Below are 461,373 nucleotides of genomic sequence, written 5' to 3'. Positions count from 1 at the left end.
GGCAGCCCCTGTTTCCCAGAGTGCATTCGCACTCAAACTCGCCAAATTAGAGGCTGATTTGCGCTTTTCGACGACAGAGTGAAAAGCGACCAGCCTCGTTGTCGCGCAGCAGGTCCGCCGCCGCGACGCTGAATTTTAAATCGCGGCGCAGACTATCGCCGCGCCCGGTTCCAGGCAACGGCGCTAAACGTCAAAAAGGAAAAAACTTAGTCCCCGGTTTTACGAAGCCCGGATTCAACCCTGTGCCTTATGAGACTCTTCGAAAGCGGCTTTTTGCTCTGCCGACGCCTCGGTCTGATATTTCTCTTTCCACTCTGAATAAGGCATCCCGTATACGATCTCGCGCGCCGAATCGTAGTCGAGTTCCAGCCCCCGGTCCTCGGCAGCGGCGCGGTACCACTTGGACAGGCAGTTCCGGCAGAATCCACCCAGATTCATCAGATCAATGTTCTGAACGTCGGTTCTCTCGCGCAGATGGGAAACCAGCCGGCGGAAAGCCGCCGCTTCGAGTTCTGTTTGTGTTTTTTCATCTATCGACATGGTTCTTCAGCTCCCATCCACCTCTGGATACGCAGGTTGTTACGCGAGTCTGTCTGGATCGTCCGTCGAAGAGGTACAGACCGATCCCGGCAATCTCTTATTTATAGTACATGAGGTTCAGTCCCCGGCGGTTAAAGCCCGTTCACTGTCTCCTCGATCAGAAAATCCACAACCTGACGCAAGGCTTCGGGTCGCTCTGCGCCCTTTTCCAGTGCGTCATTGAAAATGGCGACTTGGCGGTGAGCCGAGGTTCCACGCGCCACGATCTGACGTGCATGGGTCACCTCTTCCCAGCAATCGAGCGCAACGGCATGCTCTTCAATCAGGCCAAGAATTTCCTCGAGCAGGTCGGCATAGGGAAAGATCTCGCCCTTGCCGAAATCGATCAAGCCTTCGTCCAACCCATAGCGCTGTGCCCGCCAGCGGTTTTCCTGGATGAGCATATTGGCATATCGCCGCCAGCGCTGATTGTTGCGTTTCAGAGTATAGAGCATTCGCAACAAACTGACGTAGATCGCCGCAACGGTCACACTGTCGGCAATGGCCGTACAGGCATCGGCGATGCGCATTTCCAGCGTGGGAAAACGTGCCGATGGCCGCACGTCCCACCAAAGCTTGCTGCCGTCCTCAATCACGCCCGCTCCCACCAAGGCCTGCAGGTGGCGCTGATACTCGTCGAAACTGTCGAAGGTCTCGGGCAACCCGGTGCGCGGCAGCTCATTGAACACGGATAGACGATAGGACTTCAGACCGGTGTCTTCACCTTTCCAGAAGGGTGAAGAGGTGGTCAGAGCCAGCAGATGCGGCAAGAAATAGGCAATCTGGCCGGTCAGGTCATTGCGCAAATCATCATCGTCGAGACCAACATGCACATGCATCCCACAGATCAACAGCCGGCGCACGACGCCCTGCATATCGCGGGCGAGCACGTCATAACGTTCGCGTGGCGTATGCTTTTGAGCCCCCCAGGCGGCAAAGGGATGGGTCGATGCGGCGATCGGTGCGAGGCCGTATTCGTTGGCGACTTCTGAAATATTGCGGCGCAGGAACGCAAGCTCTTCAGCCGCATCCTTAATATTGTTGCACTTGCTTGTACCGACTTCGATCTGGGACTGCAGAAACTCCCGGCTGACCCGCTGATCCAGCCGACGTTCGCATTCATCCATCAGGCCATCAGGCGCTTCGACGACAAGATCACGCGTTTCTCGATCGACGAGCAGATATTCTTCCTCGATCCCGATGGTAAAGCTAGGTTCCACGCTTTTCATATCACTGCACTCTCTATTTAGAGTTTCGGCTTTTCTATGAATCTGGGTTCGTTAGCGCTCTAACTCTTTATAAAGCTCTGGGCTTTTCAGAGCTTCCTTCAACACCCGCCCAAGCAAACCGGCCCACTCCCGCGCACCGTGATGCGTATCTATCAAATCCTGCCGGATCTCGATCAATGCATTGGCGACGCCCTGTGCATCGCCATGCACTTCGGTCGTGTAACCAAAACCCTCTCGGCCGGAATAGGGTTCATTGTCACCCACGGTTATCCCCGCCGCCCGCAGCCGATCGATCAATGGCTGAGCCAAACGCGGATCATAGCTCCATAAAATACCGAGTTTCCATGGTCGTTCCACACCTTCCATCACAGGCGTGAAGCTATGGATCGAGAGTAGAACCGGGTTCATCCCGCATGTTTTGCGGCGTTCGGCCAGCGTATCTGCAATGGCGTTCTGATAAGGATGGAAAAAACTATCGAGGCGAGCCGTCCGGTCGGCGGACAAAAGCCTTTTGTTGCCCGGCACCGCAATACCATCGCTTTCCTCCGGAATCGAAGCCGTACTATCGGGCTTTCGATTGGGGTCGACCACCAAACGCGAAAAGTGACTGATCACGGCAGGTGCATCAAGCAGACGCGCCAGATGCCGAGTGACCTCAGCGGCACCGATATCCCAGGCGATGTGACGGGCCAATTCGATTTCATCCAGGCCCAGGCTATCCAAAGCCCTCGGAATGAACCGGCTGGCGTGATCGCACACCAAGACCACGGGCGCGGTCCCGTGCGAATTTACGAACTCGACCGGAGCAGGTTCGTCACCTGCCAGCAATCCGGCCTCCGGTCCCTCCCTTTGCATTTGACAGTCCATCACGCTTTGCGAAACCCTCGAGAGCCATACATCTCGCCATCCGAAGCGCCGCTCTCCACCAGCACTCTTCAGATCCTTGTAATTCTCTCAAACCTCAGCGGCCAGAGTTGCGAGAATTCAACGCCACCTTGTCCGAAACAGATTGATTTGACGGAGAAGGAACACAGATTACAAGCTAATCCGATGGGGGTGGTGCCGTCGAGCCCTGCTTGACCTTTTAGGTAACTCCACTCATAAACATGCCTCGGTCCACCAGATTATTGATACCGGGCCCTCGGCGGCAATACAGGAAGTAAGTCCGTGCAAAATACAGATCAGAGCAGCCAACCGGATTACGACGCGCGGTTTCAAGAGATACCGCGCGAGCGGGTCGCGGACAGGGTTGCCCAAGAGCTGATGAAGCTGATCGCGACAGGTAAACTCTTGCCCGGCGAGCGGCTTCCCGGTGAACGGCAGCTGGCCGAGATGATGAACGTCAGCCGCGTTTCTGTGCGCGCCGCGCTCCAGCAACTTAAGGGTAAGGGCTTCGTCACCGCCGTACAGGGCGGCGGCACCCGGGTGATTGCGGCAACCGACGATCAAGATTCTGCACTTGCGGTTCTGGTTCGCGAGAATCGCAAAAACCTTCGGGATTTTGCGCAGATTCGCGTTGCGATCGAAGCCTGGGCCGCACGGCAGGCCGCCGAAAATGCCACAGACGAACAGGTCACAGAAATCAAGCATGCACTTGACGTTATGACCGACCCGGACCGGCCCGAGGAGTTCAAAGCCGAAGACGACGTCGCCTTTCATATGGCGGTCGCCAAGGCGGCCGACAGTGTCATCTATATGCACCTGATGAGCGGCATGGGAGACATCCTGCGGGAAAACCTCGATTACCATCGCTACAAACTGCTGGCGACGCGCGCCGACGACAGACTGTTCCTGCAGCAGCATCGCAAGATCTACGAAGCCATCCGTGACAAGAACGGCGAACTTGCGGCACAAGCCATGACGGCGCATGTGAAAAGAGCTTTGGCCGCCTATGCTGAATCGGAAGAAGCCGAAGAAGCCTTCCTGGAAAATTGAAGCCTTCGAAGTTCCGACAAACCACCGCCGATAGTGATCCCTGCGTCCGGAAACCACGCGGTGTTCAAAACGACTCAGTGAGGGTTTCACCCTTCGTATGGGAAAATTTGCCCAGAATCACGGCGCAATAATCTATATTTAACTTTAGTATTTGCGAAATAAAGTTATTCTCCCCGACATGAGACGTCAGAGAAAAGCCAAGATTCTTGCGACGCTTGGACCAAGCAGTTCAAGCCCCGAGATGATCCGTGCCCTGTTCGAGGCAGGCGCGGATGTTTTCCGTTTAAATTTCAGTCATGGTTCGCACGAAGACCATCGGCGCAACGTAAAAATCATCCGCGATCTGGAGCAGGACACCGACCGACCGATCGGGATTCTGATGGACCTGCAGGGGCCCAAACTGCGGGTCGGCAAAATGACCGGCGGCACCGCCACGCTGGAAAAAGGTGCACAGTTCCGTCTGGATCTCGTCGACGAACCTGGTGATTCCAAGCGCGCTCCTCTTCCCCATCCCGAGGTTTTTGCCGCTCTTGAGCCGGACACGGATCTGTTGCTGGATGACGGCAAGCTGAGGCTGCGCGTCACGGCCTGCGGCAAAGATTTTGCGGAAACGATCGTGGAGACCGGCGGTCCTCTTTCGGATCGCAAGGGCGTCAATGTGCCGGGCGTCATCCTGCCGATATCCCCGCTCACGGAAAAAGACCGCAAGGATCTGCGCTTCGGACTGGATCTTGGTGTGGACTATGTCGGCCTGTCATTCGTCCAGCGCCCGGAAGATGTCGCCGAAGCACGCCGTTTGATCGCCGGGCGCGCAGCGATCATGTCAAAGATCGAAAAACCGGCTGCCGTTGCGGCCCTGTCGGAACTGGTTGAGCTGTCTGACGCGATTATGGTGGCCCGTGGCGACCTGGGCGTTGAAATGCCGCCCGAGGAAGTGCCCAGCCGTCAAAAACAGATCATCCAGACCTGCCGGCTCGCCGGCAAGCCGGTGGTGGTCGCAACGCAGATGCTCGATTCAATGGTGCACGCCCCAGCACCCACGCGCGCCGAAGCCTCCGACGTGGCGACCGCGGTTTATGACGGCGCAGACGCCGTCATGCTTTCGGCTGAATCTGCAGCCGGCGATTACCCGCTGGAAGCCGTGGGAATGATGGCACGGATTATCGAGCGCACCGAAGCTGACCCGTCCTATAAAAAGGTGATCCACGCCCTGACTCCGGAACCCGAGGCAACCGCCCCGGATGCAATCTCGGTCGCGGCCGCCCAGGTCGCCAACACCATCTCGGCGGCCGCAATCGTCAGCTACACGACATCGGGCTCGACGGCTAAACGTGCGGCCCGGGAACGGCCCGATGTGCCGATCCTGGTTTTGACCGAGAATGTTCATACCGCCCGGCGGCTGGCCGTTACCTGGGGAGCACACTGCGTTCACACCTCTGATGTGCACAGCTTTCAGGAAATGGTCGAAAAGGCCTGCCGGATTGCCGTGAACGAGGAATTCGCAGTCACCGGGAACAAGCTGGTGATCACCGCCGGCGTTCCCTTTGGGACACCGGGCGCAACCAACGTTCTGCGCATTGCCTGGGTCGGGTAAAAACGGCCGGTCAGCGATCATGATTGCAGTTGTCGGCACCTTCAGGTAATTGACCTCTCGTCACACTCGGCCGTTAACGGCCAAATTTCGCGAGGGCTAGAGCAATTACGCAAGCACCAGCGGTTACGGTTATCGTTACGACCTATAACTGGCCTGAAGCGCTCTCGATGGTGCTCGAATCACTGCGCTTGCAAAGCAGTGGTGATTTCGAGATCGTTATCGCAGACGATGGATCCAGACAGGAAACACGCGATGTCATCGACCGCTTTCGGGAGAAAAGCGGTCTGACCGTCAAGCATTTCTGGCAGGAAGACAAAGGCTACCGCCCGAGCCGAAGCCGGAATGGAGCCGCGGATCTTGCCGAAGGCAAGTACCTGGTCTTCATTGACGGTGATTGCTGCCTTTTCCCCGACTTCGTCACGAGTCATCAAGAGCTGGCTGAAGAGGGGTGGTTTGTTGCTGGGAGGCGTTGCTACATCCGGCAAAGCATGACGGGGCATATCTTTCGCAAATCCCTGCAAATTTACCGCTGGCCGAAAACCCTCTGGTTCCTCCTCGCATTGACGGCGCGAAGCAACCGGCCCTTCCAATTCCTTCGCCTGCCGTTTTCCGATCAGAAACGGAAACGGCGTCCGGAGGCGTGGGAAAAGGTTCAAACCTGCAACCTGGGAGTCTGGCGCAAGGACTTCATCGCGGCAGATGGCTTCGATATCAGCTATCACGGACACGGTCTGGAAGACTCCGACTTCGTCCTGCGCCTGATCCGCTCGGGCGTACACCGCAAGGACGGCGATCACACTTCACCGGTGCTGCATCTCTTCCACAGCCGCAGGGATTCAACGACACCGGACGGCGTGCATCCAAACGCTCTTCGCTTTGACGCTCTGGTGGAGAGCGACCGGCATCTGCCTGTCAGCGGCTATGCCGACACCGTTGCCAATCGCGAACAAGCCGGTGGCTCCGCACAACAAGCTTAAGCACCAGCGCCCTGCAGGCCCTCGTTCTACGCCAATACGGACGCCCGGCGCCGTGCGATCAGCCAGGACTGCGCGGAGTAGATGGCGAGTGCCGTCCAGATACAGCTGAAGGTGACGAGATGCGCCCAGGTGAAGGCTTCGCCGAACACCAGCACGGCCAGAAAAAACTGGCAGGTCGGCGCCAGATATTGAAACAGCCCGACGGTCGAGTAGTTCAGCCGGCGCGCGCCGCAGGTGAACCAGATGAGCGGGATGGCGGTCACGAGACCCGCCGCGATCAACAACAGGTCGGTCCGGAGGTCGATCGCGCCGATCGCCCCCTGCCCGTTGATCGCCTGATAGGCCAGATAACCCAACGCGATCGGCAGGACCATTGACGTTTCGACAAAGAGGCCGTCGACAGATTCGACCTTGATGGTCTTTCTGATCAAACCGTAAATGCCGAAGGTCGACGCGAGCAGCAGTGACACCCACGGCATCGTGCCCACTTGAACCGCCAGATTCAGAACGCCAACGGCGGCCAGCCCGACAGCAACAATCTGCCACTTCGTCAGGCGCTCGCGCAGGAAGAGCGTGCCGAGCAAAACGTTCACCAGGGGATTGATGTAATAGCCCAGGCTGGATTCCAAGACCCGGTCCGTCGTAATCGCCCAAATGAAGAAAAACCAGTTTACCGAGACGACGAGCGTGCTGAGCATCAGCATGTAGAGCGTCCGCGGCTCGCAGAGTGCCTGCCGCAGCGCCGCCCAGCGCCGGCTGACCGTCAGCAGCAGAAACAGGAAAATCACGGACCAGAGCACACGATGGGCCAGAACCTCGAAGATCGGAATCTCGTCGACAGCCTTGAAATAAAGCGGACTGATGCCCCACAGAAAAAAGGCACCAAGGGCATAGGCGGCACCCGAACGCGTTTCCTTTGGCATCAACTCTCCCGAAAAGCCGCGATCAATGCGGCAGGCTGTGGACGGCGGCGATCTTATCGCGCGGCCCGCCAAGCGCATAGCTTCGCCGCCGCATAGCAGCCATGTCCTTGAGGTCAGGCCGTTCCAGTGACCTGGCCTTCGGATCTACCCGTTGCATTGATTTAAAGCCGACCGGCCGCCGACGTCAGATGGCGCGGTCTTTGAGGCGCTTTCGGAGCACTTCGGCGTTCTGGCGCGCGGCCGGCAGGTAAGGATTGATAATGAGTGCGTCTTCGAAGGCTTTCAGCGCAAGCGCGTCGTTTTCCAATTCGACGTAAACCAATCCTCGGCCGGCGAGCGCACCGAAATGCCGGGGTTCCAGGGCCAGGGTCTGCGCGATGTCCGCCAGAGACCGATCGAATTCACCCATGAGATAAAACAGCGTCGCCCGCTTGTTCCAGCCTTCGGCGAATTCAGGCGCGATCGTCACGATCTGATCGAAGGACCGCAAAGCCCGCCGATAGTCCCGGCGCCCCATGGAATCCACGCCATCGCGCATCAGCAGGTCAATGGCATCGTCCCCCGACTGCACCCAGATGTTCCAGATGACGAATTCGACGCCCTTTGCATCGCTGAACGACTCGACGTTCTTCAGCTTCGTAAAAAGGTCGTCGAGGCGTGAATCGTTCTGATCGGCCAGCACAGGGCCGCCCAATAAAACCATTAGGGGAAGAAATATTCGAAGAATCGCTATTGCCGATAATGTTTTCACGCTGCTAATTATGACTGACATGGCGGGGAAGCCAAAGCTTTACACGATATTCAGCGATCACAAATGCATGAGGGCCGGGGCAAATGAGCGTCAGCGAATACTTTTCGAAGGACTACGGGCAGGCGCGAAAGCGCTTTATCGACGCCAGTAAACAGGCTGGCGCCGCCATGAGTTCCTACCAATGTCCCAGCGCCGGGCCTGACGGAGAGGTCCTGACCACCGACGTTGCCTGGCATGGCGAACCCGACGCCGAACGGGTTCTGGTGACGATCTCGGCAACACACGGTGCGGAGGGCTTCTGCGGATCCGGCGTCCAGATCGGCTGGCTCGACAGCGGCCTCTATCAGGAACGGCCCGATGGCATCGCCTTGCTGCAAATTCACGCGATCAACCCCCATGGCTTCGCCTGGCTGCGGCGGGTGACGGAAGACAACATCGACCTCAATCGCAATTTCGTCGACCACAGCGGCCCTTATCCGGAGAATTCAGCCTACGACGAGCTGGCGGAGGTCATTTGTCCGACCAGCTGGGACGATGCAACAATCGCCGACACCCACAAGACCCTGCGCGCCTATGCGGACAGTCATGGCGAAAAGGCCCTGCAGTCTGCGATCTCCGGCGGCCAGTACAGCCATGCCGATGGACTGTTCTTCGGCGGCAATAGTGTTGCCTGGTCTCAGAACATCCTTATGGAAGTCCTAAGCGGCAAGCTGTCGGGCGCCAAACAGGTCGCCGTCATCGACTACCACACCGGGCTGGGGCCACGCGGGCATGGCGAGAGAATCTGTTGTCACAGTCCTGAAAGCAATGATCTGAAGCGTGCGATGGACTGGTACGACGAGGACGTCACGTCGCCTTTACTCGGCACTTCATCGTCCGTCGAACTCCATGGGGTCAATGTCTTCGGTATGGAAAAATGCCTACCGGGCGCCGATCTCACTGTCGTTGCGTTGGAGTACGGCACGCAGTCTTCGCCAGAGGTCAACCTCGCGCTCAGAGCAGACAACTGGCTGCACCTCCACGGCGATCCGATGTCGAAAAAAGGTCGTGAAATCAAGCAGCAGATCCGTGACGCTTTTTATCAGGACGCCGACGACTGGAAGTCTGCGATCTGGGCGCGCGCCGTGGAGACCCAGAAAATGGCATTCCGCGGACTGAGCGAAGGCTGAAGGTTCGGACCCAAAGCTGACGGCTGCTCCGGGTTCACCTGCCTGAAGTCCGATTGCGATCTACTGAAGCCGTGTCTCGTGCTGCTCAAGCGCTTTGGGCAGGGGACCGCCCGTCGCCCAGTCCAGCAACTGCACCGTATGAACGATCGGAATGTCCGTCCCGCCACCGATGTGGGAGATGCAGCCAAGGTTGCCGGCAGCAATAACGTCGGGTTTGCTGCGCTCGATGTTCGCCACCTTGCGCGCCCGAAGCTTGCCCGAGATCTCCGGCTGCATGACGTTATAGGTGCCGGCCCAGCCGCAACAAAGGTGAGATTCGCCGATTGCAGTGACTTCAAAACCCGCAGCCTTCAGCAAAGACTTCGGTTGCTCAACGACCTTCTGACCATGTTGCATGGAACAGGCGGCATGGTAGGCGACCTTCGCTTTTGGTTGTCGTGCCGGAGCCTCCAGGCCCAAATCAAGCATCACTTCGGAGACGTCTTTCGCAAGCGCTGCAATCCTGGTTGCAGCCTCGCTCCACTCGGGGTCGTCCCGCAACATGAAACCATAGTCCTTGACCGTGGTGCCGCAGCCTGACGCGTTAATCACAATCGCATCCAGGCCATCGCCTTCCACTTCCCGCATCCAGGCCTCGACGTTCGCGCGCGCCGCGACGAGGGCCTGGGCTTCACGGCCCATATGCAGGGTCAGAGAACCGCAACAACCGGCGCCTTTCGCAACCACGACCTCGACACCGTGACGCGTCAGCAGACGAATGGTTGCTTCGTTGATTTGTGGATCCAGCACCGGTTGCGCACAGCCGGAAAGCAGAGCGACACGCGCGCGCCGCGTGCCTTCGGCCTGAAACACCTGCGGCTGATCGACGGCACTGCGCGGATGGATAGTCTTCGGGGCAGCCTCAACCAGACCTTTGAGGCGGCCGGGCAACAAACCGGCAAAAGGCCGTGCCATCAGCGCACCGATCAAGCTGAGCCGGAAGAGTGTCGGCGAGGGAAGCGTGACCGCCAGCATGGAACGCAACAGCCGCTCCCCCAGGGGCCTGCGGAATGTCTCCTCGACATGCTTGCGGGCGTGATCAACGAGATGCATGTAATGCACCCCTGACGGACAGGTGGTCATACAGGACAAGCAGGAGAGGCAGCGGTCGATGTGCTTGGCGACCTTAGCCGATGCCGGTCGATCGTTTTCCAGCATGTCCTTGATCAGATAGATCCGTCCGCGCGGTGAATCCAATTCGTCTCCCAACAGCGTGTAGGTCGGACAGGTCGCAGTGCAAAAGCCGCAATGCACGCAGTTGCGCAGGATCTTTTCCGACTCGGCGACGCCTGAGTCGGCCAATTGAGCCAAAGAGAAGTTGGTTTGCACTTAGCGTTCCGCTTCTTTATCGCATTTGAGGCTGATTCACGCTCTTGACTGTTTCCATCAAAAACGTTTGAGACCTAACAGCCCTCAACCTCTTTAAAGCCGAAGGTGGGTTGTTACACCAAGGAGCATGCCTACCCCCGGATTTAGACACCGGCGTACATCCGGCCGGGATTCATAATGCCGTGAGGATCGAAACTGTGCTTCACGCGACTGCTGAGGGCGGCGATTCCCAGATCCAGGGGCTGGAAAACCGGAATCCGGCCACGCAGTTCAGCCGTCGCCTTAATCAAGGTCGCGTGCCCGCCGAAATCTGCCATCGATTCGCGAACCGCGTGCTGCTGTGCATCTTCGCCTTCGGGCAATGAGACCCAGATCAGGCCTCCGCTCCAATCGAAGTAGTACCGCAGTGCTTCTGTCGCCTCTCCCAGCTTCAGCTTGAGCGCCGCGACATAGTCGGCGCCGCGTGCCGGTGGCACGGAAACACGCCATACCGCATTGCCATCTCCTGCTTCAGCAGAAACATCGCTCACGAAAGGCACGACATCCCGGATGTAACGCCAAAGTGGCGTCGAGTTATGGCTGTGCAGTTCATCTGAATCGGTTTGACCGCCAAGCTCACTGCGCAGCGCAGCACAGCGGTGGCTCACCGAAGGTCCTGGGCCCTCAACCCGAATCGCAGTCACCGAGCGTGCATCGTTCGGGAAAAAGCTCGAATCGAAATCCTTTGCGATCCCTGAGGGAAGATGCGCGGCCGCCGAAACTTCGTGGGACGAGCCCATGGCTTGCGTCATTGCTGCTACCGCCGCAGCATCCTCAAGACCAAAGAGAAGAACACTGCGCGTCTTTTCGGGAGCAGGCAAAACCTTGACGGTGATGTCGGTCAAAGCAGACAGGGTTCCATAGGCGCCGGCATGAAGTTTCATCAGGTCATATCCGGTGACGTTCTTCACCACACGCCCGCCGGCCTGGATAATTTCTCCCCGTCCGGTGACACCCTTCAAGCCCAGAAAATGGTCGCGTGCAGCCCCCGACTTGATCCGGCGCGGACCTGCGAGATTGCAGGAGATGACGCCAGCCAGACTTCCCGAGGCCGCTGCCTCATCTTTTGGGCGGCCATTCAAAAGCGCATCATAGTCTGCAGGCTCAAAAGCCAAATACTGGTCGTGTTCGTCTAACGCCGCTTCAATTTCAGCCATCGAAGTGCCGGCGCGTGCGGACAGCACCAGTTCGTCAGGTTCGTATAGCGTGATACCGGTCAGTCCCGAGAGCTCAAGACTGTATTCCGTTTGTGCCGGCCGTCCGAGCGCAGCTTTACTGCCACGGCCGACCACTTCGACGGGCACTTTTTCAGCGGCCGCCCAGGTTACGATCTCGGCGACCTGCTCGATTGTCTCAGGTTTATATCTGTCGCCCATCACACTAGAACCTCGGCAATTCCGGAAAGGGAAGCTGCCCACGGGAGATATGCATCCGGCCCAGCTCTGCGCAACGGTGAAGCTGGGGGAAGACTTTGCCCGGGTTCAACAGCGCATCCGGATCGAATGCACACTTCACCCGTTGCTGCTGTTTGAGATCGATGTCCGTGAACATGTCTGGCATCAGGTCGCGTTTTTCGACTCCGACCCCGTGCTCGCCGGTCAAGACGCCGCCGACCTCCACACAAAGCCTCAAGATGTCGGCACCGAATTCCTCAGCCTTCTCCAGTTCACCTTCTTTGTTGGCGTCGTAAAGGATGAGCGGGTGCAGATTGCCATCGCCGGCATGAAAGACATTGGCGACACCGAGGCTGTAATGCTCACTCATTTCACGCATGCGGCGGAGAACGTGCGGCAGCTGGTTCCTTGGGATTGTCCCATCCATGCAATAGTAGTCCGGAGAAATACGTCCAACCGCTGGGAAAGCCGCTTTCCGGCCGGCCCAGAAACGCATGCGCTCCTCTTCCGATTCGCTCACCCGTTTGGTCACGGCGCCTTTGGCGTCGGCGAGCGCCGAGACGGTTTCCATCAGATAGTCGACCTCGGCCTGCGGCCCGTCGAGTTCGACGATCAGAAGCGCCTCCACATCCAAGGGATATCCGGCATGAACGAAATCTTCCGCTGCGTGGATGGCCGGCCGGTCCATCATCTCCATTCCGCCCGGAACGATGCCCGCGGCAATGATCGAAGCCACCAGTTCTCCCGCCGCTTCACTGCTCGAAAAACCGAGGAGCAAGGCCCTTGCTGTCTCCGGCTTTTTCAGCAGCCGGACCGTGACTTCGGTCACGACGCCCAACAAGCCTTCCGATCCGGTCATGAGCCCCAAGAGATCGTAGCCTTCAGCTTCGAGATGCTTACCGCCAATCCGCAGCACCGTGCCGTCGATCAGCACCATTTCCAGGCCGAGCAGATTGTTCGTCGTGAGCCCGTATTTGAGGCAGTGCACGCCGCCGGAATTTTCGGCAACGTTTCCGCCAATCGTACAGGCAATCTGGCTGGAGGGGTCGGGCGCGTAATAGAAACCCTCGTCCTCGACAGCCTTCGTGATGCCAAGGTTCGTCACACCGGGCTGTACCACAGCGCAGCGGTTATCGAAGTCGATATCAAGGATACGGTTGAATTTTCCAAGCCCGAGAATGATGCCGTCCGCCAAGGGCAGCGCGCCGCCCGAAAGCGACGTGCCGGCACCGCGGGGCACAACCTTGATGTTTTCCTTGTGGCAGAACTTCAGGACACGGCTGACCTGTTCCGTCGACTCAGGCAGGACGGCAATCAGCGGCGGCTGCTTATAAGCGGTCAGGCCGTCACTCTCATAGACCTTCAACTCGTCTTCGTCCGCAATCACACCTTCGCCGGGCACAATCTCCCGCAGTTTATCGACGATCTCTCGTTTGCGCGAAATGACCGTCTGGTCCGGATCGGGCATCAGCATGACAAAAGTCTCCTCCCACACTCGCGCGACGGCATCTGAAACAACTGCGTGGCACGCAGCAGGTTTTTCGAGCCGATTCGCGTGCGGCACGTTGGCCGTCAATTTATGCGCCAACCTTTATCGGCCGGCCTTGTCCCAATCCGTCGCAGCAGATCGCACTAAAAGGTAGCCCGATTCGCGTCAAGCCCACCTATAATTCGCATTCCGTAAATTGGTATTACCAATTTTAGGGAATATGGTGTGTTCGTTGGCGGCGGTCAATCCCCCAGAGTACGATCGTTCTTGGCTGATTCACATTTTTTACCAAAACTGTGAAAAACGATCAGACCCTATACCAGGCCTTATTAAAGGCCTGCTGAACAAAGCAAAGCCGCGCTCCCGTTAAGAGAGCGCGGCTTTGCTGTAACACGGTAGGCCAGCACGCAAGGCGCCAACCTTAAGAAGATCTCAGCCCTGGCGAGCCTTAAAGCGCGGATTCTTCTTATTGATCACGTATACGCGTCCACGACGGCGCACTACGCGGCAACCCTTTTCCCGCAACTTAGCGGTTTTCAACGAATTAACGACTTTCATAATCCTGTCCTCGGCATATTGAGCCCGTTCGCACGGACCACCGGAAAGCGCGGGGAAAATACGGAACGCCCCCTGCCCTGTCAACCGCTGGAGTGGTCTTCCATTCCAGAAAAGCGCAATCCGCGGCGAAGTTACCAGTCAGAAAGCAGATTGCCTTGCTTTTTAAGGCCGTAGATACGGCAGACCCGCAGATCGCCGCTCTCAAGAACCTTTGCACGGCGGGCCCATAGTTCGGCTTCGGCAACCAGAGTCGCAGCCATCTCTTCGTTGACCCCGGAATGTGATGCAGACGCCAGATAATCAGCCCAGCCCTTCGTGATGAGCGCCCGGAAGTTGTCGGTAATGTCTTCGGTAATCCGGATCTCGATCTTTTGGCGCGACAGCGCCATATCGTAATCCTTAACGCTCCACAGGTGTGGCATGACCGGCTCCGAAGCCTGCCATTCGGCCATCCCATCATCATCCTTGACCTCTTCGGCCTTCACAAAATCAGTGAAAAGAAACTGACCGCGGTCCTTCAACGCATCACCTATGACGCCAAGAAGCTCTTTCTTCTTTTTGACGGTGAAGAAGCTTTCCTTTGAATAGATGCAATCACAAGACATCTCTTTGAATTCGAAATTCTCGGGATCGAAGGCGGCAATCGGTGCTTTTTTTGCCAATCCCGACATGGTCGAGAGCTCCGCACCAGCCTCGGCGAAGACCCGATCCGCTTCAAAGGCAGTTACCCAGACACCAAAATGCTCGGCCATCACCCGGCTGGCACCCCCCAGGCCGGCGCCCAGTTCCATAACGCTCATCGCCGGTGTCAGCGCAAAGGGTTTGAGCATCTCGATGAGGTAGTCGGCGTCACCTGGAGAGGAGAAACCCTCTCCCCAGACGTCTTGAACCAATTGAACGCGTGCGGAATCCCAGGTGTGTTTCTCGGCCCTAACATCGTGACCGTCTTCACCGCCTTCGCCGTTCTTCGACTTCTGGACAACCGCAAGCTCGTAGCCGTCCCACCACGCCTTTATGCGCGCGAGCAGCGTAATCTTGGCTTTCTGAGACTGACTGGCTGACGCGACCATCGCAAAACCCGACACAAGCCAGACGTTGATTCCCCTGGCTCGACAAGGGCTTGACCCTATGCCGATAAAGTAAAAACGGCGTTAATTGCCGGTTGAATGACGTGCGTGCTTTTACATGCAAACACAAAAAGCTGAATGCCCGCCCTCAAACAAAACTAGAGCGGGATAAATTTAGACACGCGATAACAATCAAGGGTGTTTTCTTTTTGAAAAACTCGACAGAAACTCTTTAAACGCGCAGGCACAGACTTCATTTTCCCGTTCCCAAGAAAGTAACTCGCCAGAACAGATGGGCGCGTCGGCAAAAGCCGATTTGAATTGTTGTCAGATTGCTGCGGGATAATGGTGGGCGTACCTGGGATTGAACCAGGGACCTCCTCGATGTCAACGAGGCGCTCTCCCGCTGAGCTATACGCCCATTCCGAAGTCCGGCACCGGACCTGTCCGTTGCCTCAACCCATCAAAGCAGGTTACTTCCGAAGATCAACCGCCGCCGAACGACGTTGACGGGCGGCGAAGTAACATCATCAGAATGCTTTTGCAAGCCCCTAGAGCCCAATTCGACGGATTACCAGCGCCAGAGTGAAAATAGGAAAAATCTCGAGCCCGTCCGCGCTTAAGCGCTGAGCATTACGTCGATCTGATCGACCAGTTCACGCAGGTGAAACGGCTTGGAAAGAACTCTGGCGCCTTTGGGGGCCTGTTCGCGATTCTTCAGGGCCACGGCAGCAAAACCCGTGATGAACATGACCTTGATTCCCGGCTGCTCCTGCGCCGCGCGGCGCGCCAGTTCGATCCCGTCGAGCCCGGGCATGACCACGTCGGCCAACAGCAAGTCAACCGGCGACTGGGTGAGGCTTTCCATGGCATCCAGGCCATCGCCGACTGCCTGAACCTCATGTCCGGCACGGCGAAGCGCCTTCGCCAGGAAGTCGCGCATGGAGTCGTCATCTTCTGCCAATAATATCTGCGCCATCGTGCCCTGCGTCGTTCGCCCTGCCCTGCTGCCCTGCGCGGTAACCGCCGGTACATGGTTAAATCTTAGTTTAGCTGAAACAGCACGCCTAGAGGTGAGCGTACCAATAAACCAAAGTGAGCGTAACCTATGTCATATCTGCTAAATAGTCTTTAACATATCGATCAGAGGCGGAGCCTTCTGGTTTCAGCAGTATAAACAGTTACCCGGTTCTTCTGGCAACCGCCAGTTTAACGAAGCAGAAGGCTATTGAAGTCAGACTGCTGTTCAAAGGACCAAAGCGTAAGGGACTTCAGTTGGTTCGAAACAAACCGCAAAGCCACATCTTCAGCGGCTCCGCCAAACCAAATGGCCCCAGCCGTCACGAAATCCTGGCGCCGCGGGAGCAGACGATTCCCCTGGTATTTTCCTCGCCCCACAGCGGCAGCGACTACTCCGCCGATTTCATTGCCAAATCCCGGTTAGACCCGGCCAGCCTACGGCGCTCTGAAGACAGTTTCGTCGACGAATTATTCAGTGCTGCACCTGACTGTGGCGCACCGCTTCTCAAGGCCTTGTTTCCGCGCGCCTACGTGGATGTAAACCGCGAACCCTTTGAGCTCGACGCCTCCATGTTCGACGAAGCCCTCCCGGAATTCGTCAATACACACTCGCCGCGCATTGCAGCCGGCCTGGGCACCATTGCCAGGGTGGTCGCCAATGGCATCGATATCTACCGCAGCAAACTGACTTTCGCCGAGGTCGAACAACGGATTCGGCAGTGCTATTACCCCTACCATGCCGCCTTGCGGTCTCTGATAGAGCAGACGGTCGAACGATTCGGCTACTGCATCGTTATCGACTGCCACTCCATGCCATCTTTTTCGGCACTGTCGGGCGGGTTTAGCGATTCGAACCGGCTCGATTTCGTGCTGGGCGATCACCACGGCGAAAGCTGCGGCGCGGCCATAACCGGCTGCACGGCTGCAACCCTGCGCAGTTGCGGTTATCGTGTCGGTCTGAACAAACCCTATGCGGGCGGCTTTATCACAACTCATTACGGACGACCCACAGACGGTGTTCATGTCCTGCAAATCGAGATTTCGCGCGATATCTATATGGATGAAGCCAGCCTGCGCCGCGGCCCGCATCTGCAGCGCCTCGCGAGCGAAATACGTGCCCTGATCGAACGCCTGGGGCGGCTTGACCCGAACAACCTGAACCCGGCGATCGCCGCAGAATAGTCCGGATTGCCAAAGTCGATCAGACTGCCTGTGAGGCCCGCATGTCGAAGTCTTCGAGCGCTCAACCTTTGATCCGCGACGCAACGCGTGAGGATCTTCCGCAGATCCAGGCAATCTATGCGCATCACGTAGAACACGGCCTGGCGTCCTTTGAAGAAACGGCCCCCGGCCTAGAGGAGATCACCGCCCGTTTCGAAGCGACCCTCGCCGGCGAACTTCCCTATCTCGCCGCCGAGTTCCAGGGCCGGATCGCCGGCTATGCCTATGCCGGTGCCTACCGGCCACGCCCGGCCTATCGCTTTAGCTTGGAGAATTCGGTCTACGTCGCCCCGGACGCCGTGGAACATGGCGTCGGCTCGGCCCTCTTGAGCGCATTGATCCAACGCTGCGCTGCTTTGGGTTTCCGGCAACTGGTCGCCGTCATCGGCGACAGCGCCAATCATGCCTCCATAGGCCTGCACGAAAAACACGGCTTCACCCGCGCGGGACAACTCAAATCCATCGGTTTCAAATTCGGCCGTTGGGTGGACAGCGTGATCATGCAGCGGGAAATTGGCGAGGGGGGCGGGACGTTGCCCGAAGAAGAGAAATTCGACCGATCCCAACCCTAAACACCGCAGGCGAAAAAAAAGGCCGTGCAGATGCACGGCCCAAGTTTAGGGAGGAAACGCCCTATGGGCGTACGGGGGACCAAGAGCGGGCGCCCTCGATCCATACCGCACTGCACAATATGATGGCTTAAGCAGTAATTGCAATAAAAATTTTCCATCCCATTGAATTCAATTGAATTTTTTTGAAGAAGGTTAATTATCAAGGATCAACTCCAACGGTATGTGTTGCAGCGCAATGCTTTAAAAAAATTGCCGTTAAAAATGGAATTTCCAATCGTTGTGGCGCAACGAAAAGAAACAAAATTTCTGGCATGCGGCTTGCTCAGGATTCCTGCAAGGAGTGACCGATATGATTTGCCATGTTTCCCGAGCGCAGCTGCTATGCAGCAAGCTTTCCGTTTCAGCCGGCCGCCGATTTCGATTGGCCCTGAAAGGGCAGGCCACAACCTGGTTGCGGACGGGGATGCTCTTTTTGACGCTACTCACCGCAGAACTCGGGGCCGTTCAGGCCGCCGGGGCCGGCGCGATCGAGGACACCTGGTCGGTCTGCCCGAGACATATCCGTCAGGCCGAGCAGCAGCATGCGCTTCCCGCCCACCTGCTCACCGCCATTTCAAAGGTCGAATCGGGCCGCTGGAACGCCGCGGCCAAGGCAAATCTTGCCTGGCCCTGGACGGTCATGGCCGAAGGAAAAGGGCGATATTTGCCCAGCAAGACAGCCGCCATCGCAGAGGTACGCGCCTTACGCGCGCGGGGCATCAGGAACATCGACGTGGGCTGCATGCAGATCAACCTGCATTATCACCCGAAAGCCTTCGAGAACCTGGAAGAAGCCTTTAACCCGCAACACAACACAGCCTACGCCGCATCCCTCTTGAGCAAGCTGCGCAGCGCGGCCGGCTCCTGGACGCGGGCTATCGGAGACTACCACTCGAAAACCATCTCCTTCGCGCGGGTCTACCGCCTGAAGGTCTTCAAAGCCTGGCGCGCCGAGCGGCACGCGGATAACAGGCGCCAGAGAGAAGCCCGCCTCGCCCAACACCGGAAGCACAAGGCTCTGCAGTTGAAAATCGCACAGCAAAAGGCCGCAGCCCCTTCGCCGAGACGTCAAAGCACTTCGGATGATACCGCGGAAAACAATCCTTCTGCCGGCATTTGGCAATAATCTGCGCTTATCTTCACCTTTGGAAATCAACGCACCGACAGGCAAAAACAACCTGTAAAGGCACGCTCATTTATGTCATTACGGCTGACAGCAACAGCAGTCAGCAAGTGAGCAGAGTGATGGATATTGCACGCGCCCGGGCGGACACGCCTGGCTGTACCGAAGTCGTTCATTTCAACAATGCAGGCGCGGCCCTGATGCCGCAGGCCGTCATCGATGCACAGATCGGGCATCTGCAGTTGGAAGCCAGGATCGGCGGATATGAAGCCGCCGAGGCCGCCGGCGACAGAGTCGAGGCCTGCTACGATTCCATTGCCCGCCTGCTGAACTGCAGCCGCGAGGAAATCGCCCTGGTCGAGAATGCGACGGTCGGCTGGTGTCTGGCCTTCTATGCCGTGGATCTTCAGCCCGGAGATAGAATCCTGACCACCGAGGCCGAGTACTCCAGCAACTACATCAACTATCTGAAGGTCGCGCGCGACAAAGGCGCAATCATCGATGTCGTGCCCAGCGATGCCAGCGGACAGCTCGATATCGAGGCGCTGGAGGGCATGATCGATGGGAAGGTCAAGCTGATCGCGATCACCCATGTGCCAACCAACGGCGGCCTGGTAAATCCGGCCGCCGAAGTCGGCAGGGTCGCACGCGCAAACGGGATTCTCTATCTGCTCGACGCCTGCCAATCGCCGGGTCAGATCACGCTGGATGTGGAAGCGATCGGTTGCGATTTTCTGTCGGCGACCGGCCGAAAGTACCTGCGCGGCCCGCGCGGAAGCGGTTTTCTCTATGTCCGCAAGGACCTGCTGAAAACGATCGAGCCGCCGATGCTGGACAACCATGCCGCCGTCTGGACCGCGCGCGATCAATTCGAACTGCGCGGCGACGCGCGGCGTTTCGAAAACTGGGAATTCAACTACGCGGCCGTACTGGGCCTGGGCGCGTCTGTCGACTATGCGCTCTCCTGGGGTATCGATGCCATCGAGCAGCGAGTGGTTTCTCTCGCCGGAAATCTCCGCTCGGCCCTCGTTGAAATACCGGGCGTCACGACCACCGACATCGGCGCAAGCAAGTGCGGCATCGTCACCTTCACGAAGGACGGAATGGAGGCGCCCGAGCTCCGGGCCGCGCTGCGTGCCCAGAACATCAACGTCTCCAATTCGACGATCAAATCGACCAGGATCGATATGGAACGGCGGGGTCTGAGTGATATCCTGCGGGCCAGCGTGCACTACTACAACACCGACGAGGAGATCGAGCGTCTCTGCGCCGCAGTCGCAGCTCTCTAGGCAACGAGCAGGATAGATAACCGCCAAGTTTCGGCCACAATCGCAGCCGGGATTTGACTGTTTTCCATCACGATATTCGCACAACAATCCGACCGGGCTTTCGGGCAGTGTGGCGCCGCATCCAGACTGTTGGAGTCAAATGATGAAGGCCCTTTGCTTGGCACTCGTTCTATCTATTGCCCTTAGCGCTTCCGCGACGCGCAGTGCGCTGGCCGGACAGTGCGAGGATGACTTGAGCGCTGTTGATTCCGCCCTGGCCGCCAGCCCGGGCATTGCGACCGAGGAGCTGGTCAAGGTGCAAAAACTGCGCAATGCCGCGGCGATCGACGCCGCTACCGGTGACAAGGAAAACTGTGTCGCCAAGCTGACCCAAGCGAAGGCAATTCTAAACCTGCAGTGATCGAGCAGCCCGTAGTTCCCTGACGCCCTCAGGGACCGAGCACCGGGCCTCGCCGGTCTTACCGAACCTCCCTGAACTTGCCGATGGGTGCGCCCTCCTGCGCATCCATCTTTTTTTTGCGCTCAAGGGTCGAACGACGCCGACCCATCCATCGCCAGAAAACCGCTTGAATCAGCGACCCAGAGCGCAGCGCTATCACCGGTGGGGGTTCCAGCGAGGGTAAAAGCGCCGGCGTCGAACACCGGGCGCAGCGCGCTGAACGCAAACCGCGAGACCCGGGCAGCCGGCCGCTGCCGCCGTACCTGATCGATCATCAGGGTTGCCAGGAGTGGTCCGTGCACGATCAGGCCCGGATAGCCTTCCTGTGCCGTGACATAGTCGCGGTCATAGTGAATGCGATGGCTATTCCAGGTCAGCGCTGAATAGCGGAACAACAGGACCGGACTTGGAACAATCTGCCGGCTCCAGTCCGTTGCGGGAGGCGCCGGCCGGCCCGGCGGCAGCATTTCAGGCCCGTCGCTGGCATCCCGGTAAACGACGTCCATTTCTTCGTCGATGCAGAGCAGCTTTTCCTGAATGACCTCATGACGCAGGGTCACGAAACACAGGCGCCCTGAACGTCCCTCTTTCTCGGTAATCCTGAGAATCGTCGAGCGTCTGACCGCCTCCCGGCCGATCGACAGCGGAGCGGGAAAGGAAACACGGCTTCCCGCCCACATGATGCGGGGCAGATCAATCGGCGGCAACAGGCCGGCACCGACCGCAAGGCCGTCCGGGCCGAGGTCTTCGGTCCGCGTCTGTTCCGGGAAATAGGACCAGTGCCACAGCGGCGGCAGCGCGTCGCCCTCCCGCAGGGGTGCAAAGGGATCATCGAGAGTCATCTGCAGGCTGGTAGCGCGGCCGGCATCGATGACGTCATACTGTTCCTGACTGCGCCCAATCCAGCTTGCCCAATCCGAACTGCCGCCGGAGTCCGGCGTAGGTTGACGGGTCATTTCATGATCTCTCCCACAAGACTGACGGTAACCGGTGCGTTCATATTCCTGGCAAAATCAATCACGATGCGCCGGAATTCCGTCGATGCCAGCGCATACCCAAAACGATAATCTGTCGGTGCAGAACTGACAAACGCTCCTGTTGAGCGAAGCTTCGACTTTCGCTTGTCCCGGTCAAGATGCTATTGCCGGGTGGTAAAATTTTGATCTGGATGAGTCATGGAACACACACCCCGAAAACACACCGCCGTCATGCGCGACACCCTACCATTGAAAGGACAGCGCATTCTGGACGTCGGCTGCGGCGACGGCGGGCTGGTGCGCTTCATGACCCGCGAAGGTGCGCGCGTAACAGGTCTGGAATGTTCGGATGGCCAACTTGGGCGCGCCCGCGCCGCGGCACCGGTCGCCGACGAAGACTACCGGTCGGGTGTCGGACAAGACCTGCCCTTCGAGGATGCGACCTTCGATGTCGTGGTTTTTTTCAATTCGCTTCACCACGTGCCCGTGGACGATCAGCCAGGCGCTCTCGCCGAAGCTCAGAGGGTTTTAAAGCCCGCCGGCGAAATTTACATCCTCGAGCCCATTGCCGAAGGCGCCTTTTTTGAGATGATGCGCCCCATCGAGGACGAAACCTCTGTCCGGGCTTATGCCTACGAAGCAATTCTCGCCGCCGCCAAAGGTCCCGCCGTTTCCGAACACAGGGAACTGACCTACGCCGCACCCCTCCGGTACGACAGCTTCGAGGCCTGCCGCGACGGTATGATTGCGGTCGACGAGAAGCGCCGCGCCGCCGTGGAGGCCGAGGGGGAAAAGCTGCGCACGGCCTTTATAACGGCCGCCCGGTTCGAAGACGGCGCCTACCACTTTGCCACACCCAGCCGCCTTAACCTGCTCCGGCACCGCTGAGCAGTCGAATTCAAAGGGCGATTGACATTTGTGCAATGCAGCGTAATCTGATCCTTCGCTGTGTTGGTTCCCCTTCACCGGGGATTAAAACGGGAATTCGGTACTGTTTCTTCTGAAGGTCTTTGAAGAAGCCAAGCCGGAGCTGCCCCCGCAACTGTAAGCGGAGAACGTTCGCCACCCAAGGCCACTGGAATTATTCTGGGAAGGCCGGCGAAACGTGACGATCCGCAAGCCAGGAGACCTGCCAACACCTGGAACAACCATTGACCGGACGGGGTGTGCCGGGGAGGATTGTATGGCAGATTTTTCTCTTACCCACCAACGGGCAACCGCGTCGAACGCAAATTTTGACGACCCTTCGCTTGTCATCGCGGCGGCGGTTACCGCGGGTGACAGGCTGTCAGCCCCCGTCGAGCAACTGGTGTTCGCCTGGCTTTTGAGCCTGTCTCCTGAACACGACCCGGCAGTCGCCGCAGGAAACCTGCTGGATCGTTACGATGATACCGAAGCCGAGGCTTCAGGCGAAGGGTCGAAGTCATCCACAAGGCAGCTGTTGGATCTGCTTGCGGAGGTCGCAGCCTACCCAAGGGAACGGCTCTCGCGGCTCAAATCGCAACGGCGCCGCAGGCGGTAGTCGGGCGTGCAGGCGTTCGTGACGGAAACGCGTAAGAACGAGAATTACCCTTTAACCATGCGAAGTAGAGGCAGATCCGCGTTTATCACTAAAACAGCGGGAAACGGTCAGCCTCTCATCGTCCGGAAAGTATGGTTCCGAATCTGGGCGCGCTCATCCGCTTTGACTAAAACGAACAGGCTTCAAAAGTGACCCGCCGGCCGAAGAAAAGACTCGCTTTTGCGCCTGCATGATCGGCAGCGCCAGTGGTGAGAAACCGCATCTTCGGCGGCACGCTCGAAGACTCCGCTCGGTCGTCCTTTTGATCGAATTCGGGATGGCGCACGAGGTACTCAGCCAGGCTTTCTGCCGTCAGGGAGGGCTGGTCGAGCAGATCCACGCCGTCCGGCAGAGCCGCAGCAAAGGCTGATGCCACATGCGGGTAGTGCGTGCAGCCAAGAACGGCTGTGTCTGGCACACGTCCCGCCATCTTGGCCAAAGCCGCCTCGACATAGGCCGCAACCATCCCATGGAGCTCATCCTGGTCCGCGCCGGCTTCTATCCGCGCGACCAAATCCGGGCAAGCCTGCTGGATCACCTCGACATCGGGCGCCCGTAAACCGACTTCCAAAGGAAAGGATCCCGTCTCCACCGTCCGCCGGGTGGCAAAGATTGCAACACTTGAAGTCGCACTTCGGGGTTTTGGCTGGGGCCGTTGATTCGCGCTGTGCCAGGGGACCTTTGCAATGGCCTCGACCATGGGCACGAGAACACCCAGAACGCGCCGGCCAGGATCGCCGAGTTGGGCATCACGGTCCTGCAGCCAGGTCTGCTGCAGGCGGCGCAGAGCCACGGCGGACGCCGTGTTACACGCAAGCAGTATCAATCGGCAGCCCTGCGAAAAGAGAAAATCAACGCTGGCGACCGTCAATTCATAGATGTCTTCGGAATCGCGTCCTCCGTAGGGGGCGTTGCCGTGATCACCGAGATAAAGAAAACTCTGCTCGGGCAAGCGCTCGGTCAAAGCCTTGAGGACGGTCAGGCCGCCATCTCCGGAATCGAAAACACCGATCACTTGGCGGATCCTCCCCGGACCATCATGAAGGGTAGCAGTTCAGTCCGTCCTAGCCCCAGAGCGCCGGTTGCGGCGGCGAGACCAGGCTGCCATCGAAAAACAGACCATCAGGCCGGTCCTTCGCCAGGAGCAAGGGACCATCGACATCGACTACGGCCACATCCTGCGCCACCACTATTGCCGGTGCCATGGACAGCGACGTTGCAATCATGCAGCCGACCATGATCTCCATATTTGCATCCCGGGCGGCCTGCTTCAGTCGCAAGGCCTCGGTCAGTCCACCGGTCTTGTCGAGCTTTATATTGATCATGTCATAGCGGCCTGCAAGCTTCGATAACGTGGCAGTATCGTGACAGGATTCATCGGCGCAGACGGGAACCGGGCGTTTGACGTCCGCCAAACCGGCGTCTTCTCCCGCAGGAAGCGGCTGCTCGATCATGGCCACGCCGATATCGGCCAGCTCCGGGGCAAACGCGACATATTGCTCGAGCGTCCAGCCTTCGTTGGCATCGACGACGATCTTGGCCCCCGGCGCCGCAACACGCACGGCACGCACCCGATCCAAATCGTCAGGACCGGCGAGTTTGAGCTTAAGCAGTGGCCGGTCCGCATTGCGTTCCGCGGCAGCCGCCATATTCTCGACAGTGTCGAGCGACAGCGTATAGACGGTCTTGACGAGAACCGGGTCAGACAGCCCCGCCAGTTCCCAGACCCGCTTGCCATCGGTTTTTGCCTCAAGATCCCAGAACGCGCAGTCAAGCGCATTCCGCGCCGCGCCAGGCGGCAGTGACGCTTGCAACGCCCCACGATCCATTCCCGACATCAAATCCGCACGCTGCGATTCAATCTGCTCAATCACGTCTTCGACCGTTTCGCCGTAGCGCGCATACGGCACGCATTCGCCACGCCCCTGCTTGCCGCCGGCCGACAGCTCTACAACAACAACCTCGGCGGTCGTTTTACTGCCGCGAGAGATCGTAAATTTACCGGCGATGGGCCAGCTCTCGCGCTGTACCCCTAGTTGGATTTCATCCAAGGTTATGTCCCAATTTTTCTACTTCATTCAGTGACGGGGCGATTCACGTGCCCGACCGTTTCCGCCAGGAGCGATCGCGTTCCAGCGGCTTCAGTTCAATTGATCGACAATCCGCCCGACACCATTACGAACGGGGTCGACCGCCGGCAAACCAAGGCGATCTTCGGTTTCCTTGAGATAGTTCTCTGCTGCATCGGGGGCCATATGGAAGGTATTGACCGCAATACCAACAAATTTACTGTCGGGATTGGTCAGATGAGCCGCAGCGAGATTTGCAGCCATACAATCTTCGAGGCTTGGTAACTGGTATTCCGGCAAGCCCCGCATATGTGTGCGTGTCGGCTCATGGCACAGGATCAGGGCATCGGCCTGGGCACCGTGCAGCAGACCAAGGCTGACGCCGGCAAAGGAAGCGTGAAACAGGGAGCCCTGTCCCTCGATCAAATCCCAATGATCTGGATCGTTTTCCGGGCTGATGGATTCCACGGAACCCGAGATGAAGTCGGCAACCACCGCATCGATCGAAACGCCGCTGCCTGCAATGAAGATGCCGGTCTGACCGGTTGCGCGAAAATCCGCATTCCAGCCCCGCGCCCGCATTTCCTTTTCCATTGCCAGAGTGGTGTACATTTTGCCGACGGAGCAATCTGTTCCAACCGCGAGCACACGCTTCCCGGACCGTTTCTTACCTGAGGCTACAGAAAAATTCTCTCGCGGGTGACGAACATCAAACAGCGAACGGCCGTGACGTTCAGCCGCTTCCTGCAGTGCAGGCACTTCGCTCAGACGACTGTGAAGCCCGGAGGCGATATCCATACCCAGTTCAAGCGCCTGCACTAAGACTTCGATCCAGGCTTCCGAGATCACGCCACCCCGATTGGCGACCCCTACAATCACGGTCTTGAGCCCGGCTTCTGCCGCTTGCTCCATGGTCATGTCCGGCAATTGGAGATCGGCGTTGCACCCAGCCATTCGGAACTGACCAAGACACCATTCCGGGCGCCAGTCAGCGACTCCCTGCGCCGTCTTGGCGGCAAGCCGGTCCGGCGCGTCGCCGAGGAACATGAGATAGGGATGCTGAATGTCCATCTGTGTGATACCGCAAGTTACGATGTTGTACGAAACCCGTCGGCGTCTCGCGACGTCGTCGCGGGCCGCAGGCGCGGCATGTTGCCGAAAACACCCCCCTCTTTGCAAGCCCGGGGTCTGTTTCTTGCTGCGATAAACAAAGATCAATAGTATCCCGCCGCACCGGGCTGATCGCCGCTGCCCCGTCGCCTCTACTCCATACCTTACGATTCGAAGGCAGGCGCGCGCAGTTCTGCAGGAACCCAACGTGGTAAAAAGCACCGCATCAGAAACCCCGGTTCGAGTCTGGGCCCTGGCATGGCCGATCATCGTAACCAACCTTTCGACCCCACTTCTCGGGGCCGTGGATACTGCCGTGATGGGGCACTTGCCGGACGCCGCCTATATAGGCGGTGTGGCAGTCGGCGCCATCATCTTCGGATTTCTTCTTTGGGGCTTCGGGTTTCTGCGCATGGGCACGACGGGCTTCGCCGCCCAGGCCTTTGGCGCCGACGATGCCATCGAACTGCGGGCCGCCTTGATCCGCCCCCTGGCCCTCGGTGCCGGCCTCGGCGCCCTCCTGATTCTTCTACAAGCACCAATCGCCGCACTGGTATTTCCTCTGATTGACGCCAGCCAGGACGTCACGGCCTTCGCGAAAACCTATTACGAGATCCGAATATGGAGCGCGCCGGCAACATTGCTGCAATACGGTATCACCGGCTGGTTGCTTGGATTGCAGCGTCCATGGGCTGCGATGGCGACCCAAATCACTGTCAATCTGCTGAACATCCTGCTGGATCTCTTTTTTGTCCTGGAACTGGGTTGGGGTGTCGAAGGCGTGGCCGTGGCCACATTACTTGCCGAGATCGCCGGTACCCTGGTCGGATTGGCAATCGTCTATCGCAGTTTGCACAGTGTCGGCGGTACCTGGAACTGGCCGATCGTCTGGCGTCGAGATCGCCTGGTCGCGCTTTTTCGGGTCAATCGAGATATCTTCGTTCGCAACCTCTGCTTAATCATGGCAACCAGTATCTTCACCGCTCAGAGCGCAGCCATGAGCGACACGCTGCTGGCCGCCAATGCGATCCTGATCAATCTTCAACAGTTTCTTGCCCATGGACTGGACGGTTTTGCCCATGCCGCGGAGATTCTCGGCGGTGGCGCGGTCGGTGCCCGGGACCGTTCCGCTTTCAGGCGCATTGTTTTGTCGGCAACCCGTCTGACGATTATCAGCACGTTGTTAATTTCCGTCGCCTATGCCGTCTTTGGCGCACAGATTATTGGCCTTTTCACGGACATTGACGCCGTGATCGCCGCTGCGCTCATTTATTTACCATGGATGATCGCTTCCCCGGCGCTTTCCGCACCGAGCTTCCTGCTCGACGGACTGTTTATCGGAGCAACACGAACCGCAGCCATGCGCAATGCAATGGTGGCCTCGCTCCTGGTTTTTCTGGCTGCCGGCTATCTCTTGATCCCCGCGATGGGGAATCACGGCCTCTGGCTGGCTTTCATGATATTCATGGTTGCGCGCGCCGTAACCCTGGCCGTCGCCTATCCTGCCCTGGAGCGCAGCATTTCAGCACCAGGGCGAAACCCGGTGCTGTAAAAGCTTCAATTTTGGGAATAAGCGGCGCGTTTTAGGCCGCGTGCGCCATTACCGCCGCCAAGGGAATGACTGGGACCTGATCAAGCTCCCGCAGCATCGATTTGGAGTCGGCAAGTGCATCAGACCAGCCATGCAACGTTACGATCCGGCCTCCCTCGATATCGACAGGACGACCGTCGCGCGCCAGCGCCGAACGTAACTTCGACATAATGGTCGTGAAGGCAACAGCATCACCTCTCGTGCCTTCAGGACGCGGGCCAAGGTAGAGAATCAGGAGCCGGCCACAGGCATCGTAACCGGCAATGAGCGAAGGATCGTCAACAGCCGCAGCCATCTCCAGCGTCGCTTCCCGGCCGAGCGGAAAATCAATTCTGGATAAAGTCAGACGCAGCCTGATACCGCGCAAGCGGCGCAATGTCGCCTCAAGATCGCAGAGAAACAAACCCGTACCGTCGTAGTTAAGTCCGGTGAAATCGGCTGTTTCCGTCTTAAAAGCTTCCGCCAGTGCGACCGTCATTTTGACCAAAATCCCTACTTCAAATTACCAACCGGGGGATGTCCCGACTCTACGTAGGAATTCTAGCGTCCACATGAAACTGATAGGTGTGCGAATTGTGTGTCACCCTGCCTCCGAAAGTTGTGTCACGGCTGGCACACGAATTAATCATCGTTAACAAATTGCTACCGGCCTACTTCTGAAGAAGAGATTTTATCCGGCGACAGGTAAGCGTAGAATCATCGAAAGCCCACCATCTTTGCGGTTTTCCGCCCGTACATCGCCCCCGATCGCCTGAAGGTTCCGCCGGACGATCCAAAGACCGATTCCCAAATGAGGGCTATGCTCTTCGGTATCTGCGGTTGAATGTCTTTCACTCACGGTCGTTCCGGTACCCACCGGAGGCGGCAATTGCTGCGGCCGAAGCGACACGTAGCGCTCGAAGATCCGTTCTAAATCACCGGAAGGTACGCCAGGTCCACGGTCGCGAACAATCAACCGGCCCCAGGATTGCTCACGATCCAATTCAACAACGACCGTAGTACCGCGCGGCGACGCCTCAATCGCGTTATCGATAACGTTTTCGATCACGGTCTCCAAAAGATCTTCGCCCGCCCGAACGATGACACCCTTGGTAATTTTGGTCTCTAGAACGATGCTTCGGCTGTCGAAGGTATTGACATAGGCCGCCAGCATACGTTCGACCAATTGCGATAAATCGACCGCATGCCGTGGAGGATCCAACAGTTCTGCGGTCGCCTGGTCGAGTCGGCGGGCACTGGCGACCAGATGATCCAACCTGTCGACCGATTCCTCGATCACATCCAGCGCTCTTTGCCCTCGAGGATTGTCCGAGGGAACAATCCGTTTCAAGGGCTCCAATGATTGGCGCATGATCGCAATCGGGGTTTTAAAGGCATGGGCATTGTCCTCGGCAGCCAGACGAATGCTGTCAGCCGAATTCTGGAGTGAAGAAGTCATTCGGTCGAATTCCTCCGCCACCAGCGTCAACTCCGGCACTTTATTCTGAACCGAGAAGTTCGCACCTTCCAGTCGGCCAATTCGAATATCGCGGGCCAGGTCGCGGAAGCTCATCAATCCGCGCCAAATACTGAAAAACAGTCCTATTGTAAGGGCCGCCATCGCCAGATAGATGACAGCGGCAAGACGGACTTCCAGAGTCTTCCAATAGGGCTGCCCAATCGACGTCCCCAAAAATGCACCCGTCGAGTGGGTCGTAATGATCGCCCAGCAGCCTGCATTTGTCGTGATCGCCGTGATCGACGTCAGAAGCTCTTCCTTGCCGCTCGGCCGTTGATGTCGCAGCGCGATCGGTGATTCCACCTGACAACTTTGAACCAGATTGTCGAACACGCCGCGTTCAACGAGGCTGTCACGTTCCCGCGCCAGCTCCGCGGCCGCTAAAGTAGGCTCAGCCGCCACAAAATAGAAGGCCTGCGCCCGGGCTTCCTCGGCCGGGCGAAACAACACCTTCACACCGCTTTGAGAGGTGGCGTAACGCTTTACTTCCCGATTGAGTTCGGGCAGAGGCGAAGGCCCTTCGCGTTCGACCAATGGGCGAAGGCTCTCCGCAATGATACGGCCCTGTTCGCGCACACTCTTGAGGATCAGAGTTTGGCGGTCCTGATCGGCTTGCCGAAACTCGGAATAGAGCATGACCGGAACGGTCACGAAAACAATGAGCAGTAGGATGAATTTGCCGACGATCGAGTGAAACAGGCGCCATAGCGACGACGGCCGCTTAGACGGCACGCCCGCAAGCATGGGCGCCTCTTCCACCCGCGCCATGATCAGCCCGCTCCGTAAACCCCGGACGTGGTCTCACCTTCTTCGTCACGCCAGCGATAGCCGAATCCCGGGTAATTCTCAATTCTGTCAAAACCGTCGTCTACGTCGCGGAATTTCTTGCGAATCCGCTTAATGAACGAACGCACGTTTGCCCTGAAACCGTCAGTTCCGTAGCCCGCTACGAAGTCCTTGCCGTGCACAATATCGTAAATCTGACGATAGGAGACATCACCACCGGCCTGGGTTGCCAGAAAGCGTACGATTGCGAACTCGGTCAAAGTCAGATCGATCTGCTGATCGTTCCAGAAGGCCCGATTGATGTCGTCGCGTAACTCCAAGGGACCACGCTTGAAACCGGCGGCAGAATCTTCGCCTTCTCCAACCTGCGTGGCCGAAGGTTTTGCGCCCTCAGTGATAATCTTGAGCCGCTGCAGAATAATCGGCAAGCGCCGGGATTTGTCGATGAAGTCGACCGCCCCCCACTTCAGGGCCGCTTCCTCATAGATCTCGTCGCTCAGCATGGTCAGAAAGATGACCGGCGTTTGCAAGCGCGCTTCGCGCAGCCGACGCAACACGGCAAGGCCATCCAGTCCCGGCATACGCCAATCCAGCAGGATCGCGTCGGCCGCTTCTTCATTCAGCAAATAGCTGAGCGCCGAATCGCCGCTTGGAAAATCGATGACCTCGTAACCTTCCTCCGCAAGATTTAATCCAAGCGACTCACGAAACAGATCGTCGTCGTCTACGATGACAACTCTTGGGTAAGTTGCCTCAATAACCATTGGTTGCCCCATTCGCTATTCCGCCTGTGGCGGCTCCTTATCAAGTGATTGACCGCTTTCAGAAGATTTCTGCGCCTGATTCAGACGTTCCGATTCACGTTGGCGCTCCGCTTCACGCAGCAAACCGGTGAAACATGTCCTGGTGAAGGCAGAAATCTCCTCGGGAGATTGCTCTTCAGAGCTCTGTGTTTCCCCTTCTGACAGAGTTGTCTGCGCTTCTGCAGTGTTTGCAGTACCCGCAGTCTCAGCCGCCTCGGCCCCCTCATTCGCCTTTTCACCGTTTTCCGCTTCATAAGTCAGAAGCCGGAAAGCCCCTCCCTCGACACTGGGATAGAAAAAGACGTTCAGCATGCACTCTTGACCGCTATAGGTCCAAATTCTCGCCGGAGATTGCTCAGTCTGTTGAGCGGGCTCACCCAGCAATGCCCGCGTCACAGTAAAGTCCAACCCGATCAGCATGTCCGGGTCTGCCTCCTCAACCGTTTCAGGTTCTGGTGCAGACTCGGGTTTTCGGCGTGGCAGTGGCGGTGGCGGCTTTACTTCAACCGCCTCTTCCATCGCCTCCGGTTCGGTCAGATCAATAGGTACGGTCGAGTCGGACTCGACCGAAGCCTGTACTTCTTCCGGATCTGGAGCCGGTGGATCGAGTTGAGCACAACCGGAAACCACCAGAAAAACCGGCCCCGCAACGGCCCAAGGACGAATCATATTCAAATTCTCGACTTTCGGTCTCGAAGACCTACTTCTGTCGCCTGTCTATACTTCGATTCAACATCCCTGTCCGTATTACCTGCCTAAATCGGGGTCAAAAGCTCGTTTCCTACCTGAGTTGCCTCAAAGCAGTACATTACCCCTACAAGCAAACAACACCGACCGGATGTGATCATTTTGTGTCTGCACCGGCAGAATAGCACGGTACGCCGATTGGCGGAAATGTAGTATTTTGTATTACTTTAATCACTTAATCGAAGGAATCCCCCCAAGATTCTGTGCGATTTCACCGCGTTTTACCTGAATGATTGACAGAAGCGCGCGCGCGGCCTGAAATCAGATAAAACATAGTACCGATACCACAAACATAGGCCATAAGGTCGAAAGCTCAATGAAACTGGGAGACGTTGCATGAAATTCTTGACAAAATCGGTCCTCGCCGCAGCTTTTTTGGCGGGGTCCGGGGCGCAGGTCTGGGGCGCAGACGAAGTCGTAAATGTCTATAATTGGTCGGATTATATCGACGAAAGCATTCTGGAGGATTTTCAGAAGGAAACCGGGATCGAAGTCGTCTACGACGTTTTCGACTCCAACGATATTCTCGAGACCAAGCTGCTGGCCGGTGGCACCGGTTACGACGTGGTGGTTCCCAGCGGTGCATTCCTGGCGCGTCAGGTTCAAGCAGGCGTGTTTCAGCCGCTCGACAAATCAAAACTCTCCAATATGAAGAATATGTGGGATGTCATCACGCAGCGGACAGCCGTGTTCGACCCGGATAATGCCTATTCAATCAACTACATGTGGGGCACGACGGGCATTGGCTACAATGTAAAGAAAGTCGCCGAACGCATGCCGGACGCCCCGGTGGATTCCTGGAAACTGATCTTTGACCCGGAAATCCTGTCAAAGTTCGCGGACTGCGGGGTTTTCATGCTGGATGCGTCTGACGAGATGGTCCCGGCGGCACTGAACTACATCGGCGAAGATCCGGACAGCAACGATCCCAAAGTAATCGCGAAGGCCGAAGCGGTTCTGATGGCAGTTCGACCTTACATCCAGAAATTCCACTCTTCCGAATACATCAATGCCCTGGCAAACGGTGATATCTGCATCGCAGTCGGTTGGTCGGGCGACGTCCTGCAGGCCCGGGACCGGGCGGCTGAGGCCGATAACGGAGTAGAAGTGAACTATTCCACCCCCGTCGAGGGTGCGTTGATGTGGTTCGACCAGATGGCGATCCCCAAAGACGCGCCGCATGCCGAAAATGCCCATAAATTCATCGACTTCATCATGCGTCCGGATGTCATGGCGAAGGCCTCGAACTACGTTTACTTCGCAAACGGAAATCTTGCGTCGCAGGAGCTTCTTGACGAGGACGTCATCGGTGACACGGCGATCTATCCGACTGAAGCGGCGTTGAAGACCCTCTATATCAAGAACCCCTATCCGCCAAAGGTCCAACGCAAGGTCACCCGTCTCTGGACCAAAATGAAAAGCAGCCAGTAACGTATAGTATCTAGCGGGCGCGGCTGGACAAACCACCGGTCGCGCCCTCGATGGATACGATAACCGGCAGATGTGAACCGACCGCGAGGGGCAAGGCGGCCGGTCACAAGTAACAGGGGGAAAGAGGCCATGGCCGGTTCGGGGCACGAGGTTCGGAAAAAATGGGATCCTTGGAACGATCCACAGGAAAAGCCGCACGTCCAGCTATTGAGTGTCAGCAAGCGCTTCGGCGATTTCACCGCAGTCGATAACATCGCGCTCGACATCTACAAAGGCGAGTTCTTTTCCCTTCTAGGCCCCTCGGGCTGCGGCAAAACCACGCTGCTGCGCATGCTGGCGGGCTTCGAGCAGCCCAGCCAGGGCCAGATCCTTCTTGAAGGCTCGGACATGGCCGGCGTTCCGCCCTACCGCCGCCCGGTCAACATGATGTTCCAGTCCTATGCGCTGTTCCCGCATATGTCTGTGGAAAGCAACATTGCCTTCGGCTTGAAGCAGGACAAAGCGCCGAAGGGCGAAATTGCGCAGCGGGTCGAAGAAGTGCTCGATCTGGTGCAGCTCAGTAGCTTTGCCAAGCGCAAGCCGCATCAGCTCTCCGGCGGCCAGCGCCAGCGCGTGGCCCTGGCGCGCGCTTTGGTCAAAAAGCCGAAGATGTTGCTGCTTGACGAGCCGCTTGGCGCCCTCGACAAAAAGCTGCGCGAGCAGACCCAGTTCGAATTGATGAATATCCAGGAGCAGCTCGGTATCACCTTCGTGATCGTTACCCACGACCAAGAGGAAGCCATGACCGTCTCGACCCGGATTGCGGTCATGGATCACGGTCGGATCGTGCAGGTGGCCACACCGACAGAAATTTACGAGTACCCGAACTCCCGCTATGTCGCCGGCTTCATCGGCGACGTCAACATCATCGAAGGTCGGGTCTCAGAGGTGGGCGAGAGCCACCTGAACATCGTCAGTGAACAGTCTGGCTGCGGCATTCGCGCGCGCCATGCCGTGGACGCGCCGGTCGGCGCAACGGTCTGGATCGCCCTACGTCCCGAAAAACTGGTGATTTCCGTCGACGCGCCGGCCGATACCACCACCAACTGTATGGCGGGTGAAGTCTGGGACATCGGCTATCTGGGCAATCTGTCGATTTACCATATCAAACTGGATAGCGGGATCATGGTCACCACCGCCCAGACGAATAGGACCAGGGATGTGGAACGGCCGATTACCTGGGAAGACCGGGTCTATCTGACCTGGACTCCGGACGCCGGCATCGTGCTGGGTCAGTGAGAGAAACATGAGCCAGAAACCGCGCGAAGGCAAAAGATCACAAGTCGAATATCTCGACGCCCGTTCGGGTGAGGGTACGGCCGGCGCACTGGAGGAACTGCACAAACAGCTGCTGTTATTGCCGCCCTACCGCTGGCTCTGCTCGGCAATCGCCGGCAGCGGTATAAGTCCCCGAGGACTTTTAATTTCAACGCCTTACATCTGGCTATTGCTGTTCTTCCTCGCGCCCTTCCTGATCGTGCTGAAGATCAGTTTTTCGGAATATGCGATCAGCCAGCCGCCCTATACGGCGCTGTTCGAGCTGGTCGATGACATTTACGTCCAGATCAAACTCAACCTTGAAAACTACCAACTGCTTTTTGAAGACGATCTCTATTGGCGCGCCTATCTCAACAGCGTCAAAATCGCGGGGATCTCGACCATCCTGACCCTGATGGTCGGCTATCCGCTGGCCTACGGCATGACACGTGCCCCTCAACGCTGGCGCCTCGCGCTGCTGATGCTTGTGATTCTGCCCTTCTGGACATCATTTTTGATCCGGGTCTATGCCTGGATCGGAATCCTCAAGAAAGAAGGCCTGCTCAATCTTCTTCTGATCAATCTTGGGATCATCGATCAGCCGCTGACCATCATGAATACCGACACTGCGGTCTACATCGGGATCATCTATTCCTATCTGCCCTTCATGGTCCTCCCGCTTTATGCCAGCCTGGAAAAGATGGACGACACTCTGCTGGAGGCTGCGGCCGATCTGGGCAGCCGGCCAATCAAGACCTTTTGGCAGATCACCTTTCGGCTTTCGCTGCCAGGCGTCATCGCCGGCTGTTTTCTGGTCTTCATTCCAGCGCTTGGGGAGTTTGTGATACCAGATCTGCTGGGCGGGTCGGGCACCCTTATGATCGGAAAGACCCTTTGGGCGGAGTTCTTCTCCAACCGCGATTGGCCGTTATCCTCGGCAGTCGCCGTCGTTCTGCTCTTGATCCTTGTGATACCGATCGTCGCGTTCCAGAAGCTCCAGGAGAAGGACAAGGCGGCCTGATATGACAGCTTTCACTCTGCCATCTCCGCTTTTAGCCAAGAAATCCTCACCCGGGCGCTGCTTCGAGGGCTGCCGCCATGAATAAAGGCTTGAGCTGGTTCACCTGGTCGGCACTGATCTTCGGGTTCAGCTTTCTCTACCTGCCCATCATTCTGCTCGTTCTGTTCAGCTTCAACGAATCCAAACTGGTTACGGTCTGGGGCGGTTTCTCGACCAAATGGTATGCAGAGCTCTTCAACAACCAAGGTCTGCTGAATGCCGCCTGGGTCACACTCAAGGTTGCCTTCGTATCCTCGAGCGTCGCAACGCTGCTGGGAACTATATCCGGCGTGATGCTGACCCGCTTCAGCAGCTTTCGCGGCCGGACCCTGTTTACGGGCATGATCTACGCACCGCTGGTGATGCCGGAAGTCATTACCGGCCTCTCGCTGCTGCTGATGTTCGTTGCAGTCTCTCTCGATCGTGGCTTCCTGACGGTCACCATCGCCCATATCACATTTTCCATGTGCTACGTGGCCGTGGTCGTGCAATCGCGTATGGCGACATTCGACCATTCAATTGAAGAAGCGGCCATGGATCTGGGCTGTACGCCCGGCAAGACCTTCTTTGCCGTTACACTGCCGATCATCCTGCCGGCCGTCGTCTCCGGCTGGCTGCTATCCTTTACCCTTTCGCTGGACGATCTGGTCATCGCCAGCTTTACCACGGGTCCCGGTGCAACAACCTTGCCGATGAAGATCTACAGTCAGGTTCGGTTGGGCGTGACGCCGGAAATCAACGCGGTTTCAACCATCCTCGTGGGGCTGGTCGCCACCGGCGTGTTGATTGCGACCATCATTTCAAGGCGGAATGACGCGGCACGCCTGCGGGACGAACGGCTGGCTGCCGTCGATCCGTAAGCCGGAAGCGAATGGGGCCATACGCCGCCATTCACAAGGGCCGTCTATAACTTATAAAAATCCCGGTACCACTCGACGAAGCGGGCAACACCCGTCTCGACCGTGGTTGAAGGCTGGTAACCCACGTCGTTTTTCAGGTCCGAAACATCCGCCCAGGTCGCCGGAACATCCCCCGGCTGCATGGGGAGCATGTTCTTTTCCGCGGTTTTGCCCAGACATTGCTCGAGCACTTCGATGTACTTCATCAACTGCACGGGCTGGCTGTTGCCGATGTTGTAGACTTTGTAGGGCGCGACGCCGCTGGTTCCCGGGTCCGGCGCAGCTCCGCTCCAGTCCTCGTTTACCTGAGCGACATTATCGGCGCAGGCAATCACGCCGTCGACGATGTCATCGACGAAGGTGAAGTCGCGCTGCATCTCTCCCCGGTTGAAGACATCGATCGGCCGGCCTTCCAGGATCGCCTTGGTAAAGAGAAAGAGCGCCATGTCAGGCCGCCCCCAGGGACCGTAAACCGTGAAGAACCGGAGGCCGGTCACCGGAATCCTGAAAAGATGGCTGTAGGTGTGCGCCATCATCTCGTTGGATTTCTTGCTCGCGGCATAAAGACTCAAGGGGTGATCCACATTGTGGTGGACCGAGAAGGGAGCATTTTCGTTCGCGCCGTAGACAGAGCTGGAAGAAGCGTAAACCAGGTGCTTGACGCCGTTATGACGGCAGCCCTCGAGTATGTTCAAGAAGCCGATCACGTTGCTGTCGATGTAGCTGCGTGGATTCTCAAGGCTATAACGCACGCCGGCCTGTGCGGCCAGATGGATCGCTTTATCGGGCTTATGGGCGCGAAAGAGTTCGGCAACCCCTTCGTTATCCTCCAGATCAAGCTGGCAATGGGTGAAACCGGCATAGGACGTCAAACGGTCCAGCCGCGCCTGTTTAAGGCGGACATCGTAATAAGGATTTAAATTATCGAGACCGACGACCTCATCACCACGTTCAAGTAATTGAATCGCGACATGACTACCGATGAAGCCAGCATGGCCAGTGACCAAAAATTTCATACTAGACAACTGCTTAGCGGGTGAAGGGGTAAAATTTGCAAGAACTTAAACTCTCGTCCGGCCTTTGTCGCGCTCAAAATACCGCTTGGCAATCAGATACAAAAAATTCGGCGACAGAACGGTACATAGCCTTCTTCGCACGCAACTGGTTAAAATTTCTTGTGCGGAGACAAATACCGGCAGCCGGACAACTCGGCGACGGTTTGACAGCATCAGCAGCGTTAATCATAGAAATCTCGGAATCCGATCGTTTTTCACTGAATCAGTGATCAACGCAAATCGCCCTCTGGAGCCTCACATTTCCGCCGCGAGATAATACATTTCCTTGCCCGCATGCAATGCCTGCGCCTGCTGCATCACGATGTAGCTGTCACAGCCGACGACAACCGGCTCGCCATTGAGGTGGCAGATCTGCGTGCCTTTTTCGACGAAATCGAAGCCTTTCGGCGCGTTGCTGTAGGTCCAGGTAATGGCCTCGCCTGCAAATTTCGCGATGCCAGCCTCATAGACTTTCAGGATCTTGGGATGCGTCACCTGCTTGCGGGGTTCGCCTTCCAAAACCTCCAAATGCCTTAAGAGGTTGATGGTGTTGGCAACATTGGTTTCGATGGTTGAAAAGTCAAAATGCTGGCCAGCCTCGATGACCAGGGACAGTCCGGATTTCCGGCTGTTCTGATGATATTCGACCAGCGCCATCCCGCTCAGAAATTTCTCGGCCTCAAGCAGGACATAGGGGGTATCGAGGTAACTCTGCATCGCTTCGATCTGCGCGGTATCGGGTCCCATCAGGATACCGATGCTGGTCGATTCTCCATTCGTCGAATGCAGATCGATGACATGGTCGGACTGCTCGATATAGGGTCGAATACGTTCTTTGGCGAGATACTCATGCTCACCATCACCGCTCTTTGCCCAGATCCGGTTGAGATCCTCGAATCTGAATCGATCCAGACTTTCGAAATCCTTGGAGTCCTGCAGTATCTCATAATTGGCGAGCACAATCTGAAGCCTGCCCGACCGCTGTTTGAGCTGTCCCGACTGGAGCTGCTCCAGGACCTGATGAGCCGTCGCGATACCTGTGACTTCGTTTCCGTGGGTCAATGCAACGACAGAGACCGTTGGACCAGGTTGCCCTGAGTCCAAAATCAATACGGCATCGTCATTCGCCGCATCGAGAACAACCGATAACGCTTGTTGTAACTGTTCAAACTTCATGGATTTCAGGACTCACCTTTATTGATTCTGATTTTTTCTAAAATTGCGTCTGAATTCGACGCTTCAAGCCTCGTCTGCTTCAACGATCCAGGGTTCCGCTTTGCCTGCAGCTTCCCACTCCTGCCAGGCCGGAAGCGCAGTCATAGCTTCGGAGTATTTCGTCACCGCATCTGCCCGGCTAAGTTCGTAGCGGTGCAGACGGTTGACGACAGGCGCGAACATCGCATCTGCATTACAAAAGTCGCCAAAAAGGAAAGGGCCGCCGGAAGAGTCCAGGCAGCCCTGCCAGATCGCCTCAATCCGGGCAACATCCTTGCGCGCTGCATCGGAAACGTCGATGGCACGCACTTCTCGGCGCATGTTCATGGAGCATTCAATTCTGAGGGCGCCGAAGCCGGCATGCATTTCACTGGATATCGAGCGCGCCTGCGCCCGGGCGATCCGTTCCTTGGGCCAGAAATCAAGACCGGGAAAAAGATCGGCCAAATATTCAAGGATGGCCAGCGACTCCCAAATTGTCGTTTCACCGTCCTTGAGCACCGGTACTTTCTTGGTCGGCGAAAATTCGAGGAAATGAGCCTGATCGGTCGCTTCATCGAACAGGCTGAGCGTTTCCTTGAATTCTACTTCCTTCACCTTCATGGCGATCCAGGGCCGAAACGACCAGGAAGAGTAGTTTTTGTTTCCGATTATGAGCTCAAGCGCCGCCATGCGCCTCTTTCCTTTCATAGCCAGTTCTCAATGGATTGCCGATTCGCCGGATGGCCGCCAGCTTAATTTGACCATCTGGGGCTCCACCAGACAATTCGAAGTGATCCGTTCGAGCCGGGACCTGTTTCGACGAAACCCTAGAAGGAAGAGTCGCCCAGGTCGATCTCCGGGTGGAAAACGAGGCGGCGTTGTTCCGGCGCAAGCGGATGCTTTATTGCTTCCAGCAAAATCCGGATGACCTCTTTGCCGATTTGGCGGCGTGGCGACCGCGCTGTGGCGAGGCGGACTGGCAGCCCCTCCAGGAACTCAAGGCCGTTGAAGCCGGCAAGAAGTAGTCTTTGCGGCACTTGGATCCCCGCGGCCATAGTAGCAAAGAGCCCGCCCGCAGCCATGTCGTCGTTGGAGTAGTATATACAATCGACATCGACACCCGATTGCAGGAGCTCCGCCGTGAGTGCGCGGCCCAGTGGCAGGGACGAAAATTCGTCGTCTATGCGCGAGGTCACCAGAGACAATCCGCCCTTTTCAAGTTCGGCCCGAAATCCTTCCATGCGTTTTCGCGCGCGGACGTCCTTGTTCAGCGCGCTGCCAATGTAGGCAAATTTAGATCTGCCGAGCTTCATCAGTGCGCATGCCATGTCACGACCGGCATCTGCATGCGAGAGACCAACGTTGATATCGATAGCCTCGCCGTCGATATCCATGATCTGGGCAACCGGAATGCCCGCACCCGCCAACAGCTTCCGCGATTGCTCCGATTGTTCGAGCCCAGTGACGATCATACCCGAGGGCCGCCAGGACAGCATATCCCGGATGATGTCCTGCTCGACTTCGGCGTTATAGTTGGAAATACCGAACACAGGCTGCTTGCCACTTTGCTGGATCGCATCGGATATGCCGGCAAGAACCTCGGCGAACACAACATTGGACATGCTGGGAACCACGACTCCAATCAGGTTCGTGGTTTGCGACGATAAAGATGTCGCCAGGTGGTTGGTTACGTAGCCGATTTCCTCGGCGGCACGCAGAACCTTTTCAATATTGGCTTCAGAAACGTCGGCGGCACCACGCAGTGCACGCGACGCCGTCATCTTGCTGACTCCTGCCAGGGCTGCGACTTCAACCAGTGTCGATCTTGTTTTCAACACACTCTTTCCTGATACCCAAGCCGGTTCGCCTCTCTTCGTTCGCATCATAGAGCCTGATCGGTTTTTTACTGAATCAGCATAAACATGAACCAGCGCCTCATCTAACCTGCAACAGGGCGGTATACTCTCTTGGCCGCTTTCCACAAGAGCAGTCGCTCTCCAGCACAGTTATCCGATTGACTCCAAGCCGGGATTTAACTAGAGATAACCTGAACTGGTATCGGTACCGGTATCGATACCAGATGTCCAGCAGGAAAGCGGTATTTGATGGGAACGAATCTATGCCCGAGGGCTTAAAGACAGCGGTTATTGGTCTGGGCTCCATGGGCTGGGGCGCCGCGGTATCGCTGTTGCGTGCGGGATTTCCGACCACGGGCGTCGACATTCGCCCGACCGTTTGTGCAGCGTTTGTGGAAAAAGGCGGGCGTTCGACGCCCCTGCCGTCGGAAGCAGTGGCAGACGCCGATGTAATTTTTGTCTTTGTCGTTAATGCCGAGCAGACGGAACAGGTATTGTTCGGGGAAAACGGTGCGGTCGCCGCGGCGAAACCAGGTAGCACTTTCGTCCTTTGTGTCACCATGTCGCCATCCTACAGCGTCGAAGTGGCATCGCGCCTCGACGATGCAGGAATGCGCGTGATTGACGGGCCGGTGTCCGGCGGCGCAGAAAAAGCGCTCAAGGGCGAGATGTCCATCATGGCTTCTGGTGCTAAAGAGACTTTTGCGCAGATTCAACCCGTACTGGATGCCATCGCAACGAAGATCTTCCAATTGGGGGAAGAGCCCGGTGTCGGTTCCAGAGTAAAAATGATCAATCAGCTTCTGGCCGGTGTACACATCGCCGCGATGGGCGAGGCCCTGACCTTGGGCGTCAAGGCGGGCCTGGATGTGAAAATGCTTTATGAAGTGATTATCGAGTGCGCCGGCAATTCCTGGATGTTCGAAAACCGTGGGCGCCATGTTGTCGAAGGCGATTACTCCCCGAAGTCTGCCGTCGACATCTTCGTGAAAGATCTCGGCATCGTCACATCGGAGGGCAAAGCCACCGGTTTTTCCCTGCCTTTGTCCGAAACCGCGCTTGCGCTTTTTAAAGAAGCGAAAGAAGCGGGTTACGGCCGCGAGGACGATTCAGCGGTCGCCAAAATCTATGCCCGGAAAAGCGGTATTTCCTTACCAGGTACAAGCGGAAACTAAAGTTCATGTCCGTCGTTCTCGGCTGCATTGCAGATGATTTTACCGGCGCTACAGACCTCGCCGGCCTCCTGGCCCGAAGCGGCGCCCGGGTATCACTTAGACTCGGTGTTCCCGACCAGGCACCTGGTAATACTGAAACCTCCAGCTTTGAAGTCATCGCCCTCAAATGCCGAACGGCACCGGTTCAAGAGGCAGTCGATGAGGCGAAGTCCGCGCTCGGCTGGTTGCGTACTGCGGGTGCGTCGCGATTTTTCTGGAAATACTGCTCGACCTTCGACAGCACCAACAGGGGTAACATCGGTCCAGTTTCAGAGGCCTTGATGTCAGAGTTGGGCGCGACGCAAACCATCTATTGTCCGGCCTTCCCCGAGAATGGCAGAAGCATCTTCATGGGCAGTCTTTTCGTCGGCGAGCAGCCTCTGCACGAAAGCCCCATGAAAGACCATCCTCTTACGCCCATGCGCGATTCAAATCTGATGCGGCTGCTGGAACCGCAAGTGAAAGGAAAGGTCGGGCTTGCCAATCGTCTTGTTGTCGACCAAGGCGTGTCCGCTCTGCGGGACCGTCTTGCCGAACTCCAGGCCGAGGGCATCGCTCATGTGGTTGTGGATGCCGTGGCCAATGCCGACCTGGCAATCATCGCCGAAGCCTGCCGGGACATGCCGCTGATGACAGGCGGCAGCGCGGTCGCCATGCCTCTCCCCTCACTCTATCTGGCTGACGGCGCCCTAGCGGCAGACGCCCCCAAGGCAGAGAAACCACAGCTTGCGGCTGGCCAAATCGTGCTTTCGGGCAGCTGCTCGGCCATGACCCGCAAACAGGTTGCCAATTTTTCCGCAGAGGCCACCGCGTTGAAGCTTGATCCTCTGGCTCTGGCGGAAAATGGCACGAGCGCAGCACACGACTGGCTCGCGCAACAGCCCGTTGAAGCCGCAAAGATTATCTACGCAACGGCGGAACCGCCTGAAGTTGCCGCCGCACAGGAACGCCTCGGCGTGGAAACGGCCGGCAAGCTTGTCGAAGACGCACTTGCCGAGCTGGCGGTGCAGGCCAGGAACGCCGGTGTCCGGCGCTTCGTCATAGCCGGCGGCGAAACTTCGGGTGCCGTGACCAATGCGCTGGGGGTCAAGCAAATGACAATCGGCCCGGAGATTGCGCCCGGCGTACCCTGGACCTGGTGCAGGAGCGACGGCCACGACATTGCCCTCACCCTTAAGTCGGGTAACTTCGGACAGGAAGACTTTTTTACCCGTGCCTATGATGTGCTGGATACGCAATGAGCGAAGAAGCCCAAATCCGGGAGCAGATGTGCCGGCTGGCCAAGTCCATGTTCGATCGTGGACTGACCGGTGGCGCATCAGGGAACATATCGGCCCGGCTCTCCGATGGACGCCTCCTGGTATCGCCGACCGGCAGCTGTTTCGGATTCCTGGATCCTGCGCGCCTCTCTCTATTCGACGATGAATTCCAGCAGATTAGTGGTGACAAACCAACGAAAGAGATGCCGTTACATTCCGCGTTTTACGAAACCAGGGGCGCAAAAACCGGAGCCGTCGTGCATCTCCACTCGAGCCATTCAGTCGCCTTATCCCTGATGCCGGAGATTGATCCGGAAAATATGCTGCCGCCCCTCACCGCCTATTCGATCATGCGGCTCGGCAAGGTCAAGCTGTTGCCTTACTTCATGCCCGGAGATCCCGCGATGGGAGAGGCGATACACGGGCTGGCCGGAAAACGCAGCGCCGTCGTGCTCGCCAACCACGGCCCCGTTGTCGCAGGCAAAGACCTTGAGGCAGCGGTTTACGCCGTAGAGGAACTTGAAGAGACCGCGAAACTTGCCTTACTGACACGCGGCGCAAACCCAAGGTTGCTCAGCCAATTGCAGATTGCGTCGATCGTGGAAAAATTTGATGTGGAATGGAACTAATGTCGGGATTTTCAGCGAACCTCGGATTCCTCTGGACTGAACTCACCTTACCCGACGCCATTCGCGCTGCAGCCGCTGCTGGATTCGATGCAGTCGAATGTCACTGGCCCTACGATACGCCGGTTGAAGCCGTTAAATCCGCACTGAATGAAACCGGGTTGCCGATGCTGGGCTTGAATACGGTCCGGGGAAACGTCGCGGCTGGAGACAACGGTCTTGCGGCGCTTCCCGGACGCGAAGACGAAGCCCGCGCGGCGATCGATCAGGCCGTTTCCTATGCTCAGGCGATCGCTGCGCATAACATTCACGTCATGGCCGGCTTCGCTCAGGGCGCCGATGCGCGCGAGACCTTCATTACAAATCTAGGTTACGCCTGCGACGCGGCCTTGCCCCACGGCATTACCATTCTGATTGAACCCCTGAACCACCATGACGCGCCCGGCTACTTCCTGAACACCGCCGATCAAGCAGCTGAGATTATTGAGGCGGTTGGCGCACAAAATCTTAAGCTGATGTTCGATTGCTATCACCTGCAGATCATGCAGGGCGATATCACGCGGCGCCTCGAACAATTCATGCCTCTCATCGGTCACATTCAGATCGCAGCCGTGCCTTCGCGCGGAGAACCCGGCGACGGCGAACTCGATTACCGGCACGTCATGCAGACGATCCGTTCGCTCGGCTTTACTGCACCGGTCGGTGCCGAGTACAGGCCGGTCGCATCAACGGAGGCCGGCTTGAGCTGGATGCAGAAGATCGCGTGAGTCTGTCAGCGGCTAAAGGTCATCATCAGGCAGGATCGATTTCAGCGGTACACTATCCTTGTTGATGAGGGATTTGATGACCACGTAGCTGAAGTATTTTTTGACCCCTATGTTGCGTTCCAGGATGTCTTCGACGATCTCCTGGTAATGCGCAATATTGCGGGCCACAAACTTCAGAAGATAGTCGTAACCACCGCTCACCAGGTGGCATTCCTGGATGCTTTCATAGCGGCGGATTTCAGCCTCGAATTTGATGAAATCATCCCGGCGGTGACCGTTCAACGTCACCTCAGTAAAAACGACGACATGATCCGAAAGCTTGGCGAGATTGATTCTGGCCGCGTAACTCTGGATATAACCGGCCTTTTCCAACCTCTTCACACGTTGCAGGCAGGGGCTCGGCGACAAGCCCACCGCCTCTGCCAGCGTAACATTCGTCATATCGCTGTTTTGCTGTAACTGCGCGAGGATATTGATGTCGATGCGGTCGAGTTTCGGGCGCTCCTTCATTTCATCGCTTCTCTCAACATCGACTGCAGCCGGAATTCAGGCCCTGAGCGATTCTTGATGCGCTTTGGCCAGATCCGCCATGCTGTTAAAGCGGAAGTCATACCTTGGCATATCCCCGGGGTTCATCGTTGCACCAAAGCCCGTTTGATCGTAGCGGCGGTAAATCCAGCACGACGCCAGACCATGCCGATTTGCAGGACCGTGATCGTGGAACATACTTTCCGCCGTATGCAGGATGTCCGTTTTCTCGATTCCGAGGCTCTCGATCTTTGCCAGCATATAGTCGAAATTACGGTCTGACGGCTTATAGGCGCCAACATCTTCCGCCGTGTAAATCGCATCAAACTCAACCTGCAGCTTTTCGTTGCTGGCGGCGAAACTCACATTGTCGACGTTGGAAAGGATGATCAGCTTGTAGTGCTTTTTCAAGTATTGCAGTGCGCCCGCCGAGTCCGGAAAGGCGGGCCAGTTTTTCACCGAATCCCCGTAGGTCAAACACGCATCCCAGGACACCGATTGCCCCCATTCCTCGGCCAGCCGGCGATAGACGATGGGCAGAAGCTTGCGATAGGCTTTGCCGGGAGTCTGGCTCTGTTGCGAAGATTCGTGCCGCGCATGGGCTTCCAGAATTTCATCGCGTGACAATGTCCGGTCGAGCCTAGAGGTCAGGGGTTTGAGGCCTTCGACCATGCCGGATTCCCAATCGATCAGCGTTCCGTAACAATCAAAGGCGAGCGCTTTGAAATCGGTCAGTTTCATCTGCTTAGTTCCCTAATGTCGAGAAGAGTGTCGAGCGTTTTGACAGGCCGGTCAATGAGCGGCTTGGCTTCAGCTTCGGTCGTGGAAAAGAAAGGCGTGAAACGTAACCCGGCGCCCCTTGGAAGGATCAACGCGGCCCTCGGGGAGATCAACAAGGTCACCTCGCGGCGCTCGTGAGCGCATAGGCGGACGGACAGGGGGCACTCGATCTTTGTCGAGCAGTGAAAACGACAGCATTTCACATCACCTCACAGGTTTGAAGACGAGGAGATCATGCGCTATCGGATGCCGACAATTTTACCGATTAAACCGGCGAGACAGTACGAAATGCCGATTGCACAGCATCATCAGCATTTCGTGCTGTTCCAGAAACATGGCAATGCTGAGCCGGCGGCGGATTCAAACTACGAGAGTCTGATCGTTTTTCGCTGAACCAGAGAAAACGACCAGACTCTTTATCACGTGTTTTGAGGTCGAGACGCCGAATAAATCAGCGTTTGAGAGCACCAACGCCGGAGAAACGGAACGCTTCCTTCTCCAGGTTGTCGATTTCCTCGTTGCTCAGTTGATCGTGCGCCACGGTGATACGGCCGAGGAACACCAGCGGCAGTTCTTCCGAACGTCCTTCCAGGTCCGCCTTGATTGCTTCGGCGGTTGCCGCCCCAACGTCGTCGCCCATGCGCATGGGCGTGGCATCCAATTCACCGCGGCGAATGGCGTCGAGTTCCAGCCCGGTTCCGCCCCACCCGGTGGAAAAGACTTCCTTGTGCTTCCCGGCGGCGACTTGCGCTTCAACCGAACCCATTGCCATCGCGGTGTTGGCGTTATGGATGACGGTCGCTTCCGAATAGGCCTGCAGGATGAGGTTGGTTCCGTCGAAGCCGCCTTCACGCCGATACTCGCCATAGTGCTCGTAAACGACGTTCCAATTGCCCTTTTCGGCGACACAGTCCTTGAAATCCCCCGAGCGCTGATTATCGGTGACACCCGGAATGCCGCGGTTCATGGCATAGGTGACGTCCTTGCCAAGGCGTTCCAGCATGTAACTGCAAATCACCTGGGCCCCGTAGGCCGACGAGAAATCGAACCAGGCTGCCGGCTGCTTCTTAAAGTGCTTCAAAGGTGTGTGGAAGGCCCAGACATAGGTTACGAAGTCTTCATTGCCAGCCAGCTTCTCGATATTGTCGGCCTGGGTCGCCAGCTCCGAAGGACCGAAGATTACGTAGTCGTAGAGATCCGCGTCCTGCTCCACCTGCGTGGCGTAGGTAGACTGCAGTTCATGCTCGATCTGGCGCGACGCGAACTCGGTGGTTTCATACTTGATTCCAAGCTGCTCGAGCCGTTTGGTCAGAGCGAGATAGTTGCGCGCCCAAAAGTCGGATACGTCGGCCGAAGGATATATGAGTGCAATCTGGACCGGTTTTTCCAAGCTCCCCGTAAACTTGACGGCCTCCTTGCCCGTCGCAGCCTGAAGGGCTTCGAGCTTCCCCGAGACATTGACCTGCTCCGGCAGCCAATGATCGCGCTGGTCGTCGCCAGGCAGCGACTTGAGCGGCAGGTCCTGCGCAGCCACAGAGCCTGCGATGAGTGCCGAGGCCGCCAGAAGAACGCCGGCCGACCCCAAGGATTTTGCTGACATCATTTTCATTTTTCTTCCTCCCAGACGTGTTGGAACATATGTCGCACGGCCCACCAAAGGTCAGCCGCTGGGCACTGATCCGGTTGAAAACAGTGACCCAATAACCAACAAAACGACGGTACCCGCAGCGAGAACGCCGCCGAGTTTCATCAGCTTGATATTGTCGGGTGTCGTAAAAGCATTCAGCAGGCCCTTTGCACCATCCCGGTCTTTCTTTTGCAGCCAGGTGTAGAAGGCAACCGAGAGAATGATGACCACGCCCGAGGCGACCGACTGCCAAAAGAACTCTATGCGCAGGGTCACCAGGGCGTTGATCATCATGGACAGCAGCAGAACCCCGGCGAAGGATCCGAGCATGTAAGCCCGCCCCCCGAAAAGAGATGTCCCGCCGACGACGACGGCGGCGATCACGTGCAGATTAAAATAGGGCGCCGAGGTTGCCTGGATGGCATTGAGTTTCCCCGTCAGCATGACGCCGGCGAGCCCTGCCATCGCCCCCATCAGCACGTAGGCATAAACCTTATAGCGATCGACGGCGATGCCGGTCATTTCCGCCGCTTCCGGGTTGGAGCCAATCGCGATGGAGTACCGGCCGAACCAGCTTCGGCGCAGAATGAAGGCGCCGATCAGAAAAGCGAGTATCCCGATGATCACCGGGATGGGCAGAAAACCTGGTAAACGACCGCGGCCGATATCGGTGATGAGATCAGGAAAGCGTGCCAGCACCAGGCCCTTGGCGAGCACAAGCGCAAAGCCGCGATAGACCAGGTCCATGGCAAGCGTGCCGATCAGATCCGGTACCCTGAATTTTGTGATCACCAGACCGTTGATCAGTCCGAAGATTCCGCCGATGGCGATCCCCAGCAAGACCGCGATCCAGGCTGGAAAGCCAAACTCCTTAATCGCGAAGGCCATGATAATACCGGTCAACGCAGCGACGGAACCAATCGACAGATCGATGCCGCGCTGTGTGATGACAAAGGTCATGGCCATGGCCAGCGGCATGTAAAGCGCGGCCTCAAGCAGGATGATGTTGAGGTTGGACAGGCGGAAATAGCGCGCCGGCTCGGCCACCCCCATGAAAGCGAGGATCATCAGGATCATGACCATCGGTCCGATGATCGCCAGATAAGGGTCGAGACGTTCCTGCAGTCCTTTTGGGGCGGAAACCGGCATATCTGTCTCTCCCATCAGGCTGCTTCCGCCGCGCCAACGATCAGGCCGAGTACTTCCTGGCGAGACGTCTGCCTGGTGTGCACGACATCGACACGCCGGCCCCGCCGCATCACCTGGATACGGTCGGATATGGCAAAGACGTCATCCAACGAATGGGAGATCAGCACGATCGCAAGCCCTTCCTCGCGCAAAACTTCGATGAGTTTGAGCGTGCGGGCGGTTTCCTGTGGTCCAAGTGCCGCCGTGGGCTCGTCCATCACCAGAACCCTGAGATCGGAATGGTAGACGGCACGGGCGATTGCAACGGCCTGGCGTTGCCCGCCCGAGAGGCTTTCAGTCGGCACATCCATGCTCCTGAGCCGCACCCCGAGACGCTCCAACAGCACCCGCTCGGCTTCGACCCGCATCCTTCCATTGTCGAGGTAACGAAACCCCAGGAAGGACTTGGTCAGCTCGGAGCCCAGAAACATGTTGGCCGCAGGATCAAGATGATCGGCCAAGGCGAGGGTTTGATAGACGGCATCGATACCCAGCTCGATTGCTTCGGAGTGACTGTTCATGGACAGGGCCTGGCCGTCCATTTCGATCGCCCCTTCGGTCGGCTGATAGACACCTGTCAATATCTTGATCAGCGTCGATTTGCCTGCACCGTTATCGCCGACAATGGCCAACACCTCGCCAGGGCAAACATCAAGATCGACTTCCTGCAGCGCAGTGACGCCGCCAAAACGTTTTGAGATTCCGCGCATCGATATGATCGGGGTCGCAGCTGGCACTGTCGTTCCTCCTGGCACTCGCACATGTTTTTACCGCCGCGTGTCTGCGCACGCGGGAGGGAGGAATTGTGCCCCAGCGACAGATTTTAGCCTTCCAGGGAAAACTGTATGAAGACGTCTGCTCACAAGGGTTTAGCTGTATTCGATATGAGCTTCAGATGGCATCGGGCTCCTCCCAAACCCCAGACATCAGGCAGCGTGGCGAGGATGTTACGTGATAGTTATCGATAACATCAAGTGATTTTGTTATCGATAACATCGAACTGCCGACATTAACCTCCTGCCCGACCAGGTTGGCTCGGCCACTCAACTGGGTTCGGGAGGGAACAGACCGTCGGTACAATCATCGGTCCCGACACATCAACGGGACGCGCCAGGACCGATCGTTGCTCTACCGGCTAGTCGGCGCCCTGTTTCACCGGAGCCGCTTCATCGCCCTGTTCATCAGCCCTGTGGATGGTCCAGCCAAACACACCGAAGGTGATGGTCACGATCGGCGAAAGCCAACAAAAGAAGTTAAAGGGGAGGTAGGCCAAGGTCGCAACGCCAAGCGTTGCGGTCTGAAACGCACCGCCCGAGTTCCAAGGCACAAGGTTGGCCGTAACGGTGGCGGAATCCTCCACTGCACGGGACAGGTTTTTGGGATGCAGGCCCCGGTTTCTATATTCTTCTGCATAGGTGCGGCCCGTCATGACGATTGCCATGTACTGATCGCACAACAGCATGTTCGCGCCGATACCCGTGAGCGCGGTTGAAGCGATCAGCGAACCGGTGGAGCGGGCCCTCTGGAGAATACCTGCCGCCAGCACACGCAATTGCCCGGTCCGTTCCATGATGCCGCCAAACATCATCGCAACGATCACCAGTGAAATCGTGTAGAGCATGGATTCCAAGCCGCCCCGGGAGAGCAGCTCATCGACCGCCGCGACATTGGTTTCCGATTTGAAACCACTGAAGGACACGGAAATTACATCGCTGTAGGAAGCGCCCTGGAACAGAACCGCCAGGAAGATGGCCGCCAGCGCGCCCGCGGCGATGCCGGGAATTGCCGGCACCTTCTTGAAGGAAACGACCATCACCAGCGCCGGTGGAATAAGCATGATCGGATTGATCAGGAAATTCGCATCCAAGGTGACCAGGATTTCTTCGATCTGGGAAAGGTCGGAACTCTCACTGCCGAGCACGATGCTTAAGACGATCTCTATGATGAGCGTCAGGCCAAAGGCCACACCTGTCGTGTAGGACATATGCTTAATGTGCGTGTAAAGGTCGGTTCCGGCCATCGCCGGTGCCATGTTGGTCGTATCGGAAAGCGGCGACATCTTATCGCCGAAGTACGCACCTGACAGAACCGCACCTGCAACGACAGGTAAAGGCAGACCTAACCCCGAGCCGATACCGATGAGCGCAACACCAATCGTGCCACTCGTGCCCCAGCTTGTTCCGGTCGCAAGCGATGTCAGAGCGCAGAGCAACAGGGCTGTCGGCAGAAAGATACTCGGACTGAGGATCTGCAAGCCGTAGTAAATCAATGACGGCACCACTCCTGCCAAGATCCAGGTCCCGATCAGGATGCCGATGATCAGAAGAATGACAATGGCCTGAAGAGCGTTGGTGATTCCCCCCAACATGCCGGATTGAACGGTTTCCCATTTGAAGCCGCATCTCCAGGCGACGAGACAGGCAACGATAACCCCGATCAGCATCGGTACATGCGGGTCTGTTCCATAGATCGCGATGGAGACCGAGATGCCGATTACAAGCGCGAGCATCGACAGTGCCGCCTCCCAGATAAGGGGAGCCCGCGCTCCCTCGTCGCCATGTCCGTCAATTGTCATGATTCCCTCCCTAACCGTTTGTCTGTTGGTTGCCAGTTCAGCTGGCACGGAGCGCTTATCATTCCTTCAAGTGGCTGGACGGCCTTAGAAACGTCGCAGAGCTTAGCTCATCCGGCGTGTTCACCCGGATGTCAAAGAACTGATCGAACGGAGACCTTGCCGTTTGACACCGGCCAATCCGCCAGAAATAGGCAGTCCTAAATTTTAGATATTTTTGAGCGGGCGTCGCCCGTTAGCGAACAAAGGAACGTTAAAGCGTTAACCAAGTTCGATTCTGCTTTTTCTGGAAGTGACGTAAAGTCGGAGAATTGCAATAAAAGACAGCAAAATCTTCCAATTTGATAAGCTTATCTATACAAACTGATAAGAAGTGGATGATTTAGATTACAAATTGGTTCAGCTATTGCGACAGGATGCACGCCTTCCGGTCGCAAGCCTGGCGTCTTTCACCAAAGTCTCGCGGGCGACCGTGAAAGCGAGAATCGATAAGCTCGTCAAAAACGGGATCATCGAAAAATTCACCCTGCAGATGGGATCTGAGGTCAGAAACGCAGCCGTTCGCGCCATGGTTCTGGTCGAAGTGCATGGGCGCAAAGAAGAGCAGGTCAGTCGCGAACTTCTAAAAGTCCCCCAAGTGCATACCGTGCACAGCACTAACGGGCGTTGGGATCTGATTGCCGAGTTGGAAGTTCAGGACCTCCCGACATTCGACCGCACTCTCCGCAAGATCCGCTCGATCAGCGGGATCTCAAACACCGAGACAAATATCCTGCTTTCCACGCGGCGGCCCTTCGGCTTCTAGGGTTGGTCGTTTCGCGCAGAGTTGATCATGACGAACATCCGTCCCGGTCGCCGAACCATCCAACCGTGAAATCCTTGTAGGCTTCAGCAGCAGGCGACAGGGCAAAGCGCCGTGACCAGGCCAACAAAATCCGGTGCGTTGGTTCGACGTCGGCAATCGGCACACTTACCAGCGGCGAGCCGTCGTAGCTGACATTTGAGGCGGGACGGCTGTGAACCAGTGAAATGCCGTAGCCGTTGGCAACCAGTCCACGCAAGGTCTCGAAGGATTCAGCAGTCCGGGCGACTTCCGGATGCAGTCCACGGCGGTGGAAGAGATTTAGAAGGTAACGCCGGCTCTGACTGTCGCTGGCGAGTATCAAGGGTTCGCCGGCCAGCCGCTCCAGGGTCAGTTTTCTACGCGCCGCCCAGCGATGACCGGCAGGCAGAAGCACATAAGGCGCCAACAGGGTCAGTGTCGTCTGCTCAATCTCCTCCGGCAAACCGATGTCGTAATCCAGCATCAGATCAATACTCCCCTCACCCAGCAGGCGTGGCAGCTCGTCAAACCCGGTTTCCCGGAACTTCACCCGCACATGAGGAAAACGGTCTTCAAAAGCCTTATTGAGCGCGGGCAAATAGTGCGGCGCCAATTCGGCAAAGCAGCCGAGTGAAACCTCGCCCGCGACAGTCCCGCTTTCGCGCCCGAACAACGTGAGTTCCGCGGCATGGTTCAGCAGATGCCGGGCTCGGACGATCAGTTCACGTCCAAAGGGAGTCGGGCTGACTCCCCTGCCCTTGTGACGCACGAAGATCTGCTGTGCGTAATCGGCCTCAAGCTGCGCAATCGCCGCCGAGATGGCAGGTTGCGAGATGTTCAACGCGGCGGCCGCTTCCGTCACGCTTTCATGATCGGCGGCGGCGACCAGATACCTAAGTGCACGGAGTGTCAGCACATCAATATTTCTGATTTAATAGATCTATTTAAATTATTTTATCCGAACTACGGAGTCGTGCACAAGATCCAGGCTGAAACATCGAATCAGGTCGCCAACGGATAACAACAGGCGTCCGATCAGTGCTATGCCGGAAAGATAGCGGCCTGCACGTCTGTGGGGAGAACCAGCATGACCAAGTCATACGACGCGATCATCATCGGCGCCGGCGTCATCGGCGCCTGCACCGCATTCGAGATGGCGAAGAAGGGCCTCAAGACTCTGAACGTCGACAAGAACGCCATGGCCGGCTACGGCTCGACATCAGGCTCCTGCGCGATCATCCGCACTTACTATTCGGTCTTCGACACCTGTGCACTGGCCTACGAGGGCTGGCATTACTGGAAAGACTGGTCCAGCTATCTCGGCAGCGAAGATCCGCGCGGCATGATCAAGTATCACGACACCGGATGTCTGGTCATCAAGACGGAACACAACCACCAGCTCAGCAAGATCTGCGGGATCATGGACCGCATCGGCTGTCCTTACGAACATCTCACTCCGGACGAAATGAAAGCCAAGCTGCCGATCATGGATACGCACCTCTTCGGACCGGCCAAACGGCCTGAAGACCCAGGCTTTTGCGAGCCGACGGGCGAGAGCGTGATCGGCGGGGTCTTCTTCCCGCGCGGCGGCTATGTCAGCGACCCGGCGCTTTCGGCCCAAAATGCGGAACATGCAGCCAAACAGCAGGGCGCAGATTTCCTTTATAATGCGGAAGTTTCCGAGATCCGCCAGGCCAACGGACGGACCGCAGGAATCACTCTCAAGGACGGCATGCAGATCGATGCGCCCGTGGTGGTCAATGTCGCCGGACCACATTCCAGCAAGATCAACCAAATGGCCGGCGTGTTCGAGACCATGAAGATGAAGACCCGCGCACTCAGGCATGAAGTCGCCCACGTGCCGTCACCGAAAGGCTTTGACTTCGAAGCCAAAGGATACGTCTATTCGGACAGCGACATCGCCACCTACTGCCGCCCCGAGCTGGGCAATCATATCCTGATTGGTTCCGAAGATCCCGAGTGCGATACCCGCGAATGGGTCGACCCCGATAACTTCAGCCGCGACTTCACCGATCAGTGGCAGGTCCAGGCCATGCGCATGGCGCAGCGCTTTCCCGAGATGGGTATCCCCTCGAAAATGAAGGGCGTGGTCGAGCTCTATGATGTCACCGACGACTGGATCCCGATCTACGACAAGACCGACCTGCCAGGCTTCTACGTCGCGATCGGCACCAGCGGCAATCAGTTCAAAAACGCGCCTGTCGCCGGCAAGATGATGGCAGCCCTGATCGAAGCTTGCGAGAGCGGCATCGATCACGACGAGACGCCGGTGGAGTTCCATCTGGAGCACATCGGCCACAAGGTCTCGGTCGGCTTCTATTCGCGCAATCGGGAAGTCAACCAGGATTCCAGCTTCTCGGTCCTGGGATAAAAAGTCGGAATTAAGGGAGACAGGGTCATGAAAAGCCATATCCGCGTGGCCGTCATCGGCGGTGGTGTCGTCGGTTGCAGCGTGCTCTACCATCTGACCAAGCTCGGCTGGAACGACGTGATGCTGATCGAGCGCTCGGAGTTGACCTCGGGTTCAACCTGGCATGCCGCCGGCGGCTTTCATACTCTCAATGCCGACACCAACATGGCTGCGTTGCAGGGTTATACGATCCAGCTTTACAAAGACCTGGAACAGCTCTCCGAACAGTCCTGTGGCCTGCATCACGTCGGCGGTTTGACCTTAGCCACCACGCCCGACCGCATGGACTTCCTCAAAGCAGAGCGCGCGAAACACCGCTACATGGGTCTGGAAACCGAAATCGTCGGCCCCGAGGAGATCAGAAAGCTCTCACCCATCACCAATACCGACGGCGTTATTGGGGCTCTTTACGATCCATTGGACGGCCATCTCGATCCTTCGGGGACGACACATGCCTACGCCAAGGCGGCCCGAAAGGCCGGTGCGGAAATCGTTCTGCGCAATCCAGTGTTGGAAACCAACCCACGGCCCGACGGTTCCTGGGAGATCGTCACCCAGCAGGGCACGATCATCGCCGAGCATCTGGTCAATGCCGCGGGACTCTGGGCACGTGAGGTCGGGGCGCTCGCGGGTATCTATCTGCCGCTTCATCCCATGGAACATCAGTACCTTGTCACCGAGGAAACTCCGGATGTCTATGAGCGGGACAACGAGCTTCCCCATGTAATGGATCCGGAAGGCGAGAGTTACCTGCGTCAGGAAGGCCGCGGACTGGTTATCGGTTTTTACGAGCAGAGCTGCGATCCCTGGGCCGTCAAAGGCACACCCTTGGACTTCGGGCACGAGCTGTTGCCGGACAATCTTGACCGGATTGGCGACTCCCTGGAACTGGCGTTCCGCCGCTATCCGGTTTTGGAGTCTGCGGGCATCAAGACCATCATCAACGGCCCCTTCACCTTCGCTCCTGACGGCAATCCACTGGTCGGCCCGATTCCGGGCCTGCGGAATTACTGGTCGGCCTGCGCCGTCATGGCCGGATTCAGTCAAGGCGGCGGTGTAGGATTGACCCTGGCCGAATGGATGGTCGAAGGCGAGCCATCGCGCGATGTCTTTGCCATGGATGTCGCTCGCTTCGGCGACTGGATCTCGCCTGGCTACACCCGGGCCAAGGTACGCGAGAACTATCAGCGCCGGTTTTCAGTAGGCTACCCCAACGAGGAGCTGCCGGCCGCCCGGCCCTATCAGACCACACCGGCCTATGGGATCTGGAAAGATCAGCGCGCCGTCTTCGGTACCGCCTACGGCATGGAGGCGGTCAATTATTTTGCGCCGGAAGGAGAACCCCTGTTCGAGACGCCATCCTTCCGCCGCTCCAACGCCTTTGAAACAACAGCCGAGGAATGCCGGGCCGTGCGGCAAGCCGTCGGTATCAATGAGATTCACAACTTCGGCAAATATCTGATCACAGGACCCGGCGCTGAAACCTGGCTCGACAGCATCATGGCCGGGCGTATTCCCAAGATCGGCCGCCTGTCGCTGACCCCGATGCTCAGCCCCAAGGGCAAGTTGATCGGTGACTTCACTGTTTCCCGCCTGGCCGAAGAGAGCTTCCAGCTCACGGCATCCTTCGGCGCCCAGGCCTATCACCTGCGCTGGTTCTGGCAGCACCTGCCCTATGAAGGCGTTTCGGTCCAAAACGTCTCAACCAAACGGATCGGGTTTCAGATCGCCGGCCCCAAAGCACGGGAACTCCTGAGCCGTGTGGCCATGGCGGATGTCTCCAACGCTGCCCTGCCCTTCATGGCGATCCAGGAAATGGATGTCGGCCTCTGCCGGGCACTGGTGCAGCGGGTTTCCTACACTGGGGATCTGGGCTACGAGATCTACGTCGATGCGGAAGACCAGGTCGCGCTGTACGAAACTTTGAGCAAAGCGGGCGCCGGCCTGGGCCTTCGTCCCTTTGGCATGCGCGCGATGATGAGTCTGCGGCTGGAGAAAGCCTTCGGATCCTGGATGCGCGAGTTCAAACCCGACTACATGCCGGCCGAGACCGGCATGGATCGCTTTGTCTCCTATAACAAGCCCGTAGACTTTATCGGCAAAGCCGCCGCCCTGGCCGAAAAGGCCGCTGGACCAACGCGCAGGATCTGCAGCTTTGTCGTCGAAGCCGGGGACGCGGACACCTGGGGTGACGAGCCGATCTGGCACGACGGCAAGGTGGTTGGTTTCGTAACCTCGGGCGGATATGCCCATCACGCACAGAAGTCGGTCGCACTCGGGTTCCTGCCGGTTGAACTCATCGAAGAAGGACGTGAAGTCGAAATCGAGATCCTGGGCCAGCACTGCAAAGCACACCTGATCACTGCGCCCCTGTTCGATCCGAATGCTGAACGCATGCGGGGCTAAGGTTGCCTAGGTTGAGGACTCCTATTCCTTGACGGTCTTGATCGTATTTTGGGCGACAAGGAATAGGAGTCTTCAACCTAGCGATCACCTGACTGGTCCATCATCTGCCTAGCCCGTCATCTCCCTGGCGCACCACCGGATAGGATTGTATGGGGGCAATGTCGGCGTTTACAGCTTTCTCCAATTATGTCAGCATTACTGTCCTTATTGGAGAAAGCCAATGCCCGTCGACACTTTTCTCGCCCTGCTGGTCTTCGCCTTCGTGTCCTCGATCACGCCAGGCCCGAACAACGTCATGCTGCTGGCATCGGGTGTCAATTTCGGGTTCTGGCGGACCGTGCCGCATATGTTCGGGATCGCGGCGGGGTTCGGGTCCCTGCTGCTTTGCGTGGGCTTCGGACTTGGCGCACTGCTGACCGGCTTTCCTGCCCTCGGTATCGTATTGAAAGTACTGGGCGGCAGCTATTTGCTTTATCTCGCCTGGCGCATTGCTATGTCGCGGTCCATGGGTGGAGCAAAAACCACCACCGGCAGAGATCCCATGACCTTCGCCGCTGCGGCGGCCTTTCAATGGGTCAATCCCAAAGCCTGGATGATGTCGGTCACGGCCATGTCTGTCTACAGCAGCCCAGACGCGCCTTATCTCTCGGTTTTTCTGGTGGCCGCTGCCTTTGTTGTGGTGAATTTTCCCAGCGTCTCGACCTGGGTAGGATTTGGCACCGTACTCAGGGCCTTCCTGGCAGATCCAAACCGGCTCAAATGGTTCAATATCGCCATGGGTTCGCTCCTGGCGCTGACCATCTTCCCAATGTTGCGGTAGGTAGCTGAATTTCAGCCTTTGGCGAGCCGTTCGAAATCCGAGTCACTGTTGGCGCTCATCACGAAGCTGGCGTGCTCCTGAAGCTTCCGGGTGACCGTTAAAGCTGCTTCCAGGGCCTGCCGGCCTTCTTTTCCGCCCACCAATGGGGTCTGATTCTCCAGAATGCAGGTAATGAAACTTTCGATTTCCTGCTCAAGGGCGTCGACCTCTTCATAGCGATGCTCCGCAATGTCGACACCCGGTATCACGTTACCTTTGGCGGCACGCCGCACGACGTTCAAAGACTGCTCGTCGAAGTTCACGCTCAGATAGTTGCTCGGCTGGAAGATCCGCATACGCCGTTCGGTCTTAAAGCTGATCCGGCTGGCGGTAATGGTGGCGATGCAGCCATTGGCGAATTTGATCCGGGCGTTACAGATATCTTCGTTTTCGCTGAAAACCGGAGCGCCGGCGGCATCGATATCCGTGATCGGCGCATCGATCAGCGAAAGAATTAAATCGATATCGTGGATCATCAGATCCAGAATCACGTTTACGTCTGTGCCACGCCCCTGAAACGGCGTGATCCGCAGAGAATCGATATAAAGAGGCCGGTTGGCGTGGCTGCGCAACGCACCCGCCACGCCCGAAAAGCGCACGAGATGACCGACCTGAAGAATGCGGTCTTTTTCCTTGGCCAGATCAATCAGGGAATCGGCGGCTGCAAGCGTATCGGCGATGGGTTTCTCGATCAAAACGTGGAGGCCGTGCTTAAGGCACTCGCTCGCGACAGCATGGTGCGCATGAGTCGGCACCGCGATACACACAGCCTCGACCTCGCCCAGAAGTTCCCGGTAGTCGCTTACCGCTCTGACGCCGAGCGAGTCGCCGACTGCCTTGCCGCGTGTTGCGTCGATGTCGGCAACCGCGCAAAGTTCCGCCCGCTCGGAAGCGGCGATCTTCTGCGCATGAAACTTGCCGAAGTGACCGGTTCCGATCACAGCCATCGGCAGCTTGCCTGACATAAAATGAACCTCCTACCCCGACCGCATGTTTCAGGCGATCGAAAAACTGCTCGCGCAGTCCTAAAGACGGCACCCCAGCAGCACAAGCATTCTTTGCGCTTACGGGCCGCTTGTCCACGGGTTAATGATGGCAAAACGAAGCACCTGCAGTTCGCTGGAGCGCGATCGTTGTTGGCAGAAGCAGTCAAGAACGTGAATCGCCCTCTCACCCTATGAAGGAGAGGCTGATCCGCGAATTTCACTAAAAACAGGGAAAAACGACCAAGCGCTATATAGGAAAATCGCTAGTTCTCTGAAATTACGGGGAATTTTCCGAAAAGAACCTGGGAATCTCGCCACAAGCGGATTCGGATTGAAGTACAACAATCCCGGTGCGCCGGTCTCAGAGCGAGGTTTACGACGTCGGCGCCGGTGTAATCAGGGGTTTTCCGGCGAAATAGGCTTCCAGATTGGCCAGAACCAGCTGTCCCATGGCCATACGTGTTTCCGTTGTGCCACTGGCAATGTGCGGCGTCAGGATGACGTTATCCATGGTGAGCAGTGCTTCGGGCACCTTGGGTTCGTCGGCGAACACATCAAGGGCAGCAGCGCCTAACTGACCCGCTTCCAGGCTTGCGACGAGATCCGCTTCGCATACGACGGAACCGCGCGCGATATTGACCAGCAGGCCATCCGGTCCAAGCGCCGTGAGAACCGACGCATTGATGAGATCTTTCGTGCTGGAGCCACCGGCACAACAGACCACCAGGACATCGCTTTCACCGGCCATGCCGACGAGATCATCGCAGTAGCCGGCCGCGACAGCCTCCAAGGGTGCAGGCTCGTGATAGAGCGCGGTGATACCGAAAACCGATAGCAGTTTGGCGATTTCCCGGCCAATGCGGCCAAAACCCAGAAACCCAACGGTTTTCGCCCGGATGCTCCAACCCAGAGAGAGTTTCGCACCACCGGCCCAAGTTCCCTCCCGCACAAAGCGGTCGCCTTCGACCAGCTTACGGCTCGCAGCCAGAATCAAGGCCACCGCCATATCTGCCACACCCTCGGTCAGGACCCCCGGCGTGTAGCCGACAGAAATGCCACGCGCTTTGGCTGCCGGCAAATCAACGGCATCCAGCCCGACGCCGTTGATGGAGATCATCTCCAATGCCGGTAAGGCATCCATCAAAGCGGCATCGGCACCGAGGCTGCCGGTCGTCACCAAACCACGCGCCGACGACGCCGCGTCCAGCGCCTTCTGACGGTCCCCGGCTTCCCACAAGCGATGGAGCCGGTATGCAGTTTCCAGCGCGTCCATAATCGGCGGGGGTCCCAAGCGCGACAGAACAACGACTTCGGGCTTCATGGATAACTCCATCTAGAATTGGGGGTGAGATGATAAGACTACCCAACGTCGGCCGTAAATCCAGCCGCTTCCACACCGACGACAGCGCAAACCTCGTCGTTGTCTGAGCTGTCACCGGTTACCCCGATTGCACCAACCGCTTTGCCATTGCCGTCGCGGATCAGAACCCCGCCAGGAACCGGCACCAGATTGCCATCGGCCAGACCGTTCAAAGCATCGACAAAATAAGGCTGCTCCTGCGCGCGCTTGAAAAGGGTGCGGGTACCTGCCCCCACCGCAAGCGAGCCATTGGCCTTTCCCTGTGCGATCTTCGCGCGCAGTGTCGAAGTCCCGTCTTCCCGCTCCAACGCCTTTAACTGTCCACCGGCATCCAGAACGGCAATCGTCAGGGGCTTGAGTTCCATCTCACGCCCCTTGGCAAGGGCTGTCGCAATAATTTGACGCGCCTTCTCGAGTGTCAGATCGGTCATAAAAAGTCCTGTTTTCAGATGAGGCCGGAAAGTCGGGTCCCTGAATTCAGCTACCCGTTGTTGGATGAGTTTGGCTCGACGCCGTCATCCGCAATGACCGCGCCCTTGGTGATAAAGCTCTCTATCCTGTCTTTGCTGAAACCCGCCTGCTCCAGGACTTCGCGCGTGTGCTGCCCGAAGAGCGGCGCAGGCCGTTTAACACCGCCCGGCGAGCCGTGGAACTTCACGGGAGCGCCGATGGTCTTTACGGCTCCCGCAACAGGATGCTCGGTCTCGACCACCATCTCGCGCGCCAGGGTCTGCGGATCCTGATGCATATCGCCGATGGAGAGCACCGGACCGGCGGGAACGCCCGCCGATTCCAAAGCGGCGATCCAGTCTGCCGTTGCTCTCGCCTGAAAGTAGCCATTCAGCACAGTCTCGAGTTCCAGGCGATTTTCCATGCGGGCCCGATTGGTTTCGAACCGCGGGTCGCGCTGAAGATCCTCCGCGCCGATCACGCGCAGGGTGCGTTCCCAGTTGGTCTGATTTGCCGCGCCGAGGTTGACCCAACCGTCTTTCGTCCGAAAAGCCTGATAGGGCGCGTTCAAGGGATGTGCAGAACCCATGGGCCCGGGCGAGTCACCGGTCGCAAAGGCAATGGCTGATTGCCAGTAGGTATGGGTGATGGCTGCCTCGAAAAGAGAAGTATCGACCCTTTGTCCCTCGCCCGTCTTGAGTTTGTGCGCATAGGCCGACGCGCAGCCCATGGCAGCCAAAATCCCCGCGGTTATATCTGAAACCGGCGCCCCGACTTTCACCGGCGGCCGGCCAGGCCCCTCGCCGGTGATGGCCATCAGCCCCGACATACCTTGGGCGATCAAATCAAAGCCGCCGCGATCGGCATAGGGACCGGTGCGTCCAAAGCCGGAGATCTCACAGTAGATCAGACCGGGATTGAGTTCCCGCAGGGTCTCGTAACCCAAACCCAGTTTTTGCATCGTGTCGCGGCGATAGTTTTCGATGACGCAGTCGGCGTCTTTCAGCAGGCTTAGCAGGACCGACCTGCCGTCTTCGGACTTGAGGTCGACGGCGATCCCGCGCTTGTTGCGGTTCATCATCATGAAGGCCGCCGACTCGCCCTTGATATCCGGCGGCAGGAATCGGCGTGAATCGTCGCCGCCCTTGGCCTTTTCGACCTTGATCACATCGGCGCCCATGTCCGCCAGCATCAGCCCGCAAACTGGACCGGCCATGATGTGGGCAAGCTCGATGACCTTCATTCCGGCAAGTGGACCGCCCGGTTTCTCAGACATCGTTCAGCGTCCCTGCCAGTCCGGCTTGCGTTTGGCCAGGAAGGCTTCCAGCCCTTCCTTGAAATCGGCACTGGTGTAGCAGAGCGTAACGAGGTCATGATCATCCAGATCGGCCTGCTTTGCGCGCAGCCGCCGCAAGCCTTCCTTAGTGGCCTGAAGTGTTAGGGGCGCGAAGCCGGCCATCAGGCTCGCCAATTCTTCAGCCCGGGTCATGACGGCCGCACGGTCGTCCAGGATCTCCGAGATCAATCCGATCGATTTTGCTTCCTCAGCACCGACAAGGCGGGCGGTAAAGATAACTTCCCGCGTCCGGCCTGCACCGATCAAAGCAGTCAGGCGCGAGAGGTTTTCGACCGAGAGGCAATTGCCCAGCGTGCGGGCAATGGGAAATCCAAATCGAAAATCAGCCGCAGCGATCCGTAGATCACAAGCGGCAGCGATACCGGCACCACCACCGGTGCAGGCCCCATGGATTGCAGCGATGGTCGGCACGCTACAACGCTCGACAGCGCCCAGAACGTCGTCCATCTGCTGCTCGTAGTTCAGGGCATCTTCGGCTGTCGAGAAACTCCTGAACTGGGCAATGTCGGTCCCCGCCGCGAAGGCCTTGTCACCGGCACCGCAAACGATAATCGCCTTCAATCCATCTTTATCGGGTGCGTCCCGGCAGATCTCCGCGAGCCTCCGGTACATCCCGAAGGTCAGGGCATTGCGTGCCTGCGGGCGGTTGAAGGTGACCAGTCCGATGTCATCCTTCACCTCATAGAGGATCTCTTCGGATTCTTCAGTCACGGCGCTTCCCTACCTGTAGAAATAATCGACCAGAAACAAAGGTACCATCGGGACATAGGTGCAGAGAATAAGAACCGCGAGCAGAACGCCAACAAAGAGCACGTTCATGCGGCTGACTTCCCAGATGTTGGCCTTGGCAATGGAACAGGCGGTAATCAGAACCGAAGCCACCGGCGGCGTCTGCTGACCGATGGCCAGGTTTAGCGTTACCACGAGCCCGAAATGAATCGGGTCGATCCCCGCCTGCTGGATGAGCGGCACCACGATCGGCACAACAAGGATGATCGCCGCCGCCGAATGCAGAAAGAAGCCGATGATCAGGAAGAAGACATTGAGGATCGCAAGAATGACGTATTTGTTGTCGGTGAAATCGATAATCGATTGGGCGATTTCCTGCGGAATTTGAGCACGCGTGAGGAATCCGCCCATCAGAACAGATGCGGCGACCAGCAGCATCACGACTGCGGTCTGCATACCGCCTTCCAGCATCGCGACTTTGAGACGGCCGAAGTCGACCTCCCGGTACCAGATGCCGATAATGATCGAGACGATGACTGCCAGCCCGGCCGCTTCCGTCGCGGTCACATAACCACCGAAGATCCCACCCAGAATAATGACCGGCAAGGCAAAGGTCGGCAGGGCATCCAGAAAGGTTTTGCGCACCTGCGCCAGATTGAAGGCCTCTTCAACCGGCAAATTATACTTCCGCGCCGAGTAGTACGCGACGCCCATCAAACCCGCGGCACCGAGCAGGCCGGGCACAACACCCGCCACAAAGAGCTGCTCAACCGACGTTTCAGCCGAAACCGCGTAGAGAATCATGGGAATCGAAGGTGGAATGATGATGGCGAGAGACGCTGAGGAAGAGGTTACGGCAGCTGCAAAAGCCTTCTTGTAGCCGCGCTTCTTCATTTCCGGAATCAGGATCGAGCCGATCGCCGCCACGTCCGCGACCGCCGAGCCAGAGATCTCGGCAAAGAAAAGCGACACGCCGATGGTCACCATGGAAAGACCGCCGCGCACAAAACCGAGCATGGCACTGACGAAGGCGATCAGGCGCCGTGATATGCCGGAGGCGTTCATGATCGCCCCTGCCAGCACGAACATGGGAATGGCGATCAGCGAAAATTTGGTCGAGCCGTCGTACATATCCAGCGCAACGGTTACCAGGCTGCCGACACCCTCGGTGGCGAGCAGACCGAGCACGCCCGAAATGGCCAGTGCCACCGCGATCGGCACGTTCAGACAAATCATCACGACCAGTGCAAGGAACATCAGAAAGACGATCATGATCTGGCGCCTCCCTCGAACTCGTCACCATCGACCTCAGGATGCTCCGAGGACTGCCCGCTCATCACCGCTTTGAAGTAGGCTGGCGCGCTGAGTAATTCCGCAATAATGAAAAGGATCGCGCCGATCGGAATGACCGACTGCGTGAGCTGGATCGGTACCCATGTCAGACTGACCAGCGTTTCTCCTTCGAGAACCTCGAGCACTTCGAATCCGGCCCAGGCCAACAGGATAAAAAATCCGATCACCAGTACTTCGGCAACCAGAACGGCCACCGCGCGCAGTCCTTTAGGGATTGCCATAATGACGGAATCGAAACCTATATGCTGCCGCCGTAAGGCCGCCAGCGCCGCGCCGTAGTATGTCACCCACGCCAGGGTGATCGAAGCAACCTCGTCATACCATGACAGCGACGCATCGAATTTTCTGTAAACGACTGCGATCACGACGATAGCCGTTAAACTGATCATCAGGATGATCAACACCCACTGCAGGACGGCGTCGAGCGCGCGCGATATCCCGGAAAGCAATGCTTTAACCCCTGTTATCCCGACCTAATTCGCGTGAAAGGCAAGCCGGTGCCGCAGCGCGAACACCGCAACACCGGCTCATCACCTTGGTTCAGATTTCAGCTTGGACAAATTTACTGCGCCAGATCCAGAACAGTTTTGACCAAGGCCGCACCGCCATCGACCGAGCTCGAAAACTCGTCATAGATCGGCTTGGAGGCATCGACAAACGCCCCTTTATCGGCGTCGTTTACCGTAATGCCGCCGTCCTTGAGTTTGGTCAGCAGATCGGTCTCAAGCATCGCAGCGGTCGAATAGACGTAAGCCTGCGTTTCCTGAGCCGCCTCGCTCAAGGCGTCCTGAACATCCTGCGGCAGCTTGGCGAAGTGCTTTTCGGAGGTCAGTACATAGGCAGGTGTGTAAACATGCCCGGTAATGGAGAGATACTTCTGCACCTCCTGGAACTTCGCGCTCCAGATCTGGGCATAGGGGTTTTCCTGACCATCGATCACGCCGGTCTGCAAGGCCGTAAACACCTCCGAAAAAGACATGGGGGTCGGGTTCGCGCCGTACAGCTTGAACATCTTAACCCGCCAGGCCCCCTTCGGCGTACGAAGTTTTACCCCGGCAAGGTCGGCAGGTACGTTGATCGGGCGCGTGTTGTTGGTGATGTGACGGAAACCGTTCTCCCACAGCGCAAGGATCTTGTAGCCCTTGGCGTTGGCCGCAGGCTGCAGAACCGAGTCCATGATCGCGCCCTCGACCCGCTTCATGTGACCACGGTCCTTGATGATGTAGGGCATCTCGAAGACACCGAATTCATCTGCCACCGACGACATGACCGACGACGGCAGCGAGAAGTGAACTTGTCCGAGCTTCAGTTTTTGTAACAGCTCTTTGTCTTTGCCGAGCTGGCTTGCGCCGAACACAACAACTTCGGCTTTGTCGCCAAGCTTGGCATTGGCGATGCGGGCAAACTCATTAGCAGACGCGGCGAAGAGAGACCCCGGCGCTCCGACATGTCCGAATTTCAATTGGATTTTATCTGCGTAAGCACTACTCGAAATGGCGGCCGCCACTGCGGCTGTCGCCAGAAGCTTTATAAGTTTCATTGTCATCCTCCCATTGTGCCGCTCTGGTGTCGTACCGGCTTGATCTGCGGGAACGGCTCCGCGCTGTCCGATTTTACTCTGCCGAGTTATTCGGCAGCCTCCCGCCCATCTGCTTGGGCACGCGCTTCAGAGGCCAGATAACTCAGCGCCGCCTGTACACCGCCTTGCTCGAAGGGCACGGCGGCCAGCTCCAATCCCATCTCGACGCCGGACAGGGTTCCCGCCAGCATCAAATCGTTGAAATCACCCAAATGCCCGATCCGGAAAACCCGTCCCGCAAGCTTGCTCAAGCCATTGCCGAGCGACATGTTGAAATTGTCGGCCACGACCTTTCTGAAAGCGTCGGCATCGTATCCTTCGGGTAAACGAACCGCAGTGAGCGAACTTGAATAATTCTTCGGCTCATTGCAGAGAATCTCTAACCCCCAGGTGCGCACCGCGCGCCGGGTTGCTTCGGCGTGCCGGTCATGACGGGCGAAGACATTGTCCAAACCTTCTTCCTGCAGCATGTCGATCGCCTCGGCTAAACCGTAGAGCAGATTGGTCGCGGGCGTGTAGGGGAAGAAGCCGGTTGCGTTGGGGCCTGCCATATCCTCCCATGACCAGAAGGCTTTTTTCGAGGAACAGGTCTTGGCAGCGAGCAGTGCCTTCTCGCTCACCGCATTGAACGAAAGTCCGGGCGGCAGCATCAATCCTTTTTGTGATCCGCCAACAGTTACATCGACGCCCCACTCGTCCTGACGGTAGTCGATCGACGCCAGGGATGAGATGGTATCGACCATCAGCAGCGCCGGATGCCCGGCGGCGTCAATCGCATTGCGCACTTCATCGATTCGCGTGGTCGCGCCCGTCGAGGTTTCGTTATGCACAACGCAAACGGCTTTGATCTCGTGGGAGGCATCGTCGCGCAAGCGGTTTTCGATTGCGTTGGCGTCGGCACCGCTGCGCCAGTCACCTTGGAGGAATTCCGGCTGCAGGCCAATCTTCGTCGCCATCGATTTCCAGAGTGTCGAAAAATGACCGGTCTCGTACATCAGAACCTGATCGCCCGGGTCTAACGTATTGACCAGCGCCGCCTCCCAGGCACCGGTGCCTGACGCCGGATAGATGAAGACCGGACCGGTGCATTTGAAGATCGTCTTCAGCCCGCTCAGAACGCGTAACCCGAGTTCACCGAAGGCCGGACTGCGATGATCCATGGTCGGCATATCCATGGCGCGCAGGATTCGGTCCGGAACATTCGTCGGACCAGGAATTTGCAAGAAATGGCGGCCTTGCCTCGGCATCGGAACTTCTCCTCTGGTGGACCGAACCCAATGCCTGTTTTTCAAGCGTCAGGTCAATCACCTCACTAACCTATTGATCTAGCTGACCGACCCGAATAACTGGCTGCGCAATCCGATAGCCGTTCGCAGGCGGCCGGTCACTCCATCATAACCTATCTACGCAACAGATCGCGGCTTGTCGCGCGGATTGAATGTTGCAATAATGAATTATGAATTCAATTTTCGAGTCAAGTGGATTATGCGAAATCGGATGAATTCACCCCGAAAATCTACCGGGTACAGGCCGTGAAGAACGCGATGGGGTCGGCCGTGGAACTCGATTCCGCCCTCCAGCGCCGGCTGGCGTCGGAGATCCAGGGCGCAACGCTATTTGACCGCTTTTCGCTGGGCCGCTACGCCACTGATGCTTCGGTTTATCAGATGATGCCGCTGGGGGTGATTGTTCCGGAGAGCCTGGAAGACGTGCGAAAAAGCTTTGCGATCGCGCGTGATGCCGGCGTGCCGGTTCTGCCACGCGGCGGCGGCACGTCTCAATGCGGACAGACGGTCAATCGCGCTCTGGTGATCGACACTTCCAAACACCTCAACAAACTGATCGAGCTCGACGCTGAAAACCGGCGTTGTGTGGTTGAACCCGGGATCGTCCTGGATCATCTCAACGCGGCGTTGAAGCCGCACGGTCTCTGGTTCCCGGTCGATGTTTCGACCTCCAGCCGGGCAACCATCGGCGGCATGACCGGAAACAATTCCTGCGGCAGCCGTTCAATCCGCTATGGGACCATGCGCGACAATGTTCTGGCCGTTGATGCCCTGCTGGCCGACGGCACGCCGATGCATTTCGGTCCGATCGCACCGGAAATTTCTTCGGTGAACGATACGTCACCTGAACACGACCTCTTCCGCGATCTCTTCGCGCTGGGCAGCCGGGAAGCCGAGGAAATTCGCCTGCGGTTTCCCGATGTGGCCCGGCGGGTCGGCGGCTACAACATTGATGCGCTTGTCCCCGGCAGTGGAGAAGGCGAGAAAAGCAACAATCTGTCGCATCTTCTGGTCGGGTCCGAAGGCACCCTGGCCTATTCGACCCGCATTGAACTGAAGTTATCTCCCCTTCCACGCACCAAGGTACTAGGGGTTTGTCATTTCGCCAGTTTCTACGAAGCGATGGATGCTACACAGCATCTGGTCTCACTCGATCCAGCCTTCGTCGAACTGGTCGACCGCACCATGATTGATCTGGCGCGCGACGTGGCAATGTATCGCCCAACCATCGAAGAAGTCGTGAAAGGTGATCCGGAAGCCCTGTTGCTGGTCGAGTTCGCGGGCGATGATCAGGAGGAAAACCTGCGCCGCCTAAAGCAGCTTGGCGAGCGCATCGGTGACCTCGGATTTGCCTGGAACCGTGACGGCAAGCATTGGGGCGGCGTCGTGGAAATCGTCGACCCCGCCGCCCAGACGGCCTTGATGGAAGTCCGCAAGGCCGGACTCAACATAATGATGTCCATGAAGTCGGAGGGAAAACCGATTTCCTTCGTCGAGGATTGCGCGGTACGGCTGACCGACCTGGCCGACTACACAGAACGACTGACTAACATCTTCGCCAAACACGGCACGCGCGGGACCTGGTACGCCCACGCCTCGGTCGGCTGCCTACACGTTCGGCCCGTGCTGAACCTGAAACTCGACGAGGATCTGCGCACAATGCGCGCGATTGCCGAGGAAGCTTTCGACATGGTCGCCGAATACAAGGGCTCGCATTCCGGCGAGCACGGCGACGGCATCGTTCGTTCGGAACATCATGAACGCATGTTCGGCAGCCGCATGGTCCGTAGCTTCGAAGAGGTCAAAGACCGCTTTGACCCGGAAGGTCTGTTGAATCCCGGCAAGATCGTCAGAGCCCCGAAAATGGACGAGCGGGCGCTGCTGCGTTACGGCCCGGATTACAAGACACCTGAGATGCGCAGCCTGCTTGATTGGAGCTCTTATCCTGGAGCAGGAGGCGGTTTTCAGGGCGCCGTGGAGATGTGCAACAACAACGGCGCCTGCCGCAAGCTCGATGCTGGTGTCATGTGTCCTTCGTACCGCGTCACCAGGGACGAGCGCGACTCCGTGCGTGGCCGCGCCAACAGTCTGCGCCTCGCGCTATCCGGGCAGCTCGGTCCGGATGCGATCACCTCAGACGAAATGATGGAAACGCTGAAACTCTGCGTATCCTGCAAAGGCTGTAAGCGCGAGTGTCCGACCGGTGTCGACATGGCGAAGATGAAATCCGAGGTCCTCGCCGCGCGTGCCGAACGGCATCGCCTCAGCTTGCACGATAGGCTGGTCGCCTACCTGCCACGCTACGCACCCTTCGTTGCGAAGATGGCGGGGGCGGCGAACCTGCGCGACCGCATTCCGGGTCTCGCCGTTCTTTCGGAAAAGGTGGCCGGCTTCTCGGCAAAACGAAAACTGCCACAATGGCGCAGCGACAGCTTCGACGAAGTAGAGGCCGCCAGCCTGACCAACAATGCAGCCGACGGACGCGAAGTGATCCTCCTGGCCGACACCTTCAATAGATATTTCGAACCCGACAATCTGCACGCGGCGCTCTCGGTACTCAACGCCGGTGGGTACAAAGTTCTCTTTGCCAACGCAACTGACGGCAAGCGCCCACTCTGTTGTGGCCGGACCTTTCTCTCGGTGGGGCGGCTGGACGAGGCGCAGGTCGAAGCAAACCGAGTCATCAGCGCCTTATTGCCTTTCGCCCAACGCGGGATACCGATCATTGGCTTGGAGCCAAGCTGTCTTCTGACGTTGCGCGACGAATACCGATCGCTTTTCCCAAACGACGACACCCGTAACGAAAACGTCGCAACCATTGCCGCACAGTCGATGCTGCTTGAGGAATTTCTGGACCGGGAATCCGAAGCCGGACGTCTGAAACTCGAACTCAAGCCCATCGCCAAAAAGGCTCTGCTGCACGGCCACTGCCATCAGAAAGCCTTCGGCATCTTAACGCCGGTGCAAAAGGTACTCAGCCTGATCCCTGATCTCGAGGTCGAAACCATCGACAGCAGTTGCTGCGGAATGGCGGGCGCCTTCGGTTACGACGCCGACACCCATGACGTATCCATGAAAATGGGTGAACTTTCGCTGCTCCCCAAAGTCCGTGCCGCCGCAGCCGGTGATTTGATCGTCGCGGACGGCACCTCCTGCCGCCATCAGATTGCCGATGGCACCACCCGGCAAGCACTGCACGTCGCTCAAATCTTGAAGTCGGCCCTGCGGTAAGGATAATGGATCGCAAGGTTTCATTGCATTTTTGTGCAATAAACTCCAAAAGTTGAATGTAAAACTGAAAACAGCACCTTCGACAGCTCGTCAGGGAACTCAAAGATGGCTTCAAACGCCCTCAAACAGCCAATTGTCCGGCAGTCTCTACACGAAGAACTGGTTGGGCTCGTCCGGGAACTGATCGTAGACGGCGACTTGCCGCCAGGTGTGAAGATTCCCGAAAAGGAGCTCTGCGAACGGTTCGGCGTTTCACGTACGCCGCTGCGCGAAGCGCTGAAGGTTCTGGCGTCGGAAGGCCTGGTGACCCTGACACCAAATCGCGGCGCCTCGGCCAGCCTTATCACGATCGAGGACCTGGAAGAGGTCTTTCCGGTCATGGGTGCCTTAGAGGCACTGGCCGGCGAACTAGCCTGTCAGCACATGACCGCACGCGAGATCGCCTCTGTGCGCTCTCTGCACAATCGCATGATCGAACACTATCGACAGGAACAGCTGAAACCCTACTTTCAGCTTAATCAGAATATTCACGAGGCCATACTGGCCGGCTCGCGAAACAACAGCCTGATCGTTATGTATCGTTCCCTCGCCGGGCGCGTGCGCCGGGCGCGCTACTTCGCAAACATGTCGCGCAAGCGCTGGGCGCAGGCCGCGGCTGAGCATGAGGAGATCATATCGGCTTTGGAAGCGCGGGATGGCGCACAGCTGGCCGATATTCTGAAACGCCATCTGCAGAACAAGTTCGAAACGGTCAGCCAACAGCTCATGGAAATGGCCGAAAGCGTTCAAAAGCCGAATCGAGCATCGCGCTAGAGCAGATCGAGTTTAGATGGAATCGCCGAAGGCGGACTGTCCCACCTGTGGGTCTGCGCTGACTATATGAATCCGATCTAGAGGGCAATCGCTCCAGATTCAGATCATTCTTTCACTGCGCGGCGGGTTCTTCGGGCGTCTCGGTACCAGTCTCGCCCTCTCCCTCGTCCGCTGAGCCCGGTGCTGCCTCAACTTGTATGTTGCGGCACCCCGTCACCCAGACGTCGTAGACGGGATGCTCCACTGCCGAAAGCGCGGGCGAGGAGGCAAACATCCATCCTTTAAAAACCACTCGGGCCGGTTCGTCCGGCCGCACATCGGTGATCTCGAGAAAAGCCGTCGATTCGGGCGGCTCTTCCGGCGGGGTTTTCTGGCAGGCCTGGACAACGATCTCAAAGCTGCCGAAGCGCACGGTCTCTCCGATTGGAGCTTCGAATTCGGAGACCCTCGCGGTGATCTTGTCCAGACCCTGCAAGATCGCGCCCAGCTTTTCCAGCGGCATCTCGTCGAGTGGCACGTCTCCTTCGACAGCAGACTGGTCCGGATCAACGCCCGGCGTTTCAGCCTGATCCGTTTCGCCAGCGGTCTGCGCCAGCAACGGCGCCTGCGTTGAGGCAAGAACAAGGAGAGATCCGGCAGCGAGGCCCCCCCCGAAGCGCGCAGCAAAAGACATCATTCGGCAGGATCCTCGGGCTTCGCGGGTTCCTTGTTTTGGGCGTTTTTTGCTGCGTAAGGATTGTCGAGTCGTTCCATCAATCCGGTCAACACTTCGCGCACCTGCTGTTCGTCGCAACCCATGAGGATGGCGTCTTCCAGTGCGTCTTGGGCCATTTCCTGGATTTCAACGAGGTTCTCGTTCAACACCTTGATCTTTTCGCGGCAGGAAACCGCCGCACCATCAGGTTGGCGCCAGGTGGGAATATCCGTTTTTTCGCCGCTCGAAGTCATTGCGCCCACGGTTTACTTCAAGTCGCTTTCGGATTCACTGCCGCTACCTTCTGCCGCGCTGAATACGAAACGGCCTAAAAGATCCACGACGTTGATCGACCCCTGCGTATATTCGATTTCGCCGCCCGCCGGAATGTTCTCGTCGTCTCCGCCCGGTGTCAGGCTGACAAAGTTTCCCCCCAGCAGGCCATCGGAGATAATCCGCGCAGAGGTGCCGACCGGTAGCTTAATCTCTTCATCGATATTGAGAACGATTTGGGCGAAATAGGTATCCGGGTTCAGCTTCTGCTCAACCACGGTTCCGATCTTAACGCCTGCCATGCGAACATCCGTACCCGGCGCCAAACCTGTCGCATCGTCGAATTCAGCCGTAACCTGATAGCCATCCACAGTGCTGACACCACTGCTGTTGAAGGCAAAAACGACAAAAAACGCAGCGACCAGGATGACGATCCCGCCCATGATGGTCTCGATAATGTTTCTGCGCATCTTACGACTTCCCTGATAGCGAATGCCTAGTCCCAGACCCTATTGTCATTTCTCTGAATGAAATGTGGATCGGTGGTTGATCAGCCCGGCGTCCAGGGTTCGTAATCTCCCGTCGCCTTGTCGCGCGCACCGCCTTTAAAGGCATGTCCCGGCGGACGGTAAGCCTGATCGGTCCCAGTTTGATTCGGCAGGTGTTCCTTTTGCCAGGTATGCTTGGCAGGACCGCCTTCGGGTGGAATCTCGTCGGTTCCGTGATGCAGCCAGGCGTGCCATTCTGCCGGAACGCGGCTTGCTTCCACGTCACCGTCATAATAGACCCAGCGGCGCTCCTTGCGCAGGCTGTCGCCGTGCACGGTGCCGCCACTCTTCATGCGGTAATAGCGATTGCCCTGCGCGTCCTGACCGACCAGCTCGCCTTTGAGCTTGGTGTAAAGCCATGTGCCAAACGTGCCGCCAACCATGAAAACCCCTTAATCTGAAACATACGCTTCGACGCGCCGGACTATTACATCTCGACAGGCCTCAGTCCAGCGGCATCAGCCAATCCAGGCCCTAGATATGGAGGGGCCAACCCTCTTGTTGCAAGGGTCATCGATTGCCCCATTTACACCTTACGCCTGGGGTCGAACACTAGCATCGACATCTTTACAGTTTACGACCGTCACCGATCCATCGCCGCAACCATAGGCAGGCGCTCTCCTTTAACCACCCTCTCGGGATGCCATCGGCGCTTTATCTCCAGACACTAGATCTATGATATGCCGCCAGGGGTGCGACAAGATGTTACAAATAAATTAACCATGCTCGTATACCCTGTGCACAAATCTGCAAAACGTTGAAAAACTTCAATTTATCCCCATATTTTACCTATCATAGATAACCGTTATTATCTTATTTTGCTACTTTTGATACGTAGGTATTAACCCTTTGTTAAGACAATATCTGGTGACGCGGGGCAAATGTTGTGGTTTACTCAGCTCATGCAACAAGATGTGCTGTCGCGGGGGTTTTGACCGGCGATTTTAGCGGTGCATGCGGGGGCACGGTTCCGGGGAGATGCGGGGAATTTACCTGCACGGAGCCACATACAACTGGCGAAATTAACATTTAGGTCAAGAGAGGACACGGCATGCGCATTGCACGTCGCTTCACCGAAGTCGGCAAAGACGTTTACGACTCGATCGAATTCAGAAAAACATCGAGCGAGATCCGCAATCCGGACGGGTCGATCGTCTTTGAGGCGCGGGACATTGAAGTCCCTGCTGCCTGGAGCCAGGTTGCTTGCGATATTCTAGCGCAGAAATACTTCCGCAAGCGCGGTGTACCGCGCAAACTGACCGCAGTCCGTGAAGACAACGTCCCCGCATGGCTATGGCGCTCCGCACCCGATAAAAAAGCGCTGCAGGAGCTCGAGGAAGACAGCCGGATTGGCGGTGAGCATAGCGCGAAGCAGGTTTTTGATCGCTTGGCAGGCACCTGGGCCTATTGGGGCTGGAAGGGTGGCTACTTTGACGCCGAGGAAGACGCCCGCGCCTACTTCGATGAAATGCGCTACATGCTGGCGCGTCAGATGGCGGCCCCAAATTCCCCACAGTGGTTCAACACCGGCCTGCATTGGGCCTATGGCATCGATGGCCCGAGCCAGGGGCACTACTATGTCCACTTCGAGAGCGGTGAAGTGGTTCGCTCGGCTTCCGCCTACGAGCACCCGCAACCCCATGCCTGTTTCATCCAGTCGGTCGACGACGATCTGGTAAACGAGAATGGGATCATGGACCTCTGGGTCCGTGAGGCACGTCTGTTTAAGTACGGCTCGGGTACCGGCACCAACTTCTCGCGCTTGCGTGGCTCCAGCGAAAATCTGGCCGGCGGCGGCAAATCCTCAGGCCTCATGAGTTTCCTGAAGATCGGCGACCGCGCTGCTGGTGCAATCAAGTCCGGCGGCACAACACGGCGCGCGGCCAAGATGGTGACCGTGGACCTGGATCATCCGGACATCGAGGACTACATCGACTGGAAGGTCGTTGAGGAACAGAAGGTTGCCGCATTAGTGACCGGCTCTAAGACCTGTGAAAAGTATCTGAACGACGTAATCAAGGCCTGCCACGGACTGGAAGGCGAAGAGAACGGCAGTGCGGCGCTTGATCCAAAGCAGAACCCTTTGCTGAAAAAGGCAATCCGGGCTGCCCGCAAAGCCCTGGTTCCGGACAACGCGATCCAAAGAACCATTCAATACGCCGGTCAGGGCTATGTCTCGATCGAGTTCAAGACCTATGACACCGATTGGGATTCCGATGCCTATCTGACGGTATCGGGGCAGAATTCCAACAATTCCGTGCGCGCGCCGAACGGCTTCTTCGAAGCGGTCGAGAACGACGGTGACTGGGCCTTGCTCCGCCGGACCGACGGTGGCGTCCACAAGACGATCAAAGCCCGTGAGCTTTGGGACAAGATCGCCCAGGCAGCCTGGGCCTGCGCCGATCCCGGTATGCAGTACGACACCACAATCAACGACTGGCATACCTGTCCTGCATCGGGCCGGATCAACGGATCCAATCCTTGCTCTGAATATATGTTCCTGGACGACACGGCCTGTAACCTGGCGTCGCTGAACCTGATGACCTTCCGGCATGAGGACGGCCGTTTCGACATCGGCTCCTATGAGCACGGGGTTCGCCTCTGGACGCTCACTCTCGAAATCTCTGTTCTCATGGCACAGTTCCCGTCGCGTCAGATTGCGCAGCTCAGCTACGCCTATCGGACGCTGGGTCTGGGTTACGCCAACATCGGCGGCCTGCTGATGGCAGAAGGCATCTCTTACGACTCCGACGAGGGTCGCGGCATCTGCGGCGCCCTGACGGCGTTGATGACTGGTGTCGCCTACGCCACCTCTGCCGAGATGGCAGGCGAACTCGGCAGCTTCCCCGGTTATGAAGAAAACCGCGAAGACATGCTGCGGGTCATGCGCAACCATCGCCATGCAGCCCATGGCCAGAACGATGGCTTCGAAGAGCTTTCGGTTCTTCCGGTGGTTCTCGACTCGGGGAATTGCCCCGACAAGGCACTGGTCAAGGCCGCGAAGCGGGCCTGGGACGACGCGTTGGCCAAGGGCGAAAAGCACGGTTATCGCAACGCCCAGACCACGGTGATCGCCCCGACCGGCACGATCGGCCTGGTCATGGATTGTGACACCACCGGCATCGAGCCCGACTTCGCGATCGTGAAATTTAAGAAGCTGGCCGGCGGCGGTTACTTCAAGATCATCAACCGCACCGTACCGGAGGCACTCGAGACCCTGGGCTACGACGACGGCCAGATCGAAGACATCGTTGGTTACGCTGTCGGTCACGGCACCTTGGTAGGCGCGCCCGGAGTCAACCATGAAAGCCTGCGCGCCAAAGGCTTCACTGAAGCAGCTCTTCAGGCAATCGAAGCAAGCCTGGGTTCGGCCTTCGATATCAAGTTCACCTTCAACAAGTGGACGCTTGGCGAAGAGTTCTGCACCAAGGTGCTGGGCTTCAGCGAAGAGCAGCTGGACGATGTCTCCTTCGACATGCTGTCGACCCTCGGCTTCACGAAGGCCGATGTGGAAGCAGCCAACACCTATTGCACCGGTGCCATGACCCTGGAAGGCGCACCGGGACTGAAAGACGAGCATCTTCCGGTCTTCGATTGTGCCAACGCCTGCGGCCGGATCGGAAAACGCTTCCTGTCGGCTGAAAGCCACATCCGCATGATGGCGGCGGCACAGCCCTTTATCTCGGGTGCGATCTCCAAGACCATCAACATGCCGAACCAGGCATCGGTCGACGACTGCAAAGACGCCTACATGCTGTCGTGGCGCCTCGGCCTGAAAGCCAACGCGCTTTACCGGGACGGCTCCAAACTGTCGCAGCCTCTTTCAACCGCCATTCTGGAGATGGACGACGACGAGGACGAGGAGACCCTGGCCGAACAGATTGCTGAAGCGCCTACAGGCCAGCGCGCGGAAATCGTTGCCGAACGCATCATCGAGCGGATCATCGAACGCCAGACCGAGCGGGCAAAGCTGCCGCAACGGCGCAAGGGTTATACCCAGAAAGCCATTGTCGGTGGGCATAAGGTCTATCTTCGGACCGGCGAATACGAAGATGGTTCGATCGGTGAGATCTTCATAGACATGCATAAGGAAGGGGCGGCCTTCCGAAGCCTGATGAACAACTTCGCCATCGCCATTTCGATCGGCCTGCAGTACGGCGTGCCGCTCGAAGAATATGTCGAAGCCTTCACCTTTACGCGCTTTGAACCCTCGGGCATGGTCGAAGGCAATGACGCCATCAAGATGGCGACGTCGGTCATCGACTACATCTTCCGGGAGCTGGCGATCTCTTACCTGGGCCGTAATGATCTGGCCCATGTGGAGCCCACGGATGTCATGCCGGACTCGGTCGGGCGCGGGAATCAGGAAGGCAATCTGCCGGAAGACACCCGTGAAGCGGTCGCGGAAACCGTGCGCCGTGTTGCATCCACCGGCTACGTCCGCAATCAGCTCCTGGTCTTCAACGGCGGCGGCGACAACGGCTCTTCTGCCGTCGCGGCCTCTTCCAACGTCTCTCAGATAACCTCTTCGACGGCGGCTCCGGCCTCAAGCGGCAGCAGTCCGTCTCCTGAACTCGTCGGCGCATCTCTGTCAACATCGGCAGCTCCTTCCGGAGCTCCGTCGCCAACTGCCGCCGGCGGGGCTTCGGCCTCTGCAGCATCCAACAAGCGCCTGGAGCGTGTGCGTGAAGCACGCATGAAAGGCTATGAGGGTGACCCCTGCGGAGACTGCGGCAACTTTACGCTGGTACGCAATGGGACTTGCATGAAATGCGCGACCTGCGGCAGCACCAGCGGCTGCTCCTGAGCTAGCCAACTCGGGAGCAGGTCAACCCTGTAGACTCAAGTATGAGTTCTCCCTGTCGACTTCGGGGTGTCCTTACCCAAGGCACCCCGATTTTCTGTTTTGAACAGTCCTGCCGCAGGTCTCTAACTCAATAAGCAAAATCGCCTTATTTAGGTCACACCAGGCTCAAAATCTGAGATCATGTCTTCCCGCGGTTTGAACAGCTTGGTTGCGGACGGATTATGAACTCAAGCGATAACGCGATGGCGATACGGCAGCAGCCACTCCCAAAAGCCTGGGCCGGGATCTTCCTGATTATCGGTGTCGCCTGCGGTCTGCTGACCCATCTTGTGACCGAGCACACCGACGATGTCGCCTTGTCCTTTTCTCTATCCCAAGCCCTGTTGCTCGGGGCACTCCTGTTTGTCCTGAGTGCGCGTCCAGGCAAAGTCATTCCAGCAACAGTCTTTGCCCTGGCGGTAGTCTTCTGCCAGGGATTGCTCTCCACCACCGCCATTTATCGCTTCGGAGTGGAGTTTGCCGAAAACTCGGCCCTGATTGCCATTCTTTGCGGCCAATCGATCGTCTTCTCCTATATCGCCCTGCCTTTCTTTCAAACCTGGCTCGACGACGGGGATCTGTCGTTTTCCTACGAGGGGCTTTTCGTACACTCCTGGAACAACGGCCTGCTTGCGCTGGTGGGTCACGGGTTCATGGGCCTGTTTTGGCTGATCCTTTTCCTCTTCGCGCTCTTATTCGAAAGCGTCGGGATTGATGCGCTCCAGAGGCTGATTGAAGAGACGTATTTCGCTATTCCGGCAACGACCACCGCTACGGCGTTAGGGATCTTCATTGCGCGCGATCACGCGCGGATTGTCGCGGCGCTCCGGGCTGTTCTCTTTTCCCTGTTGTCGGTACTCAACCCGGTGTTCCTGCTCCTCGCGATTGGCTTCCTGGGGGCCCTGGCATTGGGTGGTTTCGAAAAGCTCTCGAGCGTGATCAGTGCGTCCGCCACGCTGCTCTCGCTCATCACCATAGGGGTCATCCTGAGCAACGCGGTTTTACGCGACGGCAGCGAAATACTGAAGGCGAACAGGCTGCTCCGTTACAGCACAATAGCCTTGTTGCCGGCCCTGCTGTGTTTCTGTGGCTTTGCCTACTACGCAATCCATCTTCGGATATCCGACTATGGCCTCACGCCGGAACGTGTCTGGATTGCAGTGGCAACGGGCTTTCTCTCGATCTACTGCCTTGCCTACGTTCTGTCCTTTATGTTCCGCGGTCGTTGGATGGCGGTTTGCCGGCGCGCCAATGTCTTTATCGCCCTAGCCGTCGCGGCCACCGCGCTTGTGATGCAAACGCCCTTGGCCGATCCTTTCGTTCTCAGCGCTAAAAGCCAGTATGAGCGCCTGATCAGCGGCGCGGCAGATCCACAGTCGTTCGACTTCGGATTTCTGAAGTTCGAGTTAGGCGGTCCGGGACACGAGGTGCTGAAATCAATCGCGGAGGATAGCGGCGCAGCATCAAAAGAAATTGTGGCCGAAAACCTCGCAAGGCTGGCGGCCGCCAACCACTACTGGGAATGGAAGCAACCCCAATCTGAATCCGAAACCGAAAAACGCCGTACGACCTTGGGAAATCGAAACCTCGTTCAGCGGATACCGTCAGATCTCAGCATTCCCAACAGCGAGGCGATCTTCACACTGCGTGAATATGACCTTCCCCTGCGGAACTGCGCCGAGGCAGGCAAGGCCGACTGCCTTATCGCCTCGGTCGATCTGACCGATCATCCTGGCAACGAACTGATCTTTGCCATACGGGAAAATGGCGCGACGCATATTTATCTTCTTGAACAGGAGGATAAAGCCTGGCGCGTCACTGTGCTGAGATACAATGATGTCAGCGACGATCTCTGGGATGCACTGTCAGATGGCCAGTTCTCTAGCGTACCAAGTGATCACCGCGACCTGAAAATCGGTAACGCAATCCTGCGCCTGCGGCAAACAAACGGTCGCGCATCACTCGAACGGTTCGCCCCTGGCGAAACCTCACCTTAATCCGCTATAACTCCCCTCCAAAATTTTAACTCCAGATAGGTGAGGGATAGACTCCATGGCGGGACAGATTGATGCGCGGTTGGCGGAACTCGGAATCGAAGTGCCGGAAGCTGCGGCACCCGTGGCCAATTACGTAGGCTACGTCATCAGCGGCAAGACGATATACGTCTCCGGTCAGGTGACCGTTAAGGACGGCGCCTTTCTTTATCAGGGCAAACTCGGTGATTCGGTTTCGTTGGACGACGGCGTGGCCGCAGCCCGGCTCTGCGGCGTCAACATCATCTCTCAGCTCAAGGCAGCCTGCGGCGGGGATCTCGACAAAATCAAACGCATTGTCCGCTTGGGCGGATACGTTAACTCCACCCCAGACTTCGGCGATCAGCCAAAAGTCATCAATGGCGCTTCCGATCTTATGGTCGAGGTTTTCGGCGATAAGGGCCGTCATTGCCGGGCCGCTGTCTCCGCCGGGTCCCTGCCCTTCAGCGTCGCTGTTGAAATCGAAGCGACAGCAGAGCTGGAGTAAACGCCTCCACATGCGATCGGTTGCGCGGGCACAGACGGCCTTGACCCGGACGTGCCCGCGCGGCTGAATAGTGATTATGCCAGATACAACGACAAATTTGACGCCCGAAGCGGCGGAATTCCTCACCCAGCACCCGGAAACGCGGAGCCTTGACGCGATCTTCCCTGACCTTTCAGGTGTAATCCGCGGGAAACGGTATCCCATGTCTGAGTTCGGGAAGGTTACGAGCGACGGTCTCGCCTTTCCAGCGTCCGTCTTCATGCTCGATACGCTCGGGCAGAGCCATGATCCTGCAGGCCTCGGGTTTTCCGACGGTGATCCGGACCGGGTCGCGAAGATCGTGCCGGGCACGCTTCTACCGGTCCCCTGGGCGGCACAACCAAGCGCGCAGGCGCTCATTACCCTCAGCGAGGCCGATGGCAGCCCCTACCCATTCGAGCCCCGTAACATCCTGCTGTCGGTGCTCGAACGCATCAAGGCGCTGGGCCTGAGGCCCGTGGTCGCCTTCGAGCTCGAGTTCTACCTGTTCGACCGGCAGCGCGGCGAAGGCGGCGTTCCGCAACCGCCGGTCTCACCCCTTACGGGACAGCGCGACAACGGCACCCAAGTCTACGGTATGGACGCACTGGACGGCTTCGCAAGTGTTATCGAAGAAATCGGCAAGTCCTGCGAGGTGCAGGGTATCGCCACCGGCGCGATCACATCGGAATATGCACCCGGTCAATTCGAGATCAACCTGCATCATCTCGACGATGCCATGAAGGCTGCAGACCACTGCATATTTTTTAAGCGCACCGTCAAGGGCGTGGCCCGCAAACATGGTTTCCAGGCCAGCTTCATGGCCAAGCCATTCCTGGACACGGCAGGCAGCGGCCTGCATATGCACATCTCGCTGCTGGACGATCAGGGCCGGAATATCTTCGATGGTGGCAAAGACACCCCGGCCAGCCCGCGCCTGAAGCACGCAATCGGCGGCATACTCGAAACACTGCCGGAGGCGATGGCCTTCATCGCCCCGAACGTCAACTCCTTCCGGCGATATGTGCCCGACATCTTTGTGCCGATCCGTCGTTGCTGGGGTTACGAAAACCGATCTGTGGCGCTCCGGATCCCGCTTGGCGAGGGTGCTGCCCGGCGCATCGAGCACCGCATGGCCGGTGCGGATGCCAATCCCTATTTGACTCTGGCATCCGCCTTGGCGGGCATTCATTACGGCCTGACAAATGAATGCGACCCCGGTTCACCGGGAGAAGGCAATACAGGCCATGCCTATGACCCCGACCTGCCCTTCCGGCCACGGCGGGCACTAGACCGTCTCGGCGAAACCCCGTTGCTCGGTGACTACTTCGGCCATGACTATCTAAATGCCTACATTGCCTGCAAGCAGGCAGAACTCGACCGTTTCGAGAGCCATATCAGCCGGGTCGAATACGACTGGTATCTTCAGGCGGATTGAGCGCTATCCGCCGAACAGGCCCCGCAGGGTCGCGGCGTCCACCGGCGCCAGCTTGACACCATCAGGTACTTCGAAGAGCGCTGTGTCTTGTGCGCCGCGCCGAATGTTCGTCTGAATCAGACGGTAGTCTCCGCGCGTATCCGAGGCTTCGGCCTGCACCGGAATGCCGTCGTCGGTCAGCCAAAGCGTCAGGGTATAAGGCTCCTTTGCCTTGAGCCGTTCGACATCATACTTCGTCGCGGCCACACCGTTGACCGTCTCACGGCCCAGCGTCTTTGGTTTCAATGACGCAAAATGAGCCAGATTCGGCAGGGATTCGCCCTCTTCGAGCTGCAACTCCATGCCGATGCTGATCAGGGGCAGAAGATACACGACGCGATTGAGTTCCGGCTGTAGGATCAAGACCTGCGGCATTCCGCCGAATTGGAATTCCCGCCGTTCCCTGCCTTCATGATGGTAAACCTTGGAAGCTATCCGGCGTTGATTGATCTGCAGAACCGCATCGGCGGAATATGATGCCTGACGCTGCGGAATCTCTGCTGCATTCACCCCCCAGGAAACCCCCATCAGGAAAAAAGCGAGTGGCAAGGCAGAACGCAGAAGTTGTCTATACAAATATTGAATCATGATATTTCTTGATCGTGCTTCAGGAATCAATTGATGGGCATCTGTTCAAAAAACTGTGGCAACACCATGTTCATAAGCGTCATATCTTCAAGTGCAATCGACAAATGGCTTGCGATAAGCTGCCATCTCTTATGACGGAACAGTTGATAACAGCAGGAACCCGCCTTGCCCGACGGAAGCGATAGAGTAGCCATCGCGGTCCATGCCCGGATCGCCGACGTTCCCTGGGCACAGTGGGATGCCTGCGCAGGCGACAATCCCTTCGTCAGCCACGCCTTTCTCAACGCGCTGGAGGAAAGCGGCTCCGCCTGCGCAGAAACCGGCTGGCAGCCGCAACACCTCACCATCACGGACGAAAGCGGGCGTTTGGCAGGCGCTGTGCCGCTCTACCTCAAAAGCCATTCCTACGGCGAGTATATTTTCGACTGGGGCTGGGCCGACGCCTACCACCGCGCCGGCGGATCTTATTATCCGAAGCTGCAGGTCTGCGTCCCCTTTACACCGGCGACCGGCCCGCGCCTGCTGCTGCGGCCGGATTGTGAGCAGGACGGCATCCGCAACGCCCTGATTGCCGGAATGCTGGAGCTAGGACGCCGTCACAACGTCTCGTCCCTGCATATAACTTTCCCGAACCGGGAACAGTGGGAACAGCTCGGCGACGCCGGTCTGCTGAAGCGCATCGGCCTGCAGTATCATTGGCAGAACCGCGGCTACGGCAGCTTCGACGACTTCCTCGCCGATCTGGTGTCGCGCAAACGCAAGTCGATCAAAAAGGAGCGCCGCAAGGTAGCCGAAAGCGGCATCGTCCTGAAGGCGCTGACAGGCGACGAAATTACGGCCCTACATTGGGACAGGTTCTACAGCTTCTATCTCGCCACCAGCGACAAGAAGTGGGGTCAAGCCTACCTGACCCGTGAATTCTTCGACCGCATTGGCGCCAGCCTCGCCGACAATGTAGTGCTCATGGTCGCCGAGGACGAGGGCGAAGTCGTCGCAGGTGCCCTGAACCTGAAAAGCGGCGATACCCTTTACGGCCGTAACTGGGGCTGCCACGGCAACTACCGCTTCCTGCACTTCGAGGCCTGCTATTACCAAGCCATCGACTATGCCATCCAGCACGGCCTGAAATTCGTCGAGGCCGGTGCTCAGGGCGAGCATAAGATCCAGCGCGGCTACCTGCCGGTCGAAACCTACAGCGCACACTGGATCCGCGACGCCGGCTTTAACGAAGCGATTGCGGACTTCCTGGTGAGGGAGGGCACGTCAGTGAGGCGGGATATTGAGGCGCTTGGGGACTACAGTCCGTTCAGGCGTGAGTGACTTTTCGCCTAAACCACCGATGGCCGATTGATGTTAAAAATGTCGATCTGATTTTGCTCGAACAGATCTTCCAACTTATCTGGCCCCTCAGACACGGCGTAGCGATACTCCGCATCAGAGATCGGAACGGCCATTAGCCATGCCACTGTCTTTGAATCGAACTCCAGGGATTTCAGTTCTTCATCCCACAAAAACGGAGGAACAAACATCAAGTGCTGCATCGTTGACGAACATTCGTACATCGACACGATGTCGGGGAAAATGGTTCCTGGAGAGCAAAACCACTGTGAGTTGATGATACAAAAAGCCGCTGTCGTCAGAATATTCTCGAATTCCTCGCAAGAGCTAGCGCAGGCACCGACAAATTCGACGCGCACTCCAACTTCACGGCCATCCTCAAATATTGGGGCATCAGACAAACCGATAGTGGAGTAGGAGTTTACTCCCTTTTGAGGCCGCCCTTCACAAATTAGAAGATCTACGCTGTTTTTGTCGTCGGCATCCCAGAAGCCAATGACTTTTGGCTGACCGCCAAAAACACCCGCCGCCGTCTTAGCAATCGTCTTATTTTCATTGGATATTTGTGACATTTCGAAACTCTAAAATATTGTTTTAGGGGCCAAAGTAACTACCGGTTTTGTCTTCGCCTCGGTGGCTGCGGTTCGAGCTGGGAAGTTCGGGTCTATAGCTTGACGGCGTATTGTGTTCATCCAGAAAGGTTTCCCGACTTATCCCTCTGTCTTGAGCGCTCTGTTTGTGCTTTTTAAATTCGTGACCAGGTTTGTGCCCCATGTCCCACGGTTTGTCTTTGCTCATAAACCGTCCGGTTGCGGGATCACGGACTCGTCCGGTTGACGGTTCCACAGCATCATCCCAGACCTTATCCCTCACTCCTTTTCTGTAACCTGATGGGCGTGAGTAATCTACGCCCTTTGCAGCGGCATCGCTTGTTTTATCTGCTACGGCGGCAGAGGGAGCCGGTTCAGCGCGCCGTGTCTTGCGAGGTTTCGAATCCTCGGTCTTAGGCTTGTACTTGGCGATTTGTGAGTCGGATGCAGCCGCAGAGCTGCCGCTTGATTTCCGGGGAACATTGGCCTTTCGCGCCGCCGTAATTCGACCGGCGCCGCGCGTGAGGAGCGCGATGAAAGTACCGACACCGAGCGCGGCGATAGCGCTCGCCAGTTTCCGCGCGGCCCGGTTCAGGTCGGCATCGCCGCGTGCATTTTCCATAATCTCAAAGAATTCGAGTACGTCCCCGACCGCACCGAATATCGACCAGCCCACCATGGCAAAACCGATCGCCAGCAGAAGCACGTCAATAGCAAAGCCGACGCCGACCGCGTGGGAACCTGCCCAAACCACGAGGATTGCGACCGTCATGCCAATCGCCTCAGGCGTAACCAGTTCGGCAAAAGCCCCTTTCATCTCGCCAGGTAAGTACTGGGGCACCATTTCCAGAACCCGTCCGTACTTATCTTCGGAGCTGGCAGAAGGAAAGCTCGTGGCTCCGATCGGCTTGATTTCCCCCGCTCGTTCGACCGGCAGGGACGGCCCTTCGACGCCCTTCCTGATCTTGATGCCGCAATAACCGCTGGCCAAAAGTGCCGCAGCCAAGAGATCGGCGATATCCCTGCCTTCAGGCATTTGCGGACTCAAGGAAATCCGGCGATAGAACTGCATCAACCGCGGCAGATCGGCCGAATTCGGTGATGTGAAGGACCTGAGCGTATTGGCGAGCTCACTCCGATCAAGGATCTTTACGCGCTGAGGAAGTCCGGCAAAGTCTGATCGTTTCCCAAGAACGATGGTGTGCGAAAGACCGGAAAGTTGGAGGGAATCGAACTGTGACATCAACGCGCATTTTTATTGGGAATGAGGCCGCCTGTAGAGCGCAAAGTTTCGGCATTCTATACAATCTCGGCCGTGCTTCGATGTAAAAAATTTCTGTTACGAACTCTCTGCCCAGCGCTCTCCGCCACCCGTTAAAAGCAGACCGGCTCCGTCGAGCCATAAAAAAGAAAAAGCTGCCGCTCCAGAGGAGTGACAGCTTTTTATGATCGCAGTGTAGAAACGACGTCAGGAAACCGCTTCAGGTTTCGCCTTTGGCTTGCGCTTCTTGGCCGACGCCTTTTTAGCTTCGGTCTTGGGTTTCGGATAGGAGAAGACCGGGGCGTTGTCCTTAACGTCGACACGCACGTGACCACCCTTGTTGAGCTTGCCGAACAGCAGCTCTTCGGCCAAAGCCTTCTTGATCTGCTCTTGGATCACCCGCGCCAACGGACGCGCACCATAAAGAGGATCATACCCGATCTTGGCCAGCCATTCGCGGGCGGTGTCGCTCAGATCGATCGCGACATTACGATCTGCAAGCTGAGCTTCCAACTCGATGACAAACTTGTCGACGACACGGACCATCACATCTGGCGACAGATTCTTAAAGCTGATGGTCGAATCCAGCCGGTTCCGAAATTCCGGGGTGAAGAAGCGATTGATCGCTTCCTGGTCTTCGCCAACCCGCGCTTCGCGGCCGAAGCCCATCGCGGGTTTCGCCATGTCGGACGCACCGGCATTGGTGGTCATGATGATGATGACGTTCCGGAAATCGACCGACTTGCCGTTGTGGTCGGTCAGCTTGCCGTAATCCATCACCTGCAACAGGATATTGAAGAGATCCGGATGGGCCTTTTCAATTTCGTCGAGCAGCAGTACGCAATGAGGATGCTGATCGATGGCATCGGTCAAAAGACCGCCCTGGTCGAAACCGACATAGCCCGGAGGCGCGCCGATCAAGCGGGAGATCGAATGCCGTTCCATGTACTCGGACATGTCGAAGCGTTTCATCTCGACGCCAAGCGAGCGGGCAAGTTGTTTTGCCACTTCGGTCTTACCGACGCCGGTCGGACCGGAGAAAAGGTAACTGCCGATCGGCTTCTCGGCATCACGCAAACCGGCGCGGGCCAGTTTGATCGCTGCCGAGAGCGCGAGAATCGCCTCGTCCTGTCCGAAGACCATGGTCTTCAGATCACGCTCAAGGTTCTGCAACGCCGCCGTATCGTCCTTGGAAACCGACTTCGGCGGAATCCGGGCGATCTTGGCCACCACGGCCTCGACATCCTTTACGCCGAGCGTTTTCTTGCGCTTGGATTCAGGCAGCAACATCTGCGACGCGCCAACCTCATCTATGACGTCGATGGCTTTATCCGGCAGCTTCCGGTCGCCGATGTAGCGCGCAGAAAGTTCGACGGCCGAGCGCAGAGCCTCGCTGGTGTAACGGACCTTGTGGTGTTCTTCGTAATAAGGCTTCAGGCCGCGCAGGATCTTGACCGCATCCTCGACGCTGGGCTCGTTGACGTCGACTTTCTGGAAACGCCGAACCAGAGCGCGATCTTTCTCAAAGTGCGTTCGGTATTCCTTGTATGTCGTCGAACCGATGCAGCGCAGCGCGCCGCTCTGCAAAGCCGGCTTCAGCAGGTTCGAGGCATCCATGGCACCGCCTGACGTGGCACCCGCACCGATAACCGTGTGAATCTCGTCGATAAAAAGGATCGCACCTTCCAAGGCTTCGATCTCGGAAATCACCGCCTTCAGGCGTTCTTCGAAATCACCGCGATAGCGGGTCCCTGCCAGCAGCGCCCCCATGTCGAGCGAGTAGATGGTCGCATCCAGCAGCACGTCCGGCACGTCCTCGTCCACGATGCGTTTCGCAAGACCTTCGGCAATGGCCGTCTTGCCAACGCCGGGGTCGCCGACATACAGCGGATTGTTTTTGGTTCGGCGGCACAGCACCTGGATCGTACGCTCGATCTCATGGGCGCGCCCGATCAGCGGATCGATCCGGCCGTCAGCGGCCTTTTTGTTCAGATCGACGCAGTAGGCGTCCAGGGCTTCGTTGCCCTTGCGCACAACTTTTTCCGGATCACCGTCTTCGTCGGCGCCATGTACAGTCCGGGTTTCTTCCATACCCTCGACCTTGGCAATGCCGTGGCTGATGTAATTCACAGCATCGAGACGGCTCATCTCCTGCTCCTGCAGGAAGTATACGGCGTGGCTTTCGCGTTCCGAGAACATCGCAACCAGGACATTCGCGCCGGTGACTTCTTCGCGGCCCGAGGACTGAACATGAATCGCCGCGCGCTGGAGCACACGCTGGAAGCCAGCGGTCGGCTTTGCGTCTCCGAGCTGGCTGGTGATCAGGCTGGTCAGGTCGTTGTCGATGTAATCCAGAATGTCGCTACGCAGACTATCCAGATCGAGCCCGCAGGCACGCAGGACAGCAACCGCATCGGGATCATCGGTCAGGGCCAGCAAAAGATGCTCGAGCGTCGCATACTCATGACGTCTTTCATTCGCCAAGCCCAAGGCACGATGCAGCGTCTGTTCTAGGTTGTTGGAGAGCATCTGGGCACTATTCCTTTTCTAGCGTGCACTGCAACGGATGTTCGTTCTGCCGTGCGTAGTCGATGACCTGCGTGACTTTGGTTTCTGCAACTTCATAGCTATAGATGCCGCAGACGCCGACGCCGCGCTGGTGCACATGCAGCATGATGCGGGTCGCTTCATCGCGCGTCTTACCAAACAGGTTCTCAAGAACATGGACGACAAACTCCATTGGTGTGTAATCGTCGTTCAGCATCAAAACCTTGTACATCGCCGGTTTCTTCGTCTTAGGCTTGCTTTTGACGACAATCCCGGTCGAGGTATCGTTATCGTTTCTCCCGTCGTCACTCATCGAACTCGATGCATTCCCTCTTGATAATCTTGCCCAAATTCCCGTGGGCTATTTTAAGTCTGTTGCCCTCCTCTCAGCTAGAGAATATTGGGATAGATTAGCATGGGAAAAGCCCTTGAATCTAAAAAGCACGCTCAAATTGAACATTCGGTTTACGCCGCGAATAATTTTTCCGGCAAATAAGGCCGATGTATGGCAATGACGTTGGCACGCTTCACGCGAGTAATCTCGATCTGACGGTATGACCAAGCACGCCGTCGCAGGACAACCTGCGCCGCAGTTCATCCACTGCATGGAAGATAGAACTGTCACTGCTTTATCAATAGCTTGCCTGGCATATTCAGAGTCACCAGGCGACCCCAACACTCAAAGACTCGGCCCCCGAACATCCAAAGCATGAGTTGCGAGCTGCCCGGTGACGTAGTCGTAAGCCTCGTCGATCGAGTCGGTCAGGAGGAAAAGATCGAGATCCTCTTTGCTGATCGTTCCAAAGTCGACAAGCGTTTGAAAATTAATAACATTTTCCCAGTAACGCTTGCCGAAGAGAACAATCGGCATTTTTTTTCTGATTTTATCGGTTTGAATCAGAGTCAAAGTCTCGAACAACTCGTCGAGCGTCCCAAAACCACCCGGCATGACGACCATGGCCTTGGCCAGATAGGTGAACCAGAACTTCCGCATGAAGAAATAGTGAAACTCGAAAATCAGTTCGCGGGTGGCATAGGGATTCTCGTGTTGTTCGAACGGCAGCGAGATGTTTAACCCCACGTTCACACCGCGCGCCTCGGACGCGCCCCGGTTGGCAGCTTCCATAATCCCCGGTCCGCCGCCCGTGCAGACGACGAAGCGCTTGTCGACGTCGTCCAGAGATTTCGACCACTCGGTGAATCTGCGCGCTAGTTCACGAGTCGATTCGTAATAATGCGAGAGTTCGACCTTCTTTTGTGCCGCTTCAATGTCGCCGCCACTGCTCTCGGCTTCGGCCAAGGCGGCCTCGGCTTCGTCACGCGAGTTAATTCTGGCTGAGCCGAAGAACACAATCGTGTCATCAATTTTATATCTGCGAAACCGACTCTCCGGCTCTAGGTACTCCGCAAGAATCCGGAGCGAGCGGGCGTTCGGACTGCCCATGAAATTGTCGTCGTGGTAAGCCTTTGGAGTTTTATCGGCCATTAAGCCCTTTATCCTTCTAGTTGGACGCCTGCTGGGTCGGACGCCTGTCGCTCTTCACGATAACGCCACTTTATCAATCAAACCTATCGAAATCCGAGCAAGACAACATCCCGCCGCCCGCGCCTGGTTATGTGGCGTCTCCGAATACAAAATTCCCTTACTCAAAGTTAACCACGCTTACTCAAACTTAACGACTCGAGCATAGCCTGAACCAAGTCATCAGGAGTTTTTCAATGCCCTACGTGATCCGGGACAGCGACGGCAGAATCACCTCGGTTCATATCGAGCGAAGTTCCATCGCGACCGAAGAGTTAGATATAGCCGCTCCCGAGTTGCAGGCCTTTCTCGGGCGTTCGAGTAAGGTCCCGCACGGTGTCGTAAAAGATGATCTCGCTGCATCGGATATCGATATGATCCGCGTGCTGGAAGATCTGATCGCTGTCTTGATCGACAAACGGGTCATTGTGATGACCGACTTGCCATCGGCTGCGCAGAAGAAGCTCTCACGCAGGTATGGCTTGCGGAGCAAATTGACAGACCTGGGATCGATCGTTGGCGACAGCGAAGAATTGATGCTCCCCTGAACGTCCTAGGTTGAGGACTCCTATTCCTTGATGGTCTCAACCTGGCCCGATAACCCGTAGCAATAGCCGCACACTGAAAGCGCATCCTGCAGCCTCAGCCGCAGCTTTACGTGCAAAACAGGGTGCCGTTTGTGCCAACGCAACGCCCTGACAGCCTACCCATATCTGAGCGCCCCGGTCTAAGCCATCGTCATGTGTTGAAAAAACCTACATATTATTATATGAGTTTTTGCTTACAGGCTTTTAGCCAAGCAGGCGGAACACATGGCACGACCCGCGCAGGCAAGACCGAGCGAACAAGAACCGAAACCTAGAATCGTCCAGTTCAACAATCGCAGGTACTCGATCCGCTTGGAGCCTGTGTTTTGGCGAGGTCTGGAAGACTTGGCAGCCCGTAATCAACTCCGGCTGGGTAAGTTCGTTGCCCAGATGGAAGAGACCTATCAAGGCAAAAATTTTTCCTCGTTCTTACGTGTATTTTGCATGCTTGACGCCGAGCGGGGACTGGCGGAGCAACACCTCGGCGACGGACGCGCATCGCTTGTCGACCTCGTCGAAGCCTGTCCTACGCCCGGCGTTATTCTCTCTCATGAGCGCACTATTATCGCTTGCAACGCTGCCTTCACCAGTTGGCTGGGGACGCCCGGCGCACCGGTCGTGGGTGCCGACCTGACCGCCATCGTTCAAGTCAGAACACGCCGTTCGCTCAATGAAGTTTGGCAGGATATGGTTAACGGCGGTGCAGCCTCGATCGATGCCCGTATTCTGCACGTCGCACCAGGCCGCGTCTCGACTGCACAAGGAAAGATACTGGCGCTGCCGTCCAACGATCCGCTCACCTTCTACTCAGTTATGTGGCTGACCATTGCCCCACAGGCCCGCTAACACGGAAGGGCCCACGCAGTTGAAGGCGCCAAAGGCCTCCAAAGGCGCAGCAGTACAGCCCCAATGCCTCATGCGTCAGTACGCTAGAGAAATTTTACAAAACTATCAGCAAAATCAGCGGATTGTCTGGTGTTTTGATGGCGAGATTCGCCACACGAACGATCAGGACTCGGTGATCGTAACGTCCGACAGACTGTAAATCGTCACACCGTTCTCAAAGGCGTAAAAATTCAAGCCGGTCACGTCCACGCCGGTCGCCGTCACATGCCCGTCCGCGACACCGCGGTCGGTTACAGCCTCCTGAGCTGTGATGCTGACAGGAAGCACATCACCCGAAAACAGCACGACATCGCCTGATTCGTCAGGCAAAAGATCAGCGAGGTCCAGGACGACCGTGTCGTCCTCGTCCATCAGTTCCGTAGACTGTTCGCCGGTTCCGATCATTGTAACTTCAACACCCTGGCATTCTTATTCTCAGCGAAAGATACCCGAACATAAGAGTCAAGGCAATGCTCAGCGGAACACGCCAAACAGGCGAGCTTCTTTCAACTCGGGGTTATTCTGAGAAGTCTTTAGCCAGTTCTGAGAGCGGTACAGACGCTGCCAGAAATGCACAAAAAGCGTTAACTATAAGGCAAGCACAAGAATCAGACGGCCAGTCACAAAGCGGTTAATCTTCGAAGATGCCTTCCGCCCAGGACTTATGCTCCACATTAGCCTGCTCAGGCGCGGCAACTTCAAGCGTCGACAGCAACTGGCCGCTGAGAGCAAGAACACGATAGGCCGCCAGCTCTTCATTGGTCATGGCAGAAACCAGCTGCCCCTGAGAGACGAAAAGTTCGTTCTCAGCATCCAGCACATCCAGAAGGGTCCGCTGAGCCACATTGAACTGCTCGAGATAAGCATCGCGGGTTTCTTTGTTGAACTCCACCGAACTCGAGAAATCAGAGACCGCCTGACGGTTGGCTTCTAAAGCGAACCATGACTGCCGCATTTCCCGCTGCGATTCGACAAGAGCCTGATAACGGCGGTTTTTGCTCTCGGCAACGCGTGACAGAGCTTCCTGACGCGCGGCTCGGTCAATGCCACCACGGAACAGGTTCCAGCGAACACGCAGCATCACCTGATTGTTGAATTCATAGGTGTCGAAACTGTCGGTTCCGTCGTTGTATTCGGATTCGGCTTCGAGCGAAACGCTGGGGTAGAAGGTCGATTCCGAGATACCTACTTCAGCATCCGCGGAGCGAACGTCGGCTTCGAAGATCTTCGTCGTCGGATTGTTTTTTGCTGCCAGATCCAGTGCAGCCGGCAGGTCGAGCGGCAGAACGTTGTCTGGCAGGACCGGCGCGTTCAGATCGTCGGGAAACTCACCGACGATCCGCGTGTAGTTGGCTTCGGCGTCGCGCAGGTCGTTATAGGTCTGAGTCAGAGTGGCCCGGGCGCGCGCGGCGCGCGCCTCAGTCTGGCTGACGTCCGCACGGCTGCCGCTACCCGCGTTGAGCCGTTCCTGGAGCGACGCAATAATGTCCAAATGCACTTGAAGATTGGTCTCTGCCAGGGCAATCAGTTCGCGCTGGCGGAGAACTTCCAAATAGGCGCCGACAACATCCAAGCCAAGAAACTCGCTGTTTTCCCTGACCCGCTCTGCCGCGGATTCGACACGTGCCTTTTCGCGCGCGACAGTACTGTCCGCGTCAAAACCGTCGAAGATCCGCTGCTGAAGAGTGATCGAAGACTCTCTGCGGTTCTGGGTGCTGCTGTCGCCACCACCCAGCCGGGACGTCCGGTTGTTGAGGTTCTCAACACCGTAACCGGCAGCAACATCGATCTGCGGAAGATAGAGGCCGCGTGCCTGCCTTAATTCCTGATCCACAGCCTCCCGGTTGCTTGCCACAATCCCAATGTCCGGGTTTGTGGATATAGCATTGGCCACAGCATCTTTTAGGGAAATCGCCTGTGCTTCAGAGACAAACGGAAGAAGAACCGCACTTGCCAGCAATACAGCTTTAAAATTGCGGTCGAAGCCACCTAGAGAACGGCGCATTTATGATTTCCCCTACAACATCATTACAGCGTAATTCGGCTAGGACACACCCTCTCTCGGCTTGGGAGGTGACGACACCACCCACGAGAGACTCGCCCCCCTACATCCACCACGCAGATTCTGATCAGCCTTTTACAGTTAAAATTCCCGAACTGTCAATGTCTTGAAGCCTTAGGCGAAGTTTGCAAACCAGCTTTGCGGCCACCAATAGTCGTAGAGGCAGCGTGGAAACAAGACAACTTTTTGGAGAGTATTTTCCTGAAAAACGACACTCAGAATGAACGTCTGCCGATCATAGTTGATCCAGGGTTAACCAAGTGTTGATAGGGCAGACAGCCCCAATCAGCCTTAAAAAGCGATCCTGAACAGCAAAATAGGGTCGAATGCGGCAGGTATCTGTAGCCATCTATTCCCACACCGCTTTAGATTTTCGCAAGGCCTTTCTGCCTAAACTCTTGAAAACAATTGCAATAGAGCAACCAGATGGAAGCTACACCCTCTATAGAGCCTGGAGTGCTTGGAGAACCTATTTGTTCTTCACTCGTTTGGCGAAAACGCAAAACAGCTTGCCCACCGTACAGATTGAAAGTGATTCGGGTTTTTGGCCTCTTCAATCACCAACGCCGACGCTCAAGCACACCACATCCTTGACACAGATTTTACAGCACCCAATTAAAAGTGAGCGCTCACTCATTATCGGAAATGCGATGAACAGCAGATCGGACGCAACAAGGGCGAAGATTGAAGATGCCGCCATACGCCTGTTCGCCGAACAGGGTATTCAGCAAACCTCGACCCGCGACCTGGCGGCGGGCGCGGGTGTTGCCGAAGGCAGCCTATATCGGCATTTCCCGAGCAAGGATGAGATGGTCAAAGTGCTGTTCGATAAACACTACAGCGTCCTTGCCGAACGCTGGGACACCCTTGCCGGTCGGGAAAGCTGTCCGCGGGAGAAGCTCTCCGTCATCTTGCGGGATGTATGCAGGCTCTATGATGAGGCGCCCGAGCGTTTTCGCTTCCTGCTGCTCACCCAGCATCAGGCCCTGCCCTATAGCGGGCAAGGCCGGAAAACTCCGGTATCGGTACTCTACGGCATCATATCGGAGGGCGTAGGGGCCGGCGTATTCCGTAAATCCGATCCCAATCTGATGACGGCGTTCATTATGGGTCTGATCACGCAGCCGCCGGTCTTCATGATATATGGACGTCTCGAAACATCGATGTCCTCGATCATGGAAGACCTTGTGGAAACAGCATTAGCCTGCCTTGGAAGCAATTGTGGGGACCGGAGCGGGGGTCCGTAATCAGCGTTCCGCCGGTGCACACAGGGCGAAAGCCCGTCAATTTCTCAAAAAGTTTCATTTGATACAAAAATTCTAGGGAGCCGATTATGTCCAACGGCCCGATGTTTCTTCTGAAGACCAAACGCTTTTTGCCCTATTTCGCAACCCAGTTCCTGGGCGCCCTGAACGACAATCTCTTTAAGAACGCAGCGGCCTTCCTGATCATTTTTCAGCTGGCTGACAACACGAACGGCCAAGGTGAAATCCTGGTCAACGTGGCGACAGGCCTTTTCATCTTGCCGTTTTTCCTCTTCTCGGCATGGGCGGGCAACATAGCCGACCGCATGTCGAAGACCAGGCTCATGCGTCTGATCAAGACGATGGAAATTCCCATCATGGGACTTGCGGCTTATGGTTTTTTCAGTGGCGACGTTACGGTGCTCCTCGCCACGTTGTTCCTCATGGGAACGCAATCATCCTTTTTCGGACCGGTGAAATACTCGGCCCTGCCTGAGCTGATGAAGCCTGATGAGCTATTGAATGCCAACGCACTGGTTGAAGGCGGAACCTTTCTTGCCATCCTGGCCGGGACCATTGCCGGCGGCCTGCTGATCGAGGCTGAAGCGGGGCGTAGCCTGGTGAGTGCGGGACTTCTGATCTGCGCGGTTCTGGGACTGGCTGCGAGTTGGGCTATTCCCAAAACGGCCATGCCTGCCGTGCCCACCCCATCAACCGAAATTCAGGAAGCGGGTAAAGGAAATGCACTGTTGTTCGGGCAGACCCGACGGGTGTTGCGGCATGCAGCCGGGAACCGTTCCGTTTTCCTCTCGATCCTCGGCATCTCCTGGTTCTGGGCCGTGGGGGCAACCTATCTGACCCAGTTTCTTGGGTTGACCAAAAACATTATCGGCGGTGATGAAACAGTCGTAACCCTCCTGCTCGCCACCTTTACGATCGGCATCGCGACCGGGTCGATGCTCTGCAGCAAGCTGTTGAAGGGCGAAGTCAGTGCCAAGTATGTGCCCTTCGGTGCCCTCGGGATCGCTGTCTTCTCGCTCGATCTCGCCATTGCGGCCAGTTCAGTGACAATGCCGGATGTGACCTATACCGCAACAAGCTTTCTGGTCGATTGGCACAACTGGCGTTTTCTGATCGATCTCACTCTCCTGGCGATGTTCGGCGGCCTCTTCGTCGTTCCGCTCTACACCATCTTGCAGAGCCGGTCCGAGGACGCGCACCGTTCGCGTAACATCGCCGCCAACAACATTCTGAATGCGCTCTTCATTGTCGTGGCCGCGGGTTTGACTGCGGGCGCACTCGCAATCGGCGCGACAATCATCGAAATTTTCCTGGCGATTGCGGTCGGCAGTGCAATCGCAGCTGTCTACATCTGCAAGCTGTTGCCTCAGGAGCTCTTCAAAACCACGGCCGCGGCCATCTTGCGGGTTTTGTTCAAGGTCAGGATCCGCGATGTCGAGAACCTGCAGAAAGTCGGCGACAAGGCCGTGATCGTAGCCAACCATGTGTCCTATCTGGACGGCCTCCTGCTCGCGGCCTTCCTGCCTGGACAGCTGGTTTTCGCGGTGGACACCGAGCAGGCCAAGAAATGGTGGGTGCGGTTGTTCCTTTCGCTGGTCGAAGCCTTCCCGATGGACCCAACCAACCCAATGGCGACCAAATCCCTGATCAAGGAAGTCGCCAAGGGTAAGCGCTGTGTCATCTTCCCGGAAGGCCGGCTGACCCAGACCGGCGCCTTGATGAAGATATACGAAGGGCCGGGCATGATCGCCGACAAAGCGGATGCCCCCATCGTTCCAATCCGTTTGGATGGCGTCCAGCACAGCCGATTGACCTATCTGAAAGGTAAAGTGCACCAACGCTGGTTCCCGCAAATCACGGTGACGGTCCTGGAGCCCCGGGAATTCCATGGTGACGAGGGATTATCAGGTCGGATGCGACGCAAGAACGTGGCGCAAAAGCTCTACGACGTCATGTCTGAAATGATGTTCGAGACTTCGGACACCCCGCAAACTCTCTTTGACGCCTTTCTGGACGCCAGGCTTGCCCATGGCCGAAAGAGCGAGATCCTACGGGATGTCGAGCAGAAGCCCTTCACATACGATGGCCTGCTCACCGCCAGTCTTGCCGTGGGGCGAGCGTTGGAAAAACGTCTGCCATCCGAAATTCCCGTCGGGCTGCTCCTACCCAATACAGTGGGCAGCGTGATCACGCTTCTGGGTCTCTCAGGAACGGGAAGAATCCCGGCCATGCTGAACTTCACAGCCGGCGCTGCATCAATCCAGGCAGCAATCAAGGCCGCGGACATCAAGCAGGTGATTACTTCGCGCCGCTTCATTGAGCTCGGCAAGCTGACCGCGCTGGAAGAAGCGCTCGCTGCTCACGTCGAACTCATCTACCTGGAAGACGTCAGAGACAAGATTACGACATTCGATCGCCTGTCCGCTCTGGCAAAACGTCCATTCGCCGCTGCGCTGCACCGGCGCCGTGGGATAAGTCCAGACGATACAGCTGTCATCCTCTTCACCTCCGGCTCGGAGGGGCTGCCCAAAGGTGTCGCCCTCAGTCACCGCAACGTCGTCTCAAATTGCAGGCAAGTCGCATCCGTGCTGGACTTTAATCCGGTCGACAAGGTCTTCAATCCCCTGCCGCTGTTTCATTCCTTCGGATTGACCGGTGGCTTGATCCTGCCTCTGCTTTCCGGGGTCCCGAGCTTTCTCTATCCCTCGCCCCTGCACTTCAAAGTGATTCCGGAGATGATCTATCACAGCAACGCGACGATCCTGTTTGCGACCGACACTTTTTTGCAGGCCTATGCCAAGGCTGATAGTTACGACTTTTATTCCCTACGGTACGTCTTTGCCGGCGCAGAGCGTGTGAAGGATGAAACCCGGCGCATTTGGGCTGAGCGCTTCGGCCTGCGCATTTTTGAAGGCTACGGCGCGACGGAATGTGCTCCGGTTTTGGCCGTCAACACGCCCATGCACTTCAAACCCGGAACGGTCGGACGTCTCCTGCCCGGGCTAGAGTCGCGCCTGGAGCCGGTACCCGGCCTTGAGGATCCGGAAGCCGGGCGGCTCTTCGTCCGTGGCCCCAATGTCATGCGCGGATATCTAAAGGCCGACAAGCCGGCGGTGCTGCAACCGCTCGAGACCGGCTGGTACGACACCGGTGATATCTGCAAGCTGGATGACCAGGGCTTCGTTACCATTGCAGGTCGCGCTAAACGCTTCGCCAAGATCGGCGGCGAAATGGTCAGTCTGACGGCGATTGAGGCTCTGGCTGCAGAACTCTGGCCCGACGAGCAACATGTTGCCGCCGCCCTGCCCGACCCCAAAAAGGGTGAACAGATCGTTCTTCTGACGACTCGTGAAAAGGCCGAGCCATCGGAGCTGCAAGCGCATGGGAAAACCAAGGGCTGGGCAGAGATCCAGTTACCGCGGCTCCTGCACGAGATTACTGAGATTCCTCTGCTCGGCAGCGGCAAGACCGACTATGGCGCAGTAACGGATTTTGCGAAGGAAAAACTCGGCTTGGCTTGATCTGAGGCCTGCTCCCCACGGCTTAGGTGGCGGCAGAGTGAAATTCACTGCCGCCACCGCCCCCATGTCGTCAGGCAATCCGCAGAAAAGTATTTTTCGTGCCCTTTCACACTGCGTTAACCATAATGTGTAGATTCAATGCCATCTTTTGAGAGGCATTAACCAATGGGAAGCACCTAGTGATGGATTATTGCCGTCGTAATTTCCATGCGTCGGTTGAGCCGGTGCGAGACAATGACAATCCGGTTACGGAACAAATCCGGTCGCAATGACTGCAGGAGACCACAAGAGCACGATGGCACCTCGCGATTACAGCGTCGGGGCGAGGACAGCTTCCGCATCCCCGCAACAGCAAGCAAGTCAGTCTCCACAAGCCGCGACGACCGAGCCAGCACCTGAGTCGACACCCCAGCCTGGATCCGGCACTGCACCGCAATCCGCAACGGATTCAGCGCCTGCATCGACAGGGACTCCGCTGAACACTGAATCGGGGAGCGCGCAGCAGCCGGAAGCCGAGAAAGCAACAAGCCCGCTGCAACCGGAGGACCTCTTGGAAGCGGCTAAGTCCGAGTGGCATGTTGCCCCCTCGATGGTCGACTTCGAAGACCCGCTCGTACAATGCGTCACTTTCCTCGCCACCCTGCTGCAGCGCCCGATTTCGGCGGAAGCTCTTAAGGCCGGACTCCCGCACGCCGAACAGCGATTCACTCCTGAGCTGGCAGTCCGGGCCGCCGAACGCGCCGGGCTTACGGCGCGCGTCGTCCGCCGGCCCAAACTAAAATCCATACAGCAGGTGACCCTGCCCTGTATTCTGCTGCTGAAAGGCAGTGGGGCTTGTGTTCTCACCCAGATCAAGGGCAAGCAGTCTGCTGAAATTATGGTGCCCGAGGGCGGTGGCGGCACCAAGACCATCGACATCGAGGAACTGGAGGAGCAGTACCTCGGCTACGCGATCTTTGCACGGCCCGAGTTCAAGTTCGACGATCGCGCCTTGGACATCCGACTCAAGCAGCCGACAGCCTGGTTCTGGGGCACGCTGGCAAAGTTCTGGCCGATCTACAGTCACGTGGCGCTGGCCTCGATCATGATCAACTGCTTCGCGATCGCGAGCCCACTGTTCATCATGAACGTCTACGACCGCGTCGTACCGAACAACGCTATTGAGACGCTTTGGGTTCTGGCCCTCGGCGTTTGCACGGTGTTCCTGTTCGAGTTCGTTATGCGCAACATGCGCACTTACTTCGTCGATATTGCCGGCAAAAATGCAGACGTCATTATCGCCAGCAGGTTGCTTGAGCAGCTGATGTCCATGAAGCTCTCCAGTAAACCGCCCTCGACCGGCGCAATGGCAAACAATCTTCGCGAATTCGAGAGCCTGCGAGAGTTTTTCACCTCAGGAACACTGGTCGCCTTTGTCGACCTGCCTTTCATCTTTCTGTTCCTCGGTGTCATTTTCCTGGTGTCGGGTCCGATTGCCCTGATCCCTCTGATTGCCGTACCGATCGTGATTTTTGTGGGTGTCTGTCTGCAGATACCTTTGCGGAAAGTCATAGAAAAGACGCATCGGGAGTCGAGCCAGAAGCACGCTTTGCTCGTTGAGACCATCGATGGTCTGGAGACCATCAAGGCAACCGCCGCCGAGGGCCGGGTGCAGCGTTCCTGGGAACGCTTTGTCGGCCTGACTGCGGAGTCATCGGGCAAAGCAAGGTTCCTCTCGGGCATCGCAACGACCTTCGCCCAGGTCACAATCCAACTGGTGACGGTTATCGTCGTGATCTACGGCGTTCATCTTATTTCCGAAGGTGAAATCACCATGGGCGCCCTGGTGGCCTCGACCATGCTCACGGGCCGTGCGCTGGCTCCGCTCGGCGCCATTGCAGGCATGCTGACCCGGCTCCAGCAGTCGCGGGTCGCATTGAAGTCGCTGGACACCCTGATGAAATCGCCTGTCGAGCGCGACCAGGACAAAACCTTCCTGCATCGGCCGCGCCTGAGCGGTGAGATCGAATTCAAGAAGATCAATTTCAACTACCCGAACCAGGAACCCCTGGCCCTCGACAACCTCAGCTTCAAGGTGAAGCCCGGTGAGAAAATCGGCATCTTGGGGCGGATCGGGTCAGGCAAGAGCACCATCGCGCGCCTTTTGCTCGGCCTTTACGAACCGACCGAAGGCTCGGTTTTGATGGATGGCACTGATCTGCGTCAAATCGATCCAGCGGATTTGCGCCGTAATATCGGTTATGTCTCACAGGACAACTATCTCTTCTTCGGTTCGGTGCGCGAAAACATCTCCTTCGGCGCACCGCATGTCGACGACAAGACCATTCTGCGAGCCGCTGCCGTCGCAGGCGTCAGCGACTTTCTTCGAGCTCATCCGCATGGATTTGATCTACAGGTGGGCGAGCGCGGCATGGCGTTGTCGGGCGGACAGCGGCAGGCGGTCGTCATCGCGCGCTCTCTATTGCTCGATCCACCGATCATTTTGATGGATGAGCCGACCAGCGGTATGGACAACTCGACTGAGGCGATGTTCAAAAACCGCCTGGGCAAAGCGATGGTCGGCAAGACCCTTTTGCTTGTAACCCACCGCAGTTCGCTGCTCAGCCTCGTGGACCGTCTGATCATCCTGGACAACGGCAAGATCGTCGCTGACGGCAAAAAGGAAGAAGTCCTAGAAGCCTTGAAGCAGGGGCGCATTCGTGCCGGTGCGAATTGACGTGTGCAGGTGGCAGTACATCGGAGTGCAATGGGAAAATCAGATGCTAGTGATTCACGGTCAGTTGCACCGAGAGAGTCAGTGAGGAATTAGGACGCATGTCGACTTCCGACCCCTACAAGGATGAAGACCTTTTCTTCATGCCCGACGTCCACGCCGCGGCGCGCCGGCGCGGTCGTGCTTTTGCCTATATCCTGACGCTGACATCGTTTCTGTTCTTCCTTGTGTTCGGCATTTGGGCGAACCATGCGGTTCTGGATGAGGTAACACGCGGCGAAGGCACGGTGGTTCCCTCCAGCAAGACCCAGATTATTCAGAATCTCGAGGGTGGCATCCTCGCAGGGATCATGGTGCGTGAAGGCGACATCGTTGAACCCGGCGATATTCTGGTCCGCATCAACAACACGGCGGCGCGGGCAACTTTCCAGGACACGCGCAGCCAGTACTTTGCCCTGCTGGCGAAGTCAGCCCGCCTCGAAGCCGAGCTGGAAGACAGAGAAATCGAGTTCTCCGAGAATGTCATCGAAAATGCGGCCCGAGAGGTCTCGACCCAGCGCCTGCAATTTGACAACCGGAAACGTCAGCTGACCGCTCAGATCGCTGTTTTGCAGGCGCAGAAGTCCCAGCGCGAACAGGAAATAACCGAGGCCAAGAGCCGCAGCCAACAGCTCCGCCGAAGCCTGAAATTGGCACAGGAAGAACGCGGAATCACAGCCCCCCTGGTCAAGAAGGGGATCAGTCCGCGGTTGGATCTTATCCGAATTGACCGCCAGGTCTCGGATCTGGAAGGCGAGCTGAAAACCATTCGCCTTAGCATGCCGCGCCTGCAGACCGCGGTTCTGGAAGCCCAGCAGCGTATCGACGAATTGGTCCTTTCAACGAAAGCTCAGGTCTCCGAAGAACTCAGCCAGGCCAGGACGGAAGCACAGTCGATCAGCCAGTCCCTGACCGCCGGCGAAGATCTGGTGACACGAACCGAGGTTCGTTCGCCGGTGCGTGGCACCATCAAGGAAGTCAAACACAACACAGTTGGCGGCGTCATTCGTCCAGGGGAAGACATCATCGAAATCGTGCCGTTGGACGACACACTTTTGATCGAAGCGCAGATCCGCCCGTCCGACATCGCGTTCCTGCGCCCTGGTCAAGAAGCGACCATCAAGATTACCGCCTATGATTTTTCCATTTACGGCGGCCTCAACGCGCAGCTTGAGACCATATCGGCCGGCACGATCAAGGATGACCAGGGTGAGAGTTTCTATCGGGTCTATCTCAGGACCGGTGATATCACGCTCCAACGCAACGGCGCCGAACTGCCGATCATCCCGGGCATGACCTCTACCGTCGAGATTCTGACCGGCAAGAAGACCGTGTTGGACTATCTGCTCAAACCGATCTTAAAGGCACGTGACCAGGCTTTGCGGGAGCGTTGAGCAGTTCCTTTTTCCGATATGTATGTCCTGAGCAATGACGCCGCCTGGATTACAAACATGTACCCTTAAGAGTAAAGCCTTGAGTTCAAAACCTTTGAGCTCCCCAACGCATTTGGCTCATCTCTCTGCCCTTGGAGCAGACCAGTAGGTTCGGTAGTGTCGTCTAAGTTTTTCCAGTTAAACTTCGCTTCGGGGCGCAACCGCGTTAAAGGCAATCCTCACTTTGCCCGCGAGCACAGAGTTAGGCGAAGCGACAACATCCGCGTCGGCATTTGGTCGAAATGGGACTGGGATGGCGCTACTCTTACAGCGTCGAATTGCCGCTTCGGCATGGTGCCGCTGTACTACTTCGAGAAGGGCGATACCTTCTGCATCTCAGATTCGATTGAGACCCTGTTGGAATGCGGTGCGCCTCAAGAGCTCGATGACGTCGGACTGTCCGTTTTCATTCGCCGCCAAAATTTCGTCGGCGAGGACACCCCGTTTAAGAGTATTCGTTGTTTAGCGCCGAATTCGCGTCTGACCTGGAGTGAAGGCAGGCTCAACATCGAAAGTGCGCCCTTCCGCTCTTCACCGCAACATCTCAAGCCTGCAGCGATCCTGGAGGGGATCCATGAGCTGTTCGCGCAATCAATTGCGCGCAGACTACCCAAGAGCAACCGTTTCACAGTGCCCTTGAGCGGAGGTAAAGAGTCCAGGCGCATTCTGTTCGAACTGGCCCGTCAGAGCCATCTGCCTGAATTTTGCGTGACCGCGATGCATCCACCACCGCGCGCGAACGAGGACGCAAAAGTTTCTGCCCTGATCACTGAGCGCCTGGGTATCGAGCAACGTTTGATACCGGCCGAGTGGGCGAGCATCGCGCTAGAAAAAGACAAGAACAGGCGGATGGGATTCTCGACGCTTGAACACAACTGGGTGGTACCGATGGCAAGGTATCTCCCGTCCGCCGTCGACTGTTCCTACGACGGGATCAATATTGATTGCAATCTCTACAGCGACAAGCGCGCAAGACTCTTCGGCGACGGCAAGCTTACCGAACTTGCCATCGACATACTGGGCGATTCCGAAGCCACTCTCTCGCAGACGCTGAGTGCAGAAACCTACAAACTCCTAAGCCGTGATAAAGCCATCCACAGAGTGGTCGAGGATCTCAAGCTACATGCGGAACAGGTCTGCCCGACTTCCAGTTTTTTGTTTTGGTCACGGATGCGGCGCGCCGTTGCCCCGGTTCCCTTTGGATTGCTTCATGACATAGAAACGGTTCACACACCCTTCCTCGACAAGGAGCTGTTTGAGTTCTCCATGTCGATCCCGGAGCCTATACTCGTCGGCGGTCAGGTGTATCGTGAAGCCATTGAGAAGAGTTATCCCGAATGGCGCGACATCCCCTATGCCGATTCCAGCTTGTCGACGCAACCAAATCGACAACACAACAGGCGATATCTCACGCAGCTTTGCGCTTACCTTGCGGATGGAAACCTGCGCTCCCGGATCATTGACGTCCCCCGAACGCTACCGCGCATACTAAAGGGTGCGGTTTCAGGGTCGCAGGAACGCTTTGGCTGGATCCAACCACAGCTGATCACCTTCCTGCTGCAGCTGGAAGGTCTCGCGCGGGGTTAAGGCCCAGAGGGCCGGAGTTTGAACGCTGTGCTCTTAAGCGATCCGCTCCAGGCGATTACGCACTGAGTCCAGATCGTTCCATACCGCATATCTTCAAAACGTATTAACCAATTTCTGTAAGACTTCCGAAATGAAAACACGATTAAGAGACTGATTCACGTTTTTCCCTGATTCAGCGAAAAGCGATCAGACTCCAGATCATGAACAGGAATTGCTCACGGTGCATCGGCGACGGTTTATCATGGGGATCGCGGCATTTGCTGCCGCGCTGCCAGCCGCGCCGTTTCCCGTACGCTCCGCGACGCTGAGTGATCTGACAAAATCCCTGCAGACCGCCTCTCCCGGGATCTTCCGGACCATCGAATTTAAATCGAAGTCCTTCAAGGCCCTGCCTCAATGGCGCAGAGTACTGGACCAGGTCAAGCAAGAACAAAAAGCGTTTCAGTCCTGCACAAACAACGCGGCGAACTGTTCGAGCGAAGTGCAAAAATCCTGGCGCGAAATCATCATCTCTGCCCGAAACCTTAATCGGCAGGAGAAGCTTCGTGCGGTCAACCGCTATTTTAACCGCTGGCCGTACAAGTTCGACCAAGAAGTTTTTGGCGTGAATGAATATTGGGCCAGTCCCGTGGAATTCATGACCCGTTCCGGCGATTGCGAGGACTTTTCGATTGCAAAATACTTCGCTCTCAAAGAATTGGGTTTCTCGGAACAGGAAATGCGTGTGGTCATCGTGATGGACCGAATTCGCAATATCGGACATGCCATTCTGGCAATATACGAAAAAAACGACATCCTGGTCCTCGATAGCCTTTCGAACGTCATTTTGTCACACTCAAAATATAAGCACTACCTGCCGCAGTATTCGATGAATGAGACCACCCGCTGGGCGCACTTCGTTCGCCAATAAAGCTTTACCAAAAGAGATCAAGCAAGATGTCCATAGGCAACAGAATGAACGAGTTGGAGCGATCATCGATTGATCTGGCCCAGACTGATTTGGCCACGATCGATCTGGAACAGCCGGCATCCTCACCCGATGCACCTGACGGCTTGCCAAAATCCGCCCTGATCGGCCTTGCCGCTATCGTCGTCATCGCCGTCGTCATTCCCTGGCTGACAATCGAATCAAAAAAAGCGCAGGTGATTGGCGACTTGCAGCAGCGGATGCGGATCACGGTAGAAGCACGCGCAGAGGTCATCTCAACCTGGCTCGACGGCACAGCGCGGCTCGCCGACCGGCTGGTTGAGAGCGAGCTCTTCCGGTTGTTTGCGAGCGATGTCGATGCAGCCGGTGGCGTGATCGAATCGACGCCACAGGTCGAACAGAACCAGAATTCTGACTCGGGTCTCGGCATCGCGTTGCTTGAACAACTCCCCTACATGGAAAGAGTTCTTACAGATTTTGTGATCTCGGCTGACTTCGTGTCGGGCTACGTGGTCGGCAAGGCCGGCGTTGCTTTCGTTACGAGCGGTGGAGCCGCACCGTTGGAAACACAGCAGGCCAAGTTGGCGCTCTCGGTCCTGGCGGCCGGCGACAGGCAATTCGGCGCGCCACGTGCCGCGGCGGCAGGCCTGGTCATGGATATCTATATTCCAATCCTGCCCGCCGCGTCCCAGACCGATCAAGCCGCGCCTGTCGGTGTGCTGATCGTAACGGCGCCGGTGGCCGTAAAGTTGGCTGAGAGCCTGGCACCGCGTCCACTCGCTCCCAAAGGCGAACAGCTGCATCTAGTTCATATGACGCCCGACAACGGTCTTATTGAACTGCTTCCCACCAGGACACCCGAATTACAATCGCTTGCCGGCAGCGACTTTATCCCCGGACACAAAAGCCTGCCTTTTACAGCGGGATCTTCGCTCGATGGCACGAAAGTCGCCTACGCCCGCGCCGCACCAATTTCAGGTGATGACTTCTGGGCTGTTCTCGAAATGGACCGGGGTGCGGCCCACGCTGAGCTTAACACCTATACAACGGTTGTCATCGTCGCTATGGCTCTTATCGTCTTTGCAATCGTTGCCGTCTTTGGAGCGGTCTGGGCGCAGCTGCGCAGCAGCCACAATCGAATGATGGCAGACCAGTTCCGACACCTCGCGGCACAAATCCAAACCCAAAAACGTTTTTTAGACAGCATCAACGGCAGCATCGCAGACTACATCGGATTGAAAGCGCCCGATGGCAACTACCGTTACGCCAATAGCGCATTCGCCAAAGCCGTGGGCCGGGATTCAGAGGATATTGTCGGCCTGGATGATGTTGCGCTCTTCGGTCAGGGAACAGCCGATCGTCTCGCGCTGTCCGACAAAAAAGCTCTTGAGCGCGCGGCCGTTACGACCTTTAACGAAGAAGTCTATTTAGACGGCAAGCGGCGGCATCTGCAGTTCTCCAAGCTGCCGTTCCTCGACGAACAGGATCAGCCCAACGGCGTCGTTTCTGTAGTGCGTGACGTCACCGAGTTGGTAGAAGAGCAGCAGAAACGCGACCGGGCCGTCCGGCAAATGGTAACCGCACTTGTGCGTGCCATCGAACTGCGAGATCCCTATCTGGCCGGCCATTCGCGTCGCGTCGCCAGCCTTGCGGTTGCAGTCGCCAAGCGCTTGCAGCTCTCCAGCGAAGAGGTCTCGACCTTGGAGATTGCGGCGAATCTATCTCAGCTCGGTAAGCTGGCAATCTCCCGTAAGCTCCTGAATAAACCCGACCGGCTTGATGATTCGGAAATCGCCGAAATCAGAAAACACTTGGATCACGCCGCGTCGATGCTACGGGATATCGACTTCGAGTTACCAGTCCTGCCGACGATCTATCAGATGCACGAACGGCTGGATGGCGGCGGCTATCCGGTTGGGTTGAAAGCAGAAGCGATCCTGGTTACGGCGCAGATCCTCGGAGTGTGCGATGTCTTCTCCGCCCGCGTTGAGCCGCGGTCATACCGTGCAGGTCTTTCCAACGAAGAAACCCTGAAGATCCTCAACGAGAACAAGGATCGCTATGCGACACGCATCGTTGAGGCCCTGCGGGATGTCGTCGGCAGCGTGGCAGGCGAGAAACTGTTGGCTGGCTTACCGGCGAACGAAACCTAACGACGGTGTTTGCACGCAAAACGACAGCCTGGATGATAGCCGCATGCTTGCTTGGATCGGGCAGCGGGCAGGCACTTGCAAAGAATGACGGCAACGCATCCCGGATTGAAGTGAACGCGCATTCCTATCCCTGGAGCCCGATCGGGCGCCTCAACGCGGGCGGGCGCGGACATTGCACCGGCTTTATGATCGGCGAGCAGACGCTGCTTACAGCAGCGCACTGCCTATATGACAACATCAGCGGACGATGGCGCGGCGCAAGCGAACTTCATTTTGTCGCTGCTTATCAACGCGAAGACTACAGTCTGCATTCGCCGGTCGAAAGCTACCAAGTGTCGAAGGCGTTCAAGCCCGCACAGTCGGTATCTGCTGAGAACGCGGTCGCCGACTGGGCTGTCGTCCGACTGAAGAAAGGGATAGGACGACAGACCGGGTGGTTTGGTGTGCGTGGCCTTGACGAGGGACTGCGCAGTCGGATCGACCAAAAGAAAGCCATACTGCTCCAAGCGGGCTATCAAAGGCAGCGCGCTCATGTCATCACCGCAACATTTGGCTGCACATTTGTTGGCAATTTCTCTAAGAATTCCGGCTTGGTGCACGACTGCCCGATTGCCAAAGGCGATTCAGGATCTCCGTTGCTGGTCCTTGATCGCGGCCGGATTTCCGTAATCGGCATCCACGTCCTTCAAGTTCGATGGGACGGCCGGCCTGTCTCCGGCACGCTCTCGCTGGTGGCGTTCCATCCCGAAGCAACGGGTCCAGCGACACTGGAGTTCTCGACAGCACTGAAAGCTTATTGGGGACCAGGCCAGCAGCCCCAGGAGAACGATAAGATTAATCGGCTGCCGCTCAAGGCCATTGATGCGCTGCTGTACAGATCGGGTTTTCTATCAACCGACACTGCAGGAACCGCAAAAGAACGCGCCGAAGCAATTAAAAAATTTCAATTGGAGCAAAAGCTTACCCGTGACGGCCAAGCCTCCATTCAGTTGCTTGAGCAGCTCCTACTGAGCGAAGAGAAGGTACGTTAACCATCTCCGCAACTATTCTTTGCCGTTAACCTTGCGCGTTAAAACTTGGCTCAAGTTTTCGTTCTAGTCTTGGCCGATGACAAAATGGCCTCATCATCGGTTTCTCGCAGCGGCCCGCAGTCCGAAAAGACTGAAGCCTCTGCTGGTCGCGACCCTCCTCGGCTCAAGCACGCTCGGGCTTGGCGTCAACGCCGCCTGGGCAATCCCGGAACGCGTGACCGTCAATGCCATGGAGTACCCCTGGAGCGCCATCGGCAAAATCGAAACCTCGATCGGGCATTGTTCCGGTTTCCTGATTAGCCAAAAGCATGTTTTGACCGCCGCGCATTGCCTCTATGACCGCGCGAGCAACCGCTGGATCAAATCGTCGGAAATCCGCTTCACTGCGGGATATCAGAACCGTCAGCACAAAATCACCTCGTCAGTCAAAAAGTACAAACAATCCAAGAAATACAAAAAAACTTCGGACGCTTCGGTCAAAAATACTGTCACCGATTGGGCGCTTCTGGAGCTGGCACGTCCGCTGGGAAAAGATGCCGGATGGCTGGCTTTGCGCCGCCTGGACAACGAATTACTCAGGGACCTGTCTGAAGGCAGTGCAACCCTGCTCCATGCCGGCTATCGCGGCGATGCACCGCACCGTCTGAAAGCCGGCTTCGGATGCGAAATCGCCGGTTATTTTAAAAACGGCGTTGGTATCGCCCACCGTTGCAGCATCATGCAGGGTGACTCCGGTTCGCCGTTGCTGGTTTTTACAGATGGCGGAATCTACGCCACGGGCGTCCATGTCATCGGTGCTTCTGACGGGAAACAGGATATCGCCGGCGCTCTTTCAGTATCGGTGTTCCATCCCGATGTCGGTTCGGCCCGCGCTGCACGCATTCTCCGGCCAGCCGGGAACATCTGGCGGGAAGGCAAGCCACCACGCGTCAATCGCAAGGCGGAAGACACTCCAATCCAGACAATTGACCTTCTGTTGTCGGAATTGGGGTATCTGCGTGGAAGAGGTAAGCGCCCGTCGCGTTCCAGCCGGCGTATTGCTATTCAGGCGTTTCTGAATGATGCCCATCTGACCGGGCCCGCAAAGCCAAGCGTCTCGCTGCTCGGCGAATTGGCCCGTCAGCTCGACGAATAGATCCGGGTTCGACGAAATCGCCTTAGAAGACCTGTCGCCCTGGTGAATCCGTTCTAGGCCTATTCGTTTTCACAGCCATCGGTACCACAAACTCATTGAAAAGTGGTCAGGCGCCAGCGGAGCCACCCTACGCGCTGCGAACGAAGCTTCGTCCATAAGAAAACCGGCCGGGAGACTGCACTCGCGGCCGGTTTTGTTTCGTGACGCTGCCGGTCAGGCTCTCGTCCCTGAATTTGACGGCATCATGTCCCGTTGATCAGCGCATTGGTGTCGAGATCAGTCAAGTCGTTGATCGCGTTGTCGAGATCCTGGAACACGATCGTGGTTCCGCTCTGCAGTTCCAGCGTCACCACATTATCGGTCTTGGAGAAGGATGCGACCGCATCTTCAATGCTGATGTCCTCGCCACTGTCACCACCGTCGGTGACATCCTCGAAGGACAGCCGGTCGCCACTGCCTGCTGAGAAGTCGAAGATGGTGTTATTGCCTTCGTCAGCAGTGAGATTAAAGACAAAGGTATCTCCGTCCGCGCCGCCATAGAGGGCATCATCCCCTTCACCGGCAATCAGGATATCAGCGCCACCCTGGCCCAGCAGTATATCGTCACCGTCCCCACCGTTGATGAGATCGGCTTCACCGCGGGTATCGTGAGCAGCCTCTTCGATAAAGCGGTCCTGGTTGTCCTGAATGAAGGTCATGACCTCGAGCTTGGTCGGTGCCTGCCCCAAGGTCGCGGTCAGATGATCAACGAGAGTATTGTAACCGCCACCAGCTTCACCGATCGCACCGAGTCCGCCCTCCTCGACCGGATCGAGCATCCAGTCGGTATTGATGACGTCACCGAAGATCAGGTCGTTGCCTTCGCCGCCGGTTATTTCATCCTCGCCAACGTCGGTCAGGATTGTCAGGGTCTGATCGCCCAGCAACGTCGAGAGATCACCTGTGTCCTCGACAATGACAACGGAGGAGTCGGTATTGCCTTCACCGGCCACCTGGGCAAGCTGCTCAGGCACGATCTCCGTCCCGATCCCGAAGACATGGACCCCAACATCGATCCCTTCGAAGTCGATCGAAGCGTCGTATCCGTCGTTGTCCTCACCATCGCTGAGGAAATAGACCTTGTTAACCGCGCCGTCGTGTCGATTGCCGTCATTCAGAAAGTCTTCGACGGCTTGGATCGGCCCCTCGAATTGCGTACCACCCGAGGCACCCAGATTGGCTATTACAGCTTCCAGAGCCTGACCGGAGTCATTCTCGAAGCGATCGTCGACCGGGTCGTAAGTGAAGACCTGATTCACCGCGACCCCGCTGTTGAAGGCGACCAGCTGGAAGGTGGTCAAATTGTTGTTGGCGAGCTGATTGCGCAGGGAATCGTGCAACGCCGTGAAAGCTTCTTTTGCCTCAACCAGGCCTGCCTCTGACGGATCGACAGGCTTGGACTGTTGAGTGCCGACAGCATGCGTGCCGCCTCCACTGTACTGCAATGGCTGAACCGTGATGTTGAAACCCGGTTCGTTGAGATCCAATGAGCCGTCGGGTAGTCGGATGATCAGGTCCCCCATCTGATCGTCACTCAGTGTCGCAGTTCCCGAGCTGTTGAAATAGACGGATTCGCTATAGCTGTCGCCATACTGAACCCGGGCACCCGGTGGCAGGCCTTCAAGACGATAAGCGTCGGCATCCGGACCGGAAGTCTGGTAATCGGGAAGACTCACCCGAACGAAACTCATGGAGTCTGACACATCGATGACATAGGAAACATTCACGGCCGCTTCCACTGAACCGGTTCCACCGACATCGCCGATTAGAATGTCGTCGCCGTCACCGCCGAAGATGCCGCCTTCGGCCGGCGGCGTGTCCGCGGGGACGTAGTGTGGTGTCGCGTTCTCTGGCTCGTCGTTATCGTTACTGCCGACCACCAGATCGGGATCGGGTACGGCAACCTGCACCGAAGCGTAAGTTGTGGCTTCGGCACTCTCAGTGTTGTCGGAGAGATCTTTTTCCACACCGCTGGCGCCGTTGTCACCGTCCAAGGTCGCCAATTCCACACCGTCGACCGTAACCGTAAAGGCAAGATTTTCGCCATCGGTGATATCTTCACTGGCCTGGATACCGATATTCATATCGAACGGCAGAGAAACGTCATCCAGCGTCAAAGTCGATTCACCTTCAGCGAACTCAGTGAAGACGAAACCGGTCGGCAGCTCAATGGTGACACTGTGTTCTTCAGAGCCATCAGCACCGTCACCCCAGGTCGCAGCAATATTCAGGCTGCCCAACTCACCAGCCCCGAAGGTCATGTCATCATCGCCGCTGGCATCGCTCACACTAAAACTGGTGATGGTGATCGCATCGGCCACCGCATCGACCACAACATCCGCCGAATCGCTCGCGGTGGCGGTAATGCCTGTATGGCAGTAACCTTCGTCACGGGCCGTCGCCGTCACGGTCAGGGTACCCAGATCGACATCGCTGTCCGCCGGAGCCGTCACTTCAAAGCTGGTGGTCACCGATGCCGTGTTCAGACCGGTCACTTTCGCGGAGGTACCGTCTTCCGAGATCACAACCGATGCACCCGGATTATCCAGCTCAATCTGGCTGAAGTCGTAGGTCGCGCTCGGGTCTAGACCGGTAATCTCGATTTCAGTGATTACGTCGTCGCCTTCGGCGCTGGCCGTGAAGTTGACCGTACCGGTGGTGTCTTCCTTGATGCAGATCGCGCCGCTCTCGGCGTCCACCTGAATCTCGACCGTAGGTTCGGCAACGCCCGGCTCGACCCCGATGGTCAGCGTCGCGCTGGAGGTATCGCCGTCACTATCCCGCAGGGTGTAATCGAAGCTTTCCTCGACCGCCGCTGCACAGTCATGCGCTGTCACGCCCAGGATCAGGAAGTCGCTGTTGCTGTGACCCGAACCGCTGTCGCTCTGAACCGGTGTGACCCGAATCTGACTAAAGGGCTCATCGCCACTCACGTGGATCGTGATTACGCCGTCATAATCGCCGCGTACCGGGTCGACCGTCGCCGTAACCCAGGTCTCGCCGTCATTGGAAACTTCGACGGTGAGCTGCTCGACGTTCCCATGATCGTAGAGGATACCGTTGAAGAGCGCGCCGACCGTCAAGCTGGCGGAATCGGTTTCTCCCGGCAGGCCGATGTCGATGTATTCGTATGGGGCATCATCCGGCAGGCCGGCTACGTCACGATAAGAGGTTTCGGCAAAGTCCCCATTATTGCCGTCACCTGCAGTGCCGACGCCGCCATAAAGATTGCTGCCCTCGATGCGAACATCTTTGCTGTTCAACGGCACGCCGCTGTCGTAGCTATCCGTGTCCGGATTCCAACGCGAAGCCGTCAGGGTGAAGCCCTGATCTTCGAACGAGGCTACCCATTCAGCGGGCGATTTGCCCAAGCTGTCTCCCAGATCGAAACCGGCCGTAGCGGTCGTGGATTCATGGCCGGCATCGACGGACCGATAGCTGTAGTCGCCGGCATCGGCACCGGTCAGCACGACCGAGAGGGTGCCGCCAAGCTCGGTACCCTCAATGATCAGGGTTGTGCCGTCGAAGCTGTAGTCGACATTTTCGACCGGTGCAGGATCGCCGCCAGAAACGCTTAAGGCCGTTCCGTCGGCATTCAATTCGTAAGTCACACCGTTGTGGACGATCTTGCTGATCACACCGCTCTGGTCGGCGCCGACCTGATCGACACCGTCAGGGCCGGCATCGGATATAAGATTGCCGGTCGCAACGCCGTTCTCTTCGACCTCGTCGACATTGTCTTCCGCGATCGGGACATCGTCGACGACCTTGACGTTGGCAGTGCCTTCTACGAAATCACCGTCGCCGTCGGTCGCAGTGAAAGAAAGTCCCAGATCGAGGATGTCTTCTCCACTGATGGGATGGTCGAGCTGACCTTCCAGGGTGAAAGTAAACTCGCCGAACTCGCCACCAGCAGCATCAAAGACCACTGTGAAGACCACAACGCCGTCGGCCGTTGCCGTCAGGGTCTGGGTTTCGGGATCATAGCTGTAGGTGACGACCTCGCCGTTCGAGGTGAGGCCTGCCGGGCCGTCCGCTGCGATGACCGACCCTGCTCCGTCGGCGCCGAAGTCGACACCAAGAACCGCTGTGATCGAAACAGAATCGGAACCGTCGGTACCCTTCGGCAGGTCGTCTTCGTCCACAGCGGCGCAAGGGCAAAGCGAGATGTTGTCGATGTAACCACCCAGCGTGTTTTCCTTGCCGACCGCACGGAATTCAAGACGGGAGGTATCACCGTCGCCACCCTTGACGTTCAGGTTGATTTCCTGCCAGCCGCGTGTGTCATCGGTCAGGGTCGCGACCTTTTCGCCGTTCCACCAGACTTCGGCGTCGCTGCTGCCGCTGCCGCCATCACGTGGACGCGGCGCATAATGAAAGGTCAGCTCGTAAGTCTCACCCGGATTGGTATCCACGTCCTGATAGATATGGGCGTTGGATTCAGAGAAGGGACCGCGCGCGTGGGAATCCAGTTCCAGCTTGGCTGTACCGTGCTGTGCCCGGATGCCACCGAGTCGACCGTTCTGAATTTCGATCGGCGCATTGGAGGCCTCGAGATCCGGGTTCCATCCAGGAATACGGCCTTCGCCATAGGTGTTCCAATTGCGGCTGCCTAAGCCGTGGCCCTCTTCAAAACTGCCGTTGACGATGAGATTGCCGTGGATACAGGGATCGACCAGCACAGGAGCATCGTCTTCGATAGTGACCGTCAGGCTGCCTTTCGCAGAATCCGGGCTGTCGCTGTCCTGGACGATAAAGTCGAAGGTCAGCTCCAGGGGATCTGCAGCACCGCTTTCACCGACATCCGGATGATCTACAGGGCCAAGCAGTGTTACCCAGTATTCACCGGTCTGCTGATCGACCTTGATTTCGATAACGTCCTCGCCGTCAGCCGCGCCCGTCAGAATCAGCATGCCGTCGACGATGGCTGCCGCCCCGAAAGCCACGGGAGCGCCTCCGGACGTAAGGGCGGCGTCAGTCCCAGTCTCAGAATCCTCGGCACCGGCGAAGCTCACATTCGAGATGCTACCGGGGCCGTCGGCACCGAAGTCAAAGTCCAGATCGCCGTGAACCGACTCGCTGCCATCGTCGTGGAAATCTGCTTCGCTGAGCGGCGCATCGGCGATGGTGCTTCCGGCGCGGGGGCCGTCATCCCAGATATCGATCTGCAGCCAGCTGGAATCGCTGTCTCCATCGGAGTCGCTGACACTGTATTCGAACCACAGGCGGATCGGGTCCTGCCCGCCCGTCTGGTTGACGTCGGGATGATCGACCGGCTGCTCCAGTTCGACGACGTAGGCACCGGTTGTCTTATCGACGGTGATGGATATCACCGAGAGCACCGCGCCGCCCTCACCGATCGGCGCCGAACCGGTCAAAACAAGGTTACCCTCGCCGTCGTCAACCGCATCCCCAAAGATGACTTCCTCACCGCCGGAGGTCAGGGACAGGAAGCGGAAACCTCCTTCACGGTCGGCAACAAAGCGCAGATCGTCGACGGAAACCGATCCAGGTCCGTCGGCACCAAAGTCGATGTTGAGCTGACCTTCAAGTTTTTCGGTGCCGTTGTCATCCAGATCGCGTTCCTTGAGCGGTTCCTCAGCGGCCGTCCAGCGCGCATCCGGTCCATCGTCCCGCACAAACACCTTGAGCAGATTGGAGTCGCTGTCGCCATCCGCATCGGTGACGGTGTAGTTAAATGCCAGAAGCAACTGGTCCAGGAAGCCGGTCTGGCCGGCATCAGGGTGATCCAGAGCGTGGTCCAAATCGATTCTGTAGGCGCCGGTTGTCTGGTTGACCGTCACCGAGATGACGTCGACGGAGGCACCGCTCTCGCCGATCGGTGCCGTGCCGGTTAGAACGATGTTGCCCAAACCGTCCTCGACCGCAGCACCGAAGACGACCTCTTCACCGCCGGCACGCAGTATCCTGTCGAAATCGCCGTCCCGCCCGACGTCATGAGACCAGGCAAGGTCGGTGACCATAACGCCGCCCGCACCATCGGCGCCGAAGTCGAAGCGGAGGTTACCGCTGACGGATTCCTGGCCATTGTTGTCGAGATCGGACTCCGAGAGGCTGCGGGCCAGGCTCCAGCGCGCGTTTGGACCATCGTCACTGACTCGAACCGTCAGCAGCGCAGAGTCGGAATCACCATCTCCGTCCGTGACAGTGTAGTTGAACGAAAGATCGAGGTTATCCAGTGAACCGGTTTCGTCGATATCCGGATGATCGATCGGACCCATAAGGGTGGTTACGTAATTGCCCGTGGCCTTCTCAACGCGGATCTCGATGACGTCATTGCCGCCGGCCGAACCCGTCAGATAGAGGTGAGTCCCGGTATCGACCGCCGCAGCGAACACGACCGGCGCACCGCCGGATGTCAGGCCGCCGTCGAAATCGGAATCCGAGCCCGGGTCGCTGGCATGATCGAAACTGATGTCCGTGACACTCGCGCCGTCCTTGCCGCCGTCGAAGTTGAGCGTGCCGCTGGCAGAGTCGTTAAAGGGGTTACTGTCCGTCAGCCTCTGCTCGCGTAGGGTCGTGTCCTCGACCGTGTCGGTCGCTGTGGGGCCGTCGTCCTGGATCTCGATGGTGATGGATTTGGTGACGCTGTCGCCATCGCCATCCGTGACGGTGTAGGCAAGATTCTGAAGGAATACAGACTCGTCGAAGGACTCGCCGTCCGGGTGCTCGATTGCACTGTGCTGGACAAACCACAGGGTTTCTCCGTCCAGGTGGATGGTAAAGGCGACCTCACCGTCCTCACCGCCTATGCGGCCCTCAACCGTCGTGCCGTCACCGTAGAGGTAAATACTCTCACTGCCATCGGTCGCAGCGAGCCCGCTATCTGTACCGTCGTGCAGTTCCCCCTCACCATCGGTGAGCTGCACCAGGCCACCCAGCTCGTCCTTACCGAAATCGAAGCTGAGCGTGGTCTGTGCCACACCACAAATCTCGGCTCCTTCCGGCAATTCCAGGTCGTCCGGCAGATCAGCAGCGGTTTCATCCGTACCCTGCGGGTCACCGTCCACGATGCCCAGGCCCATTGTTTCGTCGTAGTCGATCGCGGCCGTCTCGGCCGAGGGTCCATCGTCATCCAGGGAGACCGTAATTTCATTGACGACAAAGTCACCATCTCCATCAGTGACCTTGTAGCTGAAGCGAAGGTTCAGAGTGTCGTCCTGCGCCGCCTCGCTGTCGCCGTCAACCGGATGGTCGATCTGACGGAACTGGATAAAGCTGTAGTCCCCGGTTTCCTGATCGAGGCGTAGCAGATAGACCAGATCTCCGTCTGCGGTTTCGCCCCGGATTTCCGAGCCGTCTTCGCTGAGAGACGCAATCACAGTGTCACCGGCGGAGGTCACTGCAAAGGATTCAAGTTGCTCGGTTTCCGGATTGATGTAGGACGCCGACATGGCTTCAGCCAGTTCGATACCCGAACCCACGATATCCTTTCCAACAGTGAAGGAAACAGCACCCTTGGCAAGGCCACAAGGATCCGGTGCGTCTTTCGGCAGCTCGAAAGGAATCTCGCCCTCGAAGCCATCAGACTCATCGAGACTTGCAGAAGAAGCTTCGGCGCTGGGACCATCATCCTGAATGCTCACCGTGATCTCGGCGGAGTCCTGATCGCCCTCGTCATCCGTCACGGTGTAAGTCAGAGAAAGGTTCGGAACCGCATTCTCGTCGTGATCACCGTCTTCGGCCACGCCAGCCTCGGGATGATTGACCTGCTGGAACTGGACAAAGGTGAAGTCGGCACTTTCACCGGCAAGATTCGGATCCAGGTGGCCGGCAAAAACCAGTTCTCCCGCCTCAGTCATCCCCCAGACAATGGTCGGATCGTTGGGGTCGCTGAAGAGGAAGACCTCTTCCGGGTTCTCGCTGCCACCGGTAAAAAGACCGGAGGTTTCGCCGTCGTAGCTGAACGAGACGGCATACTGCGATGGTTCGGCAGTCTCGGCATCAACCGTGCCATCCGTGAAGATTTCCCAATTGACCGTCGTCTGTGCCTGGCCGCAGACCTTGGGCAGGTCGCCGTCATAGCTCTCGCCAAAGGCAGCGGAAAGACCGTCAGCGACGTCTTCGTCGAGCTCGGCGACATCGTTGGCGTCGTCGTCCACACCCGGCGTTTCATCGTAAGCTACTGCCGCATTTTGAGCTTCAGGCACGTCCTCTTCGATGCAGACATGAATGTCCGCGCGGGTTATCGCGACATCATTCAACTCAGTCAGTTCACCGCCCGAGAAATCGACTTCCTCTGCAATGGCTTCAACCGTGATACCCGCATCGCCAAGTGTGTTGGCCGAACCATCACTCAAGCGTTCTGACGACCAGTCATGGGGATCGAACACCACGGTCTCGACGAAAGAACCGTCTGTTACCGCGAAGATGTAGGTATCCAAACCGTCTTCGCCGACGATATGCGTGACCGAGCCTTCGGGAAAAGCTTCGTTGCCGATCAAGGTCCAATCGGAGGGAACGCCACGAACGACAATGCTATGGCTTTCCGAGCCGTCTTCAAAATCCGGGAAGGTCGCAGCAACCGAAAGGCTGACCAGAGCTTCCTCCGGACTGCAATTCTCTTCCTTCGGATTATCATCGTTTTCATTTTCGTAATCGCCACCCTCGCCATCATACTGGCGAACACCCCGCAGCTCGACAAAGCTGCTGTCGCGTTCCATGCTTTCCGGCGACGACGTACGAACGGAGAGGATCGGTTTGTCGGCTGCCGCATCAACGATGCCGACCACCGTCAAGGGGGTCGTGGTTGCGGTGATGCCGTCGGTGGGATCGGTGATGTTAGCCGTCACTGTCAGAGGAATATCGGCGTCGCTGTGTTCCGGCGGCAGAATGTAGATTTCGTCAATATCGTCGGCAGCAACCTGAACGACCGGTCCGCTCTGGGCGTTCGCCGGATTGGTCGGATCACCAACGAAGATGGTCACACCCTCTGGAATCTCGGAAATAGTAATGAAATTGAGGACTTCGTCGTCACCCTCTGGCTGATTAAAGGTGACGTTCATACGCATGGGGCTTTGCGTTGCATCGCCCTGATGCTGGTTCGCCTGCCAATCTTCGAAACCACCATCGAAGGCGCCGGTGACATCGCCTTCGGACACTTCGGTTGTGATAGTGACAAAGTCGATCGAGATCGTCCCCTCGACAAAATCGATCGGATCCAATGCTATATCAGGATTTGGAACGCCAAACGCGAGGGCAGTCCCATCAATTACTCCCTGCGCCAGCAATAGGTTCAGCAGGTCACCAAGGTTGTCGCCATAGGTCGAACCACCCCCGCTGACAGCTTCTGCGCCCGCAGCGGTTTCGAGCGGAGTACCATCACCTGACAGTTGCTCAGCCTGAGACAGGAGCTGTGCCACTGGAATTTCCGCTTCGCCGATCTGAAATGCCGGCGCGTTTTCGCCACTGGCGGCATCGACCATATTCAAGAACACGACGCGACTGTCGATGACGTTATCGCCATCGTCGTCGAAACCTAAGACAACGTTTTGGCCTTCGACCAGGAACTGTGCCGCCGATGGATCGAAATCCAGGAGGAAGTTCTCGCCCGCGAGATTACTGTATTCCTGAGTTGATCCGGGCGCAGGCCGTTGAACCACGACACCGGCACCCCTTGAAGGCGTACTTTGACCAACGAGGTCGATGGCCTCCGAGCTAAAGACAGCATCGCTATCTGAATTCTCATCGACGTCGGTGCTGGTCTCATCGAAGCCTTGGGAAAGGTCGTCGGTCATCTCGGGCGTCTCCTCGACTAAAACCGCTCCGTTCCTGGTGCGGCACTACCTGTGTCAAACTTGTGGCCGCAGTTTCGTCAAATGAGATTAAAAATTCAATGAAAGTGGCATTTAAAACTACACAAAAATATATGAGTTTAATTTATTCGAATTAAAATTTTCTCTAAAATTTTATATGTATTTTTCTATAGTTTGTTTTTTTAGTAAAAAATACGATTATGTTTTTAATTTTATCGTTATTATTTTATGTTTTTATTGTTCTCTTCAATAACTGTTGATTATCTGCCGCTAATTTATTATTAAATATTATTTTCCGCACAAAAAAAGCGGTGACTTTTACAAGTCACCGCTTTCCAATTCCGCACTATTGTTGCGGAAATAACCTTGTTGGGGAGTTAGCCGTCCTTTTTCAGACGCACTGCCACCCATTGAAAGTCGCCCTGTCGGAACACCAGTAAGGTTACCACACGATAACCTTCTTCTTTGGCCTTCTCCACACGCTGCTGAACTTCCGCCGGGGTTTCGACCTCTTCCTGATCGACCTCGACGATCACATCGCCGGCACGCAGGCCTTTTTCGGCCGCCGTTCCGTTTCCGTCCACGGCAGTGATCACAACACCGCTGGTCTTGTCGTCCAGCTCAAACTGCTGTCGCAGCTCCGGCGTAATCTGCCCCAGAGCCAATCCGAGATCCGAGACCTTGCCGGTTACGTCTTCCGATTTCGGATTTTGCGGTACGGCGGCAACCTGAGGCTCGTCTTCCAGGCGGCCAAGATCGACCTTCACGACTTTTTCTTCGCCTCGCCGCCAGACAACGACATCGACAGATTCACCGATCGGCGTCTCGGCTACCATCCGGGGAAGCTTGCGCATGTCGGGCACAACCCGGCCATCGAATTTCAAAATGACGTCGCCCTGCTGAATACCGGCCTGTTCAGCCGGACCACCCTCGGTGACAGAGGCAACCAGCGCGCCCTTCGAATCCTTCAGCCTGAGGCCTTCGGCAAGCTCTTCGGTGACCGTCTGAATATGAACACCCAGCCAGCCACGTTTGACCTCTCCGAATTCACGAAGCTGACTGACAATGTTGCGTGCCAGGGTCGAGGGAATGGCGAAACCAATACCGACCGACCCGCCGGATGGCGAGAAAATGGCGGTATTCACACCAATCACATCACCGTCCAGATTGAACATCGGGCCGCCGGAGTTGCCGCGGTTGATTGCAGCATCGGTCTGGATGAAATCGTCGTAGGGGCCTGCGTTGATATCACGCTGACGCGCCGAAACAATCCCTGCCGTGACGGTTCCACCGAGCCCAAAGGGGTTACCGATCGCAACAACCCAGTCACCGATCCGTGTATCGTCCGAATCACCCCAGTCAACGGCCACGATGTCTTTCGGCGGCTTGACCTTCAGCAGCGCCAAATCTGTCTTTTCGTCACTACCGACAACTTCCGCTTTCAACGTAACGCCATCATGAAGACGGACGGATACGTTATCCGCACCCTCGATCACATGGTGATTGGTAACGATGTAGCCTTGGTCGGAAATAATAAAGCCAGAGCCCTGCGAACCGCCTCGGCGCCGTTCTGGCGGACGCCCGCGGCGTTCGAAGAAATCCTTAAAGAACTCTTCGAAATCCTGCCCCGGAGCCGGACCTTCTTCCTGTTCTTCTGCGGAATCGCCATTGCTTACGACTGTTTGGCTCGCCGAGATATTGACGACAGAAGGCAAAAGCTTCTCGGCCAGATCTGCGAAGCTATCGGGCGCGCCACGCGCTTGAACGGAAAACGACCAGAGCAGCAGAGCAATGATCGTTGTGACCGCTATGGCCAATAAGCTTTTGTTGTAGCTCTCACGCTCCGCCGTAACGGCTTTTACGCGACTGCGGGGTCGGGATCGATGTCCGAGCGTCACCGTCATCACCTCATATATTATGTCCAGAGCGACGTTCCCGCGCCCATCTTCGTATGTGCTATCTATTATTCTCTTCCGAGCGATCAAGGGAAAGCCCTTTAAACGCGCCGGTATCCTTCATCAAGAAGCTGTGAGAGAAAAGGGGCGGAATTGTGACGTATGGAACGTCATGACGTCCGCATCGTGCTCTATTTCGCGACTCGATGAGCCAAAAACACCATTTAGTCACTGGAAAGAACTCAACCGCGCAGCAACCAGACCCCCAGCACCCCCAGTGCTGCTGCCGTCAGACCACCGATACGCAGGGCCTCCATAGGAGACCGCTCAAGCAGGGTCAGGATCTCCTTCAACCGCTTGGGAAACAATGCGAGGAACAGGCCTTCGATAACGAGGACCAGCGCAAGGCCGGTCAAAAAATCCGTCATTATCAATCTTCCGCCAACGGTAACCGGGCACTAAAACCCGATTACCGTCAGCCAAGTAAGCTAGCCGACAGGAAAGAAACCTGACGTCAGTTGCCGGTACCTGCGGCATTCCCGCCCGTAACTGCGGGTCCGACCGACTTGAAGAAGTCGAAGAATTCACTGTCGGGCGAGAGCACAAGATACGTGCTGTCGTTAGCCAGCGAAGCTTCATAAGCCTGCATGGAACGATAGAAGTTGAAGAACTCCGCATCCTGACCATAAGCGTCGTTCAGGATCGTGGTCCGAGACCCTTCGCCCTGACCACGCAGAATTTCAGACTCCCGCGTTGCTTCGGCGATTATGACCGTCGTTTCACGATCGGCCGCGGCCGTAATACGCTGTGCCAGCTCTTGGCCCTGCGCCCGGAATTCCGCTGCTTCCCGTTCGCGTTCCGAACGCATCCGCGCATACACCGACTGGACGGTTTCGTCTGGCAGGTCCGCACGGCGCAAACGGACATCAAGGATTGTGATTCCGAAGTTTGCTGCTTGCCCGTTCACCTGTTCCTGAATTTCCTGCAGAATCGGTGTCCGGTCTTTCGACAAAACCGAGGCCAGGGTTGCATTACCCAAAACACCACGGGTACTGGCATTGATAATTGCCGAAAGCCGCTGATTGGCGTTGGGAATTGCTCTTACGGTCTGAAAGAACTTGAGGGGATCTTCAATTCTATAGCGAGCAAAAGTATCGACCAAAACACGCTTCTGATCGGTCAACAAAACGCTCTCGGATGGCGGATCCAGATTCAGCACGCGTTTTTCGTAATACTGTGCGTTCTGAATGATAGGAACCTTGAAGTGCAACCCCGGATCTCTAATGACCCTTATGGGATTGCCGAACTGCATGACAATCGCCTGCTCTTTTTCATTCACTGTGAACATGGTCGCGGAAACCGCGATCCCAAGCAGGATTACAACGACGGCAGCGACGAATAGCTTGGTCTGCGACATCTCTACCCCTCCTAATTACGCGGCGCGCTGTTGCCGCGCAGCTCGTTGAGAGGAAGGTAAGGAACCGCACCACCTCCGGCATTGTTGTCCATGATAACCTTGTCGGTCTTACTCATGACATTCTGAATGGTTTCCAGGAACATCCTTCGCTTGGTCACTTCGGGATTCTGCTTATAGGCTTCATACACTGACAAGAAGCGTTGAGCTTCACCCTCTGCCTCGTTTTCCAGGCGTTCTTTGTAGGCTTGCGCGCCCTGAATCATCTTTTGGGCTTCACCACGGGCCTTAGGCAAAACGTCATTGCGATAACGGTCCGCCTCGTTGCGGAGCCGATTGAGGTCCTGGATCGCGCGGGCAACATCGTCGAAAGCGTCCGTCACGGCGCCCGGTGCCTGCACCTCCTGCAACTGAACGACCGTGATTTCGATACCCGCCTTGTACTCGTTGAGAAGTTCCTGGAGCAGGTTTCTGGTCTGCACCTGGACATCTTGGCGAGCCTCGGTCAGAGCAGGCTGAATATCTGTCTGGCCGATAATCTCACGCAGCGCGCTTTCAGCTGCGATTTTTACCGTTTGCTCAGGATCGCGAACGTTAAAGAGATATTCGCCAGCATCGGAAATCTTCCACTGCACCGTCATATCGATATCGATGATATTCTGGTCGCCGGTCAGCATGAGGCTTTCTTGCGGGACATCACGCTTCGCACTGCTGTTATCTGAGCGGCCTAAATTCGTGAAGCCGATATCCGTCTGCTGAATGTTGGTAACACCTGGCGTCTCAACCGATCCAATCGGATAAGGCCAATTCCAGTTCAATCCTGGAAGGGTCGTATTCACCCACTTACCGAACACCAGTTCAACACCCTGCTGGTTACTTTCCACACGGTAAAAACCACCGAATCCGAACCATACGGCAAAGGCCAGAACCGCAATTACCGCGATGATGGAGCCATTCAGGCCGCCACTGCCGGGCAACATGTCCTTAACCTTGTCCTGACTCTTGCGGATCAGATCCTCTATATCGGGGGGCTTGGGACCAGAGGGTCCACCGCCGCCACCGCCGCGACCGCCCCACGGGCCACCGCCGTTACCATTACCGCCACCGCCAGAGCCGCCGCCCCACGGGCCGCCGCCACCTTTATTTTCCCAGGGCATTCAAGCTTTTCCCGTTAACTATACCGACATTCGAAGCGCACGTTTTCGCGCGATAATGTTCATATAGACTCATTTCGCCTCAATATCACGAGCGTAATGCCGCAATATGGCTCAGCATCGGATTTATTTGCATCCTGTGGACATTTATCGCATGTCTAACGCCGTAGACGGAATATTGGCAAAAGGGCGTTCGTTTCAAGGATGAGCCAGATTACAGAGCAGCAAATTCTCGAAGCGCTCAAGAGCGTACGGGACCCGGACCGCGATAGCGATATCGTCAGTTTGAGCATGATTTCCGGGCTGGTCATCAAAGATGGCAATGTAGGTTTTGCCATCGAGGTCGATCCTCAGCGCGGTCCGAAGATGGAGCCGCTGCGTAAAGCCGCGGAAGATGTGGTACATGCCCTGCCGGGTGTCTTGTCGGTCACGGCCGTATTGACCGCCCACAGCGCTGCCGGCTCTGCACCACCGCCACAACAGGCTGCAGCGGCTGCACCGCCCAGACAGAGCCCGCCACAAGCTGCAGGAGCTCAACGTCAGCTGGTGCCCGGCGTCGGCGCCATCGTCGCTGTTGCCAGCGGAAAAGGTGGTGTCGGCAAATCGACCACAGCCGCCAATCTTTCGCTCGCTCTTTCGCGGATCGGCTTGAAAGTCGGCCTGCTCGACGCCGATATTTACGGTCCGTCTCAGCCCAGAATGCTAGGGATCTCCGGAAGGCCCAGCTCGCCCGATGGCAAGATCCTAAAGCCGATGGAAAATTTCGGCATCAAATGCATGTCCATGGGCTTCCTCGTTGCCGAAGACACGCCGATGATCTGGCGGGGCCCTATGGTACAGTCAGCTTTGCAGCAGATGTTGCGGGACGTGGAATGGGGAGAACTCGACGTTCTGATCGTCGATATGCCACCGGGAACCGGCGACGCCCAGCTTACCATGGCTCAGCAGGTCCCCCTCGCCGGCGCGATTATCGTCTCGACGCCGCAGGACATTGCACTGCTTGACGCCAGAAAAGGCCTCAATATGTTCCGTAAGGTTGACGTGCCGGTTCTGGGCATCATCGAAAACATGAGCGTGTTCATTTGTCCCAACTGCGGCCATGAGTCACACATCTTCAGCCACGGCGGGGCCAAGAAGGAAGCTGAATCTCTAGGTATGGATTTCCTGGGGGAAATGCCGCTCCACATCGACATTCGCGTCACTTCCGATGAAGGACGGCCGATTGTTGTATCCGCGCCAGACGGCGAGCATGCGAAGCGCTACATCGATATCGCAAAGAGCGTCTGGGAGCGTTTGTCGGCCGATAAGGCTGGGGCGCGGCAATCGCCTACGATCGTGATGCAGTAGTGTTAGTCGAGGGCCACCCGCAAGCCGTCAGCAGAACAGGCAGCCAGAATGACATCCATTCCTGGCTCAAGTTGATCAAAACGGTCCGGTAATCAAACAAGCCAACACCGAGACCAAACAAGGCCAAGGCGCAGACAACGAAATTTCCGCTCATCCGAAATCTCTGGAGCGCCTTGTAAGCCACGGTGGCAATCAAGCCGATAAATAGAACGCTGGCGACAATCCCACCGTAAAGCTGGTTCGCGAGAAACAGGTTATGCGGTGATTTGACGTATAATCCATTTGCCAGTTTGAAGGCATATTCGGTCAGAATTCCCTGCCCGATCATTACCGCTTTCGCGCTTTCGGTTATCAATTCCCAAGATTGAAACCAGATCCCAAATCGATGGGTCGACCCGCGCGTGATCCAGGTTCCAGGCTCGATTGCCCCCGAAAGCGTCAATGCAACGTAGATTACCGCAGGCAGGGGGATGAGAATCGCAAGCTTCCAACGTCCGGTCGCCAGCAGATACATAAAAATGACGAGCACCATACTGAGCAGCGGCCCGCGGCTCTGCGTGAGCAACATTGCCACGATTAAAGTTAGAAATGCGCCCCAGCCAAGGATCCTGCCCGATGAAGTAGGCATTGAGCGGGCGACGCAACACAGAAAGCACAAGGCCGCCACACCATAGAGAGTTGCGCCGATAATCGGGTGTTCGGCACGCCCGGGACCCGCCATTCGACCGACAATCGCTTCCGCGAAGATCAGGTGGTAGGCGATCGCTGCGGCGGCGGCAATTGCGCCTGCCCAGGCAAAGTATCGCAAAATTCTCTCCGGAAAGTCCGTATCTTCCATCGAGAGATAAAGCGTCATTGTCATAAAAAACAACGTCATGAACAACAGCCTGGTCTGGTTCAGCAGGCCGAAGAGACTGGGGCTGTCGCTCCAAAACTGGGTTGCCCAAAGATAGCAAAGATACAGTGTTGCCAAGCGCCACAAAGGTAACCTGAAAACCTGCCTCACAACGTTCCAGCGCGAAAACACCAAAAAGACCGGAATGACGGCGACATAGAAATACAGGCGGTGAATTTTCGTGTCGAAAAGGAAAAAGGACGCCACCAGCCCCAAATAGAGCCATTGAAAAACGCCATGTTTTTCCAATAAGCCCTGAATGCGATGATATTTGTCAGTCAGACGGCTATTTCCAACGCCAATAGAAACCATTAAACCACTGCATCTCGAAGAATTTGTAACAGCCCGGCACGACGACGCCGGAACAGCAAACGCTTTTCATTAAAGAAGACTCGGCATTGCAAAATGAGAGCACGTTTTAAGCCCGCCTAACGCTCTTGGGAGCGCTTAAGCCGTATCTATGCGGCAGGAACCCAATTTGTCCAGCGTGATTGCAACTTCTCGAATTCAAGAAATCCGCTAACAATGCTTCTCTTTCGCGCCGAAACCTCGGATTTCCATCCGAAAAGCCTGTACGCCACTTGGCGATTGACTATAAATCTCGAGATCGCCACGCGGGTCGGTGGCCGATGCTGAACAGCCGCGCCGACCGGCAAGAGAAGTCAAAGAGAGCGGATAATAAATGGAACACCGCAACAGGCTCAGTGGGCTTATCGTAGCGCACAATGAGGAAGAGATGATCGGGGACGCTCTCAGATCGCTCGACTTTTGCGACGAGATTGTGGTGGTTCTCGACAAATGCACCGACGGCACTAGGAAAATCGTCGAAGAATTCACATCCAACATCCTCGAGGGCTCCTGGGATATTGAAGGCGCCCGGCGAAATTTTGGGATCGAAGCTTGTGCAGGTCCCTTTATCCTCGAGCTCGACGCCGACGAGCGTGTACTGCCCGAAACGGCAAAGGAAATACGAGAGGTCGTCGATGAGGGCATCAAGGGTTGCTACAAAATTCGGTTTGACAACTATGTCGGAAATCGTCTTTTGCGATATGGTTGGGCAGGGTCCTTCGGTGCCTCGGCCGGCGATCGCCTCTTTGCCAAGGGCTACAAAACCTGGGGGCTGCAGCGCATCCACCCGAGCTTGGAACTCAAAGACCCGATCAAAGAGCTGAAGGGACACATCACCCACCTGGTCGACCGTGATCTGAACGATATGATCAAGCGCTTGATCTGGTACACAGATATGCGGGCGATTGATATGGCGCAGAAACCTCTGCCGCCCTTTCGCACCGTGCTGCGGCGCGCCTGCCACCGTTTCCTGAAAGCCCTGTGGGGTCGCAAGGGCTACCGGGAGGGCAAAATGGGGTTTTTGCTGGCCATGATGGCCGCCCTATACCAGCTCTTTTCCTATTACAAAGCGCTCTTTATCCAGGAACAACGTACGCAGGAACAGCAGGCTGAAACCGTGCAATCCTCAGATACACAGAGAACTTCCAGCACACCATAAACCACCGTAGAGTCAGCCTATCCGCGGATCAGTATTTTTCTGTCGGCCAGCAGTAATTGAGGGTGAGCCCATCGCCGAAGGTCGTATCCAGAATGTATTGGGTGACTTTTTCGGCCGAAAAGGCCTCATGTGCCTTTTTCCAACCGTTTTTCGCAACAGCTACGCGATAGCCATCGTCGGCCATAAACATGTCCAGTTTACGAAGTAGTTCGGCCTCGTCAGCATAGAACGCGAGATCGTCGTTTCCGAAAAATTCCTCAAAACCAGTGCCGCTGCGCAGGAATGTCACGAGTCCGTTGCCCATATACTGGGTCAAACGGTCCGAAGAATACCAATGATAATCATAGGTACGGTTCAGGCAGAGCCCCATCTTACTCTGCGCCAAACGGTCCATATAGGTCTTGCCGAAAAGGTAATCCTTGTTGATGCCGCAGCCATGAACCGCGATCTCCAACTCGGGCCGTTTCGTGAGCAGGCTTGTCATGAGGTCCCGCCGCGCGTCGCTCTCGCCGAGTGGACCGCCCGCGAAGAACAGATCCACGGAGCAGGCATTGTCGAAGCTGCGGCCTGTATCAACGGCACGATCAACGGGGTTCGGCATGAAGGTGACGAATCCGTCAGGACTGCTGAACTGTTTCAGGCCCTCCCCCGCCGTGGTAATGAAGATACCGTCGACAAACCCAACGCGCCGCTGAATATCTTTGACGTTTTGCTCGTGGATAAGCGGATCGACATTGCGGTAAACGATCTTAACACCGGGGCAAGTTTCGCGAACCGCCGACAGGGTCGTGTTCCAAATCATTTCGCAGTGGCCGAGCACGATCAGATCAGGCGCGAACTCCTCGCAGACTTCGAGCAGCTTTTTGTTGAGCGGTCTGATCCCCCACTTGCGTGAGCGGAAGATGTTGGAGAACCGAGCAAAGTCCCGATCGTTGAAGGCGTAGACGTTGTGGCCGTTCCGGGTGAACCCGTTTACCAGTTTCTTGGGGATGTAATAAGACTTTCCAGCCTCCCGGAAACCTTGGCAACTGCCGACATAAAGTATGTTCATGAAGGGGCCGAAACCTTGAAATGGGGTCAATTCAACAAACGAAAATCAGAAGCACGTGCCAATGCGCAAATACCTACGGCACCCTGAAGGCCGGGTGCAAGTGCAATATCCCCAAGCTCGATAATCCGGCACGGCACCAGATGATCCGCGAGACGTAAGGTTTTTGCGGGACCAGCGACGACAAACGTTATCCGGGACGAATTGGGTCGTCGGTCCAACGGCTCAGCAAGCAGGTTCCACAACGTCCAGAACAACGAAGCTGTGCGCCGGCCGGTCCTCTGCCGTTGAGGCATGTGTCTCCCGGCTTATCTCGACCCAGCGTTCGAGATCGAACGGCGGGAAGAAGGCGTCACCATCGAATTCACCATGAACCTCTGTCACATAAAGACGTTCCGCCCGGTCTAGCATCAGGGCGTAGATTTCCGCGCCGCCAATGACCATGAACTCATCCTTGTCGTCCCGCTCCGCCGCCTGGCGTCCTACGGTGATCGCTTCGTCCAGATCATTTACGACGACAACTCCGTCCGGGCGATAATCGGCCCGTCGCGTCACAACGATATTCGTGCGGCCCGGTAGAGGACGTCCGATGGAATCGAACGTCTTACGGCCCATGATGACCGGCTTACCCAGGGTCATGGCCTTGAAATGTTTCAGATCGGCCGGCAGCCGCCAGGGTAAATCGTTGTCTTTGCCGATAACTCTGTTATCGCCCATCGCCCAGATCAGGGCTACACGCGGTTCCTTACCCATCTCGACCTTGTCCTAGACTGCAACTGCTGCGGCGATATGTGGATGAGCTTGATAGCCCTGCAAGTCGAAATCTTCGTAGGAGAACCCAAAGATATCCCCGATATCGCGCTTGAACACCATTCGAGGCAATGGCAATGGATCACGCAACAGCTGCACATCCGCCTGTTCGAAGTGATTGTTGTAGAGATGAGCGTCCCCGAGCGTATGAACGAAATCGCCCGCTTTCAGACCGGTCACCTGGGCAATCATGAGGGTCAGGAGAGCATAGGAGGCAATGTTGAAGGGAACGCCGAGAAAGATGTCGGCGCTTCTTTGATAAAGCTGGCAGGATAGCTTTCCATCGGCGACGTAAAACTGGAACAGACAATGGCAGGGTGGCAGTGCCATGGAGTCGACGTTTGCCACATTCCAGGCGCTCACGATCAGCCGGCGCGAATCCGGATTCGAACGAATCTGATCGATCAATCCGGTGATCTGATCGAACTTTCGACCATCAGGCCCCGGCCAGGATCGCCACTGCGCGCCGTAAACCGGGCCAAGGTCGCCGTTTTCATCAGCCCATTCATCCCAAATCCGTACTCCATTGGCTTTGAGATAGGCGATATTCGTGTCGCCGTTCAAAAACCAGAGCAGTTCGTGAATAATCGATTTCACGTGGAGCTTCTTGGTTGTCACCAGGGGGAAGCCTTCCGCAAGATCAAAGCGCATCTGATAGCCGAAAACGCTGCGCGTGCCGGTACCGGTCCGATCGGCCTTGTCGGCGCCATTGCTCCGCACGTGATCCAACAAATCGAGATACTGTCTCATCTGCTTCCGACACTCATATTTTGTGATTTACCATGGAGTTAACGGCTACTTTCATCCAATCCTCGAGCCTTCAACCTGCCTGATCAACAGATGCAACGTCGGATTACTCAAGCTTGGTACGCGCAAAGTTTAGCGTCTGAAGGCGGGCGGCACCACCGCATTTAGCGTCGGCAGGCACAATGTAGCGCGCGGGAAGGTCTTTCCCTTCACCAAGGCTTTCAACCTTGAAGGATTCACCCTATATTGGAGGGGTCGGGAAACCGACTATGGTGCTACACAGGCATGTGGAATAAGCGTTACGGACCCGGGGGCAGTACCCGGCGCCTCCACCAAAACCGGCTTGGTATCTAGCGTCCAGCAAGGTTTAGGACAAAGGATATTACCGGGATCGAGGGGGCGAAACAGGATCGACGTGCGTGGTAAAGATGTGTTTGGTGCCCGGCATGGTACCGCCGTTATCGGGCCATAACTATAGTTGCAAACGACAACGATAGTGGGCTTGCCGTCGCCGCTTAACAGCGGTTGGTAGCCAAGTTAAGCCCTCGGCCTTCACACGTCGAGGCGGGGTTCGGGGCGCACCTGGCAACAGAAGCGCCCCACTGCTTGCCGTCTTGCGGGTTTTTCCAAATTCGGCCAAGTTGGGGGTGTTGAATGTTGATGCAACAGGATAAACCTGCTGCGCACAGGGGGATGGGACAACCGGGGCATGGCGGACGATACGGATCGCTCGGATAACGCGCTGCGATATGACCGCATGGTGGAGGATGCCCTGCTGTCGGTCGTGCATCGTTCGCTCAGCTATGCAGCCGAAAACGGTCTGCCCGGCGACCACCACTTCTATATAACCTTCAGGACCGATCACCCCGGCGTCGATATTCCCAATCATTTGCGGGAACGCTATCCGGGCGAGATGACGATCATCCTGCAGTACCAGTTCTGGGACCTCGAAGTTGGAGACGATATCTTCAGCGTCACCTTGAGTTTCTCGGATGTGCCGGAGAAACTCACTATCCCATTCGAAGCAGTCGCAGCTTTCGCCGACCCGTCCGTACGTTTCGGGCTGCAGTTCGACGTGGGTGACAGCGCCGAAGACGATGAAGATGAAAACCTGTCGAACGACCCTGCACTCGCCGACGACGGCAATGCGGCGCTTAGCGGCGACTTTCCGAACGCAGATCCACAAGACAACTCAAGCGATGGATCTTCAGGTGGAAATCAGGCCACAGAGAGCGATGAGGAAGATCCTGATGCCGAAGGCGATGATAGCGACAACGTCGTAACGCTGGATACTTTTCGGAAGAAATAGCAGGAACACGCCGCTTCCGGCCGCACGCTTTTTTGGACCAAGATCGAACTGCCTGCCGCCAGAGCCGATTGATCCCCTTCGAAGCGACTGAGAACGTAGTTCACCCAATGACCGTGAAATTGGAAGGTCCGTTCACATTTTCACCGATCCGGCGAAGACGGTGAGGCTTCAATGCCGACGACCGTGAGTCGCCGGGTTCCACTTTTCTACACGTTTTGCAGGCTTGTTAGCCGGTTTGTCAGGCACCATGCCCTGTGAACGCATAATTCCGACGAATTCATCGAACCGCCGTTTAAGCTCTTTGCGCTCGTCTGCGGTCAGTTGCGAATCGGGCTTGCTGGAAAGATCCCGCTGTTTCAGTTCATCATCCATAGCTCAGGCCTTGGGTAGGTCTCGGTCTCGGCGGACTCGTTTGCATTTTGACGAGGCTGGGTTAACACTTCGTTAGTCACACCTCTCGAGTGTGATCGATCCCGAAGGAAACATCATGGCGAAGCCAAGACCAGCCATCGTCGATCACAGTCTCGACCTTCTTCTTCCTCTCGGACCGGTAAAAGCGCGGGCCATGTTCGGGGGGTACGGCCTTTATCTTGAAGATCTCATGTTCGCGCTCATCGCGTTCGATACCCTCTATTTCAAAGCCGACTCCCAAAGCGAAGAGCAATTTTCCGCTGCCGGCGGTGAGCCCTTTACCTATGAGGGGAAATCGAAGCCAATCCAGATGTCCTATTGGACCGTTCCGGACGAAGCCATGGAGGATCCCGAGAGTCTGCTTCCTTGGGCCGAACGTGCCGTAAGCGCGGCACGACGCAGCAAACCCGTCAAGAAACGCAAACGCTCCAAAGACCGTTGATCTGCAACAAACTTCGTGCAAGATGCGCCGCAGAATGCAGTCAGTGCCTATTCTCTCGACTGATTTCGTTCTGACACTGGTATCGGCCGTTCGTTTGCGTGTAATCTATGGGCAGCCGCGTCTCGGGGGAGTCGGGCGCAGACAGGGGCGCGTTGCCGCGACATGAGATAATCGACCCGGGTCGCTGCAGAGCAGCGTACTGCCCGGTTGTATCTCGGCATTGAGACTTGCCGGAGGGAAAAATGAGCGACAGAGTTGAACACATAACCATTGTTGGTGGCGGAACTGCCGGCTGGCTGACTGCCATGATCATCAGCACTTTTGTCAACACCTTCCGCGAAGGGCCGGCGGTCAAAGTCACTCTGATCGAATCTCCGAAAATTCCGACGGTTGGCGTCGGCGAGGCTACCGTGGCCGGAATGCCAATGTTGATGCAGCAGCTCGGCATCGATGAGGCAGAGCTGTTCCGGCGCTGCAACGCCTCCTTTAAGATCTCCGTGCGTTTCGGCGACTGGGCGGTTGATGATCACGGAAAACCCTTTGCGTTCTATCATCCCTTCAATTTCCCGAACTCTGTCGGTGGCTATTCCCCGGCGTACCATTTTAATAAGTTCGGTCCTTACGGTGCAGATCCCGCAATCACCGACAATATGACCGCCAACTCCGCATTAATTCACGCCCGCAAGGGCCCACGCGCCCTGAACGGTGAAAACTATGAAAAGTCTATTGGTTACGCCTACCATCTAGACGCTGGCCTGTTCGGTGAGTTCATGCGGGATGTTGCGCTGTCCCGGGGCATAGAACACATTCGGGACGATGTCATCGAGGTGTTCCAGGATGAGACCGGCGCGATCTCAGGACTGCAGCTCGAACAGGGCGGACACCGACCGGTCGAGTTCGTAATCGACTGCACTGGCTTCAAGAGCATGATCATGAAAGAGGTGCTTAAGGAACCCTTCATTCCATACGGTGATTTTCTGCTCAACGACCGCGCGATTCCTGTTCAGCTGCCGCACCGGGACCCAACGAAGATCGAACCCTGTACCCGCTCGACCGCCTTGGGCGCCGGCTGGGTTTGGCGCGTGCCCCTCTACAGCCGGGTCGGAACGGGCTACGTCTTCTCGAGCGCGTTTAGAAGCGACGACGAAGCCCGGGACGAATTCTTCCAGCACCTCAGAGCGGTCGGCGATCTGCCGATGGACGCACCTGACCCCGATGTAAGGGTCATCAAGATGCGGATCGGCCATACGCAGCGTTTCTGGGTTAAGAACTGTGTTGCAATCGGCCTCTCCAACGGCTTTATCGAACCCCTGGAAGCCACGGCAATCTACACAGTCGAGATGGCCGCGCGTTGGCTGGTCGGGCACTTTCCGGACAAAAAGGGCAGTCCCGCACTGGCAAACCGCTACAACCAGCTAATGACCGGTCTCTATGAAGAGATCCGGGAATTTATCCTGACGCACTACTACACTTCGAACCGCCCCGACCCCTTCTGGAAGTCGGCGCGCGAGGACTGCCGCCTGCCCGACTCTCTACGCGAAAAGTTCGAGCTCTGGAAAACCCGTTTTCCAGAGACTTTCGACACCCAAGATTACATGCTGTTCAACTACTGGAATTTTATCTTTGCGCTCCACCCAAAGGGCTTTTTCAGGGACATACACTTTCCGTTGGAAGGTTCGGTCCGGCATGAACATTGGCAGGCCTTTGGGCGCAGGCTTGAAGAACGCAAGGCCGAGCTTCTCCGGACCATGCCAGATCATTATCAACTGCTGGCGAATATCCGGGGCGACCAGCCCATAACACCGACGATTGATACGGGCAGTGTCTCGAAACCAGTCTTCGAGAGCAGAACTTCCGTGCGCCCGACAATCCCTCTGCCGACCGCTTGACCACAGGTCGCTTGGGTGAATGACGTTTCTACACTCGATTACATTTCGTTTGCGTGGTTTCTGTTCTGCTGGTTCGGCTACGCGTTTTACGTTGAGTACGGTCCGCAGAAAACCAAAGGCATGTATCACGCGCTGAGCACCTATCGGCGTCGCTGGATGTTCGAAATGCTCAAGCGTGAAAATCGAATACTCGATTCCACGCTAATGGGAAATCTGCTCAACGCCGCTGTTTTCTTCGCTTCAACCTCAATCTTCGTGGTCGGTGGATTAATCGCGGTACTCGGCGCCACCGACCAGGTTACAGCCCTGCTCGACGAACTCCCAGTCGATGTCGGTACGACACGTTGGATCTGGGAAGCCAAGATCCTCATCCTGGTAACGATCTTCATCTATGGATTCTTCAAGTTTGCCTGGTCGGTCCGGCTGTTCAACTACTGCTCGATCCTGATCGGTGCCACGCCAATGACCCCGAAAAATGATCCTTCCGCCGGCGATGATCCGGAACGTCAGGAAACCGCTGAGAAAGCGGGACGGATCATCGATCTGGCAAGTCAGCACTTTCAGCGCGGTATGCGCGCCTATTTCTTTGGGCTGGCGGCGCTCGGCTGGCTCGTACATTCAACTGTCTTTATCGTGGCTTGCACCTGGGTTGTGCTGGTACTTTACCGCCGCGATTTTCACTCTCGGTCGCTCCGCGTGTTTCAGGGCGAATTGGACTAGGCTAAATCCGCGTCAGACGGTCCGCTCCAGGCGACCAGTCATGCCAATGAAACTACTCCAACCATATGACCTAGAACGGATCATCCAACTTCACTCTGGACTGGGCGGCAACGGCAACTAGACTTCCCGGTTCAGTCCGGCAGATCCAGAACCGGCGGATGACGATGAAGCGGATTTGATCATGACGACGTATGAAACTGAAACACGGATCGAAAGCGATTCGATGGGGGACATCGCTGTCCCGGCCGATCGCTATTGGGGGGCGCAAACGCAGCGGTCTTTGCAGAACTTCAAGATCGGTGGAGAAAAAATGCCATCCGCGCTGATCAAAGCTCTCGGCACGCAGAAACTCGCCGCAGCCAAAACCAATCTCGAGTTCGGCTTGCTGGACAACGAACTCGGCGCAGCCATCTGCAAGGCCGCAGAGGAAGTGGCCGCAGGTGAGTTGCTTGAGCAATTTCCGCTGGTGGTGTGGCAAACCGGTTCAGGCACACAGAGCAACATGAACGCCAATGAGGTGATCGCCGGTCGGGCCAATGAGATCCTGTCAGGCACACGCGGCGGCAAATCACCGGTCCACCCAAACGATCACTGCAACATGGGGCAGTCGTCCAACGACAGCTTTCCCACTGCTATGTCCATCGCCGGACTGCAACAGATCGCCGGTGAAACCCTGCCGGCTCTGGAGCGTCTGCACGCGGCTTTGGTCGCCAAGACAGAAGCTTTCGACGGTATCATCAAGATCGGCAGAACCCATCTGATGGACGCCACTCCCCTTACGTTGGGGCAGGAATTCTCCGGTTACGCCAAACAGATCGAATATGGGATCGCACGCATCAAAGGAACGCTTCCGCGCCTTGGACAGCTGGCACAAGGTGGGACTGCTGTGGGCACCGGCCTGAACTCAGTCGAGGGCTTCGCAGAGGTCTTTGCCGCTCAAGTCGCTGATATCACCGGTCTGCCCTTCACCAGCGCCGAAAATAAATTCGAAGCCCTAGCCGCTCACGATGCGATTGTCGAGACCTCCGGTGCACTGAATGTTCTGGCCGCGTCCCTGATGAAGATTGCGCACGACATCCGAATGCTCGGTTCGGGTCCGCGCTGCGGTCTGGGCGAACTGCTGTTACCAGCCAACGAGCCGGGCTCATCGATCATGCCAGGTAAGGTCAACCCTACCCAGGCTGAGGCCATGACCATGGTCTGTACACAGGTTATGGGCAATCACGTCACCATCACAATTGCCGGCTCGAACGGCCACTTCGAGCTCAACGTCTTCAAACCCGTGCTGATCTATAATCTGCTGCAATCGGCAAAACTTATCGGCGACGCCTGCGACAGCTTCAGGAGCAATTGCATCGATGGCTTGGAGGCAAACGAAGAACGGATTTCAGAGCTGATGCACCAATCCCTCATGCTCGTCACAGCCCTGAACCCGCATATCGGCTACGACAACGCCGCCAAAGTGGCCAAGAAAGCCTATCACGACAATTCGAGCCTGAAAGAAGCAGCCGCGGCGTTGGATCTTTTGAGCCCTGAAGATTTTGAGCGTTTCGTAAAACCGGAAGAGATGATCGGTCCGGGGCCGAAGAACTGAACTATGGGACCGGAACTGAAAAAACGTTCTGTCATCATCGCCGGCCATCGCACCAGCCTAAGCTTGGAAGATGCCTTTTGGCAGGTTCTGAAAACGCTGGCCAGCGAACGCAGTATCTCGATCAACGCCTTGATTGAAGAGATCGACGAGACCAGGAGCGGGAATCTTTCCAGCGCCGTCAGAACTTATATTCTCAAACAGGCTCTATTGCGACAGCCTGAAAGCGAGTAATCGAGTCGGACCTATCTCGCCAAGTCCTTCAGCAACCCACGGAGCACGTCTTCCGGTTTAACCTTCTGCGACGAAGATGAGCTGGATCCCGATGAAGATGATGACCCCGATGTGCCGGACTTTTTCTTTCGCTTAAAGGCTTCGCCACCGACCTTCACGTTCGGTTCATCCAAGGGCCCGTTGACCTCAGCAATAACATAGGGGTCTCGCTGGTTAGTATCCTGGCTGCGAAAGAGATCGCTACGCGACGCCAGGAGCCAAGCAGGCAAGTTGGCCGTTCCCGCCGTGAAAATTGATGCATCACGACCGTCGATCCGCGTGTCGGTAGTCTCGACGACGCCCTGTTTGACGTTGAAGGTTCCGCTTAACTTTGCAGGCGCACCCGCAAAGGCACTGAACAGGGCCGTCGTCGCATCACTGACACCTCTGATTTCCTTAACCTTGGTGCCCAGAATACCCAAAACCACGTTGCCGAGCTGTTCTTCTGCCTTAACGCGTGCGGTCAACGTCCCGCCGAGCTGTCCGTTTCCGCCTAATGAACGCACCAACTCCGCCTCACTCGACCCGCGAGTCTGGAGTGAAGCCGATAGGTCCAGCGCACCGGTAATACGGTCGGAATCAGCGAGGTCGCGCACAAGCCGTCCGGCGTTTAAGCCAGTCGCATTGACGGCGAAATCCACGACTGCCGCATCGCGCCCATCGATAGTGCCGCTCGCCTGCAAAGATCCGCCATAGACGCCCGCTTCGAAGCGGCGAACTGAGAGCAGACCACCATTCAGGGTCGCTTCCAAGAGCGTCTTATCGAGGCGAAGATCATCAATAACGATCGCCTTGGAGCGCACCAGGATTTCCCCATCCACTTCGGCAAACCCCGAAAGATCGATGGTATCGCGTGACCAACGACGATGAACGCCAGAGAGGTCGGGTGTCCCAGTATTTCTCGAGGTCGCACCTACGTCAGACCCTGAGTCCCTCCCTTTGGACCGTGACGTTCGACGCTGCGCCTTGTCGGACCGCCGGTCCGCTGCATCGGATTTCAGATCCTTCGTCCGGATTTCATCCGTAGTCAGATCGACATTCAGCTGCGGCACGTTGCCCGAGAAATCCGCCGCAACCAAACCTTGAGCTTTTAAGGTACCGGCACGCAGATTGAGGTTGCGAAGGTTCACGGCTGTAGGTGATCCGGTCACCTGACTTACGAGCGAGAACGCACCTTGACCACCGCCAAAGCCGGAATCTGGTGCCAAGACGCGCAGCAAACCATTGAAGTCCGGGTGTTTCGCGTCAACCGATAGGTCAAAGGTCGGATCTAGACTCAGAGACTTGATTTGACCTGTAGCTGCAATCTGAGCACCCTGGACCGAAAGATTCCCGTCGACAGCGAGATTTTCCAGAGTGCCGATCAGCGTCGAATCCAGCGCAAAAGCGCCGAGACGCCCTAAATCATGTGCCGTCTTTCCGATAAGAGCTTCAAGACGCGACGGATCATTGACCTTCAACGCGACACGGCCATCGATGGAAGGTTCCCTGGCCAGATCGTCAATCCTGCCTGTCGCCTGGACGTTGGCACCGGACAGATCCGTGACGTTCAGGCTTCGCAGAACCATAGACGCCGCCTGCAGCGTGCCGTCCAGGTGCAGATCGCGAATTGACGCACCTTGATAGGTAAGGCTTCCGACCCTGAGATCGAGATTGGCGTCAAAGCGATCCAGGAAAGACAGGTCGAGCAGATCCTGTGTACCGGCTGCGGATATGTTGGTGGCGTTGCCCTGAGACTGCTCGCCCGACACCTTTGGCGTTCCCTGGGTCTGTTCTGAAGCCGGAGCCACGGCCTCACTGCGCGGCAGGTAAGCGTCCAGATCCAGACGATCGATTGCAAGACCGATACCCAGGCCGGGTCGCTCCCGCACAGCGACGCTGACTCCACCATTCACACGGGTGACATCCATCACCAGATCCATGTCGCTGAATGTCACCAATTCTGGCGTAGCGGTCAGGCGGCTGCTGAAAGTCGTTTTTCGCAAGCGATCTGCAGGAAATGCACCGGCATCAACGCCGAGCCATTGCAGCACCCCGCGTAGATTATCTGCAGCTCCATCGATCCGCCCATCAAAGCTCGGCGTTCCCTGCGGCGTCGAAAGGATGCCCGATACAGCAATGTCCGACCCGCCTGGCAAGAGTGCTGCTGCCTCGGCAATCACCAACCGGCCATCGGTCACATCAGCACTGAAGAGCATCTGCCGCAAGACCTGCTGACGATATATTGCCGCGTCCACAACCACCTGGATGGATGCCTCAAAATCGTCCGGAATGCTGAAACTGCGGTCCTGCCCGCCTGTGCTCCGGGCTTCTGAATTCTGTGGATCTACGACCCGAGATTCCCCTTCGCCGACCGCTGTCTCTTCGTTCCCGCTCCCTGTCTCTGGCTCCGAAGAAGCGAGCAATGCATCCATGTCCAACCGGGATGCATTCAAGGTAACGCGTGCACTGCGCGGAGACTGATGCTGGATCTCCACTTCACCGACAATCTCTGCATCCGCGAGCGCCATCACAATGTCGCTGGCAAGCACACGCTCCATATCCGCCGACAACTCGGCTTCCAATCGAAAAGCTTTGGCGAGCGGCGCAGGCGCTGATGAAGTCAGGGAGAACCCGGTCAAGCTCGCCGCCAGATTTGACCCTGAAATTTTTGTCTTCCCACGCAGAGAAACGCCTTCGACATGGCGAGAGACCGTGCCCGAAAACTGTGCCTTCGCCTCTAGACGCGGCAGCAACAGCGTTGCGCTGAGCTGCGTTGCGCCTTCGTCAACCCAACGACCGGTGGCGGTGTCAAATTCTATGTCATGGCCGCGAAACCGGGCCTGCCCCTGAACCGAGAAGGGACCGGCGAGGGATTCGGCAACAACGTCGGCATCCAGGTTATCAAAACGTTCCTCAACGCCCTTGGCGGTGTCACGATAAAGAATCGTCGCCCCGCGCAGCGATAATCTGTCGATGCGGAGCTTATCGTCTGATCCCGACGCCGCGCCGGGTTGTGTTCCGGTCTCTCTCTGTGACGGCCGGGGATCGGCAGTCGCTGCATCTTTTCCGGCCGCACCTTGGCTCAAGGCACCGAAGGTCCAGTTGTTGCGGCCGTCCGCATAGACCTCAAGAAGCACCTTGGGTTCGATTAGAGAAACGCTCTCGACCTGCAACTGCCCCTTAAGAAGCGGCCAGAAGGCAACACGAACCTGGAGTTGCTCGAAAGTCGCCATGTCTGCTTCGGAACCCTGATCGGCATTCGCGACACGGCCCCGTGAGGCGGTCAACTCCGGCGCGGGCACAATCTGCAGGCTGACGTCGCCGTCGATCGTTATGGCACGACCGGTTGCCGCCATGACCTGATCCGTGATCTGACTCTTGTAGCTATTCCAATCTACAAAGCCCGGACCGATCAAAACGGCGGCGATCACTAGCCCAAACAAGGCGACGATGCCAATTAAGGTTTTCTTCAAAGCCGGTCCTTTTACGCGGGACGGAGGTTTCCCAGGTGCCAACAGCCTTGGCACCGATCATCACATAGTACTCGACGCAAGATATAGTGAACCCGGGGCAGTGCTGCAATCGCCACCCACTGAAGTCGTGCTCTAGAGGAGCCAGAATAGAACGCTATGGTTAACAGACCTTTGGCCTGGTTTAACGAAACGCGATCCTGACCCAAAGGTCAAACCCCGGGGATACTGGGAGAAGACTCACGTCGTATCGGTCCACGTATGCTGACGTTCAGGATTCAGCAAGCCCAGCCGCATTCGACGTGCTTTCAGGGCGCACCACACAGCTGCTCATTGTTCCCGTGACGGACGACTGTGCGCCCAAACCAAAATTTCTCTGGAGCTTGATAGCGCCCTAAAGCGACGCGGCCGAGCGAGCGGCCTGATCGTAGAGGCCCGAAAGGGCGCGTAGAACATCGGCGACCTGCCCAACCTGCTGATTGAACTCGGCATCGGTGCCCTTGCCGAACGCCCCGATGGACTTGACCAGGCAGTCCTCGCGGATCTGCCGGTATCGCTCGCAGGCATCACGGCCGTCCTCGGTCATGCCGTAGGAGATTTCCTTGCCACTGCGCGTGCTGCCCACCAGACCGAGACGGATCAGCTTTTTCAGGGCGTAGGACACCGTATGGGTATCCTCCACGTTCAGAATAAAGCAGAGATCAGCAAGCTTCTTGTCCCGAGCCCGGTGATTGACGGAGTGCAGTACTTCAATATCCAGGCTGTTCAGATCGCCGTAACCGGCGGCGCTCATACAACGAACGATCCATCGGTTGAAGGCGTTTGACGCGATGATCAGTCCAAACTCGAATTCACTGAGTTCAGTTGCCTTCTCCGACACCAGATGCGCGGAGGCGACAAAGCTGCGCCGTGAATCTGTATCGCCGGTCATCTCATCCTCCAACTGTGAGCCGCTGGGCAGAACCGCTTATGCATCGGCTGCGCCGTAACCGCCGCCACCTGGCGTTTCGATTACAAAGCGATCGCCCGGCGTCATTTCGACCGAGTCGGTCCCGGACAGGGGCACCACCGTGCCGTCCGTCCGCTCGACCCAGTTCTTTCCGAGCGCCCCGCTCCCCCCACCCGACAGGCCAAAAGGGGCAACCTTGCGGTGATTGGACAGCATGGCCGCTGTCATAGCTTCTCGGAACACGATTTCCCGCCGAGCTCCGTCGCCGCCGTGATGCCTGCCCGCGCCACCAGAACCAGGGCGAACTTCGAAACGCTCCAAGAGCACTGGAAAGCGCCATTCCAAGATTTCCGGATCGGTCAGCCGGGAGTTTGTCATATGGGTATGGATGGCATCGGTTCCGTCGAAATCGGCGCCGGCGCCAGATCCGCCGCAGATGGTTTCGTAATATTGATGTTCTTCGTTGCCGAAGGTGAAGTTGTTCATGGTGCCCTGTGCCGACGCCAAAACGCCGAGGGCGCCATAAAGTGTATCGGTGATCACCTGACTGGTCTCCACATTGCCCGCCACGACAGCGGCGGGATATTCTGGCTTCAACATGGAGCCATCGGGAATGCGAATGTCCAACGGCTTCAAACAGCCCTCGTTCATGGGGATCTCATCGTCGACCAAAGTCCGGAAGACATAGAGCACCGCAGCCCGGCAGACTGATGAAGGCGCGTTGAAGTTGCTTTCCAACTGAGGCGAAGTGCCGTCAAAATCGATCACGGCACGGCGGGCCGCCTTATCAATCTTGATGGCGACCGAAACCTGTGCACCGTTATCCATGTCGTACGTGAAGCTGCCATCCGCCAGAACGTCCAACACGCGGCGCACCTGCTCTTCCGCATTGTCCTGAACATGGCCCATATAGGCGTGCACCACCTCCAGACTGAAGTGCGCGACCATCCGGCGCAGCTCCTGAACACCCTTTTCATTGGCGGCAATCTGAGCCTTGAGATCGGCGATGTTCTGTTTCGGATTGCGCGCAGGATAAGTTCCGGAGGCCAGCAGATCCCTGGTTTCGGTTTCCCGGAAACGGCCCTGCTCGACCATCATGAAGTTATCGATCAAAACGCCTTCCTCTTCGACCGTACGGCTGTTTGGCGGCATGGAACCCGGCGAAATACCGCCGATATCGGCGTGGTGGCCGCGACTGGCGACGAAGAAGAGTATGTTCTCACCGGAGGGATCAAACACCGGAGTAATGACGGTGATATCCGGCAGGTGGGTGCCGCCGTTATAAGGTGCGTTCAGAACGTAAACGTCGCCTGGCGACATTGTCCCGTCGCGCTCGCGGATAATGGTGCGGATGGATTCGCTCATTGAGCCCAGATGCACCGGCATATGAGGCGCATTGGCAACGAGATTGCCCTCTGGGTCGAAGATTGCGCAGGAAAAGTCCAAACGTTCCTTGATATTCACTGAGTAAGAGGTGTTTTCCAGGGTCGAGCCCATCTGTTCGGCAATCGACATGAAAAGATTGTTGAAGATCTCGAGCATGACCGGATCGACATCGGTTCCGACCGCAACAGCTCGTTCGAGCGGTACGACCCGATCTAAGACCAAATGATCTCGCGGACTCAATACGGCCTGCCAGCCAGGCTCAACCACGGTGGTCGAGGTGGGTTCGATCACAATGGCCGGCCCATCAACAAGATCCCCGGCCTGAAGCGCTTCGCGTTCGAAAACCGGTGCATCGTGCCAGGCACCGCCAGCATAGATCCGGACCTGCGCGGTTGCCCTTGGCGGCTCGCTCCGCGTCGAGACCGCAAGATGCTTGTCCTCAATACTGTCCGTGGTTCCCACGGCCTCGACCGAGATTGCCTCGACGATATGATCCTTGTCGGTAACGAAACCATAACGCTGGCGATGCGCCTGCTCGAAACCTTCGATAATTTGGGCGCGGTCTCCAAAATCGACGATTAATGAGGAGTCGGTCCCTGCGTAGCGCAGATGGACCTTGCGCAAGACGTGAATACGATCGGCGCCAATGCCTTGAGCGCTCAGTTCCTCGACAGCCTCACCCGCAAGCTCATCGAGAACCGAAGCAATCTCACTGACGACCTTGTCGTTCAGGCTTCCCTCCACAGCTTGCTCCCGCAAAGCGCGGAGATCGGCAAGCCCCATGCCGTAGGCTGAGAGCACACCGGCGAAGGGATGCAAAAAGATCTTGGTCATGCCAAGAGTGTCAGCGATCTCGCAGGCATGTTGACCGCCGGCCCCGCCGAAGCTGCAGAGCGTGTATTCAGTGACGTCATATCCGCGTTGAGTCGAAATCTCCTTGATGGCGTTGGCCATGTTCTCGATAGCGATGCGCCGGAAACCTTCGGCCACGTCCTCCGGACTGCGCCGATCGCCGGTCGCCTCGTGGATCTCGTTTGCCAGGCCGGTAAACTTTTCCCGCACGGCATCGCCGTCCAGGGGCTGGTCTGCGTCCGGGCCGAAAACTTTCGGGAAGAATTCAGGAACCACCCTGCCCAGCATGACATTGCTGTCGGTCACGGACAGAGGGCCGCCCCGGCGATAACAGGTCGGTCCAGGATTGGCACCGGCTGAATCAGGGCCGACCCGATAGCGGGCGCCATCAAAATGGAGGATCGAGCCGCCCCCTGCAGCAACCGTGTGGATCTGCATCATCGGTGCACGCATCCGGATCCCGGCTACCTGTGTTTCGAAGGCCCGCTCGTACTCGCCGTTATAGTGCGCCACGTCGGTCGAGGTTCCACCCATATCGAAGGTGATGATCTTATCCAGTCCGCCCATCGCCGCCGTCTGAACTGCGCCGACGATGCCGCCGGCAGGCCCTGAAAGGATCGAATCCTTACCCTGAAACAGTTTGGCGTCCGTAAGGCCGCCATTCGACTGCATGAACATCAGGCGTGCATTGCCAAGCTGGGCTGCGACTTGATCGACATAGCGCCGCAGGATTGGCGAAAGATAGGCATCGACCACCGTGGTATCGCCTCGCGACACCAATTTCATAAGAGGTGAGACCTGATGGCTGACCGAGATCTGTGGAAAGCCGATCTCCGAGGCCAACCGGGCGAGCTGGCGTTCGTGATCGTGATAGCGATAGCCGTGCATGAGCACAATCGCGGCGGAGCGAAAGCCGGCATCAAACGCGGCCTGAAGATCGCCACGCGCTTTTTCCAGGTTCAAAGGCTGCAGGACCTCGCCTTCAGCACTTATCCGTTCCTCGATCTCGACCACCTGCTCATAAAGCCGTTCTGGCCGCTCAAGCTTGCGGGAGAAGAGCTGCGGGCGGTTTTGATAGGCAATCAGCAAGGCATCCCGGAAACCATTTGTAACCACAAGGAGCGTCCGCTCTCCTTTGCGCTCGAGCAAGGCATTGGTAGCCACCGTGGTTCCCATCTTCACCGCCTCGACTGCTGCGGTTGGAATGGCGTCTTCCGGCGCCACATCCAAAAGGTCGCGGATACCCTGGATAGCAGCATCCTTGTACTGTTCTGGGTTTTCAGAGAGCAGCTTGTGGGTCACCAGAGATCCATTCGGTCGGCGCGCAACCAGGTCCGTAAAGGTGCCGCCACGATCGATCCAGAACTGCCATTCTCCAGTTTGTTCGACCTGATCCGAGGTTGATACGTCCGACATAGCTGCTGCTTTCGCCTTAATTATGGTAATTTTGATTTTATAAACAATTTATCGATAAAATGTCAACATAATGGAAAATTAACCCAAATGCCATAGTCATCACTTAAAATTGCCTTTATCAGATCACACATGCATGACAGCGTTTGCCTATGAAACGGAGTGTCTTTTCAAGTGTTGCCCGTATCGTCCGGCGTCTGGGTCTCACAGTTGTTCTGCTATTGGCAGGCCCACTGATGGCGGCAGTCAGCGGCCAGGCCAACGTTTCAAGAAATTGGGCGGAAGCAAGCCGGGAGAGCGCAGGAATTGCCCCCGACCCGGCAGTCGTACGTGAGCCGGTCGTCCAGATCTACGGCGCGCGCGCCTTCGGTTGGCGTGGCGCCTTTGCAGTCCATACCTGGATCTCGGTCAAGCGGCAGAACGCAAGTCATTTCTCGACTTACGAAGTCATCGGCTGGCGTTTTTGGGGCGGGCGCTCGCCGCTGGTACGACGCGACGGTCAGCCGGACCGGCGCTGGTTTGGATCTTTGCCGGAAATCTATGTCGACTTGCGGGGACCGGAGGTCGAGGCAGTAATCGATAAAATCGAATCAGAGATCCGGAACTATCCGTACAAGGATGCCTACAAGACCTGGCCAGGCCCTAATTCCAATACCTTCACGGCGACAATTGCGAGAGCCGTTCCAGAACTTCGCCTGGATCTGCCACCTACTGCAGTCGGCAAGGACTACCTGGGCGTCACCACATTGGCTGCCAAATCTCCGAGCGGGACCGGCGTGCAGGTCTCTGCATTGGGACTCCTTAGCGTGATGGCGGGTATTGAAGAAGGTCTTGAGGTCAGTGTTTTGGGGCTGGCCTTTGGTGTCGATCCGTTGGATCTGGCGATCAAATTGCCGGGAATTGGACGAATCGGCGTCGTTGACCCGCCGCAACGGCGTCTCCCACAATAGGCCCGCCCGTTTTGCGCGCAGTTGAGACTGCCTGTTCGCGAGAGACTTGCCCGGAACTTCATCCCATGGAATAACTCAACATGCAGATCCTAGAGCAAGATCGCTCTTGACGGTTCCGATTGAATGCGTGAATCGCCCGTTAACAATAAATACGTGAAGCAGTTTCGCGATTTTCACCGTTTCGTCGAAAATCGATCAGACTCTGCGTATAGCCCCGCTACCCTTGATTACCGGCAGCAGTTCGTTACAACGGCCCCTCCAGACAAATGGCTTCGCGTCAAGGTCTGTAACACCACCCAACACATGGAAGAGACGGACCTGAAGAGACCGAGATGAGCATTTGGGGCAAAATTCTTGGCGGCGCCGCCGGCTTGGCTCTAGGCGGGCCCCTTGGTGCATTGATCGGTGCTGTTGCCGGGCACGCAGTGGACAAACTGCGTGAGGCACCTGCGGACGAGCATGCGGGTGACGCGACAAAGCAGATCGCCTTCACCATCGGCGTGATCGTGTTAGGCGCCAAGATGGCTAAGGCCGACGGTGTCGTGACCCGCGACGAGGTCACCGCCTTCAAGCAGGTTTTCCGCATCCCGCCGGACGAGGTCAAGAATGTTGGACGACTGTTCGATCAGGCACGCAAGGATTCGGAGGGTTTCGAGCCCTACGCGAAACAGATCGCGCGCATGTTCAAGAACAACCCGGCCGTTCTCGAAGAACTGCTCCGGGGACTATTCCATATCGCGCGCGCCGACGGCAAAGTTACAGATGACGAGCTGCTCTTCCTGGGCAATGTGGCACAGATCTTCGGCTTTTCAGAAAAGCAGTGGGAGCGGATTTACGGAGAAAACGTCAGTCCCTCCAGCGCCGACCCTTATCAGCTTCTTGGCGTCAGCCGTGATGACAGCAACGAGGACATCAAGTCCGCCCACCGAAAGCTGGTACTGGAAAACCATCCGGATCGTCTGATCGCACAAGGCATGCCGCAGGAATTCGTCGATCTGGCAAACGAAAAGCTCGCCAATATCAATGCGGCCTACGATCAGATCCGCAAGCTGCGCGAAATCAACTGACAGCGCTTCGGATTAAAGACGATGGCCCCGCCCGCTCCGCTGCTCGCTCTTCATGACGCCAAAGTTTCCTTCGGCCAGCGCCCGCTGTTCGAGGCACTTTCGATGGGCCTGTCGCGCGGCGAGCGCGCCTGCCTGGTTGGGCGTAACGGCAGTGGAAAATCAACGCTTCTAAAGGTTCTCGCCGGTGTCCAGGAACTTGATGGCGGTAGCCGTTTTCTGCAACCGGGTGCTGCCGTCGCCTATCTGCCCCAGGATCCGCGTTTCGAGCCGGGCGGCAGTGTCGCCGATCATGTCGCCGCCGGACTCGGTGAAGACCATAAGGATGATCCGAATGCGCGGCATCAGGTTGCGGCAATCCTGGCCAGAGTAGGTCTTGAAGGCGAACGCCCGCTTGCCGAGCTCTCGGGTGGTGAAGGACGACGTGCGGCCCTCGCCCGCGCCCTGATCAAGGATCCGGACGTCTTGCTGCTTGACGAACCGACCAACCATTTGGATCTGCCGACTATCGAGTGGATCGAAGGCGAGCTTGCCCGGTTCAATGGTGCGCTGCTGGTCATCAGTCATGACCGCGCCTTTTTGAACCGTTTGACAAGTAGCACTCTGTGGCTCGATCGCGGCCGCATTCAACGCTTGGACAAATCATTCGCGCACTTCGAGGAGTGGTCTGAAGAGGTTCTCGCGCGAGAATCACAGGAACAACACCGCCTTGACCGGCAAATCCACCGGGAGGAAAAATGGCTGCTGCGCGGCGTGACGGCGAGGCGCAAGCGCAATCAGGGGCGTCTGGCGCGGTTGCAGGACCTTCGCGCGAAACGCCGTGAATGGCTGAACGCACCCGGCACGGCCAAGCTCGCGGTTGATACGGCCGAAGGCGGCGGTGACGTTGTGATCGAGGCCAAGGAGATTTCAAAGGCCTACGCCACTGATGTGAACCCGGCCAAAGCCGTCATCGAAAACTTTTCGACCCGAATCAAACGCGGTGAACGGATCGGCATCCTAGGCCCCAACGGCGCCGGCAAATCGACTTTGGTCAAGATGTTGATGGGAACTCTGGCGCCCGACAGTGGTTCCGTGAAGCTGGGCACCAATTTGAAACCCGTCTACTTCGATCAGCGGCGGGAAGCCTTGGATCCTGATACTACCTTGTGGCGGAGCCTCGCGCCGGATGGTGGTGATTCGATTATGGTACAGGGGGTTCAGCGCCATGTCGTGGGCTACCTACGGGATTTCTTGTTTGACGAAGGCCAGGCCCGTCAGCCGGTCAGAACCCTGTCTGGCGGCGAAAAGAACCGCCTGCTGCTGTCCCGCCTGTTCGCCAACCCCAGCAACTTGATCGTTCTGGACGAGCCGACCAACGATCTGGATATGGAGACCCTCGATCTCCTGCTCGATGTTCTCGACAACTACCGCGGCACTCTGCTGATCGTCAGTCACGACCGAGACTTTCTTGATCGTCTGGTTACCTCGATCATTGCGGTCGAGGGCGAAGGCGAGGTCCAGGAATACGCTGGCGGATATTCTGATTATCTAGCGAAACGAAAGGCACTCGGAGGGCCGGCCGCTGCCAATGATCAATCACGCAGGCAGGCTCAGATAAAACAGCAGAACCAACCGGCCCAGCCGCGAAGCAAGAGCGGCGCCAGAAAACTAAGCTATAAGGATCAGCGCGAGCTGGATGGTTTGCCCGCAAAGATCGAGGAAATCACCGCGCAAATGGCCGAGCTGGAAACTTCGCTTAACGACCCGTCGCTCTATGCCGGTGACCCCAAGGCCGTCTCGAAATTAGCTTCGGAGCTCGACGCCGCGAGAAATGAACTAAGTGCCTTGGAGGAAAGATGGCTGGAGCTGGAAGAGCGTCGCGAAGCTCTGACATCGACGCAAGCGTCAGGGTAATGTCAGGGACGATCGCCCCGCTGCATCTTGTCATCTTTCTGGTCGTGGCTCTGGTCTGGGGCCTGAACTTCGCGGTCGCGAAACTTGGTCTCGTGCAACTGCCGCCGCTTCTTTTCATGGGTCTGCGCTTTGCCTTGGTTGCGGCCATCCTCATTCCCTTCGTCAAGCCGCCTAGTGGACGCTGGTTGCAGGTTGTGGGTATCGCCGTCACTCTCGGTCTTTTGCATTTTGCCCTGATGTTCAGTGGATTGCGTGTGCTTGACGCCGCCACAGCCGCGATCGCAATCCAGCTTCAGGTACCCTTCGCCGCGCTGCTGGCAGCCGTCTTTTTCAAGGATAAGCTTGGCTGGCGCCGGGCTTTGGGGATGGCGATCGCGTTTGTCGGCGTGGCCCTCGTCGCAGGCGAACCGCGACTTGATGGTCAGTATCTGGCCCTATTCCTGGTGATCGCCGCCGCCTGTACCTGGTCCATCGCCAACGTGCAGATCAAATTTCTGACCGATGTCGACGGCTTTTCCCTCAATGCCTGGATGGCGCTCTTTGCCGCACCAATGCTGCTGATCGCCTCGCTCTTGTTCGAAGAGGGGCAGGTCGAGATCATATTGCAGATGAACTGGGTCTCGGTATTCGCCATCTTTTATCAGAGCCTACTGGTCGTGGTCTTCGGCTACGGCTGCTGGTATTGGCTACTGCGGCGCTATAGCTTTAATCAGGCCATGCCCTTCACACTGCTGGTTCCGGTGGTCGGTGTCTTTTCCGGCGTCCTGTTTCTCGACGAGAGTCTGACGCTGTACCTTATCGCGGGCGGCTGCTTGACCGTGATCGGAGTTGCGATCATCGTTCTGAGGCGCCCGAAGGTGGCTGCGCCCACCGCCGAGCGCCAGTAGAGATCAACCGTAAGAGACCGCGCCGTGAAGATCGTCGAACGCCCATCCCCCAATCACGATTCCCGCGACGGACAGGTGATCGACATCTTGCTGCTGCACTATACCGGGATGCCCAGCGGCGAAGTTGCCCTGGAAAAACTCTGCGACCCAAACGCGGAGCCGGGCCGCGTCAGCGCCCACTATTGCATTGACGAAGACGGATTGACTTACCGGCTGGTGCCCGAAGACCGGCGCGCCTGGCATGCCGGTGTTTCGTCTTGGGCCGGCGACAGCAACATCAACGCGCGCTCTATCGGCATAGAGCTGATCAATCCCGGACACGAATTCGGCTACCGTCCCTTTCCGGAACCACAAATGACGTCACTGATTGTTTTGGCGCAGGGCATCCTAACCCGGCACGGGATCACACCTGATCGCGTCCTGGGACATTCCGACGTCGCGCCCCTGCGCAAAGAGGATCCGGGCGAGCTCTTCGACTGGCGGCGCCTCGCCGCATCCGGCATCGGTGTTTGGCCGACGGATGAAACAGTTATCGGCGAAATGTCAGGCGATCTGCGGGACGCCGACGGCGACATGGCTCAGTTACAAAAGATGCTCCATGAGTACGGCTATGCGGTCCCGCTGGACGGTATACTCAACAATGAAACCCGCTTGGTTATCACCGCGTTTCAGCGTCATTTCCTGCCCGACCGGCTATCGGGCACCCCCGACGCCGCAACACAAGGGCAACTACGGCGGCTACTCGACGGGCGACGCCACTCCTCCGGCTCCGACGGATAATCCGCGAAGCTATTGACGCGAAGCGAGAGAGAGCCTAACTCTGAAGAGTGTCAGACGGTCGGATGGCCGCCCTTCGGTAAGCCGCGAACTCGTTTCGCCAAGCGGCCGGGTGGGAGGAAAGTCCGGGCTCCACGGAAATACGGTGCCGGGTAACGCCCGGCGGGGGCGACCCCAGGGAAAGTGCCACAGAAAGCAAACCACCTGCCGGAGTCCGACCGCTTATGGGATTTCATGGGACGATGTCATGGGATTTCATGGGACGGACCCGCAGGCAAGGGTGAAAGGGTGCGGTAAGAGCGCACCGCGCGCACGGCGACGTGGGCGGCAAGGTAAACCCCACCGGGAGCAAAACTAAGTAGGGACGGTAGGTGTTCACCGGTCAAACGGTGAGGATCAGGCGGATTTTCGCGTCGCCGTCCGGGTAAGTTGCGCGAGGCGTCCGGTAACGGGCGTCCCAGATGAATGGCCATCCATCCGCTGAAAGGCGGGGGACAGAACCCGGCTTACAGATCGTCTGACACCTACTAAAGTAAAGAGAACAGGGTCGATTTCAGCCGGCCACAACGGCCAGGATCGGCGCGTAAAGATCAGCGATTCCTTGGCACGGAATTGTCACTGTTGCTGTGGTTTCTACTGGAATTTTTCTTTCTCAGAACATAGAGTGAACACAATTAATCCACAATCTTAGTAGAAACTTCTGTCATCCGGTAAGTGAAGGCAAGTTTAAGGAGAAAAAACTACATTGCCATAGGCACAAAAACGGCTGTTAACCTCTTATTAACGCGCATAGTTTTACTTGTGTGCCATTGACACCCATCAGATCCCATGATATCCCAAACGATCCCAATGGGAACTAGACGCCTGTAGTGCGTCCTGATTTGGGGTCCGGATATCCGGACCGGGTTTGTGAATGGAGCGGCATCTGCCGCAGGAGTGACGGGTCGTGGTGTTCATCGGCACCTTCGAGAACAAGGTGGATCGTAAGGGACGGGTTTCCGTTCCTGCGACGTTCCGCCAAACGCTCGCGTCCCAGTCATTTAATGGAATCATCGCCTTCCGGTCGTATCGGGTGGACGCCATTGAAGCCTGCGGCATGGATTTCATTGAAAAATTGAACGAACGGGTTTCGAGTTACGATTTTTTTTCGGAAACCCAGGACGACTTGGCGACCATGATTTTCGCTGATTCGCTACAGCTGCCTTTTGACAGCGAAGGCCGCATTATTTTGCCTGCGTCTCTGATTGAGCACGCCGGTATCACGGAGCGTGCAGCCTTCGTCGGCAAAGGCCGGCAATTTCAGATCTGGCAACCCGACGCCCTTGAGGCCCACAAGACTGTTGCCCGCGACCGTGCCCGGGCTCAAGGCCTGACCGTTCCCATGGGCGATAACGGAGGCGCCGCAAAGTGACGGAGCCGCGTTCGCAAGAATTTACACTCGCCAAGGACAGTGACCACATCTCGGTCATGTTACGTGAAGTGCTCGCCGCGCTTGCGCCTCAGGACGGCGAAACCTACAGCGACGGGACCCTGGGAGCCGGCGGCTACAGTCGCGCAATCCTGGAAAGCGCTGATTGCCGCGTCGTCGCGATTGACCGGGATGTCTCAGCCATCAAGGCGGGGCGGGAGCTGGCAGCGCGCTTCAACGGCAAGCTTCTTATCGTAGAGGGCTGTTTCGGCGAAATGGACAGTCTGCTGCGAGACGAAGGCATCGAGCAGGTCGACGGCGTGGTGCTGGATCTCGGCGTCTCCTCCATGCAGCTCGATCAGGCTGAACGCGGATTCTCCTTCCGCCAAGACGCTGATCTGGACATGCGTATGGAGGGCACTCAAGAAAGCGACCGCCCGTCCGCGGCAGACGTGATCAATAGTTTGTCCGAAGGCGAGCTGGCCGACATCATCTTTCATCTCGGCGAGGAACGCCGGGCCCGACAAGTCGCTCGCGCCATCGTCAATGCACGGCGAAACGGCAGGATCGAGCGTACCGGCGAACTGGCCGACATCGTTCGCAAGGTGGTGCGACCGGCAGGCCGGGCCAGCGGCAAGAAGCGGGACGAGATCGACCCGGCTACCCGCACGTTCCAAGGTCTGCGGATCTATGTAAACGACGAGTTGGGCGAGCTGCACCGCGGCCTGCGCGCAGCCGAACGTCTGCTTGCACCAGGCGGTCGCCTGATCGTTGTCTCATTTCACTCCCTTGAAGATCGCGCCGTAAAACGCTTCCTGGTCGAGCGTTGTGGCGCCGCGCCTCGTGGCTCGAGGCATCTACCGGCAAACGCCGACAGCCAATCGCCGGCTGCAACCTTTGAGCTGTTGTTCAAGGGAGCGCAGGGCCCCGCCGAAGATGAAATTGCCGTCAATCCGCGCTCGCGGTCGGCCCGTCTGCGCGCGGCGCAACGCACCTCGGCTGCGCCATGGGCGGAGGAAGCGGCATGAACAAAGTTGCCCTCATTGCCTGGCTCACCGCCTGCGCCGTATCGATCTGGTTCGCCTTTCATATCAAATACAAGGTCCAGGAACTGGAGGCCGAGCTTGGTATAGCCCGCGCCGAAATGCAGCAGGACCGCGAGGCTATTAAGATTCTCGAAGCTGAGTGGAGCTTCCTGAACCAGCCGTCACATCTTGCCGACCTCGCAGAACGCCATCTCGACTTTGCGCCGATGCTGGCCACACAGGTTGTTCATACGGATGACTTGCCAGAGCGTGAAAGCCAGGACAGTGAGGGCCTCGAAGACATCATCGAGGAAATCTTGCGCAACGCACCGGACAAGTCCGGTAAAAAGAGCAGCGAAAAAGCCGGTGGCGCCAACAGCGCACCGTTGATGCGCACGGGGGCAGCCCAATGACCATCCGTGTTCATCAGCATGACCGCATCGGCGGTCCCGGCGATGGCAGCCCCCGCTTTGACAGGCAGGGCAGCGGTAGGGATTCGGAACAGCCGGGCAAACCTTGCCATCCTTGCGGGTTGGACAGGCACATCGATCAGTCCTCCTATACTGTTCTGGACGGAACGGTAAAGCAGGCGCTTGAGGTCGGCAAAACCCGCTTGATTGCAACCGGTCTGGTGCTCACTGTTGCTTTCTTCGCCATTGGTGTTCGCCTAGTCGACCTAACTCTGTTGCAAGACAGTGGGCGGACCAGCGCCAAACACGCCGCCACTCAGTTCTCCGGCGATCAAGTCCGTGGTGACATTACCGACCGCAATGGCGTCATTCTGGCCACGAGCCTACCGACAGCTTCCCTCTTTGCCGATGCACGCCTTGTTCCGGACCCTGAGCTCGCCGCCCGCGAGCTTCATCGGATATTGCCCGGAAAACCACAGGCGGAACTGTTCGCGAAGCTGAAATCGTCAAAACAATTCGTTTGGTTGAAGCGTCACCTCACTCCAAGGCAGCAGGTCCAGATTAACGGTCTCGGTATCCCTGGTCTTAATTTCCGCCGGGAACAGCGCCGCTTCTATCCGCATGGTGCGCTGACGGCACACGCGGTGGGCTTTACGTCGATCGACAATCAGGGCTTGGCCGGTGTCGAGCAGTCTTTCGATGAGTTGCTGACCGGTACGGCCGAACCGCTGCAGCTTAGCCTCGACGTTCGAATTCAACATATCCTGGCCGAAGAACTCTCCGGCGCAATGAGCGAATTCAGGGCGGTCGGTGCGGCAGGCATGGTGTACGACGTTCGCAACGGTGAAGTCGTAGCCATGGTTTCGCTACCGAGTTACGACCCAAATGACGCCGGCAACGCGGTGGACGACGCCCGCTTCAACCGGGCAACATTGGGCGTCTACGAGATGGGCTCGGTGTTCAAGCTCTTCACCACCGCAATGGCGCTCGACGAAGGCGTTGTCAGCGTTAACGACGGTTACGATACAACGGACCCGATCCGCGCCGGCCGTTTTACAATTCGCGATTACAAGCCTAAGAAACGCTGGCTCTCGATTCCTGAAATTCTGATCTATTCCAGTAATATAGGCACCGTTCACATGGCCATGGAGGCCGGAACCTCCAAGCAGAAGGCTTTTCTTTCGAATCTCGGCCTGACCCGCCCCGCCTCTTTCGAATTGTCTGAGATCGGGCGGCCGCGCTTCCCAAGCAAATGGCGTGAGATCAACACCATGACGATCTCCTATGGCCATGGGATCTCGGTCAGCCCGCTGCAGCTGGTACGGGCCGCCGGTGCGTTGGTGAACGGTGGCGAACTCAAATCGGCAAGCCTGATCAAACGGTCCCCCGACGAACTGGTCACGGGCACAAGAGTCATCAGTAAAGAAACTTCGCGGCAGATGCGGCGGCTGATGCGTTTGGTCGTCCTGCATGGGACGGGCCGAAAGGCTAATGCAGAAGGCTTCATGGTGGGTGGCAAGACGGGTACGGCCGACAAACTGCGCAACGGCCGTTACGTCCGGAATGCGCGCATGTCGTCTTTCCTTGGCGCCTTCCCGATGAACGATCCGCGTTATGTCGTCTTTGCGATGATCGACGAGCCCAAGGGCACGAAGGAAACCCACGGCTTTGCAACCGGCGGCTGGGTTGCGGCGCCTGTCATCAAGCGCCTGGTCGAGCGAATGGGTCCATTGGTTGCGCTAGAGCCCATCGACGACGGTGCCGACGACGATCGCATCGAACAGCTCCTGGTCGAAGTCCAAGCACGGGCGGGAGGGCAAAGCCTTGCGTCTCAGTGAATTGACCCGGGAATGGCCCCAACAGAATAGCCCCGCCGCGGCACCTCCCTTTGTGGGCCCTGACGTCGAGGTAAAGGGCCTCGCACTTGACAGCCGGAAGATTAAACCAGGGTACCTATTCGGTGCCCTGCCTGGCTTTCAGGTGGATGGTCGCGAATTCATCGGTCAAGCCGTCGATAACGGTGCGGTTGCAGTACTTGCGGTGACCGGAACGAACCTGAAAAAGTTCGACACGCCGGTGAGTCTAATCACCAACGACAATCCGCGCCGGACGATCGCCCTGATGGCAGCACGCTTTTATGGTGCGCAGCCACACGTGATCGCAGCGGTCACAGGAACCAACGGCAAGACGTCAGTCGCAACCTTCACCCGGCAGATCTGGCAGCGTCTTGGTTATGAAGCCGCAAGTCTTGGAACCCTCGGCATTGAGCCAGAGCGACCAAACGCGCCAGCTGCCCTGACTACGCCGGATCCCGTGGAACTTCAGCGCTGTCTGGCTGAACTGGCGCGCGACGGCTTCAACCATCTTGCGGTCGAGGCCTCCAGCCACGGCCTGGACCAGTCGCGCTTGGACGGCGTTGCAGTTACCTCAGCGGCTTTCACAAACCTGTCACGCGATCATCTCGATTATCACGGCAGCATGGAAGGTTATCTAGCCGCCAAGTGCCGTCTCTTCGACACGCTGATGACACCCGGTGGAACCGCCGTTCTCAATGCCGACGTGCCAGAGTTCGAACAACTGGTCGAAATCTGTAACGGCCGCGGTCTCCCGATCCTGTCCTACGGAAGCAATGGCGGAGACCTCAAACTGGTTTCGCGGACGCCGACGCCGGCTGGACAGAGTCTGAAACTTGAAGTCCTTGGCGAAACTTACGAGACAACCTTTCCCGTCGCCGGGTCGTTCCAGGCCTGGAACCTGCTCGCGGCTCTCGGCCTGGTAATTTCAGGCGGAATTGCAGCGGAAAAAGCAATTGCTGTGATCCCTTCCCTTTCGGGCGTATCCGGTCGGGTCGAGTATGTCGGTGACAGTCCGAAAGGCGGCGCGATCTATGTGGATTACGCCCATACCCCCGACGCTCTTGAAACTGTTCTGACAGCCCTGCGTCCGCATTGCGATGGCAGGCTTTGGGTGGTGGTCGGTTGTGGTGGTGACCGAGATCCCGGTAAGCGTCCAATGATGGGTGGAATCGCCGAGCGCATAGCGGACGTGGCAATTATCACGGACGACAACCCGCGCAGCGAAGATCCGGCAAGCATTCGCGCGGCCATGATGACTGCTGCCCCAAACGGCCGGGAAATCGGCGACCGCCGCGAAGCAATATTCACTGCGGTTCGAGAGCTTGCTGCGGACGATCTGCTCGTGATCGCGGGCAAAGGGCACGAGAGCGGCCAGAAAGTCGGCGACATCGTTCATCCCTTCGATGATCGGGATGTCGCGCGGGAAGCCATTGCCGCGATTGCTAAGCAGACCAAGAGCGGAGGTGCAGGACAATGAACGCCCAACCTCTCTGGACGTCTGAAGAAGTCGCTGCCGCAACAGGCGGAATCAATACCTGCGCCTGGCAGGCCGACGGCCTGTCGATCAATACGCGCACGATCGAACCTGGCGAACTCTTTATCGCACTGCAGGGGCCAGTCTTCGACGGTCATGACTTCATCGCAGATGCTCTGGCCAAAGGTGCAGCGGCTGCATTGGTGCATCGCCGTCCGGAGAACCTGGACGAAGCCGCACCGCTCATCCTGGTCGACGACACATTAGGTGCACTCTGGCGCTTGGGTGCAGCGGCACACGATCGTAGTTCGGCAAAATTCATCGCGGTGACGGGAAGTGTCGGGAAAACCGGTACGAAGGAAGCGCTGCGCACCTGCCTCTCACCCCAAGCCGCGACCTTTGCCAGCGCAAAGAGCCTGAACAACCATTGGGGCGTTCCACTCTCCCTCGCGCGTATGCTGCGCGATACCGTGTATGGCGTCTTCGAGCTTGGAATGAACCACCCTGGTGAAATTCGCGAGTTAGCGCGTCTTGTGAAGCCCGACGTCGCCATCATCACGACGATCGAAGCCGCTCATATGGAGTTCTTCGAATCTCTCGAAGCCATCGCCGATGCCAAAGCGGAAATCTTCGAATCGCTGCGTTCGGACGGCACAGCAGTTCTGAATGCCGATAACGGGATGTTCGACCATCTGGTCGCAAAAGCAAAAGCAGCCGGCGTCAAGAAGATCGTCAGCTTTGGGCGCAACGAGTCAGCGAACAACCGCTTGCTCGAGGTAACACCTGCAGACAATGGAAGCGACGTAACGGCCGTCGTCGGTGAGCAGGAATTCAACTATCGCGTCGGTCAGCCGGGCGATCACTGGGTTATGAACACACTCGCCGTTCTGACCGCCATTGATGCTTGCGGGGCCGATGTCGCGCGTGCCGCCCAGGCGCTTGCCGCGCTCCCCGGACTCGCAGGGCGCGGAGAACGCCATGAGATCAACGGCCCTAACGGCGACTTCCTGCTGATCGACGACGCCTACAATGCCAACCCAGCCTCCGTGCGTGCTGCGATTTCAGTCCTGGCGTACAGCAAACCGGCCAAAGACAGCCGTCGCATCGCAGTGCTCGGTGACATGCTGGAGCTCGGCAAAGATGCCTCGAAACTCCATGGCGATCTTGTCGAGCCGCTTATCGATGCGAACGTCGATCTGGTGTTCACCTGCGGCCCGTTGATGGAAACGCTTCACAAAAACCTGCCCGCAAGGATGCAGGGCGCACATGCGGAAGATTCCGCAATGCTGGCGCCAATTGCGACCGAAGCCGTGGCAAAAGGAGACGTCATACTGGTGAAGGGATCTTTGGGTAGCCGCATGGCCGTAATCGTCGAGGCCCTGAAAGCATTGGAGGGCACCAATGCTGTTTAATTTTCTCGTCCCGCTTTCCGACGATTTCATCATCTTCAATCTGTTCCGATATCTGACGTTCCGCAGCGGCGGCGCCGTCATCACAGCCCTTATCATCAGTTTCATTTTGGGTCCCAAGGTCATTTCCTGGCTGAAATCGAAACAGGGTGAGGGTCAGCCGATCCGCGAAGACGGCCCGGAAGGTCATCTCCTGACCAAAAAAGGCACGCCCACCATGGGCGGGTTTTTGATCCTGATTGCCATCACGATCTCCACGCTCCTTTGGGCCGACCTGAAGAACGGCTATGTCTGGGCAGTTTTGCTGGTAACCGGCGGGTTCGGCATGGTTGGTTTCGTCGACGATTACCTGAAGCTCACGCAACGGAATACAAAAGGCCTTCCCGGACGAGTCAAATTGGTTGCACAGGTGATCATCGGCGGTGCCGCAACCTTCTGGGTGATGCAGCTCGGCCCCGATACCATGTCGACGCATCTGGCAGTTCCCTTCTTCAAAAGCCTGCTCATCAACATGGGTTGGTTCTTTCTACCCTTTGCGGTCTTGGTGATGGTCGGCGCGTCCAATGCCGTAAATCTGACCGATGGTCTGGATGGCCTCGCAATCGTACCGGTGATGATCGCCGCAGTCTGTTTCGCGCTGATTGCCTATCTTGTCGGTAACGCCGTCTTCGCCGAGTACCTGCAATTGCACTTCGTTCCCGGCAGCGGTGAGCTCGCCGTATTCTGTGCTGCTCTGGTCGGAGCAAGTCTCGGATTTCTCTGGTTTAATGCCCCGCCTGCCATGGTCTTCATGGGCGACACCGGCTCTTTGAGCATGGGCGGCGCCCTCGGCGGTATCGCAGTCGTCACCAAACACGAATTGGTGTTGGCAATTATCGGTGGCCTCTTCGTATTGGAGACGGTTTCAGTCATCGTTCAGGTGGCCTCCTTCAAATTGACCGGCAAGCGTGTATTCCGCATGGCACCGCTGCACCATCACTTCGAAAAGAAGGGTTGGGCCGAGCCGACGATCGTCATCCGCTTTTGGATCATCGCCATGATCCTCGCACTTGTGGGTCTCGCGACCCTGAAACTGAGGTGAGGTAATGACAGCGATCGATCTCGGTTTCTTTGGTGGTTTAACGGTAGCGGTACTGGGTCTGGGCAAGTCCGGGCTCTCGGCTGCGCGTGCGTTGAAGACTGCCGGAGCCGAGGTCTGGGCCTGGGACGACAACGAGGCCGGCCGGGAGCGCGCAGCCGCTGAAGGCCTGCCGATCGTCGATCTGCAAGATTGCGACTGGTCGCAGCCGGTCAGCTTAGTGCTCTCGCCGGGCATTCCCCACAGTTTTCCTATGCCTCACCCGGTCACCGACCTGGCCCGCCACAACGGCTGCGAAATCATCAGCGATATTGAACTCCTCGCCCGTGCGCAGCGTGGTGTGAGGTTCGTCGGCATCACGGGGACCAACGGGAAATCGACAACGACGGCTCTGATCGCGCATATCCTGCAGCAATCCGGCCGCAGGGTCGCTGTGGGTGGTAACTTGGGCATCCCTGCGCTCGAGCTCGAACCTCTGACACAGGACGGAATCTATGTTCTGGAGATGTCATCCTATCAGCTCGAAATTACCCGTTCGATCACCTTCGATGTCGCGGTCCTTTTGAACATCAGCCCGGATCACCTGGATCGACACGGTGGTTTCGATGGCTACGTCGCCGCAAAGAAGCTGATTTTCCATCGCCAGAGTAAAGCCTGCACAGCTGTTGTTGGAACCGATGACGATACCAGTCGCGGACTCTTTGAAGCTTTGGCCGCTGCAAACGACCAGACCATCGTTCCTGTGTCTGGCAATCGCATTGTGGACGGTGGGCTCTACGTCTCTGAAGGAACCTTGATCGACGACCGTGATGGCAGCGCGGAGACCGTTCTCGATCTGAGCGACTTACCGAACCTGCCTGGCGATCACAATGGCCAGAATGCAGCGGCGGCCTATGCAGTTGCCAGAGCGCTTGGCGTCACGCGTGAAGAGGTCGTTGACGGCTTGCGCAGCTTTGGTGGCTTGCCACATCGTCAAGAACTGGTCGACGAAATCGACGGCGTCCGCTACGTCAACGATTCCAAAGCAACCAATGCCGACGCTGCAGCCCGCGCCCTTGCCTGCTACGACCTGATCTACTGGATCGCAGGTGGTCGGGCCAAAGAAGGCGGTCTGGACGGCCTCGAAGAATTTTATCCGCGCATTGCTGAGGTTTTTCTGATTGGCGAAGCCGAAGCCGCCTTCGCCTCGGTGCTGGAAGGACGGGTCCCTGTGACCCGTTGCGGTACCTTGGCGAAGGCGGTAAGGGCTGCCGCGACAGCTGCCAACACGACGAAACAAAGCCAGGCGGCCGCACCCGTCGTATTGCTGTCACCTGCCTGCGCCTCGTTCGATCAATTCCCGAACTTCGAAGCTCGCGGCACAGCGTTCAAGGATGCCGTTGCGCTGATCCGGAAATCAGACGCTGCAAATGATGGCGACGCCGGCAAACACGCGGTGGGGGGTGACGCCGCATGAGCAGTTTTGCCCGCACAGATACAAGTGTTCTCGGGCGCTGGTGGTGGACAGTAGACCGCTGGACTTTGATCGCATTGGTCATCCTGATGGCACTCGGTGGCGTCCTGATGTTGGCGGCTTCACCTGCGGCGGCCGACAGGATTGGGATTGGTTCGTTTCAATTGGCGCAACGTCAACTGGCCCTCCTGCCCTTCGCTTTGATGATCGTCATCGGTGCATCGCTGCTCTCGCCGCGGGGAGTACGCCGCTGTGCTGTCGTCGGCCTCCTGGTAACGACGGTGTTGCTGGTACTCACTCTGCTCACCGGCACAGAAATCAAAGGCGCGTCACGCTGGTTGAACATTGCTGGCTTTTCTCTGCAACCGTCGGAGTTCATCAAGCCCTTCTTTGCCGTTTCCATTGCCTGGATCCTGGCCATGGCCAAGAGCGACCCGAAGGTGCCGGGCATTCCCATCGCATTGGGGATCTGGCTGGTCATAGTAGCGCTTCTGCTTCTGCAGCCCGATCTTGGCCAGAGCGTCCTGATCACGGCAATCGGCGGCGTGCAGCTGTTCCTCGCGGGCCTACCTATGCTGTGGGTCGCGTTGCTGGCTGCGCTGGGAGTCGCGGCTCTGTTCGGTGCATACTTTTCGCTGCCCCACGTTGCTGCACGGATCGACGGTTTCTTGGATCCGGCCGCCGGCGACCGCTATCAGATCAACCGTTCCATGGAAGCCTTCATGAACGGCGGTTTCTTCGGTCGCGGTCCTGGTGAAGGAACGGTGAAAGCCCACCTGCCCGACGCTCATTCCGATTTCATCTTTGCCGTTGCCGGTGAGGAAATGGGACTGATTGCCTGTCTGGTGATCGTCAGTCTTTTCGCTTTCGTGGTGCTGCGCGGCTTCACACATCTGTTGGGCGAAAGCAGCCTGTTTGTCATGCTTGCCAGCAGCGGACTTCTGGCGCAATTCGGGCTGCAAGCCCTCATCAATATGGGCTCTGCACTGCACCTCATTCCAACCAAAGGCATGACCTTGCCCTTCATCAGCTACGGCGGGTCCTCCTTGCTCGCACTGGCGATGGGAATGGGCATGGTTCTTGCCCTGACGCGGCGGCGGGTCAGCATGGGGGAAGCGATATGACGTTGCAGAACCCGCGCCGCGTCATCCTTGCAGCCGGCGGCACAGGCGGACACCTGTTCCCGGCCGAAGCGCTGGCGCAAGAACTGCTTGCGCGTGGTATTGAAGTCCTCCTGATCACCGATCAGCGTGGCGGCGGGTTCGGGGACAAGTTACCCGAAATCGAAACTCTTCGCATTGCGGCGGCAGGCATTGCAGGCGGCGGCATCATCCGAAAGCTCAAGGGTGTTGCCCAACTCGGGATCGGTTACCTGCAGGCCCGCAAGATCTTGAAATCACGCAGGCCCGATGCGGTGGTTGGCTTCGGTGGCTACCCTTCCGTCCCAACCGTCTTGGCGGCAGCACACCTTGGCCAAGCCGTTATCCTGCACGAACAGAATGCAGTGTTGGGACGCGCCAACCGTTTGCTTGCCGGACGCGCAGATGCGATCGCGACTTCGTTCGACAAGGTGGATGCCATTTCCAGCAGCGACCAAGACAAAGTCGTTCAGACCGGGAACCCGGTCCGTGCCACCATCGCCGAGGTCGGCGCCAGCGTTTATCAATCGCCTGAAGCCTCGGATCCCGTTCGCCTGCTGGTGATCGGCGGGAGTCAAGGCGCCAAGGTCTTCAACGAACTCGTACCGGCGGCCGCAGCTCAGCTGTCCGCAGAACACCGAAGCCGTCTGACCGTGACGCAGCAGGTCCCCGGCGGCGAGATCGAAATTGTCGCCCGAAGCTACGAGAACTCTGAAGTCAAACACGATTTGGCGGCGTTCTTCACCGACATGCCCGAAAGATTGAAAACCGCGCATCTGGTGATCTGCCGTTCGGGAGCATCAACGGTTTGCGAACTGGCCGCCGCGGGCCGCCCGGCGATCCTGGTCCCCTATCCCTACGCGACTGACAACCATCAAACCGCCAACGCGCAAGCCCTGACCGGCGCTGGTGGAGGCTGGCTGATGCCGCAAAGTTCGCTGACAGCGGAAAGCCTGGCTGAACGTCTGACCTGCCTGCTCTCAACACCGGCGCTGCTCAAACAGGCATCACAAGGGGCATCGTCCTGTGCGGAAGTTAATGCAGCCGGACGGCTTGCAGATGTGGTTTGCGGAACCTTTCAGGGCGCCGTGGAGATGAGCGTGAACGATGGCGGCGGAGAAGTGAAAACCAAAGACAACATCAACGAACATAAAAGCTCCAATAGGGAGGTCACGGCATGAAGGTCCTGCCTCTCGACATCGGTATCGTCCACTTCGTCGGCATCGGCGGCATTGGAATGAGCGGGATCGCCGAGATCCTGCATAACCTGGGTTATCAGGTTCAGGGCAGCGACATCGCCGAAAGCGCGAATGTTCAGCGCCTGCGCGACATGGGCATCGAAATCCAGATCGGCCATCGTGCGGAAAATGTCGAAAACGCCAAAGTCGTGGTCGTATCTTCCGCGATCAAACTCGAAAACCCGGAAGTCGCTGCAGCGCGAGAGAAATTCGTACCTATCGTTCGGCGTGCAGAAATGCTCGGCGAACTCATGCGCCTGAAGTGGTCGGTCGCTGTTGGCGGCACCCACGGCAAAACCACCACGACCTCTCTGGTGGCCGCACTACTCGATGGCGGCGACTTCGATCCAACCGTGATCAACGGCGGTATCATCAACGCCTACGGCACCAATGCACGTCTCGGTGCCGGTGATTGGATGGTGGTCGAGGCGGACGAAAGCGACGGTACCTTTACCAAGCTGCCCGCCACCATAGCCGTGGTCACCAACATCGACCCCGAACATCTGGATTTTTACGGATCTGTCGAGGCCCTTCACGAAGCCTTCGAAACCTTCGTTAAGAATATCCCTTTCTATGGCTTCGCCGTTGTCTGCATCGATCATCCGGTCGTGCAGTCACTGATCGGACGGATTCAGGACCGGCGCCTGATCACTTACGGCACATCACCGCAGGCGGATGTACGCGCCGTTGAACTCAGCGTCACTGGCGTGCAGACCCGTTTCGACGTCATTATCACCGACCGCAGCGGCGAGCAAAGCCGCACAATCAGCGACTGCAAACTACCGATGGTCGGCGAACACAATGTTCTCAATGCTTTGGCTGCCATTACGGTCGCGGAAGAAATGGGTATGACGGACGAGGCCATCCGCAAAGCTCTCGCAAGCTTTGGCGGTGTCAAACGGCGCTTCACCAAGACCGGCGTCTCCGGCGGAGTAACCGTGATTGACGATTATGGTCATCATCCTGTTGAGATCTCCGCGGTTTTGAAAGCCGCAAGGCAAGCCACGGATGCGCAGGTCATCGCGGTCATGCAGCCACATCGCTACACCCGGCTCCACGATCTCTTCGAAGAATTCTGCAGCTGCTTCAATGATGCCGATCACGTCATTATCGCCGACGTATACGAAGCCGGCGAACAGCCGATCGAAGGCGCGAGCCGAGACGATCTGGTCGCTGGTTTGCGTGACCGGGGACACCGCCATGTCGCGGCTCTGCCGGACGCGGAGGCGTTGCCGGAAATGATCCATGAACTTGCCCGATCCGGCGACCTTGTGGTCTGCCTGGGCGCCGGCAACATCACTGCCTGGGCACAGACATTGCCCGCAGCCCTGGACGGATTGTCGGACCAGGAAGGCGCGGGGCAATGATGATCATGAAGCAAACTCCGGATATCCGTCTAATCGACCGGCTGCCAGAGGTGCGTGGCCGCTACACCGCCGATGCGCCATTGAATGGTGTGACCTGGTTCCGGGTCGGCGGAACGGCTGAAATCATGTTCCGCCCTGCCGATCGCGACGATCTGATCTCCTTCCTGAGCAACAAGCCGTCCGATGTCCCGGTCACGGTGTTTGGGGTCGGCTCTAACCTGTTGGTTCGTGACGGAGGCATTCCCGGCGTCGTCTTGCGTCTAGGCCGCGGTTTCGCAGACATTGAGGCGGAGGGGCACGATATCATCAGCGGCGCAGCCGCCCTCGACCTCAACGTTGCAACCGCCGCAAAACTGGCAAACATCGGTGGTCTTGAGTTTCTCTGCGGCATTCCTGGCACGATTGGCGGTGCGCTGCGCATGAACGCCGGTGCCTACGAGCGAGAAACCAAGGACGTCCTGGTCTGGGCCGAAGCCATCGACCAACAGGGCAAGATCCATCGCCTTCAACCGGAAGATATGGGCTTTGCCTACCGCAAATCCTCTGTTCCCGCCGATTGGATTTTTCTGGGCGCACGTCTGCATGGTCATGCGGGCGATCCAGCTGCAATTGCATCGCAGATGAGTAAGATCCAAGCCTCGCGCTCGGAAAGCCAACCCATCAGAACCCGCACAGGCGGCAGCACCTTCAAAAACCCGCCAGGAGAAAAAGCGTGGCAGCTGATCGATCGTGCCGGTTGCCGCGGCCTGAAGCGCGGCGGCGCCATGGTGTCCGAACTGCACTGCAATTTCCTGATCAATACGGGCTCGGCAACCGCAGAAGATATCGAGCAGCTCGGTGAGGAGGTTCGCGCAAAAGTGCTCGCAGATTCCGGCGTTACTTTAGAGTGGGAGATTCGACGGATCGGAGCCCGCCCCTCTCCCGACTCCCAGGGAGGGGCTGTATGACCAAGCGGGTCACTGTGCTGATGGGTGGATTTTCCGCCGAACGGGAAGTCTCGTTGACCAGCGGCCGCGCTTGTGCGGATGCGCTGCGCGAAGCCGGTTATGAGGTCAAAGAAGTCGACGTCAGCCGCGACATGGCCGCTTTGATTGCTGCACTCGATCCAAAACCCGACGTGATCTTCAACGCCTTGCATGGCCGTTGGGGCGAGGACGGCTGTATCCAAGGGCTGATGGATATGCTGGGGCTGCGTTACACACATTCGGGTGTTCTCGCCTCGGCGCTGGCCATGAACAAAGACCGCACGAAAACACTTGCCGCCGAAGCCGGCATCACCGTTCCCCATGGTGTCGTGGTTCCGGCTCAACGGTTGGCTGGTGAAGACGTTCTACCTCGACCTTATGTGGCCAAACCTCTCGATGAAGGTTCCAGCGTCGGCGTTCAAATTGTGGACGTCGGTGACAACGGGCCGGCATTGCCTGCGGACTCCGCCGACAGTGACGACTTATGGCTGGTGGAAGAATACATTCCTGGCCGGGAACTTACGGTCAGCGTCATGAACGGTAAGGCCATCGCAGTCACCGAACTGCGTCCGAAGGTGGGCTTTTACACCTACGAAGCCAAGTACACTGAGGGCAAGACCGAGCACATAGTTCCAGCCCAGATTCCGGAGAAGATTTACGAAGAGGCTCTGAACGCTGCCGCTAAGGTTCACGAGATCCTGGGGTGCCACGGCGTGAGCCGCTCAGACTTCCGCTACGACGACACAAAAGGCGCACCTGGCAAACTCTACTTCCTGGAAATCAACACGCAACCAGGGATGACAGCCCTCAGTCTGGTGCCCGAACAAGCCGCTTACAAGGGCATGTCGTTCCCTGAACTTTGCGCGTGGATTGTCGAGTCTGCGGTGAGCGAGTCGGCGATGTCCAAATCTGAGATGACCGAGTCTGGAATTGCCGCACCTGAATTTGTCGAGCCTGCCGGAGAGTCAGCATGAACCCCAACGCCAAACCGCAGGCCCGTAAAAAAGCCAAACAGAGCCGTCGCCCCGCCCGGCGCCCGCAGCGAAACCTGCTGACCTGGCGGCGTGTACGCATTGGCGGGATGCTGCTCGCAGCAACCGCCTTTATCGGCGGTGTTTCCTGGTTGTCGATCGACGGCTGGTTCAGCCGACAGGCGGATGCCGCGGTCGAGGGCTTCTACGCAATGAGCGTCGATGCCGGCCTGGGTGTCGATGACGTTCTTGTTGAAGGTCGCAACCGCACACCGGCCAAACAGATGCTGAAAACACTTGGCGTAAAACGCGGTTTCCCGATGCTTGCCTTCGACCCGGAAGCGGCCAAGGTGAAGCTCGAATCCCTACCTTGGGTGAAGAGCGCTGCTGTTGAGCGCCGCTTTCCCCGCGATGTTTACGTGCGGATTGTCGAGCGTCAACCGCTGGCACTGTGGCAGCACGAAGGCAACACGGCGGTTATTGATCAGAGCGGTGATCTGATCCCCAACGTCCGGGTAGACCGCTTTAACCAGCTTCCGCTTGTGGTTGGTGCCGACGCCCCGGAACACACCGCTGCCCTCTTGGCCGTGGTGGACAGCGAGCCCCGCCTTCGTGAACTGGTCACCGCTGCCGTTCGCGTGAGTGGCCGGCGCTGGAATCTGAGGCTTCAGGGTGGGATCGACGTTCAACTGCCCGAAACCGATGCAGCCGGCGCCTGGGCGCAGCTCGCCAGGATCGAGCGCGAACAAGGTGTCCTGGAGCGAGACGTCGTGGTGATCGATCTTCGTCTGCCAGATCGCCTCGTTGTCCGCACGAATTCAAAGACAAAACCTAAGACAAAGCGTTCCGGGAACGGGGAAGAAACCTGATGACCGGAAAAACGCAAAAGCCCTGCACAGCAACCAACAGCACGCCTTTGGTCGACAAACGATGAACAAGCGAATGGATAAAATTCACAACGGCCTGGTTGCCGCACTGGACGTCGGCAGCAGCAAGGTCTGTTGTTTCATCGCCAAGGTCGAGACGGACCAGCGTCCACGGATCGTCGGCATCGGTCAGCAGGAAAGCCGTGGCCTCAAGGCCGGCGCAGTTGTCGATATGGAGGAGCTTGAAACCTCCATCCTGAATGCCGTTCATGCCGCCGAACAGATGGCGGGCGAAACCATCGACCGCGTTGTGGTCAACCTCTCTGGCGGGTATCCGGCTTCGAGCTCGGTCGGTGTCGAGGTGTCGATTAACGGCCACGAGGTCGGAGATGCAGACCTTCGGCGCGCACTGGAATACGGTCAGGAGCTTCAGACCACGAACGGCCACGCCGAGCCGGGACGACAGTTGATCCATTCGATCCCGACCGAATACAGCATCGACGGCAGTCGTGGCATCCGCGACCCGCGCGGCATGCACGGCGAACAGCTTGGCGTCCATATGCACATCATCACGGCCGCCGCCGGCGCCGTGCGTAATCTGGCGACCTGCATCCGGCGTTGCCACTTGGACATTGCCGGGTTTGTTGTTTCACCCTACGCGGCCGGCTTGTCGGCATTGGTCGAAGACGAGATGAATCTGGGCGTGACCGTCATTGACCTGGGCGGCGGCACGACGACGATCGCCGTCTTCTTCGAAGGCAACGTGATCTACACCGACGTTGTTCCGATCGGCGGACTGCATGTCACCAACGACATCGCCAGAGGGCTCTCGACACCCTTGGTGCACGCCGAGCGGATGAAAACCCTGTACGGACATGCACTGGCCGCGTCCGCAGATGACCGCGAGGTTATCGACGTGCCGCAGGTCGGCGAAGATGCACAGAACGCGACGCAGCAGGTTCCGCGGTCGTTGCTGGTCGGCATTATCCAGCCGCGCCTCGAAGAAACCTTCGAGTTGGTGCGCTCCCGCCTGGAGGCAAGCGGTTTCGACAAAATCGCCGGACGCCGGGTGGTTCTGACCGGCGGAGGAAGCCAGCTTTCCGGCATCGGAGACCTGGCCGGACTTATTCTCGACAAGCAGGTCCGCATCGGGCGGCCCCTACGTGTTGCAGGCTTGGCAGAAGCCACAGCAGGTGCGGCTTATGCCACCTGCGCTGGGCTCCTTCTATATGCCATCGCGTCGGACATCGCGGTTCCCCTCGATGTCCCTCAGCAAGTCAAGGAACCGGGAAACCTGATGGGCCGTATGGGCCATTGGTTTCGTGAGCATTTTTAGTGAAAGCAAAGCGGTATCTACGGCTGTTCCGGCCGTATCGGAACGAAGAGCAGACTGCCAGAGCGGCAAAGTTAAACAGTAGCAGACTCAAACTATTGCGTGGGTAAGTGGAGGCGACAATGACGCTGAATTTGAATGTACCGACATTAAAGTCCGACCTATCCCCCCGCATCACCGTTATCGGTGTCGGGGGAGCCGGCGGCAACGCCGTCAACAACATGATACAATCCAACCTGGAAGGCGTGGAGTTCCTGATTGCGAACACCGACGCTCAGGCGATCAACGGATCCAACTGCGATCGCTGCATCCAGCTCGGCCGGAATATCACCCAGGGTCTGGGTGCCGGTTCCCGTCCCGACATCGGACGGGCCGCTGCCGAGGAGGCCATGGACGAAATCCTGGGTCACCTCGAAGGCTCGAATATGGTCTTCATCACCGCTGGTATGGGCGGTGGCACTGGTACCGGCGCAGCACCGGTGATCGCCCGGGCAGCCCGGGAATCAGGTATCCTGACCGTTGGTGTCGTAACCAAACCCTTCCACTTTGAGGGCGTGCACCGCATGCGTCTCGCGGAAGCCGGCATCAACGACATGACCCAGTATGTCGACACCCTGATCATCATTCCGAACCAAAACCTCTTCCGGGTGGCAAACGAAAAGACAACCTTCGCGGACGCCTTCAAGATGGCGGACGATGTTCTGAAGGCCGGCGTCAGCGGCGTTACCGATCTGATGGTCATGCCAGGTCTGATCAACCTGGACTTTGCTGATATCCGGGCCGTCATGACCGAAATGGGCAAGGCCATGATGGGCACCGGCGAAGCCGACGGCGAAACTCGTGCCATTGATGCAGCGGAAGCTGCGATCTCAAATCCTTTGCTGGACGAAGTCTCCATGAAGGGTGCACGCGGTGTGCTGATCAACATCACCGGCGGTCCAGACCTCACCCTGTTCGAAGTCGACGAAGCCGCCAACCGGATCCGCGACGAAGTCGACCCGGACGCCAACATCATCTTCGGCTCTACCTTCGAACCGACAATGGAAGGCAAAATGCGGGTCTCTGTTGTCGCAACCGGCATCGACGTCGACGAAGCGATCTCGCCACGCCCGGCAGCGATCAGCCTGGTTTCTGCTCGTGCAGAATCAACACCGGCTGCTTCGCTGGAACCTGCCGCTGCTGCACCCATCGCAGCAGCACCCGTCGCCGCCATGCCGGCAGTCTCGGGCGCTCCCTTTGCATCGGCTGCCGCAACAGCGCAGGTCGCAGAGTACGAGCCAGAGCTGGAAAGTCAGTTGTTCGAAGAGCCCGAGCAAGCACCTGTCGAAAACTTCGCGGTGCCACAACCGGTAGAACGCGAGTCGGTTACGGACAGCTTCATCGCCCCGGCGCCGGTTACTGCAGAGGAAGCTTCGTCGGTGCGAATTGAAGAGCCCAGGGCCACAGTGGTTTCGGAACCAGAAGCAATGCCGGAGCTGCCCGCGGTCCGGACGGCACCTGCTGCCAGCGTGGATGAAGAAACCTCCAAGGTAGCCCCAAAGCGCCCAAGGGGCCTGTTCGCCAAGATGACCGGTGCCGCTAGGGCATTGAATGCCGGAAAGCCATTGGCACAGACAAGCCAAAGCCTCTCTCCGCTTGCCCGCCCGGCAAGCCCGGAGTTGCCAGCGGCGACGGCACCTCAGGCGACTCCGATGCCGCCGATGCCTCAGCCGGCACCGGTTTCTGCACCGGCATCGACCCTGCAAGGAACGTCAAGTCAGCAGCCCAGGCTGTCGGGTCTGGATCCATCTGAACGGATTGGGACCAGGCAAACAGACGAAGACCTGCTCGACATTCCGGCGTTTCTGCGTCGTCAGGCTAACTGACGGTCAGCTCTCGTCGCGAAGCTCAAGGGGGCTTTGACGTCGTGTCGCTCCGACGGCAAGGCCTTTCGTCAAGGAGTTACGGTTTCGAACCTGACCTCTAAGGCATTGATCTAAAACTGCTTTAGGTCAACCCACGCAAAAACCGCCACTGTCGAGCGCTTCCTGCTCTTCGGTGGCGGTCTGTTTTTGAGACGCTATGAAGCTATCTCAGAGAATCTCTCAGCTGTGAATTACGGCGATATGGATCCGTTCAGACACATTGGTTCGAATGAAAGGCTCGCTGTTCAAACCTATTGTGCATCGCAATATAAAACCGCGTTACAAACGGTAACATATTGCAACAAAGAGTGATTTGAGTTGCTGCACGGGGCCACTTACTGTGTTGTTAAGCAAGTCTATTAATGCGTTCGGTCCGGGGGGATTTCAGAAAACACGACGCAAGATGCAACGAGCGATACGGCAGTGATCGTAAAGCTTGAGACGGTTGGTTTGAACATGAGTTTGCCGAATTAAGATCGTCGGGCAAGCGCAGGAAGCGGATAGTTAGTGAAGATCATGACAGGTCAAAGCGGGATCTCCGGCGAGTTTGTTCGCCAAAAAACCCTGAAAAACTCCATTCACTGCTCGGGAGTCGGCCTCCATTCGGGTGCCAAGATCAACATGACTTTGCTTCCGGCACCGGCGAATACCGGTGTTGTATTTCGGCGCGTCGACATCAATGGCGGCAATAACGAAGTCAAGGCAAGCTGGGAAAATGCTGTCGAGACGCCCCTATGCACAACGCTGGTTGGACAGGATGGCATCAAGATTGCCACAATCGAACATCTTATGTCCGCGCTTGCCGGCTACGAGATCGACAATGTCGTTGTCGAACTGAACGGTGCTGAAGTTCCCGTCATGGACGGCAGCGCAGCTCCCTTTGTCTTCCTGATCGAATGTGCCGGCACTGTTGAGCAAGATACGCCACGCCGGGCGCTTCGCATTATCGAACACGTCGAAACATCGGAGAGCCATCGCTCGGCATCCGTTGCACCGGGCAAAGGTTTTTCCATCAACTTTGAGATCGATTTCGACAGCCGGGCGGTTGGCCGCCAGGAATGGTTCGTCGAGGTCTCTCAAACGAGCTTTAAGCGGGAAGTCTCGCGCGCACGGACCTTCGGCTTTTTGCAGGAGTTTGATAAGCTGCTTGAGCTTGGCCTTGCCCGTGGCGGTTCGCTGGATAACGCAGTTGTTATTTCCGGTGACACGGTCATGAACGAAGGCGGCCTACGGTACGATGACGAGTTCGTCCGGCATAAAGTCCTCGATTCAATCGGTGATCTCTATCTGATCGGCGGCCCGATAATTGGGCATTTCCACGGTGTTCGCGCCGGACATGCCCTGACGTTGCGTCTAATCAAGTCTTTGTTTGCACAGGAAAGTGCCTGGGAATGGGTTGATATGACCCACAGCGATTTGATGCCCCCTCTCGCCGCGCCGGCAAGACTTCAACCCGCTGTTGCCGCGCAAGCCTGATAGGTCTCCTTGAGCCTGACAAGGCACTCGGTCCGGCCGACAGACACTCCTCCAAACAATCCCAAAAGACATCCGCGTCGCTTGAGAGCTTCGGTTGTTGGCATTATAGTCACGAATGAGGCATATCGGTCGTCCGCCTAGTTGACCTGACGAGGGCCTGGAGCGCGGTCGCTCTCGATTGGGACAATGCGGAGCGTGAACCTCCCTGAAATAGACTGGGTAAGAGGCTGGTTCACGTTTCACTTTGATTCAGCAGCGGACGACACTTAATCTGAACCGGTTATATGTCGCTAATCCGCTCTACTTCAAAGCGTTAGAGCATTCATACGGCGTCATGTTTGACGTAGTTTGAATGCTCTAAGCAAATCGATCAGACTTTAGGGACGCATGAAACAAGCACTATTCGAGTTGTCGCACCCAAGCGCTGCCGCTAGCTCTCGCAGCCCATGGCGCAGAACAGCAATCCACGTTTTCGCGGCGCTGGGAATCCTGGGCCTTGCCGCCGGTTGCAGTTCTGACGATGAAGAGCCCTATATCGAACAGCCGGTCGAAGAGCTTTACAACGGTGCTACCGACCAGTTGCTGCAGTCGAACTTCGACGAAGCGGCCCGACTCTACGACGAGGTCGAACGCCAGCATCCCTATTCCGTCTGGGCGTCCAAAGCGCAGCTGATGGCGGCCTACGCCTTCTACCAGGACAACAAATACGACGATGCGATCAACACGCTCGACCGCTTCATCCAACTTCACCCGGGTAACAAAGACATCGCCTACGCCTATTATCTTAAGGCGATCAGCTTCTATGAACAGATCTCCGATGTTGCCCGGGATCAGAAAACGACCCGGCAGGCACTCGATTCCCTTGATGAAGTGGTCCGGCGTTTTCCCGAGACCAAATATGCCCGCGATGCTGAATTGAAAATTGACCTTGCCCGCGACCATCTTGCGGGCAAGCACATGGAAATCGGCCGTTACTATCTGAATCGCGGCGAATACCTCGCTGCAATCAACCGGTTCCGCAAGGTGATCGAAGACTACCAGACCACAACGCACGTTCCCGAAGCCCTGCATCGGCTTGTCGAGTGCTACATGTCGCTTGGAGTCATCACCGAAGCACAGGCGACGGCATCTGTACTGGGCTATAACTTCCCAGGCAGCGAATGGTACGTAGACAGCTATGCTTTGCTGACCGGTGAGGATCTGCGGCCGGAAGAGGCTGAAGGTTCCTGGATTTCCAGGGTATGGAATTCCGTCATCTAGAACTCGAAGACGCACTAAGGTTCCGGCCAGATGCTTGTCAGTCTGTCGATCCGCGATATCGTTCTCATCGACCGCCTCGATCTGACGTTTCACGACGGCCTTTGTGCGCTGACCGGAGAAACCGGCGCCGGAAAATCGATCCTCTTGGACGCTTTGGGCTTGGCGGTCGGCAACCGCTCAGTGTCGGGACTGGTTCGGCGGGATGCGAAGCAAGCATCAGTTACGGCTGTCTTCGACGTTGATCAGAATCACCCAAGCGGCCGGATCCTTGCAGAACACGATATCGAGGCCGAGCCTGGCAGCCTTGTGCTCCGGCGCATCGTTGCTGCAGACAACCGCAGCCGGGCCTACGTGAACGATCAGGCCGTCTCGATCGGCCTCCTCCGCCGTCTTGGCGATTGTCTTATCGAAATTCAGGGACAATTCGAGCAGCGCGGTCTGCTGGATGGCGCCACCCATAGATCTCTGCTGGATGCTTTTACAGGAGACCCTACCAGGACCACCAAGGTCGCCGATCTTTGGGATGCTTGGCGCGGTGCCCTTGCCTCCAGGGATCTCGCCCATCAGGATTTAGCCCAAGCCCGCAGCGACGAAGGTTATCTGCGTCACAGTGTCGAGGAACTGGAAGCACTGGACCCGCACGCGGGCGAAGAGGAAGAGTTGGCGGAGCGTCGCAAGCTGTTGCTCAATAGGGGGCAACTGGTCGAGGCCGTTAATGCGGCAGTTAACGATCTGACCGGAGGCAACGGACAGGCAAGCGCCGAAGACGCCCTTGTTGGGGCTCGGCGTCGTCTGGAAAGGGTCACGGCTGCAGCCGGTGATCGCCTCGATCCCGCACTGGGAGCATTGGATCGCGCAATGGCGGAAACCGAGGATGCTGTTGGACGTCTGCAGTCCCTCGCCAGCGATATCGATGTCGAGGGCGGGAGTCTCGTCGATATTGAAGACAGGTATTTTGCTCTTCGGGATATGGCGCGCAAACATGGAACCGAAGTGGAAAACCTCACTGCGTTGCGCGCATCTCTGTCGGCGCGATTAGCGACCATTGATTCCGGTGGCGAAGCATTGGAACGACTCGAACGGGAATGCGAAGCCGCGCGTGAGGCCTACGTAAAACAAGCCAAGACTTTGAGTAAAGCACGTCGCATAGCAGCGAAAGACCTCGACAGGAAAATAGCTGCCGAACTGCCCCCGCTAAAGCTTGATAGGGCAATATTTCATACTCGGATCGATGCGCTTGATGATGACGAATGGGGCGCTTCTGGCCTTGAGCGGGTGGCATTCGAAGTTGCGACCAATCCCGGCACGGCTCCCGGCCCCTTGGCTCGGATCGCATCGGGTGGCGAACTCGCGCGCTTCCTGCTTGCTTTAAAGGTCGTTCTGGCCGGCACCAGTCCGGTTGGTGCTCTTGTCTTCGATGAGGTGGATAGCGGCGTTGGCGGTGCAACAGCTCATGCAGTCGGCGAGCGGTTGGCGCGCCTGGCCAAGGAACGGCAAATCCTGGTCGTCACGCACTCACCACAAGTGGCGGCGCGGGCCGATTACCATATGCAGGTCCGCAAGACCACGCTAAACAGTGGATCGAAAAAGCAATCGACCGCCACCGAGGTTCTTCCGCTTGGAACGGGCGATCGCCGGGAGGAACTGGCGCGCATGCTGTCCGGGGCAGAGATAACTGACGAAGCCCGCGCGGCGGCAGATCGTCTGATGGGAGCGTAAAGAAGGTTATGGACGAAAGGTCCGAGGATTACGATGTGGCAGGTTTGGCGCCGGAGCAACTGAGCGAACAGCAAGCCGAAGTCGAACTGGCACGGCTTGCAGCCGAGATACTGCGGCACGATCAACTGTATCATCAGCAGGATACCCCTGAGATATCAGACGCGGATTACGACAGCCTCAAGCGGCGTAACGATGCCATTGAAGCGCGGTTTCCCGGCGCCGTTCGCGACGACAGTCCGTCGAAACGTGTCGGGGCAGAGCCTGCGGCGGGTTTTTCCAAGGTTCGTCACAGCGTCCCCATGCTTTCGCTTGGAAATGCCTTTGAAGACGAAGATATCACCGAGTTTCTGGCACGCATTAGACGGTTTCTTGGATTGGAAGAAGAGGTCGAAATCGCCGTGCTGGCCGAACCGAAAATCGACGGATTGTCCTGCGCGCTGCGATATGAAAACGGAAAGCTGGTGCAGGCTGCCACACGAGGCGACGGTAGCACGGGCGAAGACATCACCACCAACGTACAGTCCGTGGCAGGCGTCCCAAAGCACCTTACGGGAAGCGATTGGCCTGCGACCCTCGAGATCCGTGGTGAAGTCTTCATGCGACACGACGATTTCCGCGCCCTGAACGAACGCCAGGAAGCCAGAGGTGGAAAGGTCTTTGCGAATCCGCGCAATGCCGCCGCTGGCTCGCTACGGCAATTGGATGCCAGCATTACGGCTTCCCGTCCCCTCACCTTCTATGCCTACGCCTGGGGCGAAGTGTCCAGCCCTCTGGGTAAAACGATGACTGAAGTTCGTGCGAACATGGCGAGCTGGGGTTTTACGGTCAACGAGCCCGGTCGACTCTGCCGGAGTGTTGAAGAAATCCTCGCGTTTTATCGGAGCGTCGGGGCGTCCCGTGCTGAGTTACCGCACGACATCGACGGCGTGGTCTACAAAGTCGATCGTCTCGACCTTCAAGAACGCCTGGGATTCGTGAGTCGCGCACCGCGCTGGGCGATCGCCCATAAATTCCCGGCCGAACAAGCCGAGACCCTCCTTCGCGAAATCACCATTCAAGTCGGCCGCACCGGTGCGCTGACGCCTGTCGCCAACCTGGAGCCGATCACCGTAGGCGGGGTCGTCGTGTCCCGCGCCACACTTCACAATGAAGATGAAATTGCACGCAAGGACATCCGCGAGGGCGACCGTGTCGTCATTCAGCGTGCCGGCGACGTGATCCCACAGGTCGTATCGGTTCTGCTTGACCATCGCACGGCGGAGAGTGCGCCCTTTGTCGTTCCGGAAAACTGCCCCGAGTGCGGCAGTGCAGCAATCCGCGAAGAGGGTGAGGCCGTGCGCCGCTGTACAGGTGGGTTGATCTGCCCCGCCCAGTCAGTCGAGCGTCTAAAACACTTTGTCAGCCGCAATGCCTTTGATATCGAGGGCCTGGGTGACAAACAGGTGAAGTTTTTCTTCGAAAAAGACATGGTCAGCAAGCCAGGTGACATATTCCGTCTCGCCGCCCTGGATCTGGATAGCCTCACGCCGTTACGCAAACAGCCGGGTTGGGGAACCCAATCCGCCGAAAATCTTTTCGCCGCGATCGAAGCACGGCGGCGGATCTCGCTCGACCGGCTGATCTTTGCGCTGGGCATCCGTCAGATTGGTCAGACCACTGCCCGCCTGCTCGCCAAGACCTATGGCAGCCTTGCTAAACTGCGTAGCGCCATTGTCCTTGCAAACGACCGCGAAAACGACGCCTACGACGACTTGATCAACATCGATGGAATCGGCCCGGCAATGGCCGACGACCTCATCGCATTTTTTGCGGAACCTCACAACCAGGAAGTGCTGGATGACTTGGCAGCAGAATTGACCGTCGAAGACTATGTGGTTGAAGAGTCGGGCGACTCTCCGATTGCTGGCAAGACGGTCGTCTTTACCGGCAAACTGGAAACCCTCGGGCGTAGTGAAGCCAAGGCGAAAGCCGAATCCCTGGGGGCGAAGGTGGCCGGTTCCGTATCAAAGAAAACCGATTTCGTCGTGGTCGGCACGGATGCAGGTTCAAAAGCCCGAAAGGCAGAGGAATTGGGCCTGACAGTGCTTAGTGAAGCCGACTGGCTTGCATTCATAGCACCAGCGGGCTGAAGCGGAGACTGGAACATGCCCCATCGCCCAGGCAATAAAATCGCAGGATGCTTGGCGTGAGAGGGTTTCTTCGAATAGAAGACAGCTCTGGGGAAGAGGTTGCGTAATCTCTACAACTTTCATCTGCAAAAAATCCATAATAACTCCGTGTTTTTGGTTCTCACGGGGCTCCGTAAACCAAGTGTTTACTATGAAGGCTTAAAACCTTGGTAAGTATAGCGGGGCGGGAACCAAGATGCTTAATTCGGAAGAGAGCCTCGAGTTTATTCTCGAGAAAGTTCAGGAGCTGGGTCGCGGTGACAAACCGCACGAGCGCGCTGCATACCGTGCCTTGATACATATGTGTCAGCGTTGGGCCGAACCAACCGACCTCTTCATCGATGAAAATCTGCAGATGGCCGAACGAATCGGCCAGGATCTTGCCGATATCGCCCGCCATATCAACGACATCCAACACGCCTACATGAAAGCTCTGTTTTCAGACGCGAAATAGTCCCGCCCGTTCGTTCTCGTTCACCTGAATAGCTCTCAATTAATACTCCGACCAAACGGTTCAAGGCTTGTCGGCTCCATATCTCGGACTTGTCAAAGCACGTGATTCCACTTCACCTCATATGGTTAGAGTAGATTCACCTATACGATAGATCGCCCAAGGCGATTCCGTCCGACCAGGACCTCCCCTCGCAGCATACTTCCAGACCGTTTCCGTCAAGAACGTTTGCGTTCAATCGAATAATTGCGCGTGAGACCGGATCCTTGAGATATCGACGCTCCCGTCAATTCTCTGAATCTGACGAAATTTCTATCCCCAGAAGAATTCTCTTGCAGCATCATCCGCTATTTTGAACCTTTCGCCACTCCGGTTTCTACCTCACGGATGCAGTTCTTGTTAGATCGATAGTATGTAAAAATGCATCTGGGGGCACAAAACAACTCTCAAAAAACACATAACCTCTAAAAACAACTCTAATCATAACGCAATAATTCTATATCACTTCAATTTCTTGTGCCATACAATGGAATTTAACCATCAACTATTGAAATATAATTGAATTTCATATCATACTATACTATTACTTTAGTTCGATTATATATAAATTTATCTACATTTTTAGCTTCTTTTACTCCTGAAGATTCTGCTATTAATCTCGCGGTAACACCTTGTTAAGAGCTCTTGCTTAGGTTGTTGAGGCAAGCCAGTCAATAAGGGAGCGAAGCCACCATCCGACTAGAAAAAGGCTTCCCGACTGACACGAGTTCGTAAAACCATGCAGCTGATTCGGCGCCATTAGGACATCAGGCCCGATTGCGTAGGCGGGCCCTATCAGGGGCCGTACGACAAAGGAGCAAGAGATAAATGCGAGTGTTGGCGATATCCTCCCAAAAGGGCGGCTCGGGCAAGACGACCCTGGCAGGCCATATAGCCGTTCAGGCTCAGAAGATGGGTGCGGGTCCCGTAGCGCTGGTCGACACCGACCCTCAAGGCAGCCTGGCTGATTGGTGGAATGAGCGACAGGATGAGACGCCCGTTTTTGTCAGCACATATGTCTCGCGCCTTGCCGCGGATATCGAGCGCATGCGCGACGCGGGGATCAAACTTCTCGTAGTAGACACGCCACCGGCAATCACCGACACCATCGCCGATGTGGTCCACGTCTCCGATCTGATTATCATCCCGACCCGCCCCAGTCCGCATGATCTGCGTGCAGCCGGCGCCACGGTCGAACTGGTCGAGAATTTAGGCAAGCCGTTGATCTTCGTTATCAACGCGGCCACTCCCCGTGCTCGCATGACGTCGGATGCCGCTTGCGCCCTGTCGCAGCACGGAACAGTGGCGCCGGTCATCATCCATCACCGGGCCGATTTTGCCGCCAGCATGATTGACGGCCGCACCGTCATGGAGGTTTCCAAGGCGGCGCGCGCGGCAAGCGAAATCACGAAACTATGGGAATATATAGACGCTCGACTGATCTCGGGCCGACGCAAGACGATCATGCCGTCGTCAACCGCTTCCGTAATCGAAAAACCGTCTTTTAACGTAGGTGTGCATTAAAGTGGCAAGGAGCATGACTTTGAAAGCAGCAAGCCTGACCGGATCCTTGCTCGTGCCCAAGGGCGCCGCAATCCCGACCGGTATCGCCCCGCCGTCCAATGACACGGCGGGACCGAGAACAACAACGACTGCCAACGATCAGATCGCTGCAGCCGTCGCCCGGCCCTTCCATTCGGCGCAACGGAACAGCAAGCAGATCACAGCTGCAGCAACGCAGCAGGCCAAGATTATGCGGATGCAATCGCGCAGGGCATCGAAAACCACCCACAAAGCACGACTCACTGGCCTGGGCAAAAACAACATGCTGAAGGCGCAGGACAGTCTCGAATTCATTCTCAACAAGATTCACGAGCTTGGCCGAGGCAACCAACCGCACGAGCGGGCAGCCTACCGCGCTATGATCCATATGATCCAGCGCTGGGCGGAGCCAACGGATCTCTTTGTCGATGAAAATCTTCAAATGGCCGAGCGCATCGGCCAGGATCTCGCAGACATCGTCCGGCACATCAACGACATCCAGCACGCCTACATGAACGTGCTATTTACCGACGGCAAGTAATGGTCATCGTGCCGGCTTACCGCGCCAACGGCTGAGTGACCTTCTCCAGCCACGTCGCGTCATCGCCTTCGAGGTTTTCAATCAGCGAAGCCCGCACCCGCGCGTGATAACTATCCAGCCAGGCGACCTCGCCATCCGTCAGAAGTGCGGGTTCGACCAAAGTGGTGTCAATCGGTGCCAGCGTCAGCGTCTCGAACGCCAGCATAGCCCGATCCTCTCCCGGCTGCTGTTCCTGCTCAATAACGGCGACTAGATTTTCGATCCTGATTCCATAACCGCCGGCCTTATAATAGCCAGGCTCATTTGACAGGATCATGCCCGGCAGGAGGGCGACATTCGAGCCTGCCTTGGCGATCCTCTGCGGCCCCTCATGGACACTCAAATAACTGCCGACGCCATGGCCAGTGCCGTGGTCGTAGTCCAGGCCGGCCTGCCAAAGTGGATACCGCGCCAGACTGTCAAGCTGTCCGCCATTGGTTCCTTTAGGAAAACGCGCCAGCGCAAGGGCAATGTGACCTTTCAGTACGCGGGTGTAGCGGTCACGCATTTCTGCCGATGGCTCGCCGATCGCAACGGTGCGCGTAACGTCGGTGGTACCGTCCAGATACTGAGCGCCGGAATCCACCAGATACAGCTCACCCGTCCCGAGCCGCCTGTCATTGTCGGGCGTCACCCGGTAATGGCAGAGAGCGCCATTCGGACCTGAGGCCGATATGGTCTCAAAGGACGAGTCCCGGAACAAGGAATCTCCCTTGCGAAATGACAAGAGCTTTTCCACCAGATCGAGTTCGCTGAGATTACCAGCTGCAACTTGTGCCGGTGCTTCCCGATCCAGCCAGGATAAGAACCGGGTTAAGGCGGCGCCGTCGCGCAAGTGCGCATTCCGAGTGCCCTGAAGCTCGATCGTATTTTTTTGAGCTTTAGGCAATTGGCAGGGATCGCTGGCTTTAACAATCTCTGCGCCTGCCCCTTCCAATCGCTCAAACACCCACTTTGGCGCAGATGCCGGATCCGCCATCACACTGCTTTTGCGTCTTCCCAATTCTTCAAGCGCATCGGCCAATTCGGCAGGAGCTCGCAGATCGACCCCATTGCCCAGTTCTTCGCGCAGACCATCGGAGAGCTTTCGGTCGTCGACGAACCAAGTCGCGACCCCATCATTAGCCAGAATGAGAAAAGACAACGGCAATGGCGTACATGGCACATCTCCGCCACGCACGTTTAAAAGCCATGCTATCGAGTCAGGCAGAGTCGACACCGCCGCAGCGCAACCGGCTTGCTTGATCTTGGCTGCGATCTCCGCGCGCTTTTCGAAGGAGGCCTGTCCGGCAAAATCGATCTGGTGGGGCACGATCTCCGCAAGCGGGGCCTCAGGCTGATCCTGCCAGGCGCTATCCAGCGGATTCGTCTCGCAGGCGACAAGTTCACCCTTCGCTGCGGACACGGCATTGCGAAGCTGCAGAACCTGGCTGTCTGTATGGAGCCAAGGGTCGAATCCAACACGCTGTCCGTCAGTCAAATTCTCTTTCAACCAATCAGAAAGCGGTTCCTCAGTCACATGCCGCGGTGCGAATTGGGTCAGATCTATCTGCTCGCGGACCTGAACGGTATAGCGCCCATCGACAAAGACGGCTGCCTTGTCCGGCAGAACGGCGGCGCTACCCGCGGATCCGGTAAACCCAGTCAGCCATGCCAACCGCTCAGCCCGGGCCGGCACGTATTCGCCTTGATGTTCATCGGCCCTGGGTACGACAAAACCCTGGAGATTGCGTCGGTCCAATTCCGCCCGCAGAGCGGCCAGATGGTCGCCGTCCCCCGTTCCGGCTTTGGATTCCTGCGCTGGCGAAACTTCGGCGGACGAAGTCATGGATGATGATGGCACGGCAACCTCGTGATCAGACTCTCGTTCAATGAGTGACAGAGCGATCTCGCCCTGGTGATCTTAAAAGCTAAGCGTAGGACCTCTCCTTGACAAGAGCGCTTAGAAATCGGCTGCATTAACCAAACCAGCCGCCCAGAAGTTAAAAATTCGTATATTTTCCGCCATTTTTTCCCATGCTTGAAACGCAATGCTGCGCTGCAATAAATCCTCTGTTCAGGAAGATAAAAGAGCCTAGATTCCTTTTCATGACACGGCGGCACCAAAGATCTGCAACCCAAGCCGCTCAAAACCAACGAGATGGAGTCCGAGAGATGCCCAAAGTAAACGCTGCAAAGGAGTTTGATTTTTCGAACCAGCCGCACGACCTTGAATGGATGATGGTTGATACCCGCCGTCGCCAGAGCGAAGCCACGCTTAAGCTCGCCGCACAGACCAAACGCTGGGTCCTGCGCGTGACGGGGCTTGGAGCGATGGGCCGCGTCGTGAAAGAGGCCGTGATCGATCCGCTTCGTATGTCCTTGCTTCGTCGCCGGACTCTTGCCGACCTTCAGCAGCTGGACGACCGGCTCTTGGCGGATATTGGCATCGAGCGCGCCGTTATGACCGACGTTGTCAACCAACTGGTTGCCGTCGATCCTAAAGCCGACCATACCAAGGCTTCTGTGGCTGAGCAGGCGGCTTCCGAGCCTGTCGCAGTCCAGAATCCGGCCGCCGAGATCGCGGTTGTCGCACCGAAGATGGCCGTTGCACCGAAGACTGCCGCTAACAGCAACGCGGCTTCGCACCGCGCCGCTTAACCGGCTTTATATTGCAGATCTTTAAGTTATCGACTTGCACGGCGGCTTTCCGAGAGGAAGCCGCCGTTTCCTTTTTTGGAGCGCTTGTCTGAGCAGAACCACTGCCATTCGAAATGCTGTTCCTCAAGCCCGCAAGACGAGTGTTGTCCATTCCCCGAAATGAAGCCGGCGAACAAGATGCATGCCTTGTCCACGGTGTCTGGCCAGAACCTGACGCTGTTGGCTGGTCAGCAAGCCGGCAAGGATAACATGGCCGCCAGGTGCTAGATGGCGTTTTAAATCCGTCGCCATTGCGCAAAGCGGCTCGGCCAGAATGTTCGCCACGATCAGATCAAATGGCCCCCTTCGCGCAACCAGATGGCTTCGGTAGCCATCGCCGCAGTGGGGCTCAATCCAGTCCGACACCCTGTTTTCCCGGGCATTTTCGCCTGCGACACGCACGGAATCCGCGTCGTTATCCACCGCCAGGATCGGACAGTGCCAAAGATGGGCCATTGCCATCGCGAGAATACCGGACCCGCAGCCCATATCCAGTGCGTTGCGCGGCCGCTGACGCCTGGCCAGTTGGCTCAACGCCAGCAGGCAACCATAAGTGCTTTCGTGCCGTCCCGTGCCAAAAGCAACATTTGCCTCGACCAAAAGAGGAATGCTGGCTGCTGGCGGAAGACCGGTAACATGCGAACCGTAAACATAGAAACGACCTGCAGAGATCGGCGGAAGAGCCTTTTGACTTTCCGCGACCCAATCGACGTCCGGCAATTGCGTCAACGTATATTTGGGTGACGGCACTCCGGCGATCTCGGAAGCAGTCGCCAGCAATTCCCCGATCCGCTGGTCAGGCGGCGGTTCTGCGAGGTAGATCTCAAGCGTCATCAATCCGCCGCTGCCAGGGGCACCGGTTACCATCGCACCATCCAAAACCTCGAAAATCGTCTCGAACAGCGGCAGGGCTCCGGCTTCGACAGAAAAAGCAAGGCACCAGGCCGCGCTCGACGCCTTTGAGTGTAACTTGGCCATGGAATCAGCCCGCCTGATCGGCAGGAACGACGAAGCTCGCAATCACTTTTTTCTCCCCGGCAATGTCAAAGGAAATGCTCAAGCGATCCCCTTCAACGGCGGCAATTGTTCCGTAACCGAATTTTTGATGGAAAACGCGATCATCACGTTTATACCCGCTGCCGGACGAAGCGGTTGACGTCTGCTTTGGCGCCCGTGTTGTGCTGGCCGATGTCCGGTACGATTGGGCACGCACCATTCCCGGACTCAGGCTTTTCTGCCCCCAGTTTTCGCTGAATCCGCCGCCGCTATAACCACTGTGCATCTGTTGACCGCTGTAAACGCCGACGTCGCTTTCGCGCTCAACCCGGTCATCCGGAAGTTCCTCGACAAACCGCGAGGGTATTGCCGACGCCCAGGAACCATGCATCCGGCGATTGGCCGCGAAGCTCAGGATCACGCGCTGACGCGCCCGAGTCAGCCCCACGTAAGCCAGCCGCCGCTCCTCCTCCAGTGCCCGTAATCCGGATTCGTCCAACGCCCGCTGATTTGGAAAGAGTCCTTCCTCCCAACCCGGCAGAAAGACCGTATCGAACTCGAGACCCTTGGCAGCATGCAAGGTCATGATGCTCACCATCTCGTTGCTATCGCTTTCCAGCGTTTCCATGACCAGTCCCACGTGCTCAAGGAAGGCCGGCAGATTCTCAAACTCAGCGATGGCGTTGACCAGTTCTTTCAGGTTTTCCAGACGTCCGGGGGCTTCGGGTGATTTGTCATTCATCCAGAGCTGGGTGTAGCCCGATTCATCCAGGACGACCTCGGCGACCTCGTGATGAGGCAAATCCTCCAACAAATTGCGCCAGCGTTCGAAATCACTCAGCAAATTTCCTAACGACTTCCGCGCTGCGGGCCGCAGTTCGTCGGTTCCAATCACCATTCGGCCCGCCTGACTGAGCGGGATTTCATTTTGCCGGCTGATCTGGTGCAGAACACGGACGGTTGCGTCTCCAAGACCACGTTTCGGCGTATTCACGATCCGCTCGAATGCCAGGTCGTGTTCCGGCACGATCAAGAGTTTCAGATAAGCCAGCGCGTCGCGGATCTCCATACGCTCGTAGAACCTGGGACCGCCAATCACCCGATAAGGCAGGCCCAGGGTAATGAAGCGTTCTTCGAATTCACGGGTCTGGGATCCGGCCCGAACCAGAATGGCGATCTGGCTGAGCGAACATCCGCGCCGCTGGAAATCTTCGATTTCCTCTCCGACAAATCGGGCCTCGGCCTCTCCGTCCCAGAGCCCACGTACACGCAGCAGATCGCCGTCCTCGTCTTCGGTCCAGAGCGTCTTCCCGAGCCGACCTTCATTGTGCGCGATCAGGCTCGATGCCGCCCCCAGGATGTTCCCGGTCGAGCGATAATTCCGCTCCAGACGGATCACTTTGGCACCTGGAAAATCCTGCTCGAATTTCAGGATGTTTCCTACTTCGGCTCCGCGCCAGCCATAGATCGATTGGTCGTCGTCACCGACGCAGCAGAGGTTCTTGTGCCCTTGCGCCAGCAGACGAAGCCAGAGGTACTGAGCCACATTGGTATCCTGGTATTCGTCGACCAGAATGAACTTGAAACGCTGGTGGTAGCCGGCGAGCACATCAGGATGGTTCTGAAATAAAGTCAGGCAGTGCAGCAGCAGGTCGCCAAAGTCACAGGCATTGAGCGTCCGCAGCCGCTCCTGATAATCTCTGTAAAGCTCGACCAACCGTCCATTCGCCAGATCACCCGCCTCACCTGCCGACACCTTGTCGGGCAGCAGACCGCGATCCTTCCAACGCTGGATGACCGCCAAAACCGTGCGCGCGGGGGATTTCTTGTCGTCGATGCCCGCTGCCTGCAACAACTGCTTGATCAAACGCAATTGATCGTCGGTATCGAGAATAGAGAAGTTTGGCTGTAAACCGACCCGTTCAGCGTTAATCCGGAGCATCTTGGCGGCAATGGAGTGAAAAGTGCCCAGCCACCAGGCGTCCACAGGCTGTCCTACCAGCGCAGCTACCCGCTCCTTCATCTCCTGCGCGGCCCTGTTTGTGAAGGTTACTGCGAGAATTTGACCTGGGAATGCCGTTCCGGTGTTCAGGAGATGTGCTAGTCTGGTCGTCAGAGCGCGGGTCTTCCCGGTACCGGCTCCGGCCAGCATCAAGACAGCACCTTCCAGCGTTTCGACAGCCTGTTGCTGCGCCTCGTTCAATCCCTCCAAATAAGGGTAACGGACAGCAGGCGCACTGAGATTTCCTTGCTCTGAGCTTTGTGGAGCAGCCAAGGGCAGCGGCGGATTTGACGTGGCGGAGTTGGATTCGATCATGATCCGCCGTTTATACCTCAGCACCACCAAGACCTCAGCCACAAAAGCCACATAAACCGGAAAAAGCAAGACCGCGTAGTCAGCAAAGGCAAATACCCGGAGAAACACCAGCTGGCTTCGACAATAGACAGGCAAAAGAGGTAACGTCGCTGGCTCCGAATTTCAGGATAGATCGCGAAATGGCGATCCCAGCAATCGATAATAGGTTTTCTTCAGATGGCACGAACGACCGAACGCCTCCCCCTAAAGGGCAACTCCCCCGGCACCGGCCAGGAAGTGATGCTGCATCGCTATGGCAGCCCAGGCAATGGACCCAAGGCCTACCTTCAGGCCTCGCTCCACGCCGACGAAACGCCGGGCATGATGGTAATGCATCATCTCATTCCCCTGCTGGATCGCGCCGACGAAGAGGGAAGACTGTCTGGTGAAATCGTCGTCATTCCCTACGCCAACCCTATTGGCCTCGGGCAGATCGTCAATCAAAGCCAGCTTGGCCGCTATGCCTTGAACGGGGACGGCAATTTCAATCGCAACTGGCCCGATCTGGTCGCACTGGCCGGTGACACTGCGCTGGACGAGTTGGAAAGGAAGCTATCCGACGATGCGCTGAAAAATACGATCGCAATCAGACAGCTGTTCCGCAGAGTTCTACTAGAACGGGAGCCGCGCGATCTTCTGGAGAGCCTGCGACTCACTTTGGCCCGCGAAGCCGTTGATGCCGACATCGTGCTCGATCTGCATTGCGACGACGACGCCTTGATGCATGCCTTTTTGATCCCGCAGCATTGGCCAGAAGCGGCGGACCTGGTCGCCGAATTAGAATGCCGTGCGGCCCTCCTTGCCGAGGATTCGGGCGGAGCTTCTTTCGACGAGGCCTTTTCGACTCCTTGGATCAAATTGGCAAAGCGCTATCCTGATTGCTCTATTTTGCCGGCCTGTCTTGCCGCAACAGTCGAACTACGCGGCCGAAACGACGTTTCAGACGAGTTGGGGCGCAAGGACGCCGCGGCGCTTTTCAATTTTCTGCGACATCGCGGTTTTATCCGTAGCGAAGGCGCTGATCCCGAGATCCCGGCGTTACTCTGCGAAGCAACAGATCTTGCTGCCACCGACGTCGTGCGATCACCCGCCGCCGGAATCTTGGCGTATAACGTCGACATTGGCGATCAGATCCGGAAAGGCGAAGTGGTCGCCTGGCTGATCGACCCGGCCGCCGAGCAGCCCTTGGAGGGCCGACAGGCTATCAAAGCGGGTACGAGCGGTTTGGTACTGTCGCGCAATAGCCACAAATACGTGTCGGCAAAAGATTCGATCGCCAAGATCGTCGGCAAGGATCTCATCGAGGGCCGTGACGGCGGTTACCTGCTCGAGGACTAGATCCTTGGAAAAATTGAAGAAAGTCAGGCTTCGCCGCGTTCTTCCGCACGCGCCTGGTTCAGTGCGCGGTGGTAGGCCAGCATGACTTCGTGCTCGTGGGCAACGCCGCACATGATCATGGAGGTGCTGTCTTCAACGATCGGCACATGAACTTCGCCCGTCGAGCCATAGACCTTGACTGCCGTCTCCAGATCATCATGCCGTTTCAGCACAACCGGATGTTCCCGTGCAACGTTGATTGCAGTCCATTCCGCGTCGTGACAGGTGTCAAACGCCGCTTCATGCAGATCCGAGAATGTGATGGTGCCGACCAGCGCCCCCTTTTCGTCAATGACGAAGAGTTCGCCCCAGGGCGCCTCCTGCAGGCGTTCGCGCACTGTCGGCAGATCAGTATCGGGATTAACGATCTCGTAAGTGCCGTCCAGCACAGTCCCGACTTTGATTGAGCGCAGCAGCCCCAGTTCCTGGCCGCCCTTAATGATAATCCCCCGCCGCTCCAACTGCCAGGCAAAGAAGGAGCGCCCGAACGCCTGTTGCGTAATGATGCTGGCAATGGCGGTCGCGACCATCACGCCGATGGTCAGGGTGTAGTCATTGGTGAGTTCGAAGATCATCAGAATGGTCGAAATCGGCGCCCCCAATACTGCTCCCGCGACCGCGCCCATGCCAATCATGGTATAGGCGCCGTGACCCGACGAAAGTTCAGGAAAGGCCGTAGTAGCGATTACGCCGAATGCGCCACCCACCATCGCACCGATAAAGAGCGACGGCGAGAACACACCGCCGCCAAAACGGCATCCGATCGAAACCGCCGTCGCCGCGGTTTTGGTCGCCACCAAGGCAATTAAGAGCCAAAGTTCATATCTTGCTGAGAGTGCTGCGTCGGTCGCCTCGTAGCCGACACCCAGAACCTGGGGGAAGCCGATGGCAATGATACCAACGATCAGGCCGCCAATGGCCGGCTGCGCCCAAACCGGAAGGCCAATGCGCTGCACCGTGTCTTCAGTGAACATAACCGACCGCATGAAAAGGACTGCGGCTGCGGCAGAAACAACGCCAAGCAGAGCAAAGGCAGGAAACTCCCAGAAGGACACAATGGTCCAGGATTCCGGCAGGATGAAAGCAGGAAAGTCGCCGTAGTTCATGCGGCTGACGATGGTCCCGACGACGGACGCGATCACAATCGGTGCGAATGCCGAAATGGCATAGTGACCGACCACGACCTCGAGCGCGAAGAAAGTGCCGGCAATCGGCGCGTTGAAGGAAGCGGCAACGGCCGCTGCAACTCCGCAGCCAAGTAAGGTGCGCGACAGAGACCGGCCCAGATGTAGGCGCTTAGAGACCCAGGCGCCCAGGCTTGCACCGAGATGGACGATAGGCCCTTCACGGCCGACCGACGCGCCGACACCGATCGATGCCGCACTGACAACAGCCGACTTGATGCCGAGGGTGAGCGACATCCGTCCACCACGTAGGGCGCTGGATTCGATCACTTGGGCCACGCCCTGAGGGCGGCGGCCAGGCATGAAGAAATGAATGAAACAGCCGATCAGCAAACCGCCAACGGCAGGAACAAGTAAAAGCTGCCACCAGGGAAGGTTCGATGCGAGGCTGGCGACCTTCTCGCTCGAAAACCCATAACCCATTCTCTGAACCAGGCCGATACCCGAACGAAAGGCAAGTTCTGCCAGTCCTGCAGCCACGCCGATTACCAACGCGAGCACCGATAGGATAACCTGATCGTTCCTGCCAAACTTCTTCAGAGAACTGACGGTTCTTTTTAAGGAGATTTTCTGCGGCTTTACTTCGGCCATAGGGCTACCCTTGCTCCAACGCCGTATAAAGCATAACCGCGTAGGAGTTAAGGGCCTGTTGAGCAGAAACGGAAATTTGATAGCACGGACAGCTTAGTCTTATCCGGCAAGCGGCACTCACGTTGAAGATGATCAAGCCCTTACAGCGCCGAAATGCGGTAGAGGACATGGGGCCTTAAACCGTGCCGTTCCGCGACGTCAGGATGATCGAAATCATCTTCGCGTTTGCTTGTCATACCGATCCGCTTCATGACTGCAATTGAGCGTTTATTCAGTCGCGAATTAAGGGCAACGATCTCCCTCAAACCTGGATCGTTAAAGCCATAGTTTAAGCAGACATCCGCCGCTTCACTCGCGCAACCATGACCCAATGCAGATGCCCACAAGCGCCAACCGATCTCGGCTGCCGACAGAAAATCCGCTTAGAAACCTGACCTGGAGAGACCCGTGAAACCGACTAAATCACCACTTTCCCCGACTTCAAGTGCAAAACGTCCAATTCCAAGTAACTTGGTCGCTTAGCAAGCTACTGGGCTCCCACTCGCAGAATTATTGTTTTAGGTTAAAAGCGAACTTCAGGAATGAGAATATGACAGAAACCCTCGTACGGCTTGCCAGGTCCAACGACGCTGCCGCCATTCTTCAACTGATCAAGGAATTGGCTGCCTTCGAGCATCTCAGCGATGAGGTTCGCGCAACAGAAGCAGACATCCTGCGCGACGGATTCGGCGCATCTCCACGCTTTGAATGCCTGATTGCAGAGCGTCATGGCAAGGCAATCGGATTTGCACTCTTCTTCCACAGTTATTCGACCTTCGAGGGCCGCGCCGGTCTTTATCTTGAAGACCTGTTCGTTCTTGAAGACGCGCGCGGAATCGGAGTCGGCCGCAAATTGATGTGTGAATTGGCAAAACTCGCTCTGGAGCGCAACTGCGCCCGCCTGGAGCTGTCAGTTCTCCACTGGAACCCAGCCCGCACGTTTTACGACCAATTAGGCTTCATGCAGCAGGAAGACTGGCTGCCGTATCGCGTCAATGGAGACAGCCTCAAAAGCTTAGCCGAGGCTTTCTGACCGCTTTTGGTAACTTTACGAGGAAATTCAGCTTCTCAATTGCAGCGGCCGATCGAGCCTTCTGCACAAACTTTGTCGCCGGTCGTCCAGGTGGCACCTGAAAGATCAGCGCGCGCGAGATCGGCCCCCTGAAGCCGGGCGTTGGACAGGTCGGCGCCCCGAAGATTGGCACGGTTGAGCCGGGCCCGGCGCATATCGCTGCCGACAAAAGATGCATTGCTCAGGTCGGCCTTGGTGAAATCAGCCTCTGAGAGCTTCGCCGACTCAAATCGCACGCCAGTCATCGTCGCGTTCACGAACTTCGCCCTAAACGCGTCAGCACCGCTCAGATCGCTCTCAACCAGCGTTGCACGAAAGAAGCTTGCGTCCCGCAGACGCGAATCCCGGAGGTCCACGCCATTGAGGTCCTGACTGTCGAACAGACAGCGCTTCCAGTTGACGCCCTGCTCCGGAGGATCGGTGCAGGCAGCCTGGGCAATGGAAGGGGTGAAAAACAGGCAGGAGAAGAGGGCCAGTTTCAGAATGCAATTGGATTTCATCTGCATAGATTTGGCCATCTTGACCGTGACGGCAACGACAAATGTCAAAAACAGGGTCTTCACGTGTCAGGCGACCACGACACAAACGCGTTATCCGGGCAATTCCAGCCCACGAACGGACCGCCCTGCTTCTTCTGGCAGAGCCAGATTCCGGTGTTTTTCCCAAATGTCTGCAAGCCGGTCCTGAAGTGCCGGCGGCATTGGCGCGACTCGACGGATGTTCAGATCGACATGCAGACTCAACCATTCCGACGTGGCGGCCAGGTGGCCTTCGGTCGCGTGATACATCCGATGGAAAAACCTGAGGCGTTTCGAATCGTGAGCCAGCAGCTGCGTAGTAAATCGCAAGGGATCTCCCTGCACTACCTCCTGCTGATAGGTAACAAAGGACTCTACTGCAAAAGTCGATCCGCCCGTATTTCGGCGATAAGCCTCATCCAAGCCGATGTAGTCGAAAAATGCATCCGTCGCCTGATCGAACGCCAGGACGTAGTAAGCCACGTTCATATGACCATTGTAATCGATCCATTCCGGCAGTACCTCGGCACGATGCTGGTCGAACGGCGCCTCAATTTCCATCGATTGCTCCCCAAATTCTGTCGACCGCTGCCGGCCGGACAGGTCACCCCTGCATTGTTCCGGCCACACGCGAACCGTAACTGTGCATCGTCGTCTGCATGGCCGCCCCGCAAGATAGTTCATTGGCTAATGCGGACAAAGCAGATAGCGTCGCCTTCATCACTTGTCGGGGAATAGCAATAATGAACAGCGTGTAATGGTGTGGCTCCTTACGAAGCTGGGGCGGCACGCCACGCAAGTCCTATTTGTCGGTGTTTTTATCGGTTTGGCCCTGCCCAGCCTGGCAAGTCTATTCCGTCCCCTGCTGGCGCCAGCAGTTATCATCCTGTTGTTCGCCGCTCTGTTGCGGGTTAACTGGGCCGCGATGGCAGCTTATTTCCGGCAACCGGGGGTAACAGGTCTTCTAACCATATGGCTGTTGCTGGTATCCCCGATCTTAACTTGGCTCCTGCTGGATTTCTTCCCGATTCCCGAATCGCTGAGCGCGGCGGTGGTCCTGATGGCTGCGGCACCGCCGATCCTGGGATCGGCTTCCATTGCGATGATCCTCGGGCTCGATGGCGCACTGGTCGTGGTCGGAGCCCTGCTGGCAACGCTTTTAACTCCCTTGACCGTCCCGCCTTTGGCGCTGCAGTTGCTGGGGATTCAACTGGATATCGGGCTTGGCGCCTTCATGGGTCGGCTTGGGCTGGTCGTCGCGATTGCCTTTGCAGGTGCACTGATCGTACGCCGATTCATCTCCCCGGAAGCCTTAGCAGCTCGCGCTCAATTACTTGATGGCATCGTCGTGACCGTCATGCTGATCTTTGCGATTGCGATCATGGCTGGTGTGACCGATGCGATTTTCGAGCGTCCTGAAACCGTCGCCCTATGGACTGTAGCCGCCTTTGTCGCAAACCCGGTTCTGCAGCTTCTCGGAATCGCCGCATTTTCCTGGCTGGGCCTGCGCAAGGCACTTAGCATCGGATTGCTCAGCGGGAACTGTAACATGGGTTTGCTTTTGGCTGCCCTGCCCGCCGAAAAGGATGCGGACGTCTTGCTGTTTTTCGCGATCGCCCAGCTTCCGATGTACATGCTTCCCGTGCTTATGGTGCCGTTCTATCGGCGGCTCCTGAACCGCAACACGAACACAACCCAGAATCTTGGTTAAATCTCTGTTAAAACCTGCTGCATATATGCAACAGTGATGCAAATTGACGACAGTCTACTTTTTGTCTCCACTAGCGTTTCCTGGTTCGGTGTGATAGGCACTTTCCGGAAGGTTAGACGGAAGAAGATCTGCCTCAGGTTGGTGGAGTCGTATCGGTAATTCGCAGAATGAGCGATTTGCGATCGTTTCATAAACCAATCTTAAAACTGTCCGGATCATTATGCGATCGGGCATCGAGAGGTGGTGTTTTGTTCTGGCAAGTTTTGAAATCGGGGCGGCATATCGTGATTCCACAGATGGTTAAGCTATTTTTCTCTCACGTATCAGGCAAGATGCTGGGAGCGTTAGCTATTTTGCTGGTTGTTTCGGGTTGCGCCAGCGCCCCGAAAAACACAGACGATCAGTGGGCTCAGAGCGACGGAACCGTCAGCGCCTCGGAGCCTTCGGACAACGATCCCATCGAGCTGCTCAACCGCTTCGTCTTCGCTTTCAATGACGCGCTCGACGTAACGCTTTTCCAGCCCGCATCTGCTCTCTACCGCTTTGCGCTTCCGGAAGAAGTTCGCGACTCGGTCCGCAACTTCATGCGTAATATCTCCACTCCCGTGATTCTTGCCAACGACCTACTCCAAGGCGAATGGGAACGCGCTGAGGCCACGACGACCCGCTTCTTCGTTAATTCCACCATCGGTGTGGCAGGCCTGTTCGATGTCGCTAAGGATATGGGGTACGACTATCACGATGAAGACTTCGGTCAGACCTTGGCGACCTATGGGACCGGCGAAGGCGCGTATCTGGTTCTTCCACTCGTCGGCCCTTCGTCGCTTCGGGACGGTGCCGGGTTGATCGTCGACAGCCTGCTGGATCCTCTGACCTACATTTTGTCCACCGAGGCCGCGATCGCCAGACGGGGCATTTCAAGCGTTGATACGCGCTCTCGTAACATTGAACTCGTTGAAGAAATCAAACGCGATTCCATCGATTACTACGCACGAGTGCGCTCGCTTTACCGGCAACGCCGCGAAAACGAAATCAGTAACGGTGTCGAAGAAGACGACTTCCTGCGGCCGGGCCTGACTTTCCTGGAGCAAGGAACCGGCAATGCGCAGCTCGGTTTTGTCCCTCGCACGGCTCCCCTGAGCGAATAGATCCATGTTGCTTTCGAAACGACAACTTCTTTCCGTTCTTGCCGCGACCACGTTGCTGGCGCAAGCCTTGTTGCCGGTTCACAGTGCGTCGGCCGCAGGTGACGCAGCCGCTTTCGTCGTGGCTCTTAAAGACGACGCAGTCAAACAGCTGAGTGAAGCTAACGGCGACGAAGCGCTAAAGGAGCAACGCTTCCGGAAACTCTTAAACAACAATTTCGAAGTCGAAGACATTGGTAAGTTCGTTATCGGCCGATATTGGCGTAAAGCCTCTGCGGCAGACCGGGACGAATTTCTCAAGGTCTTCGAAGACGTTTTAGTCCAGCGCTTTTTGCCTTTGTTCGATGACTATGTCGATCGCAGCTTCAGTGTCGACTCGGTTCGGGCGGATGCCAAAAGGCCCGAGTTCAGCACGGTGGTCTCGCGCGTGAGTCAGCCCAAAGGGGCGGATGCCCAGGTTCTCTGGCGGGTTCGGGAATCCGGAGGTAAATTCCAGATTTCGGACGTCAAGGCTGAGGGAATCAGCCTGCGGATTACCTATCAATCCGAATATTCGTCCTTTTTGAAGAACAACAGCGGCAATGTCAGCAAGCTATCCAAACTGCTGCGCCGAAAGATCAAGGCAGGCGCTTTCGCCCCCAAATAACCCATTGCCTGACCGTATTTCACAGAATCAGTGAAATTCGTGAACCAGCCTCTTCATTACATATTCTGGCCACTATCAGGCTCTAGAGCCAAACGCAGCGTCGAGACTTAGGTTAGCTGCGAGAGACATCAGATTCTCCAACTTCAGCCTTTACTTTTCCGCCGACAGTGAAGCAATGGCGGCGTCCGTGCCTCCCGAGCCATGGGGAATGCCGCAGAGAGCCAAACTGCTCTCGACACTGGCCAGAGCTCCCAGGATCATCGGCTCATTCAAGTAGCCCATGTGGCCGATGCGAAACGCACGCCCCTGAAGGCGCCCATACCCTGCCCCCAGCGATACGTTGAAACGAGACGAACAAGTTTCGCGTAAAGCATCAGCGTTATATGGCTCATCAACGAGAATCGTAGTGACGGAGTTGGCCCGTTGTTCCAGCTCGATAGCATTGAACGAGAGTGCACCATTCTGACTCCAGGCCTCAACTGCAGCTCGAACCGCATTGGAAAGGCGTTGGTGACGCGTCAAAATAGCATCCAGCCCTTCTTCAAGCACCATATCCAGTGCCTCACGCAATGCAAACAGCTGGTGTTCTGGTGCTGTACCGCAAAAGTGCGAGTAAAACTCGCGGCCATGCCGGCGCTGCCAGTCCCAGTAATTTCGTGGCAAGGTCGCCTGCTCCGCCGCCGCGAGCGCCTTTTTGCTGACCGCATTGAACGCTAGTCCGGGCGGCTGCATTAATCCCTTCTGAGACGCAGCCACTGCGACGTCGACCCCCCAAGCATCGAACTCGAAAGGAACCGTCGCCAATGCCGCAATGGTGTCGACCATTAACAAGGCCGGATGCCCCGTATCGTCAAGTGCCTTGCGGACCGCGGGGATGTCACTGGTTACCGACGTCGCCGTATCCGTATGCACTATTAAAACGGCCTTGATTGACTGATTGGTGTCGGCTCGCAGGCGTTCAGCAACCGCATTCGGGTCCACTGCCCGGCGCCAGTCAGCCTCAACATAATCCACTTCGAGGCCGAGTGAGCTCGCCATGGCCGACCAGTTGAACGAAAAGTGGCCGGTTTCCGGCACGAGAACGCGATCACCGGCGGACAGAACATTGACCAGAGCTGCTTCCCAACCGCCATGTCCGTTTGCTGAATAGATGTAAACGTCGCTGCCCGTCTTAAAAATTTTCTTGAGGTCGCCGAAACAACTGAGCGCCATCGCCATGAATTCGGGGTCGTTCAAATCAACGGCAGGACGCATCATGGCACGAAGCACGCGATCGGGAATATTGGTAGGCCCCGGTGTATGAAGAAAATTTCGCCCGCTCTGTATCGCCATGATCACCCTCTGTCCGACAACTAACACGCCAGCCGTTATCGACCGACTAGTCGGTAAAGACAAGCCCTGTGACGACAACCACACAATGATATGAAGTCAGACTCGCAACACTCATTAGGCGCAGGCATTCCTGTTGCCGGACCTCTTAGCCACGCTCCCGGCACAGCACACCGGTCAAGCACCCAACTGCTCCCGCGGCTTTTGCCAGTTCGTCCATTGGTAAGGTGGTGCAATCAATACCATTGGCTTCATAAAGTCGCTGAACGACCTCATGGCCCTCAGGCATGAGGATACGGCCGGGCCCAAGGGTTACGAAGTTAAGGCTACGGTAGAGATATCCGACATTTTCATCGGGCAACCAGATGATTCGATACTCACGTTCCTGCAGTGCTTCGACCGCCGCATGGGGCGTACGGCGAGGCCAGGCGACCGCCAATCCACGATCGGGAAACCGTAACATCCCCATGAGATGCATGGTGCCGTATGGCATATCCACAACAATTGCCTCGACACCTATATCTGCGAGCGCATCGCCAATCTGGCGCACGCCTTCGGCGTTGGTTCTCGGCCCTCTGCCCAGGATAACCGTCATGGGGTCGAGCCACATGGCGTCAGCGCCCTCGAAGGTCGCTTTCCCCGTCAAGGACCGTAGTAAAGGGACGCCGAGATCAGCAAGACGCCGGGCAATCCAGCGCTCTTCGCCGGCGCGCACAGTCGAAGCGGGACGCGCCAAAATCGCGCCTTCGGCGGTCATGAAAAACAGATCAGCGCAAAACATTTGGTTAGGTTTGGCCGTTTCCGAAGGGTCAACGTAATGAACCTCGACACCGTTCTGGCGATAAGCCTCGGCCAAGGCATCATGCTGAGCAGCAGCTCGTATCCTGTCTAAGGGTGCAAGCATCTGTACCGCATCGGGGTCCACCGAAGCGTCAAGTTCTGAGCCTGGGCAGTGCAACAAGACGGCTTTTAAAGTTTGCCATTCACTATCTAACCGGTAAGGCGACCAAATACTCCCCAGTTCGTCCTGGTGGTCCTGAAGGCGCTGAGACCATCCCTCTCCGCCATAGGCCGACGTTCCGAAAAAACCGGAATCACTGGTGCTTGCTGGATTTCGAGTCACGGACGCTCCTTTGGCACCGCCCATAGATGCGCAGGGCAGAAAACGCCAGAGCACTTAATCCGCAGTCGAAGGCAGGGTCAAGGCGTGGATTTATCGAGATTTACCCGCAGCATCGTTCGCGCGAAGCATCTTTTACAGCAAGATGAAAACTCAAAGGCGCCAGCGCCTCGCCGTTTGGTTTGAAGCGAACGTCGGAGACGGTCTTGCCACCGGCACGAACTTCGCTCGCCCTTCTGCGCCTTGGCACAAATGAGAGAAGCCGTTTCAGTGTACGCAGTAACCCGTTGGCCGGGAAAACATTACGACGCCGCAGGTCATAATGCGCCGCGTGCCGGTCCAGTTCGGTTAGATGGGCAACAAATGCCAGATCCTCGTAAAGCAGGCGTCCTTCACGGGCTCGAGCCGCTGAATGGGAAAGATCGGTTAGAGTGATCATTTGAATATTTCTCGTCTATCATTGAATTTGAAAATCACCTATTCTCCACAAATTGGAGATATTAATAGACTTTACAAACGATATGAATTCACCATCAGACGAGAAAAATTCCACTGAATCTCAAGAGCCGACAAGCAGTCATCCTCTACCATCTCTGAACGCCTTACGTGCCTTCGAGACCGCCGGGCGGCACATGAGTTTCAAGGCCGCTGCGGAAGAACTCAATGTCAGCCCAAGTGCTGTCGGTCATTTAATCTCGGGACTGGAAAACTATCTCGGCACCAAACTGTTTCGCCGGCTCAACAGAACGGTGGAACTGACCCGGGACGGCAGCATTCTGCTGCCAGGCCTAACTGCGGGTTTCAGGAGGCTAGCGACAACGCTCTCCGATTTTCAAAAACGCGACCGGGACCTGCCCTTGATCGTTTCGGTGGAACCCTCATTCGCGACTAAATGGCTTATGCCAAGGTTCGAGAACTTCCGTTCTCTGCACCCCGACATCACCATACGCATCGATCCCACCCATGCGGTCGCCGACCTTCATCACGGCGACGTTGATATAGCATTGCGCTTTGGTTCCGGCCGTTTCCCGGGCCTTGAGGTTGACACGCTCTTTGCCAATCAGGAGATCATCGCGGTTTGCAGCCCAGAACTACTTCACGGCGAGATAGCATTGCAGACACCGGAAGATCTGTCCCGCCACACGCTCATTCACCGGCCGTCAGAACCATCGCAATACGATTTGTCCTGGGATCTCTGGTTTCGCGCCGCAGGAATCGAAGGCGTGCTGGAAAAAACCGCTCTCGTTGTCGGTTATGAGGATTTTGCAGTTTTAGCTGCGCTTCAAGGCCAGGGGATCGCACTCGCAACCCACTTGCTGGCTGCGGACGATCTCGCTGCCGGGCGGCTGGTCAAGCTGTTCGACGTCAGCTATCGCACCAGCTTCGGCTATTACTTGGTTACTACCGTGGACAAGTTGCGAAATCCCAAGGTCAAAGCCTTTCGAGACTGGATCCTGGAACTTGCTGCAAATGACCGCGCCAGAAGCGAATACGGCGTCCTCGCGACACCACAGGATAGTTCAAGCGCGACCGCATTCTAGCATTAACGGGTCAGCGGCTTGTATTTGATCCGGTGCGGCTGATCCGCCTCGGCGCCAAGGCGTCGTTTACGGTCAGCTTCGTAGTCCTCATAGTTGCCCTCGAACCAAACCACCTGGCTGTTGCCCTCGAAGGCAATAATGTGCGTTGCAATGCGGTCAAGGAACCATCGATCATGACTGGTAATCAACGCGCAACCGGCAAATTCCAACAAAGCCTCTTCCAGCGAGCGTAAGGTATCGACGTCCAGATCGTTGGTCGGCTCGTCAAGCAGCAGAACGTTCGCATCGCGTTTCAACATCTTGGCCATATGTACGCGGTTGCGTTCACCACCCGAGAGTTGCCCGACTTTCTTCTGCTGATCGGCGCTGCGGAAGTTAAACGCGCCAACGTAGGCGCGCGATGCCATGCTATGTTTTCCAAGTTCGATAACGTCGTGTCCGCCCGAGATTTCCTCCCAGACAGTTTTACCTGCTTCGAGAGACTCGCGGCTTTGATCGACATAGCCGAGCTTAACCGTCTCGCCAACCGTCATGGCCCCGCTGTCCGGTGTCTCCTGTCCAGTGATCATCCGGAAGAGGGTCGTCTTACCCGCCCCATTGGGGCCAATAATGCCGACAATGGCGCCCTTGGGAATCTTGAAATTGACGTCTTCCATAAGCAGCTTATCGCCGAAGGCCTTGGTGACACCCACGGCATCGATCACCAAATCGCCCAGGCGTGGCCCCGGAGGGATTTTAATTTGGCCGGGTTCGGGCGCTTTGTTCGCTGCTTCCGCCAGAAGGGTATCATACGCCTGAAGACGCGCCTTGGATTTTGCCTGCCGGGCCTTCGGTCCCTGGCGCACCCATTCCAACTCTTGGCTTAAGACCTTTTGGCGGGCAGATTCCGACTTTTCCTCCTGCGCCAGACGCTTCTGCTTCTGTTCGAGCCAGCTAGAGTAGTTGCCCTCAAAGGGTAACCCCTGACCACGGTCAAGCTCCAGGATCCAGCCGGCAACGTTGTCCAGGAAGTAGCGGTCATGAGTGACAGCCACCACGGTTCCCGTATATTCCTCCAGAAAACGCTCCAACCAGGCAACGGACTCAGCATCCAGATGGTTGGTGGGCTCATCGAGGAGCAACATGTCGGGGTGCTGCAGCAAAAGCCTGCAGAGAGCCACACGACGTCGCTCACCGCCCGAAAGCTTGCTCACATCGCTGTCACCCGGCGGGCAACGGAGCGCATCCATCGCGATCTCGACCTGACGGTCCAGGTCCCAGGCGTCCGCAGCATCGATTTTCTCCTGCAATTCTGCCTGCTCAGCCAACAGATCGTCCATTTCGTCGGGATCAACCTCGGCGAATTTCGCATTGACCGCCTCGAAACGGTCCATGAGGGATTTGGTTTCAGCCACACCTTCGAAAACATTGCCGGCAACATCCTTGTCGGCATTAAGCTCTGGTTCTTGCTGCAAATAGCCGACCTTGACCCCATCCGCCGCCCAGGCTTCGCCATTTATATCCTGATCCAGACCGGCCATGACCTTCATCAACGTGGATTTACCGGAGCCGTTAAGGCCTAAAACACCGATCTTCGCGCCGGGCAGGAAGTTTAGGCGAATGTCCTTGAGAACCTGCTTACCGCCGGGAAAGGTCTTCGAAACCCGGTCCATGTGATAGATGTATTGATAAGCGGCCATGAAGCACTCCGAACTGCGCGTCTCTCCCAGGGAAAGGACGACTCTGACAATAAATTGCAGCTTTGGTGCCAAATTAGCTGAGGCGCGGAAAGACTGCGAAGCATGATTACGGGCGCGGGTTTTACCCCATCATCTGCCTCGGTGCAATTGCTCCAGACGAACTACCAGCCTGCAGCTTTCTGTTTTGCGATCAGTTGGGTCGCATTGCTCGAGAAAGCTATCGCTTCGCCAAGGGTGCGGATACCCCGGTCGGCCAGTCGCGGCAACATCCGGCAATAGATCTCAGCAGTTACCAGACTGTCACCCAAAGCCGTATGCCGACCATGAACATCGACCCCGTACTCGGCTGCAAGCGCCTCGAGTTCGAGCGACGTGGAGACTGGGTCCAGCGTGCTCGCCAACAGCAAACTGTCCAGAAACAGCGGTTGCTCCCACGTCAAGCCAGCCAATTCGAATTCGCGCCTGAGCATGGCAAGATCAAACGAGACATTGTGCCCGATCACGACGCAATTCGTGAGTAGCGGCTGCAATTCCCCGTAGACTTCGGCAAAACCGGGCAAACCGCAGACCATATCGTCACTGATACCGTGAATCGCCTGCGACACGGATGGAATTGCGATACCGGGGTTGACCAGTCTGTCGAAGGAAATGCCCGGATAGGTCCGACCGCCGTAGAGGCGTACGGCCCCTATGGAGACAATCCGGTCAAGCTGCACGTCCAGACCCGTCGTCTCGCAGTCCAACACCAATGCCGGAAGGGCATCTAGCAGTGTTGCATCGCCAGCCGGCGGCGACGGCGGCGGCCGGTCATGCAGCGCAAGGTCATGCTCGACAGCGGCCGTGTATTCAATTCTCCTGTCCTCGAAGGACAATACCCCGCCTTCACCCTGTCCAAGACTGGCCACCTGTGCGGACAAAACCTCGGCGTCGACCGAATGAAGATTGACCTTGATCGGCCGCTCAGCCTGATGCGCCTTCGCAATTGCCTGCAACAGAGTCTTGCGTTCCAGAGCAGCAAAGACTGAGGTTCCCAGCCGCACCTGTTCACCGCCCAGGAGTGCCTTCGCGGCATGGTTCACCAAGCTGACCTGTCCTTGCTCGGTGATAACCACAATCGCTTCATTTCGCGTCGCGAGGATCCGCTCCATGCGATCTGCAGAGGAGAGTTGCTGCCTCTGCCTGCGCCGGGTCAAAGTTGATATCGCCTTCGCGAGCCGGCCAAGCTCCAATTCTCCCTCGACGACCACTTCGGGCAGATCAGTGACCGCTTGACTTCCAGCTAATGTTAGTACCGCGCCCTGCAGTCGTTCCAGGTTTTGAAAATGTATCCTGAGACGATCCACCACGTACCAGAGCAGCAGCAGCGCAAGACCTTGAAGCCCCGTCAGGGCGAGAAACAACCATCCGAAATCATCCCGGTTCAGGACAAACAGACTCATCATTAGACTAAGGCCGCACATAAGCGCCGCCAGGACCAACACAAGGATCAGCTTTCGTCCCGTACCGGTCATTGGCCAATCTCGATCACTAAAAGATCTCGCCGGTAAAACGCGCGCGAACCCGGTCTTTAAGATCTGAAATCGCTTTAAAGGAACCGATCAAAATATCTCTCTCACGCTTGCTCATGGCGTCGGGATGCACGTAGTTGTTGACCTCCCGACCAGCCGTGAAATCGGCGATCTGCTGTCTCAACAGCAAACCGGTGACATGGACAAAGGCGCCCCTCAGATAGTCCGCCTCATTGTTGTTTAACACCGCGCGTTCGTGGAGGCCCGCGATCCGTTCCAATGTCGATGTTTCGGCGATTCCAGCCTGCAGGCAAAGCAGCCGAATCGCCGATACTAATGGTAAAGTACCCATGTGCTTGAGGTTGATCTTACCTTTGAAAGCCACATTCTCCTTTTCCGTTACCAGCCGGCCGAACCATCCCAGAGCAACATCCATACGCTCTGTTTCCCGGTTCAACTCGGTCAGCAACGCTGGGCTGGAACGCGCCATCCCGGTGACACGTTGGCGGAGTTCCCCGGCCATAGCCGCCTTTCCGTAAACCGGTCGAAAATCAAAAAAGATATCCGCCAGTTGGATCGCGATTGTGCTGCGCTTACGCCCCCATCTGCCAATCTGGTCTCGCCATTGAGTCCGGCTCTTGCGCCACAGCGGATTGGTCGCCATGACATAGCCCTTACAGTAGGGAAAACCTATGTCGTCGAGATCCCGCGTCATTCTTGTCGCCAGCTCAACGAAAAACGCATCGACCTGCCCATGCCGGTCGTCCGGATAGTCGTCCAGAATGAAACCGTTGTCCTGATCCGGATAGAGAAAGTTCTCACCCCGGCCTCCCGATCCCATGACTATAGCGCAAAAGGCAACCGGCGGATCGCCCCATCCGGTCCGTTTCATATCGGTGATTTCGAGATCCAGGATCCGCCGATGGATGTCGCCGTTAATTCGTGTCAAAAGGCTCTGGATCTCCGGCGCGGGAACAGAGTCGGCAATGAGATCCGCTGCCAGTGCCACCTGTGCCGATTTGACCTCGCGAAGGCCATCCTTGCTATGCTCATGCGCGATGGTGTCCACGCGGCGCAGCATATCTTCTCCCGCTGCTGCCAGCGCATCGCAAAGGTCGATGGCGCCGGCGACACGCCCAGTCTCTTCCACGACCGGCATATGACGCCATCCAAAGCGCCGCATACGGGCGATTGCACTATAGAGATAATCGGTCGCGCCGATGGTTCGGACCGGAGTCGTCATCACCGAATCGACGAGCTCGTTCCCCTCACAACGCAGGGCGATCCGACGGGTCACGTCCTGTTCAGTGATCAATCCAAGCAACCGCTCGTCCCCGTCCACCACCATCGCGCTCGTCGCCTTGGCAAGGGTCATTTTTGACAGCAGTTCAGCAAGCGGCGTCTTGCTGCGCACCATAAGACAGTCATCACGCAGGTGGTCGCGCACCAGTTCAGAGAAAATTCTGGTTTGGGACATCATGCGGCTGGACGCGTCCTCGCAGATTGAAGCCGTTCCCACTATAGCATTGAATTCCTCTCACCCTTGCAAAGCTCACTCAAATACCCCAATGGACTTGCGTTCACGCAGATCAGGAAATCGACGGACCCTTTGCCAGCCACTCGAATTTCGCTAAACTCCTGAGGTCATCCCCCGCCTGCGGATCGACCATGGAAGCGCTTTTTTCCAGAGACTACTTATACCTCTGGGCCCTGGCCCTAATGTTGCTGCTGTTCCTGCCGGTCAGGCAGTTGCTTCACGTCCTCTATGTCCGTCGCGCACAGAGGGTAAGCGATCTGGATGAAACCGAAACCAGGCGTTTACGCCGCCGCGCCAATGTAACGGCCGCTCTTTTGTGCTTCGTCTTCGCGGTGCTCTACAGTCATCATCTGTTCCAAGGCCAACCATGAACCCTCGAGTGTTGCGCCGTTTCATCTTTCTTATGGCCTTGTTGACGCTCGGCGGGTTTCTTTTCTGGACGCTCGTGCCAGGATACTTCGATCGGCCGCCAGGTAATTACGAGACCGAAACTGGCACCTTGCGCCTGGAGGATGGATTGTATGCCGAGGCCCTGGCTCATTTCGACAAGGCGCTTGAGGAGCAAAAAAACCATCGCGGCGCTCTAATGGGGCGGGCGCTGGTTTTCATTCAGACCCAGCGCTATGAAAAAGCGCAGGCCGAGCTCGAGCACCTGATCGATTTCCTAAGCGACAATCTGGCTGAGGACGATGAGACCGGACGCGGCGTTCTTGCCGCCGCCTATGCAAACCGAGGGATCGTGCTTGATCGAACAGAACGTTACGAAGAAGCTTTGGCGAGCTACGTTCAAGCCTTGAATACGGATGCCGGCGCCGTCGAAGGGCCAGGCATCATTGATAAAATTCTTCATAATTCGGATGATTTTTCGACGGTGCGCAAGCGGGCAATCTATCTGCAGAAACAGCTGAAACTGCCGGAATCAGAAAGAGTGCTGAGAATTCCGAAGCTGGACGCTCGCCAGCGCATGCATAAACCCTAATCTTCAATAATTAGCGCTGACCTCCAGCAACTTCGGTCAACCGAACTCAACAATTCCCAGGACATCCTGAAACAGCACCAGCATGAAAAAGGTTGCTGCAATACACCCGAACAGAAGACGCACAACGTCCGTTTTACCATCTTCGGTGCGGTAGCGGATTGCGTGAACGGCGATCACAGCCGTAACGGCCAGAAAAAGGTAGTTGATGGGTTTTTCCCAGTCACCCGCAAATTCGAACATCGCCCACCTCTGTCCATTACTATCTGCGTGCACAAGCACGCATCAGGATTATGACGGTGATGCCGACGGCCCGGAAGATCTATTCCACGACCATATTCCTAAGCCTACCGGCTTTTTCCGTCTCGGTTGCGGGAAGCAGCTCATCCGCCTCGAAGTACGGCGGCAACACCGATGTCGGACTACTGCCGGATACGTGACCAATCAAGAGCCCGCCAACAAGTACGCCTGCCAAGACCATGGACACCAGGCAAAAGTGACGCACCCCCTTGGGTACGTCCGTTACGTAATCATGGTCGTAGCGATGATAATCTGGGCTGTTCTCGTCTAACTGGCCCTTGTCGGAGCTTGAAATGATATGGCGGGCGTAATGCCTTGCCCAGGAAGGAACATCGCCGCGTAGCATATAGGCCCGAAACATGACGTCGCTTTGCGCCGGTGTCATGTCTTCTCCGTACCAGCTGTGATAGGCCAATTGGAGAAGCTGAAACTCTCCGACCTGAATGATATTCGCAGCCGTTGCAATAATGGTGCGCTCCGGATCTTCCTCAAGATCCGGACGCAACAGCGTTTTGAAGAGCCCCAGCATTCTTGGCACCTTTCAAACAAAGTGTAGTCCGGCCGCAAACAAAGACAAGTTGTTCCAGCACCAAATTCCCAGCCACATTCTGCGTCGGCGTCTTTTAGTCTTTTACACACGCAGGCTGTTCGTATTTTGGTTAATATCTTTGCGCTAGAGTTGAGGATCTAAGCTGGGCCCGCCATACAATAGATCGTGACCGATCTTGCCCGGGACTCGGCCAATGATTAGGTGAATGGGCTGAGAGGATAGGTCGTGTCACAGGATTCCGAACATAGCTGGCGCCCGAGGATAGGGCTGGCATTGGGTAGCGGGGTCGCCCGTGGCTGGGCCCATATCGGTGTCATCAGAGCGCTGGCACGCTGTGGAATAAGGCCCGACATTATCTCCGGCACGTCAATCGGCGCCGTGGTTGGCGCCTCCTACATCACCAACGAGCTCGATACCCTCGAAGACTGGGCGCGCTCCATGACCAAGCTGCGCATGCTTTCCTATATGGACTTCAAAGTCAGCAGCGGCGGACTGATGGGTGGACGGCATCTGGTCGAGATCATGCAAAAACACCTGGGTGATGCGACCTTTGAAGACTATGAAACGCCCTTCGTAGCGGTCGCAACAGATCTCGTAACAGGTCACGAAGTGTGGCTGCGCGATGGGAAACTGGTTGACGCCGTCCGCGCCTCCTTTTCCCTGCCTGGCGTATTTCAGCCAACGCTTGTCAATGACCGTTGGGTTGTCGACGGCGCGTTGGTCAACCCCGTCCCCGTCTCTGTATGCCAGGCCTTGGGCGCGCAGATGATCATTGCGGTTAACCTCAACGCTGACATCATCGGCAAAGCCCGGCAGCCCGGCGGAAAGATTGCGACCGTCGCCGGCTTCGACCTGCTTGAAATGATGAAGGAAAACGCGCCTGCATCTTCTGGCTCGATGCTCGATGCGCTGGCCCGCCGTACCTTCAAAAGAGAGCCGAACCAACCCAGCCTCTTCGGCGTCATGATCTCTTCATTGAACATCGTTCAAGATCGAATCGCGCGCTCACGGCTCGCCGGCGAGCCCCCGGATGTGCACATTACACCTCGCCTCGGACAGATAGGTCTTTTCGAGTTCGATCGGGCCGACGAAATTATCGCCGAAGGCGAGGCCTCGGTTGAGAGGGTCCTTCCGGACCTGCGAGATGCTCTCTCAGTTTTTGCTCCGGGTTCTGGCGGATTCTAAAATTTACAGGCAAATCAAAGTATTACACGGCCACAGAATCGCCATAAATTCAACTAATCTCAATAATTTTGAGATTCGAAGTGCTAATTCTGCAATCTATGACAAAATAAAGACCCATACATTTTTTGCTCGCTTTTTTTCTTAATTTTCGTTAACCTATTGTTAACCATATGAGGTTATCTTTGCCTCACTCAGTTTTCCTGAGTCTCCCTGTACAACTTGCTTTCGGGCACCCCCACAACACTGTTGCGGGGGTTTCTTTTTTTAGTTGTAAATCTCCAAATCGACCCCGGCAAAAAGACTACGAATTCATATCATTGAATCAAGTCAATGGCCTACCACTGTTCCAGGAACGTTCCTAGAACAGGTTCAGTTGAGAGTTACCGCTTGAACGCCAGCCGGTGAGCGTGTATCGGTTTCCCTTATCTGGGGCCGTAGTTCAGTTGGTTAGAACTCACCGCTCATAACGGTGCTGTCGCAGGTTCGAGTCCTGCCGGCCCTAGATTAAATTTCCCCGCTTCGAACGCTGGATACGACCTGTGCGATTCTTCGCGCTGCCTGCTCGACATCGTCTTGACTGGTAAATCTGCCAAAACCGATACGTAGCGAATTGTGAGCTGCCTGGGTATTCAATCCCAAAGCCGTAAGGACATGGGACGGACCAGATGTTTCAGAGCTGCAGGCCGAGCCGGTGGAGAGCGCCAGATCATCGAGATGAGTCAGCACCAATTCGATATCTTCGAGTTCGAAGCTAAGATTGATGTTGCCGGGAAGACGCGCGGTCGCACTGCCATTGAGCCACCACCCCTCAAGCGAGCCAGCAAGAAGCGACAGAAAATGTTCCCGAAGAAAGGTCAGACGCCGGACTTCCTCGGCCAGTTCTGTCTGCGCCAATCTGCAGGCATGTCCCAATCCGACACAAAGCGGGGTCGGTAAAGTGCCAGAGCGTAAACCGCGTTCCTGTCCGCCGCCGAATAGGACAGGTTTCATGCGGACGTGCCGGCCCACGTAAAGCGCACCGATTCCTTTGGGTCCATAAAGTTTGTGCCCGGAGAGCGACAGCAGATCAATGTTGGCCCTCTTTACGTCGAGGGGTAGCTTCCCGACTGCTTGAGCCGCATCACAATGAAAAAGGATGCCACGGGCAGCGCATAGTGCACCGATCGCTTCCAAGGGCTGAAGGACACCGATCTCGTTGTTCACTGCCATAACCGACATCAACGCAGTATCCGGCCTGAGAGCCCCCTCCAAGGCCCCACAGTCAATGAGGCCCTCTTTGTCGACCGGAAGGATCGTCACGTCGTAACCGCGCTGTGTCAGCTCTTCGAAACAGGCCAAAACAGAGGGATGCTCGCTAGTAAGTGTGATCAGATGACGTCGCTCACCGTTTAGAGCCGCCAGAGCACCGAAGAACGCCAAATTGTTGGCTTCGGTCGCGCCAGACGTGAAGATCACTTCGCCCGGTCTCGCACCAATTAGGTTCGCAACTTCCGCACGAGCTGCCTCGATGGCCTGCTCCGCTTCGCGCCCATAGGCATGTTGCGTTGAGTGAGGATTGCCGTAACTGCCGGAAAAGAAGGGCTGCATGGCCGCCACCACTCGCGGGTCCGTCGGTGTGGTCGCCTGATAATCCAGATAGATCGGAGTTTTAGGGGCTGGTTCGCTAGCTGCCACGACTTACCTCTGTCCACGCTCTGTGCGCCCGAAATGCAATGATTCTTGACGAATTCAATCAAGAGCGATGGCGCTCGGCGTCCATACGATCGTCTGATAACATCGAAATATCGATAATTGCACAGAACAGAAACAAAACCTCAATGTCTTTGCGCTAAACAGTCGCATGACGAGGTTTGGCGCTTAGGCAGAAAGCCGGATCGCCAAAGGGCCGCACAAAAGTGCGGCTCTTCTCGTTTAAGGAAGACTTTTATCCAAAAAACACCCCCGCGGAACATAACCGCGAGGGTGTTTTGTAAACCTCATGCAGCGTTTAGAATTCACTGCATAGTCCGGGCCTGATCACTTCGGCAGTTTGCCTTGTACGCCCTGGACATACCAGTCCATGGAAAGCAGAACGCCGTCTTCAACAACCGCGTCCGCGGCAACCACTTCCTTGCCGTCCTGATCCATGATCGGACCTTGGAAGGGATGCAGGCTTCCATCTTCGATTGCCACACGCGCGGCCTCAGCCTCCGCAACAACTTCGGCTGGAATGGCTTCGTTGTAGGTCGCCATGCTCAGCATGCCGGCATTCAAGCCACCCCAGGTATCTTCGGACGACCAGGTTCCTTCCATCACTGCCTTTGTCTTCGCAATGTAGTAACCGTCCCAAATATCGACGATCGATGTTAGATGCGCCTTAGGACCGAAATGGGTCATATCAGACGCCTGGCCAACGGCGAAGACACCGCGTTCCTGCGCCACCTGCAGAGGTGCTGGGGAATCGGTATGCTGCAGAATGACGTCAGCGCCCTGGTCGATCAGAGCTTTGGCAGCGTCGCCTTCTTTGCCCGGGTCGTACCAGGAGTTCACCCAGACCACCTTGACTTCGGCCTCTGGATTGACTTTCCGCAGCGCGAGCGTAAAGGCATTGATACCACGCACAACTTCGGGAATCGGGAAGGACCCGATATAGCCGATGACATTTGACTTGGTCATGCGACCAGCCAGAATTCCTGCAATCGTGCGTCCCTCGTAAAAGCGTGCTGCGTAGGTTCCGACGTTCTTGGTGCGTTTATAACCGGTAGCATGTTCAAACTTCACGTTCGGAAACTGCTTGGCTACCTTTACCGTCGGGTTCATGTAGCCGAACGAGGTCGTGAAAATCAGATCGTGCCCGCTCGACGCCAGCTTGCGGATCACCCGCTCGGCATCAGCGCCTTCTGGCACGCTTTCGACAAAACTGGTCTCGACCTTGTCACCAAAGGCTTCTTCGATCGCCAGCCGCCCTTTGTCATGGCGGTAGGTCCAACCATGATCTCCGATAGGTCCGACATAGACGAAACCAACCTTGGTCGGCTCCGCCGACGCAGCTCCCAGCGTGACGGCAAACCCCAGCGCCGCAGCGCCGACTGTCGCACCGAGTGTCTTGAATACTCCCTGTATCATCATGTAACTCCTTGTCATAATTCCCTGTTTTCGTTCTTGCCCCGATTTGCACTCTGCAGCGAAAAGCCAGTCTGTTGTTCGCGTTCCCTGCATGCAGCCGGGATTTATGTCTCCGGATGGAAAACCTTGCCAATACAGGCCGGTGCATTCAACCGAATACGCGTGGAATCTCTGGAAATCGCCACCAAGACGACGATGGTTGCCAAATACGGCAGCATCGACAGTGCTTGAGATGGAACAGCGAAACCGGCGCCCTGGGCATGAAGCTGCAGAATCGTAACACCGCCGAAGAGATAGGCCCCCACGAGGACACGGCCGGGCTTCCAGGTCGCAAAGACCACCAGCGCCAACGCGATCCAGCCCCGTCCGGCCGACATGTTCTCCGCCCACATCGGTGTATAGGCGAGAGAGAGGTAAGCGCCGGCCAATCCGCTCATAGCGCCTCCGAACATAACCGCCAGATAGCGGATCCCAATAACCGAGTATCCGAGAGCATGGGCCGCATCGTGGGATTCACCCGTGGCACGCAGAATGAGCCCTGCCCGCGTCGATTTCAGGAACCAAGCAACCGCTGCAACTAAAACCAGCGAGAGATAGACCAGAAAATCCTGGCCAAAAATGACCGGTCCGATCAGAGGTAAGTCCGTCAGAACCGGTATGCTGAGCTTTGCCAAGCCTTTAATCGGCGTTCCCACATAATCCTGCCCAATCAAGGCGGAAAGACCGACGCCGAACATAGTCAACGCCAATCCCGTAGCGACTTGGTTGGCCATCAGCGAGAGCGTTAGAACTCCGAAGAGAAACGCCATTAAGGCGCCGGCAAGCATCGCCACGAAGATGGCGATAACCGGGTTGCCGGTCGCGATCGCCGCGGCGAAGCCGCTGACCGCGCCGACCAACATCATGCCCTCGACGCCCAGGTTCAGAACGCCGGCTTTCTCATTCACCAATTCGCCGGTTGCTGCAAAAACCAAAGGCGTCGCGGCTGTCACGACCGTGACAAGGATCGCGGCGAGAGTGTCGATCATTCCCATCATGATGCCGTCCCCCGCGCTTCCTGTGAGGCCCCGATCGACCATCGCACGCGATAACGAATCAGGACGTCGCAGGCGAGCAGAAAGAACAACAGCATCCCCTGGAAAACACCCGTCACCGCTTGTGGCAGTCCCATCTCGATCTGCACTGTCTCACCCCCCAGGTAAGACAGGGCAATAAGGAGCCCTGCGCCCAGAATGCCAATTGGATGCAGCCGTCCGACGAAGGCAACAATAATTGCGGTAAAACCGTAGCCCGGCGAAATCACCGGAGTGATTTGACCGATCGGGCCGGCAACCTCAAACAGGCCGGCCAAGCCGGCCAAGGCACCACCAGTCAACAGTGTCAGCCAGACCAGACTGTGGTGCCGAAAACCCGCATAACCGGCGGCGGCCGGCGTCAGGCCGATGACCTTAATCTGAAATCCAATAAAACTGCGGCTGACGACCAGCCAGGCCACAAGGACCACGAACACTGCCACGGCCGCACCTAAATGAAGGCGGGTGCCTTCGACCATCACCGGGAGTAAGGCGGAATCGGCAAAGAGCCTGGACTCTGGAAAATTGAATCCATCCGGATCACGGTAGGGACCATGCACCAGCAAGCTCAACAGCAAGGTTGCTACATAGGTCAGCATCAGGCTGGTCAGAATTTCGTTGGCATTGAAGCGTAGCTTTAAAAAGGCGGGTATAGCCGCCCAGGCAAGACCACCTAAAGCCCCTGCCAAGGCCATGGCAGGCAATAGAAAGACACTTTCGCTGTCATAGAACCAGAGTGCGAGTCCTCCACCGCAGATGGCTCCTAGCGTCAGTTGCCCCTCCGCCCCGATGTTCCAGACATTGGCTCGAAAGCCAAGCGCAAGCCCGATCGCGCAAAGGATCAGGGGTGTTGCCTTAACAGCAAGTTCGCCCAGTCCATAGCTGTTCGAAATCGGTGAGATGAAAAAGGCGTACATGGCCTCCAGCGGATTGTGCCCCAGCAGCGCAAAGAGAATCGCCCCCATAATCAGAGTTAGTAAAATAGCCAGTAAAGGCGTCAGGTAAATCATCGCGCGTGAGGTTTCGCCGCGCGGCTCCAGCTTAAGCAACATTGATCATCCGCTCCCCTGCAGCACCACCGTCGCCGCCCATAAGCAAACCGATTTCCTCGAGCGTCGTCGCAGCGGTCGGACGCGCTGCCGAGAGATGACCTGAAGACATCACGGCGATCCTGTCACTGATCGCAAACAGTTCGTCGAGCTCTTGAGAGACCACCAGAACCGCGGCGCCGGACGCCGCCAGATCGATCAACGCCTGATGAATGGAAGCAGCCGCCCCTGCATCCACGCCCCAGGTCGGCTGAGCTGCGATCATCAAGTTCGGCCGCTGTAAAATTTCCCGCCCGATAATGAATTTTTGAAGATTGCCCCCGGACAGGCTGCTGGCTTCAGCATTGATGCCTGAGGTGCGAACATCAAAGGACTCGCAAATCTTTTGCGCGTATTCCGCCGTCTTGGGGAAGTCGATCAAACCCCAACGCACCAGCTTTTCTCGCAGGTGTCCGCTAAGAAAGGCATTCTCTGTCAAACGCAACGCCGGTACGGCGCCGTGACCGTGACGTTCCTCAGGCACGAAACTAAGCCCCAGGGATCTGCGGCGCCTCGGGCCAAGCCTTCCGGAGGGCTGCCCACCGATCACAACAGCCGCACCGTCGGGCACAAGCTGTTCGCCGCTGAGCGCAGCCAACAACTCGTTTTGTCCGTTTCCTGCGATTCCGGCGATGCCGAAAATCTCCCCTGCATGCACATTGAATGTGACAGCCTTGAGATCAGTGCCGAAGGGATCTTGGCTTTGCAGGGACAGATCCGCGACGGACAACACCACTTCGCCAACTTGCGCATCGCCTTGGGGCTTGGGTTCTTTCACGTCGTCGCCAATCATCATTCGCGCCATACTTTGCGGCGATTCTTCCTTCGGATCGCAGGCACCGACAAACTTTCCGCCGCGCAGAACCGTAGCCGTATCACAGAGCTGTTTGATCTCGTCGAGCTTATGGCTGATGTAGAGAATAGAGCAGCCTTCAGATGAAAGACGACGCAGCGTCCCAAAGAGCGTGTCGACCTCCTGGGGAGTCAGGACCGACGTCGGCTCGTCCATGATCAGGAGCCGCGGATCCTGGAGCAGGCAACGTACGATCTCGATCCGCTGCCGTTCTCCAACAGAAAGAGAATGCACATGACGACGTGGATCCAATGGCAGGCCATAGGCGGCCGAAACCTCTTCGATCCTGGCTTCCAGGCGGCTCATGTCATGATCGCCCTCGACACCGAGCGCTATATTTTCCGCAACAGTCAGGGCCTCGAACAGGGAAAAGTGCTGGAACACCATGCCGATACCCAGGTTTCGGGCAAAGCTCGGACCGGCGATGTGGGTTTTCTGCCCTTCCCAGGCAATCGTTCCGGCATCCGCATGGAGGATCCCGTAGATGATCTTCACCAATGTGCTCTTGCCGGCTCCATTTTCTCCCAAGAGTGCGTGTATCTCGCCCGGAAGGATCGACAGATCCACACCGTCATTGGCTTTACAGCCGGGAAAGGACTTATCGATCCCCCTGAGTTCAAGCCTTGGAACCACGGGTTCCGCAGCGTCACTCCGCGCCACTTCAAGCTCCATCTGCTCCCACCTCTCCCTAAAAATACACCTGCCGCCGCTTAACGCGATCTTCCGGCCGTATGGCTAATAGTTGCTCGATCAGTACATGATTTTGTCGGTTTTTTCCTGCCACTCCGCAAAGACCAACCAGGCTTCGCCCGCAAGCAGGCGCTCTGTCGGGATCTCCCGCAACTCAAGCGCCTTCGGAATTTCCTGGTAGATATGATCGTCGTCGAATCCGATCGCAGCCGCGTCCTCACGCCCGTTCGCATAGAAAATGCGATCGAGCCGCGCCCAATAGATCGCGCTGAGACACATGGGGCAAGGCTCGCAGCTGGTGTAGATTTCGCAGCCTTCGAGGCTGAAACTATCGAGCACTTTGCAGGCGGCACGAATCGCGACCACCTCAGCATGAGCCGTCGGATCACTGGTCGAAGTGACCTGATTGGATCCCTCGGCAATCACCTTGCCGTCCTTGACGATCACGGCACCAAAGGGGCCTCCCAGGCCAGCGCGCATACGTTCTCCGGACAGATCGATCGCCTGTCGCATAAAATCTTCCCGGCTCATGATCCTTGTCCCGAAATGTTTCTCTTCAATCCATCTCTATCCGGCGCTTCACGCGCTTCAAACAGGCTTTGGGCTTCGCGTTCGGCCAACAGCTGCGCGGAAACGGAAGCGGCGATTTCCGCTGGATGCTTCCCAGAAATTCCGGCAATGCCAATCGGACAGGTCAAGCGTCCCAGGCGATCTGCCGGCAATCCCTTCGCCAGCAATCGGCGATTGAAACGCGCGCGCTTGGTCGCAGAACCTATCAAACCGAGATAAGCGAAATCCCCCCGGCGCAAAACCGCCTCGCAGATCTCAAGGTCAAGCTGATGGCTGTGGGTCATCACCAGATAAAAAGCACCAGGCAATGTGTAATCGACTTCGAGCGTCGGCCTGTCGACAACTTCGATGACGGTGTTAGACGGCATCTCTGGCGGAAAGCTGTCGGCGCGGCTGTCAATCCAGCTCACAGCAAAAGGTAGAGGCGCAAGCGCTGCAACAACGGCTTGTCCAACATGTCCTGCACCAAACAAAAGAACTTGCGTGCGATCGTCGCAAACCCGCTCGATCAAAACCGCTCGGCCCCCTTCGCTCGTAACACAGGGCATTTGTTCGAGATCATCGGCCGGATAGCCTGACCTCAGATACATCGCACCACCCTCCGTCGCGAGCGGGGTCACAAGAACTGACGGTGTCTCCGCATTCGACGGATCGATCTCCAGCAGATCTTGTGCTGCTACAGCTTCGAACAATACGTCCGCGGCTCCCCCACAGCATTGCCCCAAGGCCGGACCAAGTGGAAAAACCTCAAAGCGGCGAATACGTGCAACCGGCTCAGCACCCAAGATTTCCCGTGCAATCTCGAGGCAACGGTATTCCAGATGCCCGCCACCAATCGTGCCGAAGAAGCGATCGCGCGTTACGACCATCTTGGTTCCGGCCTCCCGGGGGGTCGATCCGCGCGCGGCTGTTACCGTCACCAGAACGGCCGACTCTCCGGCATCTGCAAGTCGTTTCAAATCAGCAAGCCAGGTCATGCCGGACGCTCGGAAATTAGAAGTTCGGCTGGTCATTGCACGGCCTCAGTCTGACCGTTCGTTGCCTGCGTCCGACGAAGTCTTTCGACCGCCATCAGGACTTTTTCCGGTGTCGCCGGCGCATCGAGTCCGGGAGGGAGCTGATAATCGCCGACACTTGCGACAGCGTCAGATAAGGCCGACAACGCCGAGATTGCCAGCATGAGTGGCGGCTCGCCGATAGCCTTCGAACGATGAATGACGTCTTCACGATTGCGGCCGCTCTCCAGCAGCTTCATCCGGAAATCCTCCGGACGGTCGCTGCAGGCAGGAATTTTGTAAGTCGAAGGTGCGTGGGTGCGCAGACGCCCGTTTTCATCCCAGACCAGCTCTTCGCTCGTCAGCCACCCGTAACCCTGTATGAAGCCGCCTTCGATCTGTCCCAGATCGATCGCCGGATTGATGGAACGGCCCGCATCGTGAAGGATATCGACTCGCAGCAGCTTATGCTCACCGGTCAGACTGTCGATCATCACCTCGGAGACCGCCGCACCATAGGCAAAGTAGTAAAACGGCCGCCCACTCGCGGTTTCGCGATTATAAAAAATCTTGGGCGTCTTGTAGAAGCCGGTAGAAGACAGAGAAACTCGCGCTAGATAGGCTTGACCGATCAGCTCGTCAAAAGTGATTGCCTCATCGCCGATATGCACTTTATTGGCACGGAACCGGACTTCGCTCGGTTTGACGTCGTACTTGCTCGCCGCAAATCCGACGAGACGTTCACGGATCGTACGTGCTGCCGCTTGTGCCGCCTTGCCATTGAGATCCGTTCCAGAAGACGCCGCAGTTGCGGAGGTATTGGGTACTTTACCCGTACTGGAGGCCGTGATCTTGATCCGATCCAGATCAACCTGCAGCTCTTCGGCGACGATCTGTGCCACCTTGGTGAACAAACCCTGCCCCATCTCGGTGCCGCCGTGGTTCAGATGCACGCTGCCGTCCGCATAGATGTGTATCAATGCACCGGCCTGATTGAGATGGGTGGTCGAAAAGGAAATGCCGAACTTGACCGGAGTCAGGGCAATCCCCTTCTTCATCACAGGGCTTTTTGCGTTGAAGGCCCGCGCATCCTCGCGCCGTCGCACATAGTCCGAAGAAACCTCGAGCTCTTCGATGATTTCCGGCAGAACGTTGTCTTCCACGATCATGGAATAGGGTGTCACGTTGCGGCCTTCGCCGCCATAAAGGTTCAGCTTACGCACCTCGAGCGGGTCCTTGCCGAGCGTAAAGGCGATCTCGTCGATGACGCGCTCGATCCCGACCATACCCTGTGGGCCGCCGAAACCGCGAAACGCTGTATTGGAGACAGTGTTGGTCTTGCAGCGATGGGAAGTGATTGTGACATCACCCAGGAAATAGGCGTTATCCGCATGGAACATCGCCCGGTCGCTGATGGCGCCGGAGAGGTCGGCCGACATGCCGCAACGCGAAGCCTGCATGAACTCGATTGCCTCGATCCGCCCCTCATCGTCAAAGCCAACGTCGTAGTCAATCTGAAAGTCGTGGCGTTTTCCGGTCATGGTCATGTCGTCGTCGCGGTCGACACAGAACTTGGCGGGACGTCCGGTCCGAACGGCGGTCAGCGCGGCGATGGCGGCAAAGAGGGCAGACTGGGTTTCCTTGCCACCGAAACCACCACCCATCCGGCGTACGTCTACCGTCACCGCATTGGAGGGACGGCCGAGCACACGAGCGACATTGTGTTGGACTTCACTCGGATGCTGGGTGGAGCACCAGACCTGCACGTCTCCGTCCTCAGCAGGGATCGCCAGCGACACCATGCCCTCCAGATAGAAGTGGTCCTGACCACCGACCTGTAGAGTGCCGCTCAAACGGCGTTTCGCACGATCGAGTGACGCCTTTGAATCGCCACGCCGGATCACGTGATCCGGCAGCACGAAGCTCTTTTGCTCGAGCGCGTCTTCGACGCTCAATACCGGTGCCAAATCCTCATATTCGACCTGTGCCAGGAGTGCCGCGCGCCGGGCTTGCTCGCGAGTTTCGGCGGCGACGGCGAAGATCGACTGCCCGATAAATTCGACTTTTCCGTCGGCAAATACCGGATCGTCATGAATTACCGGGCCGACATCGTTTTCACCGGGAATGTCCTCGCCGGTTAAGACCGCTACGACACCCGGCGCCTGACGAACCAAAGACAGATCCATGGAGATAATCTTCGCGTGCGCCCGTGCCGACTGACCGCAGGCAAGATGGAGAAGTTGGGCGGGCTGCGGTATGTCATCGACGTAGATCGCTTCGCCAGTCACATGCTTGTGGGCGGAGTCGTGCTTCAGTGCGCGATGCACACCGCCTTGAATGCTTTCGGAGTCGGTGATTGGTGCCGGTGCAACAGTGCGGGTGTCAGGCATGAGCCAACTCCTTGTCGCCGACCAGTCGGGTTTCGGCGGTGTCGCCCGAGGTTTCCAGGAAAAACTTAAGCAGCAGATTTCCGGCAACGGTCCTGCGGTAGTCGCTGCTGGCCCGCATGTCGCTCATAGGCGCGAAGTCGCTTTCCAGAGCAGCCATCGCCGCCTCAACCGAATTTCGTGTCCAGGCCTTACCGGTCAGTGCCTCTTCGCAGGCCGTGGCACGCTTGGGTGTTGCCGCCATGCCGCCGAAACCTGTGCGGAACGATTTGACCGTTTCACCTTCCAGCACTAACGCAAAGGCTGCGCAGACCGCAGAGATGTCCTGGTCGAACCGCTTGCTGATCTTGTAGCACCGCAGTTTGGTGGCAGGTTTTCGCTTCGGCAAAATAATGCTTTCCAGGAACTCGCCGGGTGTCAGGTCGGTCTCGCGATAAGCATGGAAGAATTGATCCAGGGGTATTTCACGACGCTCGCCGCCGCGCCGCAGGACAATACGTGCCCCGGCGGCAATCAACACTGGCGTGGAATCCCCGATCGGAGAGGCGTTGGCGATGTTGCCGCCAATGGTACCGCTGTTGCGAATCTGAACCGAACCCAACCTGCGGATCAGTTCACCGAAGTCCGGGTACTCTCCGGCAAGAATACGTTGAACCTCTGTATAGGTCGCGGCGGCACCGATCTCGACGGTGTCTTCGGTCTCACGAACCTCATGAAGCTCAGCAACATCGCCGGTGTAAATCACTGTCTCGAGGATCTGATGCTGCTTGGTCACCCACAAACCCACATCCGTCCCGCCTGCCAGTATGCAGGCATCCGGATAGGCCATCACCAACTCAGCCAGTTGATCAGCCGTCGTCGGCGCGAAGTATTTGCGCCCTTCGTGAGTCAAACTCAAGGTTTGACCATCTCTCAAACCGTCCAAGGCCTGGATGGTTTCCGCCGAACGCCGGTCGAACTGATCCGTCGTTCCATAGTTGCGCATCGTCTGTGCGGCCTGGACGATCGAGCCATATCCGGTGCAACGGCAAAGGTTTCCCGCAAGGGAATCGTTGATTCCCGGACGATCCCAGCCAGCCTTACCGGCCCTATCATCATGGAACATCGCAAAAAGTGACATGACAAAGCCGGGCGTGCAGAAGCCGCATTGCGAGCCATGACACTCGATCATGGCTTGCTGAACCGGATGCAATGCCTCTGTGTCGCTGCCGTCCCGCAGCCGTAACTTCAGATCCTCAACGGTGATGAGCTGCTTGCCATGCAGGGTTGGCACAAACTGTATGCAGGCATTGACCGCCCGGTAGCTCAATCTCTTTTCACCATCCAGCTCGGCGAGCACCACCGAACAGGCGCCGCAGTCGCCTTCTGCACAGCCTTCTTTCGTGCCGCAACGACCTGCTGTATCTCGCAGGTATTCCAGGACGGTCATGGTGGGATTGACTTCCCTCAACTCCTGGAGCTCATCGCCCATCAAAAATCGAATAGTGTCAGCCTTTTCCGCAGTCATGGCATCACTCTCAAGGCAAGATCAAAGATCAGCGTGGGCTTGCTAAAAATGTTAGGCACGACCAATTCAGCTCCCACGGTAGGTTGAATAGCTGTAAGGCGAGACCAGCAGTGGAACATGATAGTGCTGATTGGGGTCGGAAAGACCGACGCGCAATACAATCCGGTCTAAAATCCGCGGCTCTTCAGCCGCACCACAGCGCGCCTCGAAGTAACTTCCGGCCATAAAATGGAGCTCGTAGGTGCCTTTGACAAATGCAACGCCCTCGAGCAGGGGTTCGTCACAACGACCATCGTCATTCGTAACCGCTGTCTTGATTAGAATCCGCTCGGCGACACCATTTGCGGGCTGCTCATAATAGAGCGCTAGCGAAATGCCGGCCCCCGGAACCCCGTCGGCAGTGTTCAAGACATGCGTTGTCAAACGGCCCATTCGCCTTCTACGGGAGCGCCGGAACGCTCCGCCTCCATAGTAAAGCCTTGTTCACATACGGCGATTTTTTATTTAGCGCCATTTTCGGCGCGGGCTTTCGCTCAGTAATTTATGCCATGTGAATTTAACAGTGTCTACATATCTCACAGAAATTGAATACATAGAAGACGTTTTTTGTATACTTTCATTCGATAAAATTTGAAAGCGCCTCAAATTATTAAAGCGGGTAGCATCGAATTTGGTAGTAAACCGGCAATTGTCGACGCAATACAAGCCGGTCTAACCGTGCGCCACCAGATCCCTGTTGAGTTTCGCAGGCGCAAGAAGTACGATTTTCAATGTCATTGTATACAATAAATTGAATCGATTACATTTTGTGGAAGCGCGGCATGACATCGAGCGAACACACAACAAGTGAAGACCTCCGTGGTGTCGGCATTCGCGGCCGCAAAGCGGGTTTCAGCGAAGACCAGATCTATGGTCAGATTTTCGACGCGATCATCGAGCAGCGTCTTGCCCCAGATACCAGACTGGCAGAGGACAAGCTGTGCGATATTTTCAATGTCAGTCGGACCGTCGTTCGAAAAATCCTGCAACGCCTGGCTTATGAAAAGATCGTGCAAATTCGGCCGAACCGAGGCGCTGCCGTTGCCAATCCATCGGTTAAGGACGCGCACGAAGTGTTCGAGGCGCGCCGGGCCATCGAAGGTGCGATCGTGCGCACAGCGAGCGCGGTGATCAGTCCATCGGAGTTGGAAAGCCTGCGCCGGATCGTAGCGGAAGAAGAAGCCTGCATGACACGGGGCGACCGGACTGGCTGGATTCGCCTGTCAAACCGCTTCCATCTTCAACTGGCCGAAACCTCCGGTAATGAGACGCTATTGAGCTTTCTCAGGGAACTGTTGTCACGAAGCTCTCTGGTCGTAGCCAGATATGATTCTACGAGCCGAGCGATCGGCTCCCCCGCAACACACGGCAAGCTCGTCGACGCAATGGCAAGCGGCGATGACGACAAGGCCGCCCAGGCGATGGCAGCACACCTGGATCATTGCGAAGCACAATTGAACCTGGACGGCGAGGAACCACCGATCGACCTGCATACAGTATTTGCCGGCGTAACGAAGAAATAAACCGGGCCGGCATCACGCCAGTTCGAGAACAATCCAAGCTGAGAGCAAGACAAGAAAAAAGGAGGCAAACGCCCCCTTTTTCGATCACAGATCAGCATCTGATGCGTCGGTTGGTCGACGACCGCCGCCAACGACTCTCAGGAAAATCAGGTATCCAGGAAGCTGCGCAATTTCCGCGAACGGCTCGGATGCTTCAATTTACGCAATGCTTTTGCTTCGATCTGCCGGATGCGTTCACGGGTAACCGAGAACTGCTGACCGACCTCTTCCAGGGTATGGTCGGTATTCATGCCGATACCAAAGCGCATGCGTAGTACACGCTCTTCCCGCGGGGTCAGACTAGCGAGAACCCGGGTCGTGGTTTCACGCAGATTTGCCTGAATGGCTGCATCCAGGGGAATAACCGCATTCTTGTCCTCAATGAAATCGCCAAGATGGCTATCCTCTTCGTCGCCGATCGGCGTCTCCAGAGAAATCGGCTCCTTAGCGATCTTCAGGACCTTGCGGACTTTTTCCAGCGGCATTACCAGGCGTTCAGCAAGCTCTTCGGGAGTCGGCTCGCGGCCGATTTCGTGCAGCATCTGCCGGCTGGTCCGCACAAGCTTGTTGATCGTCTCAATCATGTGCACAGGGATACGGATGGTCCGGGCCTGATCCGCGATCGATCGCGTGATAGCCTGACGAATCCACCAAGTAGCGTAGGTCGAGAACTTATAACCGCGGCGGTACTCAAACTTATCGACCGCCTTCATCAGGCCGATATTACCTTCCTGAATGAGATCGAGGAACTGTAGGCCACGGTTGGTATATTTCTTAGCGATGGAGATCACGAGTCGCAAGTTGGCTTCGACCATTTCGGTCTTCGCCTTGCTGGCTTCGCGCTCGCCGGTCTGCACGGTCTTGACGATCCTGCGGAATTCGCCGATTGGCAGGCCGGTCAGGTCGGCAATCTCGGACACACGCGATCGAATGGAGACGATGTCATCGGCGTGACGCTCAGAGAATGAAGCCCAGCCTTTGCCCGGCATGGTCTTGATCCGCTCGGTCCAGGTCGGGTCCAGTTCGTGCCCGAAATATTCGTCCAGGAACTGGCTGCGGTTTACGCCGCGCTTTTCCGCCATGCGCAGAAGCTTGCCCTCAAGCCCGACCAATCCACGGTTCAAGCCGTAAAGCTGATCGACCAGCTGCTCCAGCCGATTGTTGTTGAAGTGCACGCCCTCCATCAGATCAACGAGCTCGGACTTCAACTTCTCGAACTTCTTCTCCGTCGCCGAGGCCGCTTTTTCACCCTTCTGAAGGCTTAGAAGACGCTTCTCCTGAACTTTGGAGAGCTTTTTGTAGGTGTCTGCAATCTCTTCCAGCATCTCAATGACGACGGGCAGCAGAGCCTGCTCCATGGCGGCCAGAGAAATATTGTTTTCCTCTTCCTCCTCATCGTCGCCATCAGCGTTGCCGTTGGTTTCGCCTTCTGCGCCACCTTCTCCAGTTGCCGCACCCTCGCCGTCGGCGTCCGATGCGCCCTCTTCCTTAGGCTTAGCTGCATCTCCCACCTTGGCGGCATCGCCGGCCTTGGCGGTTGCCTCTTTCAGCGCTTCAGCCACCTTTGCGGCGGGCGCGTCAGCCGCTGCACCGGCATCCGCGGTTTCGCCCTCTGCAGATTCGCCGTTTTCGCCGCCTTCTTCGTCATCGCCCGTGATCTCCTCGACCGAGGGGCCCGAGCCATAGGTGGCATCCAAATCGATGATGTCACGGAGCAGCATACGGCCTTCAATCAGCGACTCGTGCCATTCCAGCAGAGCGCGAATGGTCAGGGGGCTTTCACAGATCCCGCCGATCATCTTTTCGCGGCCGGCCTCGATGCGCTTCGCGATCGCGATTTCGCCTTCGCGTGACAGCAGTTCAACCGAACCCATCTCACGCAGGTACATTCGAACCGGATCGTCGGTACGGCCAATGTCATCGTCGTTCAGATTGCCGGTCGCACGCGAAGAGCTCTCAGAAGCCTCTTCATCCGCGGGCGCTTCTTCCTGCTCTTCATTCTCAATGACGTTGATGCCCATTTCGGACAACATCGCCATGGTATCTTCAATCTGTTCGGAAGACATCTGATCCGGTGGCAAGACCTGGTTCAGTTCGTCATAGGTGACGTAACCGCGCTCCTTGGCCTTCTGGATCATCTTCTTAACCGACGCAGACATACCGTCCATCAGCGGTCCATCGGCCGCTTCTTCGCGCGTCTCAGTTGCTTCGGCGCTTTCGGTTGCCTTACTCGCCATACGGTTTCTTACCCCATACCTTAATTACGCGGCGCTCCCCCCGAGCGGCCGACGTGTGTCCATGCACCAGTTAATCTATTTCGCTTGATCCCGCGGCCGTCACGCGATCGAGATCGATCGTTCGACCCTCGTCCTCATGCCCGAGCGCTTGCTTTGCCCGTATACGCGCGAGGTGATCTTCGCTCATATCCACCGCCAGTTGCCGTGCGGCCTCCTCGGTATCTGCAGCTGCCTGCCGCTCCCGAAACACCGCAAGAACATGGCCAATACCCTCGCGGGCCGCCAGGGAATCCGTGGCGGGGCGAGCGAATTTTCCATGCACATAGACGTCTGAGCTCAAAAGTTCACCCAGAAGCCCTGAATACCCTTGTTCGGAGAGGTGGCACTTCAGAGCATCAGTGTCAAGATCTGGTTCACGTGCAATTGCATCGACCAAGACCTGACGGAAGTGATCGAGATCCGCAGATTCCAGCTTCAGAACGGCCATATCCTCAGCATAATCCAGCAAAACGGCGGGATGATTAACCAGGGTTGCGAGGAGAACCTGATCTTGACGGCGCCGCAAAAATTCTGGCGACTGCAATGCACCGATCCGCATCGTGGTTGATTGACTGCCCCAAGTACCACGGCGGTCACCGTAGCTGCCTTTGGTGCCTCCGCCGCTCCACTTTCCGCCGCCCCCTCGATTACTCCCCCAATTTCCGCCCCGATTTCCGCCGCCGTCGCGCTGTCGGGCGGAGAATCCGCCGGAAGAACTATGTCCGAAGGCCTGCTGCACGCGATGATCCATTTCGCGGCCATATTCAGCCTTCAAATCCGGGTCGCCGATCTGCGCGACGGTTTTGCGTAACTCAACACGCAACGCGGCCCGGTCTTCGGGTGAATTCAATGGCTTGTCACCGACAGTCATGAGCCAGACAACGTCCGCAAGAGGCTGCGCGCTGTCCAGAACCTGCCGAAAGGCGGTTGCGCCACGGCTATTGACGAGGCTGTCGGGATCTTCGTTAGCTGGCAGTACGGCAAATCCCAGCGACCGGCCGGGTTTCAGCAGCGGCAAGGCCCGCGCAGCCGCGCGAAAACCTGCCCGCTGGCCCGCGGCGTCGCCGTCCAGGCACATGGTCGGACGCGAAGCCATCCGCCAAAGCTCCTCAATCTGCTCCTCGGTCACGGCGGTTCCCAGGGGAGCGACCGCCGCAGGAAAACCGGCCTGAGCCAAAGCCACGACATCCATGTAGCCTTCGACCACAATCACCTCGCCAGTGTCGTGAGCGGCCTGACGGGCGCGCGCCATGTTGTAGAGCACCCGTCCCTTATGGAACAGAGTGGTTTCGGGGGAATTCAGATACTTAGCCTTTGAATCGCCCAATGCCCGGCCGCCGAACGCAACAACCCTTCCGCGCCGGTCTGTGATGGGGAAAATGATCCGATTGAAGAAATAGTCCCGGAGATCCTGCGGACCGCGCGCGGGTCCATCATCAGGTTCCGGACGCTTCATCAGGCCCGCATCGACCAGTTGATCGTCATCATACCCACGCGCATTCATCGCTTTGCGCAAGGCGCCACGGCTATCCGGAGCAAATCCGAGACGGAAGACAGCCGTCGTCTCAGGAACCACGCCACGACGCTCAAGGTACGCACGCGCATCTGCGCCCTCTGGCGCATAGAGCCGTTCTTGAAACCAGCCGGTCGCCGCATCCAGCACTTCGTACAGATCAGCGCGCTTTTGCGCAGCCTCTCGGTCCATTGGAGTCGAAACGGGCAGTTGAAGACCAGCCTCAAGCGCCAGCTTTTCCGCAGCTTCGGGGAAGACCAGGCCCTCGCTCTGCATCACGAAACCGATCACGTCACCATGAGCGCCACAGCCGAAGCAATGATAAAAGCCCTTGTCTTCGCTGACCGTGAAAGAGGGAGACTTCTCGCTGTGGAAGGGGCATAGGCCGGAATGTTCCCGCCCGCGCTTAACCAGCTTAACCTTTCGCCCCACAACATCCGCCAGCGAAACGCGGGCGCGAATTTCGTCAAGAAATTCAGTGGAGAGGGTCATAGCTTTGGAACGCCTTCGCTGTTCATCGGCGCCAATCTCGCGGCAAGCGGTCTATCTTAGCAAAAGACTGTGCGCCATGTCAGCGACGCAGCTTCATCCCCGCGATTACTTAAGAGCTTCGCGGATAAATTCTGCGGGGCAGATTCAGGCGAGCAGTTCCTTAACGATGGCACTGGCCTTGCCAAAGTCCATTTGGCCGGCGAAGCGCTGCTTCAGCTCGCCCATGACTCGTCCCATGTCCTTTATGCTAGAAGCATTGAGCTCAGCAACCACAGTGTCGATCGCAGCTCGCATTTCGGTTTCGCCCAGGGCCTGCGGCAGGAACCGCTCGATCACAGTGATTTCATTGGCTTCCCGCTCGGCAAGCTCGTCGCGCCCACCCTTGGTATACATCTCAATGGAATCACGACGCTGACGAACCATCTTTTGCAGCATCTCAAGAATCTCGTCCTCAACAATGCCGTCGTTCTCGCCTTTACCGCGTGCCGCGATATCACGGTCTTTTAACGCCGCCAAAATCAGACGAAGCGTGGACACGGCAAGGCTATCCTGCGACTTCATCGAGTCTTTAAGGGCATCGTTTAAACGGCTACGCAACATGCGTTTTGCTCCAGCGGATCGGGAAAGGCGCAGAGCCTAGCCGATAGACTCAGAAAATGCAAAAGATCCTGAATTTTATAACTATCTGTTTTTATTGAATTTTTATAGTCGTCTTCCACTTGACCCAATAGGACCTTTCCCGTAAACAAAGGCCGCGATTATTGGCGGTCGCGCAAATTTGCTGACAACCGCTCCGTATCGCCCAGATCAAAGCTTCGATCGACCGCAGTTTCATCGGTGATGATCCCTGCGTAAATCTGAAAGACGTGCCGTCATGCCGCAAACACAAATTGAATCGCCCCCGTCGGATGAGACCGGGGCCAGTCTTTCTGCACGTCCCGTGTCTGGGCAATCTGCATCCACCCCTCTATCCCGACAGCAACCCAGCGGGGCAACCGCCGCATTGGTGCTTGCCGACGGCACAGTCTTTTGGGGTAAGGGCCTTGGGGCAACCGGCACCGCGGTCGGCGAAGTCTGTTTCAATACTTCGATGACCGGCTACCAGGAAATAATCACTGATCCTTCCTACGCCGGGCAAATCATTACCTTTACCTTTCCGCATATCGGCAATGTTGGGACCAATCCGGAAGACATTGAGACCACGACGCCCGCCGCCCGCGGTGTTGTCATCCGCATGGACGTGACCGAACCGTCAAACTGGCGCGCAGTTCAGCATCTCGATGCCTGGCTGAAATCGCAGAACCTCGTGGGCATTGCCGGCGTCGATACCCGCGCACTGACCCGCCGCATCCGCGATCTCGGCGCCCCGCAAGGCTGCATCGCACATTCCGCGGACGGCAATCTGGCGATCGACGACTACAAATCCGAAGCATCTGCCTGGGCCGGGTTGGAGGGGATGGACCTTGCTGCTGAAGTGACAACGCGGCAAACCTATAGCTGGGACCAGACCGGCTGGTCGATCGCCGATGGTTACGGCAGTCTCGCGCATGCCAAGCATCACGTCGTGGCGGTCGACTATGGAGCCAAACGTAACATCCTGCGTTGCCTTGCGTCGGAGGGATGCCGGGTCACTGTCGTGTCCGCTTCCGCAACCGCAGAAGAAATCTTAAGCCACGAGCCGGACGGCATCTTCCTTTCAAACGGGCCAGGCGATCCAGCTGCAACCGGACTCTACGCAGTTCCCACGCTTCGGGCCCTGCTTGACAAAAACCTGCCTGTTTTCGGTATCTGCCTGGGGCATCAGATCCTGGCACTGGCGCTGGGCGCAAAAACTCACAAAATGCACCTGGGCCACCGTGGCGGGAACCATCCGGTCAAGGACCTGACCACCGGAAAAGTCGAGATCACAAGTCAGAACCACGGTTTCGTCGTCGACGCCAAGTCCCTTCCAGACGGGGTCGAGGAAACACACATTTCTCTCTTTGACAAAACCAACGAGGGCCTGCGCGTCAAAGACCGGCCGGTCTTTTCGGTGCAGTACCATCCGGAGGCCAGCCCGGGACCACAGGACAGCCACTATCTCTTCAAACGCTTCGTTAACCTGTTGGACGAGCGCGCGCAGAAGACCTGACAACCCGACTCCTGCAACGCAGACGTCAATCGGAAGCCGACTGGAACGCCAGCGGAACTAGCTAAGATGCCCAAACGCACAGACATTAACTCGATTCTCATCATCGGCGCCGGCCCGATTGTTATCGGTCAAGCCTGCGAATTCGATTACTCCGGCGCTCAGGCCTGTAAGGCACTGAAGGAAGAGGGGTATCGCGTTGTCCTGGTGAATTCCAATCCAGCCACGATCATGACCGACCCCGGCCTGGCCGACGCAACCTACATTGAGCCGATCACTCCCGAAGTCGTCGAGAAAATCATCGCAAAAGAAAAGCCGGACGCGCTTCTGCCGACCATGGGTGGACAAACCGCGCTCAATACCGGTCTGGAGCTCGCCCGCCGCGGCATTCTTGAGCGCCACGGAGTCGAGATGATCGGTGCCAAGGCCGACGTCATCGAAAAGGCGGAAGACCGACTACTGTTTCGCGAGGCAATGGACAAGATCGGTCTCTCCAGCCCACGCTCGCGCGTGGTCAGGACACTGGATGAAGGCGTTGCGGCGCTGGAATTCGTCGGTCTGCCCGCGATCATCCGCCCCTCCTTCACGTTGGGCGGCACCGGCGGCGGCATTGCGTACAACCGAGATGAATTCGAGGAAATCGTTTCGGGTGGCCTCCGCGCGTCACCCGTTACCGAAGTCCTGGTCGAACAATCTGTCCTCGGGTGGAAAGAGTACGAGATGGAGGTCGTGCGCGACTGCGCTGACAACTGCATCATCGTCTGCTCGATTGAAAACGTCGATCCCATGGGTATTCACACCGGCGACTCGGTCACCGTGGCTCCTGCCCTGACCCTGACCGACAAGGAATACCAGATCCTGCGCGATGCCTCGCTGGCCTGCCTGCGGGAAATCGGCGTGGACACAGGCGGCTCCAACGTGCAGTTCGGGCTCAATCCCGAAACCGGTGAGTTGGTGGTCATCGAGATGAACCCACGGGTCTCGCGATCCTCGGCTTTGGCGTCCAAAGCAACCGGATTTCCGATCGCCAAGATCGCCGCCAAGCTCGCCGTCGGCTACACCCTCGACGAGTTGGACAACGACATCACCAAGGTCACTCCGGCCTCCTTCGAGCCGACCATCGACTACGTGGTCACCAAGATCCCGCGCTTCACCTTCGAAAAGTTTCCCGGCTCCGATCCCTATCTTACGACCTCCATGAAGTCGGTCGGCGAAGCAATGGCGATCGGCCGCTCCTTTGCTGAATCCCTGCAAAAAGCTCTGCGCTCCATGGAAACCGGTCTGAATGGTCTCGACGAGGTCGAAATCCCCGGCGCCATCGGCCTGGAAGGCGCCGTCGACTTTGAAGCTATCCACAGTCATCTGACCAAACCAACACCAGACCGCCTGCTGACCATCGCCCAGGCGCTGCGTCACGGCATGTCAGTGGAGCAGGTTTTCGCCGCCACAAAATTCGACCCCTGGTTCATTCGTCAGGTCGAGGATCTGGTCGTCAGAGAATCCGCTCTGAAGACCCACGGTCTGCCCGAGGAGCGGCAGGAGCTTCTGCGCCTGAAGATGCAGGGCTTTTCAGACGCGCGTCTCGCGGCCTTGACCGGAAAGAGTGAGGCGGCGGTTGCGGCCCGGCGGCGCAGCCTTGAGGTGACGCCGGTCTACAAGCGCATCGATACTTGCGCAGGCGAGTTTCCTTCGGCGACACCCTATATGTATTCGACCTATGAAGGTGACGGTATACAGGCCGCCGATTGCGAATCTGATCCAACCGAGCGCGATAAGGTGATGATACTGGGTGGTGGCCCGAACCGGATCGGCCAGGGCATCGAATTCGATTACTGTTGCGTCCATGCGGCCTATGCCCTCAGCGACGCAGGGATCGAGACGATCATGGTGAACTGCAATCCGGAAACCGTGTCCACCGACTACGACACCTCAGACCGCCTCTACTTCGAGCCCCTGACCGCGGAAGACGTCGTTGAAATCGCACGGGTCGAACAACGCAAAGGCAAGCTGAAGGGTGTGATCGTACAGTTCGGCGGCCAGACTCCGCTGAAACTTGCGCAGGCGCTGGAAGAGGCTGAGATCCCCATTCTCGGTACTTCGCCGGAAGCCATCGATCTCGCCGAGGACCGGAAACGGTTCCAGCAGCTGCTGCAGGACCTGAAACTGAGGCAGCCGAACAACGGCACCGCCTCCAGCCGCGACGAAGCCCACGCCGTGGCCGAACGCATTGGCTTTCCGATCGTTATCCGCCCCTCTTATGTGCTCGGCGGCCGGGCCATGGAGATCGTCCACGATGCGGCCCAGCTGGAACGCTATATCGCGACGGCGGTCAAGGTGTCCGGCGAGAACCCGGTCCTAATCGACAGCTACCTGCGTGATGCCACCGAAGTCGACGTGGATGCAGTCTCGGACGGTGCGACGGTCTATATCGCCGGGATCATGGAGCATATCGAGGAGGCCGGAATTCACTCCGGTGATTCTGCCTGTGCCCTGCCCCCACATACTCTGGCGAAGGACATCGTCGAGGAAATCTGCCGGCAAACCGAGAAACTTGCGCTCGGGCTGAAGGTCGTCGGCCTGATGAATGTGCAGTTCGCCGTTCAGAACGGCGACATCTATATCCTGGAAGTCAACCCGCGCGCCAGCCGGACCGTACCCTTCGTCGCCAAAGCCACCGGCGTTCCCATTGCCAAAGTTGCAGCCCGCGTCATGGCCGGAAGCAAACTGGAAGAGTTCGAGCTGAGTCACGGCAGTGTTGGTCAAGTCAAAGACGGTCATGTTGCCGTCAAGGAAGCGGTTTTTCCGTTCGCGCGTTTCCCCGGTGTCGATGTTATGCTGGGCCCGGAAATGCGTTCAACTGGCGAGGTCATGGGGCTCGACAGTTCCTTTGATCGCGCGTTCCTGAAAGCACAGATCGGGTGCGGCGCACCGCTGCCAGAGGAAGGCACCATCTTCATCTCCGTGAAGGACGGCGACAAACTGGCAATGAAACCGGTTGCCAAAGCTCTGATCGACCTCGGTTACAAGATCATCGCCACCCACGGTACCGCCGCCTATTTCGCCGAGCAGGGCCTTGAGATCCAAGGGGTCAATAAAGTCCGTGAAGGCCGTCCGCATATCGTGGATGCCATGATGTCCGGCGAAGTTCAGCTGGTGTTCAATACGACCGAGGGCGCCAAGGCCATTGCCGACAGTTTTGAGCTGCGCCGCGGTGCGCTCAACAACTCAATCCCCTACTATACGACGGTGGCCGGCGCGGCCGCAGCAGTGCAGGCAATTAATGCGATGAAAGCTGGTCAGCTTGATGTTGCGCCGCTACAGTCTTATTTTAGGAGTTCGTTTTAGCGCGATCCATTTGATAGACGCGCGAACTTTCTTCAAACCTTGTTGGATAAGTTAGGTGGCGGACGTACGCCCATGAGCGAAAGATTCCCGATGAGTGCAGACGGACTGAACCGTCTGCAGGATGAGTTGAGACAGTTGAAAACCGTTGAACGGCCGGCAATCATCCGCGCAATCGCCGAGGCCCGTGAGCACGGCGATCTTTCCGAGAACGCCGAGTATCATGCAGCCCGCGAACGCCAGAGCTTTGTCGAAGGCCGCGTGATGGAGCTCGAAGATAAGATCTCGCGAGCGGAAGTTATTGATGTTTCAAAACTTTCCGCCGACACGGTCAAATTCGGCGCGACAGTGACGATGGTCGATGAAGACACCGAGGAAGAGCTGAAATACCAGCTGGTTGGTGACGTCGAGGCCGACGTGAAGCAGGGGCGCCTGGCGATCAGCGCGCCGTTAGCCCGTGCGCTAATCGGCAAGGAAGTCGGTGACTCGGTCGAACTGAGCACGCCGGCGGCTGAAAAAAGCTACGAAATTCTCTCCATCGAATATATCTGATGCCGGGGCTGCGGCCCCTGCTCAGTGAGCTCGTAATCTTGGGTACGACCTGAGGTTTACACCGTCTTTTAGACGGCAATTTGTCGCGGCAAAAGTTCACCGTAACATCGCTTGCCATTGCAGACGAAGTCATTGCACCTTCGTCTGTTGAGCCAGGCACGTCGCCAGAGCTTTCCCGGCAACTCCACCCTACCAGACGCCTATTCTTCTACCGGCTCCAGGCCGGATTCGAGATCTATCGGCACACCCGGGCGCCACTTCGATGTCCGGATCACCTGGATCGTCTGAACCGTGACCACGTGCGGAAGCGCGGTCAGGCGTGTGGTCAACTCATTCTCGTGCGCCGTATTACGGGCGACCAATTTAAGGACAAAATCGTGCGGCCCGCGCGCCATATTGCACTCGCGCACTTCGCGCCAGTCATCCAGGGTCGCTTCGAATTCCGCAAGCACGGCTTCGGACTGGCTGTCGAGCCCGACCAGCGCAAAAAAGCTGACCTCAAAGCCCAGTTCCTCGGAATCCAGTTCTGCATGATAGCCGCGGATATAACCGGCTTCCTCCAGCGCACGGACACGCCGCAGACAGGGAGGCGCGGAAATTCCAGCACGGCGCGCCAGTTCCACGTTGGTGATCCGACCGTCTTCTTGGAGATCCTGTAGGATCCGCAGATCGATCCGATCGAGCTTTACCCGGCGCATAGGCCATCCTTTAGAACTAATTTCAGCTCATACCAATGATCGTCAATAACGATCATTGGTATTACTCACTCGCAGTTTCGCGCAACAATATTACCCAGCAGGGTTCATTACGCAAGCCCGCAAGGGGCCTTCCATAAGCAGAAGTGATGGCGCAGGCGTACTGTCTTTTCGAGCGACAGCGGCAGGATGCCGCCCTTACTCCCGAGGCTTGCTCCAGCCGCGCCAAGGGGCGATAGTCGCGCGCCACGAGATGAAGATTCCATGACGCAGAAACCTCAATCCAGTCCCGCCGAAACACGCGGAAACAATCCAAACCAGTCTGTCCCAGGCGATCCGGCCCCGACCTGCTGGGCGCTCAGCGAGGGGCATGCGGGCATGGAAATCCAGGCGGTGGCACTGGCCCGCGCCCTGGGCCTGGAGCCGGTCATCAAGCGGGTCAGGATTCGCAAACCCTGGCGCTGGATCCCGCCACGCTTCCTGCCACTGCCGCTTTCGGGACCCGGTCCCGGGGGCGACGCCCTCGCGCCGCCCTGGCCCGATGTGATCATCACCTGCGGCCGGCAGGTGGTCGCGCCCGCCGCCGCAATCCGGCGCGCATCGAAGGACCAGGGAAAGAGCTCGACCTTCGCAATCCACATCCAGGACCCGAAGGTGCCCTTCGGCTGGTTCGACGTGATCGTCGCCCCGGAACACGATCAGGTCTCGGGCCCCAACGTGATCACGGGGCGCGGCGGCATCAACGGCATCACACTGGAGCGCCTGGCCCAGGCTGCGGAGGAATTTGCCCCGCTCTACGCCCACCTGCCCCGCCCGCTGATTGGGGTGATCATCGGCGGCAGCAACCGGGTCTATACAATGGACGGCCCGGTGGTCGAGCGGCTGGCCAGGCAACTGGCGGAGCTGGCCGAAGCCAATGGCGCCGGACTGGCGGTTACGCCCTCACGCAGGACGGGCGCGGAGAACGAGGCGACCCTGCGCCGGACGCTGGCGAATACGCCGGCCAAGATCTGGGACGGCGAAAACGCCAATCCCTACTTCGGCATTCTCGCTCTGGCTGACGCCTTCATCGTGACCTGCGATTCCGTCAACATGGTTTCGGAAGCTGCCACCACCGGCAAGCCGGTGCATGTTGTGGAACTGGAAGGCGGCTCGGCCAAGTTCCGGCGCTTTCATGAGTCTCTGCGCAAGGACGGCATCACCCGGGCATTCGAAGGCCAACTGGAAAGCTGGGACTATCCGGCGCTTCAGGAAACCAGCCGGATCGCCGCGGAAATCCGCGCGCGCATGCCGGAGGAACTGCGGGCGCGACTCGGCGCCTGATCCGAAGACCACTCGAAAAGTCTGCGGCATTGAGCTTCATCAATTCCGGACGGCGACAAGGTCTCTAAATTCGCTGCGTCCTGTTAGATAGAGGCCCAAGGTTTGATCTTGTGCGTGTTTGATCTTCCGCGTGTTTGATCTTGTGGGGGCCAATCTGTATTGAATTCCTGTGACCGCCGTTCCGCTGCCCGGCTCAGTGCAAACGGCGCCCGGCGGTCCTTGTCCAGACAAAGAGTAGCGTTCCCATGGCCCTGAACATCGAGACCTTCAGCAACGACAAGGGCGGCAACGCCTTCTTCAAAGCAATCGGACATCCCCTCGCCGCGCGTAAGGCCGCCGGCTTCTTCGCCGATCTTGCGACGGGCCCGGTCGCAATCTACGACCCGCTGGGTTTTTCCGGCGCCCTGGGCGAGCTCTACGATCTGTCGGGCCTGAAGGTCACCGAGGCCTACGTGCAGGATCTCTCGGAAATCGGGAAATCGATTCAAGGCCGCGCCGCGCAACCGGTCACCGAGCTGCGCGAGTCCCAGGCGACAAAACTCTTCGTCACCGCCTTCGATGCCGAACGCCTGATCGATCACATCCGCCATCTGGTCCCCGCGGGCATGGAGGTGGTCTCGCTGGATGCCCTGCGCATTCCCGAGGACATGCTGCTGAACAAGCGCAACTACCTGCAGGGCCTGAACTTCGCCACCAACTTCGTGCTGTTCCGGGACGCGGGCGGCCATCACACCCGCCTGGCGACCGCCGACTACTGGTCGGCCTACGGCGCCAAGTCACCGGAGATCTGGTGCTGTTTGATGGATGAGGACGGCGAACCCATCGCCGAATGGCGCGACCCGCTGCCCGGCGCCAACGCTTCGGTCGTGATCGACTCAAAAGACATCCGCGCGCGCTTCGGCCTGCCGGACTTCACCGGCCAGCTCTTCATTCACATCCTGAAGCCCGCCGGCCACGACATCGTCAAGTACGCGCTGGACACCTACGGCGACAGCGATGATGTCCTGTCCTGCACCCACGACGCCAACCCCTGGCCCGCCGACCTCTACGCCGGTCTGCCGGCCCCCAAGGAAGGCGAAAAGGTCGTCCTCTGGGTCCAGAACAGCCACCCCTCGCCGATCCCCGCCGGCTCGGTCGGCCTGAACATGATGGGCAAGGAGGAGATCGTGCGCCTGGAGCGTGAGGTCCCGGGCTTCGGCCTGCTGGCCCTGGACACCGCCGAGCTGCTGCCCGACGCGCGCTGGCCCGAGCAGATCGAGATCCAGTCCGGTAAGCACTTCGTGCGGCCGCGCTATGAGGTCCACGCTCCCGACGGGCGGCAGCGCATCGCCCACGCCAACGTGGAGCGGGTCGATCTGAAACCCGATCCCGGGATTCCGGAACTCGCCAACCTGATGGGCAAGGGCTTCATCCTGCCTGCGCCGCTGCTGCCGACCGACCGCTACCGCTCGATCATGCTGCCGACCCCTATGGCAACCTGCCAGAGCAACATGCCGGTCGCCGCGCTGGTCTACGATCCGGACGGCAAGGAGATCGCCGCCCACCGCTTCGGCAAGCTGCCGCGCGACCACGCCGAGACCTTCGACGCCACGCAAGCGGTGAATGGCGCCCTGGCTGATTCCGGTGCCAATTGGGGCCACATGGAACTGGTCTACGACTTCGCCGAGGGCGGCGAGGCAGACGGCTGGCTGCACGCTCTCTTCCGCTACGAAGACAGCGCGTCCGGCCACGCCGCCGAGACCAGCTTCGGCGCCCATATGTTCAACACGGTCCTGACCTACAAGGGCGAGCCGCAATCCTACGTCGGCCGCCCGCCGGGCCTGAGCAGCCGACTCTTCCTGAGCTTCGGCCCCGCGCCCTACGAAGCCATCTGCCACCTGATCTACCCGGCCTCCACCCCCTGGCACGAAAAGAGCGACACCAAACTGATCCTGCACAACGGCCAGGGCGAAGCGCTGGCGACGCGGGAGGTGCAGATCGCCTGCGGCGGGTCGTTATTGTGGCGGGTGTCGGAGATGTTTGAGGCCGACGAGGTTAGCGCGGCGGGTGAGGACGGCTACGTGCTGATCCGAGACGTGACCTGCAGATTGTTCGGGTACCACGGGCTGGTGAACGGGGAGAGCGCGTTCAGCTTTGATCATATGTTTGGGTTTTGAGGGTTGGGCGGATCGAGGTCTCGCCCGCTATGCCCGCTTTTGAGCTGAGTGGCTCACCTAGCGGGTTAGATTGCCTGTCACTGCGTTATAGAATGTCGATGGGGCCAGATCAGAATTTGTGCAGTATACGTCGGTGGCTGACGCTCAGTTTTGGACCTGACTCCGGTCACACGAAGTAGCGTAAATTTCTTCCGAGCTGCAAAACATCAACGCTCAAATTAAATCGGTGCGCTAACCGCCTTCCCGCTGTTGGAGCAGCCACTCGCGCGGGCCGCAGCCGAAGCGGCGCTCGAAGGCGCGCGCCAGGGCGGTCGGGCTTTTGTAGCCGGTCATAGGCGCGACGGCCTTCAGGGGCCGGCCACGCAGGAGATTTTGCTTGGCAAGCTCCAGACGCAGGGCAGTCAGGTAGTCGCCCGGCGAGGCCCCGACGCTCTGTTTGAAAGCCGCCGCGAAGTTCGAGCGAGACATGCCGGCAATCCGTGCCAGTTCCTCGATGTTCAATTCCGCGGCCGGATCGGCGTGCATGGCGGCGAGAGATCTGGCCAGTTTGGGATCCGCCAGGCCGGCCAGCAGTCCCTTCTCAATCCAGCCCTCGGCGATGCAATGCCGCAGCAGCATGACGATCAGCAGCTCCACGAGCAGGTCGACCGCCGCACGGTGACCGAACGCGGTCGTAAAGGCCTCATCGAACAGGCGCTCGAGCACTGGGCCCAAGCCCGCCAGATCCTCGAGCGGGACGATGAGCGGGTCCGGCAGACCGAGCAGCAGAAACTCGGCCTCGGGGCCCGCATAGCTCAGGCGGGCACAGACCAGTTCACTGCCGGTCCGCTCGTCGGCCTCCAGACGGTGGCCGCGGGCTCGCGAGAAGAGGATGAGGCTTGGCCGTTCGATCTGCACGGCCTCTTCCCCCCGGCTATGCAGCCGGAGCGGCCCGCGGCGCAGCAAGTGCAAATGGCCCTGCGCGCCGTCTTCGCCGAGGTCCGAGGTTCCGCAGAGGGATCCGGAAAAGAAGACGTTTGCGCTGAGGTTGCGGCCGCTGAGCCAGGGAAAAAGATCGGGGTCTTCGGACGAACTGCGTGTTTCTTCGGACAAAAGATCAGACCTGATGGCTTACCTGTGTTCTCGAGGGCGGGCCACGGCGTCACCCACCAGCCTGTGCCCCGCTTATGATAGAATCCTATGGAGGTACCCTAATGTCGTCTGTTTTCAAAGTATTTCGTAACGCTCTTCTCTCCGTCGGCCTGGCTTTCGCCGTCATTCCGGCCAGCGTCCAGGTCGCGAATGCCGCGACTGAAAACAACATTGTCGACGGTTACGCCGTGCACGGCTACGACGTCGTAGCTTACTTCACCGAAGACAAGCCGGTGATCGGTGACGACCGCTTCGTCGCTCAGCATGACGGTGCAACTTATCGTTTCGCCAGCGCGGCCAACCGCGACAAGTTCGCCGGCGATCCGGGCAAGTACGCGCCGAAGTACGGCGGCTACTGCGCTTTCGGTCTCGCCATGGGCCGGAAGTTCGACGGCGATCCTAATGCCTGGAAGATCGTTGACGGCGAGCTCTACCTGAACCTCAACAAGAAGATCCAGGCGCGCTGGGTAAAGGACATCCCGGGCTTCGTCAAGGGTTCCGAGAACAACTGGCCGATCGTCCGCAGCGTTGCAGATGCCTCGCTCGAATCCTCCCCGCCGGAGGGCCTGACCATCGGCGCTCAGTAAACTCTGAGGCACCGAGAACGGTATTTGTCATGCGGCACCTGTCTGGTGCCGCATGATGATGCCCCCGGGAGGAATTCCGGGGGCATTTTACGTTGTTCCAAAATGCGGATGGGGAAATACCGACAACCCCGAATGCGCGAGGAAACAAGACTGCGCGATCAGGCAAAGAACCTTAGTTGTATACAGTATCTCTGAATTGATTCCGGCTAAAATTATAATCGTGCCTCCCGCGTCTGAGGCAAGACACCGGGCTTCGTCATGATTAAAATCTAAAAACCGCGCGCGGTTTCCGATTTGGGGTTTTGGGAGATCGAGGGCCTCAAGCTGAAGGTCTACGGACTGCTGGCGGAAGGGCAGAAAATCAGCACCGAAATGGTGACGCGCGGGCAGAGCTTCGTTCGCGAAGAGGTGCTGCCGGTGGTCGCCGCGGAAGGCGACGACGACGGCCTGGGCTTCGTGATCCTCCACCCCGGGGATCTAGGCGTTTCGACATCCGTGCATTGGTGGATCCAGGGCTCGGTGCTCTGTCAGCAGATTCACCAGCAGCTCTACGGCGTGCTAAGCCCATGGACATCAGGACGCGGCCTGTCGTGGCCCGCGTGTGGGAACTGGCGCTGATCAACGCCGAACAGGATACCGGCTCCCGCTCGCGGCTTCCGATGCCTTCTGAGTGATCCTTTTTTCATATGTAGACATATAATTTTCTTGACTGACGCAACCCGTTAAGAGAGTATCGGGGAATTCGAATACGCGAAATTTGAGGGCTTTTAGCCCCGCGGGCTGATGCCCCGAACGCAATATTAAATTGCAGATTCAAAGACCTTGACCTGACTTCATTCAGCCGTTTGGCCACAGGGATGAACGGGAGATGATTCAGGTCAAATTATTGAGGGGCCAGTTGGAAGCTTATTTCAGCTTCGCGTTCCAACAGCCTGGTTCGCAGACCAAGCGGACGAACACAACGTCCCCGGACTACCTCCAACGCCAGTTGGAGTAGGACATATTACCCGGTGGGAGCCGGGGGAAGGAGATTGGAAATGACGACACCGAATATACCCACGGCCGCGGCGGCGGCAAGAAACAACAGTATCGTCGCGGCGAGAGAGAACAATAATGCTGTGCTCAACGCAAACGCGGCTTACAGCATTAAAGTCTATCGCCCAACCTCTGTCGGACCGGGCGGCGGTTTCTTCAATCAAGGCTATATGGAATTTCAGCATGGCGCATTGCGGATCAACACGCCCTGCTGGTGGAGCAAAAAGCGCGTCGATCCGGGCGTCTATATCGCCACCGCCACACGCATGGACAACCGTCTTGATGGGCGAACGAAGGATGGAAATGGGATTACGAAGAGAGAAGGTATCTTTCTGCTAAGGAAAATCTCCTTCGGGGCACATAACATCGTGCAGGATCTTCCAGATGTGGCGCCTCTCACCGCCACTCCGCTCCCCGCCAACAATGGCACGACGACTGCCGATGGGGTATTCATTCACAAAGGCAAAGAACCAGAAAATTCTATCGCTTGCATCGTGGCTGACGAAAGCCAGGTCTTCAATATCTGGAACACTGTTCTTCCCAAAAACGAAGAGAACGTGATTGTCTACGTGTATGATTACGAACCAGTCGGCGACGGACCAATGTTTCAAATGTGACGTTCGTTTGCGTAATCGATTTTTAAGGGGTCTGGTCCGAATATTTGCATAAAAAATCAACACGATTAGGCAATATCGAACCTGCCCCTTAGATCATACGAGCGCTACAGGGGAGAAGATCTCTGTCAGCCGAATTGAACCGCAACGGCCTCCCATAGGGCGGTGCTAGTTCTGTTTCATGTCCCCCTTGAGCTGGAGAATGTACGGCGTGAGCAGCGGTGCGACGAGGTCCCCTCGCAGATACGTCTGAAAGTGGTTCAGACCTGACAATGGAACGAAATCTCCATTGGACAATCCGGAGGCAGCCCTTCTCACCTTCTCAAAATACAGCACATCTTCGCTGCCGGCGAACAATCGGCAACGCCTGGTTATCGTCGGTAGAACACTCGAGATATCAGGCCGGTCATTGGCGACGACCGCGCGCAAGGCCTCGACGTCGTTGCTCAGAAGCCTGTCACGTGTCGACGGTGTCAGAGGCCCGGCCGAAGCCTCGATGACTTTAAGCCATGCATCCAGCCCGTCTTTAAAAATATTGCGGTAAAATTCTGTGCTCGAAAAATAGGGGTGATGTCCGCCCATCATGAAAGCGTGAATTCGCTCTGGTGCGTGCCTGGCTATTTCAAACCCGATACGACAGCCCAATGAATAGCCGCAGTAACAGACTCGCGCGAGATCAAGACTGTCCAGCACAGCCAGAACGTCGCTTGCCATCAACTTCAAATCATAGGCAGCGGTATCATGGGGCTTGTCGCTCTCGCCGTGGCCACGCGCCTCAATCATGATGAGCTGATAATCATTCTTCAGCTGTTCCACATACCCGAATTCGTACCAGCTCTCCATGCTGTCGCTCAAGCCATGCTGAAGCACCAGAGGCGACCCCTTGCCCTCGACCTCGTAGTGAATGCGGACACCGTCATTGGAAACGAATGGCATTTGGATTTCTCCTTGTCCAAAAACGCCATTCTCCCACCCCGGAGTCCCCGAAGCGTCCCCTGGCGGCGATCGTTGTTTCTGCGATCATCCCCTTAGAGGGTATTCAGCGCCTTCAGCTTCCAGGTCAGTGGTCAGGGTGGTTTTCTGCATCCGGCAATTGCGGATCGAAGAATAAGAGGCCCGTCGTTCGACCGGTACCTCGGGTTGGTTTATGTACTTGCCGGAGGTGCATTGTCGTTTCGACGAGTGTCTGGAACTAAAGACGGAAGGCGATGACGACGGAACCGCCCAACCCGGCAGCCTATCTGAAAACCTGCGCGAATACGGCAGCCTGGCAAGATCTTGACTTACTTCTTGCGGCCCGCGCCAAGGAAGCAATCGCCAAACATCTCCGAGTCTTTTAAGGCTCCCGCATTCCCAAACCTACAAATTTGCATGATCACTTTGCGGTTTCGCGGGTTCAAGTCCTGAAAAATTAGGTGTACCACGAGACTCAAGTGCAACGCGTCTGCGCGGAATATCGTTGCCCGCGCGTATATCAAGCGATTCTAAGGCATTTTAACAGAGGTTGGGATGCAGGTGATGCGGCAAGGCGCCCATTCAGGCGCAAGAGGAGCCGAATTTAAAAAGTGGAAATAGCAAAAGATTTTTAGTTTGGAGCGCTGTATCCGCGCTGCTCTAGAGCGTTTACGTAAAGGTTGATTCAAAAAACCGCTGCCTCTCAGTCAACAGGTAGCCGATTTCGAAAACCTAATTCGAGGTTCGGTGGATCAGGGAAAACGCAAAACGCTATAGAGCGCGGAACAGGCCCACGCTCCGCTCATATTCGAATTCACAACATCAGGGCGCAGGTGGCGTTTTGACAAACAACGGAATGGAACTATGGAAGTCAGAGAATTGATTTTAGTACATTTTCAGAATTTTTTATCGGTGCTGTTCGGCCTGGCATTGTTCGGGATGTTGGCCACCCCTCATCAAGTGGATGCTGCCGTTATTCTGCAGGACGAAGGCACTATCACTGCTCAGATCGAATTTTCCGAACCGCTTGGCCAGTCTTTTGTCGCCGAAGACGCGCTGGTGAGCTTCGCCTTTTGGTACCGCGAGTTAAATCTGGGCTCTCCGAACGATCCTTTGGAGTTCCGGCTTTACGATGGTGCCGGGACCGGCGGCCCACTGCTCTTCAGCCACGGCTTCGGTCTGGCTGAGGATTTCGATGCGTTTTATAATGTCGACTTGAGTTCAGTGGCGCTGACCATTGGGCAGACCTACACAGCGGCGGCTTTCATTCCCGGCGGCAGTGAACGTTGGGGCCTGCGGTTATCGCGAGATGATCCCTATGCCAGCGGGCAAATGCTCGCCGACAGCAACGTTCCCGGATGTGGAGTCGATAATGCCGGATGCGACTTGAGATTCAGAGTCACACCGCGGACCGTCTCCGTCCCCGAACCGGGCTCGCTGGCCATCCTGAGTCTCGGCCTTGTAGGGTTCGGCGTTGCCCGGCGGCGTCGGGCGATCTGAGTAGAAGGCTTTAACGCCTGTCGCCTGCAAAACGGTGATTCTTTCGAATCACCGTTTTTCTTGCTCAAGCCTCGCCGATGGGTGTTGACCAATTCAGGCAGCTGAATCGAGTATGCAGAACTTGAGATCATAATATCTCGTAGACATAATAACTAATTAGGATTCTACATGATTTTCATTTAGATGTTATGTCATAAATACCGGTCCGTGCGCGGAGAGAGAGAATGATGAGTGACAAAGGTTCACCCTAAATCCCTTCTTCATGCACACCTACTCCGACATGGCTCGGACCTTAATGGCGGCAAAGCTCGATAGAGGAAAGCAATCGGCGTTCGCATTGAAAACCAACGCCGGTTGCTTGTGCGCATGAGCCGCCAAAGCGCGCCCGTTCTAGGCAACTTTCTTTAGCGCCTTTTTTGCTTTCTTCAATTTCGCGGTCTGCTTCGCCACCTTGGCTTTTCGGCTCTTGACCTCTTTTTTCAGGTCTTTGATTTTTGAATTCTTCGACATGAACCTGTCTCCTATCTGAATTTATCGGATATCGGAGGCCATCAGTCGGTGCGCTTGTTGTTGCGAAGGAAATCGCGAGTGAAGCCACCGACCTCCCGAACAGCACTCGAATCTAGTTCATCGCACAGATCAACGAACCCTTGTCTTTCCTTGCTTTTGATGCGACTGATCAGTTGACTGTTCTTCTTGAATTTTTCTTCGAACTCTGATTCGCGCCCATCTAAGATTTTCGCCTCACCTGATGATTGAGAATATCGTATAAATAATGGCTATGCGTTGGCTATACATTTTTGGCCCGAAGGTTAGGTTCGAATTTGTGTGCAAAATCCCGGCACAAAAGAGTGCCCGTCATCGAGGCCGTTCACCGGACGGCGCAAACAGGCTTGAAGACTGCTCAATCGCACGAAGCTTGCAGTAAGGGTCAGGTCTCGAAGTTTGCGTTTCATGAAGATACCGGAACAGACCTGACGATACCCGCCCCGATGCCACAGGACTTAATCGGGGACGGGTCAGGAAGCATCCGTCAACTTCATGACGAATGAACGCTACAGCAGCCTATATTTGCCCTAGCTCAAGACGTTCATGTAATAACGCCGGCCGCTCGCCTGAATTTTCAATCGCCCGCATCAAGAGCCCAGTTTGAGCGCAAGTTCGGACGGCACAGGAAAACGGCCGAATCGAATCACTCAGCGATTTTCGAAAGGAGATCCGGGTTGGTCACCAGATTGCGAACGCCATGCGCATGGTCTTCGTCGAAGACATTGTCCTTGAGCCATTTGTCCACGGTCTCGATGTTCACTTTCGCGACCCTTGGACGCACACTCCATGACACTTGGAAAGGAGATCCCTTTTCATTGTAGCCCGGACCTGTCGTTGAGCCTTCGTACTGAATGGCTGCGCCCGTATTCGCCGGGATATTGATCGCTTGGTGCACGCCGTTTCTTACCTCATGTTTCGTGAGCTCGACGAAATTCAGAGCACTATCATCGTTCACGAGAACAAAGACCTGCGTTTCAACGCGCAACTGAGGGTTCTTGATGGAGTCGCTTAGGCAGGAACCCAAAGTCGGCCCCGGTGCAACCTGCGCCGTCGTATGAACATAATGGACTTCGATCGTATCGCCAGGCACCAGGTCGCCGTGTTCGGTCTTGCCGATTTCCTTGTTGAGTTTACTTAACTCCGCGACACTCAAATCGCCGGAATAGGTGTAGCCGGTCCCATATCCATGACCATCGCCATTGCCGGCGTACTTAGTAAACTCTCCGCCTTTGTGCTCGGCATTCTCGTGGAAGTGGATGTTGCACAAGTTCATCTCGGTATAGGCGGGTGCCGATCCAAATGCGCGGCCATTGCTGCCTCCCGAAGAGTCGATATCCCGGGGCGACTGAGGCCCAAAGCCCGCGCCCTTTGTGCTTGCTGCCAGCGCCTGGCGCTGTTGCGCGATGGTTTGATCCGGCACTTGGTCATGCTTGCCTGATTCCGCACTTACTCCGCTGCTTACAAGTAACAAAGATGTTACTACGGCCGTGATAACCGGAGAGAATCTAACCATTATTTTTCTCACTCTTTCAGTTGGGAAATTTATCTACAGGGTTCACTTCGCATTACAATCAAATAGTTATAAACTCCTCGGATTTTAAGGAGTCTACCGACTTTATACAACCGTAGATTTGTCTAAAAGGAAGGGGTTCGCCCGACTTAGCCGTTCCTGTGATTTTTCAAATTCACTTGTTACGACTCGCCTGCGGGGGATTTTTTCTCTTGCGGCTGCTCTGTGGTTTTCCGGATTGGCCGAGCATGGACTGGTGAGTAACCCAACAGTGAAAACGGCTATGGCGCAAAGTACGACTTGCCTATAAAAATCGATATAGCGCTGTATCTAGAGGCCACTCGGCCAAGGCATGAGACAAAATATCGAATTGAGCCCACAAGATGATCACCATCTCACGGATGTTCGAATCCTTATGACCACGCCCCCGCCCTCAGCCCTGCACGCTATTCCCTTCATCTGCCCGCTTGACGGTCTCCCGCTCGCGCCGGAGGTTGGCAGCCTTATCTGTGCGAACCGGCATAGCTTTGACATTTCCGCAAGCGGCTATATCAACCTCTTGCCGGTTCAATATAAGAAGTCGCGCGATCCAGGGGACAGCAAGTCCATGGTTACCGCGCGCCGCCAGGTGCTGGACGCGGGCCTGTTCGACCCTTTGGCTGATGTGCTTTGCGAGGTTGTGGGCAGCGAGATCACCGGTAGCGGGAGGGAGGCCACCGGGCAGACTGGGACCGGTGAGGACGAGCAACCGCTGCTGGTGGATGCTGGCTGCGGGGAAGGTTTCTACACGGCTCGTCTGGCGGCGCATCTGCAGGACAACTTGAAGGAGCGCGCGCCAAAGGCCCTAGGCGTCGATATTTCCAAGTGGGCCGTTATGGCGGCTGCGAAGCGCCACAAGAACATTGCTTGGGTGGTGGCAAGCAACAAACGGCTGCCGTTGCTTCAGGGCGCCCCGAAGGTAATCACAAGCCTCTTCGGCTTTGAGACCTGGCCGGACTGGGCGCAACTGCAGAATGCGGGTCAGTCTGTAATCGTCGTGGATGCCGGACCACGCCACCTGATCGAATTGCGCGAGATCATCTATCCGACGCTGCAAGTGCACGAACCGCCCGTACACGAGGGCGCTACAGCAAACAGCTATGAGCTTGTCTCCGAAACCTCGACCCGCTTCGAACAGACAGTCCATGACGCCGACCTGCTTATAGATCTCCTGGAGATGACGCCCCATGGCCGCAAGTCGGGCGCGGAAGCACGCGACAGGGTAAAAGCGCGGGAAAGCCTCTCCCTGTCGTTTGATGCGGTGATCCGCACGTTCCGCCATCGTTGATCAGGGTCGATAAGGTGCCACGAAAAAATCAGCCCCGAAAAAACTCATGGTAAAGAAGGGTTCGCTACACTAGCTCCGAACAGGAGCCCAATTGCACGCCATCCTCAATTGGCCTAGCGTTATCGAATAAAGAGGAGATGAATAGTGATTACTCGCCTGAAATTTCGCTCACCTCCAAGCCCCTTTCTCGCCGGAGGAAGAATGGATGCCTCGCTTAACGCCCGATGAAGTCGCAAAATATCGCAGCGACGGCTATGTAATTCCGCACTTCCGCTTGCCGGATGAAGAAATCAAACATCTGCGTTCGGCACTGGACGAACTCATCAGAGCGAACCCGGACGTCCGCCCGGAGAAACTTGTGAGCGCCCATATCGAGGGGCGAAACTCGGAAGGTGTATATGGCAGTGGTACGTTTTTGCAGCTCGCCCAGCGTCCGGACATCATCGATCTCGTATCCAATCTGATCGGCGAGGACATCATCCTCTGGGGCTGCCACATATTCTGCAAACCCGGTGGTACGGGCTACGAAACACCGTGGCATCAGGATGGACATTACTGGCCAATCAGGCCGCTTGCCACCTGCACGGTCTGGATTGCATTGGACCATTCCACGATTGAAAACGGCTGCTTGAGGGTTGTTCCGGGATCGCACAAGGAACAAACGCTGTTCGGTCATGTACGGGACGATCGTGAAGATATCGCCCTGAGCGACAGTACTGTTCAGAATGCCTTTGATGAAAAGAAGGCTGTAAATCTAGTTTTGGAGCCCGGCCAAATGTCCATGCACGACGTCTACATGATCCACGGTGCTGCGGCGAATAGCTCGCCAAGACGACGCGCGGGTGTGGCGATCCGCTACATGCCTGCGACTTCCGTGTTCGAACGAAACCTCAATCCCTTGGATGGAAAGAGCGGCGTTCCTGTCAACTTCGCTGAACGACCGTTATGGCTGTTGCGTGGAAAAGACCGAACCGGCCGCAACAATTTCGAGATTGGGCACCATCGGGGCGATGCTTGAAAGAAAATGCTTGCCCCCCTGAAACTAGGGTTTGAAAAGCTCTACAGGTATTTTCAGAATCTTGGCGGCATAGAGCCTGTCGGCAGAGTAATCCTACCTTTCACATTGATTTCATCTGACAATGCCAACGAGCCCATTGTCTGTGCCCAACATATTGGAAACCATCGGTCAAGACCCACTCATATCACTTCACAGCATCAATGGTTCAAAGCTTACAACAATCCTAGAACCAATCGGCCTCGGTTTAGTTTTCCAGATCTTTAACTAATTCGTACTTGCCCGCTCTCAATCGCATACTGTCTTCGATGATCGAAGCCAGCGCTGCAATACTGACAAGCAATCCTGAGATTGGAACGATGGCGATAGCATATTTTTTGGGCATGTAGTTCGGTTTAAAAACGAACCCGCCGTCCTCCCAGGCGAAATACCACATCTCCCAGTATTTGCCGCCCATGGTGGAAACCGCTTCCATTCCGTAAATGATCATGATGAGACCCAGGCCAAATATGATCAGTGACCAGAATTGTTGAATGGCGAACGCGGCTTTCAGGGGGAGCCAGGAATAGATCAAGTCCAACGCGATGTGATCCTTGTCCCGCACCGTCAGTGCAAGAGCAAAAAAGACCAACCAGATGTTGCTGAGAACGGTCAGGAGATCTCCCCACACAGGTGGGTTTTCAAAAACATAACGCATCACGACGGAGTAGACTGTAAAGACCACCATCAACAAAAGAAGAATGGCGCAAAAGGCAGTCAGAGTCTTTTTGACCGTGCGATCTACGAAACCGACAGTAGCTAGCATATTAAAGACCTCCGGCGATTTTTCACAGCACATGCCCGTGTGCTGCTACAGGGGAGTTTGAGAGCTCCGGCGCGCATCAATTCGAGAAGCCAAAAGCACGGGGAAGAAACATCGTGATGTCCGGAATGACGATCAGAACAAACAATAGGGCAAAAAGCGCAACGAGATAGGGCAACATCGCTATTGCAACTTTTTCCAACCGCACTTCTGCTATTGCACCTGCGGTGAAGAACGCCACGCCCACGGGTGGGGTGACGGACCCGATCAGGAACCCGACAACGACGACAAGTGCCGCCTGTACGTCGGGATAACCTGCTTTCACCATCACATCTACCAGCACAGGCCCGGCCACGATGATATTTGCGGCCGAATCCATCACCATACCGAGCAGACAGATGAAGAGAACCAGCACCAGCGCGAAGAGAAGTGGATTGTAAGTGTAGCTTAGCAGCCACATCTCGAGCTGGTTTATCGCCCCGAGCGACGTCAGAAGCCAGCTGAACGGCCCCGCTGCAGCGATGATGATGAACACCATCGCAGAGTTCCGGAACGCGCGGACAAAGGCGCTCTTACAGTTGGTCCAGGTGATCGTACGATAGATGAACAGCCCGACGAAGAGGGCTATTGTTGCGGTCAGGGCGCCGGCTTCGACAACGCCTGCGATGCCAAAGACGACCGAGCCGACCAGCACGATAGGAATGAGCAGCGCAAAGGAGGATTTGTAGCCGACGATGGCTATCGCCTTCAGGCTGAAAGGTTCCTCGCTGCGTTCGAAATTATTACGTCTGGCAATGATGTAGTTGATCACCATCAGAAGAATGCCGATCAGGATACCCGGCACGATTCCACCTGCGAAAAGCGCCCCCACCGAAATGCCGCCTGCATTTGCGAGGACAATCATCATGATCGAGGGTGGGATGATCCCGCCAATTGTGGAACTGACGGCCGTGATCGCAGCAGCAAAAGCGGCCGGATACCCCGCGCGTTTCATAGCCGGCACCAGTAGCGAACCCACGGTCGCCGTATCCGCCACCACAGAGCCGTTCATTCCGGCAAAGAACATGCTGACCAGCACGTTGGCCTGCGCCATGCTGCCCCGCATCCGGCCGATCAGACGCTGGCTCAACTCCACCAGCCGGTCAGTGATGGTGGCGCTGGTCATCAGCTCACCGGTCAGCATGAAAAACGGAATCGCAGTGAGGGGCACTGAATCGATGGCGCTGAACATCTGACTGGGGATCAAGATCATCGGAGCGACGTCGGTGATCATGATATAGACCACCGGGATCAGGATCATCGTGAAGCCAACCGGAGCACCAAGCAGGATCAGCAGCACCAGAACGATCAGAAGCGCAATGCTTTCCATGGATGGCGTCCTATTCGTGGTCAGGGTAACGAGGCCGATTTCAGATAGAAAAGGTGGCGCGAAGCTGGGTCCGCGCCACCGCTAGTCTAAAGATATCGACGAAGATTACAGCGCGCCAGCTTCCTTGAGCTGCGCGATGAAGTCGGTCATACCCTGTTCTTCCAGAACGCGCTCTGCGGTTGCAGGATCGAAGGTACCCTTAGCATTGAGCCAGGCGTCGATCGCACCGGCGCGCCATTTCACAAGCTCTTCTTCTGTCGGGACATACCATTCTTTGATCGTGGCCTTGATGGCGGTCTCGCCGGCTTCGACCCATGCGCGATCAAGCTCCTGCACACGCTGACCAAAGGCCTGCGCAGCTTCGTGCAGCCATGCCTTTTCCTCGTCGCTCAGCGCATCGTACTGGCGCTTGTCCATCGACAACTGGTTGCCAGACCAAGAACCGCCGATTTCGGTGAAGTATTTCGCGACCTCGTGCAGCTTGGCGACATGCTGCCAGGGCGTTGCAACATACTGGCCCGAGACCACCCCGGTTTGCAGGCCCTGATAGAGCTGTGACCAGTCATAGGGCACCGGCACCGCGCCCCAGTTCTTGATCAGCGTATATTCGATCGGGCTTTTGGTTACACGCCATTTGATGCCTTCCATGTCCGAGGGCACATGCACGGGACCATGGGCGTTGCCAAGCTGGCGGAAACCACCGCTGGAATAAACGGTCAGGCAAACATGACCGGCCTCTTCGGCGGCAATATCGCATTGCTTTTTGGCCAGCCATTCTGACGAAATGCGATCTGCGTCTTCAATGCTTTTAAAGATATAGGGCAGGTCAAAAATCGCCAGGGAAGTGCCGAAATTGCCGAAGTTCGCGGTCGAACTCGTCCAGAGCGCCAACAGACCCTGATTGGCCTGCTCCCCGCAGGATTGCTCACTGCACAGCGACTTCCGGTAATGCGGCTCGATGCTCATCTTGCCGCCGGACACCTTTTCCAATGTCGGGATCAGTGCCTGATCAATGGCGTCCCCAATCGGCATGCCCAGAAAGCCTACCGTGCCCAGCTTCAGAACTTTTTCGGCAGCAGCAGGTTGCGCAAACATTGCCGCGATTGATGCAATGCATAGCGCCTTGCAAACGGATTTCATCCTCATCGATCTCGTCTCCCGTTGAATAATTTTTGCTTGGCCACATCTTTCACCGCACTATTCGCCATTGAAAGGGACAGATAGTTTGAAAGAAGGTGACAGAATGGTTTATGCCTGAGACGCGCGCGCGGAATCGGCTAGTATCCGGCGCAGAAGAAAGACCGCAGCACCCTGGAGCAACCAGTTGAGTTCAACCACACCGCGATTTCTGAAGTTACCTGAAAACTCCAACCTCAGTTTGCGCGATCAGATATGCGAGGTGGTCAGCGCAGCGATCACTTCGAAGTCGTTGGCTTATGATCGTCCCCTTCCTTCCTGCCGGGAGTTGGGAGAGCAGTTCGGTGTCTCCCGGAATACGGTTTTCGCAGCTTACAACCGCCTTGTGGATCAGGAACTGCTCGTCTCGCGGGACCGGTCGGGATACTTCGTCAATCCGGATCTGGCAGAGCTTGAAAAAACAGCCGGCGAGATAGCAGCAAACCGCGACGCAATCCCCTGTCCGGTGCGTTTTCAGCCAAACGATCTGATGCCGGTGGTCAATCCTCTGGACTGGAACTCTTACCCCTATCCCTTCATCTACAACCAGATCGACCCGAACCTTTTCCCGGTCGACAGCTGGCGCGAATGCACGCGGCAAGCTTTAGGGCGCAAACAGATGCCTGTCTGGGCCAGCGATTCCGTCGAAAGCGACAGCCCGCAACTGGTCCAGCAACTTCGTCAGAGGCTGCTGAACACCCGCGGGATATATGCCGAAGATGACGAGATCCTGGTCACTCTTGGGTCACAGAATGCACTGTTCATTCTGGGTACGATCTTTGCGAAGACCGGCAAGCCTTTCGCCCTTGAAGATCCTGGCTTCTTTGGCGCCCGCAATGCGTTTCGTCTGTCGGGCAATAAGCTGATCGGCATTCCGATTGATGGAGAAGGCCTGATCCCGGCGGCCATTCCGACCGGCTGCCAACTGGTCTTTACGACACCCAGCCATCAGTTCCCGACCATGGTCACAATGAGCCAGTCGCGGCGCGAAGAACTGTTGGAAGCGGCGGTCAAAAAGGATTTCCTGATCATTGAAGACGACTATGAGGCGGAGATGAACTATGTCGCCAAGTCTTCGCCATCGCTGAGGTCGATGGATAAATCGGGACGCGTGATTTATGTCGGCAGCCTGTCCAAAACCATTTCTCCCGGGATCCGCCTGGGGTTCATCGTTGCGCATCGGGACATCATCCGTGAGTCCCGCATCGCCCGGGGTGTGATGATGCGCCATCCGCCAACGATCGTACAGGAAATCACCGCACTGTTCTTTCGGCTGGGTCACTACGAATCCCATCTGCGCAATATCGAACGGCGGTACAACAAGCGCTGGCACACAATGAACGATGCGCTCACCAAACACCTGGGGATGTTGCAAACGACGCAGTCCGAAGGCGGCACGTCTTTCTGGCTGACCGGGCCGGAGGGTTTTGACGCCACAGCCTTGGCCGCGCGCCTGCGGGAAAAGGGCGTGCTGGTGGATCGGGGGCAGGATTACTACCTCAACTACAATGACAGCCGCAGTTTCCGTCTTGGCTTTGCCTATGTGCCTGTATCCCGGCTTGAGTCAGGGGTGAAGGTAATCGCTGAGGAAGTACGATCCATGCTGTGATTTCAGGAGACAGAGGTAAAAGCATCTGTCCCTTCGAAATGCCGCACCTGTCTCTCGCCGTGTTCTCAAATTTCCAGTTATCTGAAAGGCAGAAACCCCGGGCTCACCGGCTTGGATAGGGTCCCCGTTTGAATCTAGGGAATTGTCCTTTTGAATGACCGTATTGCAACCAACCCAAATTTGACGCCGTTCCAGTTTCACGTCCCCGACGAGGTTCTGGAAAACATCCTGAGTCGTGTCGCGGACTATCCCTGGCACGAGATGCCCGATGATGGCGGCTGGGATTACGGTACCAACATGGCGTACCTGAAAGAGCTGTGCGCCTATTGGGTTGATGGCTTTGACTGGCGCGCGCAAGAGGCGCGGATCAACGCGTTCTCGCATTTTAAGGCGCCGGCTGGCGGCATCGACATGCATTTCATCCATGAAAAGGGCAGCGGTGATAATCCGATGCCTCTGATGATCAGTCATGGCTGGCCGGGATCGGTGGCAGAGTTCTTCGACCTGATCGAACCCTTGGCGCATCCCGAGCGGTTCGGTGGCGATGTTGAGGACGCCTTTACCGTAATTGCGCCCTCGCTCCCCGGTTTCGGATTCTCCGGGCGGCCGCCGCGGCCCTATGGGCCACGCAAAATGGCCTCGGTCATCAACGCCCTGATGACCGACACCCTGGGGTTTGACGGTTACCTGGCCCAGGGCGGGGACTGGGGCGGGGCGATCTGTTCATGGCTGGGCTACGACCACGCCCCTGCCTGTTCGGCGATACACATCAATGTGCTGACGATGCGCCACCCTGATGGCCCGCAGACGCCTGAGGAAAAGGCGTGGGAGGCGCAGTTCGACCACGATCAGATCATGCAGAACGGCTACCGCACGCAACAGGCAACCCGGCCGCAGACACTCAGCTATGCGATGATCGACAGCCCCGTCGGGATCGCGGCCTGGCTGATCGAGAAGTTTCATGACTGGTCGGATGTCGAGGTTGGCGGCATCGAAAGAGCCCATTCCAAGGATGAGCTGCTGACCAATATCATGATCTACATCACCACCCGCACGTTCAACACCGCGTCGTGGATCTACTACGGCCGCCGCGAAGAGGGCGGGCGGATCCTGTCGCCCGAGGGACGGCGCATCGAGGTCCCCACCGGCTGCGCGGTCTTTCCGGCCGAGATGCTCAATTGGCCGCCTCGGTCATACGCAGACCGGATTTACAACATCCAGCACTGGACCGAGATGCCCCGCGGCGGCCATTTCGCAGCAATGGAAGAGCCCGAACTGCTGGTGAATGACATTCGTAAATTTGCCCGCACCCTGCGTGGCTAAGACGTAAACCAGCGGTTAAGACCCCGCGTCCGGATCAAATCGAACAACGCTTAAAGACGAGGGAGAGTCCCCATGACGCTTTCACATAGCGAGTTTAAGGCCATTGCAGGAAGACTGATCCCCAACGGGCAGGCCTTTATTGACGGCAAATTCTGTGATGCTGCCGACGGCGAGAAATTCGACACGACCAACCCCGCAACAGGGCAAGTACTGGCCAGCGTCGCCCATTGTAAGACCGCGGATGTGGACCGCGCTGTAGCCGCTGCCCGCAGGGTTTTCAACGCCGGCACATGGTCGCGCGCAGAACCCGAAGTGCGCAAAGAGGTGTTGCTTAAAATCGCTGCACTGGTGCGTGAACACACCCATGAACTGGCGGTCCTGGAAAGTCTCGATACCGGCAAAACCATCAATGACTGCCTGGATGAAATCGGCGGCGAAGTTCCGAATTTCTTTCAGTGGTACGCGGAACTGGCCGACAAGACCTTTGGGAAGATCGCGCCGACCGGCCCTGGCGCCATGGCGCTGATCACCAAGGAACCCGCCGGCATCGCGGGTGCCGTGCTGCCATGGAATTTTCCGCTCGTCATGGCCGCCTGGAAGATCGCGCCATCGCTTGCGGTGGGGTGTTCCGCCGTCATCAAGCCGGCAGAACAGACCCCGCTGAGTACAATCCGGCTGGCGGAGCTGATGCAGGAGGCCGGCGTGCCCGACGGCGTCATCAATATCGTGCCGGGCTTTGGCGAAACCGCAGGCAAGGCGATCGGTCTTCACAACGATATCGATACCGTGTCCTTTACCGGATCAACCGAGGTCGGCCGGATGTTCATGCGTTACTCCGGTGACAGTAACCTCAAAGGTGTCGGTCTCGAGATGGGCGGCAAAAGTCCATTTGTCGTGCTCGAGGATGCGGTCCTCAACGACGAGTTGATCGAACATGCCGCGATGTCGGCCTTCTGGAACGGCGGTCAGAATTGTTCGGCCAATATGCGCCAGCTGATCGCGCGGCCGCTGGTCGAGGAATTCACCGGGCGCATTATCGATCGGGTCAAATCATTCAGGCTGGGCGATCCTCTGGATCCTGCCACCGATATCGGGTCGATGATCACCAAGGACCACAAGGATATGGTGATGAGTTACATCCAAAGCGGCGTTGATGAAGGTGCGGACAAGGTGATGGGCGGCGGAAGCGATCTGCCCGGCTATTTCATCGAGCCCACGGTCTTTCAGAACGTCACGCCCGAGATGAGAATCGCCCGCGAAGAGATTTTCGGTCCGGTTCTGGGCATTATGCCGACCAAGAGCACCGAAGAGGCCTTGGCGGTGGCCAGTGACACCGATTACGGCCTCCACGCCACTGTTTTCACTCAGGACATTGACCGTGCCATCCACATGGCCCGTGCGCTTCCTTGTGGCACTGTCTCGGTTAACGGATTTTCAGAAGGCGACATCAAAACTCCGTTCGGTGGCTACAAGCAATCGGGGTCGCTGGCACGTGACAATGGCACCGAAGCGCTCGAGCAATACCTCCAGACAAAAACCATATGGATCCAGACAAAGGCAGGCTAATCGTCTGTCGCAAGCACTGAGCAAACGACTGCGAGAAATTGTACGTCCGAGTCTCGAGCAATGTTGTAGATCTTACGGCATCGAACCGGTGGCTGGAGAAATTCACGTCGTCAATTGCAACCAAGACGCATAGAAGAAAATGTTCCACTAGCGTATCTTGGCTCCTGGACGAGGCTTATATTCGATGGTTACCTCTATCCTGCCGACGGCGAGTTTTGGCAAAAGCTTAGGATTCAAGCTGTCCGAGTATCGGAGTGATACCGCAGCGGACAAATTTTTCGGCAATGCGCTCAAAACCAACGCAAATCCTGAAATTAATGCGATCGACGAAAGCGGCGCCAAATACAAAAAAGACCTAGCCGTGATCTTCAGCTAAGCCTTTGAAAAAATGGTGCCCAGGGGCGGATTTGAACCACCGACACGCGGATTTTCAGTCCGCTGCTCTACCAACTGAGCTACCTGGGCATCTCCGCGATGTTGCGGACGAGGGCTTATAGAAAATGTACCGCCCTCTGTCCAGAGCAAAAGCCGAGATTCGTTGCATTCCCTTCTAGGTCTGTCCCATGATCCTCCTGGAGTTTTCATCTCCTGTGAGCATCAGGTCAGAAAACCTAAGAGATACTGCCGTAGCAGTAGTTTTCAGTAGTCGTCCCCATCCCCAAAGGTGCTATCGCCGGGCGCTTCGTCGGTCGGAATACGGTAGCCTTCCTTAAACCAGCGCCCCAGGTCCACATCGGCGCAGCGTTTGGAGCAGAAAGGCCGGTATTTGGGCTCCACGGGGGCTTCGCAGATAGGACAACGACCCGCTGTCTTGATCGCGTGAACGGCTTCCACCGTCCCTTTGAGTTGTTTAGATTCGTCACTCATAAAACAATTTTTAGCGCCGTATAGCCAAAACCTCAACCGTCCGAGAGGTATGAGCGGTCTTTGTCGCCACAGGTAGTTGCGTCTCGAGCCGGAGGGCACGCCCTAAGCGCCGCTCGACTACCTGCCGCGCCTCAGCGGCAGCACCTTCCCGCAAGGCAGCCAGAACCACCGAAGGTGCTGTGATCACGACCTCACAGCCCGGTGCCGCGTCAGCCTCGCCCAGCGCGCCGCGTAGCGCCCCGAACGCCAGGGTCACGGCATCACGCTGCCGGCCCCACCCCTGCTCGCCGGCAGGCTCAGTCAAGATATCGGCCAGGGGTGGCCCGCCGCGGCGGCGTGTCATCTCCAACAAGCCAGAGGGCGACATGCCGGCCACCTGACAGGGTTGGTCGTCTGCTTCCAATGCTTTACGCAGCGTGGCAATCACTCGGGCGCGCGCCGATTTTTCCCGCAACTCCAGCAAATCGACCACGATCAATCCAGCGATTGCCCGCAGGCGGAGCTGTCGCGCGATCTCGACCGCGGCTTCCAGATTGACCGTGAGAGCTTGCGCCTGCGCCGTCCCACTTGCTGCCATCGCGCCGAGGTTGACATCGATTGCCGTCAGGGTTCGCACCGGTTCGATCAAGAGGCTTCCACCCCCCGGCAATTCGACATACGGCCCCAAAAGGCTCTCGATCTGCTCTTCGGCCCCTTCCTGCTCGAACAATGGCCGCGGCGCGGGGTCAAAGACGACGAGGCTGTTATCCCCTCCCAGCGCTGCAATCCTATGTTTCAAGCGATTGCAGGTCTCGCTGTCGTCGCAGATAATGGAATCAATTGGCCCTTGCCGGGCGATCAGTTGCAAGAGCGGATCATCCCCCTCCATCAGCAATGATGGAACCTTCGCGTTCGTGGCGAGGGTCGCAAGATCATCTGGCGGAGTGTCGATCCGAGAAGTCAGGCGGACGCCCTTGTCCTCGCTGGCCTCGCGCACGACCTTGACCGTCACTGCGTCGCCATCAGACAGTGCTCGGCCGAGCTGCTTTTTGCCGGGAGCCTCCCCGCGCGGCAGAAAACCTGGCCGCGCCAGGCCAATATCGACGAATGCCGCGTCCAGGCTGGGACTTATCTCGAGAACCCGCCCCTGATAGATGTTCCCCATCATGCGCGGATGATCGGCACGAAGAATGAGAAGATCCTCAAGCCTGTCTGCACGCAGACAGGCAGCACGCACCTCTCCCGGCAAAGCTGAAACCACTATCCGCGCGGGTACCTGACTGCGCTCCTGCCCCCCCTGTTCCAGGCGATCCTCTGAGCCTGTCATAGCTTGAAACCGGATCCCGTCAACAGCGCCGTCGTTTCCGCCAAGGGAAGACCGACCACATTGGAGTAGGAGCCGTTGATTGTGGGAATAAGTGCTGCGGCCCGGCCCTGGATCGCATAGCCGCCGGCCTTACCGCGCCACTCACCGCTTTCAAGGTAAGCGTCGATTTCGTCTGGGTGCAGGCGCTTGAAGATCACAGCCGTCACCACTAGGCGCCAGCGCATCTTGCCCATAGGATCAATCAGCGCAACCCCGCCCATGACCTTATGCCGCCTGCCTGACAATAGCTCCAAGCAGCAACGCGCATCGGCTAGGTCTTCAGCTTTCGGCAGAATTCGACGTCCAACGGCGACAACTGTGTCCGCAGCCAGGATAAAAGCACCCGGATGCCGGGGTGCGACCGCAAGCGCCTTTTCCTGTGCCATGCGCCGGGCATAATCGGCCGGCAATTCTTGGCGCGCCGGAATCTCGTCGATCTCCGCCGGATCGACGGAATCGGGCTCGACACCGATCTGACACAGCAAATCGAGCCTACGCGGCGACGCGGAAGCCAAAATGAGGGGAACGGACCGCTCGGCCACCGCCGGAGCCCGATCTATTTGAATCGGAAGGTGATACGGCCCTTAGTCAAATCATAGGGCGTCATCTCGACGTTGACGCGGTCACCGGCCAGCACACGGATGCGGTGCTTTCGCATCTTGCCGGCGGTATGCGCCAAAACTTCATGGTCGTTATCGAGCTTCACACGAAACATCGCGTTCGGCAGCAGTTCGAGAACCGTGCCCTGAAACTCCAGTAAGTCTTCCTTCGCCATTCACTCCGCTTTCCGCTGTTTGCGGTCATACATTGCGTGGATCCGCCCAATGCGGTCTATCCACGACAAGAAAATATGTCATACGCTCATATCGCCGGCGCTTATATAAAGGAAGTTAACAGCGACGTCGAGCGCGCGGATCATAAACAGATCCTGCAAAATCATCAAATCCGAAGAAATGAGCCTCCAAGCGCGAATTTCCGGGGGTTTTCAGATGATGTACGGATCTCTGTTAAATTCAAAGAGAATGCCGGCGAAATCTATAGGTTGGGCTTGAGATCCAACGTGAAGCGATCTGTGATCCGCTTCAGGAGCTGATCCCTGACCTGCCGGTAGGCATCTAGGCGCGTTTCACGGTTACCTTCCACTATGGAGGGATCAAATGTGTTCCAGAACTCGACGTCGCAAGCCATGGTCCGGGTCAATTCAACCGCACTATGCTGGGCTTCCGGAGAGAGCGAGATGATCAGATCAAAAGAGGTATCTTCCAGGGTATCAAAGGTTTTTGCCTTGTGCCGGGAGATATCGATGCCGATCTCGTCCATGACCTCGATAGCGAACCCATCAAGCACGCCCCCCCGCACACCAGCAGAATCGACATAAATTCTGTGCCCAAGCAGGTGTTTTAGGATGGATTCCGCCATCGGTGAGCGCACGGCATTCATGGTACAGGAAAAGAGAACGGCGTCGGGCAGATCGCGCATACGCGCTTAACCCCTGATATGCAGGACGCAGATCAGCGTGAAGAGCCGTCTCGCGGTTTCGAAATCAATCTCGATTTTCTCTGCAAGCCGCTCCCGCAGCAGATCCGACCCGTCGTTGTGAAGGCCCCGCCGGCCCATATCGATTGCTTCGATCTTGGCCGGACTGGCGACCTTGATGGCCTCGAAATAGGTTTCGCAGACGCTGAAGTAATCGCGGACGATGCGCCGAAAGGGCATGAGGGACAGCTCAATGGTGCGCAGGTGCTCCTCTTTCTCATTTGAAATGGCGAATTGCAGGCGATTCTCAGCGATTCCCAGCTTCAAACGGTAAGGCCCGGTGAAATCACCGGCAGGTGAGAAAAAATTCTGCTCCAGCAGATCGAAGATCGCAATGGTGCGTTCCTGTTCCACATCAGGATTTCGGCGTACCATGCTGCGCTCGTCGAGTACAATATCGACAAGGCGTTGATCCGCAGATTCGATGGATTTCCCGCTTCCGGTATCCTGCCCGTCGTTCATCCCGTTCCCCCGTTGCACGTCTCAAAGCAGGGTTTTACCGCAGTCGATTTAGGACCCGATTAACGCCAAACGACTTTCGACCCAGCGTCATTCATTTAGAGCATCCCTCGAAAAACCTCACACAGTTAAGATGCTCTGAGTGGCGGACCCATTCCGGCTCACATTGGTTCAGAAAGACTGGATTATCAATCCTGCACAAACCGGAACGAGAAAATTGCCATCACTTCCCATCCAACCGCCCCAGATGAATCTGTCGCTCAAACAGATTTGTCATCGTCCAAGCGCACAGCGATAGAGAGCGCGTGCGCCCCAAGCCCCTCCGCCTGCGCCAAAGTCACGGCCGCAGGGCCGATGGCTCCCAGGCTGGTCGAAGAACAGGAAATCATTGACGAGCGTTTCAGGAAATCGAGCACGGAAAGACCCGACGAGAAGCGTGCGGAACGCGCCGTTGGCAGCACGTGGTTAGGCCCGGCGACATAGTCACCAATGGCTTCCGGCGTGTGGCGACCCAAAAAGATTGCACCGGCGTGGCGTACCTGCGCTGCAACGGCGTCCGGGTCCTCAATTGCCAGTTCCAAATGTTCCGGTGCGATCCGGTCAGATAGCTGCACTGCGACGCCCATATTTGGCACCAAAATAACAGCGCCATGATCACGCCAGCTCTGACCAGCGATCTCCGTTCGCTCGAGGGATTGCAGATGTATCTCCACAGCGCGCTCGACCGCCTCGGCGAACTCCGCGTCGTCTGTGATCAGGATCGACTGGGCTGCGGCATCATGTTCCGCCTGAGACAACAGGTCGGCCGCAATCCAGCGCGGGTCATTCTTGGCGTCGGCAATCACCAGGATTTCCGATGGTCCGGCAATCATGTCGATGCCAACCGTGCCAAAGACCTGTTTCTTTGCAGCGGCTACATAAGCGTTGCCAGGTCCAACGATCTTATCGACCGGTGCGATGCTTTCAGTACCATAGGCCAGCGCGGCAACCGCCTGGGCGCCACCGATACGATAAATTTCCGTGACACCGGCCAGCTTGGCTGCGGCCAGCACCAGGGGAGAAACCAGTCCATCCGGTGTGGGCACCACCATCACCACCCGCTCCGCTCCGGCAACAGCAGCCGGTATGGCGTTCATTAAGACGGACGAAGGATAGGACGCCAATCCACCGGGAACATAGAGACCCGCTGCCGAAACGGCCGTCCAGCGGTGTCCAAGACGTACACCGGAGCCATCAACATAGTCCAAATCTTCCGGTACCTGGCGCCGGTGATAATCACGGATCCGCTCGGCGGCGACCTGAAGAGCGTCGAGATCCGCCGGATCACATTGCGATTCGGCTGCAGCAATCTCCACTTCGCTGATCCGAAGAGTCTCAGTCGTCAGCGTCTGTCGATCGAAACGCGCTGTATAATCGATAAGAGCCGCATCGCCGCGCGCCCGCACGTCGGCGATTATGGCCGCCACAGTCTCGTTGACATCGACAGAGTCTTCGCGCTTGGATCCAAGCAGTTCCCGAAACGCCCCTTCGAAGCCGACATCCTCTGCGTTGAGCTTAAGCGGCATCGGCTACATCCGAAAAACGTTCGATCCAACCGTTCATTTCGCCCGGTCGGGTTTTTAGCGCGGCCCGATTGACGATCAGGCGCGAGGTTATTGTCGCGATTTCTTCGACCTCCACCAGACCGTTCGCCTTCAAGGTTGCGCCTGAAGACACCAGATCGACGATCCTTTTGCAGAGACCCAGGTTCGGGGCCAGCTCCATGGCACCATTCAGCTTGATGCATTCCGCTTGCACGCCGCGGGCCGCGAAATGCCGGCGAGTGATCTCCGGATATTTAGTGGCCACGCGGATATGGCTCCAGCGTGCCGGATCTTCCTCGGCCAGCAGTTCTTTGGGGGCTGCAACCGAAAGCCGGCAGTAGCCAATATTCAGATCCACGGGCGCATAGAGCTCGGGATAGTCGAACTCCATCAAAACGTCGTTTCCTGCCACTCCAAAATGCGCGGCGCCGAAGGCAACGAAGGTCGCGACGTCGAAACTGCGTACCCGCACGATTTCGAGGTTGGGATGGTTGGTTGCAAACCGGAGTTGCCGGGCGGAGTCGTCGTTGAAAGCCGCCTCCGGCTCGATACCCGCCCCAGACAGCAAGGGTGCGAGTTCCTTCAAAATACGCCCCTTGGGCAGGGCCAGCACGAGCTTTTCGTTCGCGGTCATTGCTAACTATTTCCGTCTAACATCCGATAAGAGTCCGATCGCACTCTACGGTCAGGTCGCGTAGCCTGGCTAAGGCTTTACCGCGATGCAGCTACCGATTATTGCGTCGCGGAGTATTTTAGAGCCGGTGTCAGTCTACGCCGGCTCCGGCATCGTCCATGGGGTGATGCGGGCGTGATGAGGTCGGCCAGGGCTCGCCAAGATCTTCCAGATGGCAACGAATGGCAGAGACCTCAAGTCGAATCACGCCACCGTCGGAGAAATGCAGGGCAATGGCCTTGTCCGTGGAGGCGACGGTCAGAAGATTTAAGATCTGATCCTTTTGGCTCATATCAATATTTCGGACCTGCACATTACGAACCTTATCGAAGCAGACACCACAGTTGACCCGCTCATAGGGCGCATCTTCGGCAAAACTGGCGTCTTCCAGCTCGAGCGCTTCCTGTCCGGTTTCTGCAGCCGGCTCCCTGTCGCCGGCAGCCTGCGCTGTCGCTGCGTTTGGTGCGGTATTAACAGGCACATCAGCTGGTTCGGCGGCAGCGCCGCCAGATTCAGCATCGACAGTTTCCCACCGAAAACGATTGGCGACGAAGACGAAACGCTTTTCCGCCTTCAAGTAGGTTACATCGCTGAGCGGGACCAGAGCATCCTGCAGGACACCGGCTACAACGCGCATGTCTTCTGTATCATGCGCGCGCAGCTTCAAGGGTTTGACGTCGCCGGTTAAATTCACGTTCAGGAACCCTTGATCCGTTCAATGTCGGCGCCACAGGCCGCTAGCTTTTCTTCGACCCGTTCGTAACCGCGGTCTAGGTGATAAACGCGATTCAGCATGGTTTCACCCTCGGCTGCAAGCCCAGCAAGCACGAGAGAGACCGAGGCGCGCAAATCCGTCGCCATGACTTCTGCGCCGGTCAGTCGTTCCTGCCCACGCACCATCGCAGATGCGCCATGCACGTTGACATTCGCGCCCATCCGAGCCAACTCGGGGACGTGCATGAAGCGGTTTTCGAAGATTGATTCTGTAATCATGGCGGCGCCCTCGGACGCCGACATCAGAGCCATGGTCTGCGCCTGAAGGTCAGTGGGAAAGCCTGGGAAAGGCTCGGTCATCACGTCCACTCCGGTCAGACGCCCGTTCAGACGGCGGACCTTGAGGCCGTTTTCTGTCTCGGTGATCTCGACCCCCGCTTTGGTCAGGATTTCGATCACGGCACCCAGATGCTCGGTCCGCGCGCCAAGGAGCTCAAGATCACCGTTCGTGATCGCGGCGGCAATGGCATAGGTGCCGGTTTCGATCCGGTCGGGTACCACGCTGTGATCGGCACCATGAAGGCGTTCAACCCCCTCCACCACAAGAGTGTCGCTGCCGATACCCTCGATCTTCGCACCCATCTTCACCAGACAGTCCGCCAAATCGGTAATCTCCGGCTCTCGCGCCGCATTGATCAGGCGGGTCGTTCCCTTGGCCAAGCAGGCTGCCATCAGCAGATTCTCGGTCGCCCCAACGGAAACCTTAGAAAAAATGACCTCGGCCCCGTGTAGGCCATTTGGCGCCTTTGCATAGATGTAACCCTCGCGGATCTCAATCTCCGCCCCAAGCAGCTCAAGCGCCGTCAGATGCAAATCGACGGGACGGGTACCGATGGCACAACCGCCCGGCAGGGAGACCTGCGCCTGACCGACCCGCGCCAACAGCGGACCAAGGACCAATACGCTGGCGCGCATCTTGCGCACCAGATCGTAAGGTGCGCGGGTCGAGGTGATCTCACGCGCGGTCATCTCTAACACCCGGCCGGTGTGTCCGCCGTCGGTCGCGCCGTTCATGTGCAGATCTACGCCATGCTGGACCAGCAGGTTGGCCAGCGTCGTGATATCCGCCAGATGCGGCAGGTTTGACAGGGTCAGGGTCTCATCGGTGAGCAAGCAGGCAGCCATCAGGGGCAGCGCCGCATTTTTGGCACCGCTGATCTGAATTTGCCCTTTCAGGGGCCGGCCGCCGCGTATTCTTATCTTATCCATTCAATCTTCCACATCGGGCTTTCCGAACCGGGCTTCCCCATGGCGGCATCGCCATCCCGAACTTTATCTCCGACCTATTCATCCAATTGCGCGAACCTGTGTAATCATTGGCCAGCTACTGCAGATGCCCAGCGCATGCAGCCAAACCGCCTTTGCTACAGGCGCGGCAGGGTCACCCCTGTCTGTTTCATGTATTTGCCCGCCCGGTCCGCATAAGAGGTTTCGCAGACTCCCTCGCCTTTTAAGAACAGGAACTGACAGGCGCCTTCGTTGGCGTAGATCTTGGCCGGCAGCGGCGTCGTGTTGGAAAATTCCAGTGTGACATGCCCTTCCCATTCGGGCTCCAGCGGCGTAACATTCACGATGATCCCGCAGCGCGCGTAGGTCGACTTGCCCAAGCAGATCACCAGGACATCACGTGGGATTCTGAAGTACTCTACGGTCCGCGCTAGCACGAAGCTGTTTGGCGGAATGATGCAGACATCGGTCTTGCGTTCGACGAAGCTCTGGTCCGAGAAGTTTTTGGGGTCAACCAGCGCGTTGTCCACATTGGTGAAGATGCGGAATTCGTCGGCCACCCGTGCGTCGTAGCCATAGGAACTGACACCATAAGAAATGACGCCCTCGCGGCGCTGCGCTTCGACATAGGGCTCGATCATAGCCTTGGTCTCGGCCATCTCTCTGATCCAGCTGTCGGGCAAAATCGACATATCGGCGGTCTCTCTCAAATTCCTACGGGTCGACGGGCGTATTTGTTTGCGTGCTCGCAGGTGACGGCATCGACCACCACTCCTTGTCTACAACTCAAGGGTCGTGCAAGTCACCAGCGGGTCTTCTACTGCAAAAATCGGGGGAGTCTCAAGGAGAAGCTGCGATAATCACTCCCCTTCACCCCCTGCTGTCCCGGTCTTAGCGGATGCGGAGCCCGTATCTGGCGGGTCCGTACGTTCGCGCAGCTGTGCTTTGCGCTTGCGCAGGTTGTCGCGCAACGCCTGCGCCTGCCGGCTGCGCCGCTCGTCGAGCTGCGCCCGCCCCTTGTCCGACAAACGTGTGTGACTGGGTGTATTTTGGCTCATGGCGCGCAGAGTGCTAGGTGATCGTGGCAAGGTCAAGGCGCCATAGTTCGCCTCTCCCAGACCGATAAAACACTTCTAACACCCGAATTGAGATCGTCACCGATTCCCCTCTCCGTCCGATGGCATGAAGCCTCTGGAATCGCTTAAAAAAACCACATGTAAATTCGGCGCTTGCCATGACGCCTCACTGGTGGCATTTTCCCGCCAAATCAGCCCCCAGTGCCGCCGTAGCTCAGGGGTAGAGCACACCCTTGGTAAGGGTGGGGTCGCGTGTTCAATTCACGCCGGCGGCACCATTTATCTTATTGAAATTAAATCCAATATTCGAATTTTGTGGCAATTCACACTCGCCCTAACGATCACCCCATGCCTACACGGCATCGAGGGAATTCGGTCCAACTTCCTACGCCTTAACGCAGGCGAGAATTAAGGCCGAACCATATGTCCGAACGCAGCTTTGCCTTGGTCCTGCCGTAATTTTCTTATTTCTATACCCGCGGCACAGCGTGACAAATCGTAGCATCGGCATTCATGGAAAGTCAGAGGATCCCAAGCTAAATTAACGGTTGGTGCCGCCTAAGAGCACGCCTCCCGACAGGTTGCAGAACAAGAGCTCAGCCTTGGACCTTGGTCCAAAAGAGGGGAAGAAATCTGTATTTAGAAGGGTTCTTATGCTATCAGGATGCCACGATAGCCCAACGGAGAGAGATCGAATGAAAAAAAGTTTGAAGGCGATGGCGCCGGTTGCACTGGCACTCGCGGTCGCTTTGACCAGTGGAAGCGCCTTTGCTGAAGGTGACGCTGCAAAGGGCAAAAAGGCCTTTAAGCGCTGCTCTGCCTGCCATTCTGTGGAAGCAGGCAAGAATAAAGTCGGACCAAGCCTCCATATGATCATTGGACGCAAAGCCGGGAGCGCCGAGGGTTACAAGTATTCGTCAGCCTTCGGCGAAGCCGGCGAGAAGGGCCTCGTCTGGGACGCAGACATGCTCATCGCTTATCTCGAGAACCCTAAAAAGTACCTCGCTGCATTTCTTGGCAAAGACAAAGTCAAGTCGAAGATGGCGAACAAATTCAAAAAGCTTCAGCTTCGCGAAGACATCGTCGCCTATCTGCAATCCCTGCAATAGAGCGCACGCATAAACACCGCAGCCTGGCCGGCAGCGGTGCAAGCTAGAAACCGGCCCGGGGCATACGCCTTCGGGCCGGTTTTTATATGACTGCCTTCCCGGGCACGCCCACCTCATTTAGGTGGTTCAACGGCAAGGGCATCGTCGCCTTTATCGTACAAAGAGTGAAATTCGAGCGCACGTCTTCAACCATCGGCAACAGCAGCAGGCGCTCCATCAGTCGGCCTCATTGGCTTCCAGGTTAGTGACATTACTAACCGGGCTGATCGCCGGCGGAACACCTATGGCATGGCCGTCAATCGGATCGGCGCCTCAAATTCGCTGCGCTGGTACCGGTTATCTTCACACTCCTGGGAATGATCCTGCTTGGTGAACAGCCGGATCTTCCGACCCTCTGCGGCGTCACGGCAATCAGCCTCGGCGTCGCACTCGCCAGTGGCATTGCCGACCGAAAGACCACCCTGAGCACTTGATCTGAATCAAGGAGGGGTATGGCCAGGCCCTATAGCATGCCGCCATCTGTTAAAGACAGCGGAGCAGGTCATGACCGAAGCGATCCAGACACTTCGATCCGAGCACAAGACTACGGCGCGGATGCTCGACCTGCTCGAGCGCCAAATCACCCTGTTCGAGGAAACTCAACAGCCGGATTACGATCTGCTGAAGGAAGTCATCGACTATTTCCTGACCTATCCGGATCTCTATCATCATCCGAAAGAAAATCTGATTCTCGAGGTGCTGCGCCGAAAAGCACCGGAAGCCGCGGCACCTGTCGGTGATATCGAGAGGGAGCATGCCGAGATTTCGTCGCGCCTGCACGATTTTGCTCATGCCGTCGTTGAGGTCCTGATGGAAGCGGAAGTCTCGCGAGATGCCTTCGTCAAGATCGCCCGCGACTTCGTCGAGGAACAGCGTCGGCACATGATCAAGGAGGAACAGGTGTTCTTTCCAGCAGCCCTAAAGGCGCTGACCCCCGTAGACTGGGAGGCAATCGATAAAAAAGTCTCGCGCTTCAACGACCCACTGACCGCCACTGAGAGCGAATTGCGCTTTGACTCACTGCGGCAGATGCTCCGCAGGTAATCAGGTGTAACAGAGGCAAGCCCAGAATTGCGGTCTCAAGCCGGTCTTTTGGCAATGAAGTCGATCTCCACCAGCGCCTGCACTGCCAGAGCTGTCACCCCGACACAGGTTCGAGCCGGCAGCCGGTCGGCAGGAAAATAGGACCGATACACGTCGTTCATGATGGTGTAATCCCTCTCGAATTCAGTCAGGAAGGCCCGAGCCGAGATAACGTGCTCCAAACCCAGTCCCAGACCTTCAAGCACCAACACGAGATTATCCATCACCCTGCGTGTCTGCGCCTCGATCCCTTCGCCCAGCGGTGCCAAGGGATCGGTCGGATCGGTCGGCATCTGTCCGGTCAGAAAGATCCAGCCGTCGACCTCTACAGCATGGGAAAAGGGCGCCACAGGCTGAGGCGCCCGGTCAATCATATGAAATGCGGGAGAGGTCATTCAGTTCGCATCCTCTTTTAGCAATCGTGTTGCCAGCTTAAATTCAGGCACACAAATGAGCGGCCACCTGTACGGCAAACCCGCAAGGCAGGAAACCATAAGGCCGACACCGCATCTGCGGCAACCACTTCACTCTCAAAGCCGTCATTTGACCGCAGCGCCGGATCTCCCCAGACTGACACTCCCGAGCCTTAGTCATAAATCATGAGGGCGGTTTGCGTTCTTGCTCACGTCTGCGAGGAACGATCGCACTTCAGAAAGTCCGAATTGGGGGCACAAGAACCATGGCTGACAAATACGACGTGATCATACTGGGTGGCGGAAATGCGGGATTTGGTGTCTCGGCAATCGCACAGGACGCCGGCAAGAAACTCGCATTCGTCGAAGAGTGGGACTTCGGCGGCACCTGTCCCAACCGGGGCTGCACGCCGAAGAAGTTTCTGGTTGCGGCCGCCCACGCGCTTCATGAGATTGAGCTTGCCAGCGCACACTGCATTACGGTGGGCAAACCTAAACTTGACTGGGCAGGCCTCATCCAGCGGACGAAATCGATGGTCAGCGGCGTGCCCGGCGGCATGGCTGGTCTTGCAGAAAAAAGAGGCGATGTTTTCAGGGGTTCCGCCAAGTTCGTCAGCCCGAATTCGATCGAGGTGAACGGCCAGGTCTTAGAGGGTGAAAACATCGTCATCGCCACAGGTTCGACGCCCCGGCCTTTGCCGATCGTGGGCGCCGAGCACATGATCACATCCAACGAGGTACTATCGGAAGAAAGCCAGCCGGACGAAATCGTCTTCATCGGCGGCGGCGTAATTGCGATGGAGTTCAGTCACGTCTACGCCCGGGCCGGAACCAAGGTAACGATCCTGGAAGTCATGCCCCGGCTGTTGCCGCGTGTAGAAGAAGGTGCCGTTGCTGCGGTGCAGACCGAGAGCGAACGGATCGGCATCACAGTCAAGACCAGCGTTCAGGTCAAAGAAATCACCAAACAGAACGGCAAGCTCTGCGTCGCCTACGAACACGAGGGTCAAGCACTTACCCTCAGCGCCGACAGGGTGGTCAACGGCGCGGGGCGCATTGCCAACGTCGAGTCCCTCGACCTCACTGCGGGAAACGTCAAGCACGACAGGATCGCCGTCGAGGTGGACGAATTCTTGCGTTCGACATCAAACCCATCGGTCTGGGTCTGCGGGGATGCGCTTGTCACTTCACCTCAGCTCTCGCCCATCGCGACCTACGAGGGGCGGATCGTGGGCCAGAATATTGTTAACGGGCCCAGCGCCACTCCGGATTACAGCGTTATTCCTAGTGGAATCTACACAGTGCCGGCCCTCAGCACCGTCGGCCTGACCGAAGAAGAGGCGAAGCAGAAAGGTCTGAACGTCAATGTCACCGTCAATGACATGACGGGATGGTTCTCTGGCAAGACCTACGCCGAATCCGTGGCCTATGCGAAAGTTCTGGTAGATGAGGGCAACGATCGTATTGTCGGTGCACATATGGTTGGCCATCAGGCTGAGGATTTGATCCACTACTTCGCGATGGCCATGCGTCATGGGATTTCAGCCAGCAAACTCAAGGACGACATGTTTGCCTTCCCGACCTTCTCGTCCGACCTGAAGAATATGTTCTAGAAGACGCTGTGCGTTCCGAGTCCGCCGCGTTCAACAGCAGGTGATCTCTTGTGAATTGCTGAATCTGGGTCTGAGCCCAAGATCCAGGGTGACCGGAACTTACAGCACAAGAGACCGAAACCTTGGGATTCACCGTTTTTCGACGATCCACCACCTTGCTTCTGGCAGCGCTTGTTGCGACGCCCTTGGTGATGGCACCAGCTCTGGCAGCGCCGGTAACCGTTCCGCCATCCTTTGACGATTGGAAGCTTCTGGTCCTGCCGGACAAGCAGCCAGCCGAATTCAAGGTTTCCAAAGACGGCGGGCTTCAGGTTGAGGCCACGGACGCCGTGGGCTTTCTCTATGCGGAGATCGACGGTGCGCCCACGAAAAGGATGGCGTGGCGCTGGCGTGTGGACAAGGATATTCCGCCGACCGATCTGTCCAGAGGCGGCCGCGACGACCGGCCACTAGCCGTCCATGTCTGGTTTCCACCAAAACCTGAAGATGTCACTTTGAAAGATCGCCTGGGATCTTTGTTCGGCTATCCCATGATCGGGCAAGTGCTCACCTATGTCTGGGGCGGCACCGCACAACGCGGCGTGGAGATGGCAAATCCACACTTTGAGGATTCGAAGTTGATCGTCCTCAGATCCGGCACGACCCCTACCGGCACCTGGTTCAACGAAGAAATCGATATCGCGGCCGATTACAAAATGGCTTTTGGGACGGCACCACCGGCTCAGGCCTATATCGCCATATCCGCTGATACGGACGACGTCGGTGGCACTTCGGTCGCGCGACTGGACAGCCTGAAGCTTCTCTCCGCCAAGTCAGCTGCTCCAAGACATTCTAAAGTACCCGGCAGCAAATGAGTGCGACTTTGAACGGCCAACTCGAAGCCCTGGCGGACAAGGGTGGAAGGGCACAGTCGGAGCATCCTTCCTTGGATTGGGAGGGAATGCCTCCGAAGCTCACGTCTTGGCGCCGCGGAATGGCCATTGGAATTGTGAATCAGTTCATCGGCGGCGAAGAGGCCACGGCACGCCTTTGCCGAGACCTTGCGCCACGAATCTGCCTTGCGTCCGCTCGTGACTGTCTCTTGATTCAGGTCGAAGATGAGATGAATCACGCCGCCATCTACCGCCGCTACCTGAATAGGATAGGCGGCAGGGCGTCGGCGCATCACTTCCTCGAAGAAGTGGTGAAGCGTTCCTTGTCCTGGAAGGGTGCACCGGAAGCGGCTCTTCTCGCGTTTCATGTCATTGTCGAGGGAGAGGCGCTGGCCTTCCTGGACGAGGCGCGCGACTGGATTCAAGACCCTCTGTTCCACAACTTAAGTCGACAGATCGCCAGAGACGAGGCCCGTCACGTGGCCTTTGGGCGTCTCTATCTGTCTCAAACCCTTCCATGTCTTCCATTGCAGGAGAGGATCGAGATCTATCGCTGGTTACGGGCACTTTGGTTCGACGGGACCACGCGCCTGACCAAAGGCCGCCTGGGCAGCGTAATCGCCACCGCCCTTCCCCACAGTTGGATGCAAAAACGTTGGGACCATTGGATCCTGGCACTACAGCCAACAGGACTGTTCGACGGCGCCACTCTCTCGGAATTTAGCTAATTATGAAAATCTCAATTGTCATTCCCACGTTGAACGAGGCTGAGCGGATCGGCAAAATCGTCCGCGATCTGCGGCAACAGGATCCGAATTGTGAAATTGTCGTGGTCGACGGCAGCAGTGAGGACCGAACGCGTGAGCAGGCGGAACGAGCTGGCGCATGGGCTTATGTCGCCCCCCGTGGCCGGGGGCAGCAACTTGCCCTGGGCACCTTGCGTTGTACGGGCGACGTTATCCTGTTTCTGCATGCTGACACTCACCTCCCCGAAGGCTGTCTGAATGCCATAAAACAGCAGCTGGAAGATCCCGATGTTATCGGTGGTAATTTTCATACTCTGTTCGACGGCGACACCCAGTTTGCAGAGTGGCTGACGGATTTTTATGCCTGGTTCCGCGGCCACGGACTTTATTACGGCGATTCAGCTATATTTGTCCGCCGCCGCGTTTATGACGCGATTGGCGGCATTCGGCCAATCGCCTTGATGGAGGATTATGATTTCTCGCGGCGTCTGGAACGCCACGGCAAGACTGTATGTATCGATCTGCCAGCAGCCGAAACCTCGTCCCGGCGGTTTGAAGGCCGGCGCCCGGTGGCAATTGTCTGTGGCTGGGTACTGATCCACGCGCTTTATCATCTCGGCTTGCCGCCGAGTCTCCTGGCAAGCCTATACGATTCCTCTAGAAAGCGTGGTTTACCCTCTCGCTTCTCAAGACTTACAAACACACCGCAGAACGAGCGGGTTTAAGATCAGATCCAATCAGCCTGTAAGGTCTCGGGCTTCTTAGATGCGGGCAGGCTTATTTGAGCGCTCGAATTTGACTGGTGACTCGAAGCACGCATCAAATGATTCAACCTGTCAATCTTGAGTCGATCTTTGTTTGAGTTTGAGAGCAAGAAACGGGTAGTTCCTCTAGCCCTACGTCTCTAGTCTCCGCGTGAGTGAATGCTTGCGAAGGAACGAGAGATGGAAGCTCCCAAGACTATGGATGGACAGGATTGGGGGCTATTGATCCTGCTTTCAGTTCTGTGGGGCGGCGCTTACTTCTTTGCAGGCGTTGCAGTGAAAGAACTGCCGCCGCTCACCGTTGTGTTGGCCAGAGTGTTTTTAGCGGCGATCGCCTTGCTGCCGCTGTTTTGGTATTTTGGTCATTCGCTGCCGAAATCTCTTTCTGGCTGGCTTCCATTTTTCGGCATGGGTTTGTTGAACAATGTACTGCCATTCGGATTCATATTTGCGGGTCAGACTCAAATCACAGTCGGTCTTTCCTCCATTATCAACGCCATGACGCCGTTGTTCACTGTTGTTGTGATGGCCATATTTTTAGAAGAGCGCTTAACCGTTAACCGCGTTATCGGAGTAATACTGGGTGTCGTAGGTGTCGCAGTGCTGCGCGGGTTCGATGGTCCCTTAGACGTTAGCCAGACACTTGGCATAGGTTTGTGTCTGGCTGGTGCTCTTAGTTATGGTTTTGCAGCACTTTGGGGGCGCAAGTTCCTGGTCGGTGTTCCGCCTCTAAAGTCCGCAACATGTCAGTTGATCTGCTCGACGCTGATCATAGGCGTGGTTGTTTGTTTTATTGACAAGCCCTGGACTCTTGCCGCACCAAGCCAGAGCACAATTTCGTCTCTGGTCGCGCTTGCTGTTTTTGGAACTGCCGTCGCCTATATCGTCTTTTTCAAAATCCTGGTTCGCGCCGGCGCAAGCAATGTCATGCTCGTAACCCTGCTAATACCGGTGACGGCGCTTGTCTTGGGAAATGTTTTTCTGGGTGAACCTGTCCAATCGAAAGAAATTATAGGTGCTGTCATAATTGGAGCTGGGCTTTTGTTCATCGATGGCCGCGTGATCAATCGTTTGACCGGAAAACGGGCCGTCGCAGACTAATACCTACGTTACCTCGCAAGAGCCGTTCATTGAAACGGCGGAGCAAATATCTCCGTTCGACTCTAATTGTCTTTATCCCTGTGGGGAGGTGCCGTCGTTAAGACTCCAGTCGTAACGAGTATCCTCGATGTCGCCAATCGCGTCTAACCGCTCCGCCAACGCGGGGGCGGCGTATCGCTTCAGATGTGCCAGCACCGAATGCGTCGAACCGCCGAAGTCTTCCTGGAACCAGTCATAGATCTTGGACACAGTCACTTTACTGCCTGCCACTGAGACACCGCGCGGATCGTTGATGTAATCTTTAGCGGCTGAATCCAGCCTGTTCCCCACCTCTGCACCATCATAGGCATCCCTGGCAAGATTCGGACACCCGATTGACGCGCAATTGACCGCATAGTGCAGCCGCGGGTCATTCCAGATCGGGCGTAAAATTCGATGCTCTATGTCGTTGAGGCTGAGCGCCTCGCCTTCGACTGAAACCAGTTCCTTGTCCCAAGGGCCATCTGAGAAAAGGCCTGGCGAGATGTCAATATCCCGGATGCTCTCGACCGGATAGTGAGCGAGAATGACCTGCACCGTCACGGCATTGTATAGATTGATCCAATACGCCAGCTGTTCGTCCCGGGTGTAGCGGCTAATCGGCAGTGCGGTCAGATCCGCAATGACTTTGGCAAGTGCTCCCTTACCCCCCGAACGAAAGGCAGCGTAGTCGACCCGATTCACTCCGTCGGAACTCACCTGCACGAAGCGCTTGAGCAATCCGTCCCAATCCGAGAAATCGATCTTGGCTGTAGAGTTTGGATCGTGCCGTTCCCAACGGGGCCAGAGGTCGGCTGATGGTGCAAAGAGGTTTTCGACTGAGGTAAAGCCGCTAAGCGGGATGATCAAGGCGAATGAAAGAAGCAGGCGCCTACTTACGCCAAACACCAAAGAGGGGTCTTTACCAAGAAACATCATAGGCCTCGAACACCAAAAAATACGCTATTCGAGATCTTGGGTGACAGCCGGCAAATGGAAATCAAACAATCGCGACATCTGTGTGATACGGACGGGATCGAAATCTGTCTTCGCGATATCAGTGGAAACAGTCAGACACTGACATCAGCTGTTGTCCTTATGATTCTTGAAGGCCAGCAGATAGAAATCATAGGACGCCATGCAGAGCACAACAATCGAGATAACTCGAAGGTCCCAGGCATCAACGAACCAGATGATAATTGTGACGAACGCAATCATGCAAAGCATGGAAAAGGTCGCGAAAAATTTATCAAACATCTATCAATTCCTTCCGCGCGATGGTCCGCTCCAGATCATTAATCATGGCTCTCACGCATCGTCACTTTGCTCTGATACATGCCTCGAAAGCCAGTTGGCCGTGCGTAATAGTCGGCCATCGTCATGGCGCGGACCGATAAGCTGAACCCCCATTGGCAGCGAATTCTCCCCTTCCAGCAACGGCAGTGTTACCGCCGGCGTGCCGCAAAGCGTCCAGAGTGCGCAAAAAGCCGGATTACCGGTCGCCTCCAATCCAAGCGGCGCTTCTCCGGGTGCAGCGGGTGTGATCAGGGCGTCGTAGCGGTCGAAGATTTCGTCCAGGCCTGCGTTCAAAACTTCGATCCAGTCGAGAGCGGCCATATAATCATGGGCCAGAATCGATCGCCCTTCTTCCACTGCTGCGCACATTTGCGGGCTCAATTGATCTTTGCCGCGTTGATAGTAGTGACCAAAATTCTTGGAAAGTTCCGCCAGCATGATGGTGCGGTGAATAGCGTGTCCTTCGGCAAAGGGGCTCGGCAGCACCACTTCATCACAATTGCCGCCCAGGAACGCAGCCAATTCGCCAAAGGCTTCCTTGGTCACCTCTTCGGCCTGATCCCAGACCGGTGACCTCACAAACGCAAAGTTTGGCGTCAGCGGCGGTTCAGAAACCGCCTGGGACTGCAGTGGTGGCCTGGGTATCGCACTTGTCGCCCGGTCCCGCGGGTCAAAACCACTGATGCATTCGGCCAACAAGGCCACATCCTCAACACAGCGACCGAACGCGCCGATGGTATCCAGATGCGGCGCCTGTGTAACGACCCCGCTGCGGGGGATCAATCCATAGGTCGGCTTGTATCCGACAACACCGCAAAAAGCTGCCGGACGAATGACTGAACCGGTTGTCTGCGTGCCAATGGCTAACGGCACCATCCCGGCGGCAACGGCGGCAGCGGAACCCGACGAAGATCCGCCTGGCGTCCGAGCGGAGTCATGTGGATTTTTTGTCTTACCCGGTGCGAAATAGGCAAGTTCGGTGGTAACCGTCTTTCCCATGATAATCGCCCCGGCCTCGCGCAACTTCGCCACCAAGGCAGCATCGTCTCCCGGGCGGCGCCCTGCATCTAACGGCGTACCGTTTTCGGTCGGGATACCCTTGGTATCTACAATATCCTTAATGCCGACAGGTAAACCGTGAAGCGGCCCGATCGGCCGGCCGCTCACGCGCTTTTCGTCCGCGCTTTTAGCCTGCGCACGTGCAAAGTCGGGATTGAGGAACGTCCAGGCCTCAACCTGTGGCTCCCGCTCTTCGATTCGCGCAAGGCAGGCCTCGACCAGTTCGCTCGCCTGGATGTCGCCTTTCGCCAGACGAGGACGCAGTTCGCTGGCTGTCAGATCGGCCAAAGGCTCCATCAAATGACCTCCAACACTTTAAAGATTCTCATAAACCCGCGCCTTGTATCATGAGCCTCCGTCAGCCGTAGACCAGTTCCGGAAGGCCCAGCGCCAGGACCGGAAAGAGGTACAGCAGGACCATTGCCAGTACGATCATGGAGAGGAACGGCATGACCCCCTTGAAGATCTGTACCAGCGTGACCTGAGGCGGCGCCACTCCTTTCAGATAGTACGCCGCCATCGCCATTGGCGGGGTCAAAAACGACGTCTGCAGGTTCAAGGCGACCAGAATGCCGAAAAACAACGGATCGACCCCGAAATGCGGCAGCAACGGCAGGAAGATCGGCACGAAGATGATGATGATCTCGGACCACTCGAGCGGCCATCCCAGCAGGAAGATGATCAGCTGCGCCAGGATCAGGAACATAATAGGTGAAAGCTCCAGGCCGAGCACGAATTCACTGACCAGGTGTTCGCCACCCAGATACGAAAAGACGGAGGAGAAAGTCCAGGAGCCGACGAACAACCAGCAGACCATCGCGGAGGTCCGAACGGTCAGATAGACGGATTCGCGCAAACGGCTCCAAGTCAGTGAACGATAGACAGCAGCCAGGAACAAGCCGCCCAGCGCACCGATGGACGCGGCTTCCGACGGCGTGGCAAGACCGAACAGAATCGCCCCCAGCACTGAAAGGATCAGGATCGCCAGCGGAAAGAACGAGGTCAGCAACATCCAGGCTACTTGCAGGCCGGTGTATGTTCCCGCTTCTTCATCAGTTGCCTTGGGTGCCAACGATGGATTGAACATGGCCCTGCCGACCACATAAGCCATATAGAGTCCCGCCAGCATGAAACCGGGTATCAGTGCACCGGCATAAAGCTTCACGATGGAAACGTTGGAGGCCGCCGCGTAGACGATCAGCATAATGCTCGGCGGGATCAGAATCCCCAGACAACCACCGGCGCATATAACGCCGCTGGCGAAGCTGGTGTCATAGCGTGCTTTCAACATGGCCGGGAAGGCCAGCATGCCCATCAACGTCACCACCGCGCCGATAATACCGGTCGCAGTCGCGAACATAGCGCAGGTCAGCAACGCCGCCACCGCCATGGCGCCTGGCAACCGCCGAGCCGTCAGATAGAGGGTCGTGAACAGGCGATCGACGATGTTCGCCCGTTCAACAATATACCCCATAAATAGAAATAGGGGGATCGCCGTGAGCACATCGTTCGCCATCACGGAATAGGTTTGATTGACGAAAAGATCGAAGATCCGGTTATCGAAAATCGTCTGCATCCGTTCCGGGTCGTAATAGGCGTAGTAGCCAAAGCCGACGCCCATGGCCATCAGTGTGAAGCAGATCGGAAAACCAAGGAAAATCGTCATGATGAAGATGCCGAGCATCATGACGGCAATTTGAGGGTCGGTCATTTGCGCTCTCCATCGGGCGCGATCACATCGACGGCCTCGCTGCTATGCTTCAAAATTTCATGCTCATGCTGTTTCAGCAAAACATCTTCCATTTCTTCGACATCGTCGTGGGCTTTGGGCCACTCATTTTCGCGGATGCAGATCAAGCAGCGGCAGATCTGTGCCAACCCCTGAATAAACAGCAGGACGCCGGCCGCGACGATGATGGTCTTGAATTGAAAAATCGGAACGTTCGCGGGGCTCATGACACTGACTTCACTGTAGCGCCAGGACCGTGACGAGTACTTCCAGCCGGCGAGGATAAGCGCAATGATGCCGGGATAGAAAAACAGGATGTAGAGAACGAGTTCGACCTTCGCCTGCGTCCGCGGTTTCCAAAGACGGTACAGAAAGTCACCGCGCACATGGCCGTCCCGGGACAGTGTGTAAGCGCCCGCCATCATAAACAGCGTGCCATACATCATGTAACTAATGTCGAACGACCAAGCGGTCGGGTCATTCAGGATGTATCGGACGAAGACTTCATAACCGACGCCGAAGGTCATGATCAGAATGCACCAGGAGAAGGCCTTCCCGAACCAAGCCGAGATGCCGTCCACGATTTCGATAAAGCGTTCCATTTCAGCTCCGAATGCGGCCGGTCACGAGTCAGCCGCCGCCGCTCCCGTCATCACAGGAAGATATGGCAATAGGGGCGGCAAGGATTGCCGCCCCTACCCATTTTACTCAGGCCCTACTTTCACAGGCCATCGGGAGATGCCAGAGGGCCGTTCACGTTCTTGTTCAATCGATCAAGAACCAGCACACTCTAGAAGCCGAGCTTACCCGGGAAATAGTGCTCGTAGGCAAGCTTGTAGTCTGCTGAGTTCATGAGGTCATAGAAGGCCACCCGCTCAGACCAGGCCTTCTGGCTGTCAACGACCTTCTTGAAAAACTCGTCTTTCAGGAGACCTTCCAGCACCTTGTCCCAGGATGCGAGCTGCGCCTTCATCACCGAGCTCGGCGTGCGGTGAACATTGACGCCGTCATCATTGATCAAGGTCTGCAGGTCTTTGGAATAGCTGTCCATGGCCATGCCATAGTTGGCGGTGTTGGTGGCCTCCGCAGCATATTCGAGAATCGCCTTCTGCTCGTCGGCCAACGAATCGAACCGCTGCTTGTTGAAGATGATTTCGAAGAATTCAGCTGCCTGATGGTACGAGCCCATCATGTAGTCTTTCGAAACATCCTGCGCGCCGAACTGACGGTCGGCGGTTGGGTTGTTGAACTCGAAAGCCTCGATCACGCCACGCTCCAGAGCCGGAACGATTTCACCACCGGGAAGCTGGGTTACTTTAAGGCCCATGCCCTGCATGATGTCTGTGGCAAGACCAACCGTGCGATACTTCAGGCCCTGCATGTCGTCGGCGGATTTGATCTCCTTCTTGAACCAGCCAAGCGGCTGCGTCGGCATGGGCATTGCGAAGAAGCCGACCAAGTTCAGGCCGAGCTTATCCTGAACCAGTTCCTGATAGAGCTCTTTACCGCCGCCATAGTGGATCCAAGCAAGAATCTGCGAGGCATTGGCACCGAAAACCGGACCCGTACCGAACAGGGATGCTGCCTTGTTCTTACCATACCAATACGCCGTCACGGTATGCGCTGCATCGAGAATACCGTCGTGGCAAGCATCCTGAACCTGGAATGCCTTCACGACCGCGCCTGAGGGCAGGTAATCGATTTTCAGACGGCCGCCCGACATCTTGCCGACGCGCTCGGCGTATTGTTTCGCCATGTCGGAGAAGATCGAAGAAGGCCCCCAGGAGCCCTGCATCTTCAAGGTTATGGTATCGGCGCGCGAAACCTGCGGCATCGCAAGAGCCGCAGTCGCCGCACCGGCCACGCCGGCACCGCCTTTAAGGAACCGACGACGGTTGACCTTTTTCGAATCTGTAGTTTTGGACATACTTTCCTCCCTGGTTGACTTTTATTCTCACCGCTTCACGGCAGAGCACGCTTGTCAGTCACGCAATCATTGCCATGCGCAGGCATGGCCTTTCCAAACCTAGGAACTGAATTCAGTTTAAGCAGACTTTAGCTTGCTGCGCAATAAAACCTGGTTCCGCATGGTGGAAACGAGATCAAACACGTGAAAATAGGCGATTAAGTTGCCAATTTTCACGCAACCGTGAAGTAATTGGTAAAGACAAAATACCAAACTGGAATAAATATATCGGCATTTATACAGACTGTTCTAAAAGTTGCGATTCCACACTCCTTGCAACCCAACAGGTGCTGAACATAATCCACAAACCTCGTAAACTCCCGGCCCGGTAAATCAATACTGTGTCAACATTCCGCCATACATTTCAGGGCCGGATACCGCCGATGGAGTCGGTGATCCGGTCGGCGGCATGCTGGACCTCAGGGCCAATACGGTCGACGCGGTCATCGGGGATGCGGATGGTGGGCCCGGAAACGGAAACACCAGCGATCGCTTCACCGTATTCATTGAAAATCGGCGCCGCGATACAACGCATGCCGAGGGTATGCTCTTCATCATCGACCGACCATCCACGGTCACGAATTCGTTCTAGATCGGCCAACAGTGACCCTGCGTCACGATGGGTCTTATCGGTAAAGCCAACGAGCTGTTTCTTGCGAACGAGCTTACGGACCGCGCCCTCTTCCCAAGTCGCCATCAGGGCTTTGCCTATGCCCGAGGCGTGAATGGCACCGCGGTGACCAGGCCGAAAAAATGCCCGCATGGGCGAATGGCTCTCGAATTGCGAAATGAAGACCACGTCACCCTCGTCCTCGATCGCCAGGTTCACCGTTTCTTCGCAGGTTTCCATCAGTGCGCGCATGATACCACGCCCCATAGTGACCAGCTTTCGGTGTCTCGCGAAGGTGCTTCCGATCTGAAAAGTCTTCACGCCGATCTGCCACTGGCTAGTTTCTTCGTCAAGATCGACAAAGTGCCGGCCCTGTAGCGTGCTGAGCAAGCGATGGGTGGTCGAAGGCGCCATATCAGCGCGCTGCGCCAATTCGCTCAGTGTCAGACCCTCCTCATCAGCGAGCAGTTCCAGTAGGCCAAGAGCTCGATCCAAAGCCTGGACCGAAGACGTCTGTGTCGTCTTGCCGCTTGGCGGCCGGCCGCGCGGCCGGGATAGCGGTGTCGCTTTGGCCATGTTCTCCTCTTCCAAATCGCCGTCTACGCTCAGCTATAGCACGTTTGGCGAGCTGTACCATTTGCGAAGCCATTCTGTGTAAGGCGCTCACAGAAAATTCCACAATATGGAAATTGTTTCCATTTTTGTTGACTTCTTTAATTTTTGGAAATAGTTTCCGCATTATGGAAACACCGCAACAAACGACACGACAGCCGAATAAGGAAGATTGATATGGCCAGAATGACCGCTGTGGAAGCCGCTGTGCGCGTAATGGAACGCGAAGGTATTAGCGTTGCCTTTGGTGTGCCGGGCGCCGCTATCAATCCCCTCTATGCAGCCTTGCGTAAACGCGAGTCTATCGATCATGTGCTCGCGCGCCATGTCGAGGGTGCGTCTCATATGGCAGAGGGCTACACGCGCGCAGAGCCCGGCAATATTGGCATCTGCATCGGGACATCAGGTCCAGCAGGCACGGACATGATCACCGGCCTCTACTCGGCATCGGCGGACTCGATCCCCATCCTCTGCATTACTGGTCAAGCGCCGCGTGCGAAGCTAAACAAAGAGGATTTCCAGGCAGTCGACATCGAATCCATCGCCAAGCCGGTCACCAAGTGGGCCGTAACTGTGCAAGAGCCTGCACTGGTACCGCGCGTCTTCCAGCAGGCCTTTCACATTATGCGTTCCGGTCGGCCGGGACCGGTCCTGATCGACCTGCCCATCGATGTGCAGATGGCAGAGATCGAGTTCGACGACGACACTTACGAACCACTGCCGATCTACAAACCCACCGCCTCGCGACGCCAGATCGAAAAGGCGCTGGACATGCTGAATGAAAGCGAGCGCCCATTAATCGTCGCAGGCGGCGGCGTCATCAATGCAGACGCCGATCAGTTGCTGGTCGAATTTGCCGAGATCACCGGCATCCCGGTTGTTCCCACCCTCATGGGCTGGGGAACGATCCCCGATGACCATCCGCTGATGGCGGGCATGGTCGGACTGCAGACCAGCCATCGTTACGGCAACGCTACATTCCTGCAGTCCGACTTCGTACTGGGCATTGGCAATCGTTGGGCCAATCGCCACACCGGTTCGATCGAGGTCTATACAAAAAATCGCACCTTCGTGCATGTCGATATTGAGCCGACCCAGATCGGCCGAGTCTTCATGCCCGACTATGGAATTGTCTCAGATGCCAAAGCGGCCTTGGAGCTCTTCGTCGCTGTGGCACGTGAGTGGCAACGCGATGGGAAATTGGCTGACCGCAGCACCTGGGCCGCATCTTGCAAACACCGAAAACTCAACATGCATCGTAAGACCCACTACGACCAGGTGCCTCTCAAACCCCAACGCGTCTACCAGGAGCTTAAAGAAGCCTTCGGCCGCGACGTCTGTTACGTCACGACCATCGGCTTGTCGCAGATTGCCGCCGCGCAGTTCCTGAACGTTTACGGGGCACGCAATTGGATCAATTGTGGCCAGGCCGGCCCCCTTGGCTGGACCATGCCTGCGGCGTTAGGCGTTCGAAGAGCCCGCCCCAACGCGGAAATTGTGGCGATATCAGGCGACTACGACTTTCAGTTCATGATCGAAGAATTAGCGGTAGGCGCCCAGTTCAAGTTGCCTTACGTCCACGTTGTCGTGAACAACTCCTACCTCGGTCTGATCCGCCAGTCACAGCGCGGATACGATATGGACTTCCAGGTCGGCCTCTCTTTCGAAAATGTGAACTCACCAGATCTGGGAGAGTACGGTGTGGATCACGTGGCCGTCGCCGAGGGACTTGGCTGCAAGGCCATTCGGGTAACCAGCCCAAACCAGTTCAAGGAAGCCTTTGATCAGGCCAAGCAACTGATGGCTGAACACCGGGTCCCGGTTGTCATCGAGTTTATCCTGGAGCGCATCACCAATATCGCTATGGGGACAGAAGTCGATAACGTGAAGGAATTCGAGGAGATCCTGTGCCTCGATCCGACGCTGGCCATGAACGGTCTCGCCGACTCCCCTGGCAATATCGGCCTCGACGAAATTGAAGCGGATGAGCAGGAGAGAGAACTCTCACCCGCGTAACCACCGCCCAGGTCTAGAAAGCAAAACCAGACGTTAATGAGAGGATCCGCTATGCCTAAGTTTGCCGCCAATTTGACGATGATGTTCAATGAAGTCGGGTTTCTGGACCGTTTCGCGGCTGCAGCCGCTGCCGGATTTCAGGGAGTCGAATATCTTTTCCCATACGACTTCGACAAAGACGAACTAGCGAACCGCCTTTCCGAACATCGCCTGACACAAGTGCTTCACAATCTTCCGGCAGGCAACTGGTCCGACGGCGAACGCGGCATTGCAATCCTGCCGGAACGTACCCTCGAATTTCAAGACGGAGTCAGGAAAGCGATTGACTATGCCAAGGCTCTGGGGTGCACCCAAGTAAACTGCCTGGCAGGGATTGCACCGGAAAATGTACCTGCCGAAGCATTACGTGAGACCTTTGTCGAAAATCTGAAATTCGCCGCACCGATGCTCGCGGAAGAAGGTATCAAACTGCTGATCGAACCCATCAACACACGCGACATTCCCGGTTTCTTTCTGAACCGGACCCAACAAGCCCTGGACCTGATCACCGAGGTAGGGTCGAATAACCTCTTCGTACAGTATGACATCTATCACATGCAGATCATGGAAGGGGACCTGGCGCCAAGTCTTGAGGCCTATCTCGATCGCATAGCGCATGTTCAGTTGGCCGACACTCCGGGTCGAAACGAACCGGGTACCGGTGAGATCAACTATCCGTTCCTGTTCAATCATCTCGACAAGATCGGCTACGACGGATGGATCGGATGCGAATACAAACCCGCCAGTGCGACAGGCGCAGGCCTGGGATGGTTCGAATCATATAAGGGCCTTAAAGACGCCGCTGCCTGAAGTCAGAAGGGCTTCAGAGAGTACTTAAAACAAATCCCCGGCAGGCGGGAGAAACCAATTGCAGGAAGACGCAAAGGAAGTGGAAATGACGACGATCGGCTTTATCGGGACTGGAATTATGGGTGTTCCCATGGCAGGACACCTGTTGGATGGCGGGCACAGCGTCGTCACAACTACCCATCGGACGCCGCCAGCCAAGGAACTACTCGACAAGGGTATCAAGGTTGCAACCAATGCACGGCAAGTCGCGGAGCAATCCGAGGTCGTCATTGTCATGGTGCCGGACACGCCTCAGGTCGAGTCGGTGTTGTTTGGCGAAAACAGTGTCGCAGGCGGATTGAGCGCCGGCAAGCTGGTGATCGATATGAGTTCGATTTCACCCATCGAGACTCAGATTTTTGCCAAGAAGATCAACGATCTGGGGTGCGATTATCTGGATGCGCCGGTATCGGGCGGTGAAGTCGGCGCTAAAGCGGCATCGCTGACCATCATGGTTGGCGGCACTGAAGCGGCCTTCCAGCGGGCCAACCCAATCTTCAGCCTGATGGGTAAGAACATTACGCTGGTAGGTGAAAACGGCGCAGGACAAATCACAAAAGTCGCGAACCAGATTGTTGTGGCGTTGAACATTGAAGCCGTCGCCGAAGCGTTGGTCTTTGCCTCCAAGGCCGGCGCAGATCCTTCAAAAGTCCGTCAAGCTCTGATGGGAGGCCTAGCATCATCTCGCATTCTGGAGGTTCATGGCGAGCGCATGATTAATCGGACCTTTGAACCTGGTTTCCGCATTGAGCTTCATCAGAAAGATCTTAACCTGGCCCTGCAGGGTGCAAAGACCCTCGGCGTCAGCCTACCCAATACCGCTACAGCTCAAGAGCTTTTCAATTCTTGCGCCGCCAACGGTGGGTCCGGTTGGGATCACTCGGGCATGGTCCGCGCGCTTGAACTTATGGCTAACCACAAGGTTGCCGGGGAGAGTTAAGTCTGGGTTGTTTGCAGGCGCATTGGCGGCAAAGGTCAGCGCGCCTGACGCCCAACGCTTTTCTTTTCTTCACAAATAATACGCCGCTCGGGTGGTAGCGAGACAACGGCTGTCGTCCCCTCGCCCAACTGGCTGCTAAGTTCCAAACGACCACCATGTAGCTCGACCAAAGCTTTGGTCAACGGAAGACCCAGCCCGGTTCCTTCGTACTTCCTGTTAAGATTCGAATCCACTTGGGTGAAAGGCTGCATGATCTGGGGGATTGAAGCAGGCGACATCCCAATACCAGTGTCCGAAATACTGAACGAAATACCGCCTTCTTTGGTGCAGCCAACCGCCAAAGTTACACTGCCCCTCTCTGGTGTGAACTTAACCGCGTTCGAAAGCAAATTGATCAGGACCTGCTTAAGCTTTCGTTCGTCCGCCCACAGACAGAGCGGCTCATCCGGCTCTTCGCATTCGAATGCGAGCCCCCGCTCCTCTATACGTTCGTTCATGATGATCATGCAGGATTTCAGCAGTAACAAGACATCAAGGCTGTCTTCATAAAGCTCAAGCTTACCGGCTTCGATCTTCGACAGATCAAGGATATCGTTGATAACCTGAAGCAAATGTCGCCCGGATTCATTGATATCCTTGGCATACCCGACATACTTTTCGGCGCCGAGTGAATCGGTGGCTCCAGCAATCATCAATTCGGAAAAGCCGTTGATTGCATTTAGCGGCGTCCTCAGTTCATGACTCATGTTGGCAAGGAACTCAGATTTCGCCCGGTTTGCAGCTTCAGCCTGTTCCTTTGCGGCACGCAACTGTTCTCCGGCGAGATGACTCGCCGTCACATCCCTGCCTGTACCGCGGTAGCCGGTAAAGCGTCCAGTCTCGTCGAAAATCGGATTTCCATTTGCCGACTGGTACGACATTTCACCGTCGGCTCTACGATAGGAAAACTCAAAGTTACGAAACGGCATATGCGACCGCAGAGCTTCTACATACTGCAGATTCGCGCCCGAATGAATCCGAACATCGCTGAAAGCGCGCCAGGTCTTACCCAACAGGGCATTAGGGGCGACCCCCGAAACCTGCTGAAAGCGCTGTGAAAAGTATGAGAAATGGAGCGTTTCATCCATTTCCCAAAACCAGTCCGATGCCGCATTGGCAAAATCTTTGAAGCGGCGTTCATTCTCCCGCCGTTCACGATGTCTAAGACTGGAAACTCGCTCCAAGAGGCCGTTTAGCGCCTCAATCATTTCTCCCAGTTCGTCACGATTGTTGTTTTCCAATGCAACATAACGATCGGCATGGTCTGGATCTTTCTGCGCAGCTACAAGCCGGCTACTGAGATCAAGCATGGGGCTTAGTACATAGCGGCCAAGCACGACGAAGGTCAGACCGGTAACCGAAAGTGAGATCAACAGAACCAGCCCTACGATCCGCAACAAAAAGGCCTTAAGCTCGATGGCGATCCAGCCTGCGTCCATACGACCAACCACAAAGTAAGGAAGTTTTACTTCCTCTGGCTTCCAAAGCACGTCGTACCATTTACCATCGGGAGACAGGCGGCGTCGGGTTGGGTTTTCCTGAGCACCTAAAAGTTCAAGATCAGGGATGACGCCGAAGCCACCAATCAAATCTCCGCTCGAACTGTAGATTGTCCCGCCGCGAAATCTCGGACCCCGGGCAAGGCCTTTCCCGGCAATCAGCAAGTTTCGGGTGTTGTCGTGTGCATGCTCGCGCAATCCGGCAATAACCGCTGTATGCCCGATGTCTTCCAAGCGGATCAGCAAATCCTGCTTATAGCTGTAATAAGAGGGAACGAGGATAGCGGCTTCAACGGCTAGAATACCAAAAAACACCATGACCGCGATGCGAACGCACAGCCGGCTGCCAAGTAGCGATCGAACCTGTCGAACTGCCTCCCGCCAATGGCTGTTTCGCTGCTGGACTTTCTCCAATTGCATGGACCGGATCATCGCCGTCTATCAAGATCACCCATCGCTGGGCCTACCTGGGATGTTACCGGAAGGTGTTTTACTGCTGGTTAACGCATTCCCGACTTACCTCAATGCGACCGGCTCATCTGGCCAAAACGCTTCACATTCCCGTGACCTGACATCAAGCGGCGTACAAATGCCCGGTTGTATCAAAGACTTCATCGCGCAAGGGTTTCACGCGAAAAGGATCTGTGACCAGCGAACTATTGGAATTCAAGTGCTTATGGAGACGCGCGTCCTTTGTTAGCACCCGCAATTAATAAGGATACGAAGTTAGTCGAAGAGAAACGACCTCCTTGCGCCACTGCTTCAAATTGCGAAGTTGGGAGTTTTTGGCAGAAGGCTCTGCAACGCGCCTTCAGCAACGGCCCTCAGTGGTTTGAGAGAGACACCGCTGCGGGCGCGAACCGTCAAACCTTGACTGAAGCTGACAAAAAGCTGCGCTAGAAGCTCGACATCTGCGTCCCGCGGCAGATCTCCAGAAAGTCGAGCCTGTTCAAAACGCCGGGCAAAGATCTCGTCCAAAGCATCCAAACACTCGACGAGCTTGGCCCTGAAGCGTGGTGAATTCTCCGCCGTATCCGCAAGCACCGTTGCAACCAGGCACCCCTTCGGCCCATCGGGACTGCAAGTCACGCTGAGTATAGCGTCAAAGAAATCAGATAGATCCGCGGAAAGCGCCTGTCCTTGCTCCAGTCGTTCCAAGCACGGCAGGATGAGATCTTCGATATAGTGGTCAATCGCCGCCAGGAAAAGCGCCTCTTTGCCACCGAACTCGTGGTATAGGCTGGAGCGCTTGATGCCCAAGGCTTCAGTCAGGTCCTCGATGGAGGCGGCATCATACCCGCGCGCCCAAAACACCTTTACGGCGCGGCTGAGCACCTCGTTTCGATCGAACGACCGCGGGCGTCCACGAGACCGACGTGCAGTCTCATTGGAGGATGTATTTCGCTGCTCCTGCATGATTATTCCATCCAGATCAATCTTTTAGCTCAAAGAGCGCGACACCCTATTTGGTAAAAAACAACAACGGCGTGACCAAAAATTGGGCAGTTTTCGGGCGCCATTGTAACGCTCCTGCCGAAATGTACCAGAAACATTACAGAATGGATGCAGGTCTGAAGCGATAACCATAGTATTCGGGCCGGAAAACACGCCGCGTGAACATTTCGCTAAATGCAGAAATAACGGAGCGCATGAGGTTATTTCATTGAGTATCTTGGCATTTTAACAACCAACAGATTTTTTTGCTTGTTACGGGAACCTTTTCGAAGGTCAGCGCATCTAATGGACATATCTGACTTGCAAGGACCCAAAAGCTATGACCGAAGTAAGATTGGACGACACCCAATCCGCGACAGGTAGCGCCATGGTCTACGCAAGAAAAGCAACCGATGAACAGTTGGCCAGAGACGCTCGCTCCGGCGAATTACATGCTTTCGAAGCTATAATGCGCCGTTACAATCAGCGGTTTTTCCGGCTCGCCCGCAGCGTAACAGCCACCGACAGCGATGCTGAAGACGCATTGCAGGACGCCTATGTCAGGGCTTTCACAAATCTAGAGAGTTTCGAGGGACGTTCGACCTTTTCCACTTGGTTGTCTCGGATCGTTTTGAACGAAGCTTTGGGTCGTACAAGGCGGGGGCAACGGGAACGAGAACAGTTTTCGCAGATTCAAGGAGATCGATTAAGCAATGATGATGTCGTTGTCCCTTTTGACCGCGATGCCCCTGAGAACCCGGAAGCTCTGGCAGAGCGTGGTCAAGTGCGGGGCTTGATCGAACAGGCGATAAACCGGTTGCCCGAGGGTTTCCGGAGCGTCTTTGTTCTACGCGTGGTCGAACAGCTTTCAATCGAAGAGACTGCAAAGATTCTGCAGATTCCGGAAGCGACCGTTAAAACGCGCACGCACCGCGCAAAGCAGCAGATGAAGGCTCAGCTTCAGGACATGATCGACGACGCGCTCGACGACACTTTCACTTTTCTCGGCAAACGCTGTGATCGCACGGTTGCACGAGTACTGGAACGCTTGACGCTCAGGGAGCGTTAGCGGAACGCCGCCCAATTAAGCCGAGGGGTAATCCGGAGCCCAGCAGGGCGGCGAATTAAGTAAACAAAACTGAATCTGAACAAGGAGGTTATTCCATGACCGGCCAACCCTTAAACACGCCTGGCCTCGTAAGCGGATACGAAAACAAATTCCAGAGTTTCTCCAGGCGCATCTTCTTTTCAAAGTCCGGGGCCACACTCCTGTCGGCGAGCGCTGTCGCCTTACTCGCAGGCTGCGACACAATTGCGGCAAACGCCGACACCGGGTCAGTGGAAGATGACATCAATATTCTCAATTCAGCAATTGGCGCCGAACTGGAGGCAATTGCCGCATACCAACTTGGGGCGGAAAGCGGTCTGCTTAGTGCCGGGGTGTTACCAATTGCTGTAAAATTCCAGGGACATCATAAAGAACATGTCGACGTCCTGGCCTCGACAGTTACAAAACTTGGCGGCACAGCGGAAACTGCAAAAGCCGACTATAACTTCCCGGTCGAGAAGCTGAAGAGCGAAGCTGACGTGCTTTCCTTTGCCGCAGAACTGGAAAAAGGTGCCGTTAGCGCATACCTGGGCGCGGTGCCGCTATTTGCAAATCGTGATCTCGCCAAAGCAGCTGCCAGCATTCTTGGCGACGAGGCCATGCACTGGGCAATTCTGCGTTCAGCTCTTGGTCAGGATCCCGTGCCGTCTGCGTTTGTTTCCTAATCTCTCTTCTACACCGAGCCCTCTATAACGCGGTCTGTCCTGACGGAAGCAAGCAAGGGGATGAATCGCTCTCCAACAGTAATACTGGAGAGGGCTCGGTCTTTTTTAGAATGCGGTAGCCCTATGTTTGAGTTCACATGCTAACAAACCGAACGAAACTGTCTGTCTGGATTGGTTCTATCCTCATGGCAATCGTCCTCCCGGCGCAAGCGGAGGACACGGTCGTTTCCGGTGATGCACTCCGCGGCGAAAGCATTTACGGCCGCTGCAAAGCCTGTCACTCTCTCAAACGCGACCGGACCGGACCACGTCACTGCGGTCTTTTTGGCCGTAAAGCTGGCAGCGTAAAGGGATTCCGTTACTCTAAGGCCATGATCAATTCAGGCATTATCTGGTCAGAGGATTCGCTCGACGCCTTTCTGACGGACACTCGAGCTTTCTTACCCAAAAACCGCATGGGCTATGCGGGGATTAAAGACGCGCAAGAACGAGCCGATTTGATTGCCTATCTGGCGCAACAAAATCGAGATCCGTCTGTCTGCAACTAGTTTTTGTTGTTACGGCCAGCGCCTTGCTCAGGAGGCCATTGCCGCGACACCTTTTGCCTCCGCTTTCACCCTGAGTCGGAGTGCATGTAGGGTCGGTTCGGTGTAACCCGACGGTACATCGCAGCCCTGAAAGATCAGATCCCGTGCCGCGTTAAATGCGTGGCCATTGCAGGCAGGCGCCATGGGAACATAGTGGGTGTCGCCTGCATTTTGAGCATCGACCACAGCCGCCATACGCTCCAGAGTTTCTTGAATCTGCTGCTTTGTACAGATCTCGTGGCGTAGCCAGTTCGCCATCAATTGGCTTGAAATCCGAAGTGTCGCACGGTCTTCCATCAATCCAACATCGTTGATATCGGGCACCTTGGAACACCCGATCCCTTGGTCGACCCAACGCACCACATAGCCCAAGATGGACTGAATGTTATTGTCCAGTTCCTCCTGGATCTCTTCTTCGCTCCAGTTCGGATCGGCAGCGAGGGGTATGGTCAGGATACCGTCCAAAGATGTGCGTGACCGTTGCTTCAGTTCTTCCTGCCGCAATCGAACGTCGACTCTGTGGTAGTGCAGTGCGTGCAGCGTCGCGGCAGTCGGTGACGGCACCCACGCGGTATTTGCGCCGGCCATTGGATGTCCGGTCTTCTGTTCCATCATGTCGGCCATCCGATCAGGCATGACCCACATGCCCTTGCCGATCTGCGCGTGTCCCTGAAGACCGCAGGCGAGGCCGACATCCACATTCCAATTTTCATAAGCGCCGAGCCAGGTAGCGGCTTTCATATCGGCCTTACGCGCCATGGGGCCTGCCTCCATTGAGGTGTGAATCTCATCGCCGGTACGATCGAGGAAGCCTGTGTTGATGAAGACCAGGCGATCCTTCACATTGCGGATGCATTCTTTCAGATTGACCGTCGTCCGTCGTTCTTCGTCCATGATCCCGATCTTCAAGGTCGCGCGTTCCAGCCCAAGCAGATCCTCGACACGCTCGAACAGCAGGTCGGCAAAGGCAACCTCCTCAGGGCCATGCATCTTTGGTTTGACGATATAAACCGACCCCTCGCGAGAGTTTCGCAAGCCGCCGCTGGCACGCAGATCGTGCATCGCAAGCAATGATGTCACAATTGCATCGAGGATCCCCTCGGGCAGTTCCCGCCCCGCAGAATCGAGAACCGCTGGTGTGGTCATCAAGTGACCGACATTGCGGATCAGCATAAGACTGCGGCCCGCCAGAACCAGCGACGAACCCGACGGCGAGAGGAATTCGCGATCTGCATTCAGCGACCGGGTGATTGTCTTGCCGCCCTTGCTGAGTTCGGCCGACAGATTCCCCTTCATCAGACCCAGCCAGTTTCGATAGACCGCCACCTTGTCCTCGCTGTCGACGGCCGCAATAGAGTCTTCACAGTCCATAATCGCCGTCAATGCGGCTTCGACCTGAATATCCGATACGCCGGCCGGATCGGACTTCCCGACAAGCGTCGTCGGATCGATACAGACTTCCAGATGGAGCCGGTTGTTGACAAGTAAGATCGATGTCGGTGAGTTGGTGTCCCCCCGGTAGCCGGCAAACTTCGACGGTGCGAGCAGACCGACGCTGGTGCCATCATTTAAATCGGCGCTTAAGGCTTCGCCGGCGACGTGATATCTGACAACTTCCTTATGCGACCGCCCACCGGAAAGTGCGGCGCTTTCGTCTAAAAAACCACGCGCATAATCGATGACTGCTCGACCGCGAACGGGGTCATACCCGGAGTGCCCAGCACCACTCTGCGCAATAACGTCCGTTCCGTACAATGCGTCGTACAGACTGCCCCAGCGCGCATTGGCAGCGTTCAACGAATAGCGTGCATTCATGAGAGGCACGACGAGCTGCGGGCCGGCAATCTGCGCAACTTCGTCATCGACATTCTGTGTCCCTACGGAAAAATCCTCGCCTTCCGGCAGCAGATAACCGATATCGGAAAGGAAAGTTCGGTATGCCGCTGGATCAATCGCTTCGTTAGATTGGTTGCGGTGCCAGGTATCGATTTCCCGCTGAATACGATCGCGCTTGTCGAGCAAAAGCCGGTTCAGCGGTACCAAATCGCGCATGATCGCACCGAAGCCGGCCCAAAATCCCGAAGCATCGAGACCAGTCCCGGGCAGGGCTTCCTGTTCGATGAACTGAACCAATTGGCGATCGATCGATAGACCATTGATAACGACGTAGTCTGACATGACTTAACCTTGGACCTAGCTTTGCAAAAAGGGGGATGGCGTGCGGACTCAATCCGAACGCTTGTTAGGCTTACAGAGATTTGCCTTTTCGTGGGAAACTTTTTCACGATGCGGCATGAAGTTATTTTTCACATATTTTTCAATTAGATAAATTCTAAATCTGCACGAAAAATCTTTCAGAGGCCTTAAGATTTACGCCTAAAGCCGTACTGATTTTTCCGTGAAAACGTCTCATATCAAGAAATAATTGAAGGACGGGAGAGCCTCAACCCGCTGCGGTGGTAACGCCGCGGGCTGAGGGCAATTCCTTTAGAATGGATTATCTTCAGACGCTCCGCGTGACTCGAAGAACTTCTTGGTGAGCGAAAATACGACAGGGCTCAAGAGCGCCAAGGCAATCAGATTGGGGATTGCCATCATGGCATTTAACGTATCTGCAAGCAGCCAGACGAAATCCAGTTTTAGAAGCGCACCGACCATAGCCGCAAGCGACCAGACTACCCGGAATGGCATAATGATTTTTACGCCGAAGAGATACTGAAGCGACCGCTCGCAATAATAGCTCCAGCCGAGAATGGTCGTGAAGGCAAAGATCGCCAGCGCAACGGCAATGACATAACCGCCGACACCGGGAAGCGCGAGATCGAAGGCAGACGAAGTAAGCGCTGCACCTGTTTCGCCACTCGTCCACGCACCGGTCACCAGGATGGCCAATGCCGTAAAGGTACAGACCACGATCGTGTCAATGAACGTTCCAAGCATAGCTACCAACCCTTGACTGACAGGACCTTTGGTCTGGGCAGCGGCATGCGCGATCGGTGCGGAACCGAGACCGGCTTCGTTCGAAAAGACGCCGCGGGCGACACCGAAACGGATGGCCGCCCAAACTGCCGCACCGGCAAATCCGCCCGTTGCAGCCGCTGGCGAAAAGGCATGCGAAAAGATGAGGCCAAAAGCATCGGGAATGGCACCGGCATTTATGATCAGAACCAACGACCCCGCCGCGATGTAGGCAACAGCCATGATGGGAACCAGCTTACCGGCAACGGTGGAGATACGTTGAATGCCACCCAGAAGGACCGCGCCAACGAGCACGACCAACACGATACCGGTCAGCCACTCAGGGATTGAAAAGCTGGTTTCAAGCGCATTGGCGATCGAGTTGGACTGGACCATGTTACCAATGCCAAAGCCGGCGATACCGGCAAAGAGAGCAAATGCAATCGCGAGCCACTTCCATTTCGCGCCCAGGCCATTTTGGATGTAGTACATCGGCCCGCCGACAAACTTGCCGCGTTCGTCTTCCTCACGATAATGAACCGCACAAACGGCTTCGGCATACTTGGTCGCCATGCCGACCAACGCCGTCATCCACATCCAGAAGACTGCGCCAGGGCCGCCGAGAAAAATTGCCGTCGCCACACCGGCGATATTTCCGGTCCCGATTGTTGCAGACAGCGACGTCATCAGTGCGTTGAAGGGGCTGATTTCACCTTCACCACCGGGAATCCGGCCGCGCCATAACAGGCCAAATCCAAAGGGAATACGGAGAATGGGCATCAGTCTCAGGCCCATCATTAGAAAAAAACCAACACCCAGGATCAGGACCAGCATGGGAACGCCCCATACCACCCCGTTCAGCCAGCCTACGGCTTCAGTAATTGCTTCCACGATTTCCTCCCAAATGCCCTACGGGTTAGTTCACGACGACCGGTAGGGCGTGTTGAACGACGTTGGCGAAAACTTCTGGGAACTGTGGTATTCGATGAGATCAATCACAGACAGGCCCAGACTTTCGTCTACGACCCCATCTGTCATTGACCTGAGAGATGCGGGCCGGAACAGCCCTTACTCCGTCGGTGACGCCGCGCGAAAAGACGCACGGGTACTTTCCAGATTACCTTAAAGCCGGGCCCAGTTCGGTTGCCTGAGAGTTTCCGGGGCGGTTGCTCCTTCGGCGCCGTTTCATAGAAAACGAACTCTCCCGGTGCCCAGCCTTTAGGCATGACTGCCCAAAGAAGGTGCAGTTGCTTAACAAATCGGAAACAAGGATTCAACCCAACAGATCAACGTTAACGTCTAAGTGATATCGCCGAAGCAGCTGAAGTCTAGTTAGATTGCGAAGTAAATTACGCAAAATCAATTACCTGCCACAACTTTAGTCAAATATTGCCCTTCACTCCAACCGACCAAGAATATTTCCTCGCAGGAAAAATTTTCTCCACATACGTTAGCCAGGAGTTAACCAAAACCGCTGTATAGTTGTATCGGTTTTTCTTCCTCTGATTAGCAAAGCCTACTGGAACAACGACATGACCGTTTCCAACGCAAATCCGGACGCAGAGCCCAATCAAGGCTTTCGCGACATTTCGCAATTCGAGCTGCTGAAGGCGCTACAGAGCTTTTTGGAGAACGATTTCTCGAGCCTGCCGCAAGGCGATGGCCCGCTCGCACAGGCCCTATCGGATGTCGCGGCGAAGATACGGGGCTCTTCTGCGCAAACACTCGACGAACCATCATCGGTTCGACAGACCTCTATGGCGCGCGGTACCTACAAATTGGTCCAGCATGTCGCCCACCTACAAAGCCAGGCAGAGGGTGCAGGAAATCTCCAGGAGTACTTCAACAAAGAAATCGACGGCAGCTCTCAGAAACTGCGCCTTGCTCTCGATGCCACCAGCCAACAGGTTGGTCAAAGCACGACAACATCGGCTGCCTTGAGAGATCAAGCGAATGGTCAGATCGCGGGCGCTTCGCAGCAAATTTTCGAAGACCTTCAGAAAATTGGTGAGGAACTGAAGGAAAAAGCAGAGGGCACCGCCCAGGTGCTTCAGGGAATTCAGGATATCGGTAAAGGTGTTCGCTTGCTGTCGCTGAATGCAACGATCGAGGCCAACCGCGCTGGCGAACACGGCCTCGGTTTCGCGGTGGTCGCCCAGGAAGTACGCGATCTGGCGCAGAGAACCATGGAACGCGCAAAAGAAGCCGGCGAATTGATCGATCTTTCCGATATCTCGACTTTGCTTGAATCCACAACGGCCAGAGCCGGAGAAGCCCTCGATGGCCTGGGCAGCGATATCGGCAATGCGTTAGAGCGCCTGCAGGCGCTTTTCGTCGAGATGGCCGAGCATCTGAAGGAAATAGAGGAACACAATCAGTTTGTGACTGCAGTTCTCGAAGGCAGCAACGACGCTTCGAAACGCTCATTGGCCAAGATCCAATGGGCACGCAGCGACCTCGACGATCTGTCCAAGGTGCTCGGCGGCCATCGGAATGACGCGGATGGGCAACGCGAGATGAACCGCCTCCTCGCCAACAATCACATCACCACAGATGTCGCCTTCGATCGCCTCGACGCGATCAAACGCGAGGGCAAGCTCAGGGTTGCGATAGAACCCTCCTTCGTCGGCCTTTCCTTCAGAAGCAAGCCTCAAGACCCTTTGAGTGGAATGGACGCCGACTATGCCCGCGCCTTCGCCAAATGGCTTGGTGTTGACTGCGAATTCATTGAGCAGCCGTGGGACATCGTTACGGAACTTTTGTTTGCCGGCCCCAATCCGGGACAGCCCAAGGCAGATGTGGTATGGAGCGCGCTGCCGCCGAACGAAACCTATGGCAATATCGCCTACTCAGAGACCTACACCTACCTGCCGTTCGTTCTGGCGCGCGCGGCCGGAAACGACGGGATCAAGGATCTGCAGGATCTTGATGGAAAGTCACTCGGGATTATCAACGATCCAGGTGCGTTCGCGGTGCTCCAGGATGCGGGCGTCCGCTGGGCCGACAATGAGTCCGAACCCGGCGGTCGCGCCAAACTCAGCAACCTCGTCGCCTACACAGACCAATCGAAAATCCACGACTGTCTTGTGGAAGGTGTCGTCGATGCCTTCGCGGTCGACCTTCCGATCTACTATTGGGCCTGCAACGATCCTGCCAGTCCCTGGAACGGCAAGATCGAGATCATTTCCGGCAATCTGGCGCCGGTGCCATATTACTATGCGGTGGCAGTGGCGGCAGAGCCGTCATCTTATCGGCTGCTCTCCGCCATCAACCAGTTCGTCGCCTGGTTCCAGACGCAGCCCGAGCGCGAAACTCTCGAACGGAAATGGCAGGGCGAAGTACTGGACCACACGATCAGCTTCCGGGACGAACCCGGCGACCTCATGGGTGAAGCCGCACTCGAAAGGCTGTTCCAAGAGCATTGTCAGCGCCACTGCTTGAGCATGGAAGTACAGACGGCCGCTTGACGCCAATTGAGCGAGAAGATAGTGCGAGCTCTGTTATAAGCCCGCACGTAGCCTTGACGCTCCTATACGTCGATCGCGTTGTGCCGTTCCCATTCCGAGAAGTGGTGCATGTAGTCGTTCCACTCGGCGAACTTCATCTTCGCGTAAGCGTCGCAGAATTCCTTGCCGAGCATCTCGGGAAGCACCTTGCTTTTCTCGAAATAACGAATGGCGTCGAGCATATTAAGCGGCAGCTGGGGCGCATTCTTGACCTTGTGCCCTTCGGCATACATGTCGATATCCAGCCGCTTGCCGGGATCGATTTTATTATCGATGCCGTGCAGGCCCGCCGAAATCAAACTGGCCTGCAGCAGGTAAGGATTGGCCGCACCGTCGGCTAACCGCACCTCAATGCGATTGTTGTCGGGAATGCGGATCATGTGGGACCGATTATTGCCGCCGTAGGTTACAGTGTTCGGTGCCCAGGTGGCACCCGAAGTGGTCCGTGGCGCGTTGATCCGCTTGTAACTGTTCACCACCGGATTGGTGATCAAAGTCATGGCTTCGGCATTTTTGAGCAGGCCGCCGATGAAATTGTAGGCTAGGTCCGAAAGACCGAGCTCACCCTTAGGGTCTTCCATCAGGTTCTTTTTACCCGATGTATTCCAAACCGAGATGTGCGCATGGCAGCCATTGCCGGTCAGATGCGCCATGGGCTTGGGCATGAAGGTCGCGCGCAGGCCATGCTTCTCCGCCAAGGTCTTGACCATGAACTTAAAAAAGGTGTGCCGGTCAGCGGTTGTGAGGGCTTCGGTATAGTCCCAATTCATCTCGAACTGGCCGTTGGCGTCCTCGTGGTCGTTCTGATAAGGACCCCAGCCCAGCGCCAGCATGTTGTCGCAGATCTCGGTGATCAGGTCGTAGCGCCGCATCAGCGCCTGCTGATCATAGCAAGGTTTGGACAGCGTATCGTATTCGTCCGCCAGGTTTTGCCCATCTTGTGTCAGCAGAAAATACTCACATTCGACCCCGGAATAGACCGAGAGCTTTCTCGCCTTCGCCTTGGCCAGCACCTGCTTTAGAACGTAGCGCGGGCCGTGCTCCACCGCCTTGCCACTGAGGTAAACATCACTGGGCAACCACGCAACTTCGGGCTTCCAGGGTAGCTGGATCATGTGGTCCGCATCGGGCATTCCGAACATGTCCGCATCTGCCGGTGACATATCCAGATAGGCTGCGAATCCGGCAAATCCAGCGCCGTTTTTCTGCATGTCGGCTATGGCTTGCGCCGGCGCCAGCTTTGAACGCACAACCCCGAAGAGATCGGTAAAGCTGATCAGAAAGTATTTAATCCCCTTGGCCTTGGCCACCTTTGCCAGATCTTGAGCCACGTTAGCCTCTCTTTCTCGTTCTTGTTATTGCCCCCACATCGCGCGCCCGGCCCTTCGGCTCTTGAGTTGCTATTCTTGTCTACAGGCGCTGCTTTGCAGCTTAATGTCAGAATCTGATCGTTTCACTTGCTTTCGAAATAGAGCGTGAACCGGCTATTGCTTAGTTTCCCTTTAGTCCCTTCCCGGAATCCAGCTCGTTCCCGCCAGCGGCACCCCGGCCATGGCAGCAGCCTCGACGCTCAATGCGACGAGATCTTCCGGTTCCATGTTATGTACGTGGCTCTTGCCGTTCGCACGGGCCAGTGTCTGGGTCTCTAGCGTCAACACCCGCAGGTAGTTCGCCAGACGCCGCCCGGCTTTCACCGGATCGAGGCGGCTGGAGAGTTCCGGGCTCTGCGTGGTGATGCCGGCCGGATCGCTGCCGTCCTGATAATCTTCCCAGAAACCGGCGCGGGTGCCGAGTTTTTTGTAATCTTCCTCAAACGCCGGATCATTGTCACCCAGCGCGATCAGCGCAGCCGTGCCGATCGAAACCGCGTCCGCGCCCAGTGCCAGTGCCTTGGCAACATCGGCGCCGGAGCGGATACCACCACCGACAATCAGCTGCACTTTGCGGTGCATGTCCAGATCCTTCAGCGCCTGAACGGCCTGGGGAATCGCGGCCAACGTCGGTTGGCCCACATGTTCGATGAAGACATCCTGCGTGGCCGCCGTGCCACCCTGCATGCCGTCCATCACCACAACATCCGCGCCCGCCTTCACCGCGAGAGCCGTATCGTAGTACGGACGCGCTGCTCCGCACTTGATATAGATTGGCTTTTCCCAGTTGGTGATCTCGCGTAGTTCGAGAATCTTAATCGCCAGGTCGTCCGGCCCGGTCCAATCCGGATGCCGGCACGCCGAGCGCTGATCGATCCCTTCAGGCAGCGTGCGCATCTCGGCAACCCGCTCGGTGATTTTTTGTCCCAGCAGCATGCCGCCACCGCCGGGCTTGGCGCCCTGTCCCACCACAATTTCGATAGCGTCCGCCTTGCGCAGGTCGTTCGGATTCATGCCATATCGCGAGGGCAGATACTGATAGACGAGCTGCGTGGAGTGTCCGCGTTCCTCCGGCGTCATGCCGCCATCACCGGTGGTCGTGGAGGTACCCAATTCCGACGCTCCTCGTCCCAGCGCTTCCTTGGCATTAGCGGAGAGAGAGCCGAAAGACATTCCGGCAATGGTGATCGGTATCTTCAACTCGATCGGCTTCTTGGCGTAACGAGCGCCCAGCGTAACGCTGGTGTCGCACTTCTCGCGGTACCCCTCCAGTGGATAGCGGGACATTGAGGCACCCAGAAAGACAAGGTCATCAAGAGTAGGAACCTGCCGCTTCGCGCCGAAGCCGCGGATCCGGTAAAGCCCGGTCTGCGCCGCACGGCGAATCTCGGCGATGGTGTTGCGATCAAAGGAATGGGATTCCTTCAGACTCCAGTTCATATCGTCCATGGCTTGAGATTCCTAGTAAGCGTCGACGTTGTCGGGCTTGAAGTTGTAGAGTGCGCGCGCCGAGCCGTAACGTTTGAATTCGGAAACATCGACGTCGGAGCAGCCGGCTTTCTCCAGAAGGACGCGCAGCTTTTCATGATGCTCGGCACGCATCTCCTTTTCGATACAGTCGGCACCCAGGTTGTCTGCACTTCCGCGGACATAGATCTGCGCCTCATAGAGCGAATCGCCCAAGGCATCCCCTGCATCACCCAGCACAACAAGTGTGCCGGCCTGGGCCATGAACATGCTCATGTGGCCCACATTGCCCTTGACCACGATGTCGCCGCCTTTGAGCGAAATGCCGCAGCGCGCGGCAGCGTTGCCTTCGATCACCAGCAGGCCGCCATGTGCCGTCGCGCCTGCCGACTGACTGACGTCGCCGGTCACCCGGACTTCGCCCGACATCATGTTCTCGGCCACGCCCTGACCGGCATTGCCGTTGATCACAACCTTGGCCTTCTGATTCATGCCGGCACAGTAGTAGCCGGTGTGTCCCTCGACTTCGACCTCGATCTCGTTATCGAGACCGCAGGCCAAGGCATGGGCGCCGCGTGGATTGATAATTCGGAAAAAACCGTTTGCCGAAGCACCATCCCCCTGGAGCCGGGCATTCACATCGCGCAATTCAGTCAGCGCGAGGTCGAGCACCTCAATGTTTTCCCCCGATGCCATCAGGCCCGCCCTCCCCAGCTGTAGACCACGGCCGGCTCCGGCTCCCAAACCTTCGCCGACTCTATGCCCGGCAGGTCGACAAGAGCACGATATTCGGATGCAAAAGCCACGTAATCATCAGTCTCCGCCAAGACCGCAGGTTTGCAGGCAATGGGATCACGCAAGACCGCAAAACCGTCGCGTGTCCCAACGACGAAGGTGTAAAAACCGTCCAGATCTTTGATGCTGTCTTCAAGGGCCTCGTGCAGCGTGCGGCCCGAATTCATCTTGTCGGAGACGTAGGCTGCGGCAACCTCAGTATCGTTCTGGGTCTTGAATTCTATGCCGCGATGCGCAGCAAGATGCTCGCGCAAGCGATTATGGTTCGACAGCGACCCGTTATGAACGAGACAAAGGTCCAGCCCGGTCGAGAAAGGATGAGATCCTGCCGTGGTTACAGCGCTTTCAGTCGCCATGCGGGTATGACCAACGGCATGGCTGCCTTTCATATCCTTCAGGCTGAATTTCTCGGCCACCTCTTCGGGTAAGCCGGTTTCCTTGTAAATTTCGATCGTCGTCCCGGCACTCATCACCTGCAACGCAGGGTCATAAGCCTCGATAACCGCTTCGATGGTATCGGAGTCTCCATTTGCGATCAGCACGTGATGCGAACCGTTAGGGTGGTGGGCGATGGACAAGTTCAGATCGCTTCCAACGGCATCCGCAAGCGCATCCCAATCAAATTCTTCGTCGGGGTGGAACGCGGTAATCTTCACCTGCCCGTCTGCAGCGGGTTCATGGTAAACTGCAACACCCGCGCTATCAGGACCGCGGTCGGTCATCTCGATCAGCATAGGCGTAAACATCTCGCCGAGCCGGTCCTTGAGACTGCTGGATTTTAAGTACAAGCCGACGATGCCACACATTCCGGTCACCTCTCCGATTTCTGAAGGCGAAAACAATCCTCAAAAGAAAATTATTTTCACCAGAAGAAAACGTCAAGGTAAATTACCGCACGCTTTGCGGTTTTTCCTCCGAAAAGGCCATCTCATAGTGCTCCTGCTGCAATCGGGCTGCCGTAACGGCATTGCGCAGCAGGGTCGCGACCGTTACCGGGCCGACGCCGCCTGGCACAGGCGTGATCCAACCTGCGACTTCCGCGCAGCTGTCGAAGTCGGCATCACCGACCACTTTCGGGCCATCGGGCGTCTCGATCTGATTGATGCCGATGTCGATGACCGCCGCACCGGGCTTAATCATATCGCCCGTTACCAGGCCGGGTTTGCCCACTGCAACGAACACGGCATCGGCTTGGCGCGAATGCACCGCCACATTGCGCGTCATATGGTGACAGACATTAACGGTCGCCCCTTCCGCCATCAGCAGGAAGGCGATAGGCTTGCCGACGATCGCCGAGTGACCAATAACGGTCACCTCCAGACCTTCAAGTTGCAACGGCGTCTGCTTGAGCATTTCAACAGCCGCAACGGCAGTACAGGGCCCCATTCGCAGATCGTTATAGACAATGTCGCCGATATTTGAGGGATGCATGCCCTCCAGATCCTTCAGCGGATGAACGGCACGCTGGATATCACGGACTTGGATATGATCGGGCATGGGTCGCTGAATGATCACACCGGTAATGCGTGGATCGACGTTCAAGCCTTGCACGATACCCAGAAGTTCTTCTGCGCCGATATCAGCCGGATAAGTCCTAGGCTCAAAGGCCATCCCCACTTTTTCAGCTGCCCGGCGCTGGTTGCGGACATAGATGTGGGCGGCATCTTCGTCTCCAACGCAGATGGAAACGAGCTTGGGTGCCCAACCACCTTTCTTCAATAGACCGACGTCTGCGGCAATGGCCTCCCGCATACGGGCAGCAATACCCCGACCGTCAAGCAGCTTGTGTTCGATCTCACTCTTCATAAAAAAATACCTATCCCCCGCCCAGGCGCTCATTCAACAAATAAAGCGCGTTCGATCCCTGTCCCACGACAAGCACAAGGAAAAAACCGCCCTCTCCAAGGTCTCCAGGAAAGGGCGGCTAAAGACTGCCTATCAAAGTAAGACCGAGATCTTAAGAAACCGGTCTTGTACCGGGCAGCAGGGAAATCACCTGTGCATTTGCTCCAGGCCTTTAGAACAGACCTTCGATCAAACCATCATCGTTAAGCCGGATGGCTTCGGCGCTGGGCACGCGCGGGAGCCCTGGCATGGTCATGATCTCACCCGTCACCACGACGATGAAGCCCGCACCGGCAGAAAGCCTGACTTCCCGCACCGGAACCGAATGACCCGTCGGCGCACCGCGCAGATTCGGATCAGTCGAAAAGCTGTACTGGGTCTTAGCCATACAGACCGGCAAATTACCGAAGCCCTGTTCTTCCCAGCTGCGGAGCTGGTCCCGGATTTTCTTGTCGGCCATCACCTCTCCAGCACGATAGATGCGCTTGGCAATGGTCTCGATCTTTTCGAATAAAGACATGTCGTCGGGATAGAGTGGCGCAAACTGCGCCGAGCCGCTATCCAGCATTTCCACGACCCGCTCGGCCAACTCCGTAGTGCCTTCGGAGCCTTTAGCCCAATGCTGACAGAGAATGGCTTCCGCGCCCTGCGACGCGACATACTCTTTGATCGCATCCACTTCGGCGTCGGTATCGGTCACAAAATGGTTGATCGCTACGACGGCCGGAACACCAAACTGCTTCACGTTTTCGATGTGGCGTCCAAGATTGGCACAGCCGCGTTTCAGGGCTTCGACATTTTCATTGCCCAGATCGTCCTTTGAGACTCCGCCGTTCATCTTGAGCGCACGGATCGTCGCGACGATGACGACGGCTTCGGGATTCAAGCCAGCTTTGCGGCATTTGATATCAAAGAATTTTTCTGCGCCCAAGTCGGCACCGAAACCAGCCTCCGTCACCACATAGTCTGCGAGCTTCAGTGCCGTCTTGGTGGCGATGACCGAGTTGCAGCCATGTGCAATGTTCGCAAAGGGACCGCCGTGAATGAAGGCCGGATTATTCTCCAGAGTTTGCACTAAGTTTGGCTGCATAGCCTGCTGCAAGAGCACCGTCATAGCCCCGTCGGCTTTGATGTCGCGGCAGAAGACCGGCGTGCGATCACGCCGGTAACCGACGATGATATCTCCGAGACGGCGCTCCAAATCGTCGAGATCATCGGCAAGGCAGAGAATCGCCATGATTTCAGAGGCGACGGTAATATCGAAGCCGGTCTCCCGGGGGAATCCATTGGCCACGCCACCGAGGTTACAGACAATCTGCCTTAGAGCGCGGTCGTTCATATCCAGAATGCGCTTCCAGGCAATGCGTCGAATGTCAATCTCCTGCGCATTCCCCCAATAGATATGATTGTCGATCATGGCGCTCAGCAGATTGTGCGCCGAGGTAATGGCATGAAAGTCACCAGTAAAGTGAAGGTTGATGTCTTCCATTGGAACGACCTGGGCATAACCGCCGCCGGCTGCGCCACCCTTCATGCCGAAGCACGGCCCCAGTGAAGGTTCGCGAAGGCAGATTGCGGCCTTCTTGCCAATCTTGTTTAACCCATCTCCCAGTCCTACCGTCGTGGTCGTCTTGCCTTCACCCGCTGGCGTGGGGTTGATCGCAGTGACCAGGATCAGCTTACCGTTGGGCCGGTCGCTCAGTGATTTGATGAACTCACCGGAGACCTTTGCCTTGTCATGGCCAAAAGGCAGGAGGTGATCGCTGGCAATGCCAAGCTTTTCGCCAATTTCCTGGATCGGCTGTTTGCTTGCCTTGCGGGCAATCTCAATATCGGTCGTCATGTTAAAAACGCTCCCTGATTTTCAAGAGCCCTGTACCAAACGCCACAGATACAAAATTTGCTTGGCCGGAGTGAGCTCCAATGCGTGCATTCCCTTAGCCGCCGGTTTATTGATCCATCGTCCGGGTTGTCAACTGCCCCTAATAGCGAAGCCAACACGATCCCTTTCGGCCAATCCCTCGACTGCCGCCATACAAGCCGTTCAAAAATTTAAATTTTTTAGCCCAACCTTTAACGACGTAGGGCCATTGAATATCGTGGGGCAATCGGGAGGCATACTTACTTCACTCGATTTAATACCCAATATTAGGCCGATTGATTGCGCATCTGATAGCTTCGCGCAGAAGCCTCGGGTCAGCGCGCCACTACGGGAAGAAACGCAAGAATCCGCCAGCCTTGAGGCCAACGTGATGTCTTGGAGCCCGCTCCCCGCTCAGCTCTTGTTGGCGTAACTGATGATTGCAAGAAAACGAGCCGGCAGCTCAATCAGCTCCTCCGGACCGTGGGGTGCATTTGGATCAAAGAACAGGCTATCGCCAGGCTTGAGCCGGTAAAGCTGATCACCATGCCGATACCCGACCTGCCCTTCCAACATATGGATGAACTCGATTCCAACGTGCTGAAATAGAGGGAAGACGTCGGCTTCTTCCGACAGAGTGATCAAGTAGGGTTCAACTGAAATCTCTCCCCGCACACCATGACCAAGCAACTGGTACTGATGCCCGGCCCGGCTGCCGCGGCGCTCAATGGTTAGCCCCTTCCCTGAAGGAACAAAGCTCGCAGATCTGTGCTCCTCAAACTGACGGAACAAAGATGTGACCGGCACATTGAGGGCAACTGCCAGACTCTGAAGCGTGCTCAACGAGGGCGAAGTCTGCCCGTTTTCGATCTTCGAAATCATCGCCAATGACACACCCGACACACTGGAAAGCTCGGCGACTGTCAGATCATTGGACTTGCGAAATTCCCGCAGTTGGCGGCCAAGCGCCTGCTCGAGCACCATCGTGCGCTTTTCTTCCGTAAGTTCGTGCGGGTCCTGCATCTACGCCTCGTATAAATCTGCCCTGTATAAGCTGGCCAGCCAAAGCTGACCCGTCGCCATTCCGATACTTCCAACCGGCTTCGAATCCAATAACTATCGAATCAGCGTTGTCGCGGTCCCCGCATTCCTCAAATTGAGCAAGATGTAAAGTGACCGAAGGGAAGTGCTCCTAAATCCGCTCGAGCGGCAAAACCATTCTAGAACGAACGAATTTTTCCCAGCAATAACAATATTTGAACACTGTTAAAGCTAAGCTGCTGGCTAGTTTGGCGCCTCGGCTTCGCTTTGTGTGATGGCGTTGAACTCGAATCGCGGTGTGAAGCTTGCTGGCGCCAAGGATCCTGTGGCGCTGACCTCATTGATATTGTCCCCATTAATCAATGCGGTTTGCGGTCCTGCATGCCGGATTTCCAGCTTACCCTCAAGGGCACGGACCGCCTGTTCGATGGCCAATCGCCCCTGAACGACAGGAAAATCCGTTGGCGCGGTCAAGATGCGGCCGCGCTTGATCCCCCGAAAGACCGCGTGTGTGAGATAGTCGGAAATCACCTTGATCCGGCCCGACAGCTCCCGGGCGCGAAGAATCGAGACCGCCGCCTCTGCGGTCAGGGCGTTACCTACGATATAATCGATCTCGGGGTGTTCATCGAGGGCTTCTTCCACCAAACCGACCTGTATTTCCTTTCCAGTATCTCCCCATTTTGTCACAACAATTTCTGCCGAGCTCTCGCGCAGTGCATTGCGAAAGCCTTGTTCGACAAATCCCACCCAACCGGCGCCCTTGGGACCGGGAAACCAGGCAATTTTGACTGGTTCGGTGCCTTTTGGATGGGCCTTGGCAAGATATGCACCGGCCGCGTGGCCCATCGAAATCCAGGACACGCCTGACTTCGCCGTGATGCCTTCGTCAGCAATATCGTTGACCGCAGCAATGACGGGCATGCGCCGCGATATTTCCTGCATCAGGGGCGTGAGGCCCCGATAAGAGACGGTCCCGACCACAAGCGCATCAGCGTTTCTCTCGACGCATTCGCGGATTTGCGCAATCTGCCGTTCCAGGTTCGGATAACCGCCGGCCTCAACCAGATGGAAAGAAACGCCCAGACGCTGCGCCTCCTGCACCATGCCGTAGTTGACGCTGAGCCAATAGGAATCCTTCAAATGAGGATAGGCAACACAAATTCGCCAAGGACGACTGGCACGCTGCAGCGGCTCATACTCGACGATTTTCGACGGACTTCGGTAGTCGAAGGCCTTTTCCCAAACTTCCAATCGCCAGGTTTTAATTCCGTCTGCGCGAACCTCAAACGCAAAGAAACCGGTCAATACAACCAGAAAAACTCCTGTAAAAAGCCTTAAAAACTGCCGTTTCAACATAAACCAAGCCTGCATCAGATACCTTCGTGGACAGGATATCCATAATGCTGACCGCTTCACATTTATTATTTGCGCGCCGATGTTTTTATTTACCGGCCATGGCATTCAGGGTTTTACTTGAGATATGTGGAGGAAGGCAGGATTAGGCAGCCGTTTGTTGCTGGCGTTCTTGGCAATCGCCGGACTGCCATCGCTGGCCGGGCTGCTCGGTTGGGTCGAGTTGCGCGATGTCGCACAAACGCAGTCGATCATCGTCGAACGGACGATTCCGGCCGTTGCAGAGGTGCGTGCGATCGCCGAGGAAAGTGCGCGCATTGTCTCTCTTGCTCCCGAACTCGCTGAGGTTTCAACCCAGGCCGGGCGCCAAGCGCGTGCCGCCTACCTGATGGGTCAAGTAGCCGCGCTTCGCCAGCGTCTGAGTAACTTTGCAACCCTGGCTCCGGACACCGACGCCGTGACTGCGCTCAGAGCGACCGTCGAGCGGATCAGCGACGACATCGTCAATCTGAACCGCATGGCACAACGCCGCCTGTTCCTGCGTAGCTTGTTCGACGGACGCCTCGACGAAGGCATCGCCGCGGCGGAAGAACTCGTCCAGTTAACCAACACGCTCGTTGCCAACGCGCACATGGGCACGACTGCAACTATCTCGAACCTTTACGAAATCGACGAGCAAAACGCCGCGCGTGAGGAGCGCTTCCGGACATTCGATAAACTGCTCGAGGTTGATCTCTTCCAACTTGAGCGGATGTACGAGCTGCGGTCCCGATCGGCCGGCATTGGGTTGCTGATGAACCAGCTCAAGACTGCAAAAGCAGCGACGGCGATATCCAGTATCAACGAAGAATTCCACCGCCACTTCGCCATAGTTGAGCGGCGGGTGGGCGCGATCCTTGACCCTGTTCGCGCAGCACAGGCCCATGCTCTGGTAGAGAAGCTGAGACACTTGAAAGGCGGCGGGCCACTAAACGAGAGCGTCTTCGAGCTCCGTCAGCAGGCCGTCGAAACGGAGGACGATATTCAACGGCTGCAAGATCACGGCCGCGCCACTTCGGCCCAGCTCGGGCGCAAGGCTCAGGATCTTGTCGACCAGTCCGAGGCGGTGGCACGCGCTGCAGGTCTTGAGGCAGAACAGGCAGTCAGCAGCGGCCTGATCCGTTTGATGCTGGTCACTCTGACGGCGCTGGCAGTGTCCGGCGGCATTCTGTGGTTTTACGTGCGCGGCAACGTCATTCGCAGACTGGACCGCCTTGCTCACTCTATGGTCGCGCTGGCGCACGGCGACCACAACATCTCCATCTCAGTCGAAGGCGCCGACGAGATTGCCCGCATGGAGCATTCGACCGAGTTCTTTCGCGAAGAGGCAATCCGCAAAAGCAAGCTGGAAGCCGAGCGCGTCCAGACTGAACGGGAACTTCGGCAACATAGGAACGAGCTTCAAAGCCTCGTCGAGCAACGGACCGTGGAGCTCCAGGACGAAGCGACGGCCCATGCTGTTGCCCGTCGCAAGGCGGAACAGGCCGATCGCGCGAAATCCGAATTCCTGGCCATGATGAGCCATGAAATCCGCACCCCCATGAACGGCATCCTAGGAATGTTGCGTATTCTGTCGGAAACCGGGATGCGTGACGATCAGACCCGGCACGTCAGTACGGCGCTGGCGTCGGGCGAAAGCCTTCTTACCATATTGAACGACATCCTGGACTATTCGAAGCTCGAACATGGCCACATGGAAGTCGAATGCGTCGATTTCGATCCCAGGGCACTGACCACCCAAATCGCCGATCTTTTCCGCCCCCGGGCAACCGAACGCAACGTTCGCTTGATCATGGACTATCCGGATGATCTGCCGGGCGCTCTTTGTGGCGACCCTGCAAAACTGCGGCAAATCCTGTTCAACCTGGTATCCAACGCCTTGAAGTTCACGACTGATGGCGAGGTCGTTTTGCGCGTCCGCAAGCTCGCTCAAAACAGCGACGAGATCACTGTCATGTTCGAGGTCAGCGATACCGGCACCGGCATTCCGCCCGATGCACAGGAAAAAATCTTCGATGCCTTCGTCCAGGTCGACGCATCCATTGCGCGGCGCTATGGGGGGAGTGGCCTGGGCCTGGCCATTTCGAAACGCTTTGCCGAAGCCTTGTCTGCCGACCTTTCCGTTGAGAGCACGCCGGGTGTCGGAACGGTCTTCTCTCTCAGGGTGAAGCTCGACATCGGCGACATTACTCTGATTGATCCTCCGTTCAGCGGTAACACCGCTTTTGAGCAGCTCGCGCCCTTGCGCGTTCTGGTGGTTGAAGACAACGATGTCAATCAGCTGGTCGCTCACAGTTATCTGGCCCGTATGGGTCATGATGCGGTTTGCGTACCGGATGGTTTCGCTGCTCTCGCAGCTGCACAGAACAGCCAATACGATGTTATTCTGATGGACATAAACCTGCCGCATCTGGACGGAGTCGAAGCAACCCGACGCATCCGCCGGCTGAGTAATAAGCGCTTCGCCGAAGTCCCCATAATCGCTATGTCCGCGCAGGTTGCCAGCGAAGATATTGAAGACTATCTGGATGCGGGCATGGATTGCTTTCTTGCCAAACCCGTATCGCCTGAACGTCTGGTGGCAGCGCTTACGGAAGCCATGTCGGGGGCAAAACGCGGCGTCTTCCTTTCACCGCGTTTCCTGTCCACATCGGAACCAATCCAAGACAGTCTACCCCCTGCTCCAGACATTCTGCGTGAAACGCTGATTCACGATCGAGATGTTATCGGCCGGTCGCGAACGGAGGAGATCGTTAACCTTTTCGCGGACAACTGTGCGGAAAATGTCGGGGCTATCGAATCGGCTCTCGAGGCGGGCGAGTTCGATAATGCGGCCGCTATCGCACATCGGCTAAAGAGCTCCACGGCGAACTTCAGACTGGACGAGCTGTCGGAGCTTTTGGAAAAACTGGAGAGCGAACTGCGCATTGGAAACACAGAACAAGCGCACCGGTTGACGGAGAACCTAAAGAGCGAATCCCTGTGCGCGACCCGCCAGATTTTGAACCTTTGGTCGGAGTTAAACCAACCGCAATCCGATGAGCAGCCGGTAGCCGTCGCTATCCCGTCTTAGAGCTCAATCGTTCTTGGCTGGAACAGTTAAACGCGACAACACAATACCTAATATTCTCCGATGCAATGATTTTAGAAAGCCACTGGCTCTCGGTTATTGCACCGTCTTTCTTGGTCTGATCGTCAATCGCTCAGCCGCCAGTTGACTACACCAAAGCAAGTGGGCATTGGGATCAGTCAGAGCCCGAAGACCTTTAGCCCGGAAGCGCAGTTGTACGCGTCGAAATGCCGAACCGTTGTCGCCCAGGTTATGGACAGAAAAAAACGCCGGCAAATGCCGGCGCTTTCAGTCTGTTAGCTGCGTCGTCGATTTCAGAGAGAGAGGCCGTTACTGACTGAGAAAATCAATAACGCAGATCGCCCTCTCTCCTAATTGTTTAGAGACTAATTCACGTTTCATTTTGTGCCAAAATGGAACGATCAACCTCTAATATCGATCGACGCCGTGCTCAATGTTCTCTTTTCTGTGGTTGTGCTGCTTCTCGTACTCGATCTCTTTGTTCTCATTCTTGAGCTGCACGATGTGCCACACGATCCAAAGTGCAACCGCGATGATCACCATCAAAACCTCAGAACCCTGGAACGGGTAGATCGCGCCAACATCCTTGAGATCAACGGCCCAGCTATCTAATCCATTTGTAGACATGGTTTCCTCCTTTTATGCCTTCTTAGGCCATCGACTTTTCGGCCGCCTGAACATCTGCAATCGCATTCTCGTAGGCTTCTTCTGTGCTGAAATCCAGACCGAGCAGTTCGACCTCTTCAGGCACACGCAACATACCCATAGCAGCCATGATCTTCGAGACGATGAAGGCCGGTAGGAATCCGAGGACACCAAACATGATGATGGCGCCGGCGAGTTGTCCCCAAGGGCTGATTGTCGCGTAACCTTCGAACGGCGACGCAGGCGCGCCCCAAAGCAGGAAACCGCAGATGACCAAGCCGATAAAACCGGCATAACCGTGCACGGCTACTGCACCAACCGCATCATCGATCTTGAACTTACGTTCCACGATGAAATGCAGCTTGTAAACACACCAGGTGCCGATACCGCCAACGATCATGGCCTGGATGGGATGGTAGAGATCGTTACCCGCCGAAGCTGTGATAACCCCTGCCAAACCGCCTGAATAGGTCCAGAAGGCATCGCCTTTGGACACCACATAGGCCATCAGCAGGCCACCGGATAGCGACATCAGGAAGTTGAAGGTAATCGCACCCAACGTGGTTGGTGCAAGATAGATGTTGGTTGCCGTCCAGACCTCGCCGGTGATTTGACCGCCGATGAGTTCCGGACTGATGATCGGCACGTTGCAGGCGGCATAAAAGCCCCAAAACCCCGTGTAGATCATGAAGAGACCGATGGTCACCATCCAGACGTTGTGCGGCGGGATATCCCTCGGCGTTCCGTCTGCAGCAAATTTACCCAGACGTGGTCCGAGAACCACCAGAACGCCAAGAGCATAACCACCTGCGATCGCGTGGATAACCCCAGACGCATAGGCATCGTGGTAGCCAAGCAGTTTGACCATCCAGCCGTCGTAATGCCAGCCCCAAGCCGCATCTATAATCCAGAAAACAGAGCCAATCAAAACGGCATGTATCCAGAAGGCGCCGGATCGGATCCGCTCAATCACAGCCCCCGATACGATCGATGCAGCAGTCCAGGAGAACAGCAGGAAGGCTGCCCAGAACACACCCGTGATACGATCACCGAGGTTGGTACTCATGGTCTCCGACCAAGGCAGATTGGCCTCACCGGCATCCCAATTTATACCCAAGCCTTCATAAATGAAGGGCCCATTGGGGAACGCCCAATAGATCCACCATCCGAAGAAGAAGAACGTGATGGTGACCAGCGGGATCAGCATCGTGTTCTTCATCAAGGTATGAAGATGATTGCGGCGCCGGCTGGCGCCGACTTCGTACATACAGAACCCGACGTGAATCAGGAACATGAAAACCACCGTCACCCAGTAATAGAACTCGGTGAACACGGTGGTTAGTGCATTGAGATTACCGTCCATAGACCTCCCCCTTTTTTGATTTTGGTCGAGGTCTGAGTACCAAGCATCAGTTCACGGACTAAGGCTCTCACCTGAATGAACTGAGTCGGCCGACAGCTAGACGCATGAACCGTCTGGGTCGAGACCTCATATTCCTGCTGTCATCGCGCCGTGTTAACTGGAGAGCGACTTCACATCGCACGACGTGCGATCTCATAGCAGGGCGAATAAATCGGTTGGCTTGCTCCCCCGGTTATCCGATCACTTGTCTTTTCGACAATCCAATTTTGCGTCAAATATGAATGTGATGCAAATATTTTTCCTCTCAGAGGAAATCTCATCCCCACGAGAATGCTCACAAACACACTATTCCCGCCACGTTTGCTCCCAAAAGCGGAAAAAAGCGTAGCGAGGCCAAACCGGCAATGGATTCGGAATACCATAGTAATCGAAATCCATTTAGAAGACCAAATATAAACCGATTAAATCCAAATCGATACCATTAAGTGATGGTTGTTGGCCAAGATGGTGTTAAATTGGCGAAGAGCAGGTTAGGATTTTCCTTCCTGCAACAGGCCACCTCAGGCCGCAGGGACAAGCAAGATGATTACAAGTGAGGTAGTTCCGGTGACGCAAAGTGTGCAGCTCAATGGTCAGGCCGAAAGTAAGCTCAAACATCACTTTCTCGGCTGGCAGTGTCGGCTGCGTCAGATTGCCATGCGCAAAGACGGCGGCCGCCCTTCAAGCGGAATGCGCCCCCGGCTTCTTTCAGAGCAGGGCCATGAACTGGTCGCCGGTCTTTCCATTGTAATCGTTCCGGAGGACTCCCAAGAAAGTACGGAGTTCTTCCGCTTCCAGGTGCAAAAGACTCACGATCCGCGTCAAGTATACGAAAAGGGGCTGACATATCTTCAGTCGACTCACTTTCAGAAGGCCAAATCCTTCAGTGACCGAATGACTGCGCTGTTCAGTCGAGGCGCGGAACTTCCCATGGCCTTACTTGATTCCGGGCAATGTATCCTGGAGTTCGCACAGTTCAGTCAAAGCTATCGGCTGGTCTGTTCAGTATCGGAGCTCAGCAGCGATCACGATCATGCTCAAGCGACGATATGGCATAATCGTCTGTTCAACCCAAATCTGCCCGCAGACGTCCAGGTCATTGCTTTTCAGCCCGATTGGGAAGCGTCGGACGCCGATCCTTCACCCTGACGACCCAGGATAGGCCATCTCAAGTTCGGCACCCAATCCACTAAAGAAGCAAAAAAATCGACCGGCGAATCATGCGCGCCGGTCGATTTTTGTTTCATAGAGCAAGGCGGGAGGTTCAAACCGAACCTCCCTAACAAGCAATCAGAATTTCCGGTAAGCCTTATTAAGCTGAACCATCGGATGCTTTGGCGACATCTGAAACTTGATCAGAAGCTCGCGCGCCATCATGTCCCGGTCCTGCTGATTGTCCGGCAATTCCACATCCGTGGGAATGCCGACCCAGCCGTTGATGTTCCGGTCGAAGACGGCGGGTCGGCCGTCTTCGTATCCCATGTGAATATCTTCGAGCCAATTCAGGTCATCCCAGCCCATGAACTCTAAATAGTTCTTAAGGAAAGGGGTAAGTCGCTCGTAGTCCGGCAACAGGTTCACGTCGTAACGGTAACCGATATGCTGCCCGATCGTCTTTTCACGTTCGCTGTCCAGGCCGTCGCCTTTGATAAACTTATCGACGTCGTTGTCGTTTGCCATGGGTCTTTCTCCCTGGAGTCTCTGGTCTGACCGTTCCGGGTCAGATGTGGTGGTAGTCGGCGACACCGACCGTAAACTCGGTTCCAGCGAGGGGAACCTGGGCAATTGCCGAAGCTTCCATGGTCAAGGCCGCAAGGTCTTCGGGCTCAAGGCTGTGGATATTGGTCTTGCCGCAGGCCCGTGCCATCATCTGTGCTTCGATGGTCAAGGTGTGGAGGAAGTTATAGACCCGCTCCGCAGCCGCATCCGGATCCAGCCGCTTGCGCAGTTCCGGATCCTGTGTTGCCACGCCTACCGGACAACGGCCGGTATGGCAGTGATAACAGTAACCGGCCTCGACACCCATTTCGTTCGGGAAATCCGCTTCGGGGATATCTTTGTTGCAATTGAGCGCCATCATTGAAGAGTGACCGATGGCAATCGCATCGGCACCCAATGCAATGGCCTTGGCGATATCACCACCGTTACGGATACCACCGGCGTAGATCAGCGAGATTTCACCGCGCTTGCCGAGGTCGTCAATGGCACGACGTGCCTGACGGATCGCCGCCATGCCTGGCACACCGGTTTCTTCCGTGGCCAGATGTGGTCCCGCGCCGGTGCTGCCTTCCATGCCATCGATATAGATGCTGTCCGGATCACATTTCACCGCCATCCGCACGTCGTCATAGACACGGGCGGCGCCAAGCTTCAGCTGGATTGGGATTTCCCAGTTCGTGGCTTCACGAATCTCTTCAATCTTGAGCGCCAGATCGTCTGGACCGAGCCAATCCGGATGCCGGGCCGGCGAACGCTGATCGATACCCGCAGGCAAAGACCGCATTTCGGCAACCTGATCCGTCACCTTCTGGCCCATAAGATGACCACCCAGGCCGACTTTACAGCCCTGACCGATGAAGAACTCGCAGCCATCCGCCAAACGCAGATGATGCGGGTTGAAGCCATAGCGAGACTGAATGTTCTGATAAAACCACTTCGCGGAATAACGCCGCTCATCGGGAATCATCCCGCCTTCACCGGAGCATGTCGCCGAACCGGCCATAGTCGCCCCGCGTGCCAGTGCCATCTTGGCTTCGTAGCTAAGCGCGCCGAAACTCATACCGGTAATATAGACTGGGATATCCAGAACCATCGGCCGTTTGGCGCGCGGTCCGATCACGGTCTTGGTCTCGCACTTCTCGCGGTAACCCTCGATCACAAAGCGGGTCAAGGTTCCAGGCATGAAGGTCAGGTCATCCCAATGCGGGATCTTCTTGAATAGCGAAAAGCCACGCATGCGGTAGCGGCCGAGTTCGGCCTTCACATGAATATCGTTGATGACTTCCGGCGTGAAGATCTGGCTCTGTCCGAGCCGGTATTTCTTTTCTTCGGCAACCCGCGCCTCGCCGCTTTCTTTGGTGTGTTTTCCAGTCATGTCATAACCCTTGATCGGTTGTTCGCTCCTACGGCTGTCTTCGCAATGCGAATGAACACGCCGACGGAAACTTCAGCCCCTGCCCGTTCCTGACAGTCGTATGCTGCGCCTGTCGGGAAGGGCGCGAAGACGCAGATCACAAGATCAGCTTCTTCTCCGTTGGCTCCAGGTTGTCGTAGTTCCACAGCTGCTTGCCGGCGACGATCTTGGTGAAATGATCGACTCCCTTTTCAGGCAGAATCTCATACATCTTGAGCTTGCGTGTCAGCCACTGCTTGTCGAGATCGGTCAACTCGCCCGGCACGGCATCGACACCAAGATCGGCGATTTTTCCACCGATATAAATCGTGCCGTCATACATGGAGTCTCCGAGGTTCTTACCGGCGTTGCCGCAAACGACCATTCGGCCACGCTGCATCATGAAGCCCGAAAAGGCCCCCGTGTCGCCACCGACGATGATGTTTCCGCCCTTCATGTCGATGCCAGTGCGCGAACCGACCGACCCCTTGCAAACCAGGTCACCACCACGAAGTGCTGCACCGAAGGTAGAGCCGGCGTTCTTTTCGATCACCACCGACCCGGCCATCATGTTCTCGGCACAAGACCAGCCAACGCGGCCGCTGATCCGGATGTTCGGCCCATCGACCAAACCACAGCCGAAGTAACCAAGGCTGCCCTCGATGATCAGGTTCAGCTTGTTCAGAATACCAACGCCGATCGAATGCTTGGCGCCGGGATTCTTCAGCACGATGGTGCCATTCCCTTCCTTCATGAGTTCCCGGATGCCGGCATTGACTTCCTTGGGTCCCATGTTCGAGGCATCGAGCTCAGCGCGTTTGTTGAAATCGACCTCGAAGGAATCGGGATAGGCGAAGCCACCTTCTTCATCCAGATTAAAAAAGACCTGCTGTGTTCGTCCCGACAGCTGTTCGGTATGCATCCCCATTTCATGGGATGCATCGTCCTGCTGAGCGCTTACCTGTGCCATACCCGCACCTCCTCGTCATAGGGATCCCAGGTGTCGATTTCCTGGGGAATAATGGACCGGATCGCGACCTCTTCGGAGGCCAGAGCAACCAGGCTATCTGATTCGAACAGGACCATCGGTTTGGCTGCCATGGTGTCCTTAGCCATCCCCAGTGAATCCTCAGTGGCCACCAGATAGGTGAAGACGCCGTCGATTTCCTCGATCGACTGCTTCAGCGAGTCTTCAAGCGTCGCGCCCTTTTCGAGGTTATTTGCGGTATAGACAGCCAGGAGCTCGGAGTCACAGTTCGACACGAAGCGCTGTCCTTGTCGCTCCAACTGCCGGCGCATGATCCAATAGTTGGTGATCTGTCCATTATGGACGACGGCGATGTCGTTATAGGGGTAAGCCCAATAAGGGTGAGCCGAACGGATATCCACGTCGGATTCCGTCGCCATCCGGGTGTGGCCGATGCCGTGAGTGCCCTTAAACCCGCCAAGCGCATATTGGTCGGATACAACGGTCGCATCACCCAGATCTTTGATCAGTTCCAGGCCGTTGCCGATCGAAAGAATCTCAGCCCCCTCAACATCCTCGACAAAGTCCGAGAGCTTCTTAAGATCGCCGGCGAATTTAATCTTGTAGCGATACGCGTACTCGGTAGCGTCTTCCGCCAGGGAAACATCAACACCCAGCGACTTCAGGCGATCGTCCACCTCGGCCCTGCGTTGCTTGATTTGATCATGAATCTTAAAGCCCGAAGCCAGATCCTCTTGCTCCGCCACCTTAAAGCGCAGCACATATTCACCGTCCGCGGCATCGCCGTATATCGCGAAGCCGGTCGAATCCGGTCCGCGATGCTTGAGGGCCTGAAGCATCGATGTCATTTCCTGACCGATGCCGGAGGCGCCATCGCGGTGGATGAGCCCTGCTATTCCACACATTGCCTTCGTCTCTCCTCAACTGAAGTGTTTAAGGGCGCAGGGGAGCGTCTCGCCAAGGCAAAACGGCCCTGCAATGCATTTTTCTCGTCCGAAGCCGTACCGGAGATTCTGCCCCGATACAGGCGCCTTACGGCAGACAATCGATGTAGGTTTCCATATCCCAATCGGTCGTGGTGTGCAGGAAACGCTCCCATTCGTCGCGCTTGTACTCATCAAACAACCGGTACATTTCTCCTGGCATCGCCGACTGGATCACCTCGTCCTCGCCAAGTGCCGTCAGAGCATCACCCAAGGTCATTGGTAGCCTTCTGACTTCCTTGCCTGCTTCCATAGCCTGATAAATGTTGCGGCTTTCGGGTTCACCCGGATCGATATTGTTCTTGATGCCGTCGTCCGCAGCTTTGATGATTGCTCCGGCCATGAGATGAGGATTCACCATGGAATCCACTGCCCGGTACTCGAAGCGTCCCGGTGCGGAAATCCGCAGGCCCGTCGTGCGGTTCTGATAGCCCCAGTCCGCAAAAATCGGTGCCCAGAAGCCCGTGTCCCAAAGCCGTCGATAGGAGTTCACCGTAGAACAGCCGATCGCGGTCAGGGCCCCAAGGTGCTTGACGATACCGCCAACGACCTGCAAACCGACTTTACCGGGCATTTGCGGATCATCGGTATCGGGCATGAAGGTGTTTTCACCGCCTGAGCGATACATGAAATTCTCAGCCATACCAGGCAACTTTGCCGGATCATTGCCAAGCGATTTCACGCTATCTTCGCCACCGTTCCACAAAGAAATATTGTGGTGACACCCCGAAGCAGAGACGTTCATGAAGGGCTTCGACATGAAGCAGGCGATCAAATTGAATTCGCGGGCGACCTGCGCGCATATCTGGCGGTAGGTCGTCAAACGGTCCGCAGTCCGGAGCGCATCGTCGTAGGTGAAGTTGAGTTCGAGCTGACCCGGTGCGTCCTCGTGATCGCCCTGGATGATGTCGAGGCCCATCTTGCGCGAATATTCGATTACCTTCATGTAAACCGGTCGAAGGCTCTCAAACTGATCAATGTGATAGCAATAGGGGTTCGAGAAACCGCCGTTCGGTTTACCGTCCTCGCCCTTCTTCAACCACATCATCTCAGGCTCGGTGCCATGACGCAGATGAAGTCCGCCGTGGTCCTGCTTGAACTGATCATGAATACGCCGCAGATTACCGCGACAGTCCGATGTCAGGAAGCTGCCGGCATCTTCGCGTTCCTCGCGATTGCGGAACAGAGTGCACCAGATCCGCGCGACCCGTGTGTCCCAGGCCAGCTGCATGAAAGTTTCCGGCTCCGGAATTCCGACAAGCTCCATCGACTCGGGCCCGTAACCCATGTACTCGCCGTGCCTGTTGAGGAAGAGATTGACCGTCGCACCATAGACAAGCTGAAAACCCTTCTCGGCAACCGACTCCCAATGGTCGGCTGGAATCCCCTTACCGCAGATCCGGCCCGTTATCGAAACGAACTGGAGATAGAGGTACTCAATACCCAACTCGTCGATTTTCTCGCGAACCTGCTTGACGAGATCGCTACGTCCCGGCTGTTCGACAAAGCCTTCAAGATCCGTTGCCATGATGCCACCACCCCTGTCGTTGATTGGTATGTTTTCTGATTCCAACTTATACCAATTTGAGCATAAAAAGAAACCAATTTAACATTTTGGTAGGTCTTTTAGAGAATCGCTTTCTAGCTCCAAGGGAAGGGACTGCTGGAAACGGGATGCAATTTCCCTTCGGCGTAGCGAGAGAATCGGAAGGGTTCGAGCAATTTGCTGCTCTCACCCATGATTTCCTGCGCGACGAGTTTGCCGACACCGATCATCTTGTAACCGTGGTTGGAGTCGGCGATGACATAAGCGTTCTCGCGGAAAACATCGAAAACCGGGAAGCTGTCTGGCGTGAAGCATCCAAGACCACCGGACGGATCCGTGTTCTTGTAGTAACGGATCTGGCCTTCGAAGCGCTTCTGGCAATGTGCCAGCGCAGAACACCACATGTTGATGAAATTATCACCGACGATGAAATCCGGCGAGTCGGGACCGTAAGGATCGATCGCCACTTCATAGGGATTCTGATCAACCACATAAGGCGCTGCGCCGCCCTGAATTCCGCCAAAATTGAAGTCGGGCTTGTAATAGATGCCCCACATCTCTTCTGTAATCAGCGAGCCATCTTCGTCCGCGTAGAGAGGCGCATTCGAATCGACGTGCAGAACAGGCGGCATGGCACCGTCATTTGTCTTGTGCATGTTGGGATCGACACCAAGCGTGCCCTCTTCCAGACACCAGTACTTCCACATTGCGACGTCGTCATGCTGCTGGCCGTCCCGCCCCTTGATCGAGATGCTGCGCGGCAGGTCGAGAAAATCCCAGAAACGGCTGACCCAGGGCCCGGTGGCAATGACAACATATTCGCAATTGATTTTGCCCTTGTCGGTCTGGATGGCCGTCACGGCGCCACCGTCGGACGCGAATTCGAAGCCAGTAACTTCGACCCCGGTCAGAATACGGACCCCTTCCGCCTCGGCCTTGGTGGCAAGCCCATACATACTGGCAGTGTTGTTGGCGTAGCCGCCCTTCTTCTCGTGCAGAACCGACGTAATTCCCTTGGCTTGCCAGTCGTCGAACAGCCCCTTCATGTAGGTCATGGAATCAGCTTCACCCTCGATGAAGGTGGATTCGTAACCGATCGCTTTTTGCTGTTCGTAGATTGTACCTACATCTTCATGCATCGATTCCGGGCTGATCTGCATATAGCCGACCGGGTGATAGCTGTAGGCCTTGGGATCGCTCTCCCAAACCTCGACGCACTGCGCCATCAGCTCGCGCATGGCCGGTTGGAAATAGTTATTGCGAACAACGCCACAAGCGATGCCGGAAGCACCGGCCGCAATAGCTGTTTTGTCGATGATCAGAACATCTTCGCCCGAACCGCGGCCGCTCGCGCGAAGCGATGCTGCCAAATGGTATGCGGTGCTCAATCCGTGAATACCGGCCCCCACGACCGCATACTTCACACCTTCAGGAAATGCCATGTCGTCCTTCGTCCCCTACCTAAATCGCCGTGTAACTTGCTTAAAACGGCGAGTCACCCTATTACAGTTGGTACGCGAACCGCCCTGAGGCAGGCAATGATACTCTGCACAACTCAGAACCGATTGCAAACCAATTTTACACCAATGGTCAAAAAATTTGGCAATAAACAAACCAACAGACTTTGATCCAAGCCCATTGCAGGCGGAACTTTCAAAATCGGTATCCGCCACAGGAGAATTGATGCCGAGCACGGGTAAGGGTGCCGGCGCAATCACCACTCGATTGCGCCGGGCCATTGAAACAGGTGTCTATGCCCACGGTGAGCAGTTACCGGCTGAACGGCAACTGGCAATCGCACTGGGTGCTGCACGCAGTACGGTCCGGAAAGCCCTTAACCAGCTCGAAGAGAATGGTGTCGTCATCCGCAAGGTAGGAAGCGGCACCTTCGTCAACTATGCCGAGCCACTGCAGAACAGCGTCGAAGACATCACTGACTTGATCAGCCCGCTGCAGCTGATCGAGGCGCGCTTTTCGGTCGAACCCTATATGACCCGGCTTGCCGCAATCCATGCGACCCACCGGGACCTCAATTCGATGGAAGCGATTCTGGAGCGGCTTGAAAGCTCAAGCAGCGATAAAAACAGCTTCGGCCACTGGGATAGTGAATTCCACCTTCTGCTGGCCCGCTGTTCCCAGAACCCGCTGCTGGTCAACCTCTATCAGCAGATCAACAATGTCCGCTCGCATGCTCAGTGGGCCGCGATGAAGGACACAATCCTGACGCCTGAACAAATCGACTCCTATAACGCGCAGCATCGCGACCTCTACGAGGCGCTTTGCCAACGGGATGTGAATAAGGCCGTCGACCACATCAACCGGCATCTCGAAAAAGCCAGGCAGGATTTGCTCGGTGCGTCCGGCATTTAGATATTAAATTTCAATAGCTTACCGACGCTTAAGACTCATCGCTTTCGAGTTGTTGCACAAGAAAGGGGCCCTTGCCATCTGGGGAAGGTATGACGCGGAACTGCGCCTGTGCTTTGGTGATCTTGTCTTCGCTGACTTCGAAGGTTGCGATCTCACCGCTGTGATCCATGAAGTCGACAAAAGTTCCGTTCTGAAAGAAAGCAAGTACGGTCAGTAATCCTTTTGCCGCGAGTTCGCTTCGAGCATCTTCGGACCAATGCCAGCCGAATGGACAATCAAGCGACGTTGTCGTCAGACGGTAGTTTTGCAGGATCTGCACTTCGTCCCAGGCAAAATCCGTCACATTGGCCAAATTCAGAGGCACAGGGGCTTCGCTGCTGCCGGCCGCAGCAGAAGTCTCAATCGCAGTGGTCAGGCCGGACGTCAAACCCGCCTTGTACACGCAGGACTCTCTCAGTGAATAGCCCTGCCAACCTCCGCCCAGAACGACAATGATGGTTGCAATGATCACGCCGGGCTTTGTCGGCAACGAACGAAGGGCCTCCTGAATCTTCATGCTTTGATCTACCTGTTCATGCGGTTGTTGGGGATATTTAGCCTGGTGAAGATCGCACGGCCTCGCGGCTGGCGAAAACCACTTATGCGCTGGCTCTATCGAAGCCTCACTCGGCTGCATTCTTTGCGTGCGGCCCTGGCGCTTTTGGATCGCCCTTGATTAAGACCATGCGATCATGCTCAAGGGCGGGAATGCGACCACGCGCACGCGAAACCGCCTGTGGATCAATGTCGGCAACCACAACACCCGGCCCTTCGCCCCCATCCGCCAGAACTTCGCCCCAAGGGTCTATTATGAGCGAATGTCCGTAACACTCACCGCCGCCGACCAGAGTCCCATATTGGCAAGGTGCAATGACGAAACAACCGTGCTCAATGGCGCGTGCCCGATTCAAAATATGCCAGTGAGCCTGGCCGGTCATCTTGGTGAAGGCAGCCGGCACCGCCAGCATGCTGGCACCGGCCTGCGCCAATGTCCGATAGAGCGGTGCAAACCGCAGATCGTAGCAAATCGATAGTCCCAGGCCGCCCCATGGCGTTTGCGCAATAACAGCCTCGGAACCCGGTGCAATCGTCGCTGATTCCCGATAGACCTTCCCTGCGCCGAGATTCACATCGAACATATGGATCTTGTCATATCGCGCTGTGACTGTGCCTGACGCATCCAGCAGGTAGGATCGATTAAAGATACGGCCGTCATCGGATTTAACCCCGAGAGATCCCAAAAGAATCCAGGCGCCGAGCTTCTTCGCTTCTTCGCTAAAGGCCGGAAGAACCGGATGATCGCCCTCGGGAAATGCCGCCGGATGCAGCAAACCGTCAATGGTTTCCAGTCCCGAGAAGTATTCGGGTAGACATATCAAACTGGCCCCGGCCGCCGCCGCCTCGCGCGTCAACTCAAGAGTAACAGCAATGTTCTGTGCGACATCTGCCGTGGCACAATTTTGAACGCAAGCCGCTTTATAGGTATCAGACATGATCTCACTTTAGGAGATTCCGGGCGCTTTATGGAAGCCCTATCGACGAAGAGACCGTTTCCCGGGCATTCTATCAGCCCCGTAATACAACAACGCTGATAAACGGTTACGCTTTTTTAGGAGGCTGAAACTTTGGAAGCAGAGCAGGAACAACGCGTCGCACGCAAAATCTTCGATGCGCACAGCAAACGGCAAAACTTCCAGCCTCTGCGCGGCCTGGACGCTCCTGGATCCCTGGACTCGGCGTATCGAATCCAGGACAAAGTCCATCACCTGTTCGAGACCGAAGGTGGCGTCGGCCCCATGGGTGGGCACAAGATTGCCTTAACCTCCAGAGCGGTACAGGAGCTCTGCGGTGTCGATCAACCGGCCTATGGCGGAATTGTCGCCAAGACGATCCAGAGATCGCCTGCCAGCGTGAAGCTATCCGATTTTTTACACCTCGGGCTCGAATTCGAAGTCGCGGTCGAGGTGGATCGCGACGTGCCGGCGTCCACCACAGCCTATGATCGCGATAGCATTGCAGGTTACGTTGCAGCCTGCATGACGGCGTTTGAGTTAATCGAAGATCGTAATGCAGATTATAGCGATCTGGATGCGGCATCGATTTTGACCGACCGCTGCTGGTGTGGCGGCGTCGTGCTTGGCGAACCGGTTACAGACTGGCGCGATCTGGATTTGACCAATGCGGTGGGCGAGCTGTCCTGGAACGGCGAAACCATCGACCGCGGCGTGACCGGCGACGCTTTGGGGCACCCGCTGGAAGGGTTGGCATGGATCGCCAATCACCTGATCGGGCGCGGGCAGATCCTGCGCCGAGGCGACATTGTCATCACAGGCAGTGCGCTCAAGACCCGCTTTCCCCAGATCGGCGATGAAGTGCTCTACAGCGTCGAAGGTCTCGGCGACATCGCTGTCAGCTTCGAAGCCTGATCATTTTGTAGAGAACGCTCCAAGAGCCCTCACAAGGGCGTCAAGGCGATAAGATCCAGCCCCGCCGCGACGGGCTCGTCTTCGCGGATTTCAAAGCGTCGGGTGGGCCCGGACGAATAGCCCAATTCCCGGAGTTGTTTTTCGTCGAGCATCAGATGATAGCGCCCGTAAGGCACAGGGCTGATGAAGAAGAAGCCGTCGTAAGCACTGACAGTTTCGGCGACCACCTTGCCGTCGTCATCGATTAAGAGGACTCGCAGCCCGGTGCCAGGTTCGCCTGTCCCGGCCTCGTTGCCGGTAAAATCAAAATCGGCATCGATCGACCCTTTTTCGCCGGCCGGTCCGGTCCGCAACAGGATCAACCCATCCACTTCGCCGGTTTCAATGACCGGAAATTGAAGCTCTGTCACCGCGCCCGGACGTGTCATGACCAGCCTCGGCTTCTGCGCACTGGCTCAGTAAGGGTCTTCCAACGTCGCTTCATTATCAAGCTGCCCGCATGACGGTTTGCACACAAGACGCCTCTTGGTGGATGACTGTTTGGCCCTGAATCAGGGACGAACATGATGGGTCCTTTAGAAAGATGCAGAGCCGGCAATCAGGCTTCCTCGATCTGCTCTGTCTTCATCACGTAGATCGACGGCAAGCGGACACCGCCACGAACAAGATTCCTGTAACGACGCCGGCGGCGTGAGCTTCGGGAACCGGCGGCCAGTCCCCAACACCGAACAGCGACCTTTCAGCGAACGCTTCAAAAACGACTTTTCCAATCACGCCTAACGCAACCAGCGGTGTGGTCGGGTGTCGATATTCCTGCCAGACATGCCAAAGCAGAAGTATGAAATAGCCGTTCAGAATTCCGGACAGACCGACATAGCGAACTAGGTTGGGCCGAAAGCAATAGACGACAGCAGAAATGGCGATCGCCGACACGGCCAACAGGCTGAACTGTTTCGCAGCGGAAAAGCCGTACTTGCATTCCAGCAACCCGGCCAGTCCACTCAGTGCCGCAAGGTTCCAGACTAAATGCTCTACGTCGCTATGCGCGAAGTGACCGGTGACGCCACGCCAGAATTCACCCTCATCAATCCCGGCACGATCCCATACCAGTAGATCGGGCGCGGGACCGAAGACGACAAAACAGCCGGCAGCGAGGGCAGCCAGAACAAGGGAGAACCATGGCAACGCGAGGCTGTCATGGCTCTTCCATCCGCGGGATGCGGTTGTCACGCTCCTCGCTCCCCTTTCTTGAAACGCGCCACAGCGAGGGGAACAGCGGCCATCAGCAGAAAGACCAAGATCAAGGGGTCGATAGCGCCCGCGCCACCGCCTGAACTGCCACCCGATCCGCCACCAGAGTAAGAGGCCCGGTCATTGCTGAAGGCAGAACCGGCACTTTTACTGCCAGTCTGGGCAACCGGTTTGCTTTGTATTGGCTGTGATGTCCGGGCCTGCTGCGCAGAAGCTTCCGACGCCAGACGGTCTCGATTGAGGCGATCAATACCATACTGTGCAAAGAGCTTCTCCCGCACCACGACCATCGAAGTAAAGGGCGTGACCAGGCCGTTTTCGACGGCGAGATCTGTCACCGCCTGCTTGCCGTCTTCGGTCGAACCAAAGAGTTCCATGTCCTGCATCAGATCTTCGATGGCGGCGAAGCCCCAAAGCCGCTCGATCTCAGGATTTCGAGTCTGCACCTCCGGGAAGTCGTAGTGCATCCTGTAAGAGACCGGCTGCCCGGACAGCTTAGCGTTCAGCGTTACGTCCGCGTCGCCACCGCCCCAGTAGTGCCCGAACACGACCAACTGCTGTCCCCGGTAAAGGCTGCCAATCCGTTTGGGAGAAATGTCGGCGGTGCGTACGCCGTCGATCGCGATCGTTACGTCGTGCAGCGCTGTATGGGTCAACTTGCTGGTCGCCGACAAAACCGCGCCGACGACATCGTCACTGTTGGAGACCGAGATCGCCGTACCGCCCGAAGCCAGGCTGATGGCGTTAAGCAGCGGCCGATTGGCACTGTTGCCCATTACCAGGGTGAAGAGACGCACGTCCTGCTTCTCAACAAGCTTGATGAAAGAACGCTTCTCGGTTTCCCCCAGGTTGGCAACCCCATCTGTCACAAGAACCAAGCCGGACGTTCTGTCACTGTCGAGCTGTGTTAGGCCGTGCGCCAAACCGGCGTAGAGATTGGTTCCGCCATTCGGCTTCACTCTGGCTAAATCTCTGACTGCCTGGGCGATGTTCTCCGGTGTTGCCGCTGCAAAACCGCCACTGTCGCGCGTGCCGTTGTTGAAATACACAATCCGGAAGCGGTCTTTCGGAGTCAGACGATCCAGGCCTTCCGAGACACCCTGCGCCAAGGTGGAGAACTTTCCATCCATCGAGCCCGAAATGTCCAGCACGAAGACCCAGTCGCGCCCTTCGGCAATAGGGGCAAGATCATCACCAGGCGTGAGGACCATCATGAAGGTGCCGCGGCCTTCGGCGACCTCCTTTTGGACAACCAGGTCGAGACTGGCTGGCAGACCATCCTGCAGTTTCCAATAGACCACGATGTCCTTGTTCAATCGACTCGCCTCTGTCACAGCCCCTTCCATTGCCTCTGGACTTTCGATTGCAATTTGTCCCGATGGCACGGTGTGCGGCACTTCGCCAGCGTCGTCCGTAGCAGCACCCCCAACGCTTCGCGCGGCCGCTCCTGCGGTCGGCGACGTCTTAACTATTTTCACATGCCAGTCCCCTTCGGCGTCGCGCGAGATCTTTGCATCGGGATGGGCCGGCAGGCGCAGACCTTGAAGCGGAAACGCCGAACGCAGTTCCAGTTCGAACCCGAAACTTTCCATGACCCGTTCGTTCGTGAACCAAAAGGCATTCTTCTGCTCGTCGACCCCGCCATCTTCCAGCGGATAGGCATAGCGTCCGACACCTGTGTCGATATGAGCCGGTTGAATATATGACAGCCTCACCCTTACATCCTGTCCGGCCCGCACCGGCCAGACGGATATATCAAAGGTGCGATAGTCGTCCTGTTCCGTAATCGCGGTTTCCCGCCCTGCAGCCTTCTCCTTTTCATAGATGTCCCGGGCCTGCTTTTTCTCGAGCACCTCGCCGGAGACCGGCTGCCCGTCAATCCAATAGGTGAACTCCGACACCGCCGCCTTTTCGGGCACGGGAAAAGAATAAACAGCCTCGAAATCCGAGCTGTGCGGGTTGCTGAAGACCTGTTCAATACGGGTAATGGCATAGCCGTCTTCGATCACGACGCTGACGTTGTGTTCTCGGATGCTCAAGGGTGGAGAGCTCCCGTCCTTGGGCGAAAGCAGCCCGGCAGCATCGGACTGACCGGTCGTACCGCCGAGCAGTGTCGCCGCTAATAACAGCCCGGCGAACTGTGCTTTTAAGGATTTTCGGGCTTCGTAAGGCATAGGATGATTCCTTAACAATAATGAACATTGTTCAATTTTTTCGCAAACCTTTGCGCGGACACATGTCGACGCAGCAGGGTCGGCTCTCAATTGAACGAGAAGTGATACATAGGTCGATCGTGAACACTGTTCAATATTTTTTGAACAGTGTTCACTTTATAATCACCGGCACCGGCTAAGTCGCGACACTTGATGGGTCCGACCTGGCTGTGTCGGCAACCGGAAGAAGACTTTGGGCGGAAAAAACTGCTTAAGCCCGGAACCTGGCATGCTTAACCAGGCTCCCTTAGACCCATACGCCTGAGCCCCGGTGCTCTCAAGTTGTACCGATTGCAAATTGACCCTCGTGTCATCCGCAGACATCTCGATGAGCGAAAACAGGCAAGGCCTGGTGAAGAAACAACCCGGGCCACATTCGTAGTGAGCCCGATGCCTCCCAAGTATTGAGAGAGGTCTGCGGGTTCGATCAATTGCACTAGGGCGAACCGCTCGCATCAGACCCCGTAGGACCGACGTGCTCAAAGAGTCGAATTGGTTCGAAAAGAATGGTAGCGGAGGAGGGATTTGACCCTAAAAGTACTTCGGGTTTCATCAGTTTTTCGGCGTAGTGTTAGCCGCATCACTCAAAATGCTCTCACTTTTCAAAAACACCTCGATAAACGCTGAGCTTTTCATTTAGGTATGTAAGATCTGACTGAAACTCTGGATGTTCCGGATGCTTCTCAGCCAGCTTCTTCGCGATATCGTAGCTCTGTGAATAAGACACTAGTGCGGTTTGTTCTTTTCCGAGCTTGATCCACACATCGCCGATCCTTTCGTGACTGACCGAAAGGTCCCGTTGCCAGCCGGCGTTCCCGGGATCCTGTGACGCGAGACGATCGGCAATCTCCAATCCAGCCTGATAGCTCTTCAGTGCGCCGCTAAGATCGCCTTGCGCAACCTGAACATCGCCGATCCTGTTATGACTGACCGATATCTCGCGCTCATCACCGTCCTGTTCCTGAAACTCAAGATATTGGCGGAACGCCCGCTCCGCTTCCGCAAGAGATCCTGCTGTGACAGCCGCGTCCCCCAAGCTAATCCAAACACTCGAGTACTCTGGATCCAATTTGCTTGCTCGCCGGTAGGCAACCAATGCCTTTTGCGCATCGTTCAAGGTCGCCAGTGCACCGAGGTGACGCGCAGCAGCGGCGGCTTCCTTGTTCGCCGCTTCGCCCTCGGCCGCCTTTCGCTCCAAAGTGTCAGCAAAGATTTGCTCCGCTGCCTCCGGATTTCCGGCTTCCAACTCTTTCTGAGCGTCCTCGACACTCTGCGGAGCGTCGGGCTTCTCGGCTAAATGCGCAAATGCCGTGACCGCTTTGGTCAGTTCTTCATCTCGTCTCTGATACGCCTCTTCGCGACGTTGGTACTCGGCAATCTCTCGCTCATGAGCTTCTTGCAGAACTTTAACTGTCTCAGCGACCTTAGCACTTCGCTCCACATCTAGCGTTGCCGTGTAGAAGGCGTAGCCAAAACCGCAAAGGATCATCACCAATGCAATCACGAAGCCGTACTTCAGCAAGAGTTTGACCACGACGCCGCCCTGCCTCTCGGACAACGGCCGCAGGACCCCGGATTTGATCAAAGTCCGATGAATGCCGAAGAACAAGAGCAGGACGAAACCCACCAACACCAGAGGATTGGAGAGGAACGGAGCGATATCCGCAAAGGCCTTTAATGCGTCCATGGGTTACGCCGATCCGAGATATAGTCAATCTAGGATAGGCGAAAACCAACTTGGTTGTATAGAAACAATAACAAGCAGCCTATAGTCGTTGAACTGCACGCGCGCTTCGTAAAACCAACAACAATAACGTGCTAAACTGCTACCATTATCGGTCTGATTTCACTCTAAACTATTGATTTTATTAGTAAAATTGGTAGCGGAGGAGGGACTTGAACCCCCGACACGCGGATTATGATTCCGCTGCTCTAACCAGCTGAGCTACTCCGCCACAAGCATGGAAACATGCCGTCAGACGCAGGCGTATAGGTGGTCAGGCGCCCTTCTGTCAAGGGCCTTGGGGTGCTTTTGTGTGTTCCCGCTCCGGCTGGCGCATAGACTCCGGGCACCGGTGTCGAATATCGCGCCATAGCGGCAAACTTCTTGTCCTGCCTGCAAGAAGCGAACGCGCCCGGATCGAACCTTGCAGGTTCCGTCAGAACGTGTATTTCTCTCATCATCGGTAGCAGCTGTTTCCGCAAATCCGGCTTCTCTTACGCAGCGGAAAAGCACGCTAAAACAAATAGTTAGAGAACTTAACTTGAAATCGCTTTCATGCGAAATTCTCTAGGCTCAGTGACAGGACCCTTTGATCATGGACAAGAATTCTTCTACCGACACAGCAAAGTTCGACAATCTTGTACGAGAAATGCAGGAATTTGGCGCCGAACATCTGATTGCAATCGGACTGAAAGAAGACGGCAAGGGTGGTTACGATGTCAGGGGGTTCGGTACGGTCCAGGACAAGGATTTTACCTGCGAAGTGCTCAGGCAGATGCTCGCCAGCATGGAGGGAAGCTGACCAGCGGCGACGCTGGTTTCAAAACAAGACGTCTTAGCCCGGCTCTACAACCGGGCCCAATCCTAATGCGCGGTAAGTCAGTCCGATCGGCTAACCCAAGTTGGCAACGGCCATTACGAAGGCCAGCCATATCACCACACTTGTAAGCAGAATAAAGGCCGTCGAACGCAACGCCGGCCATTTTTCGTGTTCGGCCGAACCTGCGAGCTTTCCAAGATCCTGATGATCCGTTTTGTTCATCCGTATTTCCCCTAACTGGATTCGCTGCACGATTTCTGTCTGCGAAACTCTATTTGGGAAGAAGGTAACACATCTTTAACCAAAACTTTAGACATCTTGTTCAAAAAAATTTCATCCCTCCCGACCCCCGCTACAGCGAAAAACGTCATTGAATCAAGTGGTTTGTCAGTAAGCGAACAAATTCGTAATTGCCATTTATGCTGGAATTACAAAAGGCTGCTCGCGCGTCGCATCTTGACGCCTTGCCAATCAAATTCCCCTATAAGCTTACGGTTATCGGTTGAAAAACTCTCTGTTATCGCCGGATATGGCCGCCGAGGCTCGGACCACCGAAATGATGCATCAAATTGACGATCTTTTCATAGCAGCACAGAGGCAAACCGCTCTGAAGGTCCGAATCAGCCTGCCTGTTACGTAGGAATTACGTCTTGAGGCGCCGAAACGCCCAGAAGTCAGGCGAGCCAATTGGATGCCACGGTCGAACTTCCCTAGTGTTCTGGGGACCAGCAGCAACTTTAAGCAGGATTCTGTGTTTTCAGGAGAAAGGACACCGCGCCGTGATCCTGCTTCCTAGCTGAAGGCACAGCCACGACGCGGTGCAAGTGATACCAACACTTTAACGAGCGCCACCAGACACAGATCATAGACGAAACATGGCGCTCTTTATCTGAAATGGGGATCTTCAGGCTCCTGCAACATGCGGTATTTCCCGTACAAGGCGCAGCAGCTTCCAACACATCTCTTAAAAAATCACGCCCACTCTTCTTGGTGCTATCAGTCTCATCAGGCAGGCAAGCGACGCTGCAAAGCGCCTAAATGCGACTAAATGCCCTCTGATTTGCAAGAGACCTCCCTGCTATCGGGAAGATCGTTGCAGCCTTTTGCCAGGCTAACGTTTTGGATGTGACTTGTTGTGATAACTCTGCACAATGCCGCGAGGATCCCAAATCTTGCCCAGGCTCGTAGGCGCGAGGTTGACCGAGGTGGAGCTCCATGCACAGATTAGAGCGTGAAATCGAGGAAAACCGAGCCGCTCTGACCAAGGGCGCATCGGTAAAAGATGACATTTTGGCTGAATCGCAGCAGGAAGAATCGGTACGCCTTTCCGGCGACTCACTCCACCCCCTGCGACACGAAGTCATGGCGGAAACCAATGCAAGGCCGTCGTTAACAGCCGCAGCTCCGTGCATCTGCGAGCATCTTGTTTTTCTGTCCGGCGAACTCGACGCGCAAAAAGATTGGGAGAACGTGCGCAACGTTGCGCAGCAGCTTGGCCATTCCGTCGGCTCCGACGCTAAGCAGCAATTGGTTCTCGAAGACGACCGCGTCATCTTCAAGTGGGAACGCCACACTGAATTCTGCTCCTATACCGTCCTTTGCAAAAACCCGCCGGACGGGTCCGAAGCCGTCTTCGGACGGGTTATTACTGCGGATCTTATGGGAACCAGCGAAGGCACAACGCCCGAGAAATCAGCCGAAAAGCAGACCGGAAAGCCCGTCGTTGCATTGCGTTTTTATGTCGACAGTCCGCAAGATCCGCGCTGGTTGGGAAAAGAAAAAACGGACTTGCTGTCCGGCAACCGCATCGTCGCAGTGACCGCCAACGGCGGCAGAGCCAAGATCATGACGGACTTCACGTTCCACGAAGACGGGTTTTCTCGTTTCCTGGTTCGCGATGACTCCGAAAATCCGAACCGTGCGGGGCGACTGCTTCAACGCCTGATCGATATCGAAACCTACCGCACCTTAGCGCTGATTGCCTGGCCCGTCGCAAAGTCCGCCGGCCGGAACATCGGCCAGATCGACGATGAACTGCGCAAACTGATCCAGGAGATCGGCTCGGCCGGCCCCGACGATCAGGCCCGGCTGCTGACCGAACTGACCTCTCTGGCCGCGCGGGCTGAGACTGTTGGCGCTGAAACCAACTTCCGTTTCAGCGCGGCCAAAGCCTATTATTCGATTGTTGCGTCACGTCTGGACGAGCTGCGCGAAGAACGCATCGAAGGCTATCAGCGCCTTTCCGTCTTCATCGAACGGCGGCTTGGGCCCGCGATTCGGAGCTTTCAGGCAATTCTCGACCGGCAATCTTCGACCTCCGAACGCATTGCCCGGGCATCGTCGCTGCTCCGGGCGAGGGTTGACGTCGAGCTCGAACGCCAGAACCAGGATCTTTTGGCCTCAATGGACCGGCGCTCTCAGCTGCAACTGCGCCTGCAGCAGACGGTTGAAGGTCTTTCCGTCGCAGCGGTCAGCTATTATTGCATCGGCATTCTATCCTGGCTCCTGAAGGGAATCCCCAAAAGCTACCTGCCCGTCGACTCTTCGGTCATCACTACGGTTGCCGCGCCCTTCATCGTCCTATCCGTCTGGCTGATGGTACGCCGCATCAGGAAGTCGGCCCACGATGGTGAGAAGCACTCCTGATCACCTTGCGCTTGATCATCAATACAACATTTGTTATCGATAACATTCGAAACTGATCACTTTCGGCGCCCCTGAGAGCAGGGTCTCGTCAGGGGACACCCTGGTGCAATGATGTTCTTGCCTCGCACGGCATTCACTGCCAATTGATCCCATAAGGCTGCCAACACCAGCGAAACGGTACAAAGCCGGGATGTTGAGAAAAGAATAAGACCAATAACCTGATGGCACAGCAGGACGGGCGACTCGGACAAGAGGGCATGGCGACAGAAGAAAAAGACCCCAAAACAGGAACGGCTGGCGGTACAATGCGAGCTGATGGGAATCCTGACGACTCCCGCGGAAGCTTATTTCGCTCTAACCTGCCGCGTCCAACCATGGCCGACGTGGCACGGCTCTCCGGCTTCTCTGCGATGACCGTGTCGCGGGCCTTGAAAGATGGTGCCTCGGTCTCAGCCACGACACGCGAACGTATCCTCGGGGTCATCGAAGAGATCGGTTATGTCCCCGACTTGACCGCAGGCGGCCTCTCATCGAAACGCTCCGGTTTCATCACGGCACTTGTTCCTACCATCAACAACTCGAATTTTTCCGATACCGCCTGCGGTTTGACCGACGCGCTCTCTGAACGCGGGCTTCAACTCCTGCTGGGCTACACTGACTACTCGTCCGGGCGGGAGGAGGAATTGATCTCGGCCATGCTCCGACGGCGCCCGGAGGGAATGATCCTGACTGGCGGATTCCACACGGAACGGGCACGCCGGCTGTTGGAATCGGCAGCGATCCCAATTATCGAGACTTGGGACCTGCCAGAGGCGCCGGTCGATCAAGTTGTCGGCTTTTCCAATGCCGACGCCTCGCGCGCAATGGTCCATCACCTTGTCGAACGTGGTTACCGCAACATCGGGTTCATTGGCGGCTCCAGCAACCGAGACACGCGCGGCGCCGACCGGCGCGCCGGTTACGAAGCCGCAATGTCCGAACTCGGACTGGGTGAAGGTCATATCATCACATTCGGCACGCCACCAATCTCCATGGAACAGGGTGGCCAGGCCATTGCACAGATGATTGAACAGTGGCCCGAGGTCGACGCGGTTATCTGCGTTTCCGATCTCTCCGCCTTTGGCGTGATCATGGAATGCCATCGGCGCGGCTGGTCCGTACCTGGTCGTGTGGCGGTTGCCGGTTTCGGTGACTTCGAAGTCTCGCGCTGCTGCTGGCCCTCCATTACGACCGTCACGGTGAACAGCTACGACATCGGCAAGCAGGCCGGCGAGCTTCTACTCTCGACAATCGACAGGATCCGGGCGGGAGAAGAGGTCGCGCCTGCGACCGTGAAGATCGACTTCAAAGTCGTCTCCAGGGAAAGCACATAAAAAAAACAGACAAGAAGGAAAGGGTGAGAAATGTCCTGGGAGAACATTGAGATTCTCGACCCAAGGATGAGGGACCTGTTGTTGCCGGAATCAATTCTCGAGCGTCATTGCACCGGGGCGACCTGGAGTGAAGGACCGGTCTATTTCTTCGAAGGTGACTATGTTCTCTGGAGCGACATTCCCAACAACCGCATGCTCAGATGGTCCCCAGCCGACGGCATGAGCGTCTATCGCGCCCCCTCCAATTTCACCAACGGCCATACGCGCGACCGCGAAGGACGCTTGGTGAGCTGCGAACACGGTGGTCGCCGGATCAGCCGCACGGAGCATGATGGCAGCGTGGTCTGTGTGGTCGATAATTATCAGGGCAAGAAACTCAACTCGCCCAACGACGTCGTCGTCAAATCGGACGGAACAGTCTGGTTCACCGACCCACCCTACGGTATCATGAGCAACGAGGAAGGCTATCAGGCCGAAAGTGAAATCGGCGCGAACTACGTCTACCGCTTCGACCCGGAAACGAACGAGCTAGGCGTCGTGGCGGACGACTTTGACAAACCCAACGGCCTTGCCTTCTCGCCCGATGAAAGCCTGCTCTATATCTCCGATACCGGCAAGTCGCACGACCCCGAGGGTGCCCACCACATTCGGGTGTTTGATGTCGTTAACGGCGTATCACTAACCAACGGCCGGGTCTTCGCCATCGTCGATCCGGGATTGGCCGATGGATTCCGTCTCGATGTCAACGGCAATCTCTACACAAGTTCGGAAGATTCGATCCAGGTCTACACGGCCGCTGGCGAACGCATTGGCAAAATCATGGTTCCGGAAAAAATCGCCAACTGCACATTCGGCGGTCCCAAGAAAAACCGGCTGTTCATCGCCGCCTCTTCGTCGCTCTATTCAATACACCTCAACACCCAGGGAGTTCAGCAGCCGTGAGCGAGAATATCGAACCCTTCGTCGCCGACTCAAGAGTGCTCACTCACCGCGGTGCTCTGACCATGCTCTCTGCAGCGGTCGACCACGCTACGAAGATCGAGGTTCCGCAGTGCATCGTGATTGTCGACCGCAGCGGCGAGGTGATCGCGTCTTTACGCATGAGCGGAGCAAAGTTCCTCAGTTTGCGTAGCGCCACGGCCAAGGCAAGAACGGCAGCTTCGATGAATGCCGCAACAGGCAATCTGGACATGAATGTCGGAATGGCGCTCGGACTCGCGACCGATGGCGCCATCACGCCCCTTCCAGGCGGACTGCCGATCCGATTTGAGGGTGAGCCAATAGGCGGTATCGGCGTAGGCTCGGGCAGCGGCGAACAGGACCGTGCGGTTGCAAGGGCCGCCCTGGAAGCCGCTGGCGCTGACCTGGACGTCTAATTCAGAAGGATTAATTGGCCGTCAATCGAATGAGATTTGCACCTTCATCGCTCTTGAGCGATCACCGGCCAGCTCGAAGGCCTGCAGCGCCTTGTCTATCGAAATGACGTCCGTCAACAGTGGTGACGCGTCGATCAAACCGCGCGACAGGAATTCGACTGCCCAGGCGAACTCTTCGTGAAAGCGGAAGGTGCCGCGAATGTCAATTTCCTTTGAGACGATGAGCCCGAGCGGCAAGGTCGCATCACCGCCCACGCCGAGTTGCACCAGAACACCGCGTGGCTTCAACGCCCCCAGTCCCGCAACAATAGCACGATCGTTCCCGCTGGCTTCAATCTGGATATCGAAGGTGCCTTTATTGGCCGCATAAGCCTCCAGGCGTTCCGGGTTTTTGGCGACGTTAATCACTTCGTCCGCGCCAACCTTCTTCGCAGCCTCTAACGGCTCATCCATCACATCTGTGGCGACGATATCTTTGGCGCCAGCCCTTCGCACAGCTGCGACAGCAAGCGCTCCGATTGGACCGGTTCCGGTAACCAAGACCTTCTTTCCAATTACTGATCCGGCGCGTTTGACCGCATGCAGGCAGACCGAGAGTGGCTCTGCAAAGGCAGCCGTGGTCAGATCAACGTTGGCTGGCACGGGAAAACACTGCTGTTCTTTGGCAACCAGCACTTCGCGAAAAGCCCCTTGGACGTGGGGGAAGCGCATGGCGCTGCCGTAGAAACGCATATCGAGACAGTGGTTGGGCTTGCCGTCCAAACAGTAACCGCATTCACCGCACGGCACGCTGGGATTAACGGCAATTTTATCACCGACCGCCACCGAAGACACTTCAGCACCTATCGCATCCACAGTCCCGGAAATCTCATGACCAAGGATCATGGGTTCACGAATCCGCACTGCACCGAATCCGCCATGCTGATAATAGTGCAGATCAGACCCACAGATTCCACCTACGCCGATCCGGACTTTGACGTCTTTCGCCCCGACTTCACCGGGGTTCACATCGTCAAGCCGGAGGTCGTTCGGCGCATGTATCGTAACCGCACGCATGGTAAAAATCCTTTCAGGTTCGCTTCGTCAGTGAGATCAGACAACAGGTGTCAAAAGATCCACACCGTCGAAGTGCGCAATGAGATTATCGAGAACAAGCTTGCCCATGGCCTTGCGGGTTTCCACTGTGCCGCTGGCATGATGGGGCTGAACCACGACGTTTTCGAAGTCGAGTAGCCGCCTGTCCATATCGGGCTCCGCCGCGAAAACGTCCAAGCCTGCGCCACCAATCCGCCTTTGCGCCAGCGCATCGATCAATGCTTCTTCGTCGACAGTTGATCCACGGGAGATATTAACAAGAACACCCTCGGGCCCCAAGGCTTCCAGGACCGAACCATCAACAATATGCCGCGTCCCGTCACCACCCGCTGTCGTGATGACCAAAAAGTCGGACGCCGCCGCCAGAGCCTGCGGGCTCTCCATGTAAGCCGCATCAATGTCATCGCGCCGCGAACGGTTGTGATAGGCTATCGTCATATCGAAACCCCGCATGCGTTTTGCTAGGGCAGCGCCGATCCGGCCCATACCCAGAACACCTAGGCGCTTGCCGCTGACCCGGCTGGTCAGACCCATGGCGTTTTCCAACCAAGCGCCGGAACGCACATGAACATCCCCTTGCGGTATACGTCGCGCCGCCGCAAGAAGCAGGGCAACACCCATGTCGGCAACGTCATCAGTCAAGACGTCGGGTGTGTTGGCAACTTTGATCGATGCGGAACGCGCATACTCCAGATCGATGCCGTCGACGCCAACCCCGAAGCAGGAAATCATCTCCAGATTCGGCAGTCGCTTCATCAGCGCGGCATCGGCCCCCAAATCGCCCCGCGTTGCAACCGCACGAATACTGTCGGCATGGGCCGCGAACAAAGCGTCCTGATCCGTAGCCTCCCAGAGGCGGTGAAGTGAGAAACGAGCGTCCAACGCGTCCATATCCCATTGCGGATAAGGACCGATGACAAGAACCTGCGGCTTCGACATTGAAAGCTCCCGAGAAGGCTGATGCCGGCGAGACATGCCGCCGAATAAGTTATCGATAACATTGTAGAGCAAAAAGCGCCTTTGACAAGTCACCTCAACGCTCTTCGCATCCCCGCATCGTCACCGTTTTTTGAAGGGCAACCGCTTGACAATTACTGACTGTTATCGATAACATAATGCATCTTTTCCGGCGTCGATGCAGCCTGTCGAGTGAGATTCAGGGCATTGCGGTCAAACGTGGAAAAGAAAGCGATCAGCCCTTGAGATCCGGGTTATCGGCTTACTCAACATTCAAGCATTTGGAGCCTCTATGACCGCAGCCTTGTTCGACCTGTCCGACCGCATCGCGTTGATCACTGGCTCGAGTCAGGGTATCGGCTACACCTTGGCACGCGGCCTCTCTGCTGCCGGTGCAAAAGTTATTCTGAATGCCCGCAATCAGGAAAAACTGGAAGCGGCAGCCGTGCGTCTCCGATCCGAGGGGGCAACGGTATATACCGCTTCCTTCGACGTTACCGATCAGCGCGCAGTCGCCTCAGGTATTGCAGAGATTGAGTCTTCAGTGGGCGAACTTGACATTCTGGTAAACAACGCCGGTATTCAACGCCGCATGCCTTTGGAAGATTTTCCTGCTGAAACCTGGGAAGAACTGATGCGCACCAATCTGGACAGCGTCTTCTTCGTCGGACAGGCGGTCGCGCGGCAGATGATCCCGAGAAAACGGGGCAAGATCATCAACATCTGCTCGGTTCAAAGTGAGTTGGGACGTCCGTCCATCGCCCCTTATACGGCCTCGAAAGGCGCGGTCAAGATGCTGACCAAGGGCATGGCGATCGACTGGGGGAAACACAACATACAGGTCAATGGTCTCGGCCCCGGCTACTTCAAGACCGAGTTGACAGAAGCGCTGGTCAAAGATGAAGACTTTACCGCCTGGTTGGTTGGCAGAACTCCTTCCGGGCGCTGGGGCGACGTCGATGAGCTCATTGGTGCAGCGATCTTCCTCGCCTCGCCGGCTTCCAGTTTCGTCAATGGCCACGTTCTTTATGTTGACGGCGGTGTCACAGCAACGCTCTGACCATATGCAGCCGCTTGGCATCGTCATCATGGGCGTGTCAGGCTGCGGCAAGACAACGATCGCCCGGTCGCTGGCCCGGAGTCTGCGTGTTAAATTTCTAGACGCCGACAAGTTTCATCCACAGGTCAATATCGAGAAAATGAGCAGCGGAACGGCGCTGACCGATGCCGATCGTGAACCTTGGCTCGACGATGTTGGATCCAGGATTGCTGGCGCGGCGAAGGACCGCGGTATGGTCGTTGCAGCCTGCTCAGCCTTGCGCCGCACTTACCGCGAACGGCTAAATCGCGCGTCAAATCTCAATCTATTGTTCGTGTTGCTCGACGGTTCCCGCGAGGTTCTGCAACATCGCGTCAATCGGCGTACTAGTCATTTTATGCCGGCGACTTTGTTGGATAGCCAATTGGCCACATTGGAACGACCGGATGATGATGAGCGCGCGATGGCAGTGAGTATTTCGAAGCCGGTCAAAAAAATCGTCTCTGAAATCATGCAGTCTCCGCAGATCACGGTCATTCAGAGAAGGATGGCGGATACCACGTCAGACTGACGTCGGAACGCGAAACTCAGCGCTGCAGGCGAACGACAGCAGCTGAAAGAAACAAATGTAAATAATAACCGCAAAACACAGCGGAGCCCTGGGAGGACATAATGGCAGCGGAAGGGCCGCTCCTGTACTTCGAATCTATCACCAAGCGCTTTGGCGGAACACTTGCGCTCGACGCCGTATCACTGAGCATTGAGGCCGGTGAAATTGTTGCGCTGCTGGGTGAAAACGGCGCTGGCAAATCCACGTTGATAAAGACTCTGGCTGGAATTCACACGGCGGACGCCGGACGCATACTCGTGCGTGGCGAAGCTTACCAGCACCGTCCCTCGCGCTTTGGCGAACGCCAAACCGTCGCCTTCATTCATCAGGATCTCGGCCTGATAGAATGGATGACAGTGGCCGAAAACATCTCTCTGGCGCAGGGTTTTCCCAAAGGCGGTGGTCTTATCAAATGGTCGGAGACGGAAAAGCTGGCCGAACGGACCATTCGGGCAATGGGCTGCGACATAGATCCGACTCGCCGTGTCCAGGAACTTTCCCGCATTGAAAAATCTCTGGTCGCCATCGCCCGTGCCCTGGCCGTTGAAGCCGACCTGCTGGTTCTCGATGAGCCTACCGCGAGCCTGCCTGCAGACGAAGTCGAGCGCCTGTTTACGGCGTTACGCCCTCTGCGCGAACGCGGCGTTGGCATTATCTATGTCTCGCACCGGCTCGATGAGATCTTTCAGATTGCCGACCGCGTCGCGGTCCTGCGCGATGGGCGGTTAGTTGGCGAACGGGCCATTGGCGAAACCGATCCAAGCGATTTGGTCGAACTGATCGTTGGACGGCCAAATGACGAGATGTTCCACAAAGCCGACACACGACCGGGAAAGCTCGTCCTAGAAGTTCGCAATTTTGTCACCGAGACCGCCGGCCCTGTCGATTTCGACGTCTACAACGGCGAAATCCTGGGGCTTGTCGGCCTGCGCGGTGCAGGACAGGAATCGGTCGGGCGCGCACTGTTCGGTTGCGAAGTCCACGCTGGAACAGTGCGCCTCAATGGCGCGGCGCCGAACCTCTCCTCACCACGTGGCGCACTCGAGAGCGCCATCGGACTGATCGCACGCGACCGCACTGAAGAATCCGTCGCACTCTCCCTGTCCGTACGTGAGAACACCTTCCTTAATCCCGCGTCGACCGGACGGAAACTGCTTTCCTTCACCTCATCCGGCAGCGAGGCCCGACGTGCTCAGGAAATCGGCGACGCCGTCGGGTTGCGCCCCAATGATCCCGACCTCCCTGTCGAAGCGCTTTCGGGCGGCAATCAGCAGAAAGTCGTTGTCGGCCGATGGTTGGCCACCGACCGCAAGCTCCTGATCGCTGAAGATCCGACAGCCGGCGTCGACGTAGGGGCCAAGGCGGAAATCTACCGCCTCATGAACCAGGCGCTCGCCGGGGGCACCGCGCTGGTTATCATCTCCACCGACTTCGAAGAGGTCGCTAATATCTGTCACCGCGCGATCGTGTTCAGCCGCGGTCAGGTCGTCGACAGTCTCGAAGGCGAAGCCTTGACCATCGCCAACCTCATCCATTCGGCGTCGGCGGCCGAGATTCCATCGCCTCTCTCAACAGAATCCGCTGTGCCAGCTACTGCCGTTTGAACGGACGAACAAGAATATGCAATCCATCGAATCCAATGCTCTCGAACCTACCCGGCACGAACTTCAAACTGCCAGCCCGGGTGAAAAGCTGATCCGCTTTCTGCCGGTTTACGGTCTCGTCCTGTTGACGGTCTTTTTGATCCTGCTGTTTTCCATCCTGCTGCCCAACACCTTTCCCACGCTTTTGAACGTGCGTTCAATCCTGAGCGACAAGTCAATCATCGCAATGCTGTCGCTGGCGGCAATGATCCCGATGGTGACCGGAAAGATTGATCTGACAGTCGGCTACGGTATCGTCCTCTGGCACATTCTCGCCATCAGCCTGCAAACCTGGGGCGGCCTGCCCTGGCCGCTTGCAGTTCTGATCGTGCTGTTGCTCGGTGCCTTTGTGGGCTTTTGCAATGGGATGCTTGTTGAAGTCGCCAAGATCGACAGCTTCATCGCCACACTCGGCACGGGCACCGTACTCTACGCCCTTGCGCTCTGGCACACCGGCGGACGGCAGGTGGTCGGCATTCTTCCGGACGGATTCTATGCCATTAACGGCACAATGGTCTTCGGCCTGCCTATCACCGGATTCTATGTTTTAGTGATTGCGCTCGCCATGTGGCTCATCTTCGAATATCTGCCGATCGGCCGTTACATGTACGCCATCGGCGCCAATCCCAAGGCAGCATCCTTGAACGGTATTCCCGTGCAGCGCTATACCATGGCCGCCTTCATTACTTCAGGCACGCTGACCGCACTGGCCGGCATCATTCTGGCCTCTAAACTGCGCATCGGCCAGGCCAGCGTCGGCCTTGAATTTCTGCTGCCGGCGTTGGTCGGTGCCTTCCTCGGCTCCACCACGATCAAGCCCGGCCGCGTCAATGTCTGGGGCACGATCATCGGCGTCACTATCCTGGCAGTTGGCATTTCCGGCATTCAGCAGTTTGGCGGATCCTTCTGGGTCGAGCCAATGTTCAACGGCGTCACTCTGTTGGTCGCGATCGGCATCGCAGGCTATGCCCAGCGCAAACGTAGCGCCGCGCGCAAGCTTTCGCCGCCATCCAAAAACGAACCCATCTCGTCAACGCCCGAGACCCATTCGGAATCCAGTAATTAAGACAACAATACTAGGGAGGAAAGAGGATGAAACATATTGCATTGACCTTGGCCGCCGCCACATTTGCGGCGGCCGCTGCAGGCACAACAAGCGCTTTTGCCCAGGACAAAATGATGGAGGCCGAAAAGGTCGTCCAAAAGTACGCCACCCGGCAAGATAGTTGGGATGGCCCGACCACAGGTCCCAAAGCCGCAGAAGGCAAGACCATCGTCGTGCTCGCTGCCGACCTCAAAAACGGCGGTGTGCTCGGTGTGACCACTGGGATCGAAGAGGCCGTTGATGCCATCGGCTGGGATGTGCGGGTCATCGACGGTGGCGGATCGGTCTCGGGCCGACAAGCCGCCTTCAGCCAAGCCTTGGCATTGAAGCCGGACGGATTGGTTATCAATGGTGCCGACATTCTCGAGCAAAAAGCAGGGGTCGAGCAAGCACAGGCGGCAGGTATCAAGATGGTCTCCTGGCACTCCGCCCCGGTAATCGGACCGGTCGACGGCACCGGTGTTTTTGCCAACGTCACGACCGACGCTATGGAGGTCTCTCGCGCAGCTGCGAACTGGGCGTTCAAGGACGCTGGCGGTAAACCCGCTGTGGTGATCTTCACCGATTCGACCTATTCCATCGCCATCGCCAAAGCCGACCGCATGAAAGAGGTCATCGAAGACCTCGGTGGAACTGTTCTGGAGTATGTTGATACTCCCATCGCAGACACCTCGACCCGCATGCCGCAATTGACCACGACATTGCTACAACGCTACGGAGAAAAGTGGACGCACTCGCTGGCCATCAACGACCTCTACTTTGATTTCATGGGCCCCTCACTGGCTTCAGCAGGCATCAAGGGTGACGGCGCCCCAATTAACGTGGCCGCAGGCGATGGATCGGAGTCAGCCTATCAGCGGGTTCGGGCGCAGCAGTACCAGGCCGTGACGGTCGCAGAACCGCTCAATCTTCAAGGCTGGCAGTTGGTCGACGAACTGAACCGTGCCTTTGCCGATGAAAAGTGGTCAGGCTACGTCTCACCGCTGCACGTGGTGACACCCGACAACATCGCCTACGACGGCGGCCCGGATAACCGCTTCGACCCGGGCAACGGCTATCGCGACGAATACAAAAAGATCTGGGGCAAATAAGCGCCAACTTTAATCAGCAACCGGTGGTGCAGGAAACTGTACCGCCGTTTTTTTTGCCCATCCGGGAAACTCGCACCTGCAGGTTCTCGAATTTTTTGCCTTTTTATGTTATCTTTTTCTGCAATTTTGCAGAGGTAGCATCTGGTGGAATGGAATTCACTCCAACTCGTCTTGGCCATTTCCAGGTCGGAGTCTCTTTCGGCAGCAGCGCGTCGGCTTGCCATCGACCAGACCACCGTTTCGCGGCGCCTCAAGGCAATTGAGGCCGATCTTGGAACCGCTCTCTTTAGCCGCACAGACGGGCAGTTAACCCCGACCGAGGCAGGCGAGCGCGCAGCTGTTGCCGCCCAAGCCATGGAAGTGACTGCCGGAAAGCTGCAAGAACATCTCATGGGAACCCTCCAGGAATGTGAAGGCACAGTGCGCATCACCGCGGTGCCAATCCTGATGAATAGCCATTTGATCCCACGTCTGGACGACCTCATGGCAAAACACCCAAGACTCCAACTGGAGACCATAGCGGAAACCGGCAATCTGAGCCTCAGCCGGCGCGAAACCGATTTGGCCCTGCGCTTCGCCCGACCGCAGAAGGACGCCGGCCTGTGCCGTCGTCTGGCCGACCTGCCCTACTCTCTCTACAGCGCGACATCGAACCCGGCTCGCGCGATGCCATGGATCACCTACGAAGAGACTCATGCGCATCTGCCCCAGGCCCGCTGGATGTCCAAGCAGACCGAAGGAGCAACCGTCGGACGACTGCGCGTCAATGACGCGGAAAGCGCACTCGCGGCGGTCCGGTCCGGCTTGGGGCAAACGCTTTTGCCAGACATCGTCGCTGGGAACGATCCATTGCTTCAACGGGTCACGGTGGGAACCGCGGTACTCACGCGTGAAGTTTGGCTGCTCGTTCATCCAGAAGTCCGACAGCTTCCCCGCGTGCAGGCCGTTATCGACTGGATCGACGAAATCTTTGTGTCACCGGCACAGCGTTAAGCTTTGACGGCTTCGCCTGAGACGACCGTCGATATAGCGTCTGCAGCGGTCTTCAAGCGGTTGAGATAACGCGCCGTAACCTCCTCCTGGCTCATCACACTTCCGATCCAGACCAGGTTCAAGGCCGCCTGCACACGCTCGCCATCGAAGATCGGCACAGCGATGGCACCGAGTTCCGCACCGTGATCGACGACACGTCCCCAATAGCCCGGCTCGCGTCGGCCATAGCCGCGCTCCCGGGTCTCCTCCAGCTCCTGCCGGAATGCCGGACTTGAGACATAGCGTCGCTCATGCTGGCGGCCGAACTCCGCGAGCCATTTCAGATGGGGCTCACGCTCGCCCGGATCCAGAAATGCGAGATAGACACGCCCCAATGCTGAGAACGCCATAGAGGGTCGGAAGCCCACCACCAGCCGGTTAATCGCGAAAGGCGCGCGGAAGCGGCTCGTCTCCAGGATCTCGACCTGTCCGGGCGAGGGCGAAACGGCAATGTCGGAGGGCCAGCCGACAACTCGCTGCAGATCCTGGAGATAAGGTGCGCCGACCTCGCACAAGATGTGCTCGCGACCAATTTGATTGCCGAGGTCCTGCACCGCGCGTGCAAGCTGATAATGGCCATCGCTCGGCCGTCTGTGCACCCATTGAGCTTCGATCGCTGTGCGAAGAATTCGCAATAGCGTGGCCTTCGCCAGACCCGAACGCCGATGCAGATCTTCCAAAGACGCCGTTGGCCCTGCTCCCAGAAGCTCAAGCACCTGCAACCCACGCTCCAGAGCGCGGATTGTCTTGACAGAGTCGACACTGTCCATTGAGATTCTCCAAGTTTCACCTGGTGAAATAGCATGCTGGCGAAAACACCGCCAGAGATCGTAATCTCTCCCGTAGCAAACCCTGCGATCTAGACGGGGATGCGAGAGGGGCGTGTTTATGGCAGAAACGTTGGCCGGACAGCGGTCAGGCCTGATGGATCGTGGCCGGCATATCGTTGTTGGCCTGCCGTGCTTTCTGCTGCTCGCAACCGCCGTCTACATCGCCGCCTTCGGGGTCTTTGACGAAGTTATCCAGCGCGTGGGTGCACTCCTGCTCGCCGGCCTTATCCTGTTAATCGGAACCAACAACGAAGAGACAATCTGGCGCAAGGCCGACCTCGTAATGCGGGCTGTCATGCTGCTCGGGCTCTGCCTCTCCGCGGTTTGGTTCTTCCGCATTTCCGAAGAAGTCGAGAGCGGCCTTTATTTTCTCAATGAGGCGGATGTAATCGTGGCATGGGTCGCCATCGCGGTGGTCGTCGAATTGGCACGCCGCACCGTCGGCAATGCCATGGTGATCGTCTGCATCCTCTGTCTGCTCTACGCAACATACGGCGAATCCCTGCCCTGGATCTTTCAGCACGCAGGCGTTTCAAGCGAAGAATTGCTGCAAACCCTTTGGTACAGCTTCGACGGCATCTTCGGCCGACCCATGGCTGCCGTAACTTCAACCATCCTGATCTTCATCGTCTTCGGCGGCGTTCTGGAAGCGATTGGCGTCGACCGCAGCATCGTCCGCCTTGCTCTGATGGCCACCGCCCGTCTGCGTGGCGGCCCGGCCCAAGCCGCGGTCATCGCGAGCGCACTCTTCGGTACTATATCCGGCAGTGCAGTCGCCAATGTGGTCGGTACAGGTGTTGTCACCATCCCCTTGATCCGGCGCTATGGTTTTTCTGCAAAGTTCGCCGCGGCCGTGGAAGCCGGGGCGTCGACCGGCGGCCAGATCATGCCGCCAATCATGGGTGCGGTCGCCTTCATCATGGCCGACATCACCGGCATTTCCTATCTCACTATATGCCTCGCTGCGCTGATCCCTGCCCTCTTCTATTTCGGCAACCTGCTAGCGGTGATCTACACAGAAGCTGGCAAGATCCAGGTCGAACAGAAAGCCCTTGAAGACAAGCAGGTGATGGACGCCACCGAGTGGCGCAAGCTTTTCGTCTTCGTGGCACCACTCAGCATCATCGTGGTCACTCTCCTTCAGGGAGCGAGCGCAGCGCTCGCGGGTTTCTGGGGAGTCCTTGCGTCAACCCTGCTCGGTTTCGCTCTCGTCCCTGAGAGCCGCCGGTTAGAACCCTGGTTGCGGTTCCTGCGCCAAACCGGACGCATTGCCGCCCTGCTGGTCGCTATCGTTGCGGCTGTCGGTATCGTCATCGGAGTCATGAACCTGACCGGCCTCGGTATTCGTTTTGCCAGCGTCGTGCAAACTCTCTCCCAGGGCTCCCTCTTGCTCTCACTGCTGCTCATGGCTATCGCCTGTCTCGTTCTCGGCATGGGCATGCCGACGGTGCCTGCCTATCTGGTCATCGTTCTTGTGATGGGCCCTGCCGTCCAAAAGCTCGGCCTATCGACTCTTCAGGCCCATCTGTTCGTGGTCTATTTCGGCGTACTCTCTGCCATCACCCCCCCAGTCGCCCTCGCCGCCTTCGCCGCCGCGCCAATCGCCGGAGCCAATCCCATCAAGGTCAGTGTCGAAACAGTCCGGCTATGCGTCAGCGGCTTTCTCATTCCCTTCGCGTTCGCTTACAAGCCAGCACTGCTGCTTGGCACCGGTCAGCCCTTGTGGGAGACCGTGTGGGCCGTGGTTGCTTTAGCGCTCGCCCTGTTGATGATTGACTTCGCAATTGCGGGATCAGCTCGCAAAAATGTCCCACGCGCGCTGCTCTACGCCGCACTGGGTCTCGCCATCATTTTCACGTCCAACCTGATAACTCTTGCCGCCTGTGGCCTCGCCGTCCTTCTGATTGGCTGGACGCTTTGGCAAGGCTATAGAAATCGAAACAGCGGTTTCGCATAACCCGGAGGAACGACCAATGACCAAGACAAACGCCATCATCACCCGCCGCGGCGCGCTTGCCGCCATGACGGCAGCAAGTCTGGCTCCGCTCCTGCCCAGCCGTCTTGCCGCCAAATCCTTTTACCGCATGTCGACGTTGGGCCCAGGCACGACACCCAACTTGGTGATGACCACCTTCGCGACCTTGGTCAACAAGGTCTTGCCCGAGCACGAAATTCAGGTCAACGCCACCGGTGCAGCAACAAAGCACATGTTGGAGGTCGGCGCTGGTAAAACCGACTTTTGCATGTCTTCACCGACCGTGATGTTTTTAATGTCCAACGGCAAAGCCATGTACAAGAAGATCAAGCAGGCGCCCGATCTTTCCAAGAACATCCGTATGCTCTTCAACTTCCCTATGGGCATGTATCACATCGTGGTCTACGCGGATTCCGGTATTGAGTCGCTGATGGACGTGAAGGGTAAGCGCGTATTCCTGGGACCGCCGGGTGGAGCCGCACTTCGCACCATGACTCTGCTGTTCGAGAGCGTCACCGGCTACAAAGCCGGCGAGGATTTCGAAGTTGCCAAGCTTGGATGGGATTCCGCCGCTCAGGCCTTCCAGGATAAGAACATCGACGTCTATTGTAATCCGACCAACCCGCCCAGCCCGGTGATCAGCCAGGTTGCGGTCTCCAACGAGATCCGCATGCTGGGTATCCCAGAGGATGCGCTGGCCAAACCCGAAGTTGCCAAGCTCGCCAAGCGTCCGGGATTCCGCTTCACCCAGATGCCGCCGGATGCCTACGGCGAGGCTCAGGTCAACACAACCCCGGAGAACACTCTCGCCATCACTGTCGGGATGTCCACCAACAAGGATCTGCCGGACGACGCCATCTACGAAATGTTGAAGGCCTTTTGGGTCGGCCTGGAAGACATCAAGGCCGAAGCTCCCTGGATGCAACCCATCTCTACCGGGACGGCGCTGGCCGATATGAATGCGGTCCTCCACCCCGGTGCGGTGCGTTACTATGAGGAAATCGGCATGACCATTCCCGACGAACTCAAACCCTGATCCTTTCGGTCTTCCCTGCCATCCATTAAGCGTTTCGGGACCACATGACAAAAAAGCCCAATATCCTCTTCATCATGGCGGACCAATTCCGTGCCGACTACATGGCCTGCGCTGGTCATCCGACCATCAAGACCCCGCATCTGGATCGCCTGGCCGCGGAAGGCGTACGCTTTTCAGAAGCCTTTGTGCAAGCCCCTGTCTGTGGCGGCTCACGCATGAGTTTTTACAGCGGGCGCTACGCCTTTTCTCACGGTGCCTACTACAATAACTACCCACTGCGCATCGATGAAAATACCATGGGCGACTACCTGCGCCCTCAGGGCTATCGCGTTGCCCTGGTCGGTAAAACTCACATGCGGGCGGACCTTGAGACCTGTGAACGGCTGGGACTTGATCCCGAGAGCGCGGACGGCGTGCTCATGAGCCAATGCGGATTTGAGCCTGTCGAGCGTGACGACGGCTTGCACCCGGATCAATTGCTCGACCCTAACCTGGCCTACAACCGCTATCTCAAGGAACAGGGATATGACGGTGAGAACCCATGGCACGAGTACGCCAATGCCGCCGAAGGCGAGAATGGTGAGCTGCTTTCCGGTTGGTTCCTGCGTAACGCCCGCCTGCCTGCGCGCGTGAAGGAAGAACATTCGGAAACCGCCTATATGACAAACCGGGCAATGGACTTCATTCGCGAAACTCCCGACCAGCCCTGGTGCTTGCATCTCTCCTACATCAAGCCGCATTGGCCTTACATGGCGCCCGCGCCGTACCATGACATGTACGGACCGGAAGACATCGTCGAAGCCAATCGCGCCGAGGACGAAAAAGCCGACTGCAATCCAGTGATCGCAGCTTTTATGAAGCACGAGGAAAGCGTCAACTTCTCCCGCGACGAAGTGCGCCACACAGTCATTCCGGCTTATATGGGCCTGATCACCCAGCTCGATCACCATCTGGGCCGGCTGCGCGCATTTTTGGAGGAAATCGGCCAGGCCGATAACACCATCATCATCTACACCAGCGATCATGGTGACTATCTCGGTGATCACTGGTTGGGCGACAAGGACCTCTTTCACGACGAGGTTATGCGCGTGCCGATGATCGTCTATGACCCGCGCACCCAGGCCGACGCCACCCGCGGCCGCACTATCGACGACTTCGTCGAAGCGATCGATCTGGCACCAAGCTTCCTGGATTGGTCCGGCGGCGAAGCTCAGCCGCACCTCCTGGAAGGGTCATCGCTCGCACCGCTGCTTCAGGGCACAAAACCGGTTGGCTGGCGCAACGCCATTTACGCCGACAGCTGCTTCGCCATGCACCACGCAAGCAAGGATCTCGATTTGGAGCCGGACGAAGCCCGCGCTTTCATGATCCGCACCACGCGCTGGAAATACATGCGTTTCGAAAAACACCCTCCTGTGCTCTATGACCTACAGGCCGATCCACGCGAATTGAACGATCTGGGCCGCTCAAATATCCATAGCGAAGTGCGTGCGGAAATGGACGGCCTGCTGTTCGACTGGCTGCGTAAGCGAAAGCTGCGCACCACCATCAGCAACGAGGAGATAAAACGGCGCACCGGCGGTGCGCGAAAGCGCGGCATCTATATCGGCGTCTGGTAACGCCCGGTCTCGGTTTGGTCCGGGCCCGGTTTTACTTTCGTGGCTTTCGGTTCCAGCGCCTCGGAGATCGACGCGCGCTTACGCCAGATCCACAGCCACATTGCGACCACGGCAACCGCCCCCACGCCCAGCGGAAGGCGCAAGCCGAAGGATTCGGAGAGCGTGCCCATAATGAGTGAACCCGCAGCGGGGCCACCGATAAAGATGATGCCGTAAAGGCTTAGCACCCGCCCGCGCAGATCGCCGTCGACCGACATCTGCATCAGGGTTTGCATGCTGACACCTGCAGCGACCATGGCCATGCCTGCAACGGCCACGCTCGCGACCCCGATCCAAAGCCAATCGGTTGCAATGAAGGCCAACATCGACAGTGCCAGTAACAAGGTATTGAGCAGTACCAGCTTGGTAAGCCCACCACCACCGCGCCGCGCGATCCAGAGGCCGCTCATCACCGCGCCGATTCCAACCGTCGATGTCAGTAAAGCGAGCGTGTCGGCGCCACCTCCGAAAACCCGGGCGGCGAAGCCGGGCATCAGTTCGACGAAGGGCCGCACACCCAGCGACGCGGTCGCAAGCAACAACAGCATCGGGCCAATCCCCGGATGCCGGGCAGCATAGGTGATTCCCTCACCAAGTTGAACCCAGATCGACGGCGGAATCTTGCCCTTACCCCGGTCTGGCCGACGCGGCACTTTGATGCGAAACAAGGCAATCAAAAAGGCCGAGAACGTCAGGGCATTTGCTCCAAACGCGCCCTGGACCCCAACAGACACGATCAGCAACCCAGCCATGGCAGGACCGATAAATCGCGCCAAGTTGAAGATGATCGAGTTGATCGCAATCCCGGTCGAAAGGTCCTCGCGAGGTACCAGACTAGGCATAAGTGCAAGGCGTGACGGCTGATTAAAGCCCATGGCGATCCCGTTGATAAGCACAAGCAACGCCAGCAGTTCGACGGTCACTTGCCCCGACGCAGTCAGGGCAAAAAGTGCAATCGCCTGAAACAACGAGACGGTCTGCGCGGTCAGCATGATCTTCAAGCGGTTATAACGGTCAGCGACCACGCCACCGAAAGGCCCCACGAACACCGCGGGCAGAAGGTCAGCACAAGACACCAGCCCGAGCCAGAAGCCCGACTCCGTCAACTCCCAGGTCAACCAGCCCACGGCAACGCGCTGCATCCAGGTGCCGATCAGAGAAATCGAAGCACCGGTAATGTAGATGCGAAAGTTCCTGTGTTGGAGCGTGCGAACGACCCCGCCGAACCCGGCCTGACCTGGCATTTAGTTTCGCTGATGATGTGAGCAGAGAACCCCTATTGAGCCACATCCGCCCGAGTCTCGCAAAGCGGCAATGCAGCTTGCGCCGGTGTATCGAGAATGGACGGGCTCCTGGGTAACGGAATCCTGATCATGCCCTCTGCCACGTGTGCTCAACTCGTTTGGTCTTTAAAGCCTCAGAGCCTAGCCCACCGCCGCACCGAACTTTGCGCGGTAATCCAGCGGCGAAATTCCCATGTGCCGCACGAAAGCCCTACGTAGACGTTGTTCATCGGCAAGGCCGGTATTCCTGGCAATCTTCGCGAGTGGCAAATCCTGCTCCAGTTCCAGCATGCGCTTCGCCGAATCGACACGCATCATCTCCACGGAGCGTGCCGGCGTGACGCCGGTACGCTCCTTATACCGGCGCGCGAAGGTTCGAGGGCTCATGCGGACCTCTTGGGCTAAAACCTCGATACTTAGGTCGCGCCTCAGGTTTTCGGCAATCCAGGCATGAAGCTCGGAAAAGGTACCGGCTTCGTCCTTCTTCTGGACGTTCAACACATTACTGAATTGCGATTGCCCACCGGGCCGCTTGAAGAAAACCACGAGCGACTGGGCAACCAACATAGCAAGGCGATGATCGAGATCTTCTTCAACCATGGCAAGGGCAAGGTCTATCCCCGAGGTCACACCCGCCGCGGACCACATCTTTCCACTTCGCACAAACAGCGGATCCTTCTCGACTTGAGCTTCAGGGTGCTGGCACTGGAGATCCTCGGCGTAGCGCCAGTGTGTCGCAACGCTTTCTCCATCAAGAAGCCCCGCTTTAGCCGTAACAAAGGCACCCATGCAGGTCGTCGCCACCCGCCGGCACTCCGCATGGCGGGCGACGACCCACTTAAGGAACCTGTTTTCCTCCAGCAGATCAAATACGCCCACACCGCCTGAGATAATCATCGTATCGATCGGCTGCTTCGAGGCGTTTTGCAGAGAAAGAGTTTTTAACACAATGCCTGTGTCGGTCTCGATATCGCCGCCGAGCGGAGAGGTCAGCAAGAGCTGATAGAGGGCTTCTTTGCCTTCCCGGTTCAGCATGTCGTTGGCACTGGAGAATACCTGTGCGGGCCCGGCCGCATCCAAAAGCGTCACGCCGGGATAAACGACAATCACGATTCTCTTAAGTCGTCTGGCCTTCTCGAATCGATCGGTGGTTACATTTGCGGAAGTGGCAGAAATTGAAGTCATATTGTCATTTATGCCATGAGGACGAGGAGGTAAACCAGCAAAAGAATCGAGCAAAGACCAAAGGGCGGACGATTAATGCAGAAAGATACAGTAGTGAATTGGCGCCCTTGGGTGATGGTCGGTCTTTCCTTTCTTGCCTTGGCCCTGGCCTACTCCACGCGCGCTACCTTTGGGCTGGTCATGCCCCTTTTGGAACAGGAGCTCGGTTGGTCGCGCAGCTTTACCTCTGGAATCGCCGCCACCGCGCTCATGATGACTGCGGTTCTTGCGCCACTGGCAGGCCGGCTGGTGGATCGGCAGGGCGCGCGCGCAGTTACGCTGTTGGGAATGGGACTATTGGCAACCGGTTGCTTTTTGGTCGCCGTCACGAGTCATCCCGTGGCATTCCTTGTGGCGTTCGGGGGCATCGCCGCAACCGGCTTCGGTTTGGTGGCAATCCATGTGGTATCCGCCGCAGTGGAACAGGAATTCGACGCCAACCAGGGACTGGCGACAGGTATTGCCACGTCTGGCTCCTCAGCAGGGCAGCTCCTGATCGTTCCACTCCTTGCGGTACTGGTCGCGAGTTACGATTGGCGGCTGGCGTTCATTGCCTTGGGAGGCGCAACGGTCATCATGATGGTCTGCGTCAAGCGCTGGTTCCCCAGTGGTATGAGCCAAGTTAGATTGTCGGAGAATGCACAAGGCTCCCAAACAAGCCTGGCGCAGGACACTTGGCGAATCCTCCGCATGCCGGTTTTCCAGATTCTCTTCTGGAGTTATTTTCTTTGCGGCTACACGACCTCCGGAGTGATCGAGACCCATTTCCTCCCCTACGCGTCTTTCTGCGGCTTCGGTCCTATCCCTTCCGCGACGGCATACGGTCTGCTCTCGGCCATCAATCTGGCCGGCATGATCCTGGTCGGATGGTTGACTGACCGCGTGAACCGGCCGCTTTTGCTTGGCGGCATTTACCTCATACGCGGCTTGACCTTTATCCTACTCGTTCATGTCGGCACGGACCTGGAAACTCTGTTTCTCTTCGCCGTCATCTTCGGGCTTGTGGACTATTCGACAAGTCCTGTTACCGCGAGCCTTGTCGCCAGCCACATCGGTATCCGCGTGATGGGCCTGGCCTTCGGATTGATTTCCGCGGGACACCAGATTGGGGGCGCGGTCGGAGCCTATTTCGGTGGGATTCTCTTCGACCTCTATGCCCGTTACGACTGGGTCTGGTGGTCATCACTCTGGCTGGCCGTGCTCGCCGGCTTGCTCGTACTTCTTTTGCGAAACACTCCTCGTTCTGGCACCCTCGCACCCTGAGGGCACGAGAGATTCGCTTCACCGCTGTAGACGTTTTGTCGATGCTCCTAATCCTAGGGAGTCGTGTTAGTCTCCCGGAGGCCCCCTATCAGATGAGCTTGAACAGCGGCAGTGAACAAATGAGCAAACAACAAGAACGCCCGTTACCGGCCTTTGCCGCGCGTGAAACATTCTTCACGACAGCTAAGACGGGAGGCGCGGAGATCTCGATCGCCGGGGTACCGCTGGATATCGCCACCACTAATCGGGCCGGCGCGCGTGACGGTCCCGCCGCGGTCAGGCGCGCCAGCCGCATGGCCGGTGGAACCTATCCCGATCTCTGGGCCGATCTCTACGATCTGGATTTCGCGGATGTGGGGAACTTCGCGGTCCTGATGGGCAAACTGGACGAGTCCCTGGCGCTGATAGAGCAACAGGCGTTGGAACATGAACACCTGATCGCGGTGGGTGGCGATCACCTCGTAACCCTGCCTCTGCTGCGCGCTGCAGCAAAGAAACACGGCGGTCCGCTCGGGTTGGTTCATTTCGATGCGCACGTTGACACCTGGGCTGAGAACTACGGCGTCGCCGTCACCCACGGTACGAATTTTCGTATCGCCATTAACGAAGGACTGGTCGACCCGGAGCGCATGGTCCAGGTCGGCATTCGCTGTCGCGTCGAGCCGGAGGTCTGGCAATGGACACTGGATCAGGGTGTCACGATTATCACTGCCGAGGACGTGCATATGAGCAATCCTGCCGACATCGCCACCCGCATTCACGAAGTGGTCGGCGACGAAGCGAAAACCTACCTGACCTTCGATATCGACTGCTTCGACCCCTCCTGCGCACCCGGAACCGGCACACCGGAAATGGGAGGCCTGTTGGCCTGGCAAGCCCGTGCCATTCTGACCCGTCTCGGCGGGATTAACTTCATCGGTATGGACATGGTCGAAGTCGCCCCGGCCTACGACGTGGGAGAGATAACCGCCCTAAACGGAGCTTCTGTCATGGCCTTCTATATGGGCTTACTGGCCGCTGCAAAGAGGTAAATCACTTCGTGCGTCTATCTACTGTCAGGGTGACATCAGGTTGTTACCTTGCGTTCTCCTCGCCAAGAATTAGAGGCTCTGTCTTTTCCTTGATGATCTCAACCAACTCTGGATCCATGAAACGGTAGTCATCGGGAATGTCGAGCACGTGAAGCGTCTTGAACCTTACGTCTTCGCGAAAGTCAGCTCTGATTCTCGACTTGTGTTTGTCCTCCATGACGAGGATCAAATCGGCCCAACGAATATCTGCAAGCGTCAGACGACGACGCGCGCCTCTGCTCGTCCCAGCAGAACGAACGGCCACACCAGAGACCTTACGCCAAACATGTTCGCCCGTCGGGCTCCGCCACTGATTGCGGCTGCAAACGAACAAGACATTCATAGAGTAGATCTTCAGCCCTACTGTGCCGTCCAACCGCCGTCGACCGGCAGGGTCGCGCCGGTGATTGAGGCTGCGCTGTCCTGGCAGAGGAAGACTGCAAGCGCGCCCAAATTCTCAACCTCGACAAACTTCTTGGTCGGCTGCCCGGCGAGCATGACGTCGCGTTTGACCTCTTCCTCGCTGATGCCACGCGCCTTCGCGGTATCGGGGATTTGCGCCTCGACCAGCGGTGTCAGGACGTAGCCCGGCGCGATCGCATTGACGGTAATACCCTCCTGTGCCACTTCGAGCGCGACAGTCTTGGTCAGACCGGCAATGCCATGCTTCGCTGCAACGTAGGCCGACTTGTAGGGTGAGGCCACCAGGGCATGGGCGGAGGCGATATTGATGATCCGGCCCCACCCCTTCTCCTTCATGCCAGGCAAGGCAGCCCGTATCGCGTGAAATGCAGAGGTGAGATTGATGGCAATGATCGCATCCCACTTTTCGATCGGGAATTCGTCGATCGGCGCCACATGCTGAATCCCAGCGTTATTGACGACGATATCTGCCGACCCGAAGGTGCTTTCACAGCCTTTGACCATCGTCGCAATCTCGTCGGGTTTGAGCATATTTGCAGGCGAATAGGCCACCTTGACCGCATATTTTGCCTCCAGGCCGGCACGGATCTCTTCAATGGCAGCCGCATCTCCCAGGCCGTTAAGCATGACATTGGCGCCGGCGGCCGCAAGAGCCTCGGCGATCCCAAGCCCGATCCCGCTTGTGGATCCGGTGACGACTGCGTTTTTTCCGTTCAACATGAACGTTCCTCTCTTTAGGTCTCGACGCCGGGCGGCATGACGATTTGTGCAGCGCAATATTTGGGCAGAGGACGCTCACTTGCAAGCGGCTTTTTGCAGCCATATCCCGGTGTCCGCACGCAAAGCGAAAGTGTTGTCGCGTCGCGATCTGCCCAAGTCATGATTTGGGGTATCGGTCCTAGCGAAGAAGATAAGTTGGTGTGCTGATTTTTCGGCGTTGGCTGGCAAAAGACAGCAGCTCAGCCGCACCCTTACTTCCGCAGCAGCCGCCAAAGAGTGGTCTGGTCCGGGAAACCCGTCGTTTCGAAGTTAAGGTCGGATTGAAATGCGATGAGAGCCGACCGTGTCGCATCGTTGAATCTTCCGTCGGCTTCGTCTTTGAACAGCCCCAGTTCGGTCAGTTTGACCTGCATGCGGCGGATCGTTTCCCGATACAGTGCGGTTTTACGCTCACCCTCCACGATCTGCACTTTCGGCGAGCTTGCCTCCAGCCTGTCCGGCCCGAATTCCGTCAACATGGAATCGACGACACCATAGAGAACGTCTTCGGGGTTGGAGCGGCAGTGTACTTCGATAACACTGAGTAACAGCTCGAGCGACTCGAAGGACATGACATCGAAAGTATCTTCGGAAAGCCGGTTATGGGCGGAAATGTATCCCTCCAGCCAACCACCGATCATGTAGTAAACGTTGTTTTTGTCTTCCCGCGCTTTGACGTAGATCTGGCAAGGCAGGAAACCTGCCCCCTTCATGGCAAATTTGTTATTGCTGTCCGCCGCTAATGCGGCCGTTGTCTGAAACAGCAACCCACAAAGCGCCAACCTAAGGAGTTTCATCTAAAACCTCTACACGCAGCTAAAAAGCGGTACGTCGCCGACGGCGAAGAAATCGGCTTCGAAAGTCCCCGCCGCCGACAACAGATACAGTTATCGCCTCTTCGAAGATACATTCAGTCGGATCACGACAAGGGCCGAACCCTCGTCCGCCATCCGCTGGCGAAAGGCGAAAAGCGCACATACCCCAAGAAAGAACAGCGCAAGCGTACCCGGTTCGGGAACCGATACAACTGCAAACTCCAATATCGGATTCTCTGCACTCTTTGCAGCAGCGGTTGTGGGTGCCGTCGAACCGTCGAGGAAATCGACAACAAAGCTCTCACCGATTTCGACATTGAAACCGAGCAGCGGGAAGAGATTCTCATAGAAGTTCGGGGATTCGAACAGATCGACTCCCTGCTCAAGTACATTGCCTATTCCAAAACTCCTTTCGATCCCGAGCAGATCGAACTTTATCTGCAGCAGGTCGATGATGAATTCGAAATCGAAATCCAGCAGAGTCTCGTTGAGCAAGTCAGCTTCGACAAAGAAAGTCGGAGTTACCGTCGTCACATCATCCACGAAGGTGATATCCGGCAGCTGCTCCCAGGCGGCAACAAAGCTGGTAACCAGTTCACCGCCGATTAAGACCGCCTTATCAAATACCAACTCAACGAACAGAGTCGGATCCAGTTCGAAATCCTGTTTCAAATCGACCGTCGGACCGATTTCAACGTTGATGATGTCGAAACCTATGGAACCGACCGTCCCGATTGGCGCACTCGATCCAAACAACCCGGGGAGACCGGCGGCGGACGCAACGACCTCATCGAGGTCCACGATCAGATCGACCAGATCATCCTGTCCTGAAGCCTTCAGCGTTTTGCTATTGGGGTCAAGACCACCGCTGGCGTCAGGCTGCGGAAGATGAAGCGTCACCTCCGCAATTCCGGCATCGATAGCGAAAGGAAAACCGTTGGCTTCGTCCGGAAAACCAAAAACCGATGGTTTTTGTCCCAACAGCAGAACTTCACCCTCTCCGCCCTTATTGAAGGATACAATCGACGCGGTTTCATCGATGTTGAAAGGCGAGCTTCCAACCTTGCAACCGGCGCCAATGACGCAGGCTTCGCCGGTCACGTTGCCGGAGAGTTCCATAACCGCGTCGACCGAGAGTTCCAGGTTTGCGAATTTGGTGTTGAGTGTATTGGTTCCGGCCAGAACGCTGTTCGGATTGAAGTTGATCGCGTTCGCTTTACTGAGGCCCTTGGTATCGGGAATATCCAGCGAAGCTTTGTAGGAAACCGTCGCGTCCACAGACCCGCTGTCAATTTCAACGCCAAGCTCGACACCGACACGCCCGTCCGTCGTACCTTTGACGGCAACACCTGTTCGCGTGTCAACCTGAGCAAACTGGGCCGGAGCGGTCCCTAGAGCGGTTACCCCAATTCTGGGCGACTGACCTTTACGACAAGTACTGCTCGAATTCTTTTTTCTGCAGAGACTGAAAGCCGCATCGTATGTAGCTCGACGGGCAATGTCAGTTGCGCGAAGGCCTTTACAAACGAAATTATACCTCCCGCAGCTACGAACACTCGGTCGGCTGCCAAGAGGAACCACAAGAGACCGGGCGCTCCGACCATTGATGCAGGTGCTCGCAGAGTGGAGAAGATCACAGGCCGCAAACTTGATGTCGTAAAGGATCCTAGCGGGATTTGGGACGTTGGTGTCCTCATTGCCCGCGATCAGATCTATTTCAGTGGTTTTATCTTCCCAGGCCGCGCCGAGAAAGGTGCTTTGACTCAACGTGGTCGACTGTCCAGAATCCCAGATACTTTGACCATTTGTCTGAAACTCCAGTTCGTAAGTGAAAGGTACAGCCTGTACTGTTTCCGACGACAACAGCAGCGCGCAGACTGCAGACGTCAATATCCAGCCCAAAATTTTCATGTTCCCCCCCGAGATCCCCAAGCCTCCGCGCCGGCCGCCCCTCGGCCTAAACTCTGTAAGTGCGAAAGCTTTAGCCAGGAAGAAAAGCAAGATTCGTGCCGAAGAATCTAATATGCGAAATATTTGATTATACTCAATATTTATAATCACTCTTAATAGTTGTGTAAAAATTACCGTCACTTTTATCAGTTAATTTACCTATTTGATAAAAATACAACCTAGTTTTTTTATATTTATCAATGATCTATATTTTATTTCTACTCAAAGTAGGTTCATGTAAGGAATTTCGTCACATTCATCACTTTATAGTTTAATAACTCATCTGATCACCAACCCTTAGTAAGTGGAAGAAATCTTCAATAAACAACACGCCGCTAAATTCACATGCGACTTCAAAAACCCGCTTCGCCTTACTTTTCCCGCTGAATTATTACGGCCAAACGATCAAGAACATCGCAGTTTAAGCGTCCATGACCTAGGCTATGGTGAGAGCGCGAAAGCGCGCTTGATTGAAAACTACGCAGGACGGTAAAAACTCAGGTGACCAGTTCGGGAACAGCGCCAACAACAGACGCAACAGCGCCAAGTTTGAATCGGCGTCTGATCGTGATCGCCGGTATTCTCTTGCTGGCTGCTGTGACCATTTGGAAGGCCGCCGACATTGCCCGTAGCACGGCGGTCGATGGGGCACGGGAAACCGGTCGGGAACGTTTGGCCCTGTACGACAGCACCCTGCAGGCTGCCCTGGAAAGATACCGCTACCTTCCCTTTGTTGTAACGAGAAACAACGGTGTTAACGAGCTTGTGTCACGCGGCGGCGAAGCCGGCGACGTCAATCTCTATCTGGAACAGATCAACGCTCAAGCTGGCGCCGACGCACTCTATGTCCTAGATGCGAACGGCGAGACCTTGGCAGCCAGCAATTGGCGCAGTGACGTCAGCTTCGTCGGTCACAACTACAGCTTTCGGCCTTACTTCCGCGATGCCATGGAAGGAAAAGCGGGCAGCTTCTTCGCCATCGGCGCAACCACGGGCGAACCCGGCTACTTCCTCTCCTGGCCGATCGTCGGCACTGAGGCTTTGGGTCAAGCAGATAAAATCCTGGGGGTTGCGGTGGTCAAGGTCGACCTAAACCCCTTGCAACAGGACTGGCGGGATGGCGGCGAAACAGTCTTCGTCAGTGATTCCAACGGCGTTGTCTTTCTCTCCAGCCGCGCCGACTGGAAGTACCGAACACTCGGCGCCCTGACGCCGGAGACTGTTGAACGGATCCGCCGGGGACGGCAATACCGCGGTATCAAGTTACAACCCCTGGAACTCATGCCGGTTACAGCTTCGTCAGCGGCGGCTGAGAGGCCCGGCGACGGCGGTAGCCAAGGGCAGCTTCGCAGGTTCGGTGGTACGGACTACCTGTTGCAATCGAGGAACATCGAAAACCTTGGCGGTAGGCTGCACTACCTCTCTCCATTGGCAAATGTCACAGCACGAGTCTCATCCGTCATCGCGATCATGGCCATCTCGTGGATTCTGCTGTTCTTCGCTATCCTGTTCCTACGCGAACGCAGACTGAAAGCGGCGTCGGCCCGCCGGGCACGTGAGGCCATGGCCATCGAGGCCGTCAACCGGAAACTTCAGGCGGAAATCGAAGAGCGCCGCCGGGCGGAGGGCGAACTGCGCGAAACCCAGAATGAACTGGTTCAGGCCGGCAAGCTCGCCGCGCTTGGTCAGATGTCCGCTGCCATCGCCCATGAGCTCAATCAACCCCTGGCCGCGATCCAGACCTTCCTCGCTGGAAGTAGAATCTTCCTGAAACGCGGCGACAGCGGGCAGGTCGAAGAAAACCTGACCACCCTCTCCAGACTTGCCGACCGAATGGGTGCCATCACCGGTCAGCTCAAGACCTTTGCTCGTAAAAGCGAAGGCAAGCTCGCACCTGTGGTTCTCCAGGACGCGGTCGCCGATGCTCTGGCCCTTCTGGATCCACAAATCCGTCTGGATGCCGTAGAAATCGTGACTGACCTTCCAAGCACGCCAGTTACGGTGCGTGCCGACGAAGTACGGGTTGGCCAAGTGCTGGTGAACTTCGTTCGCAACGCCATCGATGCAATGGAGGAGAGCGACAAGCGTCTGGTCACGATTGCTCTATACGTAACGGAACAAACAGCAGTGCTAAGCATCGACGACGTTGGGCATGGCATCTCGGACGAGAATCTCGCAAAGCTTTTCGATCCTTTCTTCACTACCAAGGAGGTTGGTGAAGGCATCGGGCTGGGGCTTTCAATATCCTACGGCATCATCACGGACCTAGGAGGCAGCTTGCAGGCGGAAAATAATCCCGCCGGCGGAGCACGCTTTACCATCCGCCTACCTGTTCTGGAACAGGCAGAGACTGCACTGAGTGGTTTCGCGCCCGCCGGAACCGGAACATGACAGGAATGCATGCATGACCACGCCCCGGGATGATGCCGCCCGACCCTGCAATCTTGTCTATTTTGTCGACGATGAAGCGGCCATGCGGGCGGCGATCAAGCAGTGGCTGTCGCTGGCCGATTTCGAAGTCGTTGCCTTCGAACGAGCCGACGACGCCTTGCAACAGCTGTCTCCTGACTTCCCCGGAGTCATCCTCTCTGACGTCAAGATGCCGCGCATGAATGGCCTGGAACTTCTGCGCCGCGTCTCGGCCATGGACAAAGACCTGCCGGTCGTCCTGATGACAGGCCACGGCGATGTCCCCATGGCGGTCGACGCCATGAAGGAAGGCGCCTACGACTTCATTGAAAAACCTTTCGAGCCGGAACAAATTCTCGAAATCGTGCACCGCGCCGTCGAAAAACGCCGTCTCGTGCTCGAGAATCGCCGTCTCCGGCAACAGGTGACTGAAAGCACTGGCCCCACTACACAGCTTCTCGGCCACTGCCCGGCCATGGACCGTCTGCGCGCAGACCTCCACGCCATCGCCGACACCGACGCAAGTGTTCTAATCCTGGGCGAGACCGGCACCGGTAAAGAAGTCGTGGCGCGCCGCCTGCATGAGCTAAGCAGTCGTGCCGCCAACAATTTTGTCGCCGTGAACGCCACGGCAATCCCCGAGCAGATTTTCGAGAGCGAGCTTTTCGGACACGAGGCGGGGGCCTTTACCGGCGCTCAGAAAAAACGGGTCGGCAAGATGGAACACGCCAGCGGCGGGACTCTCTTTCTCGATGAAATCGGCAGCATGCCGCTTTCGCTCCAACCCAAGCTTCTCCGCGCCCTTCAGGAAAACCGCATTGAACGGCTGGGCTCCAACGATTCGATCCCGATCGACCTGCGGACCGTAACGGCCGCCAACATCGATATCGAGGAGGCGTCAACCGAAGGCCGCTTCCGCGAAGATCTCCTCTACCGCCTCAACGTCATCACATTGCGCATTCCGCCCCTGCGAGAACGCGGCGACGATATCGTAACTCTGTTCGAACATTTCAAAAACGCCGCCGCCACCAGTCACGACCGTCCTGCACCCGCCCTGAGCGACAGCGATATCGCATTGCTGATGGCACACACCTGGCGTGGCAATATCCGCGAACTCAAAAACACCGCCGAACGCCACGTCCTATTCGCGAACACCGGCCGGAGCCTGACTTCGATCCTTCGCCCCCTCGACCAGAGTAGCGATCCCGAAGCCTCCGACGCCTCACTGGCTGAACGGGTCGATCGCTTCGAACGCACGGCGATCCTTCGTGGACTCAAAACTCATCATGGCAACATTCAGGCGGTCTGCGACGCTCTCGACATTCCGCGCCGGACGCTCAATCAGAAAATGCTCCGGCATGGTCTAAATAGGCAGGACTTCATAGTGAGCCACTCAGAAAGCAGCGATGCTTCATAAAACGCCTATCAGATACAGGATTCTGACAAACTCACGTCGAAGAGTCTAAACATCCAACACTAGCCGCCGCGATTTCGAGCGTGAACAGCAGACCGTTATCTTTCTGTTCGACGCTTTTTCGGTATCCGTCTGCACTAAATCACGATGGTCGGGCGTGCCCTCCAGAACCGCTGTCAGACAGCTTCCGCAAACGCCGTTCTCGCAAGAGGTCTCGACGTAAATCCCGACATTCTTCAAGGCATCCAAGATTGTTTCCTGCGCATGCACCTTAATCGTTGTCCGGGATTTCGCAGCGATCACTTCAAAGGCCTCGCCATCGCTGTCGATCTCTGCACTGAAGTGCTCCAGATGGATCAGGTTGGCCGGATGACCTGCAGCGCGGGCCTCGCCTTCGACGAAACGCATGAACCCGGCAGGCCCGCAGATGTAAAGATGCGCTTTTGCTCCCAATGACGGTATCGCCTCGGCAACATCAACGGGCGGGCTGTCAGGCTCGGCGTCGACATGCAGGTGCACCCGCTCAACAAAGGGTGCTGCAGCCAAGTCCGCCGCGAAAGGCAAGCGCGCACGCTCACGGACCGAAATATGGAGTGCAAAAAGCCGCCCCGCCTTATGGAGCTGCCAGGCCATGGCAAATAGCGGTGTCAGGCCTACTCCGCCCGCGAAAAGAACAACTGGAGCCTCACTTTCATGAAGCCGGAAGTTGTTGCGTGGCCGGCCAATCAGGATGTCCGAGCCAGGGTGGAACTTCTCGTGCATGGCAACGGATCCGCCGCGCGACCGAGGTTCTTTTTGGACGGCGATGCAATAGGGACCTTCGTCGAGATTACCGGTTAGGGAATACTGCCGGACCAGACCAGGCCGGATGTGGACGTCAACGTGAGCGCCCGCCTCCGCGGGCGGAAAGCGATCTCCTGGTTTGGGTTCAAGCGTGAGAGTAATGATGTCTCGTGCGACTTCCTTACGAGCTGCCACTTTTGCCGCCAGCAGGCTGTTCGTGTCCTTCTGCGCCGGCGGTATGACTGGTACGGGAAAAAAGCGCCCTTCCGGCTCGAACGAGGCCTCAAGGTGTGAGAAAGCGCGGATGGTATTGTTCATGGCGATGATCGGCTCACCGACATCGACACGACCGACGCGCGGAATCATCGCATGCAGCAGAGACACCATTTCCATCTGGGCAAGATGCATGCCTACGCACATGTGAATGCCGCTCCCGAAACCCAAATGGTCTTTCGGATTACGGGTCACATCAAACCGATCCGGATCATCGAACTGAGCTTCATCGCGGTTGGCTGAAGCGAACAGCATCATCACCCGGGAGCCCTCGGGAATGCAGTAGCCTTCAACTTCAACGTCGCGGGTCGTATGGCGCGAGAAGCTGCGAATCGGCGTGCACAGACGAACCGCTTCGTTGACCGCATTGGTACAGAGGTCCGGGTCGTTCTTGATCTCCTCCCACTGGTCAGGGTTTCTCGCCAATTGCCAAATCAATTCGCCGGTCGCCGAGATCGTCGTATCGAGACTGGGATTGATGTAGTCGCGGATGGCGAATTGTGCGAGGCCAGCACTCAGTCCACCCTGATCCACAAGTTCATGGATACGGCGAGTCCAACTTCCCTGTTTCAGTTTATCTGGGGTCGCGCCGGTACCGATGAATTCCCGCATCTCCTCAATGGCCGCAAGCGCGCATTTCCCCCGCTCATTCTGCTCGCCTAAAACATCAAACGCCGCCGCCGCCCATTTCAGCATGTTTTCCTGACCGAAATCCGGCAAACCAACCATATCGCGAACAATGGTCAGCGGCAGATAGCGCGCCAGATCGGCCATCACGTCAAAGCCGGCTGCGGCACAGAGGCGGTCAATGAGAGCATCGGAGTGCCGCTGAACCTCGCCACGGATGGCCTTGAGCGCTCCGGGCAGAAGTGGCGGCGCCATCGCCCGGCGCAACTCCGAATGGCGCGGCTCATCGGAAGCGACGGTATTGCCCTGGAGGAAACTGCAGCCAAAGCGGTCGCCGGCAACGCCCTTGCTGCTGCAAAAGGTGACGGGATCGCGCAGAGCCGCCTGAATGGACTTGTGCCTGGTCAACGCATAGTTATCGAGCTTTGGCAAGTAGATGACCGGGCCAAGCGCCCGCATCTCGGCATAGCGAGGCCAGGGATCCTGGATAAAGGTATCACTGTAAAAATCCGCATTACAAAGCGGCACGTCAACCATGGCAAACCTGCTTCCAACCAATATCCTTGCACCCTGTCTTATCATTGGTTAAATATATTTATCAATATTAAATACAGAGAATCTGCCACATGAGGGAGGATGGGATGAACGTAGGGAAATTGATCCTCGGAGGTGTAAGCGCAATCTTGGTCGCCGCGAATGCAGCGAACGCGCCAAGCGTCAATGCAGCCGAGTTCAACCTGACGATTTCAAGCTGGGCACCGCCGAAACACGGGTTAAACGCTCAGATGTGGCCTAGCTTGATCAAAATGATGGAGGAAGCAACCGGCGGCCGCGTCACAGCGGAAGTCAAATACGGGATCGCCCCGCCACCGGCTCAAATGGATCTGGTCATCGATGGTGCCGCTGATATGTCCGTGATCTTCCATGGTTATCAAGCCGGGCGCTTCACCGCGACCAAGCTTATCGAGCTGCCTGGATACGATGGCAATGCCGAAGCCGCCTCGGTCGCCTATTGGCGCGTGCATCAAAAGTACCTTGCAAAGGCAAAGGAACACCGCGGCGTAAAACTGATCGGCCTTCATACCCATGGCCCCGCGCAGCTGCACTCTAACGTGAAGGTCACATCGCTTTCGGAGATAAAGGGCATGAAAATCCGGGTCCCCGGCGGCGTGGGCTCCGAAGTCGGCAATGCCCTGGGAGCGACGGGTATCAAGGTCCCAGCCCCCAAGGTGTATGAAACCCTTGCCTCCAGGACAGCCGACGGCGTGGTCATGCCGCTCGAGACCCGGGGCGGATTCAAACTGACCGAGGTCGCCAAGAACGTTTATGTGATTCCGGGCGGACTTTACCGGGGGTCCTTCGCCTTTATCATGAATGAGGAAGTATTCGACTCACTGCCGGCGGATGTCCGTCAAGCGTTGGAAGAGAAAGTGTTCGGCGAACCGGCAAGCCGCATGGCAGGCGCGATCTGGGATGCGAACGACGACAAAGCCCGCAAGCTAACCAACGACACCGCAGGCAATTCGATCAACAGCGCATCGGACGCCGATATCGCGACCTACAAGCCGATCGCGGAAAAGATCGTCGGGAGCGTGCTGGCTGAGATCACCGCCAAAGGCATCGACGCAGCAGCTGCACACAGGATGGTGCAAACAGAAATGTCGGCGAATTGACTTCATTTACAGGGGCAGGCTGCGAGCCTCTGGCTGGCAAGTAGCCGGTGCCACTGCCGTTTTTCATCTCCATAAAATTCAGCGCGCGACGTAGCCCAATTCACTGGATAGTCGCCGGGCGGTTTTCTGTAGGGCCAGCGCCACCGGTCCGTCGAGATCCACATTGAATTCGCCGATCCAGCCGAGCGCTGTCACAGTTAAAGCGAGCCGCTTATCTCGATCAAAGACGGGTACACTGAGTGCAGCTATGCGCGGCAGGAGATTGCCTTCGACGCGTCCGAGCCCATCCGCCCTGGTAGCTGCGCGGATTTTTTTTATCTCGCTTTTCGACACCCCTTGCTCACGACCCAGGATGGGTGCCAGCTGGCTCTCATGCCCCCAGGCGAGAAAGACCCGTCCCGTGGCCGAAGATACGACTGGCAGAACAAGGCCTGCCCTGACCTCAACCGTGACCGGCTGGAATCCTTCAAAGTAACGCACGATTGTAGGACCGTGACTGCCCCAAACTGCGACAAAGACCGCTTCACCTGTTTTATCGCGTAAAGCTTCGGCGGCCGCATTGCTGCGAGCGATCGGATCGAGCCGTCTAAGCGCAGACAGTCCCAGATGAAGAGCAAAAGGACCTAGGTCATAGGCGCCGGCGCTGTTTTGCTGGAGCACCCCCGAACGCACGAGCGAGACCAGGTAGTGATGCACCTTCGAAGGCGGCATTTCGAGGCGGCCAGCGATTTCCTTGACCGCGAGCGCCCGTTCAGCCGCTTCCATGACACGCAGGATCGAAAACGCCAGTTCAACGGACTGCACGCCTTTGCGCGTATCCCGCTCTAAATCCGTGCCCGGCGCGGCCGCCTTACGGGCTGGCGCGGAAGACCCCTTCGATCTGTTCGGTTTATCTGCTTTACTCATGGCAACTAAGCAAACACAAAGTGACCGCCGCATCAATTCGCGTATGATGTTATCTCGCTGCACGTGATAGAATCGGGTTCCTTGGCTGGCTTTTCAAACTCCGCTCATCGGCTTGAAATCCACCCTTCAGTCCAACGATCGGCAGGCGCCTGCGTAACGCCGAAGCCGTACCGAACCTGCAAGTTAATTTGGGAGCTTTGATATGCAGGTCACGAGACGCCTGTTATTCCAACAGTCAATCGTTGCACTTCTCCTGGTTTCAGGTGGGAGTCTCGCTATCGGGCGCTCTCCGGTCGCGACTCCACGTGTCCGGCTACCGGCACGCCTATTCGTTCCAGCGCCGAATCCAAAAACCGGCTTACACCTCGCGGCTTTCGAAAGCGCCGGCGAGGTGGTCACCCTTCGCTTTGCCGAGGGCGCGTCATTGAATCTTCCCGCACAAAGCTCGGCAGCCGATCACTTCCGCGAGGGTCATCAGCTTCCATCCATACAGGTCAAGAACATGGCTGCCTGGCTGTTCGAGACGCTGTGGACCTCAGTACGGGAAAAGGTTTCCGCAAAGGCCTATGCTAACCTGAAAGCGGACTTCGGACTGATGCAGACCGCAGAGGTTCTGGATTTTGTGACGCCTCAGGCTCTCTGGCAGCTCGTTGCGCGGCTGGAAAAACCGGAAGGCATCAGCCGCGTGCGCTGGGTCGGAACAAACTTCGACGTAACCTAATCGTGTCCTCGTTCTGGCGAGTGACGAGGTCTTCGTTGTTCACCGGACTTGGCCAACAGAAATCACATATGGCACGCCTTGCACCTCACTCTGAGCGCCGCGCACCTCGCCGAAAATTACCTTTGCAATGTCGCCAAGGCGAAGCGAAGCGCTCCTGTCGTCGGCACTGACCAACACCAGATCTTCTAACGCCTTTAAATCGCCCTGCCCCGACAACGTACCAAGGCCGGCCCGGATTTTGGCATCAATGTCCGCGAGAGAAATCCCAAAAGCACGCAATCTGTCTTCATCGAGATACACGGTAAATCCCTGATCACCTGAAGGCATTGTCTCGTGCTTGATCTGCAGCCATTTTCCACTCGGCAGGTCGCCTGCCAGATACTCGGTTTTAACTGACCTGAATTCGCCCAACTCGGAGAGCGCTATGCGTTTCCCCGCGACCTCGACAGTGCCAAGATCTCTCATGGAGACGCTCCCTGACGAAAGACGCAGCTTCAAACTCATTGCCGCATTTAGGTCCGTTGCCTGGACGCCCAAACGGGCAAGCGCTTCGCGATCGGGAACAAACTGGAGTTCGGAGAAAGTATACGATGCCTGTTCCAGAGCAAACTCAGGGCGATCCAGCTGTTCTAGTACCGTGATTTTTACGCCTGGGAACCGGAGTTCCATTTCCCGCAGAGTGTTGACCAGGGCCAGTCGCTGGCTTCCCTTGCGCCACCAGACTGCAGGATTAAGTTCCAACAATATTTCTCTGACATAAAGAGACCTGGCAAACTCGTGGTCCTCATCTGTGTACCCTGCGAAACTCTTGAGCGTCTCCACTTCGCTCAACGCCAGAATCTGCTCTTCCAGCGTGGAAACAGCCGCGGCTCGGTGATCCTGCGGGTAGCCTGGCGGAACGGTAGCGCGAACAAAGACGGCCCCCTCGTCCAGCGAGAACCTGACCGGACCATAAGCGCTGAAACCAACGAATGCGGCGGTGACCAGCACCACGATACCACTGGAGAAAAACACCAGTTCTTTATTGGATGATGCATCAGAGGATGACGACACTCTGGCAAAGGCGGATCGCGCAAAGTTCCCGCATATCCAACATCCGATCAGCCCGCCTGGAAGGAAAATTAAGACATCCCTGTTCGCTGACGCACCCAAGGCGGCAAGATTTATCAGCAGAAGAAACAGACCGAAGCGAACCACGCTAAACCCATGTATCCGATCTCTCGACAGCGCAAAACCTGTGCAGAAAATCAGGGCCGGCGCAAACAGGTCGACAATCGTCAAATCTGGATCCGCACTCAATCCCGCGAAAAAATCGGGCTGCGTCTGCCAGTACTCAAACCCGTAATAGGAAAGGAGAGGAAAGAAGATTAGTCCGTACAGGCCAAACACACCGACAAGGTATGACCAATATTCGGGCTTGGTCATCTTGTAGGTCGTCATCGGCGGGTCTCTCCAGGTTCAGCCGGCAGGAACAAGAACCGTGCGTTCGTAACGACAGCCCTGCAGCTGACTTCATGCCCCAGGCCCTTTGCCAAAATAGGCCGGCACAGGGGCGCGTGCGGTATCAGGGATACTCGGGAACGACGTAATAGAAGATCGAGAAAAAATGGAATCCGGCGCCGGCAATCACAAAGAGATGCCACACGGCATGTCCGAAGCGCAACCCTTTCCAAAGATAGAACGCCACCCCGATGCTATAGGCCAGACCGCCGGCGACCAACAGCCAGAGTCCACGCGACTCCAGAACACCGAATACGGTCTCGCGCGCATAGAGCATCGGCAACCAGCCCATCGCCAGATAGAAGATGTAGGCGAATCTTTCGTAACGGTCGCTTTGGCCGGTGAGAAAGGCCGCTATCTGCACAGTGATCCCGGCCACCGCCAGCCCCCATATCATCGCCAGCAGAGTCCATTCCTCACCCGTTGGCAGCATGAGGCAAAAGGGCGTATAGGTGCCCGCGATCAGCAGGTAGATTCCGCAATGATCCAGCGCCAACAGGAACTGCTTCAGACCAGGGTTCCAGACGGCATGGTGGAGCGCTGAAAACAGAAACAGCAAGATCATCGCACCGCCGTATATGATGACGGCCGGCAAGCTGCCATCGCGCCCCACGCTTTCGGCCTGCATGACCATGAATATGAGCCCGGCTGCGCTCAACAGCGCGCCGAGACCGTGGGTCAGGGCATTCACCCGTTCTTCGTCACGGGGATAACATTCGACATACATGTCCGGGATCTTCCCCAAGAAAATGCGCATCCGCCTGCTCAAGCGGCGCTCACATCAGTTAAGCACGCGCTGGGTTCGTTTCAAACGTCCTATTGTTTTTGTGACGCTGGGTTCACTCATTCCAGGTGCTCACTGCCGGTGACCTGCAGCATTGTTCTCAGGAACAGCGCCGCCACCAGTGCGACGATGAGTGGAAAGGTCGCCAGCAGCCTGAGTGTGATCACAGGATCGCCCAGAAAATCCAAGGCATAGGAGACAGGAATCGGACCGACCGACGCGCCGAACACCGCCACCATTTGGCCCGTCCCCTGAATGCGCCCAAGGTGCAGGCGTCCGAAATAGCGCGGGAAGATATAGCCGAATATGGTCATGGAAAAGGCGTTGTTCAGGCCGAAAGCCATGGAGTAGGCGATCAGTAGCGAAACCGAATCGACGAAGGTTACACCCACCAAAGTGGCAGCCTGCACACACAAGGCCGCAGCGAACATGTAACGCGTACGGAATCGGTCGAAACCGCGCCCGACCAGCGGCATGGCGGCAACCATGGTGATTGCAGTGAACCAAAACCCCAAGGTTGCCCAATTGGCATTCAGTCCCTGTGAAGCCAGAATGTTAAACTGATGAAAATGCAGTGTCGTCACGAGCCCGGAGATCGTAAAGAGACCTGTTGCGACAATGTAAAAGCTCGGGTGACGCAGAGCCTCGGCAAGAGTCACGCCACCGAGTAACGGTTTTTCTCCATCTGCTTTCTTTGGCGCCTCTACACCGTCAGGGCTGAGGCCCAGATCCTCGGGCTTGTCCTGCGCCAAAAAGAACAACACCGGGAGCATCATCACCCAGGTCATCAATCCGAGACCAAACCAAGCCTCGCGCCAGCCAAAGAGTTCAATCAAGACGCGTGCGAGCGTAGGGTGGATCGCCATGGAAGCAGCGAAACCGAGTGCCATCAATCCCATGGCGAATCCACGCTTGAGCGAGAACCACTGCGCAACCAGATTTGCCGCCCCCAGCATCATCGAGCCCTGACCGAGAAATCTCAACAAACCGAAGCCGATCACCAGCCAGAGGAAGTTTGCTGCCGCCCCAAAAAAGAAGCAGGCAAAACCCAGCGCCGTTGACACGACCAGCAGACTGCGCCGGGATCCGAAGCGTTCGACCTGCCGTCCGAACAGCGGCAGCAGAAAAGCAGCGCCAATCGTCGCCAGAGAGTAGGCAAAGGCGAGTTCGGTGTTGGTGATCCCCAGATCGGCCGCGATCAGGGCATTGAAGGCGCTGAAGGTGTGGGACTGCCCCGGTCCGCTGGCAAAGATGCTGAAACCGGCCACGAACACCATGAACCAGCCGTAGAAAACCCGCCGGTTCAACCTCCGCGCCAACGCCGTTCGACCGTTCATAAAGTCACGGCTCCGCCCTTCAGATCACCGGCCAATCAACACTTTACCTCTACACGCTACACCCCGCGTGCCGCAAACTTGAAAGATTCGCTCGTCGTTTCCCCAAATTCCTGCCGGTACAGCTTAGCTAAGTAACCGGCACTGGAGAAGCCCGCAGCATAGGCAATCTCAGCCAGCGTGTTGTGTCGGTGCAAAAGGATCAGATCACGTGCTTAATTCAGACGTATGGAGCGGATGAAAGCTGCAGGAAGCTGTCCTTGCGCTTCCTTCAGGCGCCACCCAAGAGTCTTTTTACTCACGGCCATAGACGCCGCCAAATCACCCGTCCCGATGCCATCTTCGGTCAAGTGCTCGAGAACGATCTCCGTCAGACTGTTGACTCGGGTGCAGGCAGTCGGGTCCTCCTGTGCCACTGCGCTGTGCACCAACACAAGAACGCAAAGCAGAAAGCTCAGGAGAGTCTCTTTTCCTGCGACCAGGGTGTATCTCATAAGCCTTTCAACCACGAAACTGGACAGCATCGGCTTGCATTGCGGTCTCCGGTGGCCTGAACGAGTAAAAATCCGGCAAAATTGCCTGCATCTCGATCAACGCAATGACTTTTCATTCAAATTCGCCGGTAAATTGGCTCCAGTTTTCACAGGAAGAACATACAACAGCATGCGGAACATAATTCCCGTTGCTTGTTTTGGTTGATGTTCAAGACCCTGTGAGTCGTCGTCGCGCATCAATTGCTGCGCCTCACCGCACAGCCCGGCGAGGCATGATATGGCTGCCAACGGCAGGCTTGAACGAAGACGCGGGAGTCAGCTCAGAAATCATCCAGTGCCTGTCGCTGGATTGTCCACCATCGAACCGTCAACTTCGGTACCCGAGCCGGGCCCTCTTGCAACGCTTGCTCTTGGTCTCGTAGGGATCAGGGTCGTGCGGAGGCGGCACGAAGGGGATCAACGGCGATGTCTCAGATGACCAGATGCAGTATCTCCCACACGTACAAGCGCCGATATGGGTGCATCTCGAGTCCGATTGTTCTTCGCGGCTTCAGCGAAACCACTTACACCTCGCCATTCCCTGCGTTCTTCTCCAGATAGTCCAGAACAGCATCTTCACTGTGGTGGCCGATAACCACCCCTGCACGCGCCTTGATATCTTCGCTGGCATTGCTGACAGCAACGGCATTGTCGACTGCAGCCAGCATTTCCAAGTCGTTGGAGCTGTCGCCAAAGGCCGTTGTCTCCTTGACATGCAGAGCACGGTGGTTCCGCAGGTGATCGAGGAGCCTTTCGACGGCATGGCCCTTGTTCGCCTTTGGGGCGGCAATGACAATCTCCCAATCGCCCACGTAATGGTTGGGATAACGTATGACCAGGGCATCGGGCACTTTCGCGGAAACGGACGCGGCGATCAGATCAATCTCATCCTTGGGACCAAGATAAACAAAGCAAAGCACATCCTCCAAGCCCCGGTTGTCGGCGATTGGGTCACCGGACGACTCGGTCAGCCGGGGATCGTTGTAACGGACTTTCTCGTCATAGAACCACTGCATCCCCCGGGTGTGAAGCTCCGGAACGTAGAGCGGATTTTGATCACCGATCAGGCCGGAGACATAGGCGGGTAATCCGAGTTCCTGGAAACAGTCGTTGATTGCCGTGGCCGCTTCCAGACCGAGTCCGTAATGGTCGAGAATATGACCGCTTTGCAGATCGCGCAGGATCGCGCCGTTCAGTTCGATGACCGGCAGTTCCAGTTTCACTTCGGAGAGCAGATACCGGATCGAGGGCGCCGACCTGGCCGTCGCTACGGTAAAGTTCAGACCACCTGAGATCAGATCGTTCAGGCGACTGGCGGCGTCCGAGGAAAACACACCATCCTTCCCCAACAAAGTGAAGTCCAAGTCAGATACAAACAACTTCACGAAGGCACTCCGTTTGTTAAGATTCGCGGTGTGATCAACGTCATTTCAACGACACTGTGGCTGCTTTGACCATCGGAAAGATTTCCGATAACGCGGCCAGACCGCGGTTTTCTCCTGCTGTGCAGAACCCGGCCCGGCAGACCCATGAGATTCTTACGTTTTTAAGGCGGGTACTGGCTCAAATCACGAAGAATTATACAGATAATTTAACGATCAGGCAGGTCTCGCGCTTTAGATTGGGCCGACGTGTGGGGAGGATGACAAGCCACAGAACAGCGAAACGATCAGTCTTGAAGGATGCGCGCATTGATTTCCCGATTCGCCGGTTGGCATGACCACATGTTCGATCGGGTACAGAACGGCCTGGAAGACTGGTTCCTTGGTCTCGCCGCGCGCTTTGTATTCGCAGGTGTCCTGCTGGTTTATCTGTTTAACTCCGCCCTGACCAAGATCGGCGACGGCGCTTTGGGCGTCTTCTCAATTTCCGACAATGCCTACTTTCAGATTCTGCCCAGCGTGGTGGAGCAGTATGACTATGATGCTTCCAAGGTTCCTTTTTTCCCTACGACATCATCGTAGCAGCCGGGACCTATTGCGAATTCATCCTGCCCGTCCTGATCGTCTTCGGCCTCTTCACGCGCCTTGCCGCAATTGGCATGATCGGCTTCGTGGCGGTCCAAAGCTTTGTCGACATCGTCTTCCATGGGGCAGACGAAAAAACGGTTGGAGCCCTATTCGATCGTTTCTCAGATGCCGTCATCCTGGATCAACGCAGCCTTTGGCTATTTCTACTGGTTTACCTCGTTATCCGAGGTCCAGGTTTGCTGTCCCTTGATCATTTCTGGAGCAGCACGCCGGCTGCGGATTGATTGACATTCATTCTCGCAGCTGAAAGCAACGGGTAGCCGCGAGTTTTCTGTTCGACTCGAGAATGTCGTAGGCGGGGTCGCCATCCAATGCAATGGCGGTTGCCGTGCCAAGATCTTCGCCGTTGTTCAAAGCATCCAAAAAAAACTTTTCTCCCTTCGTTAAAGAGATCACGGATAATAGACCATCGTTGCGCACCATCAGTGCGCGGGAAGCGACATCGATCGGCCCCAGAGACGTAAGGTCAACCGGCACACTTTTGTGTGCGCGCCATATATCTACAACGGCAAATTTGGATTGGAAAATACGCGCGCCCGGAATGAGGGCCAGTTCGAGGCTGAGAAGCGTTTCGACCGCCTGCGCTGAAAAGAATGACGGCTCCAGAGCCTGCGCATCTGCAGCGAGAGCGACCTGATGCAGATCCCACTCAAACACTGCTATATCGGACAGGTATGGCAGTGTTCCGGCTGGAGGAAAATTTGCGATAAAGCCAGGAAACCCGCTCCCGTAATCCAAGATCACCGGTGAGGTCGGCGGCTCGGCAATGATAAAAGCCTTTGCCATAGCCGCGAAGAATTCCTCGCCAACCAATGCCGACACCGTTCCGAAGACTGATGCCAAGGCTTCACGTGTGGCGAAGAGAAAATTATTTTTGTGAATAGCCAGCGCGGGACTTACCGCAGCAAATTCGGAATCATCCCTATCCTGCGTCAGAAGAGCATCCCGCCAAGTGGCTTGGTATTCAGCTAGCGAGGGCACGAAGTTCCCCTCCCGCAACACAGACACGGACATAGCTCTGTGCTTTTTCCGCCTCCTGCAGCAAGCGCTCCAACGACGGCACGTCCGTGTCCCATTCTATCAACGTTGAAACCGGTCCAATGCGGTTAAGCAGATCAGCAAACAACGACCAGACTTCTGAACAAACTTCGCTACCATGGTCGTCGATCAGAATTTTACGCCCCATCCATTCGCTGCAGGTATGGCCCGCCAGATGAACTTCGCCGACCTGAGAGAGGTCGATGGCATCAAGATAGGTTGTTGGATCAAACCCAAGATTCTGCGAACAGACATAGATGTTGTTGAGGTCCAGCAGCAATCCGCAACCGCTGCGCCGGGTCAAAGCGTTGAGAAAATCACTTTCCGCCATCTCGCTCTCATCAAGCGCGGCATATTGGGAAGGATTTTCGACCAGGATGCGGCGGCCGAGACGAGTCTGCACAAGATCCACTGCATTGCAGAAGGTTTCCAGGCTGGCCTGCGTATAAGGAAAAGGCAGCAAGTCATTGAAGAAGGTTCCGCCACTGCTGGTCCAAGCCAGGTGATCGGAAACACGACAGGGATCGTAGTCGGAACAAAGACGGTCAAGCCGCTCCAGATGAGTGAGATCCGGTCCTTCTGCCCGCCCCAGGGAAAGGCCAACACTATGGAAGGATAGGGGATACCGATCCGCAATCGCACTCAAAACACGATGGCTTTCACCGCCTTCAGACATATAGTTCTCGGGATGCAGCTCGAACCAGCCGATCTGCGGTCTGTCGTGCAGGATTTCGCTGTAGTGTTGCGGCTTCAGGCTGATCCCAATCGGCGATTCCGCATAAGCCATCAGTTCTTCAGCCTGTAGGATCGCTTGCGTCGCATCGGTGATTTATTACCGTGCAACTGAGGCAGCCGGCTCGTGCGATGATCGTCAGAACGAACGCAGACTCTGCGATCCAGTTGAAAGCAATCATCGCACAAGCGGCAAACGTCACGGTTAACGCTTCACCGGACGGAGACTACCCTTACCCGCGGGAGTCTCGATCTCGGCACAGGTACCTTTGGGAACCAGCTTCCAGGCGTTACCCTGATAATCACGGGTCGAGGTACCGGCACAAGTCGTTCCGGGACCGGCTGCACAATCGTTCTGACCAGCCTTGGCAACGCCGTAACAGCGCTCTTTGTCGCCTGCCTGCACATCGTCCGCCGACGCCATGGCGAATCCAGCGACCATCGCACCAGCGACGACGGCCATGGAATAGCGATAGTTGCGTGTCTTACCTGACATATCTTCCTCCAAAATTGCACTCAGAAAATGAGATAGTGAGAGTTTGAAAGCTAGGCGAAAAAACCTAAACATCCGTTTATAATCAAATATCTAATCAGACTTTTTCTGCGCTGCTATCGCATCGTCACCACAAATGAAACCACTGCCTATTCAGGCCTTGTTCGCCCAACTCCGGACCGCGGATGTGATGGTTGTTTCCAGCTCAGAAATTTGTTCGGTCACCTGAGATGCGGCTGCATCCACCTCGACTGCAATCAGACCCGAGTTGCTCGACACATCGGAGACTTCGGAAATACTGCTGCTGACCCGTTCCGTATCTTTTGCCGCCACCCGGATGTTTTCAGCAATCGCATTGGTGTCGGATTCCTGCTGATTGACCGAAGCGGCGATGCTGTCCGCAATCTCACTCATCCTATCGATCGTGCTGCCGATATCCTCAATCGCGGTGACCGCTTCGTCGGTGATGCGCTGCATGGAACTGATCTGCTCCGCCACACCTTCCGTCGCCTTGACCGTCTGATTGGCCAGGGACTTGACCTCGGACGCCACGATGGAGAAACCCCGACCGGCCTCGCCGGCGCGGGCTGCCTCGATGGTCGCATTGAGTGCAAGCAGATTGGTCTGTTCGGCGATGTCGTTGATCACACCAACGATCGTTCCAATACGTCCGCCTGCTTCTTTCAATTCGTTAACGGTCAGGTTGGTTTTCTTCGCCTTGTCGACCGCCGTTACCGAAAGTCCCAAAGCGTCTTTGGCTGCCTGTTCGACCTGACTGATCGAAGAAGACAGTTCGTTGGTGGCAGTCGCTACATTCTGCATCCGATCGGCGGATTCGAGAGAGACTGTAGTGGCCGATTGGCTTTGATCCTGCACCTGGGTTACGGCCGTCGTCATCTTCTGGCTCATCGCCTTCATCTGGCTCGACTTTTCTTCGACGGCCACGACGGTCTGTTTGATCGCCTGCTCAAGCGTGCCGGTCAAGGTAGTCATCTCCTGCTTTAATTTTTCTTCCGACCTCTTTTGTTGCGCTTCGCGTTCAGCGGTCAGTTCGGAGACACGTTCGGCGTTTTCACGGAAGACTTCGACCGCCTGCGCCATCTCGCCCAATTCGTCTCGGCTTTGAAATCCGCTCAAATCGATCCTGGTATCGCCTTTTGCCAACTCACACATCACGGCGGTCATTGCATTGATCCGCCCGGTCACCCGGCGCACCATGAAAAACAGGAAATAGGCGCTGAGCAGCAGGCCGACCAGCGCAATCGAGGCATAGAACAAGAGGGCCGTAAACTGGTCTTGCGCCTGTTGGGACCAGAATCCGAGCTTCTCTCGCTCGATGATCAATTGAAGCGATGCGACTCCGGCCATTGCAGCAGCGCTTTGTTGCAGGAACTCGTCGGACGAAAGCGGAAAGGCTTCGCCTGATTGCGCTAGATAGGTGATCTCATCGCGCAGGAACCAATAATCCTCGAAAAATTCGGTTCGGACCTTGGTCAGCTGTTCCAAAACATCAGGCGGCAGCTTGGTATCCTTGAAATAGGGCTGGATCTCTTGCCAGGAGAGTACGGCCCGATCGATCATCTGGGCAGCATATCCTAAATTCTGCTCCGCGGCGTCCGGGTTCGCGATGATGAGAGCTAAGGCAGCGCGCTCGCGTCCGCCATAGTCGAAGAGACTCCAGGTCAGCTCCTCCAGCTTTTCCAGAAATACCATCTGATGGGGAATGGAGACATCGCTACGTCGCAATCCCGACGCAATTTGGCGCAGAGAAATGATGATATTCGTAAAATCACCCGGAAGCTGAATTACCCGCACCGGATCCCGGTCAGCAGCCGGTGTCGAGATCAGGCTGTCTGCCTCGTCACGGAACAGTTCCAGAACGTTTCGCGACTGTCCGAGAAGCTCGGCGAAGTTTGCCGGATTGTCTGCCCAGGACGCACTTTCGATTTCGCGGTGGAAGATTTCCAGCTTTTCATTTACGTGATTTCGGGTCGTCTTGATCGAACTTCCGAGATCCGAGGACGAACCTTCTCCGGTTCCGAGTGCCATGTACACCAGATCACGTTCGGTCGAGAGTTCGGTCAGGGCGCTTGAGAGCACAGAAAGCATCATCGAGCTTGCGCGCGCACCCTGCGTTGCCACTCGATTCTGCTGCATCTTATAGAGATCAAAGGCGAGAACGGCCATAATGAGTGCCGCGAGAGCGACCGACACCGACACGCTGATAATTCGAATATTCATTTTTTGAATTCCGGCTTACTGCGAAATATCATCCCAGGCTTGATAATTTCCTACCGTCTGGTGTTAATTGAATTGTCCTAATGAATAATTTATCTCTCTATTCTTTATCGTGCTTACATTTAGACCTGATTATTATTTGGGCAAGAAACAACCATAGTGGTATTTAATTAGCGACACACGTTCTCTCACTAGTTGTTCAATGAAACTTTATTGTTGTTGAGAGAGATCGCACACTCGGCTCGTATCCCGTAGCGGGCGGAACTGGATAGTGCGTTAAATTGCTCATCGGCGCTTCAATCGCTATTTGCCTGAATTGATCGACCGAATACGGTGACTGTGAGCTTGAATTCGAGAGTTCATTCGCGCCGCAATCGACAAGTGTTCCATGATCTCGACAAGATCCGGCACTAAGCAGGTGAGTAGGAGATCGTTCTATCACTGCTCACATCCTTGATTACGTGAATCAAAACCAATCGCACTCTAGTTGTGAACTGTTCAATTTAAGGTGTTCATAGAGACAGGTTTTTTCGCAAAATTGGACACGAATTCGTGCATTTGCGCCGATTTTTAGCATTCGGGTAATGTTCTGAGCGCTAGCTTCTGACCAGGCGTTGCCAAGCGAGGGACCCGTGACCGCCGTCACAGGCAGCTCAAGGCTCCGAGGTCGATTGAAAACTACCTTCGACGGCACAGGCGGATACGACAGAACTGGTGATCGATGACTTTGCGGGAAAGCTATTCTCCTGACTGTCCGATCCTCTTCACCCTTGTTGTTATTAAACCAGGTCGGTAACGGTCAGGTGCTTTTGAAGGCGGAAAGACATGAGCGAAGCGAGCAGAGGTTTTCGGAACAAGTTTGTCTTTTCCGCCATTTTCGGCGCTGTCCTCGTTTTACTTGCGACCGGCGGGATTGTGATCGCCAACATGACCGCCAGCAGAATCCTTGCTGATCAGGCTGAAAGAACGTCTCTGGCTTGGGGTGAATACATCAGCGCCGAGTTGGACCAGATAGAGGCGATTGCCTCCGGGAACGGGCTCACCCAGGAAGATCAGGCTTTCCTGAAGGGTGTCAGCCGCTTCGGTGACGTGTTTCTGTTCAAGCTTTTTGACAAAGAGGGGCGCATAAGCGTCGTGTCGAACGAGTTGAACGCCTCGTCCACCAGCGGTCCCAGTCTGGGTGATCATAATAAAAAGGCGGCGTCCGTCATCGCCACCGGGATCCCCTACACACAGATCGAGAGCGGCCTCGAGAAGCCTGACCGGCCTGACGTCTATGTCGAAAGCTACATTCCGATTGTTCGAAACGGCGAAACGCTTGCCATTGCCGAAGTCTATGTCGATCAAACCGAACAGGCCGCCGAGCTCAAAGAGGAGTTCTGGAAGCTGGGCCTTGAGCTTGTTGGGATTACACTGATCGCCCTTCTTCTGCCTTTTATTGCGCTCGCCGTCTTACTTCATAAACAGCGAGGCCAGAACCTCCTTTTGGCGGAGGAGCGCAACAAGGCATTGAGCGCCGAGCGGGCAAAGTCGTCATTTGTCGCGAACATGAGCCATGAAATCCGGACACCCCTTAACGGCGTTTTGGGTATGGCCAGCCTGATGCTGGATTCAAAACTGGACGAGAGCCAACGCCAGCACGCCGAAACGATCCTCTATTCCGGCGAATCGCTTCTGACCATCCTGAACGACATCCTGGATTTTTCGAAGATCGAGGCCGGGAAGCTAGAGTTAGAAGATTCTGAGTTCGAGCTACTGCCAATGCTGGACAGCGCCGTAGAACTTCTGGCTCCTCAGGCCCACAGCAAGGGCCTGGAAATACCAACCTTCGTTGCCGCCGACGTTCCCAGTGCCTTCATCGGCGACGAAGGCCGCATCCGACAGGTCCTGCTAAATCTGATCAGCAATGCAGTCAAGTTCACCAATGACGGTGGCGTTTCGATCGAAACCTCTGTACGTCTCGAAACGCCCCAGACTGGCGCCCGTCAACGAGAGGAAGGTCAGGACGACAAGGTCGTACTTCGCTTTGAAGTCAGCGATTCCGGCGCCGGTGTGCCCGAAGAAATGCGCGAAAAGCTTTTCCAGGAGTTTTCTCAAGCCGATGGAACCGACAAGCGCAAACATGAAGGCACAGGCCTTGGGCTGGCAATCTGTAAGCGGTTGGTCGCGTTACTGGACGGCGACATCGGGTTTTCGCCGCGCGAAAGCGGCGGCAGTCTTTTCTGGTTCACGGTCTGCATCAAGCGACAGATCAAATCCGATTCCTGGGCGCAGGATGTCAAAGAATTCTTGCGTAGCCGGAAGTTCCTCGTGGTCGACGACAACCATGTCAACCGCGCGGTTTTCGAAAAGCAGCTTTCTGCACTGGGAGCCCAAGTCACCCTGGCCATCAACGCCGAAACGGCCCTGACCAAACTGCGTGACGCTTTTGATTCCGGGAACGCTTTTGACGGCGCGATCATCGATCACTTCATGCCGGTGACCGACGGCCTCGATCTAGGAAACATGATCCGCGCGACTCCTGGGATCGATCAGACGACCCTTATCTTTTCTTCGTCATCCGGCCAGTACAATTCCAACACGCTCGCCAAACAGCGCGGCTTCGACGCGGCCCTTCCCAAACCTCTGCGGCCCGGTGCCTTGTTAAAGTGTATCGGCACAGTCTTCGCCGACGATCCACTCAACACCAATCAGAGTCGTCCCGACGATGACGATCACAGTCACGACATCGCCGGCCAGAAAAGTTCCGATCAGGATCCGTCACGCCCCGCGCAAAACCCGGAACCGCAGCATGAACTGTCGAAAAAATGCAGAGCCCGCATCCTGCTGGCCGAAGACAACCATATAAATCAGAAGGTCGTGCGCGAAATGCTGCAGGGCCAGGGTTACAGCGTGACTGTCGTCGCCAATGGAACCGAGGCTGTTCAGTCGGTGCGGGACCTGCCGTTCGATGTAGTCTTGATGGATGTGCAAATGCCGGAAATGGACGGCATGGAAGCGACCCGCAAGATCCGTCAGCTGGGAAAAGATGCCGCGCAGCTGCCGATCATCGGTGTTACGGCCCGCGCCCTCAAGGGTGACCGGGAACGCGTCATCCAGATCGGCATGAATGATTATATGACCAAGCCGATCAATCGCGCCGAGCTCTACGAAAAAATCGCTTACTGGACGGAGACGACGCCCGGCGGTTCCGGCGAATCAGAATGCGTCGAAGATGACACGCAAACGACGCTGCGCAAAAACACTCTTTGACGACAGAGACTGATCGCTGGAGGGCCTTTCACGTTCTTTGCTGATCCAGTCGCACTCCTTCGCTGGTGCCCCTATCGCCTTTCAATCCAATGTTCCTACGGCTTCTGCATCACAGGCATGATGTCGATCCTGTCCACCCTCACCGACGGCAGATCGCGCCCCACGTCTATTTTCCAACCGACCCCCATTGTGAAGTAAGATTTCGATCGAGTTAACTTCGCCCCTCAGGCATCGATATGTTAGGTTACACGGAAAGTACGAGACAGGTCTCAGATGCCTGTCCTGAACGCGGGGGAGAATAATCGGTGAAGTGGAGTATTGACCTCGCTGTTGCGGTGGCGCTTACGGTGTTCGTCTGGACTGCCTTTTATTTGACCTTTCCCAACGAGCCTTTGGGCGCAGGAGAAACGGTTTTTGTCCTAGCGGTCTTTTACGGCCTGGTGAAGCTCGTGGTATTGGCGAGAAAGCACTTGGGCTCGAACCAGAAGGTGGATTCGAAATGACCGGCACCGCCAAGAACAATAATTCATGGCATGTCGTCTTCCCCCTGTTCCTGCTGACCGTGCTCTTGTGGAGTCCTACAACGGTCGTTGCCGGGCAGGCAATGACTCTGATCGAAATACAAAAACCGGCACCGGGTGAAACCCTAACCGTTGAAGCGCCGAAAAACACCATCTTGACATTAATGTTCGATGCCCAAGATGCCCAGATTGTCGAAGTTGCCAGCGACCTCGTCCTCTTGTTCACCGACAACGGTCGCATCGTACTGCGGGATTTTCTAGTGCGGGATGATCTGGAGACGATCGATTTTTCTATCAATGGGACGATTGTCAGCGCCCAAGTCGTTGTCGATCAAATCCAAGCAGTCACAACTGTCGAAGACACTCACTTGGAAACAGCTGCGGGAGAAGATTCGGGAGGCGATAGCCCGCTACCCAATCTGTCAGGCCTTCGCCACACCGGCCGCGATCTCCTGTTTCCAGGTGAATTCGAACGGGACGGCCATCCACTCTACAGCTATCTGTTGTTCGCGGGCGCCAGCGAAGGTTCGCGCGAGGAGCATGCGCGGTTTAAGAGCGCCATCGAGGCCTATGTCGGTCAAGTCCGTTCGGCGGACGCGTTGGAAAGCAGCGGTGCCGTCCGGGCCAGCATCAATATATTCTACGCGCCATTAAAGCCGATCTTTATCGACACCAAACCGACAAGCATGCGACTGCACTTCGCCCAGCGGACCGCAACCGAGCAAATTGATATTCTGTCGAGGCTCTACGATCATGCCCGGGCTGAAGTATTGATGGGGCAGGTTCAATTGCGCGGTAACGGACCCTTCATCGTATCGGTTCTAAGGCCCTTAAGCGAAAAGTCCGTCGGCGCAGACGAAGCATTCCTGGTGCAGGATCTTTCCGGCGTGCCGCCAAAGCTGGTCGCACTTTGGGTCGACGAGTTCAAGCGCCAGGTGGTGCGTGAAGCGACTGACTCTCCAGAGCATCTGCGGCGCTTCGCTCTCTCTCTTCGCACCCAGATCTCGGTTCTGGCTGAGGGCTTTGCCATCACCAAATCCGCGGTTGCCGAGATGTTCGAGACGCCAAAGGCTTCTGGTGAAGACGGCAACTGACATGCCCCAACTTCAAGAACAAACTTAATCCAAAAGCATTCGATCTAAGGATGCCCCAGCCAGAGGCAACGCGTATGCGCTCAAACCCAAGCTCTATCTTCCTCACCCGAATGGCGTTCATTGGCTTGATCTTCACCGCAGGAAGCTTCACCCCACTACAGGCAGCAGCACTCTGGCAGGTGCTCGACGTAGCGAAAAATGACTGTGCGCCCGTTGAGAACGCCCTCGCGGCCGCCTCCTGGGAAGCTTTGGCTATACCGCGAAACGGTGAGAACTGTGCTGCCATCGCCGGCCAGCTCTACCTCCACGTCCTCCGCGACGGGAAACAACAGCAGATCCTTCAAGAGGCAATCACGCAACAACGCAGATTGCTGGAAGACGTACGGTCAGGGGTCGAAAGCGGAAGAGGCACTAACGCCGATCTTCTGCTCGCAGAAATCGAACTCAAGCGATTTCAGTTGAAAGAGGCCAGACTCGCAACCTCATTGGGCCATCTCACTCTTTTCTTTCAGACCGCACTGCAAACCGACCCCGCCGATTTCATCACACCGTCAATCTTGGCCGAAAGCTGGCCGGAGAACGAAGCAGCGGCACTGACAGCACAAGCTTCTACGGCCGAGGAAGCGCAACAACGCCTTAGACATGCCTGGAACCGCTATGAGGGAGCGAAACGGCAACATGCCTTGCTCCAGCCTATGAGCGCGTTCTCCGGCGACCTCTCTGATTCGGTCCTGCAAGCGTTTTATATCGGCCAAATCAGCCTAACCCGCGTGCAAGAACGGATAGGCGACGCTATCGACCAGAAGATCGCCGTGGCTGAAGCCGACGCTGATCTGCTCGCCGCCCAACTCCAGGTCCTCGAGATCATGAAACGCAGTTCGGCGATTAAATAAGCCGAAATTGCAGAGTCAAATTCCTGCGTCGCATTCGGGCGGAATCAACACCAGCTTGCCTGGATATTTTTTTGACTGAAAATCTTCCTGCGCGATTGCAATGTCTCGCAGCGGATAGGTTTTCGAAATAAGCGGTCGCACCTTACCTGCGTTGATCAGTGAGACCAGCTCGGCGAAAACTTCGGACGGTTGAAATGTACAGCCGAATAGCGTGATGTCATTTAGATAGATGGTCCGCAGGTCGGCCTCCACGATGGGGCCGGCTATTGCGCCGGAGACCGCATAGCGTCCACCAGGTTTCAACGCTTCGATGTAGCCTCCCCAGTCCGGACCGCCAACGACATCAATCACGACACTAAAGCTTCCCGGTTCGGGTAGATCGCCACGGCCTATGGCTTGCTCCGCCCCCGCCGCGCGCACCGCCTCCTGTTTCTGCGGATTCGAAACACCGGTCACTCGGGCACCGCGCAATCGGGCCAGTTGAACGGCGGCAAGACCAACGCCGCCGGAAGCCCCCGTGATGAGCACCTGGTCGCCTTCACCAACGCCTGCGCGTGCCAGCAGGTTCATGGCAGTCCCAAAGGCGCAGGGAATGGCAGCGATCTCCACATCGCTCAGCGGTGAAGAGCTGACGTCCGAAAGCTGGTTTGCTGGCACAGTGCAGTACTGGGCAAAGGCGCCGTCGAACTCGGACCCCAGGGCAACGAACGCTGTCGGCTTACCCGCCGTCGGTACGGGTTGATTGATGGGACAAGTCACACGCATACCGACCGCCAGAGCGTGGACCTCCGCCCCGATCGCAACGACTTCACCGCAAAGATCACCGCCTTGAATGAGCGGCAAAGGTAACGTGCCCGCCCAACCGCCATTTTCGACGGTGACCTTCTCAACGGCGGCACCCTGGCCATTGTCTTTCCCTTGCTCCGAGTCCTCGGTTCCGCCGGTCACTGTCTTCGAATACCAGCCGACGCGTGTATTGATGTCGGTGTTGTTGACGCCCGCCGCCAAAACGCGCACCAGCGCCTCGTCCGCATTCGGGGCACGAACGGGAATTTCGTCATTCCACAACAGTACTTCCGGACCACCGTGTCGCGACAGCTGAACGCCACTCATTAGCTTTGGAAGGCTCATAGGATTCACTTCAGTTCGTGAAAAGGCCCAATTCGACGGCCCTTTACCGGGCGTCATAGATCGCTATTCGTCGTCCTGCCTCGGTTTCGGTCCCGGTTTTTGACGTACCAGCTGGCGATTTAGGCGCTTTTCCAGTCGCCTGGTAAATTTGTCCGGGCCGAGCGGCCGACCGGTACGCCCGGCAGCTTCGATCGCCTCGAATTCATCTTCGTAAAGACTTTGACGCAAAAAGGCTTTCCAGTCCGGCTCCAATGACAGCAACGGCTCAACGTCTATCAGGTCATCGTCTTCGCCGGCCAGATGCGCCCGTGCGCTCGACCATTTCCAGTCCCGCACGCGCCGCACCAAGCCTTCACGCACCGGTGTCTGTTCGACGTAACGTACGCAATCCAGCAAATAGGATTTGTCCATGGGAAAGGAGGCGAAGCGACCCTGCCATAAGTAACCTCGCCATCCTTCGCGGAGATTCACGGCTCTTGTATAACGCCGGTGTGCCTCGCCCAATGCCGCACGCAAACCATCGGGATTCGAGGGCACCAGGATCAGATGGACATGGGTCGGCATCAGACAATAAGCCAACAGCTTTGTCCTCGCCGACCGGCAACCCTCCGCCAGAAGTTCGCAATAGGCTGCGTAGTCCTTCTTGCCGAAGAACACCTCCTGCCCCCTGTTGCCACGCTGCGTTACCAGATGCGGTAAGCGTGGCGCCACTACTCTTGCCAATCGTGCCATTGGAGGAGGCTAGTCTTTCCGAGAGGAATCGTCAATTTTTAACTATGTCCCCATAAATATGGTTCTTGCATTCGAAGAGCGATAGTTGTTCACGCCCGCAGAGAGCGTCTGGCGAAAAGAAACTGCTTTTCGTGCAGCATTCAATCAGCCAACGGCTTCACCCAAAGCGCACACTGCGTCGTACAAATAGGCACGCGATTCTCTCGACGATAAGAGGTTTGAAAAGCGCCGCGACGTAACAAATGGCAAAGGCAATAGAGTGGGTTGAATGGCCAGCACTTACGAAAAGCACCCCTCTGTATGAAAGGCCATCTCCAACACGCCCCTGTCGGACCAACCGAAGCCGCGCAGCTTAATCAAATTTTCGCTTGCATTTAGTTATTTTCCAAGTTAGGAAATTATCTATGGCTAGTCCCTTCAAAGCTCTAGCGTCCGAGCCACGGCGCCGCATTCTGAATCATCTCGCCGGCGGCCCTATGACCGTGGGCGAGATTGCCGCCAAATTTGACATGGCCACACCGTCGATATCGAAGCACCTGTCCGTGTTGAAGGAAGCCGGCTTGGTGCATGAGCAAAAGCGTGGGCAATACGTCATCTACAGCGTGGCATCGGACAACCTGATGAATGCTCTCTATGGATTCCTCACGCCCTTCTGTCCCGATGCCAGGCGCATTTCGGCTGAGCGGAAGACGCCCGGGGACAAGGAATGAGCGGGTCGTCCGTTTCCCCGCCGGTGGCACGCCTGATTGATTTTTTAGGAGACCTTGGTCCCCGATGGGGCCTACCCGAAGTGCCGTGCCGGGTTCACGGTTATCTCTACCTGATGGCGCGCCCGCTGGGTGAAGAAGAGCTCTGCGAAGATCTGAATTTAGACGAGGCCGCCCTTCGGGAAGCCCTGGATTGGTTGTCCGATTATCAGTTGGTGACTTCGTACCTGCTGGAAAAAGATGCGCCCAAAAGATGGCAGACCGATAGCGATCCCTGGAACTTAGTGCTCAAGGCTTTGGAAGAGCGGCGCCGTCGGGAAATCGGACCTGCTGTCGAGCTGCTGCGAGATTGCCAGCATGAAGCCGCTTCCGAAGGACCGGAAAGCCAAGCAACCAGTCTGCAGATCGGAAAATTGCTATCCCTGGCCGAGGACGTCGAGGCGATCGACGTGCAAGCGCGCCGGCTTTCTCGTGACAGCCTGCGGCAGGTTTTGCGGGTCGGCGGACGGGCTGCCCGGCTGTTCGACCGGAGCTTTGGAAAAAGGGCCTGAAATGACAGCGAAGCGATCGAAGACACCGGGTCACATCGAAGCCAACGATGGCATAATCAGCGCCGATCACACAGATGCTTTCAAAGTCAATTCGCTCACCGGTCTGGACAAGGCTGATCCGGTTGACGGTGAAGTCGTCTGGGACGCTCCACGCTCAATGTGGAACCTGGGCATGTTCCTGACAGCGCTCGCCTTGGCGCCCATCACCTTTGAATGGGACGCCCTTCTGGTCTTTCTCGTCACCAGCGGCATCACGCTCTGCGCAGGCCATTCGGTCGGCTTTCACCGACGTCTCGTCCACCGGAGTTTCGACTGTCCCAAATGGCTGGAGCATCTCCTACTGTGGTTCGGCACTGCCGTGGGCATGGGCGGACCGATCTGGACGATCCGGCTGCACGATAGCCGGGACTGGGCACAGCGCCAACCGGACTGTCACTGGTTTCTATGCCACAAGAAGCCTCTGCTGCTGGATGGTTTTTACTATTTGAACTTCCGCTTGAAGCTTCGGAATCCGCCGGGTTTCGATCCAGGCCCGGAGATTATGAATGACCGTTTCATTGTCTTTCTGGACAAAACCTGGATGTGCCACCAGATCCCGATCGCCTTCGCTCTCTATCTTCTCGGCGGCCTCCCCTGGGTTGTCTGGGGTGTTTGCGTCCGGGTCGCCGCCTGCACCTCCATGCATTGGCTGATCTCTTACTACGCCCACACCAAGGGACCGCAGGACTGGACCGTGGACGGCGCGGTGATCCAGGCCCACAATGTACCCTTGCTGGCCATCCCGACCATGGGTGAATCCTGGCACAACAACCACCACGCCTTCCCCAGCTCGGCCCGGCATGGCCTTTACCCGGGTCAAATCGATCTCGGTTGGAACTTTATTCAAGTCCTGCAATGGTTTGGGCTGGCCCGGAACGTTAAGCTTCCAAAAAATCTGCCGCCCCGTGTGGGGATTTCACCCACCAGCTCCAGAGCCATGGCGGCCGCAGCGCCCAATCAGGCCGAGATTTCAGGCGCCTAACCCAGACCGTGTCACGCCTGCAAACCAAAAAAACTCCCTCGGTCAGGGAGGCGCTTCGAGACTATAAGATCTCCAACGGACTTCCCTGGGATGAAGCCGGTCGAAAATTCTGGAGTTATAAACTCGGACCTTTGACAGTCTGGCTTCCCAACTTCGCCTGGCGCAAGAAAGCCATTGCCGCTCACGACTTGCATCATCTGATCACGGGCTATCCCTGTAGCATACAGGGTGAATGCCAGATGGCCGCCTGGGAGTTTGGTGCCGGCCCCATGCCTCATTGGGCGGCAAGCTGGTTCTGCCTCCCGCTCATCCCGCTTGGCTTGCTGATTTCGCCAAGGCTCTTGTGGCGTGCCCATGTCCTGGGACGGCGAGCCAGAAGCCTCCACGGTACGGACATTAGCGATGCATTGCTTGCGGCCCCCATGACCACCCTAAGGGCTCGGCAGACCCTCTCTGGCCAACTGCCCGGCCGCGCGGACTACCTTTCTTTCGCAACGCTCATCGTCTGGTCGGTGATTGCTCTCGTCGGGCCGTTCGCCGCCATTGCGGTTGGTTTGTTAGCGATTCTTTGACGCACGCCGCATTCTTACCCAAACGTCAGAACCAAGCTTAAAGCAACCTGAAAACGGCCTTCAGCTTCGTTTCATCCAGCGACGTCATAAAGCGTTCTCTGTGACGGTCAAGGCATCTCGGCCGCGCAGCGAATGAACATCGCTTGGAGGAAACGATAACGGAAGCTGAGTCTTTCAGAAAAAATTTCAGAGCGAGCCTTTTGGCGCCGGCTCTTTCGGCAATAGGTCTTTCGGTGGCGTTCATGTCTGGGATTGCGCATGGGGAAGAAGACCTCAAGCCGGTTGAACAATCAGGGCTCAACGCAGTCCTCGCCGAGAAAGGCGCCAAGGCGGCCTTCAACCATGCCTTCGAAGCCGGCGATGAATTGACCGAATTTAACTTCACGGCAGAACGGGGGGTCGGCGCGAACGTCGGCGAGGGCCGGCGTTTCACGCGGATCCCGCGTGCCGACTTGACGGGCGCAACAGAATGGTCGGCCCACCTCCCGACACGCGAGGGTGGCCCCAACGCAACCGCCTGCATTGCCTGCCATAACGTGCCCATGGCGAACGGGGCCGGCGACGTGGCCGTGAATGTCCTGGTCGATCCTGCACACACCGGCGATCCCAAGCGATTTCTCGAGAGAAACACACTGCCTCTGCTGGCACTCGGCGTCCCCCAACGGCTGGCCGAGGAGATGACCGCCGAGTTGAAGACGCAGCGGGACGCGATGGTCGCACAGGCTTGTCGAACCGGCGCAGCTGACACCGCGCTTGTTGCCAAAGCAGTTGCCTTCGGCACGCTTGCCGCATCACGGGTGGCTATCGAGCCTTGCAAAGTCGAAATCGACAAAAACGGCCTGGAAGGCATCGACGAAGATCTCGTGGTTAAGCCTTTCGGCTGGAAGGGCAACCATGCCACCATCCGCTCCTTCACCCGCGGCGCGGCGCATAATGAGCTGGGCTTACAGGCGGTCGAACTGGTCGGCGACAAGGACGGCGATCACGACGGCATCATCAACGAGTTGACCGTCGGTGACATAACTTCGCTGACCCTTTACATGGCCGGTCTGGAACGACCGGTAACGCGGCTCGAACTCGCGGATCTTGGACTGACCAAGGTTTCAGAGATGGAGAAATTCAGGATCCTTGAGGGTGAGGCGCTCTTCGCCAGCACCGGTTGCGCGGCCTGTCATGTTCCAGAGATGAAGCTGGACACGCCTATCTTCAGCGAGCCGAGCGCCACGCCGGGCTTTTACGACGTGACCTTCCCCAGTGGCACAAAACCCTCCGACGAATCTCTGACACAAAAGACCGCAATCCGTTTCGACCTGACGGCGGACCAGCCGAACAACCGCATCGAAACGGCAACCGGAGAGATCAAGCTTCTGGGTGCCCTGCGCGAAACCAAGAACGGCGGCGCCCTCGCCCATTGGTTCACAGACTTCAAACGCCACAATATGGGGCCCGTCCTCGCCGACCCGGACGCGCCCTTAGGCATCGCCGCCGAGATGTGGCCGACCCGGTCTCTCGCAGGTGTCGGCTCGACCGGCCCCTGGCTCCACGACGGCCGTGCCACGACTCTCGACGAAGCCATTCGCACGCATGGTGGCGAGGCCTCTGACAGCCGCGGCGCTTACGCATCGCTGCCGAAAGAAGAGCGCGAAGCACTGATCGCATATCTGGAAAACCTGGTCATCTTCAAACAAGAAGAGGAGGATGAAGACCTCTGATGGTCGCGGTCGTGAAGCCTCGCTGCGTCAAGCTATGCGCTTTAAACACCCCCTTTACACATGCCGTTGGGATAAATTTTACAGCGAGCTAATCAGGTGGATTTCCAGCACACGACCAGTCCAGTGTCGCCAACCCGATACCGCCACTTTCACCTGCGCCGCAATATAGCAGATAGACGACGCCCTCCTCTTCAAAGATACAAGGATCACGTAGTTCCCGGCGCGGTCCGTCTGCCGCCCCCATTTCGGACTTTGTCTCGGGCAGACCGGCCCCTTCCCAATCGAGGTCGGGCTCCAGAATGACGTCGAGGGGGCCTGCGCGCCAGTTCTCCCAGTTTGGGGAGAGGGCTATTTTCGTATGAAGAATGTGTTCAGGTTGATCGCCAATACAGGTGAAGAACAGGTGTAGATCCTGTTTCCTGAGAAAAACAGCGGCATGTCGAATGACGCGATCCGGTTGATCGGCCGTTTTAACGTCCGGCAGAACAGGTCCTGGTTCAAAAGGGCCGTCCCAAGCGCGTGAACGCAGAAAACGACCGCCCCAGCTTATGGCATAGACAAAACCCGCATTTTGGAAGACACGGAAATAGGTTGGACCGAGTAACGGTGGATGTGGAGTGAAAGACAAGCCGTCCGACGAATAGGCAACACGGGTTTGCTGATCTCCGTTGGCAAGCAGTCCGTGATAATACATGCGGATCTGCATGCCGGATTGATCGATATGCACGTCCGGCGACGCGACATGAGCGTAAAGATAGCCGCCCTTAAGGGATTTCGTCCAATCCGGCCGTTCTGCCTCTGCAGGCTCAGGCGGATCTTCCGGCTCGAACAGCGATTGCTCAACGTCCAATACCCCTGGAACATACGTCCTCCAGGGTCCAAACGGGGAATCTGCGAAAGCCATGCGTATGTATCGACCCTTGTGATGGGCAAAATACAGGTAGTAGCGGCCGAGTGGATGTTGGACCCAGTCGGGAACCCGAATGAGCGATGGTCCACAGATATTGTCACCCATCCGGTCATCTATATCCGGGAAGATGATGGGCTCTGTTTGTAAGCGTCGAGCCACGATCGTCATTCGGATCTGTCTCTGGATTACCTGACCGCTCTAGAATGTGATCATATGATAAAGAGAGCAATCCTCATTCAGGAACCATCCTCTAACAATGTGAAATAAGAGAGTAGGCTCGAAGTTTTGTGCTTGCGGACCGGCGCTTTGGCTCAACCGCTCTTGCTGACTTCAAGCTCCCGCACCGCATCCTGGCCGGTGTCACCCGCGGCTGCTTCGTCGTCCACCGCAACGCCCTGGTCAGCCTCGTTCACACCGAAATCCGGTACCTTCGGACATTCGCGGAAAACCCGGGTCGTGCAGGTTGCACAGATGTCCAGGTCGAGGTTGGCGACAAGCTTCGGCAGCATCTCCGTCTTGCGCCGGAAGATATGCTGGCGGCCGATCTCCCGCGGCACGTGAAAGCGTGCCAACTGTCGCCGGATCGGCGGGTAACGCACGCCGATATAGAGTTGCCCACCTCGCGCTTCCCTGCGCTTTGCCTCCTGAACCAACAGGTCAGCGCCCGCCAGATCGACCCCGACAGCGCCGTCCAGCATTAGGCCGAAGTGCTTCTGTCCCGGCCGCTCCTCTTCCATGCGGCGGAATTCCTTCTCGATGAATTCCACAGCACCGAAGTAAAGCGAACCCTGAAGCCGCGCGAAGACCGCCTGCGGACATTCCGGCAGGTTCCACAAAATCGGGCTCATGAAGGGCCGGCCGGACACACGCGCATTGGGCACGTTGATCGGCAGCCCGGGCTTCATGGAACGGCGCAGGAAGATCGAGAGCGAAAGAATGACGCCGAGGTAGATGGCGAATTCGAGATTGACGGCGACCACAGCGAAAAATGTGACCAGCAGAACGATGGTTTCCGCCGCGCTGGAGATCAGGATATGCCTGATTTCCTTGAAGTCGATGAGCTTCCAGGCCACCAGCATGATCAGGCCGGACATGGCGGGAATGGGGATCAGCTCGATAAAGGGCGAGATCGCGATCAGGATGATGAAGAGGAACAGCGCCGCCATCAGCGCCGCCATGGGCGTCTTGGCGCCAGACTCGTAGTTCAAAGCCGAACGGGTGAAGGAACCGGAACCCAGGTACGCGGAGAAGAATGATCCGCCGATGTTCGACAGGCCCTGGCCGATGATTTCCTGGTTGCTGTCGAGTGGCTGTTTCGATTTCAGCGCGATGGCGCGGGCGATGGAGACAGCTTCCAGCAGGCCGATGAGCGCAAGAGCAAAGGCCCCGGACGACAGCGTCCGCAAAGCCTCCAACGAAAATTCAGGTGCAGAGAACTGCGGCACACCCGTGGCGACGCTCTGGACGAACTGCACGCCATGAGCCTCGGCATCGAGCAGATAGGCCAGACCGCCGCCGAAGATCAAGCCGATCAAGTAATTCGGCCATTTCGGCAAATACCTCTTACAGGCCGCGGTGACCGCCAGAGTGCCGAAAGCGATGGAAAAGACGTAGGGGTCGACATTCGGTAGAGCCCGCCATATGGCGGTCAGGAAGGCATCGATGTGCTCAGGGCGCGGCAGCTTCTGACCCAGGAAGCCGGAGACTTGACTGAGCGCGATCAGGATCGCGGCCCCCGCGGTAAAGCCGACCATGACCGAATGCGAGACCAGGCTCACCAACTGCCCCAGGCGGACCAGCCCCATGAGCAGCTGAAAGATTCCCGCCAGCAGGGTAATGGTGAGCACCGCCTGGATGTAGGCGGCGCTGCCCGGTTCGTGAATATTGCTCAAGGTCGCGAAGATCACCACCGAAATGGCGGTCGTCGGCCCCGAGACCAGATGCCAGGAACTTCCGAAGATCGCTGCGATTACGGGCGTGACCATCGCCGCATAAAGACCGTATTGCGGCGGCAGGCCGGCGATCGCTGCAAAGGCGATGGCCTGCGGCAGGACCACGGCCGCGTTAGTGAAGGCCGCGGCAGCATCATCGCGCAGCGTCTGCCGGTTGACCTGCCCGATCCATTTGCGGAAGGGCGCCAGGTTCCTGGCTTCGAAGGGCGGTAAAAACGGCTCTTTCTTGATCCTAGGCATCAGGCGCAACTACCCTTAGCCGACCGTCTAAACCCGTCACCCCAAATATCCCGCCGGTCCCATTGCCCCGGCCCCAAAACCTCAAAACACAACATAGCGACGCCAGCGCGCTCCAAAAAAGAGTCTAACCGTTTTTGCTGCATCAGCGAAAAACGTGAATCAGCCTCGGTTACCTATAGCCATTGGGCGATGCAAGCTCCTGACACTTTCCGTCAAGAACGATTCCGCTCTAGCTACGGCTCCATCAATCAGCCCTCGACGCCGGGTTAGCACCGCCGATCGGCCCAGAATGCATGATTCGGGTTGAATATTAGTTTATGTGCGCCGCAATATCCATGGGAAGCAAGGGAAATCACCTATAAGTCATCACACCCTGGTTCCGGGCTTCGCGAGCACGGAGGGCAGAAGCCGGTTAAAGGCTGTCTCGAAGCTCTTGTGCGACCGCAAAATTACGATCTGGCCTCGGACTTAAATCAGCCTAGCCGCAAACTGCTTTAGCTTCACCCAGGCGGCCTTCGGCTTCTGCTTCAATGACACACAAAACCCCAAACCCAGCCGTCGTCGCTCTTAGGGAAAGAGCCGTTGAACAAACCCAGCGGCATCAAAACGGGGTTCCGGAGCAAACTAGGTTACCCGGATCAGGCCGCCTTTTCTCTATTGGCCTCCAGATGCGCATCAACGATTGCAACCGTCGCATCGATCTCAGGATGCTGCATGCCAAGCGATTTCCCGATCAGCTGAACAAGCCTGTCCACCCGCTCAATCGTAACCGATCCGGCCGCAATTGCCCGGGCAGCGGAAGACGGCTTCAGAAGTCCATTTGCCGCTTGCGCGTATTTTTCAAAAGGCACCATATCCGACGGCTCGGCCCCAAGGCGCACAACCATTGATTCGACGAAGTCATAAATTTCCCGGGACAGTTCCAGGTCATCCTGAACCGCGTCGCGGATTGGGCGGAACCCCTCTTTGGTGACACAACGGTAGTTGCCGGTCGCCAGCATACTCCACTTTGCAAAGGGGACAAAAAGCGACTCGTGAATACGAAGCTTGACCGGAACATCCTTGCCGTCGATGCGAACCTCCGCAATATCCTGCGCCAGCGCCTGCAGTTTCCGGTCGGTTTCTTCCTGGCCGAATTGCGCAACCTTGAAGTTCGTCGGCAAGCCCACATGCAAAATGTTCGGTTTTTCTTCCGGTGGACGGAACGCTTGAGGATCGGGCGAACAGAGCGTGACAACGGAAGGATCAAAACGCTGCCACAGCTTCGCATCAGTGAAGGCCGGTGCAAGAGCGTCACAGTCCAGACCGGGAATGCGTTTCAAGTAGGGTAGTGGCGGCATGTTCATGATCGAGATGCACGGAACTCTCGCGTCGGCAACCCTGTCGAGAAGCTGGCGCAAAGCCGGATCGGAATACTGCGGCTCCTGCATCGCGAGACCCACGAAATCATACGCGGCCGGATCAACCTCTTCGGGCGTCTTGGCGTCAACCCGCCCCTTCTGCCCCTGCGACAAAATCCGGCGATGACTATCCTCATCACGAAGTTTGATCCGGACTTCCGTGCCCTCGCTATTGATTAGATCTGCGGTCGCCGATCTGCACACCAGCGTTACGTCATGACCGGCCATCAGGAGTTTCGTGCCCAGCAGCGATCCGTAGGACGCACCCAAAATCAGTATTTTGCAGCTCATTTTCCCCCCGTATGGTCTCGATCTTTCCGCAGAAAAATGCCGGAACAGCCCCTATGGCATACCTAACGCCAAACGAATTTTCGGTCACGAAAAACCGTGTTAATATGTTACTTTCAAATTTAACATTTATGGATTTTGTAATTTTGTTAAAATCACGGTGTTAATATGAAGAAGACCTTCGTTGGCCGCCAGCTCAGACAATTGCGTCAGGAGCGGAACGAAACCCAAACCGACGTCGCCAGGACCCTCGGCGTAACCCCTGCGTACATCAATATGCTGGAGAACAATCAGCGTAGCCTCTCGGTGAAAATGCTGATGGCTCTCTCCGACGCCTATCATCTGGATTGGAAGGAATTGGTGAGAGACGACTCTCCCAACCTGCTGGCAGATGTGCGAAACGTCGTTCAGGATCCGATCTTCGGAAGCGAGCCGCCCGATCTGCACGAGCTGCGCGCGGCAGTCGAGCATTCTCCCCGCCTGGTCAACTGTTTCGTTCAACTCTATAAGAACCATCGCACGGCTGTTGAAAAAGTCATGCGGCAAGGCGAAGCACAAAACCGTTCAGACCTGGTGGCGATGTCGCCCGAGGCCACGATCCACGACTTCTTCCGCAACCATTCCAACTATTTCCACACATTGGAAGAGGCTGCGGAGCGGCTGCGCCGCAATGAGCCCTGTGGCACGCACGACGTCTATGCGACCCTCAAGAAGCGCTTGCAAAGCAAGCACGGCATCGCGATCCAAACGCAATCCGTTGAAGCCATGGATCAAACCCTGAGGATTCACGACCGTGAAAATTCACTGCTGATCCTTTCGGAGGCTCTCGATCACCAGAACCGCGTCTTCCAGCTCATCCACGTGATATGCCTCCTCGAAATGGATGACCTGTTGAACGATCTGACAAAGGGGAGCGGCATCCGCAGCGACGCGGGCCATGCCAGATGCCGGGTTGAGTTGGCGAACTATTTCGCCGCGGCCTACCTGATGCCCTATGAAGCCTTTTTGCAGAAGGCCGAAAAAACGCTCTACGACGTCGATCGGATCGCAGCGGCATTCGGCGTATCTTTCGAACAGGTCTGTCACCGGTTGACAACCCTTCAACGTCCGGGCGCAACGGGTGTTCCGCTGTTTTTCCTGCGCATCGACAAGGCGGGGAATGTCACCAAGCGCTTCAACGCGACCTCGTTCAATTTGGCCGAATATGGCGGTGCCTGTCCGGTCTGGAACATTCATACGGCCTTCCGCACACCCGGCGTTGTCTTGCCGCAATTCGTCGAACTCCCCGGCGGCGAAAAATTCTTCACCATCAGTCGGACGACCGATCGCCCGGTCTACAGCAGAGAGACGCAAAACCATCGATTGGCGGTCGCCCTGGGCTGTGAATTCCAATACGCCGACAGAATCGGCTACGCCTCCTCGTTCAATCTGCGTGACCAGAATCTCTTTAACCCGATTGGCATCAATTGTTATTTGTGTCCCCGTAAAGCCTGCTCGCAACGCGCTCATCAACCCTTCTTTGTGGAACTGCCCATCGACCCCAACCGGCGCGGCAACACGAGGTATGAGAGTTGATTGTCGCGATCAGTAAGCGCCGATGCGTTTTATTGGCCAAATAAGCTATTCGTGCCGACCAAGAGCATGGCCCGAAGGGGTCCAATGAACACAGGTATCGCAACTGCATCAATGCTCAAGTCTTGATTAGTGCAGGCATCAAGCAATTCGATACACAAATGGAGACCTGATCTCGGTAAACACTAAATATCTATCATTCTCGGAAAACGACGAATCAAACGGATGTTAGTAGATCCAATTCCTCCTGATCATCAGCCATTTCCAGCCCACTCCACCTTCCCCATCAGCCATTCTCCGCTCATCCGCCGCCCCATACACCCTCTACTCCTATCGCCCACCCCATTGAAAAACCCCGTCGCATCATAACTTTACATCTTAGGACCGCCCGGACACCTGGTCCTGGCATCGTCCTTGCTATCGTCACACCCCATCAACCCGGGCTCAGACGAACCGCGCTTGTGCTGCACGCACAGACGCAATCCCAACAGGGCCCGAATGAATAACCTGGTTTGGGAGGACCACATGAAACCAGCTTCACTTCTGAAGTCCGTCACCTTTGCCGTATCGGCATTCGCCATCGTCGCCAGTTCAAGTCACATTGGCTCCGGCGCCGCCAAGGCCGCGGACGACCGCAGCTATCTGCTCGCCACGGCCAGCACCGGCGGCACCTACTATCCGGTCGGCGTGGCGCTGGCGACACTGACCAAGGTCAAACTGCAGCCGAAGCAGAAGATCGGCATGTCGGCCATCAACTCCGCCGGTTCCGGCGAGAACGTCAAGCTGCTGCGCGAGGACGAGGCGCAGTTTGCGATCCTGCAGGGTCTCTTCGGTTACTACGCCTGGAACGGCAAGGGACCGGTCGAAAAGGACGGGCCGCAGACCGATCTGCGCGCGGTCTCCATGCTGTGGCAGAATGTCGAGCAGTACGTTGTCCTGGCCGAGCATGCAAAGACCGGTACCGTTTCCGACCTCACCGCCCTGAAGGGTGAATCCATGGCGCTGGGCAAGAAGAACTCCGGCACCATCGGCTCCAACCGCACGATCCTGGGCAACCTGGGCATCGACATCGATGCGGACTATTCGTTGGTCCATGTGGGTTACGGCCCCAGCGCAGATGCGCTGCAGAACGGCCAGGTCGCCGGCATGGGTACGCCCGCGGGCGCGCCGACCGGTGCGGTCACCAAGGCCATGGCGGCCATGGGCGACAAGATCGCGCTGCTGAACTTCACCGACGATCAGGCCAAGCAGGCCGACGGCGGGCTCAACCTCTGGACCCGCTACGTCATCCCGGCCGGCACCTATCCGGGTCAGGCCAGCGACGTGCAGACCATCGCCCAGCCGAACTTCCTCGCCGTGCGCGCGGACGTGGACGAGGATGCGGTCTATCAGATCACTAAGACGATCTACGAGAACCTGCCGTTCCTGCAGGCGATCCACAAGGCAACCAACGCCATGGCCCTGGAAAAGGCCATCAACGGCCTGCCCATGCCCCTGCACCCCGGCGCGCTCAAGTACTACAAGGAAGCCGGTCTGGCTGTGCCTGAGCACCTGATGGCGAAGTAATATATACTGTCCCCGCGTTAAAATAGATCGGGGAAAGACTTGACGCGAGGCTGGTGGACAGTAGACCCAACCGCTGCCATCAGTCCCGCGCTTTCTTCTACTGGAGATCCGAACTGCGTTCCTGATACCAAACTCAGGACGGGGCGGGCTTCGGTGGTTTGGGTTCTGGGAGACCAAACCGTGACGACAGCCAACACACCGAAATCCGACCAACCTAATCCTGAGCAAAAGAATCCGGACGACATCAGCCCGGACATCGAGGCGCAAAAAGACGCGGGCGAAACGCAAGCCGTCCTGCGCCCGGCGACCGGCCTGCTCGGCGCGGTGGTCTTTACACTCGGCATCGCCATCTCCCTGCTGCACATCTACTTCAACATCTTCGGCGTGCTGCCCGGCCTCTGGCGCAACGCCCTGCACTTCGCCGGCTTCGCGCTGCTGTGCTCCCTGCTGCATCCGGCGATCCACGGCAAGACCGAGGGCGGCAAGCGCGCAGTCTTAGGCTTCGATATCTTCTTCGGTCTCGCCGCCGCCTTCGCCGCCGTCTACATGGTCGCCATGGAAGACGCGATCTACGACCGCGGGGTCCGGCTTTCGACCGCCGAGTGGTTCCTGGGCAGCTTTCTGATTCTCGCCGCCATCGAATACACCCGCCGCACGACCGGCTGGATCATCCCGATCATCATCGTGGTCGCCCTGAGCTATGTCACCTGGTGGGGCAGCCTGATCGGCGGCGTGTTCCAGTTCAGCGGCCTCTCGGCCGAGACCATCCTGTTCCGCAGCATCTACGGCGACGACGGCCTCTTCGGCACCATCGCCCGCATCTCCTCCAGCTTCGTCTTCATGTTCATTCTCTTCGGCGCCTTCCTGCTGCGCTCCGGTGGCGGCGATTTCGTCATCGACCTGGCGCGGGTCGTCGCCGGACGCATGGTCGGCGGGCCGGGACTGGTTGCGGTGCTGGGCTCGGCATTGACCGGAACCATCTCCGGTTCTGCGGTCGCCAACACCGCCTCGACCGGCGTGATTACAATTCCCCTCATGAAGAAGGCCGGCTTCCCCGCACGCTTCGCCGGCGGCGTCGAGGCCGCGGCTTCGACCGGCGGGCAGCTCATGCCGCCGATCATGGGCGCAGGTGCCTTCGTCATGGCCAGTTACACCCAGATTCCCTACACCACAATCATCGCGGTCAGCGTCCTACCCGCCATTCTCTATTTCGCCACCGTTGCCTTCTTCGTGCGTATCGAAGCCAAGCGCTCGAAAGTTCAGGGCATGGACGAAGGCGGCCCGAAAGCGCTCGACGTGCTGCGCAACGGCGGTATTCCCTTCCTTATTCCCATTTCCGTGTTGATTGGCCTGCTGATCTACGGGTTCACCCCGACCTATGCCGCGGGCATCGCAATCGTCGCCGTGGTCGTCGCCTCATGGCTGACCCCGAACCGCATGGGACCCAAGGCCGTGCTCGAGGCCCTGGTGCTGGGCGCGCGCAACATGATCATGACCGGGTTGCTGCTCTGCGCCGTCGGACTGGTGGTCAACGTAATCGCCACCGCCGGGGTGGGCAACACCTTCTCATTGATGATCACCCAATGGGCCGGTGACAGCCTGCTGATCGCCATCGTCCTGATCGGCCTGGCCTCACTCGTTCTGGGCATGGGCCTGCCGGTGACCGCGGCCTATATCGTGCTCGGCACCCTCTCCGCCCCGGCACTCTATAACCTGATCTCCGATGGGCTGGTGGTCCAGGCCATCGCCGACGGAACCATCCCCGAGACAGCCAAAGCCGTCTTCATGCTGGCCGCACCAGAGAGTCTCGCCCAGCTCGGCCAACCCATGTCCGAAGAAGCCGCCAAAGCGATCTACGCTGCCGTGCCGATCGATCTGGCCGGCACCTTGCGCGAACTCATGATTCCGGCAGAGACACTGACCTTCGCATTGCTCTCGGCCCACATGATCATCTTCTGGCTCAGCCAGGACAGCAACATCACGCCACCGGTCTGCCTGACTGCCTTCACAGCTGCCGCCATCGCCAAGACGCCGCCCATGGCGACCGGCATCCAGTCCTGGAAGATTGCCAAGGGTCTCTACATCGTACCCCTGCTCTTCGCCTACACGCCGTTGCTGGGAGGTTCCTGGATCGAGGTGATGGAAATTTTCGGCTTCGCGGTGATCGGACTCTATGCCTTCACCGGGGCGCTGCAGGGCCATCTCGAGGCGCCGCTGAATCCGTTTTTAAGACTAGTCTCTTTGCTGCTCGGTGCGGCAATGCTCTGGCCGGGTGTGATTTGGCTCCATGCCGGTGGCGCCATGGCTTTTGCAGGCCTTTTCCTCATGAATCTACGGGAATCCCGCAGCCGAGCCGTGGCCAAAAACGCGGCCTGATGTTTGTTTAACTCAGGCGCTAGCCGAGCATTTTCCGCATACCTCTATGCTGCTTGTTAAAACCTGATGACCGATAGAAGCGCCGGGCGTCCGTCCGGTCTTCGTGAACGAGCAATTGCAACATTCGGCAGCCGCGTTTTCGCGCTTCCGCCTCCGCCCAATCCATGAGTCTTAGGCCGATACCGCTGCCCCGATGCAGGCTTGCGACTCGTACGTCTTCAATCTGCGCCCGGCTAAGGCCTTGAAAAGATAAGCCTGGCATCACGCTCAACTGCAGGCAGCCGATAACCTCACCACCATCCTCCGCGACCACCAGCAGGCTGTTTGAATCGGCCTGCACCGCCCCGAAGGCCTCCAAGTAACAGGCGGGTAGCGGCTCCTCGAGACGTTCCCGGCCCACGCCGATATCATCGTCGGCGAGCAACCAGACAATCTGGGGAACATCGGCAATCACGGCTTCGCGAATGCGTACGTTGGTTCCTCGATTCACAGTTTAAAATTTTCCTTAACCCTTTGATTCCTCACAGTACAATAGATCAGAGAGCGGGCAAAACCCAGCCTGCGACAATTCGTGCCAAAAGCTTCACTTGTACCCGCGCAACATTAGAATAATTTTAGATCATCGGAATAACGCTTTAGGAACATTGCTCTAAGCAGTGTCGTCGATATGACCGAACTCTTCGATGCCGTGCTTTTGGCGCGCATACAATTCGCCTTCACTATCGCCTTTCACATTGTCTTCCCGGCCTTCTCCATCGGACTGGCGAGCTATCTAGCAGTTCTTGAGGGTCTGTGGTTCTTCACCGGCCGCGACGTCTATCTTCAGGCCTTCCGGTACTGGATGAAGATCTTCGCCGTGGTCTTCGGCATGGGCGTCGTCTCCGGCATCGTGATGAGTTACCAGTTCGGCACGAACTGGAGCGTCTTCTCCGACAAAACCGGCCCGATCCTGGGCCCCCTCATGGGCTACGAGGTGCTTTCGGCCTTTTTCCTCGAGGCCGGATTCCTGGGGGTCATGCTGTTCGGCATGAACAAGGTCGGCCCGCGCCTGCACTTCTTCGCCACGTTGATGGTGGCAATCGGTACCCTCTTCTCGGCCTTCTGGATCCTCTCAGTGAATTCCTGGATGCAGACCCCGGCCGGCTACGCCATTAACGAAGCAGGACAATTTATCCCGGCCGACTGGTGGGAAGCGATCTTCAATCCCTCCTTCCCCTACCGGTTGGTACATATGGTCCTGGCGGCCTACCTGACGACCGCCTTCGTAGTTGGCGGTGTTTCGGCCTGGCATCTTCTGCGCGACCGTGCGAACGAGAGCGCGCGGGTGATGTTCTCCATGGCCATGTGGATGGCCGCCATCGTCGCCCCGATCCAGATCTTCGCGGGCGACCTGCACGGCCTCAACACGCTGGAACACCAGCCAGCCAAGATCGCCGCCATGGAGGGACACTTCGATACGCAAAAAGGTGCCCCGCTGATCCTCTTCGGCTGGCCTGATATGAACGCAGAGGAAACCCGCTTCGCCATTGAGATTCCCAAGCTGGGAAGCCTGATCCTGACCCACGACTGGGACGGTGAGATCAAAGGCTTGAAGGAATGGGCTCCCGAGGATCGTCCGAACGCGCCGATCGTCTTCTGGTCCTTCCGCATCATGGTTGGACTTGGCATGTTGATGGCCCTACTGGGACTCTGGAGCCTGTACCAGCGTTTTCGCGGACGCCTGTTCGAGACGAAGCTCCTCCTACACAGCGCCGTTTTGATGGCACCTGCGGGATTTGTCGCTTTGCTGTCCGGCTGGATCACCACCGAAGTCGGCCGTCAGCCCTTTACGGTTTATGGCCTGTTGCGCACCGTCGATTCTGTTTCGCCCATCGACGCGCCGGCGGTCGCATTGTCACTGCTGGCTTTCGTCGTCGTCTATTTCGCAGTCTTTGGGGCCGGCATTTTTTATGTCCTGAAACTTATGGGCCACGCCCCCAACCCGGGCGACAGCGGGCCGCGGGCCGATCAGCCCATCCGTGCTGCTGGCTTGACGCCAGGTCCGGCGCAACCTAGTCACGAACCGGCAGAATAGGAGGAAACAATCATGGAATTCGATCTTCCTCTCGTCTGGGCCTCGCTGATCGCCTTTGCCGTTCTGGCCTATGTTCTCCTGGATGGCTTCGATCTGGGAGTGGGCATTCTCTTTCCTTTCTTCAGCAAGGGTACAGAGCGGGACTACGCCATGAACACAGTGGCCCCGGTTTGGGATGGCAATGAAACCTGGCTGGTCCTGGGCGGCGGTGGTCTCTTCGCTACCTTCCCACTGGCCTATGCGGTCGTTTTGCCGGCGCTCTACGCGCCGCTAACGGTGATGTTGCTGGGACTGATTTTCCGCGGCGTCGCTTTCGAATACCGCTGGCGCAGCGAACAATCTCAAGGCCTCTGGGATCTCGCCTTCACCGCAGGCTCCGTAACGGCCGCCTTCTGTCAGGGCATTGCGCTTGGGGCCTTGATCCAGGGTATTCCGGTCGCAGAGCGCGGCTACGCCGGCGGCTGGTGGAACTGGCTGACGCCTTTTTCTCTATTGACCGGCGTCGCCGTTGTTGTCGGTTATGCCTTGCTCGGCTCGACCTGGCTGGTGATGAAAACCACCGGCAGCGTGCGGCAAAAGGCTCACAGGATTGCCGGAGTCGCGGGCTTTGGGACGCTGCTGCTGATTGGTGGAGTCAGTCTCTGGACGCCCTTCCTGGATCCGATCTTTATGTCCCGCTGGTTTGCCTTTCCGCAAATCCTCTACGTGGTACCGGTCCCGATCCTGGTTGCAATAGCGGCATTCGTTCTGTTCCGCGGCCTGCAGAAACACAACGACGGTCAACCTTTCTTCGCGGTGCAGGCGATCTTTGTGCTGTCCTATCTCGGTCTGGGAATCAGCTTCTTTCCCTACATCGTCCCGCCTGCCATGACGATCTGGGAAGCAGCGGCACCGGATGAGAGCTTGCTATTTTTGCTGGTCGGCGCAGCCGTTTTAATTCCCCTGATCCTGGCTTACACGGCGTATGCCTATTGGGTGTTCCGTGGCAAGGTCGATCCATCTGAGGGTTATCACTAATGTCCCGCAGCGCTCGAGACGGCCTGGAGCCCAACCTGAGCACGCTTCGCAAACTGCTTTGGTTCGTGGGTTTATGGGTCGCGGGCGTGGCCACGCTCGGCATCATCGGCTACAGCATTAGATACTGGTTGGGACTTTAGAGCCTGATCGTGTCAATCAAGAACGGCGGAACTTTTGGAAGTCAGGCGGCGAGGGTGAGTTCGGTTTCCGCGATCCATCCGCCGCCGAGCACGCGTTCGCCGTCATAGAAGACCGCAGCCTGTCCCGGCGAAATCCCAAACTGCGGCTCGGAAAGAACCACCTCAGCACCGCCATGGACGGCACGGCTGATGCGCGCTTCCGCAGCGCTGGAAACGGACCGCAACTTGACCTGAACCTCGATGCCCTCCTCGGATAAGGGGACATCGCCCAGCCAGTTCACCTGGCCGATACGCACGACATCACGCGCCAGAGCCTGCTTCGGTCCGACGATGACCCGGTGGGTCTCCGGATCCAGCCGAACCACGAACAGCGGATCGGCCGTCCCGCCAATGCCGATGCCGCGGCGCTGTCCGATGGTGTACTTGATGATGCCTTCATGCCGTCCCAGAACGCGGCCATCCACGTGGACGATATCGCCGGGCTCAATGGCGCCTGGGCGCAGCTTTTCCACGACACTGGCGTAGGATCCGTTCGGCACGAAGCAGATATCCTGGCTGTCCGGCTTGTCGGCAACCTCCAGCCCCATCTTTTCAGCCAGCGCTCGGGTCTCCGTCTTCGGCATTCCGCCTAGGGGGAAACGCAGAAAATCGAGTTGCTCGTCCGTGGTCGAAAAGAGAAAATAACTCTGATCCCGGCTTGGATCGACTGCGCGATGCAGTTCCGCACCCTTTGAACCCATGACCCGCTGGACATAATGCCCGGTCGCCAGGGCTTCCGCCCCCAGATCGCGCGCCGTGGCCAGCAAATCCCGGAATTTGACAGTCTGATTGCAGCGCACACAGGGGATCGGCGTCTCGCCACGCAGATAGCTGTCGGCAAAGTCGTCCATCACGCTCTGGCGGAACTTGGACTCGTAATCCAGGACATAGTGCGGAAAATCCAGCCGCTCGGCGACCTGGCGGGCATCGTAGATATCCTGTCCGGCGCAACAGGCGCCCTTGCGCTCGATTGCGGCGCCATGATCGTAAAGCTGCAGGGTCACCCCAACCACGTCATAACCTTCGGCGTGCAGCAATCCGGCCGTGACCGAGCTGTCCACGCCGCCAGACATGGCGACCACCACGCGGGTCTCCGCGGGCGCTTTATCGAAACCGAGCGAGTTCATAGGCGCGAATATAGGAGAAAGTGTCAAACACGCAAGGTTTCAGGCGGAAATTCTGCACATAAAGAAAGGCGTCTGGAGCGACCTCGCGTCAACGTCACCTATCAGCCTTCATTATTTCGGCCAGACGCATCAGGACGCTATTATCTTGATAAAGCCCGAGGGAGGCCGAAAAATGTCCCTGATACTTTCTGAAGATGTTGTTTTCAGGGACATTCCAGCGGCGCATCAGGTTTTCACCGCCTTTGATCGGCGTCAGATCGTCCGCCCTACCAAGCAGAGTGACAATCCGATCTGCAGCCATCACAGGATCGCCATGGGGTTCCAACAAGGGTGTCCAACGGGCAAGATCGGCTTCGGCCCAACCGGCCTCAGCGAAACGCCTTGGCATCTCTAAGAGGCGAGCCATGCTCCCGCGCAGCGCAATATCCAGCATATCCTCGCTGGTCGTAATTAGAAGCAACTGATCCGGGCGCCGTTCCGAACTCCAGTTTCGGGCCTGGGTCGCAACAATTTGAGCCGTCAAAGCACCGAGGCTCAAGCCGCCAACGGCTACCTGCGGGGATCCATTCCGGCGCGCCCATTCGATCAGTTGCGCGACTTCCCTTACCCAGGCATGAAACAACCCGATAAACCCCAAGGGACCCTGTCCAATGGCCGGCTCACCGCCAAACTGGCCGTGCAACCTGCGATGTCCGTGCCAGGGGGCTTCCGGGCGGATGACTCGAAAACCCTGCTTGGTCAGCATGTTCACAGGGTCGGTCATTTCCCCCCAAAAATCCGTCTCCATGCCGATCCCGTGGAGAAAAATGATACAGGGTGCGTCGGTTGCACCGGTTTCGGGCTCGTAAACCTTCGCCCAGGCCTTGCCTTCTTCGCCCGATACCAAAGACGGAAATCTCAGCCAATATTGCCGATAGGGAGCATCCGAATCCCAGTTGCCGTGCAGAATGCCGGATTGCTCCAGCACAGGAAGGGATGGCGCGGCAAAGGCCGAATCCAAATCAAGTAGCCGCTTCCCATGATCTCGCTCGACGTCTTCTCGAGGAGAGACTGCCCACAACAGTTTCGGGAACTTTCGTCGCCATGGCAGGTAAGCCTTGCGGCAGAGCATTCGTCGTTTGGAAAGTGCCTGGCGCTCCACTTCAGCCGTTGCCATGCCGGTCTTATGGCTATTCCCTTCGCCGAAAAAGCAGCTTTCCCAACGCTGATGACAGTCAAGATAAGCCCGGTCGGCAAGGGATGTCTGTTCCAACGCAGAACGTATCAAACCCGAATTCCGAATTCGGGTTCCGAGCGCGCCATTAAATGCGTCAAGGTCTCCCTCTGCCTGAAGTGCGGCAGCCCACGCTCGCGAAAGCGGAAAGTACCAGTTTACAATGGCGCGAACGCCACACCAGTCGTACCACGGACGCAGCAGAAACCTACCCTGCAGACCGTCAAAAGTCTTGACCAACATCGGCCGGGGGAGACGGGCGGAAGAGTCCTTTTCGAGAGAAACTGGCGCGTTCACAAACAATGGCCTAAAATAAAATTGGTTTCCAGCATATCTACCACAGTCAACTAGTCGTCGGGTTGAAACTCACAAACATATCACCACCGATCACCATTCGTGCCACTATGATCGCGGCTGTAGATCGTAAATTACAGGATAGATTGCAATGCATCGGCTTTTTCTAACGATAGCCTTCTCACTCGGGCTGATCACATCGGCATCGCTTACCGCCCTCGCCGAGAACGGTACCATCGTCAAAGAGAGCAACCGCTCCGTTTCCGAGACCATTACGCTGCTTGAAGAGACTCTCAAGTCCAAGGGCATCACCATCTTTGCCCGGATTGATCATGCGGCCGGCGCCTCCAAAGTGGATCAGTCGTTGCGTCCGACAGAGCTGCTTATTTTCGGCAATCCCAAACTCGGCACGCCCTTGATGCAGAGCAATCAGGCCGTTGGCGTCGACCTCCCCCTCAAGGCGTTGGCCTACGAGGACGAAGCTGGAAAGGTGTACCTCGTGTACAACGATCCGAAATACCTGAGCGAGCGTCACGATTTGGGCGAGAAAGCTAAGGTCATCGAGAAAATATCGGGCGCACTCAGCAAGTTTTCCGATATTGCAACGAAGTAAACTTCCGGCAGCGGCTGAGTCTGGTTAATAAAATACATACCAGGCCGAGCAAAAGCTTTGTAAAGCTGCCCGAATTTCGGGTGCTCACGAATAGTTGTGAGTTCGATCCCCTGCATGCCCACTGGCGATTGCCAGATTTTGCTTCCCAAGGACCGCTATATACGAAAAACTGAGCCCTTTCATTCTCGGGGCTCAGTGGCTTGTGTGTTGGTCATAAGCCACTTTTCGTTGCTGGTCGCTGTATGAGGGGTACTCTTAGACTACGCTATCTGTTGGCCTTCGCATTCACTTTGGTTGCGACGGTTCCCGTCCTGCTGCTTGGCTTTTGGGTGGAAAAGAACGCCCTTCCCAACGAAATACAGTCGGCCACGGAAAAACATCTCCTACTGGCGCAAAACATCACATCGAGTCTTGAACATTACCTCTTCGATGTAGAGGCAGCGTTCAACTATTTCGTCGAAACCTCGAATGAGGAGCAGAATTCGGTCGAGCTCGCGGCATTTGCTGAGCACCTGGGATTTAGGGCATTCTTTATTTTATCGGGCGAGGATCAGGTCACATATGACCTGATGTCCCCCGTTGCCAGTCCTGCCCGGAACGTGAAATACCTGGCTGAAAAAGTGCGTTCGCTCGCCATCGCGCCGGAGCCACGCTTCAGCGGTGTTTCAAGAAATGACAGCGGTCAACCGACTATTTATCTGGTTAAACCGCTTGAAAGCCAAAAACTGGCGGTCGGCGAACTCTCTACGGATTACATCGTCAAGGTTCAGAAATCGATCGCGTTCGGCGAAAAAGGCCACGCTGCGATTGTCGATGCCAAGGGCCGGGTCATCGCCCATCCGAGGGAGCTTTGGCGCAAAGAAGTACGCGATCTCTCTGCGCTTCCCCCCGTAAAGCGCATGATGAACGGCGAGACCGGTGTCACAAGATTTGTTTCACCGGCTTTGAACGAAGAGATGATCTCTGGCTTCTCCGTCGCCAAGAACGTCGGATGGGGTGTCATGGTGCCCCAGCCGATCAGTGAGCTGACCGGACAAACCAACAAGGTTCAACGTGCAGTCTTTGCAATCGTTGCCGTCGGCCTCGCAGCGGCAGCTTTTCTGGGCTGGACGCTTTCCGGCCTGTTGACGCAGCCTGTCGAGGCTGTGGTTCAGGCCGCACAGGATTTTGCGAGCGGCAATAGAGATCGCCGCGTTCCACCACTGTCGAAGCTGGCGCCAATCGAATTCCGGACTCTCTCCCACGGCTTTAATGCCATGGCACAACAGATACAGGATGACCATAGCGCGCTGGCCGAGCGCACCCGGCAAGAGGGCATGGAGCGCCTGGGCTCGATCGCCGCCAATATCCCCGGCCTGTTGTACCGCCGGATCCGGATGGCAAACGGCGACATCAGCTATCCATTTCTGCGAGCCGGTGCCCGGAACGAGTTCGACCTCGAGCTCGATGGCCACAGACCCATGCTCGACAATCTGACCCAGGTCGTTCATCCGCAGGATGTCTCACCGCTGATCTGGGCCATCGACGAGTCGGCCAGCACCCTCGATCCGCACACTCATGAATTTCGCATTATCGGACGATCGGGCGAGGCAAAATGGGCACGCTCTTTTGGCATCCCGAGACGGCACGAGAACGGCGACACGATCTGGGACGGCGTAATCGTTGATATCAGCGAAACCAAAAAAGTCGAGCAAGCATTGCTGGAAGCGAAGGAAGAGGCGGAAAACGCCAATCGGGCCAAAAGCGAGTTCCTCGCCAATATGAGCCACGAATTGCGGACCCCGATGAACGCCATTCTCGGTTTTTCAGAAGCAATGCAACTCGAACTCTTCGGCCAGCTTTCGCCGACCTACAAGGAATATTCGGACAATATTCACAGCAGCGCAGAGCACCTTTTGAGCCTGATCAACGACCTGCTCGACCTCTCCAAGGTCGAAGCCGGGAAATTTGAGCTAGATATCGAAGAGATTGCCATCGACGATTTTGTCGAAGAGATTCAGAAGCTGATGGAACCCAAGCTGACCGCCGGACGTCTGCAGCTTGTCAACGCGATCCCGGTCAATTTTCCGCATCTTTGCGCAGATCGCAGAGCGCTCAGGCAAATGCTCCTCAATCTCGTGTCCAATGCGATTAAGTTTACGCCGCCAAAGGGGCAGATTGAGATTGTCGGACGGCTCGAGCGCAACGGCGCCCTCAGGCTTGGCGTTTCAGACACCGGAGTCGGTATTGCGCCGAGCGATATCAAAACCGTCATGGAACCCTTTGGGCAGGTCAGCAAGGGCTTGGAGCATGCCAATCCCGGCACAGGTCTGGGTTTGCCACTCACCAGATCTCTGATCGAACGCCACGGCGGCGAACTGCGCCTGCATAGCCTGCCTGACAAGGGCACCACCGTTGAACTGATTTTCCCCAGGCACCGCGTTCACCCGGCAAGCGACCTGCTTCAGGCCTAGGTTGGGAACTCCTATTCCTTGACGATCTTGACGACAAAATTGTGTTTTCTGGCAAGAAGTTAGGAGCGGAGCGATGCTGATGCATCGTGCCTCTGCCAGAATTGGACTGACGAAGCAACGCTGTCCAGAACGTGGTTCCCAGAACTCATGGTCTTGTCGCCCAAACGGGGTCGTATTTTGGGAGAGTTCAGGGGCGTCGTACCCTCTCACCGGGCCTTCAAGGCCCGCTTTCAAGATCCCTCCGGCCTGAAACCTCCCAAAATACGATCAAGGCCACCAAGGAATAGGAGGCCTCAACCTAGCGCGCGATCGTTTTTCGCTTATTCAGTGTAAAACAATCAGACGTTGAGCGCCTGCAGCATGATCCAAATCAAAGATCATGCCCTCAAGGAGTGCCAATCTCACTGCTGTAGAATTTCTGATTCAGTGGGAGAGACTGAAATGTCAGCTCATGATTTGATAGCAAGCATCGGTTTCGCTGCACGGCGGCGCCTGCGGCAAATGCGCGAACTCAATCAGCTTTCCAAGATGGACGCGCAGCAGTTTGCCGATATGGGTGTCTGCCGCACGGATTTGACGGCGATTGCCGGTGGCGCATCGGATGCCAAAGAGCGCCTGGAAGCTATGGCGAAAAAGCTCGGGATTCCTGCAGCGCGCTTAAACGAGGAGCACTGGCGGGCGGTCGACATGGCACGATCCTGCGCGGCCTGCCGCGAGCGGAAGCTCTGCCGTAAGTGGCAAGCAGGAGAAGGATCTCGCGAAAGCTATCGTTTCTTCTGTCCGAATGCCACTGCCTTTGACGAGCTGAATTCAGAACCTTTTCATTGAATCTCTGCAGACGTGTATCAGCTTCCGCGCTTTTTCATATGCTTCAAGTAGACTCACCGGGAGGACAGGTCGTCCACGGCGCTCCGTTTAACCCGGATCTCCTCTGGAAATCGAACCACCTGTCCCACGTCCTTCCGTTTGGACCGGAAATCCCTTGCGATCGCTGACACAGAAGTCGATTTCCCCTTGAGCCTCAGACGATCTGGCTCATCTGAGATTGGGCCCGTTGAGTGCCGAGCGCTATCGCTCAACACCTCCCTGAGAAAGAACGCCGTCTCTTCATGAGTGCCCGATGGCGGCAGTCAAGAAGTGTGCTTGATGGCCGCTCAAGCTCGCATTTAGTTTGAACGGCCATCCGAATCACACGTAGTCCGGTGCGTCGAGAGTAACGCCGTTGTAATCGCCCTCAACGGCCGCCACATAGGCTTTTGCGGTATCAGCGGCTGATAGGCCCGGGGTCGGGTCCATGCCCATCATCTCCATTGTTTCTTTAACGAACACCGGGCTGACCGTGTTCACGCGCAAGTCCCGATCAAGTTCGAGGGCGGCGGCGCGTGCAAAGGATTCCAGCGCCCCATTCGCCATGCTGATGACAACCGATCCAGGCATTGGATCGCGGGACAAAATGCCAGCGGTCAAGGTGAAAGATCCCGAGTCACTGACATGATCCCGGCCAATCCGCACAAGATTGATCTGCCCCATCAGCTTGTTGGTTAGAGCAAGATCGAAGGCAGCATCGTCCAAGTCGCTGAACGGAGCAAAATTTGCGGCTCCAGCCGTGCAGATGACTGCATCGATCGTACCGACGGCACTGAACAACGCTTCGATGGATGCCTTCGAGCCAAGATCAACCTGGAAGTCGCCATCGCGATGCCCGGCCCGGACGATCTCGTGTTTCTCTGAAAGGCGTTCTGCAACGGCTTTACCGATTGTTCCGGTGGCTCCGATAATAAGAATCTTCATGAAATTTCTCCGGTTGAAGGATGTCCCTGGAGTGGGTCCGGGTTCACTGGTATCGCCTCGAGCGAACTATCGACCCGGTGAGTCTGTTTCAACTTTTCGATGTCGGATGGATGCAGATGCTGGGACGAAACCTCAAAGCGGCTCCGGCGGAGCACGATCCGATTTAAGGCTTCAGGCCGTAGTCCATGTCGAGGGGTGAGACACCCTCAATTGGACCGACCAGCTGCTCCATCTGAAAACGGAAGCGCTCCTGCGTTGCCCGGTCCAGCATGAACCTGTGGAAGTCTTCAGGAGAGGTATTGTGGTGTTGGACAGCTTTGAAGCCGCCGGGGGCTTCCACATCCGTACGCACCGGCCATTGAAGCCATTTGCTTTGGAATCTCTTAGACAGCATCCAGCTCGTATAGAGTTTCGCAGTTGCCTTGTTTTTTGCCTTTGCAGGAATGGCAGCGGTTTGAATCCAGGTGAGGAAAAAATCCTTCTTCGGGAGCAGAAATTTCACCGGGCTGTCCTGAAAAGGCACAAGGCTCCAGGACGTCGTGAAGCTTGCGGGATACCAGCCGGATCCGATCGCGACATAAGGCATGGAAGTGCCGCGCACCCAAACCGGTTCATTGGCAACAAGTTTTTCAAGGTAGTCCCAACCGTATTTCTGCTTGAGATGCCAGAACTGGTAGAGAACGGCGTCATCATCGTGAGGGTAGGTCAGAATCACTTTGCCCTTGAGCGCCGGATCCAGATAATCCATGGCATCGCGCGGGGCTTTGTCCTCGCCAATCAGGTCAGTATTGATCAGATTGCTGAACGAGACACCGAAAAGACCCGTCCAGTGTCCGTTTGGATCCCTGTAGGCCGGGTACACTTTGTCCCAGTCTTTTGGCTTGTAGGCCAGCAGCTCGCCGCGTCTTGTCCAATAGTCGAAATCGTACAGCGTCTGCAGTTGAATCACGTCGGGCACCTCCCCGCCGTTTTCCAAGGCATTGTCGAAACGCGGCGCGTGATACTTGCTCAGATCAACCCTGTGGATGACGTTGATGTCCGGGAAATCCTCCTTGAACATATCAAGTATGAAATCCGACTGATCCGGCTTGTCGCCACCGGCCCACAGGACCAGATTGCCGCCTTCTTCCTTAGCGGCTGTGTAGAGCTGATCGAGGGTTCTGCTTTCAATTTCTACTGCGGGTGCCGCCGTTGAGATCATCACGGACGCTATTGCGCCCATAAGAATGCGCTTCATATTCAGTCTCCAGTTTTTGATCGATCAGGCATCCGGCCGGAAGAGAGACCGTTTGATCGACTGCCCGGTCCGCGTGCCGGGCTCGTTTTGATTGATCTGCAAATGAGACATACATCCTGGCGTAAAAAGCCTTACGCCACTGCGCAGCTTTCAATGAGGAATAGCGACTCACGGCATGCCACCAATCTGCGTACGGGCTTGAATATAGTTCGGCAATTGACGCAAGCTAATTTCTGGATTTTGCAAAGAGACTTTGCAAAAATGCACAGATTATGGATTGGAGTGATATTCCTTTTGTGCTCGCCGTTTGTGAAACGGGTAGTCTTTCCGGTGCAGCCCGACAGCTCGGCGTCAACCACTCAACGGTGTTTCGCCGTATTGAGGGAATGGAAGAAAAACTTGGTGTGGCACTGTTTGAACGCTTGAGTCATGGCTACGTCATGACAGCGGCCGGCGAACATTTCTTCCGGCATGGTCTTGTCCTGAAAGATGGCGTGACCCGTATTCAACGTGAATTAATTGGACAGGACCTGCGCCTCGAAGGTGTTCTTACCGTTACAACCACCGATTCTCTGCTCCATCGTCTCACCTCCGTCTTCCTGGCGTTTCAACAGGCGTATCCAGACGTCGAACTGCGTCTCTTATCCGACACCCGTCCTCTCGATCTGATGAAGCGTGACGCCGACATTGCCTTGCGTCCCACCCGGCATCCGCCGGAACACTGGATTGGCCGCAATCTATTGCCGGTCGCCTATACGACTTACGCTCATTCAGATTATGTGAAAGCCTCGCGGAATCTGGCCCCGGAACAGCTTCGCTGGGTCAGGCTCGACGACAGTCTGAACCAATCCCCCATGAGTCAGATTACAGCCCAGCGCAAGGCAGAGGGTGCGCCGATAACGATCACCAGCTCAGTTATGGGGATGTTTGATCTGGTTCGCGGCGGCCTCGGTATCGCTGTACTGCCATGCTATATGGGTGAGAACAGTCCGGAGCTGATCCGGCTCGATGAGCCTGAGGCAGAATTCAATACAGATCTTTGGATATTAGCTCATCCCGACATCCGTCGGAGCGCCAGGGTCCATGCCTTCTTTGAGTTCGCGACAAAAAAGATCCGCGATGGCGGCTCCGATTTCTTTAAAACGAACGGCGGATCGGATGGAGAAGGCTGACGCGCTCGACGATCGCCAAGATGTTTGTACGCTATATAGAGCGCTTGTACCGGAACCAGGGATCGACGTTGTTGAGCTTCGCGGCTTCAATCAGGTCAATAGGAACAACAGCTTAACGTCTGCCGCCGCGCGGACACTACCGCGACAAGAACTCGGGATTCGCCGCAGAACTACAGTTTGAAGAGGGCTTAAAAGTCGCTGCGAAATTGTCGGATGCGCGCCGCATTGGGGCAAAAACCCGGAGGGTCCGCATGGCGGCGTCCTTCAGCAAGCCATTTGCGGCACTTGTCGGTGTCCTGGCATCCGGCACAGGCATACATGGCATTCTTGAGTTTGCCTTCCAGCGACCAGCCGTAATTCCGCGAGTCTTGCAGAGCGTCTGTCTGGGCAAACATCTCACCCATGAGCTCCACACGCTCGTTCAGTTTATTGAACAGACCCATTGTTTTCTCCCTCCCAAACTGCGCAATGCTCGAAAAGGATGAGCCTTGAAGCAAGCGCACGCATTGATCTGCATCAAGCGTTTGCAGGGTGTGAAATCAACCGGTGCTGTTTGGAGACATACCCATGTTCCAGAAACCGACTTCCAAACGCGTGGCTGCGCCGAAGGTCTTACTCAGAGACTTCCAGCGGCCGCTCTGCCTGATGTCGTCACCGGCACGGACCGTGGCAACCTGGTCTAATTGCTGTAACGAGGCTTCCACAACCGATTGATAACCGTCGCCAGCGTAGGTTTCGATCCAATCCCGGTAAGGATTCCCTGACAGATCTTCGCTGCTCCGCGCTCCCAGCCTCAGCCCGATTTCACCGTATCCGGCCACGCAAGGCGCCAGGGCCGTCAAGAGGTCGAGCAGATCGCCGGACAGCCCCGCATCCAGGACAAAACGCGTATAGGCAAGATTTTCGGATGCCTCGTCGACTCGCGCCATATCGGCTTCATTCAGACCCCATTGCTCGCAATACCGCAGATGTAGCTGCATTTCCTCGTTCAGCAAGGCTTCCATAGTGGCAGCGGCCTTGCGCATGTCGTCCAGATTGTCGCTCTTGTAGACGGCAAGCGCATAGGCCCGGCTGAAGTGGATCAGGAACAGATAGTCCTGCACGAGATAATGCCGGAAGCAGGCCTCTGGCAAAGTTCCGTCACCTAGCCGACGGACAAACTCGTGATCGACATAGGCTTCCCAGTCCGCCCGGTTTTCGGATTTCAATGCCGCGAAAACGCCCTGTTCCCACGCCGGAGTGAAGTCAGACATCGAGCTGAATCAATCCATCAGCATGCTGGGTGAAGACCCCGGCAACGTTACCGTTAGGCCGTCCAATGCATCGGTGATGATCAGTTGGCAGCCCAGGCGCGAGGTCCGGGTCAGGCCGAAGGCGAGGTCGAGCATATCCTCTTCGTCTTCGCTCGCTTCATTGAGCTTCTCGTACCAAGTCGCATCGACCACGACGTGACAGGTCGCGCAGGCCAGAGAGCCCTCACAGGCACCCTCGATGTCGACATTGTTGCGATGGGCGATTTCCAGCACCGAGAGGCCCAGAGGCGCATCCACTTCCTTGTGGGAGCCGTCTCTCTCGATGAACACCATCTTCGGCATGCAGCCAAACTCCTATTTCATCTCGTCCGATGCAAAAAAAACCGGATGCTTATTAGAACCTCACGGAGAGAAAGGCGAGCGCTCTCTCGCCGCCAAATGCAAAAATCTTCCGCTTAACCTTGATTTTCGGCCCGTATCTTCGAAACCGCTGCCACCAGCATGGTAATTGAGGCGTCAATCTCCGCTTCGCTGTTGAAGCGACCGACCCCGAAGCGCAGGCTGCCGCGCGCCAAGTCCGCGTCGACACCGAGGGCCTGCAGCACATAGGACGGCTCAACCGATGCCGAGGTACAGGCCGATCCGGTGGAAAGGCAAAGTTTGGGCACCGCCCGCAGCAAAGCGGCTGCATCGACCCCTGCGAAAGAAAGATTGAGGTTGCCCGACAGGCGTTGTGTCGGGTGTCCGTTCAGATGCACGCCCGTCAAGGCAGCGCTCAAGCCACGATAGAGCCGTTTCGTGAGCGCCCCGACCCGCTTGACCTCTTCTTCCATCTCTTCGCGCGCAATCCGGGCGGCTTCACCGAAACCCACGCAGAGCGGCGCCGGAAGTGTGCCGGAACGCAGACCGCGCTCCTGCCCACCGCCATCGATCTCCGCCTCCAGCCGTACGCGAGGACGGCGTCGAACGAAGAGTGCCCCAATTCCCATCGGCCCATAGGCCTTATGGGCCGATATCGACAGCAGATCGATGGGCGTTTCGCGCACGTCGATGGGGATCTTGCCAATCGCCTGGGCAGCGTCGCTGTGGAAATAGGCGCCCTTTTCGCGGCAGATAGCGCCAATCTCCTCAAGCGGTTGAAGTACACCGATCTCATTGTTCGCCGCCATGACGGAAACGACGGAGGTCTCTTCATTTACTGCCCGTTTCAGTGCCGCCAGATCGATCAGCCCATCGGGCAGGACGGGCACAAAGGTCACGCGGTGCCCCTCGCGTTCCAGCCTGCGCACGCTTTCAAGGACACATTTGTGCTCGGTCGTGCAGGTGACGACGTGCGGCTTACGCTCCATGTGAAATCTGGCGGCGCCCTTGATCGCAAGATTGTTTGCCTCGGTCGCCCCCGAGGTAAAGATGATCTCGCGTGGTTCGGCCCCGATCAACGCAGCAACCTGCGCCCGGGCCTGCTCGACTGCGTCTTCCGCATCCCAACCGTAACCATGGTCGGCGGAATGGGGATTACCGAACTTCTCGGTGAAATACGGCAGCATCGCCTCGGTCACCCGGGGATCGGTCGGCGTCGTTGCCTGATTATCGAGATAAATCGACGCAACGATGCGGTTTTTTCCGGCCGGTTCGGGTAATTCTTCAACCACGTAATCCTCGCGTTGCCGCGCCTCTAAATCCATGTCCTCAGACACACCCGCCCCCCTAAGCAACTGAACTGGCGGGAGCAGCGGGAGAGGTATCCCGCCCCGCGTGACGATGAAACAATGCTGTCCAGGCTTTCACGAAAGCCTCTATGTCCTCAGCTTCGCTGGACCAACCGAGACTGATCCGGATGGCATTCGCCGCGTCTTCATCACTGGCCCCCATCGCCTTCAAAACATGCGAAGGCTGGACTTTGCCCGAAGAACAGGCCGACCCCGAGCTGACCGCGATGCCGGCGAGATCGAGAGCCATCACCTGGGTCTCCGCGGCGACATCGGGCATTGTAACGCAAGTGGTGTTGGGCAGACGGAGAGCTTCCTGCCCATAGATTTTACTGGCTGGCGAAACCACGGAGATCTTCCGTTCCATCTCATCCCGCCAACTGGCGAGTGACTGGGCTTTGGTCAGCTGTGCCGCCGCCAGATCCGCCGCAACCCCAAATCCTGCACAGCCTGCGACATTCTCGGTGCCGGCGCGGCGGCGGCGTTCCTGGCCTCCACCCCGCAGCAGGGGTTTCAATTCGACGCCGGGAGCAAGAACCAATGCTCCAACCCCTTGCGGGCCACCGATTTTGTGCGCTGAAAGGGTCAGCATATCCACGTCGAGAGCTGCGATATCCAGCGGCATTTTCCCAGCCGCCTGCACCGCGTCGCAATGGACCATGACACCGTGACGACGTGCAATCGCCGCAGCCTCCGAAACAGGCTGAATCACACCGGTTTCATTATTACCCAGCATGACCGACAGCAACGCCGGCGCCGCACTGGCGGCGAGCAGATGTTCCAGTCTTTCGAGGTCCAGCGTCCCATCGGCGTTCAAGGGGACGCGGATGGCGTCCGGGGCTGCCTGCAGCACCGAATCATGCTCACCCGCACCAACGAGCAAACGCTCCCGGCCACTTCCCTTCAAGGCGATGTTGTTGGCTTCCGTGCCGCCCGAGGTAAAGACCACATCCTGGCTTCGTCCGCCCACGAGTGCCGCAACAGAACGGCGGGCATCTTCGACAAGCCGCCGCGCGCTGCGCCCGAACCCGTGCACGGAGGAAGGGTTGCCGACCGTAGACAACGCTTTGGTCACGGCTTCAATCACCTCGGGGCGGATCGGCGCCGTCGCGTTGAAGTCCATATAGTGCTGCTGCATCTCGGCTTCCGGTTAATCCCTGGGGCTATGCATTGAAACAGGCCTTCTGTGGTCATTCAGCTGCATGCGCGGGATCATTCTCATCTAAATTCGAGGTCTGACAAGTGTCGGTTTCCACTTCTGCTGCAAGGTCAGGCTGCGGCGGTTCGCCAAAACAGGCTGTGGCGAAAAGACCGCTGGTCCCGAGAACGCGCCGGGCAACCACGTCGGCGAGGCTCACCGAGTTCAGATAGAGATAGATCTGGTTGCCCAGCTCTTCCCAAAGGTCGTGAGTCAGACAGCGGCTGCTGTTGCCGCGGCATCCCACCGGCTGCCCAGGCATACAGCGGGTTGCCCTGATCGGTTCGTCGACCGCTAGAATAATATCGGCGATCCGTGTGTCTTCGGCCGCGCGGGCCAACAGATAGCCGCCACCCGGACCGCGCACGGACTGTACCAGAGCGCCGCGCCTCAGCTTGGCAAAGAGCTGCTCGAGATAAGAGAGCGAGATCTCCTGCCGTTCGGCGATCTCCGCCAAGGGGATGGGCCTGCAGCGCAAGGCTGAGACACCGTTGTGCCCCTCACCGGTTTCATTGCAGTTTGCTGCCAGATCGACCATCGCCATGACGGCATAACGCCCTTTGGTATTAAGCTTCACTGCGCTCCTCTCTTTCGATCATCTACGTGCCGGTGCCAGTGCCGGTTCGGAATTCGGACTCACTGTCCTTAGCCGCCCGATCACAGATTCCGGTTAGACGGGATCGCCAAAGACGATCTGTCGTTCCACTGAAGCCGCTTTAGAGGCGGCCGGCATGATCGCCACCCGGGTTCTTGTCGTCCTGTGTCCCTTTGGCCCGGACCGTGGCATCGGGTACGGCGTCACCATCTGCCTCGGGCACCGCCTGTGCGGCCTCCAAGGCTTTTACTCTGGTCCGAAGCATCTGCAGCTCATTCATCAGTCCCTCGATCGTTTTGGCGACCGGGTCAGGAATATCGCCAAGTGGCGTTCCATAGGCTGCAAAGCGCGGCTCCGAAGGGATTTTCGCCTTGGTGTCTCCGGCAATGGCAGTGTTCGTGGGAACGCGTCGCCCCGGAATACCGACGATGGTCGCACCGGCGGGAACATTGCGCGTCACGACCGCATTGGCCCCTACTTTTGCAGCCTTGCCGACGGTAACCGGTCCGAGAATCTGCGCGCCGGAGCCCACAATGACCCCGGCTTCCAACGTCGGGTGCCGCTTAGCGCCGCGTTGACTGTCGCTATCGACGCTCGGCGCAACGCCGCCCAGCGTCACCCCATGATAGAGCGTGACACCATCGCCGATTTCACTGGTCTCGCCGATCACCACACCCATGCCATGGTCGATAAACACCCTTTGGCCGATCCTGGCGCCAGGATGAATTTCGATGCCCGTCAGAAAGCGGCCGATATGCGAAACGAAGCGGCCCAGGAGGTAAAGCCGGTGCCGCCAGAGGGCGCTCGACAGCCGGTAGATCAGCACGGCCTGAAACCCTGGATAGCACAACACGACCTCCAACCAGGACCGCGCGGCCGGGTCGCGAGCCATTGCGGACTCGATCTCTCGTCTTAGACCCTTGAACATGGCTCTATCCCTCGTGCTATGATGCACGCTTGTATTCGGACAATTGGCGCGAACCAGCCGTTTGTCTGTCGGCAGACAGCATAAGGACTTGTTCTCGCGATATAGTAAATCCGACTACAGAGGTCAAGTATAGCGCTTTTGACCCCAGAAATGGATGAAACCTTGACCCAGCTCACAACTGGGTTATACCGCGCTGCCGAAGCGTGGAAGAGATTATGATGAGGAAGATCGGCTAGATGCCAGACGTGATCATAAACGGCCCCGAAGGTCGACTAGAGGGACGCTATCAGCACAACAAGTCCCCCAATGCGCCGATTGCTCTTATGCTGCAGCCGCATCCGCAGCACGGCGGCACAATGAACAACAAGGTCGTTTACACCTTATTCCACGCATTTGCGCGGCAAGGCTTTTCGGTCCTCCGTTTCAATTTCCGCGGCGTTGGCCGTTCCCAGGGTGTTTTCGACCGCGGCGAGGGTGAGCTGTCTGACGCGGCCTCCGCGCTCGACTGGCTGCAAACGATCAACGAGAACGCGTCGGCCTGCTGGATTGCCGGTTTTTCTTTCGGTGCCTGGATCGGCATGCAGCTCTTAATGCGCAGGCCTGAAATCAATGGCTTCGTATCCATTGCACCGCCGGCCAACATGCACGACTTCACCTTCTTGGCGCCCTGCCCATCGTCAGGTCTGATCTTACAAGGCGATCAGGACGATATCGTGCCCGAACCCTCGGTGGCGAAGCTGGTCGACAAACTTTCCAGTCAGCGCGGCATCGCAATCGATTATCGCGTCCTCAACGGCGCCGGACACTTTTTCGGCGATCAGATGGACGAGTTGAATACACACCTCGACGACTATCTGAACAAAACGCTCAAAGACGGAGATCAAACGGCCGTCGCCCGCTGACGCGTTGTGTCGGGGATTGGCTACAGCCTTCAGGCGGCGGTGAACATGCCGCCGCTTGCCGCTTGTTTGATCCCGGTCGTTCCAGGAAGCGAGAGCGGTAGATCCAGGCGCGAGCGGACCGCCAGATAGGCGAAAGCCTGTGCCTCGAGGGCATCACCGTCCCAGCCTACTGCCTCGACCGGTTCAACGGGCACGGCAAGCTCCCGAGACAGCATCGCCATCAGTGTGGGGTTATGACGTCCGCCACCGGTCACCAGCCAGCGCATCGGCGCTTCGGGTAATTTCGGTACCACGCGGGCGATGGCCGAGGCGGTGAAAGCCGTAAGGGTCGCGGCGCCGTCTTCCAGACTCAGCCCCGTTACGGGCGCCGGATCAAAATCATCCCGGTCCAGGGATTTCGGCAGAGGCAGTGCGAAGTAGGGATGATCCAGCATCTGTGCCAGAGTTTCAGCCCGCACCTTGCCTGTCTGCGCCAACCTGCCGCCTTCATCCATCGATTGGCCGGTGTGGCGTTCCACCCAGTCATTGATCAGGGCATTTCCCGGACCGGTATCGCAGGCAATCAGGTTTTCTTCAGTCATCTCGACACCCTGTGCCCCAGCCGCACCAATCCAGGTCACATTCGCCACACCGCCGATATTGAGGACGGCCAGCGGCTTTTCGAGATCGCGGGCCAGGGCGGCATGGAAGAGCGGTGCAAAAGGCGCACCCTGCCCGCCCAAAGATACATCCCGGCTGCGGAAATCGGCAATCACATCGATCCCGGTTTCACGGGCCAGGAGTCCGGCATCACCAATTTGCCAGGTCCGCCCCTGATCCGGCGCATGGAAAATAGTATGGCCGTGAAACCCCAGCAACGCGACCTCGCTCGCCTCGATTCCGGCCTGTTTGATCAACTGCCGGACCGCCGCCGCATGACGCAGGGTCAGTTCGCGCTCCACGGCTTCGACAGGGCTTTGGCCTCCGAGGAGTGCACGCAGCGATTCACGGAACGTATCGTCGTAGTCCAGCGTCAGGCGCGGTCCAAAAGCAAGAACCTTGTGGCCGTCGCTCTTCAGCAGCGCCGCATCGATTCCGTCCAGAGACGTACCGCTCATCAATCCGATGGTCCAGAACTTGGAAAAATCCTGCATGAAACCCTTCTTGCAACAGGTCTATTTGAGAACTTGCAGCGATTGTGTTAAATCGGCCCGCCCAGGGCAAGACATCAGGCTTCAGGTATGAAGCACACAGGTTTCAGAAGCCTTTATGCCACCGCCCGCCAACAAAAAACTTAAATGCAACGGACCATGACATCCTTGAATTCGAACTTGAAATCAGACTTTTTGCAGGAGATGACCCGCCGCGGGTTCATTCACCAGTGCACGGATACCGAGGGCCTCGATGCCCTTAGCGCAAAAAGCCCGATTGCGGCCTATATCGGGTTCGACCTGACCGCAGACTCACTGCATGTCGGGAGTCTGGTTCAGATCATGATGCTGCGCGCTCTTCAACGCGCGGGCCATAAACCAATTGTCCTGATGGGCGGCGGCACGTCGAAGGTCGGCGATCCAAGCGGTAAGGACGACCAGCGCCGCTTGCTCACAACGGAAGACATCGCGAAGAACGTAGCGGGAATCCAGCGGATCTTCGCACAATTCCTGACCTTTGGGGACGGTCCGAGCGACGCGGTCATGGTGAACAACGCAGATTGGCTCGAAAAGCTGAACTACATCGACTTTCTGCGTGATTTCGGACGGCACTTCTCCGTCAACCGCATGCTCGGCTTTGATTCCGTCAAGCTCCGCCTGGACCGGGAGCAGCCTTTGTCGTTTCTGGAGTTCAACTACATGGTTCTCCAGGCTTACGACTTCCTGGAGTTGAACCAGCGGTTCGATTGCATGCTTCAGATGGGTGGCTCCGACCAGTGGGGCAACATCGTAAACGGCGTCGATCTGACGCGCCGGATCAATCAGTCCACGGTCTACGGCCTCACGACGCCGCTGTTGACAACCTCGTCTGGCACCAAGATGGGCAAGACGGCAGACGGAGCGGTGTGGCTGAACGAAGAGCGCCTGTCCGCATACGATTACTGGCAGTTCTGGCGCAACACCGAGGATGCCGACGTCGGCCGCTTCCTACGGCTTTTCACCGAACTGCCGGAAGATGAGATCGCCCGGCTTGAAAAGTTAGACGGTTCGGAGATCAACGACGCCAAGAAAGTGCTGGCCGCCGAAGCAACGGCGCTTTGCCGTGGTCGCGATCAGGCTGAAAAGGCCATGGAAACTGCCCGAAAGACCTTCGAGGAAGGCGTGCTCGCCTCGGACCTGCCGACCACCGAGATTCAACGCAGCCTGCTCGATGCCGGCATCCCTGCCTACGAACTCCTGCGTCAGGTCGGACTGGCCGCCAGCAACGGCGAGGCACGCCGGCTGATTAAGGGCGGCGGCGGGCGAATCAACGATGTCGCCATACCGAGCGAAAATCACACCATCGGCTTGAGCGATCTCAACGCCGAGGGCGTCGTGAAGCTCTCAGCTGGCAAGAAACGGCATGCTCTGGTGAAAGCGGTCTGATCCTGTCAAACCGCTTTCAATGTCTTAGAGCGTAATCGTCTAGATTAGATCCGTCGTCCCGGCGAATACTCCCTAGCCACATGAGAGAGAGCGGGTCGGGGCTTATTATTTCTTTAAATACTGGCGTCCGGTTTGAGTGTTGGACCCAACGGGTGAACCTTCGCCCTGAAAGGATGTACGGCCCGCTCGCGCCAGGTTCGGAAGTTCGTCAAGGTCAAGCCAGATACCCGAAGGGCTAAAAACCCGCCTCTTCTGCCTACACGATCGTCAGCATGAATATCAGCTTTCGGTTGGGAAGCCCGTCGTTCAACAGCACGCTTTTTGCCCCAGACAGCAGGCCCGAATATCCGGATGACTGCCACAGCAGTCGTCCAACAGGAAAGAGATGAGGCCGCCGAGGCGATCGAAATTTGCCCGGTAGATAATTTTGCGCGACTGGCGTTCAGACGAGATCACGCCTGCTTGTTCCAGTGTCGACAGATGAAACGAGGCCCGCGAGGAAGTCGCTCCGACTTGCTTGCCCACATCGCCGGCTGCAGCGCCTTGCTCCCCGCATCCGACCAGATACCTGACAATCCTAATCCGGGTTTCCTGCGACAGCGCTCCGAGCATGTCGAGGGCTTGTTTTTCTTTCATATCTCAATATCTCTTGAAATGTTGAATTATAGATATCATACTCTCTCTACAGGCTGCCGATCAAGCCGAGACAACGGATTGAGAAACGAGGATTCCCCCCATGAAAGTCGTTAGTTTTAAGATTTGCCCCTTTGTCCAACGCGTCACGGCGTTGCTTGAAGCTAAAAGCATCGACTACGAGCTCGAGTTCATCAGCCTGAGCGACAAACCGCAGTGGTTTCTCGATATCTCGCCAAACGGTCAGGTTCCAGTGTTGATCACGGATGAAGGCAAAACGCTCTTTGAAAGCGATGCGATCGTCGAATACATCGAGGAAGCCTATCCCCCGCTTCAGTCTGGCATCACGCTTGAAGAGAAGGCAGCAAACCGGGCGTGGAGCTATCTGGCGTCGAAGAATTATCTGGTTCAATGCAGCGCACAGCGCAGTCCTGACGAAGACGTTTTAAAGGAACGGAGTGCGAAGCTGGGAAAGGCTTTCGACCGAATCGAAAAACAGCTCGGCGACACGCCGTTCTTCAGCGGAGATAAGATCGGCATGGTAGACATCGCCTGGCTGACATTGCTGCATCGCACGGATATTGTGAACAAACACTCGTGCTACGATTTCGTCGGCGACCGTCCCAAAATGAAGAAGTGGCGACAAGAACTCCTGAAGACCGGGCTCGCAGAAAAATCCGTTTCGGCTGATTTTGTGGAAGCTTTCTCCGCATTTTACCTGTCAGATGAAACCTACCTCGGCCGCGGCTGTCGCGTCGTAGACGGTTCCTTCAGTGAAGCCTGTGCAACGGACAGCTGCTGCTAAACCCGAGCGGGAGTCTGACCACATGAGCGGCTATGGGTTAAATGAGTTTCTGGCGGAGACCCAAACGGTAATCGCGCAAGCAGGAGAGCCCGCCGACTGTGTTGAAGCGGTGGCGCCGCTTCTGCACCGTCTAATCAACGGATCGAGGGACTTCCTGAAGCCCGAGCATTTTCAGAGCAAACCGGACTGCTATGCGCGTAACGCCATTCACGTCGATGCTGACGGCGGGTTCTCGCTTTATTCCCTGGTCTGGTTGCCGGGCCAGTGGACCCCGATCCATGATCACGGCACATGGGGAGTCGTCGGCGTCGTTCAGGGAGTGCTGGAGGAACGCAACCTGATCCGTGTCGATCCCGATCAAACCCGCGACACCGGAATCGACCTGCGCCGTGGAGGGCCGATTCTCCTGGGTGAGGGCACGGTCACCACCTTCGTTCCCAACCCCGACCACATCCACAAAACCGGCGTACCGGAAGACCGCGAGCAGACCGTCAGCCTGCATCTGTACGGCCGTGCCATGAACTCCTTCCACGTCTACGACGTTACTGAAGGCACCCGAGAGCGGATCGACGTATTTCACAACGAGAGTTGAGAGCAGCCCGCCTCTCTCACGACAGCCAATGCCCGTTTTGAGTTGGAGCCCCTTATTCCAGCTGCTTCGAGAAAAATTCTTCCGGCCCTTCCACTTCGATCAACCGGTTACGGTCGATCTGCCAGAACCTTGTACCAACCGTCCGTACGAATGTTCGATCATGACTTACCAGTAATGCGGTCGCGTTGTGCTCCAGTATCTCATACTCGAGTGCTTCTTGGCCTTCGATATCAAGATGGTTCGTCGGTTCATCCAAAATATAGAAATTTGGTTTTGCCAATCGCAACAACAGCATCGCGAGACGGCTCCTTTGTCCTCCTGAAAGGGTCGAGATCGAACGCTCTTGAACATCAATGCCGGCACCTGCACCGGCCAGCAGCGCTCGCGCACTGCGGTCACCAACCTCGGAGCTGCCGGTAACCGCGTCCATGGGCGAAGAAAACCTGTCTAGCTGTGACAGAGTCTGATCCGAAACGCCGGGCACGACCGATGGTGCGACACGGATACCTGATTGATCTCTTTGCAAGGCGTTGATCACACGGGTCAAAAGCAGAGTTTTGCCGCTGCCATTTGACCCAAGCACAACGACGCGGTCGCCCCGGTTGATCCAGAGTGGCCCGACGCGGAACAAGGACTGCCCATCGGGGATCGTGATCTCCGATTCCTCGATTGCGACAAGCGCTTTGGCGTGCGTCCCCGAGTTGGCCAGGCGGATTTTTCCGGCGGAGCGCTCGCTAAATGCCGGACGCGCGGACTCTTCGATCTTCTCCGCCCGGACCTTCAACTGCTTGGTTTTGTTCAGCAGTAGATCCGAACCTGAGTTAAAGCCAATATTCTTGAGTTTTGCCGCCTGCCGCCGCAGTTGGTTGGCTTTGGCGATCTCGTTCTCAAACTGGCGTGCAGCTGCAACATCCATTTCGTCTAAAGCGTCCCGAGCCTTGCTGTAGGCCAAAGCAAACGAATGCGACTGCTCGGCCCGCAGGAAGAAAGTCCGGTTCGTCACCGCATCAAGAAATGAGCGATCGTGACTCGCCACAAGAAAGGGCGTACCGCGCGCAACAGTGCTCAGCCAGTGTTGCAGAATGCCGATGCGGTTTAGGTCCAGATGGTTGGTCGGCTCATCCATCAAGAGGACATCGGGTTCAGTCACCCAAACCCGCGCCAGCAATGCAATGCGTTGCCAACCGCCGGATAATGCCCCGAGCGCTGTCTGCCGCGGTTCAGGCGGGATCTTTAACTGATCAAGCGCGACATCAACGCGCCAGCTTTCATGCTCAACCTGATCGCTAGCGAGGGCGGAAAGTACGGAGTCGTACATGGACATAGCCAGCAGTGCTTCGGGCACGTCCTGAGACACAAGTCCGATCCGCAGTCCACGGACAGTTGTGATTTCACCTTGGGTCGTATCGGCCTCTCCAGAGACGACACGAAGCAAGGTGGACTTTCCACGGCCATTGGCAGCCACAAGGCCGATCCTGTCGCCTTTGCCGATCGTCAGGTTGAGATTGGAGAACAGCGGGGTCGCAAGGGTTACGCCGAGATTGCGCAGGTTGATCAAGGTCATGTGTCACGTCTTTCGATCCAAAATGCTCAGCCAAACAGGCTGCCATCGGGGCAGATCGTCGTGACGTGAATGTCCTTCGATCAGCCCTACAAACGAATTTGCAGGGCGGAGACAGGGCCGCGTGTTCTGTATCGTTCGATATTCATCCGACCCTCCCTTGGTTCGGTTAGACACACAATTCTTAATGCGCCTGATGAGAAAGGTCAACTTGGCAGGATTTCTTGGGCGCAATCTGAAGAGCCCTTCAGAGCCTTGAAGAACCACTCTGATACAACGGCTTCATAACGCAGGCTCAAGCTCCAAACATGGCGAGTTCTGCCTTTAAAACCGGACTGTTCTTCAAAAGTTCAGTGAATAACAACCAAGCTTTAGGGCTGATGTCTCTCGTCGGGGAGCGCCGTCACTTCGCCTTCTCCTTCAAAGAGCCCGCGCAGGAAACCGGGAGTCAAAGCCGACAGGGGGTTGACCGAAACCTCGGGTTCTTCAAAGGGACCGCCGACACCATAGGTTACGCCCAGAACACCGCCACCTTCGCCACCCGTCAGGATCGTCCCCAGCAAGGGAATTTTGCCGAGAACCCGGTTGACCGTATAGGCCGGAATAACGGTCCCCTTGATGTCGAATCTCCTGGCGTCCACATCGACCTGTCCTTTAGCGGTCAGGCCTATCGCGGCGCCGTAGGCGCGGATCATCTCGGAGCTTGCAACGCCATCGTTGAGCACGAAGTCACCAATCAGCCGCTCGAATTCGATCCCGTCGCCGGACAGAGTATCCAGCACACCTGTCAGCGACCCAAAAGTCAGCACCTTGGCAAGAACGGGCGCGTTCACGACACGGTAGTCGCGCGCCTGCAGGCTCGCTTTGATGGGAAAGGCCGGTGAAGGCCCGTCACTTTCACCTCGAACTTCCAGAACGCCGCCCTCGATGGTATCGAGAATATTCATGACCCGCAGCGCCGCCCCCATATCGTTGGTTTTGGCCCGCAGGCTGTGCTTGCTTCCGATCAGTGGGCGGAAATCTATACTCACCCGTTTTTTATCGTCCGCCGGATTGCCTTGGGGCGCGGCTTCCGCAGTATTGGTATCCGTCTTCGTGTCTTCAGACGCCTCCCCGGCGACCCGGGGCGTCCAGAAACGCTCAGGAATCTCGCCGTCGAGGGCGATCCGCTCCCATCCGGCCGTCGACTGTTGCAGAGAAAAAGTCACCGCCTCCAGATACTGATCTTCTCCGAACAGTAGCGTATCCAATGTCCTTGTCGTGATGGAAAAGGCATCGCGAGGCTCTTCCGTCGTGTTCTGAGGAGCCTGATTTTGCCCTGACTGACCTTGTGCTGAAGCCTTGGCGGGATCCCGGGCTAGGTAAGGCTGCGCGTCAACAGTTCCGCCACCGATGGAAACGGCGACCTCTCCCGGAAGCCGTCGCAGATGCACAGCGGTCACCGCCGTGCGGCCAAAACGCAGGCTATCGGCAAAGATCTCCGAGATATCCCGGCCCGCATCATCCATCAAGACATTGCCGGTCGCAGTAAGGTCGCCCGCAGTCAGTTCGACATTCTTGATACGGGTCGCCCGATCGTCGACCAGTTCGACGACGGCCCGAATTTCACCGGTTTTACCGGGGTCTTTTGCCCACAAAAGCGGCTCGACCGCGACTTTCGCAGCCTCGAGGTTGGCAACCAATTGAACTTCGTCTGGCAAATTCCTACGCGCCGTGTAAATGACAGAGGCCGACACGGGACCATCCAGATAAGGGAGAAAATCAAATCCCAACCGCTCACGTCCCGCATTGTCAATTGAGGGAACGAGGGCCTTGATAACGCTGCCGGTCGGCAGCTTAGAGTCAAAAGGTTCGAACCAATCCAACGTTCCCGCAACCCCACCGAGTTCGACCGGCCCCTTCAACTGCATCTGTGCGTGGGTGAGATCCAGTTCCAGCTGTCCTCTGGTCGCGTCCTGCCCGAACAACACCTGCTTGACTGCCGCATCCTGAACCTGTGCTTTGGCAGACAAAACAATATCGTCAAAATCCAGGGCGGCGATCAGTGGAAAATCGAAGCTGAGTTCCGTGGTAGCGGACCCGCCGGTGTCCTCGGGATTAATCCCCAGATTGTCGATCAGCTTCAGCCGCTCGTGATTGAGCAACAAGAGAGCGTCCCGGACCGGTCCGGTTACGAGACTGCGGATCGCCATCGTTTCAGGGCCATCTCGGTCGAATCCTTCGATCCTTACGTCAGTGGGATGAACGATCAGATCTCCGAGCCGTCCTCCGGCAGGCTGAAAGTGCATACCGGAAGCATCGAAGCTGGCGGTACCATGAACACCAGAAATCGGCGGCATCGGCCGCAAGAAATGGATGTCGAGGCCGCGGTACTTCATACTGCCTTTGACGGAATGGACGACAACGGCTTCGAGGTCGTCTTCCGGCACAGAGGCCGAAACTTCCACCTTCGCGTATTCGGCGATCCCCCGGCGAACATTTTCCAAAACCCACTCGCGGGCGTTGGGACTTGCGATCGGCGGCCAGTAACGGCCAAGATCGTCCGCTTTGACGTTCGAGGTTTCGACACTGCCCGAAGCCTCGAAGATGCCGTCACGGACCTGTAAGTCTCCGGCAAAGTTGATTTCGGGCCCAACGTCATCTTCCGACCCCAGTTGCAAGCTGCCGCTGTCGACAACAAGTTCCTGTGTTGGACCGTCAAACCGGCCTTTGATCTCCATTCCCCTGACCGGAAGGGGATCCGGCAGAAGTCCGGCAACTGCGAGGTCGCCGGCCCCGAGAGTCAGTGTAAAGCGCAGAAAGTCGACACGGCCACCCAAGCTCATCGATGCAGACACACTGGCGCCCAGTGACGCAGAAAACCCGCTCAAGGGCCGAAGTTCCGATGCCGCAGGCGCAATCGCGGCAGGCGAGAGATTCCCGAGCGTCGCAGCCAGGTCGAGCGTATCAACGGATTTATCGTACAGAAATGCGCCATTCAGCGTCGCACGCTCTGATCCGGTCTGCAGGGACAGGTCGACCTCGCCGGCAAGACCGGCAGTATCACGCCGAAGGGAGACGTTCGCGTCAGGCGCATACCACAGCATGCCCGAACGCCGGTCATCCAGATGTATCGTACCGCCGACGATCCGGACTTCGCGGAGAAACGCCAGCGGATGATCGGGATCCGGTTGCGACATCAGCTCATTCAGCGCCCGTTCGAGCGCTGCGGAACTTCCCGAAACGTCGTCTTCGTCCTGAGGCTTGGCAGCCCCAACCCCAATGTCGGTTTCATCGGAGATGGCTTCGCCGCCGAGGAAAAAACGCCCGTCAACATCGCGTACCAGATAGATTCGTGCACCTTTGACCTCGACCTCGGTCGGCGCAAAGGTGCCCTGAGCCAGGGCACGCAGACTCAGTTCAACGCCAACATCCGGAAAACTCGCGACGACGACACCTTCGGCATCCCGCGCCACGGCCCGGCGCACGCGAACTTCGACCGCTCTCTGGCTTGGGTTCCAGGCCAAAAGCGTTTCCGCAACCTCGACGCTGGCGTCCTCTTCGAAGCCGCCCAATGCCTCTTCCACGTAGGGCACCAGGAAGTCGATAGCGACAGGGCCTTCTGTCAAACGCCAGAAAACGATGCCGACCAGCAGCGCGGCACCGGCGATCAATCCGATACAGCATTCGACGGCAAGGATGCCAAATCTTCGCATTTCTCCGGAAACTTCCTCTATGACCCCTGCCGCATGCTTGACCCGCCGCGCAGGGTCTCGCAGTCTTCCGGAAAGCCGGAATTGAGAGACAATGCAGTACTTAGATCAAATTTCAAAAAACCAACTGCCTAAACCACGCAACGCCGAACGAGTGGCGTTGGGTCAGAATCTTTGGACCGAACAGGTTGAAAGGCTGGAAGATCCTGCTCTCAAAAGCCTTGCGGAAGCGCTTCCAGCCTCGGATTCCGGAAAGCCCCTCCTCGACGCGGTTTTCGCAAACAGCCCTTTCCTGACACATGCTCTAACCTCAGATATTGGGACCTTTTTCTCAGTTTTAACCCACGGCCCTTCAAAGGTTCTAAGCGAGCTTTTAGACGGCCTCAAGAACGATCTCTCCACAACGGCGACACTCGCCAGCCTTTCCGAGGGCTTGCGCGTGTCGCGGCGGCGTATGGCGTTGGTCACGGCCCTCGCCGACCTCTGTGGCTTCTGGAACGATAAAGAAGTCGTCGAGGCCTTGTCCGATTTTGCAGATGCGTCTCTTTCAGCCGCGATCGGCCACCTGCTGCGTGCGGCCCATCAACGTGGTGAGCTGCAGCTGCCAAATCCCGACGAGCCTGAGAAGGACTGCGGTTACGTTGTCCTGGCCATGGGTAAGCTGGGGGCCGGTGAGCTCAACTATTCGTCCGATATCGACCTCGTGGTGCTGTTCGACCGGGATAAGGTCGACTACCTCCATCACCGCGGCCCTCAGGAAGGCTACGTGCGCCTCACGCAAGAGCTTGTTCGCCTGTTGCAGGATCGCACGAAGGACGGCTACGTCTTTCGAACGGATTTGCGCCTGCGGCCCGACCCAAGTGCCACACCGCTCGCGATCTCCCTGCAAGCCGCACTGACCTACTACGAAAGCCTGGGGAAAAACTGGGAACGGGCAGCGATGATCAAGGCCCGGCCCTGCGCGGGTGATCTGGCCCTCGGCGAGATGTTTCTGCGCGAGCTGCACCCCTTCGTCTGGCGCAAGCATCTCGATTTCGCGGCCATTCAGGAAATCCACGGCATCAAGCGGCAGATCAACGCCCATAAAGGCAGCGATGCCATCGCCCTGCTCGGCCACAACGTGAAACTTGGGCGCGGTGGTATCCGGGAAATAGAGTTTTTTGCCCAGACCCAACAGATGATCTGGGGTGGTCGGGATGTTCGCCTGCGTAACGCGAAAACCGTGGCAACCTTAAAAGACCTCGTCGAGACCGGACATCTGGATCAGGAAGCCTCCGAGCAGCTCACGACCGCCTACTGGTTCCTGCGCCGTGTCGAGCATCGGCTGCAGATGGTTGACGACCAGCAGACTCATAACCTGCCCAAGGACGAGGAAGGTCTAGCCGAGATCGGCGCCTTCATGGGCTATGACGATAGCCAGGCCTTTCGGGATGATCTCCTCAAGCAGCTTCGTTGCGTCGAGGAACACTATGCGCGCCTGTTTGAAGACGACACGGCCCAGAAATCCGACGTCAGCCTGATCGTTACCGAGGGAGAGCCCAGTGAGGCAGTTCTCGAAACCCTGGAAAACATGGGTTTCAGTGACGGCTCCAAGGTCTTTCACCTAATACGCGGTTGGCAGCATGGCCGTTACCGCGCCACGCGGTCGCCACGCGCCCAACGCATCCTTGGGGAACTTCTGCCATCGTTGCTAAGGGCCTTAGGCGAGACGGCGCAGCCGGACTTCGCACTGACCAAGTTCGATAGCTTCCTTGGCGGGTTACCGGCAGGCGTTCAACTCTTTTCCATGCTCAGCGCAAACCCTACGCTCCTTGGTCTGATCGCGGAAATCATGGGAGGCGCACCGGTTTTGGCCGACCGCTTGAGTCAGAATAGCGGCCTGTTGGATGCAGTTCTGACGCCCGGTTTCTTCGATCCTGCGCCGGATGTCGAAGTCCTTGAGGCGGATCTGAAGGCCACCCTTGGACGGGCACGGGACTTCGAGGATGTTCTCGACCTTTCGCGACGCTGGGCCAACGACCACCGTTTCCAGATTGGCGTCCATATTCTGCGCCATACTGGCGACGCACAGGAAACCGGCGAATCCTTAAGCAATGTCGCGGACGCCATCGTTCGCGGCCTCTATCACCCGGTTCTCGAGGAACTTGCGGTCCGGCACGGTCGCCTGAACGGGCCCGATATGGCGGTTATTTCAATGGGACGGCTCGGCGCGCAGGAAATGACGGTGTCGTCGGATCTGGATCTGCTGTGCCTCTACGACCCCCCGCCCGACGGCACGGAATCCGACGGCGCCCGCCCACTTGATCCCGGTGTGTACTTTGTCCGCTTTACACAGCGCCTGATCAACGCCTTAACCGCCCCGACGGGCGAAGGAAGGCTCTACGAGGTCGATATGCGGCTGCGCCCCTCCGGCAATGCGGGCCCGGTGGCCTCGTCCCTGTCCGGTTTTGTCAAGTATCAGGAATCGAGTGCCTGGACCTGGGAGCACATGGCATTGACGCGGGCGCGGGTGATTATTGGGGATTCCGCACTTAAGGGACGTTTTGAGACCGCAGTTCGCAAGATTCTCTGCCAAAAGCGCGATCCGGTGAAGCTTCTGTGCGACGTTGCGGAGATGCGTGAACGAATCGAGCGTGAACGCAGGGCAAAATCGCCATGGGACAGCAAGCACTTCCGCGGTGGATTAGTGGATATCGAGTTTCTCGTGCAGTACCTGCAACTCAGACACGCCGCCGATTTCCCGGAGATTCTATCACCCTCCAGCCAGACAAGCTTTGCCAAGTGCAGCGAGGCCGGGATCCTGTCTGCCAAGGATGCCGGGCAACTGATCGCCACCCACCGGCTGCTTCGGGAGATTCAGGGTCTCCTGCGGCTGACGGTCGGCGATTCATTCGAGGAGGAAACCGCGTCCGACGATCTTAAAATCGCTCTGTGCAGAGCAACGGGCTTTGAGGATTTCCAGTCATTGAAGAAGGCGATGATCGAGCAGACCGATGCCTGCTACGAGATCTACCAGGAAATTATCGGCCGTCCTTACGCTAAGCTCGAGACGTAGTTTGGTTAACCGCGTCGTTCGCCACCATCAATCCCGTTTCAACTGGATCCCGTTCCAGCGCGGCGGACTGATCGTCCGGGCGTAGTCGCTAAACATAATATTGAAACTAATGCTGATCCGCTCGCCCTGACTCGGATTTGGCGGCACTGAATGCCCCAGCCAGGAGGGGAAGATGATCAAGGTGCCGGCGTCGACCTTGACGTTCTGAAACAGGCTGTTGAATTTGTTCAGCTTCTTGAACTTCGGCTCAAGAACATCGCGCTGCTGACGCGGATCGTGATAGCAGATCGTGCCCGCCCCGGCCGGCATCTGAACATAGTAAACCCCGCTCAGATAGTTGTTGGCGTGGGTATGGGGCGGATGCGGCGCGCCCGGCGGATTGATGTTCGCCCAGCAACCGGTGATCTCGAAGGTCTCGTAATCCACCTCCATGGTGTCGAGAACCGACTTCGAGGCATGGGTGAAGATCTTCACCAGCTCCGCGAATTCGGGAAAGTGATGCAAATCCTGAGAAGACTGCCAGGACTGGCCCGGCGCGATCGCCGGCAAGGGTTTCATACGCTTGTCCAGGCCGGCCAGAATCTCCTGGTTCAGACGCGCGGCATCTTCGGCCTTCAGGGCGTGCAGCCAGACATGAGTCGGAAAGATCGGTTGTGCGATAGCCTGTTCAAACATGGAGGCGCTGTCTTTTTCGAAAAGGGTTACAACATCGGACAGATCAGTTTGCCGGACGAAACGACGAAACTCTGCCGGGGCCAACCTAGATCAAAGCCCCGCGCCTTGTCATCTGCTGCATCCGGTTGCCATCGCAGAAGTGATCTGGCACGGTCCGCCCTGATCGGCGGCGCGATTGAAAAGGCTGCAGCCGATAGGATTCACTCTTCGAGAAGACCCGCGCATTATGCAAGAAGAACACAGCAGCAGCTGCGATATTCCGTCCCTCGTCCAACTGCTCGAGCTGCGCAACCGCATTGGCTTCGTCTATGGCAGCGAAGACATCTCAATGCTGTTCTATTCCCTGATCCGACGCGAGCAGCCACTGAACGTGGTCGAGCTCGGTACCGGCTTAGGCGTGACCGCTTTCTGGATGGCCCAGGCGGTCAAGGAAGTCGGCAAGGGCCACGTCTGGACCATCGATGACGGCAGCCAGTGGCTCGACAGAAACCAGTTCCGGCACTCGATCGCCCCGTTGATGTCGTCGGAAAGCTTCCGTGTGATCGACGACCCGGATTTGGATTATCCCACCTTCGTCAACCGCCTGACATCGATTCTTGCCCTTGAACGCCACATGACCTTTCTGCACGACCGTGTCGATATGGAGAGCGAAGAGGGTTTCACGGCAGCGCGATATCCGTTCCTGGAGCAGCCGATCGATCTGGTGTTTCTGGACATCAACCGCAAGCCCAGCGACATTCTGGATGCCCTTTATTTCCTGCTTCCGCATATGTCGGAGTTTGCCTCGATCTTCATCGATTCGGCATCGACCAGCCTCACCAGCTATCTGTTTCTGGAAAACCTGATCACCCAGTTAAACCACAGCAAAGTGCCGCGCCGGTTCCTGGTCGGGAAATCACCGGAAATGCGTCAAAAGCTGACCGATCTGGTGTCCCAGCGCCGCTTTACGCTTGTCCACCTCGTCGAAAAGGTAAAGCGCGCGCAGAACAGTACGGCCTGGATCAAGATCGAAGCGAACGACTACGTGCCTCATCCCAACGCTCTGATGAAATGGGTCTAGGTTGAGGATGATCCGCTCTGCAGCGGAATTCCGCTCCAGCGCGGCGGGCTGATCGTTTTGGCGTAATCGGAAAACATTACGTTGAAGCTAATGCTGATTCGCTCATCCTGACCCGTGTTCGTCGGCACGGAGTGTTTGAGCCAGGACGGAAAGATGATCAGGGTGCCCGCTTCGACCGCCACCTGCTGAACCACGATGTTGAACTGGTTGGTCTCTTCGAACCTGGGCTGAATGATATCGCGCTGATCGCGTGGATCCTGAAAGCAGATGGCGCCGGTGCCGGGTGGTGTCTGAACGTAATAAACGCCACTCAGGAAGTTATTGGCGTGGGTATGCATGGCGTGTGACGCGCCGGATCCTGCGATATTGGCCCAGCAGCCGGTGATTTCGAAAGCTTCGTACTTCACGCGCATGGTATCGAGAACGGCACGGGACGCGTGATTAAAAATCCCTACAAGCTCGGCAAACTCGGGAAAACAATGCAGATTCTGGGACGATTGGCGGCTACCGCCCCTTGGTTCCGCCGAGGCGCAGCCCATCATACGTGAAAGGGACCCCACCGCAGACTTATTGATCCGCTTCGCCTCTTGGTCTTTCAGACAGTGAATCCAGATGTGCGTCGGGAAAAGAGGTTGAGCAATCGCTTTTTCGAACATGTACTTTCCAATAGCGAATATAACTTCGTAAAAAAATCGGGCTGAAAAAAATCGTTTGCCAAAATTGACATTCAGCAGCTCGTGCAAGTTTCTCCTTGAACGATGAAAATGACAAGCCTTGCGTCCCTATCCCTCAAAGCCGTCTTAATCTCTCAATCCAGGCAGCTATTTGTGAAACTGGCTATTGACCCGAGCGCATTCGCAAACAATTTTTGTAGCTTCCTAAACATCCAGCAGAAAAACAGGGAGAAATGCGATGGTCGAGGTCGGACAAAAGGCGCCGGAATTCAAGATGAGCACGGACGGTGCCGGAGATGTCAGCCTCAAGGGCCTGAAAGGCAAAAAGATTGTGCTGTACTTCTACCCGAAGGACGACACGCCCGGCTGTACAACGGAGGCCTGCGGTTTTCGCGATTCCTTGCCGGACTTTACCAGCGTCGATGCCGAGATCGTCGGCGTTTCCAAGGATACCGTCGCCAAACACGATAAGTTCAAGGCCAAGCACGAACTCAACTTTGCACTAGGGTCCGACGAGGACGGCAGCGTTTGCGAGGCCTACGGCACCTGGGTGGAAAAATCCATGTACGGCAGAAAATATATGGGGATCGAACGCGCGACCTTCCTGATCGATGAAAAGGGCGTCATTCGGAATATCTGGCGGAAAGTAAAGGTCAAGGGCCACGTCGACGAAGTTCTCGCCGCAACCCAGGCCCTATAGGGTCGGTTGGGTTTCATGACCGAACCAACCAGCCTGAGTGCGGCAGCGGTCGCCGTTCTCTCGGCGGCCGATCCGATAGAAAAGGTGAGATTATCCCGCGCTACGGCGGCGCTCTGGCGCAGCGGCGAGCTCAGCGGTATCGGAAACGCACTCCCTCCATCCAGGCCCCAGCGGCCGGAAAGACCACCCCTGATGGCGCCCCGCGATGTGCCGAAACGTAAGATCAATCAGGGCACCAAAGGCAGGGTTGCCCTTCTGCACGCCTTGGCACACATCGAACTGAACGCAATCGACCTGGCCTGGGACATCATTGCGCGTTTTACCGGCGAGGACCTGCCCAAAGCCTTTTATGATGGCTGGGTTAAGGTCGGTGACGAGGAAGCCAAACATTTCGATCTACTGGCACAGCGCCTGTCGGAGCTGGAAGCAGCCTACGGGGACCTGCCAGCCCATGACGGACTCTGGCAGGCGGCCGAAGAGACGGCACACGATCTTTTGGCGCGGCTCGCGATCGTGCCCATGGTCTTGGAAGCGCGAGGCCTGGACGTCACGCCAGGCATGATCGCGAAACTGAGCGCCGTCGGCGACGCACAAAGTGCTGCAATCCTGCAGATCATCTATGACGAAGAAATCGGCCACGTAGCCTGCGGCAAGCATTGGTTCGACTATTTGTGCAAGCGTCAGCAGCGAGTGCCTCAGAAGGCGTGGCGCGAACTGGTCCAGCGCCATTTTCGCGGTGCTCTGAAGCCGCCTTTCAACGAGCCGGCCCGCAGTGCCGCCGGCATTCCGGCCGATTTCTATCTCGCTCTTGAGCTGGATCGTAACCCAGAGTCGCTGAACAGGCCCTAGTCCACCACACTAGATTCGCGCCAGCAACCTCAAGCCATGCAATTTCAGCATCGGGGGTAGAATTTGCCGCTCGCAGAGGCATCCGATATATCGAAGCGATGACAGAAAGCCTGCCCCTCAAGACGCATGACGCAGCCGTGCAGCCCGCAACCCGGTTTTTAGGATTGACCGAACGGCAAATTGCATTCGTCCTGCTGGCGCTTGCGCCGGCATTTTTCTGCAGCAATATGCTGGTGGCCCGGGCCACACACGACCTGATCCCACCGGTCGCCCTCGCGTTCTGGCGCTGGGCAGTCACATTTGTTCTGCTTTCGCCGATTACCTTTGCCGTGCTCTGGCGGCATCGCGCGGCATTGCGGCGTGAATGGCTGGACCTGTTAATCCTTGGTGGACTTGGCATGGGCGTTTGCGGCGCCTTTGTCTATATCGGTGCAGACAGCACGACAGCTACGAACATAGGCCTGATCTACGCGGCCTCTCCAATCCTGATCGTCCTCTTTGCGCGGTTGTTTTACGGCGAAGCTCTCTCCGGCCTGCAGGCGCTCGGGGTGGTCGTCTGCCTGATCGGCGTCTTGGCAATTGTCTGTAAAGGCGACCCGAATATCCTGCTTGAGCTGCGATTCGTTGTGGGTGATCTCTGGATTGCGACTGCCGCAACGGCCTGGGCAGTTTATTCGCTGCTCTTAAGGCACCGGGACAGCGGTCTTCCGATGATTGCCCGGTTCGCCGCGATAACGGCGGGCGGCTTGATTATCATGATTCCCTTTTACCTTGGGGAAATGGCGGCGGGCGATCTCACGACGTGGAATCTCTCCACTCTCGCCACCATTCTGTTCCTCGCGCTGGTGCCGTCCTGCGGAGCGTATCTCTCCTACGCTAAGATACAGCGGACCCTGGGCGCAGGACCGACGTCTCTGCTGATGTATCTGATCCCGCTCTATAACGGGGTTCTGGCCTTTTTCCTGCTCGACGAGACGCTTGAATTCTATCACCTGATCGGCGCCGCCATGGTGCTGCCCGGAATCTATCTGGCAACCCGTAAAGCCCGGTCCTGAGCGCCCGCGTCAACGAAAGCGCCCAGGATCGTCTGTTCAAATCGCCTTATACCAAGGAGCGTTGGTATTAGCAGGCTTCCTGCGTGTTTTGATGCCGAAGCTCAGCAGCACGCTGTTTTCGACGGCAAACTGTTCCCAGAGCGAGCATTGCAACGCCGAACAAGAGCAGCGTTGATGGCTCGTCAATCTCTGCTGGAGAACCTGAAGCCAGCGAGAAAACAGCAAAAGTATTGTTGTCGAGTATTGTAAGGTCAAAGGCTGGCGATGCGTTCGAAACGAACACACGCTCTGTACCATCCGAACTCAGATTTTCTGCGACCACTGCGTCAAAGGCAGAACGCCTGAGGCTGTAAGGAATCACTGAAAAGCATGTGACCAAACTCTCGCAACCCTGTGTTAGTTCCGTCCTGGAACCGAAAAGGCCCTCGACTGTATCAAGAAAGACTTGTTCAAGAAGCGCTGTACCAGCCGCGAACGCGCTGTCGAAATCGGTGAAGGTGAAATTTGATGCAGCGTCAGTGCAACCCGAATAGATATCGATGCAGGTACCATCCACAAAAGACACATCGTAGAGCGTTCCCTGAACATCGACGTTTTGAGCACCAATCAGTTGGCCGTTGGAGGTATTCAAGATTACCGCAGCCTGTGCCGCGTGGGAGAGCAAGCCAATCGTAGCCATGGCAAACACCCCGCCGAACACAAGCGAGTAGATTTTCCTCACAATGCATACTCCTTATCTATGGTTTTATTAAGCGCGTACTTTTTTTGGTGAGGTGAGCGTTAGATGCTCCTCTCTAGTTGTTTTACGCGATTAATTAACTATCATTGAGAAGGTTAACAGAGTGTTAAAGTCGCTGGCGCTCAGCATCCAGTTTTGTCGGAAATGTTTCATTATCTTGTTTTTTATCAATAACTTTTAAGAAATATCAATCACAACTTAACGGAGAATTACTTGATATCTTAGATTGATTTTTTCTTTTTCGGGAATTAAGTAAGTAAAAATCTATAATTGAGAGCAGAGTTTATTTATAGTTGTATTTTCGATAGAGCGAATGCACCGGCACCCAACTTACGGGAGTCAATCGGAGGGCCTGAAACGCGGGCACTTAACTCATCAAAGATCCAAGATGACTTCGCTTCCAGCCGTCCGGGCACGGGAGCAGCAGGTCATCATTTTTTCCGCGCGCTCCTTTTTTCCCAGGACAAAATCGCGATGTTCAACTTCGCCCGAAATATAGCGCGCGGCACAGACTCCGCAGATGCCTTCCGAGCACTTCACGTCGACATGAATGCCTGCCTCTCCGAGGACATCCGTAATGGTTTTCTCCGCCGGCACCGCGAAACTCCGGCCGTCTTTAGCCAGCCGGATTGTGAAGTCGTGATTTTCGTACTCGGCGTCTTCAGGAACCGAAAAGTACTCACGATGAAGCGCATCCTCGGGCCAGTCGTTCCCGTCCGCCGCCGCAAAAACCGCATCCATGAAGTTTGAGGGGCCACAGGTATAGAGCTGATCACCCGTGTTGTATCCGGCCAGCAGACTGTCCAGGTCCGCGCGATTGCCCTCGGTAGAGAAGCAGAAACGGACGCGGTCTTTCCAGGGCGCTGTTTCGAGATCCTCGATGAAGCCGGCCGTTTCACGCTGATGCGCACAGTAGATCAACTCGAAAGCGGCTCCCTTTGCATGCAGTTCATGTGCCATCGCGATCAAAGGCGTCACGCCGATCCCGCCGCCGACGAGAAGGGATCTTTGCGCCTCTTCCGCCAATGGAAAGTGGTTACGCGGCGGTGAGATGAAGACCCTTCGCCCTTCCTCGAAAATCCGGTGCATGAGCTTTGAGCCACCGCGCCCATCCTCCTCCTGCAACACGCCAACCACATATTTGGAGCGATCCGCAGGATCGCCGGCGAGACTGTATTGGCGGAAATACTCGGGCGCCACGACGACGTCGATGTGCGCACCGGCCTCGAACTTCGGCAACTCCGAACCCTCGGACGCGCTAAATTCGTAGCGCGCAATGTTCTCAGCCATATCCTGCTTTTTCGACACCTTGACCGGGATGACCGGCGGCGGCCCCTCGGGCAGCTGGAATTGCGGCACCAATCCATCGGTCTCCCCCCTGGCCAACCGCGCCTGGTGCTCATCAGGGCTGAGCAGGTTCTGAAAGGCCTCCAGACCTGCTTCCCGGTCCATTGGAAAAGGCACGGGATAGGGCGGCGGCGCGAGATGCGCCGGGTAGACCGCCAGCGTTTGATCTTCGTGTTTGAGGTCCAGATCGAGGCTCAGCGCCCGGGCATTGGTTTCCTGTGCGGGGATGTAGCGCCCGTCGGGCTGCAGTTCCAGATCCCACCACCATTTCTTCACCGGGTTGATCTGACCGTTCCCGACCTTATCGTCGAGCTTCGCAAGCCATTTGGCGGCCTTGGGATAATGCATGGCCAGCCAGCGGAACGGCGTCTCCTTGAAAAGCCCCTCCAGGTTCCAGGGGCAGGTTTTCATACAGCGGCCGCACATGCTGCCCAGCAGGTTGGTAATACGGTAGCGGGCGCAACGCTCGGAATCCGACTTCCAGATTTCGTAACCGTTGAACATGACCTTGGGGCCGGCAGTGATGGCCCCGGCCGGGCACTCACGGGCGCACTTATTGCAATTCCCGCAAAAGGTCTGCATGCCGAAATTGATCGGTTTGTCATAGGTGAAAGGCATGTCGGTCGTGACCACACCCGACTTCAATCTGGGTCCCAGATAGGGATTGAGAATCACCTCGCCGATCCGGCTAACCTCTCCCAGACCCGACAGCAGCAGCAGTGGCGGCTGCAACACTTCGCCGTCCAGCACCGAGTGCACCCGCGCGCCATATCCCAACCGCCGGATCTGTTCAGCCACGATCCCGCCGATCAACGAAGAACGCAGATAGGCGCGCATGGATTGCGCCGCGGAGATCCAGTCGTCGCCGCTGGTCGCATCCATGGTCTCGTGCCCCTGGTCGATCAGGATCGAGATGGCATTCTTGTGGTAAGGCGCCAATTCGTTGCCGGCGGCATCGTGCGAGTAATAGACCCAATCCGGTGCGGGCGAGAGCCCGACCGCATCAGCGCCGAGGTAGTAAAGGGAGGCCTTGACGTTGTCGGCATTGCGTTGCGGGTCCTTCGCGCTTTCGGCGATCTCAACGGCGGGTTCTCCATCCTGCAACAGGATCAATGCGCCCAGCGCGCGGCGGGAGCAATAACCCATGGGATTTTTCAGAACGTAGTAGCCGTTCTTCGATCCCTCCTGCACCACCTTGCCCATATCGCCAAAGAGGGCGCGCGCAAACATGTCTGTGCGTTTAGGCACGCGCGGAATACGTTCGGCATCGATAAAGGTGGTGGGCTCGTCCTGCTGCTTGATCTTTTCGAAGGGCAAGGCCCCCTTGGCAAAGGGTCGGTGGTCATAGGGCGTTCGGTTGAAAGCACTCTTAAAGGTCCCTTTGCCAAGCCACCATCGCGGTCCGTGGGAACGCCAGCGGCCGGCAAGACCACGCGGCGCCAAGGGAGCGTCGGGGGCCAGTTCGAGGGTGGTACTGATTGCCGCCAGGCTATAGCGTGCCCCGACGTAGGGGTTTACCAACGTGACCGATCCTTCTTCACCGGTCCGCTTTTCCACTAAGCCGGCCGAAAGGGCGAGCTTGCCCAAATCCACGTCCGAGGAACTGGCTGTATGCGCCCGCGCCTCAAACCCCAGAATACGGAGATAGTTCGCGAGAACCACGGCTGTCTCGGCCGCCCGCACGGCAGAGCGTTGTGCCAAGGTTCCGGTAATCCAGTCCGATCCTGCTTCCTGTGGATCGGGATCTCGCGGATGCTCGACCAGATAGACAATCGCATAGCTGTGATGGTCAATCGGTGCAGGTACCGCCTTGGCGGATTCCTTCACGTCGGCCATCACCACGTCAATGCCGGAGGCTAAGGTCTTGGGCTGGCTGCCCTCCAGCTGAGCAACCAGTTGATCCAGAACCGGATTGCGAAAAGGCTGCGCGAGGAACGCCGCCGCGGGGAGTTTGCAGATGCCGGCCTGGGTCGCATCGAAATAATAACCGGCCGCCTTGAGATGATCGCTGCGCGCCTCCGGCTCGCTCGGAATCTCGGAGCGGTTCACTGCAATCGATCCGTCCCGTATGGCATCGAGCATCCCGATAAAGAGGGCCATGGGGTTGGACAGACTCTCAGGGTTATCGGCATCGAGAAACGCGAGCTGCTGCATAACCGGGACATCGGCAAGGTCCGGCATTTCCGACTGCCGTTTCAGGCGCTCCAAGGGATAAGGTCCCAGATGGACCGGCCTGTTCTTGTAGGAAAACAACCGCATGCTTTTCATCCCTTCGTGTCACCTGCCCGCGTTCCAGAGTCTGAGGCAGATCGTTTTTCACTGTTTTGGTAAAAACCGTGAATCCGACTCTAGATTCCGGGAAGCGCGCCCTCTTCACCGGAAAGCAGTTTATCGATCAGGCGATGGAGAATTTCGACTTCCCGGCAATTCAGTTTGCCGCCGAAATGGTTGGTCGTCCCCTGGGATTGCGGCAAGGCACCATCGAGGCAACGCCGCCCCTTCCTGGTCAGACTTACGCGCGTTGACCGTCCATCGCTGTCATCCCGCGCACGCCGCACCAGGTCCTTGGCTTCCATTTCGCGCAGGACCCGTGAAAGGGCCGTCCGGTCGACGCCAATGTGCTCGGCGATATCGGACGGCCGCTCGATGTTTTCCAACCCCACAGTGGGCAGAACACACCACATCAGACGGGTGATGCCCAAACCGGCAAGCCGACGCTCGAAGTCGCGTTCCATCACACGGGCGAGGCGCGACACCCGGTAACCCAATCCATCTCGCAGTTTGTAAGAGAGCGCTTTTTGGTCCATTGGCCTGCTTTAACCTCAACTCCGTGACGTGGAAGCTGATTCACGTCTTCCCCGCACAACGTGTAAAGCCGCCAGGCATTATCAGTTTCCGCAAGATAGTTGACATTGTCAATTACCTTATGACAGCCGCTTCCGGCCAGCGGTTCGTGCATCGCCAATCTATTGTTCTCCGGTGGCTTATCCCCTGCCGCTTGATTCAACGCTTATTGAGATCGAAACTCCCTGGCTTCATTGCCCGGAACGGGGAAAGGCCAAACCGATGGAAAAGGACGCAGAGCTGCCGTGGTCACTCTCCTGATCGATGAAATCCCTTCGCCTATCGGCCGTGTCGTCCTGGTGGCCCGGGACGGCAAGCCTGAAACAGGTCCGGCGCACGGCCTCTGCGCGGTCGAATTCGACGACTGCGCCGACCGCCTGCTCAAGAACCTAAAGGCCCGGTTTGCGCAATACGACGTGCGTCTCACCAAGATCCCCGGCGGCTACCACAAACAACTGGAGGCTTACTTCGACGGCGACTTGGCCGCGATCGACAGTCTTCCAATCGACAGTGGCGGCACCAGCTTTCAACAGCAGGTCTGGCAGCGGCTGCGTACGATTCCGGCCGGCCAGACCTGGCAATACGGCGAAATGGCGAAGAAACTCAAGCGCCCCGACGCACCGCGCGCGGTCGGTGCTGCCAATGGCCGGAATCCCTTATCGATCGTGGTCCCCTGTCATCGTCTTATCGGCAGTACCGGTAAGCTGACGGGCTATGCCGGCGGGCTGAAACGCAAGCGCTGGCTGCTGGAACACGAAGGCGCACTGTCGTAAGCAACGCGTTGCCTGAACGGTCAATCTCCTCTTAAACTCACAGATTGCGCCCCGCGTTTTTTCCTGAAGCAATGAAAAGCGCACGGGCTCTGATACAAGGTGTCGAAATTAAGGAGTGACCGTCATGCCGAAGCAGCCGGAGGGGAAACTTGCCGCCGTCAGCGGTGCGCGTACGGACATAAATCCTCAGGAACACTACGACGCCTGGTCTGCGGATTACGACGCCGATCTGATTCACACCTACGGTTACGTCGCCCCCCGGATCGCGGTTGAAGCCTTTCTCACTGCCGCCCCGGACCGGCAGGCGACGATCATCGACCTTGGATGCGGCACCGGACTGGTCGGTCGAAAGCTGGCATCGAACGGCTATACGAGGATCGACGGCCTCGACATCTCGCCGGGCATGCTGTCCCAGGCGCGGCGTCTCGGCATCTACCGGCAGCTTTTGCCCGGCAATCTGACCAAACGGACCAGCATTCCGGATGCCAGTTACGACGCCCTGATCTGTGTCGGCGCTTTCGGCGGTGGGCACGTCGGCCCCGATAACCTGCGCGAACTGATCCGAGTGGTCAAACCGGGCGCGCCGATGGTCATCTATATGAACGCCCTGCCCTACGAAGAACGGGATTACCCAAGAAGATTCCGCGATCTGCAGTCTGCGGGTTTTTGGGAAGTCGAGAAGATCGAAAGCTCCAATTACATGGATGCCCTCGAGCGCCCCGGCCGCCTGATCATCGCCAAACGGACCGGCAGCCGGCCGATTGTGGTCTGACGGCAAAGAACCGGAACCCGGCCCGACAGCCGCCGGCAGCGGTGAATTCGGGTTTAGGCAGCCAGGCCCTTCACCACGCCGGTCTGCAGGACAGCCTCGTCATAGGCTTTGCGCAGAAAGACCTCCCGCACCATCGGCTCAAAGAACGCAAGCGGCTCACTCTCATAGGCCGGATCGAAAGAGGACTGGTCCCAGCGCTCGCAGAAATCGACGCAGGTCTGGTAGTAGGGATTATCGCGGTATTTTTCGCGCTCGTACTGGTCCCAGCCGTAGTGATGCGCGTAGTAGACCATTTGAAAGGCACCGTGGCGTTCGACCACCCAGGTGACTTCGTCGCGCACGAAGGGGCGCAGAATCTCAGCGGCAAACCGATCGTGGTTTTGCGGCGCCAGACCGTCACCGATATCGTGCAGCAGGGTCGCAACCACCCAATCCAGGCCAGCCCCCTCGCGGTGGGCCCGCGTCGCCGACTGAAGCGCATGCTCCAGGCGGGTGATCTGATAGCCCGGGATGGTCTCTTCAGCCTGCAGCCGCATCTCGCGCAGCAGCCGTTCCGCCGTATCCGTGTGATGCGCGGCCTCGTATCGCTGCAAAAGCAGATACTCTTCCCTGGTCCCGTCCTTCATCTGGGTGAAGGAAACCGTCCGGTCCTCCGTGTCACCGGGTTCGACGGAATCTTGCGCTGCAATGGCCTCAGTCATTTCGATCTCCTGCAAGGCGGTCGCGTCTGCCAAGGCGGTCGCGTCTGCCAAGACGCTCGGGTTAGGTCGCATAGAGTCCGACCGGCTGCGCCGCCCCTGCCGACAGAGCCTCGGTCTGATCGGCAAGAATGGTTTCATAACGTGCCAGAGCCGCCGGCTCAAAGTTCCCGCCTGGGGGCGCGACGTTGATCCAGTTCCGGTCCCGGTCCATTCCACGCGCCAGCATGGCGTAGTCGCGCTTGCCGACAATCTGGCGGACGGCGGGGGTGACGTAACGGATCGCAACGCCGATCCTCCGGTCGTCCGAATGGTTCGGGCCGGACGCGTGGAACATGCGGCCATGATGAAGCGACATCTGTCCCGGTTCAAGAACCACGTCCGTGGCGTCCGCTTCGTCAACCGCCACCGCAAGCTCCTGTCCGCGCGACAGCAGATTGTCGGCGTTGAAGGTGTCTTTGTGCGGCTGGATGTGTTTCCTGTGCGACCCGGCGACAAACCGCATGCACCCGGATTTTGGGGTCGCCGGCGACAAGGCGAGCCAGGCGGTCATCTCCCCGTCCGTCTCGCCCAGGCCCCAGTAGGTCAGGTCCTGATGCCAGGAGACGATCTTGGGCGTGCCCGCTTCCTTGATGAAGAATTCGCAGCTCCAGACCAGTAAATCCGGCCCCAGGATCGAACCCACGATATCGAGGATCTTGGGTGTCAGGGCAAGTTCCACCGCCAGCGGCAGCACATAGTGCGCATTGACCCTGAAGTACTGGCCCAGCGGACGGGGCAAGGCGGGATCGTCCCTGGCCTCCAGAGCCTCGATGGCGGCGCGGTGCCGGGCCGTTTCTGCGGCGTCGAAGACATTCAGCGGAAACAGAAAACCGTCACGCTGATAGCGGTCGACGGCGGCAGGAGCAAGAGATCCGGCAAGAGATGAGGCAGGAGTTGGGGCCATGGTGTTTGCTCCGCGCGTTGTGCGTTCGCTTCATTTGCTTCAAAAGCCCACGCGGCGAAAAGCTTTGTTTCTTGCCTCTATGATTAAGCTCAACTTATCCTTACTCCATGAGCTTTACCCGCATCCCTTCGCTCAACTGGCTCCGGGTGTTCGAATCCGCGGCGCGCACCGAGAGTTTTGCCCGGGCGGCGGAGCTGCTGAACATGAGCCCGCCGGCGGTCAGCCAGCAGATCAAGGCGCTTGAGAGTTATCTGGGAAAGCCCCTGTTCGAACGCGGCCCGCGCTCGGTGACCCTGACCGATGCGGGCAAGGCCTTCCTGCCGGTTGTCCAGCAGTCTTTCCAATCAGTGGAAACCACGGCGGCGGCCCTCTTCGGAAGCCGCGCACGCGAACCCCTGACGGTGCAGGCAAGCCTGATGTTCGCCTGTTCCTGGCTGGCCCCGCGCCTGTCCGCATTTCGTGCGGCCAACCCGGATGTCCAGCTTCACCTCATGACCGGCAACTACAATGAGGACTTCCGGCGTCCGGGGGCGGACCTGCGGATTGTGTTCGGATCCGGGCCCGATCTGAATGAAGAAGGAGAGCTGCTGTTCGGAGAAACTCTTTATCCGGTCGCCATACCCAAGCTCGCTGAGGTCATCACGTCGGCAGACGACCTGCTCGACCATCGCCTGATTGAAATCGCAAGCCACCGGACCGGCTGGTTTCAGCTCCTCCAGAGCCTTGACCAGGAGGACGCCGCTCCACCTAGCGATGACGAAGAAAACGGGGTCATGCCGGAAGAGCCGGTTTCTTCCCAGCATTCAACTGCCCAGCACCCAAGAAACGGGCAAAAAACAGCCAGACTCAAAACCGCAGACATCAGCTTCGCCGACACCACACAGCTTGCACTGGCGCTGGCGGCGGAAGGATACGGCATCGCCCTTGCCCGCGCCCCCGCGACGGACCGGCTGGTCCGGACCTTTGGACTGGTTCCTTGCGCTCTGCCGCCGTCCGCAGAGAGCGGTGCCCGGTCAAGCCGGGACTCCCAGCGCTTCTCAGTTCAGGGCACCCAATCCTATTATCTCACCTACCCTTCGGCGAGCGCCCTGCGACCAGCCGCCGAACTCTTTCGCGACTGGCTGAGATCCGAAGTCGAGCCCCTGCAAAGCAGATAAGACCAGCAGGCTCAAGATCGACATTAACACAAGAAATAAAATTCTGAATTCTGCATTCTAAATACAGAATCTGAATATGCGTTCAACATTTGAGGGGGCACAACGGGTATCTGGAAACGGATAATATACTGCTTTATCAAGGACTAACCGGAAAGCGAACGGCCTTCAGCGCTCACCGAGCCCATATGCTCGGCTTTTTGGTTCAAGGTATCTTGCAGGCGCCTCTTCCCTCCAACGGCTCCGAGTCAGCCGAACACACACCTGCCTCCGTAGGCCTCGCTCCCCTCCCAGCGCTCACTGGGATTGGTGCATGGACTGTCCGATCGATTATGACGCCGGCCCGGTATCTAAGTTTCCGGAAGTTCATGCCCTTCAGATATCACGATGCTTACCGTCACACGTTCGAGAAAGCCCGCTACCGCGTGACAAATTGGCAGGATTGCGAACGTGGACCGGTTCAGCGCGGCGACATTCTTTTCCGGATCGAGGAATCAGCTCTTGGAGCCTGGCCGGCGCCTCTTCGCAAGATACCAGGCGAACAGGCTGTCATTTTCAAGCTGGCGATCGAGACAACACTCATGTTGGCTCTGTCTCTCCGCAGCCGCTCCGGCCGCCGGGCACGCCGCACGGCGGCAGTGAGCGAGAAAGTCATGCGGCGGAGATTACCAGCCTTGGCGGTATCGCCTGGCGGAAGCGCCATGATTACGGCCTACGCTCATTGGGCGTGGGCGTAGGCATGACCGTGATCGGGTGGCTCAGGAGCCTCGGCGACGATGACCTCCGCGCCCGCAGTTTCAGGCCGCAGCAGAAAGAAGCCGCTATAGATGTTGCCGTCGCGAACAGGATGATCCGAACGGCCAAATCCAGTACTTTCCGAGGATCGTGAAGGGCAGCCGGTAGGGCAGAGTCCCTTCAACTCGCTCTGGGCACCGGACCCCATTGCCGCGTTCGGGTGCTGCCGCATTTGGCGTTGGCGCGTTTAGGCGCTGCCTGGCCCGGACTGTATCTGGTCCAAATTGTACCTGGCCCGGACTGTACCCGGTCTGGTCATCGCCCGGTTCGTTCAATGCCGAGTCGCCGCGCTCCACGCTTTTCTTTTTCCGCTTACAGAGCCCGCCACAACAGGGGTCGGTTCCGGTAGGCGGGCAGAAGACTACGCTAAGGAAAGCGGCCATTCGTTCACGGTGCGAGGAATAGCCGGAGCGAGCCAGAGTGACCGATGCTGCGGGTTGCTCCAATGGGCGGGATACGCGTGAAGCTGACGTTTCTGGACAGAGGACGACGGAACAAAATGGTCTGCCAAACCGACGCGACCGAAGCTCAAATCGTAAGCGCCTCAGACACACACACAGAGAAATGGCGGCAGCTAGAGCATATTCCGATCATATAGAATCATTTGATGGGTTCTATTCCGCTCTGACTGTGTTGCAGTTCTTATCCGATGCGCGGTGGATCTACGGGCATCGCATCGCGAACCGCGTCTTGTCAGAACCGAAAACCTTCCCGGTCAAATGATTCCATATGATTGGAACATGCTCTAGGCAGGCGCCAACAATCTGTTTTGACCAATACGCCTAATTCACAATGATTTCAGGCCCCATCACCGCATTTGGCAGCACAGTCGAGATCCACGGCACGTAGGTCACGATGATCAGGAAGACGAAAAGCACGGCCAGGAACGGCAATGCGGCCCTGACGACGCTCATCATCGACATACCCGCGACGCCAGATGTCACGAACAGGTTCAGGCCCACCGGAGGAGTGATCATCCCGATCTCCATATTGACGACCATAATGATGCCCAGATGGATCGGGTCGATGCCCAGCTCTATGGCGATCGGAAAGACCAGTGGCGCGACGATCACGAGCAATCCCGACGGTTCCATGAACTGACCGCCAATCAGCAGGATCACGTTCACAACGATCAGGAACATGACCGGCCCGAATCCGGCAGAAAGCATAGCATTGGCGACTTGTTGGGGCACCTGCTCTTCGGTCAGGACGTGTTTCAGGATCAGCGCCGTGGCGATGACGAAAAGAAGCGTCACGGTCAGTTTGCCGGCTTCGAAAAGCGTCTGCTGAGTGTCGCGATGGAAAAAGGCCGAGACAAGCGCCCAGGGTTTTTGACTAAGACGCAATTTATCGCCCGCAGACGCGCCTTCGACCAATGCAGCAGCCGAAAGGCTTTTGGCCCGCGGTTCGGTGAGTGGCCCCATGTCTTTGTAAACAAATGTCGCGATGAAGAACGCGTAGACGGCTGCGACTGCGGCGGCTTCGGTGGGTGTGAAAATACCGGCATAGATGCCGCCGAGGATGATCACGATCAGGAACAGGCCCCAGCCCGCCTCGCGGCCCGAAGTAGCAACTTCGCCCCAGCCCTGCCATTCGCCTTTGGGCAGGTCTTTGATCTTTGCCATGACGTAAATCGTCACCATCAGCATGAAACCGGCCAGAAGACCGGGGATCACGCCAGCAAGGAACATTCGGCCCACAGAAACTTCGACCGAGGCGGCGTAGACGACCATCACGATGGATGGAGGGATGAGAATGCCCAACGTGCCTGCGTTACAGATAACGCCGGCGGCGAATTCTTTGGTGTATCCGACTTGCCGCATGCCGGCGATCACGATCGAGCCGATCGCCACAACAGTTGCGGGCGACGACCCTGAAAGGGCCGCGAACATCATACAGGCGAAGACACCCGCAATGGCCAGACCGCCCGGAAAATGCCCGACGCAGGCAATCGAAAACCGGATGATCCGCCGCGCCACGCCGCCGGTTGTCATGAAGCTGGATGCAAGAATGAAAAACGGGATGGCCAGAAGCGTGAAATGACCCTCAAACGCGGAGAAAAGCGTCTGCGCCACTGAGGCGAGCGAACTGTCGGAGAACCACAGCAGAAACAGAACAGACGAAAGGCCAAGCGACACGGCAATCGGCACACCAATCAGCAGAAAGCCGATCACCATCGAGAACAGAAGGACGACTTCCATTATGACGCCCTCCCTTGCTGCGCTTCGATTTCTGCAAGCTCGTCTTCGACCTCGTGGCTGGCAACTAGCCGGTCAAGTTCGCCGGTCCAGATCCGCACCGCTACCTGAATGAAGCGGAACAGCATCAGCGCCATCGCGACCGGAATGACCGAATAGGGGATCAGGCGCGGGATGTTTTCGTATCGCTCGCCTTCGTTGAAGACATCCGCCATCCACTGCAGAGCTTCCGGCATGAAGACGCTTTCGACTTCATACCATCCCTTGCCGCGAAACTTTTCTTCGAATCCGAGCGGGAACCAGCGGCCATCAGTGCCGGGAAGGTTGGCGAAGTTCGCCCAGTAATCCCAGGCGCCCTTCAGCATGAGAAACGTAAATACAAGGCAAAGCGCGACGGCAACCAGTGCCATTAGCCGCCGGGGCCCCTCGTTCAGCATATTCACAATGATATCGACGCCCAGATGCGCGCCTTTCTTGACTGCGTAGGACGCACCAAGAAGCACCAGCCAACCGAACATGAAGACGGTCAGCTCGAGCGCCCAAAGAATGTTTGAATTGAACGCATAGCGCGCCACGACGTTGGCGAAGGTGATCACTGTCATAGCCCCAAGAATGCCCGCCATCAGGGTTTCTTCGATGCGATCGGCGAACGATCTTGAATAGTCCATCGCGAGTCCTTCCAATGTATTGGGGAGCGGTCTATCCGCCCCCCTGAGGCTCCCGGGTTAGCTTCCGGCGCTGAAGGATTGCGCGGCGTCGATCATATCCTGGCCGACGTCATCGGCGAATTGATCCCATACCTGCTTCATGGCGTCGACCCAGGCCTGGCGTTCTTCAGGCGTGAGCGTGCGTACCTCGCCGCCAGCGTCGATGATGGCCTGCTTGTTGGCCTGGTTGACGGCGAACGACTCGGCATTCCGAAGCTCGGTGACCTCGCTCAAGATCGTCAGAAACTGGTCGCGGACATCCGCATCCAGGCTGTCGAGCCAATCGGCATTGGTCACGACCAGATAGTCGATGACCCCGTGGTTGGTCTCGGTGATGCCGTCCTGCACTTCGAAGAATTTCTTACCATAGATGTTAGACCAGACGTTCTCTTGCCCGTCGACTACGCCCTGCTGCAGCGCACCATAGACTTCCGAAAAGGCCATCTTCTGCGGCGTGCCTCCGATGGCCTCCATCTGCGCCACCAGCACGTCGGACGACATAACGCGGAATTTCAACCCTTCAGCGTCCGCTGGTGACATCAACGGCACATTGGCAGACATTTGTTTCATGCCGTTGTGCCAGAAGGTTAGACCCTGAAGGCCGCGGCGCTGCATGCTGTCAAGAAGAGCCTGACCGGCGTCAGAAGCCTGGAATGCGTCAACTGCTTTGATGTCTTCGAACATGAACGGCAGATCGAAGATCCGGAACTGTTTGGTGAATTTTTCGAATTTCGAGAGCGACGGCGCGGCCAATTGAACGTCGCCCTGGAGCAGCGCCTCAAGCACCTTGTTGTCATCATAGAGGGTCGAATTCGGGAACACCTCCATGCAGGCCTTGCCGTTCATCTCTTTGTTCACACGCTCCGAAAGCAGAGTCGCCGCGATGCCTTTGGGATGCCTGTCAGTGTTGGTGACATGGCTGAACTTGATGGCGACTTCGCCCTCGTCGCAGGCCGCCAACGCGGATGTCGCGCTGAACGACAATGTCAGGGACAGTGCCGTGGTTAGCAGAAACTTCATGGTATCCTCCTTTGATACGCTTCGCCGCGCCTCCAGATTTCTTCTGGAGCGGCTCGTGTCGCCAAAGACTACCGGGATTTGCCGTGAGAATTAGTCCGCAATACTGATCAGTTTTTACGATTAAATATTCCAGTTTAATCTGGGATAATGGATAGTGTTTTTCCCCGGGGAGTTTGAAATGTTCCACGAATTCGTGGACGAGCGTATCGAAGGAGACGGTGCGACTTTGTTCGTCCGTCGCGCTGGACCTCAAGGTGCGCCGCCACTTGTACTTCTTCATGGTTATCCGCAGACTTCTGCCATGTGGCACGGTGTGGCGCCAATTCTGGCACGCTCGTATCAGGTCGTCTGCCCGGATTTGCGCGGCTATGGCGGGTCTGAAAAGCCGGTCTCCGACCCTTCGCACTTTCCCTACTCCAAGCGTGCCATGGCCCAGGATATAGTCGCCGTTATGCAGCGTTTGGGGCATGAAAGGTTCCTTGTTGGCGCCCACGATCGAGGCGCACGGGTGGCGCATCGGCTCGGCCTCGACCATCCCGATTACGTGGAAGCCATGGTTCTGCTCGATATCGCGCCGACCCGAGAGATGTATGCCGGCACCAGCGCCGAATTCGCGCGCGCCTATTGGCACTGGTTCTTCCTGGCTCAACCACAGCCGCTGCCCGAACAAATTATCTCTGCAGATCCCGAAGGGTTCTGGAAGTTAAAGTGTTTCAATCAGGCACGCGGCGGAAACCCGTTTTCTACCGAGGCTTTGGCGGAGTATCTGGCTGCCTTTAAGCGGCCGGACGCAATTCACTCAAGCTGTGAAGATTACCGCGCAGCCGCGAGCATTGACATCGAGCATGACGACGCGGACCAGGGAAAAAAGCTTGTAATGCCCGTACTGGCGCTCTGGGCGAAGCGCGGCGTGATCGAGACCTGTTTCAACGCCCTTGGCCTCTGGCGTCAGCGGGCTGAAAGGGTTGAGGGCGAAGCGCTCAACGCCACACATTACATGGCCGAAGAAATCCCGGACGACATCGCCGCACGCATGTCTGGTTTCTTTTCTCGCAACCCGATCCATGCGGAGGCTGCAAAATGAGCCGCACGCTGTACGACAAACTGGTCGACGCCCACAAGGTCTGCGATTTGCCTGACGGCGACATATTGGTCTACGTCGATTTCCACATCATGAACGAATACACCAGCCCTCAGGCCTTTTCGGGGCTGGACGCAAAGCGGTTGGGCGTTTGGCGACCTGAGGCGCATCTGGCAGTGGTTGACCATGTGAACGCTACCCGAAGCAGAGAGCCGCATGATGCTGCGTCTAAACTGCTGATCGACAATTTAGAGGCAAACTGCACCAAACACGGTATCGCCTTTTACGGTCTTGGCGACCGGCGACAGGGCATCGAGCACGTCGTGGTGCCGGAACAGGGGCTGGTTGCGCCGGGCATGCTGATCGCTTGCGGCGACAGCCATACCACCACCTATGGGGCCTTTGGCGCATTGGGCTTTGGTATCGGCACCTCGGAAGTGGAACATGTGCTGGCAACCCAGACGCTGCGCTACAAACGCATGAAAACCATGCGCGTCACCGTCGAGGGAGACACTGCTCCCGGCGTGACGGCAAAGGACATCATCATGAAGGTTGTGCAAGTAGTTGGGGCAGGTGGGGCCAATGGATATGCGGTGGAGTTTGCTGGCTCGGCCATTCGCGGCCTCGATATGGCCGGGCGTATGACCGTTTGCAATATGGCGGTTGAGCTGGGTGCCCGCGCGGCTTTGATTGCAGCGGATGAAATCACCGAAGCGGCGTTGAAGGGCCACTCCCATAGCGGTCAGTTTGCATTCAAAGGTGAAAGCTGGGTCAGCGGCCCCGAAGCCGTATTTGATGAAGAGTTCACAATTTCAGGGGCCGATATCGAACCTCTGATCACTTGGGGCACCAGCCCGGATCAGTCAGTACCAATCACTGCGAATATACCGTCTGCGCTGGACTATGTCTCTCCCAAGGCCAAAGCGGCGCTGGAACGCTCATTGCAGTACATGGGGTTGACCGAGGGGCAATCGGCCCAGTCGATAAAAATCGACACGGCATTTATCGGCTCTTGTACCAACAGTCGTATCGAAGATTTACGAGAGGCAGCCAAAATACTGGAAGGTCGCCAAGTGGCCGAAGGCGTCGAAGCAATCGTTGTGCCAGGTTCTGCCATGACACGCATCAAGGCCGAAGCCGAAGGCCTTCGTGGAATTTTCGAGACCGCCGGGTTCGAATGGCGACCTGAGGCGGGCTGTTCGATGTGTCTGGCGATGAACGACGACATTGCCATGGATGGCGAGCGGATCGCCTCATCGACCAACCGAAACTTCGAAGGACGTCAGGGCCGCGGCGCACGCACCCATCTGATGTCACCAGCAATGGTGGCCGCGGCTGCCGTCGCCGGGCACCTGGCTGACGTGCGTGATTTTAAATGAAAGACACGCAGATGACGAAAACCATCAAAGGGATCGCCGCCCCATTGCCACTGGCCAATGTCGATACCGATGTGATCATGCCTAAGCGGTTTCTGATCACGATCACCCGCGAAGGGTTGGCCGACGGCACTTTTGCCGACCTGCGCTTTGACAACGCTGGTCAACAGCGCCCGGAATTCATCTTGAACAATGCGCCTTGGACGCAGGCCACGATTTTGGTTGTCGGCGACAATTTTGGGTGTGGTTCAAGCCGGGAACATGCCGTTTGGGGGATGCGCCAGCTTGGAATCAGGGCCTGCATCGGGACAGGTTTCGCCGGGATTTTTTACGACAATGCCCGCAAAAATGGTCTTGCACTGCCGGTTGTTTCCCCCGAGACACGGGACGCTCTCTTGCAATTCGCCGGCAACACCAGCGGTGCCGAGATATCGATTGACCTTGATAGCCGAACGATAACGGCAGGCGAAATTTCGGTGCCTTTCGAGATGGGCGATGCCACACGAACGTCGCTGATACGAGGTCGCGATGATACGCTTGACTCACTGGAACATGCAGGTGCGATCCGCGATTTTGAGGCCGGTTTGGAGCACAGAATGCGGGTAAGCGTCATCAAATAAACGAACAAAGGGTAACGGATTGGACATCAGACAACTGGAATGCTTCGTTGCCGTCGCGGAAGAACTGCACTTCCGAAGAGCAGGCGAACGTTTGGGGCTGAGCCAATCCGCTCTGTCTGAACGGGTCTCCGCGTTGGAACACGATCTCGGCGCCCGGCTGTTTTTCAGAACGACCCGGCAAGTCAGCCTGACCCAAGCCGGGTCGGAGTTCGTCCAGGATGCCAGAAGGATCCTTGCCGATATCGAAAGGTCGGTCTCCAGTGTTCGCCACACCGCCGAGTCTGACCTACGCCACATCCGCGTGAGCGGCGTCGACGAGGCAATTTCGATGTTGTTGCCCCGGGCTCTCCTTGCATTTCGCCAGATCGATCCGAAGGTCCATGTGCAGGTATTGGAAATCTCGTCCTCTGAACAGCATTCCCAGGAGTTGATCGGCCATCGGACAGATGTGGCCTTCGTACGGACATCTCAGGAAGACGAATTCATTACTAGCGAACTTTTGCATAGTCAGCCCATCGTGGTGGTCCTTGCCGATACCAACCCGCTTTCAGGTTCTGCGTCCCTTTCCACATCTGATATCGCCGACCAACCGATCGTTGGTTATCCCAAGCACGCGCGACCAATCCTGCACGAGGCATTGTGGAAGGGTTTCCGGCAAATCGGCGCCCAACCAAACATTGTCTGCGAGATCATCGACAAGTCCACTCTGCTGCAGTTCGTGGCCCACGGGCTCGGGATTGCGTTGGCACCGGCCTGGGTCAAGAATATCGCCCCACCTGGCGTTTCCTTCGTCCCGTTTGAACCATGCGAAAACCTAATCGAGCTGTATGTCGCGTTTCGGAAGTCGGGAAACTCTGACACCGTAAAAAGATTCGTCGACACCGTAAGAACAACCGCCGTCTAATACCAAGGAGCGTTGCTGCCTTCGTCGAACTTCTATGTTGCAAGGCGCTGGAAGCGATCGTGGATCAGGCGGCTACATTAATCGGAAAAGCCGGACACCAGCTCCCGCAAAGCCGCCTTGGCATCGGTCATGATCGAAACGCCGTCGCCCATCAGGAGGCAATCGAGCTCGAGATCCAGCAGTGTTTTCACACTGGCACGCAACCGCGCTGGGTCATCCATCTTTTCGTCGGGCAGCAACGAACAGCGTCCCGGAGGGTTGCCGATCACCAGATCGCCGATAAAGGCCAGACGCCGCTCGCGCCAGTAAAGCACCACCTCGCCGGGCGACTTTCCGGCAGCGGACAGGATATGGAGCGGACCGACCTGCGATCCGGGCGTGAGTTCGCCGTCGACCTCACAGCCCTGGGACCTGGCGTGGCGCACATCGTCGGCATGGATCAGGGTCTGGGCCTTGGTGGCCTCGCGGATACGATTGGCGGCACGGCTGTGGTTGCGGTTGGTGAGCAAAATCTTTGCGACGCCTTCGGAGACCATCCGTTCAAGGTCGGCTTCCTCCGGGTCCACCGGATCGATGACCAGATTGCCCGACGGCAGCGTCAAAAAGTACCCGTTGAAGTCATAACCGTGCGGTTCGGACAGACGGGACCAGGACCGGATTCCTTCAAGAACTTCACGCATTCGCTTTCACCGCCCTTATCAAATTTCAACGTCCCGCGGTCCCGCCGCAGATCGTCGTGCCCAGCTTTTAACATTGGTGCCGACTTCAAGCATAGCCTATACCAAGGAGCGTTGATAATGCCCCATAGAGATTGTCTATAGGGGCCTTCGGGCAGGAGAAGGGGCGCCGGCGATACGGCAGTATCGGTAAGGCCTTTCGACGCCGACCTCCGAAGGTCCCTGTAGACAACCGAAACGGCGGCTTCGCACGACTTTCAGGCTGCGTCCCGTGCGGCTTCCGATGCACCGGCTTGCGAACCCCGCATCGCTGCGCCGCTCGCTCCTATCTGAAAGACGCGTAAAGACGTCTCTATGAGTCATTATCAACGCTCCTTGGTATAAGATCATGACATAGTTGTTTCTTTCCGTTCGGAAGAAAGGATCAGGGCCATGTCAGCACGCGATCCGATGACCCATCTGGCGACTCATGACGTCTCCAATCAGGTTCCGCCGCTCGAAAACATCAATCTCTTCGAACAGGATGTCGTTCTTCGCGACGCCGTGGCGCGCGAGGGCGCCGGCTGGGCCGAGACAAAGCTGCGCGCGCTGGGCGCCACGCTCGGCGGCACGCAGGGACTGAAGCTGGGAGAGGACGCCAACCGCCATCCGCCGGAACTGCGTGCCTTCGATCGTTCCGGCCAGCGCATCGACGAGGTCGAGTACCATCCCGCCTATCACGCCCTGATGGGATTGGGGTTCGAATATGGCGTCCCCTCAATTGCCTGGACGGCAAATCAGTCCGGCGGTCATGTCGCCCATGCTGCGATGGAATACCTCTTCTCACAAGTCGAGGCGGGCGTTTGCTGCCCTATGACCATGACCTATGCGGCCGTCCCGGCGCTGCGCGTCCAGCCCGAAATCGCCGGGGAGTGGGAGCCGCGCCTGACCTCCTCCCACTACGACTCGCGGATGATCCCGGCCACGGAGAAAACCGGCGCCACGCTGGGCATGGCGATGACGGAAAAACAGGGCGGATCGGACCTGCGCGCCAATACCACAACCGCCACCGCAATCAACGGCGGCGGTCCCGGCGGCGAATATCTGCTGCACGGACATAAGTGGTTTTGTTCGGCCCCCATGTCGGACGCCTTTCTGACCCTGGCGCAAACCGAAAAGGGTCTTTCCTGCTTCCTGGTTCCGCGCTGGCGGCCGGACGGCACGCGAAACACGATCTTCATTCAGAGGCTGAAGGAAAAGCTGGGCAACCGTGCCAACGCGTCCAGCGAGATCGAGTATCATGACAGCTGGGCCCGCATGCTGGGCGAAGAAGGCCGCGGCGTGAAAACCATCATCGAGATGGTGCATCACACGCGGCTGGACACCTGCCTGGCGCCTGCCGGCCTTATGCGGCAGGCGGTTACCCAGGCAAGCCATCACGCCGCCCACCGCTCCGCCTTTCAGAAGCACCTTAACCAGCACCCCCTGATGCAAAATGTCCTGGCGGACCTGGCGATCGAATCCGAAGCGGCCAGCGTCCTGGTCATGCGCGTCGCCCGCGCCTTCGACGAGAGCAGCGAAAGCGAAGGCGCCCGTCTCTTCGCCCGGATTGCCGTGGCAATCGCAAAATACTGGATCAACAAGCGCGCGCCGAACCTGATTTACGAAGCGATGGAATGCCTTGGCGGCGCCGGCTATGTGGAAGATTCGATTCTGCCGCGCCTTTACCGTGAAGCCCCGCTGAACTCCATCTGGGAAGGCTCGGGCAACGTCATCTGCCTGGACGTCTTGCGGGCCATGCAGCGCGAACCGGAATCGATCTATGTCCTGCTCGACGAGATCGAGGAAAGCCGCTCCGCCGATCGCCGCCTGGGCATCGCCCTGGACAGACTCAAGGACATGCTGACCGACCCGAATGACATCGAGCTTCGCGCCCGGCGGATCACGGAACAACTGGCCATCTGTCTGCAGGGAGCGGTTTTGCTCAAGGTCGCCCCGCCGGAGATCAGCGACGCCTTCTGCGCCAGCCGTCTCTCCGACGACTGGGGCCGCAGCTACGGTACCCTGCCGACCGGTGTCGCCTGCGCCGCCATCGCCGAACGCAGCAGGCCGAAGCTCTAGCGCCGTGGCCAGCGGAGGTCTATCGCCCCTTTAGAGCAGATCCAGTGTGTCACGCATTTCAGATCCCTCTTGAACCACGATGACACATCGGATGGAAGCGCGGACGGGCGCAGGTCCGCTTTGTGGGACAAACCCGCCGGACGGATACATATGCGTTTGGACAATGAGGGGGGTGCCGTAATTCGCCGCAAACGCGAGCCAGTGATACAGCAATGTTAAAAGCCGACATTCAGGCGATCTTTAAACCGGGCTTCTCACTTCGGCGCCGTAAGTCGGCTTCGAGTCCACTTTACCCAATGCCGCACTACAGCCATTCTGAAACTAAACGCTAAAACCGGTCATTGGATGGGTGTGAGACTTTCGAAAACCTCGTGGGTGTGCACTGTTTGCTGCTGCTGCAAAAGGTTGGTGTCACTTAGGAAAGCTGGCGTTACTAATTCGAAAAAAGTTGATTCCACGCCAATCCGTTTCTGCCTGGTAAAAATTGGATGTATCGGTACACACAGTTTGCCAGATCCAACGACCTCGGGCGGACAATGACACTTGGTTGATGGCCGAAATTCATTGATGAGTCGGGTTCGGTAAATTACGCGTCCGTGTTTTCCATGTCGAAGTTGGCTGCCACCATAATGTTATAGGCACTGTTGATATCCTCGCGTAGCGCGTTGACTGCGCGTTCTGTATTCCCAGCGACAAGGCCGCTAACAATCTCCCGGTGCTGTTCGTTGGATATTTTGTAGTGCCCGAATTTCTGCAGAAGATGGAAATAGGGATTTATGCGCAACCAGATATTGCTGATTATCTCGAGCAACACCGGTGAACCTGCCTGTCGGTAAATCGCGAAATGAAAATCATAATTTGCGTGGAGAAATCCCTTTACCTCACCGGCGCGTTCCGCGGAAATCATGGCGTCCAATTTGCGTTCGATGTCACGTTTGAACTCAGGCGTGGAATTGTCAACTGCCCATCGGATGCATAAGGATTCGACTTCAAGACGCACGTTCCTCAAATCGGAGAAAACGTCCCTGTCGAGTTGGGGAACACCGATTGATCGACCCGAGACAACTGTCAATGCCCCCCCTGCCATCAACCGGGAAATCGCCTCGCGCACGGGCATGGGGCTGACGTCGAAAGCCTTGGCAATGCTGGCCACGGTGATCGATTCGCCGGGTGCAAGATTGCCTTCCAGAATCAACTCGCAAAGTTGCTGATACACTTCTGTCTGAAGTGTTTTACGGCGGACAGGTTTGACGGTGTTTAACGCGGAACTCATGGCACGGTCCTTGACTAGCGGGTTCCTTTTAACCTTCGGGTTTGGGTTTTGAAAGCTTATTGACTTTTGATCAAAGATCAATGATCAATATTAAGACGAACGGGAAAACACCGACGGAAAATGGGAGGAACCATGTTCAATTTCAGAAAAACCGTGGCCGGTTTGGCCATAGCGACGGGCATGTCTGCGATCACTGCGACATCAGCCTTTGCGCAGGAAAAATACGATATCTACTTATCGATGAGCTACATCGGTAATGACTGGCAGGCGGAAGCCGCCAATATGGTCAAGGCGCTGGCGTCACATTCTAACTACGCCGAGCGCATCAATCTGCAGGTGCAGGTTGCCGGGCCGAATGCACAGCGCCAGATCCAGCAGATCAATGCCATGGTGCAGGCGGGTGCGGATGCAATTGTGGTATACCCGATCTCACCAACCGCGCTGAACAATGTGGTTAAGAATGCCTGCGACAAAGGTGTCACCATCATCGCCTATGATGGCGAGATTTCTGAACCCTGCGCCTATAATGTGACCATCGATCAGCTTGAAGCGGGCCGCGTGACAGCTGAATGGCTGGTGGAGAAGATGGGCGGTCAGGGCGACGTTGTGATGATTACCGGCGTGCCCGGAACCTCGGTTGACGCGGCGCGTACGGCGGCTGCGAAAGAGGTGTTCGCCCAGCACGACGGCATCAATGTGGTCGGCGAAGCTGTTGGCATGTGGAGTCAGGCGGTTGCACGCACCGAAATGTCTAAAATACTAGCCACGCGCGACTGGGATAGCATTAATGGACTTTGGATGCAGGTCGGTTGCTTTACCGCAAACGCGATGCAGTTAGAGGCGGGAGCAGCTGCCGAAAATCTGCTGCCATGTGCGGGCGAAGGGTCAAATGGCGGTCGTATTCAGATGTTGCCGGCGGATACCGAAGTAGAGGGCGCTAATGGCCCCTACACGCCAATGGGGGCACCACGTATTTCCTATGCATCGCCACCCTATTCAGGTGCATTGGCGCTGAAACTTGCGGTCGACGTGCTGGACGGTAAAAAGGTGCCAGACGTGACGACGCTGCCTCTTCCGATTGTAACAAGTGAAACGATTCTGCTGTGCAAGACCGGGTCGTGGGAAGAGCAAAAAGCAGGCTGCAATGCCTTCCTGCCATCGCTTGTCTCGAACCCGGGCTGGTTTGCCTCGATCTTTTCGCAAGAGCTGCCCGAGGTGGGTTTGAACGCGGCGCTTGTCGGACAGCCTGAACCTTAAGAGATTGATACGATGTCCAACAACACCCGACGCTGAGAGGCGTCGGGTGTAAATGTCACTCGCGCCGGGAATTCCGAATGTCTGAAGAGAGCCTCCATCCTGTCATCGAAGTCGTGAATGTCAGTAAGGCTTACGGGCCCACGATTGCGAATGACAGCGTCTCATTCAGTGTGAAACGGGGAAGTGTTCACGCGGTTCTGGGTGAAAACGGCGCTGGGAAATCAACAACGATGAAATTGTTGTCCGGCCTCATCCGACCCGACAGCGGCACGATCCTGGTTGATGGTCGCGAAGTTTCGCTGAAATCTCCGCGCGACGCGCATGCGTCGGGTATTCAAACGGCGTTTCAGGAACTGACATTGATCGCGGACCTTAGTGTTCTTGACAACATGTTACTTCCCAAAGGGGCGACCAATCCAATCTCAATGCTGAAACGCGCCGAGGCTGCCCATGCAGTTTCCGCCCATTTCGGCGAGCTGGGATTGAATATTGAAATTGACGCTTTGGCCGGAGAACTTGATCTGGCCACTCGCCAGAAGATTGAGATTGCCCGCGTCCTTTATCGAGACCCGCGGATTTTGTTGCTGGACGAGCCGACTTCGGCACTGACCGGCGACGATGTCAAATGGCTGGGCGGGATTATTGCCGGTGCCAAGGCGCGCGGTGTCACCATTTTGTTCATATCGCACCGGATGCCGGAAGTGCGCGCCTTTTGTGACACCCTGACCATTTTGCGTAATGGCCAGCATATTAAGACCATACCCGTGGACGAGATTTCGGATGAAGAAATTCTTGAATTGATCGTCGGTCGATCAGTCGAAAGCGCCTTCCCGGAAAGGGGTGAGACCCACGCGGACAGCCGTACGCCGGTCCTGGAGGCCTGCAACCTGTCCGCCGGGGTCAAATCGCGCAATATCAGTTTCGGTCTTCATTCAGGTGAAATCCTTGGTGTGGCTGGGTTGCAGGGCATGGGGCAAAACGATCTGTTTGCAGCTTTGTTTGGCAACATCCCGATAGACAGCGGCGAGATGCGTGTTGATGGCGCGCCGGTCCATCTAAGATCGCCCGCAGATGCATTACATCCCTCAATTGCCATTGGTCTGGTGCCGGAAGAGCGTAAGACCCAGGGTCTGTTCCTGACGCTGACCGGCAAACAGAATGCAAGCCTGCCTGTGATTGATCGTTTCCGGAGTGGAGCGCTTCTTGACCCGCAAGCCGAGGCCGTGGCAACGCGAACAGCCTTTGACGCGGTTCAGGTGACAGCTCGGGCGCAATACCTGCCCGTCACCGCCTTTTCGGGCGGCAATCAGCAGAAAATCGCAATCGCAAAATGGCTGGTTGCGCAAAGTCGTATTCTGCTGCTGTTCGATCCGACCCGTGGCATCGATGTCGGCACGAAACACCAACTCTACGCATTGATGCGCGACTTCGCCTCGGCTGGTGGGGCCGTCCTGTTCCATTCCACGGAAATCCCCGAGTTGGTGCACATGTCCGACCGCGTTGGTGTTCTTTACGAGGGGCACATGACAGCGTGGTTGGAGCAGCACGAGATTTCCGAGACGCGTATCATGCATTTGGCTTTGGGCGGCGTGCCGGGCGATCATGAGGATGCGGCGTGAGTAATCCCGAAATCCAGATGCCTGCCCCGGCTGCGCGCAAAAGTTGGATTTGGCGTGAATTAGGCCACGGCCGTCCTGTAGTGATGACCTTTGCGGTTTTGATTGTCCTACTGGGTCTGACCAGCGCGATCAGCCCCTATCCCTTGTCCTACTTCGACATCTCCTTCATGGCCAGCGGCGGTGCGACGACATCGCTTGCCGCGATGGGGCAAACGTTGGTGATCCTGTCGGGCGGGTTTGATCTGTCGGCAGGCGCCGTCGTGTCATTGGTAAATGCCGTTCTGGCCAGCCAGATGGACTCGACGGATTTCGATGCCTCCGTGCCTTTGTGGACAGCGATCGGCGTTGCAGTTGGCATGAGCGTCGGCGCGTTCAATGGCTTTTTCATCGGCTTTTTACGGCTGCAGCCGATTGTGGTGACGCTGGCGACCATGTTCATCGTTCAAGGGCTTACCCTTTTGGTTTTGGACAAGCCCGGCGGCTTTATCTCGCCTTCAATCGGTGCCGTTTATATGGGCGACGCCATCCCCAATGTCCTACCGACTTCGATTGTCCTGATCGGGGCCGTCATTCTGCTTTGGCTCTGGCTTAAACGCACGCCTTTCGGTCTGGCGCTCTATGCGGTTGGCAGTGACCCCGAGGCCGCCACCGCCACCGGTTTGCGCACCAATTGGATTATATTCTTTACCTATGTGCTGGCAGGCGGACTTTATGGCCTGGCAGGCGTCTTTGTTAGCGCCCAGACCGGCTCGGGCGATCCACTGATCGGGAATTCACTGTTACTGCCGACATTCGCGGCCGTGGTGATCGGCGGCACGCGGCTGGGTGGCGGCAAGGGCGGGCTGGTTGGCACCGTCTTTGGCGCCTACATCTTGATGGTGGTTGTCAATATTCTCTTGTCACTCAACGTTTCAGCCTACTATTCGACAATTGCGGAAAGCGCCGTGCTGATACTTGCTGTGCTGGCCGGGTCAATGTCGAAAGACAGTCCCTTGGCGCACAAGTTGCGAGGAGCAAGGGAGTATTTGGCGGCCCGACGCAAAGGCACGCTGGTTTCACAACGCGCGACAGCAGACAATCGATTACGCTTTGCCGCACATTCAAAGGCTTCCGAACATCCGGCTCCCGGCTTTTGGATCCGCAATGGTGTGATGTTGCGATACACGCTGCCCGCCTTTGCGTGCCTGCTGATTGTGCTGGTCGTCACTCAGATGGTGCTCGGCAATGTCTTCACCAGTTTCCGTTACTGGGATGCGCTGCTGGTTCTTTCGTCTTTCCTCGCCATTTTGGCGCTTGGACAGGGGGCGGTGATCCTGACCGGCGGCCTTGATCTTTCGGTGCCCTGGATGATTGGTTTGTCGGGCATTCTGGTCGCAGGTATCGTTCACGGTTCTAACGGTGCGTTGATCTTCGCGATACCTGTCGTGCTCATCGTTTCTGTTGCCATCGGCACTCTGAACGGTCTGGGCGTCGTGGCATTGGGACTGTCACCCATCGTTGTGACATTGGCGATGAATGGCCTCCTGCAGGGTGCCGCGTTGATCTATTCAAACGGCACGCCAGATGGATTTGCTGCCCCGGCGCTACGCTGGATGATGACCGGTGAGATCGCGGGGATCACACCGATCATTCCCGCGCTCGCGGTTTTTGTAATCGGAGCCGTCCTGCTGTTGGGTCGTACAGCCTTTGGACGTCGCCTTTATGCCATCGGAAACAGCGAGATTGCCGCGCGTCTGTCGGGCGTGAATACGGGCAAGACCCTGATCGGCGTCTACATCATGTCGGCGGTCTGCGCGGCGCTGGTTGGCATCTTGTTGACCGGGTTCTCAGGGCAGGCGAGCCTTGGAATGGGGGATGATTATCTGTTGCCCTCAATTGCCGTGGTCGTGGTTGGCGGTGCGCTGATCACTGGCGGGCGTGGGCATTATATTGGCATGTTCGGCGGTGCGCTGCTTTTGACCGCAATGCAAACTCTGTTGGCCGGAACAACACTTCCGTTCGCCTTCCGATCGGTATTTTTCGGCCTCGTCATTCTCGCGGCAGTGATCGCCTTGCGCGAAAAAAGGACTACATAATCATGCCTGACAGCGAAGTCATGCGCCTACCGGGCCTGAAGGACCAGCGTGTTGCCATCACGGCCGGAGCGGGCGGCATCGGGCTGGCCATTGCGCGCACCCTTCATGCACAGGGTGCCAGAGTTGCGATTTGTGACGTTAATGCCCGCGCGCTCGAAACTGCCCGCTCCGAGTTGGGCGATTGCCCGTTCATTGTGGCGGATGTGTCCGATCCGGCTGCTGTGGACGGATTTTTTGATCTGATCGGAACAAAATTGGGCGGACTGGACGCGTTGATCAACAATGCCGGAATTGCCGGACCCACCGGTGGTATTGAGGACATTACTGTCGATGACTGGAAGCGATGCATTGACATCTGCCTGACCGGCCAATTCCTCTGCGCACGTCGTGCCGTTCCGATGCTCAGGGCTGCGGGCGGCGGCTCCATCGTCAGCATGTCGTCAGCGGCGGGCAAACATGGCTATGCGTTTCGCACACCCTATTCCTCGGCCAAATTCGGCGTTATCGGCCTGACCCAGAGCCTGGCTAAAGAGCTGGGTCCGCAAAACATCCGGGTGAACGCGATTCTGCCGGGAATTGTCGCAGGTCCGCGCATTGAGGGCGTCATTCGCGACCGCGCAACGGCAACAGGAGTCAGCTATGCGGACATGGAGGCAGATTATCTGCAAAAGACATCCCTTCGCCGGATGGTGACGATGGAAGACGTCGCGCGCACCGTTGCCTTCCTGCTGTCGGACGCCGGTGCCAACCTGTCTGGACAATCGCTGGCCGTTGACGGAAACGTGGAGACTCTCTGAACCATGCTGCGCGTCGCGATCACTGGATGCGGATTGAATGCAAGAAAATGACCAGGAAGGAACTCCCCAAGTGACAACGCATAAACAAGGCGGAAAAGTCATCATCACCTGCGCTGTCACCGGCGCGATCCATACTCCAAGCATGACCCCGCACCTGCCGATCACCCCGGACGAGATTGCGTCAGAGGCAATTGCCGCAGCGGAGGCCGGCGCGTCAATCCTGCATCTGCACGCGCGCAACCCCGACACCGGGCAACCTGATCAGAGTCCCGAGGCATTCGCGCCCTTTCTGCCGCGTGTCAAACAAGGCACCAACGCCGTGATCAACATCACCACAGGCGGCAGCCCTTATATGACGGTGGAAGAGCGTGTTCGTCCTGCGGCTGCCTACAGGCCCGAGGTTGCCTCACTCAACATGGGATCGATGAATTTCGGGTTGTTCCCACTTTTGAACAAATACAAAGAATTCAAATTTGACTGGGAGCGGGCGCATCTGGAAGGTTCGCGTGATCTAGTATTTCGGAACTCCTTCAAGAACATCGAGTATGTCCTTGAGACCTGTTACGGAAATGGCACCCGGTTTGAGTTCGAATGCTATGACATTTCGCATCTCTACAACCTAGCGCATTTTGCTGACCGGGGATTGGTCAAGGCGCCGTTCTTCGTGCAATCGGTATTTGGTCTTCTGGGTGGTATCGGCCCTCACCCCGAGGATGTCATGCATATGAAACGCACCGCCGAGCGGCTGTTCGGCGACGACTACCGGTGGTCGGTGCTCGGTGCTGGTTCCAACCAGTTCCGTATCGCCGCGCAGGCGGCAGCCCTTGGCGGAAACGTCCGGGTCGGGCTGGAAGACAGTATCTGGGCCGGCAAGGGCGAACTGGCCACGTCAAACGCCGTGCAGGTCAAGAAAGTGCGCCAGATCATAGAAGGGCTTGGGTTAGCTGTTGCCACACCGGATGAGGCGCGTGAAATCCTGTCGCTCAAAGGCGGCGATCAGGTGGCTTTTTGAGCACTGAAATTGGAGGGAGGAATTCAAATGCGGATCGAGGTTTTGCTGGACGTCAAAACCACACTTGGTGAAGGCCCTGTGTGGGATGTGGAACAACAAAGATTGTATTTCATCGACTCCATGGATGGCCGCGTGTTTCGCTGCACCGCCGAGGGAACCGAGATCCGTGCGTGGGATGTACCAGGCAAGATCGGCTCCATGGCGCTGCGCAAAGATGGCGACGGCGCGATCGTCAGTCTTCAGAGCGGGTTTCACCGGCTCGATTTCAAGACCGGGGAGTGTGAACTTTTCCACGATCCTGAACCAGACCTGCCCGCCAACCGCCTCAATGACGGCAAATGTGATCGCCGCGGCCGGTTCTTCGCCGGGTCAATGGACACAATGGAAGAAGGCCCCTCAGGCACGCTCTACCGCGTTGACCCTGATTTCAGCGTGACCAAGGTGGATGAGGGTATCATCTGCTCAAATGGCCCTTGCTTCAGTCCGGACGACAAGACCTTCTATTTTCAGGACACCTGGATCGGCGACATTTGGGCTTATGATTATGACATTGAAACGGGTGCGGTCTCTAACCGCCGGACATTTGCTTCGGTCGATGGCAGCGGTGGCGGTGCGGCGGATGGGTCAACCGTGGATGCCGAAGGCTATCTCTGGAACGCACTGGTCTATGACGGCAAGCTTTTGCGCTATGCCTCCGATGGCAGCCTCGATCGTGTGATCGACATGCCGGTCAAGAAAGTCACCAGCCTCAACTTCGGTGGGCCGAATATGGACATTCTTTTTGTCACCTCCATGGCCAAGCCACCCTTACCGCGCTTCCCCGGCGACGGTGTCCAACGCGGCAGCCTGTTCGCAATCTATGATCTGGGGATCAAGGGCGTACCCGAACCACGTTTTGGGGTGTAGACGCAATACATCCAAAACCGCAAAAATTCCGGCAGGTCTAATCGGAAATCTGTCATTCGGACCACTGATTATCCGTCTAGTTAGCACATGCGGCGAACGTCCGGTTCGGTGTTCCGCACCCGCGATATTGGCAATGCTAGTGAACGACCGCTTCTCTAATTGGGCGTTTGGGTCAAGCTCGTTTTCCTTGTTTCTTTCGGGTCATTGTCGCTCATCCGGGTCACGC

Annotated in this window: 392 protein-coding genes, 5 tRNA genes, 2 other RNA genes, 2 pseudogenes and 2 riboswitches; of the genes and pseudogenes, 194 read left to right on the top strand and 207 right to left on the bottom strand. The window is 57.0% G+C overall.

Going from position 1 to position 461,373, the window contains the following annotated elements; translation table 11 throughout:
* Window positions 1-234: 234 nt before the first annotated feature.
* The 3 genes from QMZ18_RS12465 to QMZ18_RS12455 all read right to left on the bottom strand — a co-directional run bounded on the left by QMZ18_RS12465 (window position 235) and on the right by QMZ18_RS12455 (window position 2,663).
* Complete coding sequence (locus QMZ18_RS12465) at window positions 235-534, bottom strand: DUF1244 domain-containing protein (RefSeq protein WP_367575951.1); 300 nt, start codon at window positions 532-534, stop codon at window positions 235-237.
* A gap of 137 nt (window positions 535-671) precedes the next feature.
* On the bottom strand, window positions 672-1,808 hold the full coding sequence (locus tag QMZ18_RS12460) for a carboxylate-amine ligase (RefSeq protein WP_282606618.1): 1,137 nt from the start codon (window positions 1,806-1,808) through the stop codon (window positions 672-674).
* Window positions 1,809-1,859: 51 nt separating this feature from the next.
* On the bottom strand, window positions 1,860-2,663 hold the full coding sequence (locus QMZ18_RS12455; protein ID WP_282606617.1) for an N-formylglutamate amidohydrolase: 804 nt from the start codon (window positions 2,661-2,663) through the stop codon (window positions 1,860-1,862).
* Between the two features lie 312 nt (window positions 2,664-2,975).
* Between QMZ18_RS12455 and QMZ18_RS12450 the strand changes: the two genes are divergently transcribed.
* The 3 genes from QMZ18_RS12450 to QMZ18_RS12440 all read left to right on the top strand — a co-directional run bounded on the left by QMZ18_RS12450 (window position 2,976) and on the right by QMZ18_RS12440 (window position 6,314).
* Window positions 2,976-3,743: a FadR/GntR family transcriptional regulator gene (locus QMZ18_RS12450; protein WP_282606616.1), complete on the top strand. Its 768-nt coding sequence runs from the start codon at window positions 2,976-2,978 to the stop codon at window positions 3,741-3,743.
* A gap of 178 nt (window positions 3,744-3,921) precedes the next feature.
* Window positions 3,922-5,337, top strand: a complete 1,416-nt coding sequence (gene pyk, locus QMZ18_RS12445; protein WP_282606615.1) for a pyruvate kinase — start codon at window positions 3,922-3,924, stop codon at window positions 5,335-5,337.
* A gap of 104 nt (window positions 5,338-5,441) precedes the next feature.
* Window positions 5,442-6,314, top strand: a complete 873-nt coding sequence (locus tag QMZ18_RS12440) for a glycosyltransferase family 2 protein (RefSeq protein ID WP_282606831.1) — start codon at window positions 5,442-5,444, stop codon at window positions 6,312-6,314.
* Between the two features lie 26 nt (window positions 6,315-6,340).
* Here the strand turns inward: QMZ18_RS12440 and rarD are convergent, their stop codons facing one another.
* From rarD to QMZ18_RS12425, 3 genes are read right to left on the bottom strand one after another with little or no spacing between them, the layout of a single operon-like run.
* Window positions 6,341-7,237 (bottom strand): EamA family transporter RarD, encoded by an 897-nt coding sequence (rarD, locus tag QMZ18_RS12435; protein WP_282606614.1) that lies wholly within the window; start codon window positions 7,235-7,237, stop codon window positions 6,341-6,343.
* A 22-nt stretch (window positions 7,238-7,259) separates the two neighbouring features.
* Window positions 7,260-7,394 carry a hypothetical protein gene (locus QMZ18_RS12430; RefSeq protein WP_282606613.1) on the bottom strand — a complete coding sequence of 45 codons (135 nt, stop codon included), beginning with the start codon at window positions 7,392-7,394 and terminating at the stop codon, window positions 7,260-7,262.
* Window positions 7,395-7,421: 27 nt separating this feature from the next.
* Entirely contained in the window at window positions 7,422-7,919 is a 498-nt protein-coding gene (locus tag QMZ18_RS12425) for a tetratricopeptide repeat protein (protein ID WP_282606612.1), read from the bottom strand.
* Window positions 7,920-8,071: 152 nt separating this feature from the next.
* Here QMZ18_RS12425 and QMZ18_RS12420 point away from each other — a divergent pair, with 152 nt between their 5' ends.
* Complete coding sequence (locus QMZ18_RS12420) at window positions 8,072-9,157, top strand: M14 family metallopeptidase (protein ID WP_282606611.1); 1,086 nt, start codon at window positions 8,072-8,074, stop codon at window positions 9,155-9,157.
* A gap of 60 nt (window positions 9,158-9,217) precedes the next feature.
* On the opposite strand, the gene glcF is transcribed toward QMZ18_RS12420, so the two are convergent.
* From glcF to cpdR, 7 genes are all read right to left on the bottom strand, one after another.
* Window positions 9,218-10,525: a glycolate oxidase subunit GlcF gene (gene glcF / locus QMZ18_RS12415; RefSeq protein ID WP_282606610.1), complete on the bottom strand. Its 1,308-nt coding sequence runs from the start codon at window positions 10,523-10,525 to the stop codon at window positions 9,218-9,220.
* 143 nt (window positions 10,526-10,668) lie between these two features.
* Window positions 10,669-11,940: an FAD-binding protein gene (locus tag QMZ18_RS12410; RefSeq protein WP_282606609.1), complete on the bottom strand. Its 1,272-nt coding sequence runs from the start codon at window positions 11,938-11,940 to the stop codon at window positions 10,669-10,671.
* 4 nt (window positions 11,941-11,944) lie between these two features.
* Window positions 11,945-13,432: an FAD-linked oxidase C-terminal domain-containing protein gene (locus QMZ18_RS12405; RefSeq protein WP_282606608.1), complete on the bottom strand. Its 1,488-nt coding sequence runs from the start codon at window positions 13,430-13,432 to the stop codon at window positions 11,945-11,947.
* Between the two features lie 447 nt (window positions 13,433-13,879).
* The gene (gene ykgO / locus QMZ18_RS12400) at window positions 13,880-14,005 is read right to left on the bottom strand and encodes a type B 50S ribosomal protein L36 (RefSeq protein WP_142895287.1); all 126 of its coding nucleotides are present in this window, start codon (window positions 14,003-14,005) and stop codon (window positions 13,880-13,882) included.
* 131 nt (window positions 14,006-14,136) lie between these two features.
* Window positions 14,137-15,090, bottom strand: a complete 954-nt coding sequence (locus QMZ18_RS12395; protein WP_282606607.1) for a cyclopropane-fatty-acyl-phospholipid synthase family protein — start codon at window positions 15,088-15,090, stop codon at window positions 14,137-14,139.
* Window positions 15,091-15,418: 328 nt separating this feature from the next.
* Window positions 15,419-15,493: transfer RNA gene (locus QMZ18_RS12390), tRNA-Val, on the bottom strand.
* A gap of 198 nt (window positions 15,494-15,691) precedes the next feature.
* Complete coding sequence (cpdR, locus tag QMZ18_RS12385) at window positions 15,692-16,051, bottom strand: cell cycle two-component system response regulator CpdR (RefSeq protein ID WP_282606606.1); 360 nt, start codon at window positions 16,049-16,051, stop codon at window positions 15,692-15,694.
* 296 nt (window positions 16,052-16,347) lie between these two features.
* Here cpdR and QMZ18_RS12380 point away from each other — a divergent pair, with 296 nt between their 5' ends.
* The 5 genes from QMZ18_RS12380 to QMZ18_RS12360 all read left to right on the top strand — a co-directional run bounded on the left by QMZ18_RS12380 (window position 16,348) and on the right by QMZ18_RS12360 (window position 20,736).
* Window positions 16,348-17,274 carry an N-formylglutamate amidohydrolase gene (locus QMZ18_RS12380; RefSeq protein ID WP_282606605.1) on the top strand — a complete coding sequence of 309 codons (927 nt, stop codon included), beginning with the start codon at window positions 16,348-16,350 and terminating at the stop codon, window positions 17,272-17,274.
* A 41-nt stretch (window positions 17,275-17,315) separates the two neighbouring features.
* Window positions 17,316-17,885 carry a GNAT family N-acetyltransferase gene (locus QMZ18_RS12375; RefSeq protein WP_282606604.1) on the top strand — a complete coding sequence of 190 codons (570 nt, stop codon included), beginning with the start codon at window positions 17,316-17,318 and terminating at the stop codon, window positions 17,883-17,885.
* A gap of 472 nt (window positions 17,886-18,357) precedes the next feature.
* Window positions 18,358-19,050, top strand: a complete 693-nt coding sequence (locus QMZ18_RS12370; protein ID WP_282606603.1) for a transglycosylase SLT domain-containing protein — start codon at window positions 18,358-18,360, stop codon at window positions 19,048-19,050.
* 119 nt (window positions 19,051-19,169) lie between these two features.
* Window positions 19,170-20,336, top strand: a complete 1,167-nt coding sequence (locus QMZ18_RS12365; protein WP_282606602.1) for an aminotransferase class V-fold PLP-dependent enzyme — start codon at window positions 19,170-19,172, stop codon at window positions 20,334-20,336.
* Window positions 20,337-20,475: 139 nt separating this feature from the next.
* Window positions 20,476-20,736 (top strand): hypothetical protein, encoded by a 261-nt coding sequence (locus QMZ18_RS12360; protein ID WP_282606601.1) that lies wholly within the window; start codon window positions 20,476-20,478, stop codon window positions 20,734-20,736.
* 122 nt (window positions 20,737-20,858) lie between these two features.
* Here QMZ18_RS12360 and QMZ18_RS12355 read toward each other — a convergent pair whose 3' ends face one another.
* A complete protein-coding gene (locus tag QMZ18_RS12355; protein ID WP_282606600.1) occupies window positions 20,859-21,731 on the bottom strand; it encodes a MaoC family dehydratase N-terminal domain-containing protein in 873 nt (290 codons plus the stop codon).
* 219 nt (window positions 21,732-21,950) lie between these two features.
* On the opposite strand from QMZ18_RS12355, the gene QMZ18_RS12350 reads away from it, so the two are divergent.
* Both QMZ18_RS12350 and QMZ18_RS12345 read left to right on the top strand, forming a co-directional pair.
* Complete coding sequence (locus QMZ18_RS12350; RefSeq protein ID WP_282606599.1) at window positions 21,951-22,640, top strand: bifunctional 2-polyprenyl-6-hydroxyphenol methylase/3-demethylubiquinol 3-O-methyltransferase UbiG; 690 nt, start codon at window positions 21,951-21,953, stop codon at window positions 22,638-22,640.
* Window positions 22,641-22,687: 47 nt separating this feature from the next.
* A riboswitch (cobalamin riboswitch) is annotated at window positions 22,688-22,904 on the top strand.
* A 31-nt stretch (window positions 22,905-22,935) separates the two neighbouring features.
* A complete protein-coding gene (locus QMZ18_RS12345) occupies window positions 22,936-23,274 on the top strand; it encodes a hypothetical protein (protein ID WP_282606598.1) in 339 nt (112 codons plus the stop codon).
* Window positions 23,275-23,440: 166 nt separating this feature from the next.
* On the opposite strand, the gene QMZ18_RS12340 is transcribed toward QMZ18_RS12345, so the two are convergent.
* From QMZ18_RS12340 to dgcN, 3 genes are all read right to left on the bottom strand, one after another.
* Window positions 23,441-24,328 carry a glutamate racemase gene (locus tag QMZ18_RS12340; RefSeq protein WP_282606597.1) on the bottom strand — a complete coding sequence of 296 codons (888 nt, stop codon included), beginning with the start codon at window positions 24,326-24,328 and terminating at the stop codon, window positions 23,441-23,443.
* A gap of 49 nt (window positions 24,329-24,377) precedes the next feature.
* Window positions 24,378-25,364, bottom strand: coding sequence for an N-acetyl-D-Glu racemase DgcA (gene dgcA / locus QMZ18_RS12335; protein ID WP_282606596.1), 987 nt, complete (start codon window positions 25,362-25,364; stop codon window positions 24,378-24,380).
* A gap of 90 nt (window positions 25,365-25,454) precedes the next feature.
* On the bottom strand, window positions 25,455-26,453 hold the full coding sequence (dgcN, locus tag QMZ18_RS12330) for an N-acetyltransferase DgcN (RefSeq protein WP_282606595.1): 999 nt from the start codon (window positions 26,451-26,453) through the stop codon (window positions 25,455-25,457).
* A 247-nt stretch (window positions 26,454-26,700) separates the two neighbouring features.
* Here dgcN and QMZ18_RS12325 point away from each other — a divergent pair, with 247 nt between their 5' ends.
* Window positions 26,701-28,044: an MATE family efflux transporter gene (locus QMZ18_RS12325; RefSeq protein ID WP_282606594.1), complete on the top strand. Its 1,344-nt coding sequence runs from the start codon at window positions 26,701-26,703 to the stop codon at window positions 28,042-28,044.
* A 31-nt stretch (window positions 28,045-28,075) separates the two neighbouring features.
* Here QMZ18_RS12325 and QMZ18_RS12320 read toward each other — a convergent pair whose 3' ends face one another.
* The 4 genes from QMZ18_RS12320 to QMZ18_RS12305 form a co-directional block, all read right to left on the bottom strand.
* Window positions 28,076-28,561, bottom strand: coding sequence for a hypothetical protein (locus QMZ18_RS12320; RefSeq protein ID WP_282606593.1), 486 nt, complete (start codon window positions 28,559-28,561; stop codon window positions 28,076-28,078).
* A 192-nt stretch (window positions 28,562-28,753) separates the two neighbouring features.
* Complete coding sequence (locus QMZ18_RS12315; protein ID WP_282606592.1) at window positions 28,754-30,349, bottom strand: HAMP domain-containing sensor histidine kinase; 1,596 nt, start codon at window positions 30,347-30,349, stop codon at window positions 28,754-28,756.
* A gap of 2 nt (window positions 30,350-30,351) precedes the next feature.
* The gene (locus tag QMZ18_RS12310) at window positions 30,352-31,143 is read right to left on the bottom strand and encodes a response regulator transcription factor (protein ID WP_282606591.1); all 792 of its coding nucleotides are present in this window, start codon (window positions 31,141-31,143) and stop codon (window positions 30,352-30,354) included.
* A gap of 3 nt (window positions 31,144-31,146) precedes the next feature.
* Complete coding sequence (locus tag QMZ18_RS12305; protein WP_282606590.1) at window positions 31,147-31,839, bottom strand: hypothetical protein; 693 nt, start codon at window positions 31,837-31,839, stop codon at window positions 31,147-31,149.
* A 414-nt stretch (window positions 31,840-32,253) separates the two neighbouring features.
* Here QMZ18_RS12305 and QMZ18_RS12300 point away from each other — a divergent pair, with 414 nt between their 5' ends.
* From QMZ18_RS12300 to QMZ18_RS12285, 4 genes are all read left to right on the top strand, one after another.
* Window positions 32,254-33,348 (top strand): polyamine ABC transporter substrate-binding protein, encoded by a 1,095-nt coding sequence (locus QMZ18_RS12300; RefSeq protein ID WP_282606589.1) that lies wholly within the window; start codon window positions 32,254-32,256, stop codon window positions 33,346-33,348.
* 129 nt (window positions 33,349-33,477) lie between these two features.
* Entirely contained in the window at window positions 33,478-34,626 is a 1,149-nt protein-coding gene (locus tag QMZ18_RS12295) for an ABC transporter ATP-binding protein (RefSeq protein WP_282606588.1), read from the top strand.
* Between the two features lie 7 nt (window positions 34,627-34,633).
* On the top strand, window positions 34,634-35,665 hold the full coding sequence (locus QMZ18_RS12290) for an ABC transporter permease subunit (protein WP_282606587.1): 1,032 nt from the start codon (window positions 34,634-34,636) through the stop codon (window positions 35,663-35,665).
* A gap of 77 nt (window positions 35,666-35,742) precedes the next feature.
* Window positions 35,743-36,564, top strand: a complete 822-nt coding sequence (locus tag QMZ18_RS12285; RefSeq protein WP_282606586.1) for an ABC transporter permease subunit — start codon at window positions 35,743-35,745, stop codon at window positions 36,562-36,564.
* A 44-nt stretch (window positions 36,565-36,608) separates the two neighbouring features.
* Here the strand turns inward: QMZ18_RS12285 and QMZ18_RS12280 are convergent, their stop codons facing one another.
* The 4 genes from QMZ18_RS12280 to QMZ18_RS12265 all read right to left on the bottom strand — a co-directional run bounded on the left by QMZ18_RS12280 (window position 36,609) and on the right by QMZ18_RS12265 (window position 40,690).
* On the bottom strand, window positions 36,609-37,619 hold the full coding sequence (locus QMZ18_RS12280) for an NAD-dependent epimerase (RefSeq protein ID WP_282606585.1): 1,011 nt from the start codon (window positions 37,617-37,619) through the stop codon (window positions 36,609-36,611).
* 294 nt (window positions 37,620-37,913) lie between these two features.
* Window positions 37,914-38,834, bottom strand: a complete 921-nt coding sequence (locus QMZ18_RS12275; protein WP_282606584.1) for a succinylglutamate desuccinylase/aspartoacylase family protein — start codon at window positions 38,832-38,834, stop codon at window positions 37,914-37,916.
* Between the two features lie 63 nt (window positions 38,835-38,897).
* Complete coding sequence (locus tag QMZ18_RS12270; protein WP_282606583.1) at window positions 38,898-39,545, bottom strand: glutathione S-transferase family protein; 648 nt, start codon at window positions 39,543-39,545, stop codon at window positions 38,898-38,900.
* Window positions 39,546-39,682: 137 nt separating this feature from the next.
* Window positions 39,683-40,690, bottom strand: a complete 1,008-nt coding sequence (locus QMZ18_RS12265) for a LacI family DNA-binding transcriptional regulator (RefSeq protein WP_282606582.1) — start codon at window positions 40,688-40,690, stop codon at window positions 39,683-39,685.
* Between the two features lie 284 nt (window positions 40,691-40,974).
* On the opposite strand from QMZ18_RS12265, the gene ltnD reads away from it, so the two are divergent.
* The 4 genes from ltnD to QMZ18_RS12245 are packed head-to-tail and all read left to right on the top strand — an operon-like array spanning window position 40,975 to window position 44,577.
* Window positions 40,975-41,886, top strand: a complete 912-nt coding sequence (gene ltnD / locus QMZ18_RS12260) for an L-threonate dehydrogenase (RefSeq protein WP_282606581.1) — start codon at window positions 40,975-40,977, stop codon at window positions 41,884-41,886.
* 5 nt (window positions 41,887-41,891) lie between these two features.
* Window positions 41,892-43,166 (top strand): 3-oxo-tetronate kinase, encoded by a 1,275-nt coding sequence (gene otnK, locus QMZ18_RS12255; protein WP_282606580.1) that lies wholly within the window; start codon window positions 41,892-41,894, stop codon window positions 43,164-43,166.
* Window positions 43,163-43,813, top strand: coding sequence for an aldolase (locus QMZ18_RS12250; protein WP_282606579.1), 651 nt, complete (start codon window positions 43,163-43,165; stop codon window positions 43,811-43,813). Before otnK ends, QMZ18_RS12250 begins: the two co-directional genes overlap by 4 nt.
* Window positions 43,813-44,577, top strand: coding sequence for a hydroxypyruvate isomerase family protein (locus QMZ18_RS12245; protein ID WP_282606578.1), 765 nt, complete (start codon window positions 43,813-43,815; stop codon window positions 44,575-44,577). The genes QMZ18_RS12250 and QMZ18_RS12245 overlap by 1 nt, the downstream gene beginning before the upstream one ends.
* Before the next feature lie 12 nt (window positions 44,578-44,589).
* Here QMZ18_RS12245 and QMZ18_RS12240 read toward each other — a convergent pair whose 3' ends face one another.
* From QMZ18_RS12240 to nhaC, 6 genes are all read right to left on the bottom strand, one after another.
* Entirely contained in the window at window positions 44,590-45,087 is a 498-nt protein-coding gene (locus QMZ18_RS12240; RefSeq protein WP_282606577.1) for an Lrp/AsnC family transcriptional regulator, read from the bottom strand.
* Between the two features lie 36 nt (window positions 45,088-45,123).
* Window positions 45,124-45,846, bottom strand: coding sequence for a haloacid dehalogenase type II (locus QMZ18_RS12235; RefSeq protein WP_282606576.1), 723 nt, complete (start codon window positions 45,844-45,846; stop codon window positions 45,124-45,126).
* Window positions 45,847-46,336: 490 nt separating this feature from the next.
* The gene (locus tag QMZ18_RS12230) at window positions 46,337-47,494 is read right to left on the bottom strand and encodes a substrate-binding domain-containing protein (protein ID WP_282606575.1); all 1,158 of its coding nucleotides are present in this window, start codon (window positions 47,492-47,494) and stop codon (window positions 46,337-46,339) included.
* Between the two features lie 51 nt (window positions 47,495-47,545).
* Entirely contained in the window at window positions 47,546-48,676 is a 1,131-nt protein-coding gene (locus QMZ18_RS12225; RefSeq protein WP_282606574.1) for an ABC transporter permease, read from the bottom strand.
* The gene (locus QMZ18_RS12220) at window positions 48,676-49,437 is read right to left on the bottom strand and encodes an ATP-binding cassette domain-containing protein (protein ID WP_282606573.1); all 762 of its coding nucleotides are present in this window, start codon (window positions 49,435-49,437) and stop codon (window positions 48,676-48,678) included. Before QMZ18_RS12220 ends, QMZ18_RS12225 begins: the two co-directional genes overlap by 1 nt.
* Window positions 49,438-49,835: 398 nt before the next feature.
* Window positions 49,836-51,275, bottom strand: coding sequence for a Na+/H+ antiporter NhaC (gene nhaC, locus QMZ18_RS12215; RefSeq protein WP_282606572.1), 1,440 nt, complete (start codon window positions 51,273-51,275; stop codon window positions 49,836-49,838).
* A gap of 370 nt (window positions 51,276-51,645) precedes the next feature.
* Between nhaC and QMZ18_RS12210 the strand changes: the two genes are divergently transcribed.
* Window positions 51,646-52,077: an Lrp/AsnC family transcriptional regulator gene (locus tag QMZ18_RS12210; protein ID WP_282606571.1), complete on the top strand. Its 432-nt coding sequence runs from the start codon at window positions 51,646-51,648 to the stop codon at window positions 52,075-52,077.
* 25 nt (window positions 52,078-52,102) lie between these two features.
* Here QMZ18_RS12210 and QMZ18_RS12205 read toward each other — a convergent pair whose 3' ends face one another.
* Window positions 52,103-53,011, bottom strand: a complete 909-nt coding sequence (locus QMZ18_RS12205; RefSeq protein ID WP_282606570.1) for a LysR family transcriptional regulator — start codon at window positions 53,009-53,011, stop codon at window positions 52,103-52,105.
* Window positions 53,012-53,182: 171 nt separating this feature from the next.
* Here QMZ18_RS12205 and QMZ18_RS12200 point away from each other — a divergent pair, with 171 nt between their 5' ends.
* The 3 genes from QMZ18_RS12200 to QMZ18_RS12190 all read left to right on the top strand — a co-directional run bounded on the left by QMZ18_RS12200 (window position 53,183) and on the right by QMZ18_RS12190 (window position 57,752).
* Complete coding sequence (locus QMZ18_RS12200) at window positions 53,183-54,487, top strand: FAD-binding oxidoreductase (RefSeq protein WP_282606569.1); 1,305 nt, start codon at window positions 53,183-53,185, stop codon at window positions 54,485-54,487.
* 27 nt (window positions 54,488-54,514) lie between these two features.
* Window positions 54,515-56,932 (top strand): FAD-dependent oxidoreductase, encoded by a 2,418-nt coding sequence (locus QMZ18_RS12195; protein WP_282606568.1) that lies wholly within the window; start codon window positions 54,515-54,517, stop codon window positions 56,930-56,932.
* A 220-nt stretch (window positions 56,933-57,152) separates the two neighbouring features.
* The gene (locus tag QMZ18_RS12190; protein WP_282606567.1) at window positions 57,153-57,752 is read left to right on the top strand and encodes a LysE family translocator; all 600 of its coding nucleotides are present in this window, start codon (window positions 57,153-57,155) and stop codon (window positions 57,750-57,752) included.
* Between the two features lie 11 nt (window positions 57,753-57,763).
* On the opposite strand, the gene QMZ18_RS12185 is transcribed toward QMZ18_RS12190, so the two are convergent.
* The 9 genes from QMZ18_RS12185 to QMZ18_RS12145 all read right to left on the bottom strand — a co-directional run bounded on the left by QMZ18_RS12185 (window position 57,764) and on the right by QMZ18_RS12145 (window position 66,852).
* Window positions 57,764-58,756, bottom strand: coding sequence for a Gfo/Idh/MocA family protein (locus tag QMZ18_RS12185; protein ID WP_282606566.1), 993 nt, complete (start codon window positions 58,754-58,756; stop codon window positions 57,764-57,766).
* 394 nt (window positions 58,757-59,150) lie between these two features.
* Window positions 59,151-60,098 carry a 2-hydroxyacid dehydrogenase gene (locus tag QMZ18_RS12180; RefSeq protein WP_282606565.1) on the bottom strand — a complete coding sequence of 316 codons (948 nt, stop codon included), beginning with the start codon at window positions 60,096-60,098 and terminating at the stop codon, window positions 59,151-59,153.
* A 38-nt stretch (window positions 60,099-60,136) separates the two neighbouring features.
* A complete protein-coding gene (locus QMZ18_RS12175) occupies window positions 60,137-60,568 on the bottom strand; it encodes a heme-binding protein (RefSeq protein ID WP_282606564.1) in 432 nt (143 codons plus the stop codon).
* A 50-nt stretch (window positions 60,569-60,618) separates the two neighbouring features.
* Window positions 60,619-61,863 carry a CaiB/BaiF CoA-transferase family protein gene (locus QMZ18_RS12170; RefSeq protein ID WP_282606563.1) on the bottom strand — a complete coding sequence of 415 codons (1,245 nt, stop codon included), beginning with the start codon at window positions 61,861-61,863 and terminating at the stop codon, window positions 60,619-60,621.
* A 3-nt stretch (window positions 61,864-61,866) separates the two neighbouring features.
* The gene (locus QMZ18_RS12165) at window positions 61,867-62,655 is read right to left on the bottom strand and encodes an enoyl-CoA hydratase/isomerase family protein (protein ID WP_282606562.1); all 789 of its coding nucleotides are present in this window, start codon (window positions 62,653-62,655) and stop codon (window positions 61,867-61,869) included.
* 9 nt (window positions 62,656-62,664) lie between these two features.
* On the bottom strand, window positions 62,665-63,945 hold the full coding sequence (locus QMZ18_RS12160; RefSeq protein ID WP_282606561.1) for a TRAP transporter large permease: 1,281 nt from the start codon (window positions 63,943-63,945) through the stop codon (window positions 62,665-62,667).
* Window positions 63,942-64,475, bottom strand: a complete 534-nt coding sequence (locus QMZ18_RS12155) for a TRAP transporter small permease (protein ID WP_282606560.1) — start codon at window positions 64,473-64,475, stop codon at window positions 63,942-63,944. The genes QMZ18_RS12160 and QMZ18_RS12155 overlap by 4 nt, the downstream gene beginning before the upstream one ends.
* A 113-nt stretch (window positions 64,476-64,588) precedes the next feature.
* Complete coding sequence (locus QMZ18_RS12150; protein ID WP_282606559.1) at window positions 64,589-65,566, bottom strand: TRAP transporter substrate-binding protein; 978 nt, start codon at window positions 65,564-65,566, stop codon at window positions 64,589-64,591.
* Window positions 65,567-65,652: 86 nt separating this feature from the next.
* Window positions 65,653-66,852 (bottom strand): alanine--glyoxylate aminotransferase family protein, encoded by a 1,200-nt coding sequence (locus QMZ18_RS12145; protein WP_282606558.1) that lies wholly within the window; start codon window positions 66,850-66,852, stop codon window positions 65,653-65,655.
* 231 nt (window positions 66,853-67,083) lie between these two features.
* Between QMZ18_RS12145 and QMZ18_RS12140 the strand changes: the two genes are divergently transcribed.
* Together QMZ18_RS12140 and QMZ18_RS12135 are read left to right on the top strand one after the other, a co-directional pair.
* Window positions 67,084-70,122: an FAD-linked oxidase C-terminal domain-containing protein gene (locus QMZ18_RS12140; RefSeq protein WP_322097199.1), complete on the top strand. Its 3,039-nt coding sequence runs from the start codon at window positions 67,084-67,086 to the stop codon at window positions 70,120-70,122.
* Between the two features lie 105 nt (window positions 70,123-70,227).
* Entirely contained in the window at window positions 70,228-70,935 is a 708-nt protein-coding gene (locus tag QMZ18_RS12135; RefSeq protein ID WP_282606557.1) for a GntR family transcriptional regulator, read from the top strand.
* 112 nt (window positions 70,936-71,047) lie between these two features.
* Here QMZ18_RS12135 and QMZ18_RS12130 read toward each other — a convergent pair whose 3' ends face one another.
* The 4 genes from QMZ18_RS12130 to QMZ18_RS12115 form a co-directional block, all read right to left on the bottom strand.
* Complete coding sequence (locus tag QMZ18_RS12130) at window positions 71,048-71,611, bottom strand: DUF2155 domain-containing protein (RefSeq protein WP_282606556.1); 564 nt, start codon at window positions 71,609-71,611, stop codon at window positions 71,048-71,050.
* Window positions 71,608-71,883 carry a hypothetical protein gene (locus QMZ18_RS12125; RefSeq protein WP_322097209.1) on the bottom strand — a complete coding sequence of 92 codons (276 nt, stop codon included), beginning with the start codon at window positions 71,881-71,883 and terminating at the stop codon, window positions 71,608-71,610. Before QMZ18_RS12125 ends, QMZ18_RS12130 begins: the two co-directional genes overlap by 4 nt.
* Before the next feature lie 12 nt (window positions 71,884-71,895).
* Complete coding sequence (mlaD, locus tag QMZ18_RS12120; RefSeq protein ID WP_282606554.1) at window positions 71,896-72,372, bottom strand: outer membrane lipid asymmetry maintenance protein MlaD; 477 nt, start codon at window positions 72,370-72,372, stop codon at window positions 71,896-71,898.
* 80 nt (window positions 72,373-72,452) lie between these two features.
* Window positions 72,453-72,833: an NADH:ubiquinone oxidoreductase subunit NDUFA12 gene (locus QMZ18_RS12115; protein ID WP_322097198.1), complete on the bottom strand. Its 381-nt coding sequence runs from the start codon at window positions 72,831-72,833 to the stop codon at window positions 72,453-72,455.
* Between the two features lie 668 nt (window positions 72,834-73,501).
* Here QMZ18_RS12115 and QMZ18_RS12110 point away from each other — a divergent pair.
* The 4 genes from QMZ18_RS12110 to QMZ18_RS12095 all read left to right on the top strand — a co-directional run bounded on the left by QMZ18_RS12110 (window position 73,502) and on the right by QMZ18_RS12095 (window position 81,272).
* Window positions 73,502-77,257 carry a vitamin B12-dependent ribonucleotide reductase gene (locus tag QMZ18_RS12110; protein WP_282606553.1) on the top strand — a complete coding sequence of 1,252 codons (3,756 nt, stop codon included), beginning with the start codon at window positions 73,502-73,504 and terminating at the stop codon, window positions 77,255-77,257.
* Window positions 77,258-77,478: 221 nt separating this feature from the next.
* Window positions 77,479-79,293 carry a DUF4153 domain-containing protein gene (locus QMZ18_RS12105; protein WP_282606552.1) on the top strand — a complete coding sequence of 605 codons (1,815 nt, stop codon included), beginning with the start codon at window positions 77,479-77,481 and terminating at the stop codon, window positions 79,291-79,293.
* Between the two features lie 55 nt (window positions 79,294-79,348).
* Window positions 79,349-79,816 (top strand): RidA family protein, encoded by a 468-nt coding sequence (locus tag QMZ18_RS12100; RefSeq protein WP_282606551.1) that lies wholly within the window; start codon window positions 79,349-79,351, stop codon window positions 79,814-79,816.
* 202 nt (window positions 79,817-80,018) lie between these two features.
* Window positions 80,019-81,272, top strand: coding sequence for a glutamine synthetase family protein (locus QMZ18_RS12095; protein ID WP_282606550.1), 1,254 nt, complete (start codon window positions 80,019-80,021; stop codon window positions 81,270-81,272).
* Between the two features lie 3 nt (window positions 81,273-81,275).
* Here the strand turns inward: QMZ18_RS12095 and QMZ18_RS12090 are convergent, their stop codons facing one another.
* Complete coding sequence (locus QMZ18_RS12090; RefSeq protein WP_282606549.1) at window positions 81,276-81,899, bottom strand: hypothetical protein; 624 nt, start codon at window positions 81,897-81,899, stop codon at window positions 81,276-81,278.
* A 165-nt stretch (window positions 81,900-82,064) separates the two neighbouring features.
* Here QMZ18_RS12090 and QMZ18_RS12085 point away from each other — a divergent pair, with 165 nt between their 5' ends.
* Window positions 82,065-83,219, top strand: coding sequence for a GNAT family N-acetyltransferase (locus tag QMZ18_RS12085; RefSeq protein WP_282606548.1), 1,155 nt, complete (start codon window positions 82,065-82,067; stop codon window positions 83,217-83,219).
* Between the two features lie 8 nt (window positions 83,220-83,227).
* Here QMZ18_RS12085 and QMZ18_RS12080 read toward each other — a convergent pair whose 3' ends face one another.
* The 5 genes from QMZ18_RS12080 to QMZ18_RS12060 form a co-directional block, all read right to left on the bottom strand.
* Window positions 83,228-83,809 carry a suppressor of fused domain protein gene (locus tag QMZ18_RS12080; RefSeq protein WP_282606547.1) on the bottom strand — a complete coding sequence of 194 codons (582 nt, stop codon included), beginning with the start codon at window positions 83,807-83,809 and terminating at the stop codon, window positions 83,228-83,230.
* 22 nt (window positions 83,810-83,831) lie between these two features.
* Window positions 83,832-85,070 (bottom strand): HNH/ENDO VII family nuclease, encoded by a 1,239-nt coding sequence (locus QMZ18_RS12075; RefSeq protein WP_282606546.1) that lies wholly within the window; start codon window positions 85,068-85,070, stop codon window positions 83,832-83,834.
* A gap of 225 nt (window positions 85,071-85,295) precedes the next feature.
* Window positions 85,296-87,617, bottom strand: a complete 2,322-nt coding sequence (gene clpA, locus QMZ18_RS12070) for an ATP-dependent Clp protease ATP-binding subunit ClpA (RefSeq protein ID WP_282606545.1) — start codon at window positions 87,615-87,617, stop codon at window positions 85,296-85,298.
* Window positions 87,618-87,624: 7 nt separating this feature from the next.
* Entirely contained in the window at window positions 87,625-87,948 is a 324-nt protein-coding gene (gene clpS, locus QMZ18_RS12065) for an ATP-dependent Clp protease adapter ClpS (protein ID WP_282606544.1), read from the bottom strand.
* Between the two features lie 366 nt (window positions 87,949-88,314).
* The gene (locus QMZ18_RS12060; RefSeq protein ID WP_282606543.1) at window positions 88,315-89,121 is read right to left on the bottom strand and encodes a TIGR00730 family Rossman fold protein; all 807 of its coding nucleotides are present in this window, start codon (window positions 89,119-89,121) and stop codon (window positions 88,315-88,317) included.
* A 233-nt stretch (window positions 89,122-89,354) separates the two neighbouring features.
* Between QMZ18_RS12060 and QMZ18_RS12055 the strand changes: the two genes are divergently transcribed.
* Together QMZ18_RS12055 and QMZ18_RS12050 are read left to right on the top strand one after the other, a co-directional pair.
* Window positions 89,355-89,705, top strand: a complete 351-nt coding sequence (locus QMZ18_RS12055; protein ID WP_282606542.1) for a hypothetical protein — start codon at window positions 89,355-89,357, stop codon at window positions 89,703-89,705.
* Window positions 89,706-89,969: 264 nt separating this feature from the next.
* Window positions 89,970-90,590, top strand: a complete 621-nt coding sequence (locus tag QMZ18_RS12050) for a ribbon-helix-helix domain-containing protein (RefSeq protein ID WP_282606541.1) — start codon at window positions 89,970-89,972, stop codon at window positions 90,588-90,590.
* 162 nt (window positions 90,591-90,752) lie between these two features.
* Here QMZ18_RS12050 and QMZ18_RS12045 read toward each other — a convergent pair whose 3' ends face one another.
* The gene (locus tag QMZ18_RS12045) at window positions 90,753-91,034 is read right to left on the bottom strand and encodes a hypothetical protein (RefSeq protein ID WP_282606540.1); all 282 of its coding nucleotides are present in this window, start codon (window positions 91,032-91,034) and stop codon (window positions 90,753-90,755) included.
* 226 nt (window positions 91,035-91,260) lie between these two features.
* The gene (locus QMZ18_RS12040; RefSeq protein WP_282606539.1) at window positions 91,261-92,634 is read right to left on the bottom strand and encodes a TolC family outer membrane protein; all 1,374 of its coding nucleotides are present in this window, start codon (window positions 92,632-92,634) and stop codon (window positions 91,261-91,263) included.
* Window positions 92,635-93,341: 707 nt separating this feature from the next.
* Here QMZ18_RS12040 and QMZ18_RS12035 point away from each other — a divergent pair.
* The 9 genes from QMZ18_RS12035 to QMZ18_RS11995 all read left to right on the top strand — a co-directional run bounded on the left by QMZ18_RS12035 (window position 93,342) and on the right by QMZ18_RS11995 (window position 108,496).
* Window positions 93,342-93,938 carry a TetR/AcrR family transcriptional regulator gene (locus QMZ18_RS12035; protein WP_282606538.1) on the top strand — a complete coding sequence of 199 codons (597 nt, stop codon included), beginning with the start codon at window positions 93,342-93,344 and terminating at the stop codon, window positions 93,936-93,938.
* A gap of 86 nt (window positions 93,939-94,024) precedes the next feature.
* A complete protein-coding gene (locus QMZ18_RS12030; protein ID WP_282606537.1) occupies window positions 94,025-97,477 on the top strand; it encodes an acyl-[ACP]--phospholipid O-acyltransferase in 3,453 nt (1,150 codons plus the stop codon).
* Window positions 97,478-97,772: 295 nt separating this feature from the next.
* The gene (locus tag QMZ18_RS12025; RefSeq protein ID WP_282606536.1) at window positions 97,773-100,193 is read left to right on the top strand and encodes a type I secretion system permease/ATPase; all 2,421 of its coding nucleotides are present in this window, start codon (window positions 97,773-97,775) and stop codon (window positions 100,191-100,193) included.
* Window positions 100,194-100,291: 98 nt separating this feature from the next.
* A complete protein-coding gene (locus tag QMZ18_RS12020) occupies window positions 100,292-101,623 on the top strand; it encodes an HlyD family type I secretion periplasmic adaptor subunit (protein WP_282606535.1) in 1,332 nt (443 codons plus the stop codon).
* 156 nt (window positions 101,624-101,779) lie between these two features.
* Window positions 101,780-103,249: a hypothetical protein gene (locus QMZ18_RS12015; protein WP_282606534.1), complete on the top strand. Its 1,470-nt coding sequence runs from the start codon at window positions 101,780-101,782 to the stop codon at window positions 103,247-103,249.
* A gap of 220 nt (window positions 103,250-103,469) precedes the next feature.
* Window positions 103,470-104,159 (top strand): transglutaminase-like cysteine peptidase, encoded by a 690-nt coding sequence (locus tag QMZ18_RS12010; RefSeq protein WP_282606533.1) that lies wholly within the window; start codon window positions 103,470-103,472, stop codon window positions 104,157-104,159.
* A gap of 26 nt (window positions 104,160-104,185) precedes the next feature.
* Entirely contained in the window at window positions 104,186-106,330 is a 2,145-nt protein-coding gene (locus QMZ18_RS12005) for an HD domain-containing phosphohydrolase (RefSeq protein ID WP_282606532.1), read from the top strand.
* A 5-nt stretch (window positions 106,331-106,335) separates the two neighbouring features.
* Entirely contained in the window at window positions 106,336-107,361 is a 1,026-nt protein-coding gene (locus QMZ18_RS12000) for a serine protease (RefSeq protein WP_282606531.1), read from the top strand.
* Window positions 107,362-107,437: 76 nt separating this feature from the next.
* Window positions 107,438-108,496 (top strand): serine protease, encoded by a 1,059-nt coding sequence (locus QMZ18_RS11995; protein ID WP_282606530.1) that lies wholly within the window; start codon window positions 107,438-107,440, stop codon window positions 108,494-108,496.
* A 242-nt stretch (window positions 108,497-108,738) separates the two neighbouring features.
* Here the strand turns inward: QMZ18_RS11995 and QMZ18_RS11990 are convergent, their stop codons facing one another.
* From QMZ18_RS11990 to hflK, 5 genes are all read right to left on the bottom strand, one after another.
* Entirely contained in the window at window positions 108,739-118,293 is a 9,555-nt protein-coding gene (locus QMZ18_RS11990; protein WP_282606529.1) for a DUF5801 repeats-in-toxin domain-containing protein, read from the bottom strand.
* Window positions 118,294-118,688: 395 nt separating this feature from the next.
* On the bottom strand, window positions 118,689-120,209 hold the full coding sequence (locus QMZ18_RS11985; protein WP_282606528.1) for a DegQ family serine endoprotease: 1,521 nt from the start codon (window positions 120,207-120,209) through the stop codon (window positions 118,689-118,691).
* A gap of 239 nt (window positions 120,210-120,448) precedes the next feature.
* A complete protein-coding gene (locus QMZ18_RS11980; protein ID WP_282606527.1) occupies window positions 120,449-120,634 on the bottom strand; it encodes a DUF2065 domain-containing protein in 186 nt (61 codons plus the stop codon).
* A gap of 86 nt (window positions 120,635-120,720) precedes the next feature.
* Window positions 120,721-121,623: a protease modulator HflC gene (gene hflC, locus QMZ18_RS11975; protein ID WP_282606526.1), complete on the bottom strand. Its 903-nt coding sequence runs from the start codon at window positions 121,621-121,623 to the stop codon at window positions 120,721-120,723.
* A gap of 11 nt (window positions 121,624-121,634) precedes the next feature.
* Complete coding sequence (gene hflK / locus QMZ18_RS11970) at window positions 121,635-122,777, bottom strand: FtsH protease activity modulator HflK (protein ID WP_282606525.1); 1,143 nt, start codon at window positions 122,775-122,777, stop codon at window positions 121,635-121,637.
* 201 nt (window positions 122,778-122,978) lie between these two features.
* On the opposite strand from hflK, the gene apbC reads away from it, so the two are divergent.
* On the top strand, window positions 122,979-124,121 hold the full coding sequence (apbC, locus tag QMZ18_RS11965) for an iron-sulfur cluster carrier protein ApbC (protein WP_282606524.1): 1,143 nt from the start codon (window positions 122,979-122,981) through the stop codon (window positions 124,119-124,121).
* Here the strand turns inward: apbC and QMZ18_RS11960 are convergent.
* Window positions 124,102-125,328: an O-antigen ligase gene (locus QMZ18_RS11960; protein WP_282606523.1), complete on the bottom strand. Its 1,227-nt coding sequence runs from the start codon at window positions 125,326-125,328 to the stop codon at window positions 124,102-124,104. The genes apbC and QMZ18_RS11960 overlap by 20 nt on opposite strands.
* Before the next feature lie 370 nt (window positions 125,329-125,698).
* Here QMZ18_RS11960 and QMZ18_RS11955 point away from each other — a divergent pair, with 370 nt between their 5' ends.
* A complete protein-coding gene (locus QMZ18_RS11955; protein ID WP_282606522.1) occupies window positions 125,699-126,523 on the top strand; it encodes a glycosyltransferase family 2 protein in 825 nt (274 codons plus the stop codon).
* A 28-nt stretch (window positions 126,524-126,551) separates the two neighbouring features.
* Here QMZ18_RS11955 and QMZ18_RS11950 read toward each other — a convergent pair whose 3' ends face one another.
* The 3 genes from QMZ18_RS11950 to QMZ18_RS11940 all read right to left on the bottom strand — a co-directional run bounded on the left by QMZ18_RS11950 (window position 126,552) and on the right by QMZ18_RS11940 (window position 129,131).
* Window positions 126,552-127,574 carry a glycosyltransferase gene (locus QMZ18_RS11950; RefSeq protein WP_282606521.1) on the bottom strand — a complete coding sequence of 341 codons (1,023 nt, stop codon included), beginning with the start codon at window positions 127,572-127,574 and terminating at the stop codon, window positions 126,552-126,554.
* Between the two features lie 222 nt (window positions 127,575-127,796).
* On the bottom strand, window positions 127,797-128,324 hold the full coding sequence (locus tag QMZ18_RS11945) for a dihydrofolate reductase (protein ID WP_282606520.1): 528 nt from the start codon (window positions 128,322-128,324) through the stop codon (window positions 127,797-127,799).
* 12 nt (window positions 128,325-128,336) lie between these two features.
* On the bottom strand, window positions 128,337-129,131 hold the full coding sequence (locus QMZ18_RS11940; RefSeq protein ID WP_282606519.1) for a thymidylate synthase: 795 nt from the start codon (window positions 129,129-129,131) through the stop codon (window positions 128,337-128,339).
* Between the two features lie 212 nt (window positions 129,132-129,343).
* Between QMZ18_RS11940 and ssrA the strand changes: the two genes are divergently transcribed.
* Both ssrA and QMZ18_RS11930 read left to right on the top strand, forming a co-directional pair.
* Window positions 129,344-129,732, top strand: a transfer-messenger RNA (tmRNA) gene (ssrA, locus tag QMZ18_RS11935).
* 105 nt (window positions 129,733-129,837) lie between these two features.
* Window positions 129,838-130,437: an SspB family protein gene (locus QMZ18_RS11930; RefSeq protein ID WP_282606518.1), complete on the top strand. Its 600-nt coding sequence runs from the start codon at window positions 129,838-129,840 to the stop codon at window positions 130,435-130,437.
* 168 nt (window positions 130,438-130,605) lie between these two features.
* Here QMZ18_RS11930 and QMZ18_RS11925 read toward each other — a convergent pair whose 3' ends face one another.
* A complete protein-coding gene (locus QMZ18_RS11925; protein ID WP_282606517.1) occupies window positions 130,606-130,809 on the bottom strand; it encodes a hypothetical protein in 204 nt (67 codons plus the stop codon).
* 115 nt (window positions 130,810-130,924) lie between these two features.
* Between QMZ18_RS11925 and QMZ18_RS11920 the strand changes: the two genes are divergently transcribed.
* The 5 genes from QMZ18_RS11920 to QMZ18_RS11900 all read left to right on the top strand — a co-directional run bounded on the left by QMZ18_RS11920 (window position 130,925) and on the right by QMZ18_RS11900 (window position 135,724).
* Window positions 130,925-131,290, top strand: coding sequence for a TfoX/Sxy family protein (locus tag QMZ18_RS11920; RefSeq protein WP_282606516.1), 366 nt, complete (start codon window positions 130,925-130,927; stop codon window positions 131,288-131,290).
* A 242-nt stretch (window positions 131,291-131,532) separates the two neighbouring features.
* The gene (locus QMZ18_RS11915; protein ID WP_282606515.1) at window positions 131,533-133,179 is read left to right on the top strand and encodes a tryptophan halogenase family protein; all 1,647 of its coding nucleotides are present in this window, start codon (window positions 131,533-131,535) and stop codon (window positions 133,177-133,179) included.
* A 15-nt stretch (window positions 133,180-133,194) separates the two neighbouring features.
* Entirely contained in the window at window positions 133,195-133,899 is a 705-nt protein-coding gene (locus tag QMZ18_RS11910) for a DUF599 domain-containing protein (protein ID WP_282606514.1), read from the top strand.
* Between the two features lie 181 nt (window positions 133,900-134,080).
* Entirely contained in the window at window positions 134,081-135,493 is a 1,413-nt protein-coding gene (gene fumC, locus QMZ18_RS11905; RefSeq protein ID WP_282606513.1) for a class II fumarate hydratase, read from the top strand.
* 3 nt (window positions 135,494-135,496) lie between these two features.
* Complete coding sequence (locus QMZ18_RS11900) at window positions 135,497-135,724, top strand: ribbon-helix-helix domain-containing protein (RefSeq protein WP_282606512.1); 228 nt, start codon at window positions 135,497-135,499, stop codon at window positions 135,722-135,724.
* An 11-nt stretch (window positions 135,725-135,735) separates the two neighbouring features.
* Here QMZ18_RS11900 and QMZ18_RS11895 read toward each other — a convergent pair whose 3' ends face one another.
* The 3 genes from QMZ18_RS11895 to QMZ18_RS11885 form a co-directional block, all read right to left on the bottom strand.
* Window positions 135,736-139,218 carry an AsmA family protein gene (locus QMZ18_RS11895; protein ID WP_282606511.1) on the bottom strand — a complete coding sequence of 1,161 codons (3,483 nt, stop codon included), beginning with the start codon at window positions 139,216-139,218 and terminating at the stop codon, window positions 135,736-135,738.
* Between the two features lie 391 nt (window positions 139,219-139,609).
* Complete coding sequence (locus tag QMZ18_RS11890) at window positions 139,610-140,146, bottom strand: winged helix DNA-binding protein (protein ID WP_282606510.1); 537 nt, start codon at window positions 140,144-140,146, stop codon at window positions 139,610-139,612.
* Between the two features lie 36 nt (window positions 140,147-140,182).
* Complete coding sequence (locus QMZ18_RS11885; protein ID WP_282606509.1) at window positions 140,183-143,818, bottom strand: hydantoinase B/oxoprolinase family protein; 3,636 nt, start codon at window positions 143,816-143,818, stop codon at window positions 140,183-140,185.
* Window positions 143,819-143,967: 149 nt separating this feature from the next.
* Here QMZ18_RS11885 and QMZ18_RS11880 point away from each other — a divergent pair, with 149 nt between their 5' ends.
* From QMZ18_RS11880 to QMZ18_RS11740, 29 genes are all read left to right on the top strand, one after another.
* Entirely contained in the window at window positions 143,968-144,765 is a 798-nt protein-coding gene (locus QMZ18_RS11880; protein WP_282606508.1) for a DUF3750 domain-containing protein, read from the top strand.
* A gap of 332 nt (window positions 144,766-145,097) precedes the next feature.
* The gene (locus QMZ18_RS11875) at window positions 145,098-145,832 is read left to right on the top strand and encodes a TerB family tellurite resistance protein (RefSeq protein WP_282606507.1); all 735 of its coding nucleotides are present in this window, start codon (window positions 145,098-145,100) and stop codon (window positions 145,830-145,832) included.
* 21 nt (window positions 145,833-145,853) lie between these two features.
* Window positions 145,854-147,725, top strand: a complete 1,872-nt coding sequence (locus QMZ18_RS11870; protein WP_282606506.1) for an ABC-F family ATP-binding cassette domain-containing protein — start codon at window positions 145,854-145,856, stop codon at window positions 147,723-147,725.
* Window positions 147,725-148,612 carry a DMT family transporter gene (locus QMZ18_RS11865; RefSeq protein ID WP_282606505.1) on the top strand — a complete coding sequence of 296 codons (888 nt, stop codon included), beginning with the start codon at window positions 147,725-147,727 and terminating at the stop codon, window positions 148,610-148,612. The genes QMZ18_RS11870 and QMZ18_RS11865 overlap by 1 nt, the downstream gene beginning before the upstream one ends.
* 24 nt (window positions 148,613-148,636) lie before the next feature.
* Window positions 148,637-149,392: an N-acetylmuramoyl-L-alanine amidase gene (locus QMZ18_RS11860; protein WP_282606504.1), complete on the top strand. Its 756-nt coding sequence runs from the start codon at window positions 148,637-148,639 to the stop codon at window positions 149,390-149,392.
* 50 nt (window positions 149,393-149,442) lie between these two features.
* An RNA gene (gene rnpB / locus QMZ18_RS11855) (RNase P RNA component class A) lies at window positions 149,443-149,914 on the top strand.
* Window positions 149,915-150,335: 421 nt separating this feature from the next.
* Entirely contained in the window at window positions 150,336-150,800 is a 465-nt protein-coding gene (mraZ, locus tag QMZ18_RS11850; protein WP_282606503.1) for a division/cell wall cluster transcriptional repressor MraZ, read from the top strand.
* Window positions 150,797-151,825, top strand: coding sequence for a 16S rRNA (cytosine(1402)-N(4))-methyltransferase RsmH (gene rsmH / locus QMZ18_RS11845; protein ID WP_322097196.1), 1,029 nt, complete (start codon window positions 150,797-150,799; stop codon window positions 151,823-151,825). The genes mraZ and rsmH overlap by 4 nt, the downstream gene beginning before the upstream one ends.
* Window positions 151,822-152,235: a hypothetical protein gene (locus QMZ18_RS11840; protein WP_282606502.1), complete on the top strand. Its 414-nt coding sequence runs from the start codon at window positions 151,822-151,824 to the stop codon at window positions 152,233-152,235. The genes rsmH and QMZ18_RS11840 overlap by 4 nt, the downstream gene beginning before the upstream one ends.
* On the top strand, window positions 152,232-154,070 hold the full coding sequence (locus QMZ18_RS11835; RefSeq protein ID WP_282606501.1) for a penicillin-binding protein 2: 1,839 nt from the start codon (window positions 152,232-152,234) through the stop codon (window positions 154,068-154,070). Before QMZ18_RS11840 ends, QMZ18_RS11835 begins: the two co-directional genes overlap by 4 nt.
* The gene (locus QMZ18_RS11830; protein WP_322097195.1) at window positions 154,057-155,565 is read left to right on the top strand and encodes a UDP-N-acetylmuramoyl-L-alanyl-D-glutamate--2,6-diaminopimelate ligase; all 1,509 of its coding nucleotides are present in this window, start codon (window positions 154,057-154,059) and stop codon (window positions 155,563-155,565) included. Before QMZ18_RS11835 ends, QMZ18_RS11830 begins: the two co-directional genes overlap by 14 nt.
* Window positions 155,562-156,974 carry a UDP-N-acetylmuramoylalanyl-D-glutamyl-2,6-diaminopimelate--D-alanyl-D-alanine ligase gene (locus QMZ18_RS11825; RefSeq protein WP_282606500.1) on the top strand — a complete coding sequence of 471 codons (1,413 nt, stop codon included), beginning with the start codon at window positions 155,562-155,564 and terminating at the stop codon, window positions 156,972-156,974. The genes QMZ18_RS11830 and QMZ18_RS11825 overlap by 4 nt, the downstream gene beginning before the upstream one ends.
* Window positions 156,964-158,052 (top strand): phospho-N-acetylmuramoyl-pentapeptide-transferase, encoded by a 1,089-nt coding sequence (gene mraY / locus QMZ18_RS11820; protein WP_282606499.1) that lies wholly within the window; start codon window positions 156,964-156,966, stop codon window positions 158,050-158,052. Before QMZ18_RS11825 ends, mraY begins: the two co-directional genes overlap by 11 nt.
* A 4-nt stretch (window positions 158,053-158,056) precedes the next feature.
* Window positions 158,057-159,505, top strand: coding sequence for a UDP-N-acetylmuramoyl-L-alanine--D-glutamate ligase (gene murD, locus QMZ18_RS11815; RefSeq protein ID WP_282606498.1), 1,449 nt, complete (start codon window positions 158,057-158,059; stop codon window positions 159,503-159,505).
* Window positions 159,502-160,626, top strand: coding sequence for an FtsW/RodA/SpoVE family cell cycle protein (locus QMZ18_RS11810; RefSeq protein WP_282606497.1), 1,125 nt, complete (start codon window positions 159,502-159,504; stop codon window positions 160,624-160,626). The genes murD and QMZ18_RS11810 overlap by 4 nt, the downstream gene beginning before the upstream one ends.
* Window positions 160,623-161,822 (top strand): undecaprenyldiphospho-muramoylpentapeptide beta-N-acetylglucosaminyltransferase, encoded by a 1,200-nt coding sequence (gene murG, locus QMZ18_RS11805; protein ID WP_282606496.1) that lies wholly within the window; start codon window positions 160,623-160,625, stop codon window positions 161,820-161,822. Before QMZ18_RS11810 ends, murG begins: the two co-directional genes overlap by 4 nt.
* On the top strand, window positions 161,819-163,246 hold the full coding sequence (gene murC, locus QMZ18_RS11800) for a UDP-N-acetylmuramate--L-alanine ligase (RefSeq protein WP_282606495.1): 1,428 nt from the start codon (window positions 161,819-161,821) through the stop codon (window positions 163,244-163,246). The genes murG and murC overlap by 4 nt, the downstream gene beginning before the upstream one ends.
* Entirely contained in the window at window positions 163,246-164,193 is a 948-nt protein-coding gene (gene murB, locus QMZ18_RS11795; protein WP_367575950.1) for a UDP-N-acetylmuramate dehydrogenase, read from the top strand. The genes murC and murB overlap by 1 nt, the downstream gene beginning before the upstream one ends.
* Window positions 164,190-165,185 (top strand): D-alanine--D-alanine ligase, encoded by a 996-nt coding sequence (locus QMZ18_RS11790; RefSeq protein ID WP_282606493.1) that lies wholly within the window; start codon window positions 164,190-164,192, stop codon window positions 165,183-165,185. The genes murB and QMZ18_RS11790 overlap by 4 nt, the downstream gene beginning before the upstream one ends.
* Window positions 165,182-166,051, top strand: a complete 870-nt coding sequence (locus tag QMZ18_RS11785; RefSeq protein WP_282606492.1) for a cell division protein FtsQ/DivIB — start codon at window positions 165,182-165,184, stop codon at window positions 166,049-166,051. The genes QMZ18_RS11790 and QMZ18_RS11785 overlap by 4 nt, the downstream gene beginning before the upstream one ends.
* A 73-nt stretch (window positions 166,052-166,124) precedes the next feature.
* Window positions 166,125-167,384 (top strand): cell division protein FtsA, encoded by a 1,260-nt coding sequence (gene ftsA / locus QMZ18_RS11780; protein WP_282606491.1) that lies wholly within the window; start codon window positions 166,125-166,127, stop codon window positions 167,382-167,384.
* Between the two features lie 119 nt (window positions 167,385-167,503).
* Window positions 167,504-169,246, top strand: coding sequence for a cell division protein FtsZ (gene ftsZ, locus QMZ18_RS11775; protein WP_282606490.1), 1,743 nt, complete (start codon window positions 167,504-167,506; stop codon window positions 169,244-169,246).
* A gap of 555 nt (window positions 169,247-169,801) precedes the next feature.
* A complete protein-coding gene (lpxC, locus tag QMZ18_RS11770) occupies window positions 169,802-170,761 on the top strand; it encodes a UDP-3-O-acyl-N-acetylglucosamine deacetylase (protein WP_282606828.1) in 960 nt (319 codons plus the stop codon).
* Between the two features lie 387 nt (window positions 170,762-171,148).
* On the top strand, window positions 171,149-172,021 hold the full coding sequence (locus QMZ18_RS11765) for an outer membrane protein assembly factor BamD (RefSeq protein ID WP_282606489.1): 873 nt from the start codon (window positions 171,149-171,151) through the stop codon (window positions 172,019-172,021).
* Window positions 172,022-172,051: 30 nt separating this feature from the next.
* Window positions 172,052-173,740 carry a DNA repair protein RecN gene (gene recN, locus QMZ18_RS11760; RefSeq protein ID WP_282606488.1) on the top strand — a complete coding sequence of 563 codons (1,689 nt, stop codon included), beginning with the start codon at window positions 172,052-172,054 and terminating at the stop codon, window positions 173,738-173,740.
* A gap of 8 nt (window positions 173,741-173,748) precedes the next feature.
* On the top strand, window positions 173,749-175,869 hold the full coding sequence (gene ligA, locus QMZ18_RS11755; RefSeq protein WP_282606487.1) for an NAD-dependent DNA ligase LigA: 2,121 nt from the start codon (window positions 173,749-173,751) through the stop codon (window positions 175,867-175,869).
* A 235-nt stretch (window positions 175,870-176,104) separates the two neighbouring features.
* On the top strand, window positions 176,105-176,362 hold the full coding sequence (locus QMZ18_RS11750; RefSeq protein WP_282606486.1) for a hypothetical protein: 258 nt from the start codon (window positions 176,105-176,107) through the stop codon (window positions 176,360-176,362).
* 864 nt (window positions 176,363-177,226) lie between these two features.
* Window positions 177,227-177,922 carry an AAA family ATPase gene (locus tag QMZ18_RS11745; protein ID WP_282606485.1) on the top strand — a complete coding sequence of 232 codons (696 nt, stop codon included), beginning with the start codon at window positions 177,227-177,229 and terminating at the stop codon, window positions 177,920-177,922.
* 13 nt (window positions 177,923-177,935) lie between these two features.
* Window positions 177,936-178,481, top strand: a complete 546-nt coding sequence (locus QMZ18_RS11740; protein WP_282606484.1) for a hypothetical protein — start codon at window positions 177,936-177,938, stop codon at window positions 178,479-178,481.
* Window positions 178,482-178,497: 16 nt separating this feature from the next.
* On the opposite strand, the gene QMZ18_RS11735 is transcribed toward QMZ18_RS11740, so the two are convergent.
* Window positions 178,498-180,363 (bottom strand): aminopeptidase P family protein, encoded by a 1,866-nt coding sequence (locus QMZ18_RS11735; RefSeq protein WP_282606483.1) that lies wholly within the window; start codon window positions 180,361-180,363, stop codon window positions 178,498-178,500.
* 311 nt (window positions 180,364-180,674) lie between these two features.
* On the opposite strand from QMZ18_RS11735, the gene QMZ18_RS11730 reads away from it, so the two are divergent.
* Window positions 180,675-181,160, top strand: a complete 486-nt coding sequence (locus tag QMZ18_RS11730; protein ID WP_282606482.1) for a DUF1127 domain-containing protein — start codon at window positions 180,675-180,677, stop codon at window positions 181,158-181,160.
* A 123-nt stretch (window positions 181,161-181,283) separates the two neighbouring features.
* On the opposite strand, the gene QMZ18_RS11725 is transcribed toward QMZ18_RS11730, so the two are convergent.
* Both QMZ18_RS11725 and QMZ18_RS11720 read right to left on the bottom strand, forming a co-directional pair.
* Window positions 181,284-182,177: a 50S ribosomal protein L11 methyltransferase gene (locus QMZ18_RS11725; protein ID WP_282606481.1), complete on the bottom strand. Its 894-nt coding sequence runs from the start codon at window positions 182,175-182,177 to the stop codon at window positions 181,284-181,286.
* 4 nt (window positions 182,178-182,181) lie between these two features.
* A complete protein-coding gene (locus tag QMZ18_RS11720) occupies window positions 182,182-184,620 on the bottom strand; it encodes a UvrD-helicase domain-containing protein (protein WP_322097194.1) in 2,439 nt (812 codons plus the stop codon).
* Window positions 184,621-184,728: 108 nt separating this feature from the next.
* On the opposite strand from QMZ18_RS11720, the gene QMZ18_RS11715 reads away from it, so the two are divergent.
* On the top strand, window positions 184,729-185,889 hold the full coding sequence (locus QMZ18_RS11715; RefSeq protein ID WP_282606480.1) for a succinylglutamate desuccinylase/aspartoacylase family protein: 1,161 nt from the start codon (window positions 184,729-184,731) through the stop codon (window positions 185,887-185,889).
* Between the two features lie 23 nt (window positions 185,890-185,912).
* Here QMZ18_RS11715 and QMZ18_RS11710 read toward each other — a convergent pair whose 3' ends face one another.
* On the bottom strand, window positions 185,913-187,703 hold the full coding sequence (locus QMZ18_RS11710; RefSeq protein ID WP_282606479.1) for a chloride channel protein: 1,791 nt from the start codon (window positions 187,701-187,703) through the stop codon (window positions 185,913-185,915).
* A 242-nt stretch (window positions 187,704-187,945) separates the two neighbouring features.
* A pseudogene (locus QMZ18_RS37060) lies at window positions 187,946-188,101 on the bottom strand (GNAT family N-acetyltransferase); the annotation flags it as partial.
* 191 nt (window positions 188,102-188,292) lie between these two features.
* Here QMZ18_RS37060 and QMZ18_RS11705 point away from each other — a divergent pair.
* A complete protein-coding gene (locus tag QMZ18_RS11705) occupies window positions 188,293-188,775 on the top strand; it encodes a GNAT family N-acetyltransferase (protein ID WP_282606478.1) in 483 nt (160 codons plus the stop codon).
* A 35-nt stretch (window positions 188,776-188,810) separates the two neighbouring features.
* Here the strand turns inward: QMZ18_RS11705 and QMZ18_RS11700 are convergent, their stop codons facing one another.
* Window positions 188,811-189,362: a pentapeptide repeat-containing protein gene (locus tag QMZ18_RS11700; protein ID WP_282606477.1), complete on the bottom strand. Its 552-nt coding sequence runs from the start codon at window positions 189,360-189,362 to the stop codon at window positions 188,811-188,813.
* Between the two features lie 42 nt (window positions 189,363-189,404).
* Complete coding sequence (locus tag QMZ18_RS11695; protein WP_282606476.1) at window positions 189,405-189,893, bottom strand: thioesterase family protein; 489 nt, start codon at window positions 189,891-189,893, stop codon at window positions 189,405-189,407.
* 196 nt (window positions 189,894-190,089) lie between these two features.
* Between QMZ18_RS11695 and QMZ18_RS11690 the strand changes: the two genes are divergently transcribed.
* The 3 genes from QMZ18_RS11690 to QMZ18_RS11680 all read left to right on the top strand — a co-directional run bounded on the left by QMZ18_RS11690 (window position 190,090) and on the right by QMZ18_RS11680 (window position 192,834).
* Window positions 190,090-191,043 carry a hypothetical protein gene (locus QMZ18_RS11690; protein ID WP_282606475.1) on the top strand — a complete coding sequence of 318 codons (954 nt, stop codon included), beginning with the start codon at window positions 190,090-190,092 and terminating at the stop codon, window positions 191,041-191,043.
* Between the two features lie 296 nt (window positions 191,044-191,339).
* A complete protein-coding gene (locus QMZ18_RS11685; protein ID WP_282606474.1) occupies window positions 191,340-192,191 on the top strand; it encodes a VacJ family lipoprotein in 852 nt (283 codons plus the stop codon).
* Between the two features lie 4 nt (window positions 192,192-192,195).
* Complete coding sequence (locus QMZ18_RS11680) at window positions 192,196-192,834, top strand: phospholipid-binding protein MlaC (RefSeq protein WP_282606473.1); 639 nt, start codon at window positions 192,196-192,198, stop codon at window positions 192,832-192,834.
* A gap of 150 nt (window positions 192,835-192,984) precedes the next feature.
* On the opposite strand, the gene QMZ18_RS11675 is transcribed toward QMZ18_RS11680, so the two are convergent.
* The 3 genes from QMZ18_RS11675 to QMZ18_RS11665 all read right to left on the bottom strand — a co-directional run bounded on the left by QMZ18_RS11675 (window position 192,985) and on the right by QMZ18_RS11665 (window position 195,722).
* Window positions 192,985-194,166, bottom strand: a complete 1,182-nt coding sequence (locus tag QMZ18_RS11675; RefSeq protein ID WP_282606472.1) for an alanine--glyoxylate aminotransferase family protein — start codon at window positions 194,164-194,166, stop codon at window positions 192,985-192,987.
* 145 nt (window positions 194,167-194,311) lie between these two features.
* Entirely contained in the window at window positions 194,312-195,286 is a 975-nt protein-coding gene (locus tag QMZ18_RS11670) for a dimethylarginine dimethylaminohydrolase family protein (protein WP_282606471.1), read from the bottom strand.
* Window positions 195,287-195,386: 100 nt separating this feature from the next.
* The gene (locus QMZ18_RS11665; RefSeq protein WP_282606470.1) at window positions 195,387-195,722 is read right to left on the bottom strand and encodes a hypothetical protein; all 336 of its coding nucleotides are present in this window, start codon (window positions 195,720-195,722) and stop codon (window positions 195,387-195,389) included.
* Window positions 195,723-195,804: 82 nt separating this feature from the next.
* On the opposite strand from QMZ18_RS11665, the gene gcvA reads away from it, so the two are divergent.
* Window positions 195,805-196,824 carry a transcriptional regulator GcvA gene (gcvA, locus tag QMZ18_RS11660; RefSeq protein ID WP_282606469.1) on the top strand — a complete coding sequence of 340 codons (1,020 nt, stop codon included), beginning with the start codon at window positions 195,805-195,807 and terminating at the stop codon, window positions 196,822-196,824.
* A gap of 2 nt (window positions 196,825-196,826) precedes the next feature.
* On the opposite strand, the gene ettA is transcribed toward gcvA, so the two are convergent.
* From ettA to QMZ18_RS11645, 3 genes are all read right to left on the bottom strand, one after another.
* Complete coding sequence (gene ettA / locus QMZ18_RS11655) at window positions 196,827-198,503, bottom strand: energy-dependent translational throttle protein EttA (RefSeq protein ID WP_282606468.1); 1,677 nt, start codon at window positions 198,501-198,503, stop codon at window positions 196,827-196,829.
* Between the two features lie 161 nt (window positions 198,504-198,664).
* A complete protein-coding gene (locus tag QMZ18_RS11650) occupies window positions 198,665-200,014 on the bottom strand; it encodes a 3'-5' exonuclease (protein WP_282606467.1) in 1,350 nt (449 codons plus the stop codon).
* 16 nt (window positions 200,015-200,030) lie between these two features.
* On the bottom strand, window positions 200,031-201,491 hold the full coding sequence (locus QMZ18_RS11645) for a putative nucleotidyltransferase substrate binding domain-containing protein (protein ID WP_282606466.1): 1,461 nt from the start codon (window positions 201,489-201,491) through the stop codon (window positions 200,031-200,033).
* 188 nt (window positions 201,492-201,679) lie between these two features.
* Between QMZ18_RS11645 and QMZ18_RS11640 the strand changes: the two genes are divergently transcribed.
* On the top strand, window positions 201,680-201,919 hold the full coding sequence (locus QMZ18_RS11640; protein ID WP_282606465.1) for a hypothetical protein: 240 nt from the start codon (window positions 201,680-201,682) through the stop codon (window positions 201,917-201,919).
* A gap of 8 nt (window positions 201,920-201,927) precedes the next feature.
* A complete protein-coding gene (locus QMZ18_RS11635) occupies window positions 201,928-202,527 on the top strand; it encodes a tetratricopeptide repeat protein (RefSeq protein WP_282606464.1) in 600 nt (199 codons plus the stop codon).
* 36 nt (window positions 202,528-202,563) lie between these two features.
* On the opposite strand, the gene QMZ18_RS11630 is transcribed toward QMZ18_RS11635, so the two are convergent.
* Together QMZ18_RS11630 and QMZ18_RS11625 are read right to left on the bottom strand one after the other, a co-directional pair.
* Window positions 202,564-202,767, bottom strand: coding sequence for a hypothetical protein (locus QMZ18_RS11630; protein WP_282606463.1), 204 nt, complete (start codon window positions 202,765-202,767; stop codon window positions 202,564-202,566).
* Window positions 202,768-202,846: 79 nt separating this feature from the next.
* Window positions 202,847-203,353, bottom strand: a complete 507-nt coding sequence (locus QMZ18_RS11625; protein ID WP_282606462.1) for a hypothetical protein — start codon at window positions 203,351-203,353, stop codon at window positions 202,847-202,849.
* A 246-nt stretch (window positions 203,354-203,599) separates the two neighbouring features.
* Between QMZ18_RS11625 and QMZ18_RS11620 the strand changes: the two genes are divergently transcribed.
* Together QMZ18_RS11620 and QMZ18_RS11615 are read left to right on the top strand one after the other, a co-directional pair.
* Window positions 203,600-204,559 carry a patatin-like phospholipase family protein gene (locus QMZ18_RS11620; RefSeq protein WP_282606461.1) on the top strand — a complete coding sequence of 320 codons (960 nt, stop codon included), beginning with the start codon at window positions 203,600-203,602 and terminating at the stop codon, window positions 204,557-204,559.
* Window positions 204,560-204,987: 428 nt separating this feature from the next.
* Window positions 204,988-205,061 (top strand) — tRNA-Ile (locus QMZ18_RS11615).
* 2 nt (window positions 205,062-205,063) lie between these two features.
* Here QMZ18_RS11615 and QMZ18_RS11610 read toward each other — a convergent pair.
* From QMZ18_RS11610 to uraH, 10 genes are all read right to left on the bottom strand, one after another.
* Window positions 205,064-206,233 carry a cysteine desulfurase family protein gene (locus QMZ18_RS11610; RefSeq protein ID WP_282606460.1) on the bottom strand — a complete coding sequence of 390 codons (1,170 nt, stop codon included), beginning with the start codon at window positions 206,231-206,233 and terminating at the stop codon, window positions 205,064-205,066.
* Window positions 206,234-206,575: 342 nt separating this feature from the next.
* Window positions 206,576-207,664, bottom strand: coding sequence for a BMP family ABC transporter substrate-binding protein (locus QMZ18_RS11605; protein WP_282606459.1), 1,089 nt, complete (start codon window positions 207,662-207,664; stop codon window positions 206,576-206,578).
* A 104-nt stretch (window positions 207,665-207,768) separates the two neighbouring features.
* Window positions 207,769-208,692 (bottom strand): ABC transporter permease, encoded by a 924-nt coding sequence (locus QMZ18_RS11600; RefSeq protein WP_367575949.1) that lies wholly within the window; start codon window positions 208,690-208,692, stop codon window positions 207,769-207,771.
* Window positions 208,693-208,697: 5 nt separating this feature from the next.
* Window positions 208,698-209,789, bottom strand: coding sequence for an ABC transporter permease (locus QMZ18_RS11595; RefSeq protein WP_282606458.1), 1,092 nt, complete (start codon window positions 209,787-209,789; stop codon window positions 208,698-208,700).
* Entirely contained in the window at window positions 209,779-211,350 is a 1,572-nt protein-coding gene (locus tag QMZ18_RS11590; protein ID WP_282606457.1) for an ABC transporter ATP-binding protein, read from the bottom strand. Before QMZ18_RS11590 ends, QMZ18_RS11595 begins: the two co-directional genes overlap by 11 nt.
* Window positions 211,351-211,428: 78 nt before the next feature.
* Window positions 211,429-211,899 carry a nucleoside deaminase gene (locus QMZ18_RS11585; RefSeq protein WP_282606456.1) on the bottom strand — a complete coding sequence of 157 codons (471 nt, stop codon included), beginning with the start codon at window positions 211,897-211,899 and terminating at the stop codon, window positions 211,429-211,431.
* Window positions 211,896-212,915, bottom strand: a complete 1,020-nt coding sequence (gene xdhC / locus QMZ18_RS11580) for a xanthine dehydrogenase accessory protein XdhC (RefSeq protein WP_282606455.1) — start codon at window positions 212,913-212,915, stop codon at window positions 211,896-211,898. The genes QMZ18_RS11585 and xdhC overlap by 4 nt, the downstream gene beginning before the upstream one ends.
* Window positions 212,916-212,947: 32 nt before the next feature.
* Window positions 212,948-215,323 (bottom strand): xanthine dehydrogenase molybdopterin binding subunit, encoded by a 2,376-nt coding sequence (xdhB, locus tag QMZ18_RS11575; RefSeq protein ID WP_282606454.1) that lies wholly within the window; start codon window positions 215,321-215,323, stop codon window positions 212,948-212,950.
* Complete coding sequence (gene xdhA, locus QMZ18_RS11570) at window positions 215,316-216,827, bottom strand: xanthine dehydrogenase small subunit (RefSeq protein ID WP_282606453.1); 1,512 nt, start codon at window positions 216,825-216,827, stop codon at window positions 215,316-215,318. Before xdhA ends, xdhB begins: the two co-directional genes overlap by 8 nt.
* A gap of 66 nt (window positions 216,828-216,893) precedes the next feature.
* Window positions 216,894-217,259: a hydroxyisourate hydrolase gene (uraH, locus tag QMZ18_RS11565; protein ID WP_282606452.1), complete on the bottom strand. Its 366-nt coding sequence runs from the start codon at window positions 217,257-217,259 to the stop codon at window positions 216,894-216,896.
* Between the two features lie 389 nt (window positions 217,260-217,648).
* Between uraH and QMZ18_RS11560 the strand changes: the two genes are divergently transcribed.
* Entirely contained in the window at window positions 217,649-218,389 is a 741-nt protein-coding gene (locus tag QMZ18_RS11560) for a GntR family transcriptional regulator (protein ID WP_282606451.1), read from the top strand.
* 146 nt (window positions 218,390-218,535) lie between these two features.
* Here QMZ18_RS11560 and rpoD read toward each other — a convergent pair whose 3' ends face one another.
* The 3 genes from rpoD to QMZ18_RS11545 form a co-directional block, all read right to left on the bottom strand.
* Window positions 218,536-220,665: an RNA polymerase sigma factor RpoD gene (gene rpoD / locus QMZ18_RS11555; RefSeq protein ID WP_282606450.1), complete on the bottom strand. Its 2,130-nt coding sequence runs from the start codon at window positions 220,663-220,665 to the stop codon at window positions 218,536-218,538.
* A gap of 70 nt (window positions 220,666-220,735) precedes the next feature.
* Window positions 220,736-222,709 carry a DNA primase gene (gene dnaG, locus QMZ18_RS11550; RefSeq protein WP_282606449.1) on the bottom strand — a complete coding sequence of 658 codons (1,974 nt, stop codon included), beginning with the start codon at window positions 222,707-222,709 and terminating at the stop codon, window positions 220,736-220,738.
* Between the two features lie 144 nt (window positions 222,710-222,853).
* Entirely contained in the window at window positions 222,854-223,309 is a 456-nt protein-coding gene (locus QMZ18_RS11545; RefSeq protein WP_282606448.1) for a GatB/YqeY domain-containing protein, read from the bottom strand.
* 274 nt (window positions 223,310-223,583) lie between these two features.
* On the opposite strand from QMZ18_RS11545, the gene carA reads away from it, so the two are divergent.
* The 3 genes from carA (at window position 223,584) to greA (ending at window position 228,731) form a co-directional block, all read left to right on the top strand.
* The gene (gene carA, locus QMZ18_RS11540) at window positions 223,584-224,840 is read left to right on the top strand and encodes a glutamine-hydrolyzing carbamoyl-phosphate synthase small subunit (protein ID WP_282606447.1); all 1,257 of its coding nucleotides are present in this window, start codon (window positions 223,584-223,586) and stop codon (window positions 224,838-224,840) included.
* 66 nt (window positions 224,841-224,906) lie between these two features.
* Window positions 224,907-228,182: a carbamoyl-phosphate synthase large subunit gene (gene carB / locus QMZ18_RS11535; RefSeq protein ID WP_282606446.1), complete on the top strand. Its 3,276-nt coding sequence runs from the start codon at window positions 224,907-224,909 to the stop codon at window positions 228,180-228,182.
* 72 nt (window positions 228,183-228,254) lie between these two features.
* Window positions 228,255-228,731: a transcription elongation factor GreA gene (gene greA, locus QMZ18_RS11530; RefSeq protein ID WP_282606445.1), complete on the top strand. Its 477-nt coding sequence runs from the start codon at window positions 228,255-228,257 to the stop codon at window positions 228,729-228,731.
* Between the two features lie 200 nt (window positions 228,732-228,931).
* On the opposite strand, the gene QMZ18_RS11525 is transcribed toward greA, so the two are convergent.
* Together QMZ18_RS11525 and QMZ18_RS11520 are read right to left on the bottom strand one after the other, a co-directional pair.
* On the bottom strand, window positions 228,932-229,429 hold the full coding sequence (locus tag QMZ18_RS11525) for an Lrp/AsnC family transcriptional regulator (RefSeq protein WP_282606444.1): 498 nt from the start codon (window positions 229,427-229,429) through the stop codon (window positions 228,932-228,934).
* A gap of 107 nt (window positions 229,430-229,536) precedes the next feature.
* Window positions 229,537-229,692, bottom strand: a complete 156-nt coding sequence (locus QMZ18_RS11520) for a hypothetical protein (RefSeq protein WP_282606443.1) — start codon at window positions 229,690-229,692, stop codon at window positions 229,537-229,539.
* Between QMZ18_RS11520 and QMZ18_RS11515 the strand changes: the two genes are divergently transcribed.
* The gene (locus QMZ18_RS11515) at window positions 229,691-230,749 is read left to right on the top strand and encodes a mitochondrial fission ELM1 family protein (protein WP_282606442.1); all 1,059 of its coding nucleotides are present in this window, start codon (window positions 229,691-229,693) and stop codon (window positions 230,747-230,749) included. The genes QMZ18_RS11520 and QMZ18_RS11515 overlap by 2 nt on opposite strands.
* Window positions 230,750-230,994: 245 nt before the next feature.
* Window positions 230,995-232,905, top strand: a complete 1,911-nt coding sequence (locus QMZ18_RS11510; RefSeq protein ID WP_282606441.1) for a hypothetical protein — start codon at window positions 230,995-230,997, stop codon at window positions 232,903-232,905.
* 231 nt (window positions 232,906-233,136) lie between these two features.
* Here QMZ18_RS11510 and QMZ18_RS11505 read toward each other — a convergent pair whose 3' ends face one another.
* A complete protein-coding gene (locus tag QMZ18_RS11505; RefSeq protein ID WP_282606440.1) occupies window positions 233,137-233,997 on the bottom strand; it encodes an AraC family transcriptional regulator in 861 nt (286 codons plus the stop codon).
* Window positions 233,998-234,098: 101 nt separating this feature from the next.
* Between QMZ18_RS11505 and QMZ18_RS11500 the strand changes: the two genes are divergently transcribed.
* The 3 genes from QMZ18_RS11500 to QMZ18_RS11490 all read left to right on the top strand — a co-directional run bounded on the left by QMZ18_RS11500 (window position 234,099) and on the right by QMZ18_RS11490 (window position 236,275).
* Entirely contained in the window at window positions 234,099-234,623 is a 525-nt protein-coding gene (locus QMZ18_RS11500) for a YHS domain-containing (seleno)protein (protein ID WP_282606439.1), read from the top strand.
* Window positions 234,624-234,917: 294 nt separating this feature from the next.
* On the top strand, window positions 234,918-235,241 hold the full coding sequence (locus QMZ18_RS11495; protein WP_282606438.1) for a hypothetical protein: 324 nt from the start codon (window positions 234,918-234,920) through the stop codon (window positions 235,239-235,241).
* Between the two features lie 419 nt (window positions 235,242-235,660).
* Window positions 235,661-236,275 carry a hypothetical protein gene (locus QMZ18_RS11490; protein WP_282606437.1) on the top strand — a complete coding sequence of 205 codons (615 nt, stop codon included), beginning with the start codon at window positions 235,661-235,663 and terminating at the stop codon, window positions 236,273-236,275.
* Between the two features lie 165 nt (window positions 236,276-236,440).
* Here the strand turns inward: QMZ18_RS11490 and QMZ18_RS11485 are convergent, their stop codons facing one another.
* Entirely contained in the window at window positions 236,441-237,208 is a 768-nt protein-coding gene (locus QMZ18_RS11485; protein ID WP_282606436.1) for an alpha/beta fold hydrolase, read from the bottom strand.
* Between the two features lie 272 nt (window positions 237,209-237,480).
* Here QMZ18_RS11485 and QMZ18_RS11480 point away from each other — a divergent pair, with 272 nt between their 5' ends.
* Window positions 237,481-237,612: a hypothetical protein gene (locus QMZ18_RS11480; RefSeq protein ID WP_282606435.1), complete on the top strand. Its 132-nt coding sequence runs from the start codon at window positions 237,481-237,483 to the stop codon at window positions 237,610-237,612.
* 478 nt (window positions 237,613-238,090) lie between these two features.
* Complete coding sequence (locus QMZ18_RS11475) at window positions 238,091-238,726, top strand: PEP-CTERM sorting domain-containing protein (RefSeq protein ID WP_282606434.1); 636 nt, start codon at window positions 238,091-238,093, stop codon at window positions 238,724-238,726.
* Between the two features lie 292 nt (window positions 238,727-239,018).
* On the opposite strand, the gene QMZ18_RS11470 is transcribed toward QMZ18_RS11475, so the two are convergent.
* Window positions 239,019-239,324 carry a hypothetical protein gene (locus QMZ18_RS11470; RefSeq protein WP_282606433.1) on the bottom strand — a complete coding sequence of 102 codons (306 nt, stop codon included), beginning with the start codon at window positions 239,322-239,324 and terminating at the stop codon, window positions 239,019-239,021.
* Between the two features lie 594 nt (window positions 239,325-239,918).
* Window positions 239,919-240,695, bottom strand: a complete 777-nt coding sequence (locus QMZ18_RS11465; protein WP_282606432.1) for a delta-class carbonic anhydrase — start codon at window positions 240,693-240,695, stop codon at window positions 239,919-239,921.
* Window positions 240,696-241,200: 505 nt separating this feature from the next.
* On the opposite strand from QMZ18_RS11465, the gene QMZ18_RS11460 reads away from it, so the two are divergent.
* Both QMZ18_RS11460 and QMZ18_RS11455 read left to right on the top strand, forming a co-directional pair.
* Entirely contained in the window at window positions 241,201-242,112 is a 912-nt protein-coding gene (locus QMZ18_RS11460) for a putative RNA methyltransferase (protein WP_282606431.1), read from the top strand.
* Window positions 242,113-242,317: 205 nt separating this feature from the next.
* The gene (locus tag QMZ18_RS11455; protein ID WP_282606430.1) at window positions 242,318-243,130 is read left to right on the top strand and encodes a phytanoyl-CoA dioxygenase family protein; all 813 of its coding nucleotides are present in this window, start codon (window positions 242,318-242,320) and stop codon (window positions 243,128-243,130) included.
* Window positions 243,131-243,374: 244 nt separating this feature from the next.
* Here QMZ18_RS11455 and QMZ18_RS11450 read toward each other — a convergent pair whose 3' ends face one another.
* From QMZ18_RS11450 to QMZ18_RS11440, 3 genes are all read right to left on the bottom strand, one after another.
* Entirely contained in the window at window positions 243,375-243,932 is a 558-nt protein-coding gene (locus QMZ18_RS11450; RefSeq protein WP_282606429.1) for a TRAP transporter small permease, read from the bottom strand.
* 76 nt (window positions 243,933-244,008) lie between these two features.
* A complete protein-coding gene (locus QMZ18_RS11445; RefSeq protein WP_282606428.1) occupies window positions 244,009-245,298 on the bottom strand; it encodes a TRAP transporter large permease in 1,290 nt (429 codons plus the stop codon).
* Between the two features lie 105 nt (window positions 245,299-245,403).
* Complete coding sequence (locus QMZ18_RS11440) at window positions 245,404-246,444, bottom strand: TRAP transporter substrate-binding protein (protein ID WP_282606427.1); 1,041 nt, start codon at window positions 246,442-246,444, stop codon at window positions 245,404-245,406.
* Window positions 246,445-246,622: 178 nt separating this feature from the next.
* Here QMZ18_RS11440 and QMZ18_RS11435 point away from each other — a divergent pair, with 178 nt between their 5' ends.
* From QMZ18_RS11435 to QMZ18_RS11420, 4 genes are all read left to right on the top strand, one after another.
* Window positions 246,623-248,083: a PLP-dependent aminotransferase family protein gene (locus QMZ18_RS11435; RefSeq protein ID WP_282606426.1), complete on the top strand. Its 1,461-nt coding sequence runs from the start codon at window positions 246,623-246,625 to the stop codon at window positions 248,081-248,083.
* Window positions 248,084-248,233: 150 nt separating this feature from the next.
* A complete protein-coding gene (locus tag QMZ18_RS11430) occupies window positions 248,234-249,406 on the top strand; it encodes an epoxide hydrolase family protein (RefSeq protein WP_282606425.1) in 1,173 nt (390 codons plus the stop codon).
* 72 nt (window positions 249,407-249,478) lie between these two features.
* Window positions 249,479-250,972 (top strand): aldehyde dehydrogenase, encoded by a 1,494-nt coding sequence (locus QMZ18_RS11425; RefSeq protein ID WP_282606424.1) that lies wholly within the window; start codon window positions 249,479-249,481, stop codon window positions 250,970-250,972.
* Between the two features lie 184 nt (window positions 250,973-251,156).
* Complete coding sequence (locus tag QMZ18_RS11420; protein WP_282606423.1) at window positions 251,157-251,348, top strand: hypothetical protein; 192 nt, start codon at window positions 251,157-251,159, stop codon at window positions 251,346-251,348.
* Between the two features lie 13 nt (window positions 251,349-251,361).
* Here the strand turns inward: QMZ18_RS11420 and QMZ18_RS11415 are convergent.
* From QMZ18_RS11415 to QMZ18_RS11355, 13 genes are all read right to left on the bottom strand, one after another.
* Window positions 251,362-251,437 (bottom strand) — tRNA-Phe (locus QMZ18_RS11415).
* Window positions 251,438-251,611: 174 nt separating this feature from the next.
* Window positions 251,612-251,839: a DNA gyrase inhibitor YacG gene (locus QMZ18_RS11410; RefSeq protein ID WP_282606422.1), complete on the bottom strand. Its 228-nt coding sequence runs from the start codon at window positions 251,837-251,839 to the stop codon at window positions 251,612-251,614.
* A 10-nt stretch (window positions 251,840-251,849) separates the two neighbouring features.
* Entirely contained in the window at window positions 251,850-253,145 is a 1,296-nt protein-coding gene (locus QMZ18_RS11405; RefSeq protein ID WP_282606421.1) for a ribonuclease E/G, read from the bottom strand.
* On the bottom strand, window positions 253,142-253,726 hold the full coding sequence (locus QMZ18_RS11400; RefSeq protein ID WP_282606420.1) for a nucleoside triphosphate pyrophosphatase: 585 nt from the start codon (window positions 253,724-253,726) through the stop codon (window positions 253,142-253,144). Before QMZ18_RS11400 ends, QMZ18_RS11405 begins: the two co-directional genes overlap by 4 nt.
* Window positions 253,727-253,740: 14 nt before the next feature.
* Entirely contained in the window at window positions 253,741-253,959 is a 219-nt protein-coding gene (gene infA / locus QMZ18_RS11395) for a translation initiation factor IF-1 (RefSeq protein WP_142899060.1), read from the bottom strand.
* A gap of 260 nt (window positions 253,960-254,219) precedes the next feature.
* Window positions 254,220-254,663 carry a low molecular weight phosphatase family protein gene (locus tag QMZ18_RS11390; protein ID WP_282606419.1) on the bottom strand — a complete coding sequence of 148 codons (444 nt, stop codon included), beginning with the start codon at window positions 254,661-254,663 and terminating at the stop codon, window positions 254,220-254,222.
* Between the two features lie 6 nt (window positions 254,664-254,669).
* Window positions 254,670-255,182 carry a UPF0262 family protein gene (locus QMZ18_RS11385; RefSeq protein ID WP_282606418.1) on the bottom strand — a complete coding sequence of 171 codons (513 nt, stop codon included), beginning with the start codon at window positions 255,180-255,182 and terminating at the stop codon, window positions 254,670-254,672.
* 257 nt (window positions 255,183-255,439) lie between these two features.
* A complete protein-coding gene (hisD, locus tag QMZ18_RS11380) occupies window positions 255,440-256,744 on the bottom strand; it encodes a histidinol dehydrogenase (protein ID WP_282606417.1) in 1,305 nt (434 codons plus the stop codon).
* On the bottom strand, window positions 256,734-257,396 hold the full coding sequence (gene hisG, locus QMZ18_RS11375; RefSeq protein WP_282606416.1) for an ATP phosphoribosyltransferase: 663 nt from the start codon (window positions 257,394-257,396) through the stop codon (window positions 256,734-256,736). Before hisG ends, hisD begins: the two co-directional genes overlap by 11 nt.
* A 130-nt stretch (window positions 257,397-257,526) precedes the next feature.
* Window positions 257,527-258,129 (bottom strand): DUF2948 family protein, encoded by a 603-nt coding sequence (locus QMZ18_RS11370; RefSeq protein ID WP_282606415.1) that lies wholly within the window; start codon window positions 258,127-258,129, stop codon window positions 257,527-257,529.
* Between the two features lie 2 nt (window positions 258,130-258,131).
* Entirely contained in the window at window positions 258,132-259,418 is a 1,287-nt protein-coding gene (murA, locus tag QMZ18_RS11365) for a UDP-N-acetylglucosamine 1-carboxyvinyltransferase (RefSeq protein ID WP_282606414.1), read from the bottom strand.
* A gap of 155 nt (window positions 259,419-259,573) precedes the next feature.
* Window positions 259,574-260,128 carry a dCTP deaminase gene (gene dcd / locus QMZ18_RS11360; RefSeq protein ID WP_282606413.1) on the bottom strand — a complete coding sequence of 185 codons (555 nt, stop codon included), beginning with the start codon at window positions 260,126-260,128 and terminating at the stop codon, window positions 259,574-259,576.
* 168 nt (window positions 260,129-260,296) lie between these two features.
* Window positions 260,297-260,494 (bottom strand): hypothetical protein, encoded by a 198-nt coding sequence (locus QMZ18_RS11355; RefSeq protein ID WP_282606412.1) that lies wholly within the window; start codon window positions 260,492-260,494, stop codon window positions 260,297-260,299.
* 221 nt (window positions 260,495-260,715) lie between these two features.
* Here QMZ18_RS11355 and QMZ18_RS11350 point away from each other — a divergent pair.
* From QMZ18_RS11350 to QMZ18_RS11340, 3 genes are all read left to right on the top strand, one after another.
* Window positions 260,716-260,790, top strand: a tRNA-Thr gene (locus tag QMZ18_RS11350).
* 417 nt (window positions 260,791-261,207) lie between these two features.
* Window positions 261,208-261,621, top strand: coding sequence for a cytochrome c family protein (locus tag QMZ18_RS11345; protein ID WP_282606411.1), 414 nt, complete (start codon window positions 261,208-261,210; stop codon window positions 261,619-261,621).
* Between the two features lie 543 nt (window positions 261,622-262,164).
* Window positions 262,165-262,704: a hemerythrin domain-containing protein gene (locus QMZ18_RS11340; RefSeq protein ID WP_282606410.1), complete on the top strand. Its 540-nt coding sequence runs from the start codon at window positions 262,165-262,167 to the stop codon at window positions 262,702-262,704.
* Window positions 262,705-262,739: 35 nt separating this feature from the next.
* Here the strand turns inward: QMZ18_RS11340 and QMZ18_RS11335 are convergent, their stop codons facing one another.
* Window positions 262,740-263,138, bottom strand: coding sequence for a RidA family protein (locus QMZ18_RS11335; protein WP_322097193.1), 399 nt, complete (start codon window positions 263,136-263,138; stop codon window positions 262,740-262,742).
* A gap of 284 nt (window positions 263,139-263,422) precedes the next feature.
* On the opposite strand from QMZ18_RS11335, the gene QMZ18_RS11330 reads away from it, so the two are divergent.
* The 5 genes from QMZ18_RS11330 to QMZ18_RS11310 all read left to right on the top strand — a co-directional run bounded on the left by QMZ18_RS11330 (window position 263,423) and on the right by QMZ18_RS11310 (window position 268,252).
* Window positions 263,423-264,769 (top strand): NAD(P)/FAD-dependent oxidoreductase, encoded by a 1,347-nt coding sequence (locus QMZ18_RS11330; protein WP_282606409.1) that lies wholly within the window; start codon window positions 263,423-263,425, stop codon window positions 264,767-264,769.
* A 122-nt stretch (window positions 264,770-264,891) separates the two neighbouring features.
* Entirely contained in the window at window positions 264,892-265,623 is a 732-nt protein-coding gene (locus QMZ18_RS11325) for a DUF3047 domain-containing protein (protein ID WP_282606408.1), read from the top strand.
* Window positions 265,620-266,369, top strand: coding sequence for a hypothetical protein (locus tag QMZ18_RS11320; protein WP_282606407.1), 750 nt, complete (start codon window positions 265,620-265,622; stop codon window positions 266,367-266,369). Before QMZ18_RS11325 ends, QMZ18_RS11320 begins: the two co-directional genes overlap by 4 nt.
* 2 nt (window positions 266,370-266,371) lie before the next feature.
* A complete protein-coding gene (locus tag QMZ18_RS11315; RefSeq protein WP_282606406.1) occupies window positions 266,372-267,112 on the top strand; it encodes a TIGR04283 family arsenosugar biosynthesis glycosyltransferase in 741 nt (246 codons plus the stop codon).
* A 219-nt stretch (window positions 267,113-267,331) separates the two neighbouring features.
* The gene (locus QMZ18_RS11310; protein WP_282606405.1) at window positions 267,332-268,252 is read left to right on the top strand and encodes a DMT family transporter; all 921 of its coding nucleotides are present in this window, start codon (window positions 267,332-267,334) and stop codon (window positions 268,250-268,252) included.
* Between the two features lie 72 nt (window positions 268,253-268,324).
* On the opposite strand, the gene QMZ18_RS11305 is transcribed toward QMZ18_RS11310, so the two are convergent.
* The 7 genes from QMZ18_RS11305 to bhcR form a co-directional block, all read right to left on the bottom strand.
* Complete coding sequence (locus QMZ18_RS11305) at window positions 268,325-269,209, bottom strand: DUF547 domain-containing protein (protein ID WP_282606404.1); 885 nt, start codon at window positions 269,207-269,209, stop codon at window positions 268,325-268,327.
* Between the two features lie 144 nt (window positions 269,210-269,353).
* Complete coding sequence (locus QMZ18_RS11300; RefSeq protein ID WP_282606402.1) at window positions 269,354-269,527, bottom strand: hypothetical protein; 174 nt, start codon at window positions 269,525-269,527, stop codon at window positions 269,354-269,356.
* Window positions 269,528-269,578: 51 nt separating this feature from the next.
* Window positions 269,579-270,922, bottom strand: a complete 1,344-nt coding sequence (locus tag QMZ18_RS11295) for an amidase (protein WP_282606401.1) — start codon at window positions 270,920-270,922, stop codon at window positions 269,579-269,581.
* Window positions 270,923-270,983: 61 nt separating this feature from the next.
* Window positions 270,984-272,336: a TRAP transporter large permease subunit gene (locus tag QMZ18_RS11290; protein ID WP_282606400.1), complete on the bottom strand. Its 1,353-nt coding sequence runs from the start codon at window positions 272,334-272,336 to the stop codon at window positions 270,984-270,986.
* Window positions 272,333-272,956 (bottom strand): TRAP transporter small permease subunit, encoded by a 624-nt coding sequence (locus tag QMZ18_RS11285; RefSeq protein WP_282606399.1) that lies wholly within the window; start codon window positions 272,954-272,956, stop codon window positions 272,333-272,335. Before QMZ18_RS11285 ends, QMZ18_RS11290 begins: the two co-directional genes overlap by 4 nt.
* Before the next feature lie 188 nt (window positions 272,957-273,144).
* Window positions 273,145-274,281, bottom strand: coding sequence for a TRAP transporter substrate-binding protein (locus tag QMZ18_RS11280; RefSeq protein ID WP_282606398.1), 1,137 nt, complete (start codon window positions 274,279-274,281; stop codon window positions 273,145-273,147).
* 403 nt (window positions 274,282-274,684) lie between these two features.
* A complete protein-coding gene (gene bhcR / locus QMZ18_RS11275) occupies window positions 274,685-275,506 on the bottom strand; it encodes an HTH-type transcriptional regulator BhcR (protein ID WP_282606397.1) in 822 nt (273 codons plus the stop codon).
* 213 nt (window positions 275,507-275,719) lie between these two features.
* Here bhcR and gcl point away from each other — a divergent pair, with 213 nt between their 5' ends.
* From gcl to glxR, 3 genes are all read left to right on the top strand, one after another.
* Window positions 275,720-277,558, top strand: a complete 1,839-nt coding sequence (gcl, locus tag QMZ18_RS11270; protein ID WP_282606396.1) for a glyoxylate carboligase — start codon at window positions 275,720-275,722, stop codon at window positions 277,556-277,558.
* Between the two features lie 51 nt (window positions 277,559-277,609).
* Window positions 277,610-278,407: a 2-oxo-tetronate isomerase gene (gene otnI, locus QMZ18_RS11265; protein ID WP_282606395.1), complete on the top strand. Its 798-nt coding sequence runs from the start codon at window positions 277,610-277,612 to the stop codon at window positions 278,405-278,407.
* Between the two features lie 85 nt (window positions 278,408-278,492).
* The gene (glxR, locus tag QMZ18_RS11260) at window positions 278,493-279,386 is read left to right on the top strand and encodes a 2-hydroxy-3-oxopropionate reductase (RefSeq protein ID WP_282606824.1); all 894 of its coding nucleotides are present in this window, start codon (window positions 278,493-278,495) and stop codon (window positions 279,384-279,386) included.
* Between the two features lie 35 nt (window positions 279,387-279,421).
* On the opposite strand, the gene QMZ18_RS11255 is transcribed toward glxR, so the two are convergent.
* Both QMZ18_RS11255 and QMZ18_RS11250 read right to left on the bottom strand, forming a co-directional pair.
* Window positions 279,422-281,344, bottom strand: coding sequence for a PAS domain-containing hybrid sensor histidine kinase/response regulator (locus QMZ18_RS11255; protein WP_282606394.1), 1,923 nt, complete (start codon window positions 281,342-281,344; stop codon window positions 279,422-279,424).
* Window positions 281,345-281,686: 342 nt separating this feature from the next.
* Entirely contained in the window at window positions 281,687-282,340 is a 654-nt protein-coding gene (locus QMZ18_RS11250) for a TetR/AcrR family transcriptional regulator (protein ID WP_282606393.1), read from the bottom strand.
* Window positions 282,341-282,698: 358 nt separating this feature from the next.
* Between QMZ18_RS11250 and QMZ18_RS11245 the strand changes: the two genes are divergently transcribed.
* From QMZ18_RS11245 to QMZ18_RS11235, 3 genes are all read left to right on the top strand, one after another.
* Window positions 282,699-283,427, top strand: a complete 729-nt coding sequence (locus QMZ18_RS11245) for an RNA polymerase sigma factor (RefSeq protein WP_282606392.1) — start codon at window positions 282,699-282,701, stop codon at window positions 283,425-283,427.
* A gap of 269 nt (window positions 283,428-283,696) precedes the next feature.
* A complete protein-coding gene (locus QMZ18_RS11240; RefSeq protein ID WP_282606391.1) occupies window positions 283,697-284,131 on the top strand; it encodes a ferritin-like domain-containing protein in 435 nt (144 codons plus the stop codon).
* 185 nt (window positions 284,132-284,316) lie between these two features.
* Window positions 284,317-284,679 carry a cytochrome c family protein gene (locus QMZ18_RS11235; RefSeq protein WP_282606390.1) on the top strand — a complete coding sequence of 121 codons (363 nt, stop codon included), beginning with the start codon at window positions 284,317-284,319 and terminating at the stop codon, window positions 284,677-284,679.
* A 27-nt stretch (window positions 284,680-284,706) separates the two neighbouring features.
* Here QMZ18_RS11235 and QMZ18_RS11230 read toward each other — a convergent pair whose 3' ends face one another.
* Window positions 284,707-286,896, bottom strand: coding sequence for a malate synthase G (locus QMZ18_RS11230; RefSeq protein ID WP_282606389.1), 2,190 nt, complete (start codon window positions 286,894-286,896; stop codon window positions 284,707-284,709).
* Window positions 286,897-287,205: 309 nt separating this feature from the next.
* Window positions 287,206-288,567 (bottom strand): sodium:alanine symporter family protein, encoded by a 1,362-nt coding sequence (locus QMZ18_RS11225; protein WP_282606388.1) that lies wholly within the window; start codon window positions 288,565-288,567, stop codon window positions 287,206-287,208.
* 234 nt (window positions 288,568-288,801) lie between these two features.
* Window positions 288,802-288,894, bottom strand: a riboswitch (glycine riboswitch).
* Window positions 288,895-289,208: 314 nt separating this feature from the next.
* Here QMZ18_RS11225 and QMZ18_RS11220 point away from each other — a divergent pair.
* Window positions 289,209-291,143 carry a methyl-accepting chemotaxis protein gene (locus QMZ18_RS11220; protein WP_282606387.1) on the top strand — a complete coding sequence of 645 codons (1,935 nt, stop codon included), beginning with the start codon at window positions 289,209-289,211 and terminating at the stop codon, window positions 291,141-291,143.
* Window positions 291,144-291,205: 62 nt separating this feature from the next.
* Here QMZ18_RS11220 and glnT read toward each other — a convergent pair whose 3' ends face one another.
* The 8 genes from glnT to torT all read right to left on the bottom strand — a co-directional run bounded on the left by glnT (window position 291,206) and on the right by torT (window position 300,869).
* A complete protein-coding gene (gene glnT, locus QMZ18_RS11215) occupies window positions 291,206-292,513 on the bottom strand; it encodes a type III glutamate--ammonia ligase (protein WP_282606386.1) in 1,308 nt (435 codons plus the stop codon).
* 171 nt (window positions 292,514-292,684) lie between these two features.
* The gene (locus QMZ18_RS11210; RefSeq protein ID WP_282606385.1) at window positions 292,685-294,001 is read right to left on the bottom strand and encodes an FMN-binding glutamate synthase family protein; all 1,317 of its coding nucleotides are present in this window, start codon (window positions 293,999-294,001) and stop codon (window positions 292,685-292,687) included.
* 12 nt (window positions 294,002-294,013) lie between these two features.
* Window positions 294,014-294,715: a protein GlxC gene (locus QMZ18_RS11205; protein ID WP_282606384.1), complete on the bottom strand. Its 702-nt coding sequence runs from the start codon at window positions 294,713-294,715 to the stop codon at window positions 294,014-294,016.
* Window positions 294,715-295,620 carry a glutamine amidotransferase family protein gene (locus tag QMZ18_RS11200; RefSeq protein WP_282606383.1) on the bottom strand — a complete coding sequence of 302 codons (906 nt, stop codon included), beginning with the start codon at window positions 295,618-295,620 and terminating at the stop codon, window positions 294,715-294,717. The genes QMZ18_RS11205 and QMZ18_RS11200 overlap by 1 nt, the downstream gene beginning before the upstream one ends.
* An 82-nt stretch (window positions 295,621-295,702) precedes the next feature.
* Window positions 295,703-296,620: a bifunctional 5,10-methylenetetrahydrofolate dehydrogenase/5,10-methenyltetrahydrofolate cyclohydrolase gene (locus QMZ18_RS11195; protein WP_282606382.1), complete on the bottom strand. Its 918-nt coding sequence runs from the start codon at window positions 296,618-296,620 to the stop codon at window positions 295,703-295,705.
* Between the two features lie 211 nt (window positions 296,621-296,831).
* On the bottom strand, window positions 296,832-298,502 hold the full coding sequence (locus QMZ18_RS11190; protein WP_282606381.1) for a formate--tetrahydrofolate ligase: 1,671 nt from the start codon (window positions 298,500-298,502) through the stop codon (window positions 296,832-296,834).
* 432 nt (window positions 298,503-298,934) lie between these two features.
* Window positions 298,935-299,543, bottom strand: coding sequence for an XRE family transcriptional regulator (locus tag QMZ18_RS11185; protein ID WP_282606380.1), 609 nt, complete (start codon window positions 299,541-299,543; stop codon window positions 298,935-298,937).
* A gap of 261 nt (window positions 299,544-299,804) precedes the next feature.
* Window positions 299,805-300,869, bottom strand: coding sequence for a TMAO reductase system periplasmic protein TorT (gene torT, locus QMZ18_RS11180; protein WP_282606379.1), 1,065 nt, complete (start codon window positions 300,867-300,869; stop codon window positions 299,805-299,807).
* 175 nt (window positions 300,870-301,044) lie between these two features.
* On the opposite strand from torT, the gene torS reads away from it, so the two are divergent.
* Window positions 301,045-304,029: a TMAO reductase system sensor histidine kinase/response regulator TorS gene (gene torS / locus QMZ18_RS11175; RefSeq protein ID WP_282606378.1), complete on the top strand. Its 2,985-nt coding sequence runs from the start codon at window positions 301,045-301,047 to the stop codon at window positions 304,027-304,029.
* Between the two features lie 426 nt (window positions 304,030-304,455).
* Here the strand turns inward: torS and QMZ18_RS11170 are convergent, their stop codons facing one another.
* A complete protein-coding gene (locus QMZ18_RS11170; RefSeq protein WP_282606377.1) occupies window positions 304,456-304,674 on the bottom strand; it encodes a hypothetical protein in 219 nt (72 codons plus the stop codon).
* A 22-nt stretch (window positions 304,675-304,696) separates the two neighbouring features.
* A complete protein-coding gene (locus QMZ18_RS11165) occupies window positions 304,697-306,055 on the bottom strand; it encodes an ammonium transporter (RefSeq protein ID WP_282606376.1) in 1,359 nt (452 codons plus the stop codon).
* A 582-nt stretch (window positions 306,056-306,637) separates the two neighbouring features.
* Between QMZ18_RS11165 and QMZ18_RS11160 the strand changes: the two genes are divergently transcribed.
* Window positions 306,638-307,243, top strand: a complete 606-nt coding sequence (locus QMZ18_RS11160; RefSeq protein WP_282606375.1) for a hypothetical protein — start codon at window positions 306,638-306,640, stop codon at window positions 307,241-307,243.
* Between the two features lie 141 nt (window positions 307,244-307,384).
* On the opposite strand, the gene QMZ18_RS11155 is transcribed toward QMZ18_RS11160, so the two are convergent.
* The 6 genes from QMZ18_RS11155 to QMZ18_RS11130 all read right to left on the bottom strand — a co-directional run bounded on the left by QMZ18_RS11155 (window position 307,385) and on the right by QMZ18_RS11130 (window position 314,165).
* Entirely contained in the window at window positions 307,385-307,774 is a 390-nt protein-coding gene (locus QMZ18_RS11155; RefSeq protein ID WP_282606374.1) for a hypothetical protein, read from the bottom strand.
* Window positions 307,775-307,814: 40 nt separating this feature from the next.
* Window positions 307,815-309,188: an FMN-binding glutamate synthase family protein gene (locus QMZ18_RS11150; protein WP_282606373.1), complete on the bottom strand. Its 1,374-nt coding sequence runs from the start codon at window positions 309,186-309,188 to the stop codon at window positions 307,815-307,817.
* 136 nt (window positions 309,189-309,324) lie between these two features.
* Window positions 309,325-310,176, bottom strand: coding sequence for a GXGXG motif-containing protein (locus QMZ18_RS11145; protein WP_282606372.1), 852 nt, complete (start codon window positions 310,174-310,176; stop codon window positions 309,325-309,327).
* Entirely contained in the window at window positions 310,164-311,099 is a 936-nt protein-coding gene (locus QMZ18_RS11140; RefSeq protein WP_282606371.1) for a glutamine amidotransferase, read from the bottom strand. The genes QMZ18_RS11145 and QMZ18_RS11140 overlap by 13 nt, the downstream gene beginning before the upstream one ends.
* Before the next feature lie 127 nt (window positions 311,100-311,226).
* Window positions 311,227-312,705, bottom strand: coding sequence for a glutamine synthetase family protein (locus QMZ18_RS11135; RefSeq protein ID WP_282606370.1), 1,479 nt, complete (start codon window positions 312,703-312,705; stop codon window positions 311,227-311,229).
* A 113-nt stretch (window positions 312,706-312,818) separates the two neighbouring features.
* Window positions 312,819-314,165 (bottom strand): FAD-binding oxidoreductase, encoded by a 1,347-nt coding sequence (locus QMZ18_RS11130; RefSeq protein WP_282606369.1) that lies wholly within the window; start codon window positions 314,163-314,165, stop codon window positions 312,819-312,821.
* Between the two features lie 241 nt (window positions 314,166-314,406).
* On the opposite strand from QMZ18_RS11130, the gene QMZ18_RS11125 reads away from it, so the two are divergent.
* Complete coding sequence (locus QMZ18_RS11125; RefSeq protein WP_282606368.1) at window positions 314,407-315,093, top strand: FadR/GntR family transcriptional regulator; 687 nt, start codon at window positions 314,407-314,409, stop codon at window positions 315,091-315,093.
* 28 nt (window positions 315,094-315,121) lie between these two features.
* Here the strand turns inward: QMZ18_RS11125 and QMZ18_RS11120 are convergent, their stop codons facing one another.
* The gene (locus tag QMZ18_RS11120; RefSeq protein ID WP_282606367.1) at window positions 315,122-315,649 is read right to left on the bottom strand and encodes a hypothetical protein; all 528 of its coding nucleotides are present in this window, start codon (window positions 315,647-315,649) and stop codon (window positions 315,122-315,124) included.
* A gap of 106 nt (window positions 315,650-315,755) precedes the next feature.
* The gene (locus QMZ18_RS11115) at window positions 315,756-316,625 is read right to left on the bottom strand and encodes a carbon-nitrogen hydrolase family protein (RefSeq protein WP_282606366.1); all 870 of its coding nucleotides are present in this window, start codon (window positions 316,623-316,625) and stop codon (window positions 315,756-315,758) included.
* Window positions 316,626-316,757: 132 nt separating this feature from the next.
* Between QMZ18_RS11115 and QMZ18_RS11110 the strand changes: the two genes are divergently transcribed.
* A complete protein-coding gene (locus QMZ18_RS11110) occupies window positions 316,758-317,558 on the top strand; it encodes a 2-keto-4-pentenoate hydratase (protein WP_282606365.1) in 801 nt (266 codons plus the stop codon).
* 29 nt (window positions 317,559-317,587) lie between these two features.
* On the opposite strand, the gene QMZ18_RS11105 is transcribed toward QMZ18_RS11110, so the two are convergent.
* The 5 genes from QMZ18_RS11105 to QMZ18_RS11085 all read right to left on the bottom strand — a co-directional run bounded on the left by QMZ18_RS11105 (window position 317,588) and on the right by QMZ18_RS11085 (window position 322,977).
* Window positions 317,588-317,986, bottom strand: a complete 399-nt coding sequence (locus QMZ18_RS11105) for a hypothetical protein (protein WP_282606364.1) — start codon at window positions 317,984-317,986, stop codon at window positions 317,588-317,590.
* 199 nt (window positions 317,987-318,185) lie between these two features.
* Window positions 318,186-318,788 (bottom strand): rhombosortase, encoded by a 603-nt coding sequence (gene rrtA, locus QMZ18_RS11100; RefSeq protein WP_282606363.1) that lies wholly within the window; start codon window positions 318,786-318,788, stop codon window positions 318,186-318,188.
* On the bottom strand, window positions 318,785-320,983 hold the full coding sequence (locus QMZ18_RS11095) for a VIT and VWA domain-containing protein (RefSeq protein ID WP_282606362.1): 2,199 nt from the start codon (window positions 320,981-320,983) through the stop codon (window positions 318,785-318,787). Before QMZ18_RS11095 ends, rrtA begins: the two co-directional genes overlap by 4 nt.
* A 634-nt stretch (window positions 320,984-321,617) precedes the next feature.
* Window positions 321,618-322,709 (bottom strand): hypothetical protein, encoded by a 1,092-nt coding sequence (locus QMZ18_RS11090; protein WP_282606361.1) that lies wholly within the window; start codon window positions 322,707-322,709, stop codon window positions 321,618-321,620.
* A gap of 191 nt (window positions 322,710-322,900) precedes the next feature.
* Window positions 322,901-322,977, bottom strand: a tRNA-Met gene (locus QMZ18_RS11085).
* A 363-nt stretch (window positions 322,978-323,340) separates the two neighbouring features.
* On the opposite strand from QMZ18_RS11085, the gene QMZ18_RS11080 reads away from it, so the two are divergent.
* Window positions 323,341-323,547, top strand: a complete 207-nt coding sequence (locus QMZ18_RS11080; protein ID WP_282606360.1) for a hypothetical protein — start codon at window positions 323,341-323,343, stop codon at window positions 323,545-323,547.
* Between the two features lie 90 nt (window positions 323,548-323,637).
* Here the strand turns inward: QMZ18_RS11080 and QMZ18_RS11075 are convergent, their stop codons facing one another.
* Entirely contained in the window at window positions 323,638-323,787 is a 150-nt protein-coding gene (locus QMZ18_RS11075; RefSeq protein WP_282606359.1) for a hypothetical protein, read from the bottom strand.
* Between the two features lie 993 nt (window positions 323,788-324,780).
* Here QMZ18_RS11075 and QMZ18_RS11070 point away from each other — a divergent pair.
* The 4 genes from QMZ18_RS11070 to QMZ18_RS11055 all read left to right on the top strand — a co-directional run bounded on the left by QMZ18_RS11070 (window position 324,781) and on the right by QMZ18_RS11055 (window position 328,960).
* Entirely contained in the window at window positions 324,781-326,211 is a 1,431-nt protein-coding gene (locus QMZ18_RS11070; RefSeq protein WP_282606358.1) for a DUF3422 family protein, read from the top strand.
* A gap of 257 nt (window positions 326,212-326,468) precedes the next feature.
* Entirely contained in the window at window positions 326,469-327,584 is a 1,116-nt protein-coding gene (locus QMZ18_RS11065) for a LacI family DNA-binding transcriptional regulator (RefSeq protein WP_322097191.1), read from the top strand.
* Between the two features lie 30 nt (window positions 327,585-327,614).
* The gene (locus QMZ18_RS11060; RefSeq protein ID WP_282606357.1) at window positions 327,615-328,526 is read left to right on the top strand and encodes an SMP-30/gluconolactonase/LRE family protein; all 912 of its coding nucleotides are present in this window, start codon (window positions 327,615-327,617) and stop codon (window positions 328,524-328,526) included.
* Window positions 328,523-328,960 carry a heme-binding protein gene (locus tag QMZ18_RS11055; RefSeq protein WP_282606356.1) on the top strand — a complete coding sequence of 146 codons (438 nt, stop codon included), beginning with the start codon at window positions 328,523-328,525 and terminating at the stop codon, window positions 328,958-328,960. Before QMZ18_RS11060 ends, QMZ18_RS11055 begins: the two co-directional genes overlap by 4 nt.
* Window positions 328,961-328,981: 21 nt before the next feature.
* Here the strand turns inward: QMZ18_RS11055 and QMZ18_RS11050 are convergent, their stop codons facing one another.
* The gene (locus QMZ18_RS11050; RefSeq protein WP_282606355.1) at window positions 328,982-330,016 is read right to left on the bottom strand and encodes an L-idonate 5-dehydrogenase; all 1,035 of its coding nucleotides are present in this window, start codon (window positions 330,014-330,016) and stop codon (window positions 328,982-328,984) included.
* A gap of 36 nt (window positions 330,017-330,052) precedes the next feature.
* Window positions 330,053-330,994: a 2-hydroxyacid dehydrogenase gene (locus QMZ18_RS11045; RefSeq protein ID WP_282606354.1), complete on the bottom strand. Its 942-nt coding sequence runs from the start codon at window positions 330,992-330,994 to the stop codon at window positions 330,053-330,055.
* 310 nt (window positions 330,995-331,304) lie between these two features.
* Between QMZ18_RS11045 and QMZ18_RS11040 the strand changes: the two genes are divergently transcribed.
* The 6 genes from QMZ18_RS11040 to QMZ18_RS11015 all read left to right on the top strand — a co-directional run bounded on the left by QMZ18_RS11040 (window position 331,305) and on the right by QMZ18_RS11015 (window position 337,493).
* Entirely contained in the window at window positions 331,305-332,072 is a 768-nt protein-coding gene (locus tag QMZ18_RS11040) for an SDR family NAD(P)-dependent oxidoreductase (RefSeq protein ID WP_282606353.1), read from the top strand.
* Window positions 332,041-332,622: a gluconokinase gene (locus tag QMZ18_RS11035; protein WP_282606352.1), complete on the top strand. Its 582-nt coding sequence runs from the start codon at window positions 332,041-332,043 to the stop codon at window positions 332,620-332,622. Before QMZ18_RS11040 ends, QMZ18_RS11035 begins: the two co-directional genes overlap by 32 nt.
* A gap of 101 nt (window positions 332,623-332,723) precedes the next feature.
* Complete coding sequence (locus QMZ18_RS11030) at window positions 332,724-334,265, top strand: sugar ABC transporter ATP-binding protein (RefSeq protein WP_282606351.1); 1,542 nt, start codon at window positions 332,724-332,726, stop codon at window positions 334,263-334,265.
* Window positions 334,266-334,281: 16 nt separating this feature from the next.
* A complete protein-coding gene (locus tag QMZ18_RS11025; protein WP_282606350.1) occupies window positions 334,282-335,370 on the top strand; it encodes an ABC transporter permease in 1,089 nt (362 codons plus the stop codon).
* Window positions 335,371-335,396: 26 nt separating this feature from the next.
* A complete protein-coding gene (locus QMZ18_RS11020) occupies window positions 335,397-336,500 on the top strand; it encodes a substrate-binding domain-containing protein (protein WP_322097190.1) in 1,104 nt (367 codons plus the stop codon).
* A gap of 144 nt (window positions 336,501-336,644) precedes the next feature.
* Window positions 336,645-337,493 (top strand): LysR family transcriptional regulator, encoded by an 849-nt coding sequence (locus QMZ18_RS11015; RefSeq protein WP_282606349.1) that lies wholly within the window; start codon window positions 336,645-336,647, stop codon window positions 337,491-337,493.
* Here QMZ18_RS11015 and QMZ18_RS11010 read toward each other — a convergent pair.
* Window positions 337,490-338,302, bottom strand: a complete 813-nt coding sequence (locus QMZ18_RS11010) for an IclR family transcriptional regulator C-terminal domain-containing protein (protein WP_282606348.1) — start codon at window positions 338,300-338,302, stop codon at window positions 337,490-337,492. The genes QMZ18_RS11015 and QMZ18_RS11010 overlap by 4 nt on opposite strands.
* Before the next feature lie 118 nt (window positions 338,303-338,420).
* Between QMZ18_RS11010 and QMZ18_RS11005 the strand changes: the two genes are divergently transcribed.
* Genes QMZ18_RS11005 through QMZ18_RS10995 form a run of 3 tightly spaced genes read left to right on the top strand, consistent with a single transcriptional unit; the run spans window position 338,421 to window position 342,992 of the window.
* Window positions 338,421-340,319, top strand: a complete 1,899-nt coding sequence (locus tag QMZ18_RS11005) for a TRAP transporter fused permease subunit (RefSeq protein WP_282606347.1) — start codon at window positions 338,421-338,423, stop codon at window positions 340,317-340,319.
* A 16-nt stretch (window positions 340,320-340,335) separates the two neighbouring features.
* Window positions 340,336-341,373, top strand: a complete 1,038-nt coding sequence (locus tag QMZ18_RS11000) for a TAXI family TRAP transporter solute-binding subunit (RefSeq protein WP_282606346.1) — start codon at window positions 340,336-340,338, stop codon at window positions 341,371-341,373.
* A gap of 44 nt (window positions 341,374-341,417) precedes the next feature.
* Window positions 341,418-342,992 carry a sulfatase-like hydrolase/transferase gene (locus QMZ18_RS10995; RefSeq protein ID WP_282606345.1) on the top strand — a complete coding sequence of 525 codons (1,575 nt, stop codon included), beginning with the start codon at window positions 341,418-341,420 and terminating at the stop codon, window positions 342,990-342,992.
* On the opposite strand, the gene QMZ18_RS10990 is transcribed toward QMZ18_RS10995, so the two are convergent.
* Window positions 342,974-344,275 carry an MFS transporter gene (locus tag QMZ18_RS10990; protein ID WP_282606344.1) on the bottom strand — a complete coding sequence of 434 codons (1,302 nt, stop codon included), beginning with the start codon at window positions 344,273-344,275 and terminating at the stop codon, window positions 342,974-342,976. The two genes, QMZ18_RS10995 and QMZ18_RS10990, sit on opposite strands and share 19 nt — an antisense overlap.
* A 180-nt stretch (window positions 344,276-344,455) precedes the next feature.
* The gene (locus QMZ18_RS10985) at window positions 344,456-345,424 is read right to left on the bottom strand and encodes a GlxA family transcriptional regulator (protein ID WP_282606343.1); all 969 of its coding nucleotides are present in this window, start codon (window positions 345,422-345,424) and stop codon (window positions 344,456-344,458) included.
* Window positions 345,425-345,574: 150 nt separating this feature from the next.
* On the opposite strand from QMZ18_RS10985, the gene QMZ18_RS10980 reads away from it, so the two are divergent.
* Both QMZ18_RS10980 and speB read left to right on the top strand, forming a co-directional pair.
* Window positions 345,575-346,801, top strand: a complete 1,227-nt coding sequence (locus QMZ18_RS10980; RefSeq protein ID WP_282606342.1) for an MFS transporter — start codon at window positions 345,575-345,577, stop codon at window positions 346,799-346,801.
* Window positions 346,802-346,920: 119 nt separating this feature from the next.
* On the top strand, window positions 346,921-347,832 hold the full coding sequence (gene speB, locus QMZ18_RS10975) for an agmatinase (protein WP_282606341.1): 912 nt from the start codon (window positions 346,921-346,923) through the stop codon (window positions 347,830-347,832).
* Between the two features lie 43 nt (window positions 347,833-347,875).
* On the opposite strand, the gene QMZ18_RS10970 is transcribed toward speB, so the two are convergent.
* The 4 genes from QMZ18_RS10970 to QMZ18_RS10955 all read right to left on the bottom strand — a co-directional run bounded on the left by QMZ18_RS10970 (window position 347,876) and on the right by QMZ18_RS10955 (window position 351,779).
* Window positions 347,876-348,214: a low molecular weight protein tyrosine phosphatase family protein gene (locus QMZ18_RS10970; RefSeq protein WP_282606340.1), complete on the bottom strand. Its 339-nt coding sequence runs from the start codon at window positions 348,212-348,214 to the stop codon at window positions 347,876-347,878.
* 17 nt (window positions 348,215-348,231) lie between these two features.
* Window positions 348,232-349,014, bottom strand: a complete 783-nt coding sequence (locus tag QMZ18_RS10965; RefSeq protein WP_282606339.1) for a 3-hydroxybutyrate dehydrogenase — start codon at window positions 349,012-349,014, stop codon at window positions 348,232-348,234.
* A gap of 251 nt (window positions 349,015-349,265) precedes the next feature.
* Window positions 349,266-349,850, bottom strand: coding sequence for a peptidoglycan-binding protein (locus QMZ18_RS10960; protein WP_282606338.1), 585 nt, complete (start codon window positions 349,848-349,850; stop codon window positions 349,266-349,268).
* Window positions 349,851-349,940: 90 nt separating this feature from the next.
* Window positions 349,941-351,779, bottom strand: a complete 1,839-nt coding sequence (locus tag QMZ18_RS10955; RefSeq protein ID WP_282606337.1) for a PEP-CTERM sorting domain-containing protein — start codon at window positions 351,777-351,779, stop codon at window positions 349,941-349,943.
* A 606-nt stretch (window positions 351,780-352,385) separates the two neighbouring features.
* Here QMZ18_RS10955 and QMZ18_RS10950 point away from each other — a divergent pair.
* On the top strand, window positions 352,386-354,209 hold the full coding sequence (locus tag QMZ18_RS10950; RefSeq protein ID WP_282606336.1) for an ATP-binding protein: 1,824 nt from the start codon (window positions 352,386-352,388) through the stop codon (window positions 354,207-354,209).
* A gap of 13 nt (window positions 354,210-354,222) precedes the next feature.
* Complete coding sequence (locus QMZ18_RS10945; RefSeq protein WP_282606335.1) at window positions 354,223-355,644, top strand: sigma-54 dependent transcriptional regulator; 1,422 nt, start codon at window positions 354,223-354,225, stop codon at window positions 355,642-355,644.
* Between the two features lie 45 nt (window positions 355,645-355,689).
* Here QMZ18_RS10945 and QMZ18_RS10940 read toward each other — a convergent pair whose 3' ends face one another.
* Window positions 355,690-357,861: a cytochrome P450 gene (locus tag QMZ18_RS10940; protein ID WP_282606334.1), complete on the bottom strand. Its 2,172-nt coding sequence runs from the start codon at window positions 357,859-357,861 to the stop codon at window positions 355,690-355,692.
* A gap of 104 nt (window positions 357,862-357,965) precedes the next feature.
* On the opposite strand from QMZ18_RS10940, the gene QMZ18_RS10935 reads away from it, so the two are divergent.
* Entirely contained in the window at window positions 357,966-358,997 is a 1,032-nt protein-coding gene (locus QMZ18_RS10935) for a TRAP transporter substrate-binding protein (protein WP_282606333.1), read from the top strand.
* A 78-nt stretch (window positions 358,998-359,075) separates the two neighbouring features.
* Here QMZ18_RS10935 and QMZ18_RS10930 read toward each other — a convergent pair whose 3' ends face one another.
* Entirely contained in the window at window positions 359,076-359,903 is an 828-nt protein-coding gene (locus QMZ18_RS10930) for an IclR family transcriptional regulator (protein WP_282606332.1), read from the bottom strand.
* 202 nt (window positions 359,904-360,105) lie between these two features.
* Between QMZ18_RS10930 and QMZ18_RS10925 the strand changes: the two genes are divergently transcribed.
* The gene (locus QMZ18_RS10925) at window positions 360,106-360,624 is read left to right on the top strand and encodes a hypothetical protein (RefSeq protein ID WP_282606331.1); all 519 of its coding nucleotides are present in this window, start codon (window positions 360,106-360,108) and stop codon (window positions 360,622-360,624) included.
* Between the two features lie 39 nt (window positions 360,625-360,663).
* Here the strand turns inward: QMZ18_RS10925 and QMZ18_RS10920 are convergent, their stop codons facing one another.
* The 5 genes from QMZ18_RS10920 to QMZ18_RS10905 form a co-directional block, all read right to left on the bottom strand.
* Complete coding sequence (locus QMZ18_RS10920; protein WP_282606330.1) at window positions 360,664-362,064, bottom strand: hypothetical protein; 1,401 nt, start codon at window positions 362,062-362,064, stop codon at window positions 360,664-360,666.
* A gap of 124 nt (window positions 362,065-362,188) precedes the next feature.
* On the bottom strand, window positions 362,189-362,881 hold the full coding sequence (locus QMZ18_RS10915; protein WP_282606329.1) for a hemolysin III family protein: 693 nt from the start codon (window positions 362,879-362,881) through the stop codon (window positions 362,189-362,191).
* 86 nt (window positions 362,882-362,967) lie between these two features.
* Window positions 362,968-364,245: an MFS transporter gene (locus tag QMZ18_RS10910; protein WP_282606328.1), complete on the bottom strand. Its 1,278-nt coding sequence runs from the start codon at window positions 364,243-364,245 to the stop codon at window positions 362,968-362,970.
* Between the two features lie 56 nt (window positions 364,246-364,301).
* On the bottom strand, window positions 364,302-364,439 hold the full coding sequence (locus tag QMZ18_RS37055) for an AraC family transcriptional regulator (RefSeq protein WP_367575947.1): 138 nt from the start codon (window positions 364,437-364,439) through the stop codon (window positions 364,302-364,304).
* Window positions 364,440-364,457: 18 nt separating this feature from the next.
* The gene (locus QMZ18_RS10905) at window positions 364,458-364,736 is read right to left on the bottom strand and encodes a hypothetical protein (RefSeq protein ID WP_282606327.1); all 279 of its coding nucleotides are present in this window, start codon (window positions 364,734-364,736) and stop codon (window positions 364,458-364,460) included.
* Window positions 364,737-365,013: 277 nt separating this feature from the next.
* Between QMZ18_RS10905 and QMZ18_RS37050 the strand changes: the two genes are divergently transcribed.
* Entirely contained in the window at window positions 365,014-365,214 is a 201-nt protein-coding gene (locus QMZ18_RS37050; RefSeq protein WP_367575946.1) for a PEP-CTERM sorting domain-containing protein, read from the top strand.
* Between the two features lie 85 nt (window positions 365,215-365,299).
* On the opposite strand, the gene QMZ18_RS10900 is transcribed toward QMZ18_RS37050, so the two are convergent.
* Window positions 365,300-366,160, bottom strand: a complete 861-nt coding sequence (locus tag QMZ18_RS10900; protein ID WP_282606326.1) for an HAD hydrolase family protein — start codon at window positions 366,158-366,160, stop codon at window positions 365,300-365,302.
* A 306-nt stretch (window positions 366,161-366,466) separates the two neighbouring features.
* On the opposite strand from QMZ18_RS10900, the gene QMZ18_RS36940 reads away from it, so the two are divergent.
* From QMZ18_RS36940 to QMZ18_RS36935, 3 genes and pseudogenes are all read left to right on the top strand, one after another.
* Entirely contained in the window at window positions 366,467-366,739 is a 273-nt protein-coding gene (locus QMZ18_RS36940) for a hypothetical protein (RefSeq protein ID WP_322097189.1), read from the top strand.
* Window positions 366,730-366,789, top strand: a pseudogene (locus tag QMZ18_RS37045) (hypothetical protein); the annotation flags it as partial. The gene QMZ18_RS36940 and the pseudogene QMZ18_RS37045, both read left to right, overlap by 10 nt.
* A 27-nt stretch (window positions 366,790-366,816) precedes the next feature.
* Window positions 366,817-367,029: a hypothetical protein gene (locus QMZ18_RS36935; protein WP_322097188.1), complete on the top strand. Its 213-nt coding sequence runs from the start codon at window positions 366,817-366,819 to the stop codon at window positions 367,027-367,029.
* Between the two features lie 7 nt (window positions 367,030-367,036).
* Here the strand turns inward: QMZ18_RS36935 and QMZ18_RS10890 are convergent, their stop codons facing one another.
* The 4 genes from QMZ18_RS10890 to QMZ18_RS10875 all read right to left on the bottom strand — a co-directional run bounded on the left by QMZ18_RS10890 (window position 367,037) and on the right by QMZ18_RS10875 (window position 371,309).
* Window positions 367,037-367,786 carry a DNA-binding domain-containing protein gene (locus tag QMZ18_RS10890; protein ID WP_282606325.1) on the bottom strand — a complete coding sequence of 250 codons (750 nt, stop codon included), beginning with the start codon at window positions 367,784-367,786 and terminating at the stop codon, window positions 367,037-367,039.
* Window positions 367,770-368,630: a DUF692 domain-containing protein gene (locus QMZ18_RS10885; RefSeq protein WP_282606324.1), complete on the bottom strand. Its 861-nt coding sequence runs from the start codon at window positions 368,628-368,630 to the stop codon at window positions 367,770-367,772. The genes QMZ18_RS10890 and QMZ18_RS10885 overlap by 17 nt, the downstream gene beginning before the upstream one ends.
* Before the next feature lie 150 nt (window positions 368,631-368,780).
* Window positions 368,781-369,071 (bottom strand): DUF2282 domain-containing protein, encoded by a 291-nt coding sequence (locus QMZ18_RS10880; protein WP_322097187.1) that lies wholly within the window; start codon window positions 369,069-369,071, stop codon window positions 368,781-368,783.
* 150 nt (window positions 369,072-369,221) lie between these two features.
* Complete coding sequence (locus tag QMZ18_RS10875; protein WP_282606323.1) at window positions 369,222-371,309, bottom strand: methyl-accepting chemotaxis protein; 2,088 nt, start codon at window positions 371,307-371,309, stop codon at window positions 369,222-369,224.
* 822 nt (window positions 371,310-372,131) lie between these two features.
* On the opposite strand from QMZ18_RS10875, the gene QMZ18_RS10870 reads away from it, so the two are divergent.
* The 4 genes from QMZ18_RS10870 to QMZ18_RS10855 all read left to right on the top strand — a co-directional run bounded on the left by QMZ18_RS10870 (window position 372,132) and on the right by QMZ18_RS10855 (window position 377,066).
* Window positions 372,132-374,558 carry a response regulator gene (locus tag QMZ18_RS10870; protein WP_282606322.1) on the top strand — a complete coding sequence of 809 codons (2,427 nt, stop codon included), beginning with the start codon at window positions 372,132-372,134 and terminating at the stop codon, window positions 374,556-374,558.
* Between the two features lie 305 nt (window positions 374,559-374,863).
* Window positions 374,864-375,061 carry a hypothetical protein gene (locus QMZ18_RS10865; protein WP_282606321.1) on the top strand — a complete coding sequence of 66 codons (198 nt, stop codon included), beginning with the start codon at window positions 374,864-374,866 and terminating at the stop codon, window positions 375,059-375,061.
* On the top strand, window positions 375,058-376,173 hold the full coding sequence (locus QMZ18_RS10860; RefSeq protein WP_282606320.1) for a hypothetical protein: 1,116 nt from the start codon (window positions 375,058-375,060) through the stop codon (window positions 376,171-376,173). Before QMZ18_RS10865 ends, QMZ18_RS10860 begins: the two co-directional genes overlap by 4 nt.
* Before the next feature lie 74 nt (window positions 376,174-376,247).
* Window positions 376,248-377,066, top strand: a complete 819-nt coding sequence (locus QMZ18_RS10855; protein ID WP_282606319.1) for a hypothetical protein — start codon at window positions 376,248-376,250, stop codon at window positions 377,064-377,066.
* Between the two features lie 15 nt (window positions 377,067-377,081).
* Here the strand turns inward: QMZ18_RS10855 and QMZ18_RS10850 are convergent, their stop codons facing one another.
* Both QMZ18_RS10850 and QMZ18_RS10845 read right to left on the bottom strand, forming a co-directional pair.
* Window positions 377,082-378,197: a zinc-binding dehydrogenase gene (locus QMZ18_RS10850; RefSeq protein WP_282606318.1), complete on the bottom strand. Its 1,116-nt coding sequence runs from the start codon at window positions 378,195-378,197 to the stop codon at window positions 377,082-377,084.
* 63 nt (window positions 378,198-378,260) lie between these two features.
* Window positions 378,261-378,908, bottom strand: a complete 648-nt coding sequence (locus tag QMZ18_RS10845) for a transposase (RefSeq protein ID WP_282606317.1) — start codon at window positions 378,906-378,908, stop codon at window positions 378,261-378,263.
* Window positions 378,909-379,333: 425 nt separating this feature from the next.
* Between QMZ18_RS10845 and QMZ18_RS10840 the strand changes: the two genes are divergently transcribed.
* From QMZ18_RS10840 to QMZ18_RS10820, 5 genes are all read left to right on the top strand, one after another.
* Window positions 379,334-379,639 (top strand): metalloregulator ArsR/SmtB family transcription factor, encoded by a 306-nt coding sequence (locus QMZ18_RS10840; RefSeq protein WP_282606316.1) that lies wholly within the window; start codon window positions 379,334-379,336, stop codon window positions 379,637-379,639.
* Complete coding sequence (locus tag QMZ18_RS10835; protein WP_282606315.1) at window positions 379,636-380,187, top strand: hypothetical protein; 552 nt, start codon at window positions 379,636-379,638, stop codon at window positions 380,185-380,187. The genes QMZ18_RS10840 and QMZ18_RS10835 overlap by 4 nt, the downstream gene beginning before the upstream one ends.
* 1 nt (window position 380,188) lies before the next feature.
* Window positions 380,189-381,208, top strand: coding sequence for an acyl-CoA desaturase (locus tag QMZ18_RS10830; RefSeq protein ID WP_282606314.1), 1,020 nt, complete (start codon window positions 380,189-380,191; stop codon window positions 381,206-381,208).
* An 8-nt stretch (window positions 381,209-381,216) separates the two neighbouring features.
* Complete coding sequence (locus QMZ18_RS10825) at window positions 381,217-381,780, top strand: hypothetical protein (protein WP_282606313.1); 564 nt, start codon at window positions 381,217-381,219, stop codon at window positions 381,778-381,780.
* Window positions 381,781-382,022: 242 nt separating this feature from the next.
* Window positions 382,023-383,492 (top strand): di-heme oxidoredictase family protein, encoded by a 1,470-nt coding sequence (locus QMZ18_RS10820; RefSeq protein WP_282606312.1) that lies wholly within the window; start codon window positions 382,023-382,025, stop codon window positions 383,490-383,492.
* 88 nt (window positions 383,493-383,580) lie between these two features.
* Here QMZ18_RS10820 and QMZ18_RS10815 read toward each other — a convergent pair whose 3' ends face one another.
* The 3 genes from QMZ18_RS10815 to QMZ18_RS10805 all read right to left on the bottom strand — a co-directional run bounded on the left by QMZ18_RS10815 (window position 383,581) and on the right by QMZ18_RS10805 (window position 388,285).
* Entirely contained in the window at window positions 383,581-384,570 is a 990-nt protein-coding gene (locus QMZ18_RS10815) for a hypothetical protein (protein WP_282606311.1), read from the bottom strand.
* A 143-nt stretch (window positions 384,571-384,713) separates the two neighbouring features.
* Window positions 384,714-386,594 (bottom strand): SulP family inorganic anion transporter, encoded by a 1,881-nt coding sequence (locus tag QMZ18_RS10810; protein WP_282606310.1) that lies wholly within the window; start codon window positions 386,592-386,594, stop codon window positions 384,714-384,716.
* A 638-nt stretch (window positions 386,595-387,232) separates the two neighbouring features.
* The gene (locus tag QMZ18_RS10805; protein WP_282606309.1) at window positions 387,233-388,285 is read right to left on the bottom strand and encodes a ketopantoate reductase family protein; all 1,053 of its coding nucleotides are present in this window, start codon (window positions 388,283-388,285) and stop codon (window positions 387,233-387,235) included.
* A gap of 165 nt (window positions 388,286-388,450) precedes the next feature.
* Between QMZ18_RS10805 and QMZ18_RS10800 the strand changes: the two genes are divergently transcribed.
* From QMZ18_RS10800 to QMZ18_RS10790, 3 genes are all read left to right on the top strand, one after another.
* Window positions 388,451-389,857, top strand: coding sequence for a short-chain fatty acyl-CoA regulator family protein (locus QMZ18_RS10800; RefSeq protein ID WP_282606308.1), 1,407 nt, complete (start codon window positions 388,451-388,453; stop codon window positions 389,855-389,857).
* 522 nt (window positions 389,858-390,379) lie between these two features.
* The gene (locus QMZ18_RS10795; RefSeq protein ID WP_282606307.1) at window positions 390,380-391,420 is read left to right on the top strand and encodes a TAXI family TRAP transporter solute-binding subunit; all 1,041 of its coding nucleotides are present in this window, start codon (window positions 390,380-390,382) and stop codon (window positions 391,418-391,420) included.
* A gap of 153 nt (window positions 391,421-391,573) precedes the next feature.
* Entirely contained in the window at window positions 391,574-393,796 is a 2,223-nt protein-coding gene (locus QMZ18_RS10790) for a TRAP transporter fused permease subunit (protein ID WP_282606306.1), read from the top strand.
* A 19-nt stretch (window positions 393,797-393,815) separates the two neighbouring features.
* On the opposite strand, the gene QMZ18_RS10785 is transcribed toward QMZ18_RS10790, so the two are convergent.
* Complete coding sequence (locus QMZ18_RS10785) at window positions 393,816-394,286, bottom strand: GNAT family N-acetyltransferase (protein ID WP_282606305.1); 471 nt, start codon at window positions 394,284-394,286, stop codon at window positions 393,816-393,818.
* Between the two features lie 177 nt (window positions 394,287-394,463).
* Here QMZ18_RS10785 and QMZ18_RS10780 point away from each other — a divergent pair, with 177 nt between their 5' ends.
* The 3 genes from QMZ18_RS10780 to QMZ18_RS10770 are packed head-to-tail and all read left to right on the top strand — an operon-like array spanning window position 394,464 to window position 397,027.
* The gene (locus QMZ18_RS10780) at window positions 394,464-395,870 is read left to right on the top strand and encodes a cytochrome ubiquinol oxidase subunit I (RefSeq protein ID WP_282606304.1); all 1,407 of its coding nucleotides are present in this window, start codon (window positions 394,464-394,466) and stop codon (window positions 395,868-395,870) included.
* Window positions 395,871-395,882: 12 nt separating this feature from the next.
* Window positions 395,883-396,887: a cytochrome d ubiquinol oxidase subunit II gene (gene cydB, locus QMZ18_RS10775; protein WP_282606303.1), complete on the top strand. Its 1,005-nt coding sequence runs from the start codon at window positions 395,883-395,885 to the stop codon at window positions 396,885-396,887.
* Window positions 396,887-397,027, top strand: a complete 141-nt coding sequence (locus tag QMZ18_RS10770; RefSeq protein WP_282606302.1) for a DUF2474 domain-containing protein — start codon at window positions 396,887-396,889, stop codon at window positions 397,025-397,027. The genes cydB and QMZ18_RS10770 overlap by 1 nt, the downstream gene beginning before the upstream one ends.
* Before the next feature lie 41 nt (window positions 397,028-397,068).
* Here the strand turns inward: QMZ18_RS10770 and mnmA are convergent, their stop codons facing one another.
* Together mnmA and QMZ18_RS10760 are read right to left on the bottom strand one after the other, a co-directional pair.
* Window positions 397,069-398,193, bottom strand: a complete 1,125-nt coding sequence (gene mnmA, locus QMZ18_RS10765; RefSeq protein WP_282606301.1) for a tRNA 2-thiouridine(34) synthase MnmA — start codon at window positions 398,191-398,193, stop codon at window positions 397,069-397,071.
* A gap of 94 nt (window positions 398,194-398,287) precedes the next feature.
* Window positions 398,288-399,703 (bottom strand): alpha/beta hydrolase, encoded by a 1,416-nt coding sequence (locus QMZ18_RS10760; RefSeq protein ID WP_282606300.1) that lies wholly within the window; start codon window positions 399,701-399,703, stop codon window positions 398,288-398,290.
* Window positions 399,704-399,851: 148 nt separating this feature from the next.
* On the opposite strand from QMZ18_RS10760, the gene QMZ18_RS10755 reads away from it, so the two are divergent.
* From QMZ18_RS10755 to QMZ18_RS10745, 3 genes are all read left to right on the top strand, one after another.
* Window positions 399,852-400,313 (top strand): DUF302 domain-containing protein, encoded by a 462-nt coding sequence (locus QMZ18_RS10755; RefSeq protein WP_282606299.1) that lies wholly within the window; start codon window positions 399,852-399,854, stop codon window positions 400,311-400,313.
* Between the two features lie 242 nt (window positions 400,314-400,555).
* Window positions 400,556-402,766: an ATP-binding protein gene (locus QMZ18_RS10750; RefSeq protein ID WP_282606298.1), complete on the top strand. Its 2,211-nt coding sequence runs from the start codon at window positions 400,556-400,558 to the stop codon at window positions 402,764-402,766.
* Between the two features lie 441 nt (window positions 402,767-403,207).
* Window positions 403,208-403,594: a DUF6455 family protein gene (locus QMZ18_RS10745; RefSeq protein WP_282606297.1), complete on the top strand. Its 387-nt coding sequence runs from the start codon at window positions 403,208-403,210 to the stop codon at window positions 403,592-403,594.
* A 360-nt stretch (window positions 403,595-403,954) separates the two neighbouring features.
* Here the strand turns inward: QMZ18_RS10745 and QMZ18_RS10740 are convergent, their stop codons facing one another.
* Both QMZ18_RS10740 and QMZ18_RS10735 read right to left on the bottom strand, forming a co-directional pair.
* Window positions 403,955-404,557, bottom strand: a complete 603-nt coding sequence (locus QMZ18_RS10740) for a short chain dehydrogenase (RefSeq protein WP_282606296.1) — start codon at window positions 404,555-404,557, stop codon at window positions 403,955-403,957.
* A gap of 163 nt (window positions 404,558-404,720) precedes the next feature.
* Window positions 404,721-405,794: an ABC transporter substrate-binding protein gene (locus tag QMZ18_RS10735; RefSeq protein WP_282606295.1), complete on the bottom strand. Its 1,074-nt coding sequence runs from the start codon at window positions 405,792-405,794 to the stop codon at window positions 404,721-404,723.
* Between the two features lie 272 nt (window positions 405,795-406,066).
* On the opposite strand from QMZ18_RS10735, the gene QMZ18_RS10730 reads away from it, so the two are divergent.
* A complete protein-coding gene (locus QMZ18_RS10730; RefSeq protein WP_282606294.1) occupies window positions 406,067-406,966 on the top strand; it encodes a LysR family transcriptional regulator in 900 nt (299 codons plus the stop codon).
* 188 nt (window positions 406,967-407,154) lie between these two features.
* Here the strand turns inward: QMZ18_RS10730 and QMZ18_RS10725 are convergent, their stop codons facing one another.
* From QMZ18_RS10725 to epsC, 7 genes are all read right to left on the bottom strand, one after another.
* Window positions 407,155-407,409 (bottom strand): DUF6455 family protein, encoded by a 255-nt coding sequence (locus tag QMZ18_RS10725; protein WP_282606293.1) that lies wholly within the window; start codon window positions 407,407-407,409, stop codon window positions 407,155-407,157.
* A 96-nt stretch (window positions 407,410-407,505) separates the two neighbouring features.
* Window positions 407,506-408,219, bottom strand: a complete 714-nt coding sequence (gene tenA, locus QMZ18_RS10720; RefSeq protein ID WP_282606292.1) for a thiaminase II — start codon at window positions 408,217-408,219, stop codon at window positions 407,506-407,508.
* 9 nt (window positions 408,220-408,228) lie between these two features.
* The gene (locus tag QMZ18_RS10715) at window positions 408,229-408,561 is read right to left on the bottom strand and encodes a ferredoxin family 2Fe-2S iron-sulfur cluster binding protein (protein WP_282606291.1); all 333 of its coding nucleotides are present in this window, start codon (window positions 408,559-408,561) and stop codon (window positions 408,229-408,231) included.
* A 113-nt stretch (window positions 408,562-408,674) separates the two neighbouring features.
* Window positions 408,675-409,916 (bottom strand): IscS subfamily cysteine desulfurase, encoded by a 1,242-nt coding sequence (locus QMZ18_RS10710; RefSeq protein WP_282606290.1) that lies wholly within the window; start codon window positions 409,914-409,916, stop codon window positions 408,675-408,677.
* A 10-nt stretch (window positions 409,917-409,926) separates the two neighbouring features.
* Complete coding sequence (locus QMZ18_RS10705) at window positions 409,927-411,066, bottom strand: cysteine desulfurase family protein (RefSeq protein ID WP_282606289.1); 1,140 nt, start codon at window positions 411,064-411,066, stop codon at window positions 409,927-409,929.
* 52 nt (window positions 411,067-411,118) lie between these two features.
* Complete coding sequence (locus QMZ18_RS10700; protein ID WP_282606288.1) at window positions 411,119-411,703, bottom strand: Rrf2 family transcriptional regulator; 585 nt, start codon at window positions 411,701-411,703, stop codon at window positions 411,119-411,121.
* A gap of 139 nt (window positions 411,704-411,842) precedes the next feature.
* Window positions 411,843-412,649, bottom strand: coding sequence for a serine O-acetyltransferase EpsC (gene epsC / locus QMZ18_RS10695; RefSeq protein ID WP_282606287.1), 807 nt, complete (start codon window positions 412,647-412,649; stop codon window positions 411,843-411,845).
* A gap of 236 nt (window positions 412,650-412,885) precedes the next feature.
* Here epsC and QMZ18_RS10690 point away from each other — a divergent pair, with 236 nt between their 5' ends.
* On the top strand, window positions 412,886-413,551 hold the full coding sequence (locus QMZ18_RS10690) for an alpha/beta hydrolase (RefSeq protein ID WP_282606286.1): 666 nt from the start codon (window positions 412,886-412,888) through the stop codon (window positions 413,549-413,551).
* Window positions 413,552-413,580: 29 nt separating this feature from the next.
* Here the strand turns inward: QMZ18_RS10690 and QMZ18_RS10685 are convergent, their stop codons facing one another.
* On the bottom strand, window positions 413,581-414,684 hold the full coding sequence (locus QMZ18_RS10685; RefSeq protein ID WP_282606285.1) for an anhydro-N-acetylmuramic acid kinase: 1,104 nt from the start codon (window positions 414,682-414,684) through the stop codon (window positions 413,581-413,583).
* A gap of 156 nt (window positions 414,685-414,840) precedes the next feature.
* Between QMZ18_RS10685 and tyrS the strand changes: the two genes are divergently transcribed.
* Complete coding sequence (gene tyrS, locus QMZ18_RS10680) at window positions 414,841-416,106, top strand: tyrosine--tRNA ligase (RefSeq protein ID WP_282606284.1); 1,266 nt, start codon at window positions 414,841-414,843, stop codon at window positions 416,104-416,106.
* A 306-nt stretch (window positions 416,107-416,412) separates the two neighbouring features.
* Here tyrS and QMZ18_RS10675 read toward each other — a convergent pair whose 3' ends face one another.
* Entirely contained in the window at window positions 416,413-416,742 is a 330-nt protein-coding gene (locus tag QMZ18_RS10675; RefSeq protein WP_282606283.1) for a helix-turn-helix transcriptional regulator, read from the bottom strand.
* 100 nt (window positions 416,743-416,842) lie between these two features.
* Here QMZ18_RS10675 and QMZ18_RS10670 point away from each other — a divergent pair, with 100 nt between their 5' ends.
* Together QMZ18_RS10670 and QMZ18_RS10665 are read left to right on the top strand one after the other, a co-directional pair.
* Complete coding sequence (locus QMZ18_RS10670) at window positions 416,843-417,544, top strand: glutathione S-transferase family protein (RefSeq protein WP_282606282.1); 702 nt, start codon at window positions 416,843-416,845, stop codon at window positions 417,542-417,544.
* 22 nt (window positions 417,545-417,566) lie between these two features.
* Window positions 417,567-418,136, top strand: a complete 570-nt coding sequence (locus QMZ18_RS10665) for a hypothetical protein (RefSeq protein WP_282606281.1) — start codon at window positions 417,567-417,569, stop codon at window positions 418,134-418,136.
* A gap of 52 nt (window positions 418,137-418,188) precedes the next feature.
* Here QMZ18_RS10665 and QMZ18_RS10660 read toward each other — a convergent pair whose 3' ends face one another.
* Window positions 418,189-419,700, bottom strand: a complete 1,512-nt coding sequence (locus QMZ18_RS10660) for an ATP-binding cassette domain-containing protein (RefSeq protein ID WP_282606280.1) — start codon at window positions 419,698-419,700, stop codon at window positions 418,189-418,191.
* A 368-nt stretch (window positions 419,701-420,068) separates the two neighbouring features.
* Complete coding sequence (locus QMZ18_RS10655) at window positions 420,069-423,392, bottom strand: AsmA-like C-terminal domain-containing protein (protein WP_282606279.1); 3,324 nt, start codon at window positions 423,390-423,392, stop codon at window positions 420,069-420,071.
* 91 nt (window positions 423,393-423,483) lie between these two features.
* Between QMZ18_RS10655 and QMZ18_RS10650 the strand changes: the two genes are divergently transcribed.
* Window positions 423,484-426,444, top strand: coding sequence for a bifunctional [glutamine synthetase] adenylyltransferase/[glutamine synthetase]-adenylyl-L-tyrosine phosphorylase (locus QMZ18_RS10650; RefSeq protein WP_282606278.1), 2,961 nt, complete (start codon window positions 423,484-423,486; stop codon window positions 426,442-426,444).
* 27 nt (window positions 426,445-426,471) lie between these two features.
* On the opposite strand, the gene QMZ18_RS10645 is transcribed toward QMZ18_RS10650, so the two are convergent.
* The gene (locus tag QMZ18_RS10645; RefSeq protein ID WP_282606277.1) at window positions 426,472-427,119 is read right to left on the bottom strand and encodes a TIGR02466 family protein; all 648 of its coding nucleotides are present in this window, start codon (window positions 427,117-427,119) and stop codon (window positions 426,472-426,474) included.
* A gap of 226 nt (window positions 427,120-427,345) precedes the next feature.
* On the opposite strand from QMZ18_RS10645, the gene QMZ18_RS10640 reads away from it, so the two are divergent.
* Window positions 427,346-428,179, top strand: a complete 834-nt coding sequence (locus QMZ18_RS10640) for a class I SAM-dependent methyltransferase (protein ID WP_282606276.1) — start codon at window positions 427,346-427,348, stop codon at window positions 428,177-428,179.
* Here QMZ18_RS10640 and QMZ18_RS10635 read toward each other — a convergent pair.
* Window positions 428,176-428,835 (bottom strand): TIGR02466 family protein, encoded by a 660-nt coding sequence (locus QMZ18_RS10635; protein WP_282606275.1) that lies wholly within the window; start codon window positions 428,833-428,835, stop codon window positions 428,176-428,178. The genes QMZ18_RS10640 and QMZ18_RS10635 overlap by 4 nt on opposite strands.
* A 256-nt stretch (window positions 428,836-429,091) precedes the next feature.
* On the opposite strand from QMZ18_RS10635, the gene bcp reads away from it, so the two are divergent.
* The 3 genes from bcp to QMZ18_RS10620 all read left to right on the top strand — a co-directional run bounded on the left by bcp (window position 429,092) and on the right by QMZ18_RS10620 (window position 431,457).
* A complete protein-coding gene (gene bcp / locus QMZ18_RS10630; protein WP_282606274.1) occupies window positions 429,092-429,553 on the top strand; it encodes a thioredoxin-dependent thiol peroxidase in 462 nt (153 codons plus the stop codon).
* A gap of 15 nt (window positions 429,554-429,568) precedes the next feature.
* Window positions 429,569-430,402, top strand: a complete 834-nt coding sequence (locus QMZ18_RS10625) for a ferritin-like domain-containing protein (RefSeq protein ID WP_282606273.1) — start codon at window positions 429,569-429,571, stop codon at window positions 430,400-430,402.
* Window positions 430,403-430,500: 98 nt separating this feature from the next.
* On the top strand, window positions 430,501-431,457 hold the full coding sequence (locus QMZ18_RS10620) for a DMT family transporter (RefSeq protein WP_282606272.1): 957 nt from the start codon (window positions 430,501-430,503) through the stop codon (window positions 431,455-431,457).
* 67 nt (window positions 431,458-431,524) lie between these two features.
* Here QMZ18_RS10620 and QMZ18_RS10615 read toward each other — a convergent pair whose 3' ends face one another.
* The 3 genes from QMZ18_RS10615 to QMZ18_RS10605 form a co-directional block, all read right to left on the bottom strand.
* The gene (locus QMZ18_RS10615; RefSeq protein ID WP_282606271.1) at window positions 431,525-432,178 is read right to left on the bottom strand and encodes a PEP-CTERM sorting domain-containing protein; all 654 of its coding nucleotides are present in this window, start codon (window positions 432,176-432,178) and stop codon (window positions 431,525-431,527) included.
* A 393-nt stretch (window positions 432,179-432,571) separates the two neighbouring features.
* The gene (locus QMZ18_RS10610; RefSeq protein ID WP_282606270.1) at window positions 432,572-435,802 is read right to left on the bottom strand and encodes a 2Fe-2S iron-sulfur cluster-binding protein; all 3,231 of its coding nucleotides are present in this window, start codon (window positions 435,800-435,802) and stop codon (window positions 432,572-432,574) included.
* Window positions 435,803-435,891: 89 nt separating this feature from the next.
* Complete coding sequence (locus tag QMZ18_RS10605) at window positions 435,892-436,350, bottom strand: MarR family winged helix-turn-helix transcriptional regulator (RefSeq protein WP_282606269.1); 459 nt, start codon at window positions 436,348-436,350, stop codon at window positions 435,892-435,894.
* Window positions 436,351-436,632: 282 nt separating this feature from the next.
* Between QMZ18_RS10605 and QMZ18_RS10600 the strand changes: the two genes are divergently transcribed.
* Window positions 436,633-437,160, top strand: coding sequence for a methylated-DNA--[protein]-cysteine S-methyltransferase (locus tag QMZ18_RS10600; RefSeq protein WP_282606268.1), 528 nt, complete (start codon window positions 436,633-436,635; stop codon window positions 437,158-437,160).
* Between the two features lie 124 nt (window positions 437,161-437,284).
* Window positions 437,285-437,932 carry a class I SAM-dependent methyltransferase gene (locus QMZ18_RS10595; protein WP_282606267.1) on the top strand — a complete coding sequence of 216 codons (648 nt, stop codon included), beginning with the start codon at window positions 437,285-437,287 and terminating at the stop codon, window positions 437,930-437,932.
* 53 nt (window positions 437,933-437,985) lie between these two features.
* Here the strand turns inward: QMZ18_RS10595 and QMZ18_RS10590 are convergent, their stop codons facing one another.
* Entirely contained in the window at window positions 437,986-438,633 is a 648-nt protein-coding gene (locus QMZ18_RS10590) for an HD domain-containing protein (protein WP_282606266.1), read from the bottom strand.
* Window positions 438,634-438,694: 61 nt separating this feature from the next.
* Entirely contained in the window at window positions 438,695-439,576 is an 882-nt protein-coding gene (locus QMZ18_RS10585) for a phytanoyl-CoA dioxygenase family protein (protein ID WP_282606265.1), read from the bottom strand.
* Window positions 439,577-439,683: 107 nt separating this feature from the next.
* Between QMZ18_RS10585 and QMZ18_RS10580 the strand changes: the two genes are divergently transcribed.
* Both QMZ18_RS10580 and QMZ18_RS10575 read left to right on the top strand, forming a co-directional pair.
* Window positions 439,684-440,733 carry a LysR family transcriptional regulator gene (locus QMZ18_RS10580; protein WP_282606264.1) on the top strand — a complete coding sequence of 350 codons (1,050 nt, stop codon included), beginning with the start codon at window positions 439,684-439,686 and terminating at the stop codon, window positions 440,731-440,733.
* Between the two features lie 365 nt (window positions 440,734-441,098).
* Window positions 441,099-441,467, top strand: coding sequence for a hypothetical protein (locus QMZ18_RS10575; RefSeq protein ID WP_282606263.1), 369 nt, complete (start codon window positions 441,099-441,101; stop codon window positions 441,465-441,467).
* Here QMZ18_RS10575 and QMZ18_RS10570 read toward each other — a convergent pair.
* From QMZ18_RS10570 to QMZ18_RS10555, 4 genes are all read right to left on the bottom strand, one after another.
* A complete protein-coding gene (locus QMZ18_RS10570; RefSeq protein ID WP_282606262.1) occupies window positions 441,449-441,697 on the bottom strand; it encodes a hypothetical protein in 249 nt (82 codons plus the stop codon). The genes QMZ18_RS10575 and QMZ18_RS10570 overlap by 19 nt on opposite strands.
* A gap of 610 nt (window positions 441,698-442,307) precedes the next feature.
* On the bottom strand, window positions 442,308-443,726 hold the full coding sequence (locus QMZ18_RS10565) for a TRAP transporter large permease (protein WP_282606261.1): 1,419 nt from the start codon (window positions 443,724-443,726) through the stop codon (window positions 442,308-442,310).
* Window positions 443,726-444,391 (bottom strand): TRAP transporter small permease, encoded by a 666-nt coding sequence (locus QMZ18_RS10560; protein ID WP_282606260.1) that lies wholly within the window; start codon window positions 444,389-444,391, stop codon window positions 443,726-443,728. Before QMZ18_RS10560 ends, QMZ18_RS10565 begins: the two co-directional genes overlap by 1 nt.
* 57 nt (window positions 444,392-444,448) lie before the next feature.
* Entirely contained in the window at window positions 444,449-445,450 is a 1,002-nt protein-coding gene (locus QMZ18_RS10555) for a TRAP transporter substrate-binding protein (protein WP_282606259.1), read from the bottom strand.
* A gap of 178 nt (window positions 445,451-445,628) precedes the next feature.
* Here QMZ18_RS10555 and QMZ18_RS10550 point away from each other — a divergent pair, with 178 nt between their 5' ends.
* Genes QMZ18_RS10550 through QMZ18_RS10535 form a run of 4 tightly spaced genes read left to right on the top strand, consistent with a single transcriptional unit; the run spans window position 445,629 to window position 449,431 of the window.
* Complete coding sequence (locus tag QMZ18_RS10550) at window positions 445,629-446,534, top strand: alpha/beta fold hydrolase (protein WP_282606258.1); 906 nt, start codon at window positions 445,629-445,631, stop codon at window positions 446,532-446,534.
* Window positions 446,531-447,910: a 3-isopropylmalate dehydratase large subunit gene (gene leuC / locus QMZ18_RS10545; protein WP_282606257.1), complete on the top strand. Its 1,380-nt coding sequence runs from the start codon at window positions 446,531-446,533 to the stop codon at window positions 447,908-447,910. Before QMZ18_RS10550 ends, leuC begins: the two co-directional genes overlap by 4 nt.
* Window positions 447,911-447,921: 11 nt before the next feature.
* Window positions 447,922-448,527: a 3-isopropylmalate dehydratase small subunit gene (leuD, locus tag QMZ18_RS10540; RefSeq protein ID WP_282606256.1), complete on the top strand. Its 606-nt coding sequence runs from the start codon at window positions 447,922-447,924 to the stop codon at window positions 448,525-448,527.
* Between the two features lie 19 nt (window positions 448,528-448,546).
* On the top strand, window positions 448,547-449,431 hold the full coding sequence (locus QMZ18_RS10535; protein ID WP_282606255.1) for a LysR family transcriptional regulator: 885 nt from the start codon (window positions 448,547-448,549) through the stop codon (window positions 449,429-449,431).
* Window positions 449,432-449,508: 77 nt separating this feature from the next.
* On the opposite strand, the gene QMZ18_RS10530 is transcribed toward QMZ18_RS10535, so the two are convergent.
* The gene (locus tag QMZ18_RS10530; protein WP_282606254.1) at window positions 449,509-450,111 is read right to left on the bottom strand and encodes a hypothetical protein; all 603 of its coding nucleotides are present in this window, start codon (window positions 450,109-450,111) and stop codon (window positions 449,509-449,511) included.
* 429 nt (window positions 450,112-450,540) lie between these two features.
* On the opposite strand from QMZ18_RS10530, the gene QMZ18_RS10525 reads away from it, so the two are divergent.
* The gene (locus QMZ18_RS10525; protein ID WP_282606253.1) at window positions 450,541-452,208 is read left to right on the top strand and encodes an acyl-CoA dehydrogenase family protein; all 1,668 of its coding nucleotides are present in this window, start codon (window positions 450,541-450,543) and stop codon (window positions 452,206-452,208) included.
* A gap of 586 nt (window positions 452,209-452,794) precedes the next feature.
* Here the strand turns inward: QMZ18_RS10525 and QMZ18_RS10520 are convergent.
* Entirely contained in the window at window positions 452,795-453,562 is a 768-nt protein-coding gene (locus tag QMZ18_RS10520) for a GntR family transcriptional regulator (RefSeq protein ID WP_282606252.1), read from the bottom strand.
* Between the two features lie 51 nt (window positions 453,563-453,613).
* Here QMZ18_RS10520 and QMZ18_RS10515 point away from each other — a divergent pair, with 51 nt between their 5' ends.
* The 6 genes from QMZ18_RS10515 to QMZ18_RS10490 all read left to right on the top strand — a co-directional run bounded on the left by QMZ18_RS10515 (window position 453,614) and on the right by QMZ18_RS10490 (window position 461,147).
* Window positions 453,614-454,738, top strand: coding sequence for a sugar ABC transporter substrate-binding protein (locus tag QMZ18_RS10515; protein WP_282606251.1), 1,125 nt, complete (start codon window positions 453,614-453,616; stop codon window positions 454,736-454,738).
* Window positions 454,739-454,815: 77 nt separating this feature from the next.
* A complete protein-coding gene (locus tag QMZ18_RS10510; protein ID WP_282606250.1) occupies window positions 454,816-456,357 on the top strand; it encodes a sugar ABC transporter ATP-binding protein in 1,542 nt (513 codons plus the stop codon).
* A complete protein-coding gene (locus tag QMZ18_RS10505) occupies window positions 456,354-458,432 on the top strand; it encodes an ABC transporter permease (protein WP_322097186.1) in 2,079 nt (692 codons plus the stop codon). The genes QMZ18_RS10510 and QMZ18_RS10505 overlap by 4 nt, the downstream gene beginning before the upstream one ends.
* A gap of 2 nt (window positions 458,433-458,434) precedes the next feature.
* Window positions 458,435-459,229, top strand: coding sequence for an SDR family oxidoreductase (locus tag QMZ18_RS10500; RefSeq protein ID WP_282606249.1), 795 nt, complete (start codon window positions 458,435-458,437; stop codon window positions 459,227-459,229).
* Window positions 459,230-459,299: 70 nt separating this feature from the next.
* Entirely contained in the window at window positions 459,300-460,241 is a 942-nt protein-coding gene (locus tag QMZ18_RS10495) for a 3-keto-5-aminohexanoate cleavage protein (RefSeq protein ID WP_282606248.1), read from the top strand.
* Between the two features lie 27 nt (window positions 460,242-460,268).
* Complete coding sequence (locus QMZ18_RS10490) at window positions 460,269-461,147, top strand: SMP-30/gluconolactonase/LRE family protein (RefSeq protein WP_282606247.1); 879 nt, start codon at window positions 460,269-460,271, stop codon at window positions 461,145-461,147.
* Window positions 461,148-461,373: the final 226 nt, after the last annotated feature.

This window comes from Pelagibius sp. Alg239-R121, from assembly GCF_947331435.1.
Lineage (GTDB): Bacteria > Pseudomonadota > Alphaproteobacteria > Kiloniellales > Kiloniellaceae > Denitrobaculum.
This window is presented reverse-complemented; position numbering and strand designations above follow the sequence as displayed.

Bases quoted from the DNA above. Each gene is read 5' to 3' on its own strand.
- QMZ18_RS12460 (WP_282606618.1), bottom strand. From the start codon at position 1,808: ATGAAAAGCGTGGAACCTAGCTTTACCATCGGGATCGAGGAAGAATAT.
- QMZ18_RS12455 (WP_282606617.1), bottom strand. From the start codon at position 2,663: ATGCAAAGGGAGGGACCGGAGGCCGGATTGCTGGCAGGTGACGAACCT.
- pyk (WP_282606615.1), top strand. From the start codon at position 3,922: ATGAGACGTCAGAGAAAAGCCAAGATTCTTGCGACGCTTGGACCAAGC.
- rarD (WP_282606614.1), bottom strand. From the start codon at position 7,237: ATGCCAAAGGAAACGCGTTCGGGTGCCGCCTATGCCCTTGGTGCCTTT.
- QMZ18_RS12430 (WP_282606613.1), bottom strand. From the start codon at position 7,394: ATGCAACGGGTAGATCCGAAGGCCAGGTCACTGGAACGGCCTGACCTC.
- QMZ18_RS12420 (WP_282606611.1), top strand. From the start codon at position 8,072: ATGAGCGTCAGCGAATACTTTTCGAAGGACTACGGGCAGGCGCGAAAG.
- QMZ18_RS12410 (WP_282606609.1), bottom strand. From the start codon at position 11,940: ATGGGCGACAGATATAAACCTGAGACAATCGAGCAGGTCGCCGAGATC.
- QMZ18_RS12405 (WP_282606608.1), bottom strand. From the start codon at position 13,432: ATGCTGATGCCCGATCCGGACCAGACGGTCATTTCGCGCAAACGAGAG.
- ykgO (WP_142895287.1), bottom strand. From the start codon at position 14,005: ATGAAAGTCGTTAATTCGTTGAAAACCGCTAAGTTGCGGGAAAAGGGT.
- cpdR (WP_282606606.1), bottom strand. From the start codon at position 16,051: ATGGCGCAGATATTATTGGCAGAAGATGACGACTCCATGCGCGACTTC.
- QMZ18_RS12375 (WP_282606604.1), top strand. From the start codon at position 17,316: ATGTCGAAGTCTTCGAGCGCTCAACCTTTGATCCGCGACGCAACGCGT.
- QMZ18_RS12365 (WP_282606602.1), top strand. From the start codon at position 19,170: ATGGATATTGCACGCGCCCGGGCGGACACGCCTGGCTGTACCGAAGTC.
- QMZ18_RS12360 (WP_282606601.1), top strand. From the start codon at position 20,476: ATGATGAAGGCCCTTTGCTTGGCACTCGTTCTATCTATTGCCCTTAGC.
- QMZ18_RS12355 (WP_282606600.1), bottom strand. From the start codon at position 21,731: ATGACCCGTCAACCTACGCCGGACTCCGGCGGCAGTTCGGATTGGGCA.
- QMZ18_RS12350 (WP_282606599.1), top strand. From the start codon at position 21,951: ATGGAACACACACCCCGAAAACACACCGCCGTCATGCGCGACACCCTA.
- QMZ18_RS12345 (WP_282606598.1), top strand. From the start codon at position 22,936: ATGGCAGATTTTTCTCTTACCCACCAACGGGCAACCGCGTCGAACGCA.
- dgcN (WP_282606595.1), bottom strand. From the start codon at position 26,453: ATGGACATTCAGCATCCCTATCTCATGTTCCTCGGCGACGCGCCGGAC.
- QMZ18_RS12320 (WP_282606593.1), bottom strand. From the start codon at position 28,561: ATGACGGTCGCACTGGCGGAAGCTTTTAAGACGGAAACAGCCGATTTC.
- QMZ18_RS12315 (WP_282606592.1), bottom strand. From the start codon at position 30,349: ATGGCGCGGGTGGAAGAGGCGCCCATGCTTGCGGGCGTGCCGTCTAAG.
- QMZ18_RS12310 (WP_282606591.1), bottom strand. From the start codon at position 31,143: ATGGGGCAACCAATGGTTATTGAGGCAACTTACCCAAGAGTTGTCATC.
- QMZ18_RS12305 (WP_282606590.1), bottom strand. From the start codon at position 31,839: ATGATTCGTCCTTGGGCCGTTGCGGGGCCGGTTTTTCTGGTGGTTTCC.
- QMZ18_RS12300 (WP_282606589.1), top strand. From the start codon at position 32,254: ATGAAATTCTTGACAAAATCGGTCCTCGCCGCAGCTTTTTTGGCGGGG.
- QMZ18_RS12295 (WP_282606588.1), top strand. From the start codon at position 33,478: ATGGCCGGTTCGGGGCACGAGGTTCGGAAAAAATGGGATCCTTGGAAC.
- QMZ18_RS12290 (WP_282606587.1), top strand. From the start codon at position 34,634: ATGAGCCAGAAACCGCGCGAAGGCAAAAGATCACAAGTCGAATATCTC.
- QMZ18_RS12285 (WP_282606586.1), top strand. From the start codon at position 35,743: ATGAATAAAGGCTTGAGCTGGTTCACCTGGTCGGCACTGATCTTCGGG.
- QMZ18_RS12280 (WP_282606585.1), bottom strand. From the start codon at position 37,619: ATGAAATTTTTGGTCACTGGCCATGCTGGCTTCATCGGTAGTCATGTC.
- QMZ18_RS12275 (WP_282606584.1), bottom strand. From the start codon at position 38,834: ATGAAGTTTGAACAGTTACAACAAGCGTTATCGGTTGTTCTCGATGCG.
- QMZ18_RS12270 (WP_282606583.1), bottom strand. From the start codon at position 39,545: ATGGCGGCGCTTGAGCTCATAATCGGAAACAAAAACTACTCTTCCTGG.
- ltnD (WP_282606581.1), top strand. From the start codon at position 40,975: ATGCCCGAGGGCTTAAAGACAGCGGTTATTGGTCTGGGCTCCATGGGC.
- otnK (WP_282606580.1), top strand. From the start codon at position 41,892: ATGTCCGTCGTTCTCGGCTGCATTGCAGATGATTTTACCGGCGCTACA.
- QMZ18_RS12250 (WP_282606579.1), top strand. From the start codon at position 43,163: ATGAGCGAAGAAGCCCAAATCCGGGAGCAGATGTGCCGGCTGGCCAAG.
- QMZ18_RS12245 (WP_282606578.1), top strand. From the start codon at position 43,813: ATGTCGGGATTTTCAGCGAACCTCGGATTCCTCTGGACTGAACTCACC.
- QMZ18_RS12240 (WP_282606577.1), bottom strand. From the start codon at position 45,087: ATGAAGGAGCGCCCGAAACTCGACCGCATCGACATCAATATCCTCGCG.
- QMZ18_RS12235 (WP_282606576.1), bottom strand. From the start codon at position 45,846: ATGAAACTGACCGATTTCAAAGCGCTCGCCTTTGATTGTTACGGAACG.
- QMZ18_RS12230 (WP_282606575.1), bottom strand. From the start codon at position 47,494: ATGAAAATGATGTCAGCAAAATCCTTGGGGTCGGCCGGCGTTCTTCTG.
- QMZ18_RS12225 (WP_282606574.1), bottom strand. From the start codon at position 48,676: ATGGGAGAGACAGATATGCCGGTTTCCGCCCCAAAAGGACTGCAGGAA.
- nhaC (WP_282606572.1), bottom strand. From the start codon at position 51,275: ATGACAATTGACGGACATGGCGACGAGGGAGCGCGGGCTCCCCTTATC.
- QMZ18_RS12200 (WP_282606569.1), top strand. From the start codon at position 53,183: ATGACCAAGTCATACGACGCGATCATCATCGGCGCCGGCGTCATCGGC.
- QMZ18_RS12195 (WP_282606568.1), top strand. From the start codon at position 54,515: ATGAAAAGCCATATCCGCGTGGCCGTCATCGGCGGTGGTGTCGTCGGT.
- QMZ18_RS12190 (WP_282606567.1), top strand. From the start codon at position 57,153: ATGCCCGTCGACACTTTTCTCGCCCTGCTGGTCTTCGCCTTCGTGTCC.
- QMZ18_RS12185 (WP_282606566.1), bottom strand. From the start codon at position 58,756: ATGTCAGGCAAGCTGCCGATGGCTGTGATCGGAACCGGTCACTTCGGC.
- QMZ18_RS12180 (WP_282606565.1), bottom strand. From the start codon at position 60,098: ATGAAGCCCGAAGTCGTTGTTCTGTCGCGCTTGGGACCCCCGCCGATT.
- QMZ18_RS12175 (WP_282606564.1), bottom strand. From the start codon at position 60,568: ATGACCGATCTGACACTCGAGAAGGCGCGTCAAATTATTGCGACAGCC.
- QMZ18_RS12170 (WP_282606563.1), bottom strand. From the start codon at position 61,863: ATGTCTGAGAAACCGGGCGGTCCACTTGCCGGAATGAAGGTCATCGAG.
- QMZ18_RS12160 (WP_282606561.1), bottom strand. From the start codon at position 63,945: ATGATCGTCTTTCTGATGTTCCTTGCACTGGTCGTGATGATTTGTCTG.
- QMZ18_RS12150 (WP_282606559.1), bottom strand. From the start codon at position 65,566: ATGAAACTTATAAAGCTTCTGGCGACAGCCGCAGTGGCGGCCGCCATT.
- QMZ18_RS12145 (WP_282606558.1), bottom strand. From the start codon at position 66,852: ATGCCGAGGCAAGGCCGCCATTTCTTGCAAATTCCTGGTCCGACGAAT.
- QMZ18_RS12135 (WP_282606557.1), top strand. From the start codon at position 70,228: ATGGCTTCAAACGCCCTCAAACAGCCAATTGTCCGGCAGTCTCTACAC.
- QMZ18_RS12130 (WP_282606556.1), bottom strand. From the start codon at position 71,611: ATGATGTCTTTTGCTGCGCGCTTCGGGGGGGGCCTCGCTGCCGGATCT.
- QMZ18_RS12125 (WP_322097209.1), bottom strand. From the start codon at position 71,883: ATGACTTCGAGCGGCGAAAAAACGGATATTCCCACCTGGCGCCAACCT.
- mlaD (WP_282606554.1), bottom strand. From the start codon at position 72,372: ATGCGCAGAAACATTATCGAGACCATCATGGGCGGGATCGTCATCCTG.
- QMZ18_RS12115 (WP_322097198.1), bottom strand. From the start codon at position 72,833: ATGGTTGGCGGCACGTTTGGCACATGGCTTTACACCAAGCTCAAAGGC.
- QMZ18_RS12110 (WP_282606553.1), top strand. From the start codon at position 73,502: ATGCGCATTGCACGTCGCTTCACCGAAGTCGGCAAAGACGTTTACGAC.
- QMZ18_RS12105 (WP_282606552.1), top strand. From the start codon at position 77,479: ATGAACTCAAGCGATAACGCGATGGCGATACGGCAGCAGCCACTCCCA.
- QMZ18_RS12100 (WP_282606551.1), top strand. From the start codon at position 79,349: ATGGCGGGACAGATTGATGCGCGGTTGGCGGAACTCGGAATCGAAGTG.
- QMZ18_RS12095 (WP_282606550.1), top strand. From the start codon at position 80,019: ATGTCTGAGTTCGGGAAGGTTACGAGCGACGGTCTCGCCTTTCCAGCG.
- QMZ18_RS12090 (WP_282606549.1), bottom strand. From the start codon at position 81,899: ATGATTCAATATTTGTATAGACAACTTCTGCGTTCTGCCTTGCCACTC.
- QMZ18_RS12080 (WP_282606547.1), bottom strand. From the start codon at position 83,809: ATGTCACAAATATCCAATGAAAATAAGACGATTGCTAAGACGGCGGCG.
- QMZ18_RS12075 (WP_282606546.1), bottom strand. From the start codon at position 85,070: ATGTCACAGTTCGATTCCCTCCAACTTTCCGGTCTTTCGCACACCATC.
- clpA (WP_282606545.1), bottom strand. From the start codon at position 87,617: ATGCTCTCCAACAACCTAGAACAGACGCTGCATCGTGCCTTGGGCTTG.
- clpS (WP_282606544.1), bottom strand. From the start codon at position 87,948: ATGAGTGACGACGGGAGAAACGATAACGATACCTCGACCGGGATTGTC.
- QMZ18_RS12060 (WP_282606543.1), bottom strand. From the start codon at position 89,121: ATGGCCGATAAAACTCCAAAGGCTTACCACGACGACAATTTCATGGGC.
- QMZ18_RS12055 (WP_282606542.1), top strand. From the start codon at position 89,355: ATGCCCTACGTGATCCGGGACAGCGACGGCAGAATCACCTCGGTTCAT.
- QMZ18_RS12050 (WP_282606541.1), top strand. From the start codon at position 89,970: ATGGCACGACCCGCGCAGGCAAGACCGAGCGAACAAGAACCGAAACCT.
- QMZ18_RS12045 (WP_282606540.1), bottom strand. From the start codon at position 91,034: ATGATCGGAACCGGCGAACAGTCTACGGAACTGATGGACGAGGACGAC.
- QMZ18_RS12040 (WP_282606539.1), bottom strand. From the start codon at position 92,634: ATGCGCCGTTCTCTAGGTGGCTTCGACCGCAATTTTAAAGCTGTATTG.
- QMZ18_RS12035 (WP_282606538.1), top strand. From the start codon at position 93,342: ATGAACAGCAGATCGGACGCAACAAGGGCGAAGATTGAAGATGCCGCC.
- QMZ18_RS12030 (WP_282606537.1), top strand. From the start codon at position 94,025: ATGTCCAACGGCCCGATGTTTCTTCTGAAGACCAAACGCTTTTTGCCC.
- QMZ18_RS12025 (WP_282606536.1), top strand. From the start codon at position 97,773: ATGGCACCTCGCGATTACAGCGTCGGGGCGAGGACAGCTTCCGCATCC.
- QMZ18_RS12020 (WP_282606535.1), top strand. From the start codon at position 100,292: ATGTCGACTTCCGACCCCTACAAGGATGAAGACCTTTTCTTCATGCCC.
- QMZ18_RS12005 (WP_282606532.1), top strand. From the start codon at position 104,186: ATGTCCATAGGCAACAGAATGAACGAGTTGGAGCGATCATCGATTGAT.
- QMZ18_RS11995 (WP_282606530.1), top strand. From the start codon at position 107,438: ATGACAAAATGGCCTCATCATCGGTTTCTCGCAGCGGCCCGCAGTCCG.
- QMZ18_RS11990 (WP_282606529.1), bottom strand. From the start codon at position 118,293: ATGACCGACGACCTTTCCCAAGGCTTCGATGAGACCAGCACCGACGTC.
- QMZ18_RS11980 (WP_282606527.1), bottom strand. From the start codon at position 120,634: ATGACGGATTTTTTGACCGGCCTTGCGCTGGTCCTCGTTATCGAAGGC.
- hflC (WP_282606526.1), bottom strand. From the start codon at position 121,623: ATGTCGCAGACCAAGCTATTCGTCGCTGCCGTCGTTGTAATCCTGCTT.
- hflK (WP_282606525.1), bottom strand. From the start codon at position 122,777: ATGCCCTGGGAAAATAAAGGTGGCGGCGGCCCGTGGGGCGGCGGCTCT.
- apbC (WP_282606524.1), top strand. From the start codon at position 122,979: ATGAGCCAGATTACAGAGCAGCAAATTCTCGAAGCGCTCAAGAGCGTA.
- QMZ18_RS11960 (WP_282606523.1), bottom strand. From the start codon at position 125,328: ATGGTTTCTATTGGCGTTGGAAATAGCCGTCTGACTGACAAATATCAT.
- QMZ18_RS11955 (WP_282606522.1), top strand. From the start codon at position 125,699: ATGGAACACCGCAACAGGCTCAGTGGGCTTATCGTAGCGCACAATGAG.
- QMZ18_RS11950 (WP_282606521.1), bottom strand. From the start codon at position 127,574: ATGAACATACTTTATGTCGGCAGTTGCCAAGGTTTCCGGGAGGCTGGA.
- QMZ18_RS11945 (WP_282606520.1), bottom strand. From the start codon at position 128,324: ATGGGTAAGGAACCGCGTGTAGCCCTGATCTGGGCGATGGGCGATAAC.
- QMZ18_RS11940 (WP_282606519.1), bottom strand. From the start codon at position 129,131: ATGAGACAGTATCTCGATTTGTTGGATCACGTGCGGAGCAATGGCGCC.
- QMZ18_RS11930 (WP_282606518.1), top strand. From the start codon at position 129,838: ATGGCGGACGATACGGATCGCTCGGATAACGCGCTGCGATATGACCGC.
- QMZ18_RS11925 (WP_282606517.1), bottom strand. From the start codon at position 130,809: ATGGATGATGAACTGAAACAGCGGGATCTTTCCAGCAAGCCCGATTCG.
- QMZ18_RS11920 (WP_282606516.1), top strand. From the start codon at position 130,925: ATGGCGAAGCCAAGACCAGCCATCGTCGATCACAGTCTCGACCTTCTT.
- QMZ18_RS11915 (WP_282606515.1), top strand. From the start codon at position 131,533: ATGAGCGACAGAGTTGAACACATAACCATTGTTGGTGGCGGAACTGCC.
- fumC (WP_282606513.1), top strand. From the start codon at position 134,081: ATGACGACGTATGAAACTGAAACACGGATCGAAAGCGATTCGATGGGG.
- QMZ18_RS11900 (WP_282606512.1), top strand. From the start codon at position 135,497: ATGGGACCGGAACTGAAAAAACGTTCTGTCATCATCGCCGGCCATCGC.
- QMZ18_RS11890 (WP_282606510.1), bottom strand. From the start codon at position 140,146: ATGACCGGCGATACAGATTCACGGCGCAGCTTTGTCGCCTCCGCGCAT.
- QMZ18_RS11885 (WP_282606509.1), bottom strand. From the start codon at position 143,818: ATGTCGGACGTATCAACCTCGGATCAGGTCGAACAAACTGGAGAATGG.
- QMZ18_RS11880 (WP_282606508.1), top strand. From the start codon at position 143,968: ATGAAACGGAGTGTCTTTTCAAGTGTTGCCCGTATCGTCCGGCGTCTG.
- QMZ18_RS11875 (WP_282606507.1), top strand. From the start codon at position 145,098: ATGAGCATTTGGGGCAAAATTCTTGGCGGCGCCGCCGGCTTGGCTCTA.
- QMZ18_RS11870 (WP_282606506.1), top strand. From the start codon at position 145,854: ATGGCCCCGCCCGCTCCGCTGCTCGCTCTTCATGACGCCAAAGTTTCC.
- QMZ18_RS11865 (WP_282606505.1), top strand. From the start codon at position 147,725: ATGTCAGGGACGATCGCCCCGCTGCATCTTGTCATCTTTCTGGTCGTG.
- QMZ18_RS11840 (WP_282606502.1), top strand. From the start codon at position 151,822: ATGAACAAAGTTGCCCTCATTGCCTGGCTCACCGCCTGCGCCGTATCG.
- QMZ18_RS11835 (WP_282606501.1), top strand. From the start codon at position 152,232: ATGACCATCCGTGTTCATCAGCATGACCGCATCGGCGGTCCCGGCGAT.
- QMZ18_RS11825 (WP_282606500.1), top strand. From the start codon at position 155,562: ATGAACGCCCAACCTCTCTGGACGTCTGAAGAAGTCGCTGCCGCAACA.
- mraY (WP_282606499.1), top strand. From the start codon at position 156,964: ATGCTGTTTAATTTTCTCGTCCCGCTTTCCGACGATTTCATCATCTTC.
- murD (WP_282606498.1), top strand. From the start codon at position 158,057: ATGACAGCGATCGATCTCGGTTTCTTTGGTGGTTTAACGGTAGCGGTA.
- QMZ18_RS11810 (WP_282606497.1), top strand. From the start codon at position 159,502: ATGAGCAGTTTTGCCCGCACAGATACAAGTGTTCTCGGGCGCTGGTGG.
- murG (WP_282606496.1), top strand. From the start codon at position 160,623: ATGACGTTGCAGAACCCGCGCCGCGTCATCCTTGCAGCCGGCGGCACA.
- murC (WP_282606495.1), top strand. From the start codon at position 161,819: ATGAAGGTCCTGCCTCTCGACATCGGTATCGTCCACTTCGTCGGCATC.
- murB (WP_367575950.1), top strand. From the start codon at position 163,246: ATGATCATGAAGCAAACTCCGGATATCCGTCTAATCGACCGGCTGCCA.
- QMZ18_RS11790 (WP_282606493.1), top strand. From the start codon at position 164,190: ATGACCAAGCGGGTCACTGTGCTGATGGGTGGATTTTCCGCCGAACGG.
- QMZ18_RS11785 (WP_282606492.1), top strand. From the start codon at position 165,182: ATGAACCCCAACGCCAAACCGCAGGCCCGTAAAAAAGCCAAACAGAGC.
- ftsA (WP_282606491.1), top strand. From the start codon at position 166,125: ATGGATAAAATTCACAACGGCCTGGTTGCCGCACTGGACGTCGGCAGC.
- ftsZ (WP_282606490.1), top strand. From the start codon at position 167,504: ATGACGCTGAATTTGAATGTACCGACATTAAAGTCCGACCTATCCCCC.
- lpxC (WP_282606828.1), top strand. From the start codon at position 169,802: ATGACAGGTCAAAGCGGGATCTCCGGCGAGTTTGTTCGCCAAAAAACC.
- QMZ18_RS11765 (WP_282606489.1), top strand. From the start codon at position 171,149: ATGAAACAAGCACTATTCGAGTTGTCGCACCCAAGCGCTGCCGCTAGC.
- recN (WP_282606488.1), top strand. From the start codon at position 172,052: ATGCTTGTCAGTCTGTCGATCCGCGATATCGTTCTCATCGACCGCCTC.
- ligA (WP_282606487.1), top strand. From the start codon at position 173,749: ATGGACGAAAGGTCCGAGGATTACGATGTGGCAGGTTTGGCGCCGGAG.
- QMZ18_RS11750 (WP_282606486.1), top strand. From the start codon at position 176,105: ATGCTTAATTCGGAAGAGAGCCTCGAGTTTATTCTCGAGAAAGTTCAG.
- QMZ18_RS11745 (WP_282606485.1), top strand. From the start codon at position 177,227: ATGCGAGTGTTGGCGATATCCTCCCAAAAGGGCGGCTCGGGCAAGACG.
- QMZ18_RS11740 (WP_282606484.1), top strand. From the start codon at position 177,936: ATGACTTTGAAAGCAGCAAGCCTGACCGGATCCTTGCTCGTGCCCAAG.
- QMZ18_RS11730 (WP_282606482.1), top strand. From the start codon at position 180,675: ATGCCCAAAGTAAACGCTGCAAAGGAGTTTGATTTTTCGAACCAGCCG.
- QMZ18_RS11725 (WP_282606481.1), bottom strand. From the start codon at position 182,177: ATGGCCAAGTTACACTCAAAGGCGTCGAGCGCGGCCTGGTGCCTTGCT.
- QMZ18_RS11715 (WP_282606480.1), top strand. From the start codon at position 184,729: ATGGCACGAACGACCGAACGCCTCCCCCTAAAGGGCAACTCCCCCGGC.
- QMZ18_RS11710 (WP_282606479.1), bottom strand. From the start codon at position 187,703: ATGGCCGAAGTAAAGCCGCAGAAAATCTCCTTAAAAAGAACCGTCAGT.
- QMZ18_RS11705 (WP_282606478.1), top strand. From the start codon at position 188,293: ATGACAGAAACCCTCGTACGGCTTGCCAGGTCCAACGACGCTGCCGCC.
- QMZ18_RS11695 (WP_282606476.1), bottom strand. From the start codon at position 189,893: ATGGAAATTGAGGCGCCGTTCGACCAGCATCGTGCCGAGGTACTGCCG.
- QMZ18_RS11690 (WP_282606475.1), top strand. From the start codon at position 190,090: ATGGTGTGGCTCCTTACGAAGCTGGGGCGGCACGCCACGCAAGTCCTA.
- QMZ18_RS11685 (WP_282606474.1), top strand. From the start codon at position 191,340: ATGGTTAAGCTATTTTTCTCTCACGTATCAGGCAAGATGCTGGGAGCG.
- QMZ18_RS11680 (WP_282606473.1), top strand. From the start codon at position 192,196: ATGTTGCTTTCGAAACGACAACTTCTTTCCGTTCTTGCCGCGACCACG.
- QMZ18_RS11675 (WP_282606472.1), bottom strand. From the start codon at position 194,166: ATGGCGATACAGAGCGGGCGAAATTTTCTTCATACACCGGGGCCTACC.
- QMZ18_RS11665 (WP_282606470.1), bottom strand. From the start codon at position 195,722: ATGATCACTCTAACCGATCTTTCCCATTCAGCGGCTCGAGCCCGTGAA.
- gcvA (WP_282606469.1), top strand. From the start codon at position 195,805: ATGAATTCACCATCAGACGAGAAAAATTCCACTGAATCTCAAGAGCCG.
- ettA (WP_282606468.1), bottom strand. From the start codon at position 198,503: ATGGCCGCTTATCAATACATCTATCACATGGACCGGGTTTCGAAGACC.
- QMZ18_RS11650 (WP_282606467.1), bottom strand. From the start codon at position 200,014: ATGACCGGTACGGGACGAAAGCTGATCCTTGTGTTGGTCCTGGCGGCG.
- QMZ18_RS11645 (WP_282606466.1), bottom strand. From the start codon at position 201,491: ATGATGTCCCAAACCAGAATTTTCTCTGAACTGGTGCGCGACCACCTG.
- QMZ18_RS11640 (WP_282606465.1), top strand. From the start codon at position 201,680: ATGGAAGCGCTTTTTTCCAGAGACTACTTATACCTCTGGGCCCTGGCC.
- QMZ18_RS11630 (WP_282606463.1), bottom strand. From the start codon at position 202,767: ATGTTCGAATTTGCGGGTGACTGGGAAAAACCCATCAACTACCTTTTT.
- QMZ18_RS11625 (WP_282606462.1), bottom strand. From the start codon at position 203,353: ATGCTGGGGCTCTTCAAAACGCTGTTGCGTCCGGATCTTGAGGAAGAT.
- QMZ18_RS11605 (WP_282606459.1), bottom strand. From the start codon at position 207,664: ATGATACAGGGAGTATTCAAGACACTCGGTGCGACAGTCGGCGCTGCG.
- QMZ18_RS11600 (WP_367575949.1), bottom strand. From the start codon at position 208,692: ATGATCGACACTCTCGCCGCGATCCTTGTCACGGTCGTGACAGCCGCG.
- QMZ18_RS11595 (WP_282606458.1), bottom strand. From the start codon at position 209,789: ATGTTGCTTAAGCTGGAGCCGCGCGGCGAAACCTCACGCGCGATGATT.
- QMZ18_RS11590 (WP_282606457.1), bottom strand. From the start codon at position 211,350: ATGGAGCTTGAAGTGGCGCGGAGTGACGCTGCGGAACCCGTGGTTCCA.
- QMZ18_RS11585 (WP_282606456.1), bottom strand. From the start codon at position 211,899: ATGAGCCGGGAAGATTTTATGCGACAGGCGATCGATCTGTCCGGAGAA.
- xdhC (WP_282606455.1), bottom strand. From the start codon at position 212,915: ATGACCTGGCTTGCTGATTTGAAACGACTTGCAGATGCCGGAGAGTCG.
- xdhB (WP_282606454.1), bottom strand. From the start codon at position 215,323: ATGCCTGACACCCGCACTGTTGCACCGGCACCAATCACCGACTCCGAA.
- xdhA (WP_282606453.1), bottom strand. From the start codon at position 216,827: ATGACTGCGGAAAAGGCTGACACTATTCGATTTTTGATGGGCGATGAG.
- uraH (WP_282606452.1), bottom strand. From the start codon at position 217,259: ATGGGCCGTTTGACAACGCATGTCTTGAACACTGCCGACGGGGTTCCG.
- QMZ18_RS11560 (WP_282606451.1), top strand. From the start codon at position 217,649: ATGACATCGAGCGAACACACAACAAGTGAAGACCTCCGTGGTGTCGGC.
- rpoD (WP_282606450.1), bottom strand. From the start codon at position 220,665: ATGGCGAGTAAGGCAACCGAAAGCGCCGAAGCAACTGAGACGCGCGAA.
- dnaG (WP_282606449.1), bottom strand. From the start codon at position 222,709: ATGACCCTCTCCACTGAATTTCTTGACGAAATTCGCGCCCGCGTTTCG.
- QMZ18_RS11545 (WP_282606448.1), bottom strand. From the start codon at position 223,309: ATGTTGCGTAGCCGTTTAAACGATGCCCTTAAAGACTCGATGAAGTCG.
- carA (WP_282606447.1), top strand. From the start codon at position 223,584: ATGCCGCAAACACAAATTGAATCGCCCCCGTCGGATGAGACCGGGGCC.
- carB (WP_282606446.1), top strand. From the start codon at position 224,907: ATGCCCAAACGCACAGACATTAACTCGATTCTCATCATCGGCGCCGGC.
- greA (WP_282606445.1), top strand. From the start codon at position 228,255: ATGAGCGAAAGATTCCCGATGAGTGCAGACGGACTGAACCGTCTGCAG.
- QMZ18_RS11525 (WP_282606444.1), bottom strand. From the start codon at position 229,429: ATGCGCCGGGTAAAGCTCGATCGGATCGATCTGCGGATCCTACAGGAT.
- QMZ18_RS11515 (WP_282606442.1), top strand. From the start codon at position 229,691: ATGACGCAGAAACCTCAATCCAGTCCCGCCGAAACACGCGGAAACAAT.
- QMZ18_RS11520 (WP_282606443.1), bottom strand. From the start codon at position 229,692: ATGGAATCTTCATCTCGTGGCGCGCGACTATCGCCCCTTGGCGCGGCT.
- QMZ18_RS11510 (WP_282606441.1), top strand. From the start codon at position 230,995: ATGGCCCTGAACATCGAGACCTTCAGCAACGACAAGGGCGGCAACGCC.
- QMZ18_RS11500 (WP_282606439.1), top strand. From the start codon at position 234,099: ATGTCGTCTGTTTTCAAAGTATTTCGTAACGCTCTTCTCTCCGTCGGC.
- QMZ18_RS11490 (WP_282606437.1), top strand. From the start codon at position 235,661: ATGACGACACCGAATATACCCACGGCCGCGGCGGCGGCAAGAAACAAC.
- QMZ18_RS11485 (WP_282606436.1), bottom strand. From the start codon at position 237,208: ATGCCATTCGTTTCCAATGACGGTGTCCGCATTCACTACGAGGTCGAG.
- QMZ18_RS11480 (WP_282606435.1), top strand. From the start codon at position 237,481: ATGACGACGGAACCGCCCAACCCGGCAGCCTATCTGAAAACCTGCGCG.
- QMZ18_RS11475 (WP_282606434.1), top strand. From the start codon at position 238,091: ATGGAAGTCAGAGAATTGATTTTAGTACATTTTCAGAATTTTTTATCG.
- QMZ18_RS11460 (WP_282606431.1), top strand. From the start codon at position 241,201: ATGACCACGCCCCCGCCCTCAGCCCTGCACGCTATTCCCTTCATCTGC.
- QMZ18_RS11455 (WP_282606430.1), top strand. From the start codon at position 242,318: ATGCCTCGCTTAACGCCCGATGAAGTCGCAAAATATCGCAGCGACGGC.
- QMZ18_RS11450 (WP_282606429.1), bottom strand. From the start codon at position 243,932: ATGCTAGCTACTGTCGGTTTCGTAGATCGCACGGTCAAAAAGACTCTG.
- QMZ18_RS11445 (WP_282606428.1), bottom strand. From the start codon at position 245,298: ATGGAAAGCATTGCGCTTCTGATCGTTCTGGTGCTGCTGATCCTGCTT.
- QMZ18_RS11440 (WP_282606427.1), bottom strand. From the start codon at position 246,444: ATGAGGATGAAATCCGTTTGCAAGGCGCTATGCATTGCATCAATCGCG.
- QMZ18_RS11425 (WP_282606424.1), top strand. From the start codon at position 249,479: ATGACGCTTTCACATAGCGAGTTTAAGGCCATTGCAGGAAGACTGATC.
- QMZ18_RS11420 (WP_282606423.1), top strand. From the start codon at position 251,157: ATGGTTACCTCTATCCTGCCGACGGCGAGTTTTGGCAAAAGCTTAGGA.
- QMZ18_RS11410 (WP_282606422.1), bottom strand. From the start codon at position 251,839: ATGAGTGACGAATCTAAACAACTCAAAGGGACGGTGGAAGCCGTTCAC.
- QMZ18_RS11405 (WP_282606421.1), bottom strand. From the start codon at position 253,145: ATGACAGGCTCAGAGGATCGCCTGGAACAGGGGGGGCAGGAGCGCAGT.
- infA (WP_142899060.1), bottom strand. From the start codon at position 253,959: ATGGCGAAGGAAGACTTACTGGAGTTTCAGGGCACGGTTCTCGAACTG.
- QMZ18_RS11390 (WP_282606419.1), bottom strand. From the start codon at position 254,663: ATGCGCGATCTGCCCGACGCCGTTCTCTTTTCCTGTACCATGAATGCC.
- QMZ18_RS11385 (WP_282606418.1), bottom strand. From the start codon at position 255,182: ATGAACGACGGGCAGGATACCGGAAGCGGGAAATCCATCGAATCTGCG.
- hisD (WP_282606417.1), bottom strand. From the start codon at position 256,744: ATGCCGCTTAAGCTCAACGCAGAGGATGTCGGCTTCGAAGGGGCGTTT.
- hisG (WP_282606416.1), bottom strand. From the start codon at position 257,396: ATGACCGCGAACGAAAAGCTCGTGCTGGCCCTGCCCAAGGGGCGTATT.
- murA (WP_282606414.1), bottom strand. From the start codon at position 259,418: ATGGATAAGATAAGAATACGCGGCGGCCGGCCCCTGAAAGGGCAAATT.
- dcd (WP_282606413.1), bottom strand. From the start codon at position 260,128: ATGTCGATTTTGCCCGACAGCTGGATCAGAGAGATGGCCGAGACCAAG.
- QMZ18_RS11355 (WP_282606412.1), bottom strand. From the start codon at position 260,494: ATGAGCCAAAATACACCCAGTCACACACGTTTGTCGGACAAGGGGCGG.
- QMZ18_RS11345 (WP_282606411.1), top strand. From the start codon at position 261,208: ATGAAAAAAAGTTTGAAGGCGATGGCGCCGGTTGCACTGGCACTCGCG.
- QMZ18_RS11340 (WP_282606410.1), top strand. From the start codon at position 262,165: ATGACCGAAGCGATCCAGACACTTCGATCCGAGCACAAGACTACGGCG.
- QMZ18_RS11335 (WP_322097193.1), bottom strand. From the start codon at position 263,138: ATGACCTCTCCCGCATTTCATATGATTGACCGGGCGCCTCAGCCTGTG.
- QMZ18_RS11330 (WP_282606409.1), top strand. From the start codon at position 263,423: ATGGCTGACAAATACGACGTGATCATACTGGGTGGCGGAAATGCGGGA.
- QMZ18_RS11320 (WP_282606407.1), top strand. From the start codon at position 265,620: ATGAGTGCGACTTTGAACGGCCAACTCGAAGCCCTGGCGGACAAGGGT.
- QMZ18_RS11315 (WP_282606406.1), top strand. From the start codon at position 266,372: ATGAAAATCTCAATTGTCATTCCCACGTTGAACGAGGCTGAGCGGATC.
- QMZ18_RS11310 (WP_282606405.1), top strand. From the start codon at position 267,332: ATGGAAGCTCCCAAGACTATGGATGGACAGGATTGGGGGCTATTGATC.
- QMZ18_RS11305 (WP_282606404.1), bottom strand. From the start codon at position 269,209: ATGATGTTTCTTGGTAAAGACCCCTCTTTGGTGTTTGGCGTAAGTAGG.
- QMZ18_RS11300 (WP_282606402.1), bottom strand. From the start codon at position 269,527: ATGTTTGATAAATTTTTCGCGACCTTTTCCATGCTTTGCATGATTGCG.
- QMZ18_RS11295 (WP_282606401.1), bottom strand. From the start codon at position 270,922: ATGGAGCCTTTGGCCGATCTGACAGCCAGCGAACTGCGTCCTCGTCTG.
- QMZ18_RS11290 (WP_282606400.1), bottom strand. From the start codon at position 272,336: ATGACCGACCCTCAAATTGCCGTCATGATGCTCGGCATCTTCATCATG.
- QMZ18_RS11285 (WP_282606399.1), bottom strand. From the start codon at position 272,956: ATGGAACGCTTTATCGAAATCGTGGACGGCATCTCGGCTTGGTTCGGG.
- QMZ18_RS11280 (WP_282606398.1), bottom strand. From the start codon at position 274,281: ATGTCCAAAACTACAGATTCGAAAAAGGTCAACCGTCGTCGGTTCCTT.
- bhcR (WP_282606397.1), bottom strand. From the start codon at position 275,506: ATGGCCAAAGCGACACCGCTATCCCGGCCGCGCGGCCGGCCGCCAAGC.
- gcl (WP_282606396.1), top strand. From the start codon at position 275,720: ATGGCCAGAATGACCGCTGTGGAAGCCGCTGTGCGCGTAATGGAACGC.
- otnI (WP_282606395.1), top strand. From the start codon at position 277,610: ATGCCTAAGTTTGCCGCCAATTTGACGATGATGTTCAATGAAGTCGGG.
- glxR (WP_282606824.1), top strand. From the start codon at position 278,493: ATGACGACGATCGGCTTTATCGGGACTGGAATTATGGGTGTTCCCATG.
- QMZ18_RS11255 (WP_282606394.1), bottom strand. From the start codon at position 281,344: ATGCAATTGGAGAAAGTCCAGCAGCGAAACAGCCATTGGCGGGAGGCA.
- QMZ18_RS11250 (WP_282606393.1), bottom strand. From the start codon at position 282,340: ATGCAGGAGCAGCGAAATACATCCTCCAATGAGACTGCACGTCGGTCT.
- QMZ18_RS11245 (WP_282606392.1), top strand. From the start codon at position 282,699: ATGACCGAAGTAAGATTGGACGACACCCAATCCGCGACAGGTAGCGCC.
- QMZ18_RS11235 (WP_282606390.1), top strand. From the start codon at position 284,317: ATGGCAATCGTCCTCCCGGCGCAAGCGGAGGACACGGTCGTTTCCGGT.
- QMZ18_RS11230 (WP_282606389.1), bottom strand. From the start codon at position 286,896: ATGTCAGACTACGTCGTTATCAATGGTCTATCGATCGATCGCCAATTG.
- QMZ18_RS11220 (WP_282606387.1), top strand. From the start codon at position 289,209: ATGACCGTTTCCAACGCAAATCCGGACGCAGAGCCCAATCAAGGCTTT.
- QMZ18_RS11210 (WP_282606385.1), bottom strand. From the start codon at position 294,001: ATGGACGATATGAACTGGAGTCTGAAGGAATCCCATTCCTTTGATCGC.
- QMZ18_RS11205 (WP_282606384.1), bottom strand. From the start codon at position 294,715: ATGGCATCGGGGGAAAACATTGAGGTGCTCGACCTCGCGCTGACTGAA.
- QMZ18_RS11200 (WP_282606383.1), bottom strand. From the start codon at position 295,620: ATGTGTGGCATCGTCGGCTTGTACTTAAAATCCAGCAGTCTCAAGGAC.
- QMZ18_RS11195 (WP_282606382.1), bottom strand. From the start codon at position 296,620: ATGAAGAGTGAGATCGAACACAAGCTGCTTGACGGTCGGGGTATTGCT.
- QMZ18_RS11190 (WP_282606381.1), bottom strand. From the start codon at position 298,502: ATGACGACCGATATTGAGATTGCCCGCAAGGCAAGCAAACAGCCGATC.
- QMZ18_RS11185 (WP_282606380.1), bottom strand. From the start codon at position 299,543: ATGCAGGACCCGCACGAACTTACGGAAGAAAAGCGCACGATGGTGCTC.
- torS (WP_282606378.1), top strand. From the start codon at position 301,045: ATGTGGAGGAAGGCAGGATTAGGCAGCCGTTTGTTGCTGGCGTTCTTG.
- QMZ18_RS11170 (WP_282606377.1), bottom strand. From the start codon at position 304,674: ATGTCTACAAATGGATTAGATAGCTGGGCCGTTGATCTCAAGGATGTT.
- QMZ18_RS11165 (WP_282606376.1), bottom strand. From the start codon at position 306,055: ATGGACGGTAATCTCAATGCACTAACCACCGTGTTCACCGAGTTCTAT.
- QMZ18_RS11160 (WP_282606375.1), top strand. From the start codon at position 306,638: ATGATTACAAGTGAGGTAGTTCCGGTGACGCAAAGTGTGCAGCTCAAT.
- QMZ18_RS11155 (WP_282606374.1), bottom strand. From the start codon at position 307,774: ATGGCAAACGACAACGACGTCGATAAGTTTATCAAAGGCGACGGCCTG.
- QMZ18_RS11150 (WP_282606373.1), bottom strand. From the start codon at position 309,188: ATGACTGGAAAACACACCAAAGAAAGCGGCGAGGCGCGGGTTGCCGAA.
- QMZ18_RS11145 (WP_282606372.1), bottom strand. From the start codon at position 310,176: ATGGCACAGGTAAGCGCTCAGCAGGACGATGCATCCCATGAAATGGGG.
- QMZ18_RS11140 (WP_282606371.1), bottom strand. From the start codon at position 311,099: ATGTGTGGAATAGCAGGGCTCATCCACCGCGATGGCGCCTCCGGCATC.
- QMZ18_RS11135 (WP_282606370.1), bottom strand. From the start codon at position 312,705: ATGGCAACGGATCTTGAAGGCTTTGTCGAACAGCCGGGACGTAGCGAT.
- QMZ18_RS11130 (WP_282606369.1), bottom strand. From the start codon at position 314,165: ATGGCATTTCCTGAAGGTGTGAAGTATGCGGTCGTGGGGGCCGGTATT.
- QMZ18_RS11125 (WP_282606368.1), top strand. From the start codon at position 314,407: ATGCCGAGCACGGGTAAGGGTGCCGGCGCAATCACCACTCGATTGCGC.
- QMZ18_RS11120 (WP_282606367.1), bottom strand. From the start codon at position 315,649: ATGAAGATTCAGGAGGCCCTTCGTTCGTTGCCGACAAAGCCCGGCGTG.
- QMZ18_RS11115 (WP_282606366.1), bottom strand. From the start codon at position 316,625: ATGTCTGATACCTATAAAGCGGCTTGCGTTCAAAATTGTGCCACGGCA.
- QMZ18_RS11105 (WP_282606364.1), bottom strand. From the start codon at position 317,986: ATGACACGTCCGGGCGCGGTGACAGAGCTTCAATTTCCGGTCATTGAA.
- QMZ18_RS11095 (WP_282606362.1), bottom strand. From the start codon at position 320,983: ATGCCTTACGAAGCCCGAAAATCCTTAAAAGCACAGTTCGCCGGGCTG.
- QMZ18_RS11090 (WP_282606361.1), bottom strand. From the start codon at position 322,709: ATGGACGCATTAAAGGCCTTTGCGGATATCGCTCCGTTCCTCTCCAAT.
- QMZ18_RS11080 (WP_282606360.1), top strand. From the start codon at position 323,341: ATGGACAAGAATTCTTCTACCGACACAGCAAAGTTCGACAATCTTGTA.
- QMZ18_RS11075 (WP_282606359.1), bottom strand. From the start codon at position 323,787: ATGAACAAAACGGATCATCAGGATCTTGGAAAGCTCGCAGGTTCGGCC.
- QMZ18_RS11070 (WP_282606358.1), top strand. From the start codon at position 324,781: ATGCACAGATTAGAGCGTGAAATCGAGGAAAACCGAGCCGCTCTGACC.
- QMZ18_RS11065 (WP_322097191.1), top strand. From the start codon at position 326,469: ATGGCGACAGAAGAAAAAGACCCCAAAACAGGAACGGCTGGCGGTACA.
- QMZ18_RS11060 (WP_282606357.1), top strand. From the start codon at position 327,615: ATGTCCTGGGAGAACATTGAGATTCTCGACCCAAGGATGAGGGACCTG.
- QMZ18_RS11050 (WP_282606355.1), bottom strand. From the start codon at position 330,016: ATGCGTGCGGTTACGATACATGCGCCGAACGACCTCCGGCTTGACGAT.
- QMZ18_RS11045 (WP_282606354.1), bottom strand. From the start codon at position 330,994: ATGTCGAAGCCGCAGGTTCTTGTCATCGGTCCTTATCCGCAATGGGAT.
- QMZ18_RS11040 (WP_282606353.1), top strand. From the start codon at position 331,305: ATGACCGCAGCCTTGTTCGACCTGTCCGACCGCATCGCGTTGATCACT.
- QMZ18_RS11035 (WP_282606352.1), top strand. From the start codon at position 332,041: ATGTTGACGGCGGTGTCACAGCAACGCTCTGACCATATGCAGCCGCTT.
- QMZ18_RS11030 (WP_282606351.1), top strand. From the start codon at position 332,724: ATGGCAGCGGAAGGGCCGCTCCTGTACTTCGAATCTATCACCAAGCGC.
- QMZ18_RS11025 (WP_282606350.1), top strand. From the start codon at position 334,282: ATGCAATCCATCGAATCCAATGCTCTCGAACCTACCCGGCACGAACTT.
- QMZ18_RS11020 (WP_322097190.1), top strand. From the start codon at position 335,397: ATGAAACATATTGCATTGACCTTGGCCGCCGCCACATTTGCGGCGGCC.
- QMZ18_RS11010 (WP_282606348.1), bottom strand. From the start codon at position 338,302: ATGGACAGTGTCGACTCTGTCAAGACAATCCGCGCTCTGGAGCGTGGG.
- QMZ18_RS11005 (WP_282606347.1), top strand. From the start codon at position 338,421: ATGGCAGAAACGTTGGCCGGACAGCGGTCAGGCCTGATGGATCGTGGC.
- QMZ18_RS11000 (WP_282606346.1), top strand. From the start codon at position 340,336: ATGACCAAGACAAACGCCATCATCACCCGCCGCGGCGCGCTTGCCGCC.
- QMZ18_RS10995 (WP_282606345.1), top strand. From the start codon at position 341,418: ATGACAAAAAAGCCCAATATCCTCTTCATCATGGCGGACCAATTCCGT.
- QMZ18_RS10990 (WP_282606344.1), bottom strand. From the start codon at position 344,275: ATGCCAGGTCAGGCCGGGTTCGGCGGGGTCGTTCGCACGCTCCAACAC.
- QMZ18_RS10980 (WP_282606342.1), top strand. From the start codon at position 345,575: ATGCAGAAAGATACAGTAGTGAATTGGCGCCCTTGGGTGATGGTCGGT.
- speB (WP_282606341.1), top strand. From the start codon at position 346,921: ATGAGCAAACAACAAGAACGCCCGTTACCGGCCTTTGCCGCGCGTGAA.
- QMZ18_RS10970 (WP_282606340.1), bottom strand. From the start codon at position 348,214: ATGAATGTCTTGTTCGTTTGCAGCCGCAATCAGTGGCGGAGCCCGACG.
- QMZ18_RS10965 (WP_282606339.1), bottom strand. From the start codon at position 349,014: ATGTTGAACGGAAAAAACGCAGTCGTCACCGGATCCACAAGCGGGATC.
- QMZ18_RS10960 (WP_282606338.1), bottom strand. From the start codon at position 349,850: ATGAAACTCCTTAGGTTGGCGCTTTGTGGGTTGCTGTTTCAGACAACG.
- QMZ18_RS10955 (WP_282606337.1), bottom strand. From the start codon at position 351,779: ATGAAAATTTTGGGCTGGATATTGACGTCTGCAGTCTGCGCGCTGCTG.
- QMZ18_RS10945 (WP_282606335.1), top strand. From the start codon at position 354,223: ATGACCACGCCCCGGGATGATGCCGCCCGACCCTGCAATCTTGTCTAT.
- QMZ18_RS10940 (WP_282606334.1), bottom strand. From the start codon at position 357,861: ATGGTTGACGTGCCGCTTTGTAATGCGGATTTTTACAGTGATACCTTT.
- QMZ18_RS10935 (WP_282606333.1), top strand. From the start codon at position 357,966: ATGAACGTAGGGAAATTGATCCTCGGAGGTGTAAGCGCAATCTTGGTC.
- QMZ18_RS10930 (WP_282606332.1), bottom strand. From the start codon at position 359,903: ATGAGTAAAGCAGATAAACCGAACAGATCGAAGGGGTCTTCCGCGCCA.
- QMZ18_RS10925 (WP_282606331.1), top strand. From the start codon at position 360,106: ATGCAGGTCACGAGACGCCTGTTATTCCAACAGTCAATCGTTGCACTT.
- QMZ18_RS10920 (WP_282606330.1), bottom strand. From the start codon at position 362,064: ATGACGACCTACAAGATGACCAAGCCCGAATATTGGTCATACCTTGTC.
- QMZ18_RS10915 (WP_282606329.1), bottom strand. From the start codon at position 362,881: ATGCGCATTTTCTTGGGGAAGATCCCGGACATGTATGTCGAATGTTAT.
- QMZ18_RS10910 (WP_282606328.1), bottom strand. From the start codon at position 364,245: ATGAACGGTCGAACGGCGTTGGCGCGGAGGTTGAACCGGCGGGTTTTC.
- QMZ18_RS10905 (WP_282606327.1), bottom strand. From the start codon at position 364,736: ATGAGATACACCCTGGTCGCAGGAAAAGAGACTCTCCTGAGCTTTCTG.
- QMZ18_RS37050 (WP_367575946.1), top strand. From the start codon at position 365,014: ATGGCTGCCAACGGCAGGCTTGAACGAAGACGCGGGAGTCAGCTCAGA.
- QMZ18_RS36935 (WP_322097188.1), top strand. From the start codon at position 366,817: ATGATCGGCTTCGTGGCGGTCCAAAGCTTTGTCGACATCGTCTTCCAT.
- QMZ18_RS10885 (WP_282606324.1), bottom strand. From the start codon at position 368,630: ATGGCTTATGCGGAATCGCCGATTGGGATCAGCCTGAAGCCGCAACAC.
- QMZ18_RS10880 (WP_322097187.1), bottom strand. From the start codon at position 369,071: ATGTCAGGTAAGACACGCAACTATCGCTATTCCATGGCCGTCGTCGCT.
- QMZ18_RS10875 (WP_282606323.1), bottom strand. From the start codon at position 371,309: ATGAATATTCGAATTATCAGCGTGTCGGTGTCGGTCGCTCTCGCGGCA.
- QMZ18_RS10870 (WP_282606322.1), top strand. From the start codon at position 372,132: ATGAGCGAAGCGAGCAGAGGTTTTCGGAACAAGTTTGTCTTTTCCGCC.
- QMZ18_RS10860 (WP_282606320.1), top strand. From the start codon at position 375,058: ATGACCGGCACCGCCAAGAACAATAATTCATGGCATGTCGTCTTCCCC.
- QMZ18_RS10855 (WP_282606319.1), top strand. From the start codon at position 376,248: ATGCGCTCAAACCCAAGCTCTATCTTCCTCACCCGAATGGCGTTCATT.
- QMZ18_RS10850 (WP_282606318.1), bottom strand. From the start codon at position 378,197: ATGAGCCTTCCAAAGCTAATGAGTGGCGTTCAGCTGTCGCGACACGGT.
- QMZ18_RS10840 (WP_282606316.1), top strand. From the start codon at position 379,334: ATGGCTAGTCCCTTCAAAGCTCTAGCGTCCGAGCCACGGCGCCGCATT.
- QMZ18_RS10835 (WP_282606315.1), top strand. From the start codon at position 379,636: ATGAGCGGGTCGTCCGTTTCCCCGCCGGTGGCACGCCTGATTGATTTT.
- QMZ18_RS10830 (WP_282606314.1), top strand. From the start codon at position 380,189: ATGACAGCGAAGCGATCGAAGACACCGGGTCACATCGAAGCCAACGAT.
- QMZ18_RS10820 (WP_282606312.1), top strand. From the start codon at position 382,023: ATGTCTGGGATTGCGCATGGGGAAGAAGACCTCAAGCCGGTTGAACAA.
- QMZ18_RS10815 (WP_282606311.1), bottom strand. From the start codon at position 384,570: ATGACGATCGTGGCTCGACGCTTACAAACAGAGCCCATCATCTTCCCG.
- QMZ18_RS10810 (WP_282606310.1), bottom strand. From the start codon at position 386,594: ATGCCTAGGATCAAGAAAGAGCCGTTTTTACCGCCCTTCGAAGCCAGG.
- QMZ18_RS10805 (WP_282606309.1), bottom strand. From the start codon at position 388,285: ATGAGCTGCAAAATACTGATTTTGGGTGCGTCCTACGGATCGCTGCTG.
- QMZ18_RS10800 (WP_282606308.1), top strand. From the start codon at position 388,451: ATGAAGAAGACCTTCGTTGGCCGCCAGCTCAGACAATTGCGTCAGGAG.
- QMZ18_RS10795 (WP_282606307.1), top strand. From the start codon at position 390,380: ATGAAACCAGCTTCACTTCTGAAGTCCGTCACCTTTGCCGTATCGGCA.
- QMZ18_RS10780 (WP_282606304.1), top strand. From the start codon at position 394,464: ATGACCGAACTCTTCGATGCCGTGCTTTTGGCGCGCATACAATTCGCC.
- cydB (WP_282606303.1), top strand. From the start codon at position 395,883: ATGGAATTCGATCTTCCTCTCGTCTGGGCCTCGCTGATCGCCTTTGCC.
- QMZ18_RS10770 (WP_282606302.1), top strand. From the start codon at position 396,887: ATGTCCCGCAGCGCTCGAGACGGCCTGGAGCCCAACCTGAGCACGCTT.
- mnmA (WP_282606301.1), bottom strand. From the start codon at position 398,193: ATGAACTCGCTCGGTTTCGATAAAGCGCCCGCGGAGACCCGCGTGGTG.
- QMZ18_RS10755 (WP_282606299.1), top strand. From the start codon at position 399,852: ATGCATCGGCTTTTTCTAACGATAGCCTTCTCACTCGGGCTGATCACA.
- QMZ18_RS10750 (WP_282606298.1), top strand. From the start codon at position 400,556: ATGAGGGGTACTCTTAGACTACGCTATCTGTTGGCCTTCGCATTCACT.
- QMZ18_RS10745 (WP_282606297.1), top strand. From the start codon at position 403,208: ATGTCAGCTCATGATTTGATAGCAAGCATCGGTTTCGCTGCACGGCGG.
- QMZ18_RS10740 (WP_282606296.1), bottom strand. From the start codon at position 404,557: ATGAAGATTCTTATTATCGGAGCCACCGGAACAATCGGTAAAGCCGTT.
- QMZ18_RS10735 (WP_282606295.1), bottom strand. From the start codon at position 405,794: ATGAAGCGCATTCTTATGGGCGCAATAGCGTCCGTGATGATCTCAACG.
- QMZ18_RS10730 (WP_282606294.1), top strand. From the start codon at position 406,067: ATGGATTGGAGTGATATTCCTTTTGTGCTCGCCGTTTGTGAAACGGGT.
- QMZ18_RS10725 (WP_282606293.1), bottom strand. From the start codon at position 407,409: ATGGGTCTGTTCAATAAACTGAACGAGCGTGTGGAGCTCATGGGTGAG.
- tenA (WP_282606292.1), bottom strand. From the start codon at position 408,219: ATGTCTGACTTCACTCCGGCGTGGGAACAGGGCGTTTTCGCGGCATTG.
- QMZ18_RS10715 (WP_282606291.1), bottom strand. From the start codon at position 408,561: ATGCCGAAGATGGTGTTCATCGAGAGAGACGGCTCCCACAAGGAAGTG.
- QMZ18_RS10705 (WP_282606289.1), bottom strand. From the start codon at position 411,066: ATGCAGCAGCACTATATGGACTTCAACGCGACGGCGCCGATCCGCCCC.
- epsC (WP_282606287.1), bottom strand. From the start codon at position 412,649: ATGTTCAAGGGTCTAAGACGAGAGATCGAGTCCGCAATGGCTCGCGAC.
- QMZ18_RS10690 (WP_282606286.1), top strand. From the start codon at position 412,886: ATGCCAGACGTGATCATAAACGGCCCCGAAGGTCGACTAGAGGGACGC.
- QMZ18_RS10685 (WP_282606285.1), bottom strand. From the start codon at position 414,684: ATGCAGGATTTTTCCAAGTTCTGGACCATCGGATTGATGAGCGGTACG.
- tyrS (WP_282606284.1), top strand. From the start codon at position 414,841: ATGACATCCTTGAATTCGAACTTGAAATCAGACTTTTTGCAGGAGATG.
- QMZ18_RS10675 (WP_282606283.1), bottom strand. From the start codon at position 416,742: ATGAAAGAAAAACAAGCCCTCGACATGCTCGGAGCGCTGTCGCAGGAA.
- QMZ18_RS10670 (WP_282606282.1), top strand. From the start codon at position 416,843: ATGAAAGTCGTTAGTTTTAAGATTTGCCCCTTTGTCCAACGCGTCACG.
- QMZ18_RS10665 (WP_282606281.1), top strand. From the start codon at position 417,567: ATGAGCGGCTATGGGTTAAATGAGTTTCTGGCGGAGACCCAAACGGTA.
- QMZ18_RS10660 (WP_282606280.1), bottom strand. From the start codon at position 419,700: ATGACCTTGATCAACCTGCGCAATCTCGGCGTAACCCTTGCGACCCCG.
- QMZ18_RS10655 (WP_282606279.1), bottom strand. From the start codon at position 423,392: ATGCGAAGATTTGGCATCCTTGCCGTCGAATGCTGTATCGGATTGATC.
- QMZ18_RS10650 (WP_282606278.1), top strand. From the start codon at position 423,484: ATGCAGTACTTAGATCAAATTTCAAAAAACCAACTGCCTAAACCACGC.
- QMZ18_RS10645 (WP_282606277.1), bottom strand. From the start codon at position 427,119: ATGTTTGAACAGGCTATCGCACAACCGATCTTTCCGACTCATGTCTGG.
- QMZ18_RS10640 (WP_282606276.1), top strand. From the start codon at position 427,346: ATGCAAGAAGAACACAGCAGCAGCTGCGATATTCCGTCCCTCGTCCAA.
- QMZ18_RS10635 (WP_282606275.1), bottom strand. From the start codon at position 428,835: ATGTTCGAAAAAGCGATTGCTCAACCTCTTTTCCCGACGCACATCTGG.
- bcp (WP_282606274.1), top strand. From the start codon at position 429,092: ATGGTCGAGGTCGGACAAAAGGCGCCGGAATTCAAGATGAGCACGGAC.
- QMZ18_RS10625 (WP_282606273.1), top strand. From the start codon at position 429,569: ATGACCGAACCAACCAGCCTGAGTGCGGCAGCGGTCGCCGTTCTCTCG.
- QMZ18_RS10620 (WP_282606272.1), top strand. From the start codon at position 430,501: ATGACAGAAAGCCTGCCCCTCAAGACGCATGACGCAGCCGTGCAGCCC.
- QMZ18_RS10610 (WP_282606270.1), bottom strand. From the start codon at position 435,802: ATGCGGTTGTTTTCCTACAAGAACAGGCCGGTCCATCTGGGACCTTAT.
- QMZ18_RS10605 (WP_282606269.1), bottom strand. From the start codon at position 436,350: ATGGACCAAAAAGCGCTCTCTTACAAACTGCGAGATGGATTGGGTTAC.
- QMZ18_RS10595 (WP_282606267.1), top strand. From the start codon at position 437,285: ATGCCGAAGCAGCCGGAGGGGAAACTTGCCGCCGTCAGCGGTGCGCGT.
- QMZ18_RS10590 (WP_282606266.1), bottom strand. From the start codon at position 438,633: ATGACTGAGGCCATTGCAGCGCAAGATTCCGTCGAACCCGGTGACACG.
- QMZ18_RS10585 (WP_282606265.1), bottom strand. From the start codon at position 439,576: ATGGCCCCAACTCCTGCCTCATCTCTTGCCGGATCTCTTGCTCCTGCC.
- QMZ18_RS10580 (WP_282606264.1), top strand. From the start codon at position 439,684: ATGAGCTTTACCCGCATCCCTTCGCTCAACTGGCTCCGGGTGTTCGAA.
- QMZ18_RS10575 (WP_282606263.1), top strand. From the start codon at position 441,099: ATGCCCTTCAGATATCACGATGCTTACCGTCACACGTTCGAGAAAGCC.
- QMZ18_RS10570 (WP_282606262.1), bottom strand. From the start codon at position 441,697: ATGCGGCAGCACCCGAACGCGGCAATGGGGTCCGGTGCCCAGAGCGAG.
- QMZ18_RS10565 (WP_282606261.1), bottom strand. From the start codon at position 443,726: ATGGAAGTCGTCCTTCTGTTCTCGATGGTGATCGGCTTTCTGCTGATT.
- QMZ18_RS10560 (WP_282606260.1), bottom strand. From the start codon at position 444,391: ATGGACTATTCAAGATCGTTCGCCGATCGCATCGAAGAAACCCTGATG.
- QMZ18_RS10555 (WP_282606259.1), bottom strand. From the start codon at position 445,450: ATGAAGTTTCTGCTAACCACGGCACTGTCCCTGACATTGTCGTTCAGC.
- QMZ18_RS10550 (WP_282606258.1), top strand. From the start codon at position 445,629: ATGTTCCACGAATTCGTGGACGAGCGTATCGAAGGAGACGGTGCGACT.
- leuC (WP_282606257.1), top strand. From the start codon at position 446,531: ATGAGCCGCACGCTGTACGACAAACTGGTCGACGCCCACAAGGTCTGC.
- leuD (WP_282606256.1), top strand. From the start codon at position 447,922: ATGACGAAAACCATCAAAGGGATCGCCGCCCCATTGCCACTGGCCAAT.
- QMZ18_RS10530 (WP_282606254.1), bottom strand. From the start codon at position 450,111: ATGCGTGAAGTTCTTGAAGGAATCCGGTCCTGGTCCCGTCTGTCCGAA.
- QMZ18_RS10525 (WP_282606253.1), top strand. From the start codon at position 450,541: ATGTCAGCACGCGATCCGATGACCCATCTGGCGACTCATGACGTCTCC.
- QMZ18_RS10515 (WP_282606251.1), top strand. From the start codon at position 453,614: ATGTTCAATTTCAGAAAAACCGTGGCCGGTTTGGCCATAGCGACGGGC.
- QMZ18_RS10510 (WP_282606250.1), top strand. From the start codon at position 454,816: ATGTCTGAAGAGAGCCTCCATCCTGTCATCGAAGTCGTGAATGTCAGT.
- QMZ18_RS10500 (WP_282606249.1), top strand. From the start codon at position 458,435: ATGCCTGACAGCGAAGTCATGCGCCTACCGGGCCTGAAGGACCAGCGT.
- QMZ18_RS10490 (WP_282606247.1), top strand. From the start codon at position 460,269: ATGCGGATCGAGGTTTTGCTGGACGTCAAAACCACACTTGGTGAAGGC.